We start from the raw sequence: 455634 nt of genomic DNA on the forward strand, positions 1-455634 counted from the left end.
CCAACCAGCATGATGCCGCGCTGCACACCGCCGACGGGTTCGTAAAGGTACCAGATCGCGCGGGCGTTCAACACCCATTGCTGCCAGGTCGATTGATACGGATGCGCCTTGATCACCTGTTGCTGCATGTCGATCATGAAGCGGTGGTGGAACACCAACCCTTCGGTGATGGGGTGAAGGGTAAAGAAATACGCCGGGATGAAGGTGGCGGCATAGACGGCCAGCGGGAACAGGCCGAGCCAGAAGGCCGCTTCGAGCAAGGTCATGCCGGGTACCGGCGCGCCCCTGCGGCTGAGCAGCAGCCTGCGCCGTCCGGCCATCCACCGTGCCACGAGAAACACCAGACCCGGCAGGGCCACCACCGCCAGCGCATTCCATTTGGATGCCAGCGCCAGGCCCAGCGCGGCGCCGGTCAGCGCCAGCCGAAAACGGCCTTCTTCCGGTTGGCGGATCGCCGCCGCAAATTGCCAGCCGGCCACGGCGAGGAACGCGATGTAGAAGATATCGAGCATCGCGATGCGCGACTGGACGAACAGATGAAAGCCGGTTGCAAGCAACACGCCGTAGGCCAGCGTCGCAAAGCGGCTGAGACTGGCGAACCACAGCGCGCGCATCGACGCAAACAGCGCCAGAGCGCCGAACATCGTCGGCAAAAGACGCCAGCCCCAGGGGTTGTCGCCGAACATTGCCATGCCCAGCGCGAGCAATTCCTTGCCGAGCAGCGGGTGTTCGCGGTTGGTGAATTCCCCCAGCACCAACAGCTCGCGCGCGGCGGGCAGATAGTGGACTTCGTCGAAGTAAGGTTCTGCGACCACGGACAGCCACGGCAGACAGGCGATCCAGAACGCCAGCGCAAGGGCTGCACACCAGCCGAGTGGGTCACGGGGTTGCTCGGGCGCGCGGCTCATCGCAGATGGGCTTAGGAAAGCCGTGCGCGCCCGGCAAGCGCGTTCAGGCGGTTGTGTGCTTCTCCAGCCAGAAAAGGCGGGCGACCATGGCCAAAAGCCCGATGCTGGCTGTCAGCGCGACGAAGATAATCCATGGAATGACATTCATGCCCGCGCTGCGCGCCCTGGGCACTACGAAGAACAGGGCAATGCCGACAGAAATCAGCAGGTCCCACCACACTTGCACGCCCCACAGGTTCTGCGTGTGATTGAGCCATACGGGCATCACGCCTTCGCGAAAGACCGTGATAGCCGTGAAGCCGCCGAAACCCCCGGCCAGCATGGCGGCAAGAGCATGGCTGCCGGTCTTTTCGGTCACTGTGGCGACATGGACAAGCACACCCAGTGCGGCCAGCACACCGGCAATTGCGAGGATTTCAAAAGCTGACATGGCAAGTTCCCGAGTCGTTATGTAGCGAGTGCTACACTTGTAGCGGAGTGTAGCACTCGCTACAACAGAACGATGTCGCCACCTCGCCTTTCGCGTGAAATCCTGCTTCCGCAGCTTGCGGCGCATGTGATGGAGCATGGGCTTGCCGATCTGTCGCTTCGCCCGCTGGCCAGGGCTGCCGGGACCAGCGACCGCATGCTGATCTACCATTTCGGCAACAAGGATGCGCTTGTCGCCGCGTTGCTCGATCATATCGCGGCCATGTTCGCAGGGGCGCTCGACACGGCGTTTCCCAGCGGGCGGGCCACTTCGCGCAACGAATGCGCCCGAACGGTGCTTACGATTACCGATAGGGGGGAATTTGCGCCCTTCTTCCGGCTATGGTGGGACATCGTGGCCGGCTGCGCGCAGGGAAACGAGGCCTATCTCGCGGCGGCGGGCGCGATCATGGATCGTCTGCTGGGCTGGGTCGAAGACCATCTCCCCGAAGCCGATCCCGATCCGGCGCATGGCGCGCGCCGCGTTCTCACCGCCATCGAAGGCGCGCAGATGCTGCGAGCGGTAGGCCGCGGCGAAATCGGTGAAGCGGGGCTTGCCGCGCTGGAATCCTAAGCTGCTTGCCGCGCGTCCCCTCCGTGCTATCTCCGCAGGTGATGAAAAAGACCACCGGAACCAACCGCTCGATTACTTCCAGATGGCGCCCCGCCACGCAGGCCGTGCGCGGCGGCACCTGGCGATCCGAGCATGGAGAGACGAGCGAGGCGCTGTTCCTCACATCGGGCTACACCTACGACAACGCGCAGACCGTTGCCGATCGCTTTGCCGGCGAAGCGCAGGGCATGACCTATTCGCGCCTGCAGAACCCCACCGTCGCCATGCTCGAAGAACGCATCGCGTTGATGGAAGGGGCAGAGGCCTGCCGCGCGCAGGCAAGCGGGATGGCCGCGATGACCGCGGCGTTGTTGTGCCAATTGTCGGCGGGCGACCATGTGGTGGGCGCGCGCGCTGCGTTCGGATCGTGCCGCTGGCTGCTCGATTCGCTGCTGCCGCGTTTCGGGATTGAAACCACCATCGTCGACAGCGCCGATGACGATGCGTGGGAAGCTGCGATCCGGCCGAACACCAAGGTCTTCTTTTTCGAAACCCCCGCGAACCCCACGCTCGACGTGGTGGACCTCGCGCATGTGTGCGCCGTGGCGCGAGCGCACGGGATTACCACGGTCATCGACAACGCCTTTGCCACCAGCGCGCTGCAGCGTCCGCTGGATTTCGGCGCGGAAGTGGTGGCCTATTCCGCAACCAAGCTGATGGACGGGCAGGGCCGGGTGCTGGCCGGCGCCGTGTGCGGTTCGCAGGACTGGATCGACGAGTATCTGTTGCCGTTCCAGCGCAACACCGGACCCAATCTTGCGCCGTTCAACGCGTGGGTGGTGCTGAAAGGTCTGGAGACGCTGGATCTGCGCGCTCGCCGCCAAAGTGAAAATGCGGTGGAACTGGGCAACGCCATCGAAGCGCGTGTGCCCAAGATACTCCACCCCGGACTTCCGAGCCACCCGCGCCATGAACTGGCGACGAGGCAGATGGTCGCAACCGGCCCGATTTTCGCCTTCGATGTCGGCGACAGGGCAACCGCCTTCGCGTTGCTCGATGCGCTCGAACTGGTCGATATCTCGAATAACATCGGGGATTCGCGCAGCCTGCTGTGCCACCCGGCCAGCACGACGCACGCCGGCATGACGCAGGAAGCGCGCGATGCGATGGGTGTGACCGAAGGTTTGCTGAGGATCAACGTCGGGCTCGAGGATGTCGAGGACGTGAAGGAAGACCTGGACCGGGCCTTGTCGGCAGCCGGCTTGTGAGCGGTGGCGCGGCCTTGATAGTCGGGGCCGGAGACGGTCTTGGTGGCGCCATTGCGCGCAGCTTTGCACGCGAAGGACTGGCGGCGTGCGTTACCCGCCGTCCGCGCCACGAACACAAGCTGGATACGCTGGTCGCCGAAATCGGGGAGGCTGGCGGAACAGCCCATGCCTTCGGCGTCGACGCGCGCGACGAGGACGAGACGGTTGCCTTGTTCGAACGGATCGAACGCGAAATCGGTCCGCTGGAAGTGGTCGTGTTCAATATCGGGGCCAACGTACGCTTCGGCGTCCGCGAAACGACGGCGCAGGTTTACCGCAAGGTCTGGGAAATGGCCGCGTTCGCCGGTTTCCTGGCGGGGCGGGAGGCCGCGCGCCACATGGTTCCGCGGGGCACCGGCACCATCCTGTTCACCGGTGCAACCGCAAGCCTGCGCGGCGGTGACGGATATTCGGCATTCGCAGGGGCGAAACACGCACTGCGCGCCCTGGCGCAATCGATGGCCCGCGAACTGGGTCCGCAGGGGATTCACGTGGGCCATATCGTGATCGACGGGGCCGTCGATGGCGATTTCATCCGCGGCATCTATCCCGACTGGCAGGAGCGCCTCGAGGACGACCGATTGCTGACGCCTGCGCATATCGCCGAGGAATATGTCCGCCTGTGGAAGCAACCGCGCGACGCGTGGACGCTGGAGCTCGATGTGCGCCCGTGGAAGGAGCAATTCTGATGACCAAGACCGTCGAGTTCATTCTCGATCTGGCGGCACCCAACGGGTATCTCGCCTGGTATCCGTTGAAGGATATCGCCGCCCGAACCGGCGCAAATCTGGTCGTGACGCCGGTGTTTCTCGGCGGAATGCACAAATTGACGGGCAACGCCCCTCCGATGATGCGCGATGCCGATGTAAGGGGCAAGGTCCCCTACGCCGCGCGTGAATTCCAGCGCTTCATCGATAGGCATTCGATGACGAAATTCCGGATGCATCCGGCCTTGCCGTTCAATTCCATAATGGTTCAGCGGGTGCTGGTCGCCGCGCGTGACCAGGCGGAAACACAGGCTATCGTCGATGCGCTGCAACCGGCGGTGTGGGAGCGCAACATCGATTGTTCCGACGCGCGGGCGGTTCACGCGGAACTGGCCGCCGCCGGGCTGGATGCCGATCGCCTGCTGGCCGCCACGCAGGATGATGCTGTGAAACAGAAACTTGCGGCGAACACCGAACACGCGGTGGAGCGTGGAGCTTTCGGCATTCCGACCTTTTTCGTCGATGACGAAATGTGGTTCGGCAAGGAACGGCTCGGCCAGCTCGAGGAATATCTGACCGGCGGAAAACCCTGACCGGCGATCAGCTGGGCAGGTAGACTGTCTTTGACTGCGTCAGCACGATCGGCGGTATCGGCGCGAACGGGATCACCGGCGTCATCTGGATGGTCATCGTCATGGTGCCGGTGCCGACGTTGTTGGTGGTGCCGCGCGCAAAGGTGAGCGCCTGGATACCGGCGTGGTCGACCCCGATCAGCGTGTCGCGCGTACGGGTCAGAACGGCGGTTTCGGTGGCTGCGGGATTGACCTTGGCCAGCCGCAACCCTTCACCCATTGCATGGCGCATCGCGCCGTTGGCGTTCAGGATCAGCCCGAACTGGAGCACGCCGATGATGAGCGCGATCAGCACCGGCAACGCAAGGCCGAATTCCAGACCCATCGAGCCGCGGGCATCGCGCAGGAACCGGCGTATCATTGCAGCCTCACCACGCTGTCACCCGTCACGGTAATCGGGGTGTATGCCGCGTTCTGACCGGTAAACATGGCGCCAAACACCCTCCAGTTGAAGCCGGTCGACACCTGCTTGCGGATGGAAACGCTGGCGAACCGCTTGGTCACCTGGCCGACTTCGCACGACCCTGTGTACTGGTTCTGCACGGTGCCATCGCATTCGAGCGTCAGCAGCACGGTCACGCCGCTGGACGGGACGCCCGAAGCGGCGACCGCTTCGGTCACCAGATACCCGGTGTTGCCGTTCGGCGGCCTCCTGCCGAGCGCGAGGTCGGTGGTGCGCTGGGCCGCCTGTTCCAGATCGACCCGTGCCGCCACGACCTTGCTCATGTCGATCATGCCCAGGAACATCAGCGCAAGCATCGGCGCGACCAGCGCCAGCTCCACGAAACCCACCCCGCTCTGGTCACGGACGAGGCGACGGATGAAGGAAAATATCATCGGTCCTACTCCACCACCCGGATAACGCGGGCCGTGCCTTGCCAGCCGTTGATATCGGGATTGCAGTTGTTCTCGATATTGTTGGTCCCGCCGAAACGGATCCGCTCGGTCACGATCAGCAGGCATTGTGCTTCCTGCGTCGAATCGCCGTTATAGGTCAGGTCGCCCGTGGGCATGTAGATGATGCCTTCCAGATTGATGTCCGACCCGCCGTTCACGGTGTGCGTCGCTGCACCCATCGGATCCTGATAGAAAAGGATGCCGCTCCACGTGGCGTTTTCCTCGCTCGTTGGCGCCCGCAAGTCGATCTCGGCCCCGCCGTTGATCGAAATCGTCGCCACGTTGTTCGCGTTCGTACCGGTAAGGACGAAGGTCACGCCGCCATCGCCGTACAGGGAAACATCGGCTTGCGACGTGATGGCCAGAGTGCCACCCTTGATCACATAAACGCCGCCGTGCAGCTTCACCGTTCCCTGGATGCGCATCCCGTTGCAGTATGTGCCCGGTGTCGGTTCGGCGTAGCTGTTCGGATTGACGTTGTAATTGTTCGCTACACAGCCGGTGCTGGAATAGGGCAGCGGCCGGTTGGCCAACGGGTCTTCCACCGGCAGGCCGTAAGGGACGATGGCCGCATCGCCCGGAATGTTTTCAGACCCGTAATCGATGCCCCCGACGCTCATGATAAGGTCCGAATCGAGATAGCTCGACCCGCCGACATCCACCGAAACCCCTCCGGGCGAATTGGAGGCCACGGGGCAATCGAGCCCCACCTGCGCCCCGCCGAACACCTCGATGCCCGTGCCGCTTGTCGCCACGGCGAGGACGCACGGCGTACCCACCGCGACGGTGGTCGCGACCGCGCGGGTACGGATCGTTGGTGCGGTGGGAAGAAACACGCTGGAAAAGGGCAGGGTCTGGCTGGTCGTCGCGATCACTTCGATCGCGCTCGCATCGCCGAGATAGGCGCCGCTTGTCGGCGGCGTGTTGATCGCTTCGATGGTATAGGCGGTGTTTGCCGTGCGCGACACTTCGCTGTTCACGGATATCGAATGGTCGCGTCCGTATGCCATGGCGATGGCCCCCGCCACCGCGCCGGTGTCCACCGCCTGCTGCATCTGGCGCTTCCACAGGTACCACTGGACCGTATCCACACCGATGCCCGCTGCACCGACCAGGCCGGTCAGGGCGGCACCGGCCATCAGCAGCAGGTTGCCCCTGTCATCGCCTCTCAGGCGACGAAGCATTCGTGCGATGGATCCAATCATGACAGTTCCCCCCGAAAGCGGTTTTCGCCCATGGTCAGGGAAAGCTAGGCTGACGAGGTTAGCGGTTCGTCATGGGTATCGGTAAATCGATCTTAACCAATTTCGTCAGAACCGCGCCAATCTCGTGGCGGGGGAAATGTGCCGGCCCCGCCTTGCAGGCCGCGCTTGCGTCACCTAATTTGTGACGTGTGATAAAGGAGCTTTTCCAGCATGCGGCCACGACCGACGGGATTACCGTCCGCGTCGCGGTGAACTTCCTTCCCGAGCAGTCGCAGCCCGACGCGGGGAAATGGTTCTGGGTTTATCACATCCGCATCGAGAACCATTCGCACGAACGCGTGAAGCTGATCACCCGCCACTGGCGCATCACCGATGGGCGCGGGTTCGTAACCCATGTCGATGGCGAAGGCGTGGTCGGCGAACAGCCCGTGCTGATGCCCGGCAAAAGCCACGATTACGTCAGCGGTTGCCCGCTCGAAACGCCGCATGGTTCGATGGAAGGCTTCTACACTTTCCACGCGGAAGACGGATCGCCGATGGAAATCCGCATCCCGTATTTCCCGCTGGCAGCGCCCGCGACGGCGGACTGAAGCACCGCCAGGGTCCGGTGGTCGGTGTGGCGCGGACGCACGCGGCCTGATCCGTAGTTTTGAACTTGGCTCCGTGATATTGCCCGCGTCTTCGTGACGGGGCCGATGGCTTGCATCGGGTCTGTGCTAGCTAAATCTGTGTAATGCTATCCAGATTTTCCCGACTTCATACTTTTGCGCCCACACCGGAGCGGCGATCCACACTATCGCTGAGCCAGAGAAACTGTTGGCGAAATTTTGGAACCACCCGATCATCCTGCAGCGAAAATTTCCACCCAGAAGAATGAGCGGTTGATCCGGGCTCGGCCATGGAACGCCTCGACAGGTGATCGTTTGGCAACGTCGGCATCACGCGCCGGCGATACGCCAGCCCCTGGGCGTCGAGGCGGATCGAGGCACATCGACTATCTCGATTACTTTCGCGGAATCGCCATCCTGTGCGTGGTGATGATCCATGCAAGCAATGCAATTTTGAACCGCGGGGTGGTCCGCGTGAACGACGGGTTTGACCCGGTGCGGACCGGGTTCGATCTGCTTGGCCGCGGCGCAACGGTTTATTTCGCCCTGATCTCGGCGATCGCCTTTGCCCACGTGATGCATCGCAAAGCGTATTCGGAATACCTGCGATCGCGTTTTTTCGCCGTCATCGTCCCTTATGTGGTCGTGACCATCGCCCTTACGCTGGCGTTGGCGGGCAGGGGGGGTCTCGATCCAGCCGTCGTGGCCGAATTGCCGGAACGGATCGGGCGCAATATCCTGCTGGGCAAGGCATGGAATACCCTGTGGTATATCCCCGTCATCGCCATCCTTTATGTTCTCAGCCCACTGTTATTGCGCCTGGTGAACACCCGCGCGCTGACGTGGCTTGCGGTGCTTTTGGCGCTGCTGCCGCTTGTCGTGTCGCGAACGGGCACAACGATCACCCCGCAGATGATCGTCTATTTTGCGGGAGTTTATATCGTCGGCCTCGCGGTTGGGCGCGATGTGGATCGGTGGGTCTGCGCCATTGCATCCAAGTGGCGCTGGTTCGCGGTGGCCGCGATTGCCTCTGTCCTGACAATCTGTTTGCTGGACATCGCCGATTTCGACACGCTCGGCCATACATCGCTGGTCGGAAGTGCCTTCTATGTCTTCCGGCTGTCGTCGGCAGGATTGATACTGGTGGCGCTCAAGGATCACGTCGGGAAAATCCCGGTCGCAGGTGCGCGTTTCCTGAAGCTCGCCGCAACCTATTCCTTCGGTATATACTTTGTTCACGGCCCCTTGTTGCGCCCGATTGCGAAGGCTGTTGGGGGCACCATTCCGCCGGACCAACCTGCCTGGGCGCTGGTGGCGGGGGCGGTATTCACCTTCGTGCTGGGACTGGCCTTGTCGATCGCAATCGTCGCGCTCGTGAGAAAGATCGCCGGGCGTTGGTCAAGGCAGCTTATTGGCAGTTGAGAAGGCCTCAAACCCCGCCGTAAACACTACTGTTCGATCATCACCTCAGCCCTCAGGCCAAGCCAGTCGGCCAGCATGGCCAGTTCGCGTTCCACCGGACCCGCGGCCAGCGCGGCGCGGCTTTGGTCGAGGTGCAGGACCAGCGTATCGGCCCCGCGCCGCAGCGAACTGTTTGCCAGCGATTCCCGTGTGCCTGCACCCAGCCTTTGGGCAAGCCGCAGGCCAAGACCCCACGTGGTGCCTTCGCGAAGATCGTCGTCGCTGGCCAGCACGCGCAGGCGATCGGGCAGGGCCAGCCGACCCAGCGTGCCAACCATGGCGGCGCACAGCATCGCGCGGCCGCGCGCATCGAGCCCGATCCACCGTTTGTCGAGCGACCATTCCACGGCGTGATTGAGCCGCAGGTTCGGTTCCACCCGGCGCAGTGCAGCGGCCAATTGCGCTGCGGCGATCCTGACACGTTCATCGCCCGGCTGCGCGTTTTCGACGAGGTCCGCGGTCCACGCGGAAACCAGTGTCGCGTCGGTGACATGCGCATCGCGCGGCGCGGCGAAGGCGGATATCCCCGCGAGCAGCGGATCACGCCGCTGCTGGAGATCGTCGAGCCGCGAATAGAGCAGCCCTTCGCGGATACCCCAGCTGGAAAACACCAGGGCCTCTGGCTCGAACTCCGCCAGCAGCGGGCGCAGCAGCGCGGCCGCGTCGGGCAAATAGCCCGCGCGCATTTCCGAAATGCCGCCGATCTGCATGAGCTTTTCGGGATCGGCATCGACCAGGTCGCGCGCCATCCGGTCGGCATCTTCAACCGAGAGGACAAAGCCGTGCGGATCGGTAAGCGGATAATCGAGTTCGCGCATCGCATAGGCGGCCAGCGCCCGCCAGGTGCCGCCGATCATGTAAAGCGGGCCGGGATGCGCGGCTGCCCAACCGACGGTTTTCAGCGCTTCGTGGATACGGCCTTCGAAACCGGCGGTGGCGCGCATCGCGGGCAGGCGCAGCGTGCCGAAGGGCAGCGAACGGGCGTGGTGGCAGGCGTTGTCCCCGATCGACACCAGCTCCATGCTGCCGCCGCCCAAATCCACCACCACGCCGTGCGCGCCGGGGAAGGCGCCCAACGCGCCCATGGCCGAAGCGCAGGCTTCCTCCTCGCCCGAAAGCAGGCGGGGCGGCAGGCCCAGTGCAGCCACTTTGCCGAGGAATTCAGGCCCGTTATCGGCGTCGCGCGCGGCTGCCGTGGCAACCGTCTGGACGTCCTCGATGCCGAGGTCCGCGATAATCAGGGCGTAACGCGCGATGGCCGCCAGCGCTTCGTCTTCCGCTTCGGGGGGTATGCGTCCGGTCACCGAAAGGTCGCGCCCGAGCCGCGCGGCGACCTTTTCGTTCCACACCACTTCGGGCGCGCGAGCCGTGCCTTCGTAAATGACGAGGCGGACCGTGTTGGACCCGATGTCGATCACGGCGCGCGGGGGGCGGGGCTGCCGGCGGGCAGAACCGGTCCTGCGGGTCACGCGTGTTTACCCTTGAGCGTCAGGCGGGGAACTTCGTGTTCGGACAGGGCCGATCCGCGGCCGGACAGCGACGGGTTGGCCATGAAATATTCGTGGCAATTGAACCCGCCCGGGCCAACCCGCATCCGTTCGTATTCGCCATCGGGGCGCAGCCGCCAGCTGCGTTCAGTATCGAGTATGTTGGCCAGCATCACCTGGTCGAGCAGCTGGTCGTGCACGGTGCGGTTGGTGACGGGGACCAGCACTTCGACACGGTGATCGAGATTGCGGCTCATCGCATCGGCACTGGTGATGAACACTTCGGTTTGCTTGCCGGGCATCGGTTTGCCGTTGGCAAAGCACCACAGCCGGCCATGTTCGAGGAACCGCCCAATGATGGATTTCACCCGGATATTCTCGGACAGGCCTGGGACACCCGCGCGCAGCGAACAGATGCCGCGCACGACCATGTCGATTTCGACGCCCGCCGCGCTGGCTTCGTAAAGCTTGTCGATCAGGCCCTTATGGGTAATCGAATTCAGCTTGGTCCATACCGCGGCCGGTTTGCCAGCCTGCGCGTTGGCGATTTCGCGGTCGATCAGGGCAAACAGCTTTTCGCGCAGGTCGAGGGGCGAAAGGGACAGCTTCTCCAGTTCGCTTGGCTCGATATATCCGGTTACGAAATTGAACAGCTTGGCCGCATCGCGGCCCAGCGCCGCATCGGCGGTGAAATAGCTGAAATCGGTATAGATCCGCGCGTTGACCGGATGGTAATTGCCGGTGCCGAAGTGGCAGTAGGTGCGGTAGCCTTCTTCCTCCCGCCGAACCACAAGGCTGACCTTGGCGTGGGTCTTCCATTCGGTGAACCCGTAGATCACCTGCACGCCGGCGCGTTCCAGTTCGTTCGCCCAGTGGATGTTGCGTTCTTCATCGAAGCGCGCCTTCAGTTCCACCACGGCGGTCACCGCCTTGCCGTTTTCGGCCGCTTCGATCAGCGCCGCGATCACCGGCGACTGGTCCCCTGCGCGATACAGCGTCTGCTTGATCGAAACGACCGCAGGATCGCTGGCCGCCTGTCGGAGGTAATCGACCACCACTTCGAAACTTTCGTAAGGGTGGTGGATGACGAGGTCCTTCTCGCGGATCGCGGAAAAGCAATCGCCGTCATGGGCAAGAATGCGTTCGGGATAGCGCGGTGAAAACGGTTCGAACTTCAGATCGGGGCGCGGTTCGGCACAGATCGCGGCCAGATCGGCAAGGCCCAGCATTCCGGGCGTCTTGACGATCATCGCGGCGTCGACCTCCAGCTGTTCGCGCAGCAGGGCCTCGGCCGCCTCGTCGCATTCGTCATCCAGTTCCAGCAACACGGCGCGGCCGCGCCGGCGACGCTGGATTGCCGTGCGGAAGAAGCGCACCAGGTCTTCGGCTTCTTCTTCCACCTCGATATCGCTGTCGCGCAGGACGCGGAACAGGCCATCGCCCAGGATCTTGAAACCGGGGAACAGCAGGCTGGCGAACCGGACGATCAGCTGTTCGATGGAGATGTAGATCGCCTTGTCCCCCGGCACCCGCACGAACCGTGGCGCGCCGCTGGGGATGAGCACCATTTCGACCAGATCGGCCTTGCGCTTGCCCCGCTTGAGCCGGAAGATCACGCCGGTGCCCATGTTGGCGACAAAGGGGAAAGGGTGGCTCGGATCGATCGCCTGCGGGGTGATGATCGGCAGGATGTCGTTCTCGAAATAGGTCTGCAGCCAGGCGAGCTGCACCTTGTCCAAATCTTCGGTCGTGGCGATCCACAGGTTCTCGATCGCGAGGAGGTGACGAAGATCGTCGAGGACGCTTTGCTGGCGTGCAACGAGGGCGAGCACTTCGGCGCGAATGGCTGTCAGCTGCTGGCGCGGATCGCGCCCGTCGATACCGGTGGTCTCGATCCCGCGGCTGGCCTGGCCTTCGAGGCCGGCGATACGGATCATCGTGAATTCGTCGAGATTGCTCGCGGAAATCGACAGGAAGCGCAGACGCTCCAGCAGCGGGTAGGCTTCGTTCTCGGCTTCGGCCAGAACACGCCGGTTGAACGACAGCCAGCTGAGTTCCCGATTGACGTACCGCGTCTCGGGCGCATCGAGGCGGGGTGCCTCGGCGAGGGAGGGCTCGTCGTTCATTGCCAGTGGGATCCGTGCCATCCGCCCTGTCTGGCGCATGTTACGGGGGCGTGACAACCGCAAATCGGGTGGGGGGAATGACGCTCACGGCTTGTGCCGCATCGCAGCATTGCCTAAGTCGCGTGTCCAATGAAACGAACGCACCTGCCTCTCAACGCCCTGCGCGTATACGATGCCGCCGCACGGCACCTTTCGTTCACCCGCGCTGCGGACGAACTGGCGGTTACACCCGCAGCCGTGGGCCAGCAGATTCGCGCGCTCGAGGATCACCTCGGAACGGTACTTTTCCGGCGCACGAGCAAGGGACTGGAGCTGACGCAGGAAGGTTCGGCGGGGCTCGATGCGCTGCGCGAAGGCTTCCTCAAGTTCGAGGAAAGCGTGTCCGCGATGCAGGCGGGTCAGGCATCCGACAGTTACACGGTGGCCTGCCCGCGGGAATTTTACGCCCAGTGGCTGGCCCCGCGGCTGGCCGAATTCGGCAAGGACAATCCCGACATCCGCTTTGCCTTCGTGGCTGACGAGAACGCCGATTTCACCGAGGCCAACCTCGACTGCGCGATCCGGCTGGTCGACGGCCCGGGCGATCTCCAGGGCGTGGAACTGGATGCAGCGCGGCGGGTGACCGTGGCCGCTCCGGGTGCGCCCGATCACTGGATCGACTGGGGATTGCCGCTTCAGGAAGGGCAGGTCGCGCACATTACCGTTTCAAACGCCGGACAGGCGCTGTCGAGCGCGCTGGCTGGGCTGGGCAAGGCGATCCTGCCCGAATTGCTCGCCAAGGATGCGATTGCGGCGGGTCGGCTCGAAGTGCTCGAGGGGCCGGTTCCCGGAACGCGCGCCTATTGGCTGGTTGCGCCGACCCCGCAATGGCGGACCAAGAAGGTCAAGGCGCTGGTTGGCTTTCTCACGCGCGATTGAGCGCGTCGAAGTGGGAAAATACATCGGTCAGGCCCGGCGGGTCCGTTTCGCGGCGTAGCCGTTCGAGAGCATCGGCAACTTCGAACCGGTATTCGATCGTCGGCCCGTCCTGCCCCACCACGTGAGCGCCCAGCTTGCGCACGAAATCGATCGCGGCGCGATTTTCCGCCAGGACATGCGCCGTCAGCAGATCCATCCCGTCACCCGCTGCATCGAGCAGCAAGGTGGCCGACAGCAACCTGCCCAGGCCAAGCCCGTGGTAATCGTCGATCACCGCGATGGAGAATTCCGCGATCTGTGCGTCCGCATCGGGCCGCATGGCGTGGACCACGCCGATTGCGGGGTGTTCCGGGATCGAGGTATCGATCGCACCCCATGCCAGATGCAGGACGCCGTCGGCATCGAGCAGGCGGTCGATCACCCAGTCCGGCGGGCTGGCCGCGCCGGAGAAAAACCGCAGGTAGCGCGAATGCGGCGACATGCGCGCGATCCCTTCGCGCAGCAGCCCTTCGTCTGCGGGCGCAACCGTTCGCAGGCAAACGGTGCGCCCATCTTCCAGCATGGTGGTGATCGAGGCATCGCCGCAGGTACCGCGCCAGCGCAGCGGGGCATCGATCCTGTCGCCGTCATTCATCGAAAACCCCTTCTAAATCCGAAGCACCACGCGTTGAAGCATAGCCGGGCACGAGGGTATTGGCGAGAAAGTCCGCCCGAAGCCACAGGCGCAAAAGTTTCGTGATTGCTTTCAAGCGGATTGGGCCGGAAAGAGGGGATGAGGTGCGCGCGATATGACTGCCGATGGCCCTTGACGGGGCTATTTGCGCGGCGCTGACGGGTCGGGTTGATCGCCACGGTTGCGGCCCGCATTTGCGCCGTGATCGGAGGGCGGGGTGAGGGGGGGGGCACGCCTCCGCCTGCTCTTGACCGCCAGTGCAAACTTCACTAAGCGCGCCCACATCCGGTGCAGGATTCGTCCCGCCCGGCCAAATAGAGCTGAACATTGCCGGTTTTGTCCCGGGGGCCTGGTGCGAAGCACTCGGGCTCTTTTCTATTGCAGCGGACCTCGCCCTTGCGGCGCTGGTGTTCGCTTCGGGGCAGCCGTCAAAGTAACCCGGTGGCCGGATGGCCGATGGGTGGAGCGTTTCAGGCTCGCGCGATCTACCGCTTTTGGCGCTTGCACAGCGCCGTGCGGGCTTTGCGCGGACCTTTTACAGTCCACTCACTCGGCCAGCAGTGTCACCTTCATAACGGTGAAGTGAGAAATCATGCCGACGATCAACCAGCTGGTCCGCAAGGGCCGCGTTCCGCAGAAGGCCAAGTCCAAGGTCCCTGCGATGGAACAGAACCCGCAGAAGCGCGGTGTCTGCACCCGCGTCTACACGACGACCCCGAAGAAGCCGAACTCGGCTCTGCGTAAAGTTGCCAAGGTTCGCCTGACCAACCAGCGCGAAGTCATCTCCTACATCCCCGGCGAAGGCCACAACCTCCAGGAACACAGCGTCGTGCTGATCCGTGGCGGCCGTGTGCGCGACCTTCCCGGCGTTCGTTACCACGTCCTGCGCGGCGTGCTCGATACGCAGGGTGTCAAGGACCGCAAGAAGAGCCGTTCGAAGTACGGCGCGAAGCGTCCTAAGTAAGATCCGGGACAAGGAGATAGTCCAATGAGTCGTCGTCGTCGTCCCGAGAAGCGGGAAATCCTGCCCGATCCCAAGTTTGGTGATCAGGTCCTTTCGAAGTTCATGAACAACCTGATGTATGACGGCAAGAAGGCCGTTGCTGAAGGTATCGTCTACACCGCGCTCGACGTGGTCGAGGCCAAGGCCAAGGCGAACCCGGTGGAGCTGTTCCACACCGCACTTGAAAACATCAAGCCGCAGGTGGAAGTTCGCAGCCGCCGCGTTGGTGGTGCAACCTACCAGGTGCCGGTCGAGGTTCGTCCCGAGCGTGCCCAGGCGCTGGCCATTCGCTGGCTGATCACCGCCGCGCGCGGACGTCCGGAAACCACCATGTCGGCGCGTCTTTCGGGCGAGCTCATGGATGCGGCCAACAACCGCGGCAACGCCGTGAAGAAGCGCGAAGACACGCACCGCATGGCGGACGCGAACCGCGCCTTCTCGCACTACCGCTGGTAAGCGGAACGGTTGGAACGGGGCTGCACGGCGACTGGTCGTGCAGCCACCGTCTTTAACCGGTCATACAAACACCCATATGGGGGCCGAGCGATCGTCACCCCCGAGTTCGAGGAATTCCACATGGCCCGCGAGTATCCGCTGGAGCGTTACCGCAATATCGGCATCATGGCCCACATCGATGCCGGCAAGACCACCACGACCGAACGTATCCTTTACTATACCGGCAAGTCCTACAAGATCGGCGAAGTCCACGACGGCGCCGCGACCATGGACTGGATGGAGCAGGAGCAGGAACGCGGCATCACCATCACGTCGGCCGCGACGACCACTTTCTGGTCGGCCGAAGACGGTGAAGGTCCCAAGCACCGCATCAACATCATCGATACGCCCGGACACGTCGACTTCACCATCGAAGTCGAACGTTCGCTTCGCGTGCTCGACGGCGCGGTCGCAGTTTTCGACGGCGTTGCCGGCGTGGAACCGCAGTCCGAAACCGTCTGGCGCCAGGCCGACAAGTACGGCGTTCCGCGGATGTGCTTCATCAACAAGCTCGACCGTACCGGGGCGGATTTCTACTACTGCGTCCAGTCGATCATCGACCGTCTCGGCGCGAAGCCGCTGGTGCTATATCTCCCGATCGGCGCTGAATCCGATCTCAAGGGCGTTGTCGACCTGGTGAACATGCGCGGTATCGTCTGGGAAGACGAAAACCTCGGCGCGTCGTTCAACTACGTCGAAGTCCCGGCGGATCTGGCCGACAAGGCTGCCGAGTATCGCGAACAGCTGGTCGAAGCCGCCGTCGAACTCGACGACGACATCATGGAACAGTACCTCGAAGGCAACGAACCCGATGTGGCGACGCTCAAGTCGCTCATCCGCAAGGGCACGATGGCCCGCGCGTTCGTTCCCGTGGTTTGCGGTTCGGCGTTCAAGAACAAGGGCGTCCAGCCCCTGCTCGACGCTGTTGTCGACTACATGCCGAGCCCGCTCGACGTTCCGGCCATCAAGGGCGTTCTGCCCGACAGCGACGAAGAGGCCGAGCGCCCTTCGAGCGACGATGCCCCCTTCAGCGCGCTTGCGTTCAAGATCATGAACGATCCGTTCGTCGGCTCGCTCACCTTCACCCGCATCTATTCGGGCAAGCTGGCCAAGGGCCAGGTCCTGAACTCGGTAAAGGACAAGAAGGAAAAGATCGGCCGCATGTTGCTGATGCACTCCAACAACCGCGAAGACATCGAAGAAGCCTATGCGGGCGACATCGTGGCGCTGGCCGGCATGAAGGACACGACCACCGGCGATACGCTGTGTGATCCGTCCAAGCCGATCATCCTCGAGCGCATGGAATTCCCCGAACCGGTTATCGAACTGTCGGTGGAACCCAAGACCAAGGCCGACCAGGAAAAGATGGGCGTCGCCCTGAACCGCCTGGCCGCCGAAGATCCCTCGTTCCGCGTCACGACCGATCACGAATCGGGCCAGACGATCATCAAGGGCATGGGCGAGCTTCACCTCGACATTCTCGTCGATCGCATGAAGCGCGAGTTCAAGGTCGAGGCAAACGTCGGTGCGCCGCAGGTGGCTTACCGCGAATACCTCGGCAAGCCGGTCGATGTGGACTACACCCACAAGAAGCAGTCGGGTGGCTCGGGCCAGTTCGGCCGCGTCAAGGTCAAGGTGCAGCCCGGCGAACGTGGCCAGGGTTTTGTCTTCTCGGACGAAATCAAGGGCGGTAATATTCCCAAGGAATATATCCCGGCCATCGAGAAGGGTTTCCGCGAGCAGGCCGAGAGCGGCTATCTCGTCGGCTTCCCGATCATCGATTTCACCGTCACCCTGTATGACGGTGCGTACCATGACGTCGACTCGAGCGCGATCGCGTTCGAAATCGCCGGTCGCGGTGCGATGCGCGAAGTGGCCGAACGGTCGGGCATCAAGCTGCTCGAGCCGATCATGAAGGTCGAGGTCGTGACCCCCGAGGATTATCTCGGTGACGTCATCGGCGATCTCAACAGCCGTCGTGGTCAGATCCAGGGCACCGACACCCGCGGCAACGCGCAGGCCGTCGAAGCCAATGTGCCGCTGGCCAACATGTTCGGGTACGTGAACGAGCTTCGTTCGTTCACCCAGGGCCGTGCGCAGTACTCGATGCAGTTCAGCCACTACGACGAAGTCCCGGCAAACGTCGCGGCCGAAGTCAAGGAGAAGCTTGCTTAAGCGAGCTTCAGCGTCTAGGGGCGGCGCCTGATTCCGTCAGGCACCGCCCGCACCACGGAAAACGAATTCTTCAGACAGAGGTAAATTGAGAAATGGCGAAGGAAAAATTCCAGCGGAACAAGCCGCACTGCAACATCGGCACCATCGGTCACGTCGACCATGGCAAGACCACGCTGACCGCGGCAATCACCAAGGTGATGGCTGAGGCGCACGGCGGTGCTGCAGTCGATTTCGCAAACATCGACAAGGCCCCCGAAGAGCGTGAGCGCGGCATCACCATTTCGACCGCACACGTCGAGTACGAAACCGGTGCCCGTCACTACGCGCACGTCGACTGCCCGGGCCACGCCGACTACGTCAAGAACATGATCACCGGTGCCGCCCAGATGGACGGCGCGATCCTGGTCGTGAACGCAGCCGACGGCCCGATGCCCCAGACCCGCGAGCACATCCTGCTTGCCCGTCAGGTCGGCGTTCCGGCACTGGTCGTGTACATGAACAAGGTCGACCAGGTCGATGACGAGGAAATCCTCGAACTCGTTGAACTGGAAGTTCGCGAACTGCTCAGCTCGTACGACTTCGACGGCGACAACATCGCCATCGTCAAGGGTTCGGCTCTGGCCGCCCTCGAAGGTCGTGACGACGAAATCGGCAAGAACTCGATCCTGGCTCTCATGGATGCCGTCGATGAGCACATTCCGCAGCCGGAACGTCCCGTTGACAAGCCCTTCCTGATGCCGATCGAAGACGTGTTCTCGATCTCGGGTCGTGGTACGGTTGTCACCGGCCGCGTCGAAACCGGTATCGTGAACGTCGGCGACGAATGCGAAATCGTTGGCATCAAGGACACCACCAAGACGACCGTTACGGGCGTTGAAATGTTCCGCAAGCTGCTCGATCGCGGCGAAGCCGGCGACAACATCGGTGCCCTGATCCGCGGCGTCGCCCGTGAAGACGTCGAGCGTGGCCAGGTTCTGGCCAAGCCCGGCTCGGTCAACCCGCACACCGAGTTCAGCGCCGAAGTTTACGTCCTTTCGAAGGACGAAGGCGGCCGTCACACGCCGTTCTTCGCGAACTATCGTCCGCAGTTCTACTTCCGCACCACCGACGTCACCGGCGAAGTGATCCTTCCCGAGGGCACCGAAATGGTGATGCCGGGCGACAACGTGACGATCAACGTCAAGCTGATCGCACCGATCGCTATGGACGAAGGTCTGCGCTTCGCAATCCGTGAAGGCGGTCGTACCGTCGGCTCGGGCGTTGTGAGCTCGATCACGAAGTAATCGCTTATCGCGATTGAAATTTCGGGGCCCGTTCCTTCGGAAGAAGGGGCGGGCCCTCGGATTTTCCGCGGCGCATGGAGTAGTCCCAGGTTAGGTTTTCCCCCGCCGCTTTGGCCCGCTCTCATTTGAGTGGATTTCGGGGGTTGCCAGACTCGGGTGTCACCCGTATATGCGCGCCAACAGCCGGGGATTCGTCCCCCGGAAAACGAATTCAGGGAAGGTCGCCCACTCCGGGAAACCGGGATCAGCAGGGCGGGCCTTTCTTTTTTTGCGGGTCGATAACGGCTCGTTTGGCTCTTTCGCATCGGTGTAGGTAATGGAAGCTCAGAATATCCGCATTCGCCTCAAGGCGTTCGACCACCGCGTTCTCGACCAGGCAACTGGCGAAATCGCAGAAACCGCACGTCGTACGGGTGCACTCATTCGCGGCCCCATTCCCATGCCGACGCGTATCGAGAAGTTCACCGTGAACCGCGGCCCGCACATCGACAAGAAGTCGCGCGAGCAGTTCGAGGTGCGTACCTACAAGCGGCTGCTCGATATCGTGCAGCCCAACGCCCAGACGGTCGATGCGCTGATGAAGCTCGATCTCGCTGCCGGCGTGAACGTGGAAATCAAGCTGGCCTGATCCGCCTGATTTCGGTCCTCCTGCCGGACCTTAACTAGGCAGGGAAGTTAAAGGGCCCCCGAAGGCCCGTCGCACCGAAGGGTGTGGCAAGACATCGGGATACCGCCGGATTTCATCCGGGTCTGCGTCCCCCGTCTAGCTCCAAAGGCCATCCGGCCGGCGGAGCACTCAGCCCGGACGGGGCGACGCATCACAAACTAGGGCTGGCACGCACCTCGGATGGGCCGGGGTGCCTCTGTTTAGGAGTTTGACGATGCGCACAGGCGTGATCGCAAAGAAAGTCGGGATGACCCGCCTCTTCCAGGAGGACGGTCGGCACGTGCCGGTCACCGTTCTCGCGCTGGAAGATTGTCAGGTTACCCTGCATCGTACCGCCGACCGTGACGGCTACATCGCACTCCAGGTGGGTGCCGGTGAAGCCAAGCAGAAGAACGTCAACAAGCCGCAGCGCGAAGCTTTCGCCAAGGCTGAAGTTCCTCTCAAGATGAAGGTCGCAGAATTTCGCGTCGATAGCGAGGAAGCTCTGCTTCCCGTCGGCGCTCGCATCTCTGCCGAACATTTCATTGCCGGCCAGAAGGTCGACATCACCGGACACACGCAGGGCAAGGGCTTCGCCGGCGCCATGAAGCGTTGGGGCTTCGGTGGTCTGCGCGCAACGCACGGCGTTTCGCTCTCGCACCGTTCGCACGGTTCGACGGGTAACCGTCAGGATCCGGGCCGCGTGTTCAAGGGCAAGAAGATGGCCGGCCACATGGGCGACCGTCAGCGCACCCAGCAGAACCTCGAAATCGTTCGCACGGACGCAGATCGCGGCCTTCTCTTCGTCAAGGGCTCGGTCCCTGGCTCGAAGAATGGCTGGCTGCTCGTTCGCGATGCGGTGAAGATCAAGCACGGCGAACTTCCGTTCCCGGGCGTGATGCGCCGCAACGAAGACGATTTCGCGAGCGAAGAAGCGGCTCCCGGCCTCGTCGAGAGCGCTGCCGAGCACGAAGTCGTAACCGAAGTTTCCGCCGAACAGCAGGCAAAGCTGCTGAAGGAACAGGAAGCTGGTGCCGACACCGAGAACACCACCGACACGTCCGCAGCCGCTTCCGGCTCGGACGAGAACAAGGAGGGCTGATCCGTGAAGGTGAAGGTCCAGAAAATCGACGGCAAGGCGTCTGGCGATATCGAGCTCAACGACACCGTGTTCGGGGTCGAGCCGCGCGCCGACATCCTGCATCGCGTCGTTACATGGCAGCTCGAAAATCGTCGTGGCACCGCACGTCCCACGCGCGAGCGTTCGGATGTTGCCCGCACCGGCAAGAAGTACGGCAACCAGAAGGGTGGTGGTACCGCCCGTCACGGTGACCGTGCAGCTCCGATCTTCATCGGCGGCGGTAAGGCTCATGGTGCGCGCAAGCGTGACTTCGAGCAGTCGCTGAACAAGAAGATCCGCGCACTCGGCCTGAAGATGGCCCTGTCGAGCAAGGCGAAGGACGGCCTCGTTGTCGTCGACACGCTCGAGCTCAAGGACGCCAAGACCAAGGTGCTCGTGGGGCACCTGGCCAAGGCAGGCTGGGGCAAGAAGGTTCTGGTGATCGACGGTGATACCGTGAACGACGGTTTCATGAAGGCTGCAGGCAACATTCCCGGCGTCAACGTGATGCCGGCGATGGGTGCCAACGTCTACGACATCCTGAAGCACGACACGCTGGTCCTCACCAAGGATGCAGTCGAGAAGCTGGAGGCCCGGTTCAATGGCTAAGAAGCAGGAAATCGACGCGCGTCATTACGACGTGATCCTCGCCCCGCACATCACCGAGAAGTCGACGTTGGCTGCAGAGCACAACGCAGTCGTCTTCAAGGTTTCGAACGACGCGACCAAGCCGCAGATCAAGGAAGCGGTCGAAGCGATCTTCAGCCGTAAGGTTGCAGGCGTGAACACGCTCGTCGTGAAGGGCAAAACCAAGCGCTGGAAGGGCAAGCCCTACAAGCGCAGTGACGTGAAGAAGGCGATCGTGACACTGGCTGAAGGCCAGGACCCGATCGACATCACGGAAGGTGTGAGCTGATCCCATGGCACTGAAGAATTACAAACCGACGAGCCCCGGTCGCCGCGGCCTTATTCTTGTCGACAAGTCGGGCCTCTACAAGGGCAAGCCGGTCAAGTCGCTGGTCGAAGGCAAGCGCAAGACCGGTGGACGCAACAACAAGGGTCATGTCACCTCGCGCGGCATGGCTGGTGGCCACAAGCAGAAGTACCGCTACGTCGACTTCAAGCGTCGCAAGTGGGACTCCGAAGGCACCGTGGAACGGCTCGAGTACGATCCCAACCGCACGGCTTTCATCGCCCTGGTCAAGTATGACGATGGCGAACTGGCCTACATTCTGGCGCCGCAGCGCCTGGCAGTGGGCGACAAGGTCGTTGCCGGCGAAAAGACCGACACGAAGCCTGGTAACGCCATGCTTCTGGGTCAGATGCCGGTTGGCACGATCTGCCACAACGTCGAAATGAAGCCCGGCAAGGGCGGGCAGATCGCCCGTGCTGCTGGCTCCTATGTCCAGCTGGTCGGTCGTGACCGCGGCATGGTCATCGTGCGTCTCAACAGCGGCGAGCAGCGTTACCTGCGCGCCGACTGCATGGGGACGGTCGGTGCCGTGTCGAACCCCGACAACCAGAACCAGAACATGGGTAAGGCCGGTCGTCGTCGCTGGATGGGCAAGAAGCCCCTCACGCGTGGCGTCGCTAAGAACCCTGTCGATCACCCGCACGGTGGTGGTGAAGGCCGCACCAGCGGTGGCCGTCATCCGGTTACTCCGTGGGGCAAGCCGACAAAGGGTGCCCGTACCCGCAAGAACAAGCAGACGGACAAGATGATCATCCGTTCGCGCCACGCCAAGAAGAAGAGGTAATCCGACATGGCTCGTTCCGTTTGGAAAGGTCCGTTCGTCGAGCTCAGCCTGCTCAAGAAGGCGGAGGACGCACAGGACAATGGTGGTCGCGCGCCGATCAAGACCTGGTCGCGTCGCTCGACGATACTGCCGCAGTTCGTTGGTTTGACGTTCAACGTCTACAACGGCCACAAGTTCATCCCGGTCTCCGTTTCGGAAGAGATGGTCGGCCACAAGCTCGGTGAATTCGCGCCTACGCGCACGTTCCCGGGTCATGCTGCCGACAAGAAGGGTAAGCGCTGATGAGCAAGCAGAAAGCTCCCCGCCGCGTAGCGGACAACGAGGCTCTGGCCGTTGGCACCACGATCCGTGGTTCTGCGCAGAAGCTGAATCTCGTTGCTGCACTGATCCGTGGCAAGAAGGCTGAAGAAGCCCTCAACATCCTCTCCTTCAGCAAGAAGGCGATGGCGAAGGATGCCACGAAGGTTCTCGCTTCGGCGATTGCCAACGCGGAAAACAACCACAACCTCGACGTCGATGCGCTCGTCGTTGCGGAAGCGTCGGTCGGCAAGTCGATCACCATGAAGCGCTTCCACACGCGCGGCCGTGGCAAGTCCACGCGCATTCTCAAGCCGTTCAGCCGGCTGCGTATCGTGGTTCGCGAGCAGGAAGAGGCGTAAGATGGGCCATAAGAGCAATCCGATCGGTCTGCGCCTGCAGATCAACCGCACCTGGGACAGCCGCTGGTACGCCGAAGGGCGCGACTATGCCAAGCTGCTCAAGGAAGACATCGAGATCCGCAAGCACATCGTGAACACGCTGCCCCAGGCCGCGATCTCGAAGGTTGTGATCGAGCGCCCGGCAAAGCTTTGCCGCATTTCGATCTACGCGGCTCGTCCCGGTGTCATCATCGGCAAGAAGGGTGCGGACATCGAGAAGCTGCGTTTGCAGCTCGCCAAGATGACCGCCAGCGAAGTGAAGCTGAACATCGTTGAAATCCGCAAGCCGGAAATCGACGCGAAGCTCGTCGCCCAGGGCATCGCAGACCAGCTGGTCCGCCGCGTTGCCTTCCGTCGTGCCATGAAGCGCGCCGTGCAGTCGGCCCTCCGCCTTGGCGCGGAAGGCATCAAGATCACCTGCGGCGGCCGTCTCGGCGGCGCGGAAATCGCCCGTGTGGAATGGTATCGCGAAGGCCGTGTGCCGTTGCACACGCTGCGCGGTAACGTCGACTACGCGACCGCCGAAGCGCTGACCGCATACGGCATCATCGGCATCAAGTGCTGGATCTTCAAGGGCGAGATCCTTGCCCACGATCCGACCGCACAGGACCGACTGATGATGGAAGCTCAGACTTCCGGCGTCCGTCCGGCTCGCTGATTGCAGGATTAGGAAAGAACCATGCTGCAACCGAAGAAAACCAAGTACCGCAAGGCGTTCAAGGGCAAGATCCATGGCAACGCCAAGGGTGGCACCACGCTGAATTTCGGGTCGTACGGCCTGAAGGCGCTTGAGCCCGAGCGGATCACCGCTCGTCAGATCGAAGCCGCTCGTCGTGCGATCACGCGTCACATCAAGCGCCAGGGGCGTTTGTGGATCCGCGTGTTCCCGGACGTGCCGGTATCGAAGAAGCCTGCCGAAGTCCGTCAGGGTAAGGGCAAGGGTTCGATCGAATACTGGGCTGCACGCGTCAAGCCGGGCCGCATCCTGTTCGAACTCGACGGCGTTGCCGGCCCGCTGGCCGCTGAAGCATTCGAGCGTGCGGCCATGAAGCTGCCGATCAAGACCAAGGTCGTTGCCCGCCTCGGCGACACCTCGCACCTGGGAGGCGAATGATGGCCAAGACTGAAGACCTGCGCCAGAAGTCGGACGACCAGCTGGCCGAAGAACTGACCTCGCTGAAGCGTGAGCAGTTCAATCTCCGCTTCCAGGCGGCGACCAACCAGCTCGAAGCTCCGGCCCGCATTCGTGAAGTGCGTCGCACGATCGCCAAGATCAAGACGCTGCAGACCGAACGCGCCGCCAGCGCCGCAGCCAAGGTTTAAGGAGTAGACCATGCCCAAGCGTATTCTGATCGGGACCGTCACCTCCGACAAGACCGACAAGACCGTTACCGTGCTCGTCGAGCGCAAGGTGAAGCACCCGCTCTACGGGAAGATCATCCGCCGTTCGAAGAAGTACCACGCCCACGACGAAGCCAACGAGTACACGCTCGGTGACATCGTCCGGATCGAAGAGACCAAACCGATCTCCAAGACCAAGACGTGGATCGTGAAGGATCGCGTTACCGCAGGCGGCACACAAGCCGTTGAGGCCGACCTCGAAGTCGAAGCCGCAGGTAACTGAACAGTTAGACGTTAGGAACTGCCGGACTGGTTCCGGCAAGCCAATGAGAAGGAAGACGGATCAATGATCCAGATGCAATCCAATCTCGACGTCGCGGACAACAGCGGCGCAAAGCGCGTCCAGTGCATCAAGGTACTGGGTGGGTCGAAGCGCCGGACTGCCTCCGTGGGCGACGTGATCGTGGTTTCCGTCAAGGAAGCCCAGCCACGCACCAAGGTGAAGAAGGGCGATGTCCATCGCGCTGTCATCGTGCGTACGAGGAAAGATGTTCGCCGCCCCGATGGCAGCGTCATCCGCTTCGACAGCAACGCCGCGGTTCTCGTGAACAAGAACGAAGAGCCGATCGGTACCCGTATCTTCGGCCCGGTGGTTCGCGAACTTCGCGGCCGCGGCTTCATGAAGATCATCTCGCTTGCTCCGGAGGTGCTGTAATGGCTTCCGCAAAGATCAAGAAGGGTGACAGCGTCGTCGTCCTGTCCGGCAAGGACAAGGGCAAGACCGGCACCGTCGCGAAGGTCATGCCGAAAGACGGCAAGGTCGTCGTCGAAGGCGTCAATATCGCTGCGCGTCACCGCAAGCCGACCCAGCAGAACCCGCAGGGTGGCATCGATCGCTTCGAAGCGCCGATGCACATCGCCAAGGTTGCGCTGGCCGATCCCAAGGATGGCAAGCCCACTCGCGTCCGTTTCGAAATGAAGGACGGGAAGAAGGTGCGTGTCGCCGTCAAGTCCGGGGAGACTATCGATGGCTGATTATACCCCCCGCATGAAGCAGCGCTATGACGATGAAATCGTCAAGGCGATGACTGAGAAGTTCGGCTACAAGAACCGTCTCGAGGTTCCGAAGCTGGAAAAGATCACGCTCAACATGGGCGTGGGCGAGGCGAGCCAGGACAAGAAAAAGGTCCAGACGGCTGCCGAGGAAATGGCACTGATCGCCGGCCAGAAGCCGGTTATCACCAAGGCCAAGAAATCCATCGCACAGTTCAAGCTGCGCGAAGGTATGCCGATCGGTTGCAAGGTCACCCTGCGCCGCGAACGCATGTTCGAATTCCTCGACCGCCTGGTCACCATCGCAATGCCGCGTATCCGCGACTTCCGTGGGGTTAACCCCAAGTCGTTCGATGGCCGTGGCAACTACGCGATGGGCATGAAGGAACAGATCGTCTTCCCCGAGATCAGCTACGATCAGATCGACACGGTCCGGGGTATGGACATCATTGTAACCACGACGGCGAAGACCGACGACGAAGCGCGCGAACTGCTCCGTCTTTTCGGTTTCCCGTTCCCGGCCGAAGTGTCGGAAGAGAAGGAGGCGGCGTGAGCCGCTAGAAGAGGAACTTAAGTCCAATGGCGAAACTGAGTTCGATCAACAAGAACGAGCGTCGTAAGAAGCTCGTGAAGCAGTATGCGGAAAAGTACGCGAAGTTTAAGGCTATCGCGGACGACAAGAACGCCGACGAGACGGATCGCCTTATGGCGCGCCTCAAGATGGCCGAATTGCCGCGTAATGCGAACCCGACCCGCGTGCGCAATCGCTGCGCCACCACCGGCCGCCCCCGCGGCTATTATCGCAAGTTCGGCCTGAACCGTATCGAACTGCGCGACCTCGGCAACAAGGGCCTGATTCCAGGCCTGACCAAGTCGAGCTGGTGAGGTACTGACAGATGGCAATGACCGATCCCCTGGGTGATATGCTCACCCGTATCCGCAACGGCCAGCGTGCGAAGAAGGACAGTGTCCTTTCGCCCGCCAGCAAGCTGCGTGCAAACGTGCTCGAAGTTCTCCAGCGTGAAGGCTACATCCGTGGCTTCAGCGAAGACGCTTCGGGCAAGCACCCCGCGCTGCGGATTGAACTGAAGTATTTCGAGGGCGAACCTGCGATCAAGCATGTCGCTCGCGTCTCCAAGCCTGGCCGCCGCGTCTATTCGGGTTCGAAAGAACTTCCGATCGTACGCAACGGTCTTGGCATCACCATCGTCTCGACGCCGCGCGGTGTGCTTTCGGACAACGAAGCGCGCACGCACAACGTCGGTGGCGAAGTGCTGGCGGAGGTGTTCTGATGAGCCGCATCGGCAAAAAGCCGGTGGCGATCCCTAGCGGGGTCACCGCCAACATCGATAACGGCATGCTCAGCGTGAAGGGCCCCAAGGGCACCCTCACCATGGGTCTGTCGGACCTCGTCGAGTACAAGCTCGAAGGAGAGGAAATTTCGATCACGCCGGCAAATGACACCAAGGCTGCTCGCAGCCACTGGGGTATGCAGCGTACGCTGGTTTCCAACCTGGTCGAAGGCGTCACCGACGGCTTTTCCAAGGTCCTCGAGATCACCGGTGTTGGTTATCGTGCCAACTCGCAGGGCAAGACGCTGAAGCTGCAGCTTGGCTACAGCCATGACGTCGATCTCCAGATCCCGGAAGGTCTCGAGGTGAAAACCCCGGACCAGACCACTGTCGAGATTTCGGGCATCGACAAGCAGGCCGTTGGCCAGTTTGCCGCCGAAATCCGCCGCTGGCGCAAGCCCGAACCCTACAAGGGCAAGGGTATCAAGTACCGCGGCGAGTACATCTTCCGCAAGGAAGGGAAGAAGAAGTAAGATGGCCAAGCTCTCCCTTTTCGAACGCCGCCGTCGCCGCGTGCGCACGGCCCTCAAGGCCCACGCTGGTGGCAAGCCTCGCCTGTCGGTGCACCGCACCGGCAAGCACATCTACGCACAGGTCATCGATGATGCAGCGGGCAAGACCCTCGCCGCAGCCTCGACGCTCGGCGCGAAGGCTTCGGGTGCCAATGTCGATGCCGCCAAGCAGGTCGGTAGCGACATCGCTGCCGCTGCCAAGAAGGCTGGCGTGACCACCGTCGTGTTCGACCGCGGTGGCTTCCTGTTCCATGGCCGCGTCAAAGCGCTGGCCGACGCCGCGCGCGAAGGCGGGCTGGAGTTCTGATGATGGCTGACGAAACCAAAAACGAAAACACCGAAGCTCAGACCGAGGAAAAGGTAGTGACGGCCGAGACCGAACACGCCGTGACCAAGGAAGAGCCGGCGATTGCCGACACTCCGTCGGAAGCTGCCGACAACCAGAGCCCTGCCCAGGGCGCCGAAGGCCAGCCGCGTGAGCGTCAGGGTCGTGGCGGCCGGGGCGGTGGTGGCGGAAACCGTGACGGCGGTGGTCGTGGCCGTGGTGGCCGTGACAACAATCGTCGTGGTGGTCGCCGCGAGGAAGAAGACGACGGCATCATCGAGAAGCTCGTCCACATCAACCGCGTCAGCAAGACGGTGAAGGGCGGTAAGCGCTTCGGTTTTGCTGCTCTGGTCGTCGTGGGTGACGGCTCGGGCCGCGTCGGTTTCGGCCACGGTAAGGCTCGCGAAGTGCCGGAAGCCATTTCGAAGGCAACCGCGGCAGCACGCAAGAAGATGATCCGCGTATCGCTGAAGGAGGGCCGTACCCTCCATCACGATGGCAAGGGTCGCTTCGGTGCCGGCAAGGTAACCGTTCGCACTGCGCCTGCAGGTACCGGCATTATCGCTGGTGGCCCGATGCGCGCCGTGTTCGAGAGCCTTGGCGTCGCAGACGTCGTGACCAAGTCGGTCGGTAGCTCGAATCCCTACAACATGATCCGCGCCACGTTCGACGCGCTGACCAACCAGACTTCGCCGAAGTCGGTGGCACAGCGTCGGGGCAAGAAGGTTGCAGACCTTCTCGGTCGCGGTGGCGCATCCCAGGCCGAGGCAGAAGCCGACGCCGCGGCTGTGGTGGAGTAAGCCAAATGGCCAAGAACAAGACCGTCAAGATCAAGCAGATCGGTTCGCCGATCCGTCGTCCGGAAAGCCAGCGCAAGATCCTGGTCGGCCTGGGCCTCAACAAGATGCACAAGATCGTCGAACGCCAGGACACCCCCGAGGTGCGCGGCGCAATCGCCAAAATCCCGCATCTTGTAACAATCGTCGATTGATCGCCTGATCGATTGACCAAGGTGGCCCGGTCGCGTACCGGGCCGCTTCCATTTAGCGCGAATAAAGCGAAAGCGAGTGCAGAACCATGAAACTGAATGAAATCCGCGACAATCCCGGTGCCCGTAAATCCCGCCTCCGCGTGGGCCGTGGTATCGGTTCGGGCAAGGGCAAGACCGCTGGCCGTGGCCAGAAGGGCCAGAAGGCCCGTTCGGGTGTCGCCATCAAGGGCTTTGAAGGCGGCCAGATGCCGCTTCACATGCGCCTGCCGAAGCGCGGCTTCAACAACCCCTTCGCCAAGGATTTCGCCGAAGTGAACCTGGGCATGGTCCAGAAATTCATCGACGCCAAGAAGCTCGACGCCAAGAAATTGATCGACCACGAAGCGCTGAAGGCCGCCGGCCTCGCACGTGGCGGCAAGGATGGCGTCCGTCTGCTGGGCAAAGGCGAACTCACGACCAAGGTTACCTTTAAGGTTGCCGGCGCGTCGAAGGGTGCTGTTGCTGCCGTCGAAAAGGCTGGCGGTTCGGTCGAAGTGATCGAAAAGGCTCAGCCCGAGCACGAAAAGAAGGCGGCCCGCGCCGCTGCGAACAAGGCCGCCAAGGCCAAGTAATCGGCAAAATAATGGGAGCGGGGTTCGACATTGGTCGCCTCGCTCCCTATCTGTCCGGTCTGCGCCGGGACGGGCCGGCGCCCCAGACCAACTGGCTTTAGGATCGAACCTGACCGATGGCATCACGCGCCGACAATATCGCGAGCAATCTCAGCCTCGCCAATTTCTCGAAAGCAACCGAGCTCAAGAACCGTATCTGGTTCACGATCGGTGCGCTGATCGTTTTCCGCTTCCTCAGCTTCGTACCGCTGCCTGGCGTCAATCCGTTGATCCTTGGCGACCTGTACGACCAGACGCGTGGCGGCATCCTCGATCTGTTCAACACATTTTCGGGCGGCAGCCTTGAGCGCATGAGTCTCATCGCGCTCGGCGTGATGCCCTATATTACGGCTTCGATCGTGATCCAGCTGGCGGCTGCTCTGCACCCGTCGCTGGCAGCGCTGAAGAAGGAAGGCACCGTCGGGCGCCAGAAGCTGAACCAGTACACCCGCTACGGCACGGTCTTCCTGTGCGCGATCCAGGGCTGGTTCCTTGCCTCCGGCCTGGAAAGCTTCGGCGCGCAGAGCGGAATGCAGGCGGTTGTCGATCCCGGCATGATGTTCCGCGTCGGCGCGGTGATCAGCCTTGTGGGTGGGACGATGTTCCTGCTGTGGCTTGGCGAGCAGATCACCAGCCGCGGTATCGGTAACGGTGTATCGCTGATCATCATGGCCGGCATTGTCGCCCAGTTCCCGACCTTCGTTTCGAACATGGGTTCGGGCTATTCGGAAGGTTCGATTGCCACGGGCATCATCGTCGGGTTCATCCTGATGGTGGTTGTTCTCATCCTGGGCATCTGCTTCTTCGAGCGCGCCCAGCGCCGCCTGCTGATCCAGTACCCCAAGCGCGCCACGCAGCGCGGCATGATGCAGGCCGATCGTTCGCATCTGCCGCTCAAGCTGAACACGGCCGGCGTTATTCCGCCGATCTTCGCCAGCTCGCTGCTGCTTCTGCCGCTGACCATCACGCAGTTTGCGGGCAATTCGGTCGATACCGAAAGCAGCTTCGGCGGTGTCCTGCAGACGGTGCTTCAGTATCTGCAGCACGGGCAGCCGCTGTATATGCTGCTCTATGGCATCGGCATCATCTTCTTCTGCTTCTTCTACACCGCGATCGTTTTCAATCCGGAAGAAACAGCGGACAATCTGAAGAAGAACGGTGGCTTCATTCCGGGCATCCGCCCCGGCAAGCGGACCGAGGATTACCTCGACTACGTTCTGACCCGCATTACCGTTATCGGCGCGATCTACCTGACGGTGGTCTGCGTGGTGCCGGAATACATGATTGCCCAGACCGGCGTCCCGCTGTTCCTGGGCGGAACCAGCCTGCTGATCGTCGTCAATGTCACCGTCGACACCATCAGCCAGATACAGTCTCACCTGCTGGCACACCAGTATGGCGACCTTATCAAGAAGGCCAAGTTGAAGGGCCGCCTGCGTTAAGCAGCGACGGGGCGAAGGGGACTTTCACGCAATGGACATCATTCTTCTCGGCCCTCCGGGCGCTGGCAAGGGCACCCAGGCCCACCGGATCGAAGATCACCACGGTATGCGCCAGCTTTCGACTGGCGATATGCTGCGCGCGGCGGTGAAGGCTGGCACTCCGGTTGGTCTCAAGGCCAAGGCGGTGATGGACCGCGGTGACCTGGTGTCGGACGAAATCGTCAGCGAGCTGATCGATGCCGAACTGACCGCGATGGGCCCGGAAACGGGCGCCATTTTCGATGGCTATCCGCGTACCGAGGCCCAGGCCGAGACGCTTGATGGCATTCTGTCGAAGCACGGGCGCAAGCTCGATCATGTGATCGAACTCGAAGTGAACGAGGATGCGCTCGTCGAGCGCATCACCGGTCGCTACACCTGCGGCGAGTGCGGTGAGGGCTATCACGAAACCTTCAAGCAGCCCGCCAAGGAAGGCGTCTGTGACCGCTGCGGTTCAACCGAATTCAAGCGCCGTCCGGACGACAACGAAGAAACCGTGCGCAACCGCATGGGTGTCTACCGTTCCGAAACCGCACCGATCCTGCCCGGTTATGAAGCGCGCGGCATCGTCAGCCGGATCGACGGCATGGCCTCCATTGAAGACGTGACCCACGCGATCGACACGATCCTGTCGCGCTGATTGTCTGCTGACTTCCAAATGCGTCTGGCTTCCCCTAGGACCTGAGGTCCCGAGGAGAACCAGATGCATCGTTACGCCGCCGCCGCGCTTGCACTTTTTGCTGCGACACCTCTTTCGGCCGAGGTGGTGGAAACGAGTGACGACGGGTTCGTAACCCGCGCGACAGCCAACGTCGCCGCAACTCCCATGGAAACCTGGCTGGCGCTGACGCGGCCGGGAACGTGGTGGAATTCATCCCATACGTGGTCAGGCGATTCCGCAAACCTCACGCTCACGCCCCAGGCGGGCGGTTGCTTTTGCGAACGCGTCCCCGGTGAAGATCGGGCCGACGGGTTTTCCCTGGATGGCAGCGTGGTTCACATGCACGTGGTGCAGGCCTACCCGCTGCGCGTTTTGCGGATGCGGGGCGGTCTTGGCCCGTTGCAGGGGGAACCGGCAACTGGCGTCCTTACGATTACCCTGAAAGAGATCGACCGGGGCACGCGGATCTTGTGGGAATACAATGTCGGCGGCCCCATGCGGTACGAAATCGCGGAAATTTCCAAGGCGGTCGATGGCGTGATGGACCAGCAGCTTGACGCCCTGCGGGACAAGCTGGGCGGTCTGGATGGTGCTTCGGACGACGTTGGAAGCGAAAGCGAGGCCGCCCTGGAAGCACAGGGTGATCAACCGACTGACGATTAAGCGAGCAGCGGAATACGCGCCGGGGAGGGCGCAGTGGTCGCAGACCACGCAATGGCCCGCAAACGGGCAAACAGGGGGAGGGCTCAGGCCAATGGCATCGATATACGACAGGCACGTGGATTTTCCGACGTTCATGGAAGGCGTCAAGAAGCGGAACGAGGGACAAACCGAATTCATCCAGGCGGTCCAGGAGGTCGCACAGGACGTTTTCTCGTTCATCGACGATAAGGAAAAATACCACGAAGCGCAGATATTGCGCCGCATTGCCGAACCCGACCGGATCGTATCGTTCCGCGTATGCTGGGAAGACGACAACCATAACGTCCGGGTGCAGCGCGGATGGCGGGTTCAGAACAACAACGCGATCGGCCCCTACAAGGGTGGCATCCGGTTCCACCCCAGCGTGAATGAGAGCGTGCTCAAGTTCCTCGCCTTCGAGCAGACCTTCAAGAATTCGCTGACCGGCCTGCCGATGGGCGGCGGGAAGGGCGGTGCGAACTTCAATCCCAAGGGCAAGAGCGACAGCGAAGTCATGCGCTTCTGCCAGTCGTTCATGACCGAATTGTATCGCCACATCGGACCGGACACGGATGTGCCCGCCGGTGACATTGGCGTGGGTGCCCGCGAAATCGGCTATATGTTCGGACAGTACAAGCGGATTACCAACCGCTGGGAAGGCGTGCTCACCGGCAAGGGCACCGAATATGGCGGCTCGAAAATGCGTCCCGAGGCGACGGGCTATGGCGCGGTCTATTTCCTGCAGAACATGCTGAAGCACGCCGGCAACGACGTCGAGGGAAAGTCGGCCGTGATTTCAGGCTCGGGCAATGTCGCGACCCATGCGGCGGAAAAGATCGTCCAGCTGGGCGGCAAGGTTCTGACCCTTTCCGACAGTGGGGGCTTCATCCACGATCCCGATGGAATCGACCAGGAGAAGATCGACTGGGTCAAACGCCTCAAGAACGAGCGGCGCGGGCGGATCAGCGAATACACCGACCACTTCACCGGATCGACCTTCCATGAAGGAAAGCGCCCGTGGGATGTCACATGCGACGTGGCCTTGCCTTGCGCGACGCAGAACGAGCTGAACGCCGAAGAGGCCAGGGAACTGGTCGATAACGGCGTGATCGCGGTGTCGGAAGGCGCCAACATGCCGACCACGCTCGACGGGGTTAAGGTCTTCCACGATGCGAAGATCCTTTACGGACCTGGCAAGGCAGCCAATGCAGGCGGCGTTGCCGTGTCCGGCCTGGAAATGAGCCAGAATTCGGAACGCATCAGCTGGAATCACGAACGCCTGGGACAGATGCTGACGGAACTGATGGAAGGCATCCACGAAAAATGCGTGGAATTCGGCCAGGACGACAAGGGCCATGTCGATTACGTGAAGGGGGCCAATATCGCGGGATTCAAGAAAGTTGCCGATGCGATGCTGGCCTTCGGGGTGATGTGACCGGCTTTGACGCGTGAAGCTGCGTGTTGTAAGCGGGTTGAACTGCGCGACTGGCTGCCCATATCGGCGGCCAGGTCGTGTTGCATGTGCAAGGCGGTTGACGCTTCGGGCGAATCCCCCTAAGCGCGCCGTTATCCGACAGTTGCGGTGAGTCCGGCAGGCGTCAGCCACATGCGCGCCATCCGGGCTTTTTGCGTTAATCGCGCCCGCTTTGTTGTCGGATGTTTTGAGCGATGAGATGGGGCTCGCAGCCAATCGGTTGCACCCTGTGGAGCATGGAGAAGTAAGTGGCTCGTATTGCCGGGGTAAACATCCCCACCAACAAGCGCGTGATTATCGCGCTCACCTATATTCACGGAATCGGCCGTACCACGGCCGTTGAGATCGCCAACAAGCTTGGCATCGATCACGCTCGCCGCGTGCAGGACCTTTCCGACGAGGAAGTTCTGCGCATCCGCGAAACGATCGACGCCGATCACACGGTTGAAGGCGACCTTCGCCGCGGTACCGCGATGAACATCAAGCGGTTGATGGACCTCAAGTCCTATCGTGGCCTTCGTCACCGTTCAGGCCTGCCCGTTCGCGGCCAGCGCACTCACACCAACGCCCGCACCCGCAAGGGTAAGGCCAAGCCGATCGCCGGCAAGAAGAAGTAAGCTTTCGGACTCTCCGAAACGCTTTTCCCTTCTTGATAGAATGTAAGGAAGAAACCACATGGCACGCGAACCCGGCCGCGTTAGGCGCCGCGACAAAAAGAATATTTCGAGCGGCGTGGCGCACATCAACGCCAGCTTCAACAACACGATGATCACCATCACCGACGCACAGGGCAACGCTATCAGCTGGTCCAGCGCCGGCACGATGGGCTTCAAGGGCAGCCGCAAGTCGACTCCCTATGCCGCGCAGGTCGCTGCCGATGACGCGGGCCGCAAGGCCGCTGAACACGGCGTGCGCACCCTCGAGGTTGAAGTGAAGGGCCCGGGCTCGGGTCGTGAGAGCGCGCTTCGCGGTCTTGCGGCTGTGGGCTTCACCATCACTTCGATCCGTGACGTGACGCCGATCCCGCACAATGGGGTCCGTCCTTCCAAGCGTCGTCGCGTCTGATCCGTACCTGCCTGGTGGCCTGACGTTCAGGCCGCCGACACCCTCTCACGGACCGGACGCTCTCACATGAGGGCTCCGGTCCCGCCCGCATCCGAACCAGGGGAAATCCATGTCCGTCAACATCAAGAACTGGCAGGAACTCAAGAAACCCAACAGCCTTGAAATCAAGGATGGCGGCGACAAGAGCCGCAAGGCGACTTTCGTCGCAGAACCGCTCGAGCGTGGCTTCGGCCTCACGCTCGGCAACGCGCTGCGCCGCGTGCTTCTCAGCTCGCTTCAGGGCGCAGCTATCACCTCGATCAAGATCGAAGGCGTGCTCCACGAATTCAGCTCGCTCGCCGGCGTGCGTGAAGACGTCACCGACATCGTCCTGAACGTGAAGCAGATCGCGCTGCGTATGGAAGGCGAGGGCATGAAGCGCCTGCAGCTTTCCGCCACCGGCCCGGCCGAAGTCAAGGCTGGCGATATCGCCGTTTCGGGCGACATCGAGGTGATGAACAAGGATCTCGTGATCTGCCACCTCGACGAAGGCGCTACGCTCAACATGGAGCTGACCGCCGACACCGGTAAGGGCTATCGCCCGGCAGTGATGAACCGTCCGGCCGACGCGCCGATCGGTCTCATCCCCGTCGACAGCCTTTATTCGCCGGTTCGCCAGGTAAGTTACAAGGTCGAGAACGCTCGCGTTGGCCAGGAACTGGACTACGACAAGCTTTCGCTGAACATCGAAACCGATGGCACCGTGGCCCCCGAAGACGCCGTGGCCTACGCCGCGCGCATTCTTCAGGACCAGCTGACGCTGTTCGTCCACTTCGAAGACGGCATCCCGCAGCCCAGCTCGGCCATGATCGGCCAGGCTGCAGAACCGCAGGAAAGCGACACCAACCAGCTCAACCGTTACCTTCTCAAGAAGGTCGACGAGCTTGAACTGTCGGTGCGTTCGGCCAACTGCCTCAAGAACGACAACATCATCTACATCGGCGACCTGGTCCAGAAGACCGAAGCCGAGATGCTGCGCACGCCGAACTTCGGCCGCAAGTCGCTCAACGAAATCAAGGAAGTCCTGTCGTCGATGGGCCTGCGCCTTGGCATGGACATCCCTGGCTGGCCGCCGGAAAACATCGAAGAAATGGCCAAGAAGCTCGAACAAGAGCTGCTCGGTTAATTTCTGCGGGCGGGGTCGGGACGTTGTTTCCGACCCTCCTTGGCCCGCCAGCGGGCCGACGACACGGGTATTGGTTCGGAACCCTGATCCGAACCGGCACTGGGGTACCTGAAACGGCCCCATTTCGAACGAAGGATTGAATAATGCGTCACAAGATTTCAGGCCGTAAGCTTCAGCGCAAGACCGGCCACCGCAACGCCCTGTTCCGGAACATGTCGGCTGCGCTCATCAAGCACGAGCAGATCAAGACCACGCTTCCCAAGGCGAAGGAACTGCGCCCCTACATCGAAAAGCTGATCACGCTGGCAAAGCGTGGCGGCCTTTCCAACCGTCGCCTGGCGATGAGCCGCCTGCAGGACGAAACCCAGCTGAAGAAGCTGTTCGACATCCTCGCAGAACGTTATTCCGACCGTGAAGGCGGCTACACCCGCATCATCAAGGCCGGCTATCGCGGCAGCGACGCCGCCCCGATGGCGATCATCGAATTCGTCGAGCGCGATGTCGATGCCAAGGGCCAGGATTCGGGTCCGGTGATGAACGAAGAACTGGATTTCGAAGAAGCGTAAGCCGCTCTCGATAACCAACAGATGGGGCCGGAGGGGAAACCTTCCGGCCCTTTTGTTTTGCGCAGGCGAATTCTCGTGCAAGAACGCCAGTATGATCCGACAATCTCTTGCAGCCGCCACGCTTTTCCTCGCCGTCCCTTCTGCCGCGCAATCGATCTCTCAGGACGATTTGCAAGCCCGTTACGACCGATCGCTTGCGGCGGGGTACAAGGCGCTTTTCCTGTGCAGTGCAATTGCCAATGGCGAGGATCGCGGGGGACTTCGGACGGTGCAAAGCGTCGAGGAGTGGGAGCTCGCCGGAATTCAGGAACCGCTTGCGACGATTTTGCCCACGCTTCCTGACGCGCGGATCGAGCGAGCGTCTGCGGGTGATTTCGGAACGCTCGACACCATCCGCAGCGTATCCGTCGACTATGCTGAAGATGCGCCGCCAAGGGCGGCCTTTCACAAACGGGGCTCCGGTTGCTCGCTCCTGCCTCCGGGTATGACCGAGGCACCATCGGTTCCCGCAACCACGGCTCCGTCTATGGCCTCGCCGTACCGCATCATGCCTCCGGAAGTGCCTGTGGCGGAAAACGAACTGGGGCGGGTCGGCTTTGCCGATCGCTACGGTACCGGCACAAGGACAACAGCGGTCGTCGTCCTCAAGAACGGCGCGATCGTGGGTGAAGCCTATGCGCAAGGTTTCGGCGTCTACACGGCGCAGCGGACATGGTCCGTCGCCAAGAGCATCGCTGCAACTATCGTGGGGACAGCGGTACACCGCGGGAGCGCGGACGTTCACCAGTCGGCGGGTCTGGGAATGGGCGATGCACGCGGGTCCATAACCATCGACCATCTCTTGCGCATGGCGTCGGGCCGTTATTCGGATACCGCCGGAAACCGCACCGACCCGCTTTATTTCGGGGGATCGACAGTGTCGGAAACGGCACTGCACTGGCCGGTCATCCATTCGCCGGGTTCGGTGTTCCGATACGCCAACAACGACACGTTGGCGGCCGTTGCTGCCATAAAGGATCAGTTCGCGGCACATCCACCGGTAGAACTGTTCGCGCGGTTGGGAATGGCGCACACCGTCGCGGAAACCGATTGGCAGGGTGACTATATCCTTTCATCGCAGGTTTGGTCGACAGCGCGCGACCTTGCCCGGTTCGGTCAGCTTTATCTTGATGATGGCAAGTTGGCCGATGGCACGCGCATTCTACCCGAGGGGTGGGTGCGGTATGTTTCCACCCCGTCAGGCCCGCAGCCAGATGGCCCGTTCGGTTATGGTGCGGGCTTCTGGTTGCTCGACAAATCCGAAGGTGTCCCGGCCGATACGTTCGCAGCGATGGGCAATCGCGGGCAGTTCATAATAATCGTTCCCAGCATGAACGTCGTGATTGTTCGGAGGGGTGAGGATCCGACCGGAACCCGCTTCGATGTCGCAGGGTTTTCTCGCGATATCCTTGAATTGCTTGAGAAATAGACATTCATAAAAGTGCCGCTTTACATTAACACTCGCTGTCACGGGGGTTCAGCCTCATCTCAGTACGAGTCACCTAGAAAGGGTTCAACCGAGGCAATCCCGCCCCGGTAAGTACGAGGAGAGCCTCACATGACACTCACAACCAAGGCTTTTGCGAAGGGTGGGATCGCAACCGCAGCCGTCAGCGCGATGGCCCTTGCCGGCGCGACGCCCGCACAGGCAAGCGATCGCAACAACGATGGCATTTCTGTCGGTGACGTGATCGCCGGCGCCGTGATCATCGGCGGCATCGCTGCCGTTGCCAGCGCAGCCAGCAAGGATCGCGGCTATGATTACCGCGACGGTCGATACGACCGGGACGGCCGTTATGACCGCAACTACCGCGACTACCGCGACTATCGCGGTGACCGCTACGCCAATCGCGGCAACCCGCGCGCGGCCGTGGAACGCTGCGTCAACGCCGCCCGGCAGGACGCTCGTCGCTATGGCTATCGCTATGCCCAGGTGACCGACATCCGCGACGTCGATGACACGCGGTATGGCTGGAGGGTCAAGGGCCGGATCGTGGTCGACGGCAACTACCGCGATGGTCGTTATGACCGCTACGGCTACCGCGACAGCCAGAACCGCTATCAGCGCTGGAACGACCGCGATAGCGGCAAGTTCACCTGCGACATCCAGCGGGGACGCGTGACCAACGTGGACTTCAGCGGCATCCGCGGACTGCGTTGATCCAACCATAAACCACCAGCAGGCGGTTCAGGCTCCATGCAGCCTGAACCGCCTAATTTTTTGCGATCATGTCAATGCGCGCGCCAGGTGGAGGCTCGCCTTGTGGGGTATCGGGCCATGTCGTCCATTTTCAAACTTTCCGCTGCACCTGCGCTCCTTGCGGCGCTTTCTCTCTCCGCCACTCCGGCCGCTGCTGCAGACCTGCCGGCACCCCAGGTGCATTCAGCGGTAACGGTTCTGCCTGCCTGGACGCCCGGCGATGACAGAGCCGACCAGTATCGGCATTATCGCCATCGCAGGGACCGCGGCGTCGATGCAGGTGACGTGCTGGCGGGTATTCTGATTATCGGCGGCATTGCCGCCGTGGCCAACGCGGCCAAGAATTCCCAGCCCCGCAGCTATCCTGACCGCGATTACCGCTATCCCGACCAGCGCCGCGGCGACGATCGCCAGCAATACGATCCGCGCGGCCTCGATCGCGCGGTGCAGATGTGCGCCGACGAGGTCGAGCGTGACGTCCGCATCTCCAGCATCGATACCGTGAATCGCACAGGGCAGGGCTGGCAGGTCACCGGATCGCTTTACAACGGCTCGGGGTTCACCTGCTCGATCGGGGAAGACGGGCGGATCGAAGCCATCGATTACGGCCGGGGCGGCGAAACTGCTTACGAGACCGGTGAAGTCCGCGATCAGGGCGGATACGACGATCAGGGCAGCTACGACCGTCAGGGCGCCGATGACGATGGCACAGATGACGATGGCTATGTGTCAGCCGAACCGGCGACCGATCGCCAGTATGAAGCGACCACCTATTCGCAGGCCCGTGCCCGCATCGACAACCAAGCTCCCGCCTACCCCGGTGGCCCCGTTGCCGGTGAGGTCGAGGATGCCCCCGACATCGAATTCGGCACCGGTTACCAGGGCGTCGAAGGCTAATCCCTGCCGTAGGCAGGTAGCGACAACGACCAGCGGATCGCCGCCAGCCGCAGCCCGAAACCGGCTGCGGTGGCCGCGATCCAGACGATCGTCCGCTCGATACCCGCAACATCGCCCAGCACCGTTACGCTGGCGGATAGCGCCGCCGCGGTTACGTACAGTTCGGGCCGCATGAGGATCGACGGGCGTCCGGCCAGGACGTCGCGAATGATGCCGCCCACGCAGCCGGTGATCACTCCCATCAACGCTGCGGGAACCGGCGGTACCCCGTATTCAAGCGCCTTGGCCGTGCCGAGCACCGCGTAAGCCGCCAGTCCGAGCCCGTCGACGATGGACAGGAACCGGCCTTCCCACCAACGGGTGGGCGTGAACCACGCGAACAGCGCCATGCCAAGGCAAATGGCCGCAACCCATGCATCATGGATCCAGAAAACCGGCGCGCCGATCAGCAGATCGCGCACCGACCCCCCACCGACACCGGTGATGAGGGCGAAGAAGGACAGGGTCACCAGCGTCTGCTTTTCGCGCGCCGCGACCAGCGCGCCGGTCAGGGCGAAGATCGCCACGCCGGCCAGATCCAGCCAATCGAGCACAGGGGTCAGGATTTCGGGGTTCATCGTTTTGCCGTGACGCGGGCCTTGCGGCGGCGGAACATCAGGATGCAGCCCAGCAAGGCACCCAGGACCGAAAGCGCGGCGAACAGTATCAGGATGGGGTGGTGCGTATCTTCCCGCGTCTGCAGGTCCATGATGTGCAGGCCCCACATGAAATCGAATATGCGCCACCAGCGGGTTCGCACCGCCTCGATCTCGCCCGTTTCGGTGCCGACATAGACGTTGGTCCCGTCGGCGAGCGCGACCTGCCACACGGGCATCGGGCGGCGGAAATCGAACGGCACCTTGTCCGCTTCGAAGCGTGCCGAACCGGTTACCTTGTCTCCGCCAACAATGGTCTCGGCCACCAGCAGACGTGCCTCGACTTCGGAAAGCGACCCCATTTTGCTGCCATCGGCCCGGAAACGATCGGTTGTCCCGTCCATGTAGGCGATGCGCGTCACGGTTTCGCCGCGTTCGACGCGGGTGGAGACGGAACGCACGGGTTTCGTGCTTTCGGCCGGCAGCGATACGGCAATGTTGGTGTCCGTCGGCAGGGCGCGCTCGGGCGCTTCCTTGTGCAGGGTCGTGCCGCGCACTTCCTCGATCGGCTTGGCAACCATGACCAGGCCGGTCACGGTCCACATCAGGATGGGAACCCCGACCAGCCAGCCCAGCCAGATGTGCCAACGGGCAAATTGGCGCATGGCGCGTTGATTTCCCATACTGGTGTCGCGATCCCTAACCGTGGAGAATGTGGCCGATCGCTTCCGCCGCGGCGATGCAATCCAGGTCAGCCCACTTGCGCGACATGACCTGCATTCCGCAAGGCAGGCCGCCGGTTTCTCCCACAGGAAGGACAGTGGCCGGTAGGTTGGGATAGGTTGCCAGCCCGGCCCAGCACAATCCTGCTGCGCCCGGATGTTCCGCGCCGTTGATCGTTATCGTGCCGTCGAACACGCGGCCTTCGCGGTGGGGGACGGCAAGGACAGGGGCGGGCGGGGCAAGGACGAAATCGTAGGCTTCGAACAACCGCGACCACGCCAGTTCGTTGCGTGCCTGCACGTCGAGCATGTCGAACCAGTCGGTGGCGCTGGCGCGGTGGCCGTCGGGTGCCGGTGCGCCGCGGGCCATCGCCACGTTGAGCAGACGCATGTAATCGTTCTGCTGCGCGGTCAGGTCAGGCAAAAGATCGCTGGCCCGGTCGACCTTGATACCGGCATTTTCCAGTTCGGCGGCGGCGGCTTCTATCGGCCCGCGCACGCTATCGTCGGTGGGGCAGGCCGGATGGTCGATCAGCAGCAGGAACCGGCTGTCCTTGATCGGCTTCGCGGCTGCGCGCAGCGGAACGGTTGCGGTCAGTTCGAGAAGGATGCGCAGGTCCGCTGCGTTACGCGCCAGCGGGCCGGCTATGGAAAGAGCGCCGTCATGGCCATCGCGCCCCGCCATCGCAGGGTGATCGTGGCCGTGCTTGGAGATAAGCCCCCAGGTCGTCTTGTGACCCCACACCCCGCAGAAATGTGCCGGAACGCGCACCGATCCGCCGATGTCGGTGCCGTATTCGCAAGGCACCATTCCACTGGCAACCGCCGCGGCCGAACCGCCCGAAGAACCGCCGGGCGAACGTTCATGGTCGTGGGGATTGTTGGTGCGGCCGTAGACCGGGTTGTTCGATTGCCAATCGGCAAGATCGGGTGGGACGTTCGTCTTGCCCAGGAAGATCACACCGGCTTCCTTGAGCTGGCTGACTAACTTCGCGTCGCGCCGGGCGATGTTGCCGGCGAACCGTTCGTGTCCCCAGGTGGTGGGCAGGCCTTCGATGTCGAAACTTTCCTTGATCGTCATCGGAACGCCGAACAGCGGCTGGTCTGTACGCGGCGATACGCCGGTCATCGACTTCGCGGTGCTGAGAGCGCGGTCGAAATCGCACACGACAACCGCGTTGATATGCGCGTCGTGATGTTCGATCCGCGCGATGGCGGTCTCGACCGCTTCGAACGGCGTAATATCTCCGCGCCGAATGGCTGCTGCGCTCTCCAGCGCTCCGGCATGGTCGGTCAGTTTTGGATAGGACACGCGTTTCTCCCCTCGCGGTGCATCCTACGTCACACGCGCTGGCGGAGCAATTCGTCTTGGGGCGTCAAGGCCATGGGGTGAAATGCCCCGATCGCACGCCAGCGCCGGCGCGTGAAGGAAAGACGGTGAGCCAACAGCAAAATACCCGGCTCCCGCGATGTGCAGGAGCCGGGCATTTTTTGGACCGGTAGCCGGATCAGATGTGGATCGGTTTGCCCTGGACGCCCATGGCCGCTTCCTTGATCGCTTCCGAATGCGTCGGGTGGGCGTGGCAGGTGTAGGCAATGTCTTCGCTGGTCGCGCCGAATTCCATGGCCTGCGTGGCCTGCGCGATCATGGTGCCGGCAACCGAGGCAATCGCCCATACGCCCAGCACGCGATCGGATTCCGCATCGGCGATGACCTTTACGAAGCCTTCGGGCTCGTGATTGGTCTTGGCGCGGCTGTTGGCCATCATCGGGAACTTGCCGACCTTGATCTTGGACTTGTCGCCGCCGGCCTTTTCGATGGCTTCTTCCTGCGTCAGGCCGACACCGGCAAATTCGGGCCAGGTGTAGACGACACCGGGAATGAGATCGTGGTTCACGATGCCGGTCTGCCCTGCCACGTTTTCGGCGCAGGCGATCCCTTCATCCTCGGCCTTGTGGGCGAGCATGGGGCCGGGGACCACGTCACCGATGGCCCACACACCGTCCACCTTGGTGCGGAAATCGTGGTCGATCTCGATCTGCCCGCGCTTGTTGGTTTCCAGCCCGATAGCATCGAGGCCGAGGCCGTCGGTGTTCGGACGCCGACCGATGGACACGAGGACGCAATCGGCTTCCAGCGTCTCGCTCTCGCCGCCGGCGGCGGGTTCAAGCGTAAGCGTGGCCTTCTGGCCTTTCACGGTAACGCCGGTAACCTTGGTCGACAGGCGCAGTTCCATGCCCTGCTTCTTGAAGATCTTGGCCGCTTCCTTACGCACGTCGCCGTCCATTCCGGGGAGCAGCGCGTCGAGATATTCGACCACGATCACTTCGGCACCGAGACGCCGCCAGACCGAACCAAGCTCCAGCCCGATCACGCCGCCGCCGATCACGACCATTTTCCTGGGCACGGCCCTGAGTTCGAGGGCGCCGGTCGAATCGACCACCACCTGCTTGTCGTTATCGACCTCCACGCCGGGCAGCGGCGTCACCGACGAACCTGTCGCGATAATCACGTTCTTGGCGGTGACGGTTTCGTCGCCGACCTTGACCGTGTGGGCGTCCTGGAAGGTGGCGTGGCCCTTCTTCCAGTCGACCTTGTTCTTCTTGAACAGGAACTCGATCCCGCCGGTAAGCTGCTTGACCGCATCGATACGCTGGGCGTGCATCGCATCGAGATTGAGCTTGGGCGTCACGTCGATGCCCATGTGCGCCATCGTACCGTTGGCGGCAGCGTCGAAATACTCGGACGCGTGCAGCATCGCCTTGGACGGGATGCAGCCGACGTTGAGGCAGGTTCCGCCCAGCGTGTCGCGGCTTTCCACACACGCGGTCTTCAGCCCGAGCTGGGCCGCGCGGATGGAGGCAACATAGCCGCCGGGGCCAGCGCCGATGACGAGGACGTCGTAGTCGTATTCAGCCATGATTTCTTCCTCAGAGGTCGATCAGCATCCGCGTGGGATCTTCGATCGCTTCCTTGATGATCTTGAGTGCGGTGACCGCTTCGCGGCCGTCGATCAGGCGGTGGTCGTAGGACAGGGCGATGTACATCATCGGGCGGATAACGATCTCGCCATCGACGACGACGGGCCGGTCGTCGATCCGGTGAAGTCCCAACACCGCGCTTTGCGGCGGGTTGATGATGGGGGTGCTCATCAGCGATCCGAACACGCCGCCGTTGGAGATCGTGAACGTGCCGCCCTTCATGTCGTCCATCGTCAGCGTGCCGTCCTTGGCGCGCTTGCCGAAATCGGCGATATCCTTCTCGATCTGCGCGAAACCCTTGTCCTGCGCATCGCGAATGACGGGAACGACCAGGCCGTTCGGTGCCGATACGGCCACCGAGATATCGACGTAGTCGTGATAGACGATTTCATCGCCTTCGATGTAGGCGTTGACCGACGGCACGTCCTTCAGCGCCAGGCAGGCCGCCTTGGCGAAGAAGCCCATGAAGCCCAGACGGATGTCGTGCTTCTTGGCGAACATGTCCTTGTATCGGGCACGCGCCTCCATCACCGCCGACATGTCGACATCGTTGAAGGTGGTCAGCAGCGCTGCGTTTTCCTGCGCACCCTTGAGCCGCTTGGCGATGGTCTGGCGCATACGGGTCATCTTGACGCGCTCTTCGCGGCGTTCGCCGGCGGCGCTGGCGGGTGCGGGCGTTGACGATGCGGGGGCTTCGCCGCCGGTCTTCTTCGCCTGCGCCGCCGCGATCACGTCTTCCTTGGTCAGGCGGCCATCCCGGCCGGTACCCTTGATCGTCGACGGGTCCACACCGTGTTCGAGTACCGCGCGGCGAACCGCCGGGCTAAGTGTCTGCGACGCGTCGCCGCCGGTGGCTTCCTTGGCCTGCGCCGGGGCGGCCTTTTCGACGCCGGCATCGGGTGCGGCTGCCTTGGGTGCTTCAGCCGGTGCGGGCTTTGCCGCGGCAGCGCCTTCTTCGATCACCGCGATTACCGCGTCGACTTCGACGGTGTCACCGACCGCGACACGGAATTCCTTGATCACACCGGCGACGGGCGAGGGGGCTTCCACCGCGACCTTGTCGGTTTCCAGGCTGGCGATCGGTTCGTCGACCGCCACGGAATCGCCAACCTTCTTCAGCAGTTCGCCGATGGTGGCTTCGGTAACCGATTCGCCCAGCGTAGGGACTTTGACTTCAGTAGCCATGACAGTTCCTCAGGCCTTCTCGTTGTTTTTCGGGGATTTTGCGTTTCGTGCCGCTTCGCCGCCATCGGCCAGGCCAAGGGCGATGGAAACCAGTGCTTCCTGTTGGACCTGGTGACGGCTGGCGAAACCGGTGGCCGGCGATGCGGCCACTTCGCGGCCTGCATAGACCGGGCGCATCCCGTCCTTGCCCGCCGCTTGCGCGGCTTCTTCGATGAGCCGGTCCACGAAGAACCACGCACCGTTGTTCTTGGGTTCTTCCTGGCACCAGACGATCTCTTCGAGATTGGTCATCCGCTTGAGACGTTCGGCCAGCGCCTGGCCCGGGAACGGATAGATCTGTTCGATCCGCACGATCGAAACATCCTCCAGCCCTTCGGCGTCGCGGCGCTGCATCAGGTCATAGGCAACCTTGCCGCTGCAAAGGACCAGGCGGCGGACCTTCGTATCGGCAATCTGCGTCATGTCGGACTTGATCCGCATGAAGTGGTGATCGCCCATGAACTCCTCGGCGCTGGACTTGGCCAGCGGGTGGCGAAGCAGGCTCTTCGGGGTCATGATGACCAGCGGTTTGCGGAACTGCCGCAACATCTGACGGCGAAGAACATGGAAGTAATTGGCCGGGGTGGTGATGTTGCACACCTGGATGTTGTCGTTCGCACACAGTTGCAGGAACCGTTCGAGGCGTGCGGAACTGTGTTCGGGGCCCTGCCCTTCGTACCCGTGGGGCAGCAACAGTACGAGGCCGTTGGCCCGCAGCCACTTGGCTTCGCCCGCCGCGATGAACTGGTCGATCATGATCTGCGCGCCGTTGACGAAATCGCCGAACTGCGCCTCCCACATCACCAGGCTCTTGGGATCGGCCATGGCAAAGCCATATTCGAAGCCGAGCACACCGTATTCGGACAGCGGACTGTCATACACTTCGAACTTGCCGTGGGGCAGGGTGCAAAGCGGGATGTACTTGCGCTCATCCGTCTGGTCGGTCCAGACCGCGTGACGCTGGCTGAACGTGCCGCGTCCGGAATCCTGGCCTGACAGGCGCACGCCGAACCCTTCTGTCACGAGGCTGCCGAAAGCCAGCGCTTCGCCGGTTGCCCAGTCGAACCCTTCGCCGGTTTCGAACATCTCCCGCTTGGCATCGATCACGCGGCCCAGCGTCTTGTGGATCGTGAGATCGTCCGGAACGGTGGTCAGCGTGCGGCCAAGGCTGTCGAACAGCTTCTTGGGCAGTGCGGTGTCCACGTTACGGCGGGCAGTTTCCGGATCGGCGGGCTTGTTCATACCGGCCCAGCGACCACCGAACCAGTCGGCTTCGTTGGGCTTGTAGTCCTTCGCAGCGGCGAATTCTTCTTCCAGGTGGTCGTTGAATTCGGCGCACAGGCCGTCGGCGTATCCTGCGTCGATCACGCCTTCCTCGAGGAGGCGGGCGGAATAGATTTCGCTCACCTTGGGATGCGCGCGGATACGGTCGTACATCAGCGGCTGGGTGAATTTTGGTTCGTCACCCTCGTTGTGGCCGAACCGGCGGTAACACCACATGTCGATAACGATATCGCGGCCGAACACCTGGCGGTATTCCACCGCCAGCTTGCAGGCGAAGGTAACCGCTTCGGGATCGTCGCCGTTGACGTGCAGGATCGGCGCCTGAACGCCCTTCGCCACATCGCTGGGATAGGGGCTGGACCGCGCGAATTGCGGGCTGGTGGTGAAACCGATCTGGTTGTTGATCACGAAATGCAGGCAGCCGCCGGTGTTGTACCCGCGCACACCCGAAAAGCCGAGGCATTCCCACACGATACCCTGGCCGGCAAAGGCCGCATCGCCGTGAAGCAGGACGGGCAGGACCTGCTCGTGCTTCTTGAGGTCGTCCCGGATGGCCTGCTGCGCGCGGGTCTTGCCGAGCACGACCGGGTTCACCGCTTCGAGGTGGCTGGGGTTGGGCACGAGGCTCATGTGCACGTCGATCCCGTCGAACGTGCGATCGGTGCTGGTGCCGAGGTGATACTTCACGTCGCCCGAACCGCCGACATCGTCGGGATTGGACGAACCGCCCGAAAATTCGTGGAAGATCACCTTGTACGGCTTGCCCATGACGTTCGCCAGAACGTTCAGGCGGCCGCGGTGGGCCATGCCATAGATGATTTCGCGCACGCCCAGCTGGCCGCCATACTTGATGACGGCTTCGAGGGCGGGGATCATGGATTCGCCGCCGTCGAGGCCGAAACGCTTGGTGCCGACGTATTTCTTGCCGAGAAATTTTTCGTACTGCTCGCCGCGGATCACGGCAGCCAGGATGGCACGCTTGCCTTCGTCGCTGAAATGGATCGTCTCTTGCGGGGTTTCGAACTTGTCCTGGAGGAAACGGCGTTCCTCCGTGTCCGCAATGTGCATGTATTCCAGGCCGACATTGCCGCAATAGGTCGTGCGCAGAGAGTTGTAGAGATCGCGAACGGTAACCCACTGGTACCCGAACACGCCGCCGACATAGACTTCGCGGCCTTCCTGGCCGTCAAATCCGTGCCATTCCAGCGTGAGGTCTTCGGGAACTTCGCGGTGCGACAGCCCCAGCGGATCGAGGTCCGCGGCCAAATGCCCGCGGACGCGGTAGAGCCGCACCAGCAACATGGCGCGAATGGAATCGTCCGCCGCCTGCTCCAGCGCCTTCTGATCGAGTGGCTTTCCTGCCTTCGCGGCCGCCTGCGCCACCGCGAACCGCATCTGCGTGGGATCGAGGGCAGCGACAAGATCGGTTTCGCTGTCGACCACTTCGGACAGCCAGCGCGGATTGGCCCAGCTGGGGCCGGGTTGCGGGCCTTCCTGATCGGAAAACTCGGGAAGGAAGGTCTGGCTTTCGTTACCCATCGGGTCCCTTTCGCACCGACATCAGTGTCGGCTCACAATGCCAATGCGTCGGCGGTGCGGAAGGCTCCCGGGGAGGAACAAGCCGTTCCGCATCGCGGATCAGGCGAGTTCCTTGAGCAGCGCGTCGAGCGTGGTGCCGAGTTCGCTGGGCGAGGGGGAAACGCGGATGCCCGCCTTTTCCATCGCGGCGATCTTGTCGTCCGCACCGCCCTGGCCGCCGCTCACAATGGCACCGGCATGGCCCATGCGGCGGCCCGGAGGCGCCGTGCGACCGGCGATGAAGCCGACCATCGGCTTGCTCACGCCCTTCTTCGCCTGGTGGGCGATGAATTCGGCTGCTTCTTCTTCGGCGCTGCCGCCGATTTCGCCGATCATGATGATCGACTTGGTTTCATCGTCCTTGAGAAACAGGTCGAGGACGTCGATGAAGTTCGTGCCGTTGACCGGGTCGCCGCCAATGCCGACAGCGGTTGTCTGGCCAAGGCCGACCATGGTGGTCTGGTGCACGGCTTCGTAGGTCAGGGTGCCCGAGCGGCTTACCACGCCCACGCTGCCCTTCTGGAAAATCGAACCCGGCATGATGCCGATCTTGCATTCGCCGGGCGTCAGCACGCCGGGGCAGTTCGGGCCGATGAGGCGCGATTTGGAGCCGGTGAGAGCCCGCTTCACGCGGACCATGTCCAGAACCGGAATACCTTCGGTGATGGCGACGATCAGCTCGATCTCGGCATCGATCGCCTCGAGGATCGAATCGGCGGCGAACGGCGGCGGCACGTAAATGCACGATGCGGTCGCTCCGGTGGCGGATTTCGCTTCGGCAACCGTGTTGTAAACAGGCAGGCCGATATGTTCGGTGCCGCCCTTGCCGGGGGTTACGCCTGCAACCATCTGCGTGCCGTAGGCCAGCGCCTGCTCTGTGTGGAACGTGCCGGTATCGCCGGTCATTCCCTGCGTGATGACCTTGGTGTTCTTGTCGACGAGGATACTCATTCGGCACTCTCCTGGGGGATTGCGGTTATTTCGAAACGGGCGATCGGCTTGTCGCGATCCCCGGCTGGATCGAGGCGGATGTTCTTGTCGCCAAGGACCCAGAAGTATGTTGGCCCATCGGCGCGCAGCGGCATACCGATAAGCTGCGAAACGCCCTGTGCGGTCGGCCCATAATCGCCGGTGGCCTGAAGGCGGGCGAAGACGACGCACGACTTGGCCTTGAGCTCATCCTTGCCGATGATGATCAGGGCTTCGTTGCCGCGCTTTTCATACGCGCCGCGCACGACCATCGCACTGCGACCGCCTCCGCGCTTCTTCACCGGTTCCCAGCCGTGATCGGGCAATTGCTTGAGTTCGATCCAGGTGGGACTGGTGATGGCGCTGCACGCCTCGATCGCCGCGGCGATCTGGGCGGAATCGGCGGGGGCTTCCTGCGCGGCCGCGGGTGCGGAAAGCAGGGCTGCTGTTGCAGTCAGTGCGGTTAGGCGATGCATGGCAGCAGCCCTTAGCCGAGCGAGCCGTCCATGCCGCGGCACACGTCGAGCAGTTCCTCGACGGCGTCGGTCGATACCTTGAGGTTGTTCTTTTCCTCGTCGTTCAGCTCGATCTCGACGATTTCCTCGATGCCGTCGGCACCGATCACGGCGGGAACGCCCACGTAAAGGCCGTCAACGCCGTACTTGCCTTCGACATAGGCGGCGCAGGGAAGGATACGCTTCTGGTCGCCGAGATAGGCTTCGGCCATCGAAATGGCGCTGGTCGCGGGTGCGTAATAAGCCGAGCCGGTCTTCAGCAGGCCGACGATTTCGCCGCCGCCCGAACGGGTGCGCTGGACGATTTCGTCAAGGCGGCCCGCATCGACACCCTTGATCTTGGCGAGGTCACCGACCGGAATGCCGCTGATGGTCGAATAGGAAAGCACCGGAACCATCGTGTCGCCGTGGCCGCCGAGAACGAACGCGTTCACATCCTTCACCGAGACGCCGAATTCCCACGCGAGGAAAGTGGCAAAGCGCGCAGAATCGAGCACGCCGGCCATGCCGACGACCTTGCTGTGCGGCAGGCCGGAAAATTCGCGCAGCGCCCAGACCATCGCGTCGAGCGGGTTGGTGATGCAGATCACGAATGCGTCGGGACAGTTGTTCCTGATGCCTTCGCCGACCGACTTCATCACCTTGAGGTTGATGCCGAGGAGATCGTCGCGGCTCATGCCGGGCTTGCGGGCGACGCCCGCGGTCACGATGACCACGTCTGCGCCGGCGATGTCGGCGTAGTCGTTGGTGCCGGTGATGCTGGCGTCGAACCCTTCGATGGGGCCGCACTGCGAAAGGTCGAGCGCCTTGCCCTGGGGCATGCCTTCGGCGATGTCGAACAGGACGATGTCGCCCATTTCCTTCTTCGCCGCGAGGTGGGCGAGCGTGCCGCCGATCATGCCGGCGCCAATAAGGGCGATCTTCTTGCGTGCCATCTGTGGAAGGGTCCTTGCCTTGTCGTGCGGGACAACGATGATACCCGGACCGATGTGGGCCGTACCGTAAATGTCCCGCAAGGCGGAACGGCACCCGGTCGATTGCCTGAGCGGCCTAGGCCTCGAAAGGGGCGATTGCAACCGCCAATCGGCAGCCTCGCGGAACTATCTTTGCAACTGGTTCGCATTAGCGATAGACGCGTTTGCACCCATCCTGCACCTGCTCAACGCCGGTCGCACGTCAAAGGTCCGCCAGCGCGAACGGACGCGGTGGCCCGTGCTGCGATTTCGGCGATCGATTACAGTGAAGGGAGAAGGCGTCATTACCCGCCGACATTGCGGGGTCAGGATATGAGCGCGCTGGCCCCGGCGTAGTTGCGTTCGAGCCTTGCTGCCAGCCCGCGATCGAGCGTCCGGCAGACCCCCAACCACCAATCATACCCCTGTTCGTCACCGGCACGATGCGCCTGCTCGGCCTGGTGGCGGGCAGCCTGCGCTGCACCGAGACCATGTTCTGCAAAATGCTTGAGCGCGCCCCGCATGGTCGTGTCGAACGATGCAGATGCCGTTTGCGCCACATCGCCATTGTCGTTGGCTGCACGGCCCAAAGCCTTTTTCGCAAGGGCGCGCGCAATCGGCGAATGGGCGGTGGATCGTGCGGCGGCGAAATGAACGGGCATCGTGTGCTCCTGCGACGGAAGGGCCCCCGTTTGGGGTGCGACTGGCAACACCATAGGGCAAGGCCGCTAAACTTCGGTTCCGCAGCATGGTTGTGAAGACGTAAACACCGACGGAAATTGGCGAATTATTGGGTTTTGCCCGGTTCGCGAATCCAGCGGCCGCTGTTGGCGTATTCCTTTTTCACCTGTCCCGACAGGGGCAGGGTGTCGCCACGCATATCGCCGCGGACTGCCGGTGCCGCGGCACCGACGGGTGCATCGGCCTTGCCATCGGTGCCGAGTGCGGAATTGGGCGGCGGCATGGCCGCGCCGGCGGATTGCGAAGTTTCCGAAACCGACTGGCGCGTGCCAGCAGCCGCCAGCGGTTCGGTTCCGGCGTAACCCTGGCTAAATGCGCCGGCACGGCCTGCGCCACCTTTCCAGCGATAAAAACGGTGCGCGCCAATCGTCCCGACGAGATCGAGGCTCGCGGCCCAGTACGGGTTCACGTAATTCGTGTGGTAATGCGTGGCCAGGCCGATCGGCCGGAAGACGCCGCCGGCCAAGGCGCCCAGCGCCACGGATTGCGCCCGGGCCCAGCCCTGGCGCGACGGGATGCGGCGCATGGAACCGTCGCAGGTGAAGGAAAACTGGCAGCCGGTCTTGCGCTCCGACCCCTGGAACACAACGCCGCACACGCTGGCAGGATAGGCCGGATGCGCCACGCGGTTCAGGACCACCTGGGCCACCGCCTGCTGGCCTTCGTAGCTCTCGCTAGCCGCTTCGTAATAGACGGCCATGGAAAGGCATTGCAGCGCCCGCGCTTTGTCCAGCCCGTTGCCGGCCTGGCGGAACGCCTGCGCGGCCGCGCCGGCACCGTGGCTCTCTGCGAATTCGACCGTTTCCAGCACGCCTTCGTCTTCGCGCAAGTCCGACAGATCGGTGGCCAGGCGCGGTGCATCCTCGAGGAAGTAGAACGCAGAACCGGGAAAGCTTTCCCCGGGCGTTTCAAACGGCATAGGGGTCAGCGCAACGCGTTCGTCACCAAATCCGATCGCGCTGCGTAGGCTGGTGGCCCACTGGCCTTGTGCAGCGACGGTCGGCAGCCCAATCGCCCCGACCAGCAGGGCGGCGCGAACGGCGAACTGGCGGCGGCCGTGACGGCGCTGGTGACGCCGCTGCGCACGCGGCGAGGCGCCCGGACGTGCGCCCGGTGCAAACCTGCCTGATAGTGCCACTGTGTCGTCCAACCCGCTTCGTCCTTCAGGCCCGCCATACCGCGCGCCGCGGCCGTGCGAGAGTGTTTTGCGCCGCCGGTCCCATGACGGGACGCGCGCCGGTGCCCGCCTTACTGCCCCAAAGCTTAATATTGCCACCATCTTGTGTCCGGTAAGAACGCGGGTTAGGGCCATTTCGCGTCATCGGTTGGCCTGTTCGCGCAGGCCCTAAGAGGGAAGGAGGTGCAACACCTCCGCTGCCCCCGCAACTGTGACCGGGGAGCGATCCCGCCATAGTCCACTGGGAAACCGGGAAGGCGGCGGGTGAACGACGATCCGGGAGTCAGGAGACCTGCCAATGCGTGTCGTTCAGCCGCGGGCGGGGTGTACCGAAGGCAAACGTGGAGACGGGCAATCCTGCTCTCTCCCGTCATGAGCGGCGTTTCGCTTATGATTGGAGATATTGTGTCCAAATTTCTGTTTTTGCTAAGTGTTTCGATGCTTCCGTGTGCTGCGTTCGCGCAGGACGTTCCTCTGTCTGAAGAGGAACTTCGAGAGCAGGAGGATCGTCTGGTCAATTATGGTTCGCGGACCGAGCATGACGAGGTGCCGGAACCGATTGTTACCGGAGATCTCCGCGAGCCGACGATCACCGTTACCGCCAACGGGCTGGGCACCGCGATTGCCAACACCGGCCAGGCCGTCACGATCATGGACCGCGTCGAGATCGAGAGCGTGCAGGGCCCCGACGCCACCCGCGTGCTCCAGCGCACACCGGGTCTGTCGATCACGCGCAACGGCGGTGTGGGCGGCTTCACCGGCGTCAGCTTGCGCGGTGCGAATTCGGAACAGCTGCTGGTGCTGGTCGATGGCGTGCGCGTGGCCGATCAGGCTTCGCCAGGCGGCGGATTCGACTTCGGCAACCTCCTGCTCGGTACCGCGGGCAAATTCGATATCCTGCGCGGATCGAACAGCACGATCTGGGGGTCGGACGCGATCGGCGGCGTGGTGGACGTGTCCACCCGCGGCAACATCGGGTTTCAGGGCAATTTCGAGGCCGGTTCGCGCGACACGATCTTTGCCAGCGCATCCGGCGGATTGAGCGACGAGGGCTATTTCGTCGGCCTGACCGGTTCCTTTTTCCGAACGGACGGTTTTTCCGCCGCGGCATCGGGTGAAGAGCCCGACGGGTTCGAACAGGTGGCGCTGGGCGGATCGGCGTTTGTCGATGTGACCAGCAACCTCGAAGTCTTTGCCCATGCCAACTGGAGCAGGGGCGAACTCGACACGGATGGTTTCCCGCCGCCGGCCTACACGCTGGCCGATACCTTCGAAACGCAGGAAACCCGCCGTCATTGGGGCGATGTCGGCTTTGCCTATTACGGCAATGACCTCACCTTGCGCGCCGCCTACAGCCTGGCGGACACCGAAAGGGACAATTTCGACGATGACGGCGCGCAAACTTTCGCCAGCGACGGCCAGTCGCAGCGCATCCAGATGCGCGGCGAATACCGGGCCATCGGTCCGGTGACGGTGGCGTTCGGGGCCGAACACGAATGGAGCGATTACGCCACCACCTACGACACGGCGGCCGGCGTCAGCGCGACCGGTGCCTATGTCCAGTTGGGTGCGGCGATGGGCGGGTTTGCCGCGCATGTCGGATCGCGGATCGACGATCATGAGATCTTCGGCACCAACGCCAGCTATGGCGCAGACCTGTCCTACGGTCTTGGCCAGGACTGGCGCGTTCGTGCCAGCCTTGGCGAAGGGTTCAAGGCACCCACGCTGTTTCAGCTCTATTCGTTCTTCGGCAACGCCGAGTTGCGTCCGGAAGAAAGCACCAGCTTCGATCTGGGGGTGGAGAAGGGCGAGCGCGGTCGCGGCACCCACCTGGCGCTGACGGGTTTTCGGCGTGACAGCGAAGACCTGATCAGCTTCGCCTTCAGCGCCGCCCGGCCGTCCGGCTTTTACGACAACACCGCCCGCGCACGCGCGCAAGGCATCGAGGTCGAAGCGGGCGTCGATATCGCCGATGGGCTGCGCCTGTCCGGTGTCTACAGCTATGTCGACACGCAGGACCGCACGAGCGGACTCGACCTTGCCCGCCGACCCCGGCACTTCGGCACTCTGTATGCCGATTACAACGCGCCGTTCGGCCTGAAGATAGGCGCCGATTTACGGCTGGTCGGGCCAAGTTTCGACAACGCGGCCAACACCGTCCGGCTGGACGGGTATGAAGTGTTCGACCTTCGCGCCGCGGCACCGGTTTCCGACGCGATCGAAGTGTATGGCCGGGTCGAGAACGTGTTCGACGCCGATTACCGCAATGCAGCCGGTTACGCGTCGCCGGGTCGTGGGGCGTTTGTCGGGGTGAGGGCAAGCATGTGATGCGCCTGCTGCCCGCGGCTGTCCTGCTGCTTGCCGGATGCGCGGGCGGGCAGCGGGCGGCCACGCCCGAGGAAGCGCGCCCCACCATCGTCAGCCTCAATCCGTGCACCGATGCGATCCTCGCCGAAGTCACGGCGCCGGGGCAACTTCTGGCGATTTCGCATTACAGCAAGGACCCGAACGCAAGCTCGATAGATCCGGCGGACGCAGCAAGATTTGCCGCGACCGGCGGGACGGTCGAGGAAGTCCTTGCGCTGGATCCCGATATCGTCGTCGCGTCCAGTTTCCTTGCACCCGCCACACGCTCGGCGTTCACGGACCTTGGCGTTCGGGTCGAGACTTTCGGCGGCACCACCAGCGTCGAGCAGAGCCTGGACCAGGTGAGGGCGCTCGCAGACATGGCCGGGCATCCCGAGGCCGGGCAGGCATTGGTCAGGCGGATCGGGGACGCGTTGCGGCGCGCAACCGGACAGGGTGCAGGCACGGTCGAGGCGGCGGTGTGGCAACCGGGTGGTATCGTGCCCGGCGAAGCGGCGCTTGTCAGCGATCTGCTGCGCCGCACGGGCTTTGCCGGTTACGGCGCACGGCGCGGCCTGGCGCAGGCCGACTACCTCGCCTTGGAGCAGGTCCTGGCCGATCCGCCCGATGTGCTGCTGGTCGCGGGAAGCGATGTCGGTCAACGCCATCCCGCGCTGGAAAACCTGCCTGCCATGCGGCGCGAACCCTTCGACACGCGGCTGATCTATTGCGGCGGGCCGACGATCGCGCGCGCGGCTGAACGTCTGGCCGCCATTCGCGGTGCGATGCCATGAACCGCGCCGCAGCGATCCTTGCCCTGCTGCTGGTGGTCGCGTTTCCCCTTTCGCTTCTGGCTGGGCGTGTCTGGCTCGACCCGGCTGCCACGCCCAACGCGGCGATCATTCTTGCCGAACTGCGGCTGCCACGCAGCGTGCTGGCCGTGATCGTGGGCGCCGGCCTGGGCGCGGCGGGTGCGGCGATGCAGGGATATCTGCGTAACCCGCTGGCCGATCCCGGCCTGTTCGGCATCGCGCCCGGTGCGGCGCTGGGGGCGGTCACCGCGCTGTGGTTCGGATATGGGGCGTCGCCTTTCCTTTTGCCGGTGTTCGCGCTGATCGGCGCGGGCGGTGCGATGGCGCTACTGGCTGCGATTGCGGGACGGACCGGCGGGATTGCGCTGTTCACGCTGGCCGGATTGATGGTGGCAAGCCTGGCTGGGGCGCTGACCGCGTTGGCCATCAGCATGGCGCCGAACGCCTTTGCGATGAGCGAGATCGTCATGTGGCTCAACGGCGCGCTTACCGATCGGAGCTGGCGCGAAGTGTGGTTGGCCGCACCGCTGGTCATACCGGGTGTGCTGCTCTTGTGGCGCTGCGGAGCCGCGCTCGATGCGCTGACGCTGGGCGAACCGGTCGCGCGTTCGCTGGGGGTCGATACGCGGGTTTTACTGTGGCTGCTGATCGCGGGGATCGGTTTGACGGTGGGCGCAAGCGTGGCGGTGGCGGGCATTATCGGTTTCGTCGGTCTTATCGTGCCGCACCTCGTTCGCCCGCTGACCGATGGCCGACCATCGCAGCTCGTCGTTCCCAGCGCCCTTGCAGGCGGATTGCTGGTGCTGGTTGCGGACAGCGCGGTGCGCGTGCTGCCGTTCGTGACCGAACTACGGCTGGGCATCGCTCTCAGCCTGCTCGGCGCGCCGTTCTTCCTGTGGCTGCTGCTGCGGATGCGCAAGGGGCTGGCATGAGGATCGCGGCACACGGCCTGTCCATTGGTGGCAGATTGCAGGACGTCTCCCTATCGCTCGAACCGGGGACGATCACCGCGATTTGCGGACCGAACGGCGCGGGCAAGTCGACCCTGATCGAAGCCTTGGCCGGCCTTTCGCGGCCTGATGGCGGTACGGTGACGCTTGGCGATGCGGAACTCGGCTCGCTCCCCCCGCGCGAACGGGCACGGTGCATCGGATATCTTCCGCAGGCGCATGAAATTGCGTGGGATGTGCCGGTCAGAAGCCTCGTTGCGCTGGGCCGGATGGCGCATCGCGATGCCCTGTCAGGCCCGGTCGAGGCGGCGTTGGATGCGCTCGACATCGGGCACCTGGCGGATCGCCGGGCGCAATCGCTGTCGGGCGGCGAAACCGCACGTGTGCTTCTGGCGCGCGTACTGGCCGGCGAGCCGCGTTGGATTCTCGCCGACGAGCCGCTCGCCGCGCTCGATCTGGCGCACCAGCTGGCACTGCTGAGACATCTGCGGATCGAGGCGGACAAGGGAACAGGCGTGGTCCTCGTGCTCCATGACCTTGCCCATGCGATGAACCATGCCGACCGCGTGGTGGTTCTGGATGGCGGGTCAATCGCCGCCGACGGTCCATGCGAAGACGCGCTCGACCACGATGTGATCGAGCGCGTCTGGAATGTCAGCACCCGGTGGATCGGCGAACCGAACACCCGGGCACTTGTCGTTATCTGATCACTCGCCCGTGTCGCCCGCGACAAGGCCGCGCGCTTCGAGCATTGGGGTGACGTCCGGCGCACGGCCGGCAAAGTTCTGGAACATCTGGAAGTAATCCATCGTGCCGCCGCGGCTGAGCACGGTGGCGCGATAGTGATCGCCGTTGGCGCGCGTCAGCCCGCCGTTTTCCATGAACCACTTGCGGCTGTCACGATCGAGCATTTCGGTCCACAAATAGCTGTAATAGCCAGCCGAATATCCGGCCGGGCCGGAGAAGATGTGGTTGAAATAGGTGCTGCGATAGCGCGGCGGCACCAGATCGATTTCCAGGCCCAGTTCTTCCAGTGACTGACGTTCGAACGCATCGACCTTTTCAGGCGTGTCGATCGCGGCCGCTTCGGCCTTCGACAGCGCGCTCCACTTCATGTCGAGCAGGGCCGCTTCGACGACTTCGCCGAAATCATATCCCTGGTTGAACTTGGACGCAGCTTCGATCTTCTCGATCATCTCGGTCGGGATCGTGGCGCCGGTCTCGTAATGCTTGGCGTAATTGGCCAGCACTTCGGGATAGGTTGCCCAGATCTCGTTCACCTGGCTCGGATACTCCACGAAATCGCGTGCCGTGGCGGTGCCCGAAAGGCTTTCATACCGCTGGTCGGCGAAGAAGCCGTGCAGCGCGTGACCGAATTCATGGAACAGCGTGTTCACATTGTCGAAGCTGACCAGCTGGACTTCGCCCGCCGGTGCCTTGGGAATGTTGAGCACGTTGTAGATCACGGGCTTGTTGCCCCACAGGTAGCTCTGGTCGACGAAGTTGCTCATCCATGCGCCACCGCGCTTGGAAGGGCGCTGGAACGGATCGAAATAGAAGATGCCCAGTTCCGAACCGTCACGGTCGAACACGGTGTAGGTGGTCACGTCCGGATGGTAGACCGGCAGGTCGGTGCGCTTTTCGAAGCGCAGGCCATACAGCTTGCCAGCAGCGTAAAACACACCGTCTTCCAACACCTTGTCGAGCTGGAAATATTCCATCACAGCGTCTTCATCGAGGTCGTAGCGTTCCGCCTTGACCTTGTTGGCATAACGATACCAATCCCACGGCTGCACCGTGTAATTGCCGCCATCGGCCTTGATCGCTTCGTTGAGCATCGCCGATTCGCGCCGCTGTGTCGCGGCAAGGGCGGGTACCATCTGCTCCATGAAGTTGAGCGCGGTTTCCGGCTTTTCCGCCATCCGGTCCCACATGGCGTAGGTTGCCCAGTCGGGCTGTCCGAACAGGGCCGCCTTTTCGGCGCGGAGTTCGGCGACCTTCGCCACCAGTTCGCGCGTGTCGTACCCGCGCTGGCCATCGGCGCGGTGGTAGGAAAGCTTGAACAGCTTTTCACGCGTCGCACGATTTTCCAGCGACGGCAGAACAGGCTGCTGCGTGGTGTTCTGAAGGGCAATGGCGAACTTGCCCGGCTGGCCCTTTTCGGCAGCCAGATCGGCCGCGGCCTTGATGTCGGCAGCCGACAGGCCCGCAAGTTCGGCGGCGGTGTCGACGACCAGCGGCTGGTCGCTCATGGCCGAACGCACGGTCTGACCGAATTCGGTCGTGATTTCGGTCAATTCGGTGTTGATTGCCTTGACCCGATCGCGCTGGGCGTCGGTCAGCATGGCACCGGCGTGGACCATGCCTTCGTACGTGTCTTCCAGAAGCTTGGCGTCTTCGGGCGTCATCGCCATCGCGGCGCGGTTGTCATACACCGCCTTCACGCGGGCGAAGAGCGCGGGGTTCAGTGTGATCGAATCCCCGTGAGCCGTCAGCTTCGGGCTGATTTGCGTGCTGATTTCGTCCAGCCGGTCCGTCGTGTTGGAACCGGTCAGCGCAAAGAACACGGTCGCGACGCGGCCAAGCATGCGACCCGATTTTTCCAGCGCGACGATAGTGTTCGCAAAGGTCGGCGCTTCGGGGTTGGCAATGATCGCGTCGATTTCCGCCGCGTGGATCGCCATGCCCTGTTCGAAGGCCGGGACATAATCATCTTCGGTGATCTTGGTGAAATCCGGTGCCTTGAACGGCAACGTGCTCTCCGAAGCAAAATACCCGGTCCCCTGCGGGATGGCGGTGGCTTCGGCCATGGTTTCGATTTCTCCGCCGGGGGTTGTGCTGCAACCGGCAAGCAGTCCCGCTACGGCAGCGGTGGCCAGGATGTGGGCCTTCATGGTGTCTCCCTAAGAAATGTGGTGGGCGTCGGCCTGTGGGCGCGCGCCATTGCGACATGGTACTGACGTGCTTGGACCGCAAGGCGCGCCGCCATGCAAGCGGGCGAACGTCGCCGGTCGGCGCGTTTCTACTGTTTATCGAACGGTATGGGCTCGCCCTGGTTCCGAACGGCCTGTGCCTTGGCCGCCTGTGCCGCTTCGTCCAGTGCCTGGCGATTGATCGTGACCAGCCGCGGGCGGCCACCGTCTTCGTCGACCACCAGCCACAAGGCGCCCAGTTCGAAGAACCCGCCGCGTTCGCCGCCCACGGTCATGGCCGACAAATCCAGCCGCCCAAGCGCATTCAGCGTGTGCGGATCGAACACCTCGTCGAACACGGCATCGACATCGCGGCGTCCGTTCAATTCGCGCCGGTTTCCGCTTGCATCGATGTACATGAGCGGCAGCCCGATTTCTTCCAGCATGCGGGCCTTGTTGCCGCTGCGGGCCGCATCGCGAAGCGCGGCGATGGCGGCTTCGAACTGGCTTGGACTGGTTCCGGTGGCACAGGAAATTGCGCCCCCTTCGGCCACGTCGTGCGACCGGTCGAACTCCACCTCGGGCGCGTTCTGGTTCGACCATACCAGCAGCAGGCAATCGTCCGGGGCAGCCGGCTGTTCGCTGCGGTCACCGTCCATCGCAGGCGCCTGTTCCTGCGGTTCGCAACCGCCCAGCGCCAGCAAGGCTGCCGGTGGCAGGATGAAGAAGGGAAGTGCGGGTCGGGTCATTGGCTTCACTGGCACGGGTAACGCACGACGGGCGTATACAACGATCCTTCGGCACGCAGATGGCTTTCGTAAAGGGTATAGAAATCCACCAACCAGCCGCCAAGGTTAAGCCGCGCCGTTCGCGTCAGGAACGCGGTGACAGGTCCGCTCGATGCGTTGAGGCGAGCAAGCGTGATGTGCGGCGCAAACTTGCGCGTTTCGCCCGCCAGCCCCGCCGACTGGCAAACCCGTTCGACGCGCCGCTGCAAGGCGCGCAGCGGTTCGCTGGGCGCAACGCCGGCCCACAGCGTGTGGACCATGCCTTTGCGTTCGAAGGCGCCGGTGCCCGCAATCGTCAGCTCGAACGGGTCGAACCGGATGGTGGCCAGCGCTTCGGCAAGATCGTTGGCTTCGTTTCGCTCCAGATCCCCGACATATCGAAGGGTCAGGTGCAACTGGCCGTCATCCTGCCAGCGCGCGCCTTCCACGCCCTCCATCTGGTCGAGCAAGGCTTCGCGCAGAAAACCCGGTGGACGCAAGGCAACGAACAGGCGGTGGCTCATCCGGAAACCCGATCCCTATCGGTCCACGCGGCGGACCTGGTTGCGGCCAGCCTGTTTGGCGCCGTACATGGCCTTATCGGCGCGGCGCATCGTCTCGTCGAGAGGGGCGCCGCAAACGTGGAAGGTCAGCCCGATCGAGGCGGACGTTGCCCCCGCGGGCAGGTCCAGCACTTCGTGCAGGGTCGAGATCGCCCCCCGCAGATCTTCCGAGAACACGAGCGCGTTCTGATCGTCCTGATCGTCAAGAAAAACGGCAAATTCCTCGCCGCCCAGCCGGACGGCGAAATGGTTGCCGCTGCCATGCCCGCGGATCGCTTCGCGCAGGAGATTGCTGATTTCTACGAGGGTGCGGTCCCCCACATCGTGGCCGTAGGTATCGTTTATCGCCTTGAAGTGATCGAGGTCGATCAGCAGCATATGCATCCGGTCGCTGACAGCGTCTTTCGCAAGATCGGTTTCGAACAGCGCGCGGCGGTTATACAGGCCCGTCAACGGATCGTGAGCGGCAAGAAATTCGGCCTGGGCCAGCGCTTCGGCCAGATCTTCGTTCAGGCGGCGATTTTCCACCAGCATGTCGGCCGAAAATTCCCGTTGCTTTGCCGTGGCGAAGGCGAACGCTACCACGCAAGCTGCCACCGCCGACATTCCTATAACGGACGGCATCACCGCCTCGTCAGTTCCGTAGGTCAGGCCGAAAGCCATGGTCCCAAGGAACCCGACGATAAAGGCCAAGGTCGGCACACGCAGCGACGCTGTCATCGTCACGATCAGCGCCACACCGACCATCACGCCGCCTGCGAATATCAGGCTAAGCGGGTGATCGTTCGGCAAGGTGATCACCGGCAGCAAGAGATAGGCCCAGCTCATCCCGCCGAAAAGCAGCATGACGGCCAGCAACCGCAGGGGACCGTCGAGCGGCGCAGGCGTGTCGATCAGATTGCGCAAATGGATGTAGGAAAGATGGGCCCCAAGCAGCGCCAGGCAGCGCATGACAATCGGCAAGGCGAAGGCCAGCGCGTTCGGCAGGAAGAACGCCGCGACCGAGAAGGCGGCCACCGCCACAACATTGGTCGCGAAGGCGCGCTTCTCCGTGACAAGAACCGATCGGACGGTTTCTCGCCGGCTTTCTCTTATCCAGTCAGAATCCCGTTCGGGAAAATCCCGAAAACCCTGCGCCGTCATAATGCGGCATCCCCCAATCAACTCCTCGAAGATTGGCCCATATGTCAAATTTAACATTAATCAATTGCGAGGCGGGATTCCGCGGCCGATTTGGGTTCGTATTCAACGCCGATCGGTTCAGGATGACGTGGTGCTGCCGGGTTCGCGCGGGTCACCATACGCAGCTTCAAGGAAGATCGCGGACCTGCGTACGGAGCGGTATTCCAGGCCCTTGGCAAAACGCCCGCCAGCATAGGTGTAATCGAGTTCTGCCGCGATAGCTTCGAAATCGCCAAGGTCGATTGCCCGGTTGAGGCGCGGGCTCTTGTCCGCCGAAACGTTGCCGAGGCCGACGTTGTAGACAAGATCGAGCAAGGCATCGAATTCGTGCTGGTGCAATGGCAATCGCCCGACCAGCGTTCGGACGCCGCGCTCGGCTTCGGCAAGGTCAGCCTTCAGGAACGCATAGACCTGCCGTTCATCGATCCGGTCGCCTACGCGCAAGCCATCCGATGGGTCGACAAGATGGCCGACACCGACGGTCGGGTAACCGGCCAAGTCGCGGTACACCGTGTAACGCACGCCTTCTTCTTCGATCAGCGCCTGCCGGAAGTGCTCGCTTGCGCTCAACAGCGCTGCGGGGAGGCGAATGCCCGCGTGATCGGATCGGGACGCAGCAGAACGGGAGGATTCGCTGTCGTCTGCGTCGAGGGTAGGGCCGGTGAATGCGCCGAGGCTGGCGGCACCTGCCGTCAACATCATTGCGGCGCGTTTGCGAGTCGACGGGCGCGAACGCACACCGAGCGCGCGTTCCGCGGCCTGCCGCGCGCGGCGCAATTCGCGCCGATGATCGCGTTCGCGACGAAGGCGCTGGAGCAGCCGTTCGGGCTTGCCGCCAGCGGGTGGGAATCGAGACGCGCCTTCCCAGTCGGTCGCGTCCAGCGGGCGATTCAGATCGTCGAGGATGGCGCGCAAATTGGCGCCGGGATGAGTTCGTTTTTTCTCGTCCATGAGGCGAGGGCTACTTTCTGCAAATATGCTTCTACGCGCGCCAACCCTGGTCATCCGGACGGCGTATTCCTTCCGGGCGGATCGGCGGGGTTCTTGTATAATCAACGGTTGAGCCCCCCCGATCGGTCCCCCGTTCGTCGTCCGAAAGCCACGTTCCGGACGGCCGGGCAGGGTGCGGGTTGCGACGGCGTGGATAGCGTCTAATGTACCCGCGTGGTCGCCCTGCGGGCCAAGCTGCGTCGCGGCTTTGGTGTTCGCTTGCTGTGTGGGGGCGGTGCTTGGCGGACTTTCGATACAAGGCGTTCATCAGCTACAGCTGGTCGGACGCTGTGTGGGGCAAATGGCTCCACCATTCGCTCGAAACATTCCGCACGCCCAAGGGCTTGATCGGACAGGACGGCGCACACGGTCCGGTTCCCGCACGGTTGCATCCCCTGTTCAAGGATCGCGAGGAAGAAGCGGCCGGATCGAGCATCAGCGATGCAGTCGAGAAGGCGCTCGCTGCGTCCGAATTCCTGATCGTCATCTGTTCACCGCGGTCGGCCCGGTCCCAATGGGTGAACAAGGAGGTCGCATGGTTCAAGACACATCGCGATCCGGCCAAAATCCTGACGTTGATCGTCGATGGCGAACCGGGCAGCCCGGATGCGGAATGCTTCCCCAAGGCGCTCACCCATCATGTCGGACCTGATCTCATCATTACCGATGAACAGGCCGACGCACCTCTGGCAGCGGATGCACGCGACAGCGGGGATGGAAAGCGAGGCGCGCGGCTCAAGCTGGCGGCGGCCATGCTGGGGGTCGGGCTGGACGGTCTGGTGCGCCGTGACGAACGCCGCCGCACGGTGCGAACGCGCATCGTCGTCGGGGCCTCGCTCGCCCTTGCGCTGGTGATGAGCGGGCTTGCCTATGTCGCCATCCAGGCGCGGGACGAGGCCCAGCGCCAGCGTGCCGAGGCCGATGGCCTCATCGAATTCATGCTGACCGACCTGCGCGAAAAGCTCGAGCCGGTCGGTCGGCTCGATGCCCTTGACGTGGTGGGCAAGCGCGCGCTCGCCTATTACGCGCGGCAGAAGCTGACCAGCCTCGACGCCGACGAGCTTGGGCACCGCGCCAAGGCCCTGCTGCTGGTCGGTGAAATCAGTAACCTTCGGGGCAATAGCGCCGAGGCGCTCAAGGCCTTCCAGCAGGCGGCAGGAACCACCAAAGAACAGCTCGCGCGCGATCCCGGAAACGGGCAGCGGATCTACGACCATGCGCAAAGCGTGTTCTGGGTCGGTGCGATTGCCTATGAACGCAAGGAGATCGAGACCGCCGAACGCGAATTTCGCGAATACAAGCGGTTGGCAGACCGGCTGTTGGCGCTCGATCCCAATCGGGCCGAGTGGCAGATGGAAAGCTCCTATGCAGAAACCAATCTCGGAGTGATGCTGAAGGAACAGCGGCGCTTCGAAGAAGCCGAGCCGGCCTTTGCGCGGGCGCTCGCCCGGATCGAGAAGGTGGCGGCAGGCGAGGCCTATGATCCCGGTCGCCAGGTCGAGATCGGCCAGATTATGGATTGGCTTGGCATCGTCACCGGAGAACTCGGCAAGGAACGCGAAGCGCTTGAGCTGCACCAGCGCGAGGTTGCGATCTACGACCGCCTGCTCGAGCGCGATCCTGCGAATGCGTCCGCCAAGAACCGACTTGCCATTGCGTTGCAGTTCGTCGGCGCACAGCAACTTGACCTCGGCCGGTTGCCAGAGGCCATCGCCGCCTATGATCGTTCGCTCGCGATAAACGGCGAATTGCGCGCACTCGAAGGCGCAAACACCGAATGGCAGGAAACGGCGGTACGTGCGCAACTGTCGCAGGCCGAACAGTTGATCTATGCGGGCCGCAACGACCAGAGCGGAGACGTGCTCGCTCGCGCCGATGCGCTGCTTTCGCGCCTGGTCCTGTCCGATCCCGAGAACGACACCTGGTCAGGCGAGCTTCGCTTCACCCTGGCCGAGGTCGGCATGATGCTTGCGCTGGAGCGCGGTGATCTGGCGGCGGCTGGAAAGCGTTCCAGGGAAATATTCGCGCTGCTCGATCGGCTGAGCGAGACCATGCGGTCGATCCGGGCGGTGACGGCCCATCGCCTGCGCGGGGACCTGCACCAACGCTCGGGTCAACGCGAGGAGGCATTACAGAGCTGGATTACCGCGCTCGGAATGCTTCCCGCCGAGGGGCAGGATCTGGAGCGCGTTCTATTGCTCCGCCGTCTCGGCAAGTCGCAGGAAGCGGCAGCCATCAAAGCTGTGCTCGACAGGCGGGGCTATCGTCACCCCGCCTATCTCGCCGTACGCTAGATGATTGGAGATCAGGCCTTGAGCATGAATTCATTGACGCCCGAGGTGCCCTTGCTGCCGAGCATCGGGTCGAGCGTGATGTAATAACCGTTCTTGCTGGATAGCACGAGGCCGAGGCAATACCCGTAATCGGGCGCGGAATCGTCCGTATTATCGTCGATCTGGACCTGTTGATCGCTCAGCCGTACGGCAGTCATGCCGGGGACATCGATTGGCGCCGTATCGTATTCGCGCTTCTCGGCGTCGGTGACTGTGCAGAACCAGAGGAAACCGGTCACCGGACCCGTGCCGGAATACTCGGTTTTGGTGGCCCAGCGTCCGGTAACCGCATTGCCATGTTCGTCGACCATCTTGCTGCTATCGAGCGTGAAGGTGATGTCGACATTATCGGTGTATCCGTCTGCATCCTGAAGATTGGTGAGCTTCAGGTCGCCGTTTTTCTTGACTCGGTTCTTCATGTTGCCGGTGTCCGGATCCTGCCCGGTCTGGGTGTATTCAACGGTTGCGCCATACTGGCCGCTCGCCGGGTAATTCAGCGTCGGGGTGACTGTCACCTCGATGGACCGGTCTATGTCGCCTTGCTGCGTGTTGGTAAGTGTAGCCTGTCCCATCGGTCGTCTCCCGCCCCTTGAGGATATCGATGCGGGCTTGCTCCAAGGGTCGCCAAGCAAATCGCGCGCGGTTGATACGATCCCGAGGCGTGATGGGCGTCTTGTTGATCTTGCCGGAAGCGTCGCGCGCGCCGGTTCCACACAGCCTTACCTTGCCGGACCTTTGGCGCGACCGCCCGGAAGATGCAGCAGGCTGGGCCTGAATTTACGATTTGTAAACCGTAAGTTTCATTCGGGGGCACGCCATGTCGGCATGGTCCGTTTGCGTGTGGACGCCGCTCGGCAAGGGCGTTGACGAACGAGAACAAGTAGTGAACATTAGGCGTTGCCCAGAACGGCGCCAAAATGGGCCGTCGGGCGCACTGGACTCATGCCACTCTAACCCCCACTTGGACCCCCATGGCACTTACCAAGATTTCTGTCCGCGGCGCGCGTGAACACAACCTCAAGGGCGTCGATATCGATCTGCCGCGCGATGCACTGATCGTCATCACCGGCCTGTCCGGATCGGGCAAGTCGAGCCTCGCGTTCGACACGATCTATGCAGAAGGGCAGCGGCGTTATGTCGAAAGCCTCTCGGCCTATGCGCGTCAGTTCCTCGAAATGATGCAGAAGCCCGACGTCGAGCATATCGACGGCCTGTCGCCTGCCATTTCGATCGAGCAGAAGACCACCAGCCGCAACCCGCGCTCGACCGTGGCGACAGTGACCGAAATCTACGATTACATGCGCCTTCTGTGGGCGCGCGTCGGCGTGCCGTACTCGCCTGCCACGGGCCTGCCGATCGAAGCGCAGACCGTGTCCAACATGGTCGACCGCGTCATGGAACTGCCCGAAGGCACGCGGCTTTACCTGCTCGCGCCCGTCGTGCGGGGACGCAAGGGCGAATACCGCCGCGAACTGGCAGAATGGCAGAAGGCGGGCTTTACCCGCGTGCGGATCGATGGCGAAATGTACCCGATCGAAGAAGCGCCTGCACTCGACAAGAAATTCAAGCATGACATCGAAGTGGTGGTCGACCGGCTTGCCGTGAAAAGCGGCCTCGAAACGCGTTTGGCCGACAGTTTCGAACAGGCGCTGAAGCTGGCCGAAGGCCTGGCCTATGTCGACCTGGCCGATGGCGTGGTGCCGGGCCGCGAAGATGAAGGGCAGGGCGGCGGTGCCATGAAGGGCGCAGGTCTGCCGGCCAATCGCATCGTGTTCAGCGAGAAATTCGCGTGCCCCGTTTCGGGCTTCACCATCGAGGAGATCGAGCCGCGGCTTTTTTCCTTCAACGCCCCGCAGGGTGCCTGTGCCACGTGCGACGGCCTGGGCGAAAAGCAGCTGTTCGATCCGCAGTTGGTCGTGCCCAACGAAGCGCTCAGCCTGAAGAAGGGTGCGGTGGTGCCGTGGGCCAAATCCAACCCGCCGTCGCCCTATTACATGCAGGTGCTCGCCAGCCTTGCTGCCGAATACGAGTTCAGCCTCGAGACCCCGTGGGAGGATTTCGATCGCGAGATCCGCGACATCATCCTGCACGGCACCAAGGGCCGGGCCATCCCGCTCACCTTCAAGGACGGGCGCAAGTCCTACACCGTGCGCAAGCCGTTCGAAGGCGTGATCGGCAACCTCAACCGCCGCCTGCTCCAGACCGAAAGCGCGTGGATGCGCGAAGAGCTGGCCAAGTTCCAGACCGCGCAGCCGTGCGAGGCGTGCGAAGGCAAGCGCCTCAACGACAAGGCGTTGAGCGTGAAGATCGCCTCGACCGATATCGCCACCCCCACCAAGATGAGCGTGGCCGACGCGAAGCAATGGTTCCTCGCGCTGCCCCAACACCTCAACGGCACCCAGCAACAGATCGCCAAGGCCATCCTGAAGGAAATCAACGAACGGCTGGGCTTCCTCGACAACGTCGGGCTGGACTACCTCAACCTCGACCGGACCAGCGGCACGCTGTCGGGCGGGGAGAGCCAGCGTATTCGCCTTGCCTCGCAGATCGGTTCGGGCCTGTCGGGCGTGCTCTACGTGCTCGACGAACCCAGCATCGGCCTGCACCAGCGCGACAACGACCGGCTGCTTGAAACGCTCAAACGCCTGCGCGACCTGGGCAACACCGTGATCGTGGTCGAACACGACGAAGACGCCATCCGCGCCGCCGACCATGTGGTCGACCTTGGTCCGGGCGCTGGCGTGCACGGGGGCGAAGTGGTGGCGCAGGGCACGCTGAAACAGGTGCTCAAGGCCAAGAACTCGCTCACCGCCGATTACCTCACCGGGCGGCGCGCCATCGAAATCCCCGCCACCCGCCGCAAAGGGAACGGCCACAAGCTGACCGTCCATGGCGCGCGGGCGAACAACCTCAGGGACGTGACCGCCTCCATTCCGCTTGGCACGTTCACCTGCATCACCGGCGTTTCGGGGTCGGGCAAATCGTCCTTCACCATCGACACGCTCTACGCCTCGGCCGCCCGCACGCTGAACGGCGCGCGCGTGGTCGCGGGCCATCACGACAAGGTCACCGGCCTCGAATATTGCGACAAGGTGATCGAGATCGACCAGTCGCCCATCGGCCGCACCCCGCGCTCCAACCCGGCGACGTATACCGGCGCCTTCACCCAGATCCGTGACTGGTTCGCCGGCCTGCCCGAAAGCAAGGCGCGCGGGTACAAACCCGGCCGCTTCAGCTTCAACGTCAAGGGCGGCCGCTGCGAAGCCTGCCAGGGCGACGGGCTTATCAAGATCGAGATGCACTTCCTGCCCGACGTCTACGTGACGTGCGAGGAATGCCACGGCAAACGCTACAACCGCGAAACGCTGGAAGTGAAGTTCAAGGGCTTCTCCATCGCCGACGTGCTCGACATGACGATCGAGGACGCGGAAACCTTCTTCAAGGCCGTCCCCCCGATCCGCGACAAGATGCACATGCTGAACGAAGTGGGGCTGGGCTACGTCAAGGTCGGCCAGCAGGCGACCACGCTGTCAGGCGGCGAGGCGCAGCGGGTGAAGCTCGCCAAGGAACTCAGCAAGCGCAGCACCGGCCAAACGCTGTATATCCTCGACGAGCCGACCACGGGCCTGCACTTCGAAGACGTCCGCAAACTCCTCGAAGTGCTCCAGCGGCTGGTGGACCAGGGCAATTCGGTGGTGGTGATCGAACACAACCTCGACGTCATCAAGACCGCCGACCACATCCTCGACCTCGGCCCCGGCGGCGGCGTGCGCGGCGGTGAGATCGTGGCGCAGGGCACGCCGGAAGTCGTGGCCGAGGTGCCGGAAAGTTACACGGGGCAGTATCTCAAGCCGATGCTGGCCAAGAGCGCGGAACGTCAGCGGGGTGCGGCGGAATGAGTTTTGACCCCGACGAGCTACTTGCGGCTAAGCCGATTTTCGAAGTTCGGCCTGTTTGTGAAGGGGCGCGCATTCCGATAACGCGTGCAGGAGCGATCCCTACCGAGAGCGCGATGGTGCAACCGACTGACAACATGCGACATTTACGGCGGTGAAGCGCGAGACGAGCACGGCGAGAACTACTATGGTCTGAGTGGCTGGGGCGGGCTGTGCATTACGTGTAATAGGAATGCCTTGCACAAGCGGTTCGATAAGCCTGAGAAGTGGTTAGACCGCTTGGACAAGCGCTTACTTCATGAACGCCATTGGGCGAGGTGGGTTCCTATCACGCCGTTCGATATGGCATTGTACACTGAAGTTAAGGGCTTATTTGAGCCGACGCGAGGGGGCTTTGCTCGAACGACGAAGTTGCGGGGCGCCGAGGCTGAGCGGGTTTGAGGCCATGTTGGGAGATTCTCAAACCCGAGCTGCTCTAAACTTCGCGTGTCTCAAGATTCCATAGCCTTCTTGATAGCGCTTGCAGCTTTCTCCATCCAATCGGACTTCACCATCTTCGCTGCCGATGGTGAGAGAGCTTCCGCACTATTCGCCGCCAATCCTAAAATTAGCGCAATAGCTGCAATCTTTGAGGAGGCTTTTAGGCCGTCCTTCACTCCTGCGAAACCAGCTCCGAAAAAGCCGCCAAAGCCTAGGATGATTGTTCCAATTAGGTTCTCTAAGGTTCGCACAGCTCCAAATACTGCTCTCTTACTAGCCTTGCTGGGATCCCGGATCGCTTCTAAAATTAACTTTAGGGATTTTGGGACGCTAGGGTCGACTAATTCTTCGTTGGTTTGCAGCTTCTCTGCGAGCTCCTGCCCGACATTAAAGACAACTTGAATCTCGTCTGAGCTAAGTTCCTCAGTAGAAGAAGCGTTTTCGACGAATTTACGCCAATCTGGAAATTGGCTAACGAACATGCTGAGATTAGTATCAAACGCATCTAATCTTGCACTTACTATATCTGGTAATTGTTCGTGAAATCTACTTACTAAGGAATTACACGACACGCTGAGCATCCCGAGCCGGATTACATCTGAATCTGCAGCTAGCACATCGCGGATTTCTCCGAACGCCACTAGGAATCGTGGGTCAGCGTTTGATCCGGCGAGGCTATGGATGATCGAAGTAGCATCATCTTGTAGCGCCGATCTTCCATGTGACACCATTTGTCGATCGTCGGCAGAAATGCGCGCGCTTTGACGCTTGAGCTGCAGCATCCCATTGGCAACCGCAAACTTCAACGGCGCGGATTTTTGTGCTGGGATAATCTTGGATACGTCGGGTAGGTCTTCCTGAGCCTCAATTGGAGTTGGTGCTAATTTTCTCGGGGGTCGATTGCTCGCAATGTACTTAGAGTAAATGGGAAGTCTAAGCGAAACCGTTTCGCGGAAAGTCTTAAGATTATAGGTGCGGTCCCTATGTTTTTTGTCTGCTATAAGCTCGGAATAGAACGGAATGTCTGATAACTCTGTCAGCATCATAATAGATTCTTCGATGATATCTAAAGCGAAATTGATATCACCTCGTTCGAATGCCCGCTCAAGCGATCGCAAGATTTTTTCAGTTGTTGCTTTGACTAGGCGCCCGTCTCCATTCGAAGGCCAGTTCTTACGCTCCTGCAACGCCGCATTACCTAGGGCGACGCTAAGATGTTGGAGGTCCAATCGGACGACCCGTGCCCAAGTGTGAATGTTTTGCATTATACTATCGTAGGTGAAGCATCAGTAATTTCCTATATTGATTAGGTAAATTTCCGAACTTTCCTATGACACGACGATTGGCTGTATTTTCTGCGTAAATGCGGATGAGTTGATAATGCGGCTCACTCAAAGAATGAGGTGAACCATGAATGCTATCGTCACCGTTCAAGGCGCCCCCACCGGGGGTCTTCACGGGCAAGGGCACACGCTTTTCTCGCCCCACCGGCAGGCCTAACCCGCCCCCTCGACCTCCGGCTTCGCTCTGCCCATCGTCCAGTTCTCCTGCATCCGCACCTTGGGGTTGGGCGCGCACCAGATTTCGCCACTGGCGTCGAGCGCGGTGACCCAGATGAGGTTATGCTCCGGCCCGTAGTCGATCACGGCGAGCGCGAGGCCTTTCCCTCGGTCGATGACGGTCACGGGCAGTGGCGGGTTGAGTTGGGTGAACATGGGCTTGCGATCCTGCGGGGCGAGGGACAATACCCTGCCGCGCATAGCCAAACGCGCCATCGCGCATTCCGGGTCCCGCCCGAAGGCTCTTGCAGTCCTACCCTCAAAGATCGGTATGTCTGAGCCGGTTCACTCAAATCCAGGAGGTGAACCATGAAGGTCTTTGTCTACGCCCTCGGACACCGGGCGGCGCGGGTTTCGGCGCAGACGGCCTGTCGCCAGCGGCGGACCTCTCCAGCGCTCGCTCAGCCGTGGGATGCGGCGTTGCTCGCGGCGCTGGCACATGCCGAGGCGACGCTGGACGAAGGGTGGTTGTTCACCGCCGGAAACGCGCTGGACATCGCGATCGATACTGCGGCGCAGGCAGGGGAGAGCGCGCGGGCGCCCTAGCTGTCGAGCAGGGCCAGCTCGACGTGGCCGTGGCCGCGCTGGATCAGGCCGAGCTGCGTTGCCGCGGCGCGGCTGACGTCGATCACGCGGTTGCCGTGGAAGGGGCCGCGATCGTTGATGCGGACCACCACTTCGCGGCCGTTCGACGGGTTGGTGACGCGAACCAGGCTGCCGAAGGGCAGGGTGCGGTGCGCGGCGGTTAGCTGGTTCATGTCGAACCGTTCGCCGCTGGCGGTGCGGCGGCCGTTGAACTTGCGGCCGTAAAAGGACGCGTTGCCCGATCCCAGCGGCTTCGCCTCGGCCGGCTGTTCCACCGGCGCATCGAACGTGTCGAGGTCGACCACGTGCGCGGCGGGTTCAGGGGCGGCGGGCAGGTCTTCGTAACGCTCGAACGAAGCCTCGAAAGTGGCGTCGTCGGCGCGCTCTTCCGAATGGCCAGCCGATAGCGGCAGCGTCAGGGCAGCAATGAAAACCAGGGTACGAAGCGTGCGTTTGGCCATGAAATGGACCTCCCGTTGCGTTCGGGAGGCTATACAAGCCGCCTGACCGGGAGTCGTTAACCCGGCGGGTTCTCGCCCCATTCCTGCCACGATTCATCGCGCTTCGGGAACAAATGCCGTCTGCGACACTGCATTTCGGGGGTGCGGCGCATCCGATCCACTAGCCGTTGATGCGGGCAAGAATCGGGTCCGCGGCGGCATTTGGACCAAACCTGGTCGAGAGCAATGCAAACTAGGAAGCCCCAAAGCAAATGGGGCCGGCATTGCTGCCGACCCCACTCTCACCGATGCGTGGTCTTGGCTTCCGAAGAAGTCAGGAACTTGGCATCCGATGGTTTTCCTTCCGGTCCGTCCGAAGACTTTCCTTCCAGTCCATCACCGGCGCTCGCACCGGCATCCGGTTCCACCCTCCGCTCTACCCGGTCGAGTGCGCCAGGTCCGAAAACCCTCGCTTCTGTCCCAGGCCGACCTTCAACGGGCGGCTCCGCAGCCTGGTCTTCCCTTGTTGGCCCGATCCCTCAAGCGGTTGCATCGCTTTCCGGTCCGAAGACCTTCATTCGACGCCTCCTTCGGCATCTGACCGGGATGGCCCGGCTCATGGGAGAACGACTTCGCTGATCCGTCATCGACCCACCTTGCGTCCGGCCGAAGCCATCTACATGGAGGTCTCAAGACCCGCGTGGACAGGTTCTTCCACGTCTTTCCGGTTTGGAATTTTCCCTGTTCTTTCAGGCTTTTGGGCCTTCAAGAACGGTTGCCTTCCGAGCCGTTCCGATGACTTGAAGCTGCGCCTCGCGAACCGATTCTTCAAGCGCGCAAGGGCCGAGTTATCCACTTTCCCCGGATTCCCCTGTGGAGGGAGGTGGATAAGTCAACAACTCATCGAAAAATTCGGAAAGCGCATGGCGGCTCCGGCGCAATATTGCGCGGCAACAACGCGGTCTCGGGCAACTAGCGGTCGCGTTTGGCCAGTAGACGCAGACGCAGCGCATTCAGCTTGATGAAGCCTTCTGCGTCTTTCTGGTCATAGGCGCCGGCGTCGTCCTCGAACGTAACGTGCGCTTCCGAATAGAGGGAATTGGGCGATTTCCGCCCGACCACCATCGCATTGCCCTTGTAGAGCTTGAGACGGACCGTGCCGTCGACCTTTTCCTGGCTCAGATCGACAGCCGCCTGCAGCATCTCGCGTTCGGGGCTGAACCACAGCCCATTATACACCAGTTCGGCGTACCGGGGCATGAGCTCGTCCTTGAGGTGTGCCGCGCCACGATCGAGCGTGATCTGTTCGATGCCGCGGTGGGCGCGCGCATAGATTTCGCCGCCAGGTGTTTCGTACATCCCGCGGCTTTTCATCCCCACGAAACGGTTTTCAACGAGGTCGAGGCGACCGATCCCGTGTTTGCGGCCCAGATCGTTGAGCGCTGCCAGCAGGGTTGCCGGGCTCATCGCTTGGCCGCTCAGGGCAACGCCGTCGCCTTTTTCAAAGTCGATGGTGATGTATTCTGGGGTGTCGGGAGCGTCTTCGGGGTGGTCTGTCCGCGAATACACGTAATCCGGCGTTTCTTCCCACGGGTCCTCCAGGACCTTGCCTTCGGACGAGGTGTGAAGAAGGTTGGCGTCGGTCGAAAAGGGGCTTTCCCCGCGCTTGTCCTTGGGAACGGCAATCTGATGCGCTTCGGCCCACGCGATGAGTGCAGTCCGGCTTGCCAGATCCCATTCGCGCCACGGAGCGATGACGCGGATATCGGGGTCCAGCGCATAGGCGGAAAGTTCGAAGCGGACCTGATCGTTGCCCTTGCCGGTTGCGCCGTGGGCGATGGCATCGGCGCCCGTTTCATGCGCAATTTCAACCAGGCGCTTCGATATGAGGGGGCGCGCGATGCTGGTGCCGAGCAGATAATCGCCTTCGTAGCGCGCGTTTGCCCGCATCATCGGAAAGACGAAATCGCGCACGAATTCCTCGCGCAGGTCTTCGATGAATATATGTTTGTCGGGAATTCCCATGGCGCGCGCTTTTTCCCGCGCGGGTTCGATTTCTTCGCCTTGGCCCAGATCTGCCGTGAAGGTCACAACCTCCAGCCCGCGTTCCACTTCGAGCCATTTGGCGATGACGGATGTGTCGAGGCCACCGGAGTAGGCAAGGACGACGCGTTTGATATCGGACATGGAAAACACCCTTGTTGGTCTTGGCGCGCGGCTAGCAGGCAGCCCGCGTCGGAGCAAACAAATCGCGCTTGATGCACCCCAAGCGCCCGGTTGGCGCGGTAATCCAGGCAGTCAGGGAGACAGGCATGCCGGAAATTCGGGCCCACTGTACCGCGCACGGCGAAAGTGGGAGATGGTGCGGGGGAAAATCTGGCTAAGGCTCAGATGCCCGCATACCATTGGTATCCTGCCCGGTCTTCCCAATAGCCTCCCTGACCACCGCCCACACCATCGAGGCTGGCCACCGCTTCGATGGCGGTCAGGTATTTTGCATGCTTGTAGCCAAGCTGGCGTTCGATACGCATCCGCAGTGGCGCGCCGTTCTTTACCGGCAGCGGCTTGCCGTTCAGCAGGTGCGCGACGATGGTTTGCGGGTGGTAGGCATCGACCAAATCCACGCTTTCATAATAGTCCTGTCCGTTCAGATTGTCTGCACAGCGGAACACGATGAATTTCGCTTCGGGAAGCACGCCGGCCGCTTCGAGCAGGAGCGACAGCTGCGGGCCTGTCCATTCCCCGATAGCGCTCCACCCTTCCACACAGTCGTGCCGCGTGATCTGGGTGCGCTGTGGAAGCTTCCTGAGGTTGTCGAGCGTCAGGGAGAGAGGCGAAGCGACCAGTCCCCGCACCTCGAGGCGCCAATTGGCAAAGCCTTCTTCCAGATGGCGAGGGTAATCCCCGTTCGTCGGGTCGACGGACCCGTTGCCGCGAAAATCCGGAGAGACAGCGGATCGCGGATATTCCGGAGCCAGGGCCGTCCTGTCTGTCAGCAGACGATGTGCGGACATGTGCCACTTTTCCGCTGCGGACAGCAGTCTGCCGCCGGCATCGCTATCGGCAATCTTGTTGCACCCCGCAACGAAGGCTGCCCCTGCAGCGGCAAGGAAACCCCTACGCTTCATGGCGTCCCCCGGTGATCATGCCGCGGATCTGGTGGATCGGCCCTGCAAGGACGACCAGTACGAGATGGACGACGAAGAACGCCGCGATCGCGAAAGCGAATATGAAATGCAGGGAACGGGCCGACTGGCGTCCACCCAGCAGATCCACCATCCAGCCAAAGGTGGGTTCCATACCCGGGCTGATCGCGATGCCGGTGGCGATCATCATCGGCAGGAAAACACCCAGAACCAGGCCATAGGCCACTTTCTGCAGGAAGTTGTACTTGCCCGTTTCCGGTTCGAAATCGAACCTGAGGTGCTTGGCAATATCGTGCTTGATCGCGGAAGCACGCCAATCTTCGGGCCGGGTCTCGATGTCGCGGCGGAAGTGGCGGTTGGCTATCATGGCGACCCACATGAACAACAGGCCCACAGCGAACGGCCACGCGACGAGGATATGCCAGTCCCTTGCGATGGACAGGCTGTAATAACCCGGGATGGTCATCCAGTCGGGAAACCGTGGGACGATCAACCACGCTTGTTCCACCGCGAAGCCCCAGTCGCCCCAATAGAGGCGGCGGTGTGCGTTGGAAATTGTGAGGCCGGACATGAACAGCACGACCACGCAGATCAGGTTCAGCCAATGCCACAGGCGCGTGGAGAGCGCGTGGCGTTTCATGCGTCTGCGCTTTCGCGAGCGAGATAGATGACGTCGCGGTTCTGCTGCAAGAGATGCTGGCCGCTGTCGACGAACAGCGTCTGGCCCGAGGCCAGCCGGCCTTCGGCAAGAAACAGGGCAGCCTCGGCAATTTCCTGAGCGCCGGTCTTGCGGCCAAGCAGGTTGAGACGGTGCGAGACCTCGGTTTCCTCGATGCTCTGGTCATGGCTGGCGAGGATTGCGCCCGGAGCGAGCGCATAGATGCGGTCATCCGGCGCTGCCGCACCCATGGCCAGCATGGGGACCGTCGATGCCAGAGCGTGCTTGCTCATGGTGTAGCTGAAGAAGTCCGGGTTCGGATTGGCAATTTTCTGGTCCGTGACCTGGATCACACGGCGGCCGCGGCCAGTCTGCGCCAGGCGCAGAAAGGCTTGCGAGATCATGGCCGGGGTGCGCGCGTTGACCTTCATTGCGCGATCGTATGTGGCGCCATCCAGTTCGGTCACATCGTCCGGTTCGAACAGCGATGCGCAGTTCACCAGGATCCGCCAATCCGAGAGCCGGCCAGCGATATCCGCAATCATGGCCACGGCGGTGTCGCTATCGGCGAGGTCGCAGGCGACAATTTCGGCAGAGGGAAGCTTATCGGCCAACGCCTGCGCGGCATCGCGTGACCTTCGGTAGTGGATGACGACGTGCCACCCAGCATCGCCAAACGCCCGCGCTATCGATGCGCCGAGGCGTTTAGCGCCGCCTGTTACCAATACCGTGGGTCTGTCCGACATGGTTCGGACATTAGCTGGCTTGCCAGTAATGAAAAGGCGCGCCGCAACCGATTTGACCGGTTGCGGCGCGCCATCTTCAATTCGGGGCTTTTACCCACCGCAGGTCAGCGACAATTGAGGCTGCCCCTGTCTATCTCGCGACCGACGATCGCGCCGACCGCGCCGCCGAGGAGCGCGCCCAGGGTTCGGTCGCCGCGCCCGGCCAGTTCATGGCCAGCCAGTGCGCCAACGCCCGCACCGATGACAAGGCCGGTCGTGCCGTTGTCGCGGCGGCAGTAATACCGGCCGTCGTCACCCCGCCACATACGGCTATCGCGGGTAATACGACGCGGTTCGACATAGTATCCGCGCGAATCATAGCGCGCGCGATCCTTGGCGCGCTTGCCGTGCGCGGGCGCCCACTTGGGGGGATCGGCGGCAGCCGGGGCAGCGGTGCCGATGCCCGTGACAGCCAGGGTTCCGGCAGCGAATGCGAGTGCGATTTTCTTCATCTTGTAAGCCTCATCTGCGAAGTGCGCTTGGTTGATCGCCACCCTGCGCCATGCTTCACAACCCCAGATGAACAAGCGGGCTTAACCCGATATTAGCGATAAGCCGACGCATTCTGTGCGACGAATTACATGCCTTCCACGGCCTGCGCGACACGCCCGCGCCACAGATCGCAAAGCCGCTCGAGCGAAGCGATTTCGCGCAGTTCCCCGATGTCGGCCTTGTGCGCGGGGTCGTAGAGCTTGGCAAACAGGCGCCCGACGCTCCACATCTCATGCCCGATTTCGACACGTTCTATCACGTCGCCGGCCTGCGCCTCGCCTTCTTCGATAACCCGATAATACCAGCCGCAATTGTGGTGTTGAACGATGCGCTTCACCATCGCCTTTGCGCCGAACCGGTGTTCGATTTTCCAGCATGGCTGGCGAGGCTGGCTGACTTCGAGGAGAGCGTCGCCGAAACGGAAGCGATCGCCGATGTGGACATCAGTTTCCGTCATGCCCCGGCTTGAAACATTCTCTCCGAACGCTGCGGGACTGGACAGGAGTTCGTGACCGCCGAGCCATTGGTCCCAGCCTTCGTAATGGTCCCGCGCATAGTGGTGAACGGCCATGTCCGCGCCCCCGTGGTGCACCGTGTCCGCGACCATATCGCCTTCGATTCCGAACCGGCGGATCGTCGCCTTGCCCTGTACGGGCCGCTTGTCGATGGCGCTCATTTCCGCGCCGTTGAAGGGTTGAGGCAGGCCAACACACACGGCGAGAGCTTCGGTTTTCATGCATCCCCCTTTCGCAAGGTCAGGGCATACCAGTCGCGGGCAACGCCGTCTGCACCTTCGCCGCGGTAGCGATCGGCATCGACAATCGCGAACCCTGCGGCGAGATAGGCGTCTTCGAGAAAACCTTCGTCCGGAAAATTGTGCAGGCGACCAAGCGGGTCGCGGCCTTCGCCATCGCCCAGTTTGAAATTGGCGAAGTGCCAGCCCCCGTCATGCAAGGCCGCGGCAATGCGCGCCAGAACGTCGGCAAAATCGGCGCGGGCCACATGGATCAGGCATGCGTGCGCCCAGACTGCATCGTAGCAATCCAGCGCATCGATATCCTCGAAGCGCAGGTGCCTGGCAGGCAGGTCGAAGCGCTGCTGGGCCTTGCGGACCATCGCGGGTGAACCGTCGGTCGGGTCAGCATCGAAGCCGCGTTCGATCATGCGTGCGGAATCGCGGCCTCCTCCGCACCCCAGTTCAAGGATGCGCGCCGCAGGCCGAAGGCGGTCGAGGAAGCGGTCGAGATGCCGACTTGGACCTTGGCCAAAACTCAGGGTGTAGCGCGGCGCATTCGCTTCATAAAAAGCCAATGTCGCCGCGTCGGCTTTCACGCTTCGGCAGCTTCCGCAGCCTCACGGTCGCGCTGGGCACGGCTTTTTTTCTCCGCCGAGGTCTTCAACTGGCCGCAGGCTGCATCGATATCGCGCCCGCGCGGGGTGCGGATCGGCGCGGAAATGCCGTTTTCGAACACGATATTCGAGAAGGCCCTGACACGATCGGGCGTCGAACATTCATACGGAGCGCCTGGCCACGGGTTGAACGGGATGAGATTGACCTTGGCGGGCAAATTGTACTGCTTGATCAGGCGAACGAGTTCGTACGCGTCTTCGTCGCTGTCGTTCTTGTCCTTGAGCATCACATATTCGAACGTGATGCGCCGCGCGTTGCTGGCACCGGGATAATCGGCGCAGGCCTGAAGCAATTCCTCGATGCCGTACTTCTTGTTGATCGGCACGATTTCGTCGCGCACTTCCTTGTTCACGGCATGCAGCGATACGGCGAGGTTCACGCCGATTTCGTCACCGCACCGCGCCATTGCGGGCACGACACCGCTGGTCGACAAGGTGATCCGGCGTTTCGAAAGGGCCAGCCCTTCGCCGTCCATGACCAGTTTGAGCGCGTCACGAACATTGTCGAAATTGTAGAGCGGCTCGCCCATCCCCATCATCACGATATTGGTGAGCAGCCGTCCGTCCGAAGTGTATTCTGCCTCATCGGCCTCTTCGGCGAAATCCATCTTGCCCTTGGGCCATTCCGCCAGGGAATCGCGAGCGAGCATGACCTGACCGACGATTTCACCCGGCGTCAGATTGCGCACCAGCTTCATCGTGCCGGTATGGCAAAAGCGACAGTTGAGCGTGCAGCCCACCTGGCTCGAGACACACAGCGTGCCGCGGTCCGCATCGGGAATGAAAACCATCTCGAATTCGTGGCCATCGGCAGTCTTGAGCAGCCATTTGCGGGTGCCGTCGACCGAATGCTGCGCTTCGACAACATCGGGACGCCCGATCACGAATCGTTCGGTCAACCATGGACGCATCGTCTTGGCGATTTCGGTCATCGCTTCGAAATCCGTGACGCCGCGATGGTACAGCCAGTGATAAACCTGCTTGGCGCGCAGCTTTGCCTGTTTGGTGTCCAGCCCGGCATCTTCGAACAGTTCGCGAATTCGCGCCTTGGGCAGGCCGATCAAGTCAATGCGCCCGTCTTCGCGCGGGGTTATGTCACGCGTGACGGGGACCGGGTCTATCTGCCCGGGAATGCTCATGAGGTTCGTATCGGCCATGGGAGGCGCGCATATAGGCTTCCTCCGCGACAAATCCAAGCGCCCCGTAGGGCCGCCCATGCGCCCGCTGTTTGCGCATCAATCTTTTAGGTAGCTCACCTTGCGCGGGCGCAGGCCAAAGTTGCCGCATCCATCGCCGTCGCAGCGCCCGAAAGGGAATAGGTGTTGGAAAACCGGCGTCCACGCCGGTCGGTTGCGCGCACTGTCATGCGTGTGGCTGAACGCATGGCTGCAACAATGGCCGCGTCGCTGGTGCGGTCCTGCGACCACGCGTCGCCGCCCCCTCCGGTAAGGGTGAATGTCTTGCCGCCGATCGCAAGGCTGATCCTGCCGCCCTCGGCAAGTTGCCTCGACAGGCGGAAATGCACCTGGCCACGCAGATTTCGCCGGGGCCAGTTGGCCACGGTTGCAAACGGTTCGAAATCGCGTCCAAGCGTGCTCGGCTGGGGGGCCGCTATGGCGTAGCAGCGCGGTACCGAAGGGTCGCGGAATGCGGCCCATTGGCCAAACACGCCCAGATCGTCCTTGGCCCCGGCGGGTGCCGCTGCCAGAATGATGAGCGGGAAGGCGAGGAGGGCGAAACTACGCATAATCGATCGCCATCACTTCCCATTCCTTGTCGCCGCCGGGAAGGCGCACGCTGCGCAAATCCCCCACCGATGCACCCTTGAGCGCCCGCGCGAGGGGGCTGGACCAGCCGATCCGGCACGCGCTTGCATCCTGTTCGTCGTCGCCGACCAAGATGACGATCTTCCGGTTGTCGTCTTCATCGGCCACGGTAATCCGGGCACCGAAAAAGACACGGGTCTTGTCGGGCTGTTCAGACGGATCGATGACCCGCGCGGACTTCATGCGCCGCGCCAGATGGGCGAGCTCGCGGTCGATCTCGCGCATCCGCTTGCGGCCGTAGATGTAATCGCCGTTCTCGCTGCGGTCCCCATTGCCCGCAGCCCAGCTTACGATCTCCACGATCTCGGGCCGTTCCTTGCCAAGCAGATGATCGTAACGCGCCTTCATCGCGGCATAACCGGCGGACGAAATGGGATTGGACGGTGCGGACATTGCCCGCCTGTTAGCCGATATCAGCGCAGCAAGTCACTCACCGTTCGCGCACGGCGATAGGCGGTGCGTTCAGGATAGAGATGTTCGTACATCGCAGCGTTTTCGATCACGCGCTGAACATAGTTCTTCGTCTCGTAGAACGGGATGTTCTCGATCCACTCCAGCCAGCCGACCGAGCCCGTGCGGGGATCGCCGTTCTGGCGAAGCCACTTGTTCACGTTGCCGGGGCCGGCGTTGTAAGCGGCGAAGGCGAGCGGATAGCTGCCGCCGTAATACGACACGAGCCGCTGGATATGGTTGCTGCCAAGGCGGATATTGTACTGTGCGTCATCGATCAGCGATGCGGACATGTAGGTCATGCCGGCCTTACCCGCTTCTTCGCGCGCGGTTCCGGGCATCAACTGCATCAGGCCGCGTGCACCGGCATGGCTGATCGCGTTCTGCGCGAACTGGCTTTCCTGTCGTGCGATGGCGTGGGTCAATGTGAAATCCGCACCGGCAGGCAACTGCAAGGTGGGGAAGCCCTGAACTACGAATTCGTCGTGCCCGTCGCTGCCGGCGGCATCGGTGAGAATGACAGCCAGGTCGCGGCGACCGATTTCGCGGGCAAGTTCCGCGACCAACGCATGATCTTCAGGGGTTTGCGCCTGGTTCGCGACTTCGCGGTAGAACCAGATACCGGTCTGCCAGGGCGCACCGCGCGCAACTTCGCGCACAGCGGCGACCAGCGGCTTGCGCATGAACGCATCACGCTGTTCCGCAGTGGGGGCGGCGATTGTGGCAGCGGGAAGCTTCGGGAAGGGGCGACCCAATTCTTCGAGCGCAAGGCGGCCGTAGAAGCGGTCGGGGTAGCCCGCCGCCATTTCGAAATACCGATTGGCTTCCGAGGCGTTGCCGGCGCGCTTTGCAGCAAGCCCAGCCCAGTAGAACCCCTTGGAGCGTGTCTGCGGTGTCTGCGCCGCAGCGCCGTAACGATAGAACAGCGGCGCGGCGCGCATTCCGTCGCCAAGCTTCCACAAGGCGCTGGTCCCGCCCAGCCACATGAGCGAGGTGTAATCGTCCCGCAGGCGATACGACATCGTGCTGATATCGGCTCCGGGAACGAACAGATCGTCCACCTTCGCCGCGATCCGCGCGGTGGGGTCCGATCCAGCCGAACGCGCGACTTTCAACGCCTCGCCGACAAAATCTTCCGGATCGTGTGCGGGTTCGGAAAACGCGGGGCGATCGGCCAGCGTATTGATCGCCATGGGGATCTGGTTGTTGGTGCGATAATAGCGCACCAGATTGTAGATATACCCTGCGTCGTTCTGGGCGCCCGTGGGAACCGCCAGGCCGGCTTGCTGCGGGGTTTCCCCCTGCAGCAGCGAAAGGCGCGCCATTGCCATCGTGCGATCGGCAACAGCCAGTTTTACGATCTGGCGCGAAGCGGCCTCGGCCTCGCCCTGCCACAGCAGCGCGTCCATTCGCGCGGCGTGATCTTCGGGCGTGAACTGGGTGCCATACAGGCTTTGAAGGTAAGCTTCGGCAGGTCCGCTCATGCTTCCGCCGCGCCAGGCTTCGCGGGCAAGAGGCAGGGCTTCGTCGCGGCGCATCGACGCCAGCGCAAGCGCGTAACGGGCCTTCGCCCCGTTGCTGATGGGTGGGTTCCGGTCGAAGAACGCGACCAGCTTTTCGGGCGTCACGGCCTCGCGATCGAGCGCCTGCTCGGCGCGGGACTGGAGCAGCGCCTGGCGGGGAAAACCCGGGTGTCCGGCAATGAAGTTGGCGTATTGATCGAACGCAAGCTTGTCCTGCCCGACCAGATACTCCCACTGGCCGATTGCCTGCGCCATCCGGCCGGGCGATTGCGCCACGAGATCGTTGCGCGCCCTGTCCCAGGCGGCGGCATCCTGTGCCAGAACGGGGGCGGGGAAAGCCATTGCGGTCCCTGCCATAAGTGCGATCGAAAATGCTGTCTTAAGTCCCATGCTGGACATAATGCCCCTTGGCTCCTTATCAGGCGCTGAATGAAAATTCCTGGTCGGCGATTTTATGCGGCCATTCATGCAACAAACGCAGGGCTTCCGTAAATGTTCTCAGGTTCGATTCCGGCTCTGGTGACTCCTTTTCGCGACGGGTCGTTTGACGAGGCAGCTTTTCGCCTTCTGGTCGACTGGCAGATCGACCACGGCAGCAAGGCGCTGGTCCCCTGCGGCACCACAGGCGAGGCATCGACCCTGTCGAATGCCGAGCATCATCGGGTGATCGAGGTCTGCATCGAACAGGCCGCCGGCCGCGTTCCCGTGATTGCCGGTTGCGGCAGCAACGACACCCGCAACGCCCTGCTGCACATGAATTTTTCGAAGAAGGCCGGGGCGGCAGCGGGCCTTTGCGTGGCTCCGTATTATAATCGGCCAAGTCAGGCGGGCCTGATCGCGCACTTCAGCTTTCTTGCGGAAAACAGCGACCTGCCGATCGTCCTTTACAATGTGCCCGGCCGCACCGTGACCGATATCGAAGACGAAACGGTTGTCGAACTGGTCAAGAAATATCCGCATCGGATCGTTGCCATCAAGGATGCCAGCGGCGATCTGTCGCGGGTGGCGGATCATCGCATGGGTCTCGACGCGGATTTTTGCCAGCTGTCGGGAAATGACGAGCTTTGGTTGCCGCACTCGGCCGCTGGCGGGTCCGGGTGCATTTCGGTGACGGCCAACGTCGCACCCGCACTCTGCGCCGAATTTCACGAAGCCATCGCGGCAAACGATCTGGTCAAGGCGCGTGAACTGAACGACCGGCTGTTCCCGCTGCATTACGCCATGTTTTCCGACGCCAGTCCCGCTCCTGTCAAATACGCGCTGACCCGCGTGCACGACTGGATCGAATGCGATGTGCGCCTGCCGCTGGTCAACGCCAGCGATGCGTCGCGAAGGGCAGTCGACGAGGCGCTTGTTCACGCAGGATTGCTTTAATCGGGTTGAGCGCCACTTTCCTTTTGCGCTGTGTGCTCCTACATGCGCGCTGCTTATGGCTCGACCCAAACCCGCAACTTTCGACAAGCAGAAGACCGTCGCCGACAATCGGCGCGTACGGTTCGATTACTTCGTCGAAGACACGTACGAAGCCGGGTTGGCGCTGCAGGGCACCGAGGTAAAGGCGCTGCGTGCGGGCGAGGCGAGCATCAAGGAAAGTTACGCCGAAGTGCGTGACGGTCAGGTATGGCTGGTGAACGCCAACATACCCGAATATTCGCACGGAAACCGGCTCAATCACGAACCGCGCCGCCCGCGCAAGCTGCTGCTGAGCGCGCGCGAGATCGACCGGCTGGTTGGTGCGATCGAGCGCAAGGGCATGACGCTGGTCCCCCTGTCGATCTATTTCAATTCGACGGGCCGTGCGAAGGTCGAACTGGCCCTGGCGAAGGGCAAGCAGGCGCACGACAAGCGGCAGACCACCAAGGATCGCGACTGGCAGCGCGACAAGGCACGTCTCATGCGCGAACGCGGTTGAACGCACTCCAACCGGACTGATCCAAATCCATGGTGATTTCGTCGCATTTGCAGGCCGCGCCCCCCTTGCACTCGCCCATGACCGAGCGCATGTCGGGTGCGTGTCGATGAGCAAGCGAAAATCCAAGACTTTCCTGGCGGACTGGATCCGTGTGAGGATGCCTACGCGCGAGCAGATGGCGGAAAATCGGTATCTGCAACCGATTGCCCATCGTTTTCTCACGCCGGAACTCTGGCGCTTCACCCGCCGCAGCGTACCGCGAGGCGTGGCGCTGGGAATATTCGCCGGCTTCATCATTCCGGTGGGTCAGATTTTCCTCGCCGCCTTCATGGCCTTGCCAGCGCGCGCCAACGTGCCGCTGTCCGCGCTCGTCACCTTCATCACCAACCCGATCACGTTTCCGTTCTGGGCATGGGTCGCCAACCGCGTGGGCGTTTTCATCCTCAAGGTCGATCTGGGGATGACCGGCGGTGCCGCGACGGACGAAATCGCCAGCGGTCGCTGGGCGTGGTTCCTCGAACTGTTCGAAGGGGCGGGGGTGACGGTTCTGGTGACGGTATTCGGCTTCATCGTGCTGGCAATCGTCGGCGCGGCAGTCGGTTATCTTCTGGCCGGATTCATCTGGCGATTCATGGTCGCCAACAAGCGGCGGCGCCGGCTTCGTGCGATGGAAAAGCGGCTCGATGCCCGGCTTGCCGGGGAGAGCGAGTGATCGCGCACGATGACAATCCGATAGGGCGTCTCCCGCCGATACCGCTCATATTCGGAGTTGTCGTCGCGTGCGTGGTGTCGGTTGGTCTTGTCTGGCTTGTGGGCCGCGAAACGGTCGCGGCGATGGCCTATGGCGGCGCATTGATCGCAATCCTGCTGATGCTCTTGCTTTTTGCACGGCTTCGCGCGCCGCAGGCGGAACAGGATGTTTTGCAGCCCGATTGGGCGGTTACGGCTGCGGCCATTGAAAATCGTCGACGTGGCATTGCCGTTACCGACCGGGCCAACCGTCTCAATTGCGCCAATACGACCTACGAAGGATGGTTCGATCGCGCACAGTCTCCGCTGGAGCTGCCGCTCGAGGACGCGGCACGGGGTCGGATGATGGAGGCCGCACGCCAGGCTTGGCGCGATGGCGCAGCGTCGATCGACCATGTCGCAACCGAGGATGGTGCGAGGCGCTTCAGCCTGACAATCGACCGTGCCGGGCGCGGAGAAGACTACCTCGTGTGGCGGTTTGCCGAAATCGTGCAGGAACGCAGTTACGACGGGCTGGCCGAACGTGTGGCCGGGCCGTTCGGGGATGTGATGTCGCGCGCGGGGATCGAACTGGCGCTGGTCGCGCCCGACGGAATTGTTCAGGCCGCGAGCGCTGGCCTTGGCGACCGGGCGATGGGCAGTGCGGACAACACGCTCGAAGGGATGGAATTTGTCCAGCTCTTGCGGTCCGACGACCGCGACCGGATATTCTTTGCCCGCGAAGGCCAGCAAGGATCGCCCCAGACGCTGGTCCATGTACCCCTAGATGTGAATTCGACCAAGGCGAGTGATGCGGATCAGGCCCCGTCGCTGATGATGCTGGTGGACAGCACGGTCGGCATTGGGGGCGGCTGGGAAAGCAGCGGCAAGGCCGCGATACCGCAGCTTGAATCCCTGCTTTCCGCATTGCCGCTCGGCCTCGCCCTGACCGATCGCGACGGACGGTTCCTGTTCGCCAACAAGGCGTTCCTGCGCGCGGTTGAGCGCGAGCAATCCGGCCTGCCGCAATTCCCTTCCGATCTTGTGGTCCGGGAAGACAAGGCGGCCATCGCGGACACGGTCCGCAGGTTCGCCAAAGGGGCTACCGCGAGCGGCGACATGGCCGTGCGGCTGGCGGGCGACAAGGAAGAGCCGGTCTCCATTGGGCTGGCCGGTGTGCGGGGGCTGGGCGATGCCGCAGTGTTGCTGTCGATCAGCGATTCAACCGAGGAAAAGCGCCTTCGTCGACAGGTCGCCCAGGCAACAAAGATGCAGGCGGTCGGCCAGCTTGCTGGCGGTGTGGCCCACGATTTCAACAACGTCCTGACCGCCATTATCGGGTATTGCGATCTGATGCTGCTGCGCCACACGCCCGGCGATAGCGACTACGACGATATCCAGCAGATCCGCGCAAACTCCAACCGTGCAGCCAGCCTGACGCGCCAGCTGCTGGCTTTCAGCCGTCAGCAGACGCTGCGCCCTGTCGTGCTCCAATTGCCCGACGTGGTCAGCGAAGTCAGCCAGCTTCTCAAGCGGCTGATGGGGGACAAGATCGAATTTTCGGTCCGCCACGACCGTGAACTTGGACCGGTCCGTGCCGATCCCCAGCAGTTGGAACAGGTTATCATCAACCTCGCGGTCAACGCGCGCGATGCGATCCAGGCCTATGCCACGAAGCGTGGCCAGCAGGACTGGAAGGGCCGCCTGACACTTGCGACCCGCCGGGTTTCCGCCCGCGACGTTCGCAAGATGGGCATCGATATCATGCCTGCCGACGATTATACCGTGCTGATCGTCCAGGACACCGGCGGCGGCATCCCGGAAGAGCACCTCAGCAAAATTTTCGAGCCTTTTTTCACGACGAAAGAGCAGGGGAAGGGCACCGGCCTGGGCCTCTCCACCGTGTACGGAATCGTCAAGCAGTCGAACGGCTTCATCTTTGCCGACAATGTGCGCGGTACGGACGGCATGCCGGCTGGCGCGCGGTTCACGGTCTACCTGCCGGTTCACAAGGGTGAGCTTCCGGTTGCGATGCGGCAGGAGGAAGCGGAAGATCAGAAGGCAAGCGACTGGTCCGCTGGCGGCAAATTGCTGCTGGTCGAGGACGAGGACATGGTTCGCGCCGTGGCGGAACGCGCGCTGGTGCGGGCAGGCTACACGGTCACGACGGCCTCCGACGGTGAAGAAGGGCTCGCCGCGATCGCCAACGGAACCGAGGAATTCGATCTCATCGTGTCCGACGTGGTGATGCCCGCGATGGATGGCCCGGCCATGGCGCGCGCAATCCGCCGGGTTAAGCCCAAGTTGCCGATCCTGTTCATGTCGGGATACGCAGAAGAGCAGCTGCGGAACGAAATCGATATCGAACTCATGCACTTCATCCCCAAACCCTTCAGCGTGCAGCAGATCAACGCCAAGGTTGCCGAAGTGCTGGCCGAACAGCGCAAGGGTTAGAAACCCCCGCTCGCAAATGCGTGGAACAAAAAGCGAAAAAACTTTCGTTCCACTCTTGTTCTTTTGGAACAAAGCCGATACATCGCTTTCCAGTTGAAGAGTCGAAGGGCGGCTCTTTGCAAGTGCAGGAGGTGATGTCATGGCGGCCAATCTGAAGCTGGTGAAGGAAAAGGTAGTGGACGCAGACCGCCAAAAGGCACTCGACGCCGCACTCGCGCAGATCGATCGCGCATTCGGCAAGGGTTCGGCCATGAAGCTGGGCCAGAAGGAAGCGATGAATGTGGAGACGATCTCCACAGGCTCGCTCGGCCTCGACATCGCTCTTGGTGTCGGCGGTCTTCCCAAGGGTCGCGTCATCGAAGTTTACGGGCCTGAAAGCTCGGGCAAGACGACGCTGGCACTCCATGTGCTTGCCGAAGCGCAGAAGGCTGGCGGCACAGTCGCCTTCGTCGATGCCGAACATGCTCTCGATCCGGTGTACGCCAGGAAGCTGGGCGTGGACATTGACGAACTGATCATCTCGCAGCCCGATACCGGCGAACAGGCTCTCGAAATTGTCGATACGCTTGTGCGTTCGAACGCGATCGATGTGCTCGTGGTGGACTCGGTTGCCGCTCTGGTGCCGCGTGCGGAAATCGAAGGCGAAATGGGTGACAGCCACGTCGGCCTCCAGGCCCGCCTGATGAGCCAGTCGCTCCGTAAACTCACCGGTTCGATCAACCGCTCCAAGTGCATGGTCATCTTCATCAACCAGCTGCGCATGAAGATCGGCGTGATGTACGGAAACCCCGAAACCACCACTGGCGGTAACGCGCTCAAGTTCTATGCATCCGTCCGCCTCGACATCCGTCGCACCGGCCAGATCAAGGACCGGGACGATATCATCGGGAACTCGACCCGCGTCAAAGTCGTCAAGAACAAGGTCGCGCCGCCGTTCAAGCAGGTCGAATTCGACATCATGTACGGCGAAGGCATCTCGAAAATTGGTGAAATTCTCGATCTTGGTGTGAAGGCCGGCATCGTCGAAAAATCGGGCAGCTGGTTCAGCTATGACAGCGTCCGGATCGGCCAGGGTCGGGAAAACGCAAAGACCTTCCTGAAGGAAAACGAAGAGTTGTGCGCCAAGTTGGAAGCCGCCATCCGCGGCCGCACCGACAAGGTTGCCGAGGAGATGATGACCGGTCCGGACGCGGACGAGGACTGATTCCCCTCAAGTGAGAGCATGCCTGCCCAATCCCCCGGGCAGGCGCTGCAGCCGGACTGTCCCCTGGCGATCTCAAACGAACGGAAAGCCGGTGCGCGCCAATCGATGGCCGCACCGGCTTTTCGTATGTGCTGGTGGCGGGCTCTGTACCGCTCGCCTAGGGTTGCCGGCGAATCGCCACGCAGATCTGGCCGCACCGGGAGAATTTCATGACCATCACAGTCCACCATCTCAACAACAGCCGTTCCCAGCGCATCCTCTGGCTGTTGGAGGAACTCGGCGCGGATTACACGGTCACACACTATCAGCGCGATGCGGAGACGAATCTTGCGCCTCCCGAGCTGAAGGAGCCGCACCCTTTGGGCAAATCGCCCCTGATCGTTGACGATGGCCTTCGCGTCGCGGAAAGCGGTGCGATTATCCAGTATATCTGTGAACGGCACGGCGGCGCAGGGTGGCTTCCGGAAACCGATACTGAAGACCATGTGCGCCATCTGGAATGGATGCAGTTCGGGGAGAGCAGCTTTTTCGTGCCCGTGATGATGAAGATCATGGCGGGCCGACTTGGCGAAGCGGCTGCTCCGATCATGCCGCGGATCGATGAACAGTTTGCCGACCATGTGCGCTTCATGGAGGACGGCCTTTCCGACAGCCTGCATTTCGTTGGCGACGATTGGACGGCGGCCGATGTGATGATGAGCTTCCCGGCTGAAATCGCCGTGATGCAAGGCTTCGCCGCATCGTGCCCGAAGACGGTCCGGTTTGTCGAAGCGGTGCATGCACGGCCAGCATGGAAGCGAGCACGCGATGAGGCCGGACCCTATTTCATCTGGTGATCTTCCGGATGAGATCGCGCATCGAGGTGCCGTCGACGGAGCGTGGGACAGGTGGACCTTTATTCAGCAACCGAAAGGCATGGCCCGAAATATGTGGCGATGCGCTGACAGCGAGAGGATGACGCGGCAGGGTGACCGACAAATCGGAGTGGACGGGCAGGGTAGGGGCCAGCTGGGCCGGCGAATGGCAGCGGACGGATCGCAGTTTCCGGCCGCTGACCGAACGTCTGCTCGAAGCGACCGGCGCGGCGCCTTTCGCTCGCGCTCTCGATATCGGATGCGGTGCAGGCGAGATCACTTACTGGCTCGCCGCGTCCAATCCGTCTTCGAACGTGGTTGGCGCCGATATCAGCGAAGATCTTGTTGCGGTTGCGCGCGAACGGACGGCGGGCCTTACCAACGCCAGCATCGAACTTTCGGACGTTTCCAGTTGGGCGGCCGCTGATGCAGCACGCCCGGACCTGCTGATATCGCGCCACGGGGTGATGTTCTTCGCCGATCCAGTGGCCGCGTTCGCACATCTGTCGCGTGCGGCAAAGAACGATGCCAGGCTCGTCTTTTCCTGCTTCCGGTCGCGCCGGGAGAACCTTTGGGTAAGCGAACTGGCAGGCGCGCTGCCCCCTGAAAACACTTTGGAACCCGAACGCTATGCTCCCGGCCCCTTCGCCTTCGGGAAGCGCGAGTTTGTGGAAGACATACTTTCGCAAGCGGGCTGGCACGACATCGGTCTGGAAGCGATCGATTACCCCATGCTTGCCGGCGAAGGCGAGAACGCGGTGGATGATGCGCTATCCTATTTCCTGCGGATCGGTCCGGCTGCGCGCGTTGTCGCGATGATGGATCAAGCGAAGCGTGACGAAGCGATCCCCCGTCTGCGGGCCGTGATCGAACGCCACCAGGACGGGGCCAGTGTGGCGCTGCCTGCTGCAGGCTGGTTGGTTACCGCGCGATCTCCGGGGTAATCCCGGCGGGCACAGCGCCACTTATCGCCTGCACGGCACAGTCTGACCGGGCTTTCCCGCTTGTCCCCGACCGGCCGATTGCCTAACTGCCGCCACATGACTTCGACCAACGACATTCGCCGCAGCTTCCTCGACTATTTCGTGTCCAACGATCACCTGGAAGTCGCCAGCGCGCCGCTCGTACCGTTCAGCGATCCCACGTTGATGTTCGTCAACGCGGGCATGGTGCCGTTCAAGAACGCCTTTACCGGTCTTGAGACGCCTCCCGCGCCCCGCGCGACAAGTTCGCAAAAATGCGTTCGCGCAGGCGGAAAGCACAACGATCTCGACAATGTCGGATATACGGCTCGGCATCACACCTTCTTTGAAATGCTCGGCAATTTTTCGTTTGGCGATTATTTCAAGGAGCAGGCGATCCTCCACGCGTGGACCCTGCTGACAAAGGAATGGGGACTCGATCCGGACAGGCTGACGGTCACGGTTTATCACACCGATGACGAAGCGTTCGATCTATGGAAGAAGCTGACTGGCTTCGCCGATCACAAGATCATCCGCATTCCGACCAAGGACAATTTCTGGGCCATGGGTTCGGATGGTCCGTGCGGCCCGTGCTCCGAGATATTCTACGATCACGGGGATCACATCTGGGGCGGCCCTCCGGGATCGCCGGAAGAAGATGGCGACCGTTTCGTGGAAATCTGGAACCTTGTGTTCATGCAGCACGAACAGGCTGCTGACGAAATCGTATCCGACCTTCCGCGGCCCAGTATCGATACCGGCATGGGTATCGAACGTGTCGCCGCGGTGATGCAAGGTGTCCACGACAATTACGACACCGATACGTTCAAGGCGCTCATCGGCGCCAGCGAGAGCCTGACGGGCGTCAAGGCGCAAGGCGACAACACCGCCAGCCACCGCGTGATCGCGGATCACCTTCGTTCCACCAGCTTCCTGCTTGCCGATGGCGTTTTGCCTTCCAACGAAGGCCGCGGGTATGTGCTTCGCCGGATCATGCGCCGCGCGATGCGTCACGCGCATCTTCTGGGTGCAAGCGACCCTCTCATGCACCGGCTCGTGCCTGCGCTGGTAACCGAAATGGGCCAGGCTTACCCTGAATTGGTGCGTGGCCAGGCCTTGATCGAAGAGGTCCTCGAGCGCGAAGAGGCGCAGTTCCGACGCACTCTGGACAAGGGTCTGAAGCTTCTCGATGAAGCGACGGGCGATATGGGCGAGGGCGGTACGCTGGATGGCGGGACCGTCTTCAAGCTCTACGATACCTATGGCTTCCCGTTCGACCTTACCGAGGATGCGCTTCGTAGCCGCGGAATTGCGGTCGACAAGGAAGGTTTCGACACGGCGATGGCCCAGCAGAAAGCTGCTGCGCGGGCCGCATGGAAGGGGTCCGGCCAGGCCGCGAACGAGGAAATCTGGTTCGACATCGCCGAACGCGAAGGTTCGACCGAATTCACCGGCTATGCCTCCACCACTGGCGAGGCTGCCGTTGTTTCCATCGTAAAGGACGGGAAGGAAGTTTCCTCGGCATCGCAGGGCGACGCTGTCATCCTCCTCACCAATCAGACGCCTTTCTATGGTGAAAGCGGCGGGCAGACCGGCGACGCGGGGCGCATCTGGACGCCCGAGGGCCTCGAATTTGCGGTGTCTACCACGAACAAGCCGCTTGGCCGGTTGCACGCACACGTCGGCACTGTGGCCAGCGGTTCGGTCAAGGTCGGCGATGCGGTGCATCTCGACATCGACGCAGATCGCCGGGATCGAATCCGTGCGAACCATTCTGCCACGCATCTGGTCCATGCCGCGCTGCGCAACCGTTTGGGCGGGCACGTGACGCAGAAGGGATCGCTGGTTTCGGAAGACCGGTTCCGGTTCGATTTTTCACACCCCAAGCCGCTGACCGATGAGGATATTGCGGCGGTCGAAGCCGAGGTGAACGCGGAAATTCGCGCCAACGAATCCGTCTCGACGCGCCTGATGACGCCTGACGATGCCGTGGCCGCCGGCGCGCTGGCGCTGTTCGGCGAGAAATACGGTGACGAGGTTCGCGTGCTTTCCATGGGCCGCAAGGGCGGCGAAGGCATGAACTACTCGGTCGAACTGTGTGGCGGCACTCATGTGAAGGCAACGGGCGATATCGGTCTGTTCAAGATCGTTTCCGAAAGCGCCGTAAGTTCCGGCGTCCGCCGGATCGAAGCGCTGACGGGTGAAGCGGCCCGCAATTGGCTGGGCGCGCGCGACGAGGCTGTCAGGGCCATCGCAGGCGCGCTCAAGAGCTCCCCCGACGAGGCTCCAGCGCGTGTTGCGGCCTTGGTCGAAGAGCGCAAACGGCTCGAAAAGGAACTTGCGGAGGCCAAGCGCGCCCTTGCCCTTGCCGGCGGTGGCGGAGCCAGCGATGCTGGCGCGGCGGACGAGCGTATCGGCGGCGTTGCGTTCTCGGGTCAGGTCATCGAGGGGCTAAATCCGAAGGAGTTGCGCCCCCTGCTCGATGAAGCAAAGACGCGCCTTGGCTCCGGTATCGCGGCCATTTGCGCGGTCAACGAAGGCAAGGGTGCCTTCGCCGTCGCAGTAACCGATGATCTGGTGGGCCAGTTCAGCGCAGTCGACTTCGTTCGGATCGGCGTCGAGGCGCTGGGCGGAAAAGGCGGTGGTGGACGCGCGGACATGGCGCAGGGTGGCGGCCCCGACGGGGACAAGGCTGCAGCGGCCCTGGATGCGGTGCGCGAAGCGCTGGCGAAGGTCGCAGCCTAGGTTTTCGCTCGGCGTCCCACGTCGGCGAAGACCTCTCTCAGCCTCCTTTCCAAGCGGGCGATGGCGGCTGCATCGCCCAGCTTTTCCCGGCTGCTGGCAATTTCTGCCAGCTCAAGGCCGATCCGGCTCACGTCCTCCGCCTCGTTTTCCGTAAGGTCGAGCGTGCCCGCGTGCCGGACGAGAAACAACAGGTCGCTGACGGGACGCATGGCGAGAAATGTGTCGACCATCGGTCGCAGCAAGGCAGGGTCCTCGCGCCAGTCACGGCCTTCGAACAGATGCTGGACCACGTGCTGACCTGCGCCAAAGCACTCGAACGCGATGCACCCTGAAAACCCTTCCTCGGCGCGCCGTTCGTAAATCCGGCATAGCCCGCAGGCATCGAGATTGGGACACGGCTCGCCGGCTTCCTTGCTTGCCGAGAATCCGGGCATCTTGTCGGCCGGGTAGGCGATGCAGCAAAGGGCGGCGCAGCGGCTGCAATCCGATCGTGTTTGCAGGATTTGGGCCATTCAGGCCTAACCTTCGACCGTGCTGGTCCGCAATTTGGGCTTGTAGTCGAGGGCACCCTCCTGCTCGATCTGGGCACGGAACTCGTCACGCTTTTCATGGATCGATGCGATCACTGGGCCCATCGCGACACCGATGTCCACCAGAACGGCTTCCGATAGCTGGAGCGAGCTTTCCAGCGTTTCGGGGACAGCATGGCTTGCACCGGCGCGGTACAGTTCGGCGGCATGGGCGACATCGCGGGCACGGCACACGATCAGCAGATCAGGGTGTTCCTTGCGCAACTTGGCGACGAGCCTTTGCACCAGAACCGGTTCATCCATGGTGAGAACCACCGCGAGCGCGTTATCGACGCCGAGGCGTGACATGGCATCGCCGCGTGCAGCATCGCCGAATGTGGCACGGTATCCCTTGCGGGTCGCGCGATCGATCAGGTCCGGATCGGAATCGAGCGCCACATAAGGTTTCTGGTGGGCGTCGAGGAGTTGCGCCACCAGCAGGCCCACGCGGCCCGCGCCGACAATGATTACACGCGGCTCGGTACCGCTATCGCTGGCAAGGTCCGGAATGGGATCGACCCGGCGGGCGATGATCCGGCCCAGCTTGGCAAGAAGCGGTGTGAAGGTCAGGCCGATCGCAGTGACGATCTGCCAGAATTGCGCGGTTCCTGGCTGGATGAGAAGGGCGGAACTGGCAGCGGCAAGGACGATAAGGGTCGTCTCGGACGGGCTTGCCATCAGGATGCCGGTTTCCGCCGCCGTGCTGCGCCGGGCACCCATGAGGCGCAACAAGACACCAGTGACCATCGCCTTGAACAGAAGCACGAATATCACTGCCGTGGCGATCAGGGCGAGATTATTCCAGATCGTCGCCAGGTCTATGCTCATGCCGACAGTGATCAGGAAGACACCCAGGGCGAGACCCTTGAACGGCTCCATGATTGTCTCGATTTCGCCGTGGTATTCGGTTTCGGCGATAAGCAAACCCGCGATCAGCGCGCCGACAATGGGGGACAGGCCCACGGCGGCGGTGGCAAGGCTGGCACCGATCACGACCAGCAAGGCGGCTGCCAGAAACAGTTCCGGGCTCTTGGTGCGGGCTGCCTGTCCGAACAGGCGTGGCAAGGCGAACCGTCCGACGACCATCATGGCGGCAACTACCAGGCCGCCCTGCCACAGCGTTGTCAGCATCCCTTCCCAACCGTCTGCTTCGGCGTTGGGGGCCATCGCGCCAAGGACGAAAATGATCGGGACGATCATGATGTCTTCGAAGAGCAACATGGAAAGAGCTGCGCGCCCCACGGGGGAGTGGGTTCCAGCGATAGGCAGGACGATCGCGGTAGATGAAAACGCCAGCGCAACACCCAATGCCAGGGCGCCGGTCCAGTATTGCCCCATCATGGACAGGAAAATGGCGAGGCTGCTGCCGATTATCAGCAATTCCAGCGCACCAAGACCAAAAACCAGGCGCCGCATCTGCCAAAGCCGGTTGAAACTGAGTTCAAGCCCTATGGTGAACAAGAGGAGGATGATCCCGAATTCCGCAAAGGGATCGAGAGCCTCGGGATCGGAGATGGTTATGTGGTTGAGCCATGGATGCTCGAACACCAGACGACCGAGGCCGTATGGACCGACCAACAGCCCGATCAGGATGAAGCCGATGACCGGTGTGATCCGGAAGCGGGTGAAGACGGGTATGACAAGGCCCGCCGCGCCAAGAATGACCAGCGCGTCGGACAGGGCGGGGGAGGCGAAGTCAGCGGAGGCCATAAGCAGGCTCTAGTCAGCCGCTTCGCCTGTGTCACCCGTCATCAAACGCTATCCGCCGCCAGGTCCGCCATGACCGAGAGGTTCGCGGCGTGGGCGTGGTTTCCCAGGGTGCTTGCCGGCTTCGTCCCACTCGATCCGGTAGAGATCGAAGCGTCGGTCGGCCAGATTGCGCACCGTACCTTCGGCCCGTGCCCAGCTTAGATCGGCGAGGTTTATGTCGCTTATGGTCAGTGTTTCCACGTTCTCGGTTGCCTCGGCGGCAATCCCGTCGCGCGCGAAGGGGAAATCGCAAGGCGTGAGGATGCAGCTCTGGGCATACTGAATGTCCATGTTGCCGACATTGGGCAGATTGCCCACGTTGCCCGACATGACCACGAAGCACTGGTTTTCGATGGCCCGGGCCTGGGCGCAATACCGCACCCGCAAGTAACCTTGGCGGCTGTCGGTGCAGAACGGCACGAAGATGATCCGCGCGCCCTCGTCGGCCAGACGGCGGCTGAGTTCGGGAAATTCGCTGTCGTAACAAATCTGCACGCCGATCGGGCCGCAATCGGTCTGGATCACGTCGATCCGGTCGCCGCCCTTGATGTTCCACCAATACCGCTCGTTCGGGGTGGGGTGGATCTTCTCCTGCTCGTGAACCGAACCGTCGCGCAGGCACACGTAGGCAACATTGTGGATGTCGCCATCGTCCATCCGCGTCGGATGCGATCCGGCGATGATATTGATGTTGAACCGCATGGCCATGTCGGAAATGTCGCGTTTCAGACGCGGCGTATATTGCGAAAGGCGTTCGATCGCCTCGACCGGGGACAGTTCCTTTTCCTCGTAACTCAACAGCATCAGCGTGAAGAGCTCGGGGAAGACGATGAAGTCCGCCTCGTAATCGCTGGCAACGTCGACGAAATACTGGATGGCGTGCAGGAACTCGTCGTAATCCTTCACTGCCCGGGCCTGCAACTGGCAGGTGGCGACACGCACCGATTCCACACCGCGCGGAAGGCGCTGTTTCACTGGCTGGTCGCGCTCGACATAGGGATTGCGCCAGACCATCATGACGGCGTTGGCTTCGGACGCCTTGTCCTCGGGCAAATAGCCGTGGAGCACGCGTTCCGGCTCGAACCCGTTGGCGAGTTGAAACCTGAGGACCGGGTCGTGGAGTTTTCCTGAGACGACCTGCTCGAGATAGTCCTCGGGGCCTTCGACCTTCCGCTTGTTACGGCGGTAATTGGGCATCCGTCCGGCAAAGACGATGCCCGTCAGATCGCGTTCTTCGGCAAGCGCACGCCGTTCTTCATACAGGCGGCGCCCGATGCGAACACCGCGCACCTTGGGGTCGACGCACATTTCGTAGCCATAGAGCCAGTCGCCGGTCGGATCGTGTCGGCTGCCGAAGCCGTTGCCGGTAATCTCGTCCCAGTCGTGATCCTGAAAGGCCAGCGCTTCGGCCAACTGCATGGTCGCGCAATAGCCCACGACGTTGTCGTCGAGCAGCGCAACGAAACAGCCGTCCTTGAAGTTGTTGATCTGGCCCCGGATTTCACCGTGTGTGTAAGCGGGCATATCATCGTAGACGCGGCGAACCAGCTGCGCGATCCCGGGAATATCCTTGATCTTCGCGTTGCGGATTTCGAGCCTGCGCTGGCCGAATTTTTCGCTCGCCTTGCGGCGGGCAATGCGTTTTCTTTCAGGTGCCTTGGCCACCATGCCCCCTTTATCTCTGGTCCATAAAAAAGTCCGGGACCGGCACGGGGCCGATCCCGGACATATCAGCCTTGTTCAGGCAATGCCGGAAGGGTGAGGGGGTTCCTCAGCTCCAGTCTGCCATTTCCGTTTCGAGGTTCTGCACGATCGCTTCGAAGAACTGCTCGGTGGTCATCCAGCTCTGCTCGGGACCGATCAACAGCGCCAGATCCTTGGTCATGTTGCCCTTCTCGACGGTCTTGATGCAAACGCGCTCAAGCGTTTCGGCAAAACGGACCACATCGGGCGTGTTGTCGAACTGCCCGCGATAGATGAGGCCACGCGTCCAGGCGAAAATGCTGGCGATGGGGTTGGTGCTGGTCGCCTTGCCCTGCTGGTGCTGGCGATAGTGGCGGGTGACGGTGCCATGCGCCGCTTCCGCTTCCACGGTCTTGCCGTCGGGCGTCATCAACACGGAGGTCATGAGGCCGAGCGAACCGAAGCCCTGGGCCACGGTGTCCGACTGCACGTCGCCATCGTAGTTCTTGCAAGCCCAGACGAACTTGCCGCTCCACTTCAGGGCCGATGCGACCATGTCGTCGATCAGGCGGTGTTCGTAGGTGATTTCGGCCTTGGCGAACTTGTCCTTGAATTCGGCGTCGAACACCTCCTGGAACAGGTCCTTGAAGCGACCATCGTACTTCTTGAGGATGGTGTTCTTGGTCGACAGGTAAACCGGCCAACCGCGGTTGAGGCCGTAATTCATCGACGCACGGGCAAAATCGCGGATCGAATCGTCGAGGTTGTACATCGCCATGGCGACGCCGGGGCTCGGGAATTCGAACACATCGATGTCGATATTCTGGCCGTCTTCGCCTTCGAACACGAGACGCAGCTTGCCCTTGCCAGGGATCAGTGTGTCCTTGGCGCGGTACTGGTCGCCGAAAGCATGACGGCCGACCACGATGGGGTCGGTCCAGCCGGGCACCAGGCGCGGGACATTGTCGATGACGATCGGTTCACGGAAGACCACACCACCAAGGATGTTGCGGATCGTGCCGTTGGGGCTGACCCACATCTTCTTGAGACCGAATTCCTCGACCCGCGCTTCGTCGGGCGTGATGGTGGCGCACTTAACGCCAACGCCGTGTTCCTTGATGGCGTTGGCCGCATCGACCGTGATCTGGTCGTCGGTTTCATCGCGCTTCTCAATGGAGAGGTCGTAGTACTTCAGGTCGACGTCGAGATAGGGCAGGATCAGCTGTTCGCGAATCCATTGCCAGATAATCCTCGTCATTTCGTCGCCGTCGAGTTCGACGATCGGGTTCACAACCTTGATCTTGGCCATCGTTTTCCTGTCGTTTCGAGATGAGTTGGACGCGCTTTAGCAGAGGGACGCGCTAGGGCAAGGGATGGCACTGGATGCGTGTTCGGAGCGGCTGGGGATCTTTTCGGTCTTTTTGCGATTAACATTCGTGGCGCTTTCGTTAGAAGGCGCGCCACACGAACAGTCTAGCTTGGTATCTTCTCTTTTATGGGCAGATATCGTGCCGTAAGTATAAAGTCGCCAGACCCACCGGCGGAGCGCCGAGGATGTATTTGAACCAGGTAAATTCCGACGTTGCCCAACCGGCGATGGAAGGTCGGCGTGTGCAGTTGTACCTGCTCATGCTGGCAGTGGATGCCGTGCTCGTGATGGGCAGCTTCTTCCTCGCCGGCGGCGTCTATCGCGGGGAATGGCCGCTTCCGTTCGCGATTTCGATGGGGTGGGCCTTTCTGCCTATCTACATCGTGATCGCGACGTACCAGCGCTGCTATTCGGTCCGCGGGCTCGACGAGTGGCGCTTTGCGATAGGACAGGTTGTCCTCACCTTGGTGATCTCGGGCATGCTGTGCACCGTGATGATTTTCTATGCCAAGGCGGCCACGGACTTTTCCCGTGTCATGCTCACCCTGGCCCTGACGTTCTCGTTTGTCGGCATCTCGATTTTTCGCATTGTATTGAATGCGTTGATCCGGCGCAGCTACGGGCCGAGCGTGAGCGCGGTCCTGATCGTGATGGACGGCGGCCCGCCGATCGACATTCCCGGTGCGCAAGTCGTCCACACCGACACGTTCGATATCAACGACGCGAACGACAACCCCCAGGGCCTCGACCAGATCGGCCGGCTGATGCGCGGAATGGACCGCGTGATCGTGAGCTGCGAGTCCGATCGACGGTCCGATTGGGCATCGGTCATGCGGAGCGCGGGGGTAAGGGGCGAAGTTCTTTCCGTTGCGATCCAGCAACTGGGTGCGATCGCTCTCGAACGGGAAGGCCACCAGGCGTTGCTGGTCGTGTCCACGGGGCCGCTGGCTCTCCACGCCCGCCTCTTCAAGCGGATAATGGATATTGCCATTACCGTGCCCGCACTCGTTCTTCTCAGCCCGTTGATGCTGTTGGTCGCGCTGCTGATCAAGCTGGAGGATGGTGGGCCGGTGTTCTTCGTGCAGCCGCGCATGGGCCAGCATAACTGCCTTTTCAACATGCTGAAGTTTCGTTCGATGGGGGTGGGCAAGGGCGACACGGCAGGCGCGCGGTCCACATCGCGCACCGACGACCGGGTCACCCGCATCGGGGCATTCATCCGCCGCACTTCGATCGACGAACTGCCCCAGCTTATAAATGTTCTTAGATCCGAAATGAGTATTGTCGGACCGAGACCTCACGCGCTGGGCTCGCAAGCGGGCGAGAAGTTGTTCTGGGAAGTGGACCGCAAATACTGGCAGCGCCATTCGCTCAAGCCGGGCTTGACCGGGCTGGCGCAGGTTCGGGGCCATCGTGGCGCGACGCAGACCGAATCGCATCTGGTCGATCGCCTGGATGCCGACCTTGAATATATTCGCGACTGGACATTGTGGGGCGATATCAAGATCATCCTCGCCACCGCGCGAGTTCTCGTTCACCCTAATGCTTATTAGCAACACCTGTTGAAAGAAAGCGACAGGGGGCTGGAAACTTAACCTGCCATAGGCTGTTATATACGTGCGATGTAACCGGCTCTTAACTGGTTGCACTTAGAGGAAATCGCTGCTAGCCCTTTGCTCGAAAATCGCGTTAAAGTAGATAAAACTAGGAGATAAAATATGAAGACCAGCCGCCTTCTCGCCGGACTCGGCGCAATCGCAATGGCCGCAACTTCGGTTACCGCAACTGCCGGTACCCGCGCTGCTGACACTTCGGTTGCCGTTCAGCCGGTAAAGCTTTCCGCTGTAAGCGGTGACGTTGCCCGTTCGAGCCTGACTTCGAAGAAGCAGAGCGAAATCGGTGGCCCCGGCCTGATCATCGCGATCATCGCTGGTATCGCAGTCATCGTCGGCATCGTTATCGCCGCCAACGACGACGACGATCGTTCGCCGGGCAGCTAAGCTCTACGAATTTACGAACCCCACCGGTCTCTGATCGGTGGGGTTTGTTGTGTCTGGCGTCCGCGGAGTTCAATAAATGCGTGTCGAACGACGGAGCGTGCTCCGCTATCTCCCGTGGTCGGACTGGCGTATCGCAACCTTGCTGCTGGTTGCCCTGGCCTTCGGTGGCGGCGGTCCATCGCGCGGCATCCTGAACCTCGTCGTGCAAGCGGTCGCGCTCGCGCTTGTGTTGTTCGACTGGGCTGGCATGCGATCGCGGATTGGCAGCCTCGGATGGCCCTTGAAGGCGCTCGCCCTTGCGACGTTGGCGCTGCCGCTCAGCCAGCTTATCCCGCTACCCCCATCGCTCTGGCATGGTCTTCCGGGCCGTGACCTCGTGTTCCAGTCCCTTTCAATACTGGGCGCAGAACAGGAATGGTTTCCGCTATCGGTGGATCGGGGGCGCACCGTCGCAGCGGTTTTTGCCCTGGTGACACCCCTTACAGCGATTTTGCTCTATCGTCCGGATCACCGGAACGCCTCGCAAAAAGCGCTCGAACTCATCGTCTTTCTTGGGCTCGTGCAATTCACGATCGGTTCTCTCCAGCTGCTGGTCGGCGGGACTGCCCTGAACCTTTATCCGGTTGTCGAACAAGGTCGCCTCTACGGTCTGATCGCGAACCACAACACGGTCGGCCTGTTCTTTGTCGTGTGCCTGTGTTCGCTGATCGGACTGACTTCGGACATGACATCGCGTTCGCTGCGTCTCGGCGCGGCAATTGCGATCGGATTACTTTTCGTAATCGGCACGCTTCTGACCAACTCGCGGTCGGCCACCGTGCTGCTTGCCGTGCCGCTCGCGCTGGTCCTGTGGCGGATATTCCTGGCGCAAGGCACGGCAGGTCTGGCCCGGCGCTGGAAAACGGGGCTTGCGGTGACAGGGGGGCTGGGCCTGCTGGTGGCGGCGATGGCCCTTGTCCAGACCCGCATCGGCCGAACCTGGGACCGCTTCGATTCCCTGAAAGACACGCGCACCGGCATCTGGGAAGACGCGTTGAGCGCGAGCGAGCGCTATTGGCCGATCGGTTCCGGTCTGGGCACGTTCGATGAAGTATTCCAGATCGAAGAATCGCTCGAAACCCTCGTTCCGGCCTTCGCGCGACACGCTCATAACGATTACCTGGAAGTTCTTGTCGAGGCCGGGCTATTCGGTGCGTTGGTGGTTGTGTGCTGGGGCCTATTGCTGGCCATGTCCTGGTGGCTTAAAGGGCGCAGCGAAAGTTTCCTTGTCGCGAATTCTGTCGGTGCGGCGATCTTGTCCATCGCGCTGCAATCTTTCGTCGACTATCCGCTCAGAAGCCAGGCCATGTTTTGCGTGGCCGCATTGTTGGTCGCAATTTTGGCGAGCCATAAAAATACACAAAGGGGTCGGGCCGTTGCCAAGACTGTCTAAGTTCATTGCTCTTGTCGGGGCGTTTCTTCTGTCCGGCTGTTTTTCGCCAGCAGCTGACCTTCCACGCGATGCCGATGCGTATCGCCTGATTCCCCCGGCAGTGCAGGGCGGCAAGCTGCCATCCTATGAAATCGGCGTTCTCGATGTGCTTTCGATTCGCGTGTTCCAGGAACCGGAACTCAGTTTCGAACAGATCGCCGTCGATGCCGCCGGGACGATCAACTATCCGCTGGTCGGGGAAATTTCGGCTGTCGGTAAGACCGCGATCGAACTCAGCGACGAGATCGAACGGAGCCTTGGCGCTCGTTATATTCGCGATCCGCAGGTTGTCGTGGGTGTGGTAACATCTGCCGGTCAGCGCGTAACGGTCGAAGGCCAGGTCAACGAACCCGGCGTTTACGAGATCGCTGGCGCGTCCTCGCTGCTTGAATCGGTCGCGCGCGCGAAGGGTCTGACCGCAATCGGTGTCGATGACGAAGTGATCGTTTTCCGTGAAATCGACGGGCAACGCATGGGTGCCGTTTTCGATCTGAAGCAGATCCGCGAAGGCCGCGCAGAAGATCCCCAAATTCTCGGAGGCGACCGCATCGTGGTCGGCTTCTCGGCAGTCCGCGCCGTCTACCAGGATTTCCTGCGTGCCGCGCCGCTGTTCAACGTCTTTACGAGGTTCTAACCGGTGTCCATCGACCATCCCCTCCACGCGCCGCAGGCCGTGGACCAAGATCCCCGTTTGAACGGCCTTTCCAGCCCGGCAATGGATAGCGAGGAAGACAAGTTCTTCGATATCGATTTGCGGCGCATTTTGGCCGCGGTCCGTCGCAACATCATTCCGGCGGCCATCATTGTCGTCGGTGTGGTTGCGCTTGGCGCCATACTCACGCTTCTGATGGTGCCGCAGTATGTTGCGACATCGCGCGTGCTGGTCGAGCAGCAGGCCGAACAGATCCTCGAAGACAGCACGATGCCGGCGCAGGCCGCGTATCAGGATGCCGATCGCTTCCTGCAGACACAGCTCGATGTTATTCGCAGCCGATCGCTTGCGGAACGTGTCGTCGAGGCGAATGGCCTCGATGATCGCGGCGAGTTTTTCGAGGCGCTGGGTGCGGAAATTCCCACGGCGGAATCGCTGTCCGAAGCCGGACTTCCATCGGACCAGCTTGACGCTGTGCGAAAGGACAGCGCGATTGCCCTGATCCAGGAAAGCACGTCGGTTGCGCTTCCGGTCGACAGCCGATTGGTCGCGATCAGCTTCGAAAGCGCTAATCCGACCCTTTCAGCCGAGCTTGCCAATTCGGTGGCCGAAAACTTCATCGAAGCCAATCTTGCGCGCAAGTTCGACAGCTCTGCTTACGCCCGCCAGTTCCTGGGCCAGCAGCTGGAAGATGCGCGCACCAAGCTCGAAGAGAGCGAGCGCGAGCTTAACAGCTATTCGCGCGCGGCCGGATTGATCCGTATCACCGGACAAGGGGCCAACGCCGATACCGAAACCACCCTTTCGGTAACCAACGACACGCTCGTCCAGCTCAACGCTGCCGCAAGCGCGGCAACCGCCGAGCGCATTGCGGCCGAAAACCGCTGGCGCAACGTTTCCGGGGTTGCCGTGACATCGATTCCGCAGGTGCTTCAGAACCCGGCTATCCAGTCGCTTCTGCGCCAGCGAAGCGAAGTCGAAAGCGCACTGGCCGAAGAACGGGCGCGTCACCTTGCCGATCATCCCAATGTCCAGGCGCTTCAGGCGCAGACAGCGGAGATCAACAGGGAAATTCAAACGGTTGGCAACTCGATCAAGAATTCCGTGAAGCTGGAATACGAATCGGCTCTCGACCGTGAAAACGCCATCCGTTCGCGGGTGGGGGATGTACGTTCCGACGCGCTCAACGAACAGGACCGCGGCGTTCAGTACAACATTCTCAAGCGTGAAGCGGAAACGGACCGCGCGCTCTACAACACGCTGCTGACGCGTTATAACGAACTGAGCGCAACGGCGGGTGCGACATCGAACAACATCACGCTGGTCGATCTTGCCAACATTCCGCGCGAAGCGGATTCGCCCAATCTGAAGCTCAACCTGCTGCTTGCTCTCATCGCTGGCGTTGCATTGGCTGGCGGGTTCATCTTCATGCGCGAGCAGTTCGATGACGTGATGCGTGATCCCGACGATGTGGAACGCAAGCTGGGCCTTTCGCTCCTCGGCCTCATTCCGCGTGTCACCGACGGGACCCCGGAAGAAGAACTCGAAGACGCAAAGTCACCGATCAGCGAAGCCTATCGTTCGCTGGTCACCAACCTGCGGTACAGCACCTCGCACGGCATCCCGAGTTCGATGGCGGTCACGAGTTCGCAAAGCTCGGAAGGCAAGACGACCACGTCGAACCGCCTGGCGAGCGAGTTTGCCCAGCTCGGCAAGCGCACCTTGCTGGTCGATGCCGACCTTCGCCGTCCGACATTGCACCGGCGCACCAACCAGCGCGAACGCGATGGCCTGACATCGCTCCTCGCTGGCGAGCGGACGATCGAAGAGGTCATCTTCGCATCGGACATTCCGAACCTGTCCTATATGACCGCGCTGCCCATCGCACCCGACCCTGCGGCGCTTCTGCGGACCGACGCGTTCGCGAACCTCGTGGAAAAGCTGACATCGCAGTTCGATTGCGTGATCTTCGACGCGCCGCCGGTCCTTGGCCTGTCGGATGCGCCGATGATCGCCGCGCATGTCGAAGCGACGATCATGGTCATCGATTCCACCGCCGGTGGACGCGGGTCCAGCAAGGCTTCGGTCCGCCGCCTCAGGATGGTCGGTGCCAACATCATGGGCGCCGTGCTGACAAAGTTCGATCCCAAGGCCGGCAACGGTAGCTATTCGTACTATGGTGCGGATTACTACACGTACGAGACCCGCAAGGAGGACTGATGATCGGCGTCGGCAATATCTTGTCGATTGCGATCCGCGTGATCGTGTTCGCGGCGGTCATGCTGGTGGGTTACAACTACCAGCTGGACCGGTCGCAACAAAAGCAGCTCAGCATGCTCGCCCTGCCAGGTGGTATCGAAGGCGGGTTCGGCGATTTTCAGCGCGCGCGGATTGCCCTGATGAGCGATCCTGCATCCGCCTTGCCGCTTGCCGAGAAGGTCGTGCGCCAACGTCCGGTCAGCGCCGCCAACCTGGAAATTCTGGCAATCGCAGCGGCCGAAGCCGACGAAATGGACGAAGCAGGCGCTGCGCTTCAGCTGGCCGCGCAGCGCGGATGGCGGGGCGAATATACGCAAAGCGCCGCGGTTGCAGGTGCCGTGGCCGCTGGCGATTACGAAACGGCTGCTTTGCGTCTGGAAGGACTGATCCGGTCCGGATCGAGCGTGGAAGTCAGCGGGAACATCGCTGCCGCGATAGCCCAGGTTCCCGAAGCCCGCGCCGCCCTTGCGGATCGCATGTTGGCGAGCGAACCGTTCCGAACGCAGCTGAGCAAGGCGACCGCCAACCTTCAGGGGTTTGCTCCCGTCATGTCCCAACTCCTCGAACTTGGCGGGGAAAGGCAGCATGACTGCACGTTCCTTTCGCAGGTGGCGTTTTCCCTTCTCAAGGAAGGTCTGGGGGTCGATGGGGCGACGGGGTGGCCCGATCGCTGCGCCAAGGCCTTGAAGGCGGGAGAACTGGCACCTGAGGTTCAGGACCCGTTCGACTGGCGGCTTGGCAAGGCCCGTGGTCTCTCGCACAATGCAAGCGCGTGGCGCGAAGGGATCAACGCACGCAACCGCAGCCTGGTCGACCAGACGGCGGCCTATCGGTACGAATCCCTGCCCGCCGGAAACCAGGTGTTCGAATTCGTTTACGAAGCCGGGAGCCGCCCGGGGCAGGGCGATGCACGGCTTGAAATGGCGTGCGTGCGTGACGGCGGCAACAGGCCGGTTTCGTCCACGGCACAAGCCGACCTCGTAACCTTTGCAATTCCGGACGACTGTCCGGTTCAGCGCCTCTCGGTCATCGTCGAGCGAGGAGATTTTTCCGCATTGCGCGTAAAACGCGTCGGGTCGTAACGCATGGGCCTTGCCGCGACGTCATGGGCGGCTAAGAAGCCTGAATAACATTGAACCGGTCGGGCGCTTGCGCCGCACGCGGAGCAAGCCAGCCAGTCTGTCGGCCATTTCTCCCACCCTGCATCGGCAGGACGTCATTCTATTGGGGATTCGATTGTGAAGATTTCGGTTATCGGCCTGGGCTATGTCGGCCTGTCCAACGCCATCATGCTTTCACGCCACAATAGCGTAACGGGCTGCGATATCTCGGCCGAACGTGTTGCGCTGTTGAACTCGCGCCAGTCCCCGATCCGGGACGATCTGGTTGAAGAATACCTCCTCCGCGACGATCTGGATCTGGCTTTTACCACCGATATAGATGCCGCGCTCGACGGGGCCGAATTCGCGGTCATCGCGACGCCGACCAATTACGACCCCGAAACGAATTACTTCGATACATCGCTGGTCGAAACGGTGATCGAACGCATTCTCCAGGTCAATCAGACCGCGACGATCGTGATCAAGTCGACCATTCCCGTCGGCTATGTCGAAAGCGTAAGCGCCAAGTATTCGACGGACCGGATAATCTTCAGCCCCGAATTCCTGCGCGAAGGGAAGGCGCTGTACGACAACCTCCACCCGTCGCGCATCATCGTCGGCGAACGTTCGGACAGGGCGCAGAAATTCGCCAACCTGCTGGCCGATGCTGCCGAAGACAGCGATGTCTCCGTGCTTCTCACCGATGCCCGCGAAGCCGAAGCGATCAAGCTGTTTGCCAACACCTTCCTCGCAATGCGGGTCGCGTTCTTCAACGAACTCGACAGCTATGCGCTCGCGAGGGAGCTGGATTCGCGCCAGATCATCGAAGGGATCGGCCTCGATCCGCGTATCGGCGCGCATTACAACAATCCGTCGTTCGGATATGGCGGATACTGCCTGCCCAAGGATACCAAGCAGTTGCTGGCGAATTATTCCGAAGTTCCGCAGAATCTTATCCGGGCGATCGTGGATGCAAACCGCACCCGCAAGGATTTCCTGGCCGACCAGATCATTGCCCGTCACCCGAAAAAGGTCGGCGTCCACCGTCTGGTGATGAAGGCGGGATCGGATAATTTCCGCCAGTCATCGGTTCAGGGCATCATGAAGCGGATCAAGGCGAAAGGTATCGAAGTCATCGTATTCGAACCGACACTGGAAGACGATGAGTTCTTCGGCTCGCGCGTTGTCCGTGACCTTGGCGCGTTCAAACAGGAATGCGACGTGATCATCGCCAACCGCCTGACGGACGAACTGTCCGATGCGGCCGACAAGGTGTTCACCCGCGACCTTTTTGGCGCCGACTGACCCGATGGCCCAACGCACAGCCCTCGTCACCGGATCGGCCGGATTTATCGGATACTTCGTCTGCCAGCGCCTGCTGCGCGACGGGTTCCGCGTGATCGGGATCGACTGCCTGTCCGATTATTACGATGTCGCCCTCAAGGAACGGCGTCAGGCGATGCTTCTGCAGAACGAGGGCTTCCGCGCGATCAATGAACCGATCGAAACGCCGGACCTGTTGATGCAGCTGTTTGCCGATGAACAGCCCGATGTGGTCATCCACCTCGCTGCGCAGGCCGGGGTGCGTTATTCGATCGAGAACCCGCGGACCTACCTGGAAAGCAACATCATCGGTACCTTCGAACTGCTCGAAGCGGCCCGTGCCTATCCGCCGCAGCACATGCTGCTCGCGTCGACTTCGTCCGCCTACGGTGCGAACACGCAGATGCCCTACCGCGAGACGGTGAAGGCGGATCATCAGATGTCGTTCTATGCCGCCACGAAAAAGGCCACTGAGGCCATGGCGCATTCCTATGCCCACCTTTTCGGCCTGCCGGTGACGATGTTCCGCTTTTTCACGGTGTACGGTCCGTGGGGTCGGCCCGACATGGCGCTGTTCAAATTCGTGAAGGCTATCCTCGAAGATCGCCCGATCGATGTTTACAACCACGGCGACATGAAGCGCGATTTCACCTATGTCGAAGACCTGGTGGAGGCCATCCGGCTGCTGGTCGACGCTGTCCCAGAACGCCCTGAAAACGCTGAGGATATTGCCGAAGGCGACAGTCTTTCGCCGGTTGCGCCGTGGCGCGTCGTCAACATCGGCAATTCGCAAGCCGTCCAGCTGGTCGATTTCATTGCCGCGATCGAGGATGCGCTGGGACGCAAGGCGCAGCGCAATCTGTTGCCGATGCAGGCCGGCGACGTTCCGGCCACCTGGGCCGATGCCGATCTTCTGAAATCGCTCACCGGATATTCGCCAAAGACCGACGTGCGCGATGGGGTGCAGAAGTTCGTCGACTGGTACCGCGATTACTACGCGACCTGAGCACGATCCAATGCCGTCTCCCGCAGTTTCACCCAAGCGTCGAATTCTCGCCGTCGCCTCCACCGGTGGCCACTGGGAGCAATTGATGCTTCTGGCCCCGGCGTTCGAGGGCGCGGAAGTGACCTTTGCCTGCACCGATGGCGGGCAGGCCGAACGCTACGGGCTTGTCCGGTTCGAAACGCTGGACGATTGCAACCAGAACGAACCGGTGAAGCTGTTGAGGACATTGTGGCAGGCGCGTCGGCTTGTCAGGAAGATCGCCCCGGATGTGGTGGTGTCCACTGGCGCTGCGCCGGGCATTCTATGCCTCGTTTGGGCCCGGTTGGCGGGAGCGAAGACGATCTGGATCGACAGCATTGCGAATTCCGAAAAGCTATCCCTGTCCGGGCGACTGGCGATCAAGTTCTGCGACAGCGTTTACACGCAATGGGAACACCTGGCTTGCGGGAACAGGCCGGCCTATCGGGGAAGCGTCCTTTGATTTTCCTGACCCTGGGCACCCAATTGCCGTTCGACAGGCTGGTCCGCACGCTGGACGACGTTGCCGGCGATCTGGCCGAAGACGTGTTTGGACAGATTGGCCGTACCGATCTTCGCCCGGCCAATTTTCCCGTGACGCAATTCCTGACGCCAACGGAATTTGCCGCCCGTATGGAGCAGGCGAGGGTCATCGTCGGCCATGCCGGCATCGGTACGATCCTTACAGGCATGCGGATGCACAAGCCGCTGGTGCTGATGGCGCGCCGCGCTTCGCTGGGCGAACATCGCAACGATCACCAGAGCGCCACCGTGGCGCAGGTACGCAAGATTGCCGGAATCACGATCGTGGAAGATGCGGCGCAGATGAAGGCGGCGCTATCACGCAGCGATATTCCGGCAATGAGCGATCACGGTTCCACCGCGCGTGCGGCGATGATCGATGCCCTGCGAAGCGATGCCGGGCTGGATTGGGGATGATGGAAACCTTGCGCAGCACGCCCGTATATAGGAAGCGCGTCCGATGACGTATGTTGCCGCCCCTCCTGTGCCCGGCATGGCGCAGCCGATCGCTCGGCCGAATGATCGCCAGATTGTGCGCCAACCGCTTGTCGGCGCAATGATCATCGTGCTCGTTCTTGCCAGCCTGCAGAATTTCGCCGGTGTGTTCGCCGCAATCGTCGTTGCGATCATGGCGGGCGAGTTTCGTGACGGACGCTTGCGGCTCGGCGGGTTCGTCACCGCGTTTTACCTAATCTTCGCGTTCATGGCCACGCGGATGCTGTTGCCCGCGAGCGTGGGCATCGACGGCCAGCTCGAATCCATTCTGCGGGTTTTCGGTTTCGCCATGTTCTCCGGTTTCGCGCTTCGCATGACCGGGCGTGAACTGCTGTGGTCGATCGTCGGATACCTCGCATTCACGATGTTCCTGTTCCCGATCTACCTGATCTGGGAAGTGTTCGAGGTCGTCGATTTCTCCGGCCAACGCCGGTTCGCCGGGCTCATGATCCACGCCAACCATCTTGGCTACGTTTCGGCGGCTACGGCGGTCACACTCGCCTACCTGCGGTTTGCCAGGAAAATGCCCTTCCGCTTCCTCTGGCCGGCCGTGGCCATGTGCCTTGTGCTGGTCTTCATGAGCCGCAGTTCCGGGGCGCTGCTGACGGCCGTCGCCGGGTTCGGGCTCATCCCATTGTCGGTTCGCCCGACGATGCGGACGTTTGTGATCGCGGCGCTCGCCTCGATCCTCGTCATCCTCGTAATGCTGACGCCCGAGGGGCAGGCGGCGATCGACAAGTTGATCAATTTCGATACGCGCACCGTGCTGACCAAGGCCAGCCGCCACCAGTTCGGAGCGCAAGGATCGTCCTTTGCCTGGCGCATGTCCTATTGGATCGCCCTGTTCAACGCGCAGGTCGATTCCGGGATGCTGTACGTAATTCTGGGGCAGGGCGGCGGTGCATCGACCGAAGGGGAACGCGTGTTCTCCTTCATGACCAAGGACACCCACTCGGACATTATTCGCGTGTTCCTGTCCTTCGGGATCGTCGGCGTCATCGTGGTTTTCTCGTTGCTGGCCAAGGCGGTCATGAAAACCCGAAGTGCGATGATCGGACCCGTCGTGTTTTTCGTCCCCATGCTCGCAGGCAACAGCCTGTTTTCGTCTGCTGTGCTGTTCGGCCTGGTGCTGCTGTGCACGGCGATGATCAAGATTCCTGACAAGGCCAACTGATGACCAGGCGCATTTTCCTGTCGACCCCCCTCCGAAACGAAATCGACAATATCGACCGGCTGTTTTCTTCGGTCGCGGCCCAGCATTATCCGATCGATCTGTGGGTCATCGTGGAAAACGGTTCGACCGACGGTTCGCGCGAGGAATTGGCGCGGCGGGCAGCCCCGACGAATGTGGCCGAACTGGTCGTCCTCAACGAGGACACCGAAAGCGGGGACTATGCGCTCGGCGCGAAATACGCGCGCATCACGAACCGAGGGTTCGATGAAATTCGTGCGCGGCGCGACCTGGGATCTGAAGATCTGATCGGGATACTCGACGCCGACAGCTTCCCCGAACCGGGGTATTACGCATCGCTCGCCCGTGCTTTCGACGCCAATCCAAAACTCGGTATCGCCAGTGGCCCGAGCGTGAACGAAGGCGATGGCGAGGTCTCGCTCCACGCGGCCGATTGGGTGCGGGGCAGTTGCCGCCTGTGGCGCGGCGCCTGCATGATCGAATCGGGGTATCTGATCGGCCCATCGGCGGACACTCTTTCCCTCGCCCGCGCGGAACTCGACGGGTGGGAAGCCAAGGTCGTGCCCGATGTGCCGTTCCGCGCGCGCGAAGTCGGCACGCGGTCGAAGCAGAAGTATTACGGATCCTCCGCCTACTTCCGTGGCAACACCCCTCTGTATGCCCTCATTCGCGGGGCAAAGTTCGCGCGCCACGGGCGGATCGCATCCGCGCGCGAGTATCTGGCGGGATATTTTGGTGCCCTGCGCGCCGGCGAAGAACGCTTGAACGACCCGGCACTGCGTTCCTATTTCGGTAGCTACGTCGCGCGAAAGCTTCGCCGCAAGCTGGGGCGCGCCTGAGCGAGACTTACCTTTCCCAGATATCCAGCGGTGCGCCGCCAAGATAAGGGAATGTCAGCTGGCGCCAATCGGGCATCGCTGCGCAACTCGGGTCACCCGGTGCCAGGTCGCGGCACCATAGGGCGGGGCCTACGAACAGGCGGTTGCGGCGGGCAGGATCGGGCAACTTGCCCTGCGCCGCGCCTTCCAGGGCATACCGTGCGAGCCGATCGAGATTTGCGCGCGCCTGTCCGTCCACCGGAATCCCGTTCCGCCGCAGCACCAGTTCGGTCGCCACGAGGGGGTTCAGCGCGAAGAAATGGTATTCGGTGGCCTTCGCACCGCGCCTGACCTCGCTGGCCATCGCGCCATCGCTATCGACGGTCTGGAGCACACGGCGCCATTGCTCGCCCGCCCAGCGCAACTGCGTCTGGTTGCCGGTCGCCTCGCCGGTTGCCGCTACCATCATGGCAGCCCAGGCGCCCAGATTGCCCGTCCGCTGTGCCCGGGGCGGAATGAATTCCGACGTGAACCGGCGGTCGGCAGGGTCGCGCGTGTAGGCGGTGATGACCGAGTCGCCCAGCTTGACCATCCATTCGGCGATGATGGCGGCATCGTCTTCGTAAAGCGGTGTGCCCGCCTGTTCCATCAGTTGCAGGTTGCGGCGATGAGCCAGCGCGAGGCCGGATATGTAGAACAGGCGTTCGTTGAACCCGCGCTGGTTGTTGTTGCCCAGCAAGGCGTCGCTCCGCGCCCAATAGGCGAGTTCGGCCGTCTTGCACTTCGCTGCGGCAAGATCGTCTGCCCGCAGGTCCGCCGGGATCGTTTGCTGGCGTTGGACCATGTCCCTTAGAGGCGCGGACTGGGCCATCGCTTCGTCCAGCGCCTCACTGTCGATGATGGCGTTGTTGCGTCCGCGGTAATATTTGTCCGACCGAATTTCGGATATCGCGTTCTGCGGGAAAACGCAGGCCGCAGCCGGCGTTGCCGCCGAGAGCGGAGCGAGCGGGGTGATGGATCCCAGTAACGCAAAGGACGATGCCGCAAATGCGGCTTTTTGCCATTTCGAAGGGCGGAACGCGTGTGTCATGGTCCTACCGTGCGACACCAAGCCTTACCGGGGCCTGAGCAGGCGGTTAATCCTCTTGCGAGTTTCCGGATTGGTGAGAGCCTCGCCGCCGTAATATTTGGCGAACCGGAAGCTGGTGCGCAACAGGGGCACCAAACCGCTGAACGAAACGCCCTTCCTGGGTTCGTCAAAGCCAAGCGCGGCGCGTTGGGAATACAGCACGCGGTCGCTCAACCACAGTTCCATCGGCGAAAGGGCGCGTTCTTCCGGCTGTTCCTTCCGGGCGGCGTAGGAGCTGTTGCTGCCCAAATTCGCCAGGTCGAGCCCTTCGTCGATGCGCGATCCCAGAAACGCGTTGATCCGTTCAACCTGGGTGCGGGTATCGGAAACCAGGTCTTCGTAGGTGAGCAGGAACATGTTGTCCGGGTATTTCGCGCTGAGCTTGCGCCAGGCATTGGCTGCGTTTCTCCACGCCATCGACTGGGCAATCGGGTGATACCGGTCCGCTGCCGGGCGCTTGGGGTAATATTTGTACGACCGCAGGGTCATGCGTGGATCGCGCAGAAGGAAGATCACCCGAACGTCGGGCCACTTGGCGACAAGACGATCGACGTGATGGTAATCCTGCGGCGTGTTCCAGCCCCAGCGGGTTTTGCCCACGGCAGCGGCGCCGGCCATCGTAACCGCCTCGACGATATCGCCCCAGTCGCCGGTGATGCCGGTGTCGCCTTCGCCGGGCCATTGCGCGTCGATGGCCGCCAGGGCCGTATCGAGCTGGTCCGGCGTCATTTCGGCGCTGTTCGCGATCCCTTTGGGGGAGTGCACGGCTGACCGATGGCGCACCATGTTGCGCACGAGTTCCTTCGCCTCACGCGCCTGCTCGACAGATTTGAAGCCATTCCAGCTGTCCTGGCTGTCGATCAACTGCAGGTAATAGAGGTCGTTGAGCGCAAAATGGTCGGGGGATTCGTTGATGATCTTGGTCAGCAGCGTCGAGCCGCTGCGCGGTAGGCCGACAAGTACGACCGGACCGGGTTTCGTCATGATTGAAGACCTTTGGGTACGGGCTGGAAAGCCGCGTTTTCTGTTGCGCTGCGGCATAGCTTTGGCGCATTGGGCAAATCAAGAGCGCAGGAGCGACTGGCGTCGTATTCGCAGCGTCCACGTGTTAGGCCTTCCGTCGGATGACGGGGCGCATCTGGGGTTCAATGGACAAGTCGATACTTCGCAGTTCGGGCGGCACCACGATCGCCAAGGCCGCCCAGGCCGGTTTGGGCCTGCTGACCGCGCTCGTCCTCGCGCGGGTCTTCGGCGCAGAGATTTTCGGCATTTTTGCCTATGCCACGGCCACGGCGATGCTTGTGTCGATCTTCACCCGCCTGGGGTTCCACGTCCAGATCATCTACGCGATGAACCGGGCGATCACGCAGAAGCGCGAAGGCGATATCGCGACCATCGTGGCCACCGGGCTGATCGCATCGCTGGCGGCATCGATCGCGGGTGGATCGCTACTTTACTCGGTTCTGTTCTTCGTGCCCGAATGGCAAATGGCGCCTGCCCTGAAATTCAGCGCGGCGCTGGTCGTCGTCTCGGCGCTGGTTCAGATCATCGGCGGCGCGATAACGGCCATGGGAAAGGTTGTGCTGGGCGTTTCGGTTGAATCGGTGTTCAAACCGGTTCTGTTCCTGATCGGCGTGGGCATCGTGCTGTTGGGGGCGTCTCCCGAAGAGATCGGGTATGACGGGCTGTTGCAGGTGTTCATCGTTTCCCAGACGCTGCTCGTGGCAGGGTCGACAGCGGTCCTGTTCTACTGGATCCGCAAGAGCTATGGGCCGCTGCGCTGGCGCAGGTGTATTTTCTGGCCCGGCGTCAGGGAAGCGCAGCCGTTCATGCTCGCGAACGCGATGCTGCGGCTATACCAGGAAGCCGGTCTCGTGGCGGTGGGCATTTTCTTCCTGCCGGTCGACGTCGCTCTCTTCCGTATTGCGGCGCAGACTTCGGCGTTGATTCCGTTCGGGCTGCAGGCGCTTCAGGCCGTGTTCCGGCCCCGTATCGCGCGCCGTTATGCAGACGGTCCCGCCGAACGCCGCGAACTGCAGCGCGAACTGACGCACATGACCAGGCTTCTGGCGGTGCTTGAAAGCCCGCTGATCCTTGCGCTCATTTTCCTGTCCCCGCTCGTCGGATGGATTTTCGGGGAGGAGTTCGCCGCCGCTGCAACCTTGCTGACGATTCTTTCGGTCGGTCAGGCCTATAGCATCCTGTGCGGGCTGAACGGCGACGTATTGAACATGACCGGCCGGGCGAACATTGCGGCGCGCTGGGCGATCATCGCGCTTGTACTGGTGGTGGCGTTCATGTGGCCGTTCATCCAGATTTTCGGGTTGGCGGGCGCGGCGCTGGCAGTATGCGTCACCCGTCTGATCTGGAACACCGCGCTCGTGCTGGCCGCCGTGCGCCACACAGGATTGCACACCACGGTTGCGGGACGCCTCGCGGTGCTCGAAAGGGTCACGGGGCGGGCCGAACCGGAATGATCGCGTCGAGGAATTGTTTGATATGAGCGGTGCAGGGCAGATTTTCATCGGCGGTTGCGATCGATCGGGCACGACGATGCTGGCGTCCATGCTTGGCGGGCATTCGCGTGTGCTGTGCCTTCCCGAAAGCCATTTTTTCCAGCAGTTCGCTGCCTCGGGTCTTGCGGGAGACGCGCTCGTCTCGGCGATCGAAAAGCATCCACGGTTCGAACTGTGGGGCGTGGACCTGTCGGCCGAAGATCGTGCGGAATTGGCTGCACAGCCCGGTTTTTCAGCGTTTGCCGACCTGTTGGCGCGTTTCTATGCGCGCAGCCACGGGGTCGCCGGTCACGAAGTGTGGGTCGATCATGCACCGCGCAATTGCGGACGTTTTCTCACCTTGGCGCGCGCGTTTCCGCAGGCGCGCTTCGTTCACATGGTTCGGGACGGACGCGCCGTTGCCAATTCGTGGATGGGGCAGGACTGGGGACCGAACAACATTACCGCAGTGGCCGATGCCTGGGCCTTGCGGCTGGCCCAGGGCCTGTCCGCCGAAGCAGCGTTGGGCGACCGGATCGTGCGCATTTCCTACGAGGAGGTCGTGGCCGATCCCGAAGTCGCCATCCGCAAGGTTGCCGGATTGGCGGGGATCGCATTCGAAGCCGCGATGCTCGACGCGCGGGGGTTTCGCCTGCCCGAACACTCCAAGGATACGCACAGCCTTCTGACGGCAGACAGCAGCAGGGGCGTATCGTCCGGTCGCCTGGAAAGCTGGCGGCGTGACCTTCATCCCCGCCAGATCGAATTGTTCGAAAGCCGCGCGGGCGATCTGCTCGAGGCGCTCGGGTATGATCCCGTCAACGTCGATCCACAGCCCCAGACCCGCAAGGAAAAGCTGCGCGATCTTGGCCGGGAGCTGTATCTTGGCGCGCGAAACATTCCCCGCCGAAACCGCCGACACGGCTTCGGCACGTTTCGGTAGAATCGCGTTACTTCAGGCCGACGCCGCGCCGGATGGCGGAAAGGTTTTCTCCGACCACGTCGCGTGATCCCGACAGGGTAAGGTGGCCATAATCGAAATGCATCGGCTCGCCGCTGCTCGACAGTGTGCGGCATGCGCCACCGGGACAGATGGTTTCAATCATATCGATGTATGTCGCGCTCGCTTGTTCGGCTGCGCCAGCCATTTGGGTGCCGACTGCCTTGCGCCCTTGGGTGAGATGATGAGACAGGTCGGCGCCTGCCTTGGCGTCCCTCGCAAGCAAGAGCGGAAACGTGCCGTTATATTCGACCATCGGGCCGACCAGAACCACATTGACGCCCTTGTCGCGCAGGCGCCTGAGCGTGGGGCCAATCCGTGCCGCATCACCGGGCCTCCAGCGTGCCGCGATGACCACGGCATCGAAGCCGCCCCGGTCGAGCACATCGGACAGGACCCACTCGCGCATCCGGGTGCAGCGGGACGCGCCCTTGTCGCCCAGGATCGGATGGCACCCTGACGCCGTCGCCTGCATGACGTTGGCGTCCGGCAGCAAGGCATCCAGAGCGCCCCAATACTGCGCCGCATGGCTGTCACCCAGCAACAGGACGTTGCGCTTGTCCGCGTCCGGCGTGATGCAGGCGGCGCGATCGTAGGAGGCAAATCCGCCATCGTCGTTGCCGATGAAGCACGTGCCACGCCGGTATTGCGCCAGGTAATCGGGCTTGGCCGTGTAATCGGCATAGTCGGCCAGTGCGACTGTCTGTGCGGGGTACGAGCGTAGCGAAACCGGCTTCGCTGACATGGCGAGGCCAAGCACGACGAAGACGCTGAGCGCACCCAATCCGGCCAGCACCACGCGCCCGGCAGGCAGCGCGCGCATTGCCTTGCTGCGAAACGGTTTTTCGACCCAGAAAGTCGAGATGGCGCCAAGCGCCATGGAAATTGCAAACAGCACAGCCGCCGCAAGCGGTGCCGGCTCGCCGCCGTATTCGATCTTCCAGAACACGATCACGGGCCAGTGCCACAAATAGAAGCTGTAGCTGATCTTGCCGATCCACACCGCGGGACCACTGCTCAGGATCTTGCCGACCGAATTGCCTTCCGCGCAACCGATCAGCAGCGCGCTGCCGAGGACCGGGATCAGGGCGGCCCATCCGGGGAAGGGGGTTTGCTTGTCGAACAGGAAAATTGCCGCCGCAATCATGGCCATGCCCAGCCAGGCGAGCGCGGGGTTGTTGTTCCACCGAAACACGCCCTTGCGCATGGCGATGGCCAGCAGCGCTCCGACGCCGAGTTCCCATGCGCGGGTCACGATGAGGTAAAAGGCAAACGGCTGTTTGATCTGCGTGATCGCAACCGATGCGACCAGCGAAACCACCACAATTCCCAGCAACACCGCCAGCACCCGCTTACGCGCATAGCGCATGACCAGATACAGCAGAGGCGGGAAGAAGATGTAGAACTGTTCTTCGACCGCGAGCGACCAGGTGTGCAACATGGGCTGCGTTTCGGCTGGCGCGCTGAAATAATCCGCCGTCAGCATGAAATAGATGTTCGAGATGAAGCCCGCAGCAGCAGCCACCGTCTTGCCCAGATCGACCTGCTCGACCGGGAACAGCAGCCACGCACCGGCCACAAGAACGCCAGTGAACAGCGCGACCAGCGCCGGCACGATGCGCAGGACGCGGCGCTTGTAGAATTCGAGCAGCGAGTATTCGCCTGCTTCCATTTCCTGGTGGAGAATGCCGGTTATCAGGAACCCGCTAATCACGAAGAAGACGTCCACACCGACATAGCCGCCCGGCATGAACGTGGCCCCGAGGTGGAAAATGACGACCGCAAGGACCGCGATCGAACGGAGGCCGTCAATATGTGCCTTGTAGGTCATGCGCTTCCGGAAACGTGGCAGGGATGCTGGATTGCAGGGCACGCGGCGGTGCTGCGGCGCTCTGCATACCGTCTGCCTGCAAAGAGGCAAGGTTGCGTCCCCGTTAATCGCCTGTGGCGTGGTGCACGCGGTGTCCGGAGGATGTTGGGAAGGGGGATGATGGTGGGCGTACCAAGGTTCGAACTTGGGACCCCTGCGATGTCAACACAGTGCTCTACCACTGAGCTATACGCCCACGCTATCATCGTCCTACCCCGTGGGGCAGGCGCGCCCTTTAGCGAGCCTTCCAGACCCGTGCAAGGCCCAAATGGCCCGACTAGAGCTGGATACTTACCCGGTCGTGGAGAACCCGTTCGACTTCGAGGACGAGGTCGCGCAAATGGAAGGGCTTCGACAGCACCTTTGCGTGCGGTTGCTCGCGGCTCGCCTTGAGCGTGACCGCCGCGAATCCCGTGATGAACATCACCTTCGTGTCCGGGCAAAGTTCGTTGCAGCGCTGGGCCAGTTCGATCCCGTCCATTTCCGGCATCACGATGTCCGACAAAAGCAGATCGTAGCCGCCTTTCTCAAGCAGGGGGATTGCAGCGGTGCCGCGGTCCACCGCATCGACCTGATAACCGGCGGTTACCAAAGCGCGTTCGAGATAGACGCGCATTGCGTTGTCATCCTCAGCGAGGAGAATCCTGTTGGAAGGGCTATCGCTCATGGGCTGGCTTGTACGCGCGGTCGCTTAAAAAAGCATGTATGACGAAGAAGATTGCTTAAGGCCCAGCACGGACGGATGTCGGGCCTGGAAAGGAAATCGTCGGGCAGACCAAGCGAATTGCCTAAGCAAAGCAAATTCATTTGGTTAACGCTCTGGAGGAGGTCGACAGCCATGTAACTTTGGCATACGCTTCTGCGTACGGGATTTATCTATCAGTAATCACCACAGTAATGGCTTGGGCCGGGTCGCACGTTCACAAGTCGAATTGGGCTAGGGAGAGCATCGATGTTTACGGAAAATCTTGGACGGGGCGAATGGGGGCTGCGTCAGTGGGCGCTTGCTGGTGACACGACCCAAACGGCCAGTCCGGCTGCAACGTTCGAGATTGCAGCGGAAAAGATCGTCAGATCGTATATCGACATTCCGGGAGATTCCTCGACCACGGCGGTCGTCACCATCGACAGCACAACGGTCAATGTCCTCGAAACCGAAGGCGACACCGACTGGTTTCGTATCGACCTGTCCATCGGCCAGCGCATATCGATCGCGTTGAACGGCGCAGGCGCATCGCCGCTTTCCGATCCTTTGCTCCAACTGCGCGACGCCGCCGGCAATGTCGTTGCGGCCAATGATGATTTCGGGTCGCTCAACTCGTTCCTGACCTACATTACCACGCTGGACGGCACATATTATATCGACGCCGGTGCGTTTGCCGACTCCTATGCCGGTGAATACGAACTGATCGTGTCGCTTGCCGATGTAGCAGATGACAACTCCACCGACATTTCCATCAATATCGGAAATTCGCAGGTCGGTTACCTCGACGTTGTGGGTGATCATGATCGTTACGCGATCCAGCTGGTCGAAGGCGAAACGGTCCAGATCAACCTCAGCGGCATCGGAAATGTCGACCTGAACGATCCCTATCTGCGTATCTACGACGCAGCGGGCAATCTGGTCGCTTCCAACGACGATTCGGGCACGCTCGATTCCGAAGTGGTGTTCCAGGCGCTGTCGTCGGGAACCTATTACATCGACGCCGGAGCCTTTGCGGACGGTTACACCGGTTCGTATATCATCGAAACGCAGTACACCGATCCGCCCCCGCCGTTGACCGAGTTCACCTATGATGAAATCGCGCTTCAGCTGCTCGAAGGGTATTGGGGCGGTAACACGTTCTCGTTCGATGTCGGTGCAGACGGATCGATCACCGTCAACCTGACCGCGATCGAGGCCGATGCTCAGAACCTCGCGCGTGCCGCGCTGGATCTCTGGTCGGACATTACCGGCATCAACTTCGTGGAAGTCAGCGTCGCCGCGGAAATCACCTTCCAGGAAACCGATTCCGGCGCTTACGCCGAATTTACCAGCGCGACCGGCACCGGTCCGAACACTGTCCAGATCAACTCTGCGCTCGTAAACATCTCGACCTCGTGGCTCGACACCTACGGGGTGACGTTCGACACCTATTCCTTCCAGACCTACATCCACGAAATCGGGCATGCCCTGGGTCTTGGGCATGGCGGCGATTACAACGGTTCGGCCAACTATCCCACCGATGCGCTTTATCTGAACGATGCGTGGGCAACCACGGTGATGTCCTACTTCGATCAGGAGGAGAACACGTTCTTCGGCATCCAGGGCTTCAGCTGGGCGTTGGTGACGACCCCGATGGCCGGCGATATCGTGGCGATCACATCCCATTACGGCGCTTCCACCACGACCCGGACGGGCAACACCACCTACGGATTCAATTCGAACTCCGACCGGGCCATCCACGATGCGACCCAGTTCGCCGATACGGCCTATGCCATCTACGACAGCGCCGGCTTGGACATGCTGGATTATTCCGGTTTCGCGGCGGACCAGCTGATCAACTTGAACCCCGAAACCTTCATGAACATTGGTGGTCTGGTCGGTAATGTCGTGATCGGGCGCGGCGTGGACATCGAAAACGCGCGCGGCGGTAGCGGCAACGACACCATTATCGGCAACGACCTCGCCAACGATCTCAACGGTCTCGATGGGAACGACCGGCTCGAAGGCGGCGGCGGGGATGACCGGCTCGTCGGCAGCAACGGCGATGACACGCTGTTTGGTGGCGGCGGTCAGGACACGCTGCTGGGCGGATCGGGTGCCGACACGATGCACGGCGAAGGTCTTGCCGACACGATGAACGGTGGATCGGGCAACGATTACATGACCGGCAGCTTCGGTGCCGACGTGATTTTCGGCGGCGACGGGATCGACCAGATCTTCGGCGATTCGAACAACGATTACCTGCGCGGCGGAAACGATGCCGATACGATCCGCGGCGGGCAGGGCGCCGATAATCTCGGTGGCGGCGAAGGCGATGACTACCTCTATGGCGAGGATGGAAACGACCGTATCCAGGGGAACGGCGGCATCGATCGCATCTACGGTGGTAACGGCGACGATCTGCTGCGCGGCGGCGACGACGCCGACCGTATCTACGGCGGTGACGGCGCGGATACCCTCCGCGGTGACAATGGGGCCGACTTGTTGGTCGGCGGCATCGGAGACGACCTGATCAAGGGCGGCGCCGGTAACGATTCCATCTGGGGTGACGACGGGAACGACCGTCTGGTTGGCGAATCCGGTAGCGACGATTTCTACTTCTCGTCGGCACTTTCGGCGACCAACGTCGACGCCATTGTCGATTTCGAGGTCGGGATCGACACGATCCAGCTCGATCGCGGGATATTCGCCCAGATCAGCGTTGTGGGCACTTTGAACGCGGGCGCTTTCCGCACCGGGACTGACGCCCTGGATGCCGACGACCGGATTATCTATCGCAAGTCGACGGGCGAGATATTCTACGATGCGGATGGCAGCGGCAGCGGCGCAAAGGTGCTTTTCGCCACCGTTGCGGCGGGCACCTTGCTTTCCGCGGCAGATTTCGAGGCATTCGGAAACCCCGTGCCTGCCGAACCGATCGGTGGACTGCCGAAGGGCTTCGACCCGGACATCCTGGGCGCGGATATGCTCTTGATCGCCTGATCCGCATAATACCGATGAAAAATGACGCGGGGGTCGGGGCTATGCCTTGGCCCCCGTCGTCATTATGTTCGTTCTTCATGATGCAGGAATCATTTTGACGGGCGGATTGATCCGGGAACCGGACGAAGCGGGCGGCGCGATCCCCGGGCGCGAATCCGATCCCTCGTTCCGTCTGTGGCGGTCGCAATCGGGCGATCTGCCCGTTCTCCTCGCCGTTCCGCACGATGGCCGGCGTTATCCCGACACGTTGCTGGAGCGGATGCGTGACCCGGCAAACACCTGTCCCCGCCTCGAAGATCGCCATGTGGGTCAGATTGGGCACCAGATCGCGGCGGAAATCGACGTGTCGTTTCTGGCCGCCGAAGCACCGCGCGCGATGCTCGATCTCAACCGCTCGGCCGATGACATCGACTGGGGCATGGTTATGGGTAGCAAGCCGAAGGTAGCCCGGCATTCGATGGTGAACCGACGGGCGCGGAACGGCTTGGGGCTTATACCGCGCCGGATACCGGGGATGGGCGAGATCTGGCGCGGCCCTGTTTCCGTGGAAGATCTCAACCGGCGGATCGCCCTGGTCTACACACCCTATCACGCTGCCCTGGGCCGCGAACTCGACCGCCTCCGCGACGTGTGGGGGGCGGCCCTTCTGGTCGATCTCCATTCCATGCCCCCGCTGCGCCGCAGCACGCCGGGCGAATTGCCGGCGGAGTTTGTGCTCGGCGACCGTTTTGGCGCTTCGTGCGATGGCGGTCTTGCAGACCTTGCCATGCGGTATCTGGGCGGACACGGCAGGCGCGTGGCGCATAACCGGCCTTATGCCGGTGGCCATATGCTGGATCGTTACGGACAACCGGTGCGCGGCATCCACGCTATCCAGATCGAGGTCTGCCGCAGCCTGTATCTCGATTCCCGCCTCGATCAGCCAAGCGCGCGCTTGTCCGGAATCGGCAGGCTGCTTGGCGGGCTGGTCCAGGCTCTTGGGCACGAGGTTGCCGAAATGGGCCGGCCGACGCGGTTGGCCCAGGCGGCCGAGTGACCCCAAGAAAAAACCACCTCGTGCGAAACGCACGAGGTGGCCAAGGTTCAGGGAGGAAATGCACTCGCGTGCATCTTGCCGGACTAGCCATGAGGGGTGCATCGTCCGGCACGCCCGAAATAGGTGCGCCAAATTTGGCTTTCAAGGCTTTTGCGGGGGCAAACAGCCGCCGTTCGGCGCACTGCCGGAGCGCTTCGTCAGCTTGCGTCTTGGGGCGGAATCTTTGGCTTGGCGATCAGGGCGATTCCATCGCCAGATAGCGTTACGGCGCTCCCCTGCTGGGTCACCGCGCAGTCACCCACCTCCAGCACTTCATCGCCGAACCGGACGGTCCCTGCGTATGGGATGATCAACGTGGACTGGCTGTCCGTCAGATCCACTGCGCGACCACCGGCGCATCGGGCGAATGACAAGCTGAAATGCGGGCCGTCGACCAGCAGGCCCGTGTCGCCATCGATACGGCTCCGGTTTTCGTCCGCATATGGCTCGCAACTGGCCACCTGAAGGCCAGCGTCCAGGTGCAATTCGCGTGGGCGGCCATAATCGAACAACCGGAAGGTTATGTCGCTGTTTTGCTGGACTTCGATCAGACCCACGCCGCCGCCAATCGCGTGGACCGTCCCGGCAGGAATATAGAAGACATCCCCGCGTTTCACCTTGTGCCAGACCAGTCGATCGACAATCGATCCGTCCATCGCCGCAGACCGGACATCCTCGATCGCCATCGCGCTTTTGAAGCCGGCGGCGATCACCGCATCGGGTGCGGCATCGACGATGATCCAGCATTCGCTTTTGCCATTCGTGCCAAGACCCATGGTGCGGGCCTGCGCGTCGTCAGGGTGCGTCTGAACCGACAATCGCTCGCTCGCGAAGATGAACTTGACCAGCAGTTGCTGCAATTCAGGCGGCGGGTCGAACCACACTTCGCCAATCCGTTCGGGGCTGTCATGGTCGAAGGGTTCGGGAAGCTTTTCGACGCCCCAGACTTTTTCGACCGTGTGGCGAGCCAGCTTTCGGATCATTGCTTGCGGCACCGGCTGGCTTCCCCAACGCGTTGTACCGCGTCGCGGGCGGTGACCAGCACATCGTCACCATCGACGATCACGACCAGGTCGGTTGCGCCGATCACGGTGACATGCGGGCCATCGCTGTCGATCATAACGCCTGTCGACCCGATTGTTTCGCCCGGTCCGCAAACTACGTTCCCGTTTTCATCGGAGCTGCGTTTCGACATCAGGGCATCCCAATTGCCGATATCCGACCAGCCCATCGCGACATCGACCATGGCCGCGCGATCGGTGTTTTCCATGACCGCGTAATCGACGGATTCACCTTTTATGCCAGCAAAGGTGGGTTCGTCCGGGCGGATATGGCCGGATGCACGGTTTGCCTTCTGAAAGGCGGCAGCGGTCGCGGCCGCCAGCGCCGGACGATGACGTTCCAGCTCTGCCAGGAAGAAGCCTGCGCGAAAGGCGAAGATACCGCCGTTCCAGGCGTAATCGCCCGCTGCGAGAAATTTGCATGCGGTTTCGAAATCGGGCTTCTCGACGAAGCTGTGGATGCTGTGGCCACCCGGCAACGCATCCCCGCGGCGCAGGTATCCATAGCCCGTTTCTGGCGCAGTCGGTTCGATGCCGAAGGAAACGAGGTAATCTTCGCGCGCAAGGTCCGCCGCCACCGTGACGGCGCTGCGGAAGGCAGCAAGGTCTGCGATGAAGTGGTCGCTCGGACAGACCAGCATGATCGCATCCGGGGAAAGGGCATGCGCGGCCAAAGCGATTGCCGGCGCGGTGTTGCGCCCCATTGGTTCCACGATAAAGCGGGCATCAGGTGCAACATCGTTGGATTGGGGCAGGGCGAATTCGAGATGCTTTTCGCCCACCACCACGATCGGGGCATCGAAGAGGGTGCGATCTTTACACCTGTCCAGCGTGGCCTGGTAAAGTGTGCGGTCCCCCAACAGCGGGATGAACGGCTTGGGCCGGTCCGCCCGGCTACGAGGCCACAGGCGGGTGCCGCTCCCTCCGCACAGAACCACAGGAACGATCCCGGACATCACCCTCTCCACTCGATCTTGCCGGAACAGCGCCCGACGTCACATTTCCGCGATGGGTGATGCCCGACTATTCCGGTTGCAGCAATCGCACGAAACCGGTTTTCCAGTCGGCTTTGCCATTGGCTGTCGCGGCCGCTGCGACACGCGGCAATTCGGCCTCGATCAGCTCGACCCGCTCGTCCCAACCGTCGTGGGTGCGCTTGCGAAATATCCACCCGCCGTACCGCGGCCCCCACTGGCGCATAAACCGAACGGCGGCTTCGGGATCGTATCCGGCGTTGTGAAGCAGCCAGGGCATCAGGCGATCGGCATCCCGTTCGGACAGCCGCACGAGTTGCCGCTTGCGCCCGGTTTCTTCGAACAGGTCCAGATGGCCGAGCAGATTGTGCGCCATCTCATGCGCGATAGCGGCGGCAAATTCGTCATCGGTGTAGGCAAAGGCGGGGAAATTCTCGCCCACGGACACGCGTGATCCATCCGCCGAGGCGCCGATCGAGGAATCGATAAGTTCGAAACGGCTCTGGCAAGCAGGCACCCCTGCGACGGTCGCGCTGGATACCGTACCGTCGCGATCGGTCCATCCAAGGGTAACGGGGCCACGGGTGAGGGCATCGTCCATCCAGTTGCGGATGGCGGTGGGCCGCTCGAACCCTTCCTTGCCGGGAAGCCAGCGCGTTTCGATGTCTTCCCCGTCGACCTGGACCAGGGTGGCGTTCTGGCGCAATCCGGCAGCGTAAGCCGGTGAGCCCAGGGCGGCGGATTGCACACCGATATCGCCCGCAAGCCCGAACAATTGGCGCACGATAGAGGCGTTGCCATAACTGCGGGCATCGTGGATCAGCAGGCCGAGCGTCGGAACGGTCCGCTCGCAGAAAGGCGCATTGGCCGTGGCGAGCCGGTAGCCGATCTGAAACAGGCGATCTTCGCGGCTCTGAAAAATTTCGAGCGGATAGGGATCGCGGGTCTGTTCGGCCGCCGGTGCGGACTGGGCGAGGGCAGGCGCCGGAACGCACACGGCAAGCAAGGCCGCGGCGTGCATTAAGAAGTTGCGCGGGGCGGCCGGCAGGAACCGGGCCGCCCCGCGTGATAGCGAATTAAGCAGCGGGTGCGCCATTTTCGGCGAGCGAACCCTTGGGAGCGGTGCCCTGCTGGGTCTGACGACCGAAGATTATGCGCATCTGCTCGAGCGAGAAGATGTGTGCGTAAATCAGCTGCAGCAGGCCGTTATCATTCCACTTGCGAAGCTGATCGCCGCGAACTGCGCGCAGCTTTTCCATGTTGATCATCTGGAAGCCGCGATAAACGAAGGGCTGTTCCTGACCGGGCACCTGAATGGCGACTTCGCCGTCCATCAGCAGGTCGTGGTCCTTCAGTTCCTTCATGAAGTTCTGGGTGCGCTGGCCGGCCTGTTCGAAGTTTTCGCAGAATTCCAGGATCTGCTTGGTCGCAGCGCTGGGATCCTTGCCGTCGAACAAAGCTTCGCCTTCGTCGAATTCGCCAACCGATTCGGCGGTCGGGTCGAAGCACAGCGACATCTCGTCGCTGTCGGGCTTCAGGCGGGCCAGCATGAAGGGATAGCGGCGGATATAGGCAGGAATATACACCGGCTCGATCACCTTGCCGGTGTCGTCGACGAAGGTGTTGACGCCTTCGTTGAGGGCCATCAGCGCCAGCGGAAGCGGTGCTTCGCCGATCGAGAATACGATCGGAAAGAAACGCTGTGCCTGCACGAATTCGTCGACCGTCAGCGGCACGGCGTGCTGCTTCGAGAGCCACGGCGCGAGGTCGATAGACCGCGTGTGATACTTGGTGTGATCGTTGCTGTTGAGCGGCATCAGATCGTTATAAAAGAGGGGCAGCATCGGCTGCGGCGCGCTGGCCATTGGGACTCTCCGGATTCAGTGAATTTGACGGCGCACCAGACGGCACGCGCGCGTGAAGCTGCGCGCTTTAAGGGGTTGCGTCCGCCAGCGCAAGCGGCACCAGCTTGCCCGGATTGAGCAACCCGTGCGGGTCGAGCGCCAGCTTGACGCTGCGCATCAATCCCAGCGCCACGGGATCGCCCAGACGGCCCAGTTCATCGCGCTTCATCTGGCCGATGCCGTGTTCCGCGCTGATGGAACCGCCGAAACCGGTGACAAGATCGTGGACGTATGCGCTGATGGCCTTGCCGTCGTTTGCCTCCCATTCCCCGCGCGCTGCGCCAGGAGGGGCGAGCACATGGAAGTGGATGTTCCCATCGCCCAGATGCCCGAATCCGACTGCCGTCGTACCCGGGAACCGGTCCTCCACCTGCGGCGCGGCCTGATCGACGAAATCGGCCATGCGCGAAACCGGTACGGAAATGTCGTGCTGCATGGCGGGTCCGATCGCGCGCTCCGCCGGGGCAACGCTGTCGCGCAATTGCCAGAAAGCCTCCGCCTGCGTTTCGCTCGCCGCGATCGTCGCATCCTCCAGCAGGCCCTTGTCGAGGGCACTTTCGAGCATCGCAGAAACCGTTTCATCCAGACGGTCACTTGCGCCAGCAGGCGCCACCAGTTCGATCAGCGCGTTCCAGGAATGCTTGCCGGACAGGGGTGCGCGTGCGTCGGGCAGGTGCGCCAATACCGATTCGAGGCAATGCGCGGGCATGACCTCGAAACCTTCCAGCGCATCCCCGGCAATCCGTTCGCAATGAAGCAGAAGCTGGCGCGCGGCGGCGATTGACGCAAGGCCTGCCCACGCAACGATCCGGCCACCGGTTTCAGGCAAAAGGCGCAGGGTTGCCGCCGTTACGATGCCCAATGTTCCTTCCGATCCGATCAGCATTTGCTTGAGATCGAATCCACGGTTGTCTTTCTTGAGGGGCGTCAGCGCGTCGAACACTGACCCGTCTGCCAGCACCGCTTCGAGGCCCAGTACCTGCGCCCGCATGGTTCCGTGGCGCAGGACCTGCGTTCCGCCCGCATTGGTGGAAACGAGGCCGCCGACGGTGGCCGATCCCTTGCCGCCAAGCGTCAAGGGGAACCGCAGCCGGTGATCCGCAGCTGCCTCGTGCAAGCGCTGGAGCACGACGCCCGCCTCGCACGTGACCTGCCGGCCTTCGGCATCGAACTCGCGGATGGCATCCATCCGGCGCAAGGATAGGAGCACGGCCGTGCCGGTTTCATCGGGGGTCGCCCCGCCGGACATGCCGCTGTTTCCGCCTTGCGGAACGATGGGAATGGCGTGGGCGCCGCAAAGCTTCACGAAGGCCGCGACTTCTTCGGTCGATGCTGGCGATGCCAGTCCGAGGGCGCGCCCACTGTACCGTCCTCTCCAGTCGGTGAGCCAGGGCATCACCAGTTCGGGATCGGTCGTGAAACCGCGAGGGCCGAGCAAGTCCCGGGCTGCGGCAAGAAAGGCATCGTGATCGGACATTGCGGCATCCTTGCCACAGTTGCCGCCATACGCGCCAGTATTTGCCTTCCCTGCCAGATCAATTAAGCGGATATTCAAGCGCGTGGGCCGAGACGGACGCTCGAAACCGGCCACGCACAAGACGCATGATGCGGCCACGGAGCATACCAGACGCGCCAATGCCATTCGTTTCCGCCATCCTTTCGCTGCTGCTGCCATTCGGCGCCGACGTTGACGCGGTGGCGCGGGCAGAAACCGTTCAGCAGGCGCGGGAACCGGCACCGATCGTGACGCAAGGCGCCATGTCTCGCCGCGCGCCCGACTGGATGGGACTGGTCGAAGGCGCACGCGCTCCCGTCGCGAACCAGGTGCGCATCGAACGGCGTGTGATCCTGCGAATTTCCCCGCAGCCCGGCGGCGTCCGGAGCGATATGCTGGCCGATCTGCCTCAGCGCCCTGCGCCGTCGCGGCTGGTCGAGCGTCCGATGGGGCGTTGCATTCCCGCCAGCGGCATAGCCGGCGTGTCCGACAGGGGGAGCCGCCTGATCATCTACATGCGCGACCGCAGCATGGTTTCCGCGCAGTTGGAAAAGGCCTGCAGTCCGCGCGATTTCTACCTCGGGTTCTACATGGAACGCAGCGAGGACGGGCAACTGTGCATCAACCGTGACCGGTTGCTGTCCCGCGCGGGTGCCAAGTGCCAGGTATCCGAGCTCAACCGGCTCGTGGCCGTAAGTCGCGGGAACTAGATCACCGAGCGGGCACACCCCGTAAACCTTGACTTCTCCGCCTAATCGGGCGAAGGGCGCGGCGAGCCGAATGCCGCGTCCGCGCGGGACTTCGTCGGCCAATATCCAGGGACACATCTTACGCGCATGACATTCGCCGATCTCGGCCTTTCCGAAGACTTGCTCAAAGCGGTGGAAGAAGCCGGCTATACCGAGCCGACCGACATCCAGCGTGAAGCCATTCCGCCTGTGCTGATGATGAAGGACATCATCGGCATCGCGCAGACCGGTACGGGCAAGACCGCCAGCTTCGTCCTGCCGATGATCGACATCATGGCAAGCGGTCGCCGTCGTGCGCTCATGCCGCGTTCGCTGATCCTCGAACCGACGCGTGAACTCGCGGCGCAGGTCGCCGAAAACTTCGTGAAGTACGGCAAGTACCAGGACCTCAAGATGGCGCTGCTGATCGGCGGCGTTCAGATGGGCGACCAGGTCAAGGCGCTCAACGAAGGCGTCGACGTCCTGATCGCAACGCCGGGCCGTCTCATGGACCTGTTCGAACGCGGGAAGATCCTGCTGAACGGTTGCGAGCTTCTGGTCATCGACGAAGCCGACCGTATGCTCGACATGGGCTTCATTCCCGATATCGAATTCATCTGCGACAAGCTGCCCGACACGCGTCAGACGATGCTGTTTTCGGCCACCATGCCGCCGCCGATCGAAAAGCTGGCAAAGAAGTTCCTCAACAATCCCAAGCGGATCGAGGTCAGCCGCGCGGCCAGCACGAACAAGGATATCACCGCGTTCAAGGTGCCGACGAAGGCGCGCCAGAAGCGCGATACGCTGCGCTGGCTGCTGGCGAACGACCTTGTCGAAACGGCGATCATCTTCGCCAATCGCAAGACCACGGTGCGCGAGCTCAACAAGAGCCTGCAGGCCGATGGCTTTGCCAGCGCCGAAATCCATGGTGACATGGACCAGTCGAGCCGAATCAAGGAACTTGACCGCTTCAAGGCCGGACAGGTGAACATCCTGGTCGCCTCGGACGTTGCCGCACGCGGTCTGGACATCAAGGGTGTGAGCCACGTGTTCAATTTCGACACGCCCTGGCATCCCGACGACTATGTCCACCGCATCGGCCGCACGGGCCGAGCAGGTGCGAAAGGCCGTGCCTTCACGCTTGTCGCGGAAGACGATGCCGAAGCTATTGCGAACGTCGAAAAACTGACTGGCGCTGTCATTCCGGTTTTCGGCAAGAGCGATGTGCGCGTTGCCATGAAGGACACCGGATCTTCCGAAAAGCCGGCCGAGGCCGAACAGGAAGCGTCCAAGCCCAGGCAGCGCAAACCCCGCCGTGAAAAGAGCGAAGATCCGGTCGAAACCAAGCCCGGGCGTGAGACCACGCCCGAGCGTAAGGCCACGCCCGAGCGCAAGGCGAAGGCTGCGGAGAAGGCAGATGCTGCCGAGCATTCCGAGCCTGCACCGAAACGCGAACGCAAGCCGAAGGCGGAAAGCAAGGCCAAGCCGTCCCGTGGACGTGCGAAGAGCAGCGCTCCGGCCGATGCGGATGAATGGAACGGGCCGGTGCCCGGTTTCCTGGATGTCTCGGCCCTCTAGGGGCTGCCGATTTCGCAAAAGGCGGGTGTGCGTGTGATCTCCCGATTACGCGATGCCTGGCGGAATATCATTCTGTACGCATGGGATCACCCGTGGGCGCGGCAAAGCCGTGTCCGCACCTTTGCGCGTATCGTTCGCTGGCAAATTCGAAGCGCGCTGGACCGCGGCCCCCACACGGTCGCGTGGATCGCAGATAGCAAGCTTGTGATCCGCCGCGGAATGCGTGGTGCCACCGGATACCATTATTACGGGCTGCACGAATTTGCCGACATGGCGCTGGTTGGCCACTTCCTTCGGGAAGGCGAGGTCTTTGGCGACGTCGGGGCCAATGCCGGGGTTTATACCGTTTTCGCGGCAAAAGTTTGCGGCGCCCGTGTTCACGCGGTGGAGCCTGCACCCGAAACCCTGGGCGCCCTCATGCAAAACATCGCGGCCAATTCGATCGCGGATCGCGTGGAAGTCCACCCCGTCGCCCTCAGCGATTGCCGGGGCACCGTGGCTTTTTCTTCCGGCCGCGATGCAACCAACCGAATTACCGACGCTTCCGTCGCAGGTGCACAGCAAGTCATCGCCATGCGGGCCGACGATCTTTTCGCAGGGAAAGGTCTTGTCGCGATCAAGGTCGATGTAGAGGGGGCCGAAGACCCTGTTTTTGCAGTGGCGGGTGCGCTTCTGGCGGAACCGCAGCTTCGCGTTCTCCTGATTGAAACCGTGAGCTCGGCCTTGCGCGCGCAGCTTTTACGTGAAGGGTTTGTCGAGGCGTTCTACGATCCCTTCAGCCGCACATTCTGTGATAGCCAAATCGCCAATGGCGCGAACAACCGGCTCTTCCTGAGGGATATAACCTTCGTGGAATCCCGTGTCCGCTCTGGTCGGACAATCAGTTACCGGGGGTTGACGGTTTAGATCGCTCGGGGCTTTTTTATTGTTTGTTCACCATGGCTGCTGCATTATTGGCCGATGGATTACTTCGCCGATCTCATAACCACTACGGTGATCCTGCTCGTGCTGCACGGGGCCGTGTTCGGGATATTGGCTGTCGCGGTTAAACGCCGCGCCGTTGTGGACGCCGCCCAGCGCAGCCGTCCAGAATTCGTGACGAACTTGTGGCTGGCCCTGATCAATTCAATTCTGATCGCGCCGTTGCTCGTTGCCCCGACACAAAGCCTGCACGCGTTCATCGGGACGAGCGCGGCGCTGCAATCCTTCTGGGAAGGCGTCAATGGCGGGCTGGCGGTTCTGGCCGCGATCTTTCTGATCGATTTTACCGCTTATTGGCGGCATCGGCTGGAGCACGAACCTGCCTTGTGGCGGTTTCATGCGACACACCATTCCGATACCGCGATGCATTGGCTGTCCGTCCAGCGCAAACACCCGGTGGCCAAGCTGCTGAGCGTGATCGTCGATACACTTCCGGCCGTCGCGTTGGGGTTGCCTGTGTGGGCGATTGGCGGCGGGCTGATGATCCGCGGCTTCTGGGGGTACTTCATCCACGCGGACGTGCCCTGGACCTTCGACCGTGTGGGAAAGGTGCTCATGTCCCCTGCGGCCCACCGGTTGCACCACATCAGGGACGAGCGTCTGATGGGATCGAACTATGCCAACACATTCTCGTTCATAGATGTGATGTTCGGCACATACCGCGATCCGGCGCCGTATCGCGATTGCGAGACCGGAATCGCGGAAGGCACACGCACTATCTGGGGCGAACTCGTTCGGCCTTGGGAGGCACGTTATCGCAAGCGCAAGGCCTTCGAGGCTACCGAACGCGGCGCGGAAAGCTGACGTTGGCGAACTAGTCCGCGAGCTTGACGAACCTGTCTATCACGCGCTTTTCACCTGATTTTTCGAACCCGATGGTCAGTTTGTTGCCTTCCTGATCGGTCACGGTTCCATAGCCGAACTTGTCATGGAAGACGCGCGCGCCAATGGCGATGTCGCTGCGCGGTTTGGCGGCAAAACTGGCTGCGCTTCGCCCCGGTTCGGCCAGTCGTTTGGGCGTCGCATCGTATCCGGTGGACATCGCGCGTTGCCAGCCGGGTCCACGCGCCGATGAACGCTCGGGACGGTTGGCGGTTACGTGCGCGAAGGGATCGTCCGTTTCGCTCCAGTTGGCGCGCCAGAGCGACGCTCCGCCAGTCATCGTCGTCTCGCGAGAAACGGTGTCTTCCGGCAGTTCTTCGATGAAGCGGCTGGGGATCGAGCTGGTCCACTGCCCATAAATACGCCGGTTGGCCGCATGCAAAATGGTGCAACGACGCTTGGCGCGGGTGATCGCGACATAGGCGAGGCGCCGTTCTTCTTCGAGGCTGGCCAGGCCGCCTTCGTCAAGCGAGCGCTGGCTGGGGAAGACCCCTTCTTCCCAGCCAGGAAGGAAGACGTTGTTGAATTCCAGCCCCTTGGCCGCGTGCATGGTCATGATGGTGACCTTCTCGCCATCGTCGCGCGCATCGTTGTCCATGACCAGCGAGACATGCTCGAGGAAGTCGGTGAGCGTTTCGTAGTCTTCCATGGCGCGGGCGAGTTCGGAAAGGTTTTCAAGCCGGCCGGCCCCTTCCGCGCTACGATCCTTCTGGAGCATTTCCTCGTACCCGCTTTCCGTAATTACGGATCGCAGCAGTTCGGATGGCGATACCTTCTCGGCCTGTTCGCGCCAATGGACCACCTGGCCCAGCAGCCCGACGAGTGTGTTGCGCGCGCGCGCCGGGAGGTCATCGGTTTCGCACAAGTCGAGCGATGCAGCCACCAACGGTGCTTGCAGGTCCCGCGCATGGCGTTGCATCGTTTCCAGCGTCTTGGCGCCCAGACCGCGCTTGGGCTGATTGTAGATCCGTTCGAATGCCAGGTCGTCGGCTGGCTGCTCGATCACGCGGAGGTAAGCGAGGGCATCGCGGATTTCCGCGCGTTCGTAAAAGCGGAAGCCCCCGACGATGCGGTAATTGAGACCGATCTGGATGAACCGGTCTTCGAATTCGCGCGTCTGGTATTGGGCCCTGACGAGAATGGCGATCTGGTCCAGCGGCGCGCCTTCGGCCTCGAGCCGTTCTATCTCCTCGCCGACGCGGCGTGCTTCTTCCGGGCCGTCCCACACCCCGATGACCCGCATCTTGTCGCCCGCCGGAAGTTCGGTCCACAGTGTCTTTCCCAGCCGTTCGCTGTTGGCATCAATGAGACCTGAAGCGGCGGCGAGGATTTGCGGAGTGGACCGGTAATTCTGCTCCAGCTTGATAACCGCAGCGCCTGGAAAATCCTTTTCAAACCGAAGGATATTGGCGACTTCTGCACCGCGCCATGAATAGATGGACTGGTCGTCGTCACCCACCACGCAGATGTTCTTGCGCTCCTGAGCCAGCAGCCGCAGCCACAGGTACTGGACCTGATTGGTGTCCTGATATTCGTCGACAAGGATGTATTTGAAACGCTGCTGATACTGCGCCAGCACATCGTGGTGCTGGCGAAAAATGTTGAGCATATGCAGCAGCAAATCGCCAAAATCGCAGGCGTTCAGCGTCTTCAGCCGTTCCTGATACAGCGTATAGAACTGCGCGCCTTTGCCGTTCGCGTAGCTTTCGTTCTCGATCGTATCGAGATCGCCGGGGTTGAGGCCGCGGTTTTTCCAGCGATCGATCAGTCCGGCCAACTGGCGCGGGGGCCAACGTTTTTCGTCAACGTCGTTGTCTCGGATCAGCTGCTTGAGCAGGCGCAGCTGATCGTCCGTGTCGATGATGGTGTAATTGCTCTGCAACCCGACCAGTTCGGCATGACGCCGGAGCATCCGGGCGCCGATCGAGTGAAAGGTGCCCAGCCACGGCATCCCTTCGACCGCATCGCCGATGTGCCGGCCAACACGCTCTCTCATTTCGCGTGCGGCGCGGTTGGTGAAGGTCACGCACAGGATTTCCGAAGGCCATGCCCGGCGGGTTGCGACGAGATGTGCCAATCTTGCGGTAAGCGCTGCGGTCTTGCCGGTGCCCGCTCCCGCCAACATCAGCACAGGCCCTTCGGTTGTCAGAACCGCGGCGCGCTGAGGCGTGTTCAGAGGCGCCGCATAGGCGGGAATCTGCGAATCCTGGTCGGTCGGGGAAGGGGGCGGATTGTCGTGCATAGCTGGTGGAACAGCTAGGGAACGAAGGGCGCCAAGGCAAGCGTTGCGCAGATGGTGGGGTCTGGAACCGTCGCGGTGTTTGCCGCGTAACTATGAGCAATCGCTTATTTGGAGATACCCGATGAAGAACTTGATCCTTGCGGGCGCCGCTGCCCTTGCATTCACCGCCGCCCCTGCAATCGCGCAGGATGTCGCAGTCGCGCAGGACGGTACGGTTTATGTGCTGACCGACGTTCAGCAGCTTTCCTATGATGGCTGGCCGATGGAGCGTCAGAGCACCTACGATGCGTGGCCCTATACCCTCCAGGAATACTACTGGACCCTCGAGCCGATGCAGGCCGACGGCTGGTGGATGCTGAACGATACCCAGCGCGTGCGGATTTACGAAATGACGCCGGAACAGCGCGTGGCGACATGGACCACGATCGGTCAGCAGATGAGCGCGAGCGAAACCGCTGCAACGGCCCGCACCGCTGCGTCGGCCAACGCGGGGCCGCGCTTTGTCAGCCGCGAAGTCACCCAGACCACGCCGGCCAGCTACAAGGCGGTTTCGGGTGACAATATCCCGGTCTGTACCGCGAAGCAGCAGGACGGGTGCATCAATTCCTGGGAAAAGAACAAGACCGGTAACCGCCCGCTGAACTACTGGCCTGGTCGTCCGGCAAGCGAAATTCCGGGCAAACTTCCGGTGAATAACCCGAACAAGTAATCCAGGTTTGGCCGCGTTGACGCCGTTTGGCTCGCGCGCCGCTTGGAGGGGATGGATCCGCCGCGGCGGGTCCGTCCCTTTTTTTAGGTTCGGATCAGGCGTCGAGACGCAGGAGAGTGAGCTTCGCCTTGCCGACCTTGCGATCGGCATCGACCCTGAGAAGCTTCACCTCGACATCTTCCTTGGCGCCCGTTTCGAGCGCGATCCACGTGGCGGCGTCAATCCAGCCCAGCCGGATCATCCGGTCGAGCGCCACCTGGCCTGCGCCCGTGGCGTAGGGCGGATCGAGCAGGATCAGGTCATGCGCCTTTTTAGCCGGGCCAAGGGTCATCACCGAGCTTTGCTGGACGACCGTCCGATTGCGTGCCCCCAGCGCATCGATGTTCGCGCGGATCGCCTTTACCGCGCTGGCTTCCTGTTCAATGAAAGTGCAGGTTGCCGCCCCGCGCGACAGTGCTTCCAGGCCGAGCGCGCCCGACCCTGCGAACAGGTCCAGCACGCCCAGATCCTCGAAGCTGCCCAGACGGCTGGCCAACATGCTGAACAACGTCTCGCGCGTGCGGTCGGCCGTGGGACGTGTCAGCTCACCCGGCGGCGCCACCAGTTTGCGGCCGCGCCATTCGCCAGCGATCACCCTCATTTGATTCCTCGCAGCAGCCCCTTGCGGAACCGTTCCACGTCGACCTGGCGGATTTCCACCGCCTGCCCGCGCGGCAAGTCCGCCAGTTCGTAAGGGCCATAGGCGGTGCGCATCAGGCGGTTAACCTGCAGGCCGAGATGCTCGAGGACGCGGCGCACTTCGCGGTTCTTGCCTTCGGTGAGCTTCATTTCGATCCACCGGTTCTTGCCCGAACCGCGCTCGAGGTCGGCTTCGATCCGGCCATAACGGATGCCGTCGATTTCTATTCCCTCGACCAGTTCGTCCAGCTGCGCCTGCGTCACGTCACCGAATGCGCGCGCGCGGTATGTGCGCGGCACGCCGGACGAGGGCAGTTCCATCGCACGCTTGAGCTCGCCGTCATTGGTAAGCAGCAAGAGGCCTTCGGTGTTGAAGTCCAGTCGGCCCACCGGCATCACGCGCCCGGCTTCCTTGGGAAGGGCGTTGCGAAGCGCGGCGTAAATCGTCGGCCGGCCCTGGGGGTCGCGTTCCGCCGTGAGCAGGCCAGCGGGCTTGTGGAACGCAAACAGACGGGTGGCTTCGGCCTTGCCCACCGGCTTGCCGTCAACCGTCACGCCATTGAGGTTGGCCAGCTTGACCGCCGGAGTGTCCAGAACCTTTCCGTCCACGGCCACGCGGCCATCCGCAATCATGCGTTCGACCTCGCGTCGGCTCGCCACGCCTGCGCGCGCAAGCAGTTTGGCGATCCGGTCGCCATCTTCGGGAAGTCTGTTTTCGGCCATGGCCGCGCGGTTAGGCCTTCAATTGGCCGCCCGCAAGGCTTCTTCGACGGTCTCGTGGTATCGCCGGATACCGCCTTCCATCGTGCCGAGCGTCAGATGCGGCACCGCACCGGTTGCAAGTCCCTGTTGTCCAAGCTCGGCGGCGCGGAAATCCTCACCCGCAAAAACACCGCCGTCCAGCAGCGCCCAGCTGCGTTCCCAATGGTCGCGCGCCTTGTCGCTCGACGGGTGTTCGGGAATCAGCATGAAGTCTTCGACCAGCGTCAGGTCGTGCGCCTGCGGCATCATCACCATCACGTTTATGTAATCGGGACTGGGGATGATCAGCGCCCCGGGAAGCAACTGATAGGCGAATGTCACCACGCGGCGCAGGTCCGCCATCTTCTCCAGGTCGACGCCTTCCATCTCTTCGAGCCGCCCCACGGCGCTGCGGGCGTGCGGGCCGATCATGTCCCCGCTGGTCGCGCCATCCTTGAAGAAAGGACCGATGGTCTTCGCGTGGAGCCGGGTGACGTGGTAGCTTTCCAGAAACGCGTCCATGATGAGTTTCCAGTTGCCCGCCACGCGATGCGTCTTGCGGCGGAACAGCACGTGTTCGCCCATGCCCAGCGCGTCGAAATCCTCCCCCAGCATCTCGGCCTGCGCGAAATCGGCACCTTGCGTTTCGGGAGAGAACCAGATGAGCCCGCCCGTTTCCAGCGAGGGCAGTTCCACCAGTCCGTACGCGTCCTTGTCGAGGCCGGGAAAGGTGTCGGGGCGGGGAAGGGCGAGCAGGCGCCCGTCCACCGCGTAGGTCCAGGCGTGATAGGGGCACACCAGCTTCTTGGTGCATTGCACCTCGCTGCCTTCGACCAGGCGCGTGCCGCGGTGGCGGCAGACGTTCAGGAAGACATGCGCGGCGCCCTGCGCATCGCGCGTGATCAGCAAGGGGCGCCCGGTCGCATCGTGCGGGACAGCCATACCGGGATCGGGCAGCAAGGCCGAAGGGCACAGGATTTGGGGCAATCGATCATAGATCGCCGCTTTCTCCCGGGCCCAGTAATCCGGGTCGGTATAGACATGCGCCGGGACGGTGCTGGTCCCGATGCTGTCGCGTTGGCGGCCCTCGGCTATATCCTTGGCCAGAGCCAGCATGCCGTCAGTCGGCCTGCGCGCGGGATGTTTTGTGTCGACAGCGCTCATGACGCCTGTTCCTCTCTCATTCCTGTGTCTAGTGTCGCAAAAAAACAGCCCAAAAGGAAGGACGCTAGGGAATGGCCGAGGTCGCACAGAAGCCCAGGAAATCCAGTTGGCGCGTGCTCGGCATGGCGCTCCGGAACCGCAAGACCGGTTTCATGCTGCTGTTCGGCTTCGCCAGCGGTTTGCCGTTCGCCCTCTTTCTCGGCACCTTGTTCGCCTGGCTGACCGAGGCCGAAGTCGACCTCGAGACGATGGGCATCTTCTCGCTCATCGGACTTGCCTACGCCTTCCAGTTCCTGTGGTCGCCGTTGATCGACAAGGTCGATATTCCGGTCCTGCGCAGGCTGGGGAAGCGCAAGCAGTGGATCGTGCCGATGCAACTGCTGCTCGGCGGGATACTTGTGACGCTCGCCCTGCTCGAACCGCGCACGCAGCTGGGCTGGTTCTCGCTCCTTGCCGGCATCGGCGCTTTCGCCAGCGCGACGCAGGACATTGCGATCAACGCATGGCGTATCGACGTGGCGGACGACAAGGCGACGATCGACATCCTCTCGACCGTGTACCAGATGGGCTATCGGCTCTCGTCGCTCGTCGGCGGCGCGCTGGGCCTGATTATCGCTGCGCGGATCGGCTGGCCGCAGACGTACATGATGATGGGCTTCATCCTGGTGTTTGCCGGTGCCGTGGGCCTGTTCGCCCCCAACGCCGACAACGATGCCGGCCAGACGTCCGCGCATGGTGACGATCAGGTGCGCGCCTTGCGGTTTGCCGGCGAACTGTCGCCGACCATCCGCAACCGGGCGCTCGGCATCGTCGGGTTGCTGTGGGCAGGGGCCATCGGTGTCGTGATGACATTCATGATCCAGTCGATGACCAACGCCCCCGAAGACCGGCCGAACCCGACCGACTTCACACTGAACGTGGGCCCGTGGATCATCGTCGCCACGATCGTCCTTCCCGCGCTGGTCGCCGGGTGGCTTGCCGCCAAGAAGCGCGATGGCACGTATTTGCTGCAACAGGACGCCCCGCCCGCCAGTGGCAGCGATTACGCGCTCGATCATCTCTACCGCGCGCTTGTGCTGCCGCTCGTCGAATTCGTGGGCCGGATGGGATGGTCGCTGGTGCTGATCCTGGCGGTCGTCCTGACCTATCGCATCTGCGATGCGATCTGGGGCACGTTTGCCTATCCGTTCTACCTCGGCGAACTGCAGTATACGAACGACGAGGTTGCGGTGGCATCCAAGTTCTTCGGCGTGGGCGCAATCGTTCTGGGCCTTGCCGTGGGCGGCTGGATGCTGACGGCGCTGGGCCGCATGTTCACGCTGATGTTGGGCGGCCTTCTCGCGGCGCTCACCAACCTGCTCTATGCCGACCTTGCGATTGGCGGTGCCAATATGCAGGCGTTGAGCGACTTCATCGGCTTTTCCGCGCTGGTTGAAAGCTTCCCGGGCGGCAGCGCCAAGCTCGCGCGGTTGATGATCACGATCGGGTTCGAAAACCTTGCCATCGGGGTCGCGGGCGCCGCCTATATCGCCTGGCTTTCGTCCATCGTCTCGAAACAGTTCAGTGCGGTCCAGTATGCGCTGCTGTCGTCGCTCACCTTGCTGGTCGGAACCCTGGGCCGCGGGGCGCTGGGCGAAATGATCGAGAACCAGGGGTATTACGACGTCTTCATCCTGACGACCTTCATCGGGCTGGGGGCGATGGTGCTGGTCGGTTTCGAATGGATTCGCGAAAGTCGATCGAAGGCCGCCGCAGGTATAATCGCGCCGGAGGCAGGCGAAGGACTGCCAGCCGAATAGCAGCGCGTCCGGCCTCTGCCGCGGTGGCGGGGCTCGTTAATTTTGCTCTAACCAGTTCCACGTATTTTATGCAGAATGGACGGGAAGCCATCAGACCCTGAGACGCCCCATAACCGCGGGTTTCTGCGTGTCGCGCTGGGCGTGCTTGGCCATCTCGAAACCCTTGAAGGCCGTAAACGGGTCGAGATCATGGACCTTTCGCAGGGCGGGGCGCACGCCGTCTTTCTGGACGAGGCCGATGCGGCGAAGCTCGACGTGAACGACTGTGTCCTGCGATGGCTGGGTTTCGACGCCTTTGGCACGGTGACACGGCGCGATGGCGCCCATCTGGCGATTGCCTTCGACGAACTGCTGAGGCCCGGTGTCATCAAGGAAACCAACAAGCAGGCTGCTTTGGTGGTTCGCAACGAATTTGGCGAACGCAAGCTGCGATCGCGCCTCTGGGCCAAGGGAATTTACTCGGCCTAGTCCGGCAGCTGGCGGTTCAGTTCCAGGACTTTCCCCGCAAGATACAGCGAACCGCCGACGAAAATCTGGCCGACGGGGGCATTCGCCGGTCGGGCCATTTTCACAAGCTCGCCTGATGCCATCTCGATATTGTCGGCTGTCGCGGCGTTTGCCATTCCGCATGACTTCGCGAAATTGGCGACGTGTGACGGTTCGGCCGATTCGTGCCCGGGGACAGGTACAGCGACGAGCGATCGGAAGTGCGGTGCCAGCAACCGCATGAACCCGCGCCAGTCCTTGGCTTCCAGCATTCCCACGATGGCGTGTCGCGGTGTCTTCGGCAGCCCGGCGAAATAGGAAGCGAGCATTTCGGCCGCCTGGACGTTGTGGCCCCCATCAAGCAACCATTCGCAATGCGGGATCAAGCGGGTCAGCGGACCGTCATCCAAAATCTGGAGGCGGGCAGGCCATGTCGCCCGCCTGACTCCCTTGCGGATCGCATCGGCAGAAACTTCGATCGTGCCCTGCGATTGCAGCATCGCCGCAGCCAGTCCGGCGTTGCGGACCTGATGGGCCCCGGGCAAGGCGGGTTGCCCCAGCTCGATTTCGACCGATTGCTGTGTGTAGACATTGGCGATCCCGTCGCGCTGGACCCACCAGTCGCGCCCCTCCATCTTCAAATCGATGGCTTTTTCGCGTGCCAGATCGAGCACCGTGTCCAGCGCCGCAGGCGGAGGCGCCAGCATGGAAAGCGGCGCGCCGGTCTTGGCGATGCCGAACTTCTCGAAGGCAATGCGGGCGATCGGATCGTCCGGCGTGCCTTCCTCTGGCTCGAGGAGGAAGCGCTCGTGATCCAGCCCCAGCGCAGCGATGCCGCAGGCGATCGGCGAATCGATGACATTCGTTGCGTCAAATCGCCCGCCCAGGCCGACTTCGACGATACAGGCATCGGCGGGCACCCGCGCGAATTCGGTGAACGCGGCGGCCATGGTGACTTCGAAAAAGCTGGGGTCGAGGTCTGCACCGGTATCGAGAATTTCCCCGAGCAGGGTTGCCAGCCGTTCGTCGGAGATTAGCTGCCCCGCCACGCGTATCCGTTCGTTATAGCGGACGAGATGCGGGCTGGTGGTGACATGGACCGTGTGGCCCCCCGCTTCGAGCATCGCGCGCAGGAAGGCGCAGGTCGAGCCTTTCCCATTGGTCCCGGCGACGTGAAGCACAGGGGGCAGGCGCAAGTGCGGATTGCCCAAGCGGCCCATCAGCTGGCGCATCGTAGCCAGCCCCAGGCGCCCCTGCGGCACGGAGAGCGCGCCCAGCCGGTCGAGCTGGGCCTGGACTGCGGGGCTATCGGAGCGGGCGAAATCCCGCATGGCGCGGCTCAGGCGGCCTGCGCGGGTGCCAGGTAATCGATGACCGTCGCCAGCATGTCACGCAGGTCATGCCGGTGGACGACCATGTCGACCATGCCGTGCTTGTGCAGGTATTCGGCGCGCTGGAAGCCATCGGGCAATTGTTCGCGGATCGTATCCTGGATCACGCGTTGACCGGCAAAGCCGATCAGGGCGCCCGGTTCGGCAATGTGGACATCGCCGAGCATCGCGTAGCTTGCGGTGACGCCGCCGGTGGTCGGGTCTGTCAGCACGACGACATACGGCAGGCCTGCTTCCTTGAGGCGGCGCGTCATCACGGTGGCCTTGGGCATCTGCATCAGGCTGAGAATGCCTTCCTGCATCCGTGCGCCGCCAGCGGCGGTGACCACGATATAGGGTGCCCGGCGCGTTAGCGCGCGTTCCGCGCCCTGGCAAAAGGCGGTGCCCACGGCCATGCCCATGCTTCCGCCCATGAACGAGAAATCCTGCACGCCGACAACCGCAGGCTTGCCTTCGATCGAGCCGGAACCGACGAGGAAGGCGTCCTTGTGCGGGCTGTTGGCACGGGCCTTCTTCAACCGGTCGGTGTATTTCTGCGAGTCGCGAAACTTGAGCGGATCTTCCCTTACGTCAGGGATGGGAAGAACATCGAAGCCTTCGTCGAGAATCTGGCGCAGGCGTTCGTCGGCACCGATGCGGCCGTGATTGTCGCACCGCGGGCAAACGTAGGCGTTTTCTTCGTATTCCTGCGCGAACACCATTTGCTGGCACGCGGGACACTTGACCCAGAGATCCTTGTCGGTGCTGCGCTTGGGCAGCCACGAAAGGTTGTTACGGACGCGGGTAAACCAGTTCATGCCGAAGCCCTTGCCGCCGAATGGACCGCCTTGGCAAGACCCGAGGTAAGCTCGCGCAGCTTCGACGGTGCCTGTGACCCATGTTCGCCGACCAGTTCCACCAGTGCCGAACCGACGACGACACCATCGGCCACACGAGCGATCTCGCCGGCTTGCTGCGGGGTGCGCACGCCGAATCCCACCGCTACTGGCAAGTCGGTGGCCGCCTTCAGTTTCGCGACCGCTGCCTCGATGCTGGCAGTGGCGGCTTGTTGCAGGCCGGTGATGCCGGCAACCGAGACGTAATAGAGAAAGCCCGCCGAGCCATCGAGCACCTGCGGCAGGCGCTTTGCATCGGTCGTGGGCGTGGCAAGCCGGATCGGCGCGATGCCGTTGGCGCGCAGTGCCGGGCCGAGCGCGTCGTCTTCCTCCGGCGGGATGTCGACGCAGATCACGCCATCGACGCCAGCTTCGGCGCATGCTTGCGCGAACCATTCCGACCCGCGCCGGACCATCGGGTTGGCATAGCCCATAAGCACCAGCGGGGTGTCGGGATGGCGCTGGCGAAATTCGGTGGCGATGCGGAAGACATCGGCCGTGGACGTCCCCGCACCAAGCGAGCGGATGTTCGCCGCCTGGATCGCCGGGCCATCGGCCATCGGATCGGTGAAGGGCATCCCCAGTTCGATGACATCCGCGCCGCCTTCGACGAGCGCGTCGAGATTGGCTGCGGTATCGCCGTCGCCCGCAGTAATGAAGCAGACGAGCGCAGGGTGGGGTTTGGAGAAGGTGGAGATGAGGCGGGTCATGCTGGTTTGCGATACGCTGTTAGATAAAGACTCATAAAGACGGCAAAAAAGAATGCCGTTGCCACGATCTGCGTCGGGCTGCGGTCGCTATCGGGGAAGGCGAAACGCAGAAGGAAGCCCGCGGCGGCCATGATCACGAACGGCAACGGTGCCATCTTGATCGCGGACAGGGGGCGGATCCTGACTTTTCCGTTCGCCAATTTCTTCATGCCATCGAATGCAAGCAAGATGCCTCCACCCAACATGCAAATGCCAAATGACGCGAGCAGGTAGATGTTGTCCCTCCCGAAGATCATGAGCGCGATTGCCTGCAGCAGCGCCAGGCCAACCAGGATCATTCCCGCTCTTTGCATGCTCACATCTCCACTCCAAGCTTGTCGGCCACGGTGAAGATGTCCTTATCGCCGCGTCCGCAGAGGTTGGCGAGGATGATGCTGTCCTCGGGCATGGTCGGCGCGACTTTGGCCACCGCTGCAATGGCGTGGCTCGGTTCGAGCGCGGGGATGATGCCTTCGGTGCGGCACAGCAACTGGAAGGCGTCCAATGCCTCGTCGTCGGTGACGGCGGTGTATTCGACGCGGCCCATGTCCTTGAGCCAGGCGTGTTCGGGCCCGATGCCGGGATAGTCCAGACCGGCACTGATCGAGTGGCCTTCGGTGATCTGGCCGTCATCGTCCTGCAGCAGGTAGGTCTTGTTGCCGTGGAGGATGCCGGGGAAACCGCCGAGCAAGCTCGCCGCGTGCTGGTCGCCGTCGAGGCCGTAGCCAGCCGCCTCGACACCCAGCATCTTCACGTCCGGATCGTCGAGGAAGGGGTGGAACAGGCCGAGCGCGTTGGAGCCGCCGCCGATCGCTGCAACCAGCAGGTCGGGCAGACGGTCGATCCGGCTCAGCATCTGGGCGCGGGCTTCCTTCCCGATCACGCTCTGAAAGTCGCGGACCAGTTCGGGATAGGGGTGTGGACCCGCCGCTGTGCCGATGATGTAGAAGGTGTCGTGGACGTTCGCGACCCAATACCGCAGCGCCTCGTTCATCGCGTCCTTGAGCGTCGCGGCACCGGCGGTGACCGGCACCACTTCGGCGCCGAGCAGTTTCATGCGGAACACGTTGGGTTGCTGCCGCGCGACGTCGGTTGCGCCCATGAAGATGGTGCAGGGCAGGCCGAAACGCGCGCACACCGTGGCGGTGGCGACGCCGTGCTGGCCCGCGCCCGTTTCCGCGATGATCCGCGTCTTGCCCATCCGCATGGCGAGCAGGATCTGCCCGATGCAGTTGTTGATCTTGTGCGCGCCCGTGTGGTTGAGTTCGTCCCGCTTGAACCAGACCTGTGCACCGCCGAGCGCCTCTGTCAGGCGTTCGGCGAAATACAGCGGAGACGGGCGACCGACGTAATGTTCCAGCAGATCGTCGAACTGCGCCTGGAACGCCGGATCGGCCTGCGCCTTGCGGTATTCACGCTCCAGATCGAGGACCAACGGCATCAGCGTTTCAGCGACATAGCGACCGCCATAGTCGCCGAAATGGCCGCGTTCGTCGGGCTGGTTGCGAAAGGAGTTCGGGTTCTTTGTCATTGCCGTGCCGCTTTGCAGAAGGCTGCAATCTTGTCCACGGCCTTCACGCCCGGTGCGCTTTCGACCCCGCTGGACGTATCCACCAGCTGAGCGCCGGTGGCGGCGATCGCCTGCGCGACATTCGCGGCCGACAGCCCTCCGGCAAGGCCCCAGGGCGTGCCGTTCCTGACCGAAGCAAGAAGCGACCAGTCGAAGCGCAATCCCATGCCGCCAGGCAAAGCCGCGTCACGAGGTGTCTTGGCATCGAACAGGATGAAGTCCGCGGCACCCCGATAGGCTTCGGCCCTGGCGATATCGTCCGCGTTCGAAACCGCGATCACTTTCCACACCGGCAGACCGAAACGGGCGCGCACTTCGGCGGCGCGGTGCACGGTTTCCTCTCCGTGGAGCTGGATAGCGTCGAGCGCGCCCGCGCGAAGCGTTTCGTTCAGTGTCGTATCATCGGGATCGACGAACACGCCGACCTTGCCGACCTGATCGCCCGCCCGTGCGCTGAGCTGGGAAAATTCCGCCGTTCCGACATGGCGCGGGCTGGGGGGGAAGAAATTGAAGCCGACGAATTCGGCGCGCGAAGCGATTACGGCATCGAGCGTCTCGGCAGTCGAAATGCCGCAAATCTTGATCGCGGTCACGGCGAATGTTCCTAGAGCGTCGCTTCGATATCGCGAGCCGCCTGGGCCGGGTCCGCCGCGCGGCTGATCGGGCGCCCGATGACCAGCACGCTTGCGCCGTGATCGCGGGCCTGGCGGGGTGTGACGACGCGTTTCTGGTCGCCCACCGCGCTTCCCGCAGGGCGCAGGCCGGGGACCACGAAGAAGCCGTCCTTCCACTGGGAATGCACCGCTTTGACTTCCTGTCCCGAACAAACGATCCCGTCGAGCCCGGCATCGTGCGCCAGATCGGCAAGGCGCATCACGTGATCGTGCGCGCTACCCGAGATGCCGGTGCGCTGAAGATCGCGGTCGTCCATGCTGGTGAGCATGGTCACGCCGACGACTTTCGTATTTTCGCCTGCCGCGGCCTTCGCATCTTCCAGCATTGCCCGTCCGCCGCTGGTGTGCACGGTCACGATTGACGGCTCCAGCACGTGGATCGCCTGCATCGCGCCGGCAACGGTGTTGGGAATGTCGTAAAGTTTGAGGTCGAGGAAGATCGGCAGACCGAGCTGGCCGATCATGTGGACCCCGTGCGCCCCATGGGCACAGAAGAATTCCAGCCCGAGCTTTATGCCGCCGACATGTCCTTTGACCTTCTTGGCAAGGTCGATGCCTTCGCGCAGGTGCGGAACATCGAGCGCAAGATAGACAGGATTGCTCATAACGGCTTCGAAGGTTCCGGTTCGACGGGATTTACGGGTTCGGGAGGCAGAGCGCCAACCGGTTCGGGCGTTGCTGTGGGTTCAGCCGGTTTCGGCGTCGCCATGCGCGTCGTTGCGGCTTCCAGCGCATTGACGCGGCGGCCCATGCGCCATTTGTTCGCCCGGTGGATGAACCACATGGGGACCAGTCCGAGCAGAAACGAGACGACAACCAGCGCGGGCAATTTGGTTTCGAGGACCAGATTGGTCCACAGCTGGACTTCGACCGGTTTCCAATTGAAGAAACTGAACGCCAGCAGGGCGAACAGCACCAGTACCCAGACGATTGTGCGCACGATCTGCATGGTATTCGAAGCTCCCCAGTGACCTTTTCGCTATTGCTAGGCCCGCGAAGGGCCCGCGTCTAGCCGAAGACCCGCGCGAAGATCGTGTCGACCTGTTTGAAATGGTATTCGAGGTCGAACTTTTCCTCGAGTTCCTTTTCCGACAGCGCGGCGGTCACTTCGGGGTCCTGCTTGAGCAGGTCGAGCAACATATGGCGCCCGTCGGATTCCCAGACCTTCATCGCGTTGCGCTGGACCAGCCGGTAGGCATCCTCGCGGCTGACACCGGCCTGGGTCAGCGCCAGCAACACGCGCTGCGAATGGATCAGGCCGCCCATGCGGTCCATGTTGGCCTGCATGCGTTCGGGATAGACGAGCAGCTTGTCGACGACGCTGGTCAGGCGGGCGAGGGCGAAGTCGAGCGTGATCGTGGCGTCGGGGCCGATGAACCGCTCGACCGACGAGTGGGAAATGTCCCGTTCGTGCCAGAGGGCCACGTTTTCGAGCGCGGGCAGGGCATAGGCGCGGATCATGCGGGCCTGGCCGGTCAGGTTCTCGGTCAGGATCGGGTTGCGCTTGTGCGGCATCGCGCTCGACCCTTTCTGGCCGGGCGAGAAGTATTCTTCGGCTTCCAGCACTTCGGTGCGCTGGAGGTGGCGCACCTCTACCGCGAGCCGTTCAATCGAACCGGCGATGACGGCCAGCGTGGCGAAATACATGGCGTGGCGATCACGCGGGATCACCTGCGTCGACACAGGCTCGACTGCCAGGCCCATCTTTTGCGCGACGTATTCTTCGACCGACGGGTCGATATTGGCAAATGTCCCGACGGCGCCCGAAATCGCGCAGGTGGCGATTTCCGCGCGTGCCGCCACAAGACGCGCCTTGCAGCGGTCGAATTCGGCATAGGCTTGCGCAAGCTTGAGGCCGAAGGTCACCGGTTCGGCGTGGATGCCATGGCTGCGGCCGATCGTGGCGGTGTACTTGTGTTCTTCGGCGCGCTTGCGGATCGCGGCAAGCAGTCCGTCGAGGTCGGCAAGAAGGATGTCGGTTGCCCGCGCCAACTGCACCGCCAGCGTCGTGTCCAGAACATCCGAACTGGTCATGCCCTGGTGCATGAAGCGCGCTTCGTCACCGACGTTTTCCGCCACCCAGGTGAGGAAAGCGATGACATCATGCTTGGTCACAGCCTCGATTGCGTCGATCGCGTCCACGTCGATCTTGGGATCTGTGGCCCACCAGTCCCACAGGGCCTTGGCCGCGCTCTTGGGGACGACCCCGAGTTCGCCCAGCTTTTCGGTCGCGTGAGCTTCGATCTCGAACCAGATCCGATACTTCGCCTCGGGTTCCCACAGGGCGGTCATTTCTGGGCGGGCGTAACGAGGGACCATGGCGGTTCAGACTCCGGAATTGGCAGGCGAGACGTGGCGCTGCCGCTAGGCCGGACGCCCGAGAATCGCAACCCCGGCGGATTGGTATTCCCGCTTGCCTGTGGCCGGCTCCGCGCGGGCGTTGCCCACGGCATTGCTTCGCCCGGGAACTCGGTTAGTGTTGGCGAACAATGCCTTGGGGGAGGACTTTGGTGAAATCGACACTTTTTCTGGCTGCCGCGCCGATTGCCGTCCTTGCCGGACCGGCCTGGGCAGGAGAAACCGTGCGGTTCGAAAACACACCCGACTGGGTCGAGGTGGCCGATATCTCCGCCGCCAGTGCCGAGGGCGAGGAGATCGTCATTTTCGACCGGCAGCTTCGGCTCGAGGGCGGGGTCGTGCACCGTTACACCGACGTTGCCTACGAGATACGCAATGCAGAAATGCTGGCGCGACTGGGTACGCTTCAGTTCGGCTGGCTTCCCGACAAGGGCGACCTTTTGATCCATCGCATGGAGATCATCCGCGATGGCAAGACCGTGGATCTTGTGCGCGGCGGCATCGGCCACGAGGTCATCCGCCGGGAAACCGAGCTTGAGCGCAGGACCGTGAACGGGGCGCTGACGGCTCTCTTCAAGGTACCCGGCATCAAGGTTGGCGACACGCTGCGCTTTGCCAGCAGCACGACCAGCCGCGATCAGGCGCTTTCTGGCGCAATGCAGGCGACCGAAGGTCTGACCGCCGAACCGGCACGGATAGGGTTCGGGCGGCTGCGGATTTCGTGGCCCGAGGATGCAGGCATATCCTTCGCCACTCTTGGTACGCCGACAGAGCCGCAAGTCAGGGATGTGGACGGATACCGGTTGGTGGAGGCCTTGCTGCCCATCGGCAAGTCCGATGCCATGCCCGGCGATGCTCCTGGCCGGTTCAAGGTTGCACCGGCCATCATGGTCGGCACGTTCGATAGCTGGGCCGATGTCGCGGCGGTCATGGCGCCGCATTATGCCACACGGGGGACCATCCAGCCCGGCAGCGCGCTTGCCGCGGAGGTGGACAGGATACGCAACGCGAGCGCCGATCCCCTCGTGCGTGCGTCAATCGCCCTGCGGACGGTTCAGGACGACATCAATTACCTGATGAACGGGATGGATGGCGGGAATTACCTGCCCCAGGCACCGGCAGAAACCTGGGCGCTTCGCTATGGCGATTGCAAGGCCAAGACGCTGTTGCTGCTGGCCATCTTGCGGGAACTGGGAATCGACGCCGAAGCGGCAATGGTGAACGCCGGCAATGGCGATGCCGTGTCGGTGTGGCAACCGCTGCCTAGCGCGTTCGATCACGTCGTCGTGCGGGCGGTAATCGGCGGTACCGCCTACTGGCTTGACGGGACGAGTGCGGGATCGCGCCTCGACACGATCGGGGAGGTCCCGGATTTCGGTTACGCCTTGCCGGTCCGTGCACAAGGGGCAGATTTGATCCCGCTGGACCAGCGCTGGCCCCAGGTCGCGGATCGGACGTACCGTATTACGTACGACTTCAGCCGCGGTGTCGACCTTCCCGGAACCTACGAAATCGAGGTGGAAACGCGCGGCGTGATGGCTGCGCGCATGGCATCGCAAGCGAGCGAGACGGACCCGCGCAAGGTGCTCGGCCATGCGCAGAAATATCTCGAGGACGTGGTCGACAGCGTCGTTTACGAGGCGGCTTACTCGTATGATGTCGAGGCGGGGATCGCCCGCCTGAAGGCGCGCGGGCTGGTTCTGGACCCCTTCACTGTGGAGCGCGGTGTCGCGGCGCACACGATTTATACATCGACCACCAACTGGTCCTTCGATCCCGATCGCGGCAAAGCCGCATGGCGCGCCATACCCTACCGTGTGGGCGGACCGATGATGACGTCCGAAGACGTCGCGTACATTCTTCCCGAAAGGGGGAAGGGCGCCGAGGTGATGGGAACCGGCACCCTTGAGGAGCGGGTCATCGCCGGTACGCGCTTCCGCCGCGAGCTGGACTTTTCCGGCGGCCGCGTCGCCGTGAAGGATTGGGCAAGCTATGTGCCTGCCGAAATCGCTGCCGAAGACATTCCGGCGGCAAAGGCCGCCATGCGCGCCATGTCGAGCGCCGATCCGTCGATCCGAATAACCGATCCCACACGGTACTGGGAACTCGACGATGCGGAACTGGCCCGGCGTATGGAAAGCGTGATCGTGCCGACACAGAAACTTGTCGCGCTGCTTCCCGGTGAGAGCGCATATCATGTTTTCCGCAGCGCGCTGTTCGCGATGGCGCGCGATTACAAGGCGGCGCTGAAGGAAATCGACCGGGCTATCGAACTCGACGGATCGGCCCAGGGTTATTCCACGCGCGCCGAAATACTGACGCAGGCTGGCCGGTTTGCCGAAGCGGCCGAAGCCGCGCGCCAGGCATACGAGCTTTCGGGCGATCTTGCGCGGGGGACGACCTATGCCATCGCCTTGTCCAACGCCGGCCGCGATGACGATGGGTTGGCGGTGCTGGACGCAATCGATGTGAGCGGAGAAGATTTTTCGGCCGTGGCACAGGTCTTCGCGGAAGTTGCCGGCACCACGGGCCGGTCCGACGAGGCTTGGGAGCGGCTGGAAAACGCGCTGTCCGAACGCCCGGGAGACGACCTTCTGCTCAATTCGCAATGCTGGTTCATCGGTACCTGGCGCTATCGCCTCGATGAAGGGTCGCAGTTGTGCGATCGCGCGGTCAAGGCATCCAACTACAGCGCAAACGCCCTCGACAGCCGCGCCCTCGTTTTCCACCGGCTGGGACGTCAGGACGAAGCGCTGGAGGACCTGCAGGCGGCCCTGAAGAAGGAACCGGGTCAGGCCAACAGTCTCTATCTTCGCGGCATCATCCGGTTGGGCCGGGGGGAGCCGGAAGGTCGGGCCGATATCCAGCAGGCCCTGCGTCTGTCGCCCGATATCGCCACACGGTACGAACGCTATGGGTTGTCGCCAAAGCGGTAAGCGCAAGCGTCAGATCAGGCCCTTGGCACGAAGCGAGACGTGCCCGGACCGTCCGACGATGACGTGATCGTGGACCGTCACGCCCAGCAAGCGGCCGGCTTCGGCAATGCGTTGGGTGATGGCAATGTCGGCCCGGCTCGGTTCGGGGTTCCCGCTTGGGTGGTTGTGCACGAGGATCAGCGCGGTGGCGCCGATGTCGAAAGCCTTGCGGATTACCTCGCGCGGGTGAATCGCGGCCTCGTCGATTGATCCGTCGCCAACATGATGATCGAGGATCAGGCGATTCTGCGTGTTCAGATACAGAACCCGGACCCGTTCGACCGTGAGGTGGCCCATGTCGACCAGCAGGTAATCGAGCAGCGCCTGCCAGCTTCCCAGGACAGGCTTGTCCTCCACCACGCCGCGCGTCATCCGCCGTGCGGCCTGCGCGACCGCGAACAGACCTGCGGCGCTGGCTTCGCCCATGCCCTTCACCTGTTGCAAGGCCCCGGGGTCCGCGTTCAGAACAGCCGCAAAGGAACCGAAATGCGCGATCAAGGCCTTCGCGAGCGGCTTGGTATCGCCTTGCCGTATGGCCGCAAACAACAGGAATTCGAGCAGTTCGTAGTCCGCAAGCGCGCCGGCCCCGCCGCCCAGCAATCGCTGGCGCAGGCGTTCCCTGTGCCCGGCCCCTGAATGGGCTGGCGGTATTTTCGCACTTTCCGGCAACCAATCCCCCATGCATCGCGTTTCAATCACTTGCATTGCCTTTGGCGCGCCGCGCGCGCAAGTGTGGGATCGATGGACAGGGTCGACGGTAACAATCAGGAATTCGGGGAAACTTTGCCCGATGTCGCTGCGCGTGCGCGTTGGCAGCAGAAGCGTTGGGCAATACCCAGCACCCTGCTTGCGGCGCTGATCGCGGCCCTGATTGCGGCCTGGTTCTCGCGCGAGGCAATTGCCGAAAACGTCATCACGGACCAGCTGGAATCCTACCATCTTCCGGCAACCTACGACATCGAACGGATCGGCGGTCAGACCCAGGTCCTCTCCAACCTCGTTATCGGCGATCCCGCTGCGCCCGATTTCACCGCAGACCGGGTAATCGTGCGCTTGCGCCACACGTTCGGGCTTCCCGAAATCGGCAAGATCACTCTCCAGAACCCGCGTCTCTACGGCAGCTATCGCGGCGGAGCCCTCAGCTTCGGTACGCTCGACAAGGTGCTGTTCGCCCCAAGCGAGGAACCCGCAGGCCTGCCGGCGATCGACCTGGCGATTCGGGACGGGCGCGGCCTGATCGAAACCGAATGGGGTCCGGTCGGGATAAAGCTCGAAGGCTCCGGCGTCCTGAGCAGCGGCTTTGCAGGATACGTCGCGGCAACCGCCCCCAAGCTCGCGCTGGCAGGTTGTAACGCCCAAGGGGCAACCGTGTTCGGGAATCTGACGACCAGTTCGGGCGAACCGCGCTTTGCCGGGCCGATCAGAATGGCCTCGCTGAAATGCGAGGACGGCGGCCTGGCGTTGAACGATTACGCGATCCAGCTCGATGGGAAGCTGGACCGTGAGCTGGCCAATCCAACCGTCGAGGCGCGCGTGGCTGGCGGAACAACGCGCTACGCAGAATACGCGGTATCTTCGGTCGACGGGACAGTGCGCGGTCAGATGCGCGGCGACGCGGCAACAGGGAAGTTCACCCTGGCAGGCCGCGGCGCGCAAAGCCCGCAAGTTCTTGCAGCCGTGCTGACTGCCGAAGGCCAGCTTCGTATGTCCAACGGGTTTTCCAGGATCGAGGTGGAATCCGGGCTGGAAGGAAACGGGCTTCGCCTAGGAAGTGGGCTGATCGCATCCATCGAAGGGCTGGCAAGCACCGGCGAAGGGACATTGCTCGCGCCGATTGCCCGGAAGATGGCCAACGCCTTGCAGGCCGAAACCCGCGGCAGCGCGCTCGAGGCCGACCTCCGGTTCCGAAGCGACGGTAACCGAATGTCCCTGCTGGTCCCGAGCGCGGAATTGCGCGGCGGGAGCGGTGCGCGGCTGGCGTCCCTGTCACGGGTCGAGTTCATCCGCGAAGGAACCGATGTCGCCCGCCTGGCAGGCAATATCGCGACCGGCGGTGAGGGCATTCCTCGGCTGAACGGCCGGATGGAGCGGACGGCAGCGGACGGTTCCGTCTTCCGGGTGGCGATGGAACGGTATTTGGCAGGCGATGCGGCGTTGGCCGTGCCCCAGATGGTGTTCAGCCAGACGGCATCCGGCGCATTGCGGTTTTCCGGACGCGTGGAAGCAAGCGGGCCGTTGCCCGGCGGATCGGCAGCCAATCTTCAAATCCCGGTCGATGGCAATTGGGAACCCGGCGGCGCTCTGGCGCTGTGGCGCAGCTGCACGGACATCGAATTCGATCGCCTCGTGCTTGCCAATCTGGCGTTCGAGAAGCGCGGTGTGACGCTGTGCCCTGCACGCGGACGACCGATCCTTACCAATGACGCGGCAGGGCTGCGGTTGGCTGCCGGTGCGCCATCGCTCGACCTGAGAGGAACCTTGGGTGACACGCCGATCCGCTTGTCGTCCGGCCCCGTCGGCTTTGCCTGGCCGGGTGTCATGACGGCACGGGCAATCGACGTGGAGCTGGGTCCTTCGGACACGGCCAGCCGCTTCCGCATTTCGGACCTCGATGCCCGCCTGGGCGACAATATTGCCGGCAGTTTCTCCGATGCGGACATCCTGCTTGCCTCGGTCCCGCTCGACATTCGCGGGGCGAACGGCCGATGGGATTACACCGGCGGCAAGGTGACCATTGCCGATGCAGCGTTCCGGCTGCTCGACCGCGAGGAACCGGACAGGTTCGAACCGCTTGAGGCGCGCGGCGCGACCCTGACGCTGGTCGACAACATCGTCGATGCGCGGGCGCAGCTGCGCCATCCAGGCAGCGATCGACTGGTGACCGTGGCCGATATCCGCCATGACCTTTCAACCGGTGCGGGGCGGGCCGATCTGGACGTGCCGGGGCTGGTATTCGACAAGGGGCTCCAGCCTGACCAGCTGTCCGTCCTCGCGTTGGGGGTGATCGCAAACGCCAACGGCACGGTTACGGGACAGGGCAGGATCAACTGGTCTTCGGACGGAACGGTGACAAGTTCCGGTACTTTCGGCACCGAAAACCTCGATTTCGCCGCGGCGTTCGGCCCGGTGAAGGGCGCCAGTGGCACGGTCGAGTTCACCGACCTGCTCAATTTGACCACCGCCCCCGGTCAGAAATTGCGCATAGCGTCGGTCAACCCGGGCATCGAAGTGCTGAACGGTGAAGTGGAATTTGCCTTGCGCGGCGGCGAAGTGCTCGCCGTGGAGGGCGGAAGCTGGCCCTTCATGGGCGGGCGGCTGATCATGCGAAATGTCGATTTCAATTTCGGGGCCGAGGAAGAACGACGGTATATCTTCGAGATCGTCGGGCTGGAGGCGGCGCAGTTCGTCGCCCAGATGGAGCTGGAAAATATTGCCGCCACCGGCCTGTTCGACGGGACCGTGCCGATTGTCTTCGACAGCCAGGGCAATGGCCGAATCGATACCGGCATCTTGATCTCGCGTCCGCCCGGGGGCAATCTGTCCTATGTCGGTGAACTGACGTACGAAGACTTGTCCCCGATCGCCAACTTTGCGTTCAATGCCCTGCGCAGCCTCAATTTCACGCAGATGCGCGTCGTCATGGAAGGGCCGCTCACGGGGGAGATTGTCACCCGTGTCCGCTTCGATGGCGTCAGCCAGGGGCAGGGCGCCAAATCGAACTTCGTGACGAAACGGCTCGCGAACCTGCCTTTGCAGTTCCGCATTAATATCAAGGCCCAGTTCTATCAGCTGATGACCAGCCTCAAGGCGATGTACGACCCGTCGGCCGTCCGCGATCCGCGCGAACTGGGCCTTCTCTCGGATGACGGCACACGCCTGCTGCGCCGGTCCATCACCGGCGAAGAGGCCGAAACGCAAATCGAACCGGAAGACATAATTCCGGATGAACCTTCCATTCAGGACCAGGAAAGCGAGTAAACGCCATGAAGAGGGGTGAATTGACGGACCGCGCGAGCGCTGCGACATTCCCGGCCAAGCAGGGAGACAGTGTTTTGAGTGGAACGAAGCGGATGGCGGCGGCCGGGATGATCCCTTTCGCGCTGGCCGGGTGCATCACTGTCAATGCGCCCGAAAAGCCGATCGTGATCGAACTGAACGTGAATATTCGCCAGGAAGTGATTTATCGCCTCGCGGAAGACGCGGGCAACACGATCGAAGACAACGCGGATATTTTCTGATGGGTAGTATGATGAATCAGCGATTTTCACGAGCAATGCTGACCGGTGCCGCGATTGCGACGGCTCTTGGCGGTATTGCCACGCCGGCGTTCGCACAGCGCGATCCCGCCTATGCCAGTGCGCGTGCCGCAGGGCAGGTGGGCGAAAAGATGGACGGCTATCTCGGTGTCGTCGGTAGCGAGACGGCGGAATTGCGCCGCATCGTGAACGACATCAACATCAAGCGCCGGGCGGTCTATTCCCAGCGCGCCCAGGCGACCAACGCCACGCTGGAAGAATACGCGCTCACGGCGGGCTGCCAGGCCATTCTGGCTACGGCTCCGGGGGAAAAGTATCAGGCCCCCGACGGCACGTGGCAGACGCGCACCTCGGCTCCGCCCATAAGGGATCCGCGCTGTCCATAGGGCAGCGTTTTCTATCGCCAAGGTTTGACACCCCGTTGCCATCGCGGCAGCGGGGTGTTGCTTTGATGGCGGGACAGGCGGGAATTGGGTGCTGGCGTGTTGACTCGCCAAAGCCCCCCTTCTAAGGGGGCGGCGCCCTCGGCGGGCAAGTCCGTGTCCGTGCCGCGCAACCCCTTCAAAAGGAGCTAGGCATGAGCGACGACGAACCTGCACGGGAGACCATCGAGGAGGATGCGCGGATCGACGCGCTGGAAAAGCGGCTTGCAGCCGCCCAGCAGCGCGAAGAGCAGCGTAACCGGCCGAAGATGTCGGGTGCCGACGCGAATTATCGCAGTGGCAACCGCGTTTTGGCCGACCTTCTGGGCGGTATCCTTGGTGGTGCGGTGATCGGTTGGGCCATTGGCTATTTTACCGGCACCAATCCATGGGGTCTGTTGGTGGGGCTGTTCCTCGGAATAGTCGTTGCCTTCAGGAACATCATCCGCGCGGCAAACAAGCGCCCCGATGAATAATCCCGCGAGCGGGATTTCGGGGCGCTGTCTATATGGATTAGGGACGTAACTGACGTGGCAGCCGAACAGGCCAAAGTCGACCCGATGCACCAGTTCACCATCGAACCGCTTGCCGGTTCGGGTGGTTGGGAACTGGCGGGCTACAACATCGCCTTCACCAACAGCGCGTTGTGGATGTTGATCACCACAGTCGTGCTCTTCCTGTTCGTGCTCGGCGGCATGAAGCGCGAGCTCGTGCCCGGGCGCTGGCAGATGATGGTGGAGACCTTTACCGGCTTCATCGATTCCATGCTGGAAGCCAACGTCGGCAAGGCCGGGCGCAAGTATGTGCCTTACATCTTCAGCCTGTTCATGTTCATCCTGTTCGCGAACCTGCTCGGCCTGATGCCGCTCGGCGTTGTCGGCCTGCACCCCTTTACCTTCACCAGCCACTTCACCGTTACGGGCGTGCTGGCGATCATGAGTTTCTCGATCGTCCTGCTGGTCGGTTTCTGGAAGCACGGGCTGCACTTCTTCTCGCTATTCGTCCCCCACGGCACGCCGTGGCCGATGGTTCCGGTGATCGCCCCGATCGAATTCATTTCGTTCATGGTGCGTCCGTTCAGCCTTGGCCTGCGTTTGTTTGTCGCGATGATGGCCGGCCACGTCCTGCTGGAAGTGCTGTCGAGCTTCGTGATCGACGGGTGGGGCGCGGGCATCGGCTTCGGCCTGCTTGTCGGCCTTCCCAGCTTCATCCTGATGATTGGCATCTGCGCTCTCGAGCTGCTGGTTGCCGCCATCCAGGCCTATGTTTTCGCTCTCCTGACGTCGCTGTATATCAACGACGCCGAGAATCTTCACTAAGTCCAATTTTAACCATCTGATTTCCCAAAGGAGTTTAACATGGAAGTTGAAGCTGCAAAGCTCGTCGGTGCGGGCCTCGCCGCCATCGGTGCCGGTATGGCTGCCATCGGCGTTGGTAACGTCTTCGGCTCGTTCCTCGAAAGCGCGCTGCGCAATCCGGGTGCTGCCGACGGCCAGCAGGGTCGTCTGTTCATCGGCTTCGCCGCTGCCGAACTTCTCGGCCTGCTGGCGTTCGTCGTTGCAATGATCCTGATCTTCGTCGCCTAAGCCACGCGATCAGTCATTCCGGTCGGTCGGGATTTATCCTGACCGACCGCGAGATTACCCCGTACCCGTCTTTCGAGAGCTGACATGCCACAGATAGCACAGCTTGCTGAAACATGGTCCAGCCAGGTCTTCTGGCTGCTGGTCTTTTTCGGCATTACCTTTTTCGTCATCGGCCGGGGCATGGTCCCCAAGGTGATGGAGACGGTTGCCCAGCGCGATTCGCAGATCGCTGGTGATTTGGCCGCTGCGAAAGCCGCGCGCGATGCTGCCGACGATCAGGAAGAAGCCTGGCGGGTACGTGAAAACGAAAACCGCGCTGCGGCCCAGGCAATCGTTGCCAAGGCCAAGGCGGATGCCGCCGCGTCTTCGCAAAAGAAGCTCAAGGCTGCCCAGGGCAGGCTCGATACAAAGCTTGCCGAAGCCGAAACGCGCATCGCAGAAGCTCGCAATGCCGCTCTTTCCGAACTGGAAGCAGTCGCGACGGAAGCAGCGCAGGACATCGTATCGCGCCTCGCTGGCGTGACGGTGACCAAGCCGGCCGCAAGCAAGGCTGTCAAGGAGGCCATGTCCAATGGCTAATTCAGCCGCACCCGAGGTGTTCGCCACCGAAAGCGCCGAAATCCTGGTCGAAGACGGCCACGGCGGCGCACCGACGCATGCCGAACCCGAACTGCTGGGCCTCGTGCCGTTCCAGTGGGTTTCGATAGCGATGCTGGTCCTGCTGTTGTTCGCGTTCTTCGGCGCCAAGGTTCACAAGACCATTGGCGGCGGGCTCGACAACAAGATTGCCGCCATCAAGCAGCAGCTCGACGAAGCCAAGCAATTGCGCGCCGAAGCCGAAGCCCTGCGTGATGAATACGCGGTAAAGATCGCCGGCGCCGAAAAGGATGCCGAAGCGATGCTGGCTAACGCGCAGCATGAAGCGGACGCGATCGTCGACAAGGCCGAAGCGGACAGCAAGGCAATGGTCGAACGCCGCAAGCGCATGGCTGAGGACAAGATTGCATCGGCCGAACGCGATGCGGTAGAAGATGTCCGCAACCGCGCCGTGACGGCTGCGACGGCCGCCAGCCGCAAGCTGATTGCCGAAAAGCATGATGCAGAGGCAGACCGTGCTCTCGCCGATGAGGTAATCGCCGAAATCTGATCACGATCGTTGTGCAGGTGAATTGGGGCGATCCTTCGGGGTCGCCCTTTTTCGTTCAGGGCTCCAGAACGATCTTGCCCACGATTTCGCCGCGTTGCATCGCTTCGAAAGCGTCCCGCCACTTGTCGAGCGGCAACGTTCGGTCGATGTGCGGGTTGATCCGCCCCGCAGTAACCAGTTCGCCCACGGCGGCTGCCACCCGCTTCCCGCGTTCGGGAAACCGGCGGGCGTATTCACCGGCCCGCGCGCCAACGACCGAAAACCCCTTCATCAAGGGAATGTTGACGGCAATTTCGGGGATGCGGCCGGACACGAAACCGATCACCAGCAGCTTCCCTCCGAAGGTCACGCAGCGGGTGGATTCGTCGAACACATCGCCGCCGATGGGATCGTAGACCAGATCGCACAGGCGGCCCTGCGTCAACTCGCTCACCTGTTCGCGGAACCGTCCGGTGTTGAGGATCACCGCATCGGGTTTCGCGATCCGTTCCAGCGGTTCGATCTTGTCCTCACGGTGGGTGGCGGCAATGACCTTTGCCCCAAGGGCACGCGCGAGGTCGCAGGCGGCAAGGCCTACGCCGCCGCTGGCGCCGTGGACCAATACGGTCTGGCCTTCCTCCAGCCCGCCGATTTCCACCAGGGCGACGTAGGCGGTGTGATAGGCCGCGCCCATGGCGGCTGCCTGCGCGAAGGATATGCCGGCGGGCATGTGCCGCACGGAAGCGGCGGGCAGGGCGATGTATTGCGCAAAAGCGCCCGTCTTGGCCCCGCCCATGACGCGGTCACCGACTTCAAGGCCGCAGCCCTCGGGTGCGGAGACAACATCGCCCGCCATTTCCAGGCCGGAAATGAAGGGAACCTCGGGTTTGAACTGGTATTTGCCCTGCGTCATCAGCAGGTCGGGGTAGTTGAGCGATGCCGCCCGTACCCTGACAAGCACCTCGCCTTCGCCCGGCTTGCACTGCGGTATCTGCGCAAGTTCTACGCCGGACAGGTCGGGCGACAGACGATTGACGAGGACTGCCTTCATGAAATCAGAAATTGTCCTTGGCCGCTCTTAGCGCGGCGAAGGTTTCCACCGGACTGGTTCCACCCCAGCGATCGCGCAGCGACCGTTCGTCGGCACGCAGGAAGGGGTTCGTGGCCAATTCTCGTGCGAGCACGGTGGGCACGGTCGGTTCGCCCCTGGCGCGTTTCTCGTCGATACGGGCGGCGTAAAGGCGGAGCTCGGCGTTGTCAGGGTCCGCGTGAAGCGCGAATTTCGCGTTCGCGGCGGTGTATTCGTGCGCGCAGTAGAGCATGGTGTTTTCCGGCAATTTCCGGATACGCTCGAGGCTGTGCCAGAACTGCTCGGGTTCGCCTTCGAACATACGGCCGCACCCAAGGGCAAAAACGCTGTCGCCAACGAAGGCGATATCGGCCTCGGCAATGTGGTACGCGATGTGGCCGTTGGTGTGGCCCGATACGTCGATCACCCGTGCGTGCCAATTACCCAAGGGCACACTGTCGCCATTGCCGACCACGCGATCGATTGGGCTGATCCGGTCCACTTCTTGTGGCGCGATGATCCTGGCGCCGGTTACGGCCACGATTGCCGAATTGCCGCCCGCGTGATCCGGGTGCCAATGCGTGTTCCAGATCTGGGTGATCGTCCAACCCCGGGCTTCGGCCTGGCGCAGGTATTCCGCACCATCGGGCGTGTCGATCGCGGCGGTTTCGCCGCTGTCGGGATCGTGCAGCAGAAATCCGTAATTGTCGGACAGGCACGGGAACTGGTGAATTTCGAGCATGACGCGACTGTAAGACAGGCCGCGAAAAGAGGAAAGGCCCGCCTGCCGGTATGGCAAGCGGGCCTTTCGCGTACCCTGTTGAGGGTGGAAGAGCTTAGTCTTCCTTCTTCTTCAGCGCTTCGCCGAGGATGTCGCCGAGCGATGCACCCGAATCGGACGAACCGAACTGGGCCACGGCTTCCTTCTCTTCGTGGATCTGACGAGCCTTGATCGAGAAGTTGGGCTTCTTCGAACGGTCGAAGCCGGTAACCATGGCGTCGACCTTCGCGCCGGGCTGGAAACGATCGGGACGCTGTTCGTCGCGGTCGCGGCCAAGGTCCGAACGCTTGATGAAGCCGGTTGCGCCGTCGTCGCCGACCTGCACTTCCAGGCCGCCGTCGCGTACTTCGAGCACGGTGACGGTGACGACTTCGTTCTTGCGGAGCGAGCTGCCGGCGCCGGCTTCGGTCGGAGCACCCTTTTCGAGCTGCTTCATGCCGAGGCTGATGCGCTCCTTGTCGGTGTCGACATCGAGCACGACGGCATCGACCTGTTCACCCTTGCGGTGCAGCGCCAGTGCGTCTTCGCCGGAGATGCCCCACGCGATGTCCGACATGTGGACCATGCCGTCGACGTCGCCGTCGAGGCCGATGAACAGGCCGAATTCGGTCGCGTTCTTGACTTCGCCCGAAACCTTCGAGCCAACCGGATGCTTGTCGGCGAATTCTTCCCACGGATTGCGCTGAGCCTGCTTGAGGCCGAGCGAAATGCGGCGCTTTTCGCTGTCCACTTCGAGGACCATGACTTCGACTTCCTGCGAGGTCGACACGATCTTGCCGGGGTGGACGTTCTTCTTGGTCCAGCTCATTTCCGAAACGTGAACCAGGCCTTCGATGCCTGCTTCCAGTTCGACGAATGCGCCATATTCGGTGATGTTCGTGACAACGCCGTTCAGCTTGGCACCAACCGGATACTTGGCCGAAACACCATCCCACGGATCGCTTTCCAGCTGCTTCATGCCGAGGCTGATGCGCTGGGTGTCTTCGTTGATGCGGATGATCTGCACGGTCACGGTCTGGCCGATTTCGATCATTTCGCTGGGGTGGTTGACCCGCTTGTAGCTCATGTCGGTGACGTGAAGCAGGCCGTCGATGCCGCCGAGGTCGACGAACGCACCGTAGTCGGTGATGTTCTTGACGACGCCTTCGATAACCTGGTTCTCGGTCAGCTTGTCGATCAGTTCGCTGCGCTGTTCGGCGCGCGTTTCTTCGAGGACAGCGCGGCGCGAAACCACGATGTTGCCCCGGCGACGGTCCATCTTGAGGATCTGGAACGGCTGCGGCATGTCCATCAGCGGGGTGACATCGCGCACGGGGCGGATGTCGACCTGGCTGCCGGGCAGGAAGGCCACGGCGCCGTCGAGGTCGACGGTGAAGCCGCCCTTGACGCGGCCGAAGATGCGGCCTTCGACGCGCTTGCCTTCACCGAATTCGCTTTCGAGCTTGTCCCAGGCGGCTTCGCGGCGTGCGCGGTCGCGGCTGAGCATGGCTTCGCCGTCGGCGTTTTCGACGCGGTCGACATAAACTTCGACTTCGTCACCAACGCTGGGCGCGCTTTCGGTTTCGGTGCGCTGGAATTCCTTGAGGTCGACGCGGCCTTCGCTCTTGAGGCCTACGTCGATCATTGCGTAACCGTTTTCAACGGCGGTCACGGTGCCCTTGACGACGCGACCTTCGAAGCCGCCATCATCGGCGCCACCGAGTTGCTCGTCGAGCATTTTCGCGAAATCGTCGCGAGTGGGGTTGGCTGCAGTTGCCATGCGTACATTCCTTCGTTTTGCTACCGGCCACCGGTTTTACCGGGGTCTTTTACCGCCTCCCGCACCATTGCGGGTCCAGCGGGGCAAGAGGCCGATGCTCCGCGGGGCCGGATGCCATCGCGAAGGTCCTTCGAATCCAGGGATTGCGAGAACGGCGCGCGCCTATGCGAAACCATGGGCAAAAGCAAGGGAAATGGGGCTTGCGCGCTAGGCCCCGGCGTAGAGCATGGCGACATCGCAGCGTTCGTAGCGTGCGCCGTATTCCGCCATGATGCCGGCGTCGTGCACGAACCCCAGCTTCTCGTAGAGGTGGATGGCCGGGGCGCATTTGCGGTTGGTGAGCAGGAAGAGCTTGCGTGCGCCGATATCCTGCGCCTCGGCGATCATGGCTTCGAGAAGAAATTCGCCAACCTTCAATCCGCGCGCGGTTTCCCGCACGCCCATCTTGGTCAGCTCGAATGCACCCGGGCCTGCCTTTTGCAGGGCGCACGTCCCGACAATGCCGAAGCCTGATGCTTCCACAAACAGGATTGACCCGCCCGGATCGATGACCCGTTCCCGGGGGTTTTCCAGGATATCCCGATCGACCTGTTCGAGCGAGAACATAGCCTCGATCCATTCGGCATTGATGTCATGAAAATCCGCGGCCAGCGTATCGTCGAAGGCGCGCAGGGTGAGGGCGCCGGGCACGGCGCGGGCGGCGCGTTCCGCGATGGAGGATTGCGCGAGTGCCTTTTCGATGATGGCCAACTGGCGCAGGAAATCGCCATCAAGCAGGGCGAGTATCTCTTCGGCGGCCATGCCGACGCGGGGCCACACGTCGGTGGCTATTGTCTGGACGGTTGCAAAGCCCGCCGGCGTCAAGCCGACCATCCGACACCGCTGATCGTCGCTCGGTTCGTCGGCGACCATGCCGAGCTTGTACAGCTGGGCCAGGGCGCGGGTCACGCCGGGTTGGCTGGTGCCGCCTGCTTCGGCAAGCTGGCCGACCGTTTTCGGGCCGATCCTTAACGCCGCCATGATCGCCATGTGCCCCGGTTGGAGAGGAAGACCCGCCTGGGCAATGATGGCCGATGCACTGGCCTGCATGCGTTCACCCAGTCGTTTAAGCCGGCTGCCGAGAAAGGACGGGCCCATTTGCGCGACGACATCAACCATCATAACACTCCATATCGCATTATATAACGCGGTATGCTATCGGAGATTCGGAGGCAAGCCTTGATTGTCCGATTTTACTCCAGTCGGGACTTTACGGCGTCGATAGCGGCGGCAATCGCTTCTTCCCTGTCCAGCGCGCTGGTATCGATCACCATGGCATCGGATGCGGGGACAAGCGGGGCGACCGCGCGGCTGCGGTCGCGCGCGTCGCGGCGGCGCAGGTCGTCCTGGATCTCCAGCAAGGTCACGTGAACGCCGCGTTCGCGCATTTCTAGGAAACGGCGCTGCGCGCGCGCCTCCACGCTGGCGGTAACGAACAGCTTTGCCGCCGCTTCGGGCGCTATGACAGTGCCGATATCCCGCCCGTCGAGAACGGCACCGCCCTCCTGCATGGCGAAGGAACGCTGCCGCTCGTAAAGCGCCTGGCGCACAGCGGGATGGACGGACACCCGGCTTGCCAATCCGCCGGTTTCTTCGTCCCGAAGGTGCGGATCATCCAGCAGCGCGTCCGGAAACGACGTTGCCGCAAGTGCATCCTCGGGCTTGTCGGGATCACCGTCGGACAGGAAAACCTGGCGGCCCACCGCACGATACAGCAGGCCGGTGTCGAGGTGAGGCAGGCCGAAATGTGCGGCAAGCGCCTTGGCAATCGTCCCTTTCCCCGATGCGGTTGGCCCATCGACTGCGATGATCATCGTGCACCGTTCCTGATACGCGCGCGGGCGATCACCCTGTCTCGCTGCTCTTTTCGTTTATCCCAGTAGAGACGCATCAGCGGGGCGGCGATCGCCGCGAACACGGTGGCGCGAAGCGTGTTGGCGAGGTCGGGCAGGGCCCCGTTTTCGATCATGAAGGCGAACAGCGCGGCCGCCATCAGGAATGCGAAGACAGGAAAAGCGCGGCGGATCATGCCTTGGTCTTGCGGCTCCGCACCGCTTTGGCCAACCCCCAGACAGCAATCGCTGCCCAGAAACCTTCGAGAACGAGGCTGGGCCAGTTTGTGTGGACCACCAGGGACACGGTCAGGAACGCCGCGCCGGCCAGGTTGGTGCCGTGTAGAATGAACGGGTTGGGATCGTCTTCCCACGTCAGATAGGCATAGGCGGCGATGATGCAGGCCATGCCGACGAAACCGACAAGCGTGTAGATGTCTAAATCGATCACGCGCCCGCCTCCGCCAGCAGAGCCATGAAGTTTGGAAAGCTGGTTGCAATGGGGTCGATGCTGTCGACCTCGACGCCGTCACGGCTGGCAAGCCCGGCAACGGCCATGCTCATGGCGATGCGGTGGTCGAGGTGGGTTTGGGTCCGGTTGTTCGCCGTGCCCCGTATCGGCTTTGCGCCGCTGCCTTCGATCACGAGGCCGTCCTCACGCTCTTCAAGCGTGACGCCGGCGGCAATCAGGGCGGCCGCCATCGCGGAGAGGCGGTCGCTTTCCTTGACCCTTAGTTCATCGAGCCCGCTGGTTACGGTCCGGCCTTCGGCCAAAGCGGCGGCAACAAAGAGGACCGGGAATTCGTCGACCATGCTCGGCACGATTGCCGGGTCGACCTCGATTCCCTTCAACTGCGCGTGGCGCACGCGCAGATCGGCCACCGGCTCTCCGCCGACGAGGCGTTCGTCGAGCTTTTCGATGCTGGCGCCCATTTGATCCAGCACGCGGAAAATCCCGTCGCGGGTCGGGTTGAGCCCAACGTTCTCGATCACCAGATCGCTTCCCGGCACCACGCTGGCGGCAACAGCGAAAAAGGCAGCGGAAGACGGATCGCCCGGAACGACGATATCGCACGGCGTCAGATCGGCCGGGCCATGCACGCGGATGACTCTTTCGCCCCCATGGTCCTCGACGTCTACGGTCACGCCGAAACCGCGCAACATGCGCTCGGTGTGGTCGCGCGTGGGAACGGGCTCGATCACGGTCGTGATGCCGGGTGTGTTGAGGCCGGCGAGCAGCACTGCGCTCTTAACCTGTGCGCTGGCGACCGGCAGGCGAAAGGTGATGGGGACGGCGGGCTGCATCCCTTCCATCATCAGGGGCAGGGTGCCACCCGGCGACGGCGTGAAGCTTGCCCCCATGAGGCTGAGCGGGTCGATCACCCGCCCCATCGGGCGCTTCGAAAGGCTGGCGTCACCGGTGAAGGCCGCGCTTATCCCGTGGGCGGCCACAAGGCCCATCAAGAGGCGGGTCGATGTTCCGGAATTGCCCATGTCGAGCGCCTGTGCCGGTTGGAGCAGGCTTCCGACGCCGACACCGTCCACCACCCAGTCTTCGCCGTCGCGTTCGATTGTCGCTCCCATGGCACGCAGGGCGGCGGCTGTGGCGAGCACGTCTTCACCCTCGAGCAATCCGGAAATGCGGCTGCGGCCGACGGCCAGGGCACCGAACATCAGCGAACGGTGGCTGATCGATTTGTCGCCGGGCACGCGGATGCGGCCTGTCAGCGGCGGGGACGGGGCGAAACGGTGGGCGGTCAAGCGATATCCAGCAATTGCGGCGGCGGGTGTAAGGGCTGGCGCTTTGACAGTGGCAATGCGTTCTGGCAAGGCGCGCGCGCAGTTGATTCCGGCCTCCCGGGATCCCATCAAGAACAATACGAATTCACTGCCTGGCCCGGATTTTCGGGAAGGCCGACACTTCAAGGATTACACATGGTCAAACCGGAATGGGGCACGAAGCGGACCTGCGCGAAATGCGGCACCCGCTTTTACGATCTTAACAAGGAAGATCCCGTCACCTGCATCGAATGCGGTGAGGAATGGACGCCTGAGCCCGTCCTCAAGTCCAAGCAGCCGATTCCCTTCGAGGAAGAAAAGAAGAAGAAGGACGAAGAGGCCGACAGCGATCTGGGCGGCGATGACGATCTGGAAGATCTGGCCGTCGACGATGACGAAGATTCGCCCGACAACGAGGTCGACCTCGGCGGCGACGACGATCTCGGCGTCGAAACCAAGAGCAAGGGCGACGACGATAACGACGATTCTTGATTTTGCTGTTGCATTGCGGGAGGCCCCTTTATAAAGGGCGCTTCCCGCAAGGGTGACGCGCCTCCCAGGACGCGTTGCGAAGAAATGGCTCGGGGCCTTAGCTCAGCTGGGAGAGCGCTACAATGGCATTGTAGAGGTCAGCGGTTCGATCCCGCTAGGCTCCACCATTTCGCCGGATTTGATGGTATCGGGCCGTGGCGACGGCTGCGGCTCGATTCCATCACACCCGGGATTTAATTCGGGTTTTCAGGGGGATATCCCCACGCTGGCCGACGAGTATTCGTCCGCCGGCGTTTTTCGTGTTTATCGGGCCGTCGTGGTCCGAGAAGGAGTTTGAGCCAGCGATGTTCGACAGTCTGTCCGACCGGCTCGGTACTGTATTCGACCGCCTGAAGGGGCGTGGCGCGCTGTCGGAAAACGACGTGCGCGAAGCGATGCGTGAAGTCCGCATCGCCTTGCTCGAAGCCGATGTGGCGCTGCCCGTCGTGCGCCGCTTCATCGATGCCGTGACCGAAAAGGCAATCGGTTCGGAAGTCCTCAAGTCGGTCACGCCGGGCCAGCAGGTCGTCAAGATCGTCAACGACGAACTGGTCGAAATGCTTGGCGGCGAAGAAACCGCCGAAAACCCGCAGAGCCTGAATTTCAACGCGAAGCCGCCAGTCGTCATCATGATGGTCGGCCTGCAGGGTTCGGGTAAGACCACGACCACGGCCAAGCTCGGCAAGCTGATCCGCGAAAAGCACGGCAAGAAGGCGCTGATGGCGTCGCTGGACGTCAACCGCCCGGCCGCGCAGGAACAGCTCAAGATTCTGGGCGAACAGGTCGAAGTCGCAACCTTGCCGATCGTTCCGGGCCAGCAGCCGGTCGATATCGCCCGGCGTGCGATGGAAAGCGCAAAGCTTCAGGCGGCCGACGTTCTTTTGCTCGATACCGCAGGCCGCCTGCATGTCGACGAAGCGCTGATGGCGGAGATGAAGGCTATCGCCGGCGTTTCCACGCCGACCGAAGTGCTGCTGGTGGTCGACAGCCTGACCGGCCAGGACGCCGTCAACGTCGCGCAAAGCTTTACCGGCGAAGTGCCGCTGACCGGTGTGGTGCTGACCCGCATGGACGGCGATGCGCGCGGCGGTGCGGCCCTGTCGATGCGGTACGTCACGGGCAAGCCGATCAAGTTCGCCGGTGTCGGCGAAAAGCTCGACGCGATCGAGGCGTTCGATCCCAAGCGGGTTGCAGGCCGTATCCTTGGCATGGGCGATGTCGTGTCGCTGGTCGAAAAAGCCGCCGCGACAATCAAGCAGGACGAGGCCGAAGCGCTGGCGCGCAAGATGGCCAAGGGTCAGTTCGACCTCGACGATCTGCGGATGCAATTGCGTCAGATGCAGCAGATGGGCGGCCTGGGAATGCTTGCTGGCATGATGCCCGGCATGAAGAAGGCCAAGGCCGCGATGGCGCAGAGCGGCATGGACGACAAGGTTCTGGTCCACATGGACGCGATCATCGGTTCGATGACGGCCAAGGAACGCAAGCGCCCCGAACTGATGAACGCCAAGCGCAAGAAGCGCGTGGCCGCCGGGGCGGGGATGCAGGTGCAGGACGTGAACAAGCTGCTCAAGATGCATCAGGAAATGTCCCGTGCAATGAAGCAGATTCGCAAAATGGGTGGCCTGAAAGGGCTCGGCGCGATGTTTGGCAAAGGCGGGCTGGGTGCAGCGATGCCTGGCCTTGGCGGCGCGGGCGCTGGCGGTATCCCTGGCCTGGGCGGTCCCGGCGGCAAGAGCCCCGGTGTCGATCCTTCGACGCTTCCGCCCGACCTTCAAGATCTTCTTAAAAAGAAATAAATTCAGATATCTACATTCGAAAGGTAATTTAAAATGGCAGTTGCAATCCGTCTTTCCCGTGGTGGCGCGAAGAAGCGTCCTTACTACCGCATCGTCGTTTCGGACTCGCGCAGCCCGCGCGACGGCAAGTATCTCGAGCAGATCGGCATCTACAACCCGATGCTGCCCAAGGGCGACGAAGGCCGCGTGAAGCTTGACGAAGACCGTGCCCGTCACTGGCTTTCGGTTGGCGCCACCCCTTCGGACCGTGTGCACCGCTTCCTCGATGCCGCAGGCATTCTCGAGCGTGCAGCGAAGAACAACCCGAAGAAGGCCGAACCGGGCGAAGCCGCCAAGGAACGCGCTGAAGAAAAGGCCGCCAAGGTAGCCGAAGCCGAAGAAGCCAAGAAGGCTGCCGAGGAAGAAGCCAAGGCTGCTGCCGAAGCACCGGCTGAAGAACCGGCCGCCGAAGAAGCGCCCGCTGAAGAAGCCGCTGCTGAAGAAGCACCGGCTGAAGAAGCACCGGCTGAAGAAGCCACCGAAGACAAGGCCGAGGGCTGATCCCTCCCATGTCCGACACGCCCCTCACGCTCGCGGCCGTCACCGGTGCGCATGGCGTGGCGGGCGAAGTCCGGCTCAAGTTGCTGGGCGACGGACTTGATGCCTTGAAGGCCCACAAGACCTTCAACGAGGGAGCGCTGACCCTCGAAAAGATTCGCAGCGATAACAAGGGCGGTGCCATCGCGCGCTTTGCCGAGGTGTCAGATCGCACCTCGGCCGAAGCGCTGCGGGGCACCGCCCTTACCGTTCCGCGCGAGGAATTGGCGGAACTGGAGGAAGGGGAATTCTATTTCTCCGACCTGCTGGGGCTGCCGGTGGTCACCGATGCGGGCGATCCGGTGGGGCACATCTGCGCTGTCGAAAATTTCGGCGCGACCGACATCGTCGAGATCGAAAAGCCCGACGGCAAGAAATTCATGGTGCCGCTGACCGATAACGCCGTTCCCGAATGGGATAAGGCGCGCATGGTAATAGCCGAAGCGTTCTGGGACAGGTAGCAGCGCCGGCGTTACACCACCGCCGGCTGCCCCGTTCACCCATCACGATTGTCTCGCCCAGGCTCCGTGTATGAGCCAAGCCTGACCGATCGGCATCTCACGCGTCCGCCCTGGTCCGGGTGGCGGGAGGCCACGCTACCGGCGCAGGGGTTTCTGTCCGGCAATCCGGTTTCGGATCGTGGTCGACGCCACGCCCGCCTGCCCCATCGCATGGCTGATCTGATCCAGCCCGATGACCACATCGCCTGCCGCAAAAAGGCCGGGGATCGATGTTTCGAGGTGGTCGTCGACCAGAATGCAGTCGCCGTCGCCCACCTTGGCGCCGCATGATACCGCCAGTCCCGACCGAACGAGCGAGCCGAGGGCGGGGTAGATCGAATCGAAGACCATCCGCCCTTCGCCAGTGTCGAGGGCGATCCGCCCGTTTTCGAGAGCATATTCCTCGCAAGGCCCGGCCACCTTCGCGATACCGGCCTTGTCGAGCGCGGCAGAGCATTGCTCAGGCAGGTCGTGATCCCCATCGGGCGCAATCAGGGTGATGTCCGCGGTGAAGGTGCGAATGAACTGGGCTTCGGCGGTGCCGTGCTCGCCCGTGCCGATCACGGCGACCTTCTTGTCGGTCACTTCGTATCCGTCGCAAACGGGGCAATAGCGGATCAGGCCGCGTTTCAGTGCTTCGTCGTGCAACGCTTCGTCGATGCCGTCGGGCCTGTTGTTGACCACGCCCGTTGCCAGCAGGACGGTCCGGGCACGAAAGGTTTCATCGTCGCAGGTTACCACGAAGCAACCGGCATCCTTTTTCAGATCGGTAACCCGCTTGGGTTCACGCAGCGCCCCGTATTTCGCCGCCTGTTCGCGCATGCGGTCGAGCAATTCCTCGCCGTTGATGCCATCGGGAAAACCGGCGTGGTTATGGCTGGTGGGTATCCAGCTGGCCCGGCTGGTTCCGCAATCGAACAGCCGGATATCGAGATGGTAGCGCGCGAGATAGATCGCGGCGGTCAGTCCCGCCGGTCCCGCGCCGATGATGATGCAATCGTCGATAGTGTCGTTCATGGGATGGTGAACGCACGGGATGGCAATGCGGTGCCCGAGAGGGTAGGCGCGTTGCATGATGCAGCCCCCCGTCCAGCAGCGCGCCCATCCGGCAGCCATCGCGCGAACGCCGCGCTGTACCGCCGGACGCCGGGTATTTTACAAGGTGCAGGCGCCATGACTTTTGCCGCAACCGTCCTCACCCTTTACCCGGAAATGTTCCCCGGTCCGCTGCGCCTGTCGCTCGCCGGGCGGGCGCTGGAAGAGCAGCGATGGTCGATCGACACCGTGCAAATTCGCGATTTTGCGACGGACAAGCACCGCACTGTCGATGACACACCCGCAGGCGGCGGGGCAGGCATGGTGTTGAAAGCCGACGTGATCGGCGCGGCGCTGGACCATGCCATTACCATGCAGCCCAGGGCACCCGTGCTGGCGATGACCCCGCGCGGCAGGCCGATAACGCAGGAGCGTATCCGGCAGATATCGGCTGGCCCCGGAGTGACGATCCTGTGCGGCCGTTTCGAAGGGTTCGACGAACGCATTTTCGACGCCTTTCCGCAGGTCGAGGAAGTGAGCCTTGCCGATATCGTCCTGTCGGGCGGAGAACCGGCCGCGCTGGCCATACTCGACGCTTGCATTCGCCTGCTCCCCGGAGTAATGGGCGCGCCTTCTAGCGGGACCGAAGAGTCGTTCGAGGACGGCTTGCTCGAGTATCCGCAGTTTACCCGACCTCAGGAATGGGAAGGGCGCACGATCCCTGAAGTGCTGCGATCGGGGGATCATGCGAAAATCGCGGCGTGGCGCAAGCAACGCAGCGAAGATGACACACGGTTACGCAGGCCGGACCTTTGGGATCGTCATTGTGACGATCGGGACCGACCTGCCTCTGGCGCGCGGCGAAAAGACTAGGAAGAACAGGCATGAACCTGATTCAGCAGCTCGAAGCGGAAGCTATCGAGAACCTCGGGAAAGACATTCCCGAATTCCGCGCCGGTGATACCGTGCGCGTCGGCGTGAAGGTTGTCGAAGGCACCCGTGAGCGCGTCCAGAATTTCGAAGGTGTGGTCATTGCCCGCTCCAACCGTGGCATGGGCAGCAACTTCACCGTTCGCAAGATGAGCTTCGGCGAAGGCGTGGAACGCGTTTTCCCGCTTTATTCGCCGATCGTCGACAGCATCACCGTGGTGCGTCGCGGTATCGTGCGTCGCGCGAAGCTGTATTATCTGCGTGGCCGTACCGGCAAGCGCGCTCGTATCGCCGAGCGCCGCGAGAACGCCCCCAAGGCGTAAGCCACTTACGGTTCTACCGGAAAAACAAAGGGCGGCTCCCGATGAGGGGGCCGCCCTTTTCGCGTGGGTATCTCGGGAAACCGGAAATGGATCCCTTCGATGTGCCGCCACGGGATTTGTGAGCCGGAATTGCCCCGTGGCGTCTTCGCCTTACTGGCCCACAGGCGTTAGGAGGATTTCAACAATCGCGCTTAAACCCAAATTAGGCATGATTGGCCCCGCACCGCAGATTGCCTGGTGTTGCCACTTGCCAGCCGCAGGGCCGCTCGCCATTCCACACCGCACATAACTGGAGAGAATGCTTGCGTCCGATCACGCTTGCCGCCGCCCTCGTTCTGGGCACCTGCCTGACAACCCCGCTTGCCGCGCAGGATGCGCCCGCAAACCAGGAAATCGCGCCCATGGAGCTGACTTTCGAACGCGTCTTTGCCTCGCCCTCGCTCGACGGGCCTGCACCGCGCAAGGCCAAGCTGTCACCCGATGGCCGTTATCTGACACTTCTGCGCAATCGCGACACCGATCGTGAACGCTACGATCTGTGGGCCTTCGACCGCCAAACGGGGCAATGGAGCATGCTAGTCGACAGCGAGAAGCTGGGTTCGGGCCGCGAATTGTCCGAAGACGAGAAGATGCAGCGCGAACGGGCACGCGTGGGCGGGCTCAAGGGCATTATCGATTACGAATGGACGTCCAACGGCAAGGCGGTTCTGGTTCCGCTCGATGGGGATCTGTACCTCGCCGGGCTTGAAGGCGAGGTGCAACAGGTGACCGATACCGAGGAAACCGAGCTGAACCCTGCGTTGAGCCCGCGCGGAACATATCTTTCCTTCGTGCGCGATCGGCAGCTTTGGACCGGCAAAGTGCTGGGCGACGCCGCGCCGGTTACCCCGCAGGAAGGGGGCGATATCCGTTGGGGCGAAGCAGAATTCGTAGCCCAGGAGGAAATGGCCCGGCTCACCGGCTACTGGTGGGCACCCGACGAAAGCCGTATCGCGGTCGAACGGTTCGACGAAAGCATGGTCGGGGTCGTGACGCGGGCGGCGATCGGCGCGACCGGCACGAGGGTGTATGACCAGCGTTATCCCGTTGCCGGCAGCGTGAACGCCGTGGTGGAACTTTACCTGATGGACCCGGACGGCGGGAACAGGGTGAAGGTGGACCTTGGGCCTGAAATCGACATCTACCTTGCCCGCGTGGATTGGGCGCCGGACGGACGTTCGCTGTACGTCCAGCGCCAGAACCGGCTTCAGACCGTGCTCGATGTGCTCAAGGTCGATCCGGCAACCGGCAGCAGCGAAATACTGTTCACCGAACGCGCCGCCGTTGCCGATTACTGGATAAACCTGTCGGACAATTACAGGTGGCTCGAAGACGGATCGCTGGTGTGGTGGTCCGAACGGGACGGCTTTGGCCATCTGTACCACCTGGCCAATGGCAAGTGGAGGCAGGTGACGCACGGAAACTGGGTGGTCACCAAGCTGGTTGGCGTGAATCAGGAAACTGGACGTGTCTTCTTCGAAGGGACGAAGGACGATGTCCTCGCCACGCAGGTATATTCTGTCGATCTGTCCGATCCCGCATCGGTTGCCCTGCTCACCGACCGGGCCTTCGCCAACACGGCAACGATGGACAAGAAGGGCACCTCGCTGCTGGTGACCCGATCGAACGACGACAGCCCGCCGCAAAGCTACCTGGCCGACAGCGATGGCAATCGCGCGGCCTGGATCGAACAGAACGCCCTTGACGCGAACCATCCCTACGCGCCGTTCGTGGCCAGCCACCGTCCCACGCGTTACGGCACGATTGATGCAGAGGACGGCACGCCGCTGTACTGGGAAATGGTGACCCCGCAGATGGAGGCGGGCAAACGCTATCCCGTGTTCTTCTACCACTATGGCGGGCCGGGTCCGCAGGTGGTGAACAAGGGCTGGAACGGGGCCCTGCGACAGGCGATCGTCGACAAGGGTTATATCTGGTTCGCGCTGGACAATCGCGGCAGCGCGCACCGCGGGGTTGCTTTCGAACAGCCGATCCACCGTGCGATGGGCGGTGTCGAAGTGCGCGACCAGAAAGCCGGTGCGCAGTATCTCAAGTCCCTGCCGTTCGTCGATCCGGACAAGATCGCCATCGATGGCTGGTCCTATGGCGGGTACATGACCTTGAAGCAGCTCCAGGCGGACCCGGGCCTTTACGCGGCAGGCATCAGCGGTGCCCCTGTCACGAAATGGGAGCTTTACGATACCCACTATACCGAGCGTTACATGGGCACGCCGCAGGCCGACGCTGAAGCCTATGCAACCGCATCGGTCGTACCCGACGCAACCAAGATCACCGACCCGCTGCTGATCCTTCACGGCATGGCGGACGACAATGTGGTGTTCGAGAATGCAACCGCCGTCATTGCCGAAATGCAGGGTGCCAACGTGCCGTTCGAAATGATGCTGTATCCGGGATACACGCACCGCGTGACGGGCGAACAGATCAGCCCGCACCGCTACAACACGGTGTTCCGCTTCCTGCAGAGCCACGGAATCACGCCGCCGGAGTAACGCTTTCGTATTCCCAAGCCGCACTGCCATTGCGAAAGCGCTGGCAAACGCTATCTCGGCGGCATCGTATCGATGGAGTAATGAATTGGGCTATCGTGTTGCCGTTGTCGGCGCGACCGGAAATGTCGGGCGCGAAATAATGATGGTGCTGTCCGAGCGCGGTTTTCCGTGCGACGAGGTGGCGGCCGTCGCTTCCAGCCGTTCACACGGCAGCGAAGTCGAATTCGGCGACACGGGCAAGATGCTCAAGTGCAAGAACATCGAACATTTCGACTGGTCCGGCTGGGACATCGCCCTGTTTGCTGCCGGTAGCGGGCCTGCGAAGGAATATGCGCCGAAAGCGGCTGCGGCGGGCTGTGTCGTGATCGACAACAGTTCGCTTTACCGCATGGACCCCGACATTCCGCTGATCGTGCCGGAAGTGAACCCCGAGGCGATCCATGATTATTCCAAGCGGAACATCATCGCGAACCCCAACTGTTCGACAGCGCAGCTGGTCGTGGCGCTCAAGCCGCTGCACGATGCGGCCACGATCAAACGCGTCGTGGTCTCGACCTACCAGTCGGTTTCCGGCGCGGGTAAGGCCGGCATGGACGAGCTTTTCGAACAAAGCCGCAATATCTTCGTCGGCGACCCCAGTGTCCCGGTGAAATTCACCAAGCAGATCGCCTTCAACGTGATTCCGCACATCGACGTGTTCCTGGACGATGGTTCGACCAAGGAAGAATGGAAGATGGTGGTCGAAACGAAGAAAATCCTCGACCCCAAGATCAAGTTGACCGCCACTTGCGTGCGCGTGCCCGTTTTCGTGGGCCATTCGGAAGCGGTGCATATCGAGTTCGAAAACGAACTGTCGGCCGAAGCGGCGATGGACATTCTTCGCGAAGCGCCCGGCATCATGCTGATCGATAAGCGCGAGGACGGCGGCTACATCACGCCGGTAGAGGCCGCTGGCGACAGCGCGACCTATGTCAGCCGCGTGCGCGAGGATCCGACGGTCGAAAACGGCCTCATCCTGTGGTGCGTTTCCGACAATCTGCGAAAGGGCGCGGCGCTCAATGCGGTGCAGATCGCGGAACTCCTTGGGCGCGAGTGCCTTAAGAAGGGATGATCCGCAAAACTCTGCTCATCGCCCTGCCGTTCGTCCTCGCCGCCTGCGGCGAGCGTGAAGCGGCACCGGCACCGTCCGAAGACACGACCAGGCCCACCACAAACCCGCTGGTCGAGCGGGTTGCCGGTGCAAGGATCGTGGTCGATGCAAACGGCCTTGGCGCAAAGGGCAGCGAACCATTGCGGTTCGGCAGCACACGCGACGACGTCGATGCGGTCGCCGCGCAGGCATTCGGCCAGCCCGGCGGGCAATCGCGTAATGAGGAATGCGGTGCCGGACCGATGGATTTCAGCGAATATGGTCCGCTCCAGATCGCCTTTCTGGACGGCAGGTTTGCCGGCTGGTTCCTGCGCGAAGGGGAGGGCGTCGTAACCTCCGATGGAATACGCGCGGGCATCCCCCTCGACACACTGAAGAGGGAACGTCAGGTGCAGGCCCAGAACACGACGCTGGAGGGCGAATTTTCGTACACCACCGCCGATTACGGGACGATCACCGGATTTGTTGACGAAAGCGGGACGATCACGGGCCTTCAGGCCGGCTTGAGCTGCTTCTTTCGCTGATCATTCGCCGGGCGGCGGCAGGGGTCGTGGCCCGGCATTGGTGCGGCGCATGATAAAGGCCAGCGGAACAGCGGCCAGGGTCATCCACATCATCATCCGGAAATCGTCGACATAGGCGATCATCGCCGCCTGGCGATTGACCTCCGCATCGATCATCCGCAGCGCGGCTTCGCCCAGGTTCTGATACCGGTCTATCGTGCTCACATCGACCGAGTTCGCCAGCGATGCGCCGGTGATGTTCGACGCGATGTCCGCGTGGCTGGTCTGGATATTGCGCGCCAGCATGACGGTGGTCAGCGAAATACCCGCCGACGCGCCAAGCGACCGGAACAGGTTCAACAGGCTCGATCCGTCGGTCCGCAGGCGCGGGGGCAGGGTGGCAAAGGCGCTGACGTTCAGCGGAATGAAGACCAGCCCCATCCCGAGCCCCTGCACGAGGCCGGATGACACGATATGAAACCGATCGACGCCGAGCGACCACTGGGACATTTCCCACAAGGAAATCGCGCATATGATGAAGCCGGTTGCCACCACAGGTCGTGCATCGACCCCGCGCCGCATCAGCATTCCGGCAATCTGCATGGAAATCAGCACGCCGATGCCGCGGGGCATCAACACCAGTCCGGTGTCGATCACGTCGTAGCCCATGAGCTGCTGGAGCATCGGCGGCAGCAACGCCATCGTTGCGAACATCACCACGCCGATGGCCAGCATGAACCCCATAGCGATGGCGAAGTTGCGGTCGGTAAACAGGTCGCGGTCGAACAATCCGTCGCGGGCGGTGGCCAGATGGATCACCGCCATCCAGCTCGCCGAGACAAACAGGAAGGTCCAAAGCCAGATTTCCATGCTGTCGAACCAGTCGAGAGTCTGACCCCGGTCGAGCAGCATCTGGAAGCTCGCCAGAGCGATGCCGAGCAAGGCGAATCCAGCCAGATCGAACCGGCGCCGGACAATTTCGCGATGGGGTAACTGCGTGATGAGGATCGCCAGGCTGAGTATCCCCACGGGCAGATTGACGTAGAACACCCAGCGCCAGTTTGCCTGTTCGGTCAGCCACCCGCCAAGAACCGGACCCAGGATCGGTCCGATCATGATGCCCATGCCCCACAGAGCCATCATTTGCGCGTGTTTGCTGGGCTTGTTGGTATCCAGCATGAAGGCCTGGCTGAGCGGCGCGATGAAGGCACCTGTCACCCCCTGAATGGCGCGGAACACCACCATTTCCGTCAGGTTCTGCGCCATTCCGCACAGCATCGATGACAGGATGAAGCCCGCGACGGAGCCGATGAACAATTGGCGCGCGCCAACACGGTCGGCCAGCCAGCCGGTAATCGGCAGGGCGACCGCGCTCGCGATGATATAGCTCGTCAGGACCCAGGTGATCGTTTCCGTGGTTCCGCCCAACGCGGTCCGCATATGCGGGATGGCCACATTGGCGATCGTGGTGTCGAGCACCTGCAGCAGCGATGCCGCCATGATCCCGATCACCAGAATGCCCGGATTGGCGACAGGAAGCTGCGCTACATCGAGCGTGTCGTCGGGCGCCTTTGCGGCGCCGGGCTGTGCGGCACGGCTTGCCACGCGATCAGCGCCGGGGGTTTTTGGTGAATACGGTCACGTCGGCGGAGATGCCGGCAATCAGGGGGCGCGGGCTCTTTTCGTCAATCGCGATCCGCACCGGCACACGCTGTGTAACCTTGACCCAGTTGCCGGTGGCGTTCTGCGCGGGGATGACCGAAAATTCGCTACCGGTGCCTGCGCCAATCGTGGCGACGTGACCCTTCAGGACAAGGTCCGGATAGGCGTCGAAGTGAACTTCGGCCCGCTGGCCCACACGCATTTCGTTGAGGTCGGTTTCCTTGAAGTTGGCTTCGACGAAGCTGCTTCCGTCGGCCACCACGGTCAGCACAGGCAGCCCCTGTACGACCTGCTGGCCGCGTTGCAGGCGGTCCGCCTGCGCGATGCGTCCTGCCGTGGGGGCCCGTACCTCTGCGCGGCTGAGCGACAGCTGGGCCATGGCGCGTTGCGCCATGGCGGTGGCGACCTGCGGATTTTCGCCCGGTACCGCTGCACCGGTGGCGAGCTTTGCGCGTGCCGCCTGCTGGCGGGCCTCGGCCTGCCGCAAACCTTCACGCGCCTGATTCACCGCGTGCTGGGCGGCATCGTGCTCGGCCCGGGTCAGGAAACCGCGCTTGTACAGCTCGTCCTTGCGGCGGAAATTGGATTCGGCAAATGCGATGTCTTCGCGGGCAGCGGAAAGGTCCGCGCCCGAAAGATCGGCCGAATTCGCCAGCGCGGTCACGTTCGCCTGCGCCGATGCAATGGCAGCGTCGGCTTGCGCGATCTGAAGGCGGTAGGGTTCGGGATCTATACGGAACAGCAGATCGCCAGCCTTTACGCTTTCCCCTTCGCCCACGAACACGTCGACGATTTCGCCACCAACCAGCGCGCTGACGGATACCTTGTCCTGCTGGACATAGGCGTTGTCGGTGCTGACCTGGCCTTGCAGCGAAAGCCAGTAAAACCCGCCCGCAACCAGCATGGCAAGCGGTACACTGACCATCAGTGCCAGACGCTTCCAGTTGCGCTGCCTTGTCGCATCGACAGGCTCGTCAACCGTTGGCACGGCTTCGACGGCGATGTGCGGATCGGCTTCAGCCATTGGCGACCTCTTTTAATTCACGTTCGGCGGACAGGTTGGCGGAAACCCGTTCGAGCAGGTTGGCAAGAACACGCTGTTCGTCTGCGGACAGGCCTTCCGACAGGTCGGCAACCAGCCCGTCGACGATTGTCCGCAGCGGCTCCACGATCTCACGGCTCTTGTCGGTCAGGTGCAACAGGCGCGCCCGGCGGTCGCCAGGGTCAGCCAACCGTTCGATCCATCCCGCCTCCTCCAGCCGGTCGACGATGCGGGTGAGGGTGATCGGCTCGACCTCGATCCGTTCGGCGTAGAACGCCTGGTTGTTGTCCGGGAATTTCTCCAGGCTCAGCAGCAACCGCGCCTGGACAGCGGTAAGCCCCAGGCTTCGCACCCGTTCGTCGAATGTGCGGCGCAACAGACGCCCGCTGTCGGAGAGAAGATAGCCGATGTTCGTTTTCATGTCGACGCATATAATAAGTGCACTTACTATTGCAAGCAAGGGCTGACGCGGCAATACGAACACCCGAGGGAGAACCGCATGACACTGGCCGCCGAACTCTATTTCAGCTTCCGTTCGCCCTACAGTTATCTGTCGGTCGGACGGTATCGCGCGATGACCGAGGAATACGATCTCACCATCGCGCTGCGTCCGGTTTATCCGCTCGCTATCCGTCAGCCCGACTTTTTCGAGCGCAACCACCCCAACTGGCTGGGATACACCTTCCGCGACATGTTCCGCGTGGCGCAGTTCCACGGCATTCCCTTTGGCGCGCCGCGGCCCGATCCCATCGTTCAGAACGTGGCGACCCGCACGATCGCAGAAGACCAGCCCCATATCCGCCGGATCACGCGGATGGGGCAGGCGGCCGCACGCCGAGACAAGGGGCTGGTTTTCGCCCACGAAGCTGGACAGATGATCTGGGGCGGACAGGAAAACTGGAACGAGGGCGACCATCTTGCCAACGCCCTTGCAAAGTCCGGTCTCGACCCTGAGGAAATCGAGGCGGAGGTTGCCGCGCAGGGCGAGGCGCTCGATACGGAAATAGCAGCAAATCAGGACGCGCTGGAGGCTGCCGGCCATTGGGGTGTGCCGACGCTGGTTTTCGAGGGCGAACCGTTCTTTGGGCAAGACCGCATCGAAATGGTTCGCTGGCGGATGGAACAGAAAGGGCTGGAGAAGCGATGAAAGGCGAACTGACGGGGCGGTGCCTGTGCGGGGAGGTGCGCTACACATTGCGCGACGGCTTCCGCCTCAACCCGTATGCCTGCCATTGCACCGATTGCCAGAGCAGGACGGGCACCGCCTTCAGCGAACACATGCTGTTCACGCTCAGCGATCTCGAGATATCCGGCGCGCTCGACGCAGGCGAATATGACCAGCCCAGCGGCGCCCATTCGCGCATCTTCGGCTGCGCCCGGTGCAAGGCCCGGATCTACGCCGTAAACAACAGCCGTGAAGGCATGGCGAGCCTGCGGTGCGGAACGCTCGATACCAGCGCATCCTTCGTGCCCGCCGCACATGTCTGGGTCAGGAGCAAGCAGCCCTGGATCCTTCTTCCCGAAGATGCGAGGACGATGGACGAACAGCCGCGCACCAACGAAGAATGGATCAGCCTGGTGGGGATCGCATAGAAATGGTCGATACGGTTCGCTTTTCTTCGTTCGATGGCACCGAACTTGCCGTGCACCGCCACGGCCGAGGGCGGCCCTTCGTGTTGCTGCACGGGCTGTTTTCCAGCGCGGAGATGAACTGGATCAAATGGGGCCACCACGAGGCGATCGCCGCGAGGGGGTATGAAGTGCTCATGCTCGATTTTCGCGTCCACGGGCAAAGCGCGGCACCGCACGATCCTGCTGCCTACCCGAAGAACGTCCTGGTTCGCGATGTGGCGGCCCTGGTCGAACATTTCGGTCTGGAAGATTACGACCTCGGCGGGTTTTCGCTTGGGGCGCGAACGTCCCTCCATGCGGCGGCGCACCGAGTGCTGGAACCGGCGCGGCTGATTGTCGGCGGGATGGGCACGGCCGGGCTTGGGGAATGGGCAAAGCGGGCTGCGTATTTCCGCCGCGTTATCGATGAATTCGATTCCATCCCGCACGGCGATCCGGCCTACTTCTCGATGCAATTCCTGAAATCGCAAGGGGTCGACCGGGTGGCCGCGCGCCAGCTTCTCGATACCATGCCCGACCTCGATCTGGGTATGCTTGCGAATGTCACAATGCCGACGTTGGTGGTTTGCGGCGACGAGGATCGCGACAACGGGTCGGCGGAAGAACTTGCCTCCTTGCTGCCCGACGCGACCTTCATCGAGGTTCCCGGCACGCACATGAGCAGCGTGACCAAGCCCGATCTGGGCAAAGCGATCGCCGATTGGCTTGGAGATGCCCCGTGACTTTGCAGCGTGCGTTCCTGTGGGCGTGGATCGGCGGCCTCGTGCTGTTCGCCGTCGTCATCGCGATCAGCATGCCTCTGGTTCTGACGGCGGTTCCCAACGGGATCATGGACCACCAGGCAGCGGGCACCGCAGCCGAGGTCAACCGAATCCAGGCAGCGTGGTCTTCCGCAGGCCTGATCGATCATGCGGCCATCGCCATGGCGGGGGATCTGCTGTTCATCGGCGTCTACGGGGCTGGCTGCGTGATGGGCGGCATCTGGTTGCGCCAGCACCATGACCGCCGGGTGCGCTTGTTGGGAACGACGGCATTGATCGCAGGGATCACCTTCCTCGTCACAGATTACGCCGAGACGATCAGCCAGATCGTTCAACTTGTTCGATTTTCGGGTGACGATACCTTGGCCGGTGTTGCGGCGAAGGTGCGCCCGATAAAGGTCGCGGCGTGGATCGCAGCGACACTTGCGATCGCCCTTGCGTTGCTGATCGGCAGGAAATCGCCCTCGCGAACTTGATTAAGCAAGGCTGCAGGTGCAATCCGGTACCACGTGTAACCAGTCGCAAACTCCGCACGAGAGGATATCCATGAAATTCGCATCCGTCGCGCTTTCCGCGCTTGCCGTATCGCTTGCCTCGCCTGCACTCGCCGATCACCATCAGGCTGCATCGACCGAGACTGCAGCCCCCTATCCGATGACGCCGCAAGGTGCGGCCGACTGGGTAGCGGCGGTTGAGCAGGACCTGTTCAATTATTCGGTCCAGGCCAGCCAGGTTTACTGGATCAATTCGACCTATATCACCGAAGATACCGATGCGCTGGCCGCAATGTCCGGTGCTGAAGGGACCGAAAAAAGCGTACGCTACGCTCTCGAAGCGGCGAAATATGCCGAAGTTGCCGGGCTCGATCCGGTGGTGAAGCGCAAGCTCGATATCCTGCGCAACGGGATTGTCCTGCCGGCACCCACAACCGCTGGCGCGGCCACCGAACTTAACGAAATCGCGACCCGGCTCAATTCGATGTACGGCAAGGGCAAGGGCACGCTGAACGGCGAAGTCATCAACGGCTCCGACATCGAAGCCGAAATGGGCAATCCCGAACGCACGCCTGCCGAACTCGCCGAAATGTGGGAAAGCTGGCACGACAACGTCGGGGCTCCGATGAAGGGCGATTACGCCCAAATGGTCGCCATCGCGAACGACGGTGCAAAGGAACTGGGCTTCAGCGACGTGGGCGCGATGTGGCGTTCGGGTTACGACATGGACCCCGATGATTTCACGGCCATGACCGAACGGCTGTGGCAGGAAACCAAGCCGCTGTACGTTGCGCTCCACACCTATGTGCGCAGCAAGCTGAACGAGAAATACGGTGACGAGGTGCAGCCGGCGGCAGGCCCGATCCGCGCCGATCTCCTCGGCAACATGTGGGCGCAGGAATGGGGCAATATCTACCCGCTCGTCGCGCCTGAAGGTGCGGGGGACATCGGGTATGATCTGACCGATCTGATCGCCGAGAAGGGCTATGACGAAAAGGACATGGTCAAGGTCGGCGAGCAGTTCTTCAGCTCGCTCGGTTTCGAACCGCTCCCGGACACGTTCTGGACGCGTTCGATGTTCGTGAAGCCGGCGGACCGCGAAGTGGTTTGCCATGCCAGCGCGTGGGATATCGACAACAAGGACGATATCCGCATCAAGATGTGCATCAAGCCGAACGCGGATGACTTCATCACCATCCACCACGAACTCGGCCACAACTATTACCAGCGCGCCTACAAGGATCAGACGTATCTGCACCTAAACGGTGCGAACGACGGGTTCCACGAAGCGATTGGCGATGCCGTGGCCCTGTCGATCACGCCAGAATACCTCGTGCAGATCGGGATGCTGGACAAGTCGGAAGTTCCCAGTGCGGACAAGGATATCGGCCTTCTCCTGCGCCAGGCGATGGACAAGGTGGCCTTCCTGCCCTTCGGCCTCTTGGTCGACAAATGGCGCTGGGGTGTATTCGACGGCAGTGTGACGCCGGGACAGTACAATTCGGCATGGGTGGAGCTGAAGCGTGAGTACCAGGGTATCACGCCGCCAGTTGATCGCCCGGCCGACGCATTCGATGCAGGCGCGAAGTATCACATTCCCGGCAACACGCCGTACACGCGCTACTTCCTTGCGCGCATCCTGCAGTTCCAGTTCTACAAGGCTGCGTGCGACCAGGCCGGCTGGAAGGGCCCGCTTCATCGCTGTTCGTTCTATGGCAACGAAGAAGTCGGCAAGAACCTGGGTGCCATGCTCGAAATGGGGGCCAGCAAGCCCTGGCCCGTCGCGCTCGAAGCCTTCACGGGAACCCAGGAGATGAGCGCGAAACCGATGCTGGACTACTTCGCCCCGCTTATGAAATGGCTGGACGAACAGAACAAGGGCAAGCCGGCCGGGTGGTGAGCCCGACCGACCGCCAAAGGTAATCTGGTTTGGCGATAGACAAGCCGGTGGCGGCGTTCCCGCCACCGGTGGCCGGCCCAGGGGAAACCGAATTCAGGGGGACAAGGATGAAGGCCCGAACCAAGGCACTTCCAGTGGTCGGCTGGCGCGAGCGTGTGCATTTGCCGGAACTGGGCCTGCATGATCTGCCGGCCAAGATCGACACCGGTGCCCGCACGTCATCGCTGCACGGCACCGTCATAGAGCGGTTCGAACGCGACGGCCTGGCGATGGTCCGTTTCGAAGTCGATTTCGGACCGGACGATGCGCACCATGTTTGCGAAGCGGTGCATGTGGACCTGCGCGGCATAACCAGTTCCAACGGCAGGACGCAGAAACGCCTCATCATCAAGACGCCGCTGAGGATTGGCGATGTCGAATTTCGTGCGGAAATCAGCCTGGCTGACCGGCGCGATATGAAATTCCCGATGCTTATCGGCCGTTCGTCGCTAAGGCGGCGTTTCGTTGTCGATTCGGGCCATTCATGGCTCCAGAGCGACAATCTCGGATTGCACAAAGGTACCGAAAAATGAAAATTGCCATGCTTGCGCGCAACCCGAACCTCTATTCGCACCAGCGACTGAAGGCTGCGGCCGAAACGCGCGGACACGACTTCACCATTCTCAACACCACCCGCTGCACGGTGAATATCGCCAGCCATCGCCCGACCGTGATGTACAATGGCGAAACGCTGGGCAAGTTCGACGCGGTTATTCCGCGTATCGGCGCATCGATCACCAATTATGGCCTCGCCGTGCTGCGCCAGTTTGAAATGGGCGGCACCTGGCCGCTGAACGAAAGCGTTGCGATCGGGCGTAGCCGGGACAAGCTGCGATCCACCCAGATCATGGCGAAATACGGCCTCGGCCTGCCGCTCACCGCCTACGCCAACGATCCCAAGCAGGCGGAAGCGATCATCAAGGCGGTAAATGGCCCGCCAGTGGTCATCAAGCTGCTCGAGGGAACGCAGGGCATCGGTGTCGTCCTGGCCGAAACGTTGAAGGGCGGGGCGTCGATCATCGAGGCGTTCCGCGGGGCGAACGTGAACATCATGGTGCAGGAATTCATCAAGGAAGCGGGCGGTTCGGACATTCGTTGCCTGGTCGTGGGCGGCAAGGTCGTCGCCGCGATGAAACGTCAGGGCGCGGAAGGCGAATTTCGCAGCAATCTGCACCGCGGCGGCAGCGCGCAACTGATCAAGATCACGCCCGAGGAACGCTCGACTGCGGTACGCGCAGCCAAGGCGATGGGCCTGAATGTCTGCGGGGTCGACCTGCTGCGAAGCAATCACGGGCCGGTGATCATGGAAGTGAACAGTTCGCCGGGCCTTGAAGGCATCGAGAACGCAACCGGCAAGGATATCGCAGGCCAGATCATCGAATTCATCGAAGCCAACGCAAAGGCCGGCAAGACCAAGACAAAGGGCAAGGGCTAAGGCGCCCTGCGATTGGGGAACCGGAACGCCGCCTGATGCGCGGGTCCGGTCCCAATTCGCTTAGCGATTGTTCAGCCGCAGACCTGCCGCGCAAGTTTGCGAGCCAGGGTCACGCGTTCCTGGCCATCAGGCCGCCATCGACCGGAATGACCGTCCCCGTGATGAAGCTGGCGGCGGGCAGGACGAGCGAAAGCGTCATGTGCGCCACTTCCTCCGGATCGCCATAGCGGCGCAGCGCGGTTCTGCGGTTGGCATAGATTGCCTTGTGTTCGTCGGGCACCTTGTCGGTCATCGCGGTGCGGATCGGTCCGGGGCAGATGCAATTGACCGTTATCTGCTCCTTGCCGAGATCGACGGCGAGACCGCGTGTCAGACCGGTCACTCCAGTTTTCGCCGCAACATAGGGCGTATCCCCCGGCGTCGCGCCCAGTCCTTCGGTCGATGCGATATTGACGATGCGGGCGGCGTCGCTCTGGCGCAGCCAGGGCAGCGCGGCGCGCACCATCCGCTGGTGCGCGGTCAGCATGACGGTGACGGCGCGGTGCCAGATATCTTCGTAACCGTCGTCTTCGAGCGGGCAGAAGCTCGACACGCCGGCGTTGTTCACCAGTATGTCGATGCCCCCGAAATCCTCCGCGACCTGGGCGACCACGCGCCTGATCGCCTCGGGATCGGCAACGTCGAGGGCGTAGGGCCGGGCACCGGTACCGCATTCGCGCGCAACCTGCTGGCAGGCGGCAAGATCGAGGTCGGTGACAGCCACGTTCGCCCCCTCGGCTGCAAACAGCCGCGCGGTCGCACGCCCCATGCCGCTGGCCGCGCCGGTTACGATAGCGGTCCGCCCCGCGATCGAACGCGCGCGATTGGGTGCTTCGGTCATCTGTCTCTCCCCGTTTGTCAGGGGAGGCTTATCACCGGAAAGGCGGTTCGTTGAAAGCGCGCAGTTTGCGACTGTGGAGCCTCGGCCCCTCGTCACGCAGCAGGCGACACGCCGTCACACCGATCTCGAGGTGGGCCGCAATGGCTTCCTCGTAGAACTTGTTCGCCTGCCCGGGCAGCTTGATCTCCCCATGCAGCGGCTTGTCCGAAACGCATAGAAGCGTGCCGTAAGGGACGCGGAACCGGTATCCCTGACCAGCGATCGTGGCGCTTTCCATGTCCACGCCGACAGCCCGGCTGAGGGACATGCGGCGGGCAGACTGGGTGAAGCGCAGTTCCCAGTTGCGATCGTCGGTGGTGACGACCGTCCCGGTCCGCATCCGCTTCTTGAGATCCGCACCGTGTTCGCCGGATACGTTCTCGGCAGCTTGAGCCAGCGCCTGCTGGACTTCGGCGATGGCAGGAAGCGGTATTTCCGGCGGAAGGACGGGGTCGAGCACATGGTCGTCGCGCAAATAGGCATGCGCCAGCACGTAATCGCCGATCTTCTGGCTGGGGCGCAAACCACCGCAGTGGCCGATCATCAGCCACGCTTCGGGTCGCAACACCGCAAGGTGATCGCAGATCGTCTTCGCGTTCGACGGGCCGACCCCGATGTTCACGAGCGTAATCCCCTCGCGATCGGGTCCCACAAGGTGATAGGCCGGCATCTGGTGCCGCCGCCAGGCGGTGTCGGACAGCTGTTCGCGCGCGTTCTGGGTCTTTTCGGTCAGCAGCAGGCCGCCCGCGCCAGCCAGCGCCGTATATCCGTTCGCGCCGAGCTGCGAGCCTGCCCAATCCACGAACTCATCGACATAGCGGTGGTAGTTCGTGAACAGGATGAACCGCTGGAAATGTTCCGGCGCCGTTCCGGTATAGTGCGCCAACCGCGCGAGGCTGAAATCGGTTCGCAGTCCGTCGAACAGCGACAGCGGAATGGCGTCGTCGGGGCCGCCCAGGATAATGCCGTCGGCCAACTCGTCACCGATATCGGCCAGTTCGGTGGACGGAAAATACCGCGCAACCGAATTGGGGTCCACGCCCGCAAGCACGGCACCGGCTTCACCGTCGAGAACGTAGGGAAACGGGATTTCCTGCCGCGAGGAGCCGACTTCCACCTCGATTTCGTAATTGGTCGAAATGAGTTCGAGCTGTTCCTGCAAATAGGCGCGGAACAGCGCCGGCCGCGTGACGGTGGTGGTGTACAGGCCCGCCGAATTCAGCCGCCCGAACGCGCGGTTGCGATCTTCGGGTTGGTCGCCGCCGCGAAAACGCAGGCGCAGTTCGGGATAGGCGTATGAGCCGTCGTTCCGGCGCTCAGGCGCGGGAAGGGCGCGGTCGCGGCCAAAGGCCATGACATCTTCGCGCAGCCGTTCGACAGCCGCGTCATAAACCGTTTCGATCCGGTCGAGGATCTGGGGGATGCTTTCCATGGGCGTTTTCTCCTGCCTCTTGTCGTTTTCGTATCTATCTTTGCCACAACGACAGCCGTGTTACAAAAAGGGCGCGACCCTTTCGGATCGCGCCCCTTTTTTCTCGTTAGCGAGAGGGTGGAAAAGGCTCAGGCCTCGTCCTCGCCTTCCGCTTCGTCGCCTTCGAGCATGTCGGCGGGAATTTCGCCGGGCTCGAGGGTGGGGTCGACCGATTCGGTGAAACCGGCGCCGCCTTCGGCGTAACGATCATCTTCGAACATCTGGGCCATGACGTCGACGCCCTGGCTCTGCAGTTCGGCTTCGTCGTCCGAACGGGCGACGTTTGCCTTGATGGTGACCGAAACTTCCGGGTGAAGGTCGATGCGCACGTCATGCATGCCGATCGCCTTGATCGGGTTGCCCATGATGACCTGCTTCTTGTCGATGTCGTGACCCTTTTCCACCAGGGCGGAAGCGATGTCGCGGACGTTGACCGAACCATAAAGCTGGCCGGTGTTCGACGCGGAACGGATCAGGATGATCTCGACGCCGTTGACCTTTTCGCCTGCCTTTTCAGCATCGGTACGACGCTCGGCATTTTCCTGCTCGAGGCGGTCGCGGTTTGCTTCGAAGACCTTCTTGTTCGCAGCGTTGGCGCGAAGCGCCTTCTTCTGCGGAAGCAGGAAGTTACGGGCGTAGCCATCCTTTACGGTGACCACGTCACCGATGGTGCCGAGTTTCTCGATACGTTCGAGGAGAATGATATCCATGAGTCTTCTCCTCCTACTTCACGATGTACGGCAGCAGGCCGATGTGGCGAGCGCGCTTGATCGCCTTGGCGAGTTCACGCTGCTTCTTCGCGCTTACGGCGGTGATGCGGCTGGGAACGATCTTGCCACGCTCGGACATGAAGCCCTGCAGAAGGCGCACGTCCTTGTAGTCGATCGGGGGAGCACCCTTGCCCGAGAACGGGCAGGACTTGCGGCGGCGGAAAAACGGGCGGGCCATCAGTCGCGCTCCTCACGGTCAGAGCGACGCTTCTTGTCGCGTTCATTCTTGCGCATCATTACCGACGGGCCGGTTTCGTGCTCGTCGACGCGGATCGTCATGTAACGGATGACGTCTTCGTTGATACGGGTCTGGCGCTCGAGCTCTTCGACAACGGTGCCGGGAGCTTCGATGTTCAGCAGCACGAAGTGCGCCTTGCGGTTGCGATCGATCTTGTAGGCGAGGTTCTTGAGGCCCCAGGTCTCCGTCTTGGTGACCTTGCCGTCGTTCTTCTCGATAATCTCGGTGGCGGTGGCGGCGAGCTGGTCGACCTGAGCTTGGCTCAGGTCCTGTCGCGCCAAGAATACATGCTCGTAGAGAGCCATGCTCTTGTCCTTTCACATATGGCCGATCGCTGGCTGATCCGCGGGATTGCGGGGCCCCTCCGGCTTTCTTCGATTCCCGTGCCCGGAGGCAGGGGATGCGCGCACATAGCCGGATTGGCGCGCAATGCAAGGCTTGTCGGTTTGGAACGAGGCGGGCAGGGGGCCGTTGCCTGCTAAAGCGAAAGGAATTCTCGTGCCCGGTGGATTGGTAGCCTTACTCGACGACGTTTCGATCATTGCCCGTACGGCTGCTGCATCCATCGACGATATCGGCGTCGCCGCGAGCAAGGCGGGCACCAAGGCCGCCGGCGTGGTGATCGACGATGCCGCGGTCACGCCTTCGTATGTGACGGGCCTTTCGCCCGCGCGCGAACTGCCGATCATCTGGAACATCACCAAGGGCAGTTTCAAGAACAAGCTGCTGATATTGTTGCCAGGCGCGCTATTGCTCAGCGAATTTCTTCCCGGCGCCATCATCTTCATCCTGATGATGGGCGGTGCCTATCTGTCCTACGAGGGGGCGGAAAAGGTGATGGAGAAACTGGGTGGGGCAAAGCACGGCAAGACGCTGGAGGACCGGATCGAGGATCCGGCCGCCTTCGAAAAACAGCGCATCAACGGGGCCATTCGCACCGATCTTATCCTTTCGGCGGAAATCATGGCGATCACGCTGAACGAGGTTGCCGCCGAAACGCTGATCACCCGTGCGGGTGTGCTGGCAGTGGTAGGCATAATCATCACGGTGGTCGTCTATGGCGCGGTCGCCATGATCGTGAAGATGGACGACGTCGGCCTGCACATGGCGAAGCGCGATTCGCAGTTTTCCAGGACAGTCGGCCGGTTTCTGCTGAAGGCGATGCCCAAGCTTCTGGTCACGCTTTCGTTCGTGGGCACAATCGCCATGCTGTGGGTCGGCGGGGGAATTATCCTGCACGGCCTGCACGAATTGGGGCTGCACGGGCCGTCGGACTGGGCCCATGGCATCCAGCACGCGGTCGAAACCGTTACCGGCGGACTTTCGGGCATTCTTGGCTGGGCGACCTATGCCGGCCTTTCAGCCCTGGCCGGACTGGCGTTGGGCTTCGTCATCGCTGTCGTGCTGCACAATATCTTCAAACTCGGCGCGGAAGAGGGCGAACCGGCCGAAGCGCATTGATCCTCAGATCGAGAGCCGTTGGAAGATTTCGCGGGCAAATTCGCTCAGCGTGTCGTCGCGTGCGCCCATGATCACGATCCGGTCACCCGGCCGGGCGAGCGAGGTCAGGCGGTCCGCCACGTTCTTGCGGGAAGGGATGTAGTCGGCTTTGCCGCCGGCTTCCTCGATCAGGCGCACAATGCGTTCGCTGCCTTCGCTGCGGTCGACCGTCCCACCGAAATAGACCGGGTCGCACAGGATGGTTCGATCTTCGGGACCGAGCACGCTGGCAAAGGTTTCCGCCAGTTCGGAGCCCATCTGCCGCAACGGCCCGTATCCGTGCGGCTGGAAAAACGCGAGCACACGTCCCGGATGGCTCTTCAGCGTCCGGAGAGTGGCGGCGCATTTTTCAGGATTGTGTCCGAAGTCGTCGATCACCGTTATCGCTGCGACGGTCGTGCCCACGATATCGAACCGGCGTGCAAGCCCCTCGAAACCTGCCAGCGCCTCCACCGCTTTGCCGACGGGAATCCCTGCGGCAGCCGCACCGGCGATGGCGGCAAGCGCGTTGGACAGATTGTGGCGTCCCGGAAGGTTCAGGCGCAAGGGATATTCGGCGCCATCGTGTCGGTCGATCACCATCGCCGCCTGGCGCACCGGCCCTTCGGCAACGGTGCCCGGAACAATCCCGATCTGCGCTTTTTCCTGATCGATCCCGAAGGTGATCACGTCGTTGGCGCGGGGCAAAAGGGCCAGCGCTTCGGGATCGTCCGCATTGATGACGCCGATGCGGCTGCGGGAAAGGTAATCGCCGAACAACTGGCGCAATTCGTCCATGCTCTTGTGATCGAGGCTGACGTTGAGCAGCACACCCACGGCGGGCTTGTAGAGTGCGATGGACCCGTCGCTCTCGTCCACTTCGCTGACGAACAGCGTCTGGCCGCCAACAACGGCGCTGGCGTAAGGCCGTTCGGGCGAAACGAAGTTCTTCATCACCGCGCCGTTCATGATCGTCGGTTCGCGTCCGCAGGCATGCAGGATCCAGCCGAGCATTCCTGTCACCGTGGACTTGCCACTGGTCCCGGCGATCGCCAGTCCTGCACCGCTGGTGTTGAACAGGATCGAATTGAGTTCGGCCCGCGTCAGCCGCAGGCAGCCAAGTTCCTTGGCGCGCTGCACTTCGGGCACCGTGTCTTCGATGGCCGCGCTCGCGACCAGGATCTGGTCCGACGAAACGATGCCGCTTCCATCCTGCTGATGCAGCACGAACCCTTGCGCTTCCAGCGCGGTGAACTTTTCCGGCGTGCGGCCCTGATCGTGGCTGCGATCGGACCCTTCGACGACCGAGCCGCGGCCCTTGAGGATCTGCGCGAGCGGCAGCATTCCCGATCCGCCGATCCCGCAAAAGAAGAACGGGCGTGCAAAAAGTTCGTCGGGGGCGGGCATGGCAGGAGGCGTTTGGGTCATCGCCCGCACCGCTATGCAGTTGTCAGCGCGAAAACAAGCGGGCATGGGATGGCCCGTGCATCGCCCGCTTCGCACAATTGCCGTCTGCGCCCCTGCGACCCCGCTGCTGCGGGAGTATGCCGACGCGGTTAGCGCGCTCGCAGCGGCAGAGTTTCCCGGTATCGAGCTGCATTTTCACGACCAGTGCTTCGCAGAGGATGGCCATTTTGCGGGAAATGATGCGACGCGCCTTGCCGCGCTTCTCGACTGCGCGAACGATGCCCGCTTCGATGCGGTGTGGTTTGCCAAGGGGGGATATGGGTCCAACCGCATTGCCGGGGATTTCCTCGGCAAGGTGGGGCCGGATGCGCGGAAGAAGGCATATTTGGGATATTCGGACTGCGGGACTTTGCTGGGCGCGCTGTATCGCGCCGGTGTTGGAAAACCGGTCCACGCTCCCATGCCTGTCGACATCATGAGGGATGGCGGAAGCGATGCGATCCGGCGTGTGCTCGCGTGGTTTTCCGGGGACGACAGCGGGTTGGAAGCGGGACTGACAGGCGCACCGGCGGCCGCGTTCAACCTCTACACGCTGGCGATGCTGGTCGGCACCGATCTGATGCCCAGCCTATCGGGCCACGAGGTCTTGATCGAAGAGGTCGGGGAATACGAATACGCAATCGACCGCCTGCTTTTTCACGTTTCGCAGCACCTCCACGACATTGCCGGATTGCGGCTTGGCGAAGTAAGCGCAGTTCCAGAGAACGACCGGCCATTCGGGGCAACGGTGGAAGAAATCGCCCGCTACTGGTGCGAAAAGCACGCGATTGCCTACCTTGGGCGTGCCGCCATCGGGCACAGCTCTGCCAACAGGATCGTGCCGTTCGGTCTTGAGGCCTAGCCGGGCTGCGCCTAAGCGCCGCGGCCACGAGGAGACAGACATGACTGCATTCATCTTTCCGGGACAGGGCAGCCAGAAGGTCGGCATGGGTTCCGATCTGGCCGATGCCAGCGCGCACGCTCGCGAGGTTTTCCAGGAGGTCGACGAGGCGTTGAAGCAGAAGCTTTCCGCGCTGATGAAGGAAGGCCCCGAAAGCGAGCTGACCATGACCGCGAACGCCCAGCCTGCGATCATGGCGAATTCGATCGCCACGACCCGCGTGCTGGAAAAGGAATTCGGGGTCGTTCTGGCGGACACGGCGACCTGCGTCGCTGGCCATTCGCTGGGGGAATACAGTGCGCTGTGCGCCGCCGGGGCATTTTCGCTGACCGAAGCGGCCAAGTTGCTGCGCCTTCGCGGGATTGCGATGCAGGACGCGGTACCGATCGGTGTCGGCGCGATGGCCGCGCTGCTCGGTGCCGATATCGAAAAGGCAACCGCGCTGGCGCAAGCCGCCGCGCAGGGTCAGGTTTGCGAAGTGGCCAACGATAACGATCCGGGTCAGGTGGTGATTTCAGGACATGCCGAAGCCATCGACCGTGCGATCGAACTGGCGAAGGATCACGGTATCAAGCGCGGCATCAAGCTGCCGGTATCGGCGCCGTTTCACTGCTCGCTGATGGAACCCGCAGCCCGCCGCATGGAAGCGGCGCTCTCCGACACGCCGCCGCACGCGTTCACGGTGCCCTTGTTTGCAAATGTGACGGCGGCCCGTGTGACGGATCCCGCCGAGGAACAGCGCCTCCTGGTCGAACAGATAACCGGCCGCGTGCGCTGGCGCGAAAGCGTCATTGCCATGCGCGCTGCAGGGATCGAACGTTTCGTGGAACTGGGCGGCAAGGTTCTGGGCCCGATGGTCGGACGGATCGACAAGGATGCCGCTGCCATCAGCCTCGTCACCATGGAAGACCTCGAAAATTTCGCCAAGGAGATCGGATGATGTTCAGCCTCGAAGGAAAGACCGCTCTCGTTACCGGTGCCAGCGGCGGGATTGGCTCGTCGATTGCGCGCGCGCTTGCGCGTCAGGGCGCGCGGCTTGCGCTGTCGGGTTCCAACCCGGCCAAGCTCCGCGCGTTTCGCGATGAATTGAACAGGGAATTCGGTCACGACCACGTCGAGATCACCTGCGACCTTTCGAACACCACGCAGGTCGAGGAACTGATCCCCGCCACGCTCGACACGCTCGGAAGCATGAATATCCTGGTCAACAACGCCGGGATCACCCGCGACAATCTGGGCATGCGGATGAAGGACGAGGAATGGGACGATGTGATCCGCATCAACCTCGAGGCGAGCTTTCGGCTCATGCGCGCTTCGGCCCGCCCGATGATGAAGGCGCGTGGCGGCAGGATAATCTCGATCACCAGCGTGGTCGGTGCGACCGGAAACCCCGGCCAGATGAACTACACCGCAGCCAAGGCGGGCCTTACCGGTATGTCCAAGAGCCTCGCGCAGGAACTGGCGAGCCGTAATATCACGGTCAATTGCGTGGCGCCGGGCTTCATCCGCACGGCAATGACCGATGCGCTCAGCGATGACCAGAAGGCGGCGATCAACGGCCGTATCCCGATGGGCCGGATGGGCGAGGGCGAGGAAATCGGCGCTGCCGTTGCCTATCTCGCCAGTGACGAGGCCGCCTATGTCACGGGGCAGACGCTGCATGTGAACGGCGGCATGGCGATGTTCAGCTAAGCCGGGGTTTATCCCCAAGGAATCAGGCACCGGGGCGCTGCAACCTTGCCCCGGAAGACTGCCCCGCTAAGGTCGTTATCCGTATTCCGGCGCTATTGGGGGCGATTCCGGCCCTTTGCGCGCCCACAAGGGACGAAAGAAGGACCATGAAGGCCACTATCGAACGCGCAACCCTGCTGCGCTGTCTCTCCCACGTCCAGTCAGTGGTCGAGCGACGCAACACCATTCCCATCCTCTCCAACGTTCTCATCGAAGCCGATGGCGACAATTCGTTGAAGGTAATGGCGACCGACCTCGACCTTCAGGTCATCGAACACATGGAAGCCAGTGTCGAAGCCACAGGCGCGATCACGGTCTCCGCCCACCTCCTGTTCGACATTGCCCGCAAGCTGCCCGAAGGCAGCCAGGTCAGCCTCGAAACGGCGGAAAACCGTATGGCCGTCAAGGCTGGCCGCAGCCGGTTCTCGCTTCCCACGCTGCCGCGGGACGACTTTCCCGTGATTGTCGAAGGCGATCTGCCGACAAGCTTCGAACTTCCAGCCCGCACGCTCGCCGAAATGGTGGACCGTACGCGCTTCGCGATTTCGACCGAAGAAACCCGTTACTACCTCAACGGCATCTTCCTTCACGTTTCGGACGAAGACAAGCCGGTCCTCAAGGCCGCCGCAACCGATGGCCACAGGCTTGCCCGCTTCACCCTCCCGCGCCCCGACGGGGCCGAAGGGATGCCGGATGTCATAGTGCCGCGCAAAGCGGTGGCGGAACTTCGCAAGCTCCTCGACGAAGCAATGGACGGAAATGTCCAGATTGACCTGTCGGCCAGCAAGATCCGCTTCACCCTTGGCGGCGAAGGCGGCGTGGTCCTGACCAGCAAGCTGATCGACGGCACGTTCCCCGATTATTCGCGGGTCATTCCCACGGCGAACGACAAGCTCCTCAAGCTCGATCCCAAGAGCTTCTTCGAAGGTGTCGACCGTGTTGCGACCATCGCGACGGAGAAAACCCGCGCGGTCAAGATGGGGCTGGAGAAGGACAAGGTAACGCTTACCGTCACCTCGCCGGACAACGGCGTGGCATCGGAAGAAGTCCCGGCCGAATATTCCTCGGACGGCTTCGAAATCGGTTTCAACGCCGGCTATCTCAAGGACATTCTCAGCCAGATCGACAGCGACACGGTTGAAATCCACCTGGCGGATGCCGGCGCCCCGACGCTGATCCGCAAGGACGAAAACAGCCCGGCTCTGTATGTCCTGATGCCGATGCGGGTCTGATTGCAGACAGGCTGGCCCGCCGGAATGGCGGGCTAGCCTGGCAATCTGCGGCGCTTGTCTGCGTTCGATCTGTGCAGGCGCGTCAGCCAGTCTCTCGCGGGCCGGTCGACATGGCGGTCGAGCGCGCTCGATGCGATCACCACCGAAGCGCAGGCTAGCGCCATCGCCGTTTCTCCGGCGCCCGCCAACACGGCGAGGATGGGGACATGGATGCAATAAAGCGGGTAGGAAAGATCGCCGAGCCATGCCGCCAGCCGTCGCTGCGGAACATGGAGGCAGCTTGCGGCAAGAACCACGGACGGGACGCCGATAAGGATGGCGGCAAGCGCCGCCCCGTTATCCTGTGGCCCAATCACCAGAAACGCACAGATCATCGCCAGAGAAGGCAGCCACGCAACCATGCTTGCGCTTGCACCGGGTTTCCAGTCCCGTGTCAGGCGGTAAATCAGGACGCCGGCCGTAAAGGAATAGCTCACCCGGGCAAGGCCCGCCCATAAGGTGCGCCAATCGGCCCCGAAGTCCCCGAAGGCAAGCGGCTGCCCCGCATACCACGCCAGCGCGGCGGCCGATCCGCCAAGAAGTGCCCAGAGCGCAGCAACGCCGCCGCGGGCAAGGGCAAGCGCAAAGGCCAGATAGGCGATCATCTCGAACAACAGCGACCACAGCGGCGGGTTTGCCGGAAAGAGCAGCGTGGGCGACAGCCAGTTCGGCAGCAGGAACAACATGCCGGCATGGCCCTGATGGAGCACGACACCCAGCGCCGCGCCCAAGGCGAGCATCGGCCAAAGCCGGATTGCACGCCGCACCATGAATTCGCGCGGCCCCAATCCATCCCGGATACGCTGCTGATAGGCCTGCGCGATGACAAAGCCGCTGAGGCCAAAGAACAGGTCGACTGCCAGATAGCCTCCGGGAACATCGACGCCGATGTCCTCTCGCACGTGAAAGAGCATCACGGCGATTGCAGCGATGCCCCTCATGGCATCGATGGTCGAAAAGCGGCGATCGATTAGCATGTCTTGTCCGGCCGCGGGGGTACAACACTATGGTTAAGGAAGGCTTCGCCTTGCGCCTGGTGACCAAAAGGGGAATGATCGCCCACCGAGGAGAACCACCGATGACCCAGCAAGTACACGTCCGGAAAAACGATCTCGCAAAAGCGGAGCTGGTCACTCTGGACCAAACCGCGCTGGGCGAAGGAGCGGTGCGGCTCGAGGTGGAGAGTTTCTCGGTCACATCCAACAACATCACCTATGCCGTGGTGGGGGACGGGTTCGGGTACTGGAATTTCTTCCCGGCGCCGGACGGATCGGGGATCGTCCCGATGTGGGGCCACGCCAGGGTCATCGAAAGCAACAGCCCCGACCTTGCCGTAGGGGAGCGTGTGTACGGTTACCTGCCGATGGCCAGCCATCTGGACGTTGTGCCCGGCAAGGTTTCCGCCAGCGGCTTCGTCGACATGGCCGAGCATCGCCAGCCGATGAGCCCGATCTACAACCAGTATTCGCGGCTGGCCGCCGATCCCGAACACGATCCTGCGCGCGAAGGCGAAAGGATGATCTTCGGCCCTCTGTTCAAGACCGGCTTCCTCATCGAGTATTTCATGCGATCCGAAAGCTGGTTCGGGGCAAGCCAGCTGGTGGTGACCAGCGCTTCGTCGAAAACCGCGATGGGGTTGGCCAGCGTTGCCAAGCGGCGTTCGCCCGACGTGCGGCGCATTGGCCTGACGTCTGCAGGCAATGTCGGCTTTGTCGAAGCCAGTGGACTGTACGATCTGGTCCTTGCCTACGACGCTGTGGACCAGATTCCGGATGCGCCCAGCGTGTCGGTCGATTTCGCCGGCAATTCATCGTTGCTGCGCCGCATCCACGAGCATCTGGGCGAAGCGCTCAAATATTCGTGTCTGGTCGGCGTCACCCATATCGAAGCGCGCGAAGGCGGGACCGCGGAAATTCCCGGGCCCACGCCAACGCTGTTCTTCGCACCCGATCACGCGGTGGCCCTGTTCAGGGAAGCCGGCCCCGAAGCCGCCGGCCAGATGATGGCCGAAAGCTGGCGCGGTTTTCTCGAGGACGCGGGCAGTTCGATCGAGATCGAGCGCCTCGCGGGCCTTGATCGGGCGCGCGAGGTCTTTCTCGAAATGCTCGGCGGGAAGGTCGATCCCGCACGGGGAATCGTGATCGAGCCTTAAATCTCGACCGCGATTTTCCCGAAGTGCGAGCCGCTTTCCTGGTGGCGGAAAGCGTCGGCCAGATTTTTCAGCGCAAAGGTATCCGAAATGACCGGCTTGATGCCGTTCGCTTCGATTCCTGCGATCATGTCCAGTTGCATTTTGCGGCTGCCAACGGTCAAACCCTGGACGGTCAGGTTCCTGGAAAACAGCAGGGCGGTCTGCACCGGCCCGGCAAATCCGGCCAGGACCCCGATCAGCGCGACATGCCCGCCCACACGCGTTGCCAGCATCGACTGGTCGAGCGTTCCCGCGCCACCGATTTCGACCACGCAATCCACGCCGCGGCCACCTGTCAGCTCAAGCGCCTTGGGGCCCCAGGCTTCCACTTCGCGGTAATTGATGAGATGGTCTGCGCCCATAGCCTTGACCCGCTCGAGCTTTTCGTTCGACGAGCTGGTGGCGATCACGGTGGCACCCGCCGCCTTGGCGAATTGCAGCGCGAATATCGATACGCCGCCCGTTCCCTGCACCAGCACCGTGTCGCCCGGCTTGAGCGAATAATCCACGAACAAGGCGCGCCATGCGGTTAACCCGGCACAGGTGAGCGTAGCGGCTTCGGCATGGGTGTATCCCGCCGGTGCACGGGTGAACCAGGTTGTCGGCGCGGTAATCGCTTCGCGGGCATAGCCGTCGATCCCGTCACCCGGCACACGGGTAAATGCGGTCGCGGGCGGTGCACCGTCCAGCCATTCGGGAAAGAACGTGCTGACCACAGCATCGCCGACCGAAAATTCGGTGACGCCGTCGCCGATGGCCACAACCTGTCCCGCACCGTCGGACATCGGGATGCGGCCCTGCGGTGTCGGGATCATGCCCTTGACCACGGCATAGTCATGAAAGTTGAGCGAACTTGCCTTTATGGCGACTGTGATTTCGCCGGGGCCGGGTGCCGCTGCATCGTCAATATCGACATATTCGAACGCTTCGAGGGTGGATGGCGTCGCGCCGGTGCGGATCGCCTTCATTCGGCTGCCTCCGCCAGTTCGGCGCGTTGCGGACCACGGATCAGCCCGCCAGGCGTTTCTCCGGTCCATTCGCCTTCACGGAACGTGACCTTGCCGTTCTTGATGGTGGCAACATACCCGTCGGCCTTTTGCAGCAGACGTTTGCCGCCTGCTGGAAGATCGAAGGCGAGCCAGGGCTTGCCAAGTTTGAGGCGGTCCATGTCGATGATGTTGAGATCGGCAAGGAAGCCCGGCGCCAAAACGCCGCGATCTTCCAGCCCGTAAAGCCGTGCCGTGTCGGCGCATTGGCGCTTGATCGCGTTTTCCAGCGTGATCGTGCCACGCGCCCGGTCACGCACCCAATGCTGGAGCATGAAAGTGGGGCTGGCCGCATCGCAGATCGTGCCGCAATGCGCGCCGCCGTCGGACAGGGAATTCACGGTGTCATCCGACTGCTGGAGATCCATCAGGAAGTCCAGATTGCCATCGGCGTAATTCAGGATCGGCAGGTAGATGAATCCCTTGCCGTCATCGCTGCAAAGAAGGTCGTAGGCGTATTCCTGGCCCGATTTACCGGCCAGTTCTGCGCGGGCTGCGATGCTTTCTTCGGTCGTCGGTTCGTAATTGAAATCGGGGAGCATTTCGTACTGCAACCCCCACCCTTCGCAGACGACCTTGATCAGGCCGATGATATCCTGGTTCACCTCGGACAGATCGCTTTCTTCGGAAAGCAGCTGCGCCTTGAATGCCGGATCGAGCAGCCTGGCGCGTTGTTCTTCCCACGGCAGTTCCTCGATCGCCTGCCAGCTTGGGCGGAAGCGGAAGGGATGCACCGTGCCCTGCCATGCCATGACAATGCCGTTGCCGCGCAACGCGATCTGGGCGACGATATTTGCGCCGTTGTCGTTCTCGGCCCGCATGCACTCGATCTGCTCTTCGAGCGGCATTTCCTTGGCGATCGACTGGAGAGCGGCGAATGTGACCGGAAGGCCGGTTTCGCGGCTCATCTTGCCCATCCAGCCAAATTCGTCCCATTCGCGCATCATGTCGGACGCCATTTCGAAGACGCCATGTCCGGCACGGCCCATCGCACGGCCGATTTCGACCAGTTCTTCCGCGGTTGCAGTGGTGCCGGGCACCACTTCGCCATCGATGTCGCGGTGCAGGACGGTGCGGCTGGTCGAAAAGCCCAATGCACCGGCGCGCACGCCGTCTTCGACGATGGCTGCCATTTTCGCGACGTCTTCATCGGTCGGAATGGCGCCGGGGCGTTCGCGATCACCCAGGACGTAGGCCCGGACCGAGCCATGCGGAACATGGGTCCCGACGTCGACGGTGCGGGGGAGCTTTTCGAGCGCGTCGAGATATTCGGGGAAGGTTTCCCATTCCCAGTTCATGCCTTCGGCCAGGGCGGTGCCGGGAATGTCCTCGACTCCTTCCATCAGCCCGATCAGCCATTCGTGCTTGTCGGGACGGGCAGGGGCGAAGCCCACGCCGCAATTGCCCATCACCACCGTGGTGACGCCGTGCCAGCTGCTGGGTGCCATTTCCTGGTCCCACGTTGCCTGGCCGTCGTAATGCGTGTGCACATCCACAAAACCGGGTGTGACAAGCTTGCCGCCCGCGTCGATTTCCTCCGCCGCGTCGCCGCGCACCTCGCCGACCTGGGCGATCAGGCCATCCCTGATGGCGATGTCACCGGTGAAGCTGGGGGTTCCGGTACCATCCACGATGGTGCCGTTGCGGATAATCAAATCGAATGCGGGCATATTGATGAGCTCCTCTCTCCGACAAGGAAGGTCTCATATTGCAACCGGAGAGTCTAGCTGCCTTGGTGCGGGCCCTTTAACGGGCGTGGGGTTCCGGCATCCGGACCGAGAGGAGGGTCAACAAACCGACCCCGAACAGCAAGGTGATGGACGCCATCCCGATTCGCTGGTCGTTGAACCACAAGGTGAACTGTTCGACCAAGAGCGGGCCCATCCACACGGTTATGGTGCCGGCGATTGCGAACAGGCCGAAGAATTCGCCGCTTCGTCCCGGGGGCGCGAGGGTGACAAGCATCGCGCGGCTCGACGAAATGCTGGCGGTGGCCGTGACCGCCACAACGCTGATCAGCCCCAGGTAGGACAGGTCGGACAGGGTCTTGAAAACCAGGCCGTCCCAAACCGCGTAATTTTGAACCAGACCGAAGAACAGGCTGTCACGCGTGATGCTCAACTGCACGACCATTGCCGCGACCATACCGATAATCTCGATGATGAGCGCGCGTTTCACCCCCACCTTGTTATCCAGCCAACCGCCGAAAATTCCTCCGAGGAATGCCCATGCGCTGGCGAAGATCGCGTAGCAGAGCATTTCGAGAAAGCCCCAGCCAAGGAACAGCGCAACATAGACCGCCCCAAGCGCCAGCAAGGCGGCCATTCCGTCTGCGTAAAACATCCGGGCGAGGAGGAACTTCATCAGGTCGCGGTAGTGCGCCGCTTCGCGCAGTGTTTTCGCGACGCTCCGCGCGCCCGCGACAACCGCCTTGCGCCAACTTGCACCGGGGGTGCCTGGATCGCGGCCGTAAATAAAGAATGGCATGGCAAACACGGCAAGCCACACCGCGCAGATCGGCCCGGCAATCCGCATGTGTTCGAACCGGGTCGGATCGATCCCGAACTGCGGTTCGGCAAAGGGCCAACCCACGATTTCGGGCATCACGAACAGCAGCACCAGCGCCACGAAGATAAGCGTAGCGGCAAGATTGCCAAGGCCGAGCCCAAGCCCCGAAATCATCGAGAGACGGTCTTTCGTTCCCGCCACGCTGAGCATCGCGTTGTGCGTCACTTCGGAATAGGTGTAGCTGACATAGGCGATGACCAGCAGCGCCATGATGCCCCAGATCGGCAGGCCTTGCCCGCCGGGCATGGCAAACCACAGCAACGCCGAACATATCACGATCGAACTCAGGAAGACCGCCAGCAGCGGCTTCAGCCGTCCGCCGCGATCGAGCGCAGCACCCAGAAAGGGCGCCGTAAGCGCGGCGATGACGCCGGCCCATTTGGTGACCGAGGCGATCGTGGCCTGGCCTTGCGCGTTGGCGGTCGCCAGCGCCTTTTCAGGGGTCAGGCCGTCCAGCGCGCCGCTGGCGAGCATATCGGCCCCGATGATATCCCGCGCGAAATAGGGCGCGAAAATATAGATCACGATCAGGATGTAATAGGGATTGCGCGCCCATTCGAACACGGCCCAGGCGAATCCGGTGCGCCCCAGGGCGCCGCCTTCGCCCGAATGGTTGATCGTGGCAGGGTTGGTTTGCTGAGTACCTACGGCGTCCATCTACATCCTTGCTCGTTTCATGCTCGGATGGACTGCCGTACTGCCTGTCAGGCGGCGCGGCGGCTCTCCGCGTCGGTGGCTGGAGAATTCAGGAATTTTCGCAGCGAACCCACCGCTTCGTCGGCATGGGTCAGCAGGAACAGATGGCCGCCGCCGGCAAACACCTCGAGGCGCGCATTCGGTATGGCCGAGGCAAGGATCTTGCCGTTGATCAGTGGAACGATCTGATCCTCGTCCCCCATCATCACCAGGGTTTCCTTGGACATGAAGGGAAGGGCGGGCAGGCTGGTCCAGCCCAGCATCGCAATCAGCTGGTACATGTAACCGCGCGGAGACGGCGGCTTCAGGCGGCCGATGTGGCTGTCCTTCTGGTGGGATGCACCATCCCGGTCGACACCGCCGTAAAGCGTGGTGAAGTGTTCGTTCATGAAGTCGCGGTCGATGTAACGGCGCGGGTCAGCCATCTTGGTCAGCGCGGCCGGGTTGCCGGGCACCATCAGCATACCAGCCGTGGTGGCGACCAGCACCAGCCTGCGCGTCTTGCCGGGGTGCTGAAGTGCGAAGTGCTGCGCCATCGCGCCGCCCCACGACACGCCCATCACATCAACCGTGGGTATGCCGAGGCGTCGGAGCACCTGGCTGGCTGTCCAGCTCATGGTGAAGGTGTTGTACGGCATCATCGGGTCGGGGCTTTCCCCCGTTCCCGGCATGTCGAACATGACAAAGCCGCGCTCGGTGAGCATTTCGGCCAGCGGGGCGACCGCTTCGATATTCGCGCCGATCCCGTTGAAGAACAGGATCGGGGGATGATCGGTCGGCATGTCGAGCCGCCAATGCGCCACGCGCAAGCTGCGACCGCCAACATCCATCATTTCGATCGTGGCGGTCAGTTTGTCTTGCTTTCTTGCAGTCACGCGGCGGTCCTTATGAGGGTGTCAGCACGGTTCCATAACGTAGAGACCCGGGGCCGGGTCCAGCGGCTTGTATGTCTTGTTCCCCGTTTTCGCGGGGGCTTTCACCTTCTTGCCGGACCGATTCTGAACCCAGTCGATCCAGTACGGCCACCAGCTGCCGGCTACTTCTTCGGTACCCTTCAACCATTCGTCCGCCGTGTCAGGCAGCTTTTTCTTGGGGTCTGACTGGATGTAATAGCGCGCCTTGGGGTTGCCGGGAGGGTTGAGGATCGCCTGCATGTGGCCGGAATGGCTGAGGACGTAGGTGACATCCTTCGATCCGAACAGCTTGGTCGATCGGTAGGTCGCTTTCCAGGGCGTGATGTGGTCGGTCACCCCGCCAAGGATGAACAGGTCACTGGTGACCTTCGACAGATCGATCTTGTGATCGATCATTTCGACTTCGCCCTGCTTCGTGAATGCCAGCGTTTCGAAGATGGTCAGGAAATCGCCCATCAGGCTGGCGGACAGGTTTGTCGCATCCGCATTCCAGAACAGGACGTCGAACGCGGGCGGGTCCTGACCGAGCAGGTAGTTGTTGATCACGTAGTTCCAGATGAGATCGTTGGGTCGCAACCATGCGAAGCCGCGGGCCAGATCGTCCCCCTTGATCACGCCCTTTTTCGCAGCGCGTCGCCGCGCCAGTTGCAGGCCGTTCTTGCTGACGAGCGATCCCGCCTCGATATCGTTCTGCTTGGGGTGAAGGACGCACACCATAAGCGTGAGCGCGCCAAGCAGGCTATCGCCATCGGATGCCATCTTGCTGGCCAGCATGGCCGCCGTCTGGCCGCCCGAACACCCGGCCGATACATTGACCTTCTTGGCGCCGGTGATTTTGCTGACCGCTTCCATCGCTTCGCGGCACGAGCGGACGTAATCGGCCATGTCCCAGTGGCCCTGTTCCTTGCTGGGGTTTTTCCAGCTGATGACGAAGGTCTGGATGCCGTTGTCGAGCTGATACTTCACGACCGATTTTTCGGGCGAGAGATCGTTGATGTACATCTTGTTGATCTGCGGCGGGATGGTCAGCTGCGGGATCTCGTACACTTCGTCGGTGGTGGGGGTGTACTGCACCAACTCCATCATGTCGGTTCGAAGGACAACCGATCCCTTCGATGTTGCGACATTTTCGCCAAGCTTGAACGGCTTCTTGTCCACCTGGCTGACCATGCCCTTGTTGTGGACCATGTCGTCATAGGCGTTCTTGAGGCCCTTGATCAGGCTGAGACCGCCGGAATCGATCGCCATCTTCTGCGCGGTGGGGTTCCCGATCAGCGTGTTTGTGGGGGCAATGCCGTCAATGATGATGTTCGAGATGAAGCGGGCCCGGTCGCGCTCAAGATCGTCGAGATCGAGGTCCTCGAGCCATTTCGAAGCGCCCTTCTGCACGGCAAGGTAATACTGCATCCCGGCGCGCATGAACGGGTTGTACTGCCAGGCAGGGTCCTTGAACCGCTTGTCCCTGGGGTCGGGTGCAATTTCGCTCTTGCCGGTCATGATCTTGATCATATCCGCGCCGATATCCTGACCGTGCTTCATCAGCCGCTGCGGGTCGGAAGCCGTTTCGCGCAGCATGACGGCGACGGCGCCGAAGATATCCTCTCGCGTCAGGCCAACGAGGGGACCAAGGGCGCTGGTGTGCTGGGCGGCTTCGTCTTCAAGCTTGGCCATGGGTCGGGCATCCTCCGGTATTACAAATAATCAAATCAGGCTGTGGCCTTGCAACAAGTCATGCTTTGCCACTGTTGGGAAAGCAAGGATGCGTTCACGGACGCCGCGCGGCAATCATGCTTTCGATGTCGACGAACTTTTCGCGCGGTGCGCCTTCGCGGGCGGCGGCTTCTTCGGCCTCTTCGATCTTTTGCCAGTCACGGAAGGTCACGATGTCCAGGCGGCGCGCTTCGGCCAATTCGTCGAAACCTTCGCGCCCGCGCTTTCGCGACCCCAAGCCGATATCGGCATCGACCAGATCGATGACGCCGTACCCGTCGGGACGGTTGGTTCCGATCGTGCCGCTCGGGCCGCGTTTCGCCCAGCCGACGCAATACAACCCCGGCAGAATGCGCCCTTCGTCGTTGGCGAAACGCCCGGCGCGTTCGTCGAACGGTACGCCTTCGACGGGGGAAGAACGGTAACCGATGCAGCTGACGACGAGATCGGCAGGCAATTCATAGGTTTCACCGGTCCCGATCGCGCGCCCGGCCTCGACGGTCGTTCGTTCAACCTCGATCGAACGCACATGCCCGTCGACCCCATGGATTGCCCGCGGGCTGGCGAAGAAGTCGAATTCGATGCTGATCGGTGTTTCGCCGTGAATGCTTTGCGGAATGGCCGCAAAATCGCGCAGAAGCGTGACGGATTTCCGCAAGCCTGGCTCCAGTATGGCGTCATCGCCTTCCGGGGGAAGATCCGATTTGTCCACATGCGGACTGGCGCGGCGAAGGTGCATGAGTTCTCCGAGTTCCTTCGGCGTCATCATGATCTGTTGCGGTCCCCTGCGCCCAAGGATGGTGATCGTTTCCAGTCTCGATCCGCGCAGCAGGTCGAGCGCGTGGGCCACGATGTCCGACCCGGCAAATTCCTCATCCGTTTTCGACAGGATGCGCGCCACGTCGAGCGCGACGTTACCCATCCCGATCACGACGGCGTGGCGGCCTGAGAAATCGGGGTCGAGGTTGGCGAAATGCGGGTGCCCGTTATACCAGCCCACGAAAGCGGCGCTGCCGTACACGTTGGCAAGATCGTCGCCTTCCATGCCCAGCTTCCGGTCCTCCGGCGCGCCGGTGGCGAATATGACCGCGTCGTAGAATTGCTGGAGTTCCGCGACGGTCACGTCGTCTCCGGCCGATACGTTGCCGACGAACCGGACGTTGCCCGCCAGGGCGACCTTTTCGTATCGCCGCGACACGCCCTTGATCGATTGGTGATCGGGCGCCACGCCGGTGCGGATCAACCCGTATGGAACCGGCAGCCGGTCGAACACGTCGACCCGGACATCCTCACCCCATTTTTTCACCGCTGCTTCGGCAGTGTAGTAGCCCGCCGGTCCGGAACCGACGATCGCGATATGCCGCATCCAGGTTCTCTCCCCCCTGTGAAGCCGAACCGCACGATGCACCGCGCCGCCCCATGTGGCAAGCGCGCTTCCAGCCCTGCGTCCCTCGAATTTGATGGTTATCCGTTTGGAAAGTTTTTCCGGCTAGCACATGGCTCGATTACGTAGGTGGCTGAACGGGTTCGCGGCCGAATTCACAGGATTGAGGACAGGCAATGGCAGGTTTCTTTGCGCGCGGGGCCCGCGCCAAGGTCAAACAGCAGGATGAAGAGGCCGCGCTCGAACTGCGGCCGATTACGCACGCGGACACCATGCGTCGTATCGAACTCCTCGACAGCTTCGAGAACGCGGGACTTGGCTGGTTCTGGGCCACCGATCGTCATGGCCGGTTGATCTATCTTTCCGAAAACGCGGCCAAGACAATCGGGTGCGATCTCGATGAGATTATCGGCACGCAGCTCACCAAGTTCTTCATCCCTGAAGTCGACGACCAGAAGTCCGAGCGACCGCTCAACTTCCTGCTCGGCGCGCGCAACTCGATTTCCCAGCTTCCCGTGCGCCTTGCCCTGGGCAAGAACCAGGCGTGGTGGGAAATCGCCGGCAAGCCGCAATTCGACAAGGCACAGGAATTCGCCGGTTATCGGGGCAGCGCGAAGGATATTTCTGGGACCTTCCAGAGCCAGCGTGACGCTGACAGGCTGGCACAGTTCGATTCCCTCACCGGCCTGTCCAACCGGCACCGGATGAACAAGCGGCTGGCCGCGACCTTGCAGGCGTTCCGCAACTCGAAGCGCAGCTGCGCACTGCTGATGCTCGACCTCGACCGTTTCAAACAGGTCAACGACACGCTGGGCCATCCGGCGGGCGATGAACTGCTCCGCCAGGTCGCGGGCAGGATCGAACGCGTTATCGGGGAGACGGGCGAAATCGGCCGTCTCGGAGGCGACGAATTCCAGATCATGATCCCCGACATGGACGATCGGGGCGAACTCGGCGAACTGAGCAAGCGGTTGATCCAGATGGTGTCGCAACCATACCAGATCAGCGGTTCGCGCGCTGTCATCGGGACTTCGATCGGGGTCGCCGTGGCGCCATACGACGGCATCGAAAGCGAAGAGCTCGTCAAATCGGCCGACCTTGCGCTTTACGCGGCCAAGGGCGGCGGTCGCGGCCAGTATCGTTTCTATCACATCGACTTTCAGGACGGCGTGAAGCACCGCCGCCAGATCGAGGAAGACCTGCGCGACGCCATCGAAAATGGCGAGCTCAAGATGTATTACCAGCCGATCGTCGATGCGAAGACGCATAAGCTTCAGTGCCTTGAGGCGTTGATGCGGTGGGAGCATCCCGAACGCGGGTTCATCCCGCCATCGCAGTTCATCCCGGTTGCCGAAGATATCGGCATGATCAAGGAACTGGGCGAATGGGCGCTGACGCAAACGTGCCTTCAGGCCAAGCAATGGCCCGTGGAATTGCGCGTTGCGGTGAATGTTTCGGCAATCCAGTTCACGCGGGATGATTTCCCCGATCTGGTAAAGTCGGTCTTGATGGAAACCGGACTGGAGCCGCATCGCCTGGAACTGGAAATCACGGAAAGTGTTTTCCTCGGCGATTCAGAGCGCACGCAGTCCACGTTCGAGGTCTTGAAACGCATCGGTGTGCGCCTTGCGCTCGATGACTTCGGCACCGGCTACAGCTCCTTGAGCTATCTCCAGAAGGCTCCGTTCGACAAGATCAAGATCGACCAGAGCTTCGTTCGCGGCGCGACCGAAAAGGGCAACAACAACCCTGCGATCATGAGCGCCATCGTCAGCCTGGCCGAATCCCTCCATATGGAAACGGTCGCCGAAGGGGTGGAAACCAAGGACGAACTTTCGCTGGTCAAGGAACGCGGTGCAAGCCACGTCCAGGGCTACATCTTCTCCAAGGCGCTTTCCCAAGACGAACTGCTCGAGCGGCTGGAAACGAAGGACCTGGTCTACGAACCACGCGGTCCCGACAAGTATCGCGCCGATCGCAAGTCCGTCTATCGCAAGATCAGCCTGATCCATGAAGATCATCGCTACAACGTGACCTTGCGAAATCTGTCCAAGACAGGGGCGATGATCGAAGGCTTGCTCGAGGTGCCGCTCGGCACGCCGGTCGTCCTTAACCTGGGGGGCGGGCAGCTTGCCGTGGCAAAGGTTCGCCGTTCGTCCGGTTATATGCAGGGCGTGGAATTCGAGTCCGCACTGATCAGCGACGGCGCCGATGGTTTGTGTACGCGCCATCGCGTTTCGCCCTATCAGATCGAAGCGGCCGGACGCCCGCTTTCGAGCCTGCCGCAGGATCCCTATGAAATGCTGAAGGCCGAACTGAGCGGAACCTACAAGCCGAAGGCATTCATGGAAATCGATCCCGGTGCATCGCGTCGCAAGAACGAAAAACCGGCTTCCGCGCGTGCAGATATCAGCGCCGCGTTAGGGTAAAACTAACCAATTCCGCATAGCTATGGTTCAGTACAGTAATCACTGCTGACGAGGTGGGTGGATATGGGGGCAATGCCCTTTTCTGATTTCTTCAAGGGAAAGAAAGGCGGGGCCGGGATCAACGGCGCCTCGCCTCCCGGCATCGACGCGGCCGAAAAGGTTGCGGTCGTCGAAGAAATCGAGATCAGCGGTGCCCTGGGTTTCTGGAACACCGACGCGCAGGGGCGCATCTCCTATCTCAGTGGCTGGATCGTCGACGCCCTGGATGGCGAATTCGCCCAGTTCGCCGGCGAGGCGATGCAGCAGGTTTTCATCCCGGTCGACGGGGAAGCCGATGGACGCTCGCTCGGGCTGAAGCTCGGCACCCGCAAGAGCTTTTCGGGCATGGCCGTGCAGGCCAGCCGCACCGGGGCCGACCTTGTGCTGCGCTTGTCGGGCCGCCCGCTTTATGACGGCAGCGGCACCTTTCTGGGTTTCCGCGGCAGCACCATCGACGTGACCGATGAATTCCGGTCCGAAGAAGAAGCCAACCGGCTGGCAAAGTTCGATTCGCTGACCGGTCTGGCCAATCGCCACCGGATGGAACAGCGCATCGATTCCACCTTGCACGCGTTCCGCAGCGCGAAGCGCGCAGCCGCGCTGATGATGCTCGATCTCGACCGCTTCAAACAGGTCAATGATACGCTTGGCCATGCCGCCGGCGACCAGTTGCTGCAGCAGGTTGCCGACCGGCTGCGCGGGGCCGTTGCCGGACGCGGTGAAATAGGCCGGCTTGGCGGCGACGAATTCCAGGTTCTGATCCCCGATCTCGACGATCGCGGAGAGCTTGGCGAGATCGCCAAGAAGATCATCCAGATCCTGTCACAGCCCTATTCGGTTGAGGAGGGGCGCTGCTCGATCGGCTGTTCGGTCGGTATCGCGATCGCACCGTACGACGGTGTGGAACGTGACGAGCTGACCCGCGCTGCCGACCTTGCCCTGTATGCCTCGAAGAACGGTGGGCGCGGCCAGTTCCGTTTCTATGCCGCCGATCTCGAACATGAAGCCAATCTGCGCAAGCGGATGGAAGAAGACCTCGCCCAGGCGATCGAATCGGGTCACTTCACGCTCGAATACCAGCCGGTGGTCAGCCTTGCCGATAACCGCGTGGTGGCGCTGGAGGCGCAATATTGCTGGGTCGACGAGGAACGGGGCCGGGTCGAAGCCGAGACGTTCATGCCGGTTGCCGAAGGCAGCCGCCTGATCATTCCCATCGGTGACTGGGGACTGCGCAAAACCTGCGAAGACGCCGTTCACTGGCCTGAATCCATCGTTGCAGCCTTGCATGTCAGCCCGGTGCAGTTCGAAGCAAGCGGCTTCGTCGATACCGTGGAAGACGTGCTCAAGAAAACCGGGCTCGATCCGGCGCGGCTCGAATTGCGTTTGCCGGAATCGGTTTTGCTGGGCGACGGGTCGACGGTGGACAAGGCCCTGTCGCGCCTCTTCAAGGCGGGCGTTCGCCTGACCCTGGACCAGTTCGGAACGGGCCTTTCTTCGCTTAGCTATCTCCGGCGTGCGCCGTTCAACGCGCTCAGGATCGGCGAAGATTTCTTCGAACCGGTCATGGGCAGCGAACTGGGCGATCTTGAGCTGGTGAAAGCCGTGGTCGCCCTGGCGGGCGCAATGGGAATGGAAACCATCGCCTCCGGCGTCCATGCGATCGCGCTGATGGAAGAGCTCAAGCGGCTTGGGGTCAACCAGGTTTGCGGGTTCGTCTACTCGGGCGCCATGACTTCCGAACAGGTCCTCGAGGAAATCGCCGAGGGCGAGTGGATTCTCGCACCATCGGACAACGGAACCCAGCGCGCCAGCCGCCGGACCGTGTTCCGCAAGATCGGCGTGATCCACGAAGATCACTATTACGATGTGACCTTGCGAAACCTCTCCCGCTCGGGCGCAATGATCCAGGGCCTGGAGGATGTGCCCGTCGGCACGATGTTCGTCCTCGATTTCGGTCAGGGCCAACTCGCGGTCTGTTCGGTGCGCCGGACGATGGACGATACGCAAGGCGTCGAGTTCGAGCAGGAACTGGTCGACGACGGGGCAGGGGGCCTGTGCACCCGCCATCGCGTCAGCCCGTACGAGCTTGCCGCGGCAGGCGCTCCGTTGCAGGCCCTGCCTGCGGGCAAATACACGCTTGCGGACAAGCTTTCTTCGAACCCGTCCTACGCCCAGTTCAAGCTTTCGGCCAACGCACCCAAGCAGCAGGCGGCCTGACGCAGTTTGCCTGCTGACAGCACCGCCACACGCGGCTATTGGCGCGGGCGATGACTGATCTTTCAAAAATCCGCAATTTTTCGATTATCGCGCACATCGATCACGGGAAGAGCACGCTTGCCGACCGTTTGATCCAGCATTGCGGTGGCCTGACCGAACGCGAGATGTCCGAACAAGTTCTTGATAACATGGATATCGAGAAAGAGCGCGGCATCACCATCAAGGCGCAGACCGTGCGCCTGAACTACACCGCAAAAGACGGCGAAACCTACGAGCTGAACCTCATGGACACGCCCGGCCACGTCGACTTCGCCTACGAAGTCAGCCGCAGCCTCGCCGCGTGCGAAGGCGCGCTGCTGGTGGTTGACGCCGCTCAGGGCGTGGAAGCGCAGACGCTGGCCAATGTTTACCAGTCGATCGAGCACGATCACGAGATCGTTCCGGTCATCAACAAGATCGACCTGCCCGCCGCCGAACCCGAGAAGGTCAAGGCCGAGATCGAGGACATCATCGGTCTGGACGCGTCCGACGCGGTGCTGACTTCGGCCAAGGCCGGCATCGGCATCGAGGAAACGCTCGAGGCGCTTGTCGCGCGCATTCCCCCACCCAAGGGCGACCGCGACGCACCGCTGAAGGCCATGCTGATCGACAGCTGGTACGATCCCTACCTCGGCGTGGTCATCCTCGTGCGGGTGATCGACGGGGTCATCCAGAAGGGGCTGAACGTCAAGTTCATGCAGGGCGGCACCCAGCACCTGATCGATCGCGTGGGCTGTTTTACCCCCAAGCGCACCGATTTACCCGAACTCGGCCCTGGCGAGATCGGCTTCATCACCGCGCAGATCAAGGAAGTCGAACAGGCCAAGGTCGGCGATACCATCACCACGGTGAAGGGCGGGGCGACCGCCGCGCTGCCCGGCTACAAGGAAGTGCAGCCGGTGGTGTTCTGCGGCCTGTTCCCGGTCGACGCCGCCGATTTCGAGAAGCTGCGCGAATCCATTGGCAAACTGCGGCTGAACGACGCAAGTTTCAGCTACGAAATGGAAAGCTCCGCCGCGCTGGGTTTCGGCTTTCGCGCCGGCTTCCTTGGCTTGTTGCACCTGGAGATCATCCAGGAACGCCTGAGCCGCGAATACGACCTCGACCTGATCACCACGGCCCCGTCGGTGGTTTACCGCGTCCACCTCGGCCACACGAAGAACGAAGATGCCAAGGTGATCGACATTCACAACCCCGCCGACTGGCCGGACGTGAACCGGATCGAGACCATCGAGGAACCGTGGATCAAGGCGGTGATCTACACGCCGGACGAATACCTCGGATCGATCCTCAAGCTGTGCCAGGATCGGCGCGGCATCCAGATCGACCTCACCTATGTTGGCGGCCGTGCGCAGGTGACCTATGAATTGCCGCTCAACGAAGTGGTGTTCGATTTTTACGACCGGCTGAAATCCATCAGCCGCGGCTACGCCAGCTTCGATTACGAACAGATCGGCAATCGCGAAGGCGATCTGGTGAAGATGAATATCCTCGTAAACGCCGAACCGGTCGATGCGCTGTCGCTGATCGTTCACCGCAACGTGGCGGAAGAACGCGGCCGCGGAATGTGCGAACGCCTCAAGGATCTGATCCCGCGGCACCTGTTCAAGATCCCGATCCAGGCTGCGATCGGCGGCAAGGTGATCGCCCGCGAAACCATTGCCGCCCTGCGCAAGGACGTGACGGCCAAATGCTATGGCGGCGATATCTCGCGAAAGAAGAAGCTGCTCGAAAAGCAGAAAAAGGGTAAGGCGCGTATGCGCGAGTATGGCAACGTGAGCATTCCGCAGGAAGCGTTCATCGCCGCCCTGCGTATGGGCGAGGAGTAAATCTCCACCTGCTCGCGCTGCCCAGTAATTCCTGTCGGACCCCGTCCGGCCAACCAGAAACGACACAGTTGAACATGGCTTTTTTCAAACAACCCACCTTTCAGGAACGCACCGAATTGGCCCAGAAGGCCCGCGAGAAAGCCCTGAAGAAGCTGGCTGCAAGGCCGCCCGTGGACCCGGAAGTTCTGGCGGAACGCAAGAAGGTCCAGCTCGCCCGAGAAGCGGCCGCTGCCGAAAAGAGCAAGGCCCGCAAGGAAGCGATTTTGCAGGCCAAGGCGGACAAGCTGGCTGCCGCGAAGGCCGCTGCCGTGCCCGAGCCGACCGAAGCGGAACTGAAGGCCGCGCGCGACGAGAAGTACGCCGCCCGCAAGGCGCGCAAGAAGTAACGCGCCAAATTCGTATACTCGGATTATCCTGACGAAAATCGGCACCGGACGGTTCACGGGGAATGCGCCGAGTTCATGGCGGCGGCTGTCTCGAAGGCGCTGCGGCATCCCGCTCAGCGGAACTGTTGCGCCTCGACTTCCCGCACGGCCGCTACGCCTTTTTCGGCGTGAAGCTTGAGCTTTTCGACGGCGTTGTTGCAGCCCATGGCCATCATAATGACGTGGTCCTGGTGATCGCTCATGGGTAGGGGCTCATCGAACTGTGCCTCCACCAATAAGGTGACGAGGCATCGAGCGCCGTCCTGCTGCGGTTGTATGGTCCAGCGCTCTTCGGTCCACTGCATCGCTCCCTGCTGTGGTTCCGCAACGCTGCGATACGAATAGCATAAGGGGGCGGTGGCTTCGGTAACCGTCTCGAGGAAAGTTGCATCGGGCATCTGGGCGATGACGAGCTTCCAGATTTCCGGATTAGAAGAAACCTGCTCGACGCTATGGCCCAACTCGCGTTTTGCGTTGGTCGGGCTGGCAAAGTCGATCAGGCTGTAAATTCGCTCAGCCGGGGTGGCGATCTCGATTTCGAAATCGAATGTTACAGGACCCTCTGGCGCCATTTCTGGCTGCATCATTTTCCTGATCCAACCGAACATTCGCGCATCCTCCCGTTACCTGCGGGAAGGTGCGCGAATGGTAGGGTTTGGTCAAGAACCGATCAGGGCCGGATCTGGCCGGTGCCGTGTACCATGTATTTGAAACTGCACAGTTGTTCGAGTCCGACTGGGCCGCGAGCGTGCATCTTGCCGGTCGCGATCCCAATCTCTGCGCCCATGCCGAATTCGCCGCCATCGGCGAACTGCGTGCTGGCGTTGTGCATGACGATGGCGCTGTCGATGCTGGTCATGAAGCGGCGGGCTGCCGCATCGTCTTCGGCCATGATCGCATCGGTGTGGTGCGAACTGTGTTCGTCGACCCAGGCGATGGCTTCGTCCAGGCCCGCGACGATTTTCACCGAGGCGATGGGATCGAGATACTCGGTATTCCAGTCCTCCTCGCTTGCCGGAACGATCCGCGCGTCGATCGCGGCTGCTTCCGCATCGCCGCGCAATTCGCAATCGCCCGCCATGATGTCCGCAAGTTTCGGCACGACACTGTTCGCAATCGAACGGTCGATCACCACGCTTTCGGTCGCACCGCACACGCCTGTGCGGCGCAGTTTGGCGTTGCGGATGATGGCTACGGCCTTGTCGATATCGGCGCTTTCGTGGACGTAACTGTGGCAGTTGCCGTCGAGGTGGAGGAGGGTGGGGACCTTCGCCTTGTCGCGCACCAGTTCGACCAGGCCGCGTCCGCCGCGCGGAATGACCAGGTCGACGTGTTCCACCGCTTCGAGCAGCGCGGCAACGGCAGCGCGATCGGGTGTCTGAATGGTTTGCACGGCGTTGCGGGGCAGGCCGGCGGCGGCCAGCCCGGCCTGCATGCATTCCACGATCACACGCGTGGAGTGCCGGCTTTCCGATCCGCCGCGCAGGATGACGGCGTTGCCCGACTTCAGGCACAGCGCGCTGGCATCGGCACCCACATTGGGGCGCGATTCGTAAATCATGCCGATCACACCGATCGGTACGGCGACCCGTTCGATGTTCAGGCCGTTGGGCCGTTCGAATGTGGCCAGTACGCGCCCGACGGGATCGGGCAGGGCAGCGATGTCCTCGAGCGCGCTCGCCATGCCCTCGATGCGGTCATCGGTCAGGCGCAGGCGATCGATAAAGCTTTCGGGCTTGCTCCCTGCCACGCTGGCGACATCGGCATCGTTGGCTTCGATCAGTTCTGCCGAACGCGCGCGCAGGGCCTTTGCCGCTTCGAGCAGGGCGGTGTTCTTCGCATCGGTTCCGGCCGTGGCCAGCCCGCGCGCCGCTTCGCGGGCGCGCTTGCCAAGTTCGTGAACGTGAATCTGCGGGTCGAGTGTCTGGTCGGTCATGTGTTTCTCTTGAATTCGTATGGTTGCAGGCAGGAAGCGCGATCACCGCAGCTCGACCGCCCGATTGTACGCGGCTTCGAGCGTTTCGCGAAGCCGCTGTGAAAGCGCACCGTCGCCGTTAAGCGCGGCGAGGCCGGCGGCCGTGGTGCCGCCCTTGCTGGTTACCGAGTTGCGCAATTCCTCAAGCGCCGGCGCGTCCGGTTCGAGCGCCATCGCGATTGCGCCTTCGAGGGTGCCGAGCACTATGGCGCGCGCATCGTCGGGAGAAAAGCCCATGCCCTCGGCAGCTTCGACATAGGCGCGGGCGAGTTCAAACACGTATCCGGGCCCGGATCCGGCCACCGCTGTAACCTTGTCGATCTGGTCTTCCGTTTCCACCGTGACGCAGGTTCCGGTGCGGCCCATCATGGCGACGGCGTGGGCAAGCGGGGGTCCGTCCGCGCCGGGTCCGGCGCAAACCCCGCTGACGCCCTTGCCGACCGCTGCGGGAAGGTTGGGCATAACGCGGATCACGGGCACACCGCCTGCAAGGCGCGAAAGGCGATCGATGGAACAGCCCGCTGCAATCGAGAGGACGTAGCCACCCGCGGCCAGCATCGCGGCGTAGTCAGGCAGAATGTCATCGATCATCTGCGGCTTGATCGCCACGATGATGATGTCAAACCTTTCGTCTGCAAGGTCCGCACGTTCGCGCACGAGGCGCGCACCGGAGGGCGCCGTCTCCAATGCAGGATCGACAATGGTGAACTGTTCTTCACCATCCATCCAATGGCCAAGAAGAGCGCCGCCCATCTTGCCACAACCGATCATCAAGACTTTAGAATACGTAATGTTTTACCTCGTCATTATTTCGAAGATATTCCTAAACCGGTAAGAGTTTTTGAATATTGCGATGGCTAGCGCCAGTTCCGAATTTAATTTTGTGCATACCTAAGCCGGAAAAAATTCATCCGCTAGCTGTTGTGCAGTGCACAATGATTACCTACACTCCGGAGCACGAATTTCAACCCATGCGGATAGTTAAAAGTGATCGACAAGCGAAACATTGTTATCAAAATCGGCTCTGCGTTGCTCGCCAACCAGGACCTCCTGACCCCCCGGTTCGGCTTTTTGCAGCGCCTGATGGAAGATGTCACGCGCTTGCGCGCCGAAGGGCACGACGTGATCCTGTGTTCGTCCGGTTCGGTGGCCCTTGGCCTGCGCATCGTGGGCGAGACGCCCGAGACGGCCGGCGTCAGTGACAAGCAGGCCGCCGCAGCCTGCGGGATGCCCTTGCTCCTCAACGCCTACAAGCAGGTCGGCCACGAATTCGGGCTCGAAATCGCCCAGGTCCTGCTGACGCTTGACGATTTCGAGGACCATCGGCGGTTCCTCAACACGCGGAACACGGTTCATCGTCTGCTGGAAGCCGGTGTCATCCCGATCATAAACGAAAACGATTCCATCACGACCGAGGAGATACGCGTGGGCGACAACGATCGTCTCGCGGCGAAGGTCGCACAGATGATCGGCGCCAAGGATCTGATCATCCTTACGGGTGTCGATGGTCTGTACGACCGCAATCCTGACGATCCGGACGCCCGGTTCGTGCCGGAAGTGGATGACGTATCCGAATATATGGCCGCAACGCAGGGCAAGAGCACTCTGGGCACCGGCGGCATGGCCACCAAGCTTCAGGCTGCAAACATGGCACAGGAAGCTGGGTGCACGACCTGGATTGCGCAGGGCGAAGCCGACCGGCCGCTGTCCAGCGTTCTCTCGGGTGAACGGCGCGCGACGCGGATTATTGCCAACCCCAACCCGCGATCGGGGTGGGATAGCTGGATTACCAACCGGTTGCAGATGGCTGGGAGCCTTTGCGTTTCCAATGCGGTGGCCGATGCACTGGACGGGGGTGCACGTTCCGTGCGGCGCGAAGACGTGATTTCCATGGATGGCGATTTTACCCGCGGCGACGTGCTGCATATCTACGACGGGAAAGGTATCGAACGCGCACGCGGATTGAGCGATTTCACGTCGGAGGAAATCCGGGTTCTCACCAACAATCCGGACACCGCGGCCGAGCAATTGCTGGGTTACCGGACGCGGGGCGAAATCATCCGCAGCGCGAACCTCGTTCCGCTGGATACGCGCCATCTGCTGTGGGATGCGCCAGAAGCGATCGCCTGATCTGCAAAAAATATTCTCGAAAGCTTGAAACCGGATCGATCCTGTCGTATTTAACTCATGCGGACCGGGCCCCTCTGGCGCGCGTTTTTTAAAACGCTCGTGATGTCGGACCGCATCGGACATGCCGATGCGTGCTGGTGGGCCCCTTCCTTCCCCTCCCAACCCAGCCTTCCGGCCCATCGGCTGTCCGATCGACTCTAGCCTCGATCATGGAGACTACGATGACGGCCCGTATTTTCAGACTGACCCAGATCCATCAACGGATCGACGAACGGCTGCGCCTTGAAAGCCGGCTCAGGCAACCCGACTGGCTCGCGGTTGTGCAGCTCAAGAAGATGAAGCTGCGCGTCAAGGATGCGTTGCACCGGTTGCAGGAACGCGGCCGGACCGCCTGACACGCACCCCCCAGGTCGCGGCGGTCCGTAGCCCCCATCTCGGCACCGCCGCGACCACCTTTGCCTTCCAGAATTGCGAGATTTCAAATGGTCCGGACCATCGCCCCGATGCTGCGCGATTTCCTTCAGAAAGAAAGCGCAGGCGGGATCGTCCTGATCGTCGCCGCCGCGTTGGCGATGGTGGTTGCGAACAGTCCGTATTCTTCGGCCTACGGCGCCTGGCTGGACGTTCCCGTCGTGGCGGGGGTCGGATCGTTCGTGATCGACAAGCCCCTGCTGCTTTGGATCAACGACGGTCTGATGGCGGTGTTCTTCTTCCTTGTCGGCCTCGAGGTGAAACGCGAAGTCCTCGATGGCCAGTTGTCGAGCTGGGACAAGGCTTCCTTGCCCCTAGTGGCGGCAATTGGCGGGATGGCGATCCCCGCGCTTATCTATTTGGGCATCAACGCTGGTTCCCCGATGAACCAGGCTGGATGGGCGATTCCTGCGGCGACCGACATCGCGTTTGCCCTGGGCATTCTGGCGCTGCTCGGCCCTCGGGTGCCGGTCGCTTTGAAGGCGTTGCTACTGGCGATCGCGGTGATCGACGATATCGGTGCCATCGCGATTATCGCACTCTTCTATTCGGGCAATATCGACACCGGAATGCTGGGCGCTGGCGCCGCGGCGCTGCTGGCGCTGGCGGCGATTGGCCGGATGCGTGTGGCATCGAGCATCCCTTATATCCTTCTTTCGATCCTGTTGTGGGTTTTCGTGCTCAAGTCCGGCGTCCATGCGACGCTGGCAGGCGTTGCGGCGGCGATCTGTGTGCCCATGCAGGCGCGAGGGGGCGCGCGCCCGCTTGAGCGTATGGAGCACGCGCTGCACCCGTGGGTCGCTTTCCTGGTGATCCCGATCTTCGGTTTTGCGAACGCGGGCGTTTCCCTTGCCGGTATCGAGCCGTCCGCCTTGCTCGACCCCCTGCCTATGGGGATCGCGCTGGGTCTGTTGCTGGGCAAACAGGCGGGTATTTTCGGGTTTGCGTTCGTGGCGGTGAAATCGGGTCTGGCGCAGCTTCCCGAAGACGTCAGCTGGCGGATGCTCCACGGACTTTCGCTGCTGGCGGCGATCGGCTTCACCATGAGCCTCTTCATCGGAAACCTGGCCTTTGCCGATGCGGCGCAGGTCGATGCGGTGAAGCTGGGTGTCCTGGCCGGGTCCACCGTCGCCGCTCTTGTCGGTTTCATCCTTATCAAGACTTCGCTGCGGGATGCAGCACCTGTTGAAAGCTCTCTCACATGATTGAATTTCTGACTGCCGACTGGCTCGGCACGCCTGCGTGGTTCTGGGCAGCGTTTCTCTCGATCGTCGTTATCCTTACGATTTTCGATCTTGGTGTGCTGCACAAGGAAGATCGCGAGATGGGGATTGCCGAAAGCCTGAAACTTTCGGCGTTCTACATCGGCGTCGCCATGCTGTTCGGCGCCTGGGTATGGTTTGAACGCGGCCCTGACGCGGGGATGCAGTATTACACCGGCTTCTTCATCGAAAAGGCGCTGTCGATCGACAATGTCTTCGTGATCAGCCTGATCTTCAGCTATTTCGCGATCCCGGCGAAATTCCAGTACCGGGCGCTGTTGTGGGGCATCATGGCGGTGATCGTGCTGCGCGGACTGATGATCGCGGGCGGCGCGGCCTTGCTGGCCGAGGCGTACTGGGTACTCTACATCTTTGCCGCGTTCCTGATCGTGACGGGCATCAAGATGTTCTTCGCCGGCGATGCGCCGATGGATGTCGGCAACAATCCGGTCGTGCGATGGATTTCACGTCACATGCGCGTGACGACCGATCAGCACGGGCAGCATTTCTTCGTCAAGGTGAAGGATGAAAAGACGGGCCGTATGGTCCGCGCTGCCACGCCCCTGTTCCTCGCGCTGGTGGTGATCAACCTTGCCGACCTGGTGTTCGCGCTGGACAGCGTGCCGGCCATCTTCGCCATCACGACCGATACGTTCATCGTCTACACGTCGAACATCTTTGCGATCCTTGGGCTTCGGGCGCTGTATTTCGCGCTGGCGGCCATGGTTCACCGCTTCCATTACCTCAAATACGCGCTCGCCGCGGTGCTGGTGTTTATCGGATCGAAGATTTTCGTGAGCGATTTTCTGCTGGCAGGAGGCAAGATGCCAGCCTGGATCAGCCTGGGCGTTACCGCCGCGCTGATCGCGGGCGGGGTGCTCTATTCGCTATGGAAGACGCGCGGCGAACCCGAAGCGGACTGGCCCGCCGTGCAATGATCACCGAACAGGTCGGAGGCCCGATCAGGCGGCGACGTTGCCCGCGCTCATCGTGGTCCCGACCTTGTTCATCGTGGTCGAAAGCTCGTTACCGAGAGCCTGCAGCGCAGTGATTGCTGCCACGGCGATCAGGGCCACGATAAGCCCGTACTCGATGGCCGTCGCACCGCGCTGGTCCTTCGCAAGTTGGGTCAGAAAAGTCATGCAACTGCCGTCCTGTTCCTTGGCGTATGGATAAGCAGGGCTATCGTGCCGCGGTTAGCGCCCGATTGACGGCAATGGTTAACGGGCAGGGGGCATGGACGAAACGGCCAGCCATGCGGCACGCACGGGGGACAGGATGTCGAACTTCACTTGGCGTTCATCGGGGCGCTGTCTATAGGCTGCGCCCATGACCACGTCTTCGCACTCCAAGAGCAAGCTCTTCCTCGCCGCGGCTGTAGCCGGTGCCAGTCTTCTCACCGCCGGTTGTGCGGGCCGTTCGGGCGGAGACGATCTCAAGAACACCGCCTATGTCGCCCGCGATGTGGAATCGCTTTACGCCGAAGCGAAGCGGCGGCTCGATCGGGGCTCCCCGGTCATGGCCGCGGCCCTGTTCGACGAAGTTGAGCGGCAGCACCCCTATTCGCCTTGGGCCCGCCGCGCCCAGTTGATGAGCGCCTTCAGCTATTACGTGGCTGCCGATTACAACAAGGCGATCCAGTCTTCCCAGCGTTTCCTGTCGATCCATCCGGGCAACAAGGACGCGCCATACGCCTATTACCTGATCGCGCTCAGCTATTACGAGCAGATCAGCGATGTGCAGCGTGACCAGAAGATCACCGAACAGGCGCTTACCGCGCTGAACGAAGTGAATCGCCGTTTCCCGACCACGCAATACGCATCCGATGCACGTTTGAAGATCGATCTCGTGCAGGATCACCTGGCTGGCAAGGAAATGGAAATCGGCCGTTATTACGAACGGTCTGGTCGCTGGATTGCGGCGCAGATCCGTTTCCAGAACGTGGTGGAAAATTTTCAGACCACCAGCCATGCGGCCGAAGCGCTGTATCGCCTTACCGAAACCAGCCTGGCGCTGGGTGTCCCGGCCGAAGCGGTTAAATACACTGCGGTCCTGGGCGCCAACTATCCCGGCAGCAAATGGTACGACAAGGCATACGACCTGGTGGAGAAGCACGCCGCCGGCACGACCGCCAGCTAAGCATACCAGCGCCGGTCAGCCGACCCGTCGATCCTCTCGGACGGCGGTAGTGCCCGCTGGTCCCAGATCATCGCCGCTCGCGACCCGGTTGCGGCCGTCGCGTTTGGCGGCATAGAGCGCGCGGTCTGCGCGTGAATACAGTCCGTTCCAGTCCGCTTCGCTCGTGACATGGGCCTGCGCCACGCCGATGCTGGCGGTTACCTGTTCGTCGTGCGGCATCATCGCGTTGCGAATTTCTCCCAGCACCTGCAGCGCAATGGCCGGGTCGAGAACGGTACACGAGCCGAGGATGGCGAACTCCTCGCCCCCCAGGCGCGCAAGCACGATCGAACCGCGCGCGTGCCGGGCAAGGATGGTTGAGAAAGCCTGCAGGATCGTGTCCCCGACATCGTGGCCGAAGCGGTCGTTGATCGATTTGAACCGGTCTATGTCGACAACCATCAGGCGCACCGTCTCGCCCGCCTTCGCGAAGTTAGCGAAATCTTCCATCAGCGCGCGACGGTTGGGAATGCCCGTCAAGGGATCGGTCCGCGCCAGTTCGCGCGACCGCTGCCGCTCCACGACCAGTTCTATCAGCAGTTTCTGCTGGCGGCCCAGCATGACGAGCTGGAACGACATGGCGATCAGCAGCATCGGGGCCAGAAGCATGTCCATGCGGTTTCCGGCCAGAAGCAGGGTCAGCGAAATCGGCAAAATGGTCACGGCCAGCGTGCCGATGGCCGCGGCGCGGATCGCACTGAGGCAATATCCCATGGTGAGCGCGCCCAACGCCAATGTGGCGGGGAAATATATCTTCTGCTCCGGCGGTGCAGAAAACCAGGCTGTCAGGCACCAGAGACTTCCGAGGGCCGCAATAAACGTGCTGACCTTCCAGCCATGCGCGACGAGCCTTTGGACCTCGTTGAGAGGGGTATCCTGGTCGATATGTTCGCGAAGAAATATCAGACCGAACACACACAAGGCGAGCACGGCTGCGGGTAGGCCGTAGGTAACGAATTTGCCCGCCCCGGCTGGCGCGGAAAGTATCACGAACGGAAGGCTGGCAATGAAACCCGTAAACATGAGCGTCGCCTGTCCGCGCATATGGCGGGCCGTCAGACGTGCGAAATCGTCCCGCACATGGGCAGGGACCTTGGGGAGCAGAAAGCCTTGGATCACGCTAAGAACCGTCACGCGCTTTACGTAACAAAAAAAGGATAACCGACCGTTTACGTGGGCTTTCCGGCTTATATTGCATGTCCCGAAAACAGTATTCGCGGGCCGAAGCGCGCCAGTAGTCCGGTATTAACTCTATTTTCGGGTCGCACCGGTAAGGCGGGCGCCATGGTCGGCAAAACATTCCAGCGCATTGTCGCGGGCACCTTGATGCTTCTCGCTGCGCCGGTAGGGGCGCATCCTGACGATGCGCTCGTCGGCGGCGCGCACGCCGGGCCGGGCGAGGTCCTGATTTCCGGCTTGCTCGACGGCCGCCGAGACAAAGTGGATTTCACCCGCGTGACGGTGGCCATCAACGGCCAGGCCGCGCCCGTTGACGGCAGCGGCCATTTTTCCGTCTCGATGCCCGTTGCGCACTATTACCGCGTCGATATCGCGGGGGAGGGCGTCTTCGCCATGGTGCAGACGTTCGGTAATTCCGAACTTCGAGACGCGGGATGCGGATGCCTTTCGATTCCCGCGATTGAACTGGTCGCGCGCAAAAAGGGCCGCGTCGAGTTGTTCTTCGGCGGGGACAGCATGGCCGGGCGGCGGTATTTTTCCGCGCCGCGCGGCGAACAGGCGGTTCTCGACAAGGTCACGCTGGAGAGCGATCTCGACCGGCTGTTCACCGCGATAAAGCCTTATATCGAAACCAGCGACCTTGCTTCGATCAATCTTGAATCGGTGGTTGCAGAAACCCAGCCGGGACCGCCCGCGCCCAAGAAATACCTGTTCTTTTCGCCTCCGGAATTGCCTCAGGCGCTGGCCCGGGCTGGCATCGACCATGTCAGCCTCGGCAACAACCACACCGCCGATTATCGCGACGCCGGTATGCGAACCACGCTGGATGCGTTGAACGCGGCAGGGGTTGCCTATGCTGGAGGTGGAATGGACGTGGCAGAAGCGGAACGCGCCGCGCGGTTCGACCTGTCGGGACAGAAGATCGGCATATTCGGGTTTGTGGGCTGGCGCGGCACATGGACGCCCAACCAAACGGCGACCGAAAGCAAGGCCGGTGCGGCGTGGGGCAAGCGAAGCGATGTCGAACGCGTGACCATGCGCGAAAGGCGGGCAGGGTATCTTCCGATCATGCATTTCCACGGCAACATGGAATACGCCGATCGGCCATCCGAAATGTCGATTCCGCGGTTTCGCGCGGCAATCGAAAAGGGCGCGCCGCTGGTCATCGGTCACCACCCGCACGTGACCCACGGGCTGGAAATCTACCGCGGCGGATTGATTGCTCATTCACTTGGCAACTTCCTGTTCGATCAGGAACACCCACACACGCACGTGACGTATGTGCTCAAGGTCTGGCTCGAAAAGGGCAAGTTCCTCCGCGCCGAGGTGATACCGATCCAGATGCTCGATTATCGTCCGGTTCCGGCGACAGGGGGGATGCGCGAAGCGTCGCTGCGGCGGATAAACTGGTTGTCGAGCGAGATGGGCACGATGCTGGTGCGAAGCGGCGGGCACGCCGTGGTCTGGCGCGACCAGAAAGGCGCCCAGTCGCCCGGCTGCAGAACACCGTCGGACTTTCGTCTTGCCGAACTGGCTCCGGCCTGCACCAGCGAGTCCATCCAGTACGGCCGCAACCTCATTCCGCGCGGCGACTTTGAGAACACCAGGGTCCACGAGGCGAGCGACCGGTTCTGGATGGCGCTCAACGCGTCGGTCGATTTCCGTTCGAGCGACGATGGCGAAGGCTACATGGCGCTATTGCCTGAAAGCGGGGGCAAGGCTGCCTACCTCTATTCGCGATCCTACATCCGCGATGTGGAGGCGGCCCACTTCACGCTGAAGGCGCGCATCCGCGTCCCGCGCGGCAGCACGCTGGAGGTCATCGTCAAGGATCGCCCCGCCGACGGGGCCGAGCCGACCTCCTCGATACGCGGAGAAGTGGTTGCCTCGCACAGGCTGGCCGGGGGATCGTGGCAGGACATCTCCATTCCGTTCGAGCGGCCCGCAGAAAGCACCGGCGCCGCGCGCGCCTATCGCCTGATCCTGCGCATAGCGTTCGACGATCCATCGCAGGCCGGTGAACGCACAATCGAGATTGACGACGTGGCCCTAGTCGAATGGCCGCGAGGCCCCGCTCAGGCCGATCCGCACCAGGCGTGGCGTTGGACCCATGCACGTAGGGTGGACGGGTCGCCTTCGCTCGCCAAGTAATGCACACCCGATCAGAACGGGAACAGTGACGCGCGCCATCGGCTGCGCTAGGTATGCGCGCGATGCTAACCCGGCTGGCCATCCGCAACATCGTGTTGATCGAGGCGCTCGAGCTTGATTTCGGGCGCGGGCTTGGCGTGTTGACCGGCGAAACCGGGGCCGGCAAATCGATCCTTCTCGATGCACTCGGCCTCGTGCTTGGCAACCGCGCCGACAGCGGATTGGTGCGCGGGGGTGCAGAAAAGGCCAGCGTGACCGCCAGCTTCGAATTCGCCGTCCTGCCGCCGGCGCTCGAAGCGGTTCTCGACGATGCGGACATCGAAGTGGAGGAGGGCGAGCCGCTGATTCTGCGCCGCCAGTTGAAACCCGATGGCAAGAGCAAGGCTTTCGTAAACGATCAGCCCGTCAGCGTCGGGTTGCTGCGCGAAATGGCCGGTTTCCTCGTGGAATTGCATGGTCAGCACGACGATCGCGGTTTGGTGAACCCGCGCGGTCACCGCACTCTGCTCGACCGGTTCGCCGGGGCGGAAGGCGCGCGCGTTGCCGATGCATACGGCAAATGGCGCGAGACGGAGCAACGGCTGGCACAGGCGCGCGGCGCGTTGGACCAGGCAAAGCTCGATCAGGACCTGCTGCTGGCCCACCTTGCCGAATTGACGGCGCTCGAACCGCAGGCGGGCGAAGAAGCGCGCCTCGCCGAAACCCGTGCCATGATGCAGAAGGGCGAGAAGATCTCCGGCGATCTGGAGGATCTCCGCCACATCTGGGAAGGGTCCGATTCGCCGCTCGCCAGCCTGCGGGTTGCCGCGCGTCGGCTTGACCGTATTGCTCCTGAACACCCGCTGCTTGCCGAAGCGCTCGCCGCGCTCGATCGCGCGGTGATCGAAGCCGGTGAAGCAGAGGACAAGTTGCAGGCCGCCGCAGAAGCACTGGTGCACGATCCGCAGGCGCTCGATGCGGCGGAAACGCGCCTGTTCGAACTGCGCGCACTTGCCCGCAAGCACCGCTGCGAAGTCGATGAGCTTCCCGACACCATGCGCGAAATGCGCGCCGCGCTCGAAAGCATCGAAGGCGGGGAGGCGGAACTCGATGCGCTCGAGGCCGCGGCCCGCGATACCGGCCAACGGTACCGTGCGGAGGCCGAGGCGCTCCACGCGAACCGGGTTGCCGCGGCGTTGCGGCTCGACGAAGCCGTTGCACGGGAACTCGGCCCGTTGAAGCTCGATGCCGCGCGTTTCCGTACGGCGGTGACTGAGCTGCCCGAAGAACGCTGGGGCGCGCATGGGATGGACAGCGTCGAATTCCTTATCGCCACGAACCCCGGTGCCGATTTTGCTCCACTCGCCAAGATTGCCAGTGGCGGCGAATTGTCGCGCTTCATCCTCGCGCTGAAGGTAGCGCTGGCGGAACAGGGCGGGGCAGCCACGGTCATTTTCGACGAAATCGACCGGGGCGTCGGCGGCGCGGTGGCCAGCGCAATCGGCGAACGCCTGGCTAGACTGGCGAGCGACGGACAATTGCTGGCGGTCACGCATAGCCCGCAGGTCGCGGCGCGCGGCAACACGCATTACATGATTGCCAAATCTTCCGAAGGCACGGTCACGCGCACCGGCGTGGTGCTGCTGGACGAAGGCGGTCGGCAGGAAGAAATCGCCCGCATGTTGAGCGGCGCGGAAGTCACACCGGAGGCGCGGGCGCAGGCGGACCGGTTGCTCGAAGGGGTGTAGCCTTCGCCGGCCCCGGTGCTGTTCGTTCGCGATCGGCGAACCGCGCGCCACCAGCACTTTTCCCGCTGGCTACGCTGGGGCATAGCGCGGGGATGGGAATCGAACCGAACGCTCCTCTGGACCTGTCAGAAGCCGAAGCCGCCAACGAACTGATGCGGCTGGCGAAACAGATCGCGCATCACGACCGGCTGTATCATGCCGAAGATTCGCCCGAGATTACCGATCCGGAATACGATGCGCTGGTCCGCCGCAACGCCGCGCTCGAAGCGGCTTTCCCCCATCTGGTCCGAGAAGACTCGCCCTCGCGCAAGGTGGGCCATGCCATCGCCGCTTCGCCGCTGAGCAAGGTGCGGCACGAGGTCCGTATGATGAGCCTCGACAACGCCTTTTCCAGCGAGGACGTGATCGAATGGGTCGCCCGGGTGCGGCGGTTTCTCGCGCTGGACGATAGCGCACCGATCGGGTTTACCGCCGAAGACAAGATCGACGGCCTGTCCTGTTCGCTGCGATACGAAAACGGCACGCTGGTGCGCGCCGCCACGCGGGGCGATGGACAAGTGGGCGAGGATGTCACCCCGAACGTGCAGCATATCGCCGATATACCGCAGCAATTGGCCGCCATCGACCCGCCCGAGGTATTCGAGGTGCGCGGCGAAGTATACATGGAAAAACAGGCCTTTGCTGCGCTCAATGCTGCACAACAGGAAGCGGACGGGAAACTGTTCGCGAACCCCCGGAATGCCGCTGCGGGTTCGTTGCGGCAGAAGGACGCCAGCGTAACCGCGAAGCGGCCGTTGCGGTTCTGGGCGCATGGGTGGGGTGCGGCATCCCGGATGCCCGGTGAAACGCAGAACGCGGTGATGGAGGCTCTGCGCCAATGGGGCTTCCCGGTATCGCCGCTTTTTGCGCGCGTCGACAGTCTGGAAGGGCTGCTGGCCCGGTATGAAGCGATCGGGAAGGCCCGGGCGGACCTGCCGTATGAAATCGACGGTGTCGTCTACAAGGTGGATCGGCTCGACTACCAGCAAAGGCTGGGCTTCGTCGCCAAGGCACCGCGCTGGGCGCTGGCGCACAAGTTTCCGGCTGAGCGCGCTGAAACGACCCTGGAAAGCATCGACATCCAGGTTGGCCGCACGGGCAAGCTGACGCCCGTGGGCCGGCTCGCCCCGGTGCTGGTCGGCGGTGTGACCGTGACCAATGTGACGCTTCACAACCGCGATGAAATCGCGCGCCTGGGCGTCCGGCCGGGCGACCGCGTCGTCATCCAGCGTGCGGGCGATGTTATTCCACAGGTTGTGGATAACCTTACGCGCGAGATCGAGCGCGAGCCCTACATTTTTCCCGCCACCTGCCCTGAGTGCGGCAGCGAAGCGGTGGCCGAGGATGGCGAGGTCGATGTGCGTTGCACCGGCGGTCTCATCTGTCCGGCGCAACGTACGGAAAGACTTAAGCATTTTGTCAGCCGCGGGGCGCTGGACATCGATGGCCTGGGTGAAAAAACCATCGACCAGTTCTTCGCTCTTGGCTGGCTTGAAAGCCCGGCTGACATCTTCCGTCTGAAGGACCGCCGCGACGCCATTCTCGCGCTCGATGGATGGCAGGACCGCTCTGTGGAAAAGCTGTTGGAAAGTATCGAGGCGCGCCGCGAACCCGATGCTGCGCGACTGCTCTTCGGCCTCGGCATTCGCCATGTCGGCGCGGTGACGGCGCGCGATCTGATGAAGCATTTCCACGAACTTCCCGCGCTTCGCAAAACGGCGGAACGTGCCCGTGACCGAGACGAGGATGCCGCCGCATCGCTGACGGCAATCGACGGTATCGGGTCGGCCGTGGTGGAGGCGCTGGGTGACTTCTTTCATGAAGATCATAACACGGCGGTGTGGGACGATCTTCTGGGCCAGATCCACCCGCCACGATACGAAATCGAAACGCTCGACAGCCCGGTCGCGGGCAAGATCGTGGTGTTCACCGGCAAGCTGGAAACCATGAGTCGCGACGAAGCCAAGGCGCAGGCCGAACGTCTGGGTGCGAAGGCCAGCGGTTCGGTCAGCACGAAGACCGATCTGGTGGTTGCCGGCCCCGGCGCGGGTAGCAAACTCAAGAAGGCCGCGGAGATGGGCATAGAGGTGATCGACGAGGCTGCCTGGGCCGAAATCGTGAGAGAAGCCGGGTGATGCCCAATTCTCCTTTCGCTGTGGCCGGGTTTCGAACCCAGCGATCCATGCCGCGGACCACCACGGTGACAGGGCGATACGTATGGTGCGCAATGATCGGTCGGACAATTTGACCGAGAAGAAAATCGGCGCGATCAGAACCAATCTCGCACGTAATTCCAGGCAAGCCATATGACCCTCGCACCATTTCACCCCTACGCGCTCCGCATCGCCGAACGGCTTCGTGACCGCGGTGAAAAGGTGGCTGTTGCCGATGGCGCGACCGGCGGTTTGATCGCTGCTTCGCTGCTCACCGTGCCAGGTGCGCTGGACTTCTTCGTAGGTGGGGGGGTGGTCTATTCGCTGCGGGCCCGCGACGTGTTGTTCGATCTGCCGCACGAGGCATACCGGGGAATGCGTGGAGCAAGCGCCGACTATGCACTGCTCCAGGCACGGGCGATCCGGGACAATTTCCACGCCGAATGGGGCATAGCCGAAAGCGGATCGGTCGGCGGGTCGACCCATCCCAGCGGCGCGCCTGCGGGGCGCAGTTGCACAGCGGTGGTGGGGCCGGACGGTCTGGAGCGCGTGCACATGACCGAAACGGGCAGTGACGACCGGCTGGCCAATATGCAGGACTTCACGCTTGCCGCGCTGCAAGCGTTCGAGGCCGCACTGTCGCCCTGATCCCCCTGTCGTATTCTTCCTCGCTTCCGGCGTGATCGCAGGGTAGGGCAGCGCCAGGTTTTTCGGGGGGAAAACAACCATGCTTCAGGAAATTCGCCACGCGAGACGGCGCCGCGCCCTTACCAAAGCGGAGGGCGGGGAGGGCAAGCGAAAGCTGTATTCCTGGATACACGTGTTTCGCGGAGAAGTGGACGCACTTATTCCGAAGGACGAAGCCAAGCTGGCGGCTGACATCGCGCAGGGCCACTATTGCTGCGTAGGTCAATCGCACTCCTACAACGGGGTGCAGCTGGTCCCCGGCACCAACGCGATGATGATGCGCGAAGGGGGGCTGGACCGGCTAGATTACGATCCGGGCACGGGCATCGCGACCGTGGGGGCATCCGTCTCTATCGAGCAGCTCAAGCGGTTCCTGCTGCAACACAAGCGCCGACTGATCAATTCGGGCAACTACATGAAGCAGACGGTGGTTGGCGCGCTGGCTACCGGCACACACGGGTTCGGCGATCGAGCGGTAATGGCCGACGCCGTGACGCAAGTGGTCTTCCTCGACGGAGCGGGAAGGCGGGTAACGCTGGATCGCGGCGATCCCGGCTTTGCCCATATTGCCCTGTCGTTCGGTACCATTGCGCCGATCGTGGAATTGTCGATGGAAACGGTGCCGGTCGAAGCGTTCGTTTCGACCAGTCACGTATCGCGGTTGTCGAAACTGGAACAGCTGAAGAAGGGCACCGTTGCCGCGAACTGGATCGTTCTGCCCTATTCCAACCTGGATGATCCGGTGATGATGCTGCACACGCTGGCACCGTGTGCGCAGGCGGAACGCCATGCCGATCGCAAGCCGAAATGGTTTTCTCCCGGCTTCCTCGCCAAGCTCATCATCGGCCATTACCAGAAACTCGATCGCTTCCTTCCCAAGCTGCGTCGCCCGCTACAGCGATTTGTCGACCGGCTCGATGTTACCCAGCGCACGCAGATACAAACCGATCCCGAGGATCTGGATTACCTTTACGATCCCAAGCCGGGCCTGTCGTCGGAACGCGCGCCAGACATTCTTCGCGGCATGTTCTCGACGACCTATACGGGTTACAATCTGGCGTTCTTTGTTCCGTTGGAAAAAGCGCAGGCGGTGGTGCGGTTCATCATGCGCGAGGCGGACGATCTGCGCGATCTGGGCTTTTTCCTCAAAGGCATCATCAGCGTGCGCGAATTGCCCGGCACTTCTGATCTGGTGTTCGCAGCCAACCACAAGCAGCCGATGGCGGCGATCGACCTGTTTGCCGATCCGCGCGACTATGCCTGGCTGGAGCGTCTGCAATGCCAGGTCATGCAATACGAACCGGCAACGCGCCCGCACTTTGGCAAGAGCGCGATGCTGCCGACGTTCCGGTCGGCCTTGGGTGAGGAGGAGCTCGCAACGCTGATGGATCTTCATCGCCGTCACTATCCGCAGGGAAACCTGATGTTCAGCGAGCGGGTGCGGGCGTTCCTGGGTGTGGGCAGACCCTTGGCAAGCGAAGCCGTTGCGATGGCGAAACTGGCTTAACCGCAACTTTCGGGCACCCATTTCATCACCCCGCCGGGCAGCGGGGTCCACAGTCCAGTCCTGATTCCGGCTTCGGCCAGGGTGTCGCTGGTCCACTGGTTGCAGGTGTTGCCAAGATGATAGGTGCCCGGCGCGGCGTAGAACACGTCGAACGAACCGTAACCGGCGAAGGACCGGCGCGCGCGCGGGTCTGCCACCTGCCGTTCAATGGCCGCGACAAGCGCATCGTATTGTGCGGCCGTGACCCGAAGCGTGCGGATATCGTTGGCCGGGGCAGGGCGCACGTAGTGGGCCACATGCAGAAGACCTTCACTGCCGATCGCGGCGTTGAATGCGCTGGAAGGTCTGAGGTCGGCCCAGGTGGGCGTTTCGAGGAAGACGGCCCGTTCGCCCCAGCTAACCGACACATGGGTATAGGGCGGGCTGTCATCGGCCAGGTCCTGTACGGGAAAGTCACCACGCCAATCTTTTTGCGGGGTGACCAGCGGCATGACGATGGCCGTGTGAATGCCGTTCGTCTCGACCATGATCTCCACGCCGGAATCCGGCTCGCGCCAGTCCGGATTTCGTGGAATGGAACTTCCTATCCATGCGCTCAGCGGGAACGCGACGGAAAGCGCGGCCACGCCGCCGATTGTCAAGGTCAGCGCACGCTGCCAGCGGTTCACCGGACGCGGCTCTTGCGCAACCACAGGATCGACCAGTCGCCGTTCACAAGGCGCCGCGCAAGGCGGAAACCCTGGCGGCGATAGGCGCGCCGCACGCGGGCTTCCTGCGTTTCGAGCAGTCCCGCCAGCAGAAGGTTTCCGCCTCGTGCGGTCGCTTCGCCAAATTCAGGTGCCAGCTCCACCAAGGGGCCAGCCAGGATATTGGCGATGAACAGGTCGTAGGGGCCGCGCGCCTGCAGCAATGGATCGGCCATGCCGTCTGCGACAACCATCGTCAGCGCGTTCGGCCCAGCGCCTATCGCAATGGCGTTCAGCGCCGCATTGTCCGCGACGACACCCGAACAGACGGGATCGATATCCGACGCCGTCGCCCGGGCATGAGGCCACAGATGCATGGCCGCAAAGGCAAGCAGGCCAGTCCCCGTACCGATGTCGGCGATATCGCGGGCCACCACGCCTTCGCGCTTCATCAGATCAAGCATCGCGAGGCAGCCGGCCGTTGTCGCATGTTGCCCGGTGCCGAATGCCTGGCTGGCCGGGATCACGAAATCGACCTTGCCCTCGGACATGCGATGATCGGGGGTGCGAACGTGGAAGCGGCCCGCATCGATCGGATCGACGCCCTTCTGGCTTTCGGTAACCCAATCGGTTTCGGGCAACTTCTGCGCGCTAAGGGCAGGCGGCTGTCCTTCGAACAGCGCCGCGACGCGGCGGATATCGTCGGCCTTGGGCTTGCGGTCGAGATACACCTCCACCGTCCAGTCGTCCGGCAGATGGTCGGCAACTTCCATGCCCGTCACCACCCATTCCACGGGCCAGTCCATCGCTTCGTCATGGGCGACCAGCGCGGCGCGCGCGCGATCCTTCGAAACTTCGGCAACGATTTTCCAGGCGGTCATTTGGCGGCTTCTTCTGCCAGGCGTTTGTCGAGGCGCGCGGTCACATTCTCGGCATATGCACGGCACCCGTTTGCATCCACGAGACCGGCTGTGCCGAGCAATCGGTCCCGCAATTTCGCCGAACCCGGATGCGGCGCCAGAACGATGTCGCATTCGCTCGCCGCGAGATCGGCGATGCCCTGGCGAAAAGCCGCAAGGTAAGCAGGATGGTCAGAGAAACGGTAGTCGTCCGAACTGATCGGGTTCATGCTGTCGGCATAGACGATCCATTTGCAGTCGCCACCTTCGCACTCCTGCCAGCGCCAGCTCAAGGCACCCGGCGTATGGCCAGGGGTGAAGATCGGTGTGAAGCGCCAGGCCTTGCTGGTTTCCGCCATTTCGGGATCGATAATATCAATCGGCACTGTGACAGGTGGGAAGGGCGGATGACCCGATCCAGCCTGGGGATCGCCGTCCCCCGGTACGCCTGAAGACAGCACCTGCGATGCGGCGTTCGTGGTGACGATTGCCGCACCGGTTGCCGCCTGCATCCGGGCGATCCCGCCAATATGGTCGAAATGCTCATGGCTCATCAGAATGGTCGTCACATCCTCTGGCTCAAAGCCGAGCTGGCGGATGTTTTTCAGGACAATCTGCGCGCCCTTGTCGGTCCCGGTATCGATCAGCGTATGACCTTTGGGGTCTGCCACCAATATCGCTGAAATGCCGCATGTGCCGACGTAGTATGTCTCGCCGTAGATTCGATACGGTGGGCCGGGTTTGTCCCACTCGTCGAAATCCTCACAACTCTGGGCCCAGGCGTGCTGCGCCGCCGCAGGGTCGGGCAGGGGCGGTGTTGCGGAAGTTGTGCAGGCCGCAAGGATTCCCACAGCCAGGAACGGCACCTTATCGAACATAGCTGGCCCCGTTGGCGTCGAGCGTTGCTCCGGTCATCGAGGGCGGGGCGTCCAGCGCACAAAATTCGATGATCTTCGCTATTTCTTCCGGCTGGGCCACGCGGCCAAGAGGGATATCGGCCAACAGGCCCGCGCCGCCACGGCTGGCGAGATAATCCCCCGCCATGGCCGTGTCGGTGAAGCCGGGCGTGATCGCATAGCTGAGGATGCCGTCGCCCGCATATTGCCTTGCGATGGTCTTGTGCATGGCCAGCATCCCGCCCTTTGCGGCAGCGTAATGCCAGTGTGCCGGCGAATCGCCGCGATGGCCGGCACGGCTGGCCACGTGCACGATGCGGCCCCCGACACCGCGTTCCTGCCAATGGCGCACGGCGAAACGCGACAGCTGTGCCGCTGCCGTCAGATTGATGCGGAGCGTGTCCTCCCACGCGTCCAGCCAGGCGATGTCCGAACTGTCCAGCGGGTTAGCCGCAAACAGGCCCGCGTTGTTGACCAGCACATCGATGACGCCCCCTGCGCGGGCCAGCGCCGCTTCCCACAATTCCTGCGGCGCACCGGGTTCGGTGAAATCCGCCGGGACGATGTCCACGGTGCTGCTGGAGGTGGCCTGGCCGATAACGCGCGCCCCGCGCGCCTCGAGCGCCAGCTTGGCTGCCGCGCCGATCCCGCGCGATGCGCCGGTGAGAAGAATGCATGTCATGCATCACGCTATTCGAAAATTTGCGCGCTTTGTCGAGGCCGCCGTCCTTGCACGTCGCGCCAGCTTCGCTAAGTGGGGCGCAAAGAAGCAGTCAACGGACGAACAACATGGCCAACCGCCCGATCTCACCGCACCTGCAAATATGGAAGTGGGGCCCGCACATGGCGGTATCCATTCTCCACCGTATCACCGGGGACGGTTTGGCGGTTGTCGGGCTGGGCGTATTGCTCTGGTGGCTGGGCGCGATGGCGGGCGGACCGGCAAGTTACGCGACCTTCAGCGATTTCATGGCCACGCCGCTGGGTACGATCGTACTGATCGGCCTTTCATGGGCGTTCTTCACCCACATGATGAGCGGGCTGCGCCACTTCGTGCTCGACATCGGTGCCGGCTACGAACTCAACACCAACAAGACCTGGTCCATCCTTGCGCCGGTCATCGCAATCCTTCTCACGATCGCCCTGTGGGCGTTCATCCTGCTTCGCTGAGGACACAGACCCATGGGTAACGGAACCTCCATCGGACGTGTGCGCGGGCTTGGCTCGGCGCACCATGGCGCGCATCACTGGCTGGTGCAGCGCTTCACGGCTATCGGCAATCTCGTGCTGATGCTCTTTCTGGTCATCAGCCTCGCGCTGTTGCCGGATTATTCCTACGGCACGATGACCGGCTGGGCGTCGCAGACGATCCCGGCAACGGCGCTCGCGCTGCTGGTGATCAGCGTGTTCTGGCATGCGCGCCTGGGCCTCCAGGTCCTGATCGAGGATTATGTCCAGGATGCCGGCACCAAGTTCGGCGTTCTCGCCCTTCTCAACCTTGCAACCATCGGCGGCGCGGCATTCGGCCTCGTGTCCATCGCGCGCCTTGCCCTCGGAGGAGCCGCCTGATGGCCAACACCGACACTTTTACCATTGGCGATCGCGCTTATCCGATTGTCGATCACACCTATGACGTGGTTGTCGTGGGCGCCGGCGGCAGTGGTCTGCGCGCCACTATGGGTGCCGCCGAAGCGGGCCTGAAGACCGCCAACATCTCCAAGGTTTTCCCGACCCGTTCGCACACCGTTGCCGCGCAGGGCGGCATCGCCGCGTCGCTTGGCAACAATTCGCCCGACCACTGGTCGTGGCACATGTACGATACGGTCAAGGGTTCGGACTGGCTGGGCGATCAGGACGCGATCGAGTACATGGTGCGAGAAGCCCCGCAGGCCGTGTACGAGCTTGAACACGCCGGCGTGCCCTTCAGCCGCAACGAAGACGGCACGATCTACCAGCGTCCGTTCGGCGGCCACATGCAGAACATGGGCGAAGGCCCTCCCGTGCAACGCACCTGCGCCGCAGCCGACCGTACCGGCCACGCGATGCTGCACGCGCTCTATCAGCAGAGCCTGAAGTACGCCGCGGACTTCTTCATCGAGTATTTCGCGCTCGATCTGATCATGAAGGACACGCCCACGGGCAAGGTCTGTGTCGGGGTGATCGCGATGTGCCTCGATGATGGCACCATCCACCGGTTCCGCTCGAAGGCGGTCGTCCTTGCGACGGGCGGCTACGGCCGCTGCTATTTCACCGCGACATCGGCACACACCTGCACCGGCGACGGCGGCGGCATGGTGCTGCGCGCGGGCCTGCCGATGCAGGACATGGAATTCGTCCAGTTCCACCCCACCGGGATCTATGGCGCGGGTGTTCTTATCACCGAAGGCGCACGCGGGGAGGGTGGCTATCTCACCAACTCCGAAGGCGAACGGTTCATGGAACGCTATGCCCCGTCCGCAAAAGACCTGGCGTCGCGTGACGTAGTGTCGCGTTCGATGGCGCTGGAAATGCGCGAAGGACGCGGTGTGGGCCCGGAAAAGGACCACATTTTCCTGCACCTCGACCATATCGATCCCGCCGTTCTGGCACAGCGCCTTCCCGGCATTACCGAAAGCGGCAAGATCTTTGCCGGCGTCGATCTGACGCGCCAGCCGCTGCCGGTTACACCGACGGTGCATTACAACATGGGCGGCATCCCCTGTAACTTCCACGGTGAAGTGATGGCGGGTGATCCGGGCGATCCGGAAAAGACTGTCCCCGGCCTGTTTGCCGTGGGCGAAGCGGCCTGTGTGTCGGTTCATGGCGCAAACCGCCTCGGTTCGAATTCGCTGATCGATTTGGTGGTCTTCGGCCGGGCGACCGGCCATCGCCTGCGCGACATCATCAAGCCTGGCACCAGTCACGACGAACTGCCCGCCGACAGTGCGGAACTCTCGCTCTCGCGCCTCGATCACTTCCGCTACGCCAACGGCGGTACGCCCACGGCGATACTGCGTTCGGACATGCAGAAGACCATGACGCGTCATGCCGCCGTGTTCCGCGACAGCAAGCTGATGGCCGAGGGCGTGGAAAACCTGAAGACCATCAACAAGCAGATGGAAGACATCCGCGTTACCGACCGTTCGATGATCTGGAACAGCGACCTCATCGAAACGCTCGAACTCGACAATCTCATGGCCCAGGCCAACGTCACGATGGCGTCTGCCGAAAACCGCAAGGAAAGCCGCGGCGCGCACGCGCACGAAGATTTCCCCGACCGGAACGACGCCGAATGGATGAAGCACACCATCGCCTGGTTCGAAGGCTGGGGCGGCAGCGGCGGCGGTGTGAAAATCGAGTACCGTCCGGTTCACGAATACACGCTGACCGACGACATCAAGTATATCGAGCCCAAGAAGCGGGTCTATTGATGCGGGCGGGGGCGTTTGCGTTCGGTGCTGCACTGGCGGCGCTTGTCGCCGCCCCCGCAAGTGCCCAGCTGAGCGAGCCGGAACAGGCGATCGCCGCCTCGATCGAGAGCGATCTCGAGACCGATGTCAACTTGCTCGAGAAGATCACGCTGATCAATTCAGGTTCGCACAACCATGCGGGCGTGAAGGCCGTGGCCGATGCCCTTGCACCCGAATTCGAGGCGCTTGGTTTTACCACCGAATGGATCGATCAGGCGGCCGCCGGGCGGGCCGGGCATCTTTTTGCCCGTCACGAAGGCGTGCCGGGGACCACCAGGATGCTGCTGATCGGGCATCTCGATACCGTCTTCGAACCGGATTCTTCCTTTACCGGCTTCGTGCGTGACGGCGACAGGGCTACCGGCCCCGGCGTGGTGGACGACAAGGGCGGCATCGTGGTCATTCTGTCTGCGCTGCGCGCGATGAAGGCTGCAGGCACCTTGCAGAATGCCAACATCGTCGTCGCGCTGACGGGGGACGAAGAAGACGCCGGCGATCCGCTGGAACTGGCGCGCAAGGACCTTGTCGAAAGCGGCCAGTGGGCCGACATCGCGCTTGGCTTCGAAGGGCTTTCGATCCTCGACGGCAAGGATACGGGCGTGGTTGCGCGCCGTTCCTCGGGGGGATGGACGATTACCGCACGCTCGCGCAGCGGGCACAGCTCGGGCATCTTTGCCGAAGGGGTCGGCTATGGCGCCATCTACGAAATGGCCCGCATTCTCGATGCATTCCGGCGCGAACTGCCCGAAGAAAACCTGACCTATAACGTCGGTCTTCTTGCTGGCGGGACGCCCGCCGAAATCGCTGGAGACGAGTTATCGGCAAGCGCGTCGGGCAAGACGAACATCATTCCATCCACCGCCTTCGCCCGCGGCGATCTGCGAACGCTGACGCGCGAACAGAACGACCGGATCATGGCGGCTATGCGGGGTATCGTTTCCCGGCATCTGCCAGGGACCGAAGCGGAAATAGAGTTCGATTTTCCTTATCCGCCAATGGCTCCGACCGCGGGGAACGAGGCGCTGCTGGAGCGGCTCAACGCGGTCAATGCCGACCTTGGTCTCGAAGTCATGGCACCCTATCCCCCTTCACGGCGCGGTGCGGCGGATATCAGCTTCGTTGCAGACCATGTCGATGCGATCGACGGTATGGGCCCGAGCGGCAGTGGCAGCCATGCCGAGGGCGAGTATATCGACCTGCGTTCCATCGTCCGCCAGGCGCAGCGCGCCGCCATCCTGATGAGCCGGCTCGCTAACGAGCCGCGCTGACAGGGCAGCCACCGTGCACAAGATCGCGTCTCTGGCCGGACTGGCAGCGCTGCTCGCCGCGTGCGCGACGACGCCGGTTCAACCGCCCGCAAGGCTTTCTGCCGATCCGTTTTACGCAAAGTCGGTTTCGGCGAACGGAATTCCCATCCTGTCATCGGCGCAGGTCGCGGACGAAGCGCTGCTGGCTGCGCGCGACATGGTGCGCGGGATATTCGCGCACCGCCCCGAGCTGGCAAAATGGCTGGCCGTAAATGATTATCGCGTCGCGATCATTGGCGTCGACGAAGCGTTGCTGGACCTTCCGGAAAACGCGAACTGGACCAAACCCGCCTTCGACGATCCGCGTCTCACGCGGTGCGAACGCAAGCTCTATGACACCCGCATCGGTCGCCTCAGCGATCGGGAATACTGGGACAACCGGGCGCGCGCCATCGGCGGCGAGCGGACGGTCGGATCGCAAGAGGACGTGCTCGGCCTGCCGGTCAGCCGGTATTACGGGGAAACGATTTTCGTGCACGAGATGGGGCACAATGTCCTGTTCGCCATCCAGGCGGTCGATCCCGCACTCTACGCCAAGGTCGAAGCCGCCTATGCGAACGCTCTGGCAACCGATCTGTGGCTCAACGAATACACGACCACGACGATGCAGGAATATTGGGCCGAAGGTACGCAATTCTGGTTCGATTCAAACCGGTTGCAGGCATTCGACGGGGTGCGGATACTCGATCACCAGGACCTGAAATCCTACGATACCCAGCTATATGCCGCCCTGGCCGAAGCTTATGGCGACAATCACAAGCTGGCGAGCGACCCCTTCTGGCAGCATCCCGCCCGCGTTCCGCCCGGTCCGTCCCCCGCGAACACCGCCGAGGTGTGCTGAGGCGTTTCCGCTTGGTGCTTGGGGAATTCCGTCGCATGTCTTGATGCAGGGGGGATTTGCGATGACCAGGCAGGCGTTCGGATGAGCGGTTCGGCGGGGGCTCCGGCGCGGAGGATCGGCCTTTTCATGGCGACCATGCTGGTTGCCGGCAACCTCATCGGATCAGGCATTTACCTGTTGCCTGCCACTTTGGCCGCGACGGGGAGCATCAGTATTTTCGGTTGGATTATCGCCGCGATCGGGGCGCTTGTCCTGGCGGGCGTCTTCAGCCTCATCATGATGGTGCGCCCAACCGAAGAAGGCCTTGCCGATACGGTAGAAGCGGCGATGGGCCCGTTCTGGGGTTTCCATACAAGCCTCATCTACTGGCTGTCGATCTGGCTCGCCAATATTGCCATCGCGCTTGCGGTGACGGGATATCTTGCTGCGCTATTCCCCGTCCTCGGTCAGCCGGAAATCGCGGCCTTCACCACTATCGGGGTGATATGGGCGCTTACGGCGGTGTCGATGTTCGGGCCGCGCGCTATTGGCCGGATGCATGGCATGACGCTGGCCATCGGCCTTGTCCCGCTGCTTGCCGCCGGGGCGCTGGGATGGCTGTGGTTCGACTCGCAAATGTTCGCGGCATCGTGGAATGTCACCGGCGAAAGTTCGATGAGCGCGGTGTACGGGTCAATGCTGTCCGTATTCTGGGCGTTTCTCGGCGTCGAATGCGCGGCGATGGTTGCGCGAACCGTCGAACGCCCCGAACGCAACGTACCGCTGGCGACCATGGGCGGCGTGCTGCTCGCCGCGCTCGTATATTCCTTCGCTTCGACAGCCATTTTCGGTCTCGTTCCGGCCGGCGATCTGGCGGTGTCTTCGGCACCCTTCGCGCTTGCCGTGGAGAGAATTCTGGGGCCGGTCGCCGCGGCCCTTGTCGCAGTGTGCGCCATTCTGAAAGCGTCGGGTACGCTTGGCGGCTGGGTGTTCGTCACCGGCGAGGCGACCCGCTGGACCGCCAAGGCCGGTTATCTGCCACGCTGGCTGTCGGTGACCAACCCGCGGGAAATTCCCGTCAGGGCGCTGCTGGTGATGGGGGTCGTCATGAGCCTTGCCGCGTTTGCGACGGCAGCAGAGACGATTGCGGAACAATTCCTGACGCTGATCAACGCCGTCGTGGTCCTGAACCTGATGGTTTATATCTACTCGGCTTTCGCTCTCGTCCGCCTTACCTCGGCATCGCCACCGAAACTCCGGCTGGCAGCCTGGATTATCGCGATTCTGGCAGGGGCGTTCTGTGCAGCGCTCCTGGCGTCGTCGGGATGGGAAATGATTTCCATCGCCACTGTTCTGGCGGTCTCGACCGTGCCCGCATGGTGGCTGGTATCGCTACAAGCCCGACGCCGCGCCAGTGGGGTTGCCTAATCGTCCGCCAGCCGCCGCGCCGTTGTGATCGTGACCGGGGCGGCCAGCATTTGGCCCTTCATCCAGCCTTCGCCCTTGTCGGGATCGGTGGGCATGGCGTGAATAGCCTCCACCACGTCCATCCCGCCAACCACCTTGCCGAATGCGGCGAAACCGGCCCGACGTTCGGGATCGTCGCTAAGCGGCTCGGCATCCATGCTGGGCTGTGCCTGCAACAGGATCGAGAAGTCGCCCGTCGCAGTTCCAGGGGCGTAACGCGCCATCGATAGCGTGCCGCGTTCGTGAACAACCCCGGTTTCGCTGGTCGGTTCATGGGCAATCGGGTCAAGGGTGCGCCTGGCGTCGTATTGCGTACCGGCCTGGATAAGCCCGTTGGGTTGTTCGCCCCATTCGAGCCGCATGGCGCGGTAGAATACAATGCCGTCGAAGCGGCCTTCATCGACGTAACGCAGGAAATTGGCCGCGGTCACCGGGGCCCGTTCGGTTTCGACTGCGACGGTGATGGAACCCGCCGTCGTTTCGAGCAGCACACGATCCTTGTGGGGTTCCGGAGCAGCGGCGTCTTGCGCGGCGAGCGGGCTGGAGATGAGGGCGGCAAGCGCAAGGGCGCGGGCGAGAAGCGTCATCCGTCCACCCTGATGCTACGCCGGTCGAGAAGCAAGGGGGCAGGGCTTTCATTAATCCGCGCTTCATGTTTACATCCGTAGTCACAAAGGCTACAGGTGTAATCGCAAGGTTGCACGGAGGGAGTGACTCGATGGCGAAGCGTTACAACGCAGCTGGTGAGCGAATAAGCGAAGCCGAATACGCAGTGATGGAAACGCTTTGGGAGCGTCATCCCTTGAGCGCATCCGAAGTGTGCGATCGGGTTTGCAAGACGCGTGACTGGACCATGCCGACGGTCAAGACCCTGCTCAGCCGCCTCGTGGCCAAGGAAGCGGTCGGCACCGAGCCGCAAGGGCGCAAGTTCCTGTACCGTCCGCTGATCGAACGGTCCGATTATGTCGGCGGCGAATCGCGCCGCCTTGTCGATCGGTTGTTTGGCGGACGTGCGGCACCGCTGTTTGCGCAGCTCGCCGAAAGCGAAGGGCTGAGCGATACCGATCTCGAGGAAATCGAGGCGCTCTTGAGGGAGATGCGCAAATGACCGAACTGGTGAGGGAATATTTCGACTGGTTCCTGCTCGACACGCTGCTGTGGACCGGGGCCCTGATAGGTCTGGTGCTGGTGCTGCGCCGCCCTGTGGCGCGGTACCTCGGGCCTGGCGCGGCCTACGCACTCTGGGCCTTGCCGGTCATCCGGCTGCTGTTTCCCCCGATGACCCTTCCTGCATGGATGGGGCCGCAAACCGGGCCAGTGGCCGCTGTGCCGGCGCCGCTGATTGGTCCTGCGACTGACCCGGCCCCCTTGACCTATTTCGGTGCCGTCCCCGAAACCGCGGCGCCTGCCGTGCTGGATTCGCCTGTCGACCTGGTAACACCGCTTGTCCTTATCTGGCTGGTCGGGGCAGCGGTGTTCCTTGTCCGACGGTTCTGGCTGTACGCGCAATTGCGGGCCGAACTGCTTGAGGATGCAGTGCCGGTGGGCGATGTCGGTCCGATCCGGCTTATCGAAACACCGGCCATTTCCGGCCCGATGGCATTCGGAGTGCTGGACAAGGTCGTGGCGCTGCCCGTGGGCTTCATGGTGTCGCGCGACCGTGTTTCGCGCGATCTGGCGATTGCACATGAACTGGAACACCATCGCGGGCACGATCTTTTGGCCAATATCATGGTCCAGCCGGTATTCGCGATTCACTGGTTCAATCCGCTGGGCTGGATGGGCTGGACCGCGCTTCGCCGCGACCAGGAAGCGTTCTGCGATGCCCGCGTTGTCGCCACACGGCCGCGTGAAGAACGGGCCGCTTACGCCAGTGTAATTGCCGATTTTGCCAGACGCCCGCAGGTTGCTCCGCGACCTGTGTTGGCGGCGCCGATGGCCTGTCCGGTTTTGGGGGACAAATCCATCATCCACCGATTGAGGAATCTGTCCATGAACGAAGTCTCTCCGCGCCGCCGCGTGGTTGCGCGATCCGGCATTGTTGCCGCGCTGTTCGCACTGCCGATGACCGCGTCGATCTGTTACGCAAGCGCCGCCGCGGCGCCGCCCGCACCGCCGCAAGCCCCCGCCGCACCGTTGGCACCCGATGCCCCGCCGCCGCCAGAAGCGCCTGCAGCGCCCCAGGACGTGGAACTCGACATCGAAATGGCCGAACTCGATCGCGAGATGGCCGAGCTTGACCGCGAACTTGCGGATGTCGAACGCGAAGTGGAGGAAATCCACGGCGAGGACGGCCGTGTCGAACGCCGCGTGATCGTCCGCCGCAAGGGCGAGGGCGCCAACAGCGAACGCCATGTGGAACACCGTATCATTCGCGACCACGAAGGGATGACCCAGGAAGAGCGGGCCGAATTGACCAGGGAAATGGCCGAACTCAGCGCCAAGTTTGCCGAGGATGGCGAGATTCGCCGCGAAATTCGGATGGCGTTTTCCGAAGCGCGCGCCGGTATGGCCCAGGCGCGCGCTGGTGCCGCAGCAGCCCGTGCCGCAGCCCCGCGGGTCGTGGTGTCATGCCGGGACAAGGAAAACATCGTGTCAACCGAAACGGGCAAGGACGGAACCACAACAATGTTCGTGTGCGAAGCGAATGCCGACAAGATCGCGCTCAAGGCGATGAAGTCCGCGCGCAAGGCCATTGAGATCGACCGCAATCTTTCTGCCGCCGAACGGGCAGAAGCACTGCGCTCGCTCGATGCGGAAATCGCCCGCGTTTCGCGCTAGGAATTATTCTCTTTTCCCCGAGAGCGGCCGCCGGGTTTCCGGCGGCCGTTTTCGTATGGTCGTCAGCGAAGGCTGGTAATCGCGTCACACGCCGTATCGTCACCGCGCAGGCCGAGGCGCAGGGCATCGCTGCGCTGCTTGCTGGTACCATGGGTGAAGTTTTCGGACGACACGCGTCCACCTGTCAGCTTGTCGTCACCGATAGCCGCAGCGGCCGTCAGGCCTTCTTCCATGTCGCCCGCTTCGATGAGGTTGCGGTTCTTGCCCGCCCATACGCCGGCATAGCAATCGGCCTGCAGTTCCATCAGGACCTGCAGCTGGTTGGCCTGCCGCGGGTTCTGTTGCTGGGCGCTTCGAATCTGGTCCGATACGCCGGTCAGCGTCTGGATGTGATGGCCGTATTCATGGGCCAGCACGTAATAACGGGCAAAGTCACCGCCTGCGCCAAGCTGGCGTTCGAGCGTGTCGTAGAAGCTGGTGTCGATGTAGATCGTCTGGTCCGCTGGGCAATAGAACGGGCCCGATGCGGAAGACGCGCTGCCGCAACCCTGTGTTGACACCCGTCCGTTCCGGAACAGGTCGAGTGTGGGCTGGCGGAACTGCTCGCCGTACCCCTGTGCCTCGAACGTGCCCGACCACGTGCGGTTCAACGAGGTCAAGGCGTTGCACGCTTCCTCCGCGTACTCGCTGCTGGTGCAAACGGCCTGTTCATCGGTATTGGCGGGGCCGGCCTGTTCCGTGGATTGGCCAACCTGGTCAACGACTGCCGCGGTCTGGAACGGATCCAGCCCGAACACGAAGTAACCCAGCGCCGCGATCACGATTGTCCCGCATCCCAGGCCTCCGGCCTTGCCTGCGCCGCCACCGCCGCTTGAGCGTACATTGATATCGTTGGTGTTGAACGGATTCAGGCGCATGTGTTTCCCCATATATTGGCCGCTGGACAGCCACGGCATCCTGCGCGATGGCCTGTCGATTGCATAGACAACGCCCGGAGGTCCAAATGTTTCTCAAAGGAAAGCGCGCACTCGTTACCGGGTCAACCTCGGGTATAGGTTTGGCAACCGCACGGGCGCTGGCCGCGCAGGGCGCGCAGGTCGTTTTGAACGGCTTCGGTGACAAGGACGAAATCGCCGGGATTTGCGATGAGCTGGGCGCGACCCATTCGGGTGCGGACCTGACCGATGTCGCGCAGGTCGAGAAGATGATGGCCGAAGCCGGCGATATCGATATCCTCATCAACAACGCCGGAATGCAGCACGTTGCCCCGGTGGAAGAGTTTCCGGTCGAAAAGTGGGATCTCATCATTGCGCTCAACCTGACCGCGGCGTTTCACACCACCAGGCTCGCCGTGCCCGCGATGAAGCGTAAGGGATGGGGGCGGATCATCAACACGGCCAGCGCGCATTCCAAGGTCGCGAGCCCGTTCAAGAGTGCCTACAACGCGGCCAAGCACGGGCTGGACGGTTTCACCAAGACGATCGGCCTGGAACTGGCCGAACACGGTATCACCGCAAATTGCATCAGCCCCGGCTACGTCTGGACGCCGCTGGTCGAAAACCAGATTCCCGACACGATGAAGGCGCGCGGCATGACCCGCGAACAGGTTATCAACGATGTGTTGCTGGTGAAACAGGCGACAAAGAAATTCGTCCAGCCGGATGAAATCGGCGCGCTGGCGGTATTCCTGTGCCGCGACGAGGCGCAAAATGTGAACGGTGCGAACTGGAGCATGGACGGTGGTTGGACTGCCGAGTGAAAAGCTGGCTGCCCGATACGTGAATCCAATCCAATCTCACAGCGACAGGAAGATATCCATGCCACAGTGTCCCAAATGCCGCGCACGCATGGCGCAAGGTTTCGTTTTTCTCCCCGACACCGGCGGCCGCGTCAAATGGATGGATGGCGAACCTGGGTTCTGGAAATCGATGCTGGGCATCGGGGCCAAGACTTCGGATATGGTATCGCGCCGCTGCGAAGGATGCGGCTATGTGGAATTCTATGTCGAGTCCAAGGTGGCACCGGTCCGAACGTTAAGGGCTGTCGATGAAGAAAACGAGCGTCTGCGCAACCTGGTGACCAAACTGCAGGAACGGGTGGGAACGCTGGAAGAGATTGCCACCGATCCCGCCGTCAGGACCGCACGCGAAATCGAGAGTCTGCGATCTCGGCCAGCTGCCGAAAACGATTAGAGCGGACGAACTCTCGCGCACCCCACTAGCGCCCGCCACAATCCGTCGTTACATGGGCCGCCACGAATCTCCCCTCACGCGCAGGCGCGCGCACAGAAAGTGGCACTTATGGAAATCCCCCTCGGCCTTACCTTTGACGACGTTCTCCTGCGTCCGGCCGAGAGCGATATCCTGCCTTCCATGGCGAACACCGGAACGCGTCTGACGCGGACGATTTCGCTCAACATTCCGGTTATTTCCAGCGCGATGGACACGGTAACCGAAGCCGATATGGCGATTGCCATGGCCCAGATGGGCGGCATTGGCGTGCTCCACCGCAATTTCGAGGTCGAGGACCAGGCCGCCGCCGTTCGCGCGGTCAAGCGGTACGAGAGCGGCATGGTGGTCAATCCCATCACCATCCATCCTGACGCCACGCTGGGCGAAGCGCAGGCGATCATGACGAAAAACCGCATCAGCGGCATTCCGGTCACCGATCGCGGCGGCAAGCTGTGCGGTATACTGACCAATCGCGACGTGCGCTTTGCCGAAAATCCCCGTCAGCCGATCGGTGAACTGATGACGGTCGAAAATCTCGCCACCGTTCCGCTCGGCACGGGTCAGGAAGAAGCGCGCCGCCTGCTGCACCAGCGGCGGATCGAAAAGCTGCTGGTGGTCGATGGCGATGGACGCTGCGTTGGCCTGATCACGGTCAAGGATATCGAAAAGGCGGTCGCCTATCCTTCGGCAACGAAGGACGATACCGGCCGCTTGCGCGTGGCCGCCGCCACGACCGTCGGCGACAAGGGGTTCGAGCGTACGCAGGCCCTGATCGATGCCGAAGTCGACGTGGTGGTTATCGACACCGCCCATGGGCACAACAAGGACGTCGCCCGCGCGGTGGAACGCGTGAAAGCGCTGTCGAACTCGGTGCAGGTGATTGCCGGCAATGTCGCCACGGCCGAAGCGACCCGTGCGCTGATCGGCGCAGGTGCGGATGCGGTGAAGGTCGGCATCGGGCCGGGATCGATCTGCACCACGCGAGTTGTGGCCGGTGTCGGCGTGCCGCAGCTCACCGCGATCATGGATTGCGCAGAAGCGGCGGAAAAGGAAGGCGTGCCCGTTATCGGTGACGGTGGCCTTCGAACCAGCGGCGATGCCGCCAAGGCACTGGCTGCGGGTGCATCGACGATCATGATCGGTTCGATGCTTGCCGGCACGGAAGAAGCGCCCGGCGAAACCTTCATTTACCAGGGGCGCAGCTACAAGAGCTATCGCGGCATGGGCAGCGTGGGCGCGATGGCTCGCGGCAGCGCCGACCGTTATTTCCAGCAGGATGTTTCGCAGCAGAAGCTGGTGCCCGAAGGTATCGAGGGCCAGGTTCCCTTCAAGGGTCCGGCGAGCGCGGTGGTTCACCAGCTTGTTGGCGGGATCAAGGCGGCCATGGGTTACACCGGCAGCGCCACGATCGAAGACCTTCGCCAGCGCGCGCAGTTCGTCCGTATCACCAACGCGGGCCTTGCCGAGAGCCATGTCCACGATGTTTCGATCACGCGTGAGGCGCCGAACTATCCCACGCGTTAGGCCTGGAGAGAGCCGTTGAGGCCGGGTCCCCGCGTCCAGACCGCCATCGAATTGCTCGATTCCGTGATTGCAGCCGCGCGCGCCAAGGGCGCCCCGGCGGACCGGATCCTGTCCGACTGGTTCCGCAACAACCGGTTTGCCGGATCGAAAGATCGCCGCGCAATTCGCGAACTTGTCTATGCGGCCATCCGCGCCAGCGGCCCGATTCCGGCCAGCGGGCGCGCGGCCATGCTGCGTCTCGCCCAGATTGACGAAACCGTATCGGCGCTGTTCGATGGATCGCAATACGCGCCGGCGCCCATAGCGCCAGAGGATGCGGCGGCCGAAGGCGGTGTGGCACCGAAATGGTTGGAAGCGCGGCTCGCTGCGTCGGGCATGGACGGTGCCGAGGCGACAGCGCTGCTGGATCGTGCCCCGCTCGATCTGCGCGTGAACACACTCAAGGCCGAGCGAGCTACCCTAGAATTGCCGTCACCCGCGCAGCCAACTGCCGCGCCCCATGGCCTGCGCCTCGAATCGGGGACGCAGGTCGAACAATGGGATGCCTATCGCGGCGGAATGATCGAAGTGCAGGACACCGGATCGCAGATCGCCTGTCTCGCCGTCGGCGCGCAACCGGGCGAGACGGTGGTCGACCTGTGCGCAGGCGGCGGCGGCAAGACCCTGGCGCTCGCCGCTGCGATGGACAATCTGGGCGTACTGGTCGCCGCGGACACGGATCGTGGCCGGCTGTCACGCCTTGCGCCGCGTGCCGAACGGGCAGGGGCAACGGATATCGAAGCCCGGCTGCTTGATCCCCAGCGTGAACGAGAAGCGCTTGCCGACCTGATTGGCATGACCGACGCGGTGCTGGTGGACGCCCCCTGCTCGGGAACCGGAACGTGGCGCCGCAACCCCGAAGCGCGCTGGAGGCTGGACGAGGGCGAGCTTGTGCGCCTTGTGAATATCCAGTCCTACCTGCTTGAACTGGCAGCCGAACTGGTGAAGCCGGGTGGGCGGTTGGTGTATGTGACCTGTTCCGTCCTCGATGCCGAAGGGGCCGACCAGTTCGATGCTTTCCTTGCGCGCAACGCCGGTTGGCGTGCCCGCGAACTGGCGCTGCCGCTTGGCCGGCAACATGGCAAGGGAACCCGCCTGACGCCGCATCACGACGCAACGGACGGATTTTTCATCGCCTGTGCAGAAAGAGCGTGATAGCGTTTCTGTAGATGGCTGATTTGCCTGCCCCTGGACGACCCACGTTGGAGACGATCATGCGCTTTGCCCCCGCTGCCGCAGCCCTTTCGCTGGCCTTCGCCGTAACGGCCAGTGTTGGCTTTGGCGCAGGCCGCGATCCTGCACCGAGGGCTGCTGCGCTGATTTCGCAAGGCCAGGCGTCGCTGGCGCAAGGTAACGTGCAAAATGCAATCGATGCCTACGAAGCGGCGATGGCGATCGATCCGGGCTATACGCCGATCCTCCTGAAGTTGGCGGAGGCTGCGCGCGCGGACAAGCTCCAGGGAAAGGCGATCCGGTATTACCGCGAAGCTCTGAATCGTGAACCGCGCAACCTTGCGGCCATCGCGGGCGAAGGGGAAGCGCTGCTCGAAAAGGGTGCGCTGGAAAAGGCGCGCAGCAATCTGGCCAAGCTGGAATCGCTGTGCGGCAAGACCTGCCCCGAAACACAGAAGCTCGCCGTATCGATTGCGGCCGGTCCTGCACCCCGCGTGATGACGGCAGAGGCGGTGCTGCCGGACGCCAAGGTTACCCAGACGAACTGAGCTACACCAGCTCTCGAAACGCTTCGACGACAGTGCGATAGACGCGCTTCTTGAACGGAACGATGAGATCGGGAAGGTGTTCGGGTTCGGCCCATTTCCAGTCGCAGAATTCCGGCGGGTCATGCGCCTCGAGGTCGATGTCGGCGTCCTGACCGGTAAAGCGGGCGAGGAACCAGACCTGTTCCTGCCCGCGATATTTCCCGCCCCACAGCTTTCCCATAAGTTCGTCCGGCAGGTCGTAGCGCACCGGTTCGTCCATCTCCTTCAGGATCGTGACGTGTTCCGGCCGCGCGCCGGTTTCTTCGGCCAGTTCGCGCATGGCGGCATCGCGCAGGTCTTCGCCTTCATCGACGCCGCCCTGGGGCATCTGCCACCAGTCGCCCTCGCGGTTGTCGATCCGCCGCCCCACGAACACGCGCCCGTCGGCATTGACGAGCATCACGCCAACACATGGACGGTAGGCGAGCGTTTCCTTCATGCGTAGCGCCCAACCATCAGTTTGACCGCATCGAGGAAAGCCTCGAGATCGCGCTGGCCGCTGGGAATGGCCTTTCGCAGGGTGGTGAACCCGTGAATGATGCCGGGGAATTCGAGATACACCACCTCGGTGCCGAGCTGGACGAGATGCGATGCGTATTCGCGGCCCGAATCGCGCAAGGGATCGAGACCGGCGGTGCACACAACGGTCGGCGGCGTGTTCGAACAATCGCCGACCATCGGGGTGTGGCGCGGATCGGCAGCATCGCCGCCGTATTGGTCCGTGAACCACGACATCGCGGCACCGGTCAGCAGGAAGCCTTCGGCGAACATGGCCATGCTGGAGTGCTGGCTGATATCGCTGGCCACCGGGTAGATCGGAGCCTGCACGATGACTGGCACATCGGCCGGTTCGTTCATCAACTGGTTGGTGGTGACGATGGTCAGATTGCCGCCCGCGCTGTCGCCGGTGATGACAAGGCCGGTGATCGTGCGGCCCAGTTCAGCGGGGGAAGACGCCACCCAGCGTGCAGCCGCTTCGCAATCGTCCGGCGCCGCGGGGAAGGGGTGTTCGGGGGCGAGGCGGTATTCGACCGAGATCACCGGAAGGTCGAGGTGATGCGAAATTTCGGTGCAGAGGGCGTTGTAGATTCCGATATCGCCGATCACGAAACCACCACCGTGGATAAAAATCACGCAGGGTCCGGCATCACGCGTCTCACGCGTGTCGTAGAATCGCAGCGGGATGTCGCCAGCGGGGCCGGGGCAGGTGATATCCTTTACAATGGCGAGCTTGCGGGGATCGGCTTCGGCAACGCTGCCCATGGCGCGCATCTGTTCGCGCCCTTCGAGATGGCCGACTTCTTCCACTCCCTTGCCGCCCATCGCTTCGAGCATGTCGAGGAAGCCGCGAACGTCGTCGCGCACGTAATGTTCTGTATCCGCCATGGTCTCTCTCCCACCAGGTGTTTTGCCGTATGCGTTGCTTTTCGGGACTTAGCGTGTCGCGCACGCTTTTCCATGCCGCTTTTTCTCGCTAGCAGAGAAAATGTTGATTGCGAGAGGAGGGGGGCCCTCCTAGGTGCGGCACCCCGATGGACCGAGCGCCCAGTAAGATGGCGCGAGACAAGGATAGACCGGATGGCAACAGCCGCCACCACGCCGCACGTCGGCGCCCCCCACACTACCGACGCTATCGTCGTGCGTTTCGCCGGCGATTCTGGTGACGGAATGCAGTTGACCGGAGGACAGTTTACGCTGTCGACGGCGCTGGCGGGCAATGACCTTGCGACGTTTCCCGATTTCCCCGCCGAAATCCGCGCGCCCCAGGGCACGCTATTCGGCGTGTCGGCGTTCCAGATCAATTTCGGCAGCCGCGAAATCAACACCGCGGGCGATGCGCCCGATGTTCTGGTGGCGATGAACCCCGCTGCGCTGAAGACGAATCTGGCGGCCTTGAAACCGGGCGGGCTGATCATTGCCGACACCGGCGCCTTTACCAAGCGCAACCTCGACAAGGCGCATTACGATGCGAACCCGCTCGAAGACGGTAGCCTGGCGAAGTTCGACGTGTTGGCGTTCGACATTTCCGAACGCACGATCGAAGCGGTCAAGCCTTTCGGGCTGGGAAACAAGGACGCGCTCCGGTCGAAGAACATGTGGACCCTGGGCCTTGCGCTGTGGATGTTCGATCGTCCGCGCGACCCGATCCACGATTGGCTGAAAGCCAAGTTCAAGTCGAAGCCCGATATTGCCGATGCGAATATCGCCGCGCTCGATGCGGGCCACGCATATGGGGAAACGGCCGAACTCGCCGGACCGCTGCGGCAGGTCCACATCGATCCGGTTCCTTCCGAACCCGGGCTTTACCGCACGGTCACGGGCGCAGAGGCGGTAAGCCTGGGCCTCGTTGCCGGCGCGCAGCTGGCCGAATTGCCGATGTTTTTTGGCGGTTACCCGATTACCCCCGCCAGCGCGATCCTGCACCATCTCGCCCGGCTCAAGGAATTCGGCGTCACGACCTTCCAGGCGGAAGACGAGATCGCCGCGATCTGTGCCGCGATCGGCGCAAGCTACGCCGGCCAGCTTGGTGTCACCTCGTCGTCGGGCCCCGGCATCGCCCTGAAGGGCGAGGCAATGGGCCTTGCCATCATGACCGAACTACCGCTCGTCATCGTCAACTCGCAGCGCGGCGGCCCGTCCACCGGACTGCCGACCAAGACCGAGCAGAGCGATCTTTACCAGGCGGTCTATGGCCGTAACGGCGACGCGCCGATGCCGGTCATCGCAGCCCGCAGCCCGTCCGATGCCTTCGAGGTGGCGATCGAGGCTTGCCGGATCGCGGTGGAATACATGACCCCCGTCATGCTGCTGACCGACGGATACATCGCCAACGCCGCCGAACCGTGGAAGGTGCCCGATCCTGCAACCTTCACGCCGTTTCCGGCCAAGTTCCTCGACCATCCCAACGATGGCGACAAATTCCTGCCGTACAAGCGCGACGAGAAGGGCGCACGGCCCTGGGTCAAGCCGGGGACGCCGGGACTCATGCACCGGATCGGCGGGATCGAGAAACACGAGCTCACCGGCAATATCGACTATTCGCCCGACAACCACCAGCGCATGACCGATCTGCGCAAGGGCAAGATCGACGATGTGAAAGTCCCCGATCAGGAGGTCTGCCTCGGCGAAACCTCGGGCACGCTTGCCGTTGTCGGTTGGGGTTCGACCTTCGGCCCGATCCATCGCGCGGTCGACAATTGCCGCGCCAGGGGCCTGGACGTCAGCCACATTCATGTCCGCCATATCTGGCCGCTTCCTGCCAACCTCGGCGATCTGCTGCGCGGCTTCGACAAGGTGCTCGTCCCCGAGATGAACACCGGCCAGTTCAAGACCGTTTTGCGCGACCAGTTCCTCGTCGATGCCCTGCCGCTCACCAAGACCAGCGGCCAGCCATTCCAGATTGCCGAACTGGAAGCGGCGATCGCAAAATTCTTCGACGGCATCGACGGGAATGAAGGCGGCGAAGTGCCGGTCAACGACCAGCAGCTGCCAAGTCCGGCGACGGAAACTGATGACCATGAATGATCAAACCAAGAAGGTCGTGATTGTTGTGATGATCGCGCTTGCGATCGCCGCAATCATCGCGTCCGGCATCGTGATCGGAAACTCCCAATGAACGCACCCGTAAAGCTCGAAACCACGCTCAAGGACTGGGAAACCGACCAGGAAGTCCGCTGGTGTCCGGGGTGCGGGGACTATGCCATTCTCAAGGCTGTGCAGCGGACGCTGCCGCAGCTTGGCGCGGACCCGGCGAACACGGTTTTCATTTCGGGCATCGGCTGTTCGAGCCGGTTTCCCTATTACGTCGAAAGCTATGGCTTCCACACGATCCACGGCCGCGCGCCTGCGTTTGCGACCGGTGTGAAACTGGCCAACCCCGATCTCGACATCTGGCTGGTCACCGGCGACGGGGACGGCTTGTCCATCGGCGGCAACCATCTGATGCATGTCTTGCGCCGCAACGTGAACATGCAGATCATGCTGTTCAACAATGAGATTTACGGTCTGACCAAGGGGCAGGCATCGCCGACCAGCCGTGAAGGAACCAAGTCGCCCTCGACGCCCATCGGCAGTTACGATCACCCTGCGCGTCCCGCGGCTTTTGCGCTTGGCGCGGGCGCTCGCTTCGTCGGGCGGGGTTTCGATGTGTCGAAGAACCTGCCCGACGTGCTCAAGGCCGCCCATGCTCACAAGGGCGCGGCGTTCATCGAGATTTTCCAGAACTGCATCGTCTACAACAAGGACGTGTTCGACGATTTTGCCGCCCCCAAGGGTGCCGAGGATCGCCAGCTCTGGCTGGAAAATGGCGAACCCATGCTCTTTGCCGGCGGAACCAAGGGCATTGCGCTCGATCGTGACGCGCTGACCCTGACGGTTGTCGATATCGTCGATGGCGATTGGCAGTCTGTTGGGGTAATCGTGCACGATGTGACCAACCGTTCGATCGCCCACATGCTGGTGGAAATGCCGTTCGGGCCGTTCCCGATGGCTCTGGGCGTCCTGTACGACGACCCGCGTCCCACCTTCGAAGACGCGGTTATCGAAGAGCGGCAAAAATCCAGTGCAGGCAAGGAGGCGAACCTCGCCAAACTGCTCGCAAAGGGTCAGACCTGGACGGTGAGCGGCACGGCGCAAGATCCGATCTAGCGCCCCCTACGGCATCGATCGTTGGACAATCTTACCCATTCGCTTGTCGGCGCGCTGATCGGGCAGGCCGGACTGAAGAAAAAGACCGGGCTGGCCATGCCCGCACTGATCATCGGGGCGAACCTGCCCGATGTGGACGCGGCGTGTCTGTTCTGGCTCGATGGGCAGGAGCACCTCGGGTTTCGCCGGGGTATTACCCACGGCCCGCCCGCGCTGGTGCTGTTGCCGCTGGTGCTGGCAGCGCTGCTCTATGGCTATGATCGCTGGCAGGCCAAACGGGGCAAACGGCCCGAAGGGCGCTTACCCGTCAGCTTCAAATGGCTGTTCCTTCTAAGCTTCCTCGGCTGTCTGACGCACCCTGCGCTCGACTGGCTGAACGTCTACGGCATCCGCTTGCTCGAACCGTTCAGCAGCGAATGGTTCCACGGCGACACCTTGTTCATCATCGATCTGTGGCTTTGGGCGGTGATGGGGTTTGCAACCTGGTTTTCGCTTCGGCGCGAACGACGCGGGTCGGACTGGACGCGTCCGGCGCGGTTGGCTTTGCTGGCATCTGCCTTTTACATCCTGGCCAACGGCCTGATCACCCGCGATGCAGAACGCATGACGCTCAACGACGGGCAGTATTCGGAAACGATCGCTTCGCCGGTGCCGTTCGCTTTCTGGCAACGCGAACTGATTTTCGTCCAGGCCGACGGGCGGCCTGCAATCATGCCCGGATACGCAGGGCCATCGAACGACAGCCCCAAGATCGTGAAGCCGTGGAGCATTCCGCTGTCCTTCTGCCGCCTCGACGCGGTCGCTGCCGTCGATCCCGAGGCCCGTGCGTTCCTGTTCTGGTCACGCGCACCGTTCATCGAAAAGATCGGCGAGGGGATGTTCGTGCTGCGCGACGCCCGGTTTTATGATCCACTGGCGCGGGATCGGTTCAGTGTCGCATTGCCCGCTTCTGCCTGTGCGTTTCCGAAGTAGGATCGAGATGTTCGGCAGCTTCGCTTTCGGCGGCTGATTTGGCAGGTTTGTGAAGCAGCGCGGCGGCTAGGAAAGCCCAACCGGCGCCGCCGAGCCAGCCCGCCACGACATCGCTGGGAAAATGCACCCCCAGCAGCACGCGGCTCCACGCGATCATGGCCGATATGACCATGGCCGAACCGACGAGCGTGTAACGCACAGAATGGCGCTTGCTCATCGACGCGAAGGCCAGAGCCATCCCGATGTAGATCATTGCGGAGGCGAAACTGTGCCCGCTTGGAAAGCTGGCACCGTCAGCGATCGTCAGGTGGGGCACAATTTCCGGCCGTTCGCGTCCGACCAGGGCCTTCATCGTGTTGTTGAGCATCCAGCCTAGGAACACCGATGACGCGAACAGCACGGCTTCACGGCGGAGTTTGAGGAACAGCAGCGCGACGACAGCACCGATCGTCGCCAGCGTGGATAGGAAGACCCCGCCCAGCGCGGTCGTGTCGCGCACGGCCTCTTGTATCCAGTTCGGCCCGTCAAAGGCAAAGTCCGGCCCGAACCGCGCGAGCAACAGGCCGGATCGATCGAAATCGCCGGTCTTCCCCTGCGTAACCAGCCAGACCATAACGGCCCAGCCGATCCAGCAGGCGATTGCCGCGACCAGCGCCTTGCGGCGATTGACCGAATAGCCGCGTTCGGGCAGCCGGATGGTTTCGGCGGGAAGAGGGGCTACTTCCGGCTGGACGATGTCGGACCGATGCATTTCCATGTCAGGGGAACAATCGCGTGATCAATTGGGTTCCGTTGGCATGAATTCACCGCAGATAGTCTGGCTGCGGCGCGACTTGCGCCTTGCCGACCAGCCCGCTTTCCACGCTGCCGCGCAAGCCGGTCCAGTAATCCCTGTCTATGTGCTCGATGACGACCGGGCGGGCGATCATGCCTATGGCGGCGCATCCCGGTGGTGGCTGCACCATTCGCTGGAAAGGCTGGGCAAGACGCTGGGCAGCCGGCATTCCCGGATTGTCCTGCGCAAAGGGGACGCGCCGCAGGTTCTGGCCGCAATTGCCGCGCAGACGGGCGCAACCTGCATTCACGCCATCCGGCACTACGAACCGTGGTGGAAAGAGGCCGAAGACGAACTTCGCGATGCACTCGGCGAAGACCGCAGGCTGTGCCTTTACGATGGAAACTACCTGCTGCCCCCCGGTACCCTGACCACCGGTTCGGGGGAACCTTACAAGATCTACACGCCGTTTTCGAAATCGATGCTCGAATGCATGCCGCCCCGCAGCCCTCTGGATGTGCCCGGGGCGATCCATTCGCCCGAAGCGTGGCCGGAAAGCGACGATCTCGCCGATTGGAACTTGCTTCCCACCGGCCCCGACTGGGCGGACGGGATACGGGCGTTCTGGCAGGTTGGCGAAGCGGCCGCGCACGACCGGCTGGACTGGTGGACTGACCACGTTGCGCAATACGATGAAGGGCGCAACTTGCCGTCGCAGGACATCACTTCGCGCCTGTCCCCGCATCTGCATTGGGGCGAAATCAGCCCCGCGCAGGTGTGGCACACGCTCAAGGACAAACGCAGCGACGGGTGGCGGGTGTTCGCCAAGGAAATCATCTGGCGTGACTATGCCCAGAACGTGATCGACCGCTTTCCCGATTACCCTAAGGAAAGTTACCGGGATTACGACGAACGGACCTTGTGGCGGCATCCCGAAGCCGGCCATCTGATCGCAGCCGATCTGGAGGCGTGGCAAAAGGGGATGACCGGTTATCCCATCGTGGACGCCGGGATGCGCCAGCTGTGGCAAACGGGATGGATGCACAACCGGGTGCGGATGATCTGTGCCAGCTTCCTGGTGAAGCACTTGTTGGTGGACTGGAGGTACGGCGAACGCTGGTACTGGGATTGCCTCGTGGATGCCGATTACGCCAACAATGGGGTCAATTGGCAATGGATCAGCGGCACCGGCGTGGACAGCAACATGTTCAGCCGCATCATGGCCCCGCTGACGCAGAGCGAGAAGTTCGACGCGGCGGATTACATCCGCGAATATGTGCCTGAACTTGCCCGGTTGCCCGATAGCGAAATCCACGATCCGGCCGATGGCCGGCGGGGGCGCTATCCGGTCAAGATGATCGGGCATCGCGAGGCCCGCGAACGCGCGCTGGAAGCGTACCGCAAAAGCAAAGGCTAGCTTGCCTCGCGCCGCGCCCCGCGCAATAGCGGCTGCAATGGACATGCAAACTACCAAGCCCCGGGGCCGAGAGCTGATCGAAGGCGCGCAACGTTTCGCCCGCAAGCCCGGCGTTCTGGCGCGCCTTGTGGCCCCCGGCTTTGGCAAGATACTCGATCGCATCGACGCAGCGCTGATCACCGGGGCAATCTCTGCGCGGCTGCCCGACGGAACGCAGCGGATACTCGGCGGGCATGCGCCGGGGTTCGAATGCAAGGTCGACCTGATGAGCTGGAACGCTCTGGTACGCCTTGCAAGCAACGGTTCGGTCGGTTGGTACCAGGCCTGGGAAGCGGGCGAATGGGAATGCGACGATATCGTCTCCCTGTTCGCCCTGTTCGCACAACACGCGCGGCGGCTGGGTGACACGGCCAGGGCAAAGGGGCCTTTCAGACACGCGCTGAAACTCGCGCATCTGGTCAATCGAAACACCCACACCGGCGCGCGCAAGAACATTTCTGCCCATTACGATCTAGGCAATGATTTCTATGCACGCTGGCTCGACCCCACGATGTGCTATTCCTCGGCGCTTGGATGGGCAGGCGATGGGCTGGAAGCCGCTCAGCGCCGGAAATGGGCCGCCCTGTCAGATCGCGTCGGCAGGCCCGCCACAACGCTCGAAATCGGCTGCGGATGGGGTGCGTTGGCGGATTACCTGCACAGCCAGGGCAGCGATGTTACCGCGATCAGCCTTTCGGACGCGCAGCTGGACTGGGCGCGGGCGCATCACGCGGCCGCGATCGATTTCCGCAAGCAGGATTACCGCGACACGCAAGGGCAGTTCGATGCGATCGTCAGCGTGGAAATGGTCGAGGCGCTGGGGCGCGAATACTGGCCGACCTTCCTGGATTGCGTCGCGCGAAACCTGAAACCGGGAGGGCGCGCGGCGATCCAGTACATTTCCATGCGCGACGAACTGTTCGACGAATACGCGAAGAGCGCCGACTTCATCCAGGCCTATGTCTTTCCGGGCGGGTTGCTGATCCGTAACAGCGAATTTCGCCAGCTGGCGCAAGAACGGGGTCTGGCGTGGCGCGATCAGGCCGACTTCGGTCTCGATTACGCCGAAACGCTCAAGGCGTGGCGCGAGAATTTCGATGCGGCGCAGGATGACGGGCTGCTGCCCGATGGTTTCGATACGCAGTTTTGCGCCCTGTGGCGGTACTATCTGATGTATTGCGAAGGCGGCTTTCGTGGCGGCGGTATCGATGTCCACCAGGTCACGCTGATCAAGGAATAAAAGGGGGAGAGAGAACATGCGTAGCGTACTGGTTTCCACACTGGCCATCGCACTGGCGGGATGTGCCACGATCGACGAGGTACGGACGGTCGCCGCACCGCCAGCCGTTACGCAAAGCATGCCTGCCCAAATGGCGAGCATGGATCCGGGAGAATCGATCCTGTTCTGGAACGATGAACGCCGATCTTCCGCCTTCCGCGATATGGAAAGCATGTTTCCGGGTCTTGAGATTGCCGCAGCGAACGATCCGCGCGTGCTGGTCCGGGGCGCCGGTCTGCCTGTCACCACGCAGGCGAAGATCCGCAGCTTCATGGCCGAAAGCAATGCCGCCGGCGTGATGGTCCTGCACAACGGTTCGGTGGTGTTCGAGGATTACGGCCTCGGCTTGCAGCCCGATGATCGCTGGACGAGCTTCTCGGTCGCCAAGAGCTTCACCTCGACACTGCTTGGTGCAGCGATTGAAGATGGCCGGATCGCCAGCATCGACACGCCGGTGGTCAATGTGATCCCCGCGCTTTCGGGCACGGCCTATGACGGGGTGACGGTAGGCCAGATTGCCAGCATGACTTCGGGCGTGGCCTGGAACGAGGATTACACCGATCCTGACAGCGACGTGGCAAGGATGCTGGCGATCGCGCCGGTTGCGGGGGAATCGCAGGCCGTGACCTATGCCCGGACCTTGAAACGCGAAGCGCCGGCCGGGACCAAATGGGTCTACAAGACGCTGGAGACGAACCTGCTTGGCCTGATAGTCGAACAGGCGACCGGGCAATCGCTGGCAGCGTATGCCGCGCAAAAGATCGTCGAGCCCGCAGGGCTTTCGGGCGGGATGTTCTGGATGCAGGATCTGACCGGGGGCAACATCGGTGGCTGCTGCCTGTCGCTGCGCCTGTCGGATTATGCCCGCTTCGGACAGTTCGTTCTGGAGGGCGGAAAAGGTGTCGTTCCCGACGGGTGGTTCGCCAAGGCAGGTTCGCCCCTGGTGGACTTCGGACCCAACGCGCCGGGCTTTGGCTATGGCTACCAGTGGTGGGCCTATCCCGAAGGCAGATATGGCGCGCAGGGAATATTCGGCCAGGCGATCACCATTGTCCCGGAAAAGCAGTTGGTAGTGGCCGTTATCAGCAACTGGTCCACCGCGACGAGCAGCGCCCATCGTGGGGCGTTCCAGTCTGTCGTATCGACTGTTGCGGGCGATCTCGACTGAAGCGATTGGTGGCGGTGACCGCGAACGGTACACCGCCACCGACGGCACGGTTACGACGCAGGTTCAGGCCCGGTCGGACACATGCCGCCAAACCACCCCTGGTTGAGATACGCCGAACCGGTGCGACCCGTTTCAGTAAGGGCGATACGCCCCTTCGCCGCTGTAGCGTGCGAGGATGTTGTCGTGCACGATGGGGCTGAGCAATTCGCTGAACGCACAACCGACCATGCAATTTTCCCACCACACGACCTGCGCCTGAAGCGATTCCAGGCCGGGCAGGGTGAGCCAGCAAAGCTGACCTTCGTGCATGCGGTTGATGGCCGCGGCGGAGAAACCCGAAATCGACAGGTCGTGAACGACCGTCTGGAATGCCCGTCCGCCGGAAGCACGCAGCTGTCCCGGGATGGTGAGTTTGGTCCGCGGGGCGCACCGATCTTCCTGCGCAGCGACCAGATAACGGTCCTGTGTCTGATAGGTCATGTCACGCCCTTCCAAATCGAATTTCCGGCTCATACGCACCTCGCGTGTTCGCGATGTATTATTCCGGAATCTGACGGTTTGGAGTTGCCAAGCAGTGACCGAGACTGGTTAACTCAGTCTTCCACGCGCTCTCGGTGAAATCCCTCGAAATCGTTAACAACCAGCTCGACGAGGCGGTTTGCGACCGTTTCGGGCGGTTTGACTGTCTGGGGGTCTTCACCGGGATAGGCCTTGGCACGCATGGCGGTGCGAGTCGCGCCCGGATCGATTACGGCAACGCGAACCTTGGAAATCTTCTCGACTTCGGCGGCGTAGCTTTCGAGCAGGTTGTCGAACGCCGCCTTGCTTGCGCCATAGGCGGACCAGTAGGCACGCGGCGCTGCGCCGACGCTGCTGGTGAGGCCAAGGACGCGTCCGGCATCGGCGCGTTTCAGCAAGGGATCGAAATTGGCCAGCAACGCCTGCGTGGCGAGCACATTGACCGTCATCGCCTGGCTGAACTGCTTCCCGTCGATCTGTGTGACAGGGGTAAGAGCGGGGAGATAGGCTGCGCTGAGGACCAGAGCGTCCAGTTTGTCCCAGCGCCCGGAAATCGCGGTTGCCAGGCGGGCAATGCCGTCCGCTTCGGCAAGGTCCACCGGTGCGATCGTGGAATTGCCGCCTTCGGCGTGGATCGCGTCTTCCACCGTCTCCAGCGCGCGCACATCGCGCCCGGTGATGATCACGTGGGCGCCGGCGTTTGCAAAGGCCTTGGCCGTGGCCGCGCCGATGCCCTTGCTGGCGCCGGTTACCAGAACCAGCCGGTCTTCCATCGGTTTGGCCATTATTCGGCCGCCTCTACCGGCAGCGCCAGCTCCTGCTGGCGGCTTTCGCGTTTGGAAAGATCGGTAAGCGGGGTGGGGTAGTCGCCCGTGAAGCAGGCGTCGCAGAATTGCGGACAGGCCGAATTGCGCGGCTTTTCCCCGACCGCACGATAAAGGCCGTCAATCGATATGAAGGCGAGACTGTCCGCCTTGATGAACTGGCGCATGGGTTCCAGCTGCATTCGTGCGGCGAGGAGCTTGCTGCGTTCCGGGGTGTCCACGCCGTAAAAACAGCTGTGTGCCGTGGGCGGGCTGGCAACACGGAAATGCACTTCGCTTGCCCCCGCGTCGCGCATCATCTCGACGATCTGCATAGACGTGGTGCCGCGCACGATGCTGTCGTCGATCAGGACGATCCGCTTGCCTTCCACCAGGGCGCGGTTGGCGTTGTGCTTGCGCTTGACGCCTGCATGCCGCGCGCCATCGCTGGGCTGGATGAAGGTGCGTCCGACATAGTGCGAACGGATGATGCCCAGTTCGAACGGGATACCCGATTCCTGCGCGTACCCGATGGCTGCGGGCACGCCGCTGTCGGGAACAGGCACGACCAGATCCGCTTCGACCGGCTTTTCCCGGGCAAGTTCGGCGCCGATGGCCTTGCGCGCTTCGTAGATGCTGCGCCCGTCGAAAACGGAATCAGGTCGACTGAAATAGACATGTTCGAAGATGCAGGGGCGCGCGCGATGGTTGCCGAAAGGATGGAGGGATTCGATCTTGCCGTCGAAATCCACCTTGATGATTTCGCCGGGTTCGACCTGCCGCACGAATTCCGCGCCGACCACGTCGAACGCCACGGTTTCGCTTGCGAACAGGGTGGCATCGCCGATCTTGCCCATCTGCAACGGGCGAATGCCCAAGGGGTCGCGGCAGGCGATCATGCCTTCCGGCGTCATCACGATCAGCGCATACGCCCCTTCGAGCAGGCGCAGGGCATCGATCAGGCGATCCATGATCGTGGGATACCGGCTGGTTGCGACCAGGTGGATGATGACTTCGGTATCGCTCGTCGACTGGAAGATCGAACCCCGCCCGACCAGTTCTTCGCGCAGCGTTCCGGCGTTCGAAATATTGCCGTTGTGCGCCACGGCGAATCCACCGCTGGCCAGATCGGCATACAAGGGTTGCACGTTGCGCAGCCCGGCGCCGCCGGTGGTCGAATACCGCACGTGGCCCGCAGCCATGAAACCGGGCAATTCGCCGATCGCTTCCTGACTGGAGAAGTTTTCCGCCACGTGGCCCAGCGCCCGCCGCGAGAAGAATTCCGCGCCATTAAAACTGGTTATGCCGGCTGCTTCCTGCCCGCGGTGCTGCAGGGCGTGGAGGCCCAGCGCTGTCGCCGCCGCAGCGTCGGTTGCGTTGATGGCGCCAAATACGCCGCACTCTTCGCGCAGCTTGTCGCCATCCTCGTCTAGAAACGGATGGGTTAGGTTCATTGAAGGCCTGTCCGCCGCGGCTGTTCCGGATGCGCGCCCCAATGGCGGTGTTACGTTACGATTACAAGGGCAGTGCGCGCCTTGGCGAACGAGCGCACACGATTTCATTGCACGGCAAGCTTCGTCTGCCTACACGGCGCAGGCATCCGCTGAACACAGACAAAGAGCTGCCTTGATCCTTTCCCCTTTCGAATGGACGATTGCCAAACGCTACCTGCTTCCGGGCAAGAGCGAGGCATTCATCGCGCTGGTCGCCGGCATTTCCATAGGTGTGGTCATGCTTTCGGTGGCCATGCTGGTCATCGTCATGAGCGTTATGAACGGCTTTCGCGCCGAATTGCTCGACAAGATCGTGGGCCTGAACGGCCATGCCATCGTGCAGGCGTATGGCGGACGGCTCGACGATTGGGAAAGCGTGCTCCAGGAAGTGAAACAGACACCGGGCGTCGTGGAAGCGAACCCGCTGATCGAACAGCCCTTGCTCACCAGTTTCAATGGCCGTGTCGAAGCCATCCTCGTTCGCGGCAACACCGCCGAAAACATCCGCGCGCTGGGCGACAAGGTTGTCAGTGGCAGCATTGATTCGATCAAGCCGGGTGCCAGCCGCGTTGCCATCGGCGTGCGCCTGGCCGAGAATATCGGCGCGCGCGTGGGCGATACGATCACCATCATCAATCCGCAGGGACGCTCCACGCCGTTCGGCACCGTGCCGCGGCAGATCGGATACGAAGTGGGGGCCATCTTCGAGGTCGGCGTTTACGACTATGACGGCGCCTTTGTCGTGATGCCAATGCAGGATGCGCAGACGTTGCTGTTGCTGGGCGACACGGTCGGCATGATCGAAATCAAGGTCGAGGACCCTGACGAAGTCGGCGAAATTCTGGCCCCCGTCCAGCGGGCCGTCGAAGGCAAGGCTGTGGTGGCCGACTGGAAGACCATCAATTCCACGCTGTTCGAAGCCCTCCAGGTCGAGCGGGTGGCAATGGCCTTCGCCCTGAGCTTCATGGTGCTGGTGGCCGCGTTCAACATCCTTTCGAGCCTGGTGATGCTGGTTCGCGCAAAGACCCGCGACATCGCGATCATGCGCACGATGGGGGCAACGCGCCGCAGCCTGATGAAGATTTTTGTGACCACCGGCTTCACCGTTGGCGCCATCGGCACGATGGCGGGTCTGGCGCTGGGCTTTATCGTGCTGATCTTCCGCCAGCCCATCGTCGAATTCATCAGCTGGGCGACAGGGCAGGAATTGTGGGACCCGCAGGTCCGCTTCCTCACCACGCTGCCGTCCAAGACCGATCCGGTCGAAGTGGGCATGATCGTGCTGCTGGCGCTGGTGCTCAGCTTCCTAGCTACGCTGTATCCCGCGTGGAAGGCGGCGAGCACGGATCCGGTTCAGGTGCTTCGTTATGAATAATCCGGTCGTTGAATTGCGCGGGTTGACCCGCAGTTTCGAACAGGGCGGCGTTCGTATCGACGTGCTGCGCGGGGTCGATCTGGTGGTGCAGCCGGGCGAAATCGTCGCGCTGTTGGGGCCATCGGGGTCGGGCAAGTCGACCTTGCTGCAGGCGGTTGGATTGCTTGAAGGCGGTTTTGGCGGCGAAATCCTGATCGCGGGACAATCGGCGGAGAAATCCGATTCGCACGCCCGCACGATCTTGCGGCGCGATCATCTGGGCTTCGTGTACCAGTTCCATCATCTCCTGCCTGACTTCGATGCCCGCGAAAACGTGGTGTTACCCCAGCTGGTCGCTGAAAAGTCGCGCGAAGAAGCCGAAGCGCGGGCGGAAGAACTGCTCACCGCCTTGGGCCTGGAACACCGGATGACCCATCGGCCAAGCAAGCTTTCGGGCGGCGAACAGCAACGCGTGGCGGTGGCCCGCGGCCTTGCCAACCGGCCCAAGCTGGTGCTGGCCGACGAACCGACGGGCAATCTCGACGAAGCGACGTCGAACAAGGTCCTCGAACAATTTCTCGCCCTGGTAAGGGGTGAAGGCAGCGCGGCCCTGATCGCGACCCACAACGAACGCCTTGCCCAGCGCATGGACCGCGTGGTGCGGTTGCACGAAGGGGTGCTTGAGTAGGATACGCAGGCGCTTTCGATCGTTGGGCAGGCAAAGGAGATTTTGCATGACCGACCATCCCAGCACATTCCGCGCCGAAGGCACCCATCGTCCCGGTATCCAGTGGGACGACCGCGCATCCCTCCACCGTGAAGGTGACGGCGACGGTGTTCTCGATGGCGCGAAGGGCCTTCGTCAGGGCAGCTTCGCAGAACTCATCGCCCATATCATGCTGATGGATGAGGCAGAGCGCGGCAAATACTACATTGAAAAGGCGGGTGACCGGCAGTTCCAGGCCGCCGAAATCGCTGAGCTGGCCGCACGGCCGGATTTCCCCCGCTCATAGGCGACCGTTCCCGATTGGTCGAAACCACCTTTGCGGTGCGGCCCGGCAATGACAGGCTGCGCGCCAAGGGAGGGACCGGTCCATGTCCAATATCGTTCTTGCGCTGCTGTTGACGCAATCTGCCGTTGCCGGACAGCCCGTGCCGCCGCCAGCCTGTGACACTCCGGCCCACGCCGGTTTCGATTTCTGGATCGGCGAGTGGGATGTTTTCCGCGCCGACGGTGCAAAGGTTGCCGACAGCCGTATCGAGCGCAAACACAATGGCTGTGCGGTGATCGAAAGCTGGATGCCCCTGCGCGGGCCGGGGGGCACCAGCTTGAACCATCTCGATCCTGCAAGCGGGATCTGGCACCAGAAATGGGTCGGCGGAAGTCCCGGAGCGGTCGAATTTTCGGGCGGGACAAGCGGGGGGCGATGATCCTTGTCGGAAACTGGCCGGGACCGGCCGCTCCGCATCAATTGGTCCGCATGACCTACACGCAAAATTCCGATCGAAGCGTGCGACAGCACGGAGAAGCCTCGACCGATCATGGTCTTTCGTGGCAGACCAGCTTCGACTTCACCTATCGCCGCAAGGATTGACCTGCCCATGACGACAATTGCCGATTTCACCGTTGCGACGAGCAAGGGCGCACCACTCGACCTGTCCGAAAAGCTGGGCAAGGTGCTGCTGGTGGTAAACACCGCCAGCAAGTGCGGCTTCACACCTCAGTACGACGGGCTCGAGAAGCTTTATCAGGATTATGGAGACAAGGGCTTCGAGGTGCTGGCGTTCCCATGCAACCAATTCGGCAACCAGGAGCCCGGTGACGCCGATGAAATCGAAAGCTTCTGCAAGGTCAATTTCGGTCTGACCTTTCCGCTGATGGCCAAGGTCGACGTAAACGGACCCGAGGCCAGCCCGCTGTTCGACTGGATGAAGGGCGAAGCGCCCGGCCTTATGGGCTCGAAATCGATCAAGTGGAATTTCACCAAGTTCCTGATCGACAGGGAAGGCAATGTGGTGAAGCGTTACGGCTCGGCCGATGCGCCCAAGGCAATCGCCAAGGATATCGAGAAATTGCTGTGACCGCTCAGCCTGGCGCATAGAAGGGTCGAACATGATTGCCGAAATTTACCAGTGGTTCCTCTCACTCGGCGCAGAATATGGCGTCAACCCGTTCATATTCGGGGCGATTTATGTCGGGGCGATACCGTTCTTCCTCGCCTCGATTGCCTGGCTCGTGAAGCGTGCACGGGCGGGGCGTTCCACGGTGGTTCCGACGCTGTGCGCCGGCTTCTGCTTCGTTTCCGCCTATCTTTATCTCGCCTTGGCGGGGCGCAATATACCGGCCTGGGTCTGGATATTCCTGGCCGCTTTGGTGGTGTACGGGGCATGGTCGACCGTTCGCGATACGCGCCGGAAAATCCGCGAGGGGTGATAGCGCTACGTTCTCCACCGATTGTGGAGAAATCTTGCCCGCTTCACCCTTCCGAATCCTGCCAGAAATCCTAATCTGGCAGAATGCCTTTCAAACCGTTCGTTCCGCTGCGTGTCCTGTCCGCCTATTCGATGCTCGAAGGGGCAATCGATCCCAAGGCCATGGCCAAGCTGGCGAAGGAACGCGGCTTTCCGGCAATCGCGATCGCGGACCGTAACGGCCTGTATGGCGCGGTCATGTTCGCCAACGCCTGCAAGGCCGAAGGGGTGCAACCCATTGTCGGCGCCTTGCTCGGCATCGCACGCGATGAAGAAGGCCGGCTGGTCGATTATCTGCCGCTCTACGCGCAGGACGACACCGGGTACGACAATCTTTGCCATCTTGTATCACGCGCGCATCTGGATCGGCCGCTGGAATTCGAACCGCATGTGCGGATGGATGACCTTCAAGGGCGTACCGATGGCCTTATCTGCCTGACCGGTGCCAGCGAAGGGGCGGTAACGCGCCTTCTGGCCGAAGGTCAGCGGTCGCACGGCGAAGCGATGCTGGACCGTCTGCAGGCCTTGTTTCCCCAGCGCCTGTATATCGAGCTGTCTCGCCGGGGCGACGGTGTGGAGGAACGCGCCGAAGCGGCCCTGATCGACCTTGCCTATGCCCGCGACCTGCCGCTGGTTGCCACCAACCCCGCCAATTACGCCGAACCCCATATGCACAAGGCGCACGATGCCATGCTGTGCATTGCCGGTTCCACCCACGTCGATGCCGAAGACCGGGTGCGTTCCAACCCCGAAAGTTATGTGAAGACCTATCACATGATGGACGAGGCGTTCGCCGATCTGCCGGAGGCGGTCGAAAACACCCTGGTCATCGCCCAGCGGTGTGCCTTTGCGCCGCCCTATCGCGATCCGATCCTGCCGAGCCTGGCGGGCGATCTGGAGGGCGAGGCGCGGATGCTGGAGTCCGATGCACGGTTGGGTCTCGAGGCACGGCTCGTGCCCTATGGCGAAATGTCGGAAGACGAACGCAAGGTCTATTTCGACCGGCTCGATTTCGAAGTCGGCATCATCAACCAGATGGGTTTTCCCGGTTACTTCCTGATCGTTGCGGACTTTATCAAGTGGGCAAAGGATCACGACATCCCGGTCGGTCCGGGGCGTGGTTCGGGCGCTGGCAGCCTGGTGGCCTGGGCGTTGACGATCACCGATCTCGACCCGATCCAGCTGGGCTTGCTGTTCGAACGCTTCCTCAATCCCGAACGCGTTTCGATGCCTGACTTCGACATCGATTTCTGCGAAACGCGCCGCGGCGAAGTGATCCGTTACGTCCAGCAGAAATACGGGCACGATCACGTTGCCCAGATCATCACCTTCGGCAAACTCAAGGCCCGTGCCGTGCTGCGTGATACGGGCCGCATCCTCCAGATGAGCTACGGGCATGTCGACCGGTTGTGCAAGATGGTCCCGAACCATCCGACCGATCCATGGACCCTCCCGCGCACGCTGAACGGGGCGGCGGATTTCAAGCGCGAATACGATAACGACAACCAGGTAAAGCGTCTCGTCGATCTGGCGATGCAGCTGGAAGGTTTTCCGCGCAACAGTTCGACCCACGCGGCAGGCGTGGTGATCGGGGACCGGCCACTGGCTCAACTGGTTCCGCTCTACCGCGATCCGCGATCGGACATGCCGGTAACCCAGTACGACATGAAGAATGTCGAAAGCAGCGGGCTGGTGAAATTCGATTTCCTCGGCCTGAAGACGCTGTCGGTCCTCAAGAAGGCGATCGATCTCCTGGCGAGGCGGGAAATCGCCATCGACCTGTCCCAGCTCCCGCTCGACGATCCCAAGGTCTACGAACTGATGAAGGCCGGCAACACTGTGGGTGTGTTCCAGCTGGAATCGGAAGGTATGCGGCGGACGCTGACGGCCGTGAAACCGACGAATTTCGGCGATATCATCGCGCTCGTATCGCTGTACCGTCCGGGACCGATGGACAACATTCCCCTGTTCGGGAAACGCAAGGCCGGCGAAGTGCCGATTGAATATCCACACGCCAAGCTGGAAGGCATCCTGGCCGAAACCTACGGTATTTTCGTGTACCAGGAACAGGTCATGCAGGCGGCACAGATCCTTGCCGGATACTCGCTGGGCGATGCCGATCTGCTGCGCCGCGCGATGGGCAAGAAAGTCCAGAAGGAAATGGACGATCAGCGCCAGCGGTTTGTCGAAGGCTGCAAATCCGTGTCGGCCATCGATGCCAGGCAGGCCAACGAACTGTTCGATTTGATCGACAAGTTCGCCGGCTACGGTTTCAACAAATCGCACGCCGCGGCCTATGCGTTGCTGGCTTATCAGACGGCCTGGCTCAAGGCGCATTACCCGGAAGAATTCTACGCCGCCTCGATGTGCTTCGACATGCACCAGTCGGAAAAACTTGCCGCGTTTGTCGACGATGCCCGGCGCAGCGGCATTGCCGTGCTGCCGCCGTCCATCAACCATTCGGAAGCCGAATACACGGTCGAGCAGACCGACGATGGATATGCCGTGCGCTATGCCTTGGCCGGGCTTCGCAACGTGGGCGAACGCGCGATGGAAGCGATTGTCGAGGAACGCGAGGTTTCGGGCCCGTTCGACAGTTTGCAGGACCTGTTCGAACGCCTGCCGAAAGGCTCGATGAATTCGCGCCAGCTGGAAGCCCTGGCCAGTGCCGGTGCGCTCGACGCGTTCGAACCGAATCGGGCGAAGGTGTTCGAGAACGCCGACCTGCTGCTGGCTGTTGCCGATGCCGCAGAGCGCGAGCGGTCGAGCGGCCAGGCGGCCCTGTTTGGCGGCGAGGAATCCGCAGAAGACACGCTGCGCCTGAAAGAGGTCGAGCCGTGGAGCCGTGCCGAACAGATGGCACGTGAAAAGGACAATTTCGGCTTTTATTTTGCAGAACACCCGGTCGAGGCGTGGCGGACAGTCGCCAGCGCGCAAGGCGCACGATCCTATGCCTCGTTGATGACGGGCGGGGCGCCTCCGGGCGGCCGCGCCAGCGCGGTGATGGCGGCCATGGTGGAAAAAGTGAACAAGGGCACCACGCGGCGCGGCAAGCCGTTCGTGCGCGCCGATTTCTCGGACAGTTCGGGTCAGTTCAGCGCCGCGTGTTTCGAAGAATCGCTGGTCGAACGGTTCATCGAATGGGCGGACAGCCAGACATGCGTGAAACTGTCCGTGGAACTCGACAGCCCAAGCCCGGACGAGCCCCCGCGCATAACTGTGCGCGGCGCCGTTCCGCTTGCCGAGGTCCGCGGTTCCACGCCCATGTTGCTGACCCTGAATGTATCGGACGAATCGGCTCTGCTGGCGTTGGCGGCGGAACTGGGAACAGGCGGTGTCGGCAAGGACGAAGTGCATGCCACCCTGCATACCGGTGCCGAAACTCCGCCGGTTGCCGTCTTGGGCCGCGATTTCAATATCGACGGCGAACTCGCCGAACGCTTGGCAAGTGTCCCAGGGCTTGCCAAGGTGCAGCTAACCGCGCGGCGGGGGGCAGGGCACCTGCGTCTCGTCGCCTGAACTAGCGCCCGTAGCGGGCCACTTAGGGTGAGGAGAGACTATGCAACTCGGAGCGATGCAGGACTGGTCCATGCGTGTGACCAATGTGGTCGATCACGCGGCGCGTGAAGCGGGCTCCCGCGAGATCGTGACCCGCTGGGCCGACGGCAGTGAAACGCGGACCAACTGGGCTGAAATCGGGCGCGACGCGCGCAAGATGGCGCAGGCGCTCCTTGCACTCGGTCTTGGCAAGGGTGACAAGGTTGCCAGCATGGCGATGAACCACTCGCGCCATCTCGTCAGCTGGTACGGCGTTGCCGGTATGGGCGGGGTTCTCCACACCGTGAATCCGCGCCTGTTCGACGACCAGCTCGAATATATCGTCAATCACGCGGAAGATCGCGTGATGATCTACGATGCGGCGTTCCAGCCCATCGTCGACAGGATGCGCGAGCGGTGGACCACGGTCGAACATTATATCTGCTTCGATTCGGGCGAACATTCCCCTGCTTTCGAAGACTGGATCGGCGCACAGGACGGCGACTTTGAGTGGGTCGCGGGCGACGAACGCGATCCGTGCATGATCTGTTACACCAGCGGAACCACGGGCAATCCCAAGGGCGTACAGTACGAACACCGGTCCACCGTGCTTCACGCGTTGGCCGGCCTGCAGCCGAGCACGTTCAACTTCAGCGCATCCAGCGTCATGTTGCCTGTGGTGCCGATGTTCCATGCGGCAAGCTGGGGCCTGCCCTATTCGGGCGCGATGGCGGGTATCAAGTTCGTGTTCTCCGCCGTGAACGATCCGGCGGTGCTGCACGAACTGATGCTGCGCGAAGGCGTGACCGACAGCGCGGGCGTGCCGACCGTATGGCTCGCGCACTTCCAGTATTGCGACAAGGAAGGGATCGACCTTCCTCCGCTGCGCGCGGCAACGATTGGCGGTTCTGCCGCGCCCAAGTTCATGATCGAACGGTTGATGAAGAACGGCACCCGCGTCCAGCACGCCTGGGGCATGACGGAAACGTCGCCCATCGGCACGGTCGGCGGTCCGACGCACGATTGGGACAAGCTCAGCTTCGATGAAAAGGTCGCCATGACCATGAAGCAGGGGCGACCGATCTTCGGCGTGCAGTTGCGGATCGTGGACCTCGACGATCCGACGAAGGAACTGCCGCGCGATGGCGTGGCATCGGGTGCGTTGCAGATCCGCGGCCCCTGGGTGGTCAAGCGGTATTTCAAGGCGGAGCACGATGCCGTGACGAAGGATGGATGGTTCGATACCGGCGATGTCGGCATGATCCATCCCGACGGTACGCTCCAGCTGACCGACCGGACGAAGGATGTGATCAAGTCCGGCGGCGAATGGATCAGCTCGGTCGAGCTTGAGAACGCGGCGGTCGGCCATCCTGCTGTCGCCGAAGCGGCGTGCATCGGAATGCCGCACCCGAAGTGGGATGAACGGCCGGTCCTGTTCGTCGTGAGAAACGAAGGTGCCGAGTGCACCGCCGACGACATCACCACCTACCTCGCGGACAAGGTCGCCAAATGGTGGCTGCCCGACGCGGTCGAGTTCGTGGACGATATCCCGCACACCGCAACCGGCAAGATCAGCAAGAAGGACCTGCGCGAACGGTTCAACGATTACACGCTGGCGGATTGATCGGGCGTGAGCCGGCTGATCCTGCTCAACAAGCCGTTCGGCGTCCTTTCGCAGTTCACCGGCGGAAAGGACGGCGAAAGGGACACGCTGGCGCATCTTGTCGATGTGCCGGGTGTCTATGCCGCCGGACGGCTCGACAAGGATAGCGAAGGGTTGCTGCTGCTGACCGATGACGGGCGGTTGCAATCGCGCATCGCCGAACCGCGTTACAAGATGCCCAAGACCTATCTCGCACAGGTCGAAGGAATGGCGGACGACGAGGCGATCGACAGGCTGCGGCGCGGAGTCGAACTGAAGGACGGAAAGACAGCACCGGCCAAGGTGGAAGCGATCGAGCCGCCGGCACTGTGGGACCGGGACCCTCCCGTGCGTTTCCGAAAAAGCGTGCCCGACTGCTGGATTTCGCTGACCATTACCGAAGGGCGCAATCGGCAGGTTCGCCGGATGACCGCCGCGGTCGGATTACCGACCTTGCGGCTTGTCCGTTGGCAGGTCGGGGACTGGACCCTGGAAGGGATCGGCAGCGGCGAGACCCACGAAGTGCAAATATGAGGAAACGCGCATGACAACCCGTTACATCGATCCCAGTCCGGCCAATTTTCAGGCCTTCAAGGACCTTCCTCGTGACGAGCCGATCCACATGCTCAACCTTCTTCTCTACCGCGAAGACGCGCAGTATCCCGATGGCCACGACCATGCCGGGAAAGGATGGAGCGGGCGGCGCGCATACGAGGAATATGGCAAGACGAGCGGACCGATCTTTCGCCGTGTCGGGGGCGAGATCATCTGGCGTGGCGCATTCCAGGCCATGGTGACAGGGCCGGATGACAGGGGTTGGCATGATGGCTTCGTGGCGCAGTATCCCAACAGCGGTGCCTTTTTCGAGATGATCAAGGATCCTGAATACCAGCTGGCTGTGGTCAACCGCACTGCCGCCTTGATCGACAGCCGCCTGATCCGGTTCAAACCGGGCGCCGCGGGCGGAGAGTTTGGGTAAGCTGCGGCCACAGCGGTTTTTCGGACCTTTCGCCGTTCCCCTTGGTTAGTTCAGCTAACGAGGGAGAAGGCTTTGAGGAACTGGTATTGGTCGCTGGCTGTGTTCACGGGAATTTGCCTGTTCGGTTACGCCGCGCGTCAGGCAATCGGCAACATCTACAGTTCGGGCGAAGCGATCGTCCTGCTCGAATCGCTGGGGCGGTCCGGGCTATACCTCGGTTCGGCCGGGGCTACCGCTTCGGCAACCACGCTTGCGCTGATGCTGACACTGATCGGAATGGTCAGGCGGGCGGACCAGGATTTTTCAGACCAGGTCTATATAAATATCGACAGCATCGCGAAGCTGGCAACCGCATCGCTCATGGCGAGCCTCATCCTGCTCCTCGTCCTCGTCTTCCCGGTCGGGGAGTTCGATGACATGCCTGAAAACTGGTATCCGCGCCTTTACGAAGGGCTGTTCGCTCTCACGGTGATGGTGGTCGCTTTGCTCTCCTCTACCGTAACCATGCTCTATCGAACCGTCCGGCACGTCATTGCCCATATCACGCCCGGCCAATCCGTATCGTCATAGCAGACGCATCTGCCCGCCAATGGCAGGCGGTCGGAATTGCGTGCAGTCCAGCTCGAACTTGGCCTTGCCCAGTCCCGACCGCCTGCAGGCGAGCCGGAAGCGGGCGCGAAACAGGTCTGCCCAGACGCCGCTGGGCTTCAGGCGGGTGAAGAAGTCAGGATCGTTGTCCTTCCCGCCGCGAATGGACCGAACGATGCTCATCACCTTGTCCCCCCGCTCGGGATAATGGACGCTCAGCCATTCGCGAAACAGCGGGGCAACCTCGTGCGGTAGGCGCAGCGGAATCCAGCCCACGCTATCGGTGCCAACAGCGGCGGCGCGCTGAACGATTTCTTCCATGAATTCGTCGGTGATGGCCGGAATGACCGGGGCCACGGAACAATGCGTGGGAATTCCGGCATCTGCCAGTTTCCCCAGAGTGGACAGGCGCTTGGCAGGAGAAGCTGCCCGCGGTTCGAGTTTGCCGGAAAGTTTGGGATCGAGGCTGGTAACGGAAATGGCCACAGCCACAAGGCGCCGTTCTGCCATCTCACGAAGAAGGTCGAGATCGGCCAGCACCCGATCTGATTTGGTCGTGATCGTGACCGGATGGCGCGCATCGAGGCACACCTCCAGGACGCTGCGGGTAATGCGATAGCGGTCCTCGATCGGCTGGTAGGGATCTGTGTTGGTCCCCATCGCGATCGGTTTGGGCCGGTACTTCGGCTTGGCCAGGGTGGCGCGGAGCAATTCGGCAGCGTTTGGCTTGGCGAACAGCCGGGTTTCGAAATCGAGACCCGGTGAAAGATCGTGATAGGCATGGGTAGGGCGCGCAAAGCAATAGACGCAGCCGTGCTCGCAGCCCCGATAGGCGTTGATCGAACGGTCGAAGAAGATGTCGGGCGACTGGTTGAAGCTCAGGATCGTCCGCGGACGTTCCTCGGTCACATGTGTGCGCAGTTTTACCGGCGGGCCGTCAAGCTGCTCCATGTAATCGCGCCAATCGCCATCCCTTTCGCGCGTGGCCAGGCCAAAACGCGTTGGAACGGCCGCCGATTGGGCGCCGCGTCCGTTGACGCCAGGTTCGATTCGCCGTTCCATGCATGAGAACATACATGGAACATTGATTCGGGAACAGGGGTTAGCGTTCGCGTAATCTGGGCATCAGATCGACGAAGTTGCAGGGCCGGTTCCGGCTGTCGAGCTGTTCGGCAAGGATGCCATCCCACCCGTCTTTGACCGCGCCGTTCGATCCGGGCAGCGCGAAGATATACGTGCCCCGCGCCAGTACGGCGCATGCGCGGCTCTGGATTGCGCTCGTTCCTATGGTTTGCACGCTGATCGCGCGAAAGAGTTCGCCGAAGCCGGGGATGTCCTTGCTCTTGATACGATCGAGCGCTTCTGGCGTGACATCGCGGCCCGTCAGGCCGGTCCCACCGGTCGTGACGATGCAATCGATGGTTTCGTCATCGATCCAGCGGTGCAGATGCGCGGCAATTTCCTCGACGCTGTCGCGGCTGATTTCGCGGGTCGCGAGGGTGTGTCCTGCACCTTCTATGCGGCTTGCCAGAATGTCGCCCGACGTGTCGTCCGCCGGTGTGCGGCTATCCGATATCGTCAGAAGCGCGATGCGGACCGGCTTGAAAACGCGGGTTTCGTCGATCGCCATGTCATCTCGCCTTGGGGAACAGCGGCCAGTCGTTTTCCGCCAGGTCGACCCGGCTCGGAGCAGGGGCATCGGCCTGTCGAAGATACATCCAGTAATTGCGCATCACGATGGCGACGTAGCCGCGTGTTTCCCAATAGGGGATGGATTCCATGTAGAGCAGGGGATCGTCCTGATCGCGCACTTCGCCTTCCCACCGGGCAACCGGGGTTGGGCCTGCGTTGTAAGCGGCCATGACCTTTGGCAGCTTGCCCTGCGTGTATCGCGCGTTGCCGAGCGATTCCAGCGTGCGCTGACCGAAGGCCAGATTGACGGCGGGGTCCTTGAGATCGGCTGACGAGCTGAGGTTTATCGACGCTGCGTATTCGCGCCGGGTGATCGGCATGATCTGCATCAGGCCGATGGCGCCTGCCGGGCTGACAACGCCTTCGCGAAAGTTGGATTCCTGCAGGGCATGGGCAAACGCAAGTGCCGGATCGATCCGCCAGCCACCGATGGGCTGCCGGAATGTCACGGGAAAGCGTAGGCTTGGGTCGGACCGGGTGCCGGATGGGGCGTTGTACGCCATGAAGGTCTGAGTGGAGGTAAGCCCCAGCGCACGCGCGAGGCGCGACAGCGCGCCATAATCGTCCGGATCGCCCGTGCGGGCCAGCCACCGCAGCGTTTCATCCGCCTCTTCGCGCCTGCCCACTTCCGCCAGCATCACGGCCTGCCGTACGGCCTGGATATCGTCCAGCTTGCGCCAGTCCTGCTCGCTCAGGTCGGGGAGGGTATGATCGTTGGGCAATTTGCGTCCGAGTTGCTCGTAGGCGATCATTCCATAGAGCGTTTCGGGATAGCGGGCCGCACCGCGCAATTGTTCGGCGGCCTTTTCCGGCTCCCGGCAGCGGATCAGCGCGCGGCTGGCCCAATAATGCGACGCGGAAACCAGTTCGGGATTACCCGCTGCCGATGCGCTGCGGATAAACGCGTTGCCGGAGTTTTCGCAATCACCGATCCGCCAGGCGGCAAGCCCGGCAACCCAATCGCCTTCGGCAACCCACGAGCCACTGCCGCCGCTGCGGACGGTTTCTGCGAGCGCCCAGGCTTCCGGGTCGCGGTTTTCGATGTAGTAGCTCCACGCCACGCGCTGGCGCCATTCGGCACGTGCGGCGCTGGACAGGGTCGCATCCACCCCGTCGAGCAGCAGCCGCGCCCCGTCGGGATCGTCGTTGCTGATCCGTTCAAGGATGGCGTCGCTGACGCTGCGCGGCATGGTTCCATCGTCAACCGATGATGGCCGCAGGCGCTTGGTAATTCCCGGTTGGCGGGTAAGGCCGCGCTCGCGCGGGAGGTTGGGGGCCGACGCAAGGCCGCGTGTCTGGCCCAGGCGGACGATATCTGCCGCTTCGGGCAACCGGCTGTAGCGTGACAGCCAGTCTTCGACGCGTTCCAAAGGTATGCGCGGACTGCCCGGGTGCAGGTAATACCGGGCCAGCGCTGCTCCATGCAGCGGTCCGTCGTTACGCTGGATCAGCAGATTTTCGACCCGGTCCCAATTGGTGGTGTCGATCGCTTCGAAGAGTGACCCGTAATACAGCCTGTCGTCACCCGAAAGCAGTTGGGGCAGGGCCTGAGCGTGCGAGCGGGTAAAGTATTCGACGCTGCCGTTCTGCGCGGCGAGAGGCGTTGCCACCAGGCCTACCGCCAGTGCAGCAAATGTCGGTGCGATCCTGAGGGTCATCGGGTCCATTCGAGCCAGCGGTTCCAGAACCGTTCGCGCCGCGGGGCGGAACGGGCAAGTTGGGAAAAATCGGGCGCCGCGAGCAGGGGGAAGCGCCGGGTGCCGCAATCGAGCGTCAGCGGTTCGCGCGCCTGATCGGGGGAAAACCCGAATAATTCGAGCTGTGACCTTCCGATCGCAAGCACCCGCTGCGGGGCGGCAAGTTCAAGGTGATGCCGGACAACATCGCCAAGTCCGCGCTGCGACAGGTCGGCCCAGTCGGGAAGCGCCATCGGTGCTGGCAGCGTGCTGGACAGGTAGACTTCATGATCCGCCACGCCCATCGCCTTGAGCATTGCGGAAAGCAGGCGCCCGGCGCCGCCCGTCAGAAGGCCTTCGTCGTCATCGCCTTCGGGTTGGCCGACGAGAACCATCAACCGGGCGCCGGCAACGCCGCGCGGCGGCAGGCGCCGGTCCAACGAGCCATCGGCGAGGGAAGGTTCGGTCATCCACCATTCGCGAAATTTTTCCAGGCTGTCGGGCCATTCGCCCCGATCCCCGCCGATGCGCACGCCGTCGCCCTGGGCGAGCGCGCGTTCGAGCGGGCTGGGCCTGGCAGGTGGCTGGACAATGGGTGGGGGCGCAGCCGTTACGGCTTCAGCGGGTTCCGCCTTGGCCAGCCAATCGGTCGCTTCATCGGAAAAGTCGCAGTCGACACCAGCCTCGCGCCACCAGTCGATGGCGGAATCCAGGCCGTCGAGGGGCGCAAAATCGCGCATATCGGGGGAATCTGACTGCAACATCGCCAAGGCCAAGGTCTTGACCTCATCGGCCCCAGCAATCAAGGCATTGCACACCGAATACGCGACGAAAAGAGAGTGAAATGAGCGAACGCGAATCGATGCCCTGCGACGTAGTGATCATTGGCGGGGGCGTGGCCGGCCTCGGCGCGGCGATCCGTCTGAAACAGATCAACGAGGATATCGAGGTCGTCGTGCTCGAAAAGGGCAGCGAAATCGGTGCCCACATCCTTTCCGGTGCGGTCGTCGACCCCAAGGCGTTGGACGAGCTCTTGCCCGATTGGCGCGACATGGATTGCCCGATGGCGGAAACACCCGTGACCGACAATTTGCACTGGGTGCTTTCGGCAACCGGCAAGTCCGATATGCCGCACCTCATCATGCCGCCGTTCCTGTCCAACGACGGCAATTACACCGGTTCGCTGGGCAATCTGTGCCGCTGGCTTGCCGAAAAGGCCGAAGAACTGGGGGTCATGGTGTTCCCCGGCTTCCCCGCCGCCGAAGTGCTGTTCGACGATAACGGCGCGGTGACGGGCGTTGTCACGCAGGACATGGGTATTGCCGAGGACGGGTCGCAGAAGGGCGATTACCAGCCGGGCATGGAAATCCACGCCAAGTACACCCTGTTCGCCGAAGGTGCGCGCGGCAATCTGACCAAGAAGATGAAAGCCAGGTACGACCTGGAGGCCAATTGCGAGCCGCAGGTTTACGGCCTGGGCATCAAGGAATTGTGGGACATCGATCCCGCCAGGCACGAACAGGGGCGCGTCATCCACACGCAAGGCTGGCCGCTGTCGGAATCCGGCACGTGGGGCGGTGGTTTCCTTTACCATCAGTCCAATGGCCAGGTTGCGCTCGGCTTCGTAACCGCGCTGGATTATCGCAATCCATACGTGTCGCCCTATCAGGAATTCCAGCGATGGAAGCACCATCCGGAAATCGCCGCGATTCTCGAAGGTGGCAAGCGTGTGGCCTATGGAGCCCGCGTCATCAACGAAGGCGGCTGGCAAAGCGTACCCAAACTTGCGTTCCCCGGTGGCGCGCTGATCGGGTGTGCGGCAGGGTTTGTGAATGTCCCGCGGATCAAGGGCAGCCATACCGCGATGAAGAGCGGGATGCTCGCGGCAGAGACGCTTGCCGCAGCCATCGCGGATGGGCGCGAGCATACCGAGGAGATGGGCTATGACGCTGCCGTGCGCTCCAGCTGGATCGCCGATGAACTCAAGAAGGTGAAGAACGCCCAGCCGGCCGTTGCCAAATATGGCGAGGACCTGGGTACGGTGCTGGCCGGTATCGACATGTGGATGCGGACGCTCAAGATCGGCCTGCCGATCACGATGAAGCACCACCGCGATTACGAAATGCTGGAACGGGCGGACCTGTTCGCCCCGATCGAGTACCCCAAGCCCGACGGGAAGCTCAGCTTCGACCGGCTGACCAACGTAAGCTTCAGCTACACCAACCATGCCGAGGATCAGCCGGTCCACCTCAAGGTTTGCGACCGCGAGCTTCAGCGTGAAAGCGAATTGGGCGTCTTTGCCGGTCCGTCGACCCGCTATTGCCCGGCTGGTGTCTATGAATGGCTCGAAGCGGACGACGGGACACCAAGGTTCCAGATCAATTCGCAGAACTGCGTCCACTGCAAGACGTGCGATATCAAGGATCCGAACCAGAACATCGAATGGACGACGCCAGAAGGTGGCGGCGGACCCAATTACCCCAACATGTGACGCCTGAGTGGCGCTTACCGAAACCGCATACGCCAAGATCAACCTCGCCCTGCATGTCCGCATGCGGCGCGAGGATGGCTATCACGATTTGGAAACCGTGTTCGCCTTTGTCGATCGGGGGGATGTCCTGTCTGCTACAGACGCCGAACAGGACAGCGTCCTGGTAACGGGCGAGTTCGCCGGCGGGATCGACAATCCTCTCGACAATCTGGTGGCCAGGGCCTTGGGCAAGTTGCCGCGTGTGGGTGGCGTTTCGATCACCCTTGAGAAGAACCTGCCGGTGGCGGCCGGTCTTGGCGGCGGATCGGCCGATGCAGGGGCGGTGTTCCGGATTGTGCGGGAATTGGCTGGTTTGCCCGATGATTGGCACGCACGCGCCGCAGCGCTCGGTGCCGATGTTCCGGCGTGCGTCGAAAGTCGCACCTGTATCGGGCGCGGGACGGGCACCCGGCTCCAACCTGCCGATGACAGTCTTGCCGGAACAGCCGTATTGCTGGTCAATCCGCGCACGCCTCTGTCCACGGGGCCGGTGTTTAAGGCTTGGGACGGTATCGACCGTGGCGCGCTGCCGTCCGGCGATGTGCGGGCAATGACAATCGAAGGGCGCAACGACCTCGAAGGGCCGGCCATCGCCCTGTGCCCGCCAATCGCCGGTGTGCTGGCGGCGCTGCGCGGAACATCCCCCTTTCTCGCCCGTATGTCTGGCTCCGGCGCAACGTGTTTCGCGCTTTACGACAGTCACGAAGCGCTGGCGAAAGCTGCGTCGCAAATTGCGACCGATCATCCCGGCTGGTGGCAAATGCAGGGGACTTTGCGATGATCAACGGGCTTCCATACCGCCAGGTCGGCTTGGACACGATGCGACCGGGCGGTCTGGTTTGTGTTGCCGATCACGCCTCCAACCACGTTCCCGAAGGTATCGAGCTGGGCATCGACCGGTCGCTTCTCGGCAATCACATCGCGGTCGACATCGGGGTTGAAGGCGTCGCGGATCGCCTGGCGCGGAGCCACGGGATACCGGCGCACATTGCCACGGTCAGCCGCCTGGTCTGCGATTTCCATCGCACCGAAGACGATCCGGCAGCGGTTCCGACCACCAGTGACGGCCACCTGATCCCCGGCAACATCGGTGCCGACGTGGAAGAACGCCTCGATCTCTTCCATCGGCCATACCATGACGCGCTGGCTGCCTTCATCGCCGAAACGCGTCCGCGCATGATCATTGCGCTGCACAGTTTTACGCCTCGACTTGCCACCAGCGACGAAGCCCGTCCCTGGGAAGTGTCCTTGCTCTACAATCAGGACGACACGGCTGCGCGCCACGCCATTCGCCTGTTTGGCGAACAGGGGCTGACGGTGGGGGACAACCAACCGTATTCGGGCAAGCAGCTGAACGCCACCATGGACCGGCACGCCGAAGCGCAGAATATCCCCTATTGCACGGTGGAAATGCGCCAGGACCAGATCGATACGAAGGCAGGCCAGGCCCGCTGGGCGGTCATGCTGGCCGACGTGCTGGGGCGCGTGGCGCTGGAGGTCTAAAGCCACACTTTGGCGCGGGCGGATAAATCTCGCCCCGATCAGGCGTTAGCGTGTGCGCTTCTCTCTGCTAGGAACACGTTTCCACACGGAGATACCTGCCATGCCCGCCTATCGTTCCCGCACCACCACCCACGGCCGCAACATGGCGGGTGCGCGCGGATTGTGGCGTGCCACCGGCATGAAGGACGAAGATTTCGGCAAGCCGATCATCGCCATCGTCAACAGCTTCACCCAGTTCGTGCCTGGCCATGTGCACCTGAAGGATCTCGGCCAGCTTGTCGCTCGCCAGGTCGAGGCTGCGGGCGGTGTGGCCAAGGAATTCAACACGATAGCAGTCGATGATGGCATTGCGATGGGGCATGATGGGATGCTCTATTCGCTGCCCAGCCGCGACCTGATCGCCGACAGCGTCGAATATATGGTCAACGCCCATTGCGCCGACGCGATGGTGTGCATTTCCAATTGCGACAAGATCACGCCGGGAATGCTGATGGCGGCCCTGCGGATCAACATACCCGCGGTGTTCGTTTCCGGTGGCCCGATGGAAGCGGGCAAGGTCGTGCTCAAGGGCAAAGAGGTCGCCCTCGATCTCGTCGATGCAATGGTAGCCGCTGCGGACGAAAGCTATACCGACGAGGAAGTTACCGATATCGAACGTGCGGCGTGCCCCACATGCGGCAGTTGTTCGGGCATGTTCACGGCCAATTCGATGAACTGCCTTACCGAGGCGCTGGGCCTTTCGCTGCCGGGCAATGGCTCCACCCTGGCGACACATTCGGACCGCAAGGGCCTGTTCGAGCGGGCGGGCCGCCTGGTGGTCACACTGGCGCGGCGGTATTACGAGGAGGATGATACCAGCGTCCTTCCACGCACCATCGCCAGCTTCGAAGCCTTCGAGAACGCGATGAGCCTCGATATCGCTATGGGCGGATCGACCAACACCGTGCTCCACTTGCTGGCCGCCGCTCACGAAGCCGGTGTCGATTTCACCATGGAGGACATCGACCGGCTGAGCCGCAAAGTGCCGTGTCTTTCCAAGGTGGCCCCGGCGAAGAGCGATGTGCACATGGAAGACGTTCACCGCGCGGGCGGGATCATGTCGATCCTTGGCGAACTGGAGAAAGCGGGGCTGCTGCACACGGCCTTGCCTACCGTGCATTCTCCGACGATGGCCGACGCGCTGGACGATTGGGACATAGGCCGTACCAAGAACAACAAGGTCCGCGAATTTTTCTCCGCAGCACCGGGCGGGGTGCCCACGCAAACCGCGTTCAGCCAATCGCGCCGATGGGAAAACCTGGATATCGACCGCGAGAACGGCGTGATCCGCAGCGCCGAGCACGCCTTCAGCAAGGATGGCGGTCTTGCGGTGCTTTCGGGAAATATCGCGCGTGACGGCTGCATCGTCAAAACAGCAGGTGTCGATGAGAGTATCCTGCGTTTTTCCGGCCCGGCAAAGGTTTATGAAAGCCAGGACGATGCGGTGACAGCCATCCTTACCGGGCAGGTCGTCGAAGGCGACGTGGTTGTGATCAGATACGAAGGGCCGCGCGGTGGCCCAGGAATGCAGGAAATGCTTTACCCGACCAGCTATCTGAAATCCAAAGGGCTTGGCGCGGCATGCGCGCTGCTGACCGACGGGCGGTTTTCGGGCGGCACGTCGGGCCTTTCGATCGGGCACGTTTCACCCGAAGCGGCGGAAGGCGGCGAAATCGCGCTCGTGCAGGATGGCGACAGGATCTCCATCGATATTCCAAACCGAACGATCACGCTGGACGTTGAAGACAGTGTTCTGACCGAACGCCGCCGCGCAATGGACGCCTTGGGCGAGAACGCATGGACTCCGGCAAAGCCGCGTGAACGCAAGATTTCGCAAGCGTTGGAAGCATATGCGGCGATGACAACGTCTGCTGCGCGCGGGGCCATTCGCGACGTTTCGCAGATCAAGCGCCGCTGAAAGCTTGCCCCCGGCGCCGGAGCGTGGCAGCCGCGCGGGGATGGTCACGATTGCCGCCTTGCCAAGATGGATGCCGCCAGCTGCAGCGGGTTTGCTGCTGATCGGGTGCGGGGACCAGCCGAAATCGCCGCCGATTTCGGATCAGGGCGGGGAGCCTGTCGAATGTGCGCTCGATGGTGCTGCCGAGTTCGCACCCGTATGCACATTGACGCAAATCTCGTCGGTTTCCGGGCCGGTTTGGGTGGTGCAACATCCCGACGGCGGCTTTCGCCGTTTCGTCCTGGCTGACACGGCCAGCGGTTTCGCGTCGGCTGATGGCTCGGCGCGGGCACGTTCGGAAACGATGGAGGGACAGTCGGTCACCGCGGTGGAGAACGATCGTTATCGCTGGCCGGACCGTGACGATGACTAACGCTGTTCTGACAGTCGAAGTGATGCGCGGCGCTGAACGTTCAGCGATGGACGCGGGCATCAGCGAATGGGAATTGATGCAGCGCGCAGGCAAGGGCGCGGCCGACTGGGTTGCGCGTGTCGCCGCCGGAAGGGCGGTTACCGTCCTTTGCGGCCCCGGCAACAATGGCGGAGACGGTTATGTCATTGCCGAATGCCTTCGCAAACGCGGCAACGCAGTGCGCGTCATCGCGCCAGTCGAACCGAAAAGCGAGACAGCGCGCACCGCGCGATCGCACTTTCACGGCGCTACGGCCGAAACAGGCGAACTGGACGATCCGGTGATCGTGGACTGCCTTTTCGGGTATGGGCTCGATCGGGAAGTCGAGGGCGAATTCGCGAAAATACTCCAGGAACTGACGTTAAGCACCTGTTTCAAAATAGCGATAGACGTTCCAAGCTGCGTGGAATGCGACACTGGCCGCTTGCTTGGCCCGGCACCGCAATACGATCTGACCCTGGCATTGGGCGCTTGGAAATCGGCCCATTTCCTGATGCCGTCATCGGCGATAATGGGCGCCATGCGCCTCGTGGACATCGGCCTTGATGTCGATCTAGATTCGCCGCAGCTTTCCACTCGTCCGTTTCTCGCGATGCCCCAGGCGGGATCGCACAAATATCGGCGTGGGCTTCTTGCGGTGGTTGCAGGCTTGATGCCCGGCGCGCCTCTGCTGGCTGCACAAGCGGCGATGCGGGCGGGCGCTGGATACGTGAAACTGTTGAGCGACCATTCGCATCCCGATGCGCCTGCGGATCTCGTGATCGAAGCTGGCCAATTGGCGGGCAGGCTTGGCGATGACCGCATTGCGGCAAACCTGATCGGCCCGGGTCTGGGCCGTGACGATACGGCCCGGAGCCGCCTCGCCGCAGCGCTCGAAACGGGTAGACCGAGCGTGCTCGATGCCGATGCGCTGCACTTGCTCGATCCCGATATGCTTGAGGGCTGCAACGCCGCCGCCCTTTGCCTCACCCCTCACGAAGGCGAACTGGCCGCTCTGTGCGATGCGTTTGGCGTCACGGTGCAGGGCAAGCTGGGCAGGGCGCGGGGTTTGCATGAAGCAACAGGTATGACGGTGTTGGCAAAGGGGCCGGATACAATTTTGACAGGAGATAACGCCGTGCGGTTTTTCCCCCGCGGTTCCAGCTGGCTCTCGGTTGCAGGAACGGGTGATGTGCTTGCCGGTATCGTGGCGTCACGACTGGCGGTTCACGGCAACCCGCTTCGCGCCTGCGAGGAAGGCGTCTGGCTCCACCACGAAGCCGCGCGCCTTGCCGGCCCCGCGTTCACCGCGGGCGATCTTGCCCACTGCGTCAAACCCGCCGTGGCGGCATTCCTGTGAGCGGTTCGGAGACGATACTGCGCATTGCCGCCAAGGGTGATGGTGTCACCGCGTCGGGTCGCCATGTCGCGGGCAGCGTACCCGGCGACGAGGTGGATGCCGAAGGAATTCTGACGCCGGGGCCGCACCATGTCGCGCCGCCGTGTCGGCATTTCGGCAAATGCGGTGGTTGCCAGCTTCAATACGCGGACGAAGAGGCGTTGGGGCAATTCGTCACCGATCGCGTGCTGCACGCTGCCGAAGGGCAGGGGCTGGCTGCTGCTGACGTTCTCGCCACGCATCTGTCCCCGGCAAGATCGCGCCGCAGGGCCACTCTTCATGCGCTTCGGTCAGGCAAAAGTGCCGCTGTCGGCTTCCGCGAGGCCAAGTCGCATCGCATCGTCGACATGCGCGAATGCCATATCCTTGTTCCCGCCATCTTCGACCTTGTCGCGCCGCTCCGCGCACTCGTGGCGGCCTTCGGCGGACGTCAGCCGGTCGATATCGTCCTGACCGAAACGGAACAGGGTATCGATTGCACGGTGAAAGGGATCGAGGCTGATGGTCTTGCGGCGACGGAAGCGATGCTGGATTTCGCCCGCGACAACGGTCTGGCGCGCCTTTCCCTCGATAGTGGATATGGCCCGGAGACGGTCTGGGAACCGCAGCCGGTGACCGTATCGCTGGGCGCTGTTCCCGTGGGATACCCACACGGCGCCTTCCTCCAGCCGACGCGCGATGGCGAAGCGGTGTTGGCCAAGGATGCTCAGGCGTTTCTGGGTGATGCGGCAACCGTGGCGGACCTGTTTTCCGGACTCGGGACTTTTGCCTTCGCGCTGGCCAACCCGGCCAAAGTCCTGGCGGTCGAGGCCGCACGCGATGCGCATCTTGCGTGCAAGGCAGCCGCAAACATGCGCGGACTTCCGGTTCTGACGCTGCATCGTGATCTTTTCCGCAACCCACTTCAGGCGGAGGAGGCATCGCGGTTCGATGGCCTCTTGCTCGATCCTCCCCGTGCCGGTGCGCGCGAGCAGATCGCGCAAATCGCGGCCAGCACGGCGTCGCGGATTGCCTATATCAGCTGCAATCCTGCCAGTTGGGCCCGCGATGCGAAGACCCTGGTGGATGCCGGATTCCGGCTCGAGAAACTGCGCCCGGTTGGGCAGTTCCGCTGGTCGACGCACGTTGAACTGACCAGCTACTTTACGCGCTAGCCCTTCAGGGCGCCAAGTATGCGCTCGCGCAGCCATATGCGTGCGTGCGGCTCGACATAGGCGTGACTGGCATCTTCGCATCGGGCGATCCGGCCATCGGATGCGTCCCACCGTTCCGCGAATATCTGTGCGGTTCGGTCCCGGCCTGCCAGAAGGATGGTTACAGGACCGGAAAAGCCGTCCAGCCCCGCTTTCATCTCGCTCGCCAGGGCAGAGTGGCTCGTTTCCGGTCTTGCCGCTTGGGCCATGCCGCGTGCCAGCTTCTTAATGTCGACACGGCCGGTGAGCAGGCGCCAGATTTCGCCCGGATCCGCCAGTTTGCGCCGATAGCGGGCACGAAGGGATGCGGGTGTGGCGGCGGCAGGGGCTCCATTCGTGGCAATTTCGTCCAGGGTCCACGGATTGCTCAGGATCAGCGCATCGCAGCCAGCCCCTCTGGCAAGCATGAGCGCGGACGCAGCATCGCAATTTCCGAATCCCACCACCCGCTGCACCTGGGGGGAAATCGCGCGAAAGGCGTCAAGAGCCGCTGCTATATCTCTGCTGGAATTACGAAATTCCCTGTTTTCCCCTTCGCTGTCGCCGACGCCCCTGCGGTCGAAGCGGAACACCGGGAAACCGGCTGCGGCAATGTCGGCTGCCAGGCGCGATTGGCCGTTGAAGGCACCGGCGCGAGTTTCGTTGCCCCCGCTCACCAGCAGAAGGCCGGTGGAGCCGGGCGCCGTATCGAGAGTGGCGCCGAGGCGCTTGCCCTGACATTCGAAGGCCAGTGGCATCCGGCTCATGCGTGTTCGATCCCAGCGGCTACCAGATTGGCAAGGGGGTGCGCCTGGGCCGGATCGAAACCGTTTTCCGCCCGCAGCCAAAGAGGGGAACCGCCTATCGATTCGTGATCGATCACGATCTGGACCCCCTCGGGTGAAAACGACGATGTGCTCAGTTCCGCCACGAGCTGTGCACCCAGTTTCCAGCCGGCAAGTTCAATCCCGCTGTCCAGGCCTTGCTCGATGAGAATTTCGGCCCGTTCGACGTGACCGGCTTCCTTCGCGGCAAGGATACGGGCGCGAAGCATCGACCGAAGCACGCCGGCGGGCTGCGTGGGGGCGTAAAGCCAGCCCTGCAGATCACGGGGCACCAGCCAGCACCCGGATCGCAACGCCAGCGCATGGGTCGCGCGGACATGGGCAGCCGCTGCGGCCACCGCCATCCTCCAACCGGCCAGCGTCTGACGATCTTGCGCCGCAAGGCTTTCGTTGCAGGCCGGCAGGTCCGGGCAGAAGCAATCGACGCCCAATTCGTCAAGCAATCGCATCATTTCAGATATTTGCCGCCGAAACTTGTTATGTTCATCAAATAGCGGCGCGATGATAAGCAGGCGTGACTGCCGACCACGATCGTGGCCCAGCATCATTTCTTCTGCGGTCCCGCCGTCCGGACTGGGGCAGGGCCACAGGGTGTACATCGGTAAGGCTCAGCCCTCGACCGTCTTTGCCTCGGCAAAGGCGAGTAGCCCGCCAAACGTCTCGAGCATTTCGCCATCGACATCGTCATCGTCGATCACGATGTCGAGACGGTCTTCCATTTCGGTAAGAAGACCGGCGACGGCCATGGAATCGAGTTCGGGCAGATGGCCGAAAAGGCCGGTGTCGGGACCAAATCCTGCGACCTGATCATCTTCGAGGCCCAGCACGTCCCGCAAGATTGCGCGCATGATGGTATCGATTTCGCTCCTGCTCGGCCCGGTGGGCTCGAAGGTGACGGTATCGGCAGTCATATCGCGTGCGTTCCCCTGCTAGGAGGCGACGCCCTTAGCGGGGGCCGTGGCGCGGTGCAAGGCGGCGGGCGACGGCTTTGACTATGGCAGGCCATGACTTTGGTTTGCGCCAATTGAGGCAGGTGAGGCGATAACGCAGCCGAACGTCCTCCATCCAGTCGCGTTTGTAGGCATCGGTGCCCGTGCCAAAGTCGACCAGATCCACCCTGTCGATATCGATGACATGTTCGAACAGAGCGGCGCTGAGGGTCGTCCCTGCCGAGAGGTTGCTGGCAGACTGCGTGTGAGCGAGTTTGTGGATGTAAGCGGTGCCGCCATCAACGGTCCAGAACTGCGCGGCAACGGGCACACCGCCGGCCCTTGCGATGCCCAATCGGATACGTCCGGATTCACCTTCGGCGCGTGCGAACAGTTCGAGAACGTCCGAACGCTCCTCTTCCGGCTTCCAGCTTTCGGCGTACACCGCCTGATAATCGTGCCAGGCGAAATCGTCGAACCGGGTCAAAATCTCGACGTCGACATTCTTCGCCTTGCGCTTGAGCGTGGTGCGCATCTTGCCCGGCCGATTTGTCCAGTATTCGGCAAAATCTCGGTTCTGGACAGGAAGAATATGATTTTCATCACAAACTTCGCGAAATACCAGCCAGCCGCGCTCTCTAAAAGCCGTTTCCAGCCGCGATGCGGTTCCGTCTTCGTCGGGAAGGGGGGACAGCACCACCCTGTTCGCGTGCGCGCGCAAATCGGCTGCGATCGCTTCCAGCAGGTTGCTTTGGGCAGGGCCGGTGCCGCCAAGCGGGCGCCAGGTGAAGCTGAACCAGTTGGTGAGGCTGTGAAGGCCGTGCCGTGTCTGCATCAGCGGCATGGCGACCATTTCCGTCTCGTCCTCGGCAACCACGACAAGGGGCGCGTCCGCCGCGTTGCACAGCAGGCCAAACCAGTTCGTCCGGTCGAAAGGCCCGCGTGCAAAGCGTTCAAGCCCTTGCAGTTTGGTAACCGTGTCGTGATAGCTGACCGCGATACCCACCCGTATTTCCTTGCTTCGGAGCGTTAATGCCTGATCCCACGCCGCACCCGCTCGATCAACTGACCGAGATTGGCGATGCACAGGCGCCTGCGCTGGTGCTGCGCGGCGGTACGCTAACCTATGGTGACTTAAGAAGCCGTGTGAGCCTGTTGGCCGGATGGCTGGCCAGCAAGGCCGACGAGGGTGCGCGAGTGGCCAGCTGGGCTGCAAAGGGGGAGCTGACCTGCCTGCTGCCTTTGGCGGCCGCCCGTGCGGGCCTGGTCCATGTGCCGGTCAATCCGCTGCTCAAGCACGCCCAGGTGGCGCATATCCTTGCGGATAGCGGCGCGGTGCTGCTGATGGGCACCCGGGCGCGGCTCCAATCGCTCGAGGCGGGTGACGCGCCCGCCGGATGCGAATTGTTCGACGAGGCCGAGGTGTTTGACCTTGCGGAAAAGCTGGGGGCATCCCTCGGGCCGTCGGATCACGATCCCCATGGCCTTGCTGCAATCCTCTACACCAGCGGATCGACGGGCAAGCCCAAGGGGGTCATGCTCAGCCATGCGAACATGTGGCTCGGCGCGGTTTCGGTGGCGTCGTATCTTGGGCTGGAGCGCGATGATGTGACGCTGGCCGTGCTGCCACTCAGTTTCGATTACGGTCAGAGCCAGTTGCTGTCGACGTGGTATGCTGGCGGCTGCGTTGTCCCGCTCGACTACCTTTTCCCGCGCGATGTTGCCCGCGCCTGTGCGAAACACGGCGTAACCACTCTGGCTGCCGTTCCGCCGCTGTGGGTCCAGCTGACCGAGGCGGAATGGACCGATGACGCGCGCGCTTCGCTGAGGCGTCTGACAAATTCGGGTGGGGCGCTCACCGTCGAGCTTGTGCGCGAGCTGCGCGCCATGTTCCCCAAGGCGCGGCTTTTCCCGATGTATGGGCTTACCGAAGCGTTCCGTTCGACCTTTCTCGACCCTGCGCTGGTCGATAGCCACCCGACATCGATGGGAACCGCCATTCCCTTCGCCGAAATTCTAGTGATCGGGGACGAGGGCGAACTGTGTGGCCCGGACCATGAAGGCGAGCTGGTGCATTGCGGGCCGTTGGTGGCGCAGGGGTATTGGCAGGATGCGGAGAAGACCGCCGAGCGCTTCAGGCCCGCGCCGCCTATGTCCGAATATGGTGGAACCGCTGTCTGGTCCGGAGATCGCGTGAAGCGCGATGCTGATGGCTTGCTGTATTTCTTGGGGCGGCGCGATGCGATGATCAAGAGCGCGGGCAACAGGATCAGCCCGCAGGAAATCGAAAGCGCGGCCCTGGCGACCGGGTTGGTGGCCGAAGCCGTTGCGTTGGGCGTGCCCGACCCGCGGCTTGGCCATGAAATCCACCTCGTCGTGCGGGCTGGAAATGACGGTGAAGACGGAGAGGCTATGCTGGCGAAAGCCTTGCAGCGCGAACTTCCCAACTTCATGCAGCCGCACGTCATTCATTGGCGCAAGGCGATGCCGCTCAACCCGAACGGCAAGATCGATCGCAACGCCTTAGCCCAGGAGATAGGCGCATGAAGCCGCTTGGCCCCATACCTGCCGGATACCGCGCGATCGATGGCGAACTGGCGATCGCAGGTCGGAAGGTTTCCGACTTGGTCGCCGAAGCCGGTGAAACGCCATTGTTCGTTCATTCGGGCGATCTGATCGCGCAGCGGTTTTCCGATCTGCGCGCTGCAATGCCGGATCGTCTCAAGATCAATTATGCAATTAAAGCCAACAGCTTTGCCCCTGTTCTGAAGTTGGTTTCGACCTTGGCCGACGGGCTGGATATCGCGTCGGGCGGGGAGTTGGACATGGTGCGGAGCGCAGATTTCGACCTGTCGCGGGTAAGCTTTGCCGGGCCGGGCAAGCGTGACGCAGAACTTCACGCCGCGATCGCGGCAGGCGTTACCCTCAACCTTGAAAGTGAAAACGAAGCGCGCCGGGCGCTCGCCATTGCTGAAGGCCTGGGCGTGACGCCGCGCCTGGCCATTCGCGTGAACCCCGATTTCGAATTGAAAGGGTCGGGCATGAAGATGGGCGGCGGGGCCAAGCCCTTCGGTGTGGACGCGGCCCGCGTTCCGGCCTTGGCCCGCGAAATCGTGGAAGCAGGCTGTGACTGGCGGGGGCTGCATATTTTTACCGGCAGCCAGGCCCTGTCGGCCGACGCGGTGATCGAAATGCAGGGCAAGGTGCTCGATTGCGCGCACCGGCTTGCGGGCGAAGCGGGTATGGCGATTCCGAAACTGAACATGGGCGGAGGCTTTGGCATCCCGTATTTCGCGGGCGATGAGCCTCTGGACATCGGTTCCGTCGGGGCGGCCCTCGCAGATCGTTTCGCGGCACTTCCCGATACGTTGCAGGATGCCGAAATGTTTATCGAACTCGGCCGCTATCTCGTTGGCGAAGCCGGCGTTTATCTCACCCGCATCCTTGATCGCAAGGACAGCTATGGTGAAACTTACCTCGTCACCGATGGGGGGCTGCATCACCAATTGGCCGCTTCGGGCAATTTCGGGACAGTCGTGCGCCGCAATTACCCGGTGGCCATCGCGACCCGTTTCGACACCGAGCCGCAGGAAGAGGCGAACGTGGTTGGGTGCCTGTGTACACCGCTCGACCGGCTTGCCGACAAGGCGCATCTTCCCAAGGCCGACGTCGGCGATCTCGTCGCCGTGTTCTGCGCCGGCGCCTATGGGGCGAGCGCGTCCCCCAGCGCGTTTCTGGGGCAGGGTCAGGCACGCGAAGTCCTGATTTGAGACACTAGGCACAAACCGTCGGGATTCCCGCAATTCCTTCACTACGGGCGCCTATGACTAACGGTATGTTCACCTATTTTTGCAAATAGAATTCCCAAACAGGGACCGGATGTGCGCCGTTGGTGCGTGTCTGGTGCACGATTACACGACAGGGAACCGATTGATGCGCTTTGCCCGTAATGCCTCGCTGCTGGTCGCCAGCGCAGCTTCATCCATGGTTTTGGGTGGCTGCACGACGACCGGGCCGGAATTGCCTCCGGCATCGTTCGTCGCGATGCAGGAAGGCCCGGGGGAAGAATACATAATCGGTCCGCTCGACGAACTGACGATCCACGTCTGGCGCAACCCGGAACTGGGGGCCGAGAAAATTCAGGTCCGTCCCGACGGGCGCATCACCATTCCTCTGGTCAAGGATATGCCCGCTGTGGGCAAGACGCCTTCAATGCTGGAAGAGGACATCCGCCTCCAGCTCAGCCAGTATATCGAAGATCCGCTGGTTTCGGTCATCGTGAATGAATTTGCGGGCACGTTCAGCCAGCAGATCCGAATTGTCGGGGCGACCGAACAGCCAGCTTCGCTCCCATACCGTGCGAACATGACCGTGCTCGACGCGATGATCGCGGTTGGCGGGTTGAGCGAATTCGCCGCCGGAAACCGCGCCAAACTGATCCGCTTCGACAAGCAGGCGGGCAGCCAGCGCGAATACGCGCTGCGCCTTACCGACCTTCTGAAGCGGGGGGACAGCAAGGCCAACGTGCTGCTTCAGCCGGGTGATGTGATCATCATACCCGAAAGCACCTTCTAGGGGACCTGTGGGGGTATGCAGGAAGTTTTCGACGAGATTCGCAGCGCGCTGCACACGGTCTGGAACCGTCGCTGGCTTGCGCTCGGCGTGGCCTGGGCAGTGTGCGTCGTGGGGTGGCTGATGGTGGCGTTGATCCCCAACAGCTATGAAAGCCGTGCGCGCATTTACGTCGAACTGGACGATGTCCTGTCCAAGCAGCTCGATATTTCCGGCGAAGGCCAACAGGCCATTACCAAGGTGCGCCAGACTCTTACGAGTTCGGTCAACCTCGAGAAGGTCGTGCGCTCGACGCGGCTCGGTGAGAAGGTCGATACGCAGCGCGAAATGCAGAATGCGATCGAAGACCTTACTCGTAAGGTCGAGATCAAGAGCACGCAGGACAATCTCTTCGAACTTACCGCAACCATCGGCAATTCGAACCTGACCGATGCGGAAAATTCGGCGCTGTCACAGGACGTCGTGCAAAAGCTGATCGACATTTTCCGCGAAGAGAACGTGGCCGGCAACCGCGGCCAGGTGGCCGACACGATCGTGTTCCTCGACCAGCAGCTGGATGACCGGAAGAAGGAGCTGGAAGCTGCCGAGCAGCGCCGCCTTTCCTTCGAAGCCCAGCATCCCGACCTGATCGGCGGGACAGGCACCGTAACCAACCGTCTCCAGAGCATGCGCGACGAGATGCGCGGCGTGGATGCCGATATCGCTGCCGCTCAAAGCGCGCTGGCGGCGATCAATGGCCAGATCGCAAGCACGCCCCGCACGATCGTCATGCCCGGCGAAAGCGGCGGTGCGCGTGGAGCACTGGCCCAGGCGCAAGCGCAGCTGTCCGCCATGCGCGCACGCGGCCTGACCGACAGCCACCCCGATATCCAGGCGCAGAAACGGCAGGTCGCCGCCCTGCGCGAGCAGGCGGCGGACGAACCATCCGGTGCGGGCGGATCGCCCAATCCGGCCTATACCTCGCTGGTGTCGATCCGCGCGGAACGCCAGGCAAATGTTCAGGCGCTTCAGGCCCGCAAGGCCGCTTTGCAGTCCGATATGTCCGGCCTGATGGCAACGCAGGCGGACGAGCCTGCCGTGGCCGCCGAAGCCAATCGGATCAGCCGCGATTATGAAGTGCTCAAGGAAAAATACGACGAACTGCTCAACAACCGCGAAGAGATGCGCCTGCGCGGACAGGTGGAAACCGAACGCAGCGCCTTCCAGTTCGAAGTGATCGATCCGCCAACCGCGCCAACCCGTCCCGCGGCGCCGAACCGCCCGCTGTTGCTGGTCGGCGTGTTGCTGGCCGGTCTGGGAATTGGCGCGGGCGCCGCCTTCGTCATGGGGCAGCTGAAATCGAGCTTCACCACGGCCGACAAGCTGGAGCGGGTGATGGACTTGCCCGTTATCGGCACTGTTTCGCGGGTCGTGACCGCTCAGGCGCGGCAGTTCGAAAAGTCCCGCATGAAGAAGTTCTACGCCGCCAGCGGTGCGCTTGCGGGCGTTTGCTTGCTCTTGCTTGTCGTCGAGATGATCCAGGTCGGATCGGTGGCCTGAGGGGAACAGTGTCCGTGAACAAACCCACCAACATGACGCCGCCTGACGCGGACCCCAAGGACGAGCGCAGTTCGCTGCTGGAGCGTGCGAGCGGTGCCTTCGGGTTGGACAAGCTGAAGCCGGCTGCTGTCCCGTCCAGGCTTGAAAGCGACAAGGCGAAGAAATTCGCACCGCAGCGAAAGGTTGCCGACGCTCCGGCCGAACCGCCCAAGCGCCGCGAGTCCGACTTTATCGGCCAGGCGGTGGCAAGCGCGGCCCCCGCGAAAGAAGCGTCGGTGCGGCAGGCGCGCGAAGCCGAGGTTCCGGCTGTCCAGTTCAAGGGCGCACGGCAAGAGGTTTCCAGGGCCTACCTGCGCGATCAGGGCCTGATCGATCCCGACGGCGGCGCATCCACTCTGCTGGAAGAATTCCGCATCATAAAACGCCAGGTGCTCGCCAGCGCGAAAGCGGAAGGCAGCGCGATTTCGCGCCGTGTGCTCGTGTGTTCTCCTCTGCCGAACGAAGGCAAGACATTCTGCGCGATCAACCTTGCGCTGGCGATGGCCGGCGAACGGGATCTCGAAGTGCTTCTGGTGGATGCCGATTTCGGAAAGCCTTCGGTCATGGGCAAGCTGGGCCTCGAGGCGAGCAAGGGCTTCATGGACGTGCTCGCCGATCCGCGAGCGCATGTCGAAGATTTCGTCGTGGGAACGGATATTCCGGGTCTGTGGGTTCTGACTGCCGGGGAACGGACCGGGCGTGACAGCGAATACCTGTCGAGCGAACGGACGTGGGAAGTGCTGAACCGGCTTACCCGCGGATCGCGTAACCGCATCGTGATCTTCGACAGCCCGCCGGCCCTTGCCGCCACACCCGCCGCCGAACTGGCCAAGCATGCCGGCCAGGCGTTGCTCGTCGCGCGCGCCGACATGACCGGGCGAGTTGCGCTGGAGGATGCGATAGACCTGCTTTCGGCCTGTCCCGACATCAAGCTGCTCCTGAACGATGCGACCTTCAGCCCCAGCGGCCGGAAGTTCGGCAGCTATTATGGCTACGGAGAGTAGGCCGGTGCGCATGAGGACATCCCTAAAGTCCGCAGCGGCGTTGACGCTGGCCATGGGCCTGGTGCTCAATGCGCCGCTCCATGCCCAGGACTACGCCGGGTCGTCTTCGGGCGAGGAGGAAAGCGGCACGAATGGACGGGGTGGCAATCGCACCAGCGTCCAGCCGTATATCGAGGCGAATTCGGTCGCGAACTGGCAGATTTCGCCGGACAGTGACGTGCTTACCTACACCCAGCTGGCAGCGGGTGTGGATGCCGCCATTGTCGGGCGCAACAACGGCGGGACTGTCTCGCTCCGTTACGAGCGCAACTTTGCGCACCAGTCAGACGGTGCGGACACCGACAGCCTGAGCGGGCTCGCTCGCGGCTACGCCACGGTCATTCCGCGCGTCCTTACGGTCGAGGCGGGGGCCTTGGCCAACCGCACCAGCGTCGACGTGAACGGGCGATCGACCATCTCTTCGTTCGCTTCGAACGACGTTACCACGCAGACCTATTCGGTCTATGCTGGCCCCACGCTCCAGACATCGGTCGAGGATGTCGAGATCAGTGCCAATTACCGCATCGGCTACACACGTGTGGATGGACCGGATTTCGTCACGCCGTCGGGCCAGGCAGCGGACGTGTTCGACGACAGCGTCAGCCACAGCGCAAGCTTCCGTGCAGGCGTCGCCCCAGACCGGATACTTCCGGTTGGCGTCGGTGTGGGCGCCGGATTCTACCAGGAAGATATCTCCAACCTCGATCAGCGGGTCCGCGACGTTTACGTGCGCGGCGACGTTACGGTGCCGGTGTCGCACACGGTTGCGTTGGTGGCCGGTGCCGGGATCGAGGATGTCGAAGTTTCCAGCCGTGACGCCCTGCGCGATGCGGACGGCAACCCCGTCATCGGGACAGATGGGCGCTATCGTACCGACCCGGCCAGTCCGCGCGTGATTGCCTACGAAGCGGACGGGCTGATCTGGGATGTCGGCGTGATCTGGCGCCCCAGCAGCCGCACACAATTGCAGGCTACTTTCGGGCACCGATACGACAGCGAAACCTTTTACGGAAGTTTCACCTGGCAGCCCGATCGCCGCAGCAATCTGTCCATCGGCGTCTACGACGGCGTGCAGGGCTTTGGTGGTCGACTGAACAACGCACTTGCCGCCTTGCCGACCGATTTCGTGGTGCCGCGCGACCCGGTGACGGGTGACGTCGCCGGCTGCGTCAATTCACTCGACGGGGCCGGGTGTCTCGACGGGCTTCTGGGTTCGGTGCGCTCGTCCGTTTTCCGCGGTCGCGGCGTCGCTGTCAGCTACACGCACCAGATGGGCCGCACGGTCGCCGGTATCGGCGCCGGGTATGACCGCCGCAAGTTTATCGGCGCGCAGGGCACCGTGCTGGCGCTGGCCGACGGAATTGTGGACGAAAGCGTGTTCGTGTCCGCAAATATGAGCGGCCCGATCGGTCCGCGTGGCAATTATTCGCTCAACACCTACGCCAACTGGTTCAACGGCGGCGGAAGCAACCTTGGCGATGCGTTCGCCCTTGGCAGTTCCGTTTCCTATTCCGAGCAGGTCTGGCGCAACCTTTCCGCACGGGCCGCGGTCGCGCTCTCGATGCTCGATGCCGAAGCGGCGCCGGACGAATTCGTGACCGCTTCCGCGCTGCTCGGCCTGCGCTACGATTTCTGATAAGGACGCTTCGATGTACGAAGAATTTTACGGTTTCAGCGAGCGACCCTTCCAGCTCACCCCTGACCCGGCGTTCTATTACGAGAGCGTCACGCACAAAAAGGCGCTGAGCTATCTTGGCTATGGCCTGAACCAGGGCGAAGGGTTCGTGGTCATTACCGGCGAAGTCGGTTCGGGCAAATCGACGCTCGTCGCGCATCTCAAGCAGAAGCTCGACGAAGAGCGGATGACGGTTGGCGAAGTGGTCACCAGTGCGCTGGACGGCGAAGAGATGATCCACGTCGCGGCGCGGAGTTTTGGCCTCGATGTCGCCGGCGGTGACAAGGCCGCCGCGCTGGCCGCGATCGAACTGTTCCTTCACGAGGAGGCCCGTAGCGGGCGCAGGGTGCTGCTGATTGTCGACGAGGCGCAGAACCTGTCGATCGGCGCGCTCGAGGAACTTCGCATGTTGTCGAATTTCCAGCTGGGATCCCATCCCCTGCTTCAGACCCTGCTTCTGGGGCAGCCGGAATTCAAACACCTGCTGGCGCAATCGGACGAATTGGAGCAATTGCGCCAGCGCGTGATCGCGGCGCACCACCTTGAACCCATGCAGCCGGGGGAAGTCGAACCCTATGTCACGCACCGCCTCGCCCATGTGGGGTGGGACAACAATCCGGAACTGGATGGCGGGTTGTGGAACAAGCTGCACAAGGCGACCGGCGGCATTCCGCGCAAGGTGAACCAGGTCATGACGCGCCTGCTGCTGATGGGTGCGGTCGAGGAAACGTCTGCGCTCTCACCCGATATGCTGGATGCGGTGATCGAGGAAATGTCCGGTGACAGCGCGCATGGCGATAGCCACGAGGCTCCAGCAAGGCCGCGCCCGGATCGCGATCTTCCCGCAGCGGACGCCATTGCGCGTGCGCGGGGGGAAGGGGCCACACCACAGCCCGCGCCCGTATCGCAGGATCGGGAGAAGGGCCTGCTGGACGTCCAGATAGAAGCCATCGAAGGCGCCTTCGCCGAACGCGACAAGCACATGGCCGCACTCCGCAGAGAGGTAGAAAAACTGGCGGCTGCTCCACAGCGGACTGGCGGGGAGGTCCCCGCCGATCTCGACAAGCGCCTGAGCGATATCGAGCGCCGGCTTGACGAACAGGAACAGTCGCTGCGCCATGTCCTGACGATGATGATCGATTATTTCGAATCCCAGGCCACGCGCGCCGCGGCCTGACTGATCGGGAGGGGGCGATGACCGAACAGCGTATCGTCAACGGCCTTTCGGTCGATGTGGAAGACTGGTTCCAGGTCGGCGCGTTTGAAAACACGATCCGCCGCGAGGACTGGGATTCCCTCCAGTTCCGCGTGGGGGACAATGTTGCGCGCATCCTCGATCTTTTCGACGCAGCCGGTGTCAAGGCCACGTTCTTCACGCTCGGTTGGGTGGCTGAACGCAACAAACCTGCCATGCGCGCCATTGTCGAGCGTGGGCACGAACTGGCCAGCCACGGCTACGACCACACGCGCGTGTTCACATTCACACCGGACCAATTTGCCGAAGACCTGACCAAGGCGCGCAAGATCCTGGAAGACGCGGGCGGTGCCCGCGTTACCGGCTATCGGGCGCCGAGTTTCTCGATCGATGCGCGCAATCGCTGGGCGCATGAAATCCTGGCCGATCAGGGTTACGCCTATTCCTCCAGCGTCGCGCCGGTGGTCCACGACCACTACGGTTGGCGCGAGGCCCCGCGATTCGCATTCAATCCGGTTGCGGGCAGCGACCTGGTCGAAATTCCGGTCACCACCGCCATTTTTCGTGGCAAACGGCTCGCTGCAGGCGGGGGCGGTTTTTTCCGCGTCTTGCCGTATGGCTTCAGCCGTTGGGCCATTCGCCAGGTCAACCGTGTCGAGCATCGCCCTGCGGTGTTCTATTTCCACCCCTGGGAAGTTGATCCGGACCAACCACGGGTTGCCGATGCGCCGATGCGTTCGCGCCTGCGGCACTATACGAACCTGGGGCGGATGGAGAGCAAGCTCGGCGATCTCCTTGGCGATTTTTCGTGGGGCCGGATGGACGAACTGGCCGCGCTGGAGAAACCGCGCAGCATGGACTGGGCCGCGTGAATGCGCCCATGAACCATGCTGGCGTGATCCGCCAACCCGATCTGCACGACCCGAACGAGGTTGCCCGGATCGAGGCGTTCGTTGCGGAGCTGGGCGGCAACGTTTTCCAGCGCCCGCTCTGGCTGCAAGCGGTAGAACGCGGCACCGGAAATCTGGCTAACGGTCTCGTCCTGGAACGAGCCGGGAGTATCGAAGGCTGGCTGCCCGTTTCCGATATCCATTCACCGTTGTTCGGGCGCGCGCTCGTATCCAGCGGTTTCGGGGTTGGTGGAGGGGCGCTCGCCGGGGCCAGCGCTGATGCAGAAGCGCTTTGCCGCGCGGCCCAGGAACTGGCTTTGCGCCTGTCCGCCACATCTATCGAATTGCGCGGCGGCACCGCTCCGCACGATTGGCGCCGCATCGAGGGTAAGCACGCCAATTTCACCGCCGATCTGGCGCCGGACGATGACGCGCAACTGCTTGCCATCCCGCGCAAGGCCCGAGCCGAAGTTCGCAAGGGGCTGGCGAACGACCTCTCCATCACCATCGGTTCCAGCGAAGCGGACCGGGCGAACCACTACGCCGCCTATTCCGAAAGCGTTCGCAACCTTGGCACACCGGTCTTTGCGCGTCGGTTGTTCGATGCGGTGCTGGACCTGTTCGGTGGAGAAGCCGACATCCTGACGGTTCGGCATGAGGGTAGGCCTGTCGCCAGCGTGCTGTCGCTCTACCACCGCGGAACGGTCATGCCGTTCTGGGGCGGGGGAAGCCACCGCGCGCGGGCGCTCAGGGCAAACGAATGCATGTATTTCGAATTGATGCGCCACGCCCGCAGGCGCGGCTGCACACGGTTCGATTTCGGACGGTCGAAGGTGGCAAGCGGCCCGTTTGCCTTCAAGAAAAACTGGGGGTTCGAACCGGAACCGCTCACCTATTGGGGCTGGAACGCGCCGGGCACGCAACCTCGCAATATTGACCCGACCGATGACAGCTTTTCGGCCAAGATCGCCCTTTGGAAGACGTTGCCGCTGCCCGTTGCCAACGCGATCGGCCCGTGGATTGCGCGCGGTCTCGGCTGACGGATGGGCGAAGTTCTGTTCCTCGCCCACCGGGTGCCGTTTCCGCCTGATCGCGGGGACAAGATCCGTTCGCACCACCTGCTGAAAGGGTTGGCAGCGATTGGTCCTGTCCATGTTGGCACGTTCGGTGAAACTGCCGCTGACATGGCGGAAAAACCCGCGCTGGCACATATCGCCAAGACCCATGCGCTGGTGCAGCGCACGAAGCCGCTGCCCTTGGCCGGGCTGGAGGGGCTGTTCAGCGGCAGGCCTGTCAGCATTGCGGCGTTCGATCACGCTGCCCTGCATCAGTACGTTGCCAAGACGCTGGGTAACCACCCGATCGACACCATTTTCGTCTTCTCCGGTCAGATGGGACAGTACATTCCGTCGGGGTTCTCTGGCCGGGTGATCGTGGACCTGTGCGATGTCGATAGCGCCAAGTTTGAAGCCTATGCGCAAGCCGGCCAACGCCGATGGCTCAACCGGCGTGAAGGCCGCCTTCTTTCGCGGGAGGAGGCGCAGCTTGCCCATCGCGCCGATACGACCTTGCTGATCAGCGCGAACGAGGCATCGCTGCTTCGTGCACGAATGGCCGATGCAGCGGGCACCGATATCCGTGCGCTCGGCAACGGTATCGACGCAGGCTATTTCGACCCGGCCGGCATCGAACCCCATCCCGAAATCGAGGGGGGTGAAGACCCGCAGATCGTGTTCACCGGCCAGATGGACTACGCGCCCAATATCGATGCGGCGGAATGGGTCATTGCGAACATCATGCCGCAGCTGCGCCGACGCTTTTCGCGCGCGCGGTTCCATGTCGTGGGCCGTGCAACCCCTGCTCGGTTGAGAGCGCTGCACGGCGAACACGGCCTGCGCGTCTGGGGTGAAGTCCCCGACGTGCGTCCGTTCATTCGATCTGCCGATATCGTGGTGGCCCCCTTGCTGATTGCGCGCGGCGTACAGAACAAGGTTCTGGAGGCCATGGCGATGGCAAAGCCCGTCGTCCTGACCCCTGGTGCAGCCACCGGCATCGATGCCCGCGACGGCCGGCATTTTGCCATTGCGCCAAACGATCCGGCGCGATTCCTGGCAAGGATCGAGGCGCTTGTAGACGATCCGTCCGGCGCCCGCGCGATGGGCCTGGCAGCGCGCCAATTCGTTATCGAAACGATGAGCTGGGACGCTGTATACCGCGACCTTTCGCGCATCGTTCTAGACCAGACGCACCCCGATGCAGCCTGATCTTGCCATCCCTCAGCGCAGCACCGGCGCATGGCGCGGCGCGGCGTTGCGCCTCGCCTTCACGTGGGCCTGCATCTTCGCGATCACCATCGGCGATTGGCGCGAGATGGCGCACCAGTGGTGGAACATCGACACCTACGGCCACATCCTCTTTCTGCCCCCGATCATCGCCTGGCTCATCTGGGTCCGGAGAGGGGAGCTCGCCAAAGCACCCGTGTCCGGGTGGTGGCCGGGTCTTGTGTGGATGGCGCTTGGCCTGTCGGTCTGGATTGGCGGGAATGGCGCAAACATAAATCTGATCGCGCAAGCCGGTGCCATCATGGCGCTTCAGGGGGCGGTGCTGGCCATCCTGGGGCTGCAGGTGGCAGCGATCCTTGCGTTTCCGCTGGTGTTCCTCGGTTTCCTTGTTCCATTCGGGGATGAGATAATCCCCTTTCTCCAGACTGTTACGGCAGTCATAGCCACCACGCTGACACACTGGAGCGGGGTCGCGATGGTGGCCGATGGCATCCACATCGACACGCCTGCAGGCCTGTTCATCGTGGCTGAGGAATGTTCGGGCGTGAAGTTCCTCATCGCGATGGTCACGCTGGGTGTGCTGGTGGCGCACACCTGTTTCACGAGCTGGAACCGACGCGCCTGGCTGATGCTTGCCTGCATCCTCGTGCCTATCCTGGCCAATGGCGTGCGCGCATGGGCGACCATATTCATCGCGCAGTATGTCGGCGCGGAAGCGGCGGGAAGCTTCGACCATATCGTATATGGCTGGGTCTTCTTCGGACTGGTGATCGCGCTTGTGCTGGGCGCGGCGTGGCGCTGGTTCGAGCGCGATCCCGAAGACGCCGGATGGACTGCCGACGAGGCAGCCGATCTTCCGCCCGTGGTCCGATGGCAAGGTTTGACGATGCGGGACGCATCCGTCCTCGCCATCGCGCTGCTCATCGTTTTGGTCTTTGCCGCGCTCGCGCGGGTCGGCTAGGCGTCCGGCCCATGTGCGGGATCGCGGGGATATTCCATTACGAAACGGTCAAGCCGGTCGATCCCAAACGGGTCGAACGCATGACCGATGCGCTTGCTCATCGCGGCCCTGACGGGTCCGGTGTGTGGACTGCGCCCGGCATCGGGCTTGGTCATCGGCGGCTGTCGATCATCGATCTAGCCGGATCGCCGCAGCCGATGCCGTCTGCGGACGGTAAGGTGATGATCGCCTTCAACGGGGAAATATACAATTACCGCCGCTTGCGCCGCGAACTGGAGCAGGGCGGGGCGGAATTCCGAACCGGCGGCGATACCGAAACGATCCTCGCCGCGTGGCAAAAATGGGGCCCACGCTGCCTCGAAAAGCTCGACGGGATGTTTGCTTTCGCGCTGTACGACCTTGAAAAGCGCCAGCTGTTCCTCGCCCGCGACCGGCTTGGTGTGAAGCCGCTCTACATGGCGCGTCTGCCAGGTGGGGCGCTGGCCTTTGCGAGCGAGTTGAAAGGCCTGCTGGCGAACCCCTTGCTGCGCCGCGAAATCGATCCGCTGGCGATCGAGGATTACATGACCTGGGGCTATGTGCCCGATCACCGCGCGATCTTGAAGAACGTCGAGAAACTGCCCGCAGGCCATTTCCTTCTGCTCGATCACGGCTGCGAACCCGGGAAACCTGTGCAGTGGTGGGACGTCAGCTTCGCCCATCGTTCGAAGGGCCGCGAAGAAGACCTGTCTGCCGAACTGCTCCACCTCATGCGGGAAGGGGTCACCAGCCGCATGGAAGCGGACGTTCCGCTCGGCGCGTTTCTGTCGGGCGGCGTAGACAGTTCCTCCGTCGTCGCGCTGATGAGCGAGGCCTGCGCCAACCCCGTCACAAGCTGTTCTATCGGGTTCGATGTCGCCAGCGTCGATGAGACCGATCATGCGCGCAAGGTCGCGCAATTGTTCGGCACGGATCATCACGAACGGATCGTCTCGGCGGACCAGTTTGACGAGATCGACCGTATCGCGGGCATATTCGACGAACCCTTTGCCGATGCGAGCGCGCTGCCGACCTTGCGCGTGTGCGAACTCGCCCGGGAACACGTCACAGTCGCCCTGTCAGGCGATGGCGCGGACGAAGCGTTCGCCGGGTATCGCCGCCAGATCTTCCACGCACGCGAAGAACAGGCGCGCGCAGTGCTGCCGCGTTTCCTGCGCGAACCGGTGTTCGGATCGCTGGGGCGGATCTGGCCCAAGGCCGATTGGGCCCCGCGTCCCTTGCGCGCGAAGGCGACGTTCCTCTCGCTCGCACAGCAGGGGGAGGCCGGATACGCGCGCGCGCTGTCGATCCTGGCCCCCGAACAGCGGCAAGCGCTTTTTGGCGACGCGCTGCTGCGCGAACGCGGCGATTATCGCGCGGAACAACCGTTTGAAAAGCTCATGCAGAATGCTCCTGCGCGCAGCGGTCTCGACCGGGCGCAATATGCCGATCTCAAGTTCTGGTTGCCGGGCGATATCCTGACGAAAACCGATCGCACCAGCATGGCGGTCGGGCTGGAAGCGCGCGAGCCATTGCTGGATCACAGGCTGATCGAGTTTGCCGGACGTCTGCCGCATCGCCAGCGTATCCGCGGCACGACGGGTAAATGGCTGATCAAGCAGACGATGGAACGCTACCTGCCGAACGACATTCTCTATCGCCAGAAGCAGGGGTTCGTCACACCGCTCGCCCAGTGGTTCCGCGGACCCTTGGCCGGCGAGGCGAGGGCGGCCGCGTCGAGCGAATACCTCACCGGGAGCGGATGGTTCGACCGCAAGGCGCTCTCACGCCTCGCGGACGACCATATTGCGGGCCGATCGGACAACGGCCGAGTCTTGTGGCAGCTTGTCATGCTGGAGCGGTCGCTCCGCAAGCTTGCGCCCAGCGCTTAAGGCGCGTCGACCAGGACGATTTCAGCCGCGTCAAGCGCTTCGACGACGATCTCTGTTTCGCCGGTAACCGCGATGCCATCACGCGGCTGCGCTTCCTTGCCATTGACCTTGATGCGGCCGGTTGGCGCGACGAGATACTGGTGACGTTCCCCGGAAGTCGCCCAGGTCGCCGTCTGCCCCGCCTCCAGCGTGGCCGCCGCAACCTTTGCATCGGTACGAATCGCAAGCGCGTCGTCGGCCTCCGGCGCACCGCTGGCGAGCACTTCGAATCCGCCTTCGCGGTTTGCCTTGGGGAACGTGCGCTGGCCCCAACCGGGCTGTTCGCCGGCACGATCCGGCATGATCCAGATCTGGAACAGCGTTGTCGCTTCGTCCTCGAGATTGAATTCGGCGTGGGTGATGCCCGTACCCGCGCTCATCACCTGCACATCCCCGGCCACGGTACGGCCTTCATTACCCAGGCTGTCGCGGTGACTGATCGCGCCAGTGCGCACGAAGGTGACGATTTCCATGTCGCGGTGGCCATGCGGCGGAAAGCCGCTCTGGGCGGCAATCGTATCGTCGTTCCACACGCGAATGGCGCCCCAGCCCATGCGTTGGGGATCGTGATAATTGGCAAAGCTGAAATGATGGCGTGCATCGAGCCAGCCGTGGTCTGCGTGGCCGAGCGTGGCGAAGGGACGGATATCGATCATGGAATTGTCTCACATCGGCGGGGATAGAAGGGCCGCCGGGATGCCAGTCACATAAGGTCCCGGCTGCCGCCTTCAAGCCCCCAGGCCGTGACCCTTGGCCATGTACTGCGTGCTTTGCATTTCCTTGAGGCGGCTCACCGTGCGCTCGAATTCGAACGCTCCATCGCCCGATGTGTAGAGGGTTTCGGGATCGGATGCTGCCGTGGCGAACAGCTTGACGTTGTTTTCGTACAGCGCATCGATGAGTTTGGTGAACCGGATCGCTTCGTTGCGGTTGTCCGGCCCCATGGCAGGAATGCCGACCACGATCACGGTGTGAAAGGCATGGGCGATCGCCAGGTAATCGGCTGCACCGCGGTTTTCACCGCACAGCCGTTTGAAGCTGAACACGCCCACACCCTTGAGCGATTTGGGAACATGGAGAGACCGCCCACCACCCAGTTCGAGCGAGCCGGACGGAACGTGATCGGCGTCTTCGGGCTTGTAATCGGTCAACCGGAAAAACGCTTCGCGCACCTGCGCCGTCGCCTGATCGCCAAGCGGCGTGTGCCAGGTGGCAAGATCGCCCAACCGGTCGAGCCGGTAATCGGTTGCGCCGTTGAGCGGCAGCACGTCCAGTTCCGCCTCCATCAGGGCGATGAACGGAAGGAAGAGGGACCGGTTCAGTCCATCCTTGTAAAGATCGTCCGGCGGACGGTTGCTGGTGGTCACGATCGTCACACCCTCGTCGCGGATCAGGGCCGTGAAAAGCCGGCTCATGATCGCCGCATCGGCGGTGTTCGTGACGACCATTTCATCAAACGCGAGGCAACGGATGCCGTCGGCTAGGCGCGCCGCGACGGGTGCAATTGGGTCGCCTGCTTCCTTGGCCCGTTCATCACGGATCAGCCGGTCGACCTCGAGCATGAATTCGTGAAAATGTACGCGGCGCTTTTCGGCAATGCCCAGGCTGTCGATGAACAGGTCCATGAGCATCGATTTTCCGCGTCCGACGCCGCCCCACATGTAGACGCCCCTTGGGTTGGTCTGACGTGGCCGGAACAGCTGGCTGAGCAAGCCTCCGGGACTTTCTGCCTCCAGATCCTTCTGCAACCGGTCAAGCCGGACGGCGGCAGTGCGTTGGTCAGGATCGCTGCGCAATTCGCCCGCAGCAACCAGCCGTTCGTACCGCGCCAGCATTCCGGTCATTGCGGGGTCGGGCGCCGTTTCATCTTGCGCACTATGCCGGAAAACGATGCCACAACGTGATCATCCTGCTCGACCGTGCCGCGCACGAACACCATGCTGCCGGTTTCCCGGACGATTTCGCAAACGGCATCGAGCGGACGGTCGGGTTGCCCCGCCCCGACGAATTGGGTGGACAATTCCACCGTCACCGACGGTCCGGCGTTGCCGCTTCCGATGGTGTGCATGGTTGTGAACAGCGAAATGTCGACGAGCGACAATGTAACCGCGCCATGAACGATGCCCTGCAGGTTTTCGTGCCGGCGTTCGGGAAACATTCGCAGGCGCGCGCGCCCGTCATCATCGACGCGGGTGATGAGCTTGCCCATCACCGCGCCGTTGAACAGCGACTGGTCCTTGAGATTCCAATGGCGCCAGCCAGGATTTTCCGGATCAGGACCGTGATCGAAGACGTCGTCGGGAAGTGCCATCGTCAGATGGCGCGTTCGGCCATCATCTTCTTCGTCTCGGCAATCGCCTTGGCCGGGCTAAGGCCCTTGGGGCAGACGTTGGAGCAGTTCATGATGGTGTGGCAACGATACACGCGGAAGGGATCTTCCAGCTGGTCGAGCCGCTCACCCGTCATTTCGTCACGGCTGTCGGCAAGCCAGCGGTACGCCTGGAGCAGGATTGCCGGACCGAGGAACTTGTCCGAGTTCCACCAATAGCTGGGGCACGCGGTCGAACAGCAGGCGCACAAGATGCATTCGTAGAGACCATCCAGCTTTTCGCGCTGCGCCGGTGTCTGCAGGCGTTCCTTGCCGCTGGGCGTGGTGGACACCGTTTGCAGCCACGGACGGATCGAGGCGTACTGCGCATAGAAGTGCGTGAAATCCGGAACGAGGTCCTTGATCACGTCCATGCTCGGCAGCGGGGTGATGCGGATTTCCCCGTCGAGATCTTCGATCGCGGTGGTGCAGGCCAGACCGTTCTTGCCGTTCAAATTCATCGAACACGATCCACAGATGCCTTCGCGGCAGGAGCGGCGGAACGTCAGCGTCGGATCGATTTCGTTCTTGATCTTGAACAGCGCGTCCAGAACCATCGGACCACAATCGTCGAGGTCGAGTTCGAACGTGTCATAGCGCGGGTTTTCCCCGCTGTCGGGATCATAGCGATAGATACGGAATTTGCGGACACGAGCCCCCCCGTCGGCGTGATGTTCACGGGTCTTGCCGGTGATCTTCGAATTCTTCGGGAGGGTGAACGTCGCCATGTGAGCTTTCGATCCTGTTGCGTTGCGAAACCCATCTAGCGTGTCGGACGTATGGTGCAAGGGTTGCGGAACCGCTTGTTCGGGCAATAGTCTGATGTACATGGAAACAGATCGTCAGGTCGACTGGCCCGCAACGGCCGCGGTGTTCGGTGCGAGCGGGGGTATCGGCCGCGCGCTTTGCGATGCGCTGGCCGCGCGTGGATGCCGCCGCATCTATGCCGGTACGCGGCGAACCGTGCCCTTCGATGGCGGTGCGCTGGCCCCTTTCCGGTTTGATCTGGAGGACGAAGCCAGCATCCGCTCCGCAGCGGACAGCATGGCCGCAGATCCGCCCGAACTGGTGATCGTGGCGAGCGGGGTTCTGACGCTAGCGGACGGCACTGGCCCTGAACGCAGTTTTCGCAAGCTGGACCCGGCGGCGATGGACCAGGTGCTGCGGATCAACGCCATCGGGCCAGCGCTGGTGGCCAAGCATATGCTGCCGCTGTTGCCGCGCGATAGGCGGGGCGTTTTCGCGGCCATTTCGGCGCGCGTCGGGTCCATATCCGACAACCGGCTTGGCGGGTGGCATTCCTACCGCGCGAGCAAGGCTGCGCTGAACATGCTCCTGCGTAATTTCGCCATCGAAATGGGCCGCACCCACAAGCACACGATCGTGGCCGGGCTGCACCCGGGAACGGTCGATACGGGCTTGTCTGAACCCTTCCAGGGCAACTTGCCCGAGGGCCAGTTGATGGAGCGACCGGAGGCTGCGGGAAAACTGATCGACGTTATCACTCGTCTGGAAAAAGGCGATTCCGGCTCCGTGTTCGACTTCAACGGCGAGCGTGTGCCCGCCTAGTCGTTCAGTCCGTAACGCCTGAAGGCTTCGGCCAGGATCGTCTCGATCAGCTCTTCCTGTGTCCAGCCGGCAAGCTGCGCGGCCCGGCCAAACACCTTTTGCGACCAAAGGTTGCAGTTGAGATTGACCTCGAGGAACGTCACTTCGCCGGTTTCCTCGTTCACGCGGAATTCGAAGCGCCCGTAATCGAAGGGACGGTATTCGTTCCACAGCTTCCGAGTGTAATCGGCGATGGTGTCCATCGTCTTACCCTGCTCGTACGGGTCGAGCGAATATTTCTGGCTGCGATCCACCAGATCGCGCTTTTCGTAATAGGTCCGAAGGTGATCCGGATCTGCCTGGCGGAAGATCATCATGGGCAGGATCACAGGATCGCCCATCGTGATAACGGGCACCTCGACATCGCTGCCCGAAACGAACGGTTCGACAAGGGCATCGTGACCCAGATCGTGCACTTCGTCGATTGCCGCGCGGATGCCGGCCCAATCGGATGCGTCGCGCACACCCCAACTGGCTGACGATGCGTTGGGCTTGATCACATACCGTTCGGCCTGGGGATGCTGGTCGGACCCGATCGGCGCGCCGCGGCGATAAATGGCCCAGGGCGCGGTCGGAACGCCCGCATCGCGCGCCGCGCGTTTCGCCAGGTGCTTGTCATCCGAAAGACCGCGCAGGATCGGGCTGGCACCCAGATAGGGAATGCCGAGTCGTTCGCACAAAAGCGGGCACAGCATCTCCGAATTGAAGAAACCGGCGCGGTTCAGCAGCGGAAAAACGAAATCGACTTCCGGTGCGTCGAACAGCACCTCGAACCGGTCCGCGAGAGTGAGATTCAGCCCCAGGCCTGTCAGAATTTCCCGCATTTCCCGGTGGTAGAGGGCATGGTTGCCGTCTTCGGGATGCAGTTCGCCATCCCACAGGGCGTTCTTTGCGATGAACATTACGCGCAGGCGTTCGCGTGTGGCGGGATCGATTTTCAAAGGGGTAGGGTATGCCAAGAACTTGCGGCCCATTTTTTTGAAGGTCCGGGGCGTTTAAGTCTGCTAAGCGGCGCATCCAAGCAGAATCCGGATGTGAAAGCCGCGTGGTCGCAAGATTCCCTGATTTGTCTCCTGAATTTGCAGGAAAAACCGACGCCGAAAAGGCCATCGATTTGCTCTCGTCAGGTGGCGATGCGCGAATCACCCTTGATGCGGCTACCGGCCTGAACCGGTATATGTCGTCCCCGTACCCCAGGCCGATACTGGCGTTCGCCTCGTCGACGGCCAACGACCTGTCGGCTGCTGCCTTTGCGCATATCCTGGCCCTGCTGGACACTGGCCAGCCCGATTACGCCAGCCACCTCGAAAACCTGCGCCAACGCATGGCCGACGCCTATGGCATCGCCGCGCCATGCGAGATCGTTTTTGCCCCATCGGGGACCGATCTCGAATACGTGGCGCTGGCTGCGGTCCTTGGCCGATCATCGGGCGGCATTCACAACATTCTGTTGGGTGCGGACGAAGTGGGCCGTGGCTGCATCCTTTCCGCCCATGGCAAGTATTTCGCGCACGAAACCGCGATCGACCAGAGCGTTACCTACGGTGACGCGGTGGAAGGCACGGGCGATATCAGCCTGGCCGATATCCCGGTGCGGTGCCTCGAGGGCAAGGCGGTGACCAGTTCGGACATCGCCGCTTCGATCGAACGCGAACTGGAAATCGCAAGGGACGCCGGACGGCACGCCCTGGTTCACGTGGTTCATGGATCGAAGACAGGCCTGATCCTTCCGTCCCTTTCCGATATCGATCAACTGCAGGCTGCGTGGGGCGATATTTTCACACTGGTTGTCGATGCCTGCCAGGCGCGGATCACCGGCGAAGCGATTCGGCAGTACATCGACCGTGGAGCGATAGTTTTCCTGACCGGGTCGAAGTTCATGGGCGGCGCACCGTTCGGCGGCATGGCTCTTGTACCCAGTCAAATGGCTCAGCGTGCCCAAGTCCTTCCCGCCGGGTTCACAGGCATTTTTCGCCGTGCCGAATGGCCACTGGGATGGCCTGGCCGGGACGAGTTGGCGGACACCGCCAATCCCGGACTGGCGTTGCGACTGGAAGCCGCAATTCATGAACTCGAACGATTTCGCGCGCTTGAGCGCAAGGATGTCGAGCGGGTCATCGCTGCGTTCCAGCGCCAGTTGAAGACGTGTCTGGTGGAGCCATTCGGTTTTGCTCTGGTGCGACCCTATCCTGAAGGGGAGGGATCGGTTCCGCAGGACCACCCGCTCGAAATGCTGACTCTTGCGACGCTGGATGTAAGCCCGCATCCGGGCGCCCATACAATCGAGGATGCCGAAAAACTGCATCGCAAACTGGCCTTGTCCGGTATCCGGCTTGGCCAGCCCGTGAAGAGTGTGCGGACCCCGCAGGGAAGCTGGGCGGGCACATTGCGGATCGGCCTCTCGATGCCGCAGGTTGTGGAAATCGCACAACTCGGTGATGACCAGCTCGATCACTGGCTGTCGTCCCGTTTCGGCCGCATCGCCGCTGCGTTGCAGGGCGATGTGGTGGACGCGCCGGCACTCTGAATGCCCTGCCGCGGTCAGCGAACCGCGGCTCCCTTTCTCGCTGACGATTGTCCCAAGTTGGCACGATTTCGCTTGCCGCCCGAAGGAAAGCCGATAGCCTGAAAACTGTTTGATGCTGTTGGAGTGGGCGGCATGGGTATGAAGAGCTGGTATGACGCCAGGGTGATGCCGCGTTTGATTACATTGGCTTGCGGTCAACCCGCGATAGCCGACAGGCGTAAGGCCATCGTGCCACTTGCCACGGGCCACGTCTTCGAAATCGGATGTGGCGGTGGGCTTAACCAGCGGTTCTACGATCCTGACCAGGTCACCGGTTTCAGCGGGATAGATCCCCACGAAGGCCTGCTCGAGGGCGCGCGTGCGCAGGCAACGAAGAAGGGCTGGGAGGCCGATCTGAGGCAGGGCTTCGGAGAAGACATTCCGTTCAGCGACAGCCAGTTCGATACGGTGGTATGCACGTACACATTGTGCTCCGTAGCCGATCAGGCCCGCGTGCTGTCGGAATTGCGCCGCATCCTCAGACCCGGGGGAAAGCTGCTGTTCCTGGAGCATGGCCGCGCGCCCGATACGGCGGTTGCGAAATGGCAGGACCGGATCGAACCGCTATGGAAACCTCTCGCCGGCGGATGCCATCTGACCCGTCCAATCGGGTCGGCGCTGCGGGGCGCGGGGTTTGCCGTGGAGCCGTTGGGGCAGGGTTATTTGCCGAAATCGCCGAAGGTTATGGGTTGGATGGAATGGGGCGTGGCGCGCAAGGAAAGCGCCTGACACCACCCGAAAACAAAACGCCCCGAACGGTCGGACCGTTCGGGGCGTTTGTCATTCAATAGTCCTGCGCGCGATTATTCGTCGCCGAAGGTCCGTTGCCACCATCCACGGCGCGGCTTGGCATCCTGCTGCTGCCTCTCGTCGGTATCGGCCTTCGCAGGCGCTTTTTCCGGCTCGGCAGCAGGGCCTGCGTCAACCACGGGGGCCGGTGCGGCTTCCACGGCCACGTCGGCTTCAGCGGCGGGTTCGACCTTTTTACGGCGGGTCCGCTTGGGCTTGGGCTTTTCTTCGGTCGGTTCCGCAACGGGTTCCGCAGCCGCTTCGGCGGGCGCATCTGCATCCGCTTTCTTGCGGCGGGTCCGCTTGGGCTTGGGCTTTTCCTCGGCCGCAGCTTCGACTTCCACAGCGGGCGTTTCTACCGGGGCTTCTGCATCGGCCTTCTTGCGGCGGGTGCGCTTGGCCTTGGGCTTGGGCGCATCTTCGTCTGCAGCGACAGCATCCGCTGCCTGCGGCGAATCGTCGGGTCCAGCGACAACTGCCATATCGTCGCCGACCTGTTCCGATACGGCCTCGAGCTTCCCGGCATCTTCCGCCGTTATCTCATGACCGCCTTCGCCGCCTTCGCTGCCTTCGCCGTTCTCACCGCGTCCACGGCCACCCCTGCGGCGTCCGCCACGGCGGCGGCGCTTCTTGGGCCTGTCTTCGCCGTCATCGTCCTGATCGGAACGCGGTTCGGCTTCGTTGTCGTTGTCGGAATCGGCGTCGTCATTTTCGTCGCCATCGACTTCGCCGTCCTGGCCGTCACGCTTCTTGTTGCGTCCACGACCTCCGCGGCGCCGACGCCGTTTCTTGCGGGGACGGTCATCGCCTTCGCTGTTTTCCTGGTCGTCGTCGTCTTCGTCCTGATCGTCGAAGCCATCGACTTCGATTTCATCCTCTTCCTCGTCTTCGGGAATAGGTTCGAAGCGCGGTGTGCTGGTGGGGCGCGGACCGGAACTTCCGACGGTCATCTTGGCGCCTTCGTCTTCACCTTCCGGGCTGACCACGACCTGCACGCCGTAGCGTTGCTCGATCTCCATCAGGTCGGGCCGCTTTTCGTTCAGCAGGTAAACAGCCGCTTCGGTGCTGGCACCGAGCGTGATGATCGTTCCCTTACCCTTGGCGGCTTCTTCTTCGATAAGCCGAAGGGCCGAAAGGCCGGCGCTCGACGCGGTGCGGACCAGGCCGGTGCCATCGCAGTGCGGACAATCGCGGGTGGTCGCCTCGAGGACGCCCGTGCGCAGGCGCTGGCGGCTCATTTCCATCAGGCCGAAGCTTGAAATACGCCCGACCTGGATGCGCGCACGATCGTTCTTGAGCGCGTCCTTCATCGCACGCTCGACCTTGCGGGTGTTCGAGTGATGCTCCTGGTCGATGAAGTCGATCACCACCAGGCCGGCCATGTCGCGCAGACGCAACTGACGGGCGATTTCGCGCGCGGCTTCCAGATTGGTGTGCAGCGCGGTCTGCTCGATGTTGTGCTCCTTGGTGGAGCGTCCCGAGTTGATATCGATCGAGACCAGAGCTTCGGTGGGGTTGATGACCAGGTAACCGCCCGATTTGAGCTGGACCACCGGATCGTACATCGCCTTCAGCTGATCTTCCGCGCCGTAACGCTGGTAGAGCGGCACCGGATCGGCATACTGCTTAACCCGACGCGCATGGCTGGGCATCAGCAGCTTCATGAATTCCTTGGCCGACTTGTAGCCGGTCTCGCCCTCTACGACGACTTCCTCGATTTCCTTGTTGTAGATGTCGCGGATGGCGCGCTTGATCAGGTCGCTGTCCGAATGGATCAACGCCGGAGCGGAGGAGGAAAGCGTCTTTTCGCGGATTTCGTCCCAGAGGCGGGCAAGATAATCGAAATCGCGCTTGATCTCGGGCTTGGTGCGCGAGAGTCCTGCGGTCCGTACAATCAGGCCCATGGATTTGGGCAGGGTAAGGTCCGACACGATCTGCTTGAGCCGCTTGCGATCGGCGGCGCTGGAAATCTTGCGCGAAATACCGCCGCCGTGGCTGCTGTTCGGCATCAGGACGGTGTAGCGGCCGGCAAGGCTGAGATAGCTGGTGAGAGCGGCGCCCTTGTTCCCGCGTTCTTCCTTCACGACCTGGACGAGCAGGACCTGGCGGCGCTGGATAACGTCCTGGATCTTGTAACGGCGGCGAAGCGCCATGCGGCGCGCGCGGGCGTCATCGACTTCCTTGGCGCGGCTGCGACCCTTGCCCTGGCGACGGCCCTTGCCGCGACCACGGCCACCCTTGCCACGGCCCCGATCATCCGACGTTTCGTCGTCGGACGCATCATCGTCGTCCTCGTCCTCGTCCTCATCTTCGTTGTCGAAGTGACCTTCCTCGATTGTCGAGACTTCGTCCTTTTCGGAGGTGTCGACTTCTTCGAGGCCGTCTTCGGCGAGATCTTCGGCAAGCGCCCCGGAACTTTCATCGTCGGCGTCGTATTCGTCGCCGGGCATTTCGCCGCGATCTTCCTCTTCGGCGCGCAGGCGGGCTTCTTCTTCCGCGACTTCCGCTTCTGCTGCGAGGAGCGCTTCGCGATCCTCTTTCGGAATCTGGTAATAGTCGGGATGAATTTCGCTGAACGCGAGGAAGCCGTGACGGTTACCGCCGAAGTCGACGAAGGCCGCCTGAAGCGACGGTTCGACCCGTGTAACCTTGGCTAGATAGATATTTCCCTTGATCTGCTTGTGATCAGCAGATTCGAAATCGAATTCTTCAATCCGGTTTCCCTTGAGTACCGCCACCCGGGTTTCTTCCTGGTGGCGCGCATCGATAAGCATGCGCGTTGCCATGTATTATTCTCCAGCCGCTGCGGGGCGGGGCGGACCCTGCCTTCGCGCGGCGTATCATGTGATGAAATCCGCATCCCGTTCCGGGTGCTGCGGCGTTAAAGGACCGGTCCTCGCACACGCATGTGCGGAGCCGGGTATTCGTGACTGCGGAGATACCCTTGCGCATTGTGCGCGCTGACCGGCCCGACGGATACGCGGTGCGGGCCGTGGCCTGCACTGCGATAATCGGGGAGGTGGTGGGCATTTCCAGCATCAACCTGTTTTCTGGGCGATCCGAGGGGCATCGCGCCGCCCCGGTCGAGGAGATCGGTTTACCGCGATGTCCCTCTTCGTCGCGTAATTTCGCGCCGATCGGAGGCACCGGATAACCGATGGCGCATCGCTAGCACCGTGGGTTTCACACGGCAACCATATTGCGTGATTGGATAATATCGCCCTAACCACACATGCAGGATGACAATGCGCGCACAGATACTGGCCCTGTTGCTGGTGCCGTTGGTACTTGTCGCCATACTTGTGGCAACCACCCAGCGCGTCCCCGTACCCGAAATCGGCAGAGCCTATGTACTGCGCGCCGAACTGCCGAAGGTCGATGCCGCGCCGCCCCTTCCGAGGGTGGCCGGGCAGCGCGGAAAACCGCTGGTCGTGATCGATGCCGGCCATGGCGGTCATGATCCGGGTGCATCGGGACAGGGGCTCATCGAAAAAGCCCTCGTGCTGGCGCTGGCGCGTTCCTTGCGCGACGAGATCGAGCGCGAGGGGGATGTGCGGGTGGCTCTGACCCGGGATGACGATCGTTACCTCCTTCACGCCGAACGGTTCGAAATCGCCCGTAGGCTCGACGCGGACCTGTTCCTTTCGATCCATGCCGACAGCGCAGGCGATTCCAGCGAAGTGACCGGCGCGAGCATCTACACGTTGTCCAACGAAGCCTCGAGCGACGCTGCGGCGCGCTTTGCAGAACGCGAAAATGCATCCGACCGGATCAACGGGCTCGAACTGGGGCAGCAAACCGATGCGGTCAGCTCGATCCTCGTCGAATTGTCCCAGCGCCGGACACAGGAACAATCGGCGGAATTTTCGCGGCTGATACTGCGCGAAGGGCAGGGATTGCTGAGTTTCCATCCGCAATCGCAGCGCTCGGCAGCGCTGAAGGTGTTGCGTGCGCCCGATGTTCCATCAGTGCTTTTCGAGAGCGGCTTCATCACCAACGAGGCCGAGGCCCGCCGGCTTTCATCGCCCGAGGGCCGCCGCCGCTTCGCCGAAACGATGGCGCGCGCAATCCGCATCTATTTCGCCCGTCAGTCAGAAAGCTGAGCCAGCTGCGTTGTTCGCACTGGCGAAGTGCGAAAAGGGCGTGCTAGAGGCCTTGCCCACATCATGTCCGAAAATTCCGCACTCGACTATTATCGCTACCGTATCAGCCGCGATCCGCGGCGGCTTGCGGCGTGGTTCAACGAAAACTGGTCACACAACCGCAAGCTGCGCGTGGCCAGTTACGCGGTGGGGCTGGGCGTGGTCATGGTCGTGCTGGCATGGGCCACTCTGGCGCGAAACCTGCCTGATGCGGAAACGCTGGTCGATTATGAAACACCGCTGCCCACCGTGGTGCGGGGCGTGGATGGCGAAATCGTCCATTCCTATGCCCGCGAACGCCGGGTCCAGTTGCAGTATGGCGACTTTCCGGGGAAGCTGATCGAAGCGTTCCTTTCAGCTGAAGACAAGACCTTCTTCAGCCATGGCGGGGTCGACCTTACGGGCACGGCCAACGCCGTCTTCGATTACGCCATCAAGCTGGGTTCGGGCGAGCGCGCCGTTGGCGGGTCGACGATCACGCAACAGGTCGCCAAGAACCTCCTTCTGGGTGACGAATATTCGGTCACGCGCAAGTTGAAGGAAATGATTCTCGCGACGCGCATCGAGAGCGTGCTGACCAAGCAGGAAATCCTCGAGCTTTACCTGAACGAAATCGCGCTGGGTCGCCGCAGCTTCGGTGTGCAGGCCGCCGCTCGCGCCTATTTCGACAAGGACGTTGGCGAACTCGATCTGCACGAAATGGCCTTTCTCGCCATTTTGCCGAAGGCGCCCGAACGCTATGGCCGCGCCCGGTTCGAGGACATGGCCGTCGAACGCCGCAATTTCGTGCTCGAACAGATGTCAGCGAACGGTTTCGTTTCGGCCGAGGATGCCGCAACCGCCATGCGCCAGCCGCTCGGACTGGTCCGCCAGCGCAGCGAACGGTCGGCGGATGCAGGTTACTTCCTCGAAGAGGTACGGCGCCAGCTGATCGACAAATTTGGCGAAACCGCGGAAGAAGGCGGAAACAGCGTGTACGCAGGCGGCCTTTGGGTCCGCACTTCGCTCGACATGGAATTGCAGAACGCGGGGCGCGACGCGCTGCGGGCGCAATTGCTGCGTTATCACGGCAACCGCGGCTTCACCGGACCGGTTGCCAGTCTCAACCCGGAAAACGGCAACCTTACGTCGCAGCTGGCATCGTCCAACCTCGGCATAAGCTATGACAACTGGCGTATCGGCGTGATTACACAGGCCGGCGGCGCGGCGAAGATCGGCTTCACCGATGGCGAGGAATTTGCCGTCCTCAACCCGCCGTCCACGCTCAAGGTGGGCGATGTCGTGGCGGCGGTCAGTTCGGGCAATGGATACAGTTTGCGCGGCGTGCCCGAAGTGTCGGGCGCATTTCTTGCCGAAGCCCCGCAAACCGGACGCATCATGGCGATGCAGGGCGGATTCGACAGCCGGCTAGGGGACTTCAACCGCGCAACGCAGGCTTTGCGGCAGCCGGGTTCGACCATCAAGCCGTTCGTTTACGCTGCGGCTCTCGACCAGGGCATGACGCCTGCAACCCAGGTTCCCGATCAGACATTCTGTGTGTGGCAGGGCGCCAATCTCGGCGAAAAATGTTTCCGCAACTTCGGCGGCGGCGGGGGCGGTGTGCACACGATGCGCTGGGGCCTCGAACAGAGCCGCAACCTCATGACGATCCACATCGCCGATACCACCGGCATGGACAACGTCGTGAAGACCATCGACCGGCTCGGCATCGGCAAATACGACGCGTATTATTCCTTTGCGCTGGGCGCTGGCGACACCACGGTTGCCCGGATGGTCAACGCTTATGCTGCGCTGGCCAACTGGGGGCGGCAGAACGAAGGAAGCGTGATCGACTATGTGCAGGACCGGCGCGGAAAGGTCATCTTCCGCACCGACACGCGCGAATGCACCAAGTGCAACATGGAGAAGTGGGACGGACAACCGATGCCGCGCTTCGACGTGTCGGGCAAGCAGGTGCTCGATCCGCGTACAGCGTTCCAGGTGGTTCACATGCTGCAGGGCGTCGTCACCCGCGGCACCGCGGTCCGCCTGCGTGATCTGAACCTGCCGCTCTTCGGCAAGACCGGGACCACCAACGGTCCCACCAACGCCTGGTTCGTGGGCGGTACGCCCGATATCATTGCCGGAATGTATGTCGGCTTCGACCAGCCGCGCAATCTCGGTGGATGGGTGCAGGGGGGTAACACGGCAGCCCCGATCATGAAGCAATTCGTCGAGAAGACGAAGGATCGCTGGACAGCGGAAGACTTCGTCGCGCCTCCCGGGGTCCGCATGGTCAAGATCGACCGCGCCAGCGGCAAGCGTGTGTTCGAAGGAACGCCGAGCAACGACCCCAAGGCATCGGTCATCTGGGAGGCCTTCAAGCCCGACACGGAACCACCGCGTGCCACGCGGTCCGATGCCATCGCCGCGAAACGCAACGAGATACTCGAACTGCTGCGGCGCGCACGCCAGGGCGGATCGGCCGAACGCGCACCGAACCAGACCGGGCGTGCGGAAGACTTCGTGGAGGAACAGGGCGGCATCTACTAGCTGCTGTCCCTGTCTGCGACCTCTCTCCAGCTTTACAATCGGTGCCTTCCCGTTAGGGGAAGCGGCCAAGTCATTCGAAGGAATTAACCATGCGTGCCGAAGGGCAGGCCCAAATCGAGAGGATCACCGCGGCGCTTGATCTCGTTCGTCAGTCGCTCGACTGGGAGCGCGCGCTGCGCCGTCTCGACGAACTCGATGCCCGTGTCCAGGACCCCACCTTGTGGGACGATCCGAAGAAGGCGCAGGCCATTTCGCAGGAACAAAAACGCCTCGAAACCTCCATCAACACGGTCCGTGAAATTGAATCCGAAATGGCGGATGCGAGCGAATACGTGGAACTGGGCGAAGCCGAAGGCGATGACGAGGTCATTGCCGACGGTCTGGCAAGCCTCGCCGCGCTGGCCGAACGCGCCGACAAGGACAAGGTTCAGGCACTGCTTTCGGGCGAAGCGGACGGCAACGACACCTTCATCGAAATCCACGCAGGCGCAGGCGGAACCGAAAGCCAGGATTGGGCCGAAATGCTCTTCCGGATGTATGCCCGCTGGGCCGAACGCAAGGGCTTCAAGGTCGAGACGGTCGAATACCAGGCCGGCGATCAGGCCGGGATCAAGAGCGCGACGCTGTTGGTCAAAGGCGAAAACGCCTACGGTTATGCCAAGACCGAAAGCGGCGTCCACCGCCTCGTCCGTATCAGTCCGTACGATAGCAGCGCCCGCCGCCACACCAGCTTCAGCTCAGTCTGGGTCTATCCGGTGATCGACGACGATATCGACATCCAGATCAACGAAAGCGATCTGAAGATCGATACCTATCGCGCCTCGGGTGCGGGCGGCCAGCACGTCAACACCACCGACTCCGCCGTTCGCATTACCCACCAGCCCACCGGCATCGTGGTGGCCAGCCAGAACGATCGCAGCCAGCACAAGAACAGGGCCACGGCCATGGGCATGTTGAAGGCGCGCCTGTTCGAACGCGAAATGGCCGAGCGCGAAGCTGTAGCGTCCGGCGAATACCAGGAAAAGAGCGACATCGGGTGGGGGCACCAGATCCGCAGTTACGTGCTCCAGCCGTATCAGATGGTGAAGGACCTGCGCACGGGCGTTACTTCTCCCACGCCGGACGATGTTCTGGATGGCGCGCTCGATCCGTTTATCTCCGCTGCTTTGGCGCAGCGAGTCACCGGCGAAACGGTCGAGGTGGAGGACACCGAGTGAGGCTCGGCCTCGTTCTTCTGCCTGCTTTTGCGTCCATGCTGACAGCCTGCGACGGCGGTGCGCCACTGGAAAACGAAGGCGAGATTTTCCCGGCCCCGGATCGCCCGGTTTCGGAAATCAGCGCAACGCAATTTTCCACCGAGGACCAACGCGACAGCCGCGGCGAGGCCCGGACAGTCATGGATCTGGCCGAGCTGGAGCCTGGCATGACCGTCGCCGATATTGGCGCTGGCAACGGGTATTACACGGTACGCCTGGCGGAACGTGTCGGGGAAACGGGCCGTGTCCTGGCACAGGATATCGATCGTGGCGGACTGGCGCGCCTCGCACGGCGCGTCGAACGCCAGCAGCTCGAAAACATATCCATCCGGCAGGGTGAACCGGCTGATCCCAAGCTGCCGCCCAACAGTTTCGACCGGATTTTCATGATCCACATGTATCATGAGATCGAGAAGCCCTACGAATTCCTCTGGCGTATGTGGCCATCGCTTCGCGAAGGCGGACAGGTGGTGGTTGTCGATATCGACAGGCCTACCGACGCGCACGGGATCGACCCGCTGTTGCTGTCATGCGAATTCGAACGGGTCGGCTACGAACTGGTCGCGTTCAAGGACGCCCCGGAATTGTCCGGTTACTATGCACAGTTCAAGGCAGCGGCTAACAGGCCCGCACCGGGAGAGATCGAGCCGTGTCGCACAGATCAGGCGGCAAGAGGCGCCGGGTCGGAAGTTGACCCAGAGAAAAGAGAGAAAGTATAATGAGTTTCAAGGGGTTGAGCCCGATCGTATACGGCGGCCGCGAAGTGTGGCCGCTGGTCGAAGGGGGCAAGGGCGTCTCCGCCACGAATCACATGAGCTCGGGTGCCTGGGCCGCGGCAGGCGGCATCGGCACGGTCAGTGCCGTCAATGCCGACAGCTATGACGAAGACGGCAATCCGGTCCCCCAGCTCTATCCGCAGGCGACCCGCAAGGAGCGCCACGAACAGCTGATCCGCTATGCGATCGATGGCGCCACCGAACAGGTGAAACGCGCACACGAAATTTCCGGCGGCAACGGCGCGATCAACATCAACGTGCTGTGGGAAATGGGCGGCGCGCAAGCCGTACTCGAAGGGGTGCTCGAAAATTGCCCCGGTCTGATCACGGGCGTCACCTGCGGAGCGGGGATGCCGTACAAGCTGGCCGAGATCGCGGCGCGGTTCAACGTCCACTACCTGCCGATCGTAAGTTCCGCCCGCGCATTTCGCGCGCTGTGGAAGCGCAGCTATTCCAAGGTTCCCGAACTTCTGGCCGCTGTGGTTTATGAAGATCCATGGCTGGCCGGCGGGCACAACGGCCTGTCGAACGCCGAAGATCCGACCAAGCCGGAAGATCCCTATCCGCGCGTCAAGGCGCTGCGCGATACGATGCGCGCCGAGGGCGTTTCCGAAGACACCGCCATCGTGATGGCTGGCGGGGTGTGGTTCCTGCGGGAATGGAACGACTGGATCGACAACCCCGAGCTCGGCAAGATCGCATTCCAGTTCGGCACCCGCCCGCTGCTGACCGAAGAAAGCCCGATTCCGCAGGTCTGGAAAGACATGCTGCGCACAGTCGAACCCGGCGACGTTCTGCTGCACAAATTCAGCCCGACCGGGTTCTATTCCAGCGCGGTCAAAACCCCGTTCCTGTACGATCTGATGCATCGCAGCGATCGCCAGATCCCGATCTTCAAGCGTGACGAGGAAGAGGGCACGATCCCACTTTCCGACCACGGCAAGGGGAAGTACTTCTGGGTCCACCCAGGCGACCAGCGCAAGGCGCTCTCGTGGATGGCGGAAGGGTTCACCGAAGCCCTCAAGACGCCGGACAACTCGGTCGTCTTCGTGACCCCCGAAAGCGCGGAGGTCATTCGCAAGGACCAGCAGGATTGCATGGGCTGCCTGTCGCATTGCGGGTTCTCCTCGTGGAAGGACCACGATGATTTTACGACAGGACGCCTCGCTGATCCGCGCAGTTTCTGCATCCAGAAAACGCTTCAGGATATCGCCCATGGCGGCGATCCGGATGAAAATCTCGCGTTTGCGGGCCACGCGGCTTACCGTTTCAAGCAGGATCCGTTCTACTCCAACAACTTCACACCGACGGTGAAGCAGCTGGTCGATCGTATCCTGACCGGTGACTGACATCGACGTCGGCATTGCCAGCCTGGGCAGTGCCGACGTCGCCGCTCTGCTGTCGGTCCATCAGCAACGGATGCTGGGCGCATCTCCGCCAGGAACATCCTACGCGCTTGATCTGTCGGGGCTTCAAATTCCTGAAGTCACGGTTTTCGAAGCGCGGCGGGGTGGGTGCCTTCTCGGTGTCGGGGCGCTCAAGCAGTTGCCCGGTCGCAACGGCGAGATAAAATCCATGCGGACCGTCGACACGGCCTTGCGGCAGGGTGTGGGACAGGCTCTTCTGGAATTCATCGAAACCGCAGCACGCCAGCGTGGGTACGACCGCTTGCTTCTCGAAACCGGGACGGGCGAAGCGTTTGATCCTGCGAACCGCCTTTATACGCGCAACGGTTTCGTGCGCCGTGAACCGTTCGGCGATTACACCGAAACGCAGTTCAACATTTTCTACGAAAAACTGATCTGAGGATCAGTCGAGACCGATCAGCACCTGGTCGGGCGGCCTGTGCCCATCCACCCACATCCGGATGTTGGCGATCACCTTCATTCCCGATTCCTCCCGTCCCTCGCGCGTGGCGCTGCCGATATGGGGAAGGGTCATGACGTTGGGATGCCGTATCAGTCGCGGATCGACGCGGGGTTCGTCGGGATAGACATCCAGCCCGGCGCCCGCGAGTTGCCCGCTTTCCAAAGCCAAGATCAGGGCTTCCTGCTCCACCAGATCGCCGCGTGCGGTGTTGATCAGGCTCGCGCCATTCTTCATCAGGGCAATCCGCCGGCCGTCGATCATGTGGTGGGTGCCCGGACCGGCGGGGCAGTGCAACGTCACGATATCGGCCCGCGTCAGGAGTTCGTCGAGATCCTGGACATAGGTTGCCGCAAACATGCGCTCGACCGCGTCGGGCAAGGGTTTGCGGTTATGGTAGATGATCTCTAGCCCGAAGGCGCGCGCACGGTGCGCCACGGCCTGGCCGATCCGCCCCATTCCCACGATGCCCAGTGTCTTGCCGGCCAGCTTGGTGCCCAACAGGGCCGTTGGCGTCCACCCGGTCCATTCGCCGCTGCGGATCAGTTCGACGCCTTCGCGAACCCTCCGCGGCACACCAATGATGCCGGCCATGGCGATGTCCGCCGTGTCATCGGTGAAAACGCCGGGCGTGTTCGTGACCATCACATGCCGGGCCGATGCGGCCTTGAGATCGAGATGTTCGGTACCGGCGCCGAAATTGGCGATAAGCGCCAGATTGTCGCCTGCCTGCGCGATCATGTCCGCGTCGATACGATCTGTGACCGTGGGAACCAGCACATCGCATTCTTGCATGGCTTCGACCAATTGCGCGCGCATCAGCGGCGTGTCGGTGCGATTGAGGGTAACGTCGAACAGTTCACGCATTCGATCTTCGACCGACGGCATGAGGTGCCGTGTCACGATGACACGCGGGCGCCGCTCGAGGCGTTTCGGGACCGTTTCGCTTGAGGTTTCCATGTAGATACCAGCGCTAGGGCGAGGCGAGTACGGCGGTCAAGCGCCTGCGATCCCCCGACGCGCGATTTCGGCGCACCATGGTTGCCGGACCGCAGTCGAATCGGGTAGGAGCATGACCATGGCTTTACGGTTTCTTCTCGTTTGTTTCCTGCTGCTTGGCGCTGCCTTTCCGGCGAGCGCCCAGGATCGTGATGTTCCCTATTGGGCAACGATCCGCGCGACGGAGCTGAACATGCGCGTCGGGCCGAGCGCGGATTACAAGATTGCATGGGTTTATCGGCGGCCCGGCCTGCCGGTGAAGGTGGTCCGCGTGATGGAAGGCTGGCGGCTGATACAGGATCCCTCGGGCACCAAGGGCTGGGTGGTAGCCCGCCTGCTGAGTCCCGATCGCGGTGCAATCGTAACCGGCGACGAAGCCACTGCGCTGCGCGATGGCCCTGCTGGCGACGCCGCGATCAAATGGCGCGTCGAACCCGGCGTGGTCGGCGTGCTTGGCGATTGCGAGGAGGGCTGGTGCGAATTTTCGATTGGCAACCGTTCGGGCTGGATCGCGCAATCCCGTTTGTGGGGCGCCGACGCAGAATAGACCAGCAGCTCGCACGGCGCGCGGGATTTTAGAGTTGAAGCCACATATCTTCAGGTGATTGGGGCGGCGCGAAACCCCGCGCCGCCCCATCGCGAATTATTGGGCAGGGGCCATCGCATTGCCTGCGTCGGCTTCGATCTTGCGAACAGTCGAGGCGACATTGCCCTGTGCATCGCGAATTTCGAAACTGCCATCAGGACCCGGCGCGCCGCCTGCGAAGCAGGCTTCGGGAGCGTCGCCCGCGGGATCGAAGCACATGTTGGCACCGTCCTGGCGCCACGTGCCGCGTTCGGTTTCGGCGCCATCGGGCGTGGCATCGACATAGGTGCCATCGGCGTTGATCGTCTCGATCACAACAGATCCGTCCGCGTTCTTCACTTCATAGGTGCCGGTCATGTCACCCGTGGCCGTGTCACCGATACCCGTATAGTCAGTTTCCGCTGGGGCTGGCGGCGCTTCTTCCTTGGAACCGCAAGCGGCGAGCGAAACAATGGCGGCGGCGAACACGAACTTTCTCATCGATGAATTTCCTTTTCCCGATATCGGTTCATGGCAAAGTACGTTGCCACGACACACGATGCACCAACGCTCCGGGCGGCCATATGGAGCCACCCGGAACGAATTTTGGTGTAGAAAGTGCGATTATTCGGAAGCTACGCGCACGCTGACGGTGCGACCATCGGTTTCGCTGACAGCGGTAAAGCTGCCGTCCGCCGCTGCTGCCGAACGGGTCCAGCATTCTTCGCCCAGGTTTTCGCCATCGCCTTCGGGATCGAAGCAGGTGCGCGCCCCTTCCTGGGTATAGGTTCCGCTCGCGTCGCCTTCGGGACCGGCCGAGGTATAGGTGCCGTCTGCACGGATTTCGTACGGTCCGGTGAAATCGCCGTCGGTGTATTCGTATTTGCCTGCGGCATGTTCGGCAGCCGGTGCCGGTTCGGCCACGGCGACCTCTTCAGGCTCGGCCTCAGGGGCTTCGGCCTGGGAACAGGCGGTCAGCGCCGCAATCGCGGCAAAAGCGATCAATTTCCTCATCGGGTTATCCTCTCAACCATTTTAGACGCGAACCCTGGCGCGAACCGGTCGATCTTCTGTCGGATCGACCGGTAAATGCGCCACAAATGGAGCGGAGGCAAATAAAGTCGAGTTAGAGGAGTTCCACCGCAACCGCGGTCGCTTCGCCTCCGCCGATACACAGCGAAGCGACGCCGCGCTTTTTCCCCTGATGTTTCAGGGCGTTCAGGAGCGTCACGATGATCCGCGTGCCGCTGGCGCCGATCGGGTGGCCCAGAGCGGTCCCTCCGCCGTTCACGTTGATCTTTTCATGCGGAATTCCGATGTCGCGCATGGCGAACATGGCAACGCAGGCAAAGGCTTCGTTCACTTCCCACAGCTCCACATCGTCCGCGCTCCACCCGGCCTTCTCGAGAACCTTGTTGATGGCGCCGACCGGGGCGACTGTGAATTCCGAAGGTTCCTGCGCGTGCGCGGCCATAGCGACGATTTTCGCGACCGGCGTCTGGCCATTCTGATTCGCGAGACTTTCGCGCGTCAGCACGACCGCAGCGGCGCCATCGGAAATCGAGGACGATGTTGCCGCGGTTATGGTGCCGTCCTTTGCAAAGGCAGGACGAAGCTGGGGAATCTTGTCCGGGCGGCCCTTGCCGGGCTGCTCGTCGTGTTCGACGGTCACATCGCCAGCGCGGGTCGAAAAAGTCACCGGAACCACTTCATCGGCAAAAGCGCCACTTTCGATCGCGGCGACCGCACGGCGAAGGGATTCGATCGAATACGCGTCCATGTCTTCGCGGGTCAGCTGGTATTCGTTGGCGGTATCCTGCGCGAATGTGCCCATGGCGCGGCCAGCTTCGTAGGCATCCTCAAGCCCGTCGAGGAACATGTGGTCATAGGCAGTATCGTGGCCGAGACGGGCACCGGACCGATGCTTCTTGAGCAGGTAGGGGGCGTTGGTCATGCTTTCCATGCCGCCCGCGACGACATAATCGACGGTTCCGCTGGCGAGCGCTTCTGCGCCCATGATCACCGTCTGCATGCCGCTGCCACAGACCTTGTTGACGGTGGTGGCCTGGACCGATTTGGGCAGGCCGGCCTTGACCATGGCCTGCCGCGCCGGTGCCTGGCCCAACCCTGCGGGCAGCACACAGCCCATGTAGGCGCGGTCGAACTTGTCACCGGAAACGCCGGAACGCTCCACCGCAGCCTTCACGGCGGTTGCGCCCAGATCGGTGGCGGAAACATCGGAAAGCGCGCCCTGCATCCCGCCCATGGGCGTACGGGCGTAGGAAAGGATGACAACGGGGTCGGTGGCGCTGAACTGGGTCATGCTTGTGCTAGTCCTTCGGTTCTGGAATATCGGTTGCCAATGGCGACCTATCTGGTTTCCCTGATAGGCTAGTGCTGCGCTGCAACAAAATCAAACGGAGAGAGCTATGGCTGACGACGACACGAGCAGGATGGAAACGGTCATGCGCAAGCAGCGCGCCGCGCATCACCAGATGCGGCCCGAGCCGATGGCCTTGCGCAAGGATCGGATCGAACGTGCGATCCGTTTGCTGAAGGAGCATGGCGAGGATCTGTGCAAGGTGATGAGCGCGGATTTCGGCAGCCGCAGCCCGCACCAGTCGATGATCACCGATATCGCCGGGACCGTGAATTTCGGAAAATATTGCCTCAAGAACATGGACAAGTGGGCACGTGCGGAAAAACGTCACGTCCAGTTCCCGCTGGGCTTGCTGGGTGCAAAGGCGGAACTGCGGTATGAACCCAAGGGCGTGATCGGCATCCTCAGCCCCTGGAACTTTCCCGTCAACCTGAGCTTTGGCCCGTTGATGCAGGTGTTCGCCGCAGGCAATCGCGCGATGATCAAGCCTTCCGAATTTACGGAAAAGACCAGCCTCCTGACACGGGAACTGATCGAGGAGTATTTCACGGAAGACGAATGCGCAGTCTTCACCGGCGGTCCGGAAGTTGCCCATGCGTTCAGCATGCTGCCGTTCGATCACCTGGTTTTCACCGGATCGACGGCGACCGGGCGCAAGGTCATGGAAGCCGCGGCGAAGAACCTCGTGCCAGTGACGCTCGAACTCGGCGGCAAGAGCCCCGTGTTCATGGGCGAAAGCGCGGATTTCATCAAAGCGGGTGAGCGTATCGCGCTGGGCAAGATGATGAATGCAGGGCAAATCTGTCTTGCTCCCGATTATCTCTACGTGCCTGAATCGCGCCAGGACGATGCCATTCACGGCGTCTGGCAGGGCACGGCGAATATGTATCCCACGCTGCTGGAAAACGAAGATTACGCCAGCGTCGTGACCGACCGCCATTTCGACCGGTTGCAGGACATCGTTGCCGACGCCCGCAGCAAGGGTGCCGAAGTGATCGAGGTCAATCCGGGTAACGAGGATTTCTCCAGCACCAACGCCCGCAAGATGCCGCTCACAATCCTCAAGAACGTGACTGACGATATGAAGGCGATGCAGGAGGAAATCTTCGGCCCGATTCTGCCTGTGAAGACCTATTCCCGCATCGATGAGGCGATCGATTACGTGAACGAGCACGACCGTCCCCTTGGCCTGTATTACTTTGGCCAGGATACCGGCGAACGCGAGAAGGTGCTGACCAAGACGATCAGCGGCGGCGTCACGGTGAACGACGTGATCTTCCATGTGTCGATGGACGATCTGCCGTTCGGCGGTGTCGGCCCGTCAGGCATGGGCAGCTACCATGGTGTGGAAGGCTTCCGTGAATTCAGCCACGCCCGCAGCGTCTACACCCAGCCCAAGATCGACGTTGCCAAGCTGGGCGGGTTCAAGCCGCCCTATGGCCCCGCGACGGAGAAAGCGATCAAGACCATGATGAAGTGAGGGCCTTCGCGCCTTCGCTGATTGCCTTCGCCATGCTGGCTGGCTGCGCACCAGTTGCGCGGCCAGCCACTTCCATTCCGACTTTTGCAGCGCAAGATTTTGCGACCGAGTGGCGCGCAGTCGGAACGGAGACCGGCGCGCTGGGTGAGATCGCCGATCTCGAGCGACTCGCCAGGGATTTTCCCGACAGCGGATCCGTCCGTCTGCGGCTCCTTTCCGCACAGGTTTCGGCCGGCGAGTTCGAAGGCGCTCTCTCAACTCTCGAATACCTTTATGCGCGTGGGTACGTCTTCAGCGAGGCTGGTCAGGCGCAGATCGGGAAGCTGATGGCGCCTGTCGGGGCGGGACGGATCGCTGAACGGCTCCGCGCTACCGCCGAGCCGATCGAGCGGAGCGAGCTTGTGGCGACGGTGCCCGCCATCGCCGAACTGCCCGAAAGCGTAGTGCGCGACCCCGTGACGGGCCGTTTGCTGGTGACGACCGTCGTGGGACGCTCGGTCTATGGGGTGAACCCGCAAGGCGCATGGTCGGAATTCAATCCGCTCGATTCGGATAATCTGAGCGGTATCGTTCGCAGCCCCGCGACGGGGGAATTCTGGGTGGCATCGGGCGACATCGATCAATCCGATGACGCGCTGCCGGCGTTCGCAGGATTGATAAAGCTGGGCGCAGATGGCGCCAAACCGGTGCGCCTTGCCGCTCCGGCGGGAGGGGCCCCATCCGACCTCGCGGTTTCCGCCGACGGCACGTTTTACGCCAGCGACCCGCTGAGCGGAGCAATCTATCGTGGTCGTGAAGGGGATGCCTCGCTCGGCATACTGGTTCCCGCTGGCACCCTGCGGTCCCCACAGGGGCTGGCGATCAGCGCGGACGGGACGAAGCTGTATGTGAGCGATTACCGCTACGGAATCGCGATCGTTGCGCTGACCGGTGGGAAAATCGCGCGTCTGTCGACAGAACTGCCGGTGTTACTCGATGGGATCGACGGCCTCTGGCGACACGGCAACGAGCTGGTGGGTGTTCAGAACGGCACCAGCCCGATGCAAATCGTTGCCTTGCAGCTTTCCGATGACAGTATGTCCGTGGTCGGTCACCGCGTCCTCGAGCGATCGCACAGGGAATGGACAGAGCCCTTGTCGGGCAGCCTGGACGGGGATGCGCTGCTCTATATCGCGAACGGCCAATGGGATATGTTCGTCGCTGGAAAACGGCTCGAGGGCAAGCCGCCACGCACGACACAAATCCGTTCGTTGCCCCTTGGTATGCCAAACCGCTGAAAAACGGCCCGCCACGCCCTTGCGCCATGCGGGCGAGGAGCCTAGAGGCGTGCCCGAACCGAACCCGCAGATGGAATCGCCAGCCCCGGCAAGGAACACAATGTGGTCGACCTTTCGCAATACCTCCCGATCCTGATCTTCCTGTTTATCGCCGTGGCACTCTCGGCGCTGTTCGTGTTTCTGCCCATGGGCGTGGCACGGCTGACCGGTGCGCATAAGCCGGACGCGGAAAAGCTCAGCGAATACGAGTGCGGCTTTCCTGCATTCGAAGATCCGCGCAGCCAGTTCGACGTGCGGTTTTACCTTGTCGCGATCCTGTTCATCATTTTCGATCTCGAAGCGGCGTTTCTGTTCCCCTGGGCGGTCAGCCTGGATCTGACCGGCTGGCCCGGCTGGATCACGATGATGATCTTCCTCGGCGAACTTGCCATCGGCCTCGCGTATGCGTGGAAGGTCGGCGCGCTGGAGTGGGAGTGATCGCATGAGCCAATCGACGATTATTACGCCGCCGAACGCCATGCCCACCGCCCAGCCGGGTGACGTGCGCCAGCCCGACGCGGACTACTTCAAGGCGATGCAGACCGAGGTGAACGACAAGGGCTTCCTCGTCACCAGCACCGAAGACTTGTTCCAGTGGGCCCGCACCGGCAGCCTGTGGTGGATGACCTTCGGTCTCGCCTGCTGCGCGGTCGAGATGATCCACGTGAACATGCCGCGTTACGATATGGAGCGTTTCGGTGTCGCACCGCGCGCCTCGCCGCGCCAGAGCGACGTCATGATCGTTGCCGGTACCCTGTGCAACAAGATGGCCCCGGCGCTGCGCAAGGTTTACGACCAGATGTCTGCGCCGAAGTATGTCATCAGCATGGGTAGCTGCGCCAATGGCGGCGGCTATTATCATTACAGCTATTCGGTTGTCCGCGGATGCGATCGGATTGTGCCGGTCGATATCTACGTGCCGGGCTGCCCGCCGACGGCTGAAGCGCTGCTTTACGGCGTGATGCAGTTGCAGCGGAAAATCCGCCGCGTGGGCACGATCGAGAGGTAAGGGCAGGGCATGGCAACGCTTCATTCCGCGCCCCGTTTCACCCGGATCGATGGGCTCAAGGACACGCTTTCCCAGGCGCTCGGCAGCATGCTTGTCGAGGCGCACGAGGAGCATGGCGAACTTCTTCTTCACGTGCAGCGCGACAGCATCGAAGACACGCTTCGGCTGCTGCGGGACACGCATGATTACCAGCAGCTGATGGAAATCGCCGGGGTGGATTACCCCTCGCGCGCCGAACGCTTCGAAGTCGTCTACATGCTGCTTTCATTGACGAAGAACAGCCGCATCATGGTCAAGGTCAGCGCGACCGAGGATACACCCGTTCCGACCGTCACGACGCTGTGGCCCAACGCGGGCTGGCTCGAACGTGAAGTGTTCGACATGTACGGCGTGCTGTTCTCGGGCAACACCGACCTGCGCCGCATCCTGACCGACTATGGCTTCGAAGGGCATCCCTTCCGCAAGGATTTCCCGCTGACCGGTTATACCGAACTGCGGTATTCCGAAGACCTGAAGCGCGTGGTTTACGAGCCGGTCGAGCTGGCGCAGGACCTGCGGCAGTTCGACTTCATGAGCCCGTGGGAAGGTGCCGATTATGTCCTCCCCGGTGACGAGAAAGCGGCAACTTCGCCCGTCGACGAACCGAAGACGACGGAAAAGCCCTCCGATACCGGTGCAGGCAAGAAGACGGACGCCAAGGCCGCCGAAAAGGTCAGCGTGGATGCACCGGCGAAGAAGGCGGGCGGCAAGGATGCCGCTGCTCCCGAGCCGACGGAAGATCGACCATCGCGGGCCAAGCGCCAGGGCAAGGCTTCGGGCACAGCCGAGGCGACCGAAACCAGGAAAAAGGCACCGGCGAAGAAGGCAACGGTGAAGAAGGCGGCAGCAAAGAAACCCGCCGCGAAAAAGCCCACCACCAAGCGCAAGGCACCTGCCACGAAGAAGGGTGACAGCTGATGCGTAAATTGCTTCCCCTTGCAATGCTCGCGCTTGCAGCCTGTTCGTCGGAACCGGCCGAGCAGGAAACCGCCGACGATTTCGCCTCGCGCATCGGACAGAGCGGGGCGCAGGCCCAGCTTGACCCGTCGCAGCCCGATCCGAACGCACCCAATGTCGCGCAGGCAGCACCGCCCGCGAATGTCGATCTGACCAGTTTGCAGCAATTGGGTGATGTCGGCGGCGTTAACCTGGGCCCGCGCGAGGGTGGTTGCACCTTCATGGCTGGCGAACAGGAAATGATCATTGCGGCCGGAATGAACGAACCCACGCTACCCGGAAAAGCCGTGGTTCGGGTGGGTAACACCCTCGTCATGATGGATGCCAGCGCTGGCGGACTTGCCGCAATCAAACGCGGCACGACCTTTGAAGGCGAAGGCTTCAAGGTTACCGTACGCCCCGCAGCGGGAGACGCGCAGACGCGCCCCGTGAATGTTTCAGTGACCGACGCGGCCGGCAAGTCGCAGACGTTCTCCGGCAACTGGATTTGCGCATGAGCATGCAGCTAGAACAGTCGCCCACCACCGGCGACGAAGTGATCAGCAACTACACGATCAACTTCGGGCCTCAGCATCCCGCAGCCCACGGCGTGTTGCGCATGGTGATGGAACTGGACGGCGAGATCATCGAGCGTATCGATCCGCATATTGGTCTGCTTCATCGCGGCACTGAAAAGCTGATTGAAAACAAGACGTATTTGCAGGCGCTGCCGTATTTCGACCGGCTCGATTACTGTTCGCCGCTTTGCATGGAGCACAGCTACGTCCTGGCAATCGAAAAGCTGCTCAATGTCGAAGTCCCGATCCGCGCGCAGTATTTGCGCGTGTTGTTCGCCGAGCTGACACGCATTTCGAACCACCTGCTCAACATCGGCGCGCATGTCATGGACGTCGGCGCGATGACGCCGAACCTGTGGGTGTTCGAACTGCGCGAAGATTGCATGAACTTTTTCGAGCGCGCTTCGGGTGCCCGGATGCACTCGGCATGGTTCCGTCCGGGCGGTGTCCATCAGGACGTGCCGGAGAAGCTGCTCGTCGACATTGGCGAATGGCTGGACACGCGTATGCCGGAACTGTTCGGTGACGCGATGAGCCTCGTGCTCGACAACCGCATCTTCAAGCAGCGCAACGTCGACATCGCCGTGGTGAGCAAGGACGATGCGATTGCGTGGGGCTTTTCGGGTCCGATGATCCGCGCTGCGGGCATTCCGTGGGACCTGCGCAAATCGCAGCCTTACGAAGTGTACGACCGTATGGAATTCGATATTCCCGTGGGCACGAACTCGGATTGCTACGATCGCTTCGTGGTCCGCACCAAGGAAGTGTACGAAAGCGCGAAGATAATCAAACAGTGCCTGGCCGAAATGCCGTCCGGCCCCGTGGCAAGCGACGACCGCAAGGTTGCCCCGCCCAAGCGGGCCGAGATGAAACAGTCGATGGAAGCGCTGATCCACCACTTCAAGCTCTACACCGAGGGCTTTCACGTGCCCGCGGGCGAAGTCTATGTCGCCACCGAAAGCCCCAAGGGCGAATTCGGCGTCTACCTCGTCAGCGACGGGTCGAACAAACCGTATCGCTGCAAGATCCGCCCGACGGCCTTCAGCCACCTGCAAGCAATGGATTTCATGTCGAAGGGCCACATGCTGCCTGATGCCACCGCCATTCTGGGCGCCATCGATGTCGTGTTCGGGGAGTGTGACCGCTAATGGCTGACCGTTCCCCCGCACCCGACACGGTCGAACTGCGCGAACGTTGGGGCGCTTTCGAGTTTACCGAACGCTACCGTGAGCGTGCGGACAAGGCGATTGCGCGCTATCCTGAAGGGCGGCAGCGCTCGGCGGTGATGCCGCTGCTCGACCTTGCCCAACGGCAGGTCGGCGAGGAAACCGATACGCAGGGCTGGTTGCCGCTGCCGGTGATCGAATATGTCGCCGACTATCTCGACATGCCGGTGATCCGCGTGCTCGAAGTCGCGACGTTCTATTTCATGTACAACATGGTGCCGGTGGGCAAATTCCACGTGCAGGTTTGCGGCACGACGCCGTGCATGCTGCGCGGTTCGGACGGGCTGTTCGAAACCTGCAAGAAGCGTGGCATGAAAAAGGGCCATGTGTCCGAAGACGGTCTGTGGACGCTGACCGAGGTTGAATGCATGGGCAATTGCGCCACCGCGCCGATGGTCCAGATCAACGACGACAATTACGAGGATCTGACGCCTGAACGGCTCGACACGATCCTGGACGCGTTGGCCACTGGCCAGACCCCGAAGGCGGGCACGCAGGAGCCGGGGCGCCACACGAGCGAACCGGCCAATGCCCTCAGCTCGCTGAACGACATGGTCGATGCCAACCACGATTACCGGGGTGACTGGTAATGGACGGTTCGATCATCACCATTATCGTCGCGCTTTTCGCGATCGTGTTGGCCTGGAAAGTCCTCAAGGGCATCGTGAAGACGATGGTACTGGCGGCGATCCTGATTGCCGCCGCTGTTTTCGTATTCGGAGGTTTCGCCTGATGCTTGCCGATAAGGATCGCATCTTCACCAACCTTTACGGCTTCCAGGATTGGGGCCTGAAGGCGGCGCAGCAGCGCGGCGACTGGGACGATACCAAGTCGCTGATCGCGCGCGGGCATGACAGCATCATCGACGAGATGAAGGCGTCGGGCCTGCGCGGCCGGGGCGGCGCGGGTTTCCCGACCGGCCTGAAATGGTCTTTCATGCCCAAGGAAAGCAAGGACGGCCGTCCCAGCTTCCTCGTCATCAACGCCGACGAATCCGAACCCGGTTCCTGCAAGGACCGTGAAATCATCCGCCACGATCCGCACAAGCTGATCGAAGGCGCGCTGATTGCCGGTTACGCAATGCGGGCGAGGGCGGCCTACATCTACATTCGCGGCGAATACATCCGCGAGGCGGAAACGCTCCAGGCGGCAATCGATCAGGCATACGACGCCGGCCTGATTGGCAAGAACGCCAGCAAGTCTGGCTATGATTTCGATGTCTTCCTGCACCGCGGTGCCGGCGCCTATATCTGCGGCGAAGAAACCGCGATGATCGAAAGCCTGGAAGGCAAGAAGGGCCAGCCGCGCCTTAAGCCGCCGTTCCCGGCAGGCGCGGGCCTTTATGGCTGCCCCACCACGGTCAACAATGTGGAATCGATCGCGGTCGTCCCGACGATCCTGCGCCGCGGCGCAAGCTGGTTTTCCAGCTTCGGCCGCGAGAACAACAAGGGCACCAAGCTTTTCCAGATTAGCGGGCATGTGAACAAGCCTTGTGTGGTCGAGGAAGCGCTTTCGATCCCGTTCAGCGAACTGATCGAGAAGCATTGTGGCGGAATCACCGGTGGCAAGGACAACCTCCTTGCGGTGATCCCGGGCGGTTCTTCGGTGCCATTGGTCCCGGCCGACCAGATCTGGGACGCGCCGATGGACTTCGACGGACTCAAGGACTTGGGCTCGGGCCTCGGCACGGCAGGCGTCATCGTGATGGACAAGTCGACCGATATCGTCCGGGCGATCAGCCGCCTCAGCTATTTCTACAAGCACGAAAGCTGCGGCCAGTGCACCCCCTGCCGCGAAGGTACGGGCTGGATGTGGCGCATGATGGAACGCCTTCGCACCGGCGATGCAGCGATCGAGGAAATCGATATGCTCCAGCAGGTTACCAAGCAGGTCGAAGGCCACACGATCTGCGCGCTCGGCGATGCCGCCGCATGGCCGATCCAAGGCCTTATCCGCCACTTCCGCCCCGAGCTGGAGCGCCGCATTCACGAACACAACGCCAAGTTTGCCGAGGCAGCCGAATAATGCCCAAGGTCACAGTAGACGGACAGGAAATCGAAGTTCCGAACGGCGCGACCGTGCTGCAGGCGTGCGAGCTTGCGGGCAAGGAAATCCCGCGCTTCTGTTACCACGAACGGCTGTCGATTGCCGGCAATTGCCGCATGTGCCTGGTCGAAGTGAAGCCCGGGCCGCCCAAGCCGCAGGCTTCCTGTGCGCTTCCCGCCACGGAAGGGCAGGAAATCCGCACCGACACGCCGATGGTCAAGACCGCGCGCGAAGGGGTGATGGAGTTTCTCCTGATCAATCACCCGCTCGACTGCCCGATCTGCGATCAGGGCGGCGAATGCGATCTGCAGGACCAGTCGGTTGCCTATGGCCGCGGCGGTTCGCGTTACGATGAGAACAAGCGCGCGGTCACCGAAAAATACATGGGCCCGCTGATCAAGACGGTCATGACCCGCTGCATCCACTGCACGCGCTGTGTGCGTTTCTCGGAAGAGATCGCCGGTGTGGACGAAATCGGCGCGATCGGTCGCGGCGAAGACATGCAGATCACTACCTACCTCGAGCAGGCGGCCGAACACGAACTGTCGGCCAACGTGATCGATCTGTGTCCCGTCGGTGCGCTGACCAGCCGCCCCTACGCGTTCGAAGCGCGTCCGTGGGAACTGAAGAAGACGCTGAGTATCGACGTGAGCGACGCAATCGGCGCGAATATCCGTCTCGATAGCCGCGGCCGCGAAGTGATGCGTGCGCTTCCGCGTATCAACGACGACGTCAACGAAGAGTGGATCAGCGACAAGGCACGCTACCAGGTCGACGGGCTTTCCAAGCGCCGTCTCGACAAGGTTTTCATGCGCAAGCGTGGCAAGCTGCAACCCTCCAGCTGGGACGAAGCCTTCGCCGCAATCGCCAAGGCAAAGCCCGGTAACAAGATCGCGGCGATTGCCGGCGACATGGTCGATTGCGAGACGATGTTCGCGGCAAAGTCGCTGCTGAAGGCGTGCGGCTCGAACCTGATCGAAGGCCGCCAGACCGGCATGGATTACGACGTATCGAACCTTGCTGCGGTGAATTTCAATTCGACTCTCGCAGGGATCGAAACCGCTGACGCGATCCTGATTGTCGGCAGCCACATCCGGTGGGAAGCTCCCCTCGTGAACGTGCGTATCCGCAAGGCGGTGAAGCGCGGCGCGCAGGTCTTCGTGGTCGGCCCCTTCTGGGATACCACCTATCCGGCGGTCTTCCTGGGGGACGATCTGGCCGCACTTTCTGATCTTCCCGAGGAAGTTGCCGACGTCTTCAACGCTGCCGAACGCCCGGCAATCATCATGGGCGGCGCGGCGCTGGCCAAGGGTGCGCTGGGCGGCGGACTTGCTTTTGCAAAGACCTTCAACCTCGATCGCGATGGCTGGAACGGCTTCAACGTCCTGCACTTCTCGGCGGCACGGATGGGCGGCTTGCTGCTCGGTTTCGCCCAAAAGGGCGGCATGGCGGATATCGCCAAGGCCAAACCCACTGTCATGCTTTCGCTTGGCGCCGACGAAATGGATTTCGAACCTTATGCCGATGCGCTCAAGGTTTACATCGGCCACCACGGCGACAAGGGCGCCCATGCGGCCGACATCATCCTGCCGGCTGCAAGCTATGCTGAAAAGGATGGCACCTACGTCAACACCGAAGGGCGCGTGCAATTTGCTGAAAAGGCTGTGTTTGCGCCGGGTGATGCGCGCGAAGACTGGACAATTCTGCGCGCCATGGCCGACGCGCTTGGCGTATCGGTCGGGTTTGACAGCTATGCCGAACTCCAGTCCGCCATGATCCGCGAAGTCCCGGCGTTGGGTAACGAAGGCCTGGCCCCGCTGGGGTCCTTGCCGACGGCGGATGTCGCGGCGAATGCCGAAGGCACCATTTCCGCCTATCCGATCAAGGATTTCTACCTGACCAATCCGATTGCCCGCGCCAGCGAGGTGATGCAGCGTTGTTCGAGCGAACTGCTGGGCGGCGAACTGGCGGAGGCTGCGGAATGACCGAGTTCTTCCAATCGCTTGGCATGAGCTACGAGTGGGCGTGGGGCGTCGCTACCGTTTCCGGTATCCTGCTCATCACTCTGCCGCTTCTTCTCGCCGTGGCTATGATCATTTACGTCGACCGCAAGGTTTGGGCGGCTATCAATCTGCGTCGCGGCCCCAACGTGGTTGGCCCGTTCGGCCTGCTCCAGTCTTTTGCCGACGGTTTGAAGGTATTCCTGCAGGAAACCATCGTTCCGAGTGCGGCGAACAAGGGCATCTTCCTGCTGGCTCCGATCGTCACCTTTACCGTGGCACTTGCGGCTTGGGCGGTGATCCCGTTCGACGCCGGCGTGGTGCTGGCGGACGTGAACGTCGGCCTGCTCTACATTCTCGCGATCAGCAGTCTGTCGGTTTACGGCGTGGTGATGAGCGGTTGGGCCAGCAACTCGAAATACCCGTTCTTCTCCGCGATGCGTGCGGCCGCGCAAATGATCAGTTACGAAGTTTCGATCGGATTCATCCTGATTTGTGTCGTGCTGTGGGCAGGGACGTTCAACCTCAGCGATATCGTGGAGGCCCAGCGCGGGCACGGCTTCGGCATCGTGAACGGTTATTTCTTCAACCTGCTCCTGTTCCCGATGTGGGTGGTGTTCTTCATCTCCAGCCTGGCAGAAACACAGCGCGTCCCGTTCGATCTTACCGAAGCGGAAAGCGAACTGGTTGCCGGCTACCAGACCGAATATTCCTCGATGAGCTTCGCGCTCTTCTGGCTCGGTGAATACGCCAACATCCTGCTGATGTGTTCGCTCAACACGATCCTGTTCTTCGGCGGTTGGTTGCCCCCGGTCGATTGGGCTCCGCTCTACTGGGTCCCGGGGATCGTCTGGTTCCTGCTGAAGACGTTCTTCTTCTTCTTCATGTTCAGCTGGGTCATGGCGACAGTGCCGCGCTACCGCTACGACCAGCTGATGCGGCTTGGCTGGAAGGTATTTCTGCCGATGAGCCTGATTTTTGTTGTCGTCATTTCGGGATATCTCATGGCCACGGGGCATTACGCATGACCGTCGCGCAGCTCGTTAAATCGTTCACCTTGTGGGAATTCGTGAAAGCGCACGCTCTCACGTTGAAGTATTTCTTCAAACCCAAGGTGACGCTTAACTATCCGTTCGAAAAAAATCCGATCAGCCCGCGGTTTCGCGGCGAACATGCCTTGCGCCGGTATCCCAACGGGGAAGAACGGTGCATCGCCTGCAAGCTGTGCGAGGCTGTTTGCCCGGCACAGGCGATCACCATCGAATCCGAGCCGCGCGAAGACGGCAGCCGCCGCACGACGCGCTACGATATCGACATGACCAAGTGCATTTTCTGCGGCTTTTGCCAGGAAGCGTGCCCGGTCGATGCCGTCGTCGAGGGGCCGAACTTCGAATATTCGACCGAAACGCGTGAGGAGCTGCTTTACGACAAGGCCAAGTTGCTCGCCAATGGTGACAAGTGGGAGCGTGCGATTGCCGCAAACCTTGAAGCCGACGCGCCCTATCGCTAACCGCCGCGCCAACGAGAAACGGGGCTCATGATTCAGACCTTCGCCTTTTACCTGTTCGCCGTGCTGCTGGTTGCCAGCGCCGTCATGGTGATCATGGCGCGCAATCCGGTGCATTCGGTGCTCTGGCTGATCCTGGCGTTTTTCAACGCGGCAGGATTGATGGTGCTGGTGGGGGCCGAATTCATCGCGATGCTGCTGGTTATCGTCTATGTCGGCGCGGTCGCGGTGCTGTTCCTGTTCGTCGTCATGATGCTGGACATCGACTTTGCCGAGCTTCGGGCCGGTTTCATCAGCAACTTCCCGCTCGGAATTGCCATCGCGCTGGTGCTGCTTGCGGAACTGGTCCTGGGCATCGGGGCTTACCGTGTCGGGGTTCTGGACCTTGGGGCGGCCAGCGGAAACGCAGCCCCCCTGCTGGACCGCTCGAACGTCGAAAACCTCGGCGCCGTGCTCTATCGCGATTACCTGTTCTTGTTCGAGGCGGCCGGCATTGTACTGCTGGTTGCGATGGTGGGCGCGATCGTTCTGACGCACCGCCAGCGCCCCGATGGCGCGCGCGGGCAGCAGGATATCGGCAAGCAGGTTCGCCGGAACCCGGATGAGGCAACGGTCATGAAGCAGCCGAAAATCGGCGAGGGGGTCGAGCTATGATCGGCATCGAACATTACATCGTCGTCAGCGCGATCCTGTTCGTGCTCGGCGTGCTGGGCATCTTCCTGAACCGCAAGAACATCATTGTCATCCTGATGGCAATCGAACTGATACTGCTCAGCGTGAATATCAATCTGGTGGCCTTCAGCGCCTTCCTCGGCGATCTGGTGGGGCAGGTTTTCGCGATGTTCGTCCTCACCGTGGCATCGGGTGAAGCGGCAATCGGGCTCGCCATTCTTGTCATCTATTTCCGTGGCCGCGGCACGATCGCGGTCGACGATGTCGACCGGCTGAAGGGATAAGCACCGGTGCAACCGATCCTCGTCATCGTATTTCTGCCGCTGATTGCGGCAATCGTCGCCGGCCTCGCCAACAAGGCTGCGCCCAGCGTGTTCGCCAAGTCGGTGACCACGGGCGCACTGTTCGTCAGCTGCCTTCTCAGCTGGCCCATCTTTCTGAGCTTCGTCGCGGGCGATGCCACGGCATCCGTCGTACCGGTGCTCAAGTGGATGCAGTCGGGCGATCTGGCTTTCGACTGGGCTTTGCGTGTCGATACGCTGACCGCAGTGATGCTGGTCGTCATCACGACCGTCTCTGCGCTCGTCCACCTCTACAGCTGGGGGTATATGGACGAGGACCCGGACCAGCCGCGGTTCTTTGCCTATTTGTCGCTTTTCACCTTCGCCATGCTGATGCTGGTGACGGCCGATAACCTGGTACAGATGTTTTTCGGTTGGGAAGGCGTGGGCCTCGCTTCCTACCTCCTCATCGGGTTCTGGTTCAAGAAACCCAGCGCCAACGCTGCCGCCATCAAGGCGTTTGTGGTCAACCGCGTGGGCGACCTCGGTTTCATGATGGGTATCTTCGGGACGTTCCTGGTCTTCGGGACCGTTTCGATTCCCGAGATCCTGGCCGCTGCACCCGGCATGAGCGGGGCAACCATCGGCTTCCTCGGTTACCGCGTCGCCACGATGGACGTGCTCTGCATTCTGTTGTTCATCGGCGCGATGGGCAAGTCGGCCCAGCTTGGCCTGCACACCTGGCTTCCCGACGCCATGGAAGGTCCGACACCCGTTTCGGCGCTCATCCACGCAGCCACGATGGTCACGGCGGGCGTGTTCATGGTCTGCCGCCTCAGCCCCATGTTCGAAACCGCCCCTGTGGCGCTCGGCATGGTGACCTTCGTCGGGGCAGCAACCTGCATCTTCGCGGCGACAGTCGGAACGACGCAGTGGGATATCAAGCGGGTCATCGCCTATTCTACCTGTTCGCAGCTGGGCTACATGTTCTTTGCGGCCGGCGTGGGTGCCTATGGCGCGGCCATGTTCCACCTGTTCACCCACGCCTTCTTCAAGGCGCTTCTGTTCCTTGGTGCCGGTTCGGTGATCCACGCGATGCACCACGAACAGGACATGCGGTATTACGGGGGCTTGCGTAAGCATATCCCGCTTACGTTCTGGGCGATGATGGCCGGCACGCTGGCGATAACGGGGGTCGGTATCTACTGGCTCCACGCCGGGTTTGCCGGGTTCCATTCGAAGGACGCGATCCTGGAGGTTGCGTTCGGTCGCGGCACGGAAATGGGCAATTTCGCGTTCTGGATGGGCACCTTTGCCGCGCTCCTCACCAGCTTCTACAGCTGGCGCCTGATGTTCCTCACATTCTGGGGCAAGCCGCGCTGGATCGCGAGCGAGCATATCCAGCATTCGGTCCACAAGACCCCGGAAGAAGCGGGCGCCGACACGACTGGTGGATACCACCCGCACGAAAGCCCGCTGTCCATGCTGGTTCCTCTCGGCGTGCTCAGCATCGGTGCGGTGTTCGCTGGCTGGGTGTTCAGCCACGCATTCCTCGACGACGCGGGCTTCTGGCAGGGATCGATCTTCTATAACGAAGCCCTGATCCACAAGATGCACGGCGTACCGCTTCCGGTTAAGCTGGCGGCCACGATCGTGATGCTGATCGGCCTCGTCGTTGCCTGGTTCGCCTATATCAAGGACACGTCCATTCCGGCGAAGGCGGCTGACCAGCTTGGTCCGGTTTATCGCTTCTTCTACAACAAGTGGTATTTCGACGAGCTCTACCACTACCTTTTCGTTGTCCCGGCCTTCTGGCTCGGGCGCCAATTCTGGAAAATCGGCGACATCGGCATCATCGACCGTTTCGGCCCCAACGGCGTTGCGTGGGTGGTCGAGAAGGGTTCTGTCGGCGCGCGAAGGTTCCAGACCGGCTACCTCTATAGCTACGCGCTGGTGATGCTCCTCGGGCTTGTCGCAGCGATCACCTGGGTGCTCTTCTGATGGATTTCCCGATCCTATCGATCATGCTGGCGGTTCCGTTGGCAGCGGCCATCGCGTGCCTTTTCCTGGGTGCGCAAACCGCGCGCATGGTTGCGCTGGGGGCGACGCTGTTCAACCTCGCGCTGGGCGTGCTGCTGTGGGCGAATTATGACATCGGCGGTGCCCAGTGGCAGTTTGTCGAACGTGCGGAGATCTTCGCCGGTTTCAGCTATGCGCTGGGTATCGACGGGATCGCGCTGATGCTCATCATGCTCAGCGTGTTTCTCATGCCGATCTGTATTCTTGCCAGCTGGGACGCGATTACAAAGCGTGTCGGCGAGTACATGGCAGCCTTCCTGCTGATGGAAGTGCTCATGATCGGGGTGTTTGCCGCGCAGGACATGTTCCTGTTCTACATCTTCTTCGAAGCCGGCCTGATCCCGATGTATCTGATCATCGGTGTATGGGGCGGCGACAACCGGATTTACGCAAGTTACAAGTTCTTCCTCTACACGTTGCTCGGCTCGGTCCTCATGCTGATCGCGATGATGTGGATGGTAAACGAGGCTGGCACCACCGACATCCCGACGCTGCTGAATTACGATTTCAGCCCCGCTGCTCAAACCTGGCTGTGGCTTGCTTTCTTCGCGAGCTTTGCGGTGAAGATGCCGATGTGGCCGGTCCACACCTGGCTGCCCGACGCGCACGTCCAGGCACCGACCGCGGGTTCCGTTATCCTTGCCGGCGTTCTGTTGAAGCTCGGCGGATACGGTTTCATTCGGTTCAGCCTGCCGATGTTCCCCGAAGCGTCCGCCCAGTTCGCGTGGCTGGTCTTTGCGCTCTCGATGGTCGCGGTGGTTTACACTTCGCTGGTGGCGCTGGTGCAGGACGACATGAAAAAGCTGATCGCCTATTCCTCGGTCGCCCACATGGCGATCGTCACGGCGGGGCTATTCGCATTCAACGTTCAGGGCATTGAAGGCGCCATGATGGTCATGCTCGGTCATGGCCTCGTCTCGGGTGCCTTGTTCCTGTGCGTCGGGATCATCTACGATCGCCTGCACACCCGTGAAATCTCGCGATATGGCGGCCTCAGCATCAACATGCCGAAGTACGCCCTGTTCTTCCTCCTGTTCACGATGGCGTCGGTCGGTCTGCCGGGGACCAGCAACTTCGTTGGCGAATTCCTCGCGCTTGCGGGCATCTACAAGGTGTCGACGCTGGTAACCCTGGTGTGCACCACGGGGATCATCCTTGGCGCTGCCTATATGCTGTATCTCTACCGCCGCGTGGCGTTCGGGCCGCAGGTCAACGAGGACGCCGCCCGGATGCTCGATCTCAATCCGCGCGAATGGGCCATGCTGGCACCGATTGCCGCGGCCGTGCTGTGGATGGGCGTGTACCCTGAAAGTTTCCTTGCGCCGATGCGGCAGGATATCGCCACGCTCGAAGCGCGCCTTGCACGCGCCGCTCCGGAAGGTGACAGCAAGCTTAAGGTGGGAACACCCAAGGAACACGCCGCCAACTTTGTCGAAGCCGCCCATGGTGAGGAGGGGGCGCACTGATGTCCTACGCCAGTTCGCTCTATTTCACCGGCACCGAAGTCGGCCTGTCGATCGCCGGCCTTGTGCTGTTGCTTGTTTCCGCATGGGGCGGCGCCAGGACGGCGCGGCTCGTTACCATCCTTACCGCAGCCGCTCTGTTCGGCGCCGCGATCTTCTGCGCCAATCTGTTCGGCCTTGCGTCCGGCGAGATCGCGGGTCGCGCGTTTGGCGATCTGTATCGCGCCGATGCCTTTGGCAGCTTTGCGAAGATCCTTATCTACGTTGCTGCTGCGGCGATCTTGATGGTTACGCCGCGGTATTTCGCGCACACGGCAACCTACCGTCCCGAATATCCGGTGCTGATGCTGTTCAACGCAGTGGGCATGGGCATGATGGTTTCGGCCACCGACCTGATGACGCTGTATATCGGCCTCGAGATGTCGAGCCTGTCGAGCTACGTGCTGGCAAGCTTTCTCAAGCAGGACACCCGTTCGAGCGAAGCTGGCCTCAAGTATTTTGTCCTGGGCGCGCTCGCGTCGGGCATCATCCTTTACGGCGTCAGCCTGATCTACGGGTTCACCGGAAGCACCAATTACGAGGGTATTCGTGCCGCGTTCGCGATGCAGTTCTCGACCGGTGCACTGATCGGGGTGGTGTTCGTGCTGGCCGGCATGGCCTTCAAGGTGTCCGCGGTGCCGTTCCACATGTGGACGCCCGATGTTTACGAAGGCGCCCCCACTCCGGTAACGGCGTTCTTTGCCACCGCACCCAAGGTCGCGGCGATGGCGATGCTCGTGCGCATGGCAATGGACCCCTTCGCGGGTGAAGTCGGCGCATGGCGCCAAATCGTCATCTTTGCTGCGCTCGCCTCGATCGTAGTCGGCGCGCTCGGCGCGATCGGTCAGCAGAACCTCAAGCGTCTGCTTGCCTATTCGTCGATCAACAACGTCGGTTTCATGCTGATCGGCCTTGCCGCGGCAACGCCCGCCGGTGTGGCCGGGGTCATGACATATCTGGCCATCTATGTGGCGATGACGATCGGCAGCTTCACGGCCTTGCTGATGCTGCGGGATCGCGCAGGCAACCAGCTCGAAACTTTCGCTGACATTTCCGGCCTGTCCACCTCGCGGCCGACGCTTGCCTGGTGCCTCCTTGCCCTCATGTTCAGCCTGGCGGGCATTCCTCCGCTGTTCGGTTTCTGGGGCAAGTTCGTGGTGTTCCAGGCTGCCGTTCAGGCCGACATGATCGCGCTTGCGGCCATCGGTATAGCGGCCAGCGTGATCGGCGCGTTCTACTACATCAAGTTCATCAAGGTGATGTTCTTTGATGAGCCAACGCGCGAGGTCGAGATGGAAAGCCCGGTCGGTCACTGGGTGGTGCTCGGCGTGTGTGTCGCGCTTGTTTCGCCGCTCGGTTATTTCCTGACCATTCCGCTGGGTGAGTGGAGCGCGCGCGCCGCGTCCGTGTTCGCCCTCGCGATGTGATCCGCACCCTCGCCGAAACAGGTTCGACGAACGCCGATCTTGCCGCTGGACTTCGGGCCGGCGATGCGTTGCACGAAGGTGCTTGGCTGGTGGCCGACCGCCAGACTGCGGGGCGGGGCAGGCAGGGGCGCGAATGGTTCGATGGTTCGGGCAATTTCATGGGTTCGACCATTGTCCGCATATCCCCGCAGGACCCGAGCCCGGCATCCCTTGCGTTGGTCGCCGGCATCGCGGCTTTCGAAGCCGTGGTTCCGCTGCTTGCCACGCCAAGCGCGCTTCGTCTCAAATGGCCCAACGATCTCATGCTGGGCGGGGCGAAACTGGCCGGTATCCTTCTCGAACGTGTTGGCGACGCAATCATTGTCGGCATCGGCGTGAACCTTGCCAAGGCTCCCGATTTGCCCGATCGGCGGACGGTTGCACTCGGCGATCTGGGTCCGGCGCCGGACCGCGATCTTTTCGCCCGCGCTTTGGCCGAGGCTTTCCGAAAAGAGGTCGAGCGGTGGCGAACCTATGGGCTTGAATCCTTGATCCGGCGGTGGGAAAGTGTTGCACACCCGATCGGCACCGAACTTCGTGTCCATCCCCCGGGAGAGGGATCGATAACCGGTTCCTTCAATGGGCTTACGCCCGATGGTGCCTTGTCGTTGCGCTTGGCGGATGGCTCGACCCGTGCCATCCACGCGGGCGACGTAAATCTCGCAATCGAGGAGGGCTGAGCCCATGCTGCTCGCAGCCGATGTCGGTAACACAAATGTGGTCTTCGCGCTGTTCGATGGCCGCGAGATCAAGGCGCGCTGGCGGATCGCGACCGACCCCCGGCGTACGGGTGACGAGTATGCGGTTTCGCTGCTTCGCCTCATCGAACTCGAAGGCTACACGCGCGAGGATATTACCCAGATCATCATCGGGTCCGTGGTGCCGCGCGCCATTCATAATCTCACCGTGCTGGCGGAAAAGTACTTCAACGTTACTCCGCTGATTTCAGGGACCGGCGATGCCGAATGGGGGTTCGAACTCGACATCGAACAGCCCAGTTCGCTTGGTGCGGACCGCGCGCTCAACACGCTGGCCGCGCATGAAAAATACGAAGGCGATCTGATCGTTGTCGATTTCGGGACGGCCACCACCTTCGATGCGGTCGACTTCACTGGTGCCTACAAGGGCGGCATAATCGCGCCCGGTATCAACCTTTCGCTCGATGCACTGGTGGGCAATACCGCGAAGTTGCCGCGGATCGCGATCGAAAAGCCCAAGAGCGCAAGCGTGATAGGCCGCAACACCGAAGACCAGATGCTGATCGGTGTCTTCTGGGGCTACGTATCGCTGATCGAAGGACTGATCCGGCGGATGAAGGAAGAAATCGGGCGTCCTGCCAAGGTCGTCGCGACCGGCGGCCTGGCGATCCTTTTCGATGAACACACCGACCTTTTCGACGCGGTCGACAGTGACCTGACGCTCGAAGGTCTTGCGATTTTGGCGGAGCGCGCAGCTTGAAGAAAGATTTCACCCCGGAAGACGAACTGCTTTTCCTGGCCCTCGGCGGGTCGGGAGAGATTGGCATGAATGTCAATCTATACGGCTGCAACGGCCGCTGGATTATGGTCGATCTGGGCATGACATTCTCCGGCGACCAGTATCCCGGTGTCGACCTGGTCTTTGCCGACCTCGAATTCATCGAGGAGCGCACCAAACAGCTCGATGCCATCGTCCTTACCCACGCCCATGAAGACCACATTGGCGCCGTGCCGTATTTCGCCGCCGATCTCGGTGTGCCGATCTACGCCACGCCGTTCACCGCCGATCTCGTCTCGCGCAAACTGGAAGAAGCCGGATTGCTGGGCGAGGTGGAGCTTCGTGTGATCGAGGACGATCACGGAAGCTTCAAGGTCGGTCCGTTCGAGATCACCTATATTCCGCTCGCCCATTCGATTGCCGAAGGCAACGCGTTGCTGATCGACACGCCGCACGGGCGCATCTTCCACACCGGCGACTGGAAGCTGGACGAAGATCCCATCATCGGGGAACCGACTACCGAGGAAGAGCTGACGGTCATCGGCGATGAAGGGGTGCTGGCACTGGTTTGCGACAGCACCAACGTGTTCAACCCTTCCGCGAGCGGATCCGAAGGCGCCGTGCACAAGGGCTTGCTGGAAGAAGTGCAGCGCCATGCCGGCAAGCGAATCCTTGTCACCACGTTCGCCAGCAATGTTGCACGCCTCCAGACCTTGGGCGATGTGGCCCGGGAAACCGGCCGGCAACTGTGCGTCGCAGGTCGTTCGCTCGACCGGATCATCGAAGTGGCACAAGCCAACGGCTACCTTCAGGATCTTCCCGATACGGTCGATTTCGACACGGCAATGGGGCTGCCGCGCGGCGAACTGCTGATCATCGCAACAGGCGGGCAGGGCGAACCGCGCGCCGCCCTGGCAAGGGTTGCGGAAAAGAACCACCCGCTCGAACTCGTCAGCGGGGATGTCGTGCTGTTCTCGAGCCGCCAGATACCCGGAAACGAAATTTCGATCGGAGCTGTCCAGAACCGCCTCGCGGCTCGCGGCATAACCATGGTCACCGATCGGCAGAGCATGATTCACGTTTCGGGCCATCCCGGCAGGCCCGAACTCGAAGCGCTCTACAGTTGGATACGTCCAGAAATTCTGGTGCCTGTGCATGGCGAAATGCGTCACATGCAGGAACAGGGAAAACTTGGGCGATCGAACGGCATTCCGGCATCGGTCGTGCAGCAGAATGGCGACATCGTCCGGCTCGCGCCCGGGGCACCGGGCAAGATAGCCGAAGTCCGGTCGGGCCGTCTTGTCCTCGATGGGGACATTATCGTTCCAGCCGATGGTGAAGCGATCGGGATGCGCCGGCGCATCATGCGCGAAGGGGTGGTGATCGTCGCCCTCGATGGTGAACTCAACCCCCGGATCGACAGCCTCGGCTTGCCGCTCGACGAAGATTACGACGACTTCATCGCTGAGACACAGGCCGACGTCGTTGCGGCTATTCAGAAACTGAAGGGCCCGGCGCGCAAGGAGCAGGGAGCGATCCACGAAGCTGCTCGCCTCGCCGCGCGCCGCGCTGCCCAGCGCTGGTCGGGCAAGCGCCCGCAGGTGCGCGTCATCCTTCCCAACCGATAGGCTTCGTTGTGCAGTGGACCAGCGTTCTAGCGATCTATTTCCTGTTTCTGGTGTTCAGCGCCTTCATGCTGTTGCCGTTCGGCGTGCGGACCCATGATGAAGCCGGGGTAGAGAAAGTGCCCGGACAGGCCGATAGCGCGCCGGTCGAATTCCGGCCGGGCAGGCTGATGGTTCGTGCAGCGGTGATCGCCGCGATCCTGACGGCGCTCTACGTGTTCAATTACATCAACGGGTGGATCGTGGCCGAGGATCTTATTTTCTTCGGACCAGAAGCACGCTGAGTTACTGGCGCAGGCGCTCGAGCGCTTGCGCGAGGACCACGTACAGCTTGCCCATGTCGCTCGACAGGAGCGTGACGCTCACGGTGTGGCCGTCGCGCGTAGACAGCATGGTGCGGACCATGGCCTCGAAGTCATGGATGTACCGGCTCACATGCTCGCGGAAATCGTGATCGGTATCATAAAGCTCGGCAATGGTGCGGGCTTCGGCGCTGTCCACCAGGCGCACCGCACGGCGGGTGAAGATCCCGCGATCCCCCCGCAGGTAGCTTGCCCATGCAGTATCGGTCACCTCGGTCGAAAGCGCCTTTGCGATATCGATGGCGTTTGAATTCAGGCTTTCGGTTATCAATGCGACGCGGCGCGAGAAGTCGTTGTCGACATCTTCGGTCGCGCGTTCGCGGGCGTGGGCGATACGGCTCTCGAGATTGCCGGTGAGTTCGTTGACCTTGGCCAGCTGATCGCGAAGCTGACGGGTAACTTCATGTCCGGATTGAGACGACCGGGCGGTCGCTTCGTCCAGTTTCGCAAGCGCCTGGGCGGTATGCTCTGCAAGGGCGCGTTCGATTGCCTGTGCGCTTTGTTCGCCCACACTGCCTGCAATTTTCGCAATGCTTTCCGCCTGTTCCGTCTCAATCGCAGAAAGGGCGGTTCGCGCGTGCGTCTCGAGCAGCGAGATGGCGGCGCGCAGTTCATCCTGAGCGCGCTGGGCCACGGTGTCGCTTTCGTGGCTAAGCGCTGCGACCCCGGCGCGGAGCCTTTCCAGACTGTCCACCTGCGCGGCTGTGGTTTCGCCAAAGCGGGCCTGATAGCTGTCGATTTCTTCCATTGCGGCGCGCGCACGGTCGTCGGCATTTTCCATGCTGTTTGCCGCGCCTTCGCCCGCAGCACGGGCATTTTCCAGCAGGCGGTGGACTTCGCCAGCCCGGCTTTCGATATCGGCGAGGCGTTCTTCGCTGGCACGCATCGCTTCGGGCAGTGTTTCACGGCTCTGTCGTGCGCTGGCCTGGATCAGTTCGAGCAGGCGGACGCTGGCGTCGGTCAGCGCGGCAACGGCCATGTCCGTGCCGTCGAGCGCCTCACGACTTTCCACCAATTTGGCGTTCAGCGCTTCGACGCCTTGTGCAACGGCACCGCTGGCCTGGCGTCCCTGGCCCTCCACCGTGGCAAAGGTTTCGCCGAGGGTCGCAATCCGCGCACCAATCGTTTCGGCTTCATGAGCGAGCATTTCGGCACGCTCCACATTTGCGCGCTCGCGTTCTGCCAGGACTTCGTCGAGGTGCGCGAGCCGGTCCTGCATCGCGGCGAGCGCGGCCTGTTCGGCTGCATCGAAATCATTCCGGCGACGCGAGGTTTCACCCTCGAACACCCTGTTCCGTTCGGCAATCTGCGCATCGACGTTGCTGGCTTCTTCAAACAAGGCCTTCAATTTGGCGTTCGCCGCCGAAAGGGCTGCTTCGTCGATTTCCTTGATCTCTGCCACTGCCTCGCGAAGCCGGGCGGCCATTGCGGCGATCTGGGATTCCCAGGCTGCCGTGGCCGCACTTTCGCCGTCACGCACCGAGGATGCAATGCGCGTGGATTCGAGGCGCAGGCTCTCGATCCGTGCCCGCAGTGTTTCCAGCGCGATCTCGTGTTCTGCCGCGGCAATTTCGCTGGCTTCGGCCAATTCGCTTCTAAGTGCGGTGGCACGGGCGCGGATGGCCGCAAGCGCATCCACTTCCCGGCTGTCGAGATCCGCGCGCACTGTATCGCTACCCTCGCGCAAGGCTGCAAATCGCGCTTCGGCCACCGTGCCCAGCTGGTCGGCCTGTTCGCCAAAGGCGGTGATGGCCTGATCCACGCGTTCGCGCAGCGATTCGACCTGCCTCTCGCTTGCCGAACCGAAATCGTTCAGCCGCTTGAAGCCGGTAATCAATTCCTCGAGCTGGCCTTTGGCCGCCCGTCCGGCGCTGCCGATCTGGTTCGACACGTCCTTGGCCGAGTTTGCGATAACCGGCAGATTGTCCCGCAGCCGTTCCATGTTCTCCAACGCGCTGCCGCTTACTCGCGCGATCGCGTCGATCTGTTCGCCGTTGTCGTGGATCAGGCTCTGGAGCCGGTCGGCGTGTTCCGAAATACGTTCCCCCGCCGAGCGGCCGAGGTAATCGAGTTCCCGCGTCTGGGTAGTGAGGAATTCGCGTGCCAGGCTCAGCTCGCGGTTCACCGTCGCCAGGCGGTGCTCCAGACGTTGGGATTCGCTCGCCAGGGATTGCGCCACCGCGCCAAACCGGCGTGCCTCGCGCGCCGAATTTCTGAGCGCCAGCATCCACAAGCATACCACCAGGAGGACAGGTATTGCCCAGGCTGTGATCCATCCGGCCCACTGCTGCGCGGAACCGCCGCCAAGCATCTCGGCCCTGTGGGCCCAGCCGTAGAAAGCCGACCAGGCTGCAATGGTCACAATGGCAAGGGCAGGGACGACCCATGTATAGGATCGTGAGCTGTGCTCCTCGCCCCACTCGTCCGTCCATTCGGCATCGATCGGTTCCGAAGTTTCTTCGATAACCTCTTGCGAAGCAAGAAGTTCGATTGTGTCGTCCGGTTGGTTGCCGGGGACGGCGTGGATCAGGGGTCGCTTTGCCATGGGACGGAAACTACCATGATTTCGTCATGCTTAAACCCACTTTAACCTGCCATGCGACGGGCTGAGGGGCGGAGCGCACAAACAAGTGCAGAAAGGCTCGCGTCCGAATTTTCCGGTGCCGCGCGCCGAGAAAGGGTCGCTTTGGGGTGGCAGAGGCGGCGATGCGAACCTAGAACAGCGCACCAAGGGTCACCGTTTCTTGCCGGAGTGCCTCGTGCGCGTCGCTTTATTGTCCATTCTTGACGGGTCCGCCGCTCCCGGCACCCTGCGCGCGCCGTTCCGGTATTTCGCCGGATCGCGCATAATCGAACGGCAGGTCGATCTCGCGCTCGCCGCTGGCTGTGAAAAGATCGCCTGCCTCGTCGACGGCGTGGGGCGCGAAGTCGTGGCCGCGCAGGAACGGGCGGAAAGTGCCGGGGCGCGGTTCATTGCCCTTCAGGAAGCCCGGCCGCTGTCGGGTCTGGTTTCGGCATCCGACGAACTTCTGGTGATTGGCGCGGGGGTTTTGCCGTCCGACGATATCGTGCTGCGGCACGCTGCGCGTCCGTCGGTGCTCGTATTTCCTGCCGCCGACGCGGTGCCCAAGGGTTTCGAGAGGATCGATCCCGAATTTGCATGGTCTGGCGTCATGTTGGCGCATGGGGCGATTGTGGAGCGATTGTCTGAATTGCCGCCCGATGCGGACGTGATTTCCTGCCTGCTGCGGATCGCGCTGCAATCCGGGGTGCGTATCCAGCCCCTTGAAAAGCGGTTGCTGGACGAAGGCCTGTGGCACTTCAACCCGACCGAAGCGGAGCTGGCTGACCGGGCGGAACACTGGATTCACAGTCACGCGGCAGCGGCCGCATTCACGGCCCCCGGACTTGCCGTTTCCGAACGCATCGGAACCAAGCTGGCGAAAGACCTGCTGGGCGGCAGGGGCGCGCGCATTCCGGCCATCGCTGCGGGCTTGGCGGGTGTCGTCGCCCTAACTCTCGGCATTCTGGAATTTCCTGTCGCCGCGCTCGGCTTTGCCGCGCTCATGGCCGTGTTCGGCGCGGCCGGAGAGACGGTCGAGCGCATCTCCAATGCGGGGCGCTTCGGGGTGCATAGATCCGCGCTGGCCAAGGCAGTCGACTGGCTCACCGACCCGATCCTTGCAATTCTGGTGGCGCTCGCCTCGCCTGAGGACACGCAGTGGCTGCGGCTTTTCGTGCCTGCCATTCTGTTTGGCCTGCTGCGGCTTGGCGAACGGTGGGGCGCACCTCGGTGGCAGAACACCTATCGCGATCGCGTCGCCCTGGCGTTGCTGATTGTGCCGGCAGCCTTCCTGGGCGTTGCACAGCCCGTGGTTGCCGTTATCGCATTGGTGGTGCTGGTATCCCTTTTTCTCGCTCCTTCGCGCGGCCAATAACGGCGAATTAACCATGCAGCGGATAATGCGGACCAATGATGTTGCACAATTCCGTGCCTGATTCCGCCGAACAAGGCCGGACCGCTTCGTTGCGCGATGAACTCGCGCGCGGAAACGCTGTCCTTGCGCGTGTTGCCCCTATACTCGGCCACTTGCTGGCGAGCCCCGACCATTCCCTGTTCAGCGACGAACTGGTCGCGCGCATTCGCGGCATGTGCCACGACCTTTCCTGGCAGATATTGCGCGCGCATGCAGAAGCCACCGGCGAGGCGGGCAGGGAGGCGTTTGCCGACCGCCACGGCGAAGCGCTGGCCGAACATTTCTTCTCCAGCCCGGTGATCCTGTCGCACTGCCACGCCCTTGCGCTGGAATGGCAATTGGCGTCGCGGATGGAGGTCCAGTACGGAATCGATCCGGTCCTCTCGCCCGTTCTGCAGCGGTTGATCGCTTCGAGCGATCCCAGTCAGGCGAGCGCCGCGATGGCGGCCCTGGCAGCGCAGGCCCGGTTCGCCCAGGCGCAGCGCCGCATGGAGCTATCGCTTTCGGAACTGCCCGGGGATCTGTTTCACGAACTGCTTCTTGGCTGGCGCGCTTTCAACGGCTCACGCCGGTCGGACGCGATGATTCGCGCAGAAGCCAAGCTTCGCAACGGGTACGATGAAAGCGCCGGACGCCTCGCCTTGTTGGCCCGCCTTGTGGCCGGAATCGGGGAGGATGCGGCCGATGCGTTGGATCTCGAGCAGGCGGGCGTGGCCCTGTTTCTCACGGCGCTGGCTGCGCGATCGGGGCAAGGCAGGGCAATTGCCGTCTTGTCCACCAACGAAAGGCAAGTGGTCCGGTTTGCTCTTGGCCTGAGGGCAGCAGGTGTCGCGTTCGAAAGCGTTGAAGCCGAGGTGATGCGGTTGCACCCCCAGGCGGAGCCGCTGGCCGCTCTCAAATCCATTTCTGCGGCGGAGGCGAAGCAATTGCTGGCCGAAGCCGGATCGTTGGGAATTGCCTGACCGTGGCGAGCGTAGGAACCCGATATATCGCCCATGGGAAGGTCGATGCGGACGGCAGGCTGGCCGAGGCGACCGAGCCGCTGGCCGGCCTTCAGGATGCGTGCGGGGGACGCATCGGGGAACCCGTCGCCATTCCCGAGCTGCGCGCACTGGTCGAAAAGGCCCAGCACTATGGCCTGCGCCTTGCGCGGCAGTTTTCGGCCGTAGACGGCGAGAATGTGGTTACGGCCTGGGTCGAGATCGCGCCCCAACTCTCGGACGACGGCGACGTGGTCGGTTGCGACATCGATGTGGTGAGTTGGCAAACCGAGGAATTGCCGCCTGAGAACGATCTGGACGCGGCGCGCAGGCGGGTGGAGATCAATCGCCACCTTGCGGATTGCACGGCCAGGCTGGACCCACGGCAGGGAATTCTTTCGGTCGATACCGAGGCATCGGATTTGTCGGACTTCGTCGCAGCGGCGCGCAACGGGATCGGCAGGCCGTGGACCGATTTCGTCCGGTTCTCCGGCAATATGCATGAACAACCGGCCCACTGGCGCCTGCTGGACGGGGCCAGTTGCGAAATCGAAGGGTCGGCGCGGCGTTGGACCGCGCATCTCGAACCCCTCGGACAAGCGCAGCCGGGAAGCGCCGGTTTCGTTCTTTATCTGACCGCTGACACGCCCGATACGGCGGCAACAGGCGGTGGGCCATCGAGCGCCATCGAAGGGGCATCTTTCGGCCGCGATCTGACACCCGTACTGCGCCAACCGATCAACCGCATTATCGCGAACGCGGAAACCATTCGGACCAAGCTCGCCGGTCCGATAGCAGATGAATACAGCTCCTACGCATCCGACATTGCATCGGCGGCACAGCACCTGCTTGCCCTGATCGATGACCTGTCCGACCTGGAAGTGGTCGAATCCGAACAATTCGTCACCGCGCCTGACCGGATCGAGCTGGCTGACGTTGCCCGGCGCGCTTGCGGGATTCTGGGCGTGCGGGCGCAGGAACGCGGAATTACTCTCGTGCCGCCCGTCGAGGGCGAGAGCCAGCTGGCAATCGCCGAATTCCGGCGAGTTCTACAGATTTTGCTTAATCTTGTAGGCAACGCGATCCGGTACGCGCCGGAAGACAGCCAGGTCTGGATACGGCTCGACAGGATCGGAAATCGCGCGCTGATTACGGTGGCGGATCAGGGCCACGGCCTCGATGAAACGCAGCAGGCGCGCGTGTTCGAGAAATTCGAACGCCTTGGCCGCAGCGGTGACGGCGGTTCGGGGCTTGGCCTCTATATCTCGCGGCGGATTGCGCGGGCGATGGATGGCGATCTGACCGTCGAAAGTGCGCCGGGGCAGGGCGCGCGTTTCACGCTCTCGGTCCCTGCGGCAGACGATATGCGTACCGAATTGCGCGAAGGACCCGGCAAAGACTTGCCGATCGTAAGGGAAAACGACTGACACGAAAAAGGGGTGCCGAAGCACCCCTGGTTCGTTTGCGTTCGCTGGCCGGATCGGCGGCGTCTTAACGCTGGCCGATGGGCACGTAATCGCGCTGTGTCGGGCCGGTGTAGAGCTGGCGCGGGCGACCGATGACCTGGCCTGGATCGGAGATCATTTCGTTCCACTGGGCAACCCAGCCCACCGTGCGGGCAAGTGCGAACAGGGCGGTGAACATCGTCGTCGGGAAACCGATCGCCGAAAGGATCACGCCCGAGTAGAAGTCCACGTTCGGGAAAAGCTTCTTTTCTTTGAAGTAATCGTCGTTGAGGGCCATTTCCTCAAGCTGAAGCGCGGTTTCGAAAACCGGGTCCTTGACGTTCAGGGCTTCGAAAACTTCGCGCACGGTCTTTTGCATGACAGTCGCGCGCGGGTCGTAGTTCTTGTAGACGCGGTGGCCAAAGCCCATCAGGCGGAACGGATCGTTCTTGTCCTTGGCGCGCTCGATGTAGTGCGGGATACGGTCAGGTGTACCAATTTCCTGCAGCATGTTGAGCGCGGCTTCGTTTGCACCGCCGTGCGCCGGGCCCCAAAGGCAGGCGATACCGGCAGCGATACAGGCGAACGGGTTGGCACCCGACGAACCGGCGAGGCGCACGGTCGACGTCGAAGCGTTCTGTTCGTGGTCGGCATGGAGGATGAAAATCCGGTCCATCGCCTTTTCGACCGCAGGGTGGAGTTCGAACTCCTCAGCGGGAACACCGAACGTCATCCGCAGGAAGTTACCGGTGTAGCTGAGGTCGTTCTTCGGCTGCATGAAAGGCTGGCCGATGGAATATTTGTAAGCCCAGGCCGCAATCGTCGGCATCTTCGCAATCAGACGGTGGCTGCTGATCTTGCGATGTTCGGGGTCCGAAATATCGGTGCTGTCATGGTAAAACGCCGAGAGAGCGCCAACAACGCCGCACATGATAGCCATGGGGTGCGCGTCGCGGCGGAAACCCTGGTAGAACTGGCGCAGCTGGTCGTGCAGCATCGTGTGGCGCGTGATGGTATAGGTAAAATCGTCCAGTTCGTCCGCGCTCGGCAGCTCGTTGTTGAGCAGCAGGTAAGACACTTCCATGAAGCTGGAGTTTTCGGCCAGCTGGCCGATCGGATAGCCGCGGTGCAGCAGGACACCCTCTTCGCCGTCGATATAGGTCAGCGCGCTTTCGCAGCTGGCGGTCGACTTGTATCCGGGATCGTAAGTGAACTTGCCGGTGGCACCATACAGCTTGCGGATGTCGATGACGTCCGGCCCGACACTACCCTGAAGTATAGGGAATTCCTGGGTCTGTCCGCCCAGATCGAGAGTTGCCTGCTTGTCGGCCACGCGTTTCTCCTCAAACGTTTCCAGTGGTTCCTGCCGGGGCGGCTTGCGCATCGAGACGAGCAAGCGCCTCTTCCTTGCCCAACAGGACCAGTACATCGAAAATTCCGGGCGACGTGGTCGTGCCCGTCAACGCTGCACGCATGGGTTGCGCCAGCTTGCCAAGGCCCAGTTCCTGAGCCTCCGCATACGATTTCGTAGTGGCTTCGAGAGCCTCGATTGTCCAGTCATTTTGCAAGTGCAGCATTTTCGACAATCCGGCAAGGCGGTCACGTGCTTCGTCATCGAGCAGAGACGCCGCCTTTTCCGTCATTTCGAGAGGGCGTTTGGCAAATAGAAATGCTGCACCCTCAACAAGTTCTTTCACGGACTTGGCGCGCACCTTGAGAACCGGCATTGCCTTTGTGAGAAGCTCAAGATCGGCACTGTCGCCCAGTTGTTCGCCAACGATGCCAGCCAGGCGCCGGTCGTCCGCCTCACGGATGTAATGACCGTTGAGGTGTTGCAACTTCTTCACATCGAAACGTGCGGGGCCCTTGCCCACGCCGCTGAGGTCGAACAGTTCGATCGCTTCCTCGCGGCTGATTTCTTCGCGGTCGCCATGGCCCCAACCGAGCCGGAGCAGGTAGTTGAACAGCGCCTCGGGAAGGATGCCTTCCTCGTCGCGATAGGCCTCCACACCCACAGCGCCGTGACGCTTGGACATCTTAGCGCCATCCGGGCCGTGGATCAGTGGCACATGGGCGTAGATGGGGTCGGGCCAACCGCCTTCGATCACGTCCATCGCGCGGATAATCGGCAGTTGGCGAAAAGCGTTGTTCAGGTGGTCATCGCCGCGGATGATGTGGGTGACACCCATGTCGTGATCGTCGACCACCACGGCCAGCATATAGGTCGGCGTGCCATCTGCGCGCAGCAGGACGTAATCGTCGATCTCGGCGTTCTGGACGGTAACGCTTCCCTGCACCTCGTCCTGAATGGTGGTTGCGCCTTCGGTCGGAACCTTGAGGCGGATTACGAAGGGCGCGCCTTCCGGTGCCTCGGCAGGATCGCGGTCGCGCCAGCGCCGGTCGTAACGCAGCGGCTGCTTGTTGGCACGCTGCTGAGCGCGCATTTCTTCCAGTTCTTCGGTGGTTGCGAAGCATTTGTAGGCATGCCCGGCGTCGAGCAGTTTGTGGGCGACCTCCGCATGGCGTTCCGCGCGGTCGGACTGGAACAGGGGCGGCGCATCGTAATCGAGGCCAAGCCAATCGAGTCCGTCGATGATCTTGTCGATCGCGTCCTGCGTGCTGCGCTTGCGGTCGGTATCCTCGATCCGCAACAGCGTGCGTCCGCCGTGGTGCCGGGCAAACAGCCAGTTGAACAGCGCGGTCCGGGCACCGCCGATGTGAAGGTAACCGGTGGGCGAGGGGGCAAAGCGGGTGACGACCGTTCCCGGGGTCTTGCCGGCGGCGTCCACACTATCGCTTGCCATTTTCTCTCGCTTCCTTTCAAATACTTACATGGCGACGCAAGGGACGCCTTCAGTTCCGTTCGACGAGGTGGACGATCCCACCCTCGACACATTGCGGCGCCCTTGGCGCATGCGCGGGCGCTTGTCCAGTTTTGCAGGGGTTCCGGGCGACCGGATCGACGGTTTTCTGGGCGCTTCAGGCTTCGATCGTGGCCCGTGGGTGACGGTGGGGTTTGCGAGCGGCATCGGGCTGTGGTTCGCGCTCGACAACCCGTGGCAATGGGCTGGCGCCATTGTTGGTCTCATTCTTACTGCGCTCGGGGCGGCGACCGTGTGGCGCGGGCGCGAAGATCGGGCGTATCTGTTGATTTCCGTCGTCGTGCTGGCCCTCACCATCGCGGCCGGCATCGCGCTGGTATGGACCAGATCGGAACTGGTCGGAGCGCAGCCCATCGATGCCCCGCGCTTCGAACGCATCGACGCCCGCATTCTCTCACGCGAAGAGCAGCCATCGGAAAACCTCATCCGGCTTGTGCTGGCAGCGCGGGACGCAAGCCGGGGCCGTGCCGTGGCCTATCGGGTCAATGTCGATCTGGACGAGGACACCAGCGCGTTGCGGGAAGGGGCCCGGGTGCGGTTGGCGGCGCGGCTCATGCCCCCATCACCGCCGGTAGTTCCGGGAGCGTACAATTTCGCCCGTCGAGCCTGGTTCGACGGATTGGCGGCGACGGGGTCGGTGGTGGGGCCGATCGAGATCGTGGAAGAGGCCACCGGGGAAGCGGGGCGGATTGCAGGGGTAAGGCGGGCCCTGTCTGGCCATGTCCGGCGCAATCTCGATGGGTCTTCGGGGGCGATTGCGGCAACCCTTGCGAGCGGTGACCGCGGATCGATCCCCGCTGCCGACGAAGTGGCAATGCGCGATGCTGGTCTGACCCATCTGCTGTCGATAAGCGGGCTCCACGTGAGCGCAATCATTGCCGCTGCCTTTCTGGTTGTGATGAGGGTTTTGTCGCTTTGGCCGTGGCTTGCCTTGCGGGTCCGACTGCCTTTGGCTGCCGCGGGGGCCGCGGCGCTGGTGGGGGTTGCCTATACCCTGCTGACGGGTGCCGAAGTGCCCACGGTGCGCAGTTGCATCGGCGCGTTGCTGGTGCTCGGTGCGCTTGCCATGGGGCGTGAGCCGTTATCTATGCGGATGGTGGCCGTCGCCGCGATGATCGTTCTGTGCCTGTGGCCCGAGGCGCTGGTCGGGCCGAGCTTCCAGATGAGCTTTGCTGCCGTGCTGGCGATCGTCGCGCTGCATAACGCCGAACCCATTCGCGAATATCTCGCACCACGTGAGGAAGGCTGGTGGCGCAAGGCAGGGCGCCGGGTGGTCATCCTGTTCCTGACCGGCCTGGTGATCGAGATTGCGCTGATGCCCATCGTGCTTTTCCACTTTCACAGAGCGGGCATTTACGGTTCGCTTGCCAATCTGCTGGCTATTCCGCTGGTCACGTTCGTCTCGATGCCTCTTGTGGCGATTGCGCTTCTGCTCGATCTGATCGGGGCTGGATCGCCGGCCTGGTGGCTGGTGGGCAAATCGCTCGATCTGCTGCTTGGAATTGCGCACACCGTGTCGGATCAGCCGGGCGCGGTGAAACTGGCCCCGCGCATTTCGCTTGCCGCGGTGTTGGTTTTCGTCGGTGGGGGACTTTGGCTCGCGTTATGGAGAGGGCCGACCAGGTTGTGGGGCCTGGGCATCGCTGCGTTGGGTGCGCTGATGATGTGGAGCGCGCCCCCCGCCGACATGCTGATCACAAGAGACGGGCGGGATGTCGGGATACGGGCAGGGGACGGCCGGTTGCTGGTATTGCGGGACAGCGCCGGTAGCTATGCGCAGGACAATCTGCGGGAAATGTCCGCCATCCAGACACCGCCGATACCTCTTGCCGAATGGCAAGGCGCACGATGCAGCCCGGATTTCTGTTCCATTGTCCTGGATCGCGGGCAAAAACCCTGGCGTATCCTTGTCGCCCGGAGCCGTAATCTGATCGAGGAGCGCGCGCTCGCTGCCGCTTGCGAACAGGCCGACATAGTGATTGCTGACCGATATCTGCCGTATTCCTGTCGGCCAATTTGGCTCAAAGCCGATCGTCGTTTCCTTCAACGGGAAGGCGGAACGGCCCTATATTTGCATAGCGGCCGTGTCGAAACGGTGGCGCAGGGCGAGGGCAGGCACGGGTGGTGGCGGCCGGTCGAGGATTGATTGCCCCGACCGGCGCGCACCATCACGCCGCATCAGTGATAGCGGCGAAGCAATCCTGCCAGTTTGCCCTGCACCTGGACCCGGTGCGTGTCGTAAACCTGCGGTTCGTAGGATCCGTTCGCCGGATCGAGCCGTACCCGTCCGGCTTCGCGGTGGAGATATTTGAGCGTGGCTTCTTCATTGTCGACCAGAGCGACAACGATTTCACCGTCACGGGCCGTGTCGGTGCGCTTCACCAATGCGAAATCACCGTCGAAAATCCCGGCTTCGATCATCGAATCTCCAGACACTTCCAGAGCGTAATGTTCGCCGGGGCCGAGGAGGGCGGCAGGAACCGGCATGCTCGACTGGCCCTCGATAGCCTCGATCGGCGCGCCTGCCGCAATCCGTCCGTGGAGCGGAACGTCGATAATGTCGTTTGCCGGTTGCGGGGCAGCGGTCCTCGGCGGGACAACCGCCGTCACGGTATCGTTGACCGCGCGCGGTTTTGCAGCGCCGGTCACGGCATCTTCGGGAAGCTTGACCACTTCGAGCGCGCGCGCCCGGTTGGGCAAACGACGGATGAAGCCGCGTTCCTCGAGGGCCGAGATCAACCGATGAACCCCCGACTTGCTCTTGAGGTCGAGAGCTTCCTTCATTTCTTCGAAGCTCGGTGAAATTCCGGTGTCTTCCAGACGCTGCTGGATGAAGCGGATCAATTCGTGCTGTTTGGCGGTCAGCATGTTCGCGATACTCCCGTGTCGCCTGTTCACAACCCTGTGAACGAATGCGGAACAAGTAAGCAACGTGATTCGCTAAGTCAAGCAATTGCGCCATTTCCGACCAATCGCCGGGAGAACAGGTGTTCGCCTATTGTCCCGTGCGCGTTCGTTCAGCCGTTCAGAAGTTTGTGCGTCGCCGCTTCGACATCGCCATGCCTCATGAGGCTTTCGCCAACCAGGAAGCTGCGCACACCTGCGCGTTCCAGGCGGAGGCAGTCGGCGTGACTGGAAATGCCGCTTTCGCCCACCAGCAGCGCGTCTTTCGGAGCGAGCGCAGCGAGGCGTTCGGTCGTTGCAAGGTCGGTCGCGAAGGTGCGAAGATCGCGATTGTTCACGCCGATCAAACGTGAGGAGAGCCGCGATGCCCGCTCCATTTCGCCTTCGTCGTGCACTTCAACGAGCACGTCCATGCCGCGTTCGATCGCCGCTTCCTCGATTTCATGCATCGCGCCGTCATCGAGGGCCGCGACGATGATCAGGATGGCGTCGGCCCCGATGGCGCGGGCTTCGGCCACTTGCCAGGGGTCGACCATGAAATCCTTGCGCAGGACGGGGATCGGGCAGGCCGCGCGAGCTTCCACCAGAAAGTCTTCGTGCCCCTGGAAATACGGGGCATCGGTCAGGACCGAGAGGCATGCGGCACCTCCGGCGGTGTAGGCTCTGGCGTGGTCGGGGGGGCGGAAATCGGGCCGGATCAGGCCCTTGGACGGCGACGCCTTCTTGATCTCTGCAATCAGGCCGAATCCCTTTTCCTGCGCTGCGGCAAGAGCGGTTGCGAAGCCGCGTGTGGGCGACTGTTCGCGCGCAAGACTGTCGAGCGTGGTCAGGCTGCGTTGAGCCTTCCGAGCGGCAACCTCTTCCCGCTTGGTTGCGCAGATTTCGATCAGCTTGTTCATCGTGCCAGCGCAATCCAGTTTTCGAGAAGTGCTTTCGACTTGCCGGAATCGAGGGCCTCGGCTGCGATCAGGGCGCCCTGCGCCCAATCGTCGGTCTTGCCTGCGACGATCAACGTGGCGGCGGCGTTGAACAGGACGGCATCGCGATAGGCGCCGGGCGCACCAGACAAGAGCGCCTGGAGCGCCCGAGCGTTGTGCGCGGGATCACCGCCCCTGATCGCGTCAACGGGCGTGTGGGAAAGCGAAGCCTGGCTCGCGTCCACCCGACGCATCGCAAAATCGTGGTCGACCACATCGGCGAGTTCGTTGCCGCCGGCCAGGCTCAATTCGTCCAGCCCTTCGTCTCCCGAAGCGATGAACGTGCGATCCGTGCCCAGCTTCGCCTTCGCTGCTGCATAAATCGGAACATAGGCCGGCCGTGCGATGCCGATCAATTGCCGCCTGACATCCGCGGGATTGGAAAGCGGCCCCATCAGGTTGAATATCGTGCGCACACCCAAGCGCTGGCGAATTGGGTGGATGCGGCCCATCGCCGGGTGGTGATTCTTGGCGAAAAGGAAACAAATTCCCAGCTCGGACAAGGACTTTTCGGCAGTTCTTCCCGCCGCTTCCATATCCAGCCCGAGCGCTTCGAGCGTGTCGGCAGCGCCCGCCTTGCTGCTCGCCGCGCGATTGCCATGCTTGGCCACGGGCACCCCGCAGGCTGCCACAACCAGGCTTACAGCCGTCGAAACGTTGAGGGTATGGTGTCCATCGCCGCCCGTGCCGCAGCAATCGACCGTGCCTTCTGGTGCATCGAGCGGGATCAATCTTGCGCGAAGCGCCCGCGCGGCACCGGCAATTTCGTCCGCCGTTTCGCTTCGCGTCGACATTTCCACGAGGTAGCGAGCGATTTCCTCGTCACTCGTTTCTCCGTCGAGGATCCAGCCGAATACTTCCTCGGCTTCGTCCTCGCTCAAATGCGATCGTGAATCAGGCAGAGTTTTCATGCAGGGACTTTCGCGTCGATCCCGCACAAGGTCAGGAAATTGGCCAACAAGGCGTGGCCATGTTCGGTCGCAATGCTTTCCGGATGAAACTGAACACCGTGGATCGGCAGTTCACGATGGCGGAACCCCATGACGCTGCTTCCATCGAGGCCGGGCGTTTCGCTTGTGGCGTTGACTTCAAGGCAATCGGGGATGCTTTCCACCACGAGCGAGTGGTACCGCGTGGCCACGAACGGAGACGGCAATCCGGCAAACACGCCGCTAGCGTCATGCGTCACGGGTGACGTCTTGCCATGCATCAATCCGCCCCGCACGACCTTCCCGCCAAAATGCTGTCCGATGGACTGGTGCCCAAGACACACGCCGAGCAGAGGCTTGGCGGCATCAGCACAGGCCGCCACGAGATCGAGACTGACGCCCGCTTCGTTGGGCGTACATGGGCCGGGGGATATCAGGAAACCGGCCGCCCCGGTGGCAATCGCTTCGCTCGCCGAAATGGCGTCATTGCGGACGACCTCCACTCCGGCACCCAGTTCCATAAGGTAATGGACCAGGTTGAAAGTGAAGCTGTCGTAATTGTCGACGACGAGGATGGGCGGTTGCTGGGTCATTCGAGGCGTCAATGGCGGGACGAGCCCGTGCTTTCAAGCAAGTAAAGCTCGCCGTGACGTCACGCCTGCTTGCCCGCGAAGCGATCCGATGCGCGCACCAGCCCATCGGTGATACCGGGTTCGGTGTACAGATGCCCTCCGTCCGGCACGATCTGGAGGTCGACCTGCGGCCAGACCTGCTTGAGATCCCAGGCGGAGCGGGGCGGGGTGCAACAATCATGGCGGCCCTGGACGATCACGCCGGGGATGCCCGCGAGCTTGTGAGCGTCGTCGAGCAGCTGACCTTCTTCCAGAAAGCAACCGTTGCGGAAGTAATGGTTTTCGATCCGCGCGGTGGCCACGGCGTTCTCGCCATCGGCCATGTGCGAAATCGTATCCTCTTCGGGGAGAAGCGTTACCGTGACGCCTTCCCAGCGGTTCCATGCGGCCGCTGCGGCCTTGCGGACCTCGGGATCGGCATCGTCCAGCAGGTCGCGATAGGCTTCGAGTAGGTCGTCCTGCCGGTCCTCGTCCACATGACCGACGAACGCGTCCCATTCTTCGGGGTAGAGTTCGCTGGCGCCGTAGGTGCACAACCAGTCCAGTTCGATCTGGCGGCCAAGGAAGATACCGCGCAAGACCATCTCGCTCACCCGTTCCGGATGCGTCTGGGCATAGGAAAGCGACAGGGTCGATCCCCAGCTCCCGCCAAAGACCAGCCATCGATCATGGCCGCACATCTCGCGAAGCTTTTCCATGTCGCGCACGATGTGCCACGTCGTGTTGTCCGCCAGACTGGCAAACGGGGTCGAACGCCCGCAACCACGCTGGTCGAACAGCAGGACATCATACAGTTCCGGGTCGAACTGGCGGCGCTGGCCCGGGCTGCATCCGGCACCGGGGCCACCATGAAGAAAGACCGCTGGCTTTGCGCCGGGTGTGCCGACCTTTTCCCAGTAGATCGAATGACCGTCGCCAACCTCGAGCATTCCGGTCTCGTAGGGTTCGATTTCCGGGTAAAGGGTGCGGCGATCTTGCGTCATTGGGAGGCCTTCCTTTTCACCACCACGATCGGTCCGATGGGCGCGCCCTGATCCAGCCTTTCGGTCGCCGGATTCCAAAGCTGCGAGACATTCCCGTCAAGAAACAGCGCGTTCTTCACGGACAGCTCGTCGCGATAGAACCGGGCGATCTTGCCAAAGGAAACGGGTGCGTTCGAAATGACGAAGTGGGCACGACCCTGCTCATCGACGCCGACCGCATTCCGCGTGAGGCGGGAAGGGCCGTCGCGGGTAATCTCGGGGTGCAGCTTGCCATCGATCACCAGCATCGGGCCGGACTGGGTTCCGAATTCGGGACGCTCGCTCACATTGGCGAGGAAATCGGCGGTTGTGCGAACATGCCATTCGCCGCCCGTGCCGTAGAACACCCCGTTGGGGTTCATGTGAAAGTTGCCTTCGCCTTCGGCCGTGTTGAGTGCCTTCAACCGCTCTGAATCCTCGACGAAATATCCGACCGGATTGCCTTCCTCGTCAAACATTCCCGCGTTCATCGCAAAGGCGATCGTTTCGGGGTCGCGTGATTTCGCGAAGGAAGAAAGGCTGCGGTAGGGCGGCTGACCGTCCGGTGCCAAATCCATCGAAATGGTGTGCCGCGAAGGGATGGCGAGGCAATGAGTCAGCGGCGTATTTTCAAATATGATCGAACGGCATGCGCTCTCGACCGAACTAGCGACCGTGGCGGACGGGTCCGTCGGCGGGGCCGCGGAGGCAGGCCCTTCCTTGCCGTCGATCCGGGTGCGGACGACAGGTTCACCCTCCGGCTGCGCTTCGCAAGCGGCCAGCGAAAGCAGGGCAAGTGTGGCGAAGTATATTTTCATTGTCCGAAACCGGGTTCCTGGGCGAGGCGAACCGCCTCTTTGGCCGCCGCGAGCAGGGCGCCCGCCTTGGCTTCGCATTCGCGTTGTTCATAGGCAGGTTCGCTGTCTGCAACGATCCCGGCGCCGGCCTGCACATGCATGGTGCCGTCTTTGACCACTGCGGTGCGCAAGACGATACAGCTGTCGACCGAACCATCGGGTGCAAAATACCCGACGCCGCCAGCGTAAGGCCCGCGGGTGGCGGGTTCCAGTTCGGCGATGATCTGGCATGCGCGCACCTTGGGCGCGCCGCTGACGGTCCCGGCAGGAAAACCGGCGAAAAGCGCATCGATGGCGTCCTTGCCGGTGGCCAGTTTCCCGACGACGTTGCTGACTATGTGCATGACGTGGCTGTAACGCTCGACGGTATAGCTTTCGGTGACGACCACGCTTCCCGATTCGGCGACGCGGCCCACGTCGTTGCGGCCAAGATCGAGAAGCATCAAGTGTTCGGCGCGCTCTTTCGGGTCGGACAGAAGCGATTGTTCGGCCAGCCGATCCTCGGCTTGGGTGGCGCCGCGTGGCCGTGTGCCGGCGATGGGGCGGATCGTTACCTCTCCATCGCGAACACGCACCAGAATTTCAGGGCTCGATCCGACCACGCCGAAGCCGGGAAGGTCGAGGAAATAGAGAAACGGCGAAGGGTTTACGCGGCGTAGAGCGCGATAAAGCGTCATCGGTGGCAGCGCGAAGGGGGAAGTGAAGCGTTGGGAAAGCACGACCTGGAAGACGTCGCCCGCCGCGATGTAATCCTTGGCGCGCAGCACCATCGCCTCATAATCGGAAGCCGCCATCGTCGGGGTCAGGGCTGGTTCGATATGATCGACCGATTGCGGCGGCGGAGCAGAGGCGGGCTTGGCAAGCGTGCGAAGCGCTTCGTCGATGCGCTCCTGCGCGGTTTCTATCGAGCCGTTCGCCCAGACCGGCGCAATGCAGAACAGGGCGTCGGACAATCGGTCGAACACGAGGATGACCGTTGGGCGGACAAACAGCATGTCGGGCAAGTCCAACTCGCCCTGCGGCGCGCGCGGCAATTTTTCGACCAGTCCGATCGTCTCGTAACCGAAATAGCCGACCAGGCAGGCAAGCGCCGGCGGCAATTCTTCGGGCACGGCGCATCTGCAGGCATCTGCCAGTTCGCGCAGCGCTTCCATCGAGCCTGTTCCAAACGCCACAAAGGCGCCGCGATCTTCACGCCAGTTCGGGTTTATCTCCGCGTCGTTGCCGGTTGCGCGAAAGACCAGATCGGGATCGATGCCGATCAGGCTGTATCGCCCGCGCACTTCTCCGCCCTCGACCGATTCCAGAAGGAAATCGCCGCGCCCTTCGACGAACAGTTTCAGCGCCGCGCCAACCGGCGTTTCGGTGTCCGACACGACTTTGCGCCACACCAACGCCGGACGCCCGGCTGCGATTTCCGCAAGGGCCTGGTCGGTTCCTTCAAGCTGGGTTGTCAAGCTGGCCTCAGTTCTCGCCAAGGAGCTGCTTGCGCACCGAAGCGACGGCATCGGAGTTACGCTCGACACCCAGTTCCTCGCGCATGGCTACGCGAAGCTGATCGCCATATTCGTCGCCCATGAGCGGGCCGAGTTGCGTGAGAGCCTGGATAATAAGCGGATCGTTGGCATCCAGATCGTCCATGGCGATGTTTTCGAGGTCGACCACGTAGAAGCCCGCCATCCGAGGGGCTTCAAGCTTTTTGGTGGTGCCTTCCGCCATGCTGAAAAGCAGCGCAAGCGGGGGCGGAATGCGTTGTTCGCGCTGGGCAGCCAACTGCTCGCGGGTCAGGTCGACCCGTTCGGGCGCGGGAAGCTGTGCCTTCTCGGCGGCAAGCGCTGTGGCCAGTGTGGCACCACCGCGCACGCTCTTGAGCACACGATCCGCGGCAGCCTGCGCACGCTTGAGCCCTTCGGACTGGCGCCAGCGCGCTTCAACCTGGCCCTTGATTTCGGCGAAGGGGGCGGTGGCCGAAGGCGTGATGTCCGCCACTTCGTAGACAAGGTAGGTTTCGCCCGACTGGAGCGGCGCGATTTCCGGCTCCTCTTCGTCCATCTGGAACGCAGTCGACAGGGCGGGGGCCAGAACCGCCGGTAGCGTCTGGTTTGCCGCTTCGTAGATCTGGCCGTCCGCAGTTGCCGGGCGGGTGGTCGAAAGCTCGAGCCCCAGTTCCTCGGTCACTTCGGCCAGGGTCGCGCCCTGACCGATCTGATCTTCGATCTCGATCGCCAGTTCGGCCAGGCCGTTGGCTCGCTTCTCTTCGCGGAGGGCATTGGCAATTTCGCCGTTGGCCTGGGCCAGGCTGCGCCCGGGAACAGAATTCACCGAATCGATACGGGCCACGTGCCAACCAAGCGGGCTGCGGGCCGGCGTCGTCACGCTGCCTTGCGCCGCCGCGAAATAGGCTTGCGCGACACCAGCGGAGGAACGGGTCGTCAAATCGGCGCGGCTGACATCGGCGAGCGGCGCGGCGCGCAGGCCGGCTTCGCGCGCGACGGTGGCGAACGATGCGCCGCCCTGGACGCGTTCGCGGATCGACTGCGCGGCGGCCTGAGTGGGGACGATCAACTGGGTGACGCTGCGGGTTTCGCTAGCCGCGTACTTTGCCTTGTCCCGTTCGAAACGAGCCGCAATTTCGGCATCGGTGGGAATTATGCGGTCGCCCAGCGCCGCGCTGTCGAACGTGGCGTACCGTATGGTGCGCCGTTCGGGGCGGATAAAGCTGCTGCGGTTGGCATCGTAATAGCTGCGCAGTGTGGCGTCTTTCACATCACCCCTGGGGGCATAGGCTGCCGCGGGAAGAAGCCCGATCGTGCCCTGACGGCGTTCCTTGAACAGCTGTGCGTAGCGATAAGCCAGCTTGTTCGGGACCGTTGCGCCAAACGTGGCCGGCACGAAAATCTGCTGCGATATCAGGCCGGTGCCCAGGTCTTCGCGGGCCTGTGCATCGCTGATGCGCGCCTGGGCGAGCGCCTGGCGGTATACTTCTTCGCTGAAATTGCCGTCGGGGCCACGGAACCCGGGAAGGAGCCGGATTTCACTGTTCACCAGGTTATCCCCGGCGCGGATGCCGTATTTGTTCGCAAACCCGACAATGGCGAACCGGTCGATCAGAGCATTGAGGGCGCCCTCCAGGCCATCCTGGCCGATGAAGGCGGCCATCGACATGGTGGGCTGTTCCTGGCGCAGACGATCGAGCTGGCTGTTCGCCGATCGCACCAGATCGGCGGTGCCGATCTTTTCGTCTCCGACCACGGCCACGCGGTCACCGCCGGCCACGCCGCCAAAAGTGCCTGTGCTCGATACATCGGCGCTGGCAAAGGCGAGCGCGATGAGGCCGAGGAAGACGAGCGCGACAGCAAGGCCGATCTTTGTCTTGAAGAAACTGCGGAAGAAACTGAGCATGGCTGGCGGGCGATCCCGGTAAAAAGTGTTGGTGCATCGCGGCCGGCATGGTGCTGGCCGCATCGACGCAGCGCTTTATCCGCCCTGCGACCTCGCGGCAACAGGTCGCAAAGGGTTTTGACGTGTGAAGAAAGCTTCTCTAGCGGGGCGCGATACATCGTCCCTATATAGCGGGGCCCCAATCCACTCATCGCAGGAAGTCGCAATGGCCGAACGGCCCTATATCGTTGGAAACTGGAAAATGAACGGCACGCGCGCGATGCTTTCCGAAGCACGCGCCATCGACCGGGCTGCGCAGCGGTACATGAAGGTCGAGGTCGCTCTCGCTCCGCCGTACACGCTTATTCATGCCGTGCACCGCGAAGCCGAACAGATCGGCATCGGCGCGCAGGATTGCCATCCGGGTGAAGAAGGCGCGCACACGGGCGACATCTGCGCCACCATGCTTTCCGACGCTGGCGCGAAATTCGTGATTCTTGGCCATAGCGAGCGGCGGCAGGATCACGGCGAAAGCAACGAGCTGATCAACGCCAAGATCGAATCGGCGCTTGAAGGGGGCCTGCGCGTCATTCTTTGTTGCGGGGAAACCCTCGACACGCGTGACGCGGGCGAGGCGGAAAGTTTCGTCCTCGGCCAACTCAAAGCGTCGCTTCCCTCGATCGAGGATCCGGCGGAACGCCTGACAATCGCTTACGAGCCGATCTGGGCCATTGGCACCGGTCGCACCGCGACCGTGGACGATGTGGTGGCGATGCACGCCTCCATCCGCCGTCTTCTCGACGAAACCTATGGTGCGGAAACGTCTGCGGCGGTCCGGATTCTCTACGGCGGATCGGTCAAACCCGAAAACGCTCGCGAAATTCTCTCCGCCCCAGAAGTGGGCGGGGCGCTGGTCGGCGGTGCAAGCCTTTCGGCGGAAAGCTTCCTGGGGATTGTTGTTGCTGCGTCCGAAGCCGAGGACGCCTGACACCCGCGGCCTTGTCGTATCCCTCGTGTGCGCTTAGATGCGCCGCACGTATTTCATACTGAAGAGTATCTGTTGTCATGTTCCTGTTCCTAACCGTCGTCCAGGCAATCGTCGCAGCCGCCCTCGTGGGTGTCATCCTGATGCAACGCTCGGAAGGCGGGGGCCTTGGCATCGGCGGCAGCCCTTCGGGTATGCTGAGCGCCCGTGGCGCAGCGGATTTCCTTACGCGTTCAACGAAGTGGCTGGCCGTGCTGTTCGTTGTCCTGTCGATCGTCCTTGCCGCGGTTGCCGTGGAAACCACGGGCGCCAGCTCAATCGAATCGACCCTCGATCGTGCGCTTGCTCCGGCTGCGCCTGTCGATCCGCTTGGCGCGGCAACGACCGGTGAAGAACCCGCACCGAGCGACGATCCGCTCGCCGACGTCACCGAATAACCACCTTTTCAGCGTGAACTGTGGATTGCGTCGCCTCGGCGGCGCAATTCGCATGGCTTTGCGCTTGCCCCGACTCCATTCAGCAGCTTAAGGCCCAACTCCCATGGCGCGGTATATTTTCATCACCGGCGGCGTGGTCTCCTCGCTCGGCAAAGGTCTCATGGCAGCGTCGCTCGCTGCTCTCCTTCAGGCGCGTGGCTACAAAGTCCGTATTCGCAAGTTCGATCCCTACCTCAATGTCGATCCGGGCACGATGAGCCCGTATCAGCATGGGGAGGTCTACGTTACGGACGACGGCGCGGAAACCGACCTCGATCTTGGCCACTACGAACGCTTCACCGGCGTTTCCGCCCACCAGGGCGACAATGTCACCTCGGGCCGGGTGTACCAGCAGATCATCGCCAAGGAACGGCGCGGCGATTACCTCGGCGCCACGGTTCAGGTGGTCCCGCACGTCACCGATGCGATCAAGGAATTCGCCTTGGCCGACCAGGGCGATCACGATTTCATCCTGTGCGAAATCGGCGGCACCGTCGGCGATATCGAAAGCCTTCCGTTCATGGAGGCGATCCGCCAGCTCCGCAACGAGCTGGAACCGTTGCAGTCGCTGAGTGTGCACGTCACACTTGTGCCCTACATCGCGGCTGCCGGTGAACTGAAGACCAAGCCGACCCAGCATTCGGTCCGCGAACTCGCCAGCCTCGGCATCAAGCCCGACGTGCTGCTGTGCCGCGCCGAACACCCGATTCCCGAAACCGAACGCCGCAAGATCGCCCAGTTCTGCAACGTGCGCACCGAAGCGGTAATCCCCGCTCTCGATGCGTCGTCGATTTACTCGGTGCCCCTGCAATACCACGGCGAAGGCCTGGATACCGAGGTCCTCCGCGGGTTCGGAATTACCGATGCCCCCGAACCGGACCTGACCCGCTGGTACGATGTGGTCGACCGGCACCAGAACCCCGAGGGCGAAGTCACCATCGGCGTGGTCGGCAAATATGTCGGGCTGCAGGACGCCTACAAGTCGCTCAACGAAGCGCTCGTTCACGGCGGGATGGCGCACCGGGTCAAGGTCAACATCCAGTGGATTGACGCCGAAGTGTTCGAGCAGGATGACAGCGATATCGCCGCGCAGCTGGAACCGATGCACGCAATCCTCGTGCCCGGTGGGTTCGGTGAACGCGGCAGCGAAGGCAAGATCGCCGCTGTGCGGTTCGCGCGCGAGCGCAAGGTTCCGTTCTTCGGTATCTGCCTCGGCATGCAGATGGCCTGCATCGAAGGAGCGCGCGCGGCGGGCTTCGACAAGGCAAGCTCGACAGAATTCGGCGCCACCGAACAGCCGGTGGTCGGCATAATCACGGAATGGATGACGCAAGAAGGGCTGCAGACGCGCGAAGCGGGCGGCGACCTTGGCGGAACCATGCGACTGGGCGCCTACAAGGCTAAGCTTGCCGCAAACAGCCACGTGTCAGCCATATACGGCGGCGCGACCGAGATTTCCGAACGCCACCGCCATCGCTACGAAGTGAACGGCGCCTATATCGAACCGTTGGAGAAGCAGGGACTTATCTTCTCCGGCATGTCGCCCGATGGCTTGCTGCCGGAAATCGTCGAACGGCCGGACCATCCGTGGTTCGTCGGTGTGCAGTTCCACCCCGAACTGAAGTCCCGTCCCTTCGATCCGCACCCGCTTTTCGCCGGATTCGTGGGCGCCGCGCTGGAACAAGCGCGCCTCGTGTAATAAAAATTTCATTTTGGAACCGACTCAACCCACTGATTTGATTGGGTTGGGTTAGAGGTGCCTTGTATAGACACGACAGTCGGCGCTTTAGGGCTGTAATACGGGTTTATCTTTTGATGTATCTGATGCACTATGCGTCATCATCCGTAAGATAATCCACGGATTTTCGAGACAATCGCTACGCCAAGAAAGCGGTGGGGCTTGCCTCGAAGCCGACTGTCTTCTGCGACCCGGACGGTCGATTTTGGGGCTTGGCGGCGTTTAACGTCGCGGGGGCGGAACTTCGGTTCCGCCCCCATTCGTTTTGTCTGTGATTATTGATCGTTTGACCAATCAGGCGGCTTGCGAGCCATCCTTGTCGCTGTCGTCCCTGACGACTTCGAGCGGCTTCTGACCACCGATCGCGATCTTCTTGGGCTTCATCGCGTCGGGCACTTCGCGCACCAGGTCGATGATCAGAAGACCATCGGCTAGGTCGGCGTTTGCCACGCGGACATAATCCGCCAGTTCGAACCGGCGTTCGAAGCCGCGGTTGGCGATGCCGACGTGGAGCATATCCCCTTCGGTCAATTCGTCGCGCTTGCGGCCTTGCACCACCAACAGGTTTTGCTGGGCGGTGATATCGAGATCCCCTGGGCGGAACCCGGCGACGGCAAGCGTGATGCGGTAGTCGTCATCTCCGCGACGTTCGATATTGAACGGGGGGTAATTGTCGCCGCCGGCGTTACGCGCCTGACGTTCCATGAGGTCGAAAAGACGGTCGAACCCGACGGTCGAACGGCGGTAGGGGGTAAAATCCATACGGTTCATCGAAACAAATCCTCTGCTGAGCAATTTGAAAGGCAGAGCCCTGAAAGGCGCTCCGTCGCCGCCGCCCTGTGCGGCAGCCCTATCGAGATAGGAGCGGCGAAAGCGCTTTCAAGATGTGGTGCGTGCGTCTAGATTTGCCCTGAAATGCGAGGTTTTCAATGAGTCATCCACCAGTCACGATCTACACCAAATTCGGATGCGGATACTGTTTTCGAGCCAAGAGCCTGCTGGACCAGAAGGGCGTGGATTATACCGAATACGATATCACCATGGGTGGCCCCAAGCGCGACGAGATGCGCGAAAGAGCGCCAAACGCCAACACCGTGCCGCAGATATTCATTGGCGACATCCATGTTGGCGGATCGGACGAACTTGCTTCGCTGGAACGTCAGGGGAAGCTCGACGCGATGCTGGGGGCCGAGTGACCAAAATCGCCGTTCTGCAAATGACGTCCGGGATCGATCCGGATATCAACGCAGCGGCCCTATGTGACGCCATTCAGCAGGCATCGGGTGGGGGCGGCAAGATGCTGTTCACCCCTGAAATGTCCGGTTTGCTCGATCGTGATCGCAAGCGTGCAGCGGCAAACATCGTCGAGGAAGCCGATGATCGGGTGCTGGCGTCGGTCAGGAATGCTGCCGCGCGTCATGGTGTGTGGGTTTCCCTCGGTTCTCTCGCCATCAAAACCAGCGAAGGTCGCTGGGCCAATCGCGCCTTCGTGATCGACAGCGACGGTGCCATTGTTGCGCGCTATGACAAGATGCACATGTTCGATGTGGATCTCGAAAGCGGCGAAAGCTGGCGGGAATCGAATGCTTATGCAGCTGGCAATCAGGTGGTGGTGGTGGAAGACACACCTGTCGGCAGGCTTGGGCTGACGATATGCTATGATTTGCGGTTTCCCGCCTTGTTCGAACAGCTTGGACGGCATTCCTGCGATGTTATCCAGATACCGGCGGCGTTTACCGTTCCGACCGGGAAAGCGCACTGGCATGTGTTGCAAAGAGCGCGCGCAATTGAAGCGAGCGCCTATGTCGTCGCTGCGGCACAGGTCGGCACACACGCCGATGGACGGACGACATATGGGCACAGTCTCGTTATCGATCCCTGGGGCGAGGTGATGCTCGATCTGGAGGGTGAGCGGTGCGGTCTGGGTTTCGCGGCGATCGACCATGCCCGCATTTCCGATGTGCGCGCGCAGGTGCCCAGCCTTGCCAACCGCCGCAAGATCGCCAATTAGGCCGCTCGATGATCGTGTTCGACCTCTCTTGCAGCGATGGCCACCGCTTCGAAGGTTGGTTCGGGTCGTCAGGCGATTACGCCGAACAGAAAGAGCGCGGATTGCTGATCTGCCCGCAATGCGGCAGCGACAGTGTCGACAAGGCCCCGATGTCACCTTCCGTCCCCGCCAAGGGCAACGCCCGGCGAACCGGGCAGCCATCGACGCAGATGACGCGCGGCGACATGCCGCCCGAAGTGAAGCAGGCCCTGAAGGCGCTGGCCGAAGTGCAGGCAAAAGCCCTTGAGAAAAGCACATGGGTCGGAGAGAATTTCGCCGAGAAGGCGCGGTCCATGCACTACGGCGAGGCGGATGAGGCACCGATCCACGGGCAGGCCACAAAAGACGAAGCCGAGGATATGTTGGCCGAAGGGATAGCGGTGGCCCCCCTCCTGTTTCCTGTCGCTCCGCCAGATGAACTCAACTGATTGCCTCAGGAATCTATGGCGCTATACGAGGCGCCGGGCGCCCGTAGCTCAGTCGGATAGAGCACCAGATTCCTAATCTGGGGGCCACAGGTTCGAATCCTGTCGGGCGCACCACCTATCTGCCGAAACGCCTCGCGTAGATCGCGGTCGCGGACAAGATGGCCGAAAAGCTCGCCAGCAAGGCGCATGTGCCGGCCCAGCCATACGCATCGTACACCGCCGTTCCCGCAAAACTCCCGATACCCCCGCCGACGAACATCAGCACGACGTAGATCGTCGTCAGCCGTGTGCGCAGCTGCGGGTCGAGGGACAGGAAGGTCATCCTTCCGGTTACATCCACACCGGGCCCCACGAGGTTCACGAGGAACAGCGGGATCACGATCGTGAGAAGGGAACCGCCAAGCGGCCAGAACAGCAAGATACCGCAAAGCTGGATCACGCCGAAGGTGGCTCGTGCCTTGCGAGGACCGACCTTGTCCGACCATCTACCAAGCCGGGGCGTCGAAAATATGCTGACCGCTGCTATGGCCGCAAGATAGCCGACCGTGTCGGTGCCATACCCCAGTTCCGGCGAGGTGAGGTGCAAGGCAAGGGCAAGCCACAAGGCGATGAACGACGCGAAATTGAGACCCTGGATCGCGCCGGACACCAGCACTTCCCGATAGCTCGACAGCAAGGGAAAGACCGACAACAGCAGGGCAGGGTAGCTTTCGCGACCTTCGGAAGATCGTTCTCCCCCTTCCATCAATCGGGGCAAGGCAAGCGTGACCATGACCATCAGGCCGGTGGCAATCCAGTAGACCGCCCGCCACCCGATATATTCCGCAACCACACCCGCCCCGACACGGGCAACCAGAATGCCGAGGATCACTCCGGCTGTCAGTAACGCTGTAACCTGGCCCAGGCGATCGGGAGCAACGCGTTTTGAAGCGTAGGCGGGCAGCAGGTAGGGGGCGATGGTAAAGAAGCCCAGGACCGTGGAACCCACCACGAACCACGCGAAACTCTGGGCGAGGGTCATGATCGCGAGCGAAGCGGTCTGTCCGATCGCGAACAGGATGGTGAGCCGGCGGTTCGAGAAGCGATCCCCAAGCGGAAGCAACAGGAATATGCCGATCGCGAGGGCGATCTGGTTGAGCGCCGGGACCAGCCCGATACGCGCATGGCTGACCCCGAAATGATCGGCGACATCACCGATAATGGGGTGAATGTAATAGGCGTTTGCCGTGACCACGGCCGCCGCGATCGCGAGCGTGTATTCCTGGCTCCGCGTGAGAAGTGACCGCTGGCTCAACCCAGGTGGCCTGCCTTGCGAGCCGTCTCGATAACGCCCTGCGCCAAGGCAACAGGTTGGTCTTCCTGGCAGAAATGGCCGCAGTTGGGCAGCGTGAGATGGGGCTGCCCCGCGGCGCCCGCTATCCGTTCGATGAGAAAGCGTTCGCTCCCCTTGGTTATCGGATCGTCTTCCCCGAAAAGCGTGAGAAACGGCTTGCTGTAGGCGGCGAGGGCGGGCCATGCACGTTTGTTTTCTTCCACGCCCGGCATCCCGTCTTCGACGGGTACGAGGCCCGGAAAGGCGCGAGCGCCGGCCTTGTAGGGTTCGGAGGGGAAGGGCGCATCGTATGCCGCGATTTCGGCTTCGGTCCGCGCAGTGGCGGTCGCGCGGTCTAGCAACGGTCCGATGGCAAAATCCGGCGATGTCCGCGCAAATTCGCGCCACGCGAGGAACGCGGGCGAAGGTGTCCCGCCCGCGGGCAGGAACGTGTTGCTTGCGACGACACAGGAGAACAGCTCCGGGCTTTGCGCGACCATCCTCAGGCCCAGCAACCCGCCCCAGTCCTGACAGAACAACGCGGCGGGGCGCGGCTCGATCGCATCGCGCCATTGCGTCAACCACTCGACGTGGCGGGCATAGGTGTAGAATTCGGGATCGTCGGGCTTGTCGCTCTTGCCGAAGCCGATGAGATCCGGCGCTAGAACGCGGAAGCCCGCATCCACGAGGATCGGGATCATCTTGCGGTAGAGGAACGACCAGCTCGGTTCGCCATGCAGCAAAAGGACGGGCGGTGCATCCGCCGGGCCTTCATCCACATAATGCTGGCGAGCTGTAAGCCCGTCACCCAGATCCACTTCGAACCAGTTCTCGGCGAATGGAAAGTCTGGGATGACCGCGAAACGTTCGGCAGGCGTGCGCAGTATTTCCATCCCATTGCTCCCTGTGCCCAAGAGGCGCGATCAGGGAGTGCGCTTGCTGCTACCCCCCAATTGGCTGACCGGTACGGTCTCCTTGAAGGTATGGGTAACATAAGGGAAGGGGATCTCGATATTCGCTTCGTCGAGGGCGGCCTTCACGGCGCGTATGACCTTGTCCTTGCTTTCCCAGCCGGCGCGCGGAGTGGAGCCGGCCCACCAGCGCACAAGGAAGTCGACCGAGCTGGAATTGAATTCCTGCGCGAAGATATCGACACCCTTGGTCACCAGAACATCGTCAGCGCCTTCTACCGCCCGGCGGATGACATCAGCGGCGTGATCCAGGTTGGTGTCGTAGGAGACCCCCACCACCACCTGGTGCCGACGCTGGTCGACATCGGTCAAAATCTCCACCGGGTTCTTGAACAGGATCGAGTTGGGAACAACCGTTAGCTCGCCCGAGAGTTTGCGGACATGGGTTTCGCGCAAGGTGATGTGTTCGACCTTGCCGGTGATGCCTTCGCATTCGATCACATCGCCGATCCGCATTTTTTCGCGCAGCATGATCAGCACGCCTGCGAAGAAATTTTCGAAAATGTCCTGAAAGGCAAAGCCGATCGCGACAGCACCGATACCGAGCCCAGCCAGGAGGCTGGAAGGCGTGAGATCCGGAATGACGACGATCGCTGCCACGAACAGGCCGAGAACCCAGATGGTCAGGCGAACGATCGTGTCGATCAGGGTTTTCAGACTGGCGCGTATTTCCGTCCGGCCAACGAACATGTCCGAAATGCGCACCGCGAAGCGCGCGACGATCCACGTGATAAAGACAACGAACAGCGCAATGGCCAGGCTTGGAAGAGTTTCAACGAACCCTTCGCCCATGCTTTGCAGCTGGCCGCGCAACGTACCGATGTAATCCACTTGCAAGAAACTCCCTTTGCGGGGCAACCCTTGTGCCCGCCAAGAGGTTCCAATTTTCTAAGGACCAATCCTTAGCGGAAATTAGCCATGCCCGTGTTCCTTGCGCGCGAGTTCGTGCAGCCAGTCCGCATGGCGCGGGGCCTTCTTCGTCGCGCTCCATTCGTCGAGCATCATGGGCGCAACACGCTTCAATTCGGCGTATTGTTCGTCGGTTCCGATGTCTGCGGCCAGTTCGACACGGTGGCCATTGGGATCGAAGAAATAGATCGACTTGAAAATGCCGTGGTGCGTCGGGCCGAGCACGTCGATCCCGAGGCTTTCAACATGCGCCTTGGCTGCCAGCAATTCGTCTTCGGAGCCGACGCGAAACGCCAGGTGCTGGACCCATTGCGGGGTATTCTCGTCCCGCCCCATATCGGGTTGGTTCGGCAGTTCGAAAAAGGCGAGGATGTTGCCGTTACCGGCATCGAGAAACACGTGCATGTAGGGGTCGTAGGCCCCGGTCGATGGAACGTGATCTTCCGCAAATGCCGTGGTGTATTCCATGCCCAGGACCTTGCCGTACCATTCGACCGTTTCCTTGGCATCCTTGCAGCGATAGGCGGCGTGATGAACGCCCCCAAGCTTCACGGGGTGGTTTGCTGTCTCGCTCATTCGGCCGGCTCCCCCTGGACTTCCAGCACGCCGCGCTTGATCTGGTCGCGCTCGATGCTTTCGAAAAGCGCCTTGAAGTTGCCTTCACCGAAACCGTCGTCGCCCTTGCGCTGGATAAATTCGAAGAACACGGGCCCGACCTGCGCTTGCGCGAAAATCTGCAACAGCAGCCGCGGCTGTCCGCCTTCGGTGGTTCCATCGAGGAGGATGCCACGCATCTTGAGCTGGTCGACGGGTTCGCCATGATCCGGAAGCCGGTCGGGCAGCATTTCGTAATAGGTTTCCGGCGGGGCCGTCATGAACGGAACGCCAAGTTCCTTCAGATTGTCCCAGCACTTCACCAGGTCATCGCAGATCAGCGCGATGTGCTGAATCCCCTCGCCGTTGAATTCGCGCAGAAACTCTTCGATCTGGCCCTTGCCGCCTTCGCCTTCTTCGTTGAGCGGGATGCGGATCTTTCCGTCGGGCGCCGTCAGCGCCTTGGAAGTCAGGCCGGTGTATTCACCCTTGATGTCGAAGAAGCGAATCTCGCGGAAGTTGAACAGCGTTTCGTAATAATCCGCCCAGTACTTCATGCGGCCGTTGTAGACGTTGTGGGTAAGGTGATCGATCACATTGAAGCCCGCACCTACGGGATTGCGTTCGACGCCCGGCAGATATTCGAAATCGATGTCGTAGATCGACAGGCCTTCGCCCTTTTCGCTCGCGTAACGATCGATCAGGTAGACGATTGCGCCGCCGATTCCGCGGATTGCCGGGATATGCAGTTCCATCGGTCCGGTCTGGACCGCGACCGGTTCCGCGCCGCGGGCAAGCAGCTCGTCATACGCCTTGCGGGCGTCACGAACGCGAAAGCCCATGCCGCACGCCGAGGGGCCATGTTCGCGGGCGAAGAACCACGCGGCGCTCTTGGGTTCGTAATTGAGGATGAGGTTGATCTGGCCCTGGCGCCACAGATCCACATCCTTCGATCGGTGGGTTGCAACATGGGTAAAGCCCATCGACTTGAAAACCGGCTCGATGACGCCTTTTTCGGGCGCGCAGAATTCGACGAATTCGAAGCCGTCGAGGCCAATGGGGTTTTCGAAGAGATCGGGCATTGCAATCCTCTGTCCGCTAATTTGGTTTCAATAGAAACTAGTTACGCTTTTACGTCCGCCATGTCAAGAAATCTGGAGGCGCAGGCGACCGTTCGTAGCGATTGCTTAGGCAGGGAATGCTTGGCATCTTCCCGGACCAAGGGAGAGAGCCATGTTCAAGATCAAGGGTATCAATCATGTCGCACTTGTGTGCCGTGACATGAAGGAAACGGTCGAGTTCTACCGCGACGTGCTGGGTATGCCTTTGATCAAGACGGTGGAATTGCCCGACGGGGGGCAGCATTTCTTCTTCGATTGCGGGGGCGGGGCTTCGCTGGCGTTCTTCTGGTGGAAGGATGCGCCACCGGCAGCGCCGGGAATCGCGTCGGTAAAAAGCTTCCCTTACGAAGCGAAAACGGCCGTTGGCTCGATGAACCACTTCGCGTTCGACATGGACGAAGGAGACCTGGAGATAGCGCTGGCAAACCTTCAGGACGCGGGCGTTCCGCACACCCATGCGGTGGTCAATCACGATGACAGCAAGATGGGCGTGGCTCAGGATATGCACGACGGGGTGTTCGTGCGGTCGGTTTACTTCACCGATCCAAACGGCATCATGATGGAATTTGCCGCCTTCACAAAACAGTTCACATCCGAGGACGTGCGGCACGAACCCGCCACGGTGGACGCCTGATGCCCCGCCTGCGCGAAGTGCCGTTCGCCGAGGCTGACGACACGGTAGCAAAGCCGCTTTACCGGATGCTGTTCGGCGATCGCGATCCGGTCGAGGAGCCCGGCACGGCAACCGGTACGCCGGGCGACTGGTGGACCGTTTTCGCCAATTCGCCAGACACCCTGAAACACGCGGCACAGGGCTTCGGATATTACCGCAGCGCCGACAGGAAAATCGATCCAGTCCTGCGCGAACTGGCCCAGACCTGGGCGGGTTACGCGGTGGGCAGCCAGTTCGTGTTTTCGCAGCATTGCAAAAGCCTTCGCGGGCTTGGCGTGAGCGAGGAGAAGATCGCGGCGGTGCCCTGCTGGCAAACCGCCGACTGCTTCGATGCAAGAGAACGGCTGGTCCTCGCCTACGCCGACCGGTTGGTCACCCACCGGGGACGGGTTCCCGATGCCTTGTTCGAAAAGCTGAAGGCCCGGTTCAGCGACGAGGAAATTCTCGAGCTGACCTACATCACCTGCCTCTACGATATGCACGCAGTGATGAGCAGGGCCCTGAAGACAGAGTTCGACAATCGTGACGATCCCATCGTGGAAATCGCCGCGCCCGCAGATTTCACAGCGACGGACTTCCTCGACACGGGGCGTTGATAACACTCGGCCCGAAATTCGCTTCGCATCGCGGCGATAATACTTGCGCGGCGCCCTTAGTTATGATTCTTAACGACCATGCGACGCAGGGGCCCATTCACAGCGATTCACAAGGCAAAGGCCACGCAGCACGCGGCACTGGCCTGCCTGCTTGCAATGGGCGGGATCGCGATTGCCGGGCCGTCCGGGCTCCTGGCGTGGAGCGAAAACCTGCGCCTGCTGGACAAGCGTCAGGCGCAGCTTGCCGAAATCGAAGCGCAGCGGGATGCGCTGGCCAACAGGGTCGCTCTGCTCGATCCGAAAAACGCCGATCCCGACATGGTTGGCGAACTGCTTCGCAGCCAGCTCAACGTCGTCCACCCGGACGAAGTTGTCATCAAGCTCGAAGATTGATTCCGCGCTCAAGCGCCGCATTTCCGTAAGGGTTTTCGTATGCACTCGCGCGCACCCCGTTGCGCGGCGCGCGCGGCTGTGCCTATAGGCGCGAGCACATTCCTCCCCGGAAGAACTAAGGACACAAGTCTTGGCAAAAGCCCCCCGGAGCAAGAAACCCGCAGTAGAAACCTCTGCCGACGGCAAGGATTTCGCCCTTCATTCGCTGCAGGAAACTCTCGAAAAGACGCGCCGCTTCGATGCGAGCAAGGAACAGATGCTCCACTTTTACGAGCAGATGCTGCTGATCCGTCGGTTCGAGGAGCGGGCAGGGCAGCTCTATGGCCTCGGCCTGATCGGTGGCTTCTGTCACCTCTACATCGGCCAGGAAGCGGTCGCGGTCGGCCTCCAGTCCGCTTTGAGCGAAGGGCTGGACAGCGTCATCACCGGCTATCGCGATCATGGTCACATGCTCGCCTACGGGATCGATCCCAATGTCATCATGGCCGAACTGACGGGCCGTGAGGCCGGGATTTCCAAGGGGAAGGGCGGCTCGATGCACATGTTCAGTACCGAGCATAAGTTCTACGGCGGCCACGGTATCGTGGGTGCTCAGGTCTCGCTTGGCGGCGGACTGGCGCTCGCGCACCAGTACAACGGCGATGGCGGCCTGTGCCTTGCCTATTTCGGCGATGGCGCGGCGAACCAGGGCCAGGTTTACGAAACGATGAACATGGCGGCGCTGTGGAAGCTGCCGATCGTGTTCGTGGTGGAAAACAACCAGTATGCGATGGGAACCGCGGTAGGCCGCAGTTCGGCCGAAACCGAATTCCACCGCCGCGGCACCGCTTTCCGCATCCCCGGGATGGAAGTGAACGGCATGGACGTTCTGGAAGTGCGCCAGGCGGCCGAAATCGCCTTCGCACACGTTCGTGCGGGCAAGGGCCCGGTGCTTATGGAGTGCAACACCTATCGTTACCGCGGGCATTCCATGTCCGACCCGGCCAAATATCGCACGCGCGAAGAGGTGCAGGACGTGCGCGAGCACAAGGATCCGATCGAAGGGCTGAAGAAGCTGCTGATCGAAAACGGGTCCAGCGAGGATGAATTGAAAGCCATCGACAAAGACATTCGCAAGATCGTGAGCGCGGCGGCCGATTTCGCGGAAAGCTCGCCCGAACCTGCGGCTTCTGAACTCTACACCGATGTTCTGGTGGAGGAGTATTGAGCCATGGCAATTGAACTCAAGATGCCCGCTTTGTCTCCCACCATGGAAGAAGGCACGCTGGCCAAGTGGCTCAAGGCCGAAGGCGATGCCATTGTCGCCGGCGATATCCTTGCCGAGATCGAGACCGATAAGGCGACGATGGAATTCGAGGCTGTCGATGAAGGCACCCTGGGCAAGATCATGGTCGCTGAAGGCACCGAAGGGGTGAAGGTCGGCACCGTGATCGCCATGATCGCGGGCGAGGGTGAAGATGCCTCCGCTGCTCAGGCCCCCGAACCGCTTGCTGACGTTCCTGGCGAAGGAAAAGATGTAGGCCGCGAACCTTCAGAGGCGCAGATTACCAAACCGGCGCGCAAGGTCGATGTGAAGGACCCTGACGTTCCCGAAGGCACCGGATTTACCAAGACGACGGTTCGCGAAGCCTTGCGCGATGCGATGGCCGAAGAGATGCGGCGCGACGAACGCGTGTTCGTGATGGGTGAAGAGGTTGCCCAGTATCAGGGTGCCTACAAGGTCACGCAGGGCTTGCTCGACGAATTCGGACCCAAGCGCGTGATCGATACGCCGATCACCGAATACGGGTTCGCTGGTATCGGCACGGGCGCGGCGATGGGCGGACTTCGCCCGATCGTCGAGTTCATGACGTTCAACTTCGCGATGCAGGCGATCGATCACATCATCAATTCGGCCGCCAAGACGAATTACATGTCGGGTGGCCAGATGCGTTGTCCGGTCGTGTTCCGCGGGCCCAATGGCGCGGCAAGCCGTGTCGGCGCCCAGCACAGCCAGAATTACGGCCCCTGGTACGCGAGCGTTCCCGGACTGATCGTGATCGCGCCCTATGATGCGGCCGATGCCAAGGGCCTGATGAAGGCCGCCATCCGGTGCGAGGATCCGGTGGTCTTCCTGGAAAACGAACTGGTGTACGGTCGCACCTATGACGTGCCAGACATCGACGATTACGTGCTGCCGATCGGCAAGGCGCGTATCATGCGCGAAGGCACAGACGTCACGATCGTCTCGTACTCGATCGCGGTCGGGCTGGCGCTGGAAGCCGCCGCAGAGCTTGCGGGCGAAGGCATCGAAGCCGAAGTCATCGATCTGCGAACGCTGCGCCCGTTGGACAAGGACGCCATCCTGACCTCGCTCGCGAAGACCAATCGCCTGGTTATCGCGGAAGAGGGTTGGCCGACCTGTTCGATCGCATCCGAGATTATCGCAATCTGCATGGAAGAAGGCTTCGATCATCTCGATGCCCCGGTGATGCGCGTGTGCGACGAGGATGTGCCGTTGCCCTACGCGGCCAACCTCGAAAAGCTGGCGCTGATCGACACGCCTCGCATCGTGGAAGCCGCCAGGAAGGTCTGCTACCGCGACTGAACCCGGTGATCGGCCCGCCGCGACCGAGGGTTGGGGGTTAAATCCGACACCACTGCAATGGTGCCTGCGCGGGTGATCCCTTCGCAGGCGCCTGGTGTTGCGGCCATCGAGCCTGAAGTTCCCGAAACTTGTGAGTGCGCGATAGATTAACGCAACGGGCGATGCCGCTAACATACGGAATTACAAGCGTAAGGGGGTCGATTGGTGCCCTCTTATTTACTTGCTTTTAACCATGACGGTTTACGGCATTCACACGCGTTGCTGGCATTAGGCATCCTGAGCCAAGTTCAAGGAACCCTCTAATGTTCAGCAATGTGAAGCGCCTTCTAGCGGACTTGCGCGGTAACCGCGAAGGCAACGTACTCACTCTGATGGGTCTTTCGATGCTCCCGCTCGTCGGGACTCTGGGCCTCGCCGTCGATGCGGCGCAGTGGATCAGCTGGAAGCGCGATCTTCGCAGCGCCGCCGATTCTGCTGCTATCTCCGGGGCGCAGGCGCTCAAGAACGGCACCGATGTGACCGCGGCCGTGAACAAGGTCCTCGGCTACAACACGCAGCACAGCTATACCGTTGTCGCGATCGAAACCCCGCCGACATCCGGCACCTTCGCCGGCGACAAAAGCATGGTTCGCGTTGTCCTGTCGACGAAGCAGAAGCTCCCGTTCTCGAGCCTGTTTCTCGCCACTACTCCGACGGTGCAGGTCGAAGCGATTGCCGAGGCTTCGAGCGAAGTTGCCAACTGCGTGATTGCCCTGTCGTCCAGCGGGAACGCGCTGTCGATAACCGGCGCTGCCACGGTGAACATGAACTGCGGCCTGCAATCGAATTCCAATTTCGCTGCAACGGCCACGGGCAGCATCAACGCCGGCGCGCTTTCCGCGGTCGGCATGGTCAACGAAGGCAACAACATCACCGAAAGCACCGCGATCAACAACGGCGTCGTCGCGGAAACCGATCCATATGCGGGGACGATAACCGATCCCAACATGGTGTGTAACAACTGGCCGCTGATTTCGGGCGCCGGAAACACGCTCTCGCCGGGCTGCTATCGCGGCATCCAGGTTCAGGCCAACGCGAAGCTCACGCTTCTTCCGGGAACCTACTATCTGGGCGAAAAGGGCATGAGCGTGGGGGGCAACGCGACAGTCAAGGGCGACGAAGTCACGCTGGTTTTCACCAACACCGCGTCGCCGTTCAATGCATCGAAGATTGGTACTTTCGGCGCGCAAGGTACGTCGAACATACAGATTACCTCTCCGTCGTCAGGTCCTTACGCCGGTATCCTGATGCATCAGGACAGCCGCACACCGTATTCCAACAACACCCGTCTGTTCATCACCGGTGATAGCAATTCCGAATTCGATGGAGCGATCTACGCGCCGAGCACCGAAGTCGCGTTCAGCGGGAACAGCGGCATGACCACCGATTGCCTCCAGATCGTGGCGCTGTATGTCACCTTCACCGGCAGCACGAATGTGGCCAACACCTGCCCGTCCGGGCGCGGCGTTGTGTCGTATTCCGGCGAACATTTTCTGAGGATGCGCCAATGACCATTTCGATCCTCAACCGCCTGAAGCGCGAAGACCGTGGCAACGCGACGGTCGAACTCGCGCTTGCAACGCCGATCCTGCTGACCATGGCCCTGGCTGGCGTGGATGTTGCGCTGGGCTTCGTGCACAAGCTCGAAGTGCAGCAATATGCCCAGGTCGGTGCCGACTATGTGATGTCGGAAATGGAAAACGTGCCGCTGGCCGCGCAAGTGAAGTTGCGGGTTCAGGAAGCAAGTGGGCTTGATGTGGGCAAGATCACCGTAACCGAATGGATCGAGTGCGACGGCACCAAGACCGCGCTTCCGGCATGTTTAAACAGCGGTAGCACGGCGACGAAATACATGAAGATTTCCGTCCAGAAGGACTACACGCCGTTGCTGAATATCAAGGGTTATGCAGACTACGTGAAAACGTTCACGCATACCGGATCGGTCACGCTGAGGACGCTATGATCAAACTATTTCGCCATCTCGCGCGGGACCGTAAAGGCGCCGCAGCCGTGGAATTCAGCCTGGCAATCCCGATTGCGCTCACGTTGATCCTGGGCTGCATGAATTTCGGTATCTACCTGTTCTTCAAGAACTCGGTAGCCACCGCGATTGATGAAACGGCGCGCAGCGCGATGCTGTGGCCGATACCCGACGATGCGCAATTGGCGACGAACTTCGAAAATTCGCTGCTCACGGCAAAGACGTTCGGCACGGCGCAGTTGCAGGTCGCTCACGGGACCTCCACCGACGGCCGCGATTATGTCGATCTCACCGGGACCGGCGGTTACCGGATCAACCTGATATTCGTCGACCTGGGCACGATACCGGTGCGCTCCACCCGCAGGGCTTTCGTCCAGGCATAATCTCATCCATAGCCCTGCGCTATGGCCGATGCCGAGCTGCTTATTTCAGATGACGACGCGCCGCCCGAGGTGCGTGTGGCCATTGCCCACGCCCCTGCCGAGCTTCGCGGCGCGGTCCGCACCATGCTCGCGCTCGATCGGCAGTTTGCCTCCATCCTCGCAACGACGAGCGAGCCGATGCTGGGACAGGTGCGCCTGGCGTGGTGGCGTGACCGGCTGACCGAACCCCTGGAAACCATGCCGAAGGGCAACCCTTTGCTGGAAGCAATCAGCGCTACGTGGGGACCGTCGCGCGTATCCCTCGCCCCTCTTGCGGACGGATGGGAGGCGCTGCTGGTAGCCGACGATTTGGATGACGCCACGATTTTCCGCTTCGCCGAAGGTCGTGAAGCGGCGTGGAGCGGGCTTGCCGGACTTGCCCGGCAAGGCGCCCGGACCAATGCGATCCGTCAGGCCGCCCGGGTTTGGGCGCTAGGCGACCTAGCTTCGAACATCTCCGACCCTGACGAGAAAGCCCTTGTGCTCAGCCATGCCGAGACCTTGGCGCAAGCTGCGTTGGTTCTGCCAAGGAAACTGCGCCCGCTGGCAATCCTCGGTTCCCTCGCGCGCCGCTCGCTTGCGCTCGGCGGAGCGCCCCTGCTCGGTGACCGCGGTGCAGCGTTGACGGCATTTCGGGTAGGAATTTTCGGGCGTTAGGCTAAACTCCTCACATCATTGGAGGAAACGAATATGCGCGGCGCCGTTCTTGGCTCTATCTGTACGCTGGCTTTGGCCGGACTGGGCCTGTTCTGGTGGCAGGGCAGGGCGCAGGTCGAACAGGCCGCTCCTCCGCCTGTTGCCCAGACCTCGGCCCCCGCACTGCCGGCAATCCCTGAATCCGATCCGGGCAGTATGGTCGGTCCCGCCCCGCCCGAGGCCAGCGAACTGAGCAAGGAGCAGCGCCGGTTCTTCCGCTATGATCGCAATCGCGATTGGCGTATCAGCCGCACCGAGATGCTGTCGACCCGGAGCGATGCGTTTCGCAAGCTCGACAAGGATGGCAACAACCTGCTCGACTTCGAGGAATGGGCGGTCGCGACCGTGACCAAGTTCGAGGGGGCCGACACCGACAAGGACAACCAGCTTACCCCCGGAGAATTCGCGGTAACCGCACCCAAGCCGGTGAGAAAGAGAGCGTGCGCCTGTTAGGCGGGGACGCATTCCACGGCGGCCAGCCAGTCTGTGAAATCCGCTTTCGCCCGGCCTGTGTACGCTTCCTTGCGTTGTTTTTTCTTCACATCGTGCAACGGCGGGAAAAGGCCGAAATTAACGTTCATGGGCTGATAGGTGGCAGCATCCGCATCGCCCGTGATGTGGGATAGCAGTGCGCCAAAAGCGGTTGTGCGCGGGGGAGGGGTCCATTGCCTGCCCGATAGTTCGGCGGCGGCCATCATCCCCGCCATCAGACCGATTGCCGAACTTTCGACATAACCTTCGCAGCCCGTGACCTGTCCGGCGAACCGGATGTGTTCGGCATTCCTGAGCCGCAACTGGCGGTCCAGGACCGCTGGTGAATTGAGGAACGTGTTGCGGTGCAATCCGCCCAGCCGGGCAAATTCGGCGTTCTCGAGGCCGGGAATGGTCCGGAAGAGTTCAACCTGCGCGGCGTACTTCAGCTTCGTCTGGAAGCCGACCATGTTCCACAGGGTGCCCAGCTTGTTGTCCTGGCGCAGCTGGACCACGGCGTATGGCCAGCGTCCCTGCGGAAATTCGGGGGTCGTATCGCGCGGATTGTCCAGTCCGACGGGCTTCATCGGGCCGTATCGCAACGTTTCGACCCCGCGTGCCGCCATTACTTCGATCGGCATGCAGCCATCGAAATAGGGGGTGTCTTTCTCCCACTCGCGAAATTCGGTCTTTTCGCCGTCCATCAAGCCCTGGTGGAAGGCCAGGTACTGGTCCTTCGTCATGGGGCAATTGATGTAATCGCCTTCCTCGTTCGAAGCCGCCGTCTTCTTGTCCCAGCGCGACTGGATCCAGCAGATATCCATGTCGATACTGTCGCGATGGACGATCGGCGCGATGGCATCGAAAAATGCCAGCCGATCCTGACCGGTGGCCGAAACGATGCTTTCGGCAAGCGCCTGCGCCGTCAGGGGGCCGGTAGCCACAATGGTCGCCCCGGATTCAGGAAGCGTGTCGATGCGTTCGCGAACGACCGTGATATTCGGATGATCTTCAAGCGTGCGTTGAACTTGCGCCGAAAAGACATCGCGATCCACCGCCATGGCCGAACCTGCAGGCACGCGAGCGGTTTCACCCGCTTGCATGATCAAGCTGTCGAGACGGCGCATTTCATGGTGCAGCAGCCCCACGGCGTTCTTTTCGTCATCGTCCGAGCGGAAGCTGTTGGAGCAAACGAGTTCGGCAAGACCATCGGTCTGGTGGGCTGGTGTCATGTCGCCGCCGCCGCGCATTTCCGAAAGGCGGACCTTGAAACCGCGGCGCGCCAGTTGCCATGCAGCCTCGCTGCCGGCCAGCCCGCCGCCTATGATGTGAATATCGTGGGTCATTGCGCGCCACCTAGTGCTTGCACGTGGCATTCGACAAGGCCTAGCGTGCGCAGATGCCACGTCGCGCCCTGATCAACCACCGTCCCCTGTTGCTTGCCAGCCTGATTGCAGGTGTCAGCTACTTCTTCGTCATGGACGATCCCATTGGCGGCATCTGGCTAATGATCTGGAAGGGATTGGGCGTTGGCTTCCTGGCATTGTACGCGGCGTTTCGCGGCAGGGGCCTCGATGCAGCGTTGATCGCACTGGCGATGGCGCTGTGCGCTGCGGCCGACATGGTGCTGGAGATAAGCCTGCTTTTCGGCGGCGGTCTGTTCGCACTGGCACATATCGTGGCGATCACCCTGTATCTGCGCAATCGGCGTGGTTCGACCAGCGGGAGCCAGCGAGCCGCTGCCGGTGCCTTGCTGCTTCTTACCCCCGGAATAGCTTGGTTGATGACCTACCCGTCCGAAAACTGGCAGGTCGCGACAGTTTATTCCGCTTTCGTCGGCGCAATGGCGGCTGCCGCCTGGATCAGCCGTTTCCCACGTTATCGCGTTGGCGTGGGGGCTGTGCTGTTCGTTGTCAGCGATCTGCTCATTTTCGCGCGGGAAGTGGCGATCCTGCCGGATCAGGTGACAGGTTGGCTGATATGGCCGCTATACTATGGCGCGCAGTTCCTGATTGCGACCGGCGTTATTCAGACGCTGCGGATGCACCACGGCAGGAACTAACCTGCCCAGGCCGCAATAGTCGTTCTGTGCAGTTCGCGCCGGTGACCTTCGTATCCACCCGTAGCCTTGTGCAGCACGGCACGGTTGTCCCACATCACCAGCATCTCCGGCTCCCAACGGTGGCGGTATACGAACTCGTCCCGCGATTGCCATTCGGCAAGGTCGGACAGGAGGGCGAAGGCTTCGGTGACCTCCATTCCCTCGATCCCCACGATGTAGCCCAGCGTGGAGAAGAGGCATTCCTCCCCGGTTTCGGGGTGTGGTTTGACCAACGGGTGCAGGAACGTGTTGCGCGCCGAGGGATCGGGCCGGATCGCCATCGATCTTCCTGCATCTTTCTCCCCATAGGTTCCTTCGGGGGCGTAAGCGAGTTTGGCGCTGTGAATGGCTGTCAGTTGCCGCAGTTGGTCTTTGCGGTCATCCGGCAACGCTGCAAAGGCCGCTGCCTGGTTCGCGAACAAGGTGTCCCCACCGGTCGGCGGAATGTCGATCGCCAAAAGGCATGTTCCGGCAGGGGGGCGTGCAAGGAAGCTCCAGTCGCTGTGCCAGTTTTCAGCGAACAGGGGCGATGTCTCGTTTTCCTCCCGCAGGATCGCCGCGATGTTCTTGCGGCCTTCGATAGGCGCAAAGAACGGGTCTTCGCCAAAACCGCCCATGGCGATTGTAAACCGTTCCAAGGCATCGTCATCAAGCCGTTGGCCGGGAAAGGCGAGTACCTTGTGCCCAAGCCAGGCCCGGCGAATTTCCTGCACGAGTTGCGGCGTCAGTTCCCCCGCAAGATCGAGCCCCGTCACGCGCGCGCCGCACGCCTGTCCACTAATCTCGATTTGCAGGGTCACATCGGATTTCCTTAGCCGCCGGGTTCGCCTTCGATATTCTTGTCGGAATGGGGTGTCGTGTAAGGTTCGGTTTCGGCGCCGTCACGGCCGATCATTTCTTCCACGACGGCCTCTTCCGCTTCGTTTTCCGGTTCTTCCGTTTCGTCGATCAAGGCTGCGCCGACGACGTGTTCGCCTTTGGCGACGTTGAAGATGCGGACACCGGCGGACGTTCGGCCAATGATGCGGAAGCCGCCCGGATCTTCGCCTTCGAGCATGTGCCGGAAGTCGATCGGCAAGCGGATGAGCTTGGCCTGATCGGTCACCAGCATCAACTGGGACCCGTGACGTACCGGGAAGCTGGCAACCACCGGCCCGTTCCGATCGGGATTGCTTTCGGGCGTTCCGATATTGGTCAGGCCCTGGCCGCCACGACCGATCGTGCGGTATTCATAGGCAGAGGAGATCTTGCCATAGCCGTTGGCGGTAATGGTGAGGACGAACTCCTCGCGTTCGGCCATCTTCTCGAGCGTTTCCGCATCGAGCGTCGGTTCGGCGTCGTTGTCCTTCCACTTTGCGGCCTTGAGATACGCGTCGCGTTGTTCGGTATCCCATTCGCCCGCATCGAGTGCGGCCATCGAGACAACCTTCTGATCGTCCTTCAGTTTCATGCCGCGCACGCCAATCCCGGTGCGGCTCTTCGTTTCGCGCGCATCGGTTGCGGCAAAACGGATAGCCTTGCCGGCGTTCGAGGCGAGGAAAATTTCCTGGCCTTCCGACAGCAGTTCGACGCCGATCAGCCGGTCGCCACTGCCTTCCACGAAGCCCATGGCGTATTTGCCATTGGACGGGACGTTGGTGAAAGCGTCCATCGAATTGCGGCGGACCATGCCCTGTTCGGTAGCGAACACGATGTTGAGCGCGCTCCATTCGCTTTCGTCTTCGGGCAAGGAAAGCACATTCGTTACACGCTCGTCCGTGCCGAGCGGCAACAGGTTCACCATCGGGCGGCCCTTGGTCTGTGGGCTACCTTCGGGCAGCTTCCACACCTTCATCCGGTAAACACGACCTGTGTTTGTGAAGAAAAGAACTGGGTTATGGGTAGAAGTTACGAACAGTTCGACAACCGCGTCTTCGTCCTTCGTCGCCATTCCGCTGCGGCCCTTGCCGCCGCGGGCCTGGGCACGGAACGTGGCGAGCGGGGTGCGCTTGATGTAGCCGCCGTGGGTTACGGTGACGACCATCTCTTCGTGTTCGATCAGGTCTTCGTCTTCCAGACCGTCCCATGCGGGCGCGATTTCGGAGACACGCGGTGTGGCGTAATTTGCCCGGATTTCTTCCAGTTCTTTGCGCATGACGCCGTACAGCTTCACACGATCGGCCAGGATCGAGAGGAATTCCTCGATCGCCAGCGAAAGCTCTTTCAGCTCGTCGCCGATCTCGTCGCGTCCAAGCGCCGTCAGGCGATGCAGGCGGAGATCGAGGATGGCCTTAACCTGGCGCTCGGAAAGGCGGTATGTGCCGCCGTCCTGTTCGGCGGTCGGTTCGATCGCTTCGACCAGGGCGATGTATTGCGCGATGTTGCCGATCGGCCAATCCTTGGTCAGCAAGCGCGAGCGCGCCTCTGCCGGGTTGGGGGCGCTGCGGATCATCGCGACGACTTCGTCGAGATTCGAAACCGCGACCACGAGGCCGAGCAAGATGTGCGCGCGTTCCCGCGCCTTGTTCAATTCGAACTTGGTGCGGCGCGTTATCACTTCCTCGCGGAAGGTGATGAACGCCTGGATAAACTCGCGCAGCGTCAGCGTTTCGGGGCGGCCGCCGCGGATTGCCAGCATGTTGGCCGGGAAACTGGCCTGTGCGGGCGTGTAGCGCCAGATCTGGTTGAGCACGACTTCTGGCGAAGCGTCGCGTTTCAGGTCCACGACCACGCGCATACCTTCGCGCGAGCTTTCGTCGCGGATGTCGGAAACACCTTCGATCCGCTTTTCCTTGGCGGCTTCGGCGATCTTTTCGACCAGCGAGTTCTTGCCGACCTGATAGGGGATCGACGTCAACACGATCGACCGGCGATCGCCGCGCTTTTCCTCGAATTCATGGCGCGCGCGCATCAGGATCGAACCGCGGCCCGTGGTATAGGCCGAACGGGCACCGGACTTGCCGAGGATCAGCGGAGCGGTCGGGAAATCGGGACCGGGAATGATCTCGAACAATTCCTCGCTCGTGATGGCGGGATTGTCCATGTAGGCAAAGCAGCCGTCGATCACTTCGCCCAGATTGTGCGGCGGAATGTTGGTCGCCATGCCCACCGCGATCCCGCCGGCACCATTGACCAGCAGGTTGGGGTAACGGGCGGGAAGTACCGTCGGCTCGCGGCGCGATCCATCGTAATTGTCCGCGAAATCGACGGTGTCCTTGTCGAGATCGTCGAGCAGCGCGTTGGCCACCCGGGCCAGACGTGCTTCGGTGTAACGCATTGAGGCCGGCGGATCGGGGTCCATCGAACCGAAGTTACCCTGACCGTCGACCAGCGGAACGCGCATCGACCAGTCCTGGGTCATGCGGGCGAGCGCATCGTAGATCGCCGCATCGCCGTGCGGGTGATAGTTACCCATCACGTCACCGACGATCTTCGCGCTCTTGCGGTAGGCCCGGCCAGCGACGAAACCGCCTTCCTGGCTGGCGAACAGAATACGGCGATGGACCGGCTTCAACCCGTCGCGCACGTCGGGGAGCGCGCGGCTGACGATCACGCTCATCGCGTAATCGAGATAGCTGGTTTTCATCTCATCGACGATGTCGATGCGGGCGTATTCTTCGCCGCCCGGGGCGGGGGAATCCAGAAGGTCGATATCGTCTGCCAAAACCGGTTTTCCGTGTTTCAAATTGCTTATGTTATGCGAGGCCCGACCCTAGTCCATGCCGGACAGGAGCGCCACCAAAGGCGGGAACCACAAGCCACATTCGTGCGCTTTTTCCACATATGGGTGCTTTCGGGCGAATACTAAGCCTGAACGCATGCCGCAGGGGGCATTCAATGGCCGTTCAGCACCCCGAGCCTAGAACAATTTGCAATGAGAGCGCACACGCGGCAATGCCACACGAGACCATAAATTCGGCGCCCCGCGCGCTCAGGCCCCTATCCACTCTTGGGAGTTTTCGAATGATTTTCACTCGCTTCGCACGTGTCAACGGCACGGCATCCACACTTGCCCTCGGCCTCGCGCTTGCGACCGGTGTCGTCCTTGGCGGCGCAGCGCTCGAAAGCCCTGCTTTCGCGCAGAAGAAGTCCAAGGCAGCCAAGCCCAGCTACTCCAAGGCTTTCATCGCGGCCTACGGCCCGCTTCAGGCCCTGCTTGCTGCGGAAACCCCCGATCTCGCCGCCATGAAGGCGGCCATCCCGGCGGTTGTGGCTGCAGTGGAAACCGATGACGACCGCTTTGCTGCGGGCGGCGTTCTGGTGAACATCAGCCAGAAGGCAAACGACCTCGGTCTTGCAGCGCAAGGCCTCGAAATGATGCTCGCAAGCGGCAAGGTCGCACCCGAGCAGGTCGGCCTCTACAATTTCCAGGCCGGGCAGATTGCCTACAACCAGAAGAACTACCCGAAGGCGCGCACACTCCTGCAGGCAGCGCTGACCGCTGGCTACACCGAGAATACGCCCGAAACCTATATCGCCGAAAGTTACTTCGCCGAAGAAAAGACCAGCGAAGGACTGGCCTATCTCAGCGGTGTAATCGATGGACGCAAGGCAGCCGGCCAGCCGGTTGACGAAAACTGGATCAAGCGCGGTCTGGCCGTTGCGTACAATGGCCAGATGAAGGCGGAAGCCCAGCGCTACGCCACTCTGTACGTCTCGGAATTTCCGGGCGAACAGAGCTGGGGTGACGCGGTTGCCATCATGCTGAACACCGGCGGGTATCAGAACCCGGAAATCCTCGATCTGCTGCGCCTCGGCCGCCGTGCCGGTACGCTGCGGGACGACCGCCTCTACATGGAATATGTCGACGCAGCCGATTACCGCCGCCTTCCGGGCGAAGTCGTCTCGGTTATCGATGAAGGTCTCGCTCGTGGGCTTCTTCCCAAGAACGATCCGTACGTGACCGATACGCGCCGCCAGGCGGCCGAACGCGTCGCAGCGGACAAGGCGGACATGACCAACCTGATGCGCGATGCGCGTGCTTCCGGTGCGTCGATTGCCACCGTGATGGCCGCAGGCGATGCGCTGCTGAGCCTTGGTCGTCCGGCTGAAGCCGAAGAGTTCTACGGCAAGGCCGCGAGCACGGCCGGCGCGAACACCCCGATGGTGCTTACACGCCTGGGCATCGCCCAGTTCGACCAGGGCAAGTTTACCGAAGCGCAAGCGACTTTCAACAAGGTCGAGGGTGCCCGCCAGGCTATTGCCAACCTGTGGGGGATCTACACCGCGCAGAAGGCTTCGAGCGGAATGTAATTCCAGCCTGAACTGAAATGCGAAAGGGCGCGGACTTCACACGAAGTTCGCGCCCTTTTTGCGTTTGGCAGAGTGCAAAATATCAGCGCAGGCGTTTGACGAACACCTGCCCATCGCCGCGCCGTTCAAGCGCGAAATTCGGCACCGCTTCGATCAGGTCGATCAACCGTGCAAAGCCATAATTGCGGGTGTCGAAACTGGATCGGTTGCCCGCCCGCTGTCCGACCTCGGAAAGCTTTGCATAGCCTTTTTCGTCGCGTCGGCTCGCATTGTAGGCATCGAACAGGAGATCGAGCAGTTCCTGATCCAGGATACTGGATTTGGATGCGGCAGCGGCACCGCCATTGCTGTGCGCGTCCTTTTCTGCCTTGATCAAGGCGTTCACATCGATGAACCGTGTGCAGGCCTGCCGGAACGCTTCGGGCGTCTTCGCCCCGCCAAACCCGTAAACCGGCACGCCATCCTGCCTGATCCGCATGGCGAGTGGCATGAAATCGCTGTCCGAAGACATGATGCCGAAGCCGTGAACACGCCCGCGATACAGCAAGTCCATCGCGTCGATCGTCATTTTCATGTCGGTGGCGTTCTTGCCCTTGGTCAGGTCGAATTGCTGCTGGGGCTCGATTCCATAACGGTGCATCAGATCGACCCACCCCTTGAGGCTGGTCTTGCGCCAGTTCCCGTAGGCGCGGCGAATGTTGACCTGGCCCAGTTCGGCGAGGACGGTCAGCACCGGGTCGATGCCGGCAGGGCTGGCGTTATCGGAATCGATCAGGAGGGCGATGTTTCGTAGGGTGGTTTCAGCCATAGGCGCCAGAGATGAGCCTGTTGCCGCGTCCTATCAAGGCTTTAATCGGCAGGGATGAACTGTCCGGTTTCATCGTCCCGAAGATAGAGCACGCCTTCCGAAATGGCGAAAAACGCACCGCGAAGCGTCAGTTCACCCGTCGCTTCCTTTTCGCGAACGCAGGGGAATGTCCGCAGATTCGCGAGGCTGACACCAACCGCGGCCAGTTCCATCGCCCGTTCTGCTTCGCGGCTCTCGGTTCCCAGCGCGTCCGCGATCGGATGCCGCACATCGTCGAGCATGTGGATCCAGTTCGCGATGAAGCCGCCTTCACCCGGAGCGGTGCCGTGCAGATCCCTGGTCAATGCTGCCTTGCACCCGCCACACATGCCATGCCCCATGACCACGATCTGGCGCACCTTCAGGAACTGCACCGCGAATTCCAGCGCGGCTGAGACGCCGTGCAGGCCGGGTGTCGTCTCGAACGGGGGAACGAGCGCAGCGACGTTGCGAACCACGAATATCTGGCCGGGATCGACATCGAATATCTGCGCCGGGTCCACGCGGCTGTCGGAACAGCCGATGATCATGACCTTGGGGTCCTGACCTTCGGCAACGAGATGGTCATAGCGTTCGCGTTGTTGCGGATAGCCATCGTCGCGAAACCGGCGATATCCTTCGAGAAGATGAGCAAATTCGGGCATCAGAACTTCTCACCTCTTATGACTTCGACATCCCACATCGACAGCAACAGGCGGTGGCTGTTCAGGATCGGGGCGATATCTGCGGCCAGTGCCATTGCATTGTCCTGCGATGCGATTGTCAGGATCAGAACCTTGTCGGTGCCCAGGACGCGTTCTTCGCGCCAGCGGCCATCACGTCCTTTCCCGGCCTGGACCGGGGTGATCGTCCAGCCGGTGATACCGGCCTTGTCGATGGCATCGGTGACCTTGCGGGCCAAGGCCGCATCGGCAAGGATTTCGATCCGTTTGCGGACGACGGTTTCAATCATGGCAGTACCCCTGCGCCGGGGGCAATCATGCTGGCGAAAGCGCTGATCAGCCCGATATTGACGAGCACGTTGAATGGGAAGGTGATGCTGAGGGACATGGTGAGATAGATGCCAGGGTCGGCTTCGGGCAAGGCGAGGCGCATTGCCGCCGGTGCGGCAATATAGCTGGCGCTGGCGCACAAAACGCCGAGCGCGGCGGACGATCCGGCATCAAGCCCGACGAACGTTCCCAGCGCCACGCCCGCAAACCCGTTCACCAGCGGCAGGATGATCGCAATCGTAGCCAGCCGCCAGGTTACCGCGCGCGAATCCATGATGCGGCGCGCAGCAATCAACCCCATATCGAGCAGAAAAAGGCAAAGCACACCTTTGAAGCCGGCTTCGAAAAACGGGCTGACGTCGGCAAAGCCTGCCTCGCCCCCCAGCAATCCGATGGCAAAGGCGCCGAGCAGGAGGACGACCGAGGAGTTGAAGAACACCTCGTGCAGCATGGATTTCAGTCCCTGACCATCCTGCCCGCCGAAACCGCGGGCAAGCAGCAGGCCGGCAAGGATCGCCGGGCTTTCCATCGTGGCCATGACAGCAACCATGTATCCGCCAGCGGGATTGCCCTGAAACTCCAGGATTTCAACGGCGGTCACAAAGGTCACGACGCTGATCGAGCCGTAATGAGCCGCGACCGCGCCTGCGTTGATCCGATCAAGCCTGCCAAAACCGCGAAGCAGCCAGAACGCCACGATCGGTATGAGAAATCCGGCCGCGATACCCGCTCCAAGAGCTGCGGCGACAGTTGCATCGAAACCGGATTTGGAAACCGCGACCCCGCCCTTCAGCCCGATGGCAGCCATCAGGTAAAGCGACATGCCTTTCGCAAGGGCTTCGGGAATGGCGAGGTCGGACCGGGCGAATGCGGCCAGAAGTCCCAACAGGAAGAACAGCACAACCGGCGAGGTGAAGGTCTGAAGCGCCATACTATCCATAGGGCGCGCCCTAGCGTTGGCTTTTGGGACAGGCAATAGGACGTGAATTGCTATCCCGCTTGCTCGTGGGGGGGAGGAGCCCTAGATGAGCCGCGTCATGAACGATCTATCATCCACACCCGCCGCCGACCGCCCGCTCAGACAGCGTAAACCCGACTGGATTCGGGTGAAGGCTCCGGTGAGCAAGGGGTATCACGAGACGCGCAAGCTCATGCGCGAGCTGAACCTGCACACGGTCTGCGAGGAAGCGGCGTGCCCGAACATCGGGGAATGCTGGACGAAGAAGCACGCGACCGTGATGATCCTTGGCGATACATGCACGCGCGCCTGCCGGTTCTGCAATATCAAGACGGGCATGCCGATGCCGGTCGACCCGCTCGAGCCTGAGCATACGGCTGCTGCTGCCGCCGCGATGGGGCTGGAGCATATCGTTATCACCAGTGTCGACCGGGACGATCTGCCCGATCGCGGTGCCGGTCAGTTCGTGAAGGTGATCAACGCTCTTCGCCGCGAAACTCCCAACACGACCATCGAAATCCTCACGCCCGATTTCAAAGGCCGCATGAAGCAGTCGGTTGCCGAGATTTGCGAAGCCGGACCGGACGTCTTCAACCACAATCTGGAAACGGTGCCGCGGCTTTATCCCACGATCCGTCCCGGTGCACGCTACTATGCTTCGCTGCGTCTGCTGGAAGAGGTGAAGGCCCACAATCCGCTGATCTTCACAAAGTCGGGCATCATGCTGGGCCTGGGTGAAGCCAGGCTGGAAGTGCACCAGGTCATGGACGACATGCGTTCAGCCGACATCGACTTCATCACCATGGGCCAGTACCTGCAACCCACGCCGAAGCACGCAAACGTCGAGGAATTCGTGACGCCAAAGGCTTTTGCGGCCTACGGCGCAATTGGCCGGGCCAAGGGTTTCCTGCAGGTCGCATCAAGCCCGTTGACCCGTTCGAGCTATCACGCGGGCGATGATTTCGCCGAGATGCGGGCTGCGCGCGAGGCGAAACTCGCAAAACAGGCGCGCTGATGCCGGGCATCAGGGAAACGCGGTTCATGCCGTATACGTGCGAGCAGATGTTCGATCTGGTCGCCGATGTGGCAAATTATCCCAAGTTCCTGCCGTGGGTTATCGCGACACGCATTCGTTCGGACAGCGATACCGAAATGACGGCGGACATGCTCGTCGGCTTCAAGGCCATCCGCGAAAAGTTCACGTCGCGCGTCGAAAAGCAGCGGCCGAACCATATCGAGGTTTTCTATGTCGATGGCCCGTTGAAGGATCTCGACAACAATTGGCGTTTCACAGCCGTCGAGGGTGGCTGCGAGGTTGATTTCTGCGTCGATTTCGCTTTCCGAAGCGCCATATTCGAAGCGCTTGCGGGGCAATATTTCGACCGCGCTTTTCGCAAGATGGTCGGTGCTTTCGAGAAACGCGCGGACGATCTCTACGGCAGCAGCAGTTCCAGCGCGCACAGCGTGGCCTGACGCCGGATATCGGCGCGGCTGCCAGGCTCGAACTTTTTCATTTCGCCTTCCGGTTCGCCTTCGTGGCCGCGCACGACGCGCGCGAAAACAACGGTTCCAACCGGTTTCAGATCGGTTCCGCCACCTGGACCAGCGACCCCGCTGATCGCAACGGCGACGTCCGCATTGCTATGATCCAGTGCGCCCTTGGCCATGGCCCAGGCGCACGCGATGGAAACGGCACCGAACGTCTCGATAATTTCCAGCGGAACATCCAGGCTTTCGAGCTTGGCCTCGTTCGAATAGGTCACGAACCCCCGATCGAGGACGGCTGACGATCCCGGAATTTCGGTCAGGGCGGCCGCAACCAGTCCACCGGTGCAGCTTTCCGCCAGCACGACCGTCCGGCCTGCCGCAGCGTTTTCTTCGACAACGCGGAGCGCGAGATCGCCGATTTCGGTTGGCAGGAGCGTTTCGTACTCCATTATTCCTCCGTCAATTACGGACCAGCGTGGCCACCGCCTGTGCGGCGATACCTTCACCGCGGCCAGTGAAGCCCAGCCGTTCGGTCGTAGTCGCCTTCACGCTTACACGGTCGGTGTCAACGCCCAGCAGTCCGGCCAGCCGCTCGCGCATGGCGGGGCGGTGGGGTCCGATCTTTGGCGCTTCGCAGATAATGGTCAGGTCGATATTGCCGATCGCATACCCGGCATGTGCCACCAACCTGGCTGCATGGGCCAGAAACTGGTCGCTGCTGGCGCCCTTCCATTGGGGATCGGAAGGCGGGAAATGGGTTCCGATATCCCCATCACCGATCGCGCCGAGCAGGGCGTCGACCAGCGCGTGGATTGCCACGTCGGCATCGCTATGGCCTGCCAGACCCTTGTCGTGATCGATCCGCACCCCTGCGAGCCACAGTTCTTCGCCAGCGGCAAGCCTGTGCACGTCGAAACCGATTCCGGTGCGCACCGGGGGCAGGTCAGGCATGAAATCCTCCGCAAATGTTAGCTTTGTGAGCTTCTCGTCACCGGAAACAAGCGCCACGGCTCCGCCCGCGGCCCGGAGGACCTGGGCGTCGTCTCCTGCGCTGGCATCGCCCGTCCAGGCGCGGTGGGCGGCCATGATCTCTGCAAACCGGAAAGCCTGCGGCGTTTGAACCCGCCTCAGGCTTTGCCTGTCTGCGCTACCGGCCATGATGCCGTCGTCGTCCAGAGCGAGGCTATCGACGACGGGCAGCACCGGAATTGCTCCGGGAAATTCGTCCAGCGCGCCGAGCAAACGGTCGATGACATCGCGCGCAAGGCTGGGGCGGGCCGCATCGTGGATGAGCACGCGGTCCGCTGATCGAATGGCTTTCAGTCCCGCCAACACCGACTGTTGCCGGGTAGCGCCGCCCGCGACAAACGCGATGCGCGGCAACCCCTTCAGTGCCTGTTCCGCCTCGGCGTCGCTGCCTGGCGGAATGACGACCGCAACCTGCGTCGCGCCTGCGCCGAGCAAGGCCTCGACCGAATGGCGAACGACCGGCTTGCCGCGCCAGATCGCGAACTGCTTGGGCAGGGGCTGTCCGGCGCGAAGCCCCTTGCCGGCGGCCACGACGACGGCAGCGAATGGGGGAAGGGTGACTGTGTCGTTCATACGCTCCGCGCGCTAGCCGCTTGCCGTTTATGCTGCAACGCACTATGTGCCTGCCCAATATTTAGGCAGTAAACCCAGACCATGTCATCGCACCCCCTTCCTTCGGTACCGCCAAAGCCCATCGACGTTGGCGGCGTGTCCATCGCCACGCCGGTCGTCCTGGCGCCGATGACGGGCGTTACCGACAAGCCGTTCCGTTCGCTTGTGCGCCGCTATGGCTCGGGCCTCAACGTGACCGAGATGATTGCAAGCGAAGCCGCAATCCGTGAGACGCGGCAGAGCATTCAGAAGGCGGCATGGGACCCGATCGAAGAACCCGTTTCAATGCAATTGGTTGGCTGTGATCCTTACAGCATGGGCGAAGCTGCCAAGCTGCAGGAAGACAACGGCGCGGCGATCATCGACATCAATTTCGGTTGCCCGGTCCGCAAGGTGGTGGGGCAGCTGGCCGGTTCCGCACTCATGCGCGAAGTGCCGCTGGCAACCCGCTTGATGGAAGCCACGGTGAAAGCCGTTGGGGTGCCCGTCACGGTCAAGATGCGGATGGGCTGGGACCACGCCGATCTGAACGCCCCGGAGCTGGCGAAGATCGCCGAGGATCTGGGCGTGAAAATGATCACCGTCCACGGTCGAACCCGTAATCAGATGTACAAGGGCAGCGCCGACTGGGCGTTCGTGCGCAAGGTGAAGGACGCCGTCTCGATCCCGGTGATCGTCAATGGCGACATTTGCGGGATCGAGGATGCCGCCAGCGCTCTCGAGCAATCGGGCGCCGATGGCTTGATGATCGGGCGCGGGGCCTATGGCAAACCGTGGCTGCTTGGTCAGGTGATGCATTGGTGGACGACCGGAGAGGTGCTTGAAAGCCCGGACTTCGACGAACAGTATTCCCTCGTTGTCGAGCATTACAACGCCATGCTGGAACATTATACCCCGGACGTGGGGACGAAGATCGCCCGCAAGCACCTTGGCTGGTACACGAAGGGCATGCACGGTTCGGCAGAGTTTCGAAACCACGTTAATTTCATCGATGATCCGGTTGAAGTTCTTGGTGAATTGGAACGATTTTATGAACCCTTCCTTCGGCGCCGCGCCGCGTGACGAACCCGTCCGGCGCGCCCGATGCCAACGCGCAAATTGCCGGCCTGATCTTTGCGGTCGTCCTGATCGATCCCGAAGGTCGCATAGCGGAAGTGAACAGCGCCGCCGAAGAAATGCTGGGGCGCAGCGGCCCACGCCTGGTCGGGCAGAAACTCCTCGAAGCAGTGAGACTCGACGATCAACGTGTCGAAGAAACGTTGAATCGGGGTGATACCCAGCTGATTGCTCGAGGGCTCGTCCTCGGGACCCCGCACCGCGACCGCAGGGTGAACCTTACGTCGTCGCCGCTCCACGGACACACTGGCTGGCGCGTGGTGACGATGTCGGACGCGGGCCAGCCCGAACTTCCCGACGATGAAGAGGGGCGGGTGGAACTGCGCGCACCGGCAATTCTTGCGCATGAGATCAAGAACCCCCTTTCTGCCATCCGCGGGGCGAGCCAGCTCCTGGCGCGCCGGGTCGACGGCAAGGACAAGCCGCTGGCGCGCATGATCTCTTCCGAAGTCGACCGTATCGCCAGCCTGATCGACCGGATGCAGCAACTTGGCAGCAAGCCGATTGCCGTCACCGGACCGTGCAACCTGCACGAAGCCATTCGCAACGCCATGGCAACCGTTCGGGCCGGTCGCGGGGAAGGGTGCGAACTGATCGAGGAATTCGATCCTTCGCTGCCGCCCGTCTCCGCCGATCAGGGCGCGTTGGAGCAGGTGCTCATCAACCTGATAGCCAACGCCTGCGATGCCAGCGCCCATCTTGATGCCCCGCAAGTTTCTGTTCGTACCCGCTTTGTCAGCGGACTGGTTTTCAACGCCATCCGCCTTGGCAAGGCCACGAGGCTTCCGATCGAGATCACCGTTACCGACGCTGGTGCCGGAATCGACCCCGCACTGCGCGATCATGTCTTCGAGCCATTCGTGACCAGCAAACCGCAGGGGCAGGGTTTGGGCTTGGCACTGGTGCGCAAGCTTGTCCGCGACATGGGGGGGCGCATCGCGCACGAACGGGACGAACGTGCAGGATTGACGCATTTTCGCATGAATCTCGCCGTGGCGGGTAAGGAGTAAGCATGGCGCACGAAGTCCTGCTGGTGGAAGACGACAAGAGCATCGCCACCGTTATTACCGAGGCGCTGCGCGATGAAGGCTATGACGTCACGGCGTGTGACAGTCTTGCGGCGCGCGATGCCTTGCTTGCTGCACGCCGCTTCGATGTCATGCTGACTGACGTCATCCTTGGTGATGGGGACGGGTTGGAATCGATCGGGCGCGTCCGTGATGCCGCGCCCGATATGCCGGTGATCGTCCTTTCTGCACAGAACACGCTCGATACCGCTGTCAGGGCGAGCGACAGCCATGCCTTCGAATACTTTCCCAAGCCGTTCGATCTGGACGAACTGGCCCAGGCTGTCGGCCAGGCAGTCGCCAACCGGCCCAGCGCAAGCAGCGCAGACGGCGATCAGGACAGCGCTCTACCCCTGATCGGACGCAGCCCTGCGATGCAGGGCGTCTATCGCATGATAACCCGTGTTTTGCGCAATGATCTCACGGTCCTGGTCACTGGCGAATCCGGAACCGGCAAGGAATTGGTCGCTGAAGCTATCCATGAATTGGGTGCGCGAAAGACAGGCCCGTTCATTGCCGTGAATATGGCCGCCATCCCCCACGACCTGCTCGAAAGCGAGCTGTTCGGCCACGAACGTGGCGCGTTTACCGGCGCGGTAACGCAGCAGATCGGCAAGTTCGAACAGGCCAATGGCGGCACCCTGTTCCTTGACGAAATCGGGGACATGCCGGCAGAAGCCCAGACAAGGCTGCTGCGCGCCTTGCAGTCGGGCCGTATCCGCAGGGTGGGCGGGCGCCAGGAAATCGGCGTCGATGTCCGGATCGTCGCGGCCACCAACCGCGATCTGGAGCCGATGATTGCCGACGGCCGGTTTCGCGAGGACCTGTTCTATCGCCTCAATGTGGTCCCCATCCACCTGCCGCCCTTGCGCGATCGCCGCGAAGATATCGGCGCGCTCGTGCGGCACTTCCTTGTGCAGGCATCGGAAGAGGGGTTGCCCAGGCGCCAGATCGCCGAAGCGGGAATTTCCGCTTTGTCGACAAGGCGCTGGCCCGGCAACGTTCGCGAATTGCGCAATGTCGTGTTCCGTCTGGCCCTGCTGGCGCGCGACGAGGTGATTGACGTCACGACGATTGAAGATTGTCTGCCCCAGGAAAACATGGGCAACCCTCACGATGCGCGGGAGGTCTTTGAAGTGGCGCTGACGGATTGGCTGAAATCAAATCGGCCTGCAAACGGATCGCTCTATCACGCCGCTCTGGCGTCATTCGAGAGACCCCTGTTTGAGCACGTCTTGCGCGAGACCGAGGGCAATCAGCTGCGGGCGGCGCAAATGCTGGGTATCAACCGGAACACACTGCGCAAGCGCCTGAGCGATCTGGACATCGCCCCCGAGGTGTTCGTCAGGCGGCGCTAGAGGGCGGTTGGTCGATTTTGCACTTGCAGCTTTGCAACAGGACTGTTGTAAGACTGCCACGATGGCAACGCAGGCGCGAACGCAGATCCGGACTACACCGCGTTGGTGGCGCAGGTTCGTCGTGGCGTCACGGCGTGCCAACTTCATCACCTATCTCGAGATATTCTTCGGCGTAGCTTTCCTGGCCATGGTGGCCAGCACATGGGCTGCCTTCACCACCGCTCCGCCGAACGGGCAATTGCTCCCCAGCCGCCAGGTCGCCGCGCTGCTGATCGGCACCCTGGTTCCTGCAATGGCCTTGATGGTTCTGGCGGGTAGGCGCTTTGCCTTGCGCCGCGCGGCGGGCAGCACGGCGCGTCTGCACGTAAGGCTGGTCTTTTTCTTCTCTCTGATCGCGGCGGTGCCGACTTTGCTCGTCGCCGGATTTGCGGCGTTTCTGTTCCAGTCGGGCGTGGATTTCTGGTTTTCGGACAATTCACGCGGGTTGATGGAGAACGCCAACCGCCTGGCCGAAAGCTATTACGAGGAAAACCAGCTCGACCTTGGCAATGAAACCATCTCCATGGCGATGGATATGCGTTCGATCCTGGAGCGCGTTCAGGTCACCGATCCCAACTTCGCGCTTGTGTACCAGTATCAGGCCCAGCCACGCGACGTGATCGAAAGCGCCATCCTGCAGGCGTTGCCAGACGGAAGCATGCGAACCGCCGTCGTTTACGGATTGAGCGAAGGGAGCGATCCGGTTCCCTTCGTGCAGGATGCCTCGTCCGATCTGGGTGAGGGCCAGCAAGTGGTCGTGCGCGGTGGGCCGCAGCGGATCGAGGCCGTCGCGCCGATCGACAGGGCAACGGGTATCTATCTTTACACGGCACGAAATTCCGAAGCGGCCAGTTTCCGAAGCTGGGAAAACGCCCGCTCGATCTCGACCGCTTACGATGAACTGACGAGGCGTGCCCGCGCGCTGCAATTACGGTTCAATCTTGCGCTGTTTTTCGTCAGCCTTGGCCTGGTGGGCTTGTCGGTATGGTTTGCCCTCCGATTTGCCGACCGGCAGGTCCAGCCGCTGACCGACCTTGTGGCAGCCGCGCGCAAGGTCGGCGCCGGGAACTTCGCTTTGCGAGTGGAAGGCCGTACGGGTGCCGATGAAATCGGGCTGCTCAACCGGGCGTTCAATCGGATGACCGCGCAGTTGGAAAAGCAAACCGATGCTTTGGTTTCGGCCAACAGCGAGCTGGAGGAGCGGCGCAGCTTTATCGAGGCGGTGCTGGAATCGGTCAGCGCCGGGGTGATATCGATCGACAGTGATCTGAACGTGTTGCTGATGAACGCTCCGGCGCAGGCGATGTTGATGGAAGATCCCGAAGCCAATCCGCTGCCGGCCACGCTTCCGGACCTTGCCCCTCAGATTGCGGTCATGGTCGAAGCGGGTCTGACGCAAGGCGTGGTCAGCCACTCGCGCCGCAGCGAATTGCTCACTCTGGCGGTCAAGATCGGCGAAGAGAGCGAAGGCCACGTCATCACCTTCGAGGATATTACGCGCCAATTGCTGGACCAGCGGCAGGCGGCATGGTCCGACGTGGCCCGGCGTATCGCGCATGAAATCAAGAACCCGCTGACACCGATCCAACTTGCGACCGAGCGGCTGAAGCGCCGGTATCGCAAGCAGATCGAAACTGACGGTGAACTGTTCGACGAATTGACCAGCACGATTGTCCGGCAGGTCGGTGCCTTGCGGAACATGGTGGACGAATTTTCCAGCTTCGCACGCCTGCCCAAACCCGTTTTCCGGCCTGAGGACGCGCTCGATCTCGTGCGGCAATCGCTGTTTCTCCAGGAAATCGGGCACCAGGACGTCAACTATTCACTGCGCACGGACAGCGAAGGCCCGATACGTATCGAATGCGATCGCCACCAGTTCGGCCAGGCGATCACGAACATTCTCAAGAACGCATTCGAGGCCATCGAAACGCGGGCAGTCGATGCGGAACCCGATTATCGCGGGAAGATTTCCGTGACGGTCGAAGAAAGTGCAAATGCGGTAACGGTGTCTGTTCAGGACAACGGCATCGGCCTGCCGCAGGACCGTGAACGCATCCTCGAACCCTATGTGACCACGCGGGAGAAGGGCACCGGCCTCGGCCTCGCCATCGTCAACAAGATTGTCGAGGAGCACGGCGGCGAGATGAGCTTTGCGGCCGTCGAAACCGGCGGAACCCGCGTAACGATGCGCTTTGCACGCAACCCCCTTGTCACCCCCGGCGAGGGCAACCCATGAAGAACCTGAAGGGTATCAACCGATGGCGCTAGACATCCTCATCGTCGATGACGAACGCGACATTCGCGAACTCGTGGCCGGAGTGCTGAGCGACGAAGGCTACGACTGTCGGACGGCCGGGGACAGCACCAGCGCGTTGCGCGAGGTGGACGAACGCCGCCCGAGCCTCGTGCTGCTCGACGTGTGGCTGCACGGCAGCGCGATGGACGGGCTCGAAGTCCTGGACGCCATCAAGGTGCGGGAACCCGATTTGCCCGTGATCGTGTTCTCCGGACATGGGAATATCGACACGGCGGTCAGCGCGGTCAGCCGCGGGGCGGTGGATTTCATCGAAAAGCCGTTCGAGGCCGAACGTCTTTTGCATCTTGTTGCCAGAGCGACCGAAACCGAACGTCTGCGCCGCGAAAACACGCGTCTGCGCGATGGCATGGTTCAAAGCGGCGAGTTCACCGGCAACTCGGCTGCGATCAATGCGGTTCGCGCAACTCTGAAAAGGGTGGCCAATACGGGCAGTCGCGTTCTCATCAGCGGTCCTGCCGGAACCGGGAAGGAAGTCGCGGCGCGCCTGTTGCATCGCTGGAGCCAGCGCGCGGACAAGGCCTTCGTCACGGTCAATTCCGCCCGTATTACCCCGGAGCGTTTCGAAGAGGAGCTGTTCGGCGAGGAAGCCGACGGCAAGCTGGTCCGCCCCGGCCTGCTGGAACTGGCCGACGGGGGCACGCTCTACCTCGATGAGGTTGCCGACATGCCGCTCTCCACGCAGGCGCGCATTTTGCGGGTGCTGACCGAACAGAGTTTCGTGCGTGTCGGCGGGTCACGCCAGATCGGTGTCGATGTGCGGGTGGTGTCTTCTACGGCACGGGACCTGCAGGCCGAAATGGAAGAGAAGCATTTTCGCGAAGACCTGTTCTACCGCCTGAACGTGGTGCCGGTCGAAGTGCCATCTCTTGCCGAACGGCGTGACGATATCCCCATTCTCGCCGATACGTTCTTTGCCCATCATGCCGCTGAACAGGGCATTCGCCCGCCTACCGTAAGCGAAGAAGCGATGGCGGCCCTCCAGGCCTACGATTGGCCGGGGAACGTGCGACAGCTCCGAAACGTGGTGGAGCGGACGGTCATTCTCACACCGCGCGAACAGCTGGAGCAGATCGAGGCCGAGATGCTGCCCGAGGAAGTGCTGGGCGGAAAACTGGGCGGGAACGGAGGTGTAGCCGCGCTCATGGGATCGCCGCTTCGTGAAGCGCGCGAAAACTTCGAACGCGAATATCTCGCGATCCAGATCCGGCGGTTTTCGGGCAATATTTCCAAAACTGCCAACTTCATCGGAATGGAACGTTCGGCCCTGCACCGGAAGCTCAAGTTGTTGGGGATGGCAGACAAGAAACCTTCAGATCGCAAGGCTTGATTGTGATAAAACACTAATTTCGATCCGCAAAAGCAATACAATCATTGCGAAATCGCGGTTAACACGCCAAAATAATACGCGTGTGCAGTTGCATACGGATGATCGGGCACGGTGGGTGCCCAGATTGTGGACGGATAACCGTTCGCCAAAAACGGAGAGACAGATATGTCCGAACGAACACTTACTGCGCGACCCCGTGCTGAAAAGCCCGCTGCCGAAGATGGCGGCGGCGCCCGGCAGCAGGGCAATTTGCAGGACGCCTTCCTAAACCTGCTCCGCAAGAACAAATCGCCGGTGACGATGTTTCTGGTGAAGGGCGTGAAGCTGCAAGGGATCGTCACCTGGTTCGATAATTTTTCGATCCTGCTGCGCCGTGATGGCCAATCGCAACTTGTCTACAAACACGCGATCAGCACGATCATGCCCGGTCAACCGATCGATGCAGAACAGTTCGCCAGCCAGAATTCGAGCGCCAAGCAGCGCCTGCTTCAGGACGTGTTCCTGACCCGGGTTCGCCAGGCCGAAGCGCAGGTAACCATGTTCCTCGTCAACGGGGTGATGCTGCAAGGCAAGATTGCTGCCTACGACCTGTTCTGCATGCTGCTCGAACGGGATGGTTACGTGCAGTTGGCGTACAAGCATGCCGTGTCGACGATCCAGCCTGCAACCCCCATCGATCTGTCCGAGGACTGGGAAGAGAGCGACAGCTGAGCTTCGATGATGATCTGATGGGCGAAGTCTCGCGCGGTGCGCGAGCCTTGGTCGTGTGCCCCGACATTCGCGGTGTGTCTTATGACCTCGATGCCCCCTCACGGCTCGCAGAGGCCGAAGGACTGGCGCTCGCGATCGGGATCGTCGTCGCGTCGAGCCTCGTCCTGCCCGTGCGGCAGGTGCGACCCAACCTCTTGTTCGGGGCGGGGCAGGTGGAAAATATCCGCATCGCCTGCGAACAGGAAGAGGCCGAGCTTGTCGTTGTGGATGGGGCGCTCAGCCCGATCCAGCAGCGCAATCTGGAAGAAAAGCTGGCGCGCAAGGTTATCGACCGCACGGGCCTTATCCTGGAAATCTTCGGTGAACGCGCAGCGACCGCCGAAGGCCGCCTCCAGGTCGAACTGGCTCACCTCGATTATCAGCAAAGCCGATTGGTCCGCAGCTGGACCCATCTTGAACGCCAGCGCGGCGGCTTCGGGTTTCTGGGGGGACCGGGCGAAACGCAGATCGAGGCCGACCGCCGCATGATCCGCCAGCGAATGGCGCGCCTGCGCAAGGAACTCGAACAGGTGCGCAAGACGCGCGGGCTGCATCGAGAACGCCGGGAGCGGGCGCCCTGGCCCGTAATCGCGCTGGTGGGTTACACCAATGCCGGCAAATCAACCCTGTTCAATCGGCTGACCGGCGCCGAGGTGATGGCCGAAGATCTGCTTTTCGCCACCCTTGATCCGACCATGCGGGCAATCGCTCTTCCCGGGGTGGAAAAGGCAATCCTCTCGGACACGGTGGGCTTCATTTCCGATTTGCCGACCCAATTGGTTGCGGCGTTCCGGGCAACGCTCGAGGAAGTGACGGCAGCGGATGTCATCTGCCATGTGCGCGACATTTCCAATCCTTCCAGCGCAGCCCAGAAAAAGCAGGTGCTTCAGGTCTTGGCCGACCTGGGGGTGATGGACGGAGAGGAAGGCGAAAGCCGCATCCCGATCGTCGAGGCATGGAACAAATGGGATATCGTTGCGCCCGACGCACGGGAAGAACTGGAAGAGTTTGCTGCGTCAGACGACGACATCGTTCCAATTTCGGCGATAACGGGCGAGGGGGTGGACGATCTTGTAAACCGCCTCGATACGCTGCTGACATCGGGAGCGCGGGCCTACCAGTTCACGATCGCGGCGAACGATGGACGCCGCATTGCGTGGCTGCACCAGCATGGAAACGTCATTTCCGACGAGGCGAGCGATGATGGGGCTCAGCGCTCGCTTACCGTGAAGCTTTCCGCCAAGGATTTCGGGCGATACTCTTCTCTGTAGAGCGCCCGGTGAAACGTCCTATTGAAGCAGGCGGGCCTTTCGACCCGCCCACACCACAACCCTAGAACTTGTAGCCCACCTCGACACCGACCAATCGGCGTGCGCCCGGCGAGATGAAAGACCCGCCAAACTCGATCGCGGGAATGACTTCGTTGAGATATTTTTCGTTGAGCATGTTCTCCGCGAAGACGAAGGCGCTGACATTCCCGAATTCGAGGCCCGCGCGCATGTTCAGCACGCCGAAGGTGTCGCGCCGCGCCACATCATACCGTGCATTCCCCACAAAGCCGGGAAGCATCAGCTCGGAAATCGGCAGAAGCCCGCTGAACAACGTGGGCTGTTCCTGATCCTGCACAGAGTGGAACCACGTCGGTCCGGTCAGACGGTAATCCGCGCGCAGCAGCAGGTTGAGCCGCTCGTTGATCGGCGTATCGATTTCGGTTCCGAGGTTGAGCGTCCAGTCAGCGGTGTAGGGCGACTTGTTGCCGACCGTGTAGGTGCGCGAACTGTTGGCCTTGATTTCGCTGTCGGTCACGTTGAGCGCGCCGTAGAGCTTCCAGCCATCGACGATTTCGGCACCGAGGTTCGCTTCGAAGCCCATGACCTCGACCTTGTCGATGTTGGAGACCACACGCAGCAGGCCAAAACTTCCGACGAAGAATTCGAAGAACTGCATGTCGTCGATCGTCGTGTAATAGCCCGCCATATCGAACGTCAGGCGGCCGCCCGCGGTGCTTCCCTTGAAGCCGACTTCGAATGCGCTCGATTTCTCCTTGCGATACTGATCCTCGATCGTGACATCGGCGCCGATGGCCTGATTGAAATTCAGGTCGATGATCGCGGATGAACCCTGATTGTTGAAGCCGCCGGATTTGAACCCGATCCCCCAGTTTGCATAAAAATTGAGATTGGGCAGGGCGGCCCAGTTCAAGCTGACCTTGGGCTGGAGTTGCTTGAAGGTCGCGTCCTTCGGCGTGAGCGCGCCAAACGCCTGTCCGGGATTGACCGGGCTGCCGGTAAACGGATCGATCGCGGTGGGGACGAGCGAGTTGGTGGACCGATCTTCGATGTCGTAACGCAGCGCCAGCCCGGCGGTGAGATTGGACAGGATTTCATAATCGATCGATCCGAATGCGGCATAGACATTCGTCTTGAAAGCATCGTTGACCAGCAGCGACGTGGGGTTCGCGCTGTCGGGTGCGTTGTACAGGTTCTCGATAACACCGGCGCCGGTGTCGGCCCCAAGGCTGACGCCGGTTTCGCGGTCGATGTTGAGGTAGTACAGGCCAAGCTGCCAGTTCAGCGGACCGCTGCTATCCGATGCAAGGCGGATTTCGGCGCTGATGTCGCGCTGGTTGCGGCTTTGGAACTGTGTACCGTCGCACGTCGTGGGGCTGTATGCTCCGAATGTGGAGCCGTTCGCCGGCGCGAAGATGAACGGAACCGGGATCTGGCCGATGAAACCGGGCTGGTTGATAGGGAAACCGGTGAGCGAAGCCGTCGACGCGAAACAGGCATTGATCGCGGTCAGCGCCGCCGGGTCCGCCTGGTTGATATAACGGGCGAAGTCGGCCGACGTGCCATCCGCCGTCAAGCTCTGCTCGATATCGGAATAGAGCGCCCACGCTGTCAGAACCAGGTCATTGCCGAAACGGTGTTCGACCTTGGCGGAAATGTCGAAGCTGTCCTGCTTGTTGGTAGGACGGATGTTGCTCTGATAGCCGAAGGGATGTTCGTTCACGTCCTCGTAGAACGCCGGGTTCACCGCGGCGAAATAGGGGAGGTGGAACGAAGCGTTGAAGTTGATCGATGCGCCGCGCAGTTTCGCGTAGCGCGCCTTGACGTCGAGTTCGGTGTCCGGACCCAGATCGGCGACCACGCGTCCGTCCAGAGACCAGACTTCCTGATCGTCCACCACTTTCCTGTCGAGGAAGGTGTTGCGGAAGAAGCCGTCCGTGGTCCGATAATACCCCGAGAGAACGAAGCCGAGACCGTCCGAGACAGGGCCGGCGATGTGACCGGTGGTCTCAATCGTGTTTTCGTTCGCGTAGGATGCCTTGACCGCGCCTTCGAAGACATCACCGGGCTTGAGGGTTTGCAGGACAATGGCACCGGCTGCTGCGTTGCGTCCGTACAAGGCGCCTTGCGGGCCTTTCAGGATTTCAACCTGCCTCAGCGTTCCCTGCGACTGGTTGAGTTGCGCCGTGTTGGTCTTGAGGATTCCGTCAACGACCAGCGCAACCGAACTTTCCGCATCGCGAGCGCCGTTGATACCGCGGATGTTGATCTGGGTGTCACCGGCTTCCGCAGTGCCGGTCACGATGGTCACGCCGGGGGTGAGCTGCGCAAAATCATCGGCGCTGTCGGCACCGGTTTTTTCAAGCGTGGATGCCGTCAGGACGGAAACTGACGCGGGAACATCCTGCAGACGTTCGCTTTGGCGGCGGGCGGTGACGATGATGGTGTTTTCATCCGCGGGACCTTGTGCGGTCTGCGGTCCTTCCTGAGCGAACGCCGAAGTGGTTGCGAAAGGGCTGGCGGCAATGGTGGCAAGCAGAAGCGTCTTGAACGCGCGCATACGGAAACCTCCCCGGTTTACCGGCCCGCCCGAGGAGGGGCCGGAAAGTGACTTGCGACTCACGCTTCATATTGTATACAATTCGAGTCGGTCAAGCCGTGGAGAGAGAACCGTGTCCAGAGCATCGGACCGAGCGTACAACATGATCCGCGAGATGATCGTCTCGGGCGAACTCGCGCCGGGTGACCAGCTGGGCGAAGAAGCCCTGGCCGAGAAATGCGGCGTGTCCCGCACCCCCATCCGCGACGCGTTGCGGCGGCTTGAATCCGACCTTCTCGTTTCGCGCAGCGAAAGCCAGCGAAGCTTTGTGGCTGACTGGTCGCTCGACGACATAGGCGATGTCTTCGAATTGCGCGCGATGCTCGAAGGGCATGCCGCGCGCCGTGCAGCGGAACGCATGAATGACGATACCCTCAAGCAATTGCGCGCCTGCAACGCGTCCTTGAAGAAAGCGATTGCGGCCAATCCGCCTGACGTCGACCGCTTTCTTGAACGCAACCGTGAATTTCACAACCTGATCCTCCAGGTTGCCGCTTCGCGCAGGCTTGTTTCGCTGTTGGCATCGCTGATCGAACAACCTGTCGTGTGGCGGACCGCGCACCATTACGGCGCAGATGAATTGCGGCGTTCGTGCGGCGAACACGAAGAGCTGTTGTCGGCGTTCGCACGGCGCGACGGCAGCTGGGCCGAAGCGATCATGTCCGGACACATCCGGCGTGCTTTTCACGCCTATGCCGACGCGCACCGGGGCCTGACCGCGATCGACAAGCCCGGCCGGAAGCGGACAGCATGACTGACAAAATGTATACAGCCAAGATCGAGATGGTCGAAGTCGGGCCTCGGGACGGGCTGCAGAACGAGAAGGTATCGATTTCCACGGCAGACAAGATCGCTCTGGTCGAAAGGGCGATCGAAGCAGGTAGCCGCCGGATCGAGGTGACAAGTTTCGTCAATCCGCGCGCGGTTCCGCAGATGGCCGATGCGGACGCCGTGTGCGCCGGATTGCCTGCGCGGCAGGACGTGACCTACATCGGATTGGTGATGAACGGGCGCGGTGCGGAGCGCGCGATAGAGACAGGGCGGATACACCAGCTGGGCGCTGTCGCGGTCAGCACGGACACCTTTGCGATGGCCAACCAGGGCCAGACCAGCGACGGTTCCGTGGACGCATCGTGCGACATCATCGCACGCGCCAACGCAGCAGGACTGACCGGACAGGCGACGATCGCGGCAAGTTTCGGTTGTCCGTTCGAAGGTGAGGTGGGCGAAGATCGGGTGGTCGCCATGGCAGCCGCGCTGGCCACCGCCGAGCCTGTCGAAATTGCGTTGGCGGACACCATCGGGGTGGCCAATCCTGCCCATGTTTCCCGTCTGGTCGCCAGGGTTCTCGAAGCGATCGACCCGCTTCCGGTTCGCGTCCACTTTCACAACACGAGGGGCACCGGGCTGGCCAATGTCTGGGCCGCGATTGGCGCAGGCGCCACTGTTGTCGACGCGTCGATCGGCGGACTGGGTGGATGCCCCTTCGCCCCAGGGGCTGCCGGTAATGTGGCAACCGAAGACGTGGCCTACATGCTCGAACGTGCCGGAATATCGACCGGCCTCGATCTGGATCGTCTGATCGAGACCAATCGCTGGTTGTCCGGCGTGATGGGTAAGCCATTGCCCGCAATGGTGGGCAAGGCGGGCGGTTTTCCGCAAGCCCGAGAAGAAACAGAAAAGGAATCTGCCTGATGCGTTACCGGCTTGGCGTCGATGTTGGCGGCACTTTTACAGACCTTCTCCTGTTCGATAACCAGACTGGCGGCTTCTGGCGGCACAAGACGCCTTCCACCCCGCACGACAGTTCGGAAGGCATTCTGAACGGCGTCAACGCCATCACCGACGAAGCGGGCGTCGATCCGGCTGAAATAGAGTTCTTCCTCCACGGGACGACCGTTGCGACAAACGCCGTGCTCGAAGGGAAGGGCGCGCGGGTCGGGCTGATCACGACCGAAGGTTACCGCGACATCATGCAGATCGCGCGCAGCTTCGTACCTGGCGGCCTTGCCGCATGGATCGTGTGGCCGAAGCCGCAACCGCTTGCCGCCCTTGAGGATACGGTGACGGTAAAGGGCCGGATGGGCGCCGACGGCACCGAGGTGCGGCCCCTGGACGAAAGCGAAATCCGGGAAAAACTCGCGATGCTGCGCGATGCCGGGGTCGAGGCAATAACCGTCAGCCTGATCAACGCCTATGTCGATGGAAAGCATGAAGCGAGGATCGGCCAGATCGCGCAGGAGATCATGCCCGACGTGCCCGTATCGCTCAGCCATGAAGTGTTGCCGGAGATGCAGGAATACGAGCGCACGCTGTCCACGGTGGCCAACGCGTCCGTGCGCCCAGTCGTTGGCAAATACGTTTCCAACCTTCGTGACAAACTGGAAATGGCCGGCATCACGGGAAAGCTTTCGCTGCTGCGATCGGACGGCGGACTGATGAGCAGCCAGAAAGCCGAGGAGCATCCGGTCAACATATTGATGTCAGGTCCGGCAGGCGGTGTGACGGGGGCCCTTTGGGTGGCGAAGAACGCCGGTCTGAAGAATATCCTGACGCTGGATGTGGGCGGAACGTCCACCGACGTCGCGTTGATCGAAAACCTCGAGCCACGCCGCGTTCGCACGACAGAAGTCGGTCACTTGTCCGTTCGCGCCTCGTCGCTCGACGTGAAGACGGTGGGCGCAGGCGGCGGCTCGATCGCCTATGTTCCCGAATTGACCCGGGCTTTGCGCGTCGGGCCGCAATCCGCAGGCGCGGTGCCGGGCCCGGTTGCCTATGGCAAGGGCGGGACCGAACCGACGGTGACCGATGCGAACGTCGTGCTGGGGTATCTTCCCGAAGACTTGTTGGGCGGATCGTTCAAGCTCGACAGGGAAGGGGCGAAAAAGTCTGTCCAGACTATCGCCGACGCTCTGGGCATCCCGCTGATGGATGCGGCGCGCGGGATTATCGATATCGTCAACGAGAACATGTTCGGCGCTTTGCGCATGATCAGCGTCCAGCAAGGATACGACCCGCGCCATTTCGCTCTCATGGGTTTCGGGGGTGCCGGACCGCTTCACGTCAACGCGGTTGCGCGGCTGATGGGGAGCTGGCCTGCGGTGTCGCCCGTTTCTCCCGGTGTTCTTTGCGCGCTGGGGGATGCGACAACCAGGATGCGGACGGAAACGGCGCGCAGTTTCAGCAGGCTCGCAAGGGACACGAACGCCGAGGAACTTGTTGCCCTGCTGGACGAAATGGCCGCCCAGACGCGAGCGGAATTGACCGCCGATGGCATTCCCGAAGATCAGATCACCAGCGAATTCGAAGTGGATGTGCGCTATGCCGGGCAGGCTTTCGAAGTGCCACTCACCATCGATCAGGCCACTTTGCGCGACAAGGGGATCGAAGGTATCCTCGAGCGGTTCGACGATGAACATCGCCGGCTGTTCACCTTCAACATGGAAACGCCGCATGAAATCGTGAACCTGCGCGCAGTTGCTCTGGGCGAAGCCCCCCAGCTCCCCGCGGCGGAACTTGAAAAAGGCAACGGCGATTCTTTTGGGGCGAAGATCCGCGACCACACATTGTGGATGGATGGCCAGGAACAGGCCGGCGCTATCTACGATCGGTCACGGTTGAAGCAGGGCGATACGATTGCCGGACCCGCCATCATCACGGAAATGGATTCGACGACTTTGGTCGAGAGCGGCTGCGTCGCCACGATCGATGCCGTTGGCAACATCCTGATCAACCCCGCTTGAGGAGCTGAGACATGCCTGCACAAATCATCCAGCAGAACACCCAGCCCTTCGACCGGATAGACATCGATCCGGTCACGCTCGACATCATCGAAAACGCGCTTCGCAACGCGCGCATCGAGATGGATGCCACCCTGGTCCGCACAGCCATGAGCCCCGGTATCAGGGAACAGGGCGATGCATTTCCCCTGATCGCCGATCCTGCAGGAAAGATGATCGTGGGCCAGTTCGGCAGTTTCATCGACGGGTTTCTCAAGAGCTTCGATGGAACGATCGAGGACGGGGACATGATCTTCCTGTCCGACCCCTATTCCTGCGATGGCGCCATCAGCCATTCGAACGATTGGCTGGTCCTGTTGCCGGTCTACAAGGACGCTCGCCTTCTCGCATGGACGGCCATGTTCGGGCACCAGTCGGATATCGGCGGCAAGGTCGTCGGCTCGATGCCCATCGATGCAAAATCGATTTTCGAAGAAGGCGTTCGAATTCCACCCGTAAAGATCTGGAAAAAAGGCGAATATAACGAAGACCTGATGAAACTGGTGATGCACCAGACGCGCAAACCGGACTGGTGTCAGGCCGATCTCAACGCTCTCATCGCATCGTGCCGGGTTGCCGCGCGCCGTGTGGTCGAGATGGCCGACAGATTTGGCGACGATATATACGTGTCCGCCACGCAGGAACTCCTCGCTCGTAACCACCGGGCGATGAAAGCCCTCATCGCACAGGCGGTGGCGGAAGAGCCGGTGAGTATCGAGGATTACATCTGCGACGACGGGCTCGGTTACGGCCCTTACAAGATCCGCTGCACCATGCGCCGGGAAGGCGACAAGGTCATACTGGATTTCGACGGGACCGACCCGCAAAGCGCCGCATCGATCAATTTCTTCCTCAACGAGAACATGTTCAAGATGTTCTTTGGCATCTACATGATCATGGTCTTCGATCCGCAAATCCTGTTCAACGACGGGTTTTACGATCTTATCGAGGTGCGCATCCCCGAAGGATCGTTGTTGAAGCCTCAATTCCCGGCAGCCCTGTCGGGTCGCACCCACGCGCTTGGCCGGATTTTTGACATTCTCGGCGGATTGCTTGGTCAGAAAACCCCGGAATTCCTGAACGCCGCAGGGTTCAGTTCCTCCCCGCACCTGTTCTATTCCGGGTGGGATAACCGCGATGGCCGGGAAGGGGAGTGGTTCCAGCTGTTCCAGATCGGCTTCGGGGGCATTCCCGGACGACCGTTGGGCGATGGTCCGGACGGGCATTCCTTGTGGCCCGGCTTCACCAATGTCCCCAACGAATTCCTTGAACGGTACTTCCCGCTGCGGATCGAACGATACGAGACCGAGCCGGACAGCGGCGGGGCAGGGCTGCACCGCGGCGGCAACGGCATTCACATGACATACCGTTTCCTGGCCGATGGTCAGATCGCGATACACGATGACCGCTGGTTCGTGCCCCCGTGGGGGGTGAACGGCGGTCTGCCGGGCAAACGGGCGAGAAAGGTCCTCGAACGGGCGGACGGCACGAGCGAAATCGTCGGCAACAAGCTGGACGATATCCCCGTGAACGAAGGCGACCAGTTGCATTACATAACCTGGGGCGGCGGGGGGTGGGGCGACCCGCTCGAACGCGATCCCCAGCTCGTAGGCCTCGAGATAAGACAAGGTCTTGTGACGCCGCAGGGCGCGCTGGATTATGGGGTAGTTGCCGATGCTGACGGTGTGGTGGACAATACCGCTTCGGAACGTCTGAGGGACCAGATGCGGCGCGAACGCGATCCGGATCAACTGTTCAACTACGGCCCGCCAATCGAGGAATTGCGGACCAATTGCATGGCGGAGACCGGCTTGCCCGCTCCGATCCAACCCGTCTGGCGCCATCGCCAAATGGCCGAGGCTGCGGAGTGAAGAACGCCGCACAAGGTGCCTTGGCCGGCTTGCGCGTGGTCGAACTGGGCCAGCTTCTTGCCGGCCCGTTTTGTGGCCAGCTGCTCGGCGACATGGGCGCCGAGGTCATAAAGATCGAACCGCCGGGCAAGGGCGATCCCATGCGCGTCTGGGGGCAGGGCGATGAGAAGGTCCAGTGGGAGGTTATCGCGCGCAACAAGCTGTCGGTTACGTGCAATCTGCGCGTGCCCGAGGGGCAGGCGCTGGCGCGCAGGTTGATCCTTGCAGCCGATGTCGTCGTCGAGAATTTCAAGCCCGGTACACTTGAAAAGTGGGGGCTCGATCCGGCAGATCTCCTGAGAGAGAAACCCGAACTCATCATCGCGCGCATGTCTGGCTATGGGCAAGACGGACCCTATTCCGATCGTGCAGGGTTTGGCGGTATCGGCGAGGCCATGGGTGGCTGGCGTTACATTGTAGGCGAACCGGATCGCCCACCGGCGCGCATGGGCATTTCCATCGGTGATACGCTGTGCGCCACCTATGGCTGCATGGGCGTTCTGGCGGCCCTCCACCACCGCGATAAAACCGGGGAAGGGCAGGTAATCGACACCGCCCTTTACGAAGCTGTGCTGCAAGTGATGGAGGGGTTGGTCCCCGAATACGATTACAACGGCTTCATTCGGGAACGCTCGGGATCGATCCTGCCCGGGATCGCACCGTCAAATGTCTACACGTGCAGGGACGGCCCATTCATGATCGGGGCGAACAACGACGCGATCTTCGCGCGTTTGGCCAAGGCAATGGGCGAACCGGGGCTTGCCGACGATCCACGATACTCGACCCATCTGGCGCGGGGCGAGAACCAGGCCGAACTGGACGCTCTCATCAACGACTGGACCGGAACGCTGAGTGTCGATCAGGTCGATGCGCTGATGATCGAATATTCGATCCCGGCGGGCCGGGTGTATACGGCCGCGGATATGCTCACCGACCCGCATTTCAAGGCGCGTGAGGCAATTGTCGAGGTCGAGACGCAGGAACGCGGGCCGATCAAGATGCAGAACGCCTTCCCGAAGTTCTCAAAGACCCCATCGACAATCCGGCGGCCCGCCCCGGCTCGGGTTGGGCAGGACAATGCCGAAATTTATGGCAACCTGCTGGGTTTGGGAGACGAAAAACTATCTGAATTGGCAGAGAATGGCATAGTTTGAGCGACTTGCCATCGATTTCTAAGATTCGTTTTCGATGCCCTTGACCCGTTGCCAATACTGTTCCTGCGCATCCAGGCCAAGCGATCCGAATTCCACCGCATCGGCCTGTGACAGCGATTCCATCAACCGGAAACGGCGTTCAAATTTGCCATTTGCTGCCCGCAACGCCTGTTCGGGATCGACACCGAATCGCCGAACTATGTTCACTGCAACGAACAGCAGGTCGCCAGCTTCCATCAGCCGTTCGTCATCTGTTTCCGCTGCCTCAAGCTCGGCCATTTCCTCGTGAAATTTCGCGATGGGGCCACGGACATCGTCCCACTCGAAGCCCACGCGGGCCGCGCGCTTCTGTAACTTGTGGGACCGTAGCAGCGCGGGAAGGGACAAGGCGACGCCGTCCATCGCGCTGTGAGAACCGCTTTCCGCACGCTCTGATGCCTTGAGGTCTTCCCAGCGCGCTTCTCCCATCACGCCACCTTCGTCGCCAAAGATGTGCGGATGTCTCGCTTCCATTTTGTCGCATATGGCGCGGGCCACATCGTCGAATGCGAAATCGCCGGCTTCCTCGGCCATTCTGGCATGGAACACGACCTGGAACAGCAAGTCGCCGAGTTCGCCTCGCAAATCGGCCATGTCCGAGCGCTCGATGGCATCGGCGACTTCATAGGCTTCTTCGATAGTGTACGGCGCAATCGATGCGAAATCTTGCGCGGTATCCCATTCGCATCCGGTCACGGGATCACGCAGGCGCGCCATGATGGCCAACAGGCGATTGATTTGTTCCGACATGTCGGGGTTCTTAGCGCCACGCTTGTTCAGGTGAAAGGTGGGGAGGACCATTGCTGGAGCTAGGCCGGCGGAAAAGTCCGAGATGATAATATATATTATGTAAAGTGAGACTAAGGCCCCCTAGCTGGGCTTCATCTCACTATGTCGATGAAAAGCACCACCACCGCGAAAATCCCTGCCCAGGCACCGGCCATTATCAGCCCTTTTCGCCATTGAATGTTCCGCTGGCGAAATCCGGCCGTTATCAAGATCAGGAATCCGACGAGCGAAACGAGCGAAACGATCTGGTGTTCGTTCATGCGATCACTTCCAACCCGTCATAGCCGACAATCACGCCTTTCGGCACTTCCGAACATAAAGCACGGTAATCCATGCTTTTGTCCAGATGAGTCAGCACGGCACGCTTCGCCTTGGTTTTTCGTGCAAGCTCGATAGCCATATCCAGATGAGCATGGGTTGGATGTTCCTTGCGCCTCAGGCAATCGACCACCAGGACGTCCGCACCCATGAAGCACTTCACCATCTTCGGTGTGATCTCGCTGAAATCGGTCGCGTAAACGATTGATTTTCCGTCCGCTTCGAACCGAAAACCCGTGCTTGTCACCGGTCCGTGAGGCATTTCGACGGAATCGAATGAAAACCCTGCAACCAGTTGAATTGAAGCGATATCCTTCAATTCGATAAGCGTCGGGTAGCCAAACTGACCCTCGAATACATAATCGAACCTCCGGCGGAGCCGCGAGCACGTGTTGGCGCTGGCGAAACCGGGCAAGGCGTTGCTGCGATCGTAGCGCATGACCCGCAAATCATCGATACCATGACAATGGTCGGCATGATCGTGCGTCCAGAACACGGCGTCGACCTTGGCTATATTGTTCGCAAGGAGCTGTGCCCTTAGGTCGGTCGATGTGTCGATCAGGATCCGCTTTCCGGAATCGTTTTCGACAATAACCGATACGCGGGACCGCCGGTTTCGTGGTTCGTGGGGATCGCATTCGCCCCAATCGTTTCCAATCCGCGGCACCCCTGTCGAGGTACCAGAACCCAACATGAGAACTTTCACACCGCGGCCTTGCTGAACAACCGGTAGAAATTGCGCGTTGTGTACGCGGCAAGTTCCTCGAGCGGCTCATCGCGCAATTGGGCGAGGAAGGCCGCGGTATCCCGGACAAAGCCTGGCTCGCAGCTCTTGCCGCGGTGCGGCACAGGGGCGAGAAAGGGACTGTCGGTTTCAACCAGCAAACGGTCCTGCGGAATTTCCTTGGCGAATTCCTGCAGGTCCTTGGCGTTCTTGAACGTGACGATACCCGAGATCGAGATCGACAGACCGAGTTCGATCACGCGGCTTCCAAATTCGGGGGAGGCCGTAAAACAGTGGATGAGCGCCGGAAATGCCCCCTTCCCCGCTTCGTCGACCAGGATGTCCAGCGTGTCGTCTTCCGCATCACGGGTATGGATAATCACCGGCAGGCCTGTTTCGCGAGCCACATCGATATGCATCCGGAAGAGCCGCTTCTGCGCTTCACGATCGGAATGATCGTAATAATAGTCCAGGCCGGTCTCACCGATCCCGATCACATTCGGGTCTCGTGTGGCGCGGAGCAATTGATCGCGCGTCAGGTCGGGATGCTGATCGGCGTTGTGCGGATGAACGCCAACACTGGCGAATACGTCCGGATTGCCGCGGGCGGTTCCCACGACCTGGTCCCATTCGGCGTATTTGGTCGATATGTTGAGGAATGCCCCAACCCCCGCGTCGCGCGCGCGCTGCAACACGTTGGACTGATCGTCGACCAGTCCTTCGTATTCGAGGTGACAGTGGCTATCGACAAGCATCAGACTGCCTCTGGTTCCGGGAGTTCGAGGCGCGGGAAAATCGGTGTCGGCTTGTCAATGAAATGACCGGATGCTGCCAAGGCTGAAAACCAGCTGTTGTCTGCAATATCGTCATAACTGCGGTGACCCTGACCGACGCCAAGCTGTTCGAGCACGGCGGCCGACTTGGTCGGGATCACGGGCTGGATGGCAATCGCAAGATCGCGAATGGCCATGAACAAGGTCTGGAGAACCGCGTTCATCCGCTCGGGATCGGTCTTCTTCAAGGTCCAGGGCGCTTGTTCGTCGACATATGCGTTGCAGGCGAACACGGCTTTCAGCCATGCTTCAATACCCACGCTGAAGTTCAGCGCTTCGAATTCGCGCGGCAGAATGTGGGCGCTCGCTTCCTTGACGGTGGCCAGCAAGGCCCGGTCATCTGCGTTCGTGTCGAACGGGACCAGCTTGCCGTCCATATTCTTGGAAATCATGGACAAGGTGCGCTGGGCAAGGTTGCCAAAGCTGTTTGCCAGTTCGGCGTTCACTTTGTTTACAAGGGCTTCAGCCGAATAGCTTCCATCCTGCCCGAAAGTCACTTCAGCCATGAGGAAGTACCGCAGCGCGTCCACTCCGAACTTTTCGGCCAGTTCCATCGGGTCGGTCACATTGCCGAGCGATTTCGATTCCTTCAGCCCCCGATTGAGCAGGAACCCGTGCCCAAAGACTTTCTTGGGAAGCGGCAGATCGGCGCTCATCAGGAAAGCGGGCCAGTAGATCGTGTGAAACCGCACGATGTCCTTGCCGATCAGGTGCAGATCGGCCGGCCAGAATTTCTCCCACAATTCCCCGCCATCGGGATAACCCAGACCGGTAATGTAGTTGGTCAGAGCGTCGACCCAGACATACATGACATGGCCTTCGCTGCCGGGCACCTGAACGCCCCAGTCGAAACTGGTCCGGCTGACGGAAAGGTCCTGCAAACCGCGTTCGACGAATGCGATCATTTCGTTGCGTCGGCTTGTCGGCTCGAGAAAGCCGGGAGTGTTCAGAAGTTCGAGCAAGGGCTCTGCATATCTTGACAGGCGGAAGAACCAGGTTTCTTCCTCGGTCCATTCCACCGGCGTCCCTTGTGGCGACAGCATTTCGCCGCCCTGCCCCTCGACCAGTTCCTTCTCGTCGTAATACGCTTCGTCGCGAACCGAGTACCAGCCTTCGTAGCGATCGAGATAGAGATCGCCCTTGTCCGACATTGCCTGCCAGATTGCCTGGCTTGCCCGATGATGATCGTCGTCAGTCGTACGGATAAACCGGTCATAGGAAATATCGAGAACTTCGAACAAATCCCGGAAATAGCCGGACATTTCATCGGCCAGTTCACGCGGCGACTTGCCCAGTTCGCGGGCCTTCTGGGCCATTTTCAGGCCGTGTTCGTCGGTTCCCGTCTGGAAACGGACTTCGCGCCCACGCTGGCGCTGGAAACGCGCCATGACATCGGCCGCAATCGTTTCATAGGCATGGCCGATGTGCGGCTTGCCGTTGGGATAGTGGATTGCGGTGGTAAGATAATAAGGTTCAGCCATTGGCCCGCTCGCTAGCGGCACTCACTCGTGCGAGCAAGGTGCCGATTTCCATCGCCAGCAAGCCGGCATCGAAATTGTATGTGGGTTGTTCTGCGCTCAGGCGCACCATTTCCGAATGCGCCTCGATCAAGGGTCGCGGATCGCCGCCGGTATCGAGCCGTTCCGACAGTGCGGCGCGGGCGAGGTCCAGGATTGCCTGCAACCGTGCGCGGTCCGGCCTGCCGCCGATGGCGGCGGCAAGTTTACCCCTCTGGGAAAAATCGGGGTCGCCCTGATCCAGAATGCGCCGCATCAACCCTGCGGCCTGGCCGAGCTCCAGCTGGACGAAGGACAGGGCTGCCCCCGGCGAACCCGCGCTGGCGGCTATGGCGGCTTCACGGGTAGCCATGTCCGCCGCAGGGGCCAGTTCGGCAAGCAATCGGTCCATCTGGTCGCTCTCGACCGTCGGAAACCTGAGAACCCGGCATCGGGAGCGAATGGTTGGCAGAAGGCGCGCCGGGCTGTGTGCCACCAGAAGGAAGAAAGTCCCAACCGGCGGTTCTTCCAGGCTCTTCAACAGCGCGTTGGCGGCGTTGCGTTCCAGATCGTCTGACGGATCGATGACGATCGCGCGGCGGCTGCCCGCCGTCGGGCGCGTCGTCAGACGCTGCTGAAGGGCGCGGATTTGTGCGATGCGGATGCTGCGGGCCAGTTCGAAGGGTTTGCCATCCGCGCGTTTGCGTTCTTCCTTGTCGTCCTTGGGGCCGTGCGTCAGCCAGTGGATATCGGGATGGTTTTCCTGCCCCGGCGATGCCCCCACCAGTTCGCGGGCAGCCGCGAGGGCGAAGCTGGCCTTCCCAACGCCTTTGCGGCCCGCGAGAAGCCAGGCATGGTGCATTCGTCCGCCGCCCATCGCGTCGCGCCACTGGTGCCAGGCATCATCATGGCCGAGCAACGTCATGCGGCGGTATCGAACATTGGCGCGATCGCCGTCATGATACGGCCATGCACTGCATCGATGTTACCCGTGCCGTCGATAACGCAGAATCGTTCGGGTTCCTGGCGTGCAAATTGGAGGAAAGCGCGATTGACCGCCTCGTGATATGCAGCGTCGCGGCCCCCGATGGCATCCGAAATGCCCCCATCGCGCGCGGCAAGACGTTCCGTTACCTCTGCGCCGCACGCATCGATGAGGATCGTGACGTCGGGCAGTAGTCCGTGGCTACCGATCTGGTGCAACTCGCGCACCTTGGCATCCCCGAGACCGCCTGCAACACCCTGGTAGGCGCGGCTCGAATCGAGGAAGCGATCGCAGACGACCCATCGCCCTGCCGCGAGGGCCGGCTTGATACGGCGAGAGACGTGATCGGAACGCGCTGCGGCAAACAGCAGGGCTTCGGCTTCCTTGCCCCACCCCTCACCGGGCGGGTCGAGGAGAAGCGAACGGATCGCTTCGGCGCCGGGCGTTCCGCCAGGCTCACGAGTCAGCTCGACCGTCAATCCGCGGTTCTGCAACGCTTCGGAAAGGAGGCGGGCTTGGGTCGACTTGCCCATGCCCTCCCCCCCTTCGAAGGAGATGAAGCGGCCCCTGGTCATGTGAAAAGGCCGAGCAGGCCATTCCCCACCCGTTGCAAGGCGCTTGCCTTGGGAACATCGTTCCTGGCCTTGAGCGGAATGCGGCTGTCGGGCATCCCTTCGATCGATACCACCAGTTCGGCGACCGGTTCGCCCGCCTGAATCGGTGCCTGCAGCGGCCCTTCGTAGCGAACGGCAAGCGTTATCTCGGGATCGGTGCCGCGCGGTATGGACACGCGCAATGGTCCGTCCGCTGTCAGTTCGACCGCGCTATCGCTGCCACCCTGTACCCTTGCGGTGGAAACGGTTTGCCCCTTGGCGAACAGGCGCTTGGAATCGAAAGCCTTGAAACCCCATTCGATGAAGGCGCGAGAGGCGGCGTTACGCCCGCGTCCCGTGGGACTGCCAGCGACAACCATGACAAGTCGCTGGCCGTTGCGTTGCGCCGATCCCAGAAAGCCATAGCCTGCCTGGTTGGTGAACCCGGTTTTAATCCCGTCCGCACCGGGCACCTTGCCCGAAATGGGATCGTGGTTGGGCTGCGCGATCCCGTTGTATTCAAACCCTTCCGCCCCGATGAAATGGCGATATTTCGAAGGGTGACGCAACAACATGGCCCGCGCCAGGACGCCGAGGTCGTGCGCGCTGGTGAACGTGCGACCTTCATCCATCCAGCCGTTCGGCGTGCCAAAATTGCTGTCGTACATGCCGATCTCGCGTGCCTTGGCGTTCATCGCCGCGACCCAGTCATCGACAGTGCCAGCCGCCCCTTCCGCCAGCACGACGGCGCCGTCGTTGGCCGAAACCGCCGTTACCCCGTGCAGCAGGTCATCCACGGTTACCCGTGCATCGCGGGGGAGGAACATTGTCGATCCGACCCTGCTCCACTTGGCAAAGGTCTCGGGCCTCATGGTGTAAACCTGCCGGGAAAAAACCCGACCCTCTTCCATCCACTCGAAGGCGAGGAAGGTGGTCATGACCTTTGTGATGGACGCCGGCATAAACCGCCGGTCCGCTTCGCGAGCGAACAAGACCTGTCCGCTGTTGGCATCGATCATGTAGGCAATGGGCGCATCATCGGCCGACGGAACAGCGATCTTACTGTTTTCAGCGGCCCCCGATGGCGCGGCCAGCATGGCAACCAGAAGCCCGGTCAGAAATTTCGTTTTCACGCGCAAGGCAGCTCCTGCGCCGGGCGCAGCGCCGGCGTATCAATCGAGGGTTTTGATTACCGCGTCGCTATACCCCTGGCCGCGCAATTTTGCGAGCGTCTCTGCAGCCTGTCCACCGCTGGAAAAAGGCCCGACCCGCACGAGGGCGAAGCGTCCGCTGGTTTCCACATAGCCGTCGACGGCCCTGGCCAACCTGTCCGCATTCGATCGCACCGCAAAAGCGCCGAGCTGGATCGCGAACCTGCCCTTTGCATCGCCAGCAGCAACCGGCGGCTCTTGCGGGATGTCGGATGCCTCGCGGCTTATCGTGGGTACATTGCCTTTGACGGCCAAGTCCGGGGCATGGGTGGCTTCCGCCACCCAGTCTTCGACGGGGCCTGGATCGAGGGCCGCTATTGCAGTGTCAGGGTCAATCGATCCAATCGCTTCCGCCGAAGGTGCAGTCTTTGGCGCTTCAATTTGTCCGGCATCCGACAACGGGGATGATCCAGCGTCGGGCAGCCGTCGCCTGAGAACATCCAGCAGCCCAGGCGGGGTGTCCATACGCAGCGGGGCTTCGTCCCCCGCCCTCAACATTGCGCGGTGCTCTTCGGGCGGGTTCACGCGGCGCACCCGCACCGGCGCGCCATCTGTAATGTCCAACTGATCAAGCGCGGCGGGCGACAACGCTATCAGGCGTGCATTCGACATCGGCCCGCGACGTTCGAGACGCAGCAGAACTGTCCTGCCGGTCTCCAGCGACGTTACCTCGACATAGCTTGGCAGCGGAAGCGTGCGGTGCGCTGCTGTAACGCCGGTCGCGTCAGTCCGATCGGCACCAGCGTATCCAACGTGATCGTAATTCATCATGTCGAGTGGAGTGTGGGTTACCCCATCGATTTCAAACGGTTCGCCGATGACGATGGGATAGTCGGCAGCCGGCCCGTTTGCCTGGTGCGAACCCGCGCTGTGTGCAGGTTCCTGCGCGTTGGTCGAACAGGCGCCGACAACCGCCGCGCCCGCCAGCGCCGCCGGCGTTGCCAGAAACCTAGTTCGAAATCTCATCTGCCAGCAGCCCCACGCTCATCGCATAATAATTCGAACAGTTATATTCGAGGATTACCCGATAATTCGACGTTAACAGCCATGCGGGGGTCCCCGGCCCGTCCGGTTGGAACAGGGTGACCTGGGTCTCGGGAGCCAGCGGGCGCTGGGGCTGAACGCCAAGCGCACGCCATTCGGCGGCGGTTTTGTAGACACTGTGACGTTCGTGGACCCGCTCGCACACAGGTGCCGCGATTTTAGTGCCGTAGGCGGCGACATTGAAACCAGCCGGAACGAAAGCGCGTACGCCCCAAGGCTGGCCGGATCGCCATCCGGCATCCTTGAAGTAATTGGCGATCGACGCCAGCGCATCGACGCTGTTGTTCATGATATCGGCACGCCCATCGCCGTCCCCATCGGCAGCAAGGCGCAGATAAACCGAAGGCAGGAACTGCGGATTGCCGAAGGCACCGGCCCAGCTGCCTTGAAGCTCGCTTCGCGAATACCCCTTGTCAGCGACCTTCAGCAAAGAAACGAATTCGCCGGCGAATAGCTCGCGGCGACGGCCTTCCCAGGCCAAGGTTGCGAGGGCCTGGGACAAGTCGAACCCGCCCTTCACCGCTCCGTATGCCGTTTCGTGGCCCCAGATCGCTACGAGGACTTCGCCCGGAACGCCGTATTCCCGTTCAATCGCAGCAAGCCGGCCCGCGTAATTGGTGAAAGCCCGACGTCCGCCGTTGATGCGCGCGGAATCCACATGCGTAGCAATGTAGGGTGCCAAAGGCGGGTAGCCGCTGCGGTTGGGGGTTCCGGGCTGCGAACGGTCCAGTTCGATCACGCGCGAATTGGGCGACAGGCCTGCGGTCATCCGCTGGATCGTAGCCTCCGAAACCCCTTCGGCGCGCGCCTTGGCAATGAGCAGCTGCATGTAGGCATCGAACGAGAGCCCATCCTGAGCAGCCGCCGGCCCAGCGGACATGGCTATGGAAACGGCCCCGAGGGCGGCGAGCATGCGACGAAATACCATGCCCCATGTGTCGCAAAGCACATATGAATGGCAAGTGTAGCGTGGCGTTGGAAAAATTCTTTTTGGCTTCATCATGCGCGTGACAATCGCGTTATCCCTCGCTAGCCGACAAGGCGCTGCGGACAGGTGGCAGAGTGGTTGAATGCAGCGGTCTTGAAAACCGCCGTGGGTGCAAGCCCACCGTGGGTTCGAATCCCACCCTGTCCGCCAGCACTGTTTCCTACCACCCCAGACCAGACGTCATCTGGCCGCCATCCGACGAAACGGGAAAATCATCGGGATTTGACGTCGATGGATCGACGATCGCGACATGGTCCTCCGCCAGCCCGCCGTCACGGAATGCTTCGATCTGGTCCCGTTCCCCCTGGGGCTGGTCGTTGATTTCGTATTCCATCGCATCTCTCCTTCTCGAGAGCCAACGGTCCGTATTCCTTATCGGGTGCCGGTGATGCGATAAAATGACGATATTTCGGGATGATACGCGCGGCTGCTACAGCCGAAATGCGGCCAGGGCTTCGTAATCTTCCCGGCAGGCGTCCGCGATTTCGGCATAGGGCCCGTCAAGAACGGGGACTTGCGTTCGCGGCCCACTGAACCCGGTCGAAGCGTTGACCTTGTCATACCAGTGGGCGCCCCACACGCCGTCGGTTGGGTGAGGCCCCTTCCTCCACGAAAGCATTCCGGCAGTCCACGGGATGTCGAGGGCATCACAAAGCTTGCTAAGCGTGCGTTCGGGGTTTGCCAGAATATCGTCCGAATCCACCACTGGCGGCACCCGACCGGAGCGCGAATACTCGGCTTCGAAATACCGCTTTAGCTGGGCGAACCCCAGCATTTCCGGGTCCCGCAGCTCGTTCTTGTTGCGATAGCTGGCCACTACCCTTTCCGGCGCACGTATCAAAAACGCATGACTGTGGTGAGGCATGTCGAGGATCGACACAGGCCCGACCATGTGGTGCGGCATGTGTTTCTGGTACCAGATTGGCAGTCCGCCCGGAGCATCGCCCGATTGTGCAGCGAGCACCGAGGACCAGGTGCAGTCCATATCTTCGATCGTTTCCGCAGCCATGGGGTGATCCTCCCCGCTATCTGCAAGAAACGCCCCGTAGAACGGTTCGTCCGAAACCGCGCAATCCGCCCGCGCGCCGAAGCTGCGCATCATGGCGGTAGAGATGTTGCGGGGGCCAGACCACATCGCGATGCGGATGGTCACGGACGCTGCCTGTCCCGCACATCGGCGGCGAGCCGGTGGAGATAAAGCGTTTGAAGTTTTTCCACCATCGGCCCGCGCGTCTTCCCCAGGACACGCCCGTCGATGATCCCCACCGGGGCAACACCGGCAAACGTTCCCGTGGTGAAAGCCTCGTCAGCCCCATAGACGCTGGTCAGTGAAAAATTGCGTTCGCGCACGGGTATTCCCGCCTCCCGCGCTATTTCGATCACGACGCCGCGGGTAATGCCGTCAAGGCAGTAATCTCCGCTCGAGGTCCAGATTTCCCCGTCCGTCACGATGAAAAAATGGGTCGAATTGCAGGTCGCCACGAAGCCGTGCGGATCGAGCATCAACCCCTCGTCGGCGCCGGCTTGTGCAGCCTGGATGCACGCGGTGATGCAGTTGAGCTTGGAATGCGAATTGAGCATCGGGTCCTGCACGTCGGGATACCCCCGCCGGACGTGCACGGTCGCAAGGTTCAGCATCCGCGTTGCGGTTTCGGGCGCTGGTTCTTTCCATTCGGGAATGATCACGATTGTCGCCGGTGTGACCACCACGCGCGGATCCTGATAGGGGGTCGACCGGATGCCGCGGGTAACCATCAGGCGGACGTGGGCGCCATCCCCCTGCATCTCGTTCGCATCGAGCACGGAATAAAGGCGCCGTTCCAACTCGGTGCGGTCGATCCCGATATCCATGTGGATCGCCTTTGCCCCGCGCCACAACCGGTCGAGATGGCGATCGAGGAAGGCAAGGCGGCCTTCGTGGAGCCGGATACCTTCCCACACACCGTCACCCAGCATGAAGCCGCTGTCGAAGACACTGATCCTGGCTTCGGGGCGACGGAAATGTTCGCCGTTGATATCGATGAAGACGCGCTCGTTACGGGCATCGGGCACATACAGATGCGTACCTTGCGTCATTATCTCAGCGACCTCGTTTCGTGATTTCGTCCATCGCATCGCGCAGCTTGGGATCCCATTCCGCCTTCAGTTCCCTGATCTTGGCAAGCAGGGCTTCGTTTTCGTGTGCGGGTATATCGAGCCGATAGGCGTCGGCCACTTCGCGCATCGAGGTCCTGTCCATCTGCTCGAACGCCTCGACCATGGCGATTGCCGACTGCCGATCGTTGCCGAGCGCTTCGTAAACCGAACGCCCCATCCGCAAGCTGCTGTCGTAGGTTTCACGAACGATGTCGCGGCATCCCATGGCCCAAAGGTGATACACGTGATCCCGATCGATGGCGCGGGCGATAACGTGCAGATCGGGGAACGTGTCGCAGGCATAGCGCACAAGCCGGTCGATCTGCTCGCGCTCGTCGAGCGCCACGACGAGGATCTTTGCCTTGTGGATACCCGCGCTCGCCAGCAGATCGGGACGGGTTGCATCACCGAAATAGGTCTTGATCCCGAATTTCTTCAGGTTCTCCAGGTGGGTGCTGTTGTAGTCTATCACCGTTGCGCGGTGGCCGGCTGCATCGAGCATACGGTCGACGATGCCCCCCATCCGGCCGCGTCCGGCGATGATGACGGGGTTTTCCTCGTCGATGGCATCGGCCTCGCGTTCGGCCTCCCTGCCGCAATAGGCCGCCGCGATTACCTTGTCGTAGAGAATGAACAGCAGCGGCGTGACCAGCATGGTGAGCGCCACGACCAGCAGCATCATGTCGGCCAGATCCTGGTCGAGGACCGCGTTGCCCACCGCAAACGCGATGAGCACGAAGGCAAATTCACCGGCCTGCGGCAAGCTGAGGCTGAACAACCAGAGCGCTTCGCGGCGCAGGCCGTACGACCAGCCAACGCCGAGCAGCACGGCAAACTTTGCCGCGATTGTGACGGCGGCCCAGAACAGGACTTCGTGGTACATTTCTGCCGCCAGACCAAAGTCGATTCCGGCCCCGACGGTGATGAAGAACAGGCCCAGCAACAGCCCCTTGAAGGGATTGATATCGCTTTCCAGTTCGTGGCGGTATTCGCTCGTGGCAAGCACGACACCGGCGACAAATGCCCCCAGCGCCGGCGAAAGTCCCACCAGCGTCATCAAGATCGATATACCGATCACGACCACCAGGGCAGCGGCAGTGAACAGTTCGCGCAGATTGGCGGCCGCGATGTATCGGAACAGCGGGCGGATCAGGTAAATGCCGAACCCGATCACGGCGCCGACGGCACCGATACGCACAAGTGCAGCCAGCCATCCCGTCATGTTCGCCGTGAGGTCGAGCCCGCCATGCGCGCCTTCGGCCCCATGCGCCGCCGCGGCACCGGCTAAACCGGGAACGGCCAGCAGAGGGATCAGCGCAAGGATCGGAATGACCGCGACATCCTGCACCAGAAGGACCGAGAAGCTGGCCTCGCCGCCCTCACTCCGGAGGAGGTTTTTCTCGTTCAGCGACTGCACGATGATGGCCGTTGACGACAGCGCGAGGATCATCCCGATCGCAAGCGCGGTCTGCCACGGGTTTCCGGTGATCAGGCCGATACCCGTAATCGCCAGTGTGGACAGGAAGACCTGCCCCCCGCCCAGCCCCAGCAGCTTGCCGCGCATCGCCCACAAACGCTTGGGTTCGAGTTCCAGCCCGACGATGAACAGCATCATCACCACGCCGAATTCGGCGAAGACCTGCAGCGCATCGACATTGACTTTGAGGGCGGTGAGCAGGGGACCGATTGCGATACCCGCCAGCAGGTAACCAAGGACCGAACCCAGCCCGAAACGCGATGCCAGCGGCACCGCAATCACGCCTGCGACCAGGATGACGAAGGCGAGTATCAGGAATCCGGTCAACTCATTTGCCCCCTAGCGCAGCGCCCGATCAGATATGGAGCGCGCGCCCGTAAGCCGCAAGGACGCTCTCGTGCATCGATTCCGAAATGGTCGGATGCGGGAAGACGGTGTTCATCAGCTCCGCTTCGGTCGTCTCCAGCGTCTTGCCGATGACGTAGCCCTGGATCATCTCGGTCACTTCAGCGCCGACCATGTGCGCGCCCAGCAGTTCGCCGGTCTTCGCATCGAACACGGTCTTCACGAAGCCTTCCGCCTCGCCCAGCGCGATGGCCTTGCCGTTGCCGATGAATGGGAACGTGCCAGCCTTGACCTCGTAGCCCGCTTCCTTCGCCTTGGCCTCGGTCATGCCGACGCTGGCGATCTGCGGGTGGCAATAGGTGCAGCCGGGGATATTGTTCCGGTCGAGCGGGTGCGGATGGACGTCCTTGTTGCCCAGTTCCTTGGCGATGGCCTCGGCGGCGGTGACACCCTCGTGGCTCGCCTTGTGCGCCAGCCACGGGCCGGGCGTGCAGTCACCGATGGCCCACAGGCCTTTCGATCTGGTGCGGCCATAGGAATCGATCTGGATGAAGCCGCGGTCCATCTCGGCTAGCTTTTCCAGGCCGATGTTCTCGGTGTTCGGAACGATGCCGATGGCGACGATGCAATGGCTGAACTCGGTCTCGGAAACCTTGCCGTCCTTGGCCTTGATCTTGGCCTTCACGCCGGTGCCGGAAACCTTGAGGTCTTCCACGCCTGCGCCGGTCATGATCGTCATGCCCTGCTTGGTCAGGCTTTTTTCAAGAAAGGCGGAGACGTCCTTGTCTTCCACCGGAACCACGCGGTCGAGCATTTCGACCACGGTCACATCGCAGCCCATGTCATTATAGAAGCTGGCAAACTCGATCCCGATTGCGCCGCTGCCGATAACCAGCAGCTTCTTGGGCATGTCGCTCGGCGTCATGGCATGGCGATAGGTCCACACCCGTTTGCCGTCCGCCGGGGCAAACGGCAGGTCGCGCGCCCGCGCGCCGGTGGCGACGATGATGTGCTTGGCGGTGAGCTTTTCCTCGCCCTTCTCGCCCTTCACGGTGAGGCTGGTCGGGCCGGTCAGCTGCCCCTCGCCCATATGCACCGTGATCTTGTTCTTTTTCATCAGGTGCGTGACGCCCTGGTTCAACTGCTTGGCCACGCCGCGGCTGCGCTTCACCACCGCTTCGAGGTCGGCTTCGATCTTACCGGCGATCTTCAGGCCGTAATCGCTCGCATGCTGGGCATAGTGCAGGATTTCCGCCGAACGCAGCAGCGCTTTCGTGGGAATACACCCCCAGTTGAGGCAGATGCCGCCGAGCAGCTCGCGCTCGACGATCGCGGTCTTCAGGCCCAGCTGCGCGCAGCGGATCGCCGCGACATAGCCGCCGGGACCCGATCCGAGAACGATGACGTCGTAGGAAGTATCAGCCATAAGTCTCTCTAGTCATTCGCCAAAAGCGCGGTAGCGTTCACCGCACGCGGCCTGTTGTCTTCGTCGAGCAGGACGAATTTGAACGTGCCCTGCGCCACCTTGGTCTCGGCCTCGCCATTGCGTGTTCGGGCGATGGCTTCGGCACTGATGGTGAGCGAGGTGGTGCCCGTCGTGGCAATCTCGCAATAGACCGAGAGCTCGTCACCCACCTGCATCGCGCCGGGGAAGGCGAAATCGGTTGCCGAGACGACCACCGCCTTGCCCTTCCCCTCGCGGCTCGCGAGCGAACCTGCGCCAAGCGCCATCTGGCTCATCAGCCAGCCGCCAAACACCCCGCCGTAGGGGTTGAGGTCGGTCGGCATGGCCGTGACGCGGATAAGGGGGGAGCGGTCAGGCGTCATTTCAGGCGAGAGTCCCTGTCTTCTTCAGTACGAGAGCAATGACCGGAACAGCCGGAATGGAAACGAACATCGAAAAGATGAAAGGCCAGCCGAACCGTTCACCCCAGTTCGATCCCCACATTAGACCGAGCAGTAGCAGGACGCCCCATAAAACCAGGAATGCGGCACCCGTCTGCAACCAGTTCGCGCCTACCAGCAGCTTGGCAAGTGCCAGTGGGACCACCAGCGTCAGGGCGATGAAGTAGAGGGTGTTGCCGCTCACTTCCAGTTGAGCCTCAAACCACCAGCCCCATCGGGTTTTCGCACAGCTGCTTGAACGCTTCCATCAGCTGCGCGCCGTCCGCGCCGTCGATGGCGCGGTGGTCGAAGCTTCCCGTTGCGCTCATTACGGTGGCGACGCCCAGTGCGCCGTCGATCACCCACGGACGCTGCTCGCCCGCGCCGACGGCGAGAATCATCGCCTGCGGCGGGTTGATCACTGCGTCGAACTGCTTGGTGCCGAACATGCCGAGGTTGGAGAGCGAGGCGGTGCCGCCCTGGAATTCGTGCGGCTGCAGCTTGCCGTCCTTCGCCTTGCCCGCCAGTTCCTTCATCTCGGTGCTGATCTGCGCGAGGCCCTTGCGCCCCGCGTCGCGGATGATCGGGGTGATGAGGCCCGAAGGCGCGGCCACGGCGACCGAGATATCTTCACGCGAATACTGGAACAGCTCGTCACCCTGGAAGCTGACATTGCAGCTTGGCACGCGCTGGAGCGCGCGGGCGAGCGCCTTGATGAGCAGGTCGTTGACCGACAGCTTCACGCCGTCCGCCTCGAGGCTCTTGTTGAGTTCGCCGCGCAGTTTGAGCAGCGCATCGAGGCGCACGTCCACGGTGAGGTAGATGTGCGGAATGGTCTGCTTCGCTTCTGTCAGGCGGCGCGCGATCACCTTGCGGACGTTGTTGAGCTTCTGCGCTTCGTAAGGCGCATCGAGATCGCCGCCCTGCTGGGCCGGCTTGGCCGGGGCGGGCGCGGCCGCTTCGGTCTTTGCAGGAGCAGCGCCGGGTGCCGCGCCTTCGACGTCGGCTTTCACGATACGGCCATTGGGGCCGCTGCCCTTGATGCCCGACAAATCGATGCCTTGCTGTTCCGCAATGCGCTTGGCGAGCGGCGATGCGATGACCCGGTCGCCCGCTGGCTTGGGCGCGGATGCCTTAGGCGCAGGCGCGGGAGCGGCGGCAGGCGCTTGCGCGGCCTTCGCATCGGCTTTTGGTTCGGGCGAAGCCTTTGCGGGTGCCGGTGCGGCGTCCGCAGCTTCGCTCACGTCTTCGCCTTCTTCGGCCAGCATTGCGATGATCGTGCCGACCTTGACGCCTTCTGCACCTTCCTCGACCGCGATGGAGACGATCGTCCCTTCATCCACAGCTTCGAATTCCATCGTCGCCTTGTCGGTTTCGATTTCGGCCATGATGTCACCGGCGCTGACCGTGTCGCCCGGCTTCACCAGCCATTTGGCAAGTGTGCCCTCCTCCATGGTGGGCGAAAGGGCGGGCATCTTTATCGGCGTGGGCATGGCTGTTTACGTTACGTCCTCGCTGGGGAGTGTATGCGGTCAGACCTCTGGCCAAAATGAACGCGGCCCGCAAGGTTCTTGCGCAGAATACGAATTACCGGATAACCCGCTACCGGATTGAGGGAGAATTGAAATGCGCGTCTATCTGGTCGTCATGGACGAGACCGAAGAGGCAAGGAAGGCGCTGCGTTTCGCATCCTTGCGCGCGCAGAAAACCGGCGGGGCCGTGCATATTCTGGCGCTGGTGCCGCAACAGACCTTCAACGCATTCGGGGGTGTGCAGGCGACCATCGAACAGGAAGCGCGCGAACGGGCCGAGGTGATGGCCAACAGCGCCGCAGGAAATATCTTTGCCGAAAGCGGCAAGATGCCCACGATTGCCGTGCGCCCCGGTTCGCCGGCGGATGTTATCCGCACCTATATCGAGGAACACGGCGATATTGCCGCCTTGGTGCTGGCCACCAGCGCCGAAGGGAGTGCCGGGCCGTTGGTATCGCATTTCGCGGCCCACGCCGCCCAGCTGCCCTGCCCGCTCTATCTCGTGCCGGGCGGCCTTGAAAAAGCGGATCTGGACCGCCTGGCCTAACGTTTTTTGCCGCGTCCCTGGTGGCGGATATTCTTGGGCCGGCCGCGTTGCCCCTGCGGATGCTTTTGACGGGGGGCACCGCTGGCCTTCTTGGGCGGCGGACGTTGGCCGCGCCGTTCGATCGGCGAACCGTCGGCATCGGGCACTTCGAACTTCAGTGCACCGGTCAACGCGTTGGCTTCGGCCAGTTTCAGCCTCAGCCGATCGCCTGTGGCATATTCGGTGCCCGTGCTTTCGCCGACCAGTTTCTTCGCCGCCTCGTCATAACGGAAATATTCCCGCCCGAGGGTTGAGACAGGAACCAGGCCATCGCCGCCCAACTTCTCGATCGTGGCGAAAAAGCCGAACGCCTGGACACCGGTGATGCGCGTGTCGAAGGTTTCGCCGACACGGCCGGATAGCCATGCGGCAACATACCGGTCGATCGTGTCGCGTTCAGCCTCCATCGCGCGGCGTTCCGTCTGGCTTATCGCGTCGGTGATCTGGTGCAACGCATCGCGATCACGATCGGCAAGCCCGCTGCTTTCGGGCAGGTCCATCTTCGGTTTGGGCTGTTCGAGCTTGTAGGCATCCACCAGAGCTCGGTGAACCAGCAGGTCCGAATACCGCCTGATGGGCGACGTGAAGTGCGCGTACGAGCCGAGCGCTAGCCCGAAATGCCCCATGTTCGCCGGGCCGTAATACGCCTGTGTCTGGCTGCGCAGGACCGCTTCCATGATCAGGGCCTTCTCCGCCGGATCGGCGATGTCCTTCAGCATCCGGTTAAAGATGCCCGGCGTGATCACCTGGCCGAGCGCGAATTTGCGCCCCTGCGTGGCAAGATATTCGCGGAACGAGATCAGTTTTTCGCGGCTCGGCTGTTCGTGGATGCGATACACGACGGGTGCTGTCTTGGCCTCCAGCGCCTTGGCGGCGGCGACGTTGGCCGAGATCATGAAATCCTCAACCACGCGGTGCGCGTCCAAACGATCGCGCACGGCGATTTCCGCGATCTGCCCGTTGTCGTCCAGCCGCACCTGACGCTCAGGCAGTTCAAGTTCAAGCGGGTCCCGCGCAGCGCGTGCTTCGGCGAGGAGTTTCCATGCGCCCCAGAGGTTCTGGAGATACTCTGGCGCTTCCCCGGCATCGATGGCGGCCTGGGCATCTTCGTAGGCGATGTTGCGCGCCAGCCGCACGATTGCGCGGGTGAAACGCCAATCGCTGATCGTGCCGTCGGCCGCGATCACGAAATGGCATGCCATCGCCGCACGATCGACATCCTGCTTGAGCGAGCACACATCGGCGCTGAGCACTTCGGGCAGCATGGGAACCACACGGTCGGGAAAATAGACCGAGTTACCCCGCTTGCGCGCTTCGCGGTCGAGCTGGCCGCCCGGGCGCACGTAAAAGCTGACATCGGCGATCGCCACGATTGCCCGATAGCCGCCCTTCCCATCCGGTTCGGCCCAGATGGCATCGTCATGATCGCGCGCGTCGGCGGGATCGATCGCGACAATGGGAATGCCGCGCAAATCTTCGCGGTGATCAGGGGAAAGGGGAAGTTCGGTTGCCAGCTGCGCTTCGGCAATGGCCTCGGGTGCGAAGATATGCGGGATACCGTGCTTCGCAATGGCGATCAGGCTGAAGCTTTTGGGCGCCAGCGGGTCGCCCACGACTTCCACGATTTTTACTGGCGACCGGGCGGATTTGCCCATCCGTTCGGCCAGGACCAGTTCGCCTTCCTTGGCTTCGCCCAATTCGCCGATGGGTGCGGATTCGCGCACACGCTTGTCCACCGGAGCGAGCCAGGGCTTCCCGGCGCCGTCGAACTCGACGACCCCCATCATTCCTTCGGTGCGCGCAGGCAGCTTTTTCATCGGATGGGCGCGCCAGCCGTTCGGCGTTTCCTCGGTCCGTGAAAGGAAGCGGTCGCCGCGCTTGAGCGCAGGCATCTTCTTGGTTTCCTTGACGACGAGGCGGGGCGGCTTGCCCGGGGCGTCGGGTGCCCAGTTCTCCGGCTCGGCAATCGGCTGTCCGTCATCTATGTCGACGACCTTGAGCACGGTGACCTTCGGTACGCCGCCCATCCGGTGATAGGCAGTCCGCTTGCCATCGATCAGGCCTTCTTCCGCCATGTCCTTGAGACGTTTCTTGAGGGCGATTTTTTCCTGGCCCTTGAGGCCGAAAGCTTTCGCAATTTCCCGCTTGCCGGCCGGTGTGTCGGAGCCCTGGAGAAATTCGAGAATCTGTTCTTGCGTCGGCATTCCCTTGGGCTGCCGGTAATTGTTCTGTTTTGTCATGAGGGCCATATGGGGATGCGGTTACTCGCTGTCATCCTCCACGGCATCCAGCGGTCCGAATTGACCCGCAGGAACCGCGCTTGCGACAGGGCTCGCTCCGCCTTGGCTGTAGGAATACACCCCGAAGATATAGTCATCCCCGCGCAGGGGCATGGTTACGCTGTGCCGGCGTTTGTCCTGCGGGGTTACCGGGCGGGATTGGGTTGGCTGTTCGAATGACACAATCGGGCCGTCGATCGTCCACCCCGGTTCATCCGTGCGCCGCGCAACAACCGAGTATCCGCTCGCGCCTTCAACGCCTTGCCAACTTATCAGGGTGTCGGTGCGCACGGCAGCGTCGACCACGGGTGCCGGGGGCATCGGGGTGCGGGCAAGGCTGTCCAGCGCGCGGATGTTGAGCTGTGTCACCTTGGCGAGATAGGCGAAGTCCATCTCGTGCGGCGTGTCACCGTAAACGATACCGTCTTGGGTCCGCAGGTCCTGGTGCTGGTGCTCGTAATCCTCGACAGCCACGGTGATTCTGACCGCCGGATACCCTTTTTCCAGGAAGGGTATCTGGTCCCCGCCCCGCCCCATTCGGTCCGTGCGCCAGATCTGGCGCACGTCGAGGCCGCCGTCGAAGCGGTCGGCCATGCTGTCGATATAGCGGGACAAGTTGCGGCTTGGGGTATCGTTTTCGCCCCCTTCGCGCCGCTGGGCCGCGCGCACGCTTTGCGTAAGGTCGGCGCGCGAACCTTCGGAAAAGACGCGCACATGGTTCGCATCGCAATAGCCGTCGCTTCCGCACGATCCGCCAACGATGTCGTTGTTCAGCACAGCCTTGACCTGCCAGCCCTGTTCCTGGGCATAATCGGCCATCAGGCGGCCCCCATAAAGACCCTGTTCCTCGCCCGAAAGCAGGGCGTAGACGATCGTCACCGGGTAGCGATGTTGCGAAAGATTGCGCGCCGCCTCAAGCACCAGGACGGTTCCGGAACCGTCATCATTGGCGCCGGGGGCATCGGTTTGCCAATCGAGCGGGTCGGTCCCTCGGCTGTCGATATGACCCTGAACGATCACGACTTCGTTGGGCCGCGCATAGCCGCGCTGGATTGCCACCGCGTTGCGGATACGGGTCGGGTGCGGCAAGCGCCGGCCTTCCTCCACGCGTTCAGGGGCGACGATTTCGAGACATCCCCCGCAACCGGTTCCGATCCGGCCAAACTCGGCCAGGCCCCAGTCGACCGCAGCGCCGATGCCGCGTGCCGGGTTATCCTGTTCCGACAGGGTATGGCGCGTTCCAAACCCGACGAGGGTGTCGATATCGGCCCGCAAGCGTTCGGTTGAAACCTGTGCTGCGGGATCGGGAGAGGTTTCCCCTGTCGATTGCGCAAGAACAGGCGTTGCGATGGCAGCGGCGGCAAGAAGGACGAGCGTTTTCATGCCGCCCGTCTTCACCAATTGCCGCGTCAGTTCAAGCTAGTACGCCTTGGCCAGCAACACCCGCTCCACCGCGTCCGCACCGGTGAAAATGCACGGCCCGTCAATGGGCACGGCATCCATGGGCACATTGCGAATGGTGAGCTTATGCTCCTTCAGCCGTTCGACCACCTTTTCGAGCGCTTCGCCTGTCGGCTTGGACCACTGCACTTCAACCCAGCCAGGGTAACGCGAGGCTGCGAAGAAGGCTTCGACTTCCTCGAACGAGGATATTCCGCGGGTAATGTTCGCTTCGCGGCGCTCGAACGCTTCGTCGAAGATGCCCTGCTGCATTTCAGCGAGGATGTTTGGGATGGCCTGCGCTGCATCATCGCGTGAGGGGGTCTGGAAACTGGGCTTTCCGGTTTCTTCGTCCCAAAGCTGGTCGCGGCGAAGCAGGCTGACGATGCCGCTATCCATGTCGCGGCCGCCGACCTCGATGATGACCGGAACGCCTTTGCGCACCGCATCCCAGCGTTTTTGGGCCGCCTTGCCCGGACGGGTGTCGAGCTGGACGCGAAGGGGTTCGCCAAGCACGCTCATGCCTGCAAGCGCGGCACGCAGGGTTTCGCAATAGGCCACCAGCGCATCGTCTTCGGGCTTGTCGCGCAGCATGGGCAGGATAACGACCTGTTGCGGCGCGATGCGCGGGGGCAGGCGCAGGCCGTCATCGTCGCCGTGGGCCATGATCACGCCGCCGACCATCCGGGTGGAAACACCCCAACTGGTCGTGTGACACAGGCTCTCGCCGCCGTCGCGGTCCTGATACTTGATTCCACTGGCCCGGGCGAAATTGGTGCCCAGATAATGGCTGGTCCCTGCCTGCAATGCCTTGCCGTCCTGCATCATCGCCTCGATCGACCAGGTTTCGACAGCGCCGGGAAACCGTTCGTTTTCCGGTTTCTCGCCCGTTACCACCGGAAGACTGAGATCTTCTTCGGCAAAAGCGCGGTACACTTCCAGCATTCGCAGAGTGTGTTCCTTCGCTTCGGCTTCGTCGGCATGGGCGGTGTGCCCTTCCTGCCAGAGGAATTCGCTGGTCCTCAGGAACATGCGGGTTCGCATTTCCCACCGGACGACATTGGCCCACTGGTTCAGCTTGAGCGGCAGATCGCGCCAGCTTTGCACCCAGCGCGCCATGGCATCGCCGATGATCGTTTCGGACGTGGGCCGCACCACCAGCGGTTCTTCCAGCTTCGCTTCGGGATCGGGGATGAGGCCGCCCTTGCCATCGGCGATGAGCCGGTGGTGCGTGACGACCGCCATTTCCTTCGCGAAACCTTCGACATGTTCGGCTTCGCGTTCGAAGTTCGAAAGCGGAATGAAGATCGGGAAATAGCAGTTTTCGTGACCGGTCGCCTTGATCCGGTCATCGAGCAGGCGCTGCATGCGCTCCCAGATGCCATAGCCCCACGGCTTGATCACCATGCAGCCGCGAACGCCCGATTCCTCGGCCATCCCTGCAGCAGAGATCACTTCCTGGTACCAAGCTGCAAAATCATCGGTGCGCTTCGTATTCAGCGCATGGCGGATCTGGGCCACGTAAGAAATTCCTGTTTAAAGCTATGCAAGCGGCGCGCGGGCCGTTGCCGTCATTTGCTCAGATCGTCCAGCTTCTTCTGCATCGCCGCCATCTGCTGGCGCATCTGGGCCAGTTCGTCCGTCTGGTCCGGCTTGGCGGACTTGCGCGCACCCGGGATCAGCACCTCCGCGGCGTTCTGCATCATCTTGAGGTTGGCCTCGGCGATCTTGGCAAGCGGGTTGGCTTCCAATCCCTTGGCGAAAGCGGCCTGCAACTGATCACGGTTCTTGCGAAAGTTCACCATGCTCGCTTCGAGATAACTCGGCATCATGGACTGCATTGAATTGCCGTACATGGAAATCAGGTCGCGCAGGAAGCTGACGGGCAGCATCTGGTTCCCGTGGCTTTCTTCCTCGACGATGATCTGCGTGAGGATGGTGTGCGTGATGTCGTCGCCGCTCTTGGCGTCCAGAACCTGGAAGTCCACATTCTCGCGAACCATTACGGCCAGATCGTCCAGCGTGATATAGCTGCTGGTGTCGGTATTGTAGAGACGTCGGTTGGCGTACTTCTTGATGATGATCGGCTCGCCTTCGGCGGTGCGCTTGGCCATGCTGTCACTCTCTTGAAATATTGTGCAGTGCGAACGCCTCTTAGCACCCGCACAATGTGCAGCGCAACACAACTTGGATCAGCGGTGGAACCGGTGTCCCAGCACGGTCAGCAGTTCATACTGGGAAAGGCCGGTATGTTGCGCAGCATTCTGCAGGTCGTACGGCAGGGTCACCCAATCGCCTTCCCGCAGATCGGGAGCGTTCGACAGGTCAATCACGATCATATCCATCGACACCTTGCCCAGGATGGGAAGGTGGATATCGCCAAAGGCGAAGTGCCCGCCACCCCAACTGCGAAGGATACCGTCCGCATAACCGAGGGAAACAACGCCCACTTTCAGATCGGTGGTCGCCGTGAAGGTGGCGTTATATCCCACGGTGTCGCCGGCACGTAACGTACGTGTCTGGAGCAGAACGGCTTCGGGAGTGGCGACTTGCCGGATCACCCCCTCGAACTCGGCACGCGGTTGCCCGCCATACAGCGCAAGGCCGGGCCGCGTGAGGTTGCAGTGGTATTCGGCGCCCAGTGCGATCCCGGCGCTGTTGGCCAGGCTGGTTTTGCGGTGGTCGACACGCGGCATAACCTGCCGGAAAGCGTCAAGTTGGCGCGCGTTCACGGCGCTGTCCTCATCGGCGCAGGCCAGGTGGCTCATGAGAACATTCACGTCCAGCGCTTGCACCGCGGGGTCGCCGATTTCGTCGGGCGAAATGCCCAGCCGGTTGATGCCCGTATCGACCATCAGATCGCAAGCGCCGCCCCCGCCCTGCATCCAGAGCCTGGCCTGAAACACGCTGTCGATCACCGGCCGAACTCCGGTTGCACGGGCATAAGCGGCCTGTTCCGCGTTCAATGGGCCGTGGAGAACCGAAACCTGGCTGGCCGGAACGTGATCGAGGACCGCCGGAACTTCCGACCAATGGGCAACGAAGTAGTCCGCGCAGCCCGCGTCACGCAGCACCGGGACGCATGAAGCGACGCCCAGGCCATAGCAGTTGGCCTTGACCGCCGCGCCCGCGCGTGCGCTGCCCGACATCGCATTCAGCGAACGCCAGTTCCATGCAAGCGCACTCCCGTCGATCCGCAGGCGCAAGGTCGGTGGTGGCAGGTCAGCCATGCTGGTCTTCGAAATCCTTCGGCGGACCATCGGGAATGCCCCACCACGCCACGACGAGTCCGAACGCGACGACCACGATGGTGTACCACAGCCCGGCATACGCATTGCCTGTCATCGCCACGATATATCCGGCGATCAGCGGCAGGAACCCGCCGAGATATCCCGCACCAATATGGTAAGGGATCGACATGGAACTGTAACGGATTCTGGCGGGGAACATTTCCGACAGCAGGGCCGCCACCGAACCGTATGTCAGCGCCGAGAGAAGGCCCAGCACACACAGCAGGGCCACGATGCCGACGATACTGGCAAGCGGCGGACTCTGCCGGGCAAAATTGTACCCTTCGGCCTCGAGCCACTCCTGGATCGTCGCACGGCGTCCCGCATCATCGAGCGAGGCGTAGTCGTGCATCGCCTCCCCGACGGACAGGCCAATTGCCTGTTCGTCCGTCGGACGGACTTCGTCGTCGATATGGTAGGGCACGCCAAGCGCGGTCAAATCCTGCAGAACCCGGCCGCACTGGCTGGCCTGGACTTCCGCGAATGGATCGTATGTGCAGGCGATGCCCGTAACGGTGACCGGTGCGGCCTTTGCGCTGGCGTTCAAACCGGGGTTTGCCAGCGCGCCCATGCCCCAGAAAACCGGGAACAAAAGGGCCAGCGATGCAATGGCGCCAATGATGATCGGCTTCTTGCGCCCCACCTTGTCCGACCATTTCCCCACCACAATGTAGAAACCCATCGAAATCGCGCCCGCGACCAGCAGCATCCATTCGACAGCGCTTTCCTCCACCCGCATCGGCCCGCGAAGAAAGCTCAGCCCCGAGAAGAACGCGGTGTACCAGATAGTCGTCAGGATGCCGGTGATGCCGAACAGGGCCACGAAGATCCGCTTCGGGTTGCCGGGATAGGTCATGCTTTCCTTGAAGGGGTTAGCCGAAGTCTCGCCGGCTTCCTTCATCGCCTGGAAAACGGGACTTTCGGAAAGCTTCAACCGCATCCACAAGGATATGAGCAGCAGGATGATCGACAGCAGGAAGGGTATCCGCCAGCCCCAGGCGGCGAATTCCTCGGCCGGGACCAGCGCACGGCAGGCAAGCACCACGACAATCGAAAGCACGAACCCCCCGACCACGCTCGCCTGAATGAAGCTGGTGTAAAACCCGCGTTTTTCGGGTGGCGCGTGTTCGGCGACATAAATGGCTGCGCCGCCATATTCGCCGCCCAGGGCCAGGCCCTGAAGGATCCGCAGGCCGATCACGATGATCGGCGCGACGATCCCGATGCTGGCTGCACTGGGAATAAGGCCGACACCGGCGGTGGCCACGCCCATCAGCGTTACCGTGACGAGAAAGGTGTATTTACGCCCGAGCCTGTCCCCCAGAAAACCGAACAGGATCGCGCCAAGAGGGCGAAAGCCGAAGCCGACTGCGAAACCTGCCCAGACGAGCAGGATTTCCAGCGTTTCGTTATCGCTTGGGAAAAACGCCGCGCCGATTAGGCTGGCAAGCGTCCCGTAGATGAAGAAATCGTACCATTCGAACACTGTGCCGGCCGAACTGGCCGCAATGACAAGGCGAATTTCCTTGTCCGTGGGTTCTCTCTGCATCGCCGTGGTGCCTGCTGACATGGCTGGCGCTCCCCCCATACTGTTGTCTTGTTTGTCGAAGGCGGGTCTAGCCTCCGGCCCTCTCGTTGCAAAGCGCGTCCAGCGCCGCTCTCCACGGCAACAGGATGGCTTCGTGCCGTCCTGCATGTGGGAGCGCGGGTTCGAGCGCCGCGATACCGGGCCAGTCGGGTGCAGGACCGCTCCCGGCGATCCAACCTCTCAGTTCGTCCAGCGTGTGGCCGATATCCGCAGCATCGCGGCCCTGCGCCGATTGCGCGAAAACGGCAGCTGCCGCTTGGCCCACTGCGCACGCAGCAACGCGCATTCCCAGATCGTCGATCCGTTCAGGGCTGCCGCCGGACAGCGAAATGGTGCTGCCGCAGGTGCGCGAACGCGCGTGGCCGATTGCGGGCTTATCCTTGTCGAAGGGGTAATTGGCGAGTTCTACAGCAAGGGAAAGCAAGTGCGGCGAGTAGAGCGCAGCCATCGGCGCCGCCGTCATCCGGCCGCTTCGGCGTTCTGTTCACGCAACCGTTCGCGCCGTTCGGCCAGAACTTCGACCAGTGCGCGCGAACTGGAATCGACCAGTTCATAGGTGCGGGCCGTGGTTATCCATGTGGGGCGGCCCTTGTAGCTCCAGACCGCATCGTATCCGAGCACGAGGAGCGAGAACGCCACCACGACAATGATAATGCCCTTGAGCGCCCCGAAGCCGAAGCCAAGAACCCGGTCGATCGGGCCAAGAACCGAATCGCGCGATGCCGATCCGACGTTGTTGGCAATGACCTTCATCGCGGCATAGGGAATGAGCAGGAGCAGAGCGAACGCCAGCAACGAGGTCGTGATATCGGCCCCGACGTAATCCTGAAGGGCAAGTGTCAGCGGCGTGTGCAGAAAACGGATCGCGAAAACCGCCAGAACCCACGCGGCCAGCGAAAGCACTTCCTGCACGAAGCCGCGCAGGAAGCCGCCGACGGCAGCAATGCCGACCACAAGCAGAACGAGAAGATCGAAACCTGTCATATCGTACGGCGGCAACGGTTATTCGGTTGTGATCACCTGGTCAACGAGATTGGCCAGTTGTTTCAACCCGCAATAATCCAGCTCCTTGCCGGGCTGTTTGACATCCGCTGGCCCGAAGCCCTTGGAAAAGCCCAGTTTTGCCGCTTCCCGCAACCGCAGCCCGCCATGCGCCACCGCGCGGATTTCGCCCGCCAGGGATACCTCGCCCATCCACACGCTCCGGTCGGGCAAGGCCCGGTCTGCAAGCGCGCTCATCAAGGCTGCGGCAACCGCAAGATCGGCTGCCGGGTCGGACAGGCGATAGCCGCCTGCGACATTGAGATAGACTTCGGCCGAACTAAAATTCAGTCCGCATCGCGATTCAAGCACGGCCAGCAACATGGCGAGCCGTCCGGAATCCCATCCCACAACGGCGCGGCGCGGCGTGGCGCCCGACTGCAGGCGCACGATCAGCGCCTGTATTTCCACCAACACCGGGCGGGTGCCTTCCATCGCCGGAAACACGGCGCTTCCCGCCATCGGTTCATCGCGGCCCGACAGGAACAGCATCGACGGGTTGGCGACTTCCTCGAGCCCTTCTCCTGCCATTGCGAAGACGCCGATCTCGTCGACCGCGCCGAACCGGTTTTTCAGCGCACGCAGGATACGGTATTGATGGCTCCGTTCCCCTTCGAAACTCATCACCACGTCGACCATGTGTTCCAGCACACGCGGGCCAGCGATCGTGCCGTCCTTCGTGACGTGGCCTACCAGCACGACAGCGGTTCCGGTTTCCTTCGCGTAGCGGATGAGTTCGAACGCGCATCCGCGCACCTGGCTCACTGTTCCCGGTGCCCCTTCGATAGTGTCCGAATGCATGGTCTGGATCGAATCGATCACCAGCAACCGTGGCGGCGACATCGTCCCAAGCGTCGTCAGGATGTCACGCACCCCCGTCGCTGATGCCAGTTTCACCGGCGCATCCGACAAGCCCAGCCGCGCGGCGCGCATTCGCACCTGTCCTGCGGCTTCTTCCCCGCTCACGTAAACGACACCGTGGCCTTCGCGTGCGATTTTCGCCGCTGCCTGCAACAGCAAGGTGGACTTGCCGATACCCGGGTCGCCGCCCATGAGGATCGCGGAGCCAGGGACCAGTCCACCGCCCAGGGCGCGATCGAATTCCGCCAGCCCAGTCGCCTGGCGCGTGGGCAATTCGCCCGGCTTGTCGAGGTCCACAAACTCGACTGCCCTGCCCCCGCTGGACAGGTCGTGCTTGAGCGAGAAAACCGTCGCCGGGGCCTCTTCAGCCAGCGTATTCCATTCGGCGCAGTCGGGGCATTGCCCCTGCCACCGGTGCGACACACTGCCACAGGCCTGGCAGACATAACGTTTCTTCGGCTTTGCCATAGCTCGCTGCTAAACGGAACATTTCACGAACGCAATTGCCTTTGGCGACCTACCCGTGCAAAACACCTCCGATGCGCCAGAAGGAACTCAGAATCGCCCTCGTTTGTTATGGCGGGGTTAGCTTGGCGATCTACATGCACGGCGTGACGCGGGAGCTTTGGCAACTCGCCCGCGCCAGCCGCGATTTCCATTCCGGCGCGCCCGCCAAGGGCGGTGTCGAAGCGGTTTATCGCAAGCTTCTCGAACGGATTCTGGACACGCATTCGATGCGCCTCCGGGTGCTGCCCGATATCATGAGCGGTGCGAGCGCCGGGGGCATCAACGCGGTGTTTCTCGCCCAGGCCATACACTCGGGCCAGTCGCTCGAACCGCTTACGCAATTATGGCTCGATGTCGCCGACGTGGACGAATTGCTCGATCCTGATGCGCGGCCCGGTTGGCGCTTTTCAAAGGCCTGGGCGCAGCCTTTCGCCAGTTGGCTGCTGAGCAGGCCGGGCAGCGACATAGCCGATACCGTCGCCCCCGAAACGCGCGCCGAAGTGCGGCGCAAGGTATCGCACCTCATCCGCGGGCGCTGGTTCGAACCGCCGTTTTCGGGGCTTGGTTTTTCACGGCTGCTGGAACGCGCGTTCAGCGCAATGGCCGAGGCACCTGCCGAAGAACCGCTACTGCCACCCGGCCACCCGCTCGACCTGTATGTCACGGCGACCGATTTTCATGGGTATCTGGAATTGCTCCGCCTCCACAGCCCGCCGGTTGTGGAAGACACCGAGCATCGGATGCCCATCGCATTCCGGCGCCGCGTCCCATTGGACCCCGGTCACGATTTTGCCGACCCGCTGGAGCTTGTCCTGGCAGCCCGGGCCACCGCCAGTTTTCCGGGCGCCTTTCCACCCCTCCGCGTGGAGGAAATCGACGCTCTTGCGGAAGTCACGGGCCGCGAATGGTTGGGAAGGAGCCGATTCCTCGACCACATCATGCCGGTCCATGTCGAACGCGATACGATTTCGCACGTGTCGCTGATCGACGGGTCGGTGCTGGTGAACAAGCCGTTTGCCGGGGCCATAGCCGCGTTGCAGGGGCGCCCGGCGCAGCGCGAAGTGGACCGCCGCTTCGTATACATCGACCCGCGGCCAGACCGTCTAGGACACCGAAAAGACAAGCTCGACCAGCCGGTGGGCTTCTTCACGGCCATTTTCGGGTCCCTTTCGGCCATCCCGCGCGAGCAGCCGATCCGCGACAATCTCGAACAGCTCGAGCAGCAGAGCCGTGAAGCGGAACGCATGTCCCGCATCGTCGCAGCCTTGCGTCCGGAAGTGGACGCCGCGGTCGACAAGCTTTTCGGGCGCACACTGTTTCTCGATAGTCCGACGACCGGTCGCCTCGCGGCCTGGCGGCAGAAGGCCCAGCAGGCAGCGGCCGAGAGCGCCGGTTACGCGTTTCATTCCTACGCGCAGGCCAAATTTTCCGGGATCGTTACGCGCATTGCCCGGCTGGCCCTGCTCGCTGCTCCTCAGCTCGGGCTCGAAGACACGGGACCTATAGAAGCGGCGCTGCGCGAAGAACTGTCGCGCCGCGGGCTCGATACTCTGGCGGCTTCGTCCGGCGGGGCCACCCCGGAAGCCATCGCCTTCTTTCGCGAACATGACATCGGGTTTCGCATTCGCCGTCTGCGGTTGCTTGCCCGGCGGCTCGCTAGAGACTGGGAAGCCGATCCCGACATCCCCGACGATGCGTTGGAGGCCGGGCGCGATGCGATCTACAAGATCCTTGCGCTCTATTTCGAAAAGGAAGGGCTGGCCTCGGTCGGACCGGAATTCGAGACTGTTGCGCAGGGCGTGATGCGCAATCCCGGCGCAGTGCTCGACATGTTGGATAACGCGCGGCGATTGCCCGATGCCGACGATCGGGCAGAGGAGATGCTGACGGCCGCCATGGCCGACATGCCGAAAAATCTGCGGCGGCGTATGCTTTTCGCCTACCTCGGATTTCCGTATTACGACGTGGCAACCCTCCCGCTTCTGAGAAACGAAGGCTTGACCGAATTCGACCCGGTGAAGGTCGATCGGATCAGCCCCGACGATGCGCGCAGCATCCGCGAAGGCGGAACGCAGGCAACGTTGAGAGGGATCGAGTTCTACAATTTCGGGGCATTTTTCAGCCGTGCCTATCGCGAAAACGATTACCTTTGGGGACGGCTGCACGGGGCGGAACGGATGATCGACCTGGTGTGCTCAACCGTCGACACGCATTTTTCGGCGGACACATGCCGGACCCTCAAACGCGATGCGTTCCATGCGATCCTCGACGAGGAACAGGCGGCCCAGCGATGCTCGCAACGGCTGATCGACGGAATCCGGGGCGAGGTAAATCAGCGAATGTCGTGAGCACGGGCGCAGCGGCCCGCATCACTCGATTGTCAGGCGCCGAAAGCGCCCCTGATCTTTTCGAAGAAGCCGCGGCTTTCGGGGCATTCGTCGCCGGTTTCCGTATCGCGGAACTGTTCGAGCAGTGCGCGCTGTTCCTTGCTCAACTTCGTTGGCGTTTCGACAGCGATCTCGACAACGAGGTCGCCGCGCCCACGGCCCTGAAGCACGGGCATTCCGGCACCGCGCTGGCGCAGCTGCTTGCCCGACTGGATGCCCGCCGGAATTTCGATGGTGACTTCTTCGCCATCGATATTGGGTATCTCGATAGATCCGCCCAACGCGGCCTTCGTGAAGCTGATCGGAACCCGCGTGGCGAGCGTGGTCCCTTCGCGCTGGAAAATCGAATGCGCCTTCACATGGACGAAAATGTACAGATCGCCCGAGGGCGCGCCCCGTGGTCCGGCTTCACCATTTCCTGACAGGCGGATGCGTGTGCCGGTATCGACGCCAGGAGGTATTTCGACCTCAAGCTTCTGCGGTACGTCGACCTGCCCCTGGCCCCCGCAGTCGCGGCACGGGCTGGTGATGACTTCACCGCTGCCGTGGCAGTTGGGACAGGGCCGTTCGACAACGAAGAACCCTTGCTTGGCCCTTACCTGGCCGCGACCGGCGCACAGGTTGCAGGTGCGTGCGCGGGTGCCCGGTGTTGCGCCGGACCCATGGCACGTGCCGCAGTGCTGCGACACTTCGATCTGAATTTCGGAGGATTTGCCATGAAAGGCATCTTCGAGTTCGATCTGCATATCGTAGCGAAGATCGGCGCCGCGGCGCGGTTGTGCCCGCCCGCCACCAAAGGCGCTGCCGAAGATCGTTTCGAAAATATCGCCGATATCCCCGAAATCGCCGCCCGGGTGCCCGCCGCCGGATCCGCCATTCTGGAAGGCGGCATGGCCGAAACGGTCATAGGCGGCACGCTTTTGCGGGTCCTTGAGGCATTCGTAGGCGGCGCTGATCGCCTTGAATTTGGCCTCGCTCTCGCCGCAACCGGGGTTGCGGTCGGGATGGTGCTGCATGGCAAGCTTGCGATAGGCGGACTTGATCGTCGCGCCATCGGCGGTGCGCTCTACCCCGAGCAGCTCGTAGAAATCTATTTCGGTCGCGGACATGGTTCAGATACCTAGCCGCCACCGGCGCAGATTTGCACCGGTGGCAACAGGGTTTTCATCAACGATCAGTTTTTCGCGTCTTCATCGACTTCGGAGAATTCGGCGTCGACCACCTCTTCGTCCGATGCCGTGTCACCGCTTTCACCGGCGCCGTCAGCCGGACCTTCGGCAGATGCCTTGGCCTGCTCCTGTTCGTAGATCGACTGGCCCATCTTCATGGCGACCTCGGTCAGTTCCTGGGCCGCCGCGTTGATGGCGGACGGATCGTCGGACTCGAGCGCCGTCTTGACCGCCGCAATCTTCGTCTCGACGTCGGACTTGAGCGAGGCATCGATCTTGTCGCCGTGTTCGGACAACTGCTTTTCGGTCGTGTGGACCAGGCTATCGGCCTGGTTGCGCGCTTCCGCGCCCTCACGCCGCTTCTTGTCTTCTTCCGCGAATTTTTCCGCATCCTTGACCATCTGATCGATATCGGAATCGGTAAGACCGCCGGACGCCTGGATCTTGATCTGCTGTTCCTTGCCGGTGCCCTTGTCCTTCGCGCTCACGTTCACGATGCCGTTGGCATCGATGTCGAACGTGACCTCGATCTGCGGGACACCGCGCGGTGCCGGCGGAATGCCGAGCAGGTCGAACTGGCCCAGCATCTTGTTGTCTGCCGCCATTTCGCGTTCGCCCTGGAACACGCGGATGGTCACGGCCTGCTGATTGTCTTCAGCGGTCGAATAGGTCTGCGTCTTCTTGGTCGGAATGGTGGTGTTGCGATCGATCATGCGCGTGAACACGCCGCCCAGCGTTTCGATGCCCAGCGAAAGCGGGGTAACATCGAGCAGCAGCACGTCCTTGACGTCGCCCTGAAGCACGCCAGCCTGGATCGCCGCGCCCATGGCCACGACTTCGTCGGGGTTGACGCCGGTGTGCGGCTTCTTGCCGAAGAATTCTTCGACGACTTCACGCACCTTGGGCATGCGCGTCATGCCGCCCACGAGGACGACTTCATCCACGCCGGACTTGTCGACGCCCGCATCGGCCAGTGCTTTCTTGCACGGCTCGAGCGTACGCTTGATGAGATCGCCGACGAGCTGTTCCAGCTTCGAGCGGGTGAGCGTTTCGACGAGGTGCAGCGGAGTGGTTGCGCCGCCTTCCATACGAGCGGTAATGAAGGGCAGATTGACTTCGGTTTGGGCCGAGCTGGAAAGCTCGATCTTGGCCTTTTCCGCAGCTTCCTTCAGGCGCTGGAGAGCGAGCTTGTCCGTCCGGAGATCCATGTTCTCCTTCTTCTTGAACTCATCTGCGAGATATTCGACGACGACGCCGTCGAAATCTTCACCGCCCAGGAACGTGTCGCCATTGGTCGATTTCACTTCGAAGACGCCGTCACCGATTTCGAGGATCGACACGTCGAACGTGCCGCCACCAAGGTCATAAACCGCGATGGTCTTGCCCTCGTCCTTGTCCATGCCATAGGCCAGTGCCGCTGCCGTCGGTTCGTTGATGATACGCAGGACTTCAAGGCCCGCGATCTGACCGGCATCCTTGGTTGCCTGGCGCTGAGCGTCGTTGAAGTACGCGGGAACGGTGATGACAGCCTGCGTCACGGTTTCGCCAAGATAGCTCTCGGCGGTTTCCTTCATCTTTTGCAGGATGAAGGCGGAAACCTGGCTCGGCGAATATTCTTCACCGCCAGCTTCGACCCATGCGTCGCCGTTCTTGCCCTTGACGATGTCATAGGGGACCAGTTCCATGTCCTTCTTGGTCATGGGGTCGTCGAAGCGGCGGCCGATGAGGCGCTTGATCGCAAAGAGCGTATTGTCCGGATTGGTGACCGCCTGGCGCTTGGCCGGCTGCCCGATCAGGCGCTCGTTATCCTTGGTGAAGGCGACAATCGAAGGCGTCGTGCGGGCGCCTTCCGAATTCTCGACAACCTTGGGCTTGCCCCCGTCCATCACGGCGACACAGCTGTTGGTGGTGCCGAGGTCGATACCGATTACTTTAGCCATGGATTCCCCATCAGTTTCGTTCGTTGGACGCTGCCCTGTCGGTCCCCCCAACCAGGGGCGAGACCACTCGGCAGCTCGTTACAGTGGTGTGTTACCTGGGCGATATAGGTGCGGTTTCGCTTGGCACAAGGGAGGCGCCTCGCTAGTTTTTGCAGTGTCGACAGGAGGGACACATACTCATGAAATACACGCTTCTCGCCAGCCTCGCCCTGACAGGATCTGCCATCGCACTTGCCGGGTGTTCGCAAGCGGAAACCACGCAGGAAGCCGCAGAGGGCGTCGACCAGACGGGCCTTTCGGTCACTAACGCTCGCCTCGTGCTGCCCGCCGTGGCAGGCAATCCTGCCGCCGCGTATTTCGTTGTCGAGAACACGGGCGACAAGAATTTGGCAATCCGCAGTGCGTCGATCGAGGGTGCCGGCAGCGCCCAAATTCACGAAACAGTGCAAATGAACGGCGAAATGGTCATGGGCGAAATGGGACCGCTGATGTTGACCCCGGGTGAAAAAGCCACGTTCGAACCAGGCGGCAAGCACGTCATGGCGTTCGATCTCGACCCGATGCTCGCTGCGGGCGGAACCACCGAAATGACACTGACTGTCGCGGGCGGGAAAAGCATGACTGCCGATGTGGCGATCGTGGCCGCCGGGGATGATCGCTGAACGACATGACCGATGCTGCCGGGCTGGAGATTCGGGACACGGAAGCGCCGCCTTCGTGTCCCGTCGGCGGGCAACGCGCCCTTACCACCGGCGAAGTGGACCTGTCCCGATCGGTGTTCGGTACGGCAATCGATTATGACCGTGTGACAATCCGCCGGCGCAAATGGTTTCCCTTCCAGCCACGCAAGGTCACCATGGCGCCGCGCGGCCATCTGCATTTCCATCCCGCTGGCGATGCCTATTGCGAAGATTTCGCGCTGGTAAATCCGTTGCGCCAGGGCCTTTTCATCCACGAAATGGTCCACGTCTGGCAGGTCCAGACCAAAGGCCAATGGTATCTGGTGACGCATCGGATGCCTTGGTCACGCTATGATTACTGCCTGAAACCAGGCTGGAGCCTGGAGAGATACGGTATCGAACAGCAGGCTGAAATCGTGAAACATGCTTTTCTGCTGCGCAATGGCGTGCGGTTGGCGGGCGCAGGAGATGCAGCCGCTTACGATCTTCTGGTGCGGTTTCCGGGTGCCGCGCGGAAGTAATCCACATTCCGTCATCCACCAGTGACGTAGCGTCACTTGAGTAATCCGGTATCAATGGATACGATTGCGCGCATTGACCGGGCGGCCCAACCCGCGCCCGGCGATGAGTCACCCACATGGAGCTATCTGACTACGGTATGAGCCGCGAACGCGGCTACCTTTCGCATTACGAAATTGACGAAATCGCCCTCCCGGACCAGTTCGCGCCGATCCTTCGCGCAGCGGCGCGGTTGTCGGCCCTGCTGACAAGCGGCCGCGTCCGTCACTTTCTGGACAAGTTGCCCGATCCCCAAATCACCGATTGGGCGACGACCGCACCCGAAGAAGAAGTTCGCACCGCAATGGTGCATTACTCCTTCCTGGTTCAGGCCTACGTCTGGGGCGAAGCGCAACCGCCGGCGCACCTCCCCGCCAACCTCTCGCGGCCCATGTGCGCGCTTGCGGACCGGCTCGGGCAAGCTCCACTGCTGCCCTATTCGGGCTACGTCCTCGACAATTGGTACCGGCTCGACAAATCGGAACCCGTCAGCCTCGACAACATCGGCATGTACCAGAATTTCCTCTGCGGCGAGGACGAGAACTGGTTCGTGCTGGTACACGTGGCGATCGAAGCGGAAGCGGGCGTCTTGCTCGACAACGCTGCCCGGTTGGTGGCTGTCGCCAGGGACCGGAACGAAGCGGAGGCAACCCGTTTGTTGCGCGAAATGGATGCGGCGTGGGAACGGATATATGCCCATTTCGCCCGCATGCCCGAACGCTGCGACCCCTACATGTATTTCCACCGTGTCCGCCCGTATATTCATGGCTGGGCGAACAACCCCGCGCTCGATGGCGGCCTGATCTACGAAGGCATGGACCGGTATGAGGGCAAACCGCAGGCATTTCGCGGACAGACCGGTTCGCAGTCCAGCATCGTTCCGGCGATGGATGCGCTGTTCCAGGTGGGCCACAGCGATGACCCGCTGAAGAGTTTCCTGGACGAACTGCACCACTACCGCCCCGTGCAGCACCGCCGGTTTATCGAAGATATTGCAGCCCAGTCGACGCTGCGCGATTTCGTGTCTTCGACGGACAACGCCGAACTCAAGGGCGGATTCAACGCCTGTGTCGAACAAGCGGCGCGCTTCCGCACCCGCCACCTGGAATACGCGGCGAGTTACATCAACAAGCAGGCGGGCAGCATCGCCGGAAACGACCCCGACGTGGGCACCGGTGGGACGCCTTTCATGAAATACTTAAAGAAGCACCGCGACGAAAATCGCGCACAACTGGTCTAGTTTAAGAATTGGGCAGGGAATTCTGGGACATACTTGTTGCATGAACCCCGTATTCCCTGCCGCACACTTCGAACTACCAATCGCCCGCAGCGATTTCATCGATGCCCACAACGCAGCGGATGCTGCGGTGCGGCGCTTGCTTGCGGTGTTGAACATTGGTCAGAAGCAGCTGCTCAGCCAGAATATAGACACGCTCGAGAAGGTGGCGGCAAACCCACAGTATTCGAAGCAGCGCAAGGCGAAGGTCGATATCCTGTTGGCCGAACTTCGCGGGTTTCAGGCCGTGCGCTGCGACATCGTGCATGGGCGGATGGAAGTGCTGATGGTCGACGGTTCGGCGCAGGCACTGTTCGGAAACGTTCAGAGACAACCGCCGGTTGGCGTTTGCGGCCTCCTTTTGACACTGGAGCAGATCAAGGGCTGCACCGCGCGCTTGTCCCACATCGCGATCGAGCTATCGCGACCGCTTGTACCGGCGCCCCCGAAACCTGCCGCATCAGAATAGATGGCAGCAGCGGCCATCAATCATATTTGACGCCCGCCAGGCCCTGACCGCCATCGGCGATAAACGCGTCAATCCGATCTTCGAGGACCGGCAGCGGCACGGATCCCAGCGAAAGCACAACATCGTGAAATTTGCGGATGTCGAAGGCATCGCCCAGCTGCGTTTCAGCCTTTGCACGAACACGGCGGATCGTCATTTCACCCAGCTTGTAGGCGAGCGCCTGTCCGGGCCAGCTGATATAGCGGTCGACTTCGGTGCCGACCTCATGCTGCGATAGGGCCGTCCTGGTGGCAAGATATTCGATCGCGCGCTCGCGGCTCCATCCATACTGGTGGATGCCGGTATCGATCACCAGCCGCACGGCGCGCCACATCTCGTAACTCAACCGTCCGAAGCGTTCGTACGGCGTGCGGTAGATCCCCATCTCTTCACCCAGATACTCGGTGTAAAGACCCCAGCCCTCGCCAAAACCGGAGAAATAGGTTTCGCGGCGGAAACGCGGCGCTTCCTCCTGCTCCAACGCAACGCCCGCCTGGAAGCTGTGCCCGGGAATGCATTCGTGGATGGTCAATGCGGGGATGTTGTAGAGAGGGCGCGAGGGAAGGTCGTACGTGTTCATCTGGCACGCATCCAGCCCACCGCGCCCGGCGGTGTAGAACGGCGCGATGGCAGGGTCGACAGGGCGGATGGTGAACCGGTGGCGCGGGAGAAAGCCGAAGTAATCGGCGATCACCCCGTCCACGCGTTTTGCCACATAGGCGGAAACACCCATCAGTTCATCGGGTGTCTTCGCCACGAACTGGGGGTCGGTGCGAAGAAAAACCACGAATTCGGCAAGGGTGCCGTCAAAGCCGGCGCCGTTCTTCACCGCTTCCATTTCCGCCGTGATCCGGGCGACTTCTGCCAGACCGATCTGGTGGATGTCTTCCGCGGTCATATCCAGCGTGGTGTATTCGGCGATCTGCTGCTGATAGTATTCCGCCCCGTCAGGCATGGCCGAGGCACCCAATGTCGTGCGTGTCGACGGAAGGTATTCCTGCCGGAAGAAGGTCAGGAATCCAGCATATGCAGGGGTCACGGCTTGGGAAATGGCCGCTCTGCCTTCTGTCAGAAGGCGCTGTTTATCGGCATCCGAAAACCGTTCGGGCATCTGTTCAAAGGCGCCCCAGAACGGACTTTGTTCCGGATCGTCGACCACATAGGCCGCAAGCGAAGCGTCGCGGCCTTCCAGTGTGATGCGCGGCACGCTGAATCCACGGGCCAGACCGGCACGAGCGTTAGCCTCCTGCTCGGCGAAAAAACGCGGTATGTCGCGCATCCTGCCCAGATAGCGGTCGTATTCCTCAACCGTGCCAAACCCCCTGCGCGACGCAAGGTAGCTCCAGAAATTGTTGTCGCTGTCGAATGGCATTTCCCATTCGCGGTAGCGGGCATCCCCGATTTCGGTTTGCAGCAGGTGGCGAAAGACTGCGGCGTCGATCTTGCCTTTGGGGGACAAGGCATCCCCGTCGATGCTGTCGAGATCCCCGAGCATGACCTGGGAAAATTGCGCGCGCTTGCGGTTCGCCTCTGGCGTCACCGACCACAAGCGGTCACCTGATGATGTACTGCCATTGGCTTCGATCGTCTGGCCAAAATCCTTCAGCCGTTGATCGTACCACCTGTCGGTCAGCTCCGACAGCTGGCTGTCGGCGCTTTCCTGTGCCTGTAATGGGGTGGCCGCGGCCGAGACGGCAAGGACCGCCGCTCCGAAGAATGCAGTCCTCATAGTCTCTCCCGTAACAGCCCGGTCAACCGGGCTTCTTGGCCACGCACACCATCGCGGGGCGCAGCAAGCGGTCCTTGATCATGTAGCCCGGCTGAAGTTCCTGCACGATGGTGCCGGGTTCATGGTCATCGCTGGGGACTTCCATCATTGCCTGGTGCTGGTTGGGATCCAGCGGCAGGCCGGTCGCGGCGATGCGCGTGATCCCGTTCTGGCTGAAAACCTTTTCCAGTTCGCGCTGGGTCGCTTCGATCCCGGCTATGAAGCCTTTGAGCTTTTCGTCTTCGCGGTAATCGGCGGGGATGGCATCCAGCGCGCGCGCCAAATTATCCGACACGCTCAACACGTCGCGTGCAAAGCCGGTCGCGGCATAATTGCGCGCGTCCTGAATGTCCTTTTCAAGGCGCCGACGCACATTCTGCGTTTCCGCCTTGGCGTAGAGCACGTCCTGCTTGGCCGCTTCCATGTCTTCACGAAGACTGGCCAGCGCTTCTTCGAGGCCGGTTTCATCGTCCTTGTCGTCCGCACCGTCGCGCAGGTGTTCGGGCACGCCTTCCATTTCGCGCGCCACATCGTCGTCGACCGCCTCGTTGCGCGGTTCGTTCTTGTTATCGTCAATCACCAGAAAACCCTGTCAGCCTATTCTTTTGCCCAAGGATCGGGCCGTGAAATCCACCATGGGGACGACCCGTGCGTAATTCAACCGCGTTGGCCCGATCACGCCCAACACGCCGACGACCTTTCCGTCGCGGTCGCGATAGGGCGACGCGATGACGGAAGACCCCGATAACGCGAACAGCCTGTTCTCGCTTCCGATGAAAATCCGCATGGCGTCGGCGTCCCTTGCCGATTCCAGAAGGCTTGCCACCGATTGCTTGCTTTCCAGATCGTCCAGCAGCGAGCGCACCCTCTCGATATCGTTCAGTGCCGCTTCGTCGAGGAGGTTCGCCTGGCCCCGCACGATCAAGACCGGGCGCTGGGTGGCATCCTGCGTCCATGTGGCCAATCCGCGCGTGACGAGATCCCGGCTCGCTTCGTCAAGCGCGCTGCGCCCGCTCGACACTTCCTGTTCGACCAGCTTCACGGCTTCGGCCAGTGTCCGCCCGGCGGCGTGGGCCGTGAGGTAATTGCTGGCCTGTTCGAGTGATGCACCGAGCGCGGCGACCGGAACGGTCAGTACGCGGTTTTCGACATGGCCATCCTGACCCACCAGAACGGCGAGAACGCGGTTGGCGTCGAGCGATGTCAGGGACACTTGCGCCAGGCGTGGCTCGCGGCTCGGCACCATGACCATGCCTGCGGCGCCCGAAAGGTCGGACAGAAGCGCGCTGGTCTGTTCGAGCGCCCGTTCGATCGGGCCGGGCTCTGCCATGCGCTGCTCGATCGCGGCACGCTCTTCGCGCGTCGGTTCGGCCACCTGCATCATGGCGTCGACAAACAGCCGCAGCCCGCTTTCGGTGGGCATACGGCCGGCGCTCGTGTGCGGCGCTGCCAGCAGGCCGCGTTGTTCGAGTTCCGCAAGAACGTTGCGGATCGAGGCGGGCGAAAGGTTCACGCCGCCCTCCCCCGCCAGGGCTTTTGATCCGACAGGCGATCCGCTTTCGAGATAACCTTCCACGACGAGCCGGAAGATATCCCGGGCGCGTTCGGACATGTCGGTGAGCGGTGGCGAATTCATACCGCTCTATCTAGACGCTCTGCCCAAGGTCACAAGGGTTGCGGCCCATCCGGCCTTGCTCCAAACGCAGCGCCGAGAATCGACTGCATTGGAGAAAACATGCGACCTTCAGGACGCGCGCCCGACGAGATGCGCGCAATTACGATCGAAACCGGTTTCACGAAACACGCCGAAGGCTCCTGCCTGATCAGTTTCGGCGAAACCAAGGTGCTGTGCACGGCTTCGATCGAAGAACGCCTGCCGCCATGGATGCGGGGCAAGAACGAAGGTTGGGTGACGGGCGAGTATTCGATGCTTCCCCGCGCCACGCACACCCGCGGCCAGCGCGAAGCAGCCAAGGGAAAGCAGAGCGGACGGACCCAGGAAATCCAGCGCCTGATCGGTCGCTCCCTGCGGGCAGTCGTGGACATGCGCAAACTCGGCGAGCGACAGATCACGCTGGATTGCGACGTGATCCAGGCCGACGGCGGCACGCGCACGGCGTCGATTTCGGGCGCGTGGGTTGCCTTGCGTCTGGCCGTTGACGGCCTAATGAAGTCGGGTGCCATCACGCACGACCCGATCACGGCAAAGATCGCGGCGA

The 455634-nt window shown here is 62.1% G+C and carries 434 protein-coding genes, 4 tRNA genes, 1 pseudogene and 1 riboswitch (2 of these 440 cut by a window edge); of the genes and pseudogenes, 253 read left to right on the forward strand and 186 right to left on the reverse strand.

Translation table 11 applies throughout. From position 1 onward, the window contains the following. Both VR863_RS03270 and VR863_RS03275 read right to left on the reverse strand, forming a co-directional pair. Positions 1 to 908 carry the 5' portion of a phospholipid carrier-dependent glycosyltransferase gene (locus VR863_RS03270; RefSeq protein ID WP_324826997.1) on the reverse strand. The gene continues 364 nt to the left of window position 1, outside the view, so the window shows 908 of its 1272 coding nt (coding positions 1-908); the start codon lies at positions 906 to 908; its stop codon lies beyond the left edge, outside the window. 43 nt (positions 909 to 951) lie between these two features. Beyond that, positions 952 to 1338, reverse strand: a complete 387-nt coding sequence (locus VR863_RS03275) for a hypothetical protein (protein WP_324826998.1) — start codon at positions 1336 to 1338, stop codon at positions 952 to 954. Between the two features lie 72 nt (positions 1339 to 1410). Here VR863_RS03275 and VR863_RS03280 point away from each other — a divergent pair, with 72 nt between their 5' ends. The 4 genes from VR863_RS03280 to VR863_RS03295 are packed head-to-tail and all read left to right on the forward strand — an operon-like array spanning position 1411 to position 4536. Then, positions 1411 to 1950: a TetR/AcrR family transcriptional regulator gene (locus tag VR863_RS03280; protein ID WP_324826999.1), complete on the forward strand. Its 540-nt coding sequence runs from the start codon at positions 1411 to 1413 to the stop codon at positions 1948 to 1950. A gap of 41 nt (positions 1951 to 1991) precedes the next feature. Continuing rightward, positions 1992 to 3197: a trans-sulfuration enzyme family protein gene (locus tag VR863_RS03285; RefSeq protein ID WP_324827000.1), complete on the forward strand. Its 1206-nt coding sequence runs from the start codon at positions 1992 to 1994 to the stop codon at positions 3195 to 3197. A 14-nt stretch (positions 3198 to 3211) separates the two neighbouring features. Further along, positions 3212 to 3925: an SDR family oxidoreductase gene (locus VR863_RS03290; protein WP_324827001.1), complete on the forward strand. Its 714-nt coding sequence runs from the start codon at positions 3212 to 3214 to the stop codon at positions 3923 to 3925. Next, positions 3925 to 4536 (forward strand): 2-hydroxychromene-2-carboxylate isomerase, encoded by a 612-nt coding sequence (locus tag VR863_RS03295; RefSeq protein ID WP_324827002.1) that lies wholly within the window; start codon positions 3925 to 3927, stop codon positions 4534 to 4536. Before VR863_RS03290 ends, VR863_RS03295 begins: the two co-directional genes overlap by 1 nt. Positions 4537 to 4543: 7 nt before the next feature. Here VR863_RS03295 and VR863_RS03300 read toward each other — a convergent pair whose 3' ends face one another. The 3 genes from VR863_RS03300 to VR863_RS03310 are packed head-to-tail and all read right to left on the reverse strand — an operon-like array spanning position 4544 to position 6677. Further along, on the reverse strand, positions 4544 to 4936 hold the full coding sequence (locus VR863_RS03300) for a TadE/TadG family type IV pilus assembly protein (RefSeq protein ID WP_324827003.1): 393 nt from the start codon (positions 4934 to 4936) through the stop codon (positions 4544 to 4546). Then, positions 4933 to 5412, reverse strand: coding sequence for a TadE/TadG family type IV pilus assembly protein (locus VR863_RS03305; protein ID WP_324827004.1), 480 nt, complete (start codon positions 5410 to 5412; stop codon positions 4933 to 4935). The genes VR863_RS03300 and VR863_RS03305 overlap by 4 nt, the downstream gene beginning before the upstream one ends. Positions 5413 to 5417: 5 nt before the next feature. Beyond that, entirely contained in the window at positions 5418 to 6677 is a 1260-nt protein-coding gene (locus VR863_RS03310; protein ID WP_324827005.1) for a TadE/TadG family type IV pilus assembly protein, read from the reverse strand. 191 nt (positions 6678 to 6868) lie between these two features. Between VR863_RS03310 and apaG the strand changes: the two genes are divergently transcribed. Beyond that, entirely contained in the window at positions 6869 to 7267 is a 399-nt protein-coding gene (apaG, locus tag VR863_RS03315) for a Co2+/Mg2+ efflux protein ApaG (protein WP_324827566.1), read from the forward strand. A gap of 333 nt (positions 7268 to 7600) precedes the next feature. Next, the gene (locus VR863_RS03320) at positions 7601 to 8707 is read left to right on the forward strand and encodes an acyltransferase (protein WP_324827006.1); all 1107 of its coding nucleotides are present in this window, start codon (positions 7601 to 7603) and stop codon (positions 8705 to 8707) included. 26 nt (positions 8708 to 8733) lie between these two features. Here the strand turns inward: VR863_RS03320 and VR863_RS03325 are convergent, their stop codons facing one another. Both VR863_RS03325 and VR863_RS03330 read right to left on the reverse strand, forming a co-directional pair. Then, positions 8734 to 10215 carry a Ppx/GppA family phosphatase gene (locus VR863_RS03325; protein WP_324827007.1) on the reverse strand — a complete coding sequence of 494 codons (1482 nt, stop codon included), beginning with the start codon at positions 10213 to 10215 and terminating at the stop codon, positions 8734 to 8736. Next, entirely contained in the window at positions 10212 to 12359 is a 2148-nt protein-coding gene (locus tag VR863_RS03330) for an RNA degradosome polyphosphate kinase (protein ID WP_324827567.1), read from the reverse strand. Before VR863_RS03330 ends, VR863_RS03325 begins: the two co-directional genes overlap by 4 nt. A 129-nt stretch (positions 12360 to 12488) precedes the next feature. Here VR863_RS03330 and VR863_RS03335 point away from each other — a divergent pair, with 129 nt between their 5' ends. Further along, the gene (locus VR863_RS03335) at positions 12489 to 13277 is read left to right on the forward strand and encodes a LysR family transcriptional regulator (protein WP_324827008.1); all 789 of its coding nucleotides are present in this window, start codon (positions 12489 to 12491) and stop codon (positions 13275 to 13277) included. Here VR863_RS03335 and VR863_RS03340 read toward each other — a convergent pair. Next, positions 13264 to 13911, reverse strand: a complete 648-nt coding sequence (locus tag VR863_RS03340) for a GNAT family N-acetyltransferase (protein ID WP_324827009.1) — start codon at positions 13909 to 13911, stop codon at positions 13264 to 13266. The two genes, VR863_RS03335 and VR863_RS03340, sit on opposite strands and share 14 nt — an antisense overlap. Positions 13912 to 14542: 631 nt before the next feature. Between VR863_RS03340 and rpsL the strand changes: the two genes are divergently transcribed. From rpsL to VR863_RS03520, 36 genes are all read left to right on the forward strand, one after another. Beyond that, positions 14543 to 14914, forward strand: a complete 372-nt coding sequence (gene rpsL / locus VR863_RS03345) for a 30S ribosomal protein S12 (protein WP_324827010.1) — start codon at positions 14543 to 14545, stop codon at positions 14912 to 14914. 24 nt (positions 14915 to 14938) lie between these two features. After that, positions 14939 to 15409 carry a 30S ribosomal protein S7 gene (gene rpsG / locus VR863_RS03350; RefSeq protein ID WP_324827011.1) on the forward strand — a complete coding sequence of 157 codons (471 nt, stop codon included), beginning with the start codon at positions 14939 to 14941 and terminating at the stop codon, positions 15407 to 15409. A gap of 120 nt (positions 15410 to 15529) precedes the next feature. Then, a complete protein-coding gene (fusA, locus tag VR863_RS03355) occupies positions 15530 to 17623 on the forward strand; it encodes an elongation factor G (RefSeq protein ID WP_324827012.1) in 2094 nt (697 codons plus the stop codon). Between the two features lie 92 nt (positions 17624 to 17715). Then, on the forward strand, positions 17716 to 18906 hold the full coding sequence (gene tuf, locus VR863_RS03360; protein ID WP_324827013.1) for an elongation factor Tu: 1191 nt from the start codon (positions 17716 to 17718) through the stop codon (positions 18904 to 18906). Between the two features lie 316 nt (positions 18907 to 19222). After that, complete coding sequence (gene rpsJ, locus VR863_RS03365) at positions 19223 to 19534, forward strand: 30S ribosomal protein S10 (RefSeq protein ID WP_061924928.1); 312 nt, start codon at positions 19223 to 19225, stop codon at positions 19532 to 19534. A gap of 253 nt (positions 19535 to 19787) precedes the next feature. Further along, positions 19788 to 20654 carry a 50S ribosomal protein L3 gene (rplC, locus tag VR863_RS03370; RefSeq protein ID WP_324827014.1) on the forward strand — a complete coding sequence of 289 codons (867 nt, stop codon included), beginning with the start codon at positions 19788 to 19790 and terminating at the stop codon, positions 20652 to 20654. 3 nt (positions 20655 to 20657) lie between these two features. Then, on the forward strand, positions 20658 to 21281 hold the full coding sequence (gene rplD / locus VR863_RS03375) for a 50S ribosomal protein L4 (RefSeq protein WP_324827015.1): 624 nt from the start codon (positions 20658 to 20660) through the stop codon (positions 21279 to 21281). Next, positions 21274 to 21588, forward strand: a complete 315-nt coding sequence (locus VR863_RS03380; protein ID WP_324827016.1) for a 50S ribosomal protein L23 — start codon at positions 21274 to 21276, stop codon at positions 21586 to 21588. Before rplD ends, VR863_RS03380 begins: the two co-directional genes overlap by 8 nt. Before the next feature lie 4 nt (positions 21589 to 21592). Then, positions 21593 to 22429, forward strand: coding sequence for a 50S ribosomal protein L2 (gene rplB, locus VR863_RS03385; RefSeq protein WP_324827017.1), 837 nt, complete (start codon positions 21593 to 21595; stop codon positions 22427 to 22429). 6 nt (positions 22430 to 22435) lie between these two features. Next, positions 22436 to 22711 (forward strand): 30S ribosomal protein S19, encoded by a 276-nt coding sequence (rpsS, locus tag VR863_RS03390; RefSeq protein WP_200980821.1) that lies wholly within the window; start codon positions 22436 to 22438, stop codon positions 22709 to 22711. Beyond that, a complete protein-coding gene (gene rplV / locus VR863_RS03395; RefSeq protein ID WP_324827018.1) occupies positions 22711 to 23088 on the forward strand; it encodes a 50S ribosomal protein L22 in 378 nt (125 codons plus the stop codon). Before rpsS ends, rplV begins: the two co-directional genes overlap by 1 nt. A 1-nt stretch (position 23089) precedes the next feature. Then, positions 23090 to 23785 carry a 30S ribosomal protein S3 gene (gene rpsC, locus VR863_RS03400; RefSeq protein ID WP_324827019.1) on the forward strand — a complete coding sequence of 232 codons (696 nt, stop codon included), beginning with the start codon at positions 23090 to 23092 and terminating at the stop codon, positions 23783 to 23785. 21 nt (positions 23786 to 23806) lie between these two features. Beyond that, complete coding sequence (gene rplP / locus VR863_RS03405) at positions 23807 to 24241, forward strand: 50S ribosomal protein L16 (protein WP_221590206.1); 435 nt, start codon at positions 23807 to 23809, stop codon at positions 24239 to 24241. After that, the gene (rpmC, locus tag VR863_RS03410; protein WP_324827020.1) at positions 24241 to 24450 is read left to right on the forward strand and encodes a 50S ribosomal protein L29; all 210 of its coding nucleotides are present in this window, start codon (positions 24241 to 24243) and stop codon (positions 24448 to 24450) included. Before rplP ends, rpmC begins: the two co-directional genes overlap by 1 nt. A 10-nt stretch (positions 24451 to 24460) precedes the next feature. Then, positions 24461 to 24751, forward strand: a complete 291-nt coding sequence (rpsQ, locus tag VR863_RS03415; protein WP_324827021.1) for a 30S ribosomal protein S17 — start codon at positions 24461 to 24463, stop codon at positions 24749 to 24751. Positions 24752 to 24814: 63 nt separating this feature from the next. After that, the gene (gene rplN / locus VR863_RS03420) at positions 24815 to 25183 is read left to right on the forward strand and encodes a 50S ribosomal protein L14 (RefSeq protein ID WP_138615862.1); all 369 of its coding nucleotides are present in this window, start codon (positions 24815 to 24817) and stop codon (positions 25181 to 25183) included. Beyond that, on the forward strand, positions 25183 to 25503 hold the full coding sequence (gene rplX, locus VR863_RS03425; protein WP_324827022.1) for a 50S ribosomal protein L24: 321 nt from the start codon (positions 25183 to 25185) through the stop codon (positions 25501 to 25503). The genes rplN and rplX overlap by 1 nt, the downstream gene beginning before the upstream one ends. Further along, positions 25496 to 26074, forward strand: a complete 579-nt coding sequence (gene rplE, locus VR863_RS03430; RefSeq protein ID WP_324827023.1) for a 50S ribosomal protein L5 — start codon at positions 25496 to 25498, stop codon at positions 26072 to 26074. The genes rplX and rplE overlap by 8 nt, the downstream gene beginning before the upstream one ends. Before the next feature lie 26 nt (positions 26075 to 26100). Beyond that, positions 26101 to 26406 (forward strand): 30S ribosomal protein S14, encoded by a 306-nt coding sequence (gene rpsN, locus VR863_RS03435; RefSeq protein WP_324827024.1) that lies wholly within the window; start codon positions 26101 to 26103, stop codon positions 26404 to 26406. An 11-nt stretch (positions 26407 to 26417) separates the two neighbouring features. Further along, the gene (gene rpsH / locus VR863_RS03440; RefSeq protein ID WP_324827025.1) at positions 26418 to 26813 is read left to right on the forward strand and encodes a 30S ribosomal protein S8; all 396 of its coding nucleotides are present in this window, start codon (positions 26418 to 26420) and stop codon (positions 26811 to 26813) included. Beyond that, entirely contained in the window at positions 26813 to 27346 is a 534-nt protein-coding gene (gene rplF, locus VR863_RS03445) for a 50S ribosomal protein L6 (protein WP_324827026.1), read from the forward strand. Before rpsH ends, rplF begins: the two co-directional genes overlap by 1 nt. A gap of 1 nt (position 27347) precedes the next feature. Continuing rightward, a complete protein-coding gene (rplR, locus tag VR863_RS03450) occupies positions 27348 to 27692 on the forward strand; it encodes a 50S ribosomal protein L18 (protein WP_324827027.1) in 345 nt (114 codons plus the stop codon). Continuing rightward, entirely contained in the window at positions 27692 to 28510 is an 819-nt protein-coding gene (gene rpsE, locus VR863_RS03455; RefSeq protein ID WP_324827028.1) for a 30S ribosomal protein S5, read from the forward strand. Before rplR ends, rpsE begins: the two co-directional genes overlap by 1 nt. 5 nt (positions 28511 to 28515) lie before the next feature. Further along, a complete protein-coding gene (rpmD, locus tag VR863_RS03460) occupies positions 28516 to 28701 on the forward strand; it encodes a 50S ribosomal protein L30 (protein WP_324827029.1) in 186 nt (61 codons plus the stop codon). An 86-nt stretch (positions 28702 to 28787) separates the two neighbouring features. Continuing rightward, positions 28788 to 29312: a 50S ribosomal protein L15 gene (gene rplO, locus VR863_RS03465; RefSeq protein ID WP_324827030.1), complete on the forward strand. Its 525-nt coding sequence runs from the start codon at positions 28788 to 28790 to the stop codon at positions 29310 to 29312. Between the two features lie 116 nt (positions 29313 to 29428). Next, the gene (secY, locus tag VR863_RS03470) at positions 29429 to 30793 is read left to right on the forward strand and encodes a preprotein translocase subunit SecY (RefSeq protein WP_324827031.1); all 1365 of its coding nucleotides are present in this window, start codon (positions 29429 to 29431) and stop codon (positions 30791 to 30793) included. 31 nt (positions 30794 to 30824) lie between these two features. Next, positions 30825 to 31472, forward strand: a complete 648-nt coding sequence (locus VR863_RS03475; RefSeq protein WP_324827032.1) for an adenylate kinase — start codon at positions 30825 to 30827, stop codon at positions 31470 to 31472. A gap of 63 nt (positions 31473 to 31535) precedes the next feature. Continuing rightward, positions 31536 to 32156 (forward strand): SRPBCC family protein, encoded by a 621-nt coding sequence (locus VR863_RS03480; protein ID WP_324827033.1) that lies wholly within the window; start codon positions 31536 to 31538, stop codon positions 32154 to 32156. A 91-nt stretch (positions 32157 to 32247) separates the two neighbouring features. Next, a complete protein-coding gene (gdhA, locus tag VR863_RS03485) occupies positions 32248 to 33609 on the forward strand; it encodes an NADP-specific glutamate dehydrogenase (protein WP_324827034.1) in 1362 nt (453 codons plus the stop codon). 287 nt (positions 33610 to 33896) lie between these two features. After that, positions 33897 to 34265: a 30S ribosomal protein S13 gene (rpsM, locus tag VR863_RS03490; protein ID WP_324827035.1), complete on the forward strand. Its 369-nt coding sequence runs from the start codon at positions 33897 to 33899 to the stop codon at positions 34263 to 34265. A 58-nt stretch (positions 34266 to 34323) separates the two neighbouring features. Further along, positions 34324 to 34713 (forward strand): 30S ribosomal protein S11, encoded by a 390-nt coding sequence (rpsK, locus tag VR863_RS03495; protein WP_324827037.1) that lies wholly within the window; start codon positions 34324 to 34326, stop codon positions 34711 to 34713. Between the two features lie 109 nt (positions 34714 to 34822). Then, positions 34823 to 35878, forward strand: coding sequence for a DNA-directed RNA polymerase subunit alpha (locus VR863_RS03500; protein ID WP_324827038.1), 1056 nt, complete (start codon positions 34823 to 34825; stop codon positions 35876 to 35878). 143 nt (positions 35879 to 36021) lie between these two features. Beyond that, complete coding sequence (gene rplQ / locus VR863_RS03505; protein ID WP_324827039.1) at positions 36022 to 36444, forward strand: 50S ribosomal protein L17; 423 nt, start codon at positions 36022 to 36024, stop codon at positions 36442 to 36444. Positions 36445 to 36535: 91 nt separating this feature from the next. Then, entirely contained in the window at positions 36536 to 37912 is a 1377-nt protein-coding gene (locus tag VR863_RS03510; RefSeq protein ID WP_324827040.1) for a serine hydrolase domain-containing protein, read from the forward strand. A gap of 129 nt (positions 37913 to 38041) precedes the next feature. Then, entirely contained in the window at positions 38042 to 38644 is a 603-nt protein-coding gene (locus VR863_RS03515; RefSeq protein WP_324827041.1) for a hypothetical protein, read from the forward strand. Between the two features lie 117 nt (positions 38645 to 38761). After that, entirely contained in the window at positions 38762 to 39580 is an 819-nt protein-coding gene (locus tag VR863_RS03520; protein WP_324827042.1) for a hypothetical protein, read from the forward strand. Here the strand turns inward: VR863_RS03520 and VR863_RS03525 are convergent. The 11 genes from VR863_RS03525 to VR863_RS03575 all read right to left on the reverse strand — a co-directional run bounded on the left by VR863_RS03525 (position 39577) and on the right by VR863_RS03575 (position 52333). Further along, positions 39577 to 40197, reverse strand: a complete 621-nt coding sequence (locus VR863_RS03525) for a trimeric intracellular cation channel family protein (RefSeq protein WP_324827043.1) — start codon at positions 40195 to 40197, stop codon at positions 39577 to 39579. The two genes, VR863_RS03520 and VR863_RS03525, sit on opposite strands and share 4 nt — an antisense overlap. Next, entirely contained in the window at positions 40194 to 40880 is a 687-nt protein-coding gene (locus VR863_RS03530) for a PepSY domain-containing protein (protein ID WP_324827044.1), read from the reverse strand. The genes VR863_RS03525 and VR863_RS03530 overlap by 4 nt, the downstream gene beginning before the upstream one ends. 34 nt (positions 40881 to 40914) lie before the next feature. Further along, complete coding sequence (locus VR863_RS03535; RefSeq protein ID WP_324827045.1) at positions 40915 to 42249, reverse strand: amidase family protein; 1335 nt, start codon at positions 42247 to 42249, stop codon at positions 40915 to 40917. 196 nt (positions 42250 to 42445) lie between these two features. Next, positions 42446 to 43858 carry a dihydrolipoyl dehydrogenase gene (lpdA, locus tag VR863_RS03540; protein ID WP_324827046.1) on the reverse strand — a complete coding sequence of 471 codons (1413 nt, stop codon included), beginning with the start codon at positions 43856 to 43858 and terminating at the stop codon, positions 42446 to 42448. Between the two features lie 10 nt (positions 43859 to 43868). After that, entirely contained in the window at positions 43869 to 45104 is a 1236-nt protein-coding gene (gene odhB / locus VR863_RS03545) for a 2-oxoglutarate dehydrogenase complex dihydrolipoyllysine-residue succinyltransferase (protein WP_324827047.1), read from the reverse strand. Between the two features lie 9 nt (positions 45105 to 45113). Then, complete coding sequence (locus tag VR863_RS03550; protein WP_324827048.1) at positions 45114 to 47966, reverse strand: 2-oxoglutarate dehydrogenase E1 component; 2853 nt, start codon at positions 47964 to 47966, stop codon at positions 45114 to 45116. Positions 47967 to 48065: 99 nt separating this feature from the next. After that, entirely contained in the window at positions 48066 to 48956 is an 891-nt protein-coding gene (gene sucD, locus VR863_RS03555) for a succinate--CoA ligase subunit alpha (RefSeq protein WP_324827049.1), read from the reverse strand. After that, on the reverse strand, positions 48953 to 49450 hold the full coding sequence (locus VR863_RS03560) for a hypothetical protein (RefSeq protein WP_324827050.1): 498 nt from the start codon (positions 49448 to 49450) through the stop codon (positions 48953 to 48955). The genes sucD and VR863_RS03560 overlap by 4 nt, the downstream gene beginning before the upstream one ends. 11 nt (positions 49451 to 49461) lie before the next feature. After that, positions 49462 to 50424, reverse strand: a complete 963-nt coding sequence (gene mdh / locus VR863_RS03565; protein WP_324827051.1) for a malate dehydrogenase — start codon at positions 50422 to 50424, stop codon at positions 49462 to 49464. Between the two features lie 344 nt (positions 50425 to 50768). After that, on the reverse strand, positions 50769 to 51104 hold the full coding sequence (locus VR863_RS03570) for a hypothetical protein (protein ID WP_324827052.1): 336 nt from the start codon (positions 51102 to 51104) through the stop codon (positions 50769 to 50771). 125 nt (positions 51105 to 51229) lie between these two features. After that, entirely contained in the window at positions 51230 to 52333 is a 1104-nt protein-coding gene (locus VR863_RS03575; RefSeq protein ID WP_324827053.1) for a cell wall hydrolase, read from the reverse strand. Positions 52334 to 52488: 155 nt separating this feature from the next. Beyond that, positions 52489 to 52674, forward strand: a riboswitch (cobalamin riboswitch). A gap of 124 nt (positions 52675 to 52798) precedes the next feature. Here VR863_RS03575 and VR863_RS03580 point away from each other — a divergent pair. From VR863_RS03580 to VR863_RS03595, 4 genes are read left to right on the forward strand one after another with little or no spacing between them, the layout of a single operon-like run. Continuing rightward, complete coding sequence (locus tag VR863_RS03580) at positions 52799 to 54688, forward strand: TonB-dependent receptor plug domain-containing protein (protein ID WP_324827054.1); 1890 nt, start codon at positions 52799 to 52801, stop codon at positions 54686 to 54688. Next, positions 54688 to 55500 carry an ABC transporter substrate-binding protein gene (locus tag VR863_RS03585; RefSeq protein ID WP_324827055.1) on the forward strand — a complete coding sequence of 271 codons (813 nt, stop codon included), beginning with the start codon at positions 54688 to 54690 and terminating at the stop codon, positions 55498 to 55500. The genes VR863_RS03580 and VR863_RS03585 overlap by 1 nt, the downstream gene beginning before the upstream one ends. Beyond that, entirely contained in the window at positions 55497 to 56450 is a 954-nt protein-coding gene (locus VR863_RS03590; RefSeq protein ID WP_324827056.1) for a FecCD family ABC transporter permease, read from the forward strand. Before VR863_RS03585 ends, VR863_RS03590 begins: the two co-directional genes overlap by 4 nt. Continuing rightward, entirely contained in the window at positions 56447 to 57175 is a 729-nt protein-coding gene (locus VR863_RS03595; protein WP_324827057.1) for an ABC transporter ATP-binding protein, read from the forward strand. Before VR863_RS03590 ends, VR863_RS03595 begins: the two co-directional genes overlap by 4 nt. On the opposite strand, the gene VR863_RS03600 is transcribed toward VR863_RS03595, so the two are convergent. The 5 genes from VR863_RS03600 to VR863_RS03620 all read right to left on the reverse strand — a co-directional run bounded on the left by VR863_RS03600 (position 57176) and on the right by VR863_RS03620 (position 62843). After that, positions 57176 to 59362 carry a M3 family metallopeptidase gene (locus tag VR863_RS03600; RefSeq protein WP_324827058.1) on the reverse strand — a complete coding sequence of 729 codons (2187 nt, stop codon included), beginning with the start codon at positions 59360 to 59362 and terminating at the stop codon, positions 57176 to 57178. It abuts the gene before it with no gap. A gap of 128 nt (positions 59363 to 59490) precedes the next feature. Continuing rightward, positions 59491 to 60129, reverse strand: a complete 639-nt coding sequence (locus VR863_RS03605; protein WP_324827059.1) for a hypothetical protein — start codon at positions 60127 to 60129, stop codon at positions 59491 to 59493. Between the two features lie 5 nt (positions 60130 to 60134). Next, positions 60135 to 60671 (reverse strand): RNA 2',3'-cyclic phosphodiesterase, encoded by a 537-nt coding sequence (gene thpR, locus VR863_RS03610; RefSeq protein ID WP_324827060.1) that lies wholly within the window; start codon positions 60669 to 60671, stop codon positions 60135 to 60137. A 15-nt stretch (positions 60672 to 60686) separates the two neighbouring features. Continuing rightward, a complete protein-coding gene (locus VR863_RS03615) occupies positions 60687 to 61733 on the reverse strand; it encodes a GGDEF domain-containing protein (protein ID WP_324827061.1) in 1047 nt (348 codons plus the stop codon). A 237-nt stretch (positions 61734 to 61970) separates the two neighbouring features. Then, the gene (locus VR863_RS03620) at positions 61971 to 62843 is read right to left on the reverse strand and encodes a lysozyme (protein WP_324827062.1); all 873 of its coding nucleotides are present in this window, start codon (positions 62841 to 62843) and stop codon (positions 61971 to 61973) included. 278 nt (positions 62844 to 63121) lie between these two features. Here VR863_RS03620 and VR863_RS03625 point away from each other — a divergent pair, with 278 nt between their 5' ends. Then, positions 63122 to 65176, forward strand: coding sequence for a toll/interleukin-1 receptor domain-containing protein (locus tag VR863_RS03625; RefSeq protein ID WP_324827063.1), 2055 nt, complete (start codon positions 63122 to 63124; stop codon positions 65174 to 65176). Positions 65177 to 65187: 11 nt separating this feature from the next. Here VR863_RS03625 and VR863_RS03630 read toward each other — a convergent pair whose 3' ends face one another. Continuing rightward, the gene (locus tag VR863_RS03630) at positions 65188 to 65787 is read right to left on the reverse strand and encodes a hypothetical protein (RefSeq protein ID WP_324827064.1); all 600 of its coding nucleotides are present in this window, start codon (positions 65785 to 65787) and stop codon (positions 65188 to 65190) included. 399 nt (positions 65788 to 66186) lie between these two features. Between VR863_RS03630 and uvrA the strand changes: the two genes are divergently transcribed. Next, the gene (gene uvrA, locus VR863_RS03635) at positions 66187 to 69114 is read left to right on the forward strand and encodes an excinuclease ABC subunit UvrA (protein ID WP_324827065.1); all 2928 of its coding nucleotides are present in this window, start codon (positions 66187 to 66189) and stop codon (positions 69112 to 69114) included. A gap of 488 nt (positions 69115 to 69602) precedes the next feature. On the opposite strand, the gene VR863_RS03640 is transcribed toward uvrA, so the two are convergent. Then, complete coding sequence (locus tag VR863_RS03640) at positions 69603 to 70820, reverse strand: hypothetical protein (protein WP_324827066.1); 1218 nt, start codon at positions 70818 to 70820, stop codon at positions 69603 to 69605. 267 nt (positions 70821 to 71087) lie between these two features. Next, positions 71088 to 71306, reverse strand: a complete 219-nt coding sequence (locus VR863_RS03645; protein ID WP_324827067.1) for a hypothetical protein — start codon at positions 71304 to 71306, stop codon at positions 71088 to 71090. 153 nt (positions 71307 to 71459) lie between these two features. Between VR863_RS03645 and VR863_RS03650 the strand changes: the two genes are divergently transcribed. Continuing rightward, positions 71460 to 71696, forward strand: coding sequence for a hypothetical protein (locus VR863_RS03650; protein ID WP_324827068.1), 237 nt, complete (start codon positions 71460 to 71462; stop codon positions 71694 to 71696). Here the strand turns inward: VR863_RS03650 and VR863_RS03655 are convergent. From VR863_RS03655 to VR863_RS03710, 12 genes are all read right to left on the reverse strand, one after another. After that, positions 71693 to 72196 carry a septal ring lytic transglycosylase RlpA family protein gene (locus tag VR863_RS03655; protein ID WP_324827069.1) on the reverse strand — a complete coding sequence of 168 codons (504 nt, stop codon included), beginning with the start codon at positions 72194 to 72196 and terminating at the stop codon, positions 71693 to 71695. The two genes, VR863_RS03650 and VR863_RS03655, sit on opposite strands and share 4 nt — an antisense overlap. A 951-nt stretch (positions 72197 to 73147) precedes the next feature. Continuing rightward, positions 73148 to 74362, reverse strand: coding sequence for an argininosuccinate synthase (locus tag VR863_RS03660; RefSeq protein ID WP_324827070.1), 1215 nt, complete (start codon positions 74360 to 74362; stop codon positions 73148 to 73150). 200 nt (positions 74363 to 74562) lie between these two features. Then, on the reverse strand, positions 74563 to 75303 hold the full coding sequence (locus VR863_RS03665) for a molybdopterin-dependent oxidoreductase (protein ID WP_324827071.1): 741 nt from the start codon (positions 75301 to 75303) through the stop codon (positions 74563 to 74565). Beyond that, positions 75293 to 75961, reverse strand: coding sequence for a cytochrome b/b6 domain-containing protein (locus VR863_RS03670; RefSeq protein ID WP_324827072.1), 669 nt, complete (start codon positions 75959 to 75961; stop codon positions 75293 to 75295). The genes VR863_RS03665 and VR863_RS03670 overlap by 11 nt, the downstream gene beginning before the upstream one ends. Then, positions 75958 to 76725 carry an SDR family oxidoreductase gene (locus VR863_RS03675; protein ID WP_324827073.1) on the reverse strand — a complete coding sequence of 256 codons (768 nt, stop codon included), beginning with the start codon at positions 76723 to 76725 and terminating at the stop codon, positions 75958 to 75960. The genes VR863_RS03670 and VR863_RS03675 overlap by 4 nt, the downstream gene beginning before the upstream one ends. A gap of 104 nt (positions 76726 to 76829) precedes the next feature. After that, positions 76830 to 77216, reverse strand: coding sequence for a glycine zipper 2TM domain-containing protein (locus VR863_RS03680; protein ID WP_324827074.1), 387 nt, complete (start codon positions 77214 to 77216; stop codon positions 76830 to 76832). Positions 77217 to 77341: 125 nt separating this feature from the next. Continuing rightward, entirely contained in the window at positions 77342 to 77992 is a 651-nt protein-coding gene (locus tag VR863_RS03685; RefSeq protein WP_324827075.1) for an MOSC domain-containing protein, read from the reverse strand. Continuing rightward, positions 77989 to 78588, reverse strand: coding sequence for a class I SAM-dependent methyltransferase (locus tag VR863_RS03690; protein WP_324827076.1), 600 nt, complete (start codon positions 78586 to 78588; stop codon positions 77989 to 77991). Before VR863_RS03690 ends, VR863_RS03685 begins: the two co-directional genes overlap by 4 nt. After that, positions 78585 to 79823: a dual-specificity RNA methyltransferase RlmN gene (rlmN, locus tag VR863_RS03695; RefSeq protein ID WP_324827077.1), complete on the reverse strand. Its 1239-nt coding sequence runs from the start codon at positions 79821 to 79823 to the stop codon at positions 78585 to 78587. Before rlmN ends, VR863_RS03690 begins: the two co-directional genes overlap by 4 nt. Before the next feature lie 95 nt (positions 79824 to 79918). After that, a complete protein-coding gene (locus VR863_RS03700; RefSeq protein WP_324827078.1) occupies positions 79919 to 80413 on the reverse strand; it encodes an invasion associated locus B family protein in 495 nt (164 codons plus the stop codon). Then, positions 80406 to 80885: a GreA/GreB family elongation factor gene (locus tag VR863_RS03705; RefSeq protein ID WP_324827079.1), complete on the reverse strand. Its 480-nt coding sequence runs from the start codon at positions 80883 to 80885 to the stop codon at positions 80406 to 80408. The genes VR863_RS03700 and VR863_RS03705 overlap by 8 nt, the downstream gene beginning before the upstream one ends. A 20-nt stretch (positions 80886 to 80905) precedes the next feature. After that, positions 80906 to 82807 carry a lytic transglycosylase domain-containing protein gene (locus VR863_RS03710; protein WP_324827080.1) on the reverse strand — a complete coding sequence of 634 codons (1902 nt, stop codon included), beginning with the start codon at positions 82805 to 82807 and terminating at the stop codon, positions 80906 to 80908. Positions 82808 to 82957: 150 nt separating this feature from the next. Between VR863_RS03710 and dapA the strand changes: the two genes are divergently transcribed. The 8 genes from dapA to alaS all read left to right on the forward strand — a co-directional run bounded on the left by dapA (position 82958) and on the right by alaS (position 93325). Further along, positions 82958 to 83839: a 4-hydroxy-tetrahydrodipicolinate synthase gene (gene dapA, locus VR863_RS03715; protein WP_324827081.1), complete on the forward strand. Its 882-nt coding sequence runs from the start codon at positions 82958 to 82960 to the stop codon at positions 83837 to 83839. 55 nt (positions 83840 to 83894) lie between these two features. Continuing rightward, complete coding sequence (smpB, locus tag VR863_RS03720) at positions 83895 to 84377, forward strand: SsrA-binding protein SmpB (protein ID WP_324827082.1); 483 nt, start codon at positions 83895 to 83897, stop codon at positions 84375 to 84377. A 106-nt stretch (positions 84378 to 84483) separates the two neighbouring features. Next, positions 84484 to 85089: a DUF2062 domain-containing protein gene (locus VR863_RS03725; protein ID WP_324827083.1), complete on the forward strand. Its 606-nt coding sequence runs from the start codon at positions 84484 to 84486 to the stop codon at positions 85087 to 85089. Continuing rightward, positions 85086 to 87560 carry a hybrid sensor histidine kinase/response regulator gene (locus VR863_RS03730; protein WP_324827084.1) on the forward strand — a complete coding sequence of 825 codons (2475 nt, stop codon included), beginning with the start codon at positions 85086 to 85088 and terminating at the stop codon, positions 87558 to 87560. The genes VR863_RS03725 and VR863_RS03730 overlap by 4 nt, the downstream gene beginning before the upstream one ends. Before the next feature lie 139 nt (positions 87561 to 87699). After that, the gene (gene recA / locus VR863_RS03735) at positions 87700 to 88764 is read left to right on the forward strand and encodes a recombinase RecA (protein WP_324827085.1); all 1065 of its coding nucleotides are present in this window, start codon (positions 87700 to 87702) and stop codon (positions 88762 to 88764) included. Positions 88765 to 88973: 209 nt separating this feature from the next. Then, complete coding sequence (locus tag VR863_RS03740; protein WP_324827086.1) at positions 88974 to 89600, forward strand: glutathione S-transferase family protein; 627 nt, start codon at positions 88974 to 88976, stop codon at positions 89598 to 89600. Positions 89601 to 89731: 131 nt separating this feature from the next. After that, a complete protein-coding gene (locus VR863_RS03745) occupies positions 89732 to 90562 on the forward strand; it encodes a class I SAM-dependent methyltransferase (protein WP_324827087.1) in 831 nt (276 codons plus the stop codon). A gap of 96 nt (positions 90563 to 90658) precedes the next feature. After that, positions 90659 to 93325 (forward strand): alanine--tRNA ligase, encoded by a 2667-nt coding sequence (gene alaS, locus VR863_RS03750; protein ID WP_324827088.1) that lies wholly within the window; start codon positions 90659 to 90661, stop codon positions 93323 to 93325. Here the strand turns inward: alaS and VR863_RS03755 are convergent. The 4 genes from VR863_RS03755 to VR863_RS03770 form a co-directional block, all read right to left on the reverse strand. Beyond that, positions 93322 to 93837, reverse strand: a complete 516-nt coding sequence (locus VR863_RS03755; protein WP_324827089.1) for a hypothetical protein — start codon at positions 93835 to 93837, stop codon at positions 93322 to 93324. The two genes, alaS and VR863_RS03755, sit on opposite strands and share 4 nt — an antisense overlap. A 6-nt stretch (positions 93838 to 93843) precedes the next feature. Next, positions 93844 to 95604, reverse strand: a complete 1761-nt coding sequence (locus VR863_RS03760) for a cation:proton antiporter domain-containing protein (protein WP_324827090.1) — start codon at positions 95602 to 95604, stop codon at positions 93844 to 93846. 48 nt (positions 95605 to 95652) lie between these two features. Beyond that, positions 95653 to 97308 carry a carbon-nitrogen hydrolase family protein gene (locus tag VR863_RS03765; protein WP_324827091.1) on the reverse strand — a complete coding sequence of 552 codons (1656 nt, stop codon included), beginning with the start codon at positions 97306 to 97308 and terminating at the stop codon, positions 95653 to 95655. Positions 97309 to 97414: 106 nt separating this feature from the next. Then, positions 97415 to 98635, reverse strand: coding sequence for an NADP-dependent isocitrate dehydrogenase (locus VR863_RS03770; protein WP_324827092.1), 1221 nt, complete (start codon positions 98633 to 98635; stop codon positions 97415 to 97417). A 245-nt stretch (positions 98636 to 98880) separates the two neighbouring features. Between VR863_RS03770 and VR863_RS03775 the strand changes: the two genes are divergently transcribed. The 12 genes from VR863_RS03775 (at position 98881) to VR863_RS03830 (ending at position 111572) form a co-directional block, all read left to right on the forward strand. After that, a complete protein-coding gene (locus tag VR863_RS03775; RefSeq protein WP_324827093.1) occupies positions 98881 to 100248 on the forward strand; it encodes a sugar transferase in 1368 nt (455 codons plus the stop codon). 165 nt (positions 100249 to 100413) lie between these two features. After that, positions 100414 to 100695 carry a hypothetical protein gene (locus VR863_RS03780; RefSeq protein ID WP_324827094.1) on the forward strand — a complete coding sequence of 94 codons (282 nt, stop codon included), beginning with the start codon at positions 100414 to 100416 and terminating at the stop codon, positions 100693 to 100695. Positions 100696 to 100771: 76 nt separating this feature from the next. After that, positions 100772 to 102127, forward strand: a complete 1356-nt coding sequence (locus VR863_RS03785; protein ID WP_324827095.1) for an O-antigen ligase family protein — start codon at positions 100772 to 100774, stop codon at positions 102125 to 102127. Beyond that, positions 102111 to 102800 (forward strand): polysaccharide biosynthesis/export family protein, encoded by a 690-nt coding sequence (locus tag VR863_RS03790; protein WP_324827096.1) that lies wholly within the window; start codon positions 102111 to 102113, stop codon positions 102798 to 102800. The genes VR863_RS03785 and VR863_RS03790 overlap by 17 nt, the downstream gene beginning before the upstream one ends. Before the next feature lie 39 nt (positions 102801 to 102839). Beyond that, positions 102840 to 105038 carry a GumC family protein gene (locus tag VR863_RS03795; protein ID WP_324827097.1) on the forward strand — a complete coding sequence of 733 codons (2199 nt, stop codon included), beginning with the start codon at positions 102840 to 102842 and terminating at the stop codon, positions 105036 to 105038. Further along, positions 105038 to 106159 (forward strand): hypothetical protein, encoded by a 1122-nt coding sequence (locus VR863_RS03800; protein ID WP_324827098.1) that lies wholly within the window; start codon positions 105038 to 105040, stop codon positions 106157 to 106159. The genes VR863_RS03795 and VR863_RS03800 overlap by 1 nt, the downstream gene beginning before the upstream one ends. Before the next feature lie 156 nt (positions 106160 to 106315). Further along, entirely contained in the window at positions 106316 to 107482 is a 1167-nt protein-coding gene (locus VR863_RS03805; RefSeq protein ID WP_324827099.1) for a nucleotide sugar dehydrogenase, read from the forward strand. Between the two features lie 4 nt (positions 107483 to 107486). Continuing rightward, positions 107487 to 108506: an NAD-dependent epimerase/dehydratase family protein gene (locus VR863_RS03810; protein WP_324827100.1), complete on the forward strand. Its 1020-nt coding sequence runs from the start codon at positions 107487 to 107489 to the stop codon at positions 108504 to 108506. A gap of 85 nt (positions 108507 to 108591) precedes the next feature. Then, the gene (locus VR863_RS03815) at positions 108592 to 108987 is read left to right on the forward strand and encodes a glucuronosyltransferase (protein WP_324827101.1); all 396 of its coding nucleotides are present in this window, start codon (positions 108592 to 108594) and stop codon (positions 108985 to 108987) included. Then, complete coding sequence (locus tag VR863_RS03820; protein ID WP_324827102.1) at positions 108984 to 109463, forward strand: glycosyltransferase; 480 nt, start codon at positions 108984 to 108986, stop codon at positions 109461 to 109463. Before VR863_RS03815 ends, VR863_RS03820 begins: the two co-directional genes overlap by 4 nt. Positions 109464 to 109506: 43 nt before the next feature. Continuing rightward, entirely contained in the window at positions 109507 to 110715 is a 1209-nt protein-coding gene (locus VR863_RS03825) for an O-antigen ligase family protein (RefSeq protein WP_324827103.1), read from the forward strand. Continuing rightward, a complete protein-coding gene (locus VR863_RS03830) occupies positions 110715 to 111572 on the forward strand; it encodes a glycosyltransferase family A protein (protein ID WP_324827104.1) in 858 nt (285 codons plus the stop codon). Before VR863_RS03825 ends, VR863_RS03830 begins: the two co-directional genes overlap by 1 nt. Positions 111573 to 111579: 7 nt before the next feature. Here the strand turns inward: VR863_RS03830 and VR863_RS03835 are convergent, their stop codons facing one another. Beyond that, positions 111580 to 112641, reverse strand: coding sequence for an alginate lyase family protein (locus tag VR863_RS03835; RefSeq protein WP_324827105.1), 1062 nt, complete (start codon positions 112639 to 112641; stop codon positions 111580 to 111582). 24 nt (positions 112642 to 112665) lie between these two features. Next, positions 112666 to 113664 (reverse strand): sulfotransferase family protein, encoded by a 999-nt coding sequence (locus VR863_RS03840; RefSeq protein WP_324827106.1) that lies wholly within the window; start codon positions 113662 to 113664, stop codon positions 112666 to 112668. 164 nt (positions 113665 to 113828) lie between these two features. Here VR863_RS03840 and VR863_RS03845 point away from each other — a divergent pair, with 164 nt between their 5' ends. Together VR863_RS03845 and VR863_RS03850 are read left to right on the forward strand one after the other, a co-directional pair. After that, a complete protein-coding gene (locus tag VR863_RS03845; protein WP_324827107.1) occupies positions 113829 to 115157 on the forward strand; it encodes an oligosaccharide flippase family protein in 1329 nt (442 codons plus the stop codon). 22 nt (positions 115158 to 115179) lie between these two features. Then, positions 115180 to 116118, forward strand: a complete 939-nt coding sequence (locus tag VR863_RS03850) for a sulfotransferase family protein (protein ID WP_324827108.1) — start codon at positions 115180 to 115182, stop codon at positions 116116 to 116118. A 7-nt stretch (positions 116119 to 116125) separates the two neighbouring features. Here the strand turns inward: VR863_RS03850 and VR863_RS03855 are convergent, their stop codons facing one another. The 3 genes from VR863_RS03855 to cpdR all read right to left on the reverse strand — a co-directional run bounded on the left by VR863_RS03855 (position 116126) and on the right by cpdR (position 118712). Next, complete coding sequence (locus VR863_RS03855; RefSeq protein WP_324827109.1) at positions 116126 to 118006, reverse strand: acyltransferase family protein; 1881 nt, start codon at positions 118004 to 118006, stop codon at positions 116126 to 116128. A gap of 160 nt (positions 118007 to 118166) precedes the next feature. Continuing rightward, a tRNA-Val gene (locus VR863_RS03860) sits at positions 118167 to 118241 on the reverse strand. Between the two features lie 81 nt (positions 118242 to 118322). Then, complete coding sequence (gene cpdR / locus VR863_RS03865; protein WP_324827110.1) at positions 118323 to 118712, reverse strand: cell cycle two-component system response regulator CpdR; 390 nt, start codon at positions 118710 to 118712, stop codon at positions 118323 to 118325. A gap of 285 nt (positions 118713 to 118997) precedes the next feature. On the opposite strand from cpdR, the gene VR863_RS03870 reads away from it, so the two are divergent. Together VR863_RS03870 and VR863_RS03875 are read left to right on the forward strand one after the other, a co-directional pair. Further along, positions 118998 to 121733, forward strand: coding sequence for a M10 family metallopeptidase C-terminal domain-containing protein (locus VR863_RS03870; RefSeq protein WP_324827111.1), 2736 nt, complete (start codon positions 118998 to 119000; stop codon positions 121731 to 121733). A 106-nt stretch (positions 121734 to 121839) separates the two neighbouring features. Then, the gene (locus VR863_RS03875) at positions 121840 to 122769 is read left to right on the forward strand and encodes an N-formylglutamate amidohydrolase (protein ID WP_324827112.1); all 930 of its coding nucleotides are present in this window, start codon (positions 121840 to 121842) and stop codon (positions 122767 to 122769) included. 197 nt (positions 122770 to 122966) lie between these two features. On the opposite strand, the gene VR863_RS03880 is transcribed toward VR863_RS03875, so the two are convergent. The 5 genes from VR863_RS03880 to VR863_RS03900 form a co-directional block, all read right to left on the reverse strand. Beyond that, complete coding sequence (locus tag VR863_RS03880) at positions 122967 to 123791, reverse strand: class I mannose-6-phosphate isomerase (protein WP_324827113.1); 825 nt, start codon at positions 123789 to 123791, stop codon at positions 122967 to 122969. Next, the gene (locus VR863_RS03885; RefSeq protein WP_324827114.1) at positions 123788 to 124825 is read right to left on the reverse strand and encodes a mannose-1-phosphate guanylyltransferase; all 1038 of its coding nucleotides are present in this window, start codon (positions 124823 to 124825) and stop codon (positions 123788 to 123790) included. The genes VR863_RS03880 and VR863_RS03885 overlap by 4 nt, the downstream gene beginning before the upstream one ends. A 67-nt stretch (positions 124826 to 124892) precedes the next feature. Beyond that, positions 124893 to 125864: a hypothetical protein gene (locus VR863_RS03890; protein ID WP_324827115.1), complete on the reverse strand. Its 972-nt coding sequence runs from the start codon at positions 125862 to 125864 to the stop codon at positions 124893 to 124895. Positions 125865 to 125919: 55 nt separating this feature from the next. Beyond that, positions 125920 to 126708: a SapC family protein gene (locus tag VR863_RS03895; protein ID WP_324827116.1), complete on the reverse strand. Its 789-nt coding sequence runs from the start codon at positions 126706 to 126708 to the stop codon at positions 125920 to 125922. Between the two features lie 67 nt (positions 126709 to 126775). Then, the gene (locus VR863_RS03900) at positions 126776 to 128224 is read right to left on the reverse strand and encodes an FAD-binding oxidoreductase (protein WP_324827117.1); all 1449 of its coding nucleotides are present in this window, start codon (positions 128222 to 128224) and stop codon (positions 126776 to 126778) included. 158 nt (positions 128225 to 128382) lie between these two features. Here VR863_RS03900 and VR863_RS03905 point away from each other — a divergent pair, with 158 nt between their 5' ends. The 4 genes from VR863_RS03905 to VR863_RS03920 all read left to right on the forward strand — a co-directional run bounded on the left by VR863_RS03905 (position 128383) and on the right by VR863_RS03920 (position 132333). Continuing rightward, positions 128383 to 128952: a hypothetical protein gene (locus VR863_RS03905; RefSeq protein ID WP_324827118.1), complete on the forward strand. Its 570-nt coding sequence runs from the start codon at positions 128383 to 128385 to the stop codon at positions 128950 to 128952. A gap of 126 nt (positions 128953 to 129078) precedes the next feature. Further along, a complete protein-coding gene (locus VR863_RS03910; protein ID WP_324827119.1) occupies positions 129079 to 130548 on the forward strand; it encodes a DEAD/DEAH box helicase in 1470 nt (489 codons plus the stop codon). A 270-nt stretch (positions 130549 to 130818) separates the two neighbouring features. Next, the gene (locus VR863_RS03915) at positions 130819 to 131454 is read left to right on the forward strand and encodes an FkbM family methyltransferase (protein WP_324827120.1); all 636 of its coding nucleotides are present in this window, start codon (positions 130819 to 130821) and stop codon (positions 131452 to 131454) included. Positions 131455 to 131508: 54 nt separating this feature from the next. Further along, positions 131509 to 132333 (forward strand): sterol desaturase family protein, encoded by an 825-nt coding sequence (locus VR863_RS03920; protein WP_324827121.1) that lies wholly within the window; start codon positions 131509 to 131511, stop codon positions 132331 to 132333. Positions 132334 to 132343: 10 nt separating this feature from the next. Here VR863_RS03920 and VR863_RS03925 read toward each other — a convergent pair whose 3' ends face one another. Then, entirely contained in the window at positions 132344 to 134653 is a 2310-nt protein-coding gene (locus tag VR863_RS03925) for an ATP-dependent helicase (protein ID WP_324827122.1), read from the reverse strand. Positions 134654 to 134774: 121 nt separating this feature from the next. Between VR863_RS03925 and VR863_RS03930 the strand changes: the two genes are divergently transcribed. Further along, entirely contained in the window at positions 134775 to 135362 is a 588-nt protein-coding gene (locus VR863_RS03930) for a hypothetical protein (RefSeq protein WP_324827123.1), read from the forward strand. Positions 135363 to 135456: 94 nt separating this feature from the next. Here VR863_RS03930 and rsmD read toward each other — a convergent pair whose 3' ends face one another. The 3 genes from rsmD to VR863_RS03945 are packed head-to-tail and all read right to left on the reverse strand — an operon-like array spanning position 135457 to position 137945. Beyond that, positions 135457 to 136002, reverse strand: coding sequence for a 16S rRNA (guanine(966)-N(2))-methyltransferase RsmD (gene rsmD, locus VR863_RS03935; RefSeq protein WP_324827124.1), 546 nt, complete (start codon positions 136000 to 136002; stop codon positions 135457 to 135459). Continuing rightward, positions 135999 to 136763: a pseudouridine synthase gene (locus VR863_RS03940; RefSeq protein WP_324827125.1), complete on the reverse strand. Its 765-nt coding sequence runs from the start codon at positions 136761 to 136763 to the stop codon at positions 135999 to 136001. Before VR863_RS03940 ends, rsmD begins: the two co-directional genes overlap by 4 nt. Before the next feature lie 18 nt (positions 136764 to 136781). Beyond that, a complete protein-coding gene (locus VR863_RS03945; protein WP_324827126.1) occupies positions 136782 to 137945 on the reverse strand; it encodes an aromatic ring-hydroxylating oxygenase subunit alpha in 1164 nt (387 codons plus the stop codon). Positions 137946 to 138016: 71 nt separating this feature from the next. Between VR863_RS03945 and VR863_RS03950 the strand changes: the two genes are divergently transcribed. Both VR863_RS03950 and VR863_RS03955 read left to right on the forward strand, forming a co-directional pair. Beyond that, a complete protein-coding gene (locus tag VR863_RS03950) occupies positions 138017 to 139744 on the forward strand; it encodes an AmpG family muropeptide MFS transporter (protein ID WP_324827127.1) in 1728 nt (575 codons plus the stop codon). Between the two features lie 75 nt (positions 139745 to 139819). Beyond that, positions 139820 to 140212, forward strand: a complete 393-nt coding sequence (locus tag VR863_RS03955; protein ID WP_324827128.1) for a hypothetical protein — start codon at positions 139820 to 139822, stop codon at positions 140210 to 140212. Here the strand turns inward: VR863_RS03955 and VR863_RS03960 are convergent. The 9 genes from VR863_RS03960 to purB are packed head-to-tail and all read right to left on the reverse strand — an operon-like array spanning position 140209 to position 147808. Next, on the reverse strand, positions 140209 to 141561 hold the full coding sequence (locus VR863_RS03960; protein ID WP_324827129.1) for a bifunctional folylpolyglutamate synthase/dihydrofolate synthase: 1353 nt from the start codon (positions 141559 to 141561) through the stop codon (positions 140209 to 140211). The genes VR863_RS03955 and VR863_RS03960 overlap by 4 nt on opposite strands. Positions 141562 to 141569: 8 nt before the next feature. After that, a complete protein-coding gene (gene accD / locus VR863_RS03965; protein ID WP_324827130.1) occupies positions 141570 to 142418 on the reverse strand; it encodes an acetyl-CoA carboxylase, carboxyltransferase subunit beta in 849 nt (282 codons plus the stop codon). Further along, positions 142415 to 143206, reverse strand: coding sequence for a tryptophan synthase subunit alpha (gene trpA / locus VR863_RS03970; protein WP_324827131.1), 792 nt, complete (start codon positions 143204 to 143206; stop codon positions 142415 to 142417). The genes accD and trpA overlap by 4 nt, the downstream gene beginning before the upstream one ends. Continuing rightward, positions 143203 to 143544 carry a hypothetical protein gene (locus VR863_RS03975; RefSeq protein ID WP_324827132.1) on the reverse strand — a complete coding sequence of 114 codons (342 nt, stop codon included), beginning with the start codon at positions 143542 to 143544 and terminating at the stop codon, positions 143203 to 143205. Before VR863_RS03975 ends, trpA begins: the two co-directional genes overlap by 4 nt. 17 nt (positions 143545 to 143561) lie before the next feature. Continuing rightward, positions 143562 to 144776: a tryptophan synthase subunit beta gene (trpB, locus tag VR863_RS03980; protein ID WP_324827133.1), complete on the reverse strand. Its 1215-nt coding sequence runs from the start codon at positions 144774 to 144776 to the stop codon at positions 143562 to 143564. Then, a complete protein-coding gene (locus VR863_RS03985; RefSeq protein WP_324827134.1) occupies positions 144773 to 145408 on the reverse strand; it encodes a phosphoribosylanthranilate isomerase in 636 nt (211 codons plus the stop codon). The genes trpB and VR863_RS03985 overlap by 4 nt, the downstream gene beginning before the upstream one ends. Positions 145409 to 145419: 11 nt before the next feature. Then, positions 145420 to 146094 (reverse strand): orotidine-5'-phosphate decarboxylase, encoded by a 675-nt coding sequence (gene pyrF / locus VR863_RS03990; RefSeq protein ID WP_324827135.1) that lies wholly within the window; start codon positions 146092 to 146094, stop codon positions 145420 to 145422. Beyond that, positions 146091 to 146438, reverse strand: coding sequence for a DUF1049 domain-containing protein (locus tag VR863_RS03995; RefSeq protein WP_324827136.1), 348 nt, complete (start codon positions 146436 to 146438; stop codon positions 146091 to 146093). The genes pyrF and VR863_RS03995 overlap by 4 nt, the downstream gene beginning before the upstream one ends. A gap of 59 nt (positions 146439 to 146497) precedes the next feature. After that, the gene (gene purB / locus VR863_RS04000) at positions 146498 to 147808 is read right to left on the reverse strand and encodes an adenylosuccinate lyase (protein WP_324827137.1); all 1311 of its coding nucleotides are present in this window, start codon (positions 147806 to 147808) and stop codon (positions 146498 to 146500) included. A gap of 191 nt (positions 147809 to 147999) precedes the next feature. On the opposite strand from purB, the gene VR863_RS04005 reads away from it, so the two are divergent. Then, entirely contained in the window at positions 148000 to 150783 is a 2784-nt protein-coding gene (locus VR863_RS04005) for a DUF3857 domain-containing protein (RefSeq protein WP_324827138.1), read from the forward strand. A 9-nt stretch (positions 150784 to 150792) separates the two neighbouring features. Here the strand turns inward: VR863_RS04005 and radC are convergent, their stop codons facing one another. After that, positions 150793 to 151503 (reverse strand): RadC family protein, encoded by a 711-nt coding sequence (radC, locus tag VR863_RS04010; RefSeq protein WP_324827139.1) that lies wholly within the window; start codon positions 151501 to 151503, stop codon positions 150793 to 150795. A 60-nt stretch (positions 151504 to 151563) separates the two neighbouring features. Here radC and VR863_RS04015 point away from each other — a divergent pair, with 60 nt between their 5' ends. The 8 genes from VR863_RS04015 (at position 151564) to VR863_RS04050 (ending at position 158233) form a co-directional block, all read left to right on the forward strand. Then, positions 151564 to 154800, forward strand: coding sequence for an intermembrane phospholipid transport protein YdbH family protein (locus VR863_RS04015; RefSeq protein WP_324827140.1), 3237 nt, complete (start codon positions 151564 to 151566; stop codon positions 154798 to 154800). 20 nt (positions 154801 to 154820) lie between these two features. Next, positions 154821 to 155060, forward strand: a complete 240-nt coding sequence (locus VR863_RS04020; RefSeq protein ID WP_324827141.1) for a YnbE family lipoprotein — start codon at positions 154821 to 154823, stop codon at positions 155058 to 155060. 35 nt (positions 155061 to 155095) lie between these two features. Beyond that, the gene (locus VR863_RS04025; RefSeq protein WP_324827142.1) at positions 155096 to 155464 is read left to right on the forward strand and encodes a YdbL family probable chaperone protein; all 369 of its coding nucleotides are present in this window, start codon (positions 155096 to 155098) and stop codon (positions 155462 to 155464) included. A gap of 191 nt (positions 155465 to 155655) precedes the next feature. Then, positions 155656 to 155976: an AtpZ/AtpI family protein gene (locus tag VR863_RS04030; protein WP_324827143.1), complete on the forward strand. Its 321-nt coding sequence runs from the start codon at positions 155656 to 155658 to the stop codon at positions 155974 to 155976. Between the two features lie 54 nt (positions 155977 to 156030). Further along, positions 156031 to 156819 carry a F0F1 ATP synthase subunit A gene (locus VR863_RS04035; protein ID WP_324827144.1) on the forward strand — a complete coding sequence of 263 codons (789 nt, stop codon included), beginning with the start codon at positions 156031 to 156033 and terminating at the stop codon, positions 156817 to 156819. Between the two features lie 39 nt (positions 156820 to 156858). Further along, complete coding sequence (locus VR863_RS04040) at positions 156859 to 157086, forward strand: F0F1 ATP synthase subunit C (RefSeq protein ID WP_040964046.1); 228 nt, start codon at positions 156859 to 156861, stop codon at positions 157084 to 157086. Between the two features lie 84 nt (positions 157087 to 157170). After that, positions 157171 to 157665, forward strand: a complete 495-nt coding sequence (locus VR863_RS04045) for a F0F1 ATP synthase subunit B family protein (RefSeq protein ID WP_324827145.1) — start codon at positions 157171 to 157173, stop codon at positions 157663 to 157665. Then, positions 157658 to 158233 (forward strand): F0F1 ATP synthase subunit B family protein, encoded by a 576-nt coding sequence (locus tag VR863_RS04050; protein ID WP_324827146.1) that lies wholly within the window; start codon positions 157658 to 157660, stop codon positions 158231 to 158233. Before VR863_RS04045 ends, VR863_RS04050 begins: the two co-directional genes overlap by 8 nt. A 55-nt stretch (positions 158234 to 158288) precedes the next feature. Here the strand turns inward: VR863_RS04050 and VR863_RS04055 are convergent, their stop codons facing one another. The 8 genes from VR863_RS04055 to aroA form a co-directional block, all read right to left on the reverse strand. After that, positions 158289 to 159263, reverse strand: coding sequence for an NADPH:quinone oxidoreductase family protein (locus VR863_RS04055; protein WP_324827147.1), 975 nt, complete (start codon positions 159261 to 159263; stop codon positions 158289 to 158291). A gap of 4 nt (positions 159264 to 159267) precedes the next feature. Next, entirely contained in the window at positions 159268 to 160023 is a 756-nt protein-coding gene (gene gloB, locus VR863_RS04060; RefSeq protein ID WP_324827148.1) for a hydroxyacylglutathione hydrolase, read from the reverse strand. Positions 160024 to 160117: 94 nt separating this feature from the next. Then, a complete protein-coding gene (rpsA, locus tag VR863_RS04065; protein ID WP_324827149.1) occupies positions 160118 to 161821 on the reverse strand; it encodes a 30S ribosomal protein S1 in 1704 nt (567 codons plus the stop codon). Positions 161822 to 162028: 207 nt separating this feature from the next. Then, positions 162029 to 162979 carry a bifunctional helix-turn-helix transcriptional regulator/GNAT family N-acetyltransferase gene (locus VR863_RS04070; RefSeq protein WP_324827150.1) on the reverse strand — a complete coding sequence of 317 codons (951 nt, stop codon included), beginning with the start codon at positions 162977 to 162979 and terminating at the stop codon, positions 162029 to 162031. 74 nt (positions 162980 to 163053) lie between these two features. Next, the gene (locus VR863_RS04075) at positions 163054 to 163674 is read right to left on the reverse strand and encodes a (d)CMP kinase (protein WP_324827151.1); all 621 of its coding nucleotides are present in this window, start codon (positions 163672 to 163674) and stop codon (positions 163054 to 163056) included. Further along, positions 163671 to 163889 (reverse strand): hypothetical protein, encoded by a 219-nt coding sequence (locus tag VR863_RS04080; RefSeq protein ID WP_324827152.1) that lies wholly within the window; start codon positions 163887 to 163889, stop codon positions 163671 to 163673. Before VR863_RS04080 ends, VR863_RS04075 begins: the two co-directional genes overlap by 4 nt. After that, complete coding sequence (locus VR863_RS04085) at positions 163886 to 164143, reverse strand: CBU_0592 family membrane protein (RefSeq protein WP_324827153.1); 258 nt, start codon at positions 164141 to 164143, stop codon at positions 163886 to 163888. The genes VR863_RS04080 and VR863_RS04085 overlap by 4 nt, the downstream gene beginning before the upstream one ends. Next, complete coding sequence (aroA, locus tag VR863_RS04090) at positions 164140 to 165453, reverse strand: 3-phosphoshikimate 1-carboxyvinyltransferase (RefSeq protein WP_324827154.1); 1314 nt, start codon at positions 165451 to 165453, stop codon at positions 164140 to 164142. The genes VR863_RS04085 and aroA overlap by 4 nt, the downstream gene beginning before the upstream one ends. 174 nt (positions 165454 to 165627) lie before the next feature. On the opposite strand from aroA, the gene VR863_RS04095 reads away from it, so the two are divergent. The 5 genes from VR863_RS04095 (at position 165628) to rimM (ending at position 168838) form a co-directional block, all read left to right on the forward strand. After that, a complete protein-coding gene (locus tag VR863_RS04095; RefSeq protein WP_324827155.1) occupies positions 165628 to 165963 on the forward strand; it encodes a TIGR02300 family protein in 336 nt (111 codons plus the stop codon). A 91-nt stretch (positions 165964 to 166054) separates the two neighbouring features. Next, positions 166055 to 166130: transfer RNA gene (locus VR863_RS04100), tRNA-Ala, on the forward strand. Positions 166131 to 166307: 177 nt separating this feature from the next. Then, on the forward strand, positions 166308 to 167801 hold the full coding sequence (gene ffh / locus VR863_RS04105; RefSeq protein ID WP_324827156.1) for a signal recognition particle protein: 1494 nt from the start codon (positions 166308 to 166310) through the stop codon (positions 167799 to 167801). Positions 167802 to 167834: 33 nt separating this feature from the next. Then, positions 167835 to 168341, forward strand: coding sequence for a 30S ribosomal protein S16 (gene rpsP / locus VR863_RS04110; protein WP_324827157.1), 507 nt, complete (start codon positions 167835 to 167837; stop codon positions 168339 to 168341). 8 nt (positions 168342 to 168349) lie between these two features. Beyond that, entirely contained in the window at positions 168350 to 168838 is a 489-nt protein-coding gene (gene rimM / locus VR863_RS04115) for a ribosome maturation factor RimM (RefSeq protein WP_324827158.1), read from the forward strand. A 135-nt stretch (positions 168839 to 168973) separates the two neighbouring features. Here the strand turns inward: rimM and VR863_RS04120 are convergent, their stop codons facing one another. Next, positions 168974 to 169894 carry an NAD(P)/FAD-dependent oxidoreductase gene (locus VR863_RS04120; RefSeq protein WP_324827159.1) on the reverse strand — a complete coding sequence of 307 codons (921 nt, stop codon included), beginning with the start codon at positions 169892 to 169894 and terminating at the stop codon, positions 168974 to 168976. Between the two features lie 156 nt (positions 169895 to 170050). On the opposite strand from VR863_RS04120, the gene trmD reads away from it, so the two are divergent. From trmD to VR863_RS04145, 5 genes are all read left to right on the forward strand, one after another. After that, positions 170051 to 170785 carry a tRNA (guanosine(37)-N1)-methyltransferase TrmD gene (trmD, locus tag VR863_RS04125; RefSeq protein WP_324827160.1) on the forward strand — a complete coding sequence of 245 codons (735 nt, stop codon included), beginning with the start codon at positions 170051 to 170053 and terminating at the stop codon, positions 170783 to 170785. Between the two features lie 11 nt (positions 170786 to 170796). Next, entirely contained in the window at positions 170797 to 171165 is a 369-nt protein-coding gene (gene rplS, locus VR863_RS04130) for a 50S ribosomal protein L19 (RefSeq protein ID WP_278322528.1), read from the forward strand. A gap of 302 nt (positions 171166 to 171467) precedes the next feature. Next, on the forward strand, positions 171468 to 173714 hold the full coding sequence (locus VR863_RS04135; protein ID WP_324827161.1) for a S9 family peptidase: 2247 nt from the start codon (positions 171468 to 171470) through the stop codon (positions 173712 to 173714). 85 nt (positions 173715 to 173799) lie between these two features. Next, positions 173800 to 174825 carry an aspartate-semialdehyde dehydrogenase gene (locus VR863_RS04140; RefSeq protein ID WP_324827162.1) on the forward strand — a complete coding sequence of 342 codons (1026 nt, stop codon included), beginning with the start codon at positions 173800 to 173802 and terminating at the stop codon, positions 174823 to 174825. Beyond that, the gene (locus VR863_RS04145) at positions 174822 to 175388 is read left to right on the forward strand and encodes a hypothetical protein (RefSeq protein ID WP_324827163.1); all 567 of its coding nucleotides are present in this window, start codon (positions 174822 to 174824) and stop codon (positions 175386 to 175388) included. The genes VR863_RS04140 and VR863_RS04145 overlap by 4 nt, the downstream gene beginning before the upstream one ends. Here the strand turns inward: VR863_RS04145 and VR863_RS04150 are convergent, their stop codons facing one another. The 3 genes from VR863_RS04150 to VR863_RS04160 are packed head-to-tail and all read right to left on the reverse strand — an operon-like array spanning position 175389 to position 178492. Continuing rightward, complete coding sequence (locus VR863_RS04150; RefSeq protein ID WP_324827164.1) at positions 175389 to 176972, reverse strand: DHA2 family efflux MFS transporter permease subunit; 1584 nt, start codon at positions 176970 to 176972, stop codon at positions 175389 to 175391. A gap of 4 nt (positions 176973 to 176976) precedes the next feature. Next, on the reverse strand, positions 176977 to 178053 hold the full coding sequence (locus VR863_RS04155) for an HlyD family secretion protein (RefSeq protein WP_324827165.1): 1077 nt from the start codon (positions 178051 to 178053) through the stop codon (positions 176977 to 176979). Next, entirely contained in the window at positions 178046 to 178492 is a 447-nt protein-coding gene (locus tag VR863_RS04160) for a MarR family winged helix-turn-helix transcriptional regulator (RefSeq protein WP_324827166.1), read from the reverse strand. Before VR863_RS04160 ends, VR863_RS04155 begins: the two co-directional genes overlap by 8 nt. Positions 178493 to 178570: 78 nt before the next feature. On the opposite strand from VR863_RS04160, the gene VR863_RS04165 reads away from it, so the two are divergent. From VR863_RS04165 to rimK, 7 genes are all read left to right on the forward strand, one after another. Continuing rightward, on the forward strand, positions 178571 to 179218 hold the full coding sequence (locus VR863_RS04165; protein ID WP_324827167.1) for a 2-hydroxychromene-2-carboxylate isomerase: 648 nt from the start codon (positions 178571 to 178573) through the stop codon (positions 179216 to 179218). Continuing rightward, positions 179215 to 179664 (forward strand): GFA family protein, encoded by a 450-nt coding sequence (locus tag VR863_RS04170; RefSeq protein WP_324827168.1) that lies wholly within the window; start codon positions 179215 to 179217, stop codon positions 179662 to 179664. The genes VR863_RS04165 and VR863_RS04170 overlap by 4 nt, the downstream gene beginning before the upstream one ends. A 2-nt stretch (positions 179665 to 179666) precedes the next feature. Continuing rightward, positions 179667 to 180425 carry an alpha/beta fold hydrolase gene (locus tag VR863_RS04175; RefSeq protein WP_324827169.1) on the forward strand — a complete coding sequence of 253 codons (759 nt, stop codon included), beginning with the start codon at positions 179667 to 179669 and terminating at the stop codon, positions 180423 to 180425. Next, positions 180422 to 180940 carry a hypothetical protein gene (locus VR863_RS04180; protein ID WP_324827170.1) on the forward strand — a complete coding sequence of 173 codons (519 nt, stop codon included), beginning with the start codon at positions 180422 to 180424 and terminating at the stop codon, positions 180938 to 180940. The genes VR863_RS04175 and VR863_RS04180 overlap by 4 nt, the downstream gene beginning before the upstream one ends. A gap of 70 nt (positions 180941 to 181010) precedes the next feature. Further along, positions 181011 to 182858, forward strand: coding sequence for a M2 family metallopeptidase (locus tag VR863_RS04185; protein WP_324827171.1), 1848 nt, complete (start codon positions 181011 to 181013; stop codon positions 182856 to 182858). A 107-nt stretch (positions 182859 to 182965) separates the two neighbouring features. Further along, positions 182966 to 183430, forward strand: coding sequence for an ATP-dependent zinc protease family protein (locus tag VR863_RS04190; RefSeq protein ID WP_324827172.1), 465 nt, complete (start codon positions 182966 to 182968; stop codon positions 183428 to 183430). Next, complete coding sequence (gene rimK / locus VR863_RS04195) at positions 183427 to 184332, forward strand: 30S ribosomal protein S6--L-glutamate ligase (protein WP_324827173.1); 906 nt, start codon at positions 183427 to 183429, stop codon at positions 184330 to 184332. The genes VR863_RS04190 and rimK overlap by 4 nt, the downstream gene beginning before the upstream one ends. A 109-nt stretch (positions 184333 to 184441) precedes the next feature. Here rimK and VR863_RS04200 read toward each other — a convergent pair whose 3' ends face one another. From VR863_RS04200 to rpsF, 5 genes and pseudogenes are all read right to left on the reverse strand, one after another. Next, entirely contained in the window at positions 184442 to 185212 is a 771-nt protein-coding gene (locus tag VR863_RS04200) for an SDR family NAD(P)-dependent oxidoreductase (protein ID WP_324827174.1), read from the reverse strand. Between the two features lie 31 nt (positions 185213 to 185243). Next, positions 185244 to 186698, reverse strand: a pseudogene (locus tag VR863_RS04205) (AMP nucleosidase); the annotation flags it as partial. Between the two features lie 113 nt (positions 186699 to 186811). Continuing rightward, positions 186812 to 187432 carry a 50S ribosomal protein L9 gene (gene rplI, locus VR863_RS04210; RefSeq protein WP_324827175.1) on the reverse strand — a complete coding sequence of 207 codons (621 nt, stop codon included), beginning with the start codon at positions 187430 to 187432 and terminating at the stop codon, positions 186812 to 186814. A gap of 13 nt (positions 187433 to 187445) precedes the next feature. Further along, positions 187446 to 187670: a 30S ribosomal protein S18 gene (gene rpsR, locus VR863_RS04215; RefSeq protein ID WP_324827176.1), complete on the reverse strand. Its 225-nt coding sequence runs from the start codon at positions 187668 to 187670 to the stop codon at positions 187446 to 187448. Further along, positions 187670 to 188035 (reverse strand): 30S ribosomal protein S6, encoded by a 366-nt coding sequence (gene rpsF, locus VR863_RS04220; protein ID WP_324827177.1) that lies wholly within the window; start codon positions 188033 to 188035, stop codon positions 187670 to 187672. Before rpsF ends, rpsR begins: the two co-directional genes overlap by 1 nt. 193 nt (positions 188036 to 188228) lie before the next feature. Here rpsF and VR863_RS04225 point away from each other — a divergent pair, with 193 nt between their 5' ends. Next, complete coding sequence (locus tag VR863_RS04225; RefSeq protein ID WP_324827178.1) at positions 188229 to 189191, forward strand: DUF808 domain-containing protein; 963 nt, start codon at positions 188229 to 188231, stop codon at positions 189189 to 189191. A gap of 3 nt (positions 189192 to 189194) precedes the next feature. On the opposite strand, the gene VR863_RS04230 is transcribed toward VR863_RS04225, so the two are convergent. Further along, positions 189195 to 190637, reverse strand: a complete 1443-nt coding sequence (locus VR863_RS04230) for a glutamate ligase domain-containing protein (protein WP_324827179.1) — start codon at positions 190635 to 190637, stop codon at positions 189195 to 189197. A gap of 43 nt (positions 190638 to 190680) precedes the next feature. On the opposite strand from VR863_RS04230, the gene VR863_RS04235 reads away from it, so the two are divergent. The 4 genes from VR863_RS04235 to dnaN all read left to right on the forward strand — a co-directional run bounded on the left by VR863_RS04235 (position 190681) and on the right by dnaN (position 194519). Continuing rightward, positions 190681 to 191517 carry an LD-carboxypeptidase gene (locus VR863_RS04235; RefSeq protein WP_324827180.1) on the forward strand — a complete coding sequence of 279 codons (837 nt, stop codon included), beginning with the start codon at positions 190681 to 190683 and terminating at the stop codon, positions 191515 to 191517. A 40-nt stretch (positions 191518 to 191557) separates the two neighbouring features. Further along, positions 191558 to 192496 (forward strand): ACP S-malonyltransferase, encoded by a 939-nt coding sequence (fabD, locus tag VR863_RS04240; RefSeq protein ID WP_324827181.1) that lies wholly within the window; start codon positions 191558 to 191560, stop codon positions 192494 to 192496. Then, positions 192496 to 193248, forward strand: a complete 753-nt coding sequence (gene fabG / locus VR863_RS04245) for a 3-oxoacyl-[acyl-carrier-protein] reductase (RefSeq protein WP_324827568.1) — start codon at positions 192496 to 192498, stop codon at positions 193246 to 193248. The genes fabD and fabG overlap by 1 nt, the downstream gene beginning before the upstream one ends. Positions 193249 to 193394: 146 nt before the next feature. Continuing rightward, positions 193395 to 194519 carry a DNA polymerase III subunit beta gene (gene dnaN / locus VR863_RS04250; RefSeq protein ID WP_324827182.1) on the forward strand — a complete coding sequence of 375 codons (1125 nt, stop codon included), beginning with the start codon at positions 193395 to 193397 and terminating at the stop codon, positions 194517 to 194519. Positions 194520 to 194551: 32 nt separating this feature from the next. Here the strand turns inward: dnaN and VR863_RS04255 are convergent, their stop codons facing one another. Next, positions 194552 to 195535: an acyltransferase family protein gene (locus VR863_RS04255; protein ID WP_324827183.1), complete on the reverse strand. Its 984-nt coding sequence runs from the start codon at positions 195533 to 195535 to the stop codon at positions 194552 to 194554. Between the two features lie 101 nt (positions 195536 to 195636). Here VR863_RS04255 and VR863_RS04260 point away from each other — a divergent pair, with 101 nt between their 5' ends. After that, positions 195637 to 196710 (forward strand): DUF2855 family protein, encoded by a 1074-nt coding sequence (locus VR863_RS04260; RefSeq protein ID WP_324827185.1) that lies wholly within the window; start codon positions 195637 to 195639, stop codon positions 196708 to 196710. Here the strand turns inward: VR863_RS04260 and VR863_RS04265 are convergent. The 6 genes from VR863_RS04265 to VR863_RS04290 form a co-directional block, all read right to left on the reverse strand. Beyond that, the gene (locus tag VR863_RS04265; protein WP_324827186.1) at positions 196707 to 197717 is read right to left on the reverse strand and encodes a zinc-dependent alcohol dehydrogenase family protein; all 1011 of its coding nucleotides are present in this window, start codon (positions 197715 to 197717) and stop codon (positions 196707 to 196709) included. The genes VR863_RS04260 and VR863_RS04265 overlap by 4 nt on opposite strands. After that, positions 197714 to 199465 (reverse strand): N-acyl-D-amino-acid deacylase family protein, encoded by a 1752-nt coding sequence (locus VR863_RS04270; protein ID WP_324827187.1) that lies wholly within the window; start codon positions 199463 to 199465, stop codon positions 197714 to 197716. The genes VR863_RS04265 and VR863_RS04270 overlap by 4 nt, the downstream gene beginning before the upstream one ends. A 76-nt stretch (positions 199466 to 199541) precedes the next feature. Then, the gene (locus VR863_RS04275; protein ID WP_324827188.1) at positions 199542 to 201020 is read right to left on the reverse strand and encodes an MFS transporter; all 1479 of its coding nucleotides are present in this window, start codon (positions 201018 to 201020) and stop codon (positions 199542 to 199544) included. Between the two features lie 47 nt (positions 201021 to 201067). Next, positions 201068 to 201892, reverse strand: coding sequence for an alpha/beta fold hydrolase (locus tag VR863_RS04280; protein ID WP_324827569.1), 825 nt, complete (start codon positions 201890 to 201892; stop codon positions 201068 to 201070). A 63-nt stretch (positions 201893 to 201955) separates the two neighbouring features. Further along, positions 201956 to 203644: a PHA/PHB synthase family protein gene (locus VR863_RS04285; protein ID WP_324827189.1), complete on the reverse strand. Its 1689-nt coding sequence runs from the start codon at positions 203642 to 203644 to the stop codon at positions 201956 to 201958. Positions 203645 to 203738: 94 nt separating this feature from the next. Further along, positions 203739 to 205049, reverse strand: coding sequence for an FAD-dependent oxidoreductase (locus VR863_RS04290; RefSeq protein ID WP_324827190.1), 1311 nt, complete (start codon positions 205047 to 205049; stop codon positions 203739 to 203741). A 194-nt stretch (positions 205050 to 205243) separates the two neighbouring features. Between VR863_RS04290 and VR863_RS04295 the strand changes: the two genes are divergently transcribed. From VR863_RS04295 to VR863_RS04310, 4 genes are all read left to right on the forward strand, one after another. After that, positions 205244 to 207496, forward strand: coding sequence for an EAL domain-containing protein (locus VR863_RS04295; RefSeq protein ID WP_324827191.1), 2253 nt, complete (start codon positions 205244 to 205246; stop codon positions 207494 to 207496). 72 nt (positions 207497 to 207568) lie between these two features. Continuing rightward, positions 207569 to 209752, forward strand: a complete 2184-nt coding sequence (locus VR863_RS04300; RefSeq protein WP_324827192.1) for a putative bifunctional diguanylate cyclase/phosphodiesterase — start codon at positions 207569 to 207571, stop codon at positions 209750 to 209752. 50 nt (positions 209753 to 209802) lie between these two features. After that, the gene (gene lepA, locus VR863_RS04305) at positions 209803 to 211620 is read left to right on the forward strand and encodes a translation elongation factor 4 (RefSeq protein ID WP_324827193.1); all 1818 of its coding nucleotides are present in this window, start codon (positions 209803 to 209805) and stop codon (positions 211618 to 211620) included. 74 nt (positions 211621 to 211694) lie between these two features. After that, the gene (locus tag VR863_RS04310) at positions 211695 to 212006 is read left to right on the forward strand and encodes a DUF6481 family protein (RefSeq protein ID WP_324827194.1); all 312 of its coding nucleotides are present in this window, start codon (positions 211695 to 211697) and stop codon (positions 212004 to 212006) included. A gap of 113 nt (positions 212007 to 212119) precedes the next feature. On the opposite strand, the gene VR863_RS04315 is transcribed toward VR863_RS04310, so the two are convergent. From VR863_RS04315 to VR863_RS04325, 3 genes are all read right to left on the reverse strand, one after another. Further along, entirely contained in the window at positions 212120 to 212653 is a 534-nt protein-coding gene (locus VR863_RS04315; RefSeq protein WP_324827195.1) for an SRPBCC family protein, read from the reverse strand. 62 nt (positions 212654 to 212715) lie between these two features. Continuing rightward, a complete protein-coding gene (locus tag VR863_RS04320) occupies positions 212716 to 213981 on the reverse strand; it encodes a glutamate-5-semialdehyde dehydrogenase (protein WP_324827196.1) in 1266 nt (421 codons plus the stop codon). 42 nt (positions 213982 to 214023) lie between these two features. After that, on the reverse strand, positions 214024 to 214791 hold the full coding sequence (locus VR863_RS04325) for a pyrroline-5-carboxylate reductase family protein (RefSeq protein WP_324827197.1): 768 nt from the start codon (positions 214789 to 214791) through the stop codon (positions 214024 to 214026). A 216-nt stretch (positions 214792 to 215007) separates the two neighbouring features. Here VR863_RS04325 and proB point away from each other — a divergent pair, with 216 nt between their 5' ends. From proB to VR863_RS04345, 4 genes are all read left to right on the forward strand, one after another. Continuing rightward, positions 215008 to 216150, forward strand: coding sequence for a glutamate 5-kinase (proB, locus tag VR863_RS04330; RefSeq protein WP_324827198.1), 1143 nt, complete (start codon positions 215008 to 215010; stop codon positions 216148 to 216150). A gap of 221 nt (positions 216151 to 216371) precedes the next feature. Continuing rightward, on the forward strand, positions 216372 to 216545 hold the full coding sequence (locus VR863_RS04335; protein ID WP_324827199.1) for a DUF465 domain-containing protein: 174 nt from the start codon (positions 216372 to 216374) through the stop codon (positions 216543 to 216545). 87 nt (positions 216546 to 216632) lie between these two features. Then, on the forward strand, positions 216633 to 217826 hold the full coding sequence (gene nhaA, locus VR863_RS04340) for a Na+/H+ antiporter NhaA (RefSeq protein WP_324827200.1): 1194 nt from the start codon (positions 216633 to 216635) through the stop codon (positions 217824 to 217826). Continuing rightward, positions 217826 to 218821, forward strand: coding sequence for a TerC family protein (locus tag VR863_RS04345; RefSeq protein ID WP_324827570.1), 996 nt, complete (start codon positions 217826 to 217828; stop codon positions 218819 to 218821). Before nhaA ends, VR863_RS04345 begins: the two co-directional genes overlap by 1 nt. A gap of 24 nt (positions 218822 to 218845) precedes the next feature. On the opposite strand, the gene VR863_RS04350 is transcribed toward VR863_RS04345, so the two are convergent. After that, complete coding sequence (locus tag VR863_RS04350; protein WP_324827201.1) at positions 218846 to 219025, reverse strand: Flp family type IVb pilin; 180 nt, start codon at positions 219023 to 219025, stop codon at positions 218846 to 218848. 187 nt (positions 219026 to 219212) lie between these two features. On the opposite strand from VR863_RS04350, the gene VR863_RS04355 reads away from it, so the two are divergent. Continuing rightward, positions 219213 to 220022: an outer membrane protein assembly factor BamD gene (locus VR863_RS04355; RefSeq protein WP_324827202.1), complete on the forward strand. Its 810-nt coding sequence runs from the start codon at positions 219213 to 219215 to the stop codon at positions 220020 to 220022. Positions 220023 to 220037: 15 nt separating this feature from the next. Here the strand turns inward: VR863_RS04355 and VR863_RS04360 are convergent, their stop codons facing one another. Beyond that, on the reverse strand, positions 220038 to 221180 hold the full coding sequence (locus tag VR863_RS04360; protein WP_324827203.1) for a GGDEF domain-containing protein: 1143 nt from the start codon (positions 221178 to 221180) through the stop codon (positions 220038 to 220040). 165 nt (positions 221181 to 221345) lie between these two features. Here VR863_RS04360 and VR863_RS04365 point away from each other — a divergent pair, with 165 nt between their 5' ends. The 5 genes from VR863_RS04365 (at position 221346) to VR863_RS04385 (ending at position 229504) form a co-directional block, all read left to right on the forward strand. After that, on the forward strand, positions 221346 to 223391 hold the full coding sequence (locus VR863_RS04365) for a CapA family protein (protein ID WP_324827204.1): 2046 nt from the start codon (positions 221346 to 221348) through the stop codon (positions 223389 to 223391). A 62-nt stretch (positions 223392 to 223453) separates the two neighbouring features. Next, on the forward strand, positions 223454 to 225118 hold the full coding sequence (gene recN, locus VR863_RS04370; protein ID WP_324827205.1) for a DNA repair protein RecN: 1665 nt from the start codon (positions 223454 to 223456) through the stop codon (positions 225116 to 225118). 92 nt (positions 225119 to 225210) lie between these two features. Beyond that, positions 225211 to 227292: an NAD-dependent DNA ligase LigA gene (ligA, locus tag VR863_RS04375; RefSeq protein ID WP_324827206.1), complete on the forward strand. Its 2082-nt coding sequence runs from the start codon at positions 225211 to 225213 to the stop codon at positions 227290 to 227292. Positions 227293 to 227463: 171 nt separating this feature from the next. Further along, complete coding sequence (locus VR863_RS04380; RefSeq protein WP_324827207.1) at positions 227464 to 227958, forward strand: CinA family protein; 495 nt, start codon at positions 227464 to 227466, stop codon at positions 227956 to 227958. 187 nt (positions 227959 to 228145) lie between these two features. Then, positions 228146 to 229504: an FAD-binding protein gene (locus VR863_RS04385; protein WP_324827208.1), complete on the forward strand. Its 1359-nt coding sequence runs from the start codon at positions 228146 to 228148 to the stop codon at positions 229502 to 229504. On the opposite strand, the gene VR863_RS04390 is transcribed toward VR863_RS04385, so the two are convergent. From VR863_RS04390 to VR863_RS04405, 4 genes are read right to left on the reverse strand one after another with little or no spacing between them, the layout of a single operon-like run. Continuing rightward, complete coding sequence (locus VR863_RS04390; RefSeq protein ID WP_324827209.1) at positions 229501 to 230172, reverse strand: TIGR02117 family protein; 672 nt, start codon at positions 230170 to 230172, stop codon at positions 229501 to 229503. The genes VR863_RS04385 and VR863_RS04390 overlap by 4 nt on opposite strands. Then, a complete protein-coding gene (locus VR863_RS04395; RefSeq protein WP_324827210.1) occupies positions 230169 to 231071 on the reverse strand; it encodes a 50S ribosomal protein L11 methyltransferase in 903 nt (300 codons plus the stop codon). Before VR863_RS04395 ends, VR863_RS04390 begins: the two co-directional genes overlap by 4 nt. After that, positions 231068 to 231967, reverse strand: coding sequence for a subclass B3 metallo-beta-lactamase (gene bla / locus VR863_RS04400; protein ID WP_324827211.1), 900 nt, complete (start codon positions 231965 to 231967; stop codon positions 231068 to 231070). The genes VR863_RS04395 and bla overlap by 4 nt, the downstream gene beginning before the upstream one ends. Beyond that, positions 231957 to 232667, reverse strand: a complete 711-nt coding sequence (locus VR863_RS04405; RefSeq protein WP_324827212.1) for an SDR family NAD(P)-dependent oxidoreductase — start codon at positions 232665 to 232667, stop codon at positions 231957 to 231959. Before VR863_RS04405 ends, bla begins: the two co-directional genes overlap by 11 nt. Positions 232668 to 232774: 107 nt before the next feature. On the opposite strand from VR863_RS04405, the gene sdhC reads away from it, so the two are divergent. The 6 genes from sdhC to VR863_RS04435 all read left to right on the forward strand — a co-directional run bounded on the left by sdhC (position 232775) and on the right by VR863_RS04435 (position 238989). After that, positions 232775 to 233155: a succinate dehydrogenase, cytochrome b556 subunit gene (gene sdhC, locus VR863_RS04410; protein WP_324827213.1), complete on the forward strand. Its 381-nt coding sequence runs from the start codon at positions 232775 to 232777 to the stop codon at positions 233153 to 233155. Between the two features lie 12 nt (positions 233156 to 233167). Further along, positions 233168 to 233554 (forward strand): succinate dehydrogenase, hydrophobic membrane anchor protein, encoded by a 387-nt coding sequence (gene sdhD / locus VR863_RS04415; RefSeq protein WP_324827214.1) that lies wholly within the window; start codon positions 233168 to 233170, stop codon positions 233552 to 233554. Continuing rightward, positions 233554 to 235395: a succinate dehydrogenase flavoprotein subunit gene (gene sdhA, locus VR863_RS04420; protein WP_324827215.1), complete on the forward strand. Its 1842-nt coding sequence runs from the start codon at positions 233554 to 233556 to the stop codon at positions 235393 to 235395. Before sdhD ends, sdhA begins: the two co-directional genes overlap by 1 nt. Further along, positions 235395 to 236702 (forward strand): M20/M25/M40 family metallo-hydrolase, encoded by a 1308-nt coding sequence (locus tag VR863_RS04425; protein WP_324827216.1) that lies wholly within the window; start codon positions 235395 to 235397, stop codon positions 236700 to 236702. Before sdhA ends, VR863_RS04425 begins: the two co-directional genes overlap by 1 nt. A gap of 13 nt (positions 236703 to 236715) precedes the next feature. After that, entirely contained in the window at positions 236716 to 237582 is an 867-nt protein-coding gene (locus tag VR863_RS04430; protein ID WP_324827217.1) for a glycoside hydrolase, read from the forward strand. A gap of 81 nt (positions 237583 to 237663) precedes the next feature. Next, positions 237664 to 238989, forward strand: a complete 1326-nt coding sequence (locus tag VR863_RS04435) for an amino acid permease (RefSeq protein ID WP_324827218.1) — start codon at positions 237664 to 237666, stop codon at positions 238987 to 238989. Here the strand turns inward: VR863_RS04435 and VR863_RS04440 are convergent. Next, a complete protein-coding gene (locus tag VR863_RS04440) occupies positions 238986 to 239615 on the reverse strand; it encodes a peptidylprolyl isomerase (RefSeq protein WP_324827219.1) in 630 nt (209 codons plus the stop codon). The genes VR863_RS04435 and VR863_RS04440 overlap by 4 nt on opposite strands. 131 nt (positions 239616 to 239746) lie before the next feature. Here VR863_RS04440 and VR863_RS04445 point away from each other — a divergent pair, with 131 nt between their 5' ends. Together VR863_RS04445 and VR863_RS04450 are read left to right on the forward strand one after the other, a co-directional pair. Further along, a complete protein-coding gene (locus tag VR863_RS04445; protein WP_324827220.1) occupies positions 239747 to 240136 on the forward strand; it encodes a BlaI/MecI/CopY family transcriptional regulator in 390 nt (129 codons plus the stop codon). Further along, positions 240133 to 241809, forward strand: coding sequence for a M56 family metallopeptidase (locus tag VR863_RS04450; protein WP_324827221.1), 1677 nt, complete (start codon positions 240133 to 240135; stop codon positions 241807 to 241809). The genes VR863_RS04445 and VR863_RS04450 overlap by 4 nt, the downstream gene beginning before the upstream one ends. Before the next feature lie 62 nt (positions 241810 to 241871). On the opposite strand, the gene ypfJ is transcribed toward VR863_RS04450, so the two are convergent. Further along, positions 241872 to 242726 (reverse strand): KPN_02809 family neutral zinc metallopeptidase, encoded by an 855-nt coding sequence (gene ypfJ / locus VR863_RS04455; RefSeq protein ID WP_324827222.1) that lies wholly within the window; start codon positions 242724 to 242726, stop codon positions 241872 to 241874. An 86-nt stretch (positions 242727 to 242812) separates the two neighbouring features. On the opposite strand from ypfJ, the gene VR863_RS04460 reads away from it, so the two are divergent. From VR863_RS04460 to VR863_RS04480, 5 genes are all read left to right on the forward strand, one after another. Then, positions 242813 to 243568: a 3-hydroxybutyrate dehydrogenase gene (locus VR863_RS04460; protein ID WP_324827223.1), complete on the forward strand. Its 756-nt coding sequence runs from the start codon at positions 242813 to 242815 to the stop codon at positions 243566 to 243568. 58 nt (positions 243569 to 243626) lie between these two features. Next, complete coding sequence (locus VR863_RS04465) at positions 243627 to 244001, forward strand: hypothetical protein (protein WP_324827224.1); 375 nt, start codon at positions 243627 to 243629, stop codon at positions 243999 to 244001. A 108-nt stretch (positions 244002 to 244109) separates the two neighbouring features. After that, a complete protein-coding gene (guaB, locus tag VR863_RS04470) occupies positions 244110 to 245564 on the forward strand; it encodes an IMP dehydrogenase (RefSeq protein WP_324827225.1) in 1455 nt (484 codons plus the stop codon). Positions 245565 to 245579: 15 nt separating this feature from the next. Further along, entirely contained in the window at positions 245580 to 246758 is a 1179-nt protein-coding gene (locus VR863_RS04475) for an RsmB/NOP family class I SAM-dependent RNA methyltransferase (RefSeq protein WP_324827226.1), read from the forward strand. A 59-nt stretch (positions 246759 to 246817) separates the two neighbouring features. Further along, positions 246818 to 247324, forward strand: a complete 507-nt coding sequence (locus VR863_RS04480; RefSeq protein WP_324827227.1) for a tetratricopeptide repeat protein — start codon at positions 246818 to 246820, stop codon at positions 247322 to 247324. Between the two features lies 1 nt (position 247325). Here VR863_RS04480 and VR863_RS04485 read toward each other — a convergent pair whose 3' ends face one another. Continuing rightward, positions 247326 to 247802 carry an RNA pyrophosphohydrolase gene (locus VR863_RS04485; protein ID WP_324827228.1) on the reverse strand — a complete coding sequence of 159 codons (477 nt, stop codon included), beginning with the start codon at positions 247800 to 247802 and terminating at the stop codon, positions 247326 to 247328. Then, a complete protein-coding gene (locus tag VR863_RS04490; RefSeq protein ID WP_324827229.1) occupies positions 247799 to 248749 on the reverse strand; it encodes an alpha/beta hydrolase in 951 nt (316 codons plus the stop codon). Before VR863_RS04490 ends, VR863_RS04485 begins: the two co-directional genes overlap by 4 nt. Before the next feature lie 192 nt (positions 248750 to 248941). Here VR863_RS04490 and VR863_RS04495 point away from each other — a divergent pair, with 192 nt between their 5' ends. The 3 genes from VR863_RS04495 to VR863_RS04505 all read left to right on the forward strand — a co-directional run bounded on the left by VR863_RS04495 (position 248942) and on the right by VR863_RS04505 (position 252982). Next, positions 248942 to 250888, forward strand: a complete 1947-nt coding sequence (locus VR863_RS04495) for a 2-oxoacid:acceptor oxidoreductase subunit alpha (RefSeq protein WP_324827230.1) — start codon at positions 248942 to 248944, stop codon at positions 250886 to 250888. Between the two features lie 87 nt (positions 250889 to 250975). Next, positions 250976 to 252010 (forward strand): 2-oxoacid:ferredoxin oxidoreductase subunit beta, encoded by a 1035-nt coding sequence (locus tag VR863_RS04500; RefSeq protein WP_324827231.1) that lies wholly within the window; start codon positions 250976 to 250978, stop codon positions 252008 to 252010. 21 nt (positions 252011 to 252031) lie between these two features. Beyond that, a complete protein-coding gene (locus VR863_RS04505) occupies positions 252032 to 252982 on the forward strand; it encodes a metal-dependent hydrolase (RefSeq protein ID WP_324827232.1) in 951 nt (316 codons plus the stop codon). Here the strand turns inward: VR863_RS04505 and VR863_RS04510 are convergent. Further along, positions 252939 to 253733, reverse strand: coding sequence for a phosphatase PAP2 family protein (locus tag VR863_RS04510; RefSeq protein WP_324827233.1), 795 nt, complete (start codon positions 253731 to 253733; stop codon positions 252939 to 252941). The two genes, VR863_RS04505 and VR863_RS04510, sit on opposite strands and share 44 nt — an antisense overlap. Positions 253734 to 253779: 46 nt before the next feature. Between VR863_RS04510 and VR863_RS04515 the strand changes: the two genes are divergently transcribed. Genes VR863_RS04515 through VR863_RS04525 form a run of 3 tightly spaced genes read left to right on the forward strand, consistent with a single transcriptional unit; the run spans position 253780 to position 257660 of the window. After that, positions 253780 to 255174, forward strand: a complete 1395-nt coding sequence (locus VR863_RS04515; RefSeq protein ID WP_324827234.1) for a cryptochrome/photolyase family protein — start codon at positions 253780 to 253782, stop codon at positions 255172 to 255174. Positions 255175 to 255211: 37 nt separating this feature from the next. Beyond that, positions 255212 to 256453: a cyclopropane-fatty-acyl-phospholipid synthase family protein gene (locus VR863_RS04520; protein ID WP_324827235.1), complete on the forward strand. Its 1242-nt coding sequence runs from the start codon at positions 255212 to 255214 to the stop codon at positions 256451 to 256453. 16 nt (positions 256454 to 256469) lie between these two features. Further along, the gene (locus tag VR863_RS04525; RefSeq protein ID WP_324827236.1) at positions 256470 to 257660 is read left to right on the forward strand and encodes a serine hydrolase domain-containing protein; all 1191 of its coding nucleotides are present in this window, start codon (positions 256470 to 256472) and stop codon (positions 257658 to 257660) included. Positions 257661 to 257792: 132 nt separating this feature from the next. On the opposite strand, the gene VR863_RS04530 is transcribed toward VR863_RS04525, so the two are convergent. The 3 genes from VR863_RS04530 to purF all read right to left on the reverse strand — a co-directional run bounded on the left by VR863_RS04530 (position 257793) and on the right by purF (position 260436). After that, positions 257793 to 258140 (reverse strand): PilZ domain-containing protein, encoded by a 348-nt coding sequence (locus VR863_RS04530; protein WP_324827571.1) that lies wholly within the window; start codon positions 258138 to 258140, stop codon positions 257793 to 257795. Positions 258141 to 258253: 113 nt separating this feature from the next. Then, entirely contained in the window at positions 258254 to 258964 is a 711-nt protein-coding gene (locus tag VR863_RS04535) for an SDR family NAD(P)-dependent oxidoreductase (protein WP_324827237.1), read from the reverse strand. Next, positions 258964 to 260436, reverse strand: coding sequence for an amidophosphoribosyltransferase (purF, locus tag VR863_RS04540; protein ID WP_324827238.1), 1473 nt, complete (start codon positions 260434 to 260436; stop codon positions 258964 to 258966). Before purF ends, VR863_RS04535 begins: the two co-directional genes overlap by 1 nt. A 172-nt stretch (positions 260437 to 260608) precedes the next feature. On the opposite strand from purF, the gene VR863_RS04545 reads away from it, so the two are divergent. The 11 genes from VR863_RS04545 to VR863_RS04595 all read left to right on the forward strand — a co-directional run bounded on the left by VR863_RS04545 (position 260609) and on the right by VR863_RS04595 (position 271029). Then, positions 260609 to 261850, forward strand: a complete 1242-nt coding sequence (locus VR863_RS04545; RefSeq protein ID WP_324827239.1) for a lipoprotein-releasing ABC transporter permease subunit — start codon at positions 260609 to 260611, stop codon at positions 261848 to 261850. After that, complete coding sequence (locus VR863_RS04550; RefSeq protein WP_324827240.1) at positions 261843 to 262517, forward strand: ABC transporter ATP-binding protein; 675 nt, start codon at positions 261843 to 261845, stop codon at positions 262515 to 262517. Before VR863_RS04545 ends, VR863_RS04550 begins: the two co-directional genes overlap by 8 nt. Positions 262518 to 262563: 46 nt before the next feature. Beyond that, entirely contained in the window at positions 262564 to 262842 is a 279-nt protein-coding gene (locus VR863_RS04555) for a hypothetical protein (protein WP_324827241.1), read from the forward strand. An 82-nt stretch (positions 262843 to 262924) separates the two neighbouring features. Continuing rightward, complete coding sequence (locus VR863_RS04560) at positions 262925 to 263260, forward strand: hypothetical protein (RefSeq protein ID WP_324827242.1); 336 nt, start codon at positions 262925 to 262927, stop codon at positions 263258 to 263260. A 171-nt stretch (positions 263261 to 263431) separates the two neighbouring features. Further along, on the forward strand, positions 263432 to 263911 hold the full coding sequence (locus VR863_RS04565) for a glutathione peroxidase (RefSeq protein WP_324827243.1): 480 nt from the start codon (positions 263432 to 263434) through the stop codon (positions 263909 to 263911). A gap of 31 nt (positions 263912 to 263942) precedes the next feature. Further along, entirely contained in the window at positions 263943 to 264263 is a 321-nt protein-coding gene (locus tag VR863_RS04570; protein ID WP_324827244.1) for a hypothetical protein, read from the forward strand. 83 nt (positions 264264 to 264346) lie between these two features. Next, entirely contained in the window at positions 264347 to 267820 is a 3474-nt protein-coding gene (gene dnaE, locus VR863_RS04575) for a DNA polymerase III subunit alpha (protein ID WP_324827245.1), read from the forward strand. Between the two features lie 40 nt (positions 267821 to 267860). After that, on the forward strand, positions 267861 to 269462 hold the full coding sequence (locus VR863_RS04580; RefSeq protein ID WP_324827246.1) for a long-chain fatty acid--CoA ligase: 1602 nt from the start codon (positions 267861 to 267863) through the stop codon (positions 269460 to 269462). Between the two features lie 6 nt (positions 269463 to 269468). Further along, a complete protein-coding gene (locus VR863_RS04585) occupies positions 269469 to 270014 on the forward strand; it encodes a pseudouridine synthase (RefSeq protein WP_324827247.1) in 546 nt (181 codons plus the stop codon). Positions 270015 to 270024: 10 nt separating this feature from the next. Further along, a complete protein-coding gene (locus VR863_RS04590; protein ID WP_324827248.1) occupies positions 270025 to 270459 on the forward strand; it encodes a DUF1330 domain-containing protein in 435 nt (144 codons plus the stop codon). A 72-nt stretch (positions 270460 to 270531) separates the two neighbouring features. Continuing rightward, positions 270532 to 271029, forward strand: a complete 498-nt coding sequence (locus VR863_RS04595) for a hypothetical protein (protein WP_324827249.1) — start codon at positions 270532 to 270534, stop codon at positions 271027 to 271029. Here VR863_RS04595 and VR863_RS04600 read toward each other — a convergent pair. Genes VR863_RS04600 through VR863_RS04615 form a run of 4 tightly spaced genes read right to left on the reverse strand, consistent with a single transcriptional unit; the run spans position 271024 to position 275155 of the window. After that, positions 271024 to 272109 (reverse strand): PA0069 family radical SAM protein, encoded by a 1086-nt coding sequence (locus tag VR863_RS04600; RefSeq protein ID WP_324827250.1) that lies wholly within the window; start codon positions 272107 to 272109, stop codon positions 271024 to 271026. The genes VR863_RS04595 and VR863_RS04600 overlap by 6 nt on opposite strands. Before the next feature lie 40 nt (positions 272110 to 272149). Continuing rightward, entirely contained in the window at positions 272150 to 272677 is a 528-nt protein-coding gene (gene moaB / locus VR863_RS04605; RefSeq protein WP_324827251.1) for a molybdenum cofactor biosynthesis protein B, read from the reverse strand. 1 nt (position 272678) lies between these two features. Next, entirely contained in the window at positions 272679 to 274397 is a 1719-nt protein-coding gene (locus VR863_RS04610) for a lytic transglycosylase domain-containing protein (RefSeq protein ID WP_324827252.1), read from the reverse strand. Next, positions 274394 to 275155: a hypothetical protein gene (locus VR863_RS04615; RefSeq protein ID WP_324827253.1), complete on the reverse strand. Its 762-nt coding sequence runs from the start codon at positions 275153 to 275155 to the stop codon at positions 274394 to 274396. The genes VR863_RS04610 and VR863_RS04615 overlap by 4 nt, the downstream gene beginning before the upstream one ends. A 104-nt stretch (positions 275156 to 275259) precedes the next feature. Here VR863_RS04615 and VR863_RS04620 point away from each other — a divergent pair, with 104 nt between their 5' ends. From VR863_RS04620 to VR863_RS04650, 7 genes are all read left to right on the forward strand, one after another. Beyond that, positions 275260 to 276906: an electron transfer flavoprotein-ubiquinone oxidoreductase gene (locus VR863_RS04620; RefSeq protein WP_324827254.1), complete on the forward strand. Its 1647-nt coding sequence runs from the start codon at positions 275260 to 275262 to the stop codon at positions 276904 to 276906. Between the two features lie 7 nt (positions 276907 to 276913). Then, entirely contained in the window at positions 276914 to 277726 is an 813-nt protein-coding gene (locus tag VR863_RS04625; RefSeq protein WP_324827255.1) for a 4-(cytidine 5'-diphospho)-2-C-methyl-D-erythritol kinase, read from the forward strand. Continuing rightward, the gene (locus VR863_RS04630) at positions 277723 to 278448 is read left to right on the forward strand and encodes an N-formylglutamate amidohydrolase (RefSeq protein ID WP_324827256.1); all 726 of its coding nucleotides are present in this window, start codon (positions 277723 to 277725) and stop codon (positions 278446 to 278448) included. Before VR863_RS04625 ends, VR863_RS04630 begins: the two co-directional genes overlap by 4 nt. A 100-nt stretch (positions 278449 to 278548) precedes the next feature. Beyond that, a complete protein-coding gene (ilvD, locus tag VR863_RS04635) occupies positions 278549 to 280405 on the forward strand; it encodes a dihydroxy-acid dehydratase (protein ID WP_324827257.1) in 1857 nt (618 codons plus the stop codon). 40 nt (positions 280406 to 280445) lie between these two features. Beyond that, positions 280446 to 280817 (forward strand): hypothetical protein, encoded by a 372-nt coding sequence (locus tag VR863_RS04640; RefSeq protein WP_324827258.1) that lies wholly within the window; start codon positions 280446 to 280448, stop codon positions 280815 to 280817. Next, a complete protein-coding gene (locus VR863_RS04645; RefSeq protein ID WP_324827259.1) occupies positions 280810 to 282195 on the forward strand; it encodes an NAD(P)H-hydrate epimerase in 1386 nt (461 codons plus the stop codon). Before VR863_RS04640 ends, VR863_RS04645 begins: the two co-directional genes overlap by 8 nt. After that, positions 282192 to 283388, forward strand: a complete 1197-nt coding sequence (locus tag VR863_RS04650; protein ID WP_324827260.1) for a class I SAM-dependent RNA methyltransferase — start codon at positions 282192 to 282194, stop codon at positions 283386 to 283388. The genes VR863_RS04645 and VR863_RS04650 overlap by 4 nt, the downstream gene beginning before the upstream one ends. Here VR863_RS04650 and VR863_RS04655 read toward each other — a convergent pair. From VR863_RS04655 to VR863_RS04670, 4 genes are all read right to left on the reverse strand, one after another. Then, positions 283385 to 284173 carry a hydrolase 1, exosortase A system-associated gene (locus VR863_RS04655; RefSeq protein ID WP_324827261.1) on the reverse strand — a complete coding sequence of 263 codons (789 nt, stop codon included), beginning with the start codon at positions 284171 to 284173 and terminating at the stop codon, positions 283385 to 283387. The two genes, VR863_RS04650 and VR863_RS04655, sit on opposite strands and share 4 nt — an antisense overlap. Then, a complete protein-coding gene (locus VR863_RS04660) occupies positions 284170 to 284703 on the reverse strand; it encodes a hypothetical protein (protein ID WP_324827262.1) in 534 nt (177 codons plus the stop codon). Before VR863_RS04660 ends, VR863_RS04655 begins: the two co-directional genes overlap by 4 nt. A gap of 156 nt (positions 284704 to 284859) precedes the next feature. Next, positions 284860 to 285162, reverse strand: coding sequence for a phosphopantetheine-binding protein (locus tag VR863_RS04665; RefSeq protein ID WP_324827263.1), 303 nt, complete (start codon positions 285160 to 285162; stop codon positions 284860 to 284862). A 34-nt stretch (positions 285163 to 285196) separates the two neighbouring features. Beyond that, complete coding sequence (locus tag VR863_RS04670; RefSeq protein ID WP_324827264.1) at positions 285197 to 286186, reverse strand: GNAT family N-acetyltransferase; 990 nt, start codon at positions 286184 to 286186, stop codon at positions 285197 to 285199. A 26-nt stretch (positions 286187 to 286212) separates the two neighbouring features. Here VR863_RS04670 and VR863_RS04675 point away from each other — a divergent pair, with 26 nt between their 5' ends. The 12 genes from VR863_RS04675 to VR863_RS04730 all read left to right on the forward strand — a co-directional run bounded on the left by VR863_RS04675 (position 286213) and on the right by VR863_RS04730 (position 301286). After that, positions 286213 to 287727: an acyl-CoA ligase (AMP-forming), exosortase A system-associated gene (locus VR863_RS04675; protein ID WP_324827265.1), complete on the forward strand. Its 1515-nt coding sequence runs from the start codon at positions 286213 to 286215 to the stop codon at positions 287725 to 287727. Continuing rightward, positions 287724 to 288950: a pyridoxal-dependent decarboxylase, exosortase A system-associated gene (locus VR863_RS04680; RefSeq protein ID WP_324827266.1), complete on the forward strand. Its 1227-nt coding sequence runs from the start codon at positions 287724 to 287726 to the stop codon at positions 288948 to 288950. The genes VR863_RS04675 and VR863_RS04680 overlap by 4 nt, the downstream gene beginning before the upstream one ends. A gap of 214 nt (positions 288951 to 289164) precedes the next feature. Continuing rightward, positions 289165 to 289755 (forward strand): XrtA/PEP-CTERM system exopolysaccharide export protein, encoded by a 591-nt coding sequence (locus VR863_RS04685; RefSeq protein WP_434784970.1) that lies wholly within the window; start codon positions 289165 to 289167, stop codon positions 289753 to 289755. A gap of 15 nt (positions 289756 to 289770) precedes the next feature. Next, positions 289771 to 291291: an XrtA system polysaccharide chain length determinant gene (locus VR863_RS04690; RefSeq protein ID WP_324827268.1), complete on the forward strand. Its 1521-nt coding sequence runs from the start codon at positions 289771 to 289773 to the stop codon at positions 291289 to 291291. Between the two features lie 14 nt (positions 291292 to 291305). Continuing rightward, entirely contained in the window at positions 291306 to 292334 is a 1029-nt protein-coding gene (locus tag VR863_RS04695) for a P-loop NTPase family protein (protein ID WP_434784961.1), read from the forward strand. A 10-nt stretch (positions 292335 to 292344) separates the two neighbouring features. Continuing rightward, the gene (locus VR863_RS04700) at positions 292345 to 294009 is read left to right on the forward strand and encodes a preprotein translocase subunit YajC (RefSeq protein WP_324827270.1); all 1665 of its coding nucleotides are present in this window, start codon (positions 292345 to 292347) and stop codon (positions 294007 to 294009) included. Between the two features lie 13 nt (positions 294010 to 294022). Further along, entirely contained in the window at positions 294023 to 295225 is a 1203-nt protein-coding gene (locus tag VR863_RS04705) for an XrtA/PEP-CTERM system-associated ATPase (protein ID WP_324827271.1), read from the forward strand. 17 nt (positions 295226 to 295242) lie between these two features. Then, complete coding sequence (locus VR863_RS04710; protein WP_324827272.1) at positions 295243 to 296115, forward strand: XrtA system polysaccharide deacetylase; 873 nt, start codon at positions 295243 to 295245, stop codon at positions 296113 to 296115. Next, the gene (locus tag VR863_RS04715; RefSeq protein ID WP_434784962.1) at positions 296112 to 297173 is read left to right on the forward strand and encodes a FemAB family XrtA/PEP-CTERM system-associated protein; all 1062 of its coding nucleotides are present in this window, start codon (positions 296112 to 296114) and stop codon (positions 297171 to 297173) included. Before VR863_RS04710 ends, VR863_RS04715 begins: the two co-directional genes overlap by 4 nt. Before the next feature lie 3 nt (positions 297174 to 297176). Further along, on the forward strand, positions 297177 to 298397 hold the full coding sequence (locus VR863_RS04720; RefSeq protein ID WP_324827274.1) for a TIGR03087 family PEP-CTERM/XrtA system glycosyltransferase: 1221 nt from the start codon (positions 297177 to 297179) through the stop codon (positions 298395 to 298397). Further along, the gene (xrtA, locus tag VR863_RS04725; RefSeq protein WP_324827275.1) at positions 298387 to 299376 is read left to right on the forward strand and encodes an exosortase A; all 990 of its coding nucleotides are present in this window, start codon (positions 298387 to 298389) and stop codon (positions 299374 to 299376) included. The genes VR863_RS04720 and xrtA overlap by 11 nt, the downstream gene beginning before the upstream one ends. A gap of 11 nt (positions 299377 to 299387) precedes the next feature. Then, complete coding sequence (locus VR863_RS04730; RefSeq protein WP_324827276.1) at positions 299388 to 301286, forward strand: XrtA/PEP-CTERM system amidotransferase; 1899 nt, start codon at positions 299388 to 299390, stop codon at positions 301284 to 301286. Here the strand turns inward: VR863_RS04730 and VR863_RS04735 are convergent. The 4 genes from VR863_RS04735 to VR863_RS04750 form a co-directional block, all read right to left on the reverse strand. Next, positions 301283 to 301981, reverse strand: coding sequence for a pirin family protein (locus tag VR863_RS04735; protein ID WP_324827277.1), 699 nt, complete (start codon positions 301979 to 301981; stop codon positions 301283 to 301285). The genes VR863_RS04730 and VR863_RS04735 overlap by 4 nt on opposite strands. Before the next feature lie 72 nt (positions 301982 to 302053). Next, positions 302054 to 303169: a cell division protein ZapE gene (gene zapE / locus VR863_RS04740; RefSeq protein ID WP_324827278.1), complete on the reverse strand. Its 1116-nt coding sequence runs from the start codon at positions 303167 to 303169 to the stop codon at positions 302054 to 302056. After that, positions 303166 to 303636 (reverse strand): PaaI family thioesterase, encoded by a 471-nt coding sequence (locus VR863_RS04745; RefSeq protein ID WP_324827279.1) that lies wholly within the window; start codon positions 303634 to 303636, stop codon positions 303166 to 303168. Before VR863_RS04745 ends, zapE begins: the two co-directional genes overlap by 4 nt. A gap of 2 nt (positions 303637 to 303638) precedes the next feature. Then, a complete protein-coding gene (locus VR863_RS04750) occupies positions 303639 to 304421 on the reverse strand; it encodes a succinate dehydrogenase iron-sulfur subunit (RefSeq protein ID WP_324827280.1) in 783 nt (260 codons plus the stop codon). A gap of 100 nt (positions 304422 to 304521) precedes the next feature. Here VR863_RS04750 and VR863_RS04755 point away from each other — a divergent pair, with 100 nt between their 5' ends. Further along, complete coding sequence (locus tag VR863_RS04755) at positions 304522 to 305262, forward strand: SDR family NAD(P)-dependent oxidoreductase (RefSeq protein WP_434784963.1); 741 nt, start codon at positions 304522 to 304524, stop codon at positions 305260 to 305262. Here VR863_RS04755 and VR863_RS04760 read toward each other — a convergent pair. Then, positions 305259 to 306242 carry a D-alanine--D-alanine ligase family protein gene (locus VR863_RS04760; protein WP_324827282.1) on the reverse strand — a complete coding sequence of 328 codons (984 nt, stop codon included), beginning with the start codon at positions 306240 to 306242 and terminating at the stop codon, positions 305259 to 305261. The genes VR863_RS04755 and VR863_RS04760 overlap by 4 nt on opposite strands. A 236-nt stretch (positions 306243 to 306478) precedes the next feature. On the opposite strand from VR863_RS04760, the gene VR863_RS04765 reads away from it, so the two are divergent. Then, positions 306479 to 307828: a hypothetical protein gene (locus VR863_RS04765; protein ID WP_324827283.1), complete on the forward strand. Its 1350-nt coding sequence runs from the start codon at positions 306479 to 306481 to the stop codon at positions 307826 to 307828. A gap of 132 nt (positions 307829 to 307960) precedes the next feature. Beyond that, positions 307961 to 308596, forward strand: coding sequence for a class I SAM-dependent methyltransferase (locus VR863_RS04770; protein WP_324827284.1), 636 nt, complete (start codon positions 307961 to 307963; stop codon positions 308594 to 308596). Between the two features lie 74 nt (positions 308597 to 308670). On the opposite strand, the gene VR863_RS04775 is transcribed toward VR863_RS04770, so the two are convergent. Further along, a complete protein-coding gene (locus VR863_RS04775) occupies positions 308671 to 311442 on the reverse strand; it encodes an Rne/Rng family ribonuclease (protein WP_324827285.1) in 2772 nt (923 codons plus the stop codon). Between the two features lie 459 nt (positions 311443 to 311901). Here VR863_RS04775 and VR863_RS04780 point away from each other — a divergent pair, with 459 nt between their 5' ends. The 6 genes from VR863_RS04780 (at position 311902) to VR863_RS04805 (ending at position 319168) form a co-directional block, all read left to right on the forward strand. Next, entirely contained in the window at positions 311902 to 312759 is an 858-nt protein-coding gene (locus VR863_RS04780) for an N-acetylmuramoyl-L-alanine amidase family protein (RefSeq protein ID WP_324827286.1), read from the forward strand. 63 nt (positions 312760 to 312822) lie between these two features. Beyond that, positions 312823 to 315330, forward strand: coding sequence for a penicillin-binding protein 1A (locus VR863_RS04785; RefSeq protein WP_324827287.1), 2508 nt, complete (start codon positions 312823 to 312825; stop codon positions 315328 to 315330). An 89-nt stretch (positions 315331 to 315419) separates the two neighbouring features. Continuing rightward, positions 315420 to 316547 carry a peptide chain release factor 2 gene (gene prfB, locus VR863_RS04790; RefSeq protein ID WP_324827288.1) on the forward strand — a complete coding sequence of 376 codons (1128 nt, stop codon included), beginning with the start codon at positions 315420 to 315422 and terminating at the stop codon, positions 316545 to 316547. A gap of 35 nt (positions 316548 to 316582) precedes the next feature. Continuing rightward, the gene (locus tag VR863_RS04795) at positions 316583 to 317305 is read left to right on the forward strand and encodes a class I SAM-dependent methyltransferase (RefSeq protein ID WP_324827572.1); all 723 of its coding nucleotides are present in this window, start codon (positions 316583 to 316585) and stop codon (positions 317303 to 317305) included. After that, positions 317305 to 318711, forward strand: a complete 1407-nt coding sequence (locus VR863_RS04800; RefSeq protein WP_324827289.1) for an NAD(P)H-dependent flavin oxidoreductase — start codon at positions 317305 to 317307, stop codon at positions 318709 to 318711. Before VR863_RS04795 ends, VR863_RS04800 begins: the two co-directional genes overlap by 1 nt. Next, a complete protein-coding gene (locus VR863_RS04805) occupies positions 318704 to 319168 on the forward strand; it encodes a GNAT family N-acetyltransferase (protein WP_324827290.1) in 465 nt (154 codons plus the stop codon). Before VR863_RS04800 ends, VR863_RS04805 begins: the two co-directional genes overlap by 8 nt. A gap of 3 nt (positions 319169 to 319171) precedes the next feature. Here the strand turns inward: VR863_RS04805 and VR863_RS04810 are convergent, their stop codons facing one another. Next, on the reverse strand, positions 319172 to 320188 hold the full coding sequence (locus tag VR863_RS04810; RefSeq protein WP_324827291.1) for a 2-hydroxyacid dehydrogenase: 1017 nt from the start codon (positions 320186 to 320188) through the stop codon (positions 319172 to 319174). 118 nt (positions 320189 to 320306) lie between these two features. Between VR863_RS04810 and VR863_RS04815 the strand changes: the two genes are divergently transcribed. After that, on the forward strand, positions 320307 to 320774 hold the full coding sequence (locus VR863_RS04815) for an SH3 domain-containing protein (protein WP_324827292.1): 468 nt from the start codon (positions 320307 to 320309) through the stop codon (positions 320772 to 320774). Between the two features lie 96 nt (positions 320775 to 320870). Here the strand turns inward: VR863_RS04815 and VR863_RS04820 are convergent, their stop codons facing one another. From VR863_RS04820 to VR863_RS04830, 3 genes are all read right to left on the reverse strand, one after another. Then, complete coding sequence (locus VR863_RS04820; protein WP_324827293.1) at positions 320871 to 321293, reverse strand: hypothetical protein; 423 nt, start codon at positions 321291 to 321293, stop codon at positions 320871 to 320873. Between the two features lie 123 nt (positions 321294 to 321416). Next, on the reverse strand, positions 321417 to 321806 hold the full coding sequence (locus VR863_RS04825; RefSeq protein ID WP_324827294.1) for a hypothetical protein: 390 nt from the start codon (positions 321804 to 321806) through the stop codon (positions 321417 to 321419). Positions 321807 to 321918: 112 nt separating this feature from the next. Further along, positions 321919 to 323115, reverse strand: a complete 1197-nt coding sequence (locus VR863_RS04830) for a thiolase family protein (protein WP_324827295.1) — start codon at positions 323113 to 323115, stop codon at positions 321919 to 321921. Between the two features lie 106 nt (positions 323116 to 323221). Here VR863_RS04830 and VR863_RS04835 point away from each other — a divergent pair, with 106 nt between their 5' ends. From VR863_RS04835 to VR863_RS04940, 22 genes are all read left to right on the forward strand, one after another. After that, a complete protein-coding gene (locus VR863_RS04835) occupies positions 323222 to 324652 on the forward strand; it encodes a coniferyl aldehyde dehydrogenase (protein ID WP_324827296.1) in 1431 nt (476 codons plus the stop codon). Beyond that, the gene (locus VR863_RS04840) at positions 324649 to 325929 is read left to right on the forward strand and encodes an SMP-30/gluconolactonase/LRE family protein (protein ID WP_324827297.1); all 1281 of its coding nucleotides are present in this window, start codon (positions 324649 to 324651) and stop codon (positions 325927 to 325929) included. The genes VR863_RS04835 and VR863_RS04840 overlap by 4 nt, the downstream gene beginning before the upstream one ends. A 102-nt stretch (positions 325930 to 326031) precedes the next feature. After that, on the forward strand, positions 326032 to 326406 hold the full coding sequence (gene ndhC / locus VR863_RS04845; RefSeq protein WP_324827298.1) for an NADH-quinone oxidoreductase subunit A: 375 nt from the start codon (positions 326032 to 326034) through the stop codon (positions 326404 to 326406). Between the two features lie 4 nt (positions 326407 to 326410). After that, the gene (locus VR863_RS04850; RefSeq protein ID WP_324827299.1) at positions 326411 to 326977 is read left to right on the forward strand and encodes a NuoB/complex I 20 kDa subunit family protein; all 567 of its coding nucleotides are present in this window, start codon (positions 326411 to 326413) and stop codon (positions 326975 to 326977) included. Positions 326978 to 326986: 9 nt separating this feature from the next. Next, positions 326987 to 327934 (forward strand): NADH-quinone oxidoreductase subunit C, encoded by a 948-nt coding sequence (locus VR863_RS04855; protein ID WP_324827300.1) that lies wholly within the window; start codon positions 326987 to 326989, stop codon positions 327932 to 327934. Beyond that, positions 327934 to 328470 (forward strand): hypothetical protein, encoded by a 537-nt coding sequence (locus VR863_RS04860; protein WP_324827301.1) that lies wholly within the window; start codon positions 327934 to 327936, stop codon positions 328468 to 328470. Before VR863_RS04855 ends, VR863_RS04860 begins: the two co-directional genes overlap by 1 nt. Beyond that, a complete protein-coding gene (locus tag VR863_RS04865) occupies positions 328467 to 329678 on the forward strand; it encodes an NADH-quinone oxidoreductase subunit D (RefSeq protein ID WP_324827302.1) in 1212 nt (403 codons plus the stop codon). The genes VR863_RS04860 and VR863_RS04865 overlap by 4 nt, the downstream gene beginning before the upstream one ends. After that, positions 329678 to 330346, forward strand: a complete 669-nt coding sequence (locus tag VR863_RS04870) for a complex I 24 kDa subunit family protein (RefSeq protein ID WP_324827303.1) — start codon at positions 329678 to 329680, stop codon at positions 330344 to 330346. Before VR863_RS04865 ends, VR863_RS04870 begins: the two co-directional genes overlap by 1 nt. Beyond that, a complete protein-coding gene (locus VR863_RS04875) occupies positions 330346 to 330489 on the forward strand; it encodes a hypothetical protein (RefSeq protein WP_324827304.1) in 144 nt (47 codons plus the stop codon). The genes VR863_RS04870 and VR863_RS04875 overlap by 1 nt, the downstream gene beginning before the upstream one ends. After that, the gene (gene nuoF / locus VR863_RS04880; protein WP_324827305.1) at positions 330489 to 331781 is read left to right on the forward strand and encodes an NADH-quinone oxidoreductase subunit NuoF; all 1293 of its coding nucleotides are present in this window, start codon (positions 330489 to 330491) and stop codon (positions 331779 to 331781) included. The genes VR863_RS04875 and nuoF overlap by 1 nt, the downstream gene beginning before the upstream one ends. Further along, complete coding sequence (gene nuoG, locus VR863_RS04885) at positions 331781 to 333787, forward strand: NADH-quinone oxidoreductase subunit NuoG (protein WP_324827306.1); 2007 nt, start codon at positions 331781 to 331783, stop codon at positions 333785 to 333787. Before nuoF ends, nuoG begins: the two co-directional genes overlap by 1 nt. Further along, positions 333784 to 334830 carry an NADH-quinone oxidoreductase subunit NuoH gene (gene nuoH, locus VR863_RS04890; RefSeq protein ID WP_324827307.1) on the forward strand — a complete coding sequence of 349 codons (1047 nt, stop codon included), beginning with the start codon at positions 333784 to 333786 and terminating at the stop codon, positions 334828 to 334830. Before nuoG ends, nuoH begins: the two co-directional genes overlap by 4 nt. Further along, a complete protein-coding gene (gene nuoI, locus VR863_RS04895) occupies positions 334827 to 335312 on the forward strand; it encodes an NADH-quinone oxidoreductase subunit NuoI (RefSeq protein ID WP_324827308.1) in 486 nt (161 codons plus the stop codon). The genes nuoH and nuoI overlap by 4 nt, the downstream gene beginning before the upstream one ends. Before the next feature lie 27 nt (positions 335313 to 335339). Next, positions 335340 to 335963 (forward strand): NADH-quinone oxidoreductase subunit J, encoded by a 624-nt coding sequence (locus VR863_RS04900; protein WP_324827309.1) that lies wholly within the window; start codon positions 335340 to 335342, stop codon positions 335961 to 335963. Then, positions 335960 to 336265 carry an NADH-quinone oxidoreductase subunit NuoK gene (gene nuoK / locus VR863_RS04905; RefSeq protein WP_324827310.1) on the forward strand — a complete coding sequence of 102 codons (306 nt, stop codon included), beginning with the start codon at positions 335960 to 335962 and terminating at the stop codon, positions 336263 to 336265. Before VR863_RS04900 ends, nuoK begins: the two co-directional genes overlap by 4 nt. Positions 336266 to 336271: 6 nt before the next feature. Next, positions 336272 to 338263, forward strand: a complete 1992-nt coding sequence (nuoL, locus tag VR863_RS04910) for an NADH-quinone oxidoreductase subunit L (RefSeq protein WP_324827311.1) — start codon at positions 336272 to 336274, stop codon at positions 338261 to 338263. Then, entirely contained in the window at positions 338263 to 339807 is a 1545-nt protein-coding gene (locus VR863_RS04915; protein WP_324827312.1) for an NADH-quinone oxidoreductase subunit M, read from the forward strand. Before nuoL ends, VR863_RS04915 begins: the two co-directional genes overlap by 1 nt. Next, positions 339807 to 341270 (forward strand): NADH-quinone oxidoreductase subunit NuoN, encoded by a 1464-nt coding sequence (gene nuoN / locus VR863_RS04920; RefSeq protein ID WP_324827313.1) that lies wholly within the window; start codon positions 339807 to 339809, stop codon positions 341268 to 341270. The genes VR863_RS04915 and nuoN overlap by 1 nt, the downstream gene beginning before the upstream one ends. Continuing rightward, positions 341267 to 341989, forward strand: a complete 723-nt coding sequence (locus tag VR863_RS04925; protein ID WP_324827314.1) for a biotin--[acetyl-CoA-carboxylase] ligase — start codon at positions 341267 to 341269, stop codon at positions 341987 to 341989. Before nuoN ends, VR863_RS04925 begins: the two co-directional genes overlap by 4 nt. Positions 341990 to 341993: 4 nt before the next feature. Then, entirely contained in the window at positions 341994 to 342767 is a 774-nt protein-coding gene (locus tag VR863_RS04930; protein WP_324827315.1) for a type III pantothenate kinase, read from the forward strand. After that, the gene (locus tag VR863_RS04935) at positions 342764 to 344413 is read left to right on the forward strand and encodes a ribonuclease J (RefSeq protein ID WP_324827316.1); all 1650 of its coding nucleotides are present in this window, start codon (positions 342764 to 342766) and stop codon (positions 344411 to 344413) included. Before VR863_RS04930 ends, VR863_RS04935 begins: the two co-directional genes overlap by 4 nt. An 8-nt stretch (positions 344414 to 344421) precedes the next feature. Further along, complete coding sequence (locus tag VR863_RS04940; RefSeq protein WP_324827317.1) at positions 344422 to 344694, forward strand: DUF1467 family protein; 273 nt, start codon at positions 344422 to 344424, stop codon at positions 344692 to 344694. 1 nt (position 344695) lies between these two features. Here the strand turns inward: VR863_RS04940 and VR863_RS04945 are convergent, their stop codons facing one another. Beyond that, the gene (locus VR863_RS04945) at positions 344696 to 347317 is read right to left on the reverse strand and encodes a coiled-coil domain-containing protein (protein ID WP_324827318.1); all 2622 of its coding nucleotides are present in this window, start codon (positions 347315 to 347317) and stop codon (positions 344696 to 344698) included. 229 nt (positions 347318 to 347546) lie between these two features. Here VR863_RS04945 and VR863_RS04950 point away from each other — a divergent pair, with 229 nt between their 5' ends. The 3 genes from VR863_RS04950 to VR863_RS04960 are packed head-to-tail and all read left to right on the forward strand — an operon-like array spanning position 347547 to position 351156. Next, positions 347547 to 348710, forward strand: coding sequence for a hypothetical protein (locus tag VR863_RS04950; protein WP_324827319.1), 1164 nt, complete (start codon positions 347547 to 347549; stop codon positions 348708 to 348710). 53 nt (positions 348711 to 348763) lie between these two features. Further along, positions 348764 to 349711, forward strand: coding sequence for a hypothetical protein (locus VR863_RS04955; protein ID WP_324827320.1), 948 nt, complete (start codon positions 348764 to 348766; stop codon positions 349709 to 349711). 2 nt (positions 349712 to 349713) lie between these two features. Then, on the forward strand, positions 349714 to 351156 hold the full coding sequence (locus VR863_RS04960) for a sensor histidine kinase (RefSeq protein ID WP_324827321.1): 1443 nt from the start codon (positions 349714 to 349716) through the stop codon (positions 351154 to 351156). A gap of 64 nt (positions 351157 to 351220) precedes the next feature. On the opposite strand, the gene VR863_RS04965 is transcribed toward VR863_RS04960, so the two are convergent. Further along, the gene (locus VR863_RS04965) at positions 351221 to 352507 is read right to left on the reverse strand and encodes a citrate synthase (protein WP_324827322.1); all 1287 of its coding nucleotides are present in this window, start codon (positions 352505 to 352507) and stop codon (positions 351221 to 351223) included. Positions 352508 to 352517: 10 nt separating this feature from the next. Further along, on the reverse strand, positions 352518 to 353978 hold the full coding sequence (gltX, locus tag VR863_RS04970; RefSeq protein ID WP_324827323.1) for a glutamate--tRNA ligase: 1461 nt from the start codon (positions 353976 to 353978) through the stop codon (positions 352518 to 352520). A 28-nt stretch (positions 353979 to 354006) separates the two neighbouring features. Here gltX and VR863_RS04975 point away from each other — a divergent pair, with 28 nt between their 5' ends. Further along, positions 354007 to 356202 (forward strand): ComEC/Rec2 family competence protein, encoded by a 2196-nt coding sequence (locus VR863_RS04975; protein ID WP_324827324.1) that lies wholly within the window; start codon positions 354007 to 354009, stop codon positions 356200 to 356202. A 32-nt stretch (positions 356203 to 356234) separates the two neighbouring features. Here the strand turns inward: VR863_RS04975 and lexA are convergent, their stop codons facing one another. The 8 genes from lexA to VR863_RS05015 form a co-directional block, all read right to left on the reverse strand. Beyond that, positions 356235 to 356924: a transcriptional repressor LexA gene (gene lexA / locus VR863_RS04980; RefSeq protein WP_324827325.1), complete on the reverse strand. Its 690-nt coding sequence runs from the start codon at positions 356922 to 356924 to the stop codon at positions 356235 to 356237. A gap of 149 nt (positions 356925 to 357073) precedes the next feature. Continuing rightward, a complete protein-coding gene (gene trpC, locus VR863_RS04985) occupies positions 357074 to 357859 on the reverse strand; it encodes an indole-3-glycerol phosphate synthase TrpC (protein ID WP_324827326.1) in 786 nt (261 codons plus the stop codon). Beyond that, positions 357856 to 358848, reverse strand: coding sequence for an anthranilate phosphoribosyltransferase (gene trpD, locus VR863_RS04990; RefSeq protein WP_324827327.1), 993 nt, complete (start codon positions 358846 to 358848; stop codon positions 357856 to 357858). Before trpD ends, trpC begins: the two co-directional genes overlap by 4 nt. After that, a complete protein-coding gene (locus VR863_RS04995) occupies positions 358845 to 359459 on the reverse strand; it encodes an anthranilate synthase component II (RefSeq protein ID WP_324827328.1) in 615 nt (204 codons plus the stop codon). Before VR863_RS04995 ends, trpD begins: the two co-directional genes overlap by 4 nt. A 59-nt stretch (positions 359460 to 359518) precedes the next feature. Further along, a complete protein-coding gene (pip, locus tag VR863_RS05000) occupies positions 359519 to 360481 on the reverse strand; it encodes a prolyl aminopeptidase (protein ID WP_324827329.1) in 963 nt (320 codons plus the stop codon). Continuing rightward, positions 360478 to 361317, reverse strand: a complete 840-nt coding sequence (locus VR863_RS05005; protein WP_324827330.1) for a phosphodiester glycosidase family protein — start codon at positions 361315 to 361317, stop codon at positions 360478 to 360480. The genes pip and VR863_RS05005 overlap by 4 nt, the downstream gene beginning before the upstream one ends. Beyond that, a complete protein-coding gene (gene trpE, locus VR863_RS05010; RefSeq protein WP_324827331.1) occupies positions 361314 to 362813 on the reverse strand; it encodes an anthranilate synthase component I in 1500 nt (499 codons plus the stop codon). The genes VR863_RS05005 and trpE overlap by 4 nt, the downstream gene beginning before the upstream one ends. Positions 362814 to 362820: 7 nt before the next feature. Then, entirely contained in the window at positions 362821 to 364758 is a 1938-nt protein-coding gene (locus VR863_RS05015) for a peptidyl-prolyl cis-trans isomerase (protein ID WP_324827332.1), read from the reverse strand. 205 nt (positions 364759 to 364963) lie between these two features. Between VR863_RS05015 and tpiA the strand changes: the two genes are divergently transcribed. The 3 genes from tpiA to pyrG all read left to right on the forward strand — a co-directional run bounded on the left by tpiA (position 364964) and on the right by pyrG (position 367897). Then, positions 364964 to 365725, forward strand: a complete 762-nt coding sequence (tpiA, locus tag VR863_RS05020; RefSeq protein WP_324827333.1) for a triose-phosphate isomerase — start codon at positions 364964 to 364966, stop codon at positions 365723 to 365725. A 77-nt stretch (positions 365726 to 365802) separates the two neighbouring features. Further along, positions 365803 to 366159, forward strand: a complete 357-nt coding sequence (gene secG, locus VR863_RS05025; protein WP_324827334.1) for a preprotein translocase subunit SecG — start codon at positions 365803 to 365805, stop codon at positions 366157 to 366159. Between the two features lie 103 nt (positions 366160 to 366262). Continuing rightward, complete coding sequence (gene pyrG / locus VR863_RS05030; RefSeq protein WP_324827335.1) at positions 366263 to 367897, forward strand: CTP synthase; 1635 nt, start codon at positions 366263 to 366265, stop codon at positions 367895 to 367897. Positions 367898 to 368230: 333 nt separating this feature from the next. Here pyrG and VR863_RS05035 read toward each other — a convergent pair whose 3' ends face one another. Next, positions 368231 to 368707 (reverse strand): Hsp20 family protein, encoded by a 477-nt coding sequence (locus VR863_RS05035; RefSeq protein WP_324827336.1) that lies wholly within the window; start codon positions 368705 to 368707, stop codon positions 368231 to 368233. Between the two features lie 158 nt (positions 368708 to 368865). On the opposite strand from VR863_RS05035, the gene grxC reads away from it, so the two are divergent. The 4 genes from grxC to VR863_RS05055 all read left to right on the forward strand — a co-directional run bounded on the left by grxC (position 368866) and on the right by VR863_RS05055 (position 370528). After that, positions 368866 to 369132: a glutaredoxin 3 gene (gene grxC, locus VR863_RS05040; RefSeq protein ID WP_324827337.1), complete on the forward strand. Its 267-nt coding sequence runs from the start codon at positions 368866 to 368868 to the stop codon at positions 369130 to 369132. Further along, complete coding sequence (locus VR863_RS05045) at positions 369129 to 369947, forward strand: carbon-nitrogen hydrolase family protein (protein ID WP_324827338.1); 819 nt, start codon at positions 369129 to 369131, stop codon at positions 369945 to 369947. Before grxC ends, VR863_RS05045 begins: the two co-directional genes overlap by 4 nt. A gap of 8 nt (positions 369948 to 369955) precedes the next feature. Next, complete coding sequence (locus tag VR863_RS05050; RefSeq protein WP_324827339.1) at positions 369956 to 370414, forward strand: DUF1178 family protein; 459 nt, start codon at positions 369956 to 369958, stop codon at positions 370412 to 370414. Positions 370415 to 370451: 37 nt separating this feature from the next. After that, a tRNA-Arg gene (locus VR863_RS05055) sits at positions 370452 to 370528 on the forward strand. 1 nt (position 370529) lies between these two features. Here the strand turns inward: VR863_RS05055 and VR863_RS05060 are convergent. The 5 genes from VR863_RS05060 to hppD form a co-directional block, all read right to left on the reverse strand. Then, on the reverse strand, positions 370530 to 371708 hold the full coding sequence (locus VR863_RS05060) for an MFS transporter (RefSeq protein WP_324827341.1): 1179 nt from the start codon (positions 371706 to 371708) through the stop codon (positions 370530 to 370532). Next, on the reverse strand, positions 371705 to 372619 hold the full coding sequence (locus VR863_RS05065; protein WP_324827342.1) for a haloalkane dehalogenase: 915 nt from the start codon (positions 372617 to 372619) through the stop codon (positions 371705 to 371707). The genes VR863_RS05060 and VR863_RS05065 overlap by 4 nt, the downstream gene beginning before the upstream one ends. 30 nt (positions 372620 to 372649) lie before the next feature. Then, positions 372650 to 373528, reverse strand: a complete 879-nt coding sequence (locus tag VR863_RS05070) for a mechanosensitive ion channel family protein (RefSeq protein WP_324827343.1) — start codon at positions 373526 to 373528, stop codon at positions 372650 to 372652. Positions 373529 to 373609: 81 nt separating this feature from the next. Beyond that, a complete protein-coding gene (locus VR863_RS05075) occupies positions 373610 to 374182 on the reverse strand; it encodes a VOC family protein (protein ID WP_324827344.1) in 573 nt (190 codons plus the stop codon). Further along, positions 374179 to 375282 (reverse strand): 4-hydroxyphenylpyruvate dioxygenase, encoded by a 1104-nt coding sequence (gene hppD / locus VR863_RS05080; protein WP_324827345.1) that lies wholly within the window; start codon positions 375280 to 375282, stop codon positions 374179 to 374181. Before hppD ends, VR863_RS05075 begins: the two co-directional genes overlap by 4 nt. A 151-nt stretch (positions 375283 to 375433) precedes the next feature. Here hppD and VR863_RS05085 point away from each other — a divergent pair, with 151 nt between their 5' ends. The 10 genes from VR863_RS05085 (at position 375434) to VR863_RS05130 (ending at position 383161) form a co-directional block, all read left to right on the forward strand. Further along, positions 375434 to 375955 (forward strand): VOC family protein, encoded by a 522-nt coding sequence (locus VR863_RS05085; RefSeq protein WP_324827346.1) that lies wholly within the window; start codon positions 375434 to 375436, stop codon positions 375953 to 375955. After that, positions 375955 to 376590 (forward strand): carboxymuconolactone decarboxylase family protein, encoded by a 636-nt coding sequence (locus VR863_RS05090; RefSeq protein WP_324827347.1) that lies wholly within the window; start codon positions 375955 to 375957, stop codon positions 376588 to 376590. Before VR863_RS05085 ends, VR863_RS05090 begins: the two co-directional genes overlap by 1 nt. Before the next feature lie 78 nt (positions 376591 to 376668). Further along, on the forward strand, positions 376669 to 376983 hold the full coding sequence (locus tag VR863_RS05095; protein WP_324827348.1) for an FtsB family cell division protein: 315 nt from the start codon (positions 376669 to 376671) through the stop codon (positions 376981 to 376983). Positions 376984 to 377113: 130 nt separating this feature from the next. Next, entirely contained in the window at positions 377114 to 378190 is a 1077-nt protein-coding gene (pdhA, locus tag VR863_RS05100) for a pyruvate dehydrogenase (acetyl-transferring) E1 component subunit alpha (protein WP_324827349.1), read from the forward strand. Between the two features lie 3 nt (positions 378191 to 378193). Continuing rightward, a complete protein-coding gene (locus VR863_RS05105) occupies positions 378194 to 379570 on the forward strand; it encodes a pyruvate dehydrogenase complex E1 component subunit beta (protein ID WP_324827350.1) in 1377 nt (458 codons plus the stop codon). 302 nt (positions 379571 to 379872) lie between these two features. Next, positions 379873 to 381120 (forward strand): Tad domain-containing protein, encoded by a 1248-nt coding sequence (locus tag VR863_RS05110; RefSeq protein WP_324827351.1) that lies wholly within the window; start codon positions 379873 to 379875, stop codon positions 381118 to 381120. Beyond that, positions 381117 to 381572 carry a TadE/TadG family type IV pilus assembly protein gene (locus VR863_RS05115; RefSeq protein WP_324827352.1) on the forward strand — a complete coding sequence of 152 codons (456 nt, stop codon included), beginning with the start codon at positions 381117 to 381119 and terminating at the stop codon, positions 381570 to 381572. Before VR863_RS05110 ends, VR863_RS05115 begins: the two co-directional genes overlap by 4 nt. Beyond that, positions 381569 to 381973 carry a TadE/TadG family type IV pilus assembly protein gene (locus tag VR863_RS05120; protein WP_324827353.1) on the forward strand — a complete coding sequence of 135 codons (405 nt, stop codon included), beginning with the start codon at positions 381569 to 381571 and terminating at the stop codon, positions 381971 to 381973. The genes VR863_RS05115 and VR863_RS05120 overlap by 4 nt, the downstream gene beginning before the upstream one ends. A gap of 21 nt (positions 381974 to 381994) precedes the next feature. Continuing rightward, positions 381995 to 382669: a squalene/phytoene synthase family protein gene (locus VR863_RS05125; RefSeq protein WP_324827354.1), complete on the forward strand. Its 675-nt coding sequence runs from the start codon at positions 381995 to 381997 to the stop codon at positions 382667 to 382669. Between the two features lie 33 nt (positions 382670 to 382702). Next, complete coding sequence (locus VR863_RS05130; RefSeq protein ID WP_324827355.1) at positions 382703 to 383161, forward strand: EF-hand domain-containing protein; 459 nt, start codon at positions 382703 to 382705, stop codon at positions 383159 to 383161. Here VR863_RS05130 and trmFO read toward each other — a convergent pair. Next, on the reverse strand, positions 383158 to 384525 hold the full coding sequence (gene trmFO, locus VR863_RS05135) for a methylenetetrahydrofolate--tRNA-(uracil(54)-C(5))-methyltransferase (FADH(2)-oxidizing) TrmFO (protein WP_324827356.1): 1368 nt from the start codon (positions 384523 to 384525) through the stop codon (positions 383158 to 383160). The genes VR863_RS05130 and trmFO overlap by 4 nt on opposite strands. Before the next feature lie 53 nt (positions 384526 to 384578). Between trmFO and VR863_RS05140 the strand changes: the two genes are divergently transcribed. Then, complete coding sequence (locus VR863_RS05140; protein ID WP_324827357.1) at positions 384579 to 385241, forward strand: lysoplasmalogenase family protein; 663 nt, start codon at positions 384579 to 384581, stop codon at positions 385239 to 385241. On the opposite strand, the gene VR863_RS05145 is transcribed toward VR863_RS05140, so the two are convergent. After that, positions 385238 to 386080, reverse strand: coding sequence for a TauD/TfdA dioxygenase family protein (locus VR863_RS05145; RefSeq protein ID WP_324827358.1), 843 nt, complete (start codon positions 386078 to 386080; stop codon positions 385238 to 385240). The two genes, VR863_RS05140 and VR863_RS05145, sit on opposite strands and share 4 nt — an antisense overlap. Positions 386081 to 386091: 11 nt before the next feature. Then, positions 386092 to 388923 (reverse strand): DNA gyrase subunit A, encoded by a 2832-nt coding sequence (gene gyrA, locus VR863_RS05150; protein ID WP_324827359.1) that lies wholly within the window; start codon positions 388921 to 388923, stop codon positions 386092 to 386094. Positions 388924 to 389222: 299 nt separating this feature from the next. Here gyrA and VR863_RS05155 point away from each other — a divergent pair, with 299 nt between their 5' ends. Continuing rightward, complete coding sequence (locus VR863_RS05155; RefSeq protein WP_324827360.1) at positions 389223 to 390512, forward strand: hypothetical protein; 1290 nt, start codon at positions 389223 to 389225, stop codon at positions 390510 to 390512. Positions 390513 to 390594: 82 nt separating this feature from the next. On the opposite strand, the gene VR863_RS05160 is transcribed toward VR863_RS05155, so the two are convergent. Genes VR863_RS05160 through VR863_RS05175 form a run of 4 tightly spaced genes read right to left on the reverse strand, consistent with a single transcriptional unit; the run spans position 390595 to position 393291 of the window. Beyond that, positions 390595 to 391320 carry an NYN domain-containing protein gene (locus VR863_RS05160; protein WP_324827361.1) on the reverse strand — a complete coding sequence of 242 codons (726 nt, stop codon included), beginning with the start codon at positions 391318 to 391320 and terminating at the stop codon, positions 390595 to 390597. Between the two features lie 41 nt (positions 391321 to 391361). Continuing rightward, on the reverse strand, positions 391362 to 392003 hold the full coding sequence (locus VR863_RS05165) for a carbonic anhydrase (protein ID WP_324827362.1): 642 nt from the start codon (positions 392001 to 392003) through the stop codon (positions 391362 to 391364). After that, positions 392003 to 392311: a P-II family nitrogen regulator gene (locus tag VR863_RS05170; protein WP_324827363.1), complete on the reverse strand. Its 309-nt coding sequence runs from the start codon at positions 392309 to 392311 to the stop codon at positions 392003 to 392005. Before VR863_RS05170 ends, VR863_RS05165 begins: the two co-directional genes overlap by 1 nt. Continuing rightward, positions 392308 to 393291, reverse strand: coding sequence for a sodium-dependent bicarbonate transport family permease (locus tag VR863_RS05175; protein ID WP_324827364.1), 984 nt, complete (start codon positions 393289 to 393291; stop codon positions 392308 to 392310). Before VR863_RS05175 ends, VR863_RS05170 begins: the two co-directional genes overlap by 4 nt. A 97-nt stretch (positions 393292 to 393388) precedes the next feature. Between VR863_RS05175 and lipA the strand changes: the two genes are divergently transcribed. Both lipA and VR863_RS05185 read left to right on the forward strand, forming a co-directional pair. Further along, positions 393389 to 394324, forward strand: a complete 936-nt coding sequence (lipA, locus tag VR863_RS05180) for a lipoyl synthase (RefSeq protein ID WP_324827573.1) — start codon at positions 393389 to 393391, stop codon at positions 394322 to 394324. After that, positions 394324 to 394782: a type II toxin-antitoxin system RatA family toxin gene (locus VR863_RS05185; protein ID WP_324827365.1), complete on the forward strand. Its 459-nt coding sequence runs from the start codon at positions 394324 to 394326 to the stop codon at positions 394780 to 394782. Before lipA ends, VR863_RS05185 begins: the two co-directional genes overlap by 1 nt. Here the strand turns inward: VR863_RS05185 and VR863_RS05190 are convergent. Both VR863_RS05190 and VR863_RS05195 read right to left on the reverse strand, forming a co-directional pair. Then, positions 394743 to 395246, reverse strand: a complete 504-nt coding sequence (locus VR863_RS05190; protein WP_324827366.1) for a CinA family protein — start codon at positions 395244 to 395246, stop codon at positions 394743 to 394745. The two genes, VR863_RS05185 and VR863_RS05190, sit on opposite strands and share 40 nt — an antisense overlap. Before the next feature lie 10 nt (positions 395247 to 395256). Continuing rightward, complete coding sequence (locus VR863_RS05195) at positions 395257 to 396399, reverse strand: bifunctional 2-C-methyl-D-erythritol 4-phosphate cytidylyltransferase/2-C-methyl-D-erythritol 2,4-cyclodiphosphate synthase (RefSeq protein WP_324827367.1); 1143 nt, start codon at positions 396397 to 396399, stop codon at positions 395257 to 395259. A gap of 81 nt (positions 396400 to 396480) precedes the next feature. Here VR863_RS05195 and dusB point away from each other — a divergent pair, with 81 nt between their 5' ends. The 7 genes from dusB to hflX all read left to right on the forward strand — a co-directional run bounded on the left by dusB (position 396481) and on the right by hflX (position 405683). Further along, positions 396481 to 397500, forward strand: coding sequence for a tRNA dihydrouridine synthase DusB (gene dusB, locus VR863_RS05200; RefSeq protein WP_324827368.1), 1020 nt, complete (start codon positions 396481 to 396483; stop codon positions 397498 to 397500). Then, the gene (locus tag VR863_RS05205) at positions 397497 to 398564 is read left to right on the forward strand and encodes a two-component system sensor histidine kinase NtrB (protein WP_324827369.1); all 1068 of its coding nucleotides are present in this window, start codon (positions 397497 to 397499) and stop codon (positions 398562 to 398564) included. Before dusB ends, VR863_RS05205 begins: the two co-directional genes overlap by 4 nt. A gap of 2 nt (positions 398565 to 398566) precedes the next feature. Next, entirely contained in the window at positions 398567 to 399979 is a 1413-nt protein-coding gene (gene ntrC, locus VR863_RS05210) for a nitrogen regulation protein NR(I) (RefSeq protein WP_324827370.1), read from the forward strand. A 61-nt stretch (positions 399980 to 400040) separates the two neighbouring features. After that, positions 400041 to 402254, forward strand: coding sequence for a sensor histidine kinase (locus tag VR863_RS05215; RefSeq protein ID WP_324827371.1), 2214 nt, complete (start codon positions 400041 to 400043; stop codon positions 402252 to 402254). A gap of 22 nt (positions 402255 to 402276) precedes the next feature. Continuing rightward, positions 402277 to 403662 carry a nitrogen assimilation response regulator NtrX gene (gene ntrX, locus VR863_RS05220; protein WP_324827372.1) on the forward strand — a complete coding sequence of 462 codons (1386 nt, stop codon included), beginning with the start codon at positions 402277 to 402279 and terminating at the stop codon, positions 403660 to 403662. A gap of 165 nt (positions 403663 to 403827) precedes the next feature. Next, positions 403828 to 404373, forward strand: a complete 546-nt coding sequence (gene hfq / locus VR863_RS05225; protein WP_324827374.1) for an RNA chaperone Hfq — start codon at positions 403828 to 403830, stop codon at positions 404371 to 404373. Between the two features lie 17 nt (positions 404374 to 404390). After that, positions 404391 to 405683 carry a GTPase HflX gene (gene hflX / locus VR863_RS05230; protein ID WP_324827375.1) on the forward strand — a complete coding sequence of 431 codons (1293 nt, stop codon included), beginning with the start codon at positions 404391 to 404393 and terminating at the stop codon, positions 405681 to 405683. 61 nt (positions 405684 to 405744) lie between these two features. On the opposite strand, the gene VR863_RS05235 is transcribed toward hflX, so the two are convergent. Further along, positions 405745 to 408261, reverse strand: a complete 2517-nt coding sequence (locus VR863_RS05235) for a TonB-dependent receptor (RefSeq protein ID WP_324827376.1) — start codon at positions 408259 to 408261, stop codon at positions 405745 to 405747. Positions 408262 to 408373: 112 nt separating this feature from the next. Here VR863_RS05235 and VR863_RS05240 point away from each other — a divergent pair, with 112 nt between their 5' ends. From VR863_RS05240 to VR863_RS05260, 5 genes are read left to right on the forward strand one after another with little or no spacing between them, the layout of a single operon-like run. Further along, positions 408374 to 409054, forward strand: a complete 681-nt coding sequence (locus VR863_RS05240) for a GntR family transcriptional regulator (protein ID WP_324827377.1) — start codon at positions 408374 to 408376, stop codon at positions 409052 to 409054. Beyond that, positions 409051 to 409995: a hydroxymethylglutaryl-CoA lyase gene (locus tag VR863_RS05245; RefSeq protein ID WP_324827378.1), complete on the forward strand. Its 945-nt coding sequence runs from the start codon at positions 409051 to 409053 to the stop codon at positions 409993 to 409995. Before VR863_RS05240 ends, VR863_RS05245 begins: the two co-directional genes overlap by 4 nt. After that, positions 409995 to 412043 carry a hydantoinase/oxoprolinase family protein gene (locus VR863_RS05250; protein WP_324827379.1) on the forward strand — a complete coding sequence of 683 codons (2049 nt, stop codon included), beginning with the start codon at positions 409995 to 409997 and terminating at the stop codon, positions 412041 to 412043. The genes VR863_RS05245 and VR863_RS05250 overlap by 1 nt, the downstream gene beginning before the upstream one ends. A gap of 11 nt (positions 412044 to 412054) precedes the next feature. Beyond that, positions 412055 to 413950 (forward strand): hydantoinase B/oxoprolinase family protein, encoded by a 1896-nt coding sequence (locus VR863_RS05255; RefSeq protein WP_324827380.1) that lies wholly within the window; start codon positions 412055 to 412057, stop codon positions 413948 to 413950. Then, positions 413947 to 415143, forward strand: coding sequence for a CaiB/BaiF CoA transferase family protein (locus tag VR863_RS05260; protein ID WP_324827381.1), 1197 nt, complete (start codon positions 413947 to 413949; stop codon positions 415141 to 415143). Before VR863_RS05255 ends, VR863_RS05260 begins: the two co-directional genes overlap by 4 nt. 18 nt (positions 415144 to 415161) lie before the next feature. On the opposite strand, the gene mazG is transcribed toward VR863_RS05260, so the two are convergent. The 10 genes from mazG to VR863_RS05310 form a co-directional block, all read right to left on the reverse strand. Beyond that, complete coding sequence (gene mazG / locus VR863_RS05265; protein ID WP_324827382.1) at positions 415162 to 415932, reverse strand: nucleoside triphosphate pyrophosphohydrolase; 771 nt, start codon at positions 415930 to 415932, stop codon at positions 415162 to 415164. A gap of 131 nt (positions 415933 to 416063) precedes the next feature. Next, positions 416064 to 416231 carry a hypothetical protein gene (locus tag VR863_RS05270; protein ID WP_324827383.1) on the reverse strand — a complete coding sequence of 56 codons (168 nt, stop codon included), beginning with the start codon at positions 416229 to 416231 and terminating at the stop codon, positions 416064 to 416066. Beyond that, positions 416228 to 416995, reverse strand: a complete 768-nt coding sequence (locus VR863_RS05275) for an MBL fold metallo-hydrolase (RefSeq protein WP_324827384.1) — start codon at positions 416993 to 416995, stop codon at positions 416228 to 416230. The genes VR863_RS05270 and VR863_RS05275 overlap by 4 nt, the downstream gene beginning before the upstream one ends. Beyond that, positions 416992 to 417768: a TatD family hydrolase gene (locus tag VR863_RS05280; RefSeq protein WP_324827385.1), complete on the reverse strand. Its 777-nt coding sequence runs from the start codon at positions 417766 to 417768 to the stop codon at positions 416992 to 416994. Before VR863_RS05280 ends, VR863_RS05275 begins: the two co-directional genes overlap by 4 nt. Next, entirely contained in the window at positions 417768 to 419327 is a 1560-nt protein-coding gene (gene metG / locus VR863_RS05285; protein WP_324827386.1) for a methionine--tRNA ligase, read from the reverse strand. The genes VR863_RS05280 and metG overlap by 1 nt, the downstream gene beginning before the upstream one ends. Further along, complete coding sequence (locus tag VR863_RS05290) at positions 419320 to 420267, reverse strand: DNA polymerase III delta subunit-related protein (RefSeq protein WP_324827387.1); 948 nt, start codon at positions 420265 to 420267, stop codon at positions 419320 to 419322. Before VR863_RS05290 ends, metG begins: the two co-directional genes overlap by 8 nt. Beyond that, complete coding sequence (gene tmk / locus VR863_RS05295; protein WP_324827388.1) at positions 420264 to 420902, reverse strand: dTMP kinase; 639 nt, start codon at positions 420900 to 420902, stop codon at positions 420264 to 420266. The genes VR863_RS05290 and tmk overlap by 4 nt, the downstream gene beginning before the upstream one ends. Next, entirely contained in the window at positions 420899 to 422053 is a 1155-nt protein-coding gene (locus tag VR863_RS05300; RefSeq protein WP_324827389.1) for a D-alanyl-D-alanine carboxypeptidase family protein, read from the reverse strand. Before VR863_RS05300 ends, tmk begins: the two co-directional genes overlap by 4 nt. A 39-nt stretch (positions 422054 to 422092) precedes the next feature. Continuing rightward, complete coding sequence (locus tag VR863_RS05305; protein WP_324827390.1) at positions 422093 to 423097, reverse strand: SPOR domain-containing protein; 1005 nt, start codon at positions 423095 to 423097, stop codon at positions 422093 to 422095. After that, positions 423081 to 424103 (reverse strand): lytic murein transglycosylase, encoded by a 1023-nt coding sequence (locus VR863_RS05310; RefSeq protein WP_324827391.1) that lies wholly within the window; start codon positions 424101 to 424103, stop codon positions 423081 to 423083. Before VR863_RS05310 ends, VR863_RS05305 begins: the two co-directional genes overlap by 17 nt. Before the next feature lie 120 nt (positions 424104 to 424223). Between VR863_RS05310 and VR863_RS05315 the strand changes: the two genes are divergently transcribed. Next, a tRNA-Ser gene (locus tag VR863_RS05315) sits at positions 424224 to 424313 on the forward strand. Positions 424314 to 424323: 10 nt separating this feature from the next. Here the strand turns inward: VR863_RS05315 and VR863_RS05320 are convergent. From VR863_RS05320 to VR863_RS05355, 8 genes are all read right to left on the reverse strand, one after another. Beyond that, a complete protein-coding gene (locus VR863_RS05320; protein WP_324827392.1) occupies positions 424324 to 424497 on the reverse strand; it encodes a hypothetical protein in 174 nt (57 codons plus the stop codon). A 96-nt stretch (positions 424498 to 424593) separates the two neighbouring features. Next, positions 424594 to 425316, reverse strand: coding sequence for a sulfotransferase-like domain-containing protein (locus VR863_RS05325; RefSeq protein ID WP_324827393.1), 723 nt, complete (start codon positions 425314 to 425316; stop codon positions 424594 to 424596). Then, positions 425313 to 426239, reverse strand: a complete 927-nt coding sequence (locus tag VR863_RS05330; RefSeq protein WP_324827394.1) for an aminotransferase class IV — start codon at positions 426237 to 426239, stop codon at positions 425313 to 425315. Before VR863_RS05330 ends, VR863_RS05325 begins: the two co-directional genes overlap by 4 nt. A 4-nt stretch (positions 426240 to 426243) precedes the next feature. Beyond that, positions 426244 to 428103 carry a monovalent cation:proton antiporter-2 (CPA2) family protein gene (locus VR863_RS05335; protein ID WP_324827396.1) on the reverse strand — a complete coding sequence of 620 codons (1860 nt, stop codon included), beginning with the start codon at positions 428101 to 428103 and terminating at the stop codon, positions 426244 to 426246. A gap of 28 nt (positions 428104 to 428131) precedes the next feature. Next, positions 428132 to 429547, reverse strand: a complete 1416-nt coding sequence (lpdA, locus tag VR863_RS05340; protein ID WP_324827397.1) for a dihydrolipoyl dehydrogenase — start codon at positions 429545 to 429547, stop codon at positions 428132 to 428134. A gap of 8 nt (positions 429548 to 429555) precedes the next feature. After that, complete coding sequence (locus tag VR863_RS05345; RefSeq protein ID WP_324827398.1) at positions 429556 to 429948, reverse strand: acyl-CoA thioesterase; 393 nt, start codon at positions 429946 to 429948, stop codon at positions 429556 to 429558. Position 429949: 1 nt separating this feature from the next. Continuing rightward, the gene (locus VR863_RS05350; protein WP_324827399.1) at positions 429950 to 430210 is read right to left on the reverse strand and encodes a hypothetical protein; all 261 of its coding nucleotides are present in this window, start codon (positions 430208 to 430210) and stop codon (positions 429950 to 429952) included. Positions 430211 to 430223: 13 nt separating this feature from the next. Further along, complete coding sequence (locus VR863_RS05355; protein WP_324827400.1) at positions 430224 to 431498, reverse strand: pyruvate dehydrogenase complex dihydrolipoamide acetyltransferase; 1275 nt, start codon at positions 431496 to 431498, stop codon at positions 430224 to 430226. Positions 431499 to 431631: 133 nt separating this feature from the next. On the opposite strand from VR863_RS05355, the gene VR863_RS05360 reads away from it, so the two are divergent. Further along, positions 431632 to 432084 (forward strand): universal stress protein, encoded by a 453-nt coding sequence (locus VR863_RS05360; RefSeq protein WP_324827401.1) that lies wholly within the window; start codon positions 431632 to 431634, stop codon positions 432082 to 432084. Here VR863_RS05360 and VR863_RS05365 read toward each other — a convergent pair. The 9 genes from VR863_RS05365 to radA all read right to left on the reverse strand — a co-directional run bounded on the left by VR863_RS05365 (position 432081) and on the right by radA (position 443090). Then, positions 432081 to 434372: a ribonuclease R family protein gene (locus VR863_RS05365; protein WP_434784964.1), complete on the reverse strand. Its 2292-nt coding sequence runs from the start codon at positions 434370 to 434372 to the stop codon at positions 432081 to 432083. The genes VR863_RS05360 and VR863_RS05365 overlap by 4 nt on opposite strands. A gap of 12 nt (positions 434373 to 434384) precedes the next feature. After that, the gene (locus VR863_RS05370) at positions 434385 to 435785 is read right to left on the reverse strand and encodes a M20/M25/M40 family metallo-hydrolase (protein ID WP_324827403.1); all 1401 of its coding nucleotides are present in this window, start codon (positions 435783 to 435785) and stop codon (positions 434385 to 434387) included. A 36-nt stretch (positions 435786 to 435821) separates the two neighbouring features. Continuing rightward, positions 435822 to 437363: a proline--tRNA ligase gene (gene proS, locus VR863_RS05375; RefSeq protein ID WP_324827404.1), complete on the reverse strand. Its 1542-nt coding sequence runs from the start codon at positions 437361 to 437363 to the stop codon at positions 435822 to 435824. A gap of 50 nt (positions 437364 to 437413) precedes the next feature. Beyond that, on the reverse strand, positions 437414 to 437956 hold the full coding sequence (gene phaR, locus VR863_RS05380; RefSeq protein ID WP_324827405.1) for a polyhydroxyalkanoate synthesis repressor PhaR: 543 nt from the start codon (positions 437954 to 437956) through the stop codon (positions 437414 to 437416). Positions 437957 to 438034: 78 nt separating this feature from the next. Continuing rightward, entirely contained in the window at positions 438035 to 439072 is a 1038-nt protein-coding gene (locus tag VR863_RS05385; RefSeq protein WP_324827406.1) for an alanine racemase, read from the reverse strand. Continuing rightward, entirely contained in the window at positions 439065 to 440702 is a 1638-nt protein-coding gene (locus VR863_RS05390) for an MFS transporter (RefSeq protein WP_324827407.1), read from the reverse strand. The genes VR863_RS05385 and VR863_RS05390 overlap by 8 nt, the downstream gene beginning before the upstream one ends. Before the next feature lie 46 nt (positions 440703 to 440748). Next, positions 440749 to 441168 (reverse strand): iron-sulfur cluster assembly scaffold protein, encoded by a 420-nt coding sequence (locus VR863_RS05395; RefSeq protein WP_324827408.1) that lies wholly within the window; start codon positions 441166 to 441168, stop codon positions 440749 to 440751. A gap of 11 nt (positions 441169 to 441179) precedes the next feature. Next, the gene (locus tag VR863_RS05400) at positions 441180 to 441704 is read right to left on the reverse strand and encodes a CvpA family protein (RefSeq protein ID WP_324827409.1); all 525 of its coding nucleotides are present in this window, start codon (positions 441702 to 441704) and stop codon (positions 441180 to 441182) included. A gap of 18 nt (positions 441705 to 441722) precedes the next feature. Next, positions 441723 to 443090, reverse strand: coding sequence for a DNA repair protein RadA (gene radA, locus VR863_RS05405; protein WP_324827410.1), 1368 nt, complete (start codon positions 443088 to 443090; stop codon positions 441723 to 441725). Positions 443091 to 443161: 71 nt separating this feature from the next. On the opposite strand from radA, the gene VR863_RS05410 reads away from it, so the two are divergent. Further along, a complete protein-coding gene (locus VR863_RS05410) occupies positions 443162 to 445477 on the forward strand; it encodes a patatin-like protein (protein WP_324827411.1) in 2316 nt (771 codons plus the stop codon). Positions 445478 to 445509: 32 nt separating this feature from the next. On the opposite strand, the gene dnaJ is transcribed toward VR863_RS05410, so the two are convergent. Next, on the reverse strand, positions 445510 to 446625 hold the full coding sequence (gene dnaJ / locus VR863_RS05415) for a molecular chaperone DnaJ (protein ID WP_324827412.1): 1116 nt from the start codon (positions 446623 to 446625) through the stop codon (positions 445510 to 445512). Between the two features lie 65 nt (positions 446626 to 446690). After that, entirely contained in the window at positions 446691 to 448625 is a 1935-nt protein-coding gene (dnaK, locus tag VR863_RS05420) for a molecular chaperone DnaK (RefSeq protein WP_324827413.1), read from the reverse strand. Positions 448626 to 448804: 179 nt separating this feature from the next. On the opposite strand from dnaK, the gene VR863_RS05425 reads away from it, so the two are divergent. The 4 genes from VR863_RS05425 (at position 448805) to VR863_RS05440 (ending at position 451608) form a co-directional block, all read left to right on the forward strand. Beyond that, entirely contained in the window at positions 448805 to 449287 is a 483-nt protein-coding gene (locus VR863_RS05425; protein WP_324827414.1) for a copper chaperone PCu(A)C, read from the forward strand. A gap of 5 nt (positions 449288 to 449292) precedes the next feature. Beyond that, entirely contained in the window at positions 449293 to 449826 is a 534-nt protein-coding gene (locus tag VR863_RS05430; RefSeq protein ID WP_324827415.1) for a vgr related protein, read from the forward strand. 116 nt (positions 449827 to 449942) lie between these two features. Then, positions 449943 to 451103, forward strand: a complete 1161-nt coding sequence (locus VR863_RS05435; protein WP_324827416.1) for a PrnB family protein — start codon at positions 449943 to 449945, stop codon at positions 451101 to 451103. Positions 451104 to 451143: 40 nt separating this feature from the next. Next, complete coding sequence (locus VR863_RS05440; RefSeq protein ID WP_324827417.1) at positions 451144 to 451608, forward strand: hypothetical protein; 465 nt, start codon at positions 451144 to 451146, stop codon at positions 451606 to 451608. A 16-nt stretch (positions 451609 to 451624) separates the two neighbouring features. On the opposite strand, the gene VR863_RS05445 is transcribed toward VR863_RS05440, so the two are convergent. Genes VR863_RS05445 through hrcA form a run of 3 tightly spaced genes read right to left on the reverse strand, consistent with a single transcriptional unit; the run spans position 451625 to position 455051 of the window. Further along, positions 451625 to 453376 (reverse strand): DUF885 domain-containing protein, encoded by a 1752-nt coding sequence (locus VR863_RS05445; protein WP_324827418.1) that lies wholly within the window; start codon positions 453374 to 453376, stop codon positions 451625 to 451627. Between the two features lie 22 nt (positions 453377 to 453398). After that, complete coding sequence (grpE, locus tag VR863_RS05450) at positions 453399 to 453995, reverse strand: nucleotide exchange factor GrpE (RefSeq protein ID WP_434784965.1); 597 nt, start codon at positions 453993 to 453995, stop codon at positions 453399 to 453401. A gap of 12 nt (positions 453996 to 454007) precedes the next feature. Next, the gene (hrcA, locus tag VR863_RS05455) at positions 454008 to 455051 is read right to left on the reverse strand and encodes a heat-inducible transcriptional repressor HrcA (protein ID WP_324827419.1); all 1044 of its coding nucleotides are present in this window, start codon (positions 455049 to 455051) and stop codon (positions 454008 to 454010) included. Positions 455052 to 455150: 99 nt separating this feature from the next. Between hrcA and rph the strand changes: the two genes are divergently transcribed. Further along, positions 455151 to 455634, forward strand: partial view of a ribonuclease PH gene (rph, locus tag VR863_RS05460; RefSeq protein ID WP_324827420.1) — the 5' portion only. It continues 233 nt past the right edge of the window; only the first 484 of its 717 coding nucleotides appear in the window; the start codon lies at positions 455151 to 455153; its stop codon lies off the right edge, out of view.

The organism is Qipengyuania zhejiangensis (genome assembly GCF_035607565.1).
GTDB classification, from domain to species: domain Bacteria; phylum Pseudomonadota; class Alphaproteobacteria; order Sphingomonadales; family Sphingomonadaceae; genus Qipengyuania; species Qipengyuania zhejiangensis.

What these genes read in the sequence shown, in the direction of transcription:
- VR863_RS05410 (WP_324827411.1), top strand. Translation starts at nt 443,162, where the DNA reads ATGCGCCAGAAGGAACTCAGAATCGCCCTCGTTTGTTATGGCGGGGTT.
- hfq (WP_324827374.1), top strand. Translation starts at nt 403,828, where the DNA reads ATGTCCGAACGAACACTTACTGCGCGACCCCGTGCTGAAAAGCCCGCT.
- VR863_RS04860 (WP_324827301.1), top strand. Translation starts at nt 327,934, where the DNA reads ATGCGTAAATTGCTTCCCCTTGCAATGCTCGCGCTTGCAGCCTGTTCG.
- VR863_RS05170 (WP_324827363.1), bottom strand. Translation starts at nt 392,311, where the DNA reads ATGATTGAAACCGTCGTCCGCAAACGGATCGAAATCCTTGCCGATGCG.
- VR863_RS04015 (WP_324827140.1), top strand. Translation starts at nt 151,564, where the DNA reads ATGGACAGGGTCGACGGTAACAATCAGGAATTCGGGGAAACTTTGCCC.
- VR863_RS04810 (WP_324827291.1), bottom strand. Translation starts at nt 320,188, where the DNA reads ATGGAAACCTCAAGCGAAACGGTCCCGAAACGCCTCGAGCGGCGCCCG.
- ffh (WP_324827156.1), top strand. Translation starts at nt 166,308, where the DNA reads ATGTTCGACAGTCTGTCCGACCGGCTCGGTACTGTATTCGACCGCCTG.
- VR863_RS04525 (WP_324827236.1), top strand. Translation starts at nt 256,470, where the DNA reads ATGCGTAGCGTACTGGTTTCCACACTGGCCATCGCACTGGCGGGATGT.
- VR863_RS05215 (WP_324827371.1), top strand. Translation starts at nt 400,041, where the DNA reads ATGGCAACGCAGGCGCGAACGCAGATCCGGACTACACCGCGTTGGTGG.
- VR863_RS04770 (WP_324827284.1), top strand. Translation starts at nt 307,961, where the DNA reads ATGGGTATGAAGAGCTGGTATGACGCCAGGGTGATGCCGCGTTTGATT.
- lpdA (WP_324827397.1), bottom strand. Translation starts at nt 429,547, where the DNA reads ATGGCTGATACTTCCTACGACGTCATCGTTCTCGGATCGGGTCCCGGC.
- VR863_RS05120 (WP_324827353.1), top strand. Translation starts at nt 381,569, where the DNA reads ATGATCAAACTATTTCGCCATCTCGCGCGGGACCGTAAAGGCGCCGCA.
- ligA (WP_324827206.1), top strand. Translation starts at nt 225,211, where the DNA reads ATGGGAATCGAACCGAACGCTCCTCTGGACCTGTCAGAAGCCGAAGCC.
- VR863_RS05035 (WP_324827336.1), bottom strand. Translation starts at nt 368,707, where the DNA reads ATGAACCGTATGGATTTTACCCCCTACCGCCGTTCGACCGTCGGGTTC.
- lipA (WP_324827573.1), top strand. Translation starts at nt 393,389, where the DNA reads ATGAACGATCTATCATCCACACCCGCCGCCGACCGCCCGCTCAGACAG.
- VR863_RS04750 (WP_324827280.1), bottom strand. Translation starts at nt 304,421, where the DNA reads ATGGCGACGTTCACCCTCCCGAAGAATTCGAAGATCACCGGCAAGACC.
- sucD (WP_324827049.1), bottom strand. Translation starts at nt 48,956, where the DNA reads ATGAGTATCCTCGTCGACAAGAACACCAAGGTCATCACGCAGGGAATG.
- VR863_RS04350 (WP_324827201.1), bottom strand. Translation starts at nt 219,025, where the DNA reads ATGACTTTTCTGACCCAACTTGCGAAGGACCAGCGCGGTGCGACGGCC.
- VR863_RS04590 (WP_324827248.1), top strand. Translation starts at nt 270,025, where the DNA reads ATGACAACCCGTTACATCGATCCCAGTCCGGCCAATTTTCAGGCCTTC.
- VR863_RS04040 (WP_040964046.1), top strand. Translation starts at nt 156,859, where the DNA reads ATGGAAGTTGAAGCTGCAAAGCTCGTCGGTGCGGGCCTCGCCGCCATC.
- nuoH (WP_324827307.1), top strand. Translation starts at nt 333,784, where the DNA reads ATGACCGAGTTCTTCCAATCGCTTGGCATGAGCTACGAGTGGGCGTGG.
- VR863_RS04655 (WP_324827261.1), bottom strand. Translation starts at nt 284,173, where the DNA reads ATGAGCCGGATGCCACTGGCCTTCGAATGTCAGGGCAAGCGCCTCGGC.
- rpsK (WP_324827037.1), top strand. Translation starts at nt 34,324, where the DNA reads ATGGCACGCGAACCCGGCCGCGTTAGGCGCCGCGACAAAAAGAATATT.
- dnaN (WP_324827182.1), top strand. Translation starts at nt 193,395, where the DNA reads ATGAAGGCCACTATCGAACGCGCAACCCTGCTGCGCTGTCTCTCCCAC.
- VR863_RS04320 (WP_324827196.1), bottom strand. Translation starts at nt 213,981, where the DNA reads ATGACCGACCAGACACTCGACCCGCAGATTCACGTTCACGAACTTGGC.
- VR863_RS03530 (WP_324827044.1), bottom strand. Translation starts at nt 40,880, where the DNA reads ATGCGCCAATTTGCCCGTTGGCACATCTGGCTGGGCTGGCTGGTCGGG.
- VR863_RS03880 (WP_324827113.1), bottom strand. Translation starts at nt 123,791, where the DNA reads ATGATCCGAAAGCTGGCTCGCCACACGGTCGAAAAAGTCTGGGGCGTC.
- VR863_RS03675 (WP_324827073.1), bottom strand. Translation starts at nt 76,725, where the DNA reads ATGTCGGACAGACCCACGGTATTGGTAACAGGCGGCGCTAAACGCCTC.
- VR863_RS04730 (WP_324827276.1), top strand. Translation starts at nt 299,388, where the DNA reads ATGTGCGGGATCGCGGGGATATTCCATTACGAAACGGTCAAGCCGGTC.
- nuoK (WP_324827310.1), top strand. Translation starts at nt 335,960, where the DNA reads ATGATCGGCATCGAACATTACATCGTCGTCAGCGCGATCCTGTTCGTG.
- VR863_RS03605 (WP_324827059.1), bottom strand. Translation starts at nt 60,129, where the DNA reads ATGACCCGACCCGCACTTCCCTTCTTCATCCTGCCACCGGCAGCCTTG.
- VR863_RS04865 (WP_324827302.1), top strand. Translation starts at nt 328,467, where the DNA reads ATGAGCATGCAGCTAGAACAGTCGCCCACCACCGGCGACGAAGTGATC.
- VR863_RS03830 (WP_324827104.1), top strand. Translation starts at nt 110,715, where the DNA reads ATGACCAGGCGCATTTTCCTGTCGACCCCCCTCCGAAACGAAATCGAC.
- VR863_RS03380 (WP_324827016.1), top strand. Translation starts at nt 21,274, where the DNA reads ATGGCTAAGAAGCAGGAAATCGACGCGCGTCATTACGACGTGATCCTC.
- VR863_RS05235 (WP_324827376.1), bottom strand. Translation starts at nt 408,261, where the DNA reads ATGCGCGCGTTCAAGACGCTTCTGCTTGCCACCATTGCCGCCAGCCCT.
- VR863_RS03570 (WP_324827052.1), bottom strand. Translation starts at nt 51,104, where the DNA reads ATGCCCGTTCATTTCGCCGCCGCACGATCCACCGCCCATTCGCCGATT.
- VR863_RS04405 (WP_324827212.1), bottom strand. Translation starts at nt 232,667, where the DNA reads ATGACATGCATTCTTCTCACCGGCGCATCGCGCGGGATCGGCGCGGCA.
- VR863_RS04200 (WP_324827174.1), bottom strand. Translation starts at nt 185,212, where the DNA reads ATGACCGAAGCACCCAATCGCGCGCGTTCGATCGCGGGGCGGACCGCT.
- VR863_RS04775 (WP_324827285.1), bottom strand. Translation starts at nt 311,442, where the DNA reads ATGGCAACGCGCATGCTTATCGATGCGCGCCACCAGGAAGAAACCCGG.
- VR863_RS03800 (WP_324827098.1), top strand. Translation starts at nt 105,038, where the DNA reads ATGATCGGCGTCGGCAATATCTTGTCGATTGCGATCCGCGTGATCGTG.
- VR863_RS04275 (WP_324827188.1), bottom strand. Translation starts at nt 201,020, where the DNA reads ATGGACGCCGTAGGTACTCAGCAAACCAACCCTGCCACGATCAACCAT.
- VR863_RS03645 (WP_324827067.1), bottom strand. Translation starts at nt 71,306, where the DNA reads ATGTTCACCCAACTCAACCCGCCACTGCCCGTGACCGTCATCGACCGA.
- VR863_RS04230 (WP_324827179.1), bottom strand. Translation starts at nt 190,637, where the DNA reads ATGACCCAAACGCCTCCTGCCATGCCCGCCCCCGACGAACTTTTTGCA.
- VR863_RS05095 (WP_324827348.1), top strand. Translation starts at nt 376,669, where the DNA reads ATGCGACGCAGGGGCCCATTCACAGCGATTCACAAGGCAAAGGCCACG.
- VR863_RS04255 (WP_324827183.1), bottom strand. Translation starts at nt 195,535, where the DNA reads ATGCTAATCGATCGCCGCTTTTCGACCATCGATGCCATGAGGGGCATC.
- VR863_RS04580 (WP_324827246.1), top strand. Translation starts at nt 267,861, where the DNA reads ATGCAACTCGGAGCGATGCAGGACTGGTCCATGCGTGTGACCAATGTG.
- VR863_RS03585 (WP_324827055.1), top strand. Translation starts at nt 54,688, where the DNA reads ATGCGCCTGCTGCCCGCGGCTGTCCTGCTGCTTGCCGGATGCGCGGGC.
- rpsN (WP_324827024.1), top strand. Translation starts at nt 26,101, where the DNA reads ATGGCGAAACTGAGTTCGATCAACAAGAACGAGCGTCGTAAGAAGCTC.
- VR863_RS04030 (WP_324827143.1), top strand. Translation starts at nt 155,656, where the DNA reads ATGAGCGACGACGAACCTGCACGGGAGACCATCGAGGAGGATGCGCGG.
- rlmN (WP_324827077.1), bottom strand. Translation starts at nt 79,823, where the DNA reads ATGGCCGATACGAACCTCATGAGCATTCCCGGGCAGATAGACCCGGTC.
- VR863_RS03815 (WP_324827101.1), top strand. Translation starts at nt 108,592, where the DNA reads ATGCTTCTGGCCCCGGCGTTCGAGGGCGCGGAAGTGACCTTTGCCTGC.
- VR863_RS03595 (WP_324827057.1), top strand. Translation starts at nt 56,447, where the DNA reads ATGAGGATCGCGGCACACGGCCTGTCCATTGGTGGCAGATTGCAGGAC.
- VR863_RS04930 (WP_324827315.1), top strand. Translation starts at nt 341,994, where the DNA reads ATGCTGCTCGCAGCCGATGTCGGTAACACAAATGTGGTCTTCGCGCTG.
- VR863_RS03700 (WP_324827078.1), bottom strand. Translation starts at nt 80,413, where the DNA reads ATGCGTAGTTTCGCCCTCCTCGCCTTCCCGCTCATCATTCTGGCAGCG.
- lepA (WP_324827193.1), top strand. Translation starts at nt 209,803, where the DNA reads ATGACTGATCTTTCAAAAATCCGCAATTTTTCGATTATCGCGCACATC.
- VR863_RS04620 (WP_324827254.1), top strand. Translation starts at nt 275,260, where the DNA reads ATGAGCGAACGCGAATCGATGCCCTGCGACGTAGTGATCATTGGCGGG.
- sdhA (WP_324827215.1), top strand. Translation starts at nt 233,554, where the DNA reads ATGGCCAACACCGACACTTTTACCATTGGCGATCGCGCTTATCCGATT.
- VR863_RS04705 (WP_324827271.1), top strand. Translation starts at nt 294,023, where the DNA reads ATGTACGAAGAATTTTACGGTTTCAGCGAGCGACCCTTCCAGCTCACC.
- VR863_RS05090 (WP_324827347.1), top strand. Translation starts at nt 375,955, where the DNA reads ATGCCCCGCCTGCGCGAAGTGCCGTTCGCCGAGGCTGACGACACGGTA.
- VR863_RS05385 (WP_324827406.1), bottom strand. Translation starts at nt 439,072, where the DNA reads ATGGCTGACCTGCCACCACCGACCTTGCGCCTGCGGATCGACGGGAGT.
- VR863_RS04735 (WP_324827277.1), bottom strand. Translation starts at nt 301,981, where the DNA reads ATGATCGATATCCGTCCCTTCGCCACGCTCGGCCACGCAGACCACGGC.
- VR863_RS04160 (WP_324827166.1), bottom strand. Translation starts at nt 178,492, where the DNA reads ATGAAAACGAACATCGGCTATCTTCTCTCCGACAGCGGGCGTCTGTTG.
- VR863_RS04685 (WP_434784970.1), top strand. Translation starts at nt 289,165, where the DNA reads ATGGTTTTGGGTGGCTGCACGACGACCGGGCCGGAATTGCCTCCGGCA.
- odhB (WP_324827047.1), bottom strand. Translation starts at nt 45,104, where the DNA reads ATGGCTACTGAAGTCAAAGTCCCTACGCTGGGCGAATCGGTTACCGAA.
- rpsJ (WP_061924928.1), top strand. Translation starts at nt 19,223, where the DNA reads ATGGAAGCTCAGAATATCCGCATTCGCCTCAAGGCGTTCGACCACCGC.
- VR863_RS05400 (WP_324827409.1), bottom strand. Translation starts at nt 441,704, where the DNA reads ATGACAGGTTTCGATCTTCTCGTTCTGCTTGTGGTCGGCATTGCTGCC.
- VR863_RS03550 (WP_324827048.1), bottom strand. Translation starts at nt 47,966, where the DNA reads ATGGGTAACGAAAGCCAGACCTTCCTTCCCGAGTTTTCCGATCAGGAA.
- dusB (WP_324827368.1), top strand. Translation starts at nt 396,481, where the DNA reads ATGTCATCGCACCCCCTTCCTTCGGTACCGCCAAAGCCCATCGACGTT.
- VR863_RS04425 (WP_324827216.1), top strand. Translation starts at nt 235,395, where the DNA reads ATGCGGGCGGGGGCGTTTGCGTTCGGTGCTGCACTGGCGGCGCTTGTC.
- VR863_RS05065 (WP_324827342.1), bottom strand. Translation starts at nt 372,619, where the DNA reads ATGGAAATACTGCGCACGCCTGCCGAACGTTTCGCGGTCATCCCAGAC.
- rplE (WP_324827023.1), top strand. Translation starts at nt 25,496, where the DNA reads ATGGCTGATTATACCCCCCGCATGAAGCAGCGCTATGACGATGAAATC.
- VR863_RS04610 (WP_324827252.1), bottom strand. Translation starts at nt 274,397, where the DNA reads ATGACCCTCAGGATCGCACCGACATTTGCTGCACTGGCGGTAGGCCTG.
- rplP (WP_221590206.1), top strand. Translation starts at nt 23,807, where the DNA reads ATGCTGCAACCGAAGAAAACCAAGTACCGCAAGGCGTTCAAGGGCAAG.
- VR863_RS04280 (WP_324827569.1), bottom strand. Translation starts at nt 201,892, where the DNA reads ATGATGGATGTTGGCGGTCGCAGCTTGCGCGTGGCGCATTGGCGGCTC.
- VR863_RS04710 (WP_324827272.1), top strand. Translation starts at nt 295,243, where the DNA reads ATGACCGAACAGCGTATCGTCAACGGCCTTTCGGTCGATGTGGAAGAC.
- trpB (WP_324827133.1), bottom strand. Translation starts at nt 144,776, where the DNA reads ATGACAAAGAACCCGAACTCCTTTCGCAACCAGCCCGACGAACGCGGC.
- rplX (WP_324827022.1), top strand. Translation starts at nt 25,183, where the DNA reads ATGGCTTCCGCAAAGATCAAGAAGGGTGACAGCGTCGTCGTCCTGTCC.
- VR863_RS03480 (WP_324827033.1), top strand. Translation starts at nt 31,536, where the DNA reads ATGCATCGTTACGCCGCCGCCGCGCTTGCACTTTTTGCTGCGACACCT.
- VR863_RS05125 (WP_324827354.1), top strand. Translation starts at nt 381,995, where the DNA reads ATGGCCGATGCCGAGCTGCTTATTTCAGATGACGACGCGCCGCCCGAG.
- rpsA (WP_324827149.1), bottom strand. Translation starts at nt 161,821, where the DNA reads ATGGCAACTGCAGCCAACCCCACTCGCGACGATTTCGCGAAAATGCTC.
- rplR (WP_324827027.1), top strand. Translation starts at nt 27,348, where the DNA reads ATGGCCAAGCTCTCCCTTTTCGAACGCCGCCGTCGCCGCGTGCGCACG.
- VR863_RS04355 (WP_324827202.1), top strand. Translation starts at nt 219,213, where the DNA reads ATGACCACGTCTTCGCACTCCAAGAGCAAGCTCTTCCTCGCCGCGGCT.
- VR863_RS04800 (WP_324827289.1), top strand. Translation starts at nt 317,305, where the DNA reads ATGAGTTTCAAGGGGTTGAGCCCGATCGTATACGGCGGCCGCGAAGTG.
- VR863_RS03775 (WP_324827093.1), top strand. Translation starts at nt 98,881, where the DNA reads ATGTATTTGAACCAGGTAAATTCCGACGTTGCCCAACCGGCGATGGAA.
- VR863_RS05195 (WP_324827367.1), bottom strand. Translation starts at nt 396,399, where the DNA reads ATGAACGACACAGTCACCCTTCCCCCATTCGCTGCCGTCGTCGTGGCC.
- fabG (WP_324827568.1), top strand. Translation starts at nt 192,496, where the DNA reads ATGTTCAGCCTCGAAGGAAAGACCGCTCTCGTTACCGGTGCCAGCGGC.
- rsmD (WP_324827124.1), bottom strand. Translation starts at nt 136,002, where the DNA reads ATGAGGGTGATCGCTGGCGAATGGCGCGGCCGCAAACTGGTGGCGCCG.
- rpsS (WP_200980821.1), top strand. Translation starts at nt 22,436, where the DNA reads ATGGCTCGTTCCGTTTGGAAAGGTCCGTTCGTCGAGCTCAGCCTGCTC.
- VR863_RS05085 (WP_324827346.1), top strand. Translation starts at nt 375,434, where the DNA reads ATGTTCAAGATCAAGGGTATCAATCATGTCGCACTTGTGTGCCGTGAC.
- purF (WP_324827238.1), bottom strand. Translation starts at nt 260,436, where the DNA reads ATGAACCTAACCCATCCGTTTCTAGACGAGGATGGCGACAAGCTGCGC.
- VR863_RS05365 (WP_434784964.1), bottom strand. Translation starts at nt 434,372, where the DNA reads ATGGCCCTCATGACAAAACAGAACAATTACCGGCAGCCCAAGGGAATG.
- VR863_RS04190 (WP_324827172.1), top strand. Translation starts at nt 182,966, where the DNA reads ATGAAGGCCCGAACCAAGGCACTTCCAGTGGTCGGCTGGCGCGAGCGT.
- VR863_RS04660 (WP_324827262.1), bottom strand. Translation starts at nt 284,703, where the DNA reads ATGATGCGATTGCTTGACGAATTGGGCGTCGATTGCTTCTGCCCGGAC.
- VR863_RS04830 (WP_324827295.1), bottom strand. Translation starts at nt 323,115, where the DNA reads ATGACCCAGTTCAGCGCCACCGACCCCGTTGTCATCCTTTCCTACGCC.
- VR863_RS05255 (WP_324827380.1), top strand. Translation starts at nt 412,055, where the DNA reads ATGCCTGCACAAATCATCCAGCAGAACACCCAGCCCTTCGACCGGATA.
- VR863_RS04235 (WP_324827180.1), top strand. Translation starts at nt 190,681, where the DNA reads ATGGGATGGCCCGTGCATCGCCCGCTTCGCACAATTGCCGTCTGCGCC.
- nuoI (WP_324827308.1), top strand. Translation starts at nt 334,827, where the DNA reads ATGACCGTCGCGCAGCTCGTTAAATCGTTCACCTTGTGGGAATTCGTG.
- VR863_RS05165 (WP_324827362.1), bottom strand. Translation starts at nt 392,003, where the DNA reads ATGCCCGAATTTGCTCATCTTCTCGAAGGATATCGCCGGTTTCGCGAC.
- VR863_RS03655 (WP_324827069.1), bottom strand. Translation starts at nt 72,196, where the DNA reads ATGGCCAAACGCACGCTTCGTACCCTGGTTTTCATTGCTGCCCTGACG.
- VR863_RS05160 (WP_324827361.1), bottom strand. Translation starts at nt 391,320, where the DNA reads ATGGCTGAAACCACCCTACGAAACATCGCCCTCCTGATCGATTCCGAT.
- VR863_RS04520 (WP_324827235.1), top strand. Translation starts at nt 255,212, where the DNA reads ATGGACATGCAAACTACCAAGCCCCGGGGCCGAGAGCTGATCGAAGGC.
- VR863_RS04915 (WP_324827312.1), top strand. Translation starts at nt 338,263, where the DNA reads ATGGATTTCCCGATCCTATCGATCATGCTGGCGGTTCCGTTGGCAGCG.
- VR863_RS04095 (WP_324827155.1), top strand. Translation starts at nt 165,628, where the DNA reads ATGGTCAAACCGGAATGGGGCACGAAGCGGACCTGCGCGAAATGCGGC.
- VR863_RS05130 (WP_324827355.1), top strand. Translation starts at nt 382,703, where the DNA reads ATGCGCGGCGCCGTTCTTGGCTCTATCTGTACGCTGGCTTTGGCCGGA.
- VR863_RS03900 (WP_324827117.1), bottom strand. Translation starts at nt 128,224, where the DNA reads ATGTCCGATCACGATGCCTTTCTTGCCGCAGCCCGGGACTTGCTCGGC.
- uvrA (WP_324827065.1), top strand. Translation starts at nt 66,187, where the DNA reads ATGGCACTTACCAAGATTTCTGTCCGCGGCGCGCGTGAACACAACCTC.
- VR863_RS03620 (WP_324827062.1), bottom strand. Translation starts at nt 62,843, where the DNA reads ATGGACGAGAAAAAACGAACTCATCCCGGCGCCAATTTGCGCGCCATC.
- VR863_RS03335 (WP_324827008.1), top strand. Translation starts at nt 12,489, where the DNA reads ATGAAACGAACGCACCTGCCTCTCAACGCCCTGCGCGTATACGATGCC.
- VR863_RS03925 (WP_324827122.1), bottom strand. Translation starts at nt 134,653, where the DNA reads ATGCACGACAATCCGCCCCCTTCCCCGACCGACCAGGATTCGCAGATT.
- tpiA (WP_324827333.1), top strand. Translation starts at nt 364,964, where the DNA reads ATGGCCGAACGGCCCTATATCGTTGGAAACTGGAAAATGAACGGCACG.
- VR863_RS03560 (WP_324827050.1), bottom strand. Translation starts at nt 49,450, where the DNA reads ATGCATCGCCTAACCGCACTGACTGCAACAGCAGCCCTGCTTTCCGCA.
- VR863_RS05175 (WP_324827364.1), bottom strand. Translation starts at nt 393,291, where the DNA reads ATGGATAGTATGGCGCTTCAGACCTTCACCTCGCCGGTTGTGCTGTTC.
- VR863_RS04175 (WP_324827169.1), top strand. Translation starts at nt 179,667, where the DNA reads ATGGTCGATACGGTTCGCTTTTCTTCGTTCGATGGCACCGAACTTGCC.
- VR863_RS04025 (WP_324827142.1), top strand. Translation starts at nt 155,096, where the DNA reads ATGCTGACCGGTGCCGCGATTGCGACGGCTCTTGGCGGTATTGCCACG.
- VR863_RS04055 (WP_324827147.1), bottom strand. Translation starts at nt 159,263, where the DNA reads ATGAAGGCAGTCCTCGTCAATCGTCTGTCGCCCGACCTGTCCGGCGTA.
- VR863_RS03740 (WP_324827086.1), top strand. Translation starts at nt 88,974, where the DNA reads ATGACCATCACAGTCCACCATCTCAACAACAGCCGTTCCCAGCGCATC.
- VR863_RS05050 (WP_324827339.1), top strand. Translation starts at nt 369,956, where the DNA reads ATGATCGTGTTCGACCTCTCTTGCAGCGATGGCCACCGCTTCGAAGGT.
- VR863_RS03630 (WP_324827064.1), bottom strand. Translation starts at nt 65,787, where the DNA reads ATGGGACAGGCTACACTTACCAACACGCAGCAAGGCGACATAGACCGG.
- VR863_RS03310 (WP_324827005.1), bottom strand. Translation starts at nt 6,677, where the DNA reads ATGATTGGATCCATCGCACGAATGCTTCGTCGCCTGAGAGGCGATGAC.
- VR863_RS04310 (WP_324827194.1), top strand. Translation starts at nt 211,695, where the DNA reads ATGGCTTTTTTCAAACAACCCACCTTTCAGGAACGCACCGAATTGGCC.
- VR863_RS05280 (WP_324827385.1), bottom strand. Translation starts at nt 417,768, where the DNA reads ATGCTTGTCGATAGCCACTGTCACCTCGAATACGAAGGACTGGTCGAC.
- VR863_RS03955 (WP_324827128.1), top strand. Translation starts at nt 139,820, where the DNA reads ATGGACGGGAAGCCATCAGACCCTGAGACGCCCCATAACCGCGGGTTT.
- VR863_RS05005 (WP_324827330.1), bottom strand. Translation starts at nt 361,317, where the DNA reads ATGAAAATATACTTCGCCACACTTGCCCTGCTTTCGCTGGCCGCTTGC.
- VR863_RS04995 (WP_324827328.1), bottom strand. Translation starts at nt 359,459, where the DNA reads ATGACCCAGCAACCGCCCATCCTCGTCGTCGACAATTACGACAGCTTC.
- rplC (WP_324827014.1), top strand. Translation starts at nt 19,788, where the DNA reads ATGCGCACAGGCGTGATCGCAAAGAAAGTCGGGATGACCCGCCTCTTC.
- VR863_RS04465 (WP_324827224.1), top strand. Translation starts at nt 243,627, where the DNA reads ATGCCACAGTGTCCCAAATGCCGCGCACGCATGGCGCAAGGTTTCGTT.
- VR863_RS03660 (WP_324827070.1), bottom strand. Translation starts at nt 74,362, where the DNA reads ATGTCCGATATCAAACGCGTCGTCCTTGCCTACTCCGGTGGCCTCGAC.
- VR863_RS04720 (WP_324827274.1), top strand. Translation starts at nt 297,177, where the DNA reads ATGGGCGAAGTTCTGTTCCTCGCCCACCGGGTGCCGTTTCCGCCTGAT.
- VR863_RS03840 (WP_324827106.1), bottom strand. Translation starts at nt 113,664, where the DNA reads ATGACGAAACCCGGTCCGGTCGTACTTGTCGGCCTACCGCGCAGCGGC.
- VR863_RS04295 (WP_324827191.1), top strand. Translation starts at nt 205,244, where the DNA reads ATGGCAGGTTTCTTTGCGCGCGGGGCCCGCGCCAAGGTCAAACAGCAG.
- rplB (WP_324827017.1), top strand. Translation starts at nt 21,593, where the DNA reads ATGGCACTGAAGAATTACAAACCGACGAGCCCCGGTCGCCGCGGCCTT.
- VR863_RS04900 (WP_324827309.1), top strand. Translation starts at nt 335,340, where the DNA reads ATGATTCAGACCTTCGCCTTTTACCTGTTCGCCGTGCTGCTGGTTGCC.
- VR863_RS03680 (WP_324827074.1), bottom strand. Translation starts at nt 77,216, where the DNA reads ATGAAGAAAATCGCACTCGCATTCGCTGCCGGAACCCTGGCTGTCACG.
- VR863_RS03890 (WP_324827115.1), bottom strand. Translation starts at nt 125,864, where the DNA reads ATGCACGCCGCGGCCTTGCTTGCCGTGTGCGTTCCGGCGCCTGCCCTC.
- rplF (WP_324827026.1), top strand. Translation starts at nt 26,813, where the DNA reads ATGAGCCGCATCGGCAAAAAGCCGGTGGCGATCCCTAGCGGGGTCACC.
- pip (WP_324827329.1), bottom strand. Translation starts at nt 360,481, where the DNA reads ATGACGCAAGATCGCCGCACCCTTTACCCGGAAATCGAACCCTACGAG.
- mazG (WP_324827382.1), bottom strand. Translation starts at nt 415,932, where the DNA reads ATGTCGGAACAAATCAATCGCCTGTTGGCCATCATGGCGCGCCTGCGT.
- VR863_RS05305 (WP_324827390.1), bottom strand. Translation starts at nt 423,097, where the DNA reads ATGAGATTTCGAACTAGGTTTCTGGCAACGCCGGCGGCGCTGGCGGGC.
- VR863_RS05430 (WP_324827415.1), top strand. Translation starts at nt 449,293, where the DNA reads ATGACCGATGCTGCCGGGCTGGAGATTCGGGACACGGAAGCGCCGCCT.
- pyrF (WP_324827135.1), bottom strand. Translation starts at nt 146,094, where the DNA reads ATGAGCAATCCTGTCTATCTTGCGCTCGATGTTCCGCACCTGCGCGAA.
- VR863_RS03685 (WP_324827075.1), bottom strand. Translation starts at nt 77,992, where the DNA reads ATGAAAACCGAAGCTCTCGCCGTGTGTGTTGGCCTGCCTCAACCCTTC.
- VR863_RS04450 (WP_324827221.1), top strand. Translation starts at nt 240,133, where the DNA reads ATGACCGAACTGGTGAGGGAATATTTCGACTGGTTCCTGCTCGACACG.
- VR863_RS04335 (WP_324827199.1), top strand. Translation starts at nt 216,372, where the DNA reads ATGACGGCCCGTATTTTCAGACTGACCCAGATCCATCAACGGATCGAC.
- VR863_RS04145 (WP_324827163.1), top strand. Translation starts at nt 174,822, where the DNA reads ATGATCCGCAAAACTCTGCTCATCGCCCTGCCGTTCGTCCTCGCCGCC.
- trmFO (WP_324827356.1), bottom strand. Translation starts at nt 384,525, where the DNA reads ATGACCCACGATATTCACATCATAGGCGGCGGGCTGGCCGGCAGCGAG.
- secY (WP_324827031.1), top strand. Translation starts at nt 29,429, where the DNA reads ATGGCATCACGCGCCGACAATATCGCGAGCAATCTCAGCCTCGCCAAT.
- VR863_RS04875 (WP_324827304.1), top strand. Translation starts at nt 330,346, where the DNA reads ATGGACGGTTCGATCATCACCATTATCGTCGCGCTTTTCGCGATCGTG.
- VR863_RS03975 (WP_324827132.1), bottom strand. Translation starts at nt 143,544, where the DNA reads ATGATCCTGGTTGGCCTGGCGCTGCTGCAGGCAATCGCGCTCATGATC.
- VR863_RS04675 (WP_324827265.1), top strand. Translation starts at nt 286,213, where the DNA reads ATGCCTGATCCCACGCCGCACCCGCTCGATCAACTGACCGAGATTGGC.
- VR863_RS04155 (WP_324827165.1), bottom strand. Translation starts at nt 178,053, where the DNA reads ATGGCTGAAGCCGATCCGCACATCGCCGTCGAAGCCGTGCCAACGGTT.
- VR863_RS04945 (WP_324827318.1), bottom strand. Translation starts at nt 347,317, where the DNA reads ATGGCAAAGCGACCCCTGATCCACGCCGTCCCCGGCAACCAACCGGAC.
- alaS (WP_324827088.1), top strand. Translation starts at nt 90,659, where the DNA reads ATGACTTCGACCAACGACATTCGCCGCAGCTTCCTCGACTATTTCGTG.
- sdhC (WP_324827213.1), top strand. Translation starts at nt 232,775, where the DNA reads ATGGCCAACCGCCCGATCTCACCGCACCTGCAAATATGGAAGTGGGGC.
- VR863_RS03785 (WP_324827095.1), top strand. Translation starts at nt 100,772, where the DNA reads ATGCGTGTCGAACGACGGAGCGTGCTCCGCTATCTCCCGTGGTCGGAC.
- thpR (WP_324827060.1), bottom strand. Translation starts at nt 60,671, where the DNA reads ATGAGCCACCGCCTGTTCGTTGCCTTGCGTCCACCGGGTTTTCTGCGC.
- fabD (WP_324827181.1), top strand. Translation starts at nt 191,558, where the DNA reads ATGACTGCATTCATCTTTCCGGGACAGGGCAGCCAGAAGGTCGGCATG.
- VR863_RS03825 (WP_324827103.1), top strand. Translation starts at nt 109,507, where the DNA reads ATGACGTATGTTGCCGCCCCTCCTGTGCCCGGCATGGCGCAGCCGATC.
- rimM (WP_324827158.1), top strand. Translation starts at nt 168,350, where the DNA reads ATGTCCGACACGCCCCTCACGCTCGCGGCCGTCACCGGTGCGCATGGC.
- VR863_RS04550 (WP_324827240.1), top strand. Translation starts at nt 261,843, where the DNA reads ATGAATAATCCGGTCGTTGAATTGCGCGGGTTGACCCGCAGTTTCGAA.
- VR863_RS04170 (WP_324827168.1), top strand. Translation starts at nt 179,215, where the DNA reads ATGAAAGGCGAACTGACGGGGCGGTGCCTGTGCGGGGAGGTGCGCTAC.
- cpdR (WP_324827110.1), bottom strand. Translation starts at nt 118,712, where the DNA reads ATGAGCGATAGCCCTTCCAACAGGATTCTCCTCGCTGAGGATGACAAC.
- VR863_RS04325 (WP_324827197.1), bottom strand. Translation starts at nt 214,791, where the DNA reads ATGATCGGTTGTGGCAAGATGGGCGGCGCTCTTCTTGGCCATTGGATG.
- VR863_RS05105 (WP_324827350.1), top strand. Translation starts at nt 378,194, where the DNA reads ATGGCAATTGAACTCAAGATGCCCGCTTTGTCTCCCACCATGGAAGAA.
- trmD (WP_324827160.1), top strand. Translation starts at nt 170,051, where the DNA reads ATGACTTTTGCCGCAACCGTCCTCACCCTTTACCCGGAAATGTTCCCC.
- rplI (WP_324827175.1), bottom strand. Translation starts at nt 187,432, where the DNA reads ATGGATATCATTCTCCTCGAACGTATCGAGAAACTCGGCACCATCGGT.
- VR863_RS04630 (WP_324827256.1), top strand. Translation starts at nt 277,723, where the DNA reads ATGATCAACGGGCTTCCATACCGCCAGGTCGGCTTGGACACGATGCGA.
- gltX (WP_324827323.1), bottom strand. Translation starts at nt 353,978, where the DNA reads ATGGCAAGCGATAGTGTGGACGCCGCCGGCAAGACCCCGGGAACGGTC.
- VR863_RS04820 (WP_324827293.1), bottom strand. Translation starts at nt 321,293, where the DNA reads ATGAGAAAGTTCGTGTTCGCCGCCGCCATTGTTTCGCTCGCCGCTTGC.
- VR863_RS04260 (WP_324827185.1), top strand. Translation starts at nt 195,637, where the DNA reads ATGACCCAGCAAGTACACGTCCGGAAAAACGATCTCGCAAAAGCGGAG.
- VR863_RS04745 (WP_324827279.1), bottom strand. Translation starts at nt 303,636, where the DNA reads ATGGCACTTCCCGACGACGTCTTCGATCACGGTCCTGATCCGGAAAAT.
- sdhD (WP_324827214.1), top strand. Translation starts at nt 233,168, where the DNA reads ATGGGTAACGGAACCTCCATCGGACGTGTGCGCGGGCTTGGCTCGGCG.
- fusA (WP_324827012.1), top strand. Translation starts at nt 15,530, where the DNA reads ATGGCCCGCGAGTATCCGCTGGAGCGTTACCGCAATATCGGCATCATG.
- gloB (WP_324827148.1), bottom strand. Translation starts at nt 160,023, where the DNA reads ATGCTCGAAATTCACCAGTTCCCGTGCCTGTCCGACAATTACGGATTT.
- rpsE (WP_324827028.1), top strand. Translation starts at nt 27,692, where the DNA reads ATGATGGCTGACGAAACCAAAAACGAAAACACCGAAGCTCAGACCGAG.
- VR863_RS03905 (WP_324827118.1), top strand. Translation starts at nt 128,383, where the DNA reads ATGCCATTCGTTTCCGCCATCCTTTCGCTGCTGCTGCCATTCGGCGCC.
- moaB (WP_324827251.1), bottom strand. Translation starts at nt 272,677, where the DNA reads ATGGCGATCGACGAAACCCGCGTTTTCAAGCCGGTCCGCATCGCGCTT.
- ilvD (WP_324827257.1), top strand. Translation starts at nt 278,549, where the DNA reads ATGCCCGCCTATCGTTCCCGCACCACCACCCACGGCCGCAACATGGCG.
- VR863_RS03845 (WP_324827107.1), top strand. Translation starts at nt 113,829, where the DNA reads ATGGACAAGTCGATACTTCGCAGTTCGGGCGGCACCACGATCGCCAAG.
- VR863_RS04290 (WP_324827190.1), bottom strand. Translation starts at nt 205,049, where the DNA reads ATGCGGCATATCGCGATCGTCGGTTCCGGACCGGCGGGCTACTACACT.
- secG (WP_324827334.1), top strand. Translation starts at nt 365,803, where the DNA reads ATGTTCCTGTTCCTAACCGTCGTCCAGGCAATCGTCGCAGCCGCCCTC.
- VR863_RS04080 (WP_324827152.1), bottom strand. Translation starts at nt 163,889, where the DNA reads ATGATCCGCCGCGCTTTTCCTGTCTTCGCATTCCTGATGGCGGCCGCG.
- VR863_RS05185 (WP_324827365.1), top strand. Translation starts at nt 394,324, where the DNA reads ATGCCGGGCATCAGGGAAACGCGGTTCATGCCGTATACGTGCGAGCAG.
- VR863_RS04535 (WP_324827237.1), bottom strand. Translation starts at nt 258,964, where the DNA reads ATGGCCAAACCGATGGAAGACCGGCTGGTTCTGGTAACCGGCGCCAGC.
- nuoF (WP_324827305.1), top strand. Translation starts at nt 330,489, where the DNA reads ATGCTTGCCGATAAGGATCGCATCTTCACCAACCTTTACGGCTTCCAG.
- VR863_RS03285 (WP_324827000.1), top strand. Translation starts at nt 1,992, where the DNA reads ATGAAAAAGACCACCGGAACCAACCGCTCGATTACTTCCAGATGGCGC.
- VR863_RS04120 (WP_324827159.1), bottom strand. Translation starts at nt 169,894, where the DNA reads ATGAACGACACTATCGACGATTGCATCATCATCGGCGCGGGACCGGCG.
- VR863_RS04560 (WP_324827242.1), top strand. Translation starts at nt 262,925, where the DNA reads ATGTCCAATATCGTTCTTGCGCTGCTGTTGACGCAATCTGCCGTTGCC.
- VR863_RS03705 (WP_324827079.1), bottom strand. Translation starts at nt 80,885, where the DNA reads ATGTCCGCACCGTCCAATCCCATTTCGTCCGCCGGTTATGCCGCGATG.
- VR863_RS03280 (WP_324826999.1), top strand. Translation starts at nt 1,411, where the DNA reads ATGTCGCCACCTCGCCTTTCGCGTGAAATCCTGCTTCCGCAGCTTGCG.
- VR863_RS05290 (WP_324827387.1), bottom strand. Translation starts at nt 420,267, where the DNA reads ATGACGTTGCTCGGCCATGATGATGCCTGGCACCAGTGGCGCGACGCG.
- VR863_RS05345 (WP_324827398.1), bottom strand. Translation starts at nt 429,948, where the DNA reads ATGACGCCTGACCGCTCCCCCCTTATCCGCGTCACGGCCATGCCGACC.
- rpsF (WP_324827177.1), bottom strand. Translation starts at nt 188,035, where the DNA reads ATGGCTCTCTACGAGCATGTATTCTTGGCGCGACAGGACCTGAGCCAA.
- VR863_RS03915 (WP_324827120.1), top strand. Translation starts at nt 130,819, where the DNA reads ATGGCGCTGGTTGGCCACTTCCTTCGGGAAGGCGAGGTCTTTGGCGAC.
- lpdA (WP_324827046.1), bottom strand. Translation starts at nt 43,858, where the DNA reads ATGGCTGAATACGACTACGACGTCCTCGTCATCGGCGCTGGCCCCGGC.
- rpmD (WP_324827029.1), top strand. Translation starts at nt 28,516, where the DNA reads ATGGCCAAGAACAAGACCGTCAAGATCAAGCAGATCGGTTCGCCGATC.
- VR863_RS03670 (WP_324827072.1), bottom strand. Translation starts at nt 75,961, where the DNA reads ATGAAACGCCACGCGCTCTCCACGCGCCTGTGGCATTGGCTGAACCTG.
- trpA (WP_324827131.1), bottom strand. Translation starts at nt 143,206, where the DNA reads ATGACCCGCCTCATCTCCACCTTCTCCAAACCCCACCCTGCGCTCGTC.
- nuoG (WP_324827306.1), top strand. Translation starts at nt 331,781, where the DNA reads ATGCCCAAGGTCACAGTAGACGGACAGGAAATCGAAGTTCCGAACGGC.
- VR863_RS03770 (WP_324827092.1), bottom strand. Translation starts at nt 98,635, where the DNA reads ATGGCCAAGATCAAGGTTGTGAACCCGATCGTCGAACTCGACGGCGAC.
- VR863_RS04075 (WP_324827151.1), bottom strand. Translation starts at nt 163,674, where the DNA reads ATGATCATCGCAGTCGATGGGCCAACCGCATCGGGGAAAGGGACGATT.
- VR863_RS04050 (WP_324827146.1), top strand. Translation starts at nt 157,658, where the DNA reads ATGGCTAATTCAGCCGCACCCGAGGTGTTCGCCACCGAAAGCGCCGAA.
- VR863_RS03870 (WP_324827111.1), top strand. Translation starts at nt 118,998, where the DNA reads ATGTTTACGGAAAATCTTGGACGGGGCGAATGGGGGCTGCGTCAGTGG.
- VR863_RS04070 (WP_324827150.1), bottom strand. Translation starts at nt 162,979, where the DNA reads ATGGTTGATGTCGTCGCGCAAATGGGCCCGTCCTTTCTCGGCAGCCGG.
- tuf (WP_324827013.1), top strand. Translation starts at nt 17,716, where the DNA reads ATGGCGAAGGAAAAATTCCAGCGGAACAAGCCGCACTGCAACATCGGC.
- VR863_RS04870 (WP_324827303.1), top strand. Translation starts at nt 329,678, where the DNA reads ATGGCTGACCGTTCCCCCGCACCCGACACGGTCGAACTGCGCGAACGT.
- recN (WP_324827205.1), top strand. Translation starts at nt 223,454, where the DNA reads ATGCTAACCCGGCTGGCCATCCGCAACATCGTGTTGATCGAGGCGCTC.
- VR863_RS03855 (WP_324827109.1), bottom strand. Translation starts at nt 118,006, where the DNA reads ATGACCTACAAGGCACATATTGACGGCCTCCGTTCGATCGCGGTCCTT.
- rpsR (WP_324827176.1), bottom strand. Translation starts at nt 187,670, where the DNA reads ATGGCCCGCCCGTTTTTCCGCCGCCGCAAGTCCTGCCCGTTCTCGGGC.
- ntrX (WP_324827372.1), top strand. Translation starts at nt 402,277, where the DNA reads ATGGCGCTAGACATCCTCATCGTCGATGACGAACGCGACATTCGCGAA.
- ntrC (WP_324827370.1), top strand. Translation starts at nt 398,567, where the DNA reads ATGGCGCACGAAGTCCTGCTGGTGGAAGACGACAAGAGCATCGCCACC.
- VR863_RS04825 (WP_324827294.1), bottom strand. Translation starts at nt 321,806, where the DNA reads ATGAGGAAATTGATCGCTTTTGCCGCGATTGCGGCGCTGACCGCCTGT.
- VR863_RS05390 (WP_324827407.1), bottom strand. Translation starts at nt 440,702, where the DNA reads ATGTCAGCAGGCACCACGGCGATGCAGAGAGAACCCACGGACAAGGAA.
- VR863_RS03780 (WP_324827094.1), top strand. Translation starts at nt 100,414, where the DNA reads ATGAAGACCAGCCGCCTTCTCGCCGGACTCGGCGCAATCGCAATGGCC.
- VR863_RS03835 (WP_324827105.1), bottom strand. Translation starts at nt 112,641, where the DNA reads ATGACACACGCGTTCCGCCCTTCGAAATGGCAAAAAGCCGCATTTGCG.
- VR863_RS03650 (WP_324827068.1), top strand. Translation starts at nt 71,460, where the DNA reads ATGAAGGTCTTTGTCTACGCCCTCGGACACCGGGCGGCGCGGGTTTCG.
- VR863_RS03300 (WP_324827003.1), bottom strand. Translation starts at nt 4,936, where the DNA reads ATGATACGCCGGTTCCTGCGCGATGCCCGCGGCTCGATGGGTCTGGAA.
- rpsC (WP_324827019.1), top strand. Translation starts at nt 23,090, where the DNA reads ATGGGCCATAAGAGCAATCCGATCGGTCTGCGCCTGCAGATCAACCGC.
- prfB (WP_324827288.1), top strand. Translation starts at nt 315,420, where the DNA reads ATGCGTGCCGAAGGGCAGGCCCAAATCGAGAGGATCACCGCGGCGCTT.
- bla (WP_324827211.1), bottom strand. Translation starts at nt 231,967, where the DNA reads ATGTTCGATAAGGTGCCGTTCCTGGCTGTGGGAATCCTTGCGGCCTGC.
- VR863_RS03725 (WP_324827083.1), top strand. Translation starts at nt 84,484, where the DNA reads ATGAGCAAGCGAAAATCCAAGACTTTCCTGGCGGACTGGATCCGTGTG.
- VR863_RS03850 (WP_324827108.1), top strand. Translation starts at nt 115,180, where the DNA reads ATGAGCGGTGCAGGGCAGATTTTCATCGGCGGTTGCGATCGATCGGGC.
- VR863_RS05355 (WP_324827400.1), bottom strand. Translation starts at nt 431,498, where the DNA reads ATGCCCACGCCGATAAAGATGCCCGCCCTTTCGCCCACCATGGAGGAG.
- VR863_RS03930 (WP_324827123.1), top strand. Translation starts at nt 134,775, where the DNA reads ATGAAGAACTTGATCCTTGCGGGCGCCGCTGCCCTTGCATTCACCGCC.
- VR863_RS03590 (WP_324827056.1), top strand. Translation starts at nt 55,497, where the DNA reads ATGAACCGCGCCGCAGCGATCCTTGCCCTGCTGCTGGTGGTCGCGTTT.
- dnaE (WP_324827245.1), top strand. Translation starts at nt 264,347, where the DNA reads ATGCCTTTCAAACCGTTCGTTCCGCTGCGTGTCCTGTCCGCCTATTCG.
- VR863_RS05110 (WP_324827351.1), top strand. Translation starts at nt 379,873, where the DNA reads ATGTTCAGCAATGTGAAGCGCCTTCTAGCGGACTTGCGCGGTAACCGC.
- dapA (WP_324827081.1), top strand. Translation starts at nt 82,958, where the DNA reads ATGTTCTCAGGTTCGATTCCGGCTCTGGTGACTCCTTTTCGCGACGGG.
- hppD (WP_324827345.1), bottom strand. Translation starts at nt 375,282, where the DNA reads ATGCCCGATCTCTTCGAAAACCCCATTGGCCTCGACGGCTTCGAATTC.
- VR863_RS04690 (WP_324827268.1), top strand. Translation starts at nt 289,771, where the DNA reads ATGCAGGAAGTTTTCGACGAGATTCGCAGCGCGCTGCACACGGTCTGG.
- VR863_RS04835 (WP_324827296.1), top strand. Translation starts at nt 323,222, where the DNA reads ATGGCTGACGACGACACGAGCAGGATGGAAACGGTCATGCGCAAGCAG.
- VR863_RS03895 (WP_324827116.1), bottom strand. Translation starts at nt 126,708, where the DNA reads ATGGCCAGCGCGCCGCAGCCGATGCTGCCCCTCTTTTATAACGATCTG.
- VR863_RS04510 (WP_324827233.1), bottom strand. Translation starts at nt 253,733, where the DNA reads ATGCATCGGTCCGACATCGTCCAGCCGGAAGTAGCCCCTCTTCCCGCC.
- VR863_RS04555 (WP_324827241.1), top strand. Translation starts at nt 262,564, where the DNA reads ATGACCGACCATCCCAGCACATTCCGCGCCGAAGGCACCCATCGTCCC.
- VR863_RS04530 (WP_324827571.1), bottom strand. Translation starts at nt 258,140, where the DNA reads ATGACCTATCAGACACAGGACCGTTATCTGGTCGCTGCGCAGGAAGAT.
- ypfJ (WP_324827222.1), bottom strand. Translation starts at nt 242,726, where the DNA reads ATGCGCCTGAATCCGTTCAACACCAACGATATCAATGTACGCTCAAGC.
- VR863_RS03950 (WP_324827127.1), top strand. Translation starts at nt 138,017, where the DNA reads ATGGCCGAGGTCGCACAGAAGCCCAGGAAATCCAGTTGGCGCGTGCTC.
- VR863_RS04640 (WP_324827258.1), top strand. Translation starts at nt 280,446, where the DNA reads ATGGTCACGATTGCCGCCTTGCCAAGATGGATGCCGCCAGCTGCAGCG.
- phaR (WP_324827405.1), bottom strand. Translation starts at nt 437,956, where the DNA reads ATGGCCAAGCGCACCGCCGAAGGCGAGCCGATCATCATCAAGAAGTAC.
- dnaK (WP_324827413.1), bottom strand. Translation starts at nt 448,625, where the DNA reads ATGGCTAAAGTAATCGGTATCGACCTCGGCACCACCAACAGCTGTGTC.
- rimK (WP_324827173.1), top strand. Translation starts at nt 183,427, where the DNA reads ATGAAAATTGCCATGCTTGCGCGCAACCCGAACCTCTATTCGCACCAG.
- VR863_RS05320 (WP_324827392.1), bottom strand. Translation starts at nt 424,497, where the DNA reads ATGGAATACGAAATCAACGACCAGCCCCAGGGGGAACGGGACCAGATC.
- VR863_RS03710 (WP_324827080.1), bottom strand. Translation starts at nt 82,807, where the DNA reads ATGGCTTTCCCCGCCCCCGTTCTGGCACAGGATGCCGCCGCCTGGGAC.
- VR863_RS05250 (WP_324827379.1), top strand. Translation starts at nt 409,995, where the DNA reads ATGCGTTACCGGCTTGGCGTCGATGTTGGCGGCACTTTTACAGACCTT.
- VR863_RS04395 (WP_324827210.1), bottom strand. Translation starts at nt 231,071, where the DNA reads ATGACCGCCTGGAAAATCGTTGCCGAAGTTTCGAAGGATCGCGCGCGC.
- VR863_RS03305 (WP_324827004.1), bottom strand. Translation starts at nt 5,412, where the DNA reads ATGATATTTTCCTTCATCCGTCGCCTCGTCCGTGACCAGAGCGGGGTG.
- rplN (WP_138615862.1), top strand. Translation starts at nt 24,815, where the DNA reads ATGATCCAGATGCAATCCAATCTCGACGTCGCGGACAACAGCGGCGCA.
- recA (WP_324827085.1), top strand. Translation starts at nt 87,700, where the DNA reads ATGGCGGCCAATCTGAAGCTGGTGAAGGAAAAGGTAGTGGACGCAGAC.
- VR863_RS04975 (WP_324827324.1), top strand. Translation starts at nt 354,007, where the DNA reads ATGGCGACGCAAGGGACGCCTTCAGTTCCGTTCGACGAGGTGGACGAT.
- VR863_RS05310 (WP_324827391.1), bottom strand. Translation starts at nt 424,103, where the DNA reads ATGGTATTTCGTCGCATGCTCGCCGCCCTCGGGGCCGTTTCCATAGCC.
- VR863_RS03515 (WP_324827041.1), top strand. Translation starts at nt 38,042, where the DNA reads ATGACACTCACAACCAAGGCTTTTGCGAAGGGTGGGATCGCAACCGCA.
- VR863_RS03945 (WP_324827126.1), bottom strand. Translation starts at nt 137,945, where the DNA reads ATGAGCGCTGTCGACACAAAACATCCCGCGCGCAGGCCGACTGACGGC.
- trpC (WP_324827326.1), bottom strand. Translation starts at nt 357,859, where the DNA reads ATGAACAAGCTGATCGAAATCTGCGCAACCAAGCGGGAAGAGGTTGCC.
- VR863_RS04270 (WP_324827187.1), bottom strand. Translation starts at nt 199,465, where the DNA reads ATGCCCGCATTCGATTTGATTATCCGCAACGGCACCATCGTGGATGGT.
- VR863_RS04570 (WP_324827244.1), top strand. Translation starts at nt 263,943, where the DNA reads ATGATTGCCGAAATTTACCAGTGGTTCCTCTCACTCGGCGCAGAATAT.
- VR863_RS03940 (WP_324827125.1), bottom strand. Translation starts at nt 136,763, where the DNA reads ATGGCCGAAAACAGACTTCCCGAAGATGGCGACCGGATCGCCAAACTG.
- VR863_RS04315 (WP_324827195.1), bottom strand. Translation starts at nt 212,653, where the DNA reads ATGTTCGGTTGGATCAGGAAAATGATGCAGCCAGAAATGGCGCCAGAG.
- VR863_RS04300 (WP_324827192.1), top strand. Translation starts at nt 207,569, where the DNA reads ATGCCCTTTTCTGATTTCTTCAAGGGAAAGAAAGGCGGGGCCGGGATC.
- VR863_RS03920 (WP_324827121.1), top strand. Translation starts at nt 131,509, where the DNA reads ATGGATTACTTCGCCGATCTCATAACCACTACGGTGATCCTGCTCGTG.
- VR863_RS05075 (WP_324827344.1), bottom strand. Translation starts at nt 374,182, where the DNA reads ATGAGCGAGACAGCAAACCACCCCGTGAAGCTTGGGGGCGTTCATCAC.
- VR863_RS04855 (WP_324827300.1), top strand. Translation starts at nt 326,987, where the DNA reads ATGGCAACGCTTCATTCCGCGCCCCGTTTCACCCGGATCGATGGGCTC.
- VR863_RS05140 (WP_324827357.1), top strand. Translation starts at nt 384,579, where the DNA reads ATGCCACGTCGCGCCCTGATCAACCACCGTCCCCTGTTGCTTGCCAGC.
- xrtA (WP_324827275.1), top strand. Translation starts at nt 298,387, where the DNA reads ATGCAGCCTGATCTTGCCATCCCTCAGCGCAGCACCGGCGCATGGCGC.
- rpsH (WP_324827025.1), top strand. Translation starts at nt 26,418, where the DNA reads ATGGCAATGACCGATCCCCTGGGTGATATGCTCACCCGTATCCGCAAC.
- VR863_RS04700 (WP_324827270.1), top strand. Translation starts at nt 292,345, where the DNA reads ATGAGGACATCCCTAAAGTCCGCAGCGGCGTTGACGCTGGCCATGGGC.
- VR863_RS03995 (WP_324827136.1), bottom strand. Translation starts at nt 146,438, where the DNA reads ATGCAGATCGTGCGCACAATCGTCTGGGTACTGGTGCTGTTCGCCCTG.
- VR863_RS05270 (WP_324827383.1), bottom strand. Translation starts at nt 416,231, where the DNA reads ATGAACGAACACCAGATCGTTTCGCTCGTTTCGCTCGTCGGATTCCTG.
- rplQ (WP_324827039.1), top strand. Translation starts at nt 36,022, where the DNA reads ATGCGTCACAAGATTTCAGGCCGTAAGCTTCAGCGCAAGACCGGCCAC.
- VR863_RS04665 (WP_324827263.1), bottom strand. Translation starts at nt 285,162, where the DNA reads ATGACTGCCGATACCGTCACCTTCGAGCCCACCGGGCCGAGCAGGAGC.
- guaB (WP_324827225.1), top strand. Translation starts at nt 244,110, where the DNA reads ATGGAAATCCCCCTCGGCCTTACCTTTGACGACGTTCTCCTGCGTCCG.
- accD (WP_324827130.1), bottom strand. Translation starts at nt 142,418, where the DNA reads ATGAACTGGTTTACCCGCGTCCGTAACAACCTTTCGTGGCTGCCCAAG.
- VR863_RS03910 (WP_324827119.1), top strand. Translation starts at nt 129,079, where the DNA reads ATGACATTCGCCGATCTCGGCCTTTCCGAAGACTTGCTCAAAGCGGTG.
- VR863_RS05440 (WP_324827417.1), top strand. Translation starts at nt 451,144, where the DNA reads ATGAACCCCGTATTCCCTGCCGCACACTTCGAACTACCAATCGCCCGC.
- VR863_RS04815 (WP_324827292.1), top strand. Translation starts at nt 320,307, where the DNA reads ATGGCTTTACGGTTTCTTCTCGTTTGTTTCCTGCTGCTTGGCGCTGCC.
- VR863_RS03755 (WP_324827089.1), bottom strand. Translation starts at nt 93,837, where the DNA reads ATGGCCCAAATCCTGCAAACACGATCGGATTGCAGCCGCTGCGCCGCC.
- VR863_RS04755 (WP_434784963.1), top strand. Translation starts at nt 304,522, where the DNA reads ATGGAAACAGATCGTCAGGTCGACTGGCCCGCAACGGCCGCGGTGTTC.
- pyrG (WP_324827335.1), top strand. Translation starts at nt 366,263, where the DNA reads ATGGCGCGGTATATTTTCATCACCGGCGGCGTGGTCTCCTCGCTCGGC.
- VR863_RS04780 (WP_324827286.1), top strand. Translation starts at nt 311,902, where the DNA reads ATGCGCGCACAGATACTGGCCCTGTTGCTGGTGCCGTTGGTACTTGTC.
- nhaA (WP_324827200.1), top strand. Translation starts at nt 216,633, where the DNA reads ATGGTCCGGACCATCGCCCCGATGCTGCGCGATTTCCTTCAGAAAGAA.
- VR863_RS04495 (WP_324827230.1), top strand. Translation starts at nt 248,942, where the DNA reads ATGGCAACAGCCGCCACCACGCCGCACGTCGGCGCCCCCCACACTACC.
- VR863_RS04500 (WP_324827231.1), top strand. Translation starts at nt 250,976, where the DNA reads ATGAACGCACCCGTAAAGCTCGAAACCACGCTCAAGGACTGGGAAACC.
- VR863_RS05330 (WP_324827394.1), bottom strand. Translation starts at nt 426,239, where the DNA reads ATGACGCAAGGTACGCATCTGTATGTGCCCGATGCCCGTAACGAGCGC.
- VR863_RS04615 (WP_324827253.1), bottom strand. Translation starts at nt 275,155, where the DNA reads ATGCGCGATTTTGCGCCCCTCGACGGCCTGGATTCCGCCATCGACTGG.
- VR863_RS03340 (WP_324827009.1), bottom strand. Translation starts at nt 13,911, where the DNA reads ATGAATGACGGCGACAGGATCGATGCCCCGCTGCGCTGGCGCGGTACC.
- VR863_RS04485 (WP_324827228.1), bottom strand. Translation starts at nt 247,802, where the DNA reads ATGAAGGAAACGCTCGCCTACCGTCCATGTGTTGGCGTGATGCTCGTC.
- VR863_RS04445 (WP_324827220.1), top strand. Translation starts at nt 239,747, where the DNA reads ATGGCGAAGCGTTACAACGCAGCTGGTGAGCGAATAAGCGAAGCCGAA.
- VR863_RS03295 (WP_324827002.1), top strand. Translation starts at nt 3,925, where the DNA reads ATGACCAAGACCGTCGAGTTCATTCTCGATCTGGCGGCACCCAACGGG.
- VR863_RS04565 (WP_324827243.1), top strand. Translation starts at nt 263,432, where the DNA reads ATGACGACAATTGCCGATTTCACCGTTGCGACGAGCAAGGGCGCACCA.
- VR863_RS05015 (WP_324827332.1), bottom strand. Translation starts at nt 364,758, where the DNA reads ATGCTCAGTTTCTTCCGCAGTTTCTTCAAGACAAAGATCGGCCTTGCT.
- VR863_RS04285 (WP_324827189.1), bottom strand. Translation starts at nt 203,644, where the DNA reads ATGGCCAAGCTTGAAGACGAAGCCGCCCAGCACACCAGCGCCCTTGGT.
- VR863_RS05445 (WP_324827418.1), bottom strand. Translation starts at nt 453,376, where the DNA reads ATGAGGACTGCATTCTTCGGAGCGGCGGTCCTTGCCGTCTCGGCCGCG.
- VR863_RS04185 (WP_324827171.1), top strand. Translation starts at nt 181,011, where the DNA reads ATGAAATTCGCATCCGTCGCGCTTTCCGCGCTTGCCGTATCGCTTGCC.
- VR863_RS03525 (WP_324827043.1), bottom strand. Translation starts at nt 40,197, where the DNA reads ATGAACCCCGAAATCCTGACCCCTGTGCTCGATTGGCTGGATCTGGCC.
- rpsP (WP_324827157.1), top strand. Translation starts at nt 167,835, where the DNA reads ATGGCAGTTGCAATCCGTCTTTCCCGTGGTGGCGCGAAGAAGCGTCCT.
- VR863_RS03810 (WP_324827100.1), top strand. Translation starts at nt 107,487, where the DNA reads ATGGCCCAACGCACAGCCCTCGTCACCGGATCGGCCGGATTTATCGGA.
- nuoN (WP_324827313.1), top strand. Translation starts at nt 339,807, where the DNA reads ATGTCCTACGCCAGTTCGCTCTATTTCACCGGCACCGAAGTCGGCCTG.
- VR863_RS03580 (WP_324827054.1), top strand. Translation starts at nt 52,799, where the DNA reads ATGCTTCCGTGTGCTGCGTTCGCGCAGGACGTTCCTCTGTCTGAAGAG.
- rplO (WP_324827030.1), top strand. Translation starts at nt 28,788, where the DNA reads ATGAAACTGAATGAAATCCGCGACAATCCCGGTGCCCGTAAATCCCGC.
- VR863_RS04850 (WP_324827299.1), top strand. Translation starts at nt 326,411, where the DNA reads ATGAGCCAATCGACGATTATTACGCCGCCGAACGCCATGCCCACCGCC.
- VR863_RS05190 (WP_324827366.1), bottom strand. Translation starts at nt 395,246, where the DNA reads ATGGAGTACGAAACGCTCCTGCCAACCGAAATCGGCGATCTCGCGCTC.
- gdhA (WP_324827034.1), top strand. Translation starts at nt 32,248, where the DNA reads ATGGCATCGATATACGACAGGCACGTGGATTTTCCGACGTTCATGGAA.
- VR863_RS05435 (WP_324827416.1), top strand. Translation starts at nt 449,943, where the DNA reads ATGGAGCTATCTGACTACGGTATGAGCCGCGAACGCGGCTACCTTTCG.
- zapE (WP_324827278.1), bottom strand. Translation starts at nt 303,169, where the DNA reads ATGACCGGAATGCTGGCGCGGTACGAACGGCTGGTTGCTGCGGGCGAA.
- VR863_RS04795 (WP_324827572.1), top strand. Translation starts at nt 316,583, where the DNA reads ATGCTGACAGCCTGCGACGGCGGTGCGCCACTGGAAAACGAAGGCGAG.
- VR863_RS04365 (WP_324827204.1), top strand. Translation starts at nt 221,346, where the DNA reads ATGGTCGGCAAAACATTCCAGCGCATTGTCGCGGGCACCTTGATGCTT.
- VR863_RS04680 (WP_324827266.1), top strand. Translation starts at nt 287,724, where the DNA reads ATGAAGCCGCTTGGCCCCATACCTGCCGGATACCGCGCGATCGATGGC.
- hflX (WP_324827375.1), top strand. Translation starts at nt 404,391, where the DNA reads ATGGGCGAAGTCTCGCGCGGTGCGCGAGCCTTGGTCGTGTGCCCCGAC.
- rplS (WP_278322528.1), top strand. Translation starts at nt 170,797, where the DNA reads ATGAACCTGATTCAGCAGCTCGAAGCGGAAGCTATCGAGAACCTCGGG.
- hrcA (WP_324827419.1), bottom strand. Translation starts at nt 455,051, where the DNA reads ATGAATTCGCCACCGCTCACCGACATGTCCGAACGCGCCCGGGATATC.
- rpsL (WP_324827010.1), top strand. Translation starts at nt 14,543, where the DNA reads ATGCCGACGATCAACCAGCTGGTCCGCAAGGGCCGCGTTCCGCAGAAG.
- tmk (WP_324827388.1), bottom strand. Translation starts at nt 420,902, where the DNA reads ATGACCAGGGGCCGCTTCATCTCCTTCGAAGGGGGGGAGGGCATGGGC.
- VR863_RS04435 (WP_324827218.1), top strand. Translation starts at nt 237,664, where the DNA reads ATGAGCGGTTCGGCGGGGGCTCCGGCGCGGAGGATCGGCCTTTTCATG.
- VR863_RS03510 (WP_324827040.1), top strand. Translation starts at nt 36,536, where the DNA reads ATGATCCGACAATCTCTTGCAGCCGCCACGCTTTTCCTCGCCGTCCCT.
- VR863_RS03500 (WP_324827038.1), top strand. Translation starts at nt 34,823, where the DNA reads ATGTCCGTCAACATCAAGAACTGGCAGGAACTCAAGAAACCCAACAGC.
- trpD (WP_324827327.1), bottom strand. Translation starts at nt 358,848, where the DNA reads ATGAAAACTCTGCCTGATTCACGATCGCATTTGAGCGAGGACGAAGCC.
- radC (WP_324827139.1), bottom strand. Translation starts at nt 151,503, where the DNA reads ATGGGGGATTGGTTGCCGGAAAGTGCGAAAATACCGCCAGCCCATTCA.
- purB (WP_324827137.1), bottom strand. Translation starts at nt 147,808, where the DNA reads ATGGTCCCTCGTTACGCCCGCCCAGAAATGACCGCCCTGTGGGAACCC.
- lexA (WP_324827325.1), bottom strand. Translation starts at nt 356,924, where the DNA reads ATGCTGACCGCCAAACAGCACGAATTGATCCGCTTCATCCAGCAGCGT.
- VR863_RS04460 (WP_324827223.1), top strand. Translation starts at nt 242,813, where the DNA reads ATGTTTCTCAAAGGAAAGCGCGCACTCGTTACCGGGTCAACCTCGGGT.
- smpB (WP_324827082.1), top strand. Translation starts at nt 83,895, where the DNA reads ATGGCTCGACCCAAACCCGCAACTTTCGACAAGCAGAAGACCGTCGCC.
- VR863_RS03275 (WP_324826998.1), bottom strand. Translation starts at nt 1,338, where the DNA reads ATGTCAGCTTTTGAAATCCTCGCAATTGCCGGTGTGCTGGCCGCACTG.
- VR863_RS05115 (WP_324827352.1), top strand. Translation starts at nt 381,117, where the DNA reads ATGACCATTTCGATCCTCAACCGCCTGAAGCGCGAAGACCGTGGCAAC.
- radA (WP_324827410.1), bottom strand. Translation starts at nt 443,090, where the DNA reads ATGGCAAAGCCGAAGAAACGTTATGTCTGCCAGGCCTGTGGCAGTGTG.
- rpmC (WP_324827020.1), top strand. Translation starts at nt 24,241, where the DNA reads ATGGCCAAGACTGAAGACCTGCGCCAGAAGTCGGACGACCAGCTGGCC.
- VR863_RS03520 (WP_324827042.1), top strand. Translation starts at nt 38,762, where the DNA reads ATGTCGTCCATTTTCAAACTTTCCGCTGCACCTGCGCTCCTTGCGGCG.
- VR863_RS03665 (WP_324827071.1), bottom strand. Translation starts at nt 75,303, where the DNA reads ATGAAGCGTAGGGGTTTCCTTGCCGCTGCAGGGGCAGCCTTCGTTGCG.
- VR863_RS03475 (WP_324827032.1), top strand. Translation starts at nt 30,825, where the DNA reads ATGGACATCATTCTTCTCGGCCCTCCGGGCGCTGGCAAGGGCACCCAG.
- dnaJ (WP_324827412.1), bottom strand. Translation starts at nt 446,625, where the DNA reads ATGTCCGCGACCGAAATAGATTTCTACGAGCTGCTCGGGGTAGAGCGC.
- rpsG (WP_324827011.1), top strand. Translation starts at nt 14,939, where the DNA reads ATGAGTCGTCGTCGTCGTCCCGAGAAGCGGGAAATCCTGCCCGATCCC.
- VR863_RS05360 (WP_324827401.1), top strand. Translation starts at nt 431,632, where the DNA reads ATGCGCGTCTATCTGGTCGTCATGGACGAGACCGAAGAGGCAAGGAAG.
- VR863_RS04785 (WP_324827287.1), top strand. Translation starts at nt 312,823, where the DNA reads ATGTCCGAAAATTCCGCACTCGACTATTATCGCTACCGTATCAGCCGC.
- VR863_RS04380 (WP_324827207.1), top strand. Translation starts at nt 227,464, where the DNA reads ATGACCCTCGCACCATTTCACCCCTACGCGCTCCGCATCGCCGAACGG.
- VR863_RS04045 (WP_324827145.1), top strand. Translation starts at nt 157,171, where the DNA reads ATGCCACAGATAGCACAGCTTGCTGAAACATGGTCCAGCCAGGTCTTC.
- VR863_RS03960 (WP_324827129.1), bottom strand. Translation starts at nt 141,561, where the DNA reads ATGCGGGATTTCGCCCGCTCCGATAGCCCCGCAGTCCAGGCCCAGCTC.
- VR863_RS05425 (WP_324827414.1), top strand. Translation starts at nt 448,805, where the DNA reads ATGAAATACACGCTTCTCGCCAGCCTCGCCCTGACAGGATCTGCCATC.
- VR863_RS03330 (WP_324827567.1), bottom strand. Translation starts at nt 12,359, where the DNA reads ATGAACGACGAGCCCTCCCTCGCCGAGGCACCCCGCCTCGATGCGCCC.
- rpsQ (WP_324827021.1), top strand. Translation starts at nt 24,461, where the DNA reads ATGCCCAAGCGTATTCTGATCGGGACCGTCACCTCCGACAAGACCGAC.
- rplV (WP_324827018.1), top strand. Translation starts at nt 22,711, where the DNA reads ATGAGCAAGCAGAAAGCTCCCCGCCGCGTAGCGGACAACGAGGCTCTG.
- VR863_RS05395 (WP_324827408.1), bottom strand. Translation starts at nt 441,168, where the DNA reads ATGGCTGCGCTCTACTCGCCGCACTTGCTTTCCCTTGCTGTAGAACTC.
- VR863_RS05370 (WP_324827403.1), bottom strand. Translation starts at nt 435,785, where the DNA reads ATGAAAACGCTCGTCCTTCTTGCCGCCGCTGCCATCGCAACGCCTGTT.
- metG (WP_324827386.1), bottom strand. Translation starts at nt 419,327, where the DNA reads ATGGCTGAACCTTATTATCTTACCACCGCAATCCACTATCCCAACGGC.
- VR863_RS04645 (WP_324827259.1), top strand. Translation starts at nt 280,810, where the DNA reads ATGACTAACGCTGTTCTGACAGTCGAAGTGATGCGCGGCGCTGAACGT.
- VR863_RS04490 (WP_324827229.1), bottom strand. Translation starts at nt 248,749, where the DNA reads ATGGCGGATACAGAACATTACGTGCGCGACGACGTTCGCGGCTTCCTC.
- VR863_RS05245 (WP_324827378.1), top strand. Translation starts at nt 409,051, where the DNA reads ATGACTGACAAAATGTATACAGCCAAGATCGAGATGGTCGAAGTCGGG.
- VR863_RS04440 (WP_324827219.1), bottom strand. Translation starts at nt 239,615, where the DNA reads ATGACGCTTCTCGCCCGCGCCCTTGCGCTTGCCGCCCTCATCTCCAGC.
- VR863_RS03600 (WP_324827058.1), bottom strand. Translation starts at nt 59,362, where the DNA reads ATGAAGGCCCACATCCTGGCCACCGCTGCCGTAGCGGGACTGCTTGCC.
- VR863_RS05155 (WP_324827360.1), top strand. Translation starts at nt 389,223, where the DNA reads ATGATTTTCACTCGCTTCGCACGTGTCAACGGCACGGCATCCACACTT.
- VR863_RS04480 (WP_324827227.1), top strand. Translation starts at nt 246,818, where the DNA reads ATGCGCTTTGCCCCCGCTGCCGCAGCCCTTTCGCTGGCCTTCGCCGTA.
- VR863_RS04600 (WP_324827250.1), bottom strand. Translation starts at nt 272,109, where the DNA reads ATGGAACGGCGAATCGAACCTGGCGTCAACGGACGCGGCGCCCAATCG.
- VR863_RS03760 (WP_324827090.1), bottom strand. Translation starts at nt 95,604, where the DNA reads ATGGCCTCCGCTGACTTCGCCTCCCCCGCCCTGTCCGACGCGCTGGTC.
- VR863_RS03885 (WP_324827114.1), bottom strand. Translation starts at nt 124,825, where the DNA reads ATGTCCGGGATCGTTCCTGTGGTTCTGTGCGGAGGGAGCGGCACCCGC.
- VR863_RS04765 (WP_324827283.1), top strand. Translation starts at nt 306,479, where the DNA reads ATGTCGTCCCCGTACCCCAGGCCGATACTGGCGTTCGCCTCGTCGACG.
- mdh (WP_324827051.1), bottom strand. Translation starts at nt 50,424, where the DNA reads ATGGCACGCAAGAAGATCGCCCTTATTGGCGCCGGCATGATCGGCGGC.
- VR863_RS04165 (WP_324827167.1), top strand. Translation starts at nt 178,571, where the DNA reads ATGACACTGGCCGCCGAACTCTATTTCAGCTTCCGTTCGCCCTACAGT.
- VR863_RS04515 (WP_324827234.1), top strand. Translation starts at nt 253,780, where the DNA reads ATGAATTCACCGCAGATAGTCTGGCTGCGGCGCGACTTGCGCCTTGCC.
- VR863_RS04265 (WP_324827186.1), bottom strand. Translation starts at nt 197,717, where the DNA reads ATGAAGGCGATCCGCACCGGCGCGACGCCATCCACCCTCGAAGCGTTC.
- grxC (WP_324827337.1), top strand. Translation starts at nt 368,866, where the DNA reads ATGAGTCATCCACCAGTCACGATCTACACCAAATTCGGATGCGGATAC.